The organism is Sorangium sp. So ce363 (assembly GCF_051520435.1).
In the GTDB taxonomy this organism is placed as follows: Bacteria; Myxococcota_A; Polyangia; order Polyangiales; family Polyangiaceae; genus Sorangium; species Sorangium cellulosum_B.
This window is the reverse complement of sequence record NZ_CP150333.1, coordinates 6,588,087-7,049,459: the sequence shown is the minus strand read 5'-3', so window position 1 is coordinate 7,049,459 and position 461,373 is coordinate 6,588,087. Positions and strand designations below refer to the sequence as shown.

Sequence of the window (461,373 nt, the reverse complement as noted above, 5' to 3'; positions counted from 1 at the left end):
ACCGAGATCGAGGTCCGCTTTCTCCACGACGGTGCCACGTACACCGCCATCCTTCAGGCAGGTGGTCGCACGCGGCAGCTCTCGTCCGAGGTGGGGGCGTCCTGCGGCGAGCTCGTCGAGGCCGTGGCGCTGACCCTCGCCATCCTGCTCGACAGCGATCCGCCTGCGCCGGCCCCTGTCGCGCCTGCGCCTGCGCCTGCGCCGGCAGCGCCCGCGCCGGCCCCTGTCGCGCCCGCGCTGGCTCCTGTCGTGCCGGCGCCGCCGCGTCCTCCGCCTCGGGTGGCGCGCGGGGACGTCTCGATGGAGCTCGGCGCCGCGCAGACCGTGGGCATGCTCGATCCCTTCCGGGCGGCCGCGATCGCCGATGTCTCCCTGCGGCGCCGCGCATGGTCCGCTGGCGTCGGTGGGGTATGGCTGCCCCCCCAGGACACCGAGCTCGCACCGGGCGTCGTCTCCCTCGGGCTCGGCGCCGCCACGGCGCGCGGCTGTGCGACGATCGCCGGCGATCTCGACGGCCTCCGGCTCTCGGCCTGCGCGGCGGCGGTGCTGGGCGCCGTTTACGGCTCCGGCAAGGGGTTTGCCCCGGACCGCGAGGCCTCCGCGCCCTGGTTCGCCCTCGGCGGCTCGGCCGTCGCGGAAGGAACCCTCCTCGGATCCAGCGCGCTGGGCTGGTCCGCGCGCGCGACGCTCCTCGCGCCGGTCGCGCGGGCGCGCTTCACGGTCGAGCGCCGCGCGCGCGACGAGGCCGGCGCGCCCCTGACGCAGGACGTGGCGCTCGACCCCTCCCCGGTGGGGCTGCTCGTCGGCCTGAGCGCCCGCGTGTCGATTTTTTGATGGCGAGCCACGGAACCCGCCACGGAGGTGATGGGCATGGCGAGAAGCGGCAGGACAGGATGACCTTCGGAGAGGTCTATGCGCAGCACTTCCGGTTCGTGTGGCGATCGCTGCGCCGCCTCGGCGTGCCCGAGAGCGACGTCGCCGACGCGGTCCAGGACGTGTTTCTGGTCGTCCATCGGCGGTTGTCCGAATTCGAGGGTCGGTCCAAAATTACGACCTGGCTCTACAGCATTTGCTTTCACGCCGCCCGTGACCGGCGCAAGCTCGCGCATATGAGGCGGCGTGCTCACGACGACGAGCCGCTGCTCGACTGCGCCGATGACCGGGCCGACGTCGGCGCGGAGGCGGAGCGGCGGCAGGCGATCACGCTGCTCGAGGCGATCCTCGACGAGCTGCCCCTCGAGCAGCGCGCCGTGTTCACGCTCTTCGAGCTCGACGGCATGGGCGGCGAGGAGGTCGCCGAGCTGCTCGACGTCCCGCTGGGGACCGTCTACTCGCGCCTCCGCCTCGCCCGCGATGCGTTCCGCCGCGCCGTCGCGCGCCTGAAGGCGCGCGACGAGTTCCACGTGGGCGGGCCTCGGGTCACCACGCGGTCGCAGCCCGTGTTGAAGGCGGCGGCTGCCGAGCGCGCGCCGGTGCCCGAGGGGCATCCCTCGGTCGTCCTTCCGCTGCCGGAGGTGGAGCGGCAACCCGTCTGGAAGCGCGCGGGAGGGGAGCGATGAGCGATCCGGTGCGCTGGCTCGACGCCGAGGCGAACGCGCTCGAGACGGAGCGTGAGCTCCTGCGAGCAGCGCCGTCGGCGGACCCGCCCGACGGGGCGCAGGAGCGGGTGTGGGCCACGATGGCCGCGCAGATCGGCCTCGCCGGAGCCGCCGGGCTCGGAGGGGCTCAAGGCGCCGCGGGAGGGGCGCTCCCGGCGAACGTGGGCGGCGCGGCGAGCGCGAGCGGCGCGGCGAGCGCGGCGGCGGGTGCTGGCGAGATCGCCGCGGCCGTGTCCGCGGGCAAGGTGGTGTCCGCTGCGACGGGCGCCGGCGCTGGCGGCGCGGCGGTCACCGGCGGCGTGGCCGCAGCGGCGGGCGCTGCGGGTATCCTGAAGGCGATGCTGTTCGGCGCCGCCTGCGGGGGCCTGATCGTCGCCGGCTATGTCGTTGTGGCTCCGTCGAGCGAGGCGCCGCCGGCTCGGATCGTCGAGGCCGCGGAGGCCGTCGCGGTGCCGGGATCCGCGCCGGTTTCGCCGCCGGAGGGCCGTGAGCCTGCCGCGCAGGCCGAGCCGGCACCTGCCGAGCCACCGCCTGTCGAGCTGGCGCCGCCTGCCGAGCCGCCGCCGGTCGAGGCGCCGCTGCGACCCAGGCCGCCGCCGCCGGCCGAGGCGCCGCTGCCGGACAGGTCACCCGCGCGGACCGGCCCTCGCGCGGCCGCGACGTCCGCGAGGCCGGGCGCGCCGCTATCGGAGCACGCCGCGAGCGCGCCGCCCGCGGCCAGGGCGGACGTCCTCGAAGCGGCGCCCGCGCCGGAGGCTACAGGCGCGGAGGGCGCCTCCAGCCCGGGGCTGCGGGAGAGCCGGCTGCGCGAGGAGCTGACGCTCCTCGGCGACGCGCGCGCGGCGCTCCGGCGCGGCGATGCCTCCGGCGCGCTGAGGATCGCCGAGCAGGCGCGGCTCCGCTTTCCCGGCGGCGCGCTGGCGCAGGAGCGCGAGGCGCTCACCATCGAGGCGCTCTGGCAGAGCGGCGATCGCGCGGCGGCTGCGCAGCGCGCGTCGGCGTTCCTCCTCGCCTATCCGTCGAGCCCGCACGTACCCCGTCTCCGCTCCTTTACCCCCTAGAGCGGGGGCGATCGGGGGGATAGGCGTTAACCAAGCCTCGCTCCGCGTTCTCCTACATCCGAACGTTTACGTGGTCGTGGTCGTTTACGTGGTCGTGGTCGTGGTCGTGGTCGTCAACGGTAGGCCGTGAACGACCACGACCACGTAAACGTTCACGTTCACGTTCACGTAAACGTTGGTGCCCGATGGTGGGGTGGAGCGGGGCGGGCTTCGTGTCCTGAGCGTGACCGAACGAGCTTGGTTAACGCGTATGGGCGGGGCGGGAAAGAGGGCTGGCCGTCTCGTTTTGGGGTCAGGTGGTTTTTTTGAAATGGGAAGCGGGGCGGGCGTCCCTTCACGTTCGGTCACTGCCGGTGTTGGACGGCGCGTCACGGCACCGCGCAAGGAGGAATTATGTCTTCGAGACTATCAAGAGCACTGTCGCCCTTTCTCGTCCTGAGCGCCGTCTCGCTCGTGGCATGTCAAGTCGAGGTATCCCTCGGCGGGGCCGGCTCCAGCTCCACCACCAGCTCGGGAATCGGCGGCAGCGACGGTGTCGGGGGCAGCGGCGGCAGCGATGCTACCGTGGGTAGCGGGGGCGACTCCAGCACGGGCGCAGGCGGCTGGGTTCCGCCGCAGTTCACGCCGGACAAGGTCGATCTCCTCTTCGTGGTCGACAACTCCGGCTCGATGGCGGACAAGCAGGAACTGATGCGCCTGGTGCTCGCCGACTTCGTCGACGGCATGACCAACCCGCTCTGCGTGGATCCGACCGGTGCTGCTCCCCCCGTCCAGCCCCCGAGCGGGTTGAGCGCATGCCCCGCAGGCACATTGCGCGTGCGCACTCCGGTGCAGGACATGCACATCGGTGTCATCAGCAGCAGCCTCGGCGGCCACGGGTCGAGCGCCTGTCAGGCGGCAACGTCCGCTTCGAACGTCGACATGGCCCGCCTCCTCGCGCGCTCCAATGAGACGAGCGAGAACGACCTGCCGACCTACCAGGACAAGGGCTTCCTCGTGTGGGACCCGACCGGAAGCCACGTCCCTGCGGGAGACTCCGATCCGGTGGCGCTCGCCGAGAAGCTCAGCGACATCGTGCAAGGGGTCGGGCAAGCCGGGTGCGGCTTCGAGGCGCCGCTGGAGAGCTTCTATCGCTTCCTCGTCGATCCCGAGCCGTATGGGGCGATCTCCGTGTCGCCGGCGACCGAGAACATTACAGTGGCCGGGCTCGACACGACGCTCCTGGAGCAGCGGAAGGCCTTCCTCCGGCCGGACTCGCTCCTGCTCATCGTGATGCTCTCCGACGAGAACGACTGCTCGATCAAGGACGAAGACAGGAACTACCTCGTCGCCGAGATGGGACAGGGCTTCAGGTTGTGGCGGCCGCGGAGCGAGTGCGCCACCGACCCGAACGATCCGTGCTGCACGTCCTGCGCACAGCAGCAGGACGGTTGCCCCGTCGATCCGGCCTGCACCGCTCCCGATGGCACCATCGCCAGGCTCACCGCGGCGGAAGACCCGGTGAACCTCCGGTGCTGGGACCATAAGCGCCGCTTCGGGGTCGACTTCCTCTACCCGGTCGACCGGTACACCCGGGCGCTCACGGAGCCCATGGTGGTGTCGAGGAGCGGAGAGCTCATGCCGAACCCGATCTTCTCGGATCTGGACCCGAGCGACGACAACACCCGGACCCGAGGGCCGCAGCACATCGTGTTCACCGGCATCGTCGGCGTGCCGTGGCAGGACCTCGCGCGCCAGAACGCGCTCGGCGAGCCCGATCTCCTGGACGGCCTGAACCAGTTCGGCCAGCCGGTCGGCGGGCTCAAGAACGCCGCCGAGCTCGCCGACCCGCCGTCCGGCACGACCCTCAGCAGCACCTGGGAAGCTATCCTCGGCGATCCGGCGAACTACGTCCCCGCCGCGGATCCGCTCATGGTCGAGTCGGCGGCGCCCCGCTCGGGCATGAACCCGATCACCGGTGACGCGACTGTCCACCCGAGCAGCGCGGGCTGGAACCCGATCAACGGCCGCGAGTACACGATCCCGACGGGGAGCACTGGAGATCTCCAGTACGCCTGCATCTTCCCCCTCGCCGAGGAGCGCATTTGCGACGGTGCGGCCCAGTCGTGCGATTGCAGGCCGATCACCGGCGCGCCGAGCGACAACCCGCTGTGCAAGCCGGAAGGCACGAACGACCCGGCGGATCCCGGGGCGCGGTCCACGACGCAGGACCACGCCAAGGCCTACCCTGGCCTCCGCGAGCTGCAGCTGATCCGGAGCCTCGGGGAGCGCGGAGTCGCCGGCTCGATCTGCCCGAGGCAGCTGGTCGACACCTCGTCGCCTGACTACGGCTATCGGCCGATCATGAACGCCGTGCTCGACCGGCTCTCCACCGCGCTCTGACGCGTCGACACCCCCATCGACGCGGCCCGCCCAGGGGCGGCGCGCGGAATGCATACAATGCATACGCCGCCCCTGGGCCCGCGGAGGAGACGACTTCCGCGCCCGCCCGCGAATCCTCCCGTCAAGCCGTTGGCACAACCGCGACACAGCAAGACGCCGCGATCGCGGTGCCCGCGCCGAGGACCGCGCGCTCCGCCCGAATTGCGTCCGCTTCCCGTGGCACCGAAGCTGCTTCATGGTGGGGTTCGGACAAACGCAACGCGGAGGTTCTGATGCGCCACAAAGGGATGGCTCTCTTGCTGATCGTGATCGGGCTCGCGGGCTGCGACAGAGACGGCGGCGGCGACACCGGAGAGCCGCCGGATCCGCCCGGATCAGAGACGTGCGGCGGGTTCCTCGGGACCCCTTGTCCCGACGGGCTCGCCTGCGTCGACGATCCGAGCGACGACTGCGACCCCGAGCACGGCGGCGCGGACTGTCCCGGCGTGTGCGTCGAGGACCCGCCGACGACGATGTGCGGGGGATTCGCGGGTTTCCCGTGCCCCGACGGGCTCGAGTGCGTGGACGATCCGAGCGACGACTGCGACCCGGAGCGCGGCGGGGCGGACTGCGGCGGCATCTGCGTGGAACCGACGCCCAAGCCGCCGTTTTGCGGGGGGTTCGCGGGGTTCGAGTGCCCCGAGGGGCTCGAGTGCATCGACGATCCGAGCGACGACTGCGACCCGAAGCACGGCGGGGCGGACTGCGGCGGCATCTGCGTGGTGCCCGAGCCCCGCCCGCAGGCGTGCGGCGGCATCACGGCGCGCCCGTGCCCCGAGGGGCTCACCTGCATCGACGATCCGGGCGACGACTGCAGCCCGCCGATCGGCGCCGACTGCGGCGGCATCTGCGTCGCGCGCTGAGCCGGCGCGCAGCCGGTGCCGAAGGGGATGCGCCGCCCTGACGAACGGGCGCGCCCGCATCGCGACGGCGCTCAGTAGCGGTGCTTCCAGAGCAGGTCGAGGCTCGTCGCCGGGTTCGCGCCGGTGGCCATCGCCGCCCGCACGGACCAGTCCCGGCGGAAGCGCCACTCGAGGCTCACCTCGGTGCGCGCCTGCGCGCCGGTGTTGCCGCCCCCGGACCCTGGCCCCTGTCCTTGCCCCGTCGGCCCCGCCTCGTAGCTCGCGCTCGCGGTCACCTGCTGCCCGAGCTGGTAGCCCACGGTCGTCTTCAGCGCGCCTTCTTCGGTCGTGCCCAGCTTCGTCTCGAAGTTCCGGAGCGGACCGATGCTCTGGAGGATCATGTTGAGCTGCGCTGACGCGAGCCCCGTCCCCACGCTGGCCGCGACCCCGCCGGCGGCGCTGCCGCCGCCCGACGCGGGCTGCTCGGACGTGCCGCCCGCCAGCGTCCCTTCCGCGAACTCCCTGCCGAGCAGGAGCTCGGCGATCACCTCGTTCTCCGGGCGCGGCGGCTCCGAACGGAAGGTGATCTTGTCCTCGGTGATCGGGTTGAGCTGCCCCACATAGTCGATGAAGATGCGCGTCCCCTCCGGCGTGTCGTGGAACGCCCTCACGTTCAGGAACGGATTCGACGGATCCCCCTGCAGCGCGACCACGCCAGGCTCGATCTCGAACTCCTTGCCGAGCACCTCGAGATTGCCCGACAGGATGTTCACGTTGCCCCGGATCTCGGTCTCCCCCGCGATCTTGATGCGGAGGGGGTGCGCCCGATCCCCCGACAGCGAGGCCCGCACCATGTCGCCCTCGACGCCGATCCTGCCCAGGTGGACCTCCATGGCGATCGGCGTGCCGCCCGCGCTCTCCTTCGCCTGCTCCGGCGGCTCGGCCGGCGCTCGCCGCGCCTCGTACTCCTCCTGGCTGAGCGGCGCCGACGTCGTGATGGTCGGGTTCTCGCCGAGCGGCTGCACGCTCCGCCCGATCGTGGGCGGCAGCGTCAGATCGAGCGAGGGCACGTCGACGCGGACGGCGATCTCCTCGGCCCGCTTCTCCGCCGCGAGCGCCACCCGGCCGCGCACCTCGCCCATCGGGACGCCCTCCAGCGCGATCGGGAGGGCTCGGCCTCTCGGGATCGAGAGCTCGGCGCGGGCGTTCCGGAACGCGAACCCTTCCATCTGGAGGGTCGCCTTCCCGCGGACCTGGCCGTTGCCTGCGTCGGCGCGGAGGTCGTCGATGCGGAGCTCGCCGGAGGGGCTCGCGGCGACGCGGAACGAGGCGTTCTCGAACGGCTGGCCGATCGTGGCCACCTGGACGACGCCGCCCTCGAGGCGCATCTCGCCGGAGAAGCCCGCCTGCGCGCCGAGCCCGAGCCGCACCTCGCCGTCGAGCGTGCCGTCGAGCCGGTTCACCGAGCCTTGCACGAACGGCTCCAGCGCCCTCAGGCGGAAGCGATCGACCGCGAGCGACACCGAGGCGTTCCGATCGTCGGTGAGCGTCGGGATCGCGTTCGCGTCCCACACCATGGGCGCCTGGGCCTTGGCCTCGAGCCGGCCGCCGTCGCGCCCCTCGAGCCGCACGCTGGCCACGGCCGCGGTGCGCCCCGCGCCGCCCGGCGGCGCGATGTCGAGCGACGCCTCGGCGGTCTCGTACCGCGCGTCGGGGCCGAGCGTGAGGCCCGGGAACTGAAGGTGCGCCCTGACCTCGGGCGCGGCCTCGAACAGCCCGCGCACGGAGATCTCGCCGCGCGCCTCGCCGCCGATCTGCATGTCGGCGAGGACGGGCACCTCCGCGAGCGGCAGATCCGCGATCTTCGCCTCGAGGCTGCCGTTGCTGAAGCGCCGAGCGGAAGGGGCCCCGCCGAGGAGGGCGGCGGCGTCCGCGCCCAGCCTCGCCTTCGCCGTCATGTACGTGATCGGTCCGCGGAACGCGTACGCGTCGAGCGCGGCGTCGCGCCCGTCATAGACGAGCAGCGTGTCGACCCGGAGCTTGCCGAAGAGCGAGGGGCCGGCCGTGCCGCCCACGTTCGTCGCCGTCGCGCGGACCACGAGCCGGGGCTCGGCGAGCTTCCCCGCGAAGTACACGTCGAGCCCCGCGGAGCCGGAGAGCACCGGCGTCCGCTTCCCGAGGGCGGCCAGCTCGGTGAGATCGTTGAGCCGGCGGCGCGGCACGCGGAGGTGCGCGGCGATCGACGTCCGCGGGAGCGCCGCGGCCGGATCGGCGAGGAGCGCCGGCAAATCGGCGTCGAGCGCGGCCGAGAGCTCCGCCACGAGCTGGCGATCGAACACCGACAGCGTGACGTGGGCGTCGCCGGTCTTCGCGTCGAGATCCCCCGCGATCCGCGCGTCGAGCTTCCTCGACACCCACGCGGGCGCGCCCGTCTGCGCGTCGATCGGCCCGGCCGCGCGCAGGCCCTCCGTGCGGACAAGGAGGCTCCGCACCGACGGGAGCCGCTCTCCCGCCTCGCGCGCCACCGCGAGGCGCGCGGTGAGCCGGCCCGAGAGCTCGCTCAGGGCGAGCTGGACCGGCGACGCCTGCGCCAGGCACCCGAGCTGCCACGCGTCGGCGTCCATGCGGGCCGAGCCGGTGACCGTCTGCCAGGTGCGCGCCGAGAGGAGCGGCCCGCGCAGCCTCGCCGCGCTCCCGTCGACCAGCACGCGCGCGATGGCGCCGTGGCACACCGGCGGGGGTGGCGCCTTCTGCTGCGACGCCGTGTCGAAGGCCGTGGTCAGCGTCTGGTCGGGCGTCGCGCCCCGGCGCTGGGCCTCCTGCGCCTGCGCGGGCGGCGGCTCGGGCGGCGCGAGCAGCCGGACCAGGCCGTCCGCCTTCAGCGCCTCCCCGTCGAGGCGCGCCGTCACGTTCATCGAGAGCCGCGGCGCCACGCCCGGGACCGAGCCGCCCTCGAGCTCGATCTGGACGCGCCCCGCGCGGCGCGCCCCCCGGCCGTGCACCGACACGTCGAGGTTGGCGAGGCCTCCTATCCCGAGCGGCGCGCCGGTGATGTCGGCGATGCGCGCGAGGTCGATCGCGGTGCCGCGGAGGTCTCCCTCGATCTCGTCCCCGGCGAGGGAGAGGCTCCCCTCGATCTCCCCCACGCCGTCGCCGCGCAGCGCGAGCCCGCGGAGGGCGATCCCGCGGTCCCACGCGACGCGGGCGGCCTGCGCGGTCACCTCGTCCTCCCCGCGCGCCACCTCGACGCGGAGCTGCCGCGCCTCGCTCCGCGGCAGATCGAGGTGGGCGGAGGCCGTGATCCGGCGCTCCGCGCTGGCCAGCGACACGCGGACGCGCGGCGCCGTGACGGGCCCCGCGGCGCTCGCCGCCACGCTGCGGAACGCGTACTGCTGGGCGCGGAGGTCGGCTCCGCGGAACACGCCGTCGATCGTGAGCTTGTCGAGCGGCCCCCTGGCCTTGGCCCGGACCTCGCCGCGCCCGAGCTTCAGATCGGACCCGACGCGGAGCCCGGCGACGCGCACGGTCGCCTTGGCGTCGAGCGCCTCGTCCCTGAGCGCTCCCTCGACGTGGAGCGCGGCGCTGCCGTGGATGCCGCGCGGGACGCGCTGCACCGCGCCGAGCGACGGGATCTCGCTCTGCGCCTCGAACTCGAGCACCCCGTCCTTCGAGCGGGCGACCCTGGCCTCGATGGGCGCGCCGGGCTCGTGGATCGTCGCCGCGGCCCGCAGCGCGCCGCGCTCGAGCGTCGCGCGCGCCTCTGTCGCCGGCACGCGCTGCCCCGCGACGACGAACGGCTCCGTCCTGGCCTCGGCGACGATGCGCGGCCCGCCCTCCTCGTCGAGGTGGATCTCCCCTCGGGCCTCCGCGCTCACCCGCGCGGCGGGCGCCGCCCCGACGAAGGCGCGCGGGTCGAGCTCCGAGATCCGCACCTCGGCGGTGATGCGCTTCGGATCGAGCGCGTCGAGCCGGGCGCTGGCGGTGACCTCGCCGGTCACGGCGTCGCTCGCGACGAGCGGATCGAGGACCGCGACGCGCGCCGTGACGGCCAGGTCCGAGAGCGCTCCGTCGGCCGTCACCAGCACCGAGAGCGGCCGGGCGAGCGGCGCGCTCGGATCGATCGCGAGGGCCGCCTCGGGCGTCACGCGCGCGGACGAGACCCGCGCCGTGAGGTGCTCGTCCTTCAGGGTCCCCTCGGCCGTGAGCGGGATCGCGCCGACGCTCCCTTCGAGCTTCGCGGTGAGCTCCATCGGCGCGTCCGCGGGCACGCTGACGCTCCCGGAGATGCTGGTCGCCTCGACCGGGACCGGCAGCAGGCGCCGCTCCGTGATGCGCACGCGCTCGAGCGCGTACCGGCTCCGGTCCGCGACGACGACGCCGCCGGCGAGGCCCTCGATCGTGGCGTCGATGGGGCTCCCTGGCGCGACGGTGCCGTGGACCGCCGCGCGATCGAGCACGACGCGCGACAGCTCGAGGCGGAGCGGCCGCGCAGGCTCGGCGGGCGGCTCCGACGGCGTCGGCGTGAGCGCCTCGGCCAGGGTGAGCGCGCCTTGCTCGTCCTGCTCGAGCAGCACGTCCGCGTCCGCGACCCGGACGAGCGGGATCGTGACGGCGAGGTCGCCGTCGCCGAGGAGGAGCTCCGTCGCGATCGACAGCGCGTTGAAGTCCGCGTGGACGCCGCTGACGCGCAGGAGCTCGGTTCCGTTCGGGTGGCTCACCGTCACCCTGGAGATGTCGGCGGTGAAGAGGCCGAGGCGGTCGACATGCTCGATCTCGATCCGGCCCTCGAGGGTGGACCGCAGGGTGTCGTTGACGAGCTGCCTTGTCAGGTTGCGGGTCGACCCGGCGTTCAGGTGGATGACGGCGCCGACCGCCGCCGCAGCGACGAAGACACCGCCCAGGCCGATCACGCTGGCCGACACCGCGGCCGCGCGGGCCAGCGCCCGGCGAAAGCGGCCTTGCCGGCGCGGGACGCCGGTGCCGGGCGCGGGAGGGAGGGCGGGAGTCTCTGGCATATCGCCTAGGGGCCGCTCCCGGCGCGCGGGAAATCGTGGCCGGGGACCTCGTGAGGCGGCGGCGCCGGGATCTCCTGCGTGTGCGCGGGCGCAGGCACCTCGGGCTGGTGCCTCGTCCCCGGATCTCCTCCGGGCTGTGCCGTCCCCGGGAGCTGGATCTCGCGGTCCGGAGACGTGCGACCGGGCGAGCCAGGCGAGTCAGGGGTCGCTGGCGTTTCGCCGGGGGGGCTCGCCGCCGGCTGCGGCGCGCCGGGCTTCCAGGGTTCACCGTTCGGTGCGATGTTCAACGTGCTGTTCAACGTGCTGTTCAACGTGCTGTTCAACGTACCGTTCCTCTCACCGTTCCGCGGTTGCGACGCGTTCTTCATGGCCTCCACCCTGTCTCCGGATCATGCCGGCATGCGGCGCCCGAGCGCGAGCGAAATCACGGCGAGCACCAGGAACGCGACGAACAGGATCTTCGCGATCGACGCGGCGCTGGCGGCGATCCCGCCGAAGCCGAAGATTGCGGCGATGATCGCGATGATGAAGAAGGTGACAGTCCAGCCGAGCATGATGTCCTCCAAGGGGGGTTCAGGGGTCGATCCGTTGTTTCGTGGAGACGACCTCAACGTGGTTCCTGATGGCGGCTGCTCGCCGCGGTTCCTTGCTGTTCCCTGCTGTTCCCTGCTGTTCCCCGGCTGTTGCAGTCCCCGTGCCGGCCGGCGGCAGAGGCTGTCGGCCGGCGCGTTCTCGGCGGCGCGAGGCGGGTAGCGCCGAGATCGGCCCAGCCGCTTCCGTCCGGGCACGCGTGCGGCGCTTCACGTCTGGGGCAAGATGCCTCGATCGTGACACGGTGGACCTGCGCGTACGCGGAGCGCGGAACAGGGGCGTCGGGCGAGCGCGCGCCCCTTGCGCCGCGCTGCTCCGTGCCGACGGCGCCTGCACGGAGGCTCCACGCGGACGCCCTGCAACTTCCCGGAACGGGCGACTCTGGACGGGCTATAAGGACCCGGCCATGCCGAAATCGAAGGTCGCTGTGATCCGCACGTCGCCTGCGACGGTGCTCTCGGACTACCACCGGCTGATGAACCTGGCCGGTTATCAGGATGTGGTCGCCAAGGACGCCGACACGGCGCTCAAGGTGAACATCTCCTGGCACTTCTTCTACCCGAGCTCATCCACGACGCCCTGGCAGCTTGAGGGGGTCATCCGGGCGATGACGCAGGACGGGTACTCGAAGGACCTGATCCACGCCTGCCACAACCGCACGGTCGTCATCGACGCCCACCTCGGCGAGCGCGAGAACAAGCAGATCGACGTCGTGCAGGCGCACGGCCTGCGCAACGTCCACCTCTACGAAGGGGAGGAGTGGATCCCGATCGGGGACGCGGTCGGCGATCTGCGGAAGAAGTTCCTCTGTCTGAACGAGGTGTACCCGAAGGGGTTCTCGATCCCGAAGCGCTTCATCGGGGAGAACATCATCCACCTGCCGACGGTGAAGACCCACATCTTCACGACGACGACGGGCGCCATGAAGAACGCGTTCGGCGGCCTCCTGAACGAGCACCGGCACTGGACGCACCCGGTGATCCACGAGACGCTCGTGGATCTCCTGATGATCCAGAAGAAGATCCACCGCGGGGTCTTCGCGGTGATGGACGGGACGTTCGCGGGCGACGGCCCGGGGCCGCGCTGCATGGTGCCGCACGTGAAGAACGTGCTGCTTGCGTCCTCGGACCAGGTGGCGATCGACGCCGTGGCGGCGAAGCTGATGGGGTTCGACCCGCTGCGCGATCTCAAGTTCGTGCGGCTGGCGCACGACCTCGGCCTCGGGACGGGCGACGTGCGCGACATCGAGCTCGTGGGCGACGTGGACGCGGCGAACGAGCAGTGGAACTTCGATGGACCGTTCAAGGAGATGACGTTCGCCTCGCGCAACCAGCACCGCATCTACTGGGGTCCCCTGAAGAAGCCGATCGAGTGGTCGCTCAAGACGTGGCTCGCCCCCTGGGCCTACGTGGCGTCGGTCACGTATCACGACATGTTCTGGTACCCGCGCTACGCGAAGGAGAAGATGGCCCCCGTGCTGGAGAGCCCGTGGGGGCGCCTCTTCGCGAACTGGGGCAAGGTGCAGCCCGACGCGGCGGGGCGGGGCTACCCGGAGGTCGGCGACGCGAGCCACGAGCTCGTCCGGAGCGGGGTGAAGCACTTCCTGGAGGGCATGCGCCTCGTGGGGATGGCGGTCGCGGAGTCGCCGGAGATCATGGTCCGCAAGCGGGCGCGCGCGCAGGCGGCCGGCGGGGGCGGGGCGGCGGCGGTGTAGGAGGCCGGGGGAGGTCCCTCCGCCGGGGAGCGGTCGCGGGCGCGCTGATGGGCGTCTGCGAGCCGGCCCAGGCGGGGGGCCCGCCTGCGCACGGAGAGGGTAACCCCGTGCGCCCTCGGATCGGGGTACGCTTGGCTGTGGTTCGTGCGAACAGGAGGTCGGCCCCGTGACCAGCGTCGAGCAGATTTTCCAGGCCATCCAGGGCCTGCCGGTCCAGGAGCGGCTCCGGCTCATCGAGCGTGTGGTCCATGAGCTCGCGGATGGATCCGCGAGCGAGGGCTTGCCGCGTGAAGCCGAGGCAGCACCCTCCTTGATCGGGCTCTTCGCCGATGACCCCGGGGCCGTCGATGCCATGATGGAGGTTGTCCGGGAAAATCGTCGCTCTTCCAGGCTGCGCGATGTGGAGGAAGAGGATGAGCAGGGCTCTCCTTGACACGGACATTCTGTCCGAGATCACCAAGGCCAGGAGCCCGGCTGTCGTGGAGCGCGCGCGCTCGTACATCGCTGCCTACGGCCGCTTCACGTTCTCCGTCGTCTCGGTCATGGAGGTCGTCGCTGGCTACTCGCAGCAGCGAGCCGACCAGAAGACGCGGCGGTTCCTGGAAATGGCACACCGGAGCGAGGTCTTGCTGTTCGATGCGACCGCGGCCGAGCTCGCTGGTCGCATCCTGGCCGACCTGCGGATGGCCGGAACGCCGATCGGCGTACCGGATACGATGATCGCCGCGACGGCGATCCATCACGGATTGCCCCTCGTGACAGGCAACACGTCCGATTACAGCCGTGTTCAATCAGCCGGCTACCCACTGGTTCTGGAGAACTGGAGAGAGCCGGCATGATTCTGACCATCGCCTCAGGTCATGGGCTCATCCGCCACGTCACCCTACCCTCCCGAGCGCCGACGGCCGCCGGCGGGGCGGCGGCGGTATAGCGCCGGGTGGGCGGCCCCAGGAGCGCCGCCCGCGACCCGCCGCGCCGGTCAGCCGACGCCGCCGCCCATGGCCGTGCCGTCCGATCGATAACACGCGTAATAATAGCCGAGCTGCCCCGGTGTCCCCGTCTCCGTGTAGCTCGCCGTCAGGTAGTACGTCATCGCCCAGCCCCACTGGCCGAGCGAGTACGAGTAGCCGTAGGACCAGCTCCCGCTCGTCGAGTGCACGTAGAACTTCGAGACGCCGTTGAGCGGACCGGTGTACATCGTGCCGATGACCGCCTGCCCGCCGGCCGAGCTGCGGAGCGTGAGGGACTGGGCGCAGGCGGCGTTCACCGCGCCGTTCGTCACCGCCTGCTCGGCGACGGCGGTCTGCTCGTCGACCTCCGCGTCGTCCCCCAGCTCCGCTGAGGAGTCCGCGTCGACGACGCACCCCGTCAGCGCGAACACCGAACCAAGGATTGCGAATGCGTTGAAACTTTTCATGCGTTGATGCCTTTGAACTCCACCGCGTGACGACCCGCACGCGGCTTCCCCAAGAAAGCGCGCCGAAGGCGCATGTCCTATCGACTCCCGGAGCCTCCTCCTGTGCTTCGCTGACTCGGGGGCTCGGGGGCGACGGACCTCCAACGACGGAATTTAACCGATCGTGAAGGCTTGTGGGAAGCCCATTTGATTCATCGTTGATTCATCGATTCATCGCGTGTGCGACGATAGGCCGCTTTCACCTCACGTCGGACGACATCGCCGTCGCGGCGCGCGGCCAGGCAAGCAAGCCACCCATGCATCGTCGGCTGATCCACGCCTCGATGCGCAACGGCGAGCCATCGCGTGATGCGTCGATCGCCGTTCCTGTTCGGGCCGAGGCTCAGCGTGCCGCGCTGGTCGCGTGCGACGGCCGTCGCCCCGATGTCACCGCCGGCGCGGCGCCCGCGACGAACCTGACGCGCACCGGCCTCGGCCGGAGCGGCGGCAACGACCGGGCGAGCTGCTCGTAGGCGTCGCGCCCCACGCGCCGCTCCTCGTGGACGAGCGTCGCCCAGATCTCCGCCTCGCGCGCCTCCGCGTGCTCGGCGGCGCGCGGATCGAAGCGCAGCCCGCGCTCGATGGTGCTGGCTCCGGGGATGCTGTCGTCGGGGCGGCGCGCCGCGCGATCGCGGAAGACGCCGGGGCCGAAGCGGTCGTACTGGAGGATCGTGTGTGCGGTCGACACGGCGCCGGCCCACGGATAGCTGCGCAACGTCCAGCCGCGCGACAGGTCGGAGAGCCGCGCGTCGACGTCGGAGCGCTCGGCGTCGGTCTTCCACGGCTCCCGCGGGACGAAGAACAGGCCGAGCCCGAGCTCGTCGCCCTCGAGCGCGAACACCTCGTCGATCCCGAAGCGCTCCGGGGTCTGCGCGACGAGCGAGCCGTGCGTCAGCCCGAACTCGCCGACGATGTAGACCGCGAGCGCCTCACGCCGCGCGCGCAGGAAGTCGAGCGTCTCGACGGCCTCGGCGTGCGTCTCGGTGGGGAAGTCCGTGAAGCACATCGCCTCGGCGGCCACGCCCGCGGACGCGAGGTGGTCGATGACGTCGGAGACGACCTCGACGGGCGCGCCCTTGTCGATGAGGCCGAGGACACGCGGCGACGCGGACTCGACGCCGAGCGCGCACGCGACGGCGCCCGCGCGGCGCAGCACGTCCGCGCGCTCCCTGGTCAGGTACTTCTCCGGCTTGAGGTCGGTGGCCCATCGCACGTCGAGGCCGGCGTCGAGGATCGCCTGCGCCATCTTCACGAGCGTCTTCGGCGCGACCGAGTCCTGCGACAGGTAGAAGTGGCGCGTGCCGTGCCGCGCGCCGAGGGCCGCGAGGTGCGCCACGATGGTCTCGACGGCGCGCTCGCGGTACGCCGCCGTGCCGACCTCCGCGAGCCCGTAATGGCAGAAGGTGCATTTTCCCCAGTAGCAGCCCCGCGTCGGGTCGTACGGGAGCACGAGCGCCGGCGCGAGGTACGCTTCCAGGGGGAGCCCATCGAAGTCGGGCGCGGGGAGCGCCTTCAGGTCCTCCATGCCGTGGCCGGACGTCCAGCGCGCGCCCATCAGGCGATCGCGCGCGACGACGTTCGGCACGTCCCGGAGCGGCCGGCCCTCGTCGAGCGCGCGCGCGAGCGCGAGGAGGGTGTGCTCGCCCTCGAACAGGCACGCCGAGTCGAACGGGCCGAGCGCGCGCGCGAGCCGCTCGCCCGACAGCCGGAGGAGCAGCTGCGTGACGCCGGGGCCGCCGCACGTGACGTGCGCGCCGGGCAGCGCCTCCTTGATCTTGCGCGCGAACGCGTACGCCGGCTGGAGCTGGCCCGGGAAGCACACGGAGAGGCCCACGATGTCGGCGCGCGCGTCGCGGAGCCGGGGCACGAGCGTCTGCTGCACCCAGGCGTCGAAGGGGTCGTGCTCCGGCCGGCTCGACCGGGCGATCTCGTCCATCGACGTGAGGCCGAACGGCGTGCGGTACGCCGTGAAGTCGAGCTTGAGCGGGTGGTGGGTGGCGGACACGACGCCGAGCGCCGCGTCGAGCGTCGCGACCGCGCGGGCGTAGGCGTCCGGATCGTAGAAGGCGTCAGGGGAGCGGAGCGTGGCCTTGGCGACGTCCACCGCCTCCGGAACGGCGTGCGCGTCGCCGCGCGCGCGGGCGAGGGCGAGGTACTCGAGCTGGTCTGTGTGCGCGAGCGAGGCGCGGCGGTCGAGCTCCCCGAGGCGCGCCTCGAGGCGGTCGCGGAGGTCGGCCATGCGCTGCGGCGTGAGGAGCGCGTCGAAGGCCTCGACGTTCGCATCGACGGGCAGGACCTCCACGCCGTTCGCGCGGAGGAAGCCGGTCAGCATCGGCACCGCGAGGTACGGGGCCGTGGGATCGCAGGTCGGCGGATAAACGAGCGCGATGCGCATTCAGGCGCCGCTCTAGCACAGGGCGGGAGGGGTGTCCGTCCCGTGCGGCCGGCCCGGCGGCGCGGCGCAGGGCTCGGGCGCACCCGACGGCGCAACTCCGAGCTTCCGACGTAGTATCGTCTCCGACATGACGCGCGCTTCGATGTCTGCGTCCAGCCAGCGAGTCGCTGTCACCCCGCTCGGCCCATCTGTCGCTGCGACGGTCTGCTTTCGCCTTCGCGGCCGGCTCCATGTCACCGTCGTCGTGAAGGCGACGTTCGCGCTCGTCCCCGAGGGGCGCATGTCGCTCGTTGCCCCGGACCCGATCGCGGCGGAGGAGCAGCCGGATCCTTCTGGCCAGCGGCTCCAGGCCGCGAGCGATCTCGCGCCGTACCTCGATCCGTGCGGCGTCGTGGTGACCGGCCATGCAGAGCTGCCGCCGGGCTTCTCGTCGCCGCACGCCATGGTCCGGCTGACGGTCGTGCAGGACGGCCAGGTCCGCATCGACAAGCAAGCTCAGCTCGACGGCTCCGCGCGCGTCGGGCCAGCCCGCTCCCACGTCCGTATCGACGGCCTGGGGCCACTTCCCCGCACCTCGCCGCTGCGAAGCCGGCTGCTCGGCGCGGTCGACGCGCGTCGCGTTCACGGCTCGCTGCTCGACATCCCCGAGGGGCTCGACTGGAGCTACTTCCAGGCGGCGCCCATGGATCAGCGCATCCCGGCGCTGCGCGGCGATGAGTGGATCGTGCTTGGAGGCATGATCGCGCTGCGGCCGAAGCTCCGGACGCAGCTGCCCGAGGCGCGCGGCGTCGCGCGGCTGTACCGCCAGAAGCTTGCCTCGCCGCGCGCCGGGGTGCCGATCTCGCTCCGCGCCGACACGGTGCACGTCGACGTGGATCGGCGTCGCTGCTCGGTGGTGTGGCGCGGCCATACGCCCGTCGAGGAGGCGGAGATCGAGTCGCTGCGCGTGCTCGCGGGCGTGGAGCTCCCGGCGCAGCCGATCGCATGGGCCGATCCGTTCGCCGCCGGCAGCGCGTCCGCTGCGCGGGCCGCGCCCTCGGGATCGGCCTCGCAGCAAAACCCCAAGGCCAGCACGCTGGACGGCACCAACCAGCTCAGCCCCGAGGACGCGGCCAGGGTGGTTGCGGCGGCGGCGACGCCGTTCAGCGCAACGCGAGTGCCTTCGGAGCCCGCGCGCTCGGCGACGCCGGCGGCGTCGCAGCCGGCCGTCGCCCCGCGCGTTGATGCGGCCCCTCCCGCGCGGCCCGGCGGCGTCCGCGATCTGCTCGGGGAGACCGACGCGCTCGAGCCCGAGGACGCGGCCAGGGTGGTGGCCGCCGGGGCAATGCCGTTCAGCGCAGCGCGAGGGCCTTCGGAGCCTGCGCGCTCGGCGACGCCGGCGACGTCGCAGCCGGCCGTCGCCCCGCGCGCGGCAGCCGCCGCGCCGGCGCGGCCCGGCGGCGTCCGCGATCCGCTCGGGGAGACGACCTCGCTCGAGCCCGAGGACGCGGCCAGGGCGATCGCCTCCGCCGCGACGCCGTTCGACGCGCGCCGAGCTCCGGTCGCCGCGCCTGCCGGGCCTCCGCGCCAGGCAGCGTCATCCAGCGCGCCTCCAGCGCCCCCTTCGCTTCTCTCGCCAGCGCCTCTCGTCACCGCGCAGGTCCATGCGGCGCCGCCCATCGTGCATCCGCAGCGCCTCGGCGATGCGGGCGCTTTGCCGGAGGCGCTCGGCGCTCAGTTCCTTGGCGCGATGGCCGAGGCAGGGTTGCTTCACGGCTAGCACCCCGGGGAAACTGCCGAGGCCGCGCCGCTCCGGCGCGCGCCCGTCGGCTGCGCCGACGCCGCGTTCGGCTGTCCCGACGCGCCTCACAGGCATCGAGCTCAGCCGTCCTCCATTGCGGTCGAGCGGTCGCAGCATGTAGGATGACTCCGGTTGAATGCTGCCCGCGGTCTGTCCGCGCACGCGCTCTGAACAGGGGAGAGTCCATGCACTCGTTTCAGGTCGACGGACTGGGGCACGAGCTCCGTGTGACGCGGTTCGAGGGGCGCGAGGGCATCTCCGAGCTCTTCCATTTCGATGTGCTCGTCGCTTGCGCGGACAGGGACATCGCGTTCGCGGACGTCGTGGGCAAGACGGCGCTGCTCACCTGGCAGGTCGGCGAGCTGCCGCGGCACCTTCACGGTGTCGTCGCGAGCTTCGAGCAAGGTGAGGAGGGCAAGCGGGTCACGGCCTATCACGCCACGATCGTGCCCGATGTCTCCCGCCTCAAGCACCGCAGGAACAGCCGAATCTTCCAGGCGCTCTCCACCCCGGAGATCATCGAAAAGGTCCTGCGCGCGGCCGGAATCTCGAGCAAGGGCTATCGCTTCGTGCTGAGCGGCGCCTATCGCCCGCGGGAGTACTGCGTGCAGTACCGGGAGAGCGACTTCGCCTTCGTGTCGCGCCTGCTCGAGGAGGAGGGCATCTGTTATTACTTCGAGCACGACGAGGGCGGCCACGTGCTCGTGTTCTCTGACGGTGCGTCGGGGCACGGGCCGATCGCGGGGGAGAGCACCGTCGTGTTCCGGCCGCCGCTCGGCGCGCTCCACCAGAGCGAGCACGTCTCCCGCTTCCGTTATGCCGAGCGGGTGCGCTCCGGGAAGGTGACGCTGCGCGACTACAACTTCAAGAAGCCCAGCCTGTCGCTCGAGAGCAACGCCCAGGCCGAGGCGGACGACGATCTCGAGGTCTACGACTATCCTGGGGACTACGACGCGCCCGGCGCGGGATCGAGCATCGCCAAGATCCGGCTCGAGCAGATCCAGACCTCACGCAAGACCGGCAGCGGCGAGAGTGTCTGCCCGCGCTTCGTTCCTGGCCAGACCTTCACGCTCGCGGAGCACGCGCGCGACGATTTCAACCGGGAGTATCTGCTGGTGTCCGTGCGCCATGAGGGCCACGAGCCCACGGTGGACGCTGTCCCCGAGGGCGACGCCGCGGCCTACCGGAACCAGTTCCAGGTCGTGCCGTCCGACGTCCCCTTCCGTCCGCAGTCGGTGACGCCTTGGCCGACGATCAAGGGGATCCAGACCGCGATCGTGGTCGGCCCTGCTGGCGAGGAGGTCTATACGGACGAGCACGGCCGCATCAAGGTCCAGTTCCACTGGGATCGCGAGGGCAAGAAGGACGCCCAGAGCTCGTGCTGGATCCGCGTGAGCCAGATCTGGGCGGGCTCTGCGTGGGGCGCGGTGTTCCTGCCGCGGATCGGCCACGAGGTGGTTGTCGACTTCCTGGAGGGCGATCCGGACCGGCCGCTCGTGGTGGGGAGCGTCTATCATGGCACCAACGTGCCGCCGTACGCGCTCCCTGCGGAGAAGACGAAGAGCACCCTCAAGTCGAACAGCTCGAAGGGCGGCGGGGGGTCCAACGAGCTCCGGTTCGAGGACAAGAAGGGCTCGGAGGAGATCTTCCTGCACGGTCAGAAGGACTGGAACATCGCGATCGAGCACGACAAGAAGCAGTGGATCGGGAACGACGAGGCGCTCGAGGTGGACCACGACCGGAGCAAGGTGGTGGGGAACGACCAGAGCGAGCAGATCGGCGGCAACAAGAGCATCGACGTCGCGAAGAGCCACACGGAGAGCATCGGCGAGGACGAGACCCTATCGGTCGGGGGCAACCGCTCGGTCAGCGTGGAGGGGGATCACACCGAGTCGGTCGCCGGGAGCCAGTCGATCGACGTGGGCAAGAGCCAGAGCGCGTCGATCGGCAAGAACAAGAGCGAGTCGGTGGGCGGTTCGAGCTCGGAGAGCGTCTCCAAGGGCAAGTCGACGAGCGTGGACGAGGGCTACACCGTGACGGTGGGCAAGGACATGACGGTGACGATCGGGAAGAGCGCAAAGGAGGAGGTGAAGGAGAAGAAGACGATGATCATCGGGGAGAAGCTCTCGATCCAGTGCGGGGACGCCACGATCACGGTCGAGAAGAACGGGAACGTGACGGTGCAGGGGAAGAAGATCACGGTGAAGGGCGAGGGGCCGATCCGGGTCGAGGGGAAGAAGCTCGACGTGAAGAGCGAGGGGGCGGTGAACGTCGAGGCGTCCGGGAACGTGAAGATCAAGGGGAGCAACGTGGGGGTGAACTGAGGCGGAGCGGGGGCTCGCGGGCGCTTCGGGGACGAGGGGGAGCGGAGGAGCTGGGTGATGAGAGACGACGGGCGGGCACCGGCGGCGGAGCCGAGCGGCGAGGCGATCCTGATCGAGGAGGGGGAAGGGGAGGCTGCTGCCGCCGGCGGGGAGCTGGCGGATGAGGGCGGGGGAGAAGCGGGAGCGATCGAGGGCGCGGAGGGTCTCCTCGAGCTGGTGGTCGCGGCGCACGAGGAGCGCGTCCGGGCCGAGGCGGAGAAGGCCGGGCCGATCGAGGGCGTCGTGGTGGGGCGGATCGTGGGGTTCGCGCAGAGCGGCGAGCCGCTCGTCGAGGCGGCTGTCCTGGGAGAGGGGGCGCGCGGGGGGATTCCTGCGCGGGCGATGACGGCGCTCGGGCCGGAGGACGAGGGGCGGGAGGTGGCGCTCCTGTTCGAGGGCGGGCGGCGCGACAGGCCGGTGGTGATGGGGCGGATGCACGTGGCGGGGGAGAGCGCGAGCGCGGCGGTGCGCGACGGGGCGACGGCGACCGCGGACGGTGAGCGGCTGGTGTTCACCGCGGAGAAGGAGATCGTGCTCCAGTGCGGGAAGGCCAGCATCACGCTGACGCGCGCTGGGAAGATCTTGATTCGTGGGGCTTATCTGCTGACCCGGTCCTCCGGCGTGAACCGGATCCAGGGCGGATCGGTGCAGATCAATTGATCTCGACGATCGAGGCCGAGATCTTCGAGCAGCACGCCCAGGAGGCGGCGTTCCTGTGGTCGTACCGGGACGCTGCGGTGGTGGATCCGCTCTACGATTTGCAGAGCCTCGGTGAGCTGGACGAGCGGCTGGAGGCGCATGTCGACGGCCTGCGGCTGGCGGGTGATGCGGGGTGGGAGATCTGCAAGAGCGCCATCGACGAGGAGGAGCCGGGGAGCTTGTTTGCGCCCATGGTGCTCGCGGTGGAGCGGCGGGATCTGAGGGGCATCGCCGGGGTGCTCGACGTGGGCGGGGGCGTGCCGGCGCTGTCGCGGGCGATCGTGTCGGCGCTGGGGTGGGTGAGCTTCGATAAAGTGCGGGGGATCCTGCCGGGGCTGCTCTCGCACCGGGTCGGGCCGGAGCTGCACCGCATCGGGATCGCGGGGTGCGCGGTTCACCGGCAGGACCCGGGGGCACCCTTGGGGTACGCGGTGATGTCGAGCGATCTGCGCCTGAAGGCGCGGGCGCTGCGCGCCGTCGGGGAGCTCGGGCGGGGGGACCTGCTGGACGAGGTGCGCGGAGCGCTGGGCAGCGAGGACGAGGCGTGCCGGTTCGCGGCGGCGTGGTCGGCGGCGTTGCTCGGCGATGCGGCGGCGCTGAGGGTGCTTGTAACCATCGCGGATCGTGGAGGGCCGTTCGCCGAGCGGGCGTGTGCGATGGCGATGCGGAAGATGGATCCGGGCGTGGCGTCCACATGGTTGCGCGCGATCGCCGGGACGATGCGGGGGGCGCGTGTGGCGCTTGCGGGAGCGGCGGCGCTCGGGGATCCAGCGCTGATGCCGTGGATCATCGAGTGCATGGGGGCGCCGGAGCTCGCGCGGGCGGCGGGCGGGGCGTTCACGATGATCACCGGGGTGGACCTCGAGGAGGCGAAGCTCCGGGGGGCGCGGCCGGCTGGGTTTCAGGCCGGGCCGAGCGACGATCCAGAGGACGAGGACGTGGCGATGGATCCGGACGAGAGCTTGTCGTGGCCGGACAGGGAGAAGATCGCGACGTGGTGGGGGAGTCGAGGGAAGGAGCTGAAGCGGGGGACGCGGTATCTGATGGGAAGGCCGATGGCCGTGGAGTGGATCGGCGAGGTGCTGCAGCGGGGGAGCCAGCCGGCGCGGGCTGCGGCGGCGGTGGAGCTGGCGATGCGGAGAGCGCGGCTGGAGGTGGTTGAGGTGAGGGCGCCAGGGGGGGCACGGGAGCGGGGGCTCGCAGGAAGCTGATATTGCGCGACCCCTGAAACTCGGCGATTCTGAGCATCGTCAGACGGATGCTGCAGCTTCAGAACGAAACGCCGTTCGCGGCAACGATCGGGCTCTTCCCCGATACCGACGGCGTAGAGACCCTCTACGTCGTGGTCCGAGCGACCTTCGCGCTCGTCGGCTCGGCGCTGAAGATCGCGGAGAGGCAGCGTCCTATCCGGCTTGTCGACGAATACAGGGGCGACCCGGCTCGCTCCAGCCTGGCGCACGCTGGCGAGATGCACCTGCTCAAGCCCTCGACCGACGTGGTGCTCCTTGGCGACGCCTGGGCTCCGAAGGCGCGACCGGTCTCCGAATGTGACGTGATGCTCCAGGTCGGCGCGGTGCGGAAGGTCGTTCGCGTCTTCGGCGATCGCGAGTGGAAGGGCGCCCTCGGGGGAACAGCCTCTTCTCCGATGCCGTTCACGCGGATGCCGCTCGTCTACGAGCGCGCCTTCGGTGGCGTCATCGAGCTGGATCCAGAGACGAAGCGGGCCAAGATCGAGCCGCGGAATCCGGCAGGCGTCGGCTTCGCGCGCCGCGGGAAGCAGGGGGAGCCCGCTTCCCGGCAGCTCCCCAACATCGAGGATCCGGCCCACCTCATCACGCAGCCCTCCGACACGCCGCCCCCAGCGGGGTTCGGTTACGTCGCCCCGTCGTGGGAGCCGCGCCGCTCGTGCGCTGGCACGTACGACGAGGCCTGGCGGAAAACGCGAGCGCCGTATCTGCCCAAGGATTTCAATCCTCGTTTTTTCAACGTCGCGCACCCGGACCTGGTCTGTCGGCGTTACCTCGAAGGGGGAGAGCCGGTGGAGATCGTCAACGCCTCGCCGACGGGCGTCCTGCGTTTTCGCCTGCCTCTGTGTCAACTCGGCGCCGACGCGCGGATCGCCGGACGGATCGAGCGCCCAGCGCTCCGCCTCGAGGCCGTCGTCCTTGAGCCGAACGACTGCATGATCGGGCTCCTCTGGCGCGGCGCAGTCCGATGCGACAAGCGCTCCTTGAAGATCGATCTGGTTCGTATCGGGCTGAACTCGCTCGATCTCGGGGCGAGGTCGGGATGACCGCGCAGCGCGCGATCGAGATCGTCGGCATGGGCATGACGACTGCTGTGGGGCTGACGGCGCCCACGACGGCCGCGGCGGTCAGGGCGGGCGTGTCGCTCAGCAGGGAGAGCTCGGTGCTCGATCGGCGCTTCAAGCCGATCGTGATGGCCACGGTGCCGGAAGCCGATCTGCCGGGGCTCAGCCCCGCGCTCGACGCTGCGCCCGGCCTCACAGCTCGCCAGATGCGGATGCTACGTCTCGGTGGGGCAGCGCTGCGGGAGAGCGTGGCCGGCGTGAATCGGGTCGACCGGATCCCGGTGCTCCTCGCGGTCCCCGAGCCGCACCCGGGTCGACCGGCGGTGGTGGGTCCAAGCTTCCTCCAGCAGCTCACCGTGCAGGCCGAGGTCCCGTTCAATCTGGAACGGAGCCGGGTCTTCCCGCACGGGCGAGCCGCGGGCTTCGCTGCGCTGCACGAGGCGATCGAGCGCCTCGCCTCCGGGAGCGACGGGTACGTCGTCGTGGGGGGGATCGATACCCATCTCGACCTGTACCTGCTTGCCGCGCTCGACATGGAGGGTCGCATCCGCGCCGAACGCGTGTTCGACGGATTCATCCCGGGCGAGGGCGCTGCGTTCCTGCTCCTCTCCTCGGCTGGCAAGGGGGAGCGCCTCGGGCGTTCGCCGAGCGCTCGCATCGAGGGCGTGGCGTCTGCGGAGGAGCTCGGGCACCGGTACAGCGAGGAGGTCTATCGGGGCGACGGGTTGGATCTTGCGTTTCGTCGCCTCTTCGCCTCGACGGCGGGCACCGTCCGGACGGTGTATGCAGGGCTCAACGGCGAGAGCTTCAACGCCAAGGAGTGGGGCGTCGCGTACACCCGTCACCGGGAGCGATTTGCCGAGGGGTTCACGATCGAGCATCCGGTGGAGTGCCTGGGGGACACGGGCGCGGCGCTTGGCCCGATGCTGGTAGGACTCGCGGCCGCGGGCATCATGAGGGGATATCGACGAGCTCCGTGCCTGGTGTGGTGCTCGTCGGACTGCGCGGGTCGGGGCGCTGCGATGGTCACCGGCGCATAAGGGGAGAGCGGCGAGGTGAGAGATGGCACAGACGGTGTTCGCGAATGGGCGCGGAGTGGTCCACCAGAGCAGCGGCGGGCTCAGCACGGTCTTCCCCGACGTCTGCAAGACGCCGTCCCCGGGAGGGCCGGTACCGATACCCTACCCGAACGTCGGGAAGGCGTCCGACACGTCGAAGGGGCCCAAGAAGGTGAAGTGCGACGGGCAGATGCCGATGGTGAAGGGCGCTCAGTACAGCATGACCAGCGGCGACGAGGCGGGGACGGCGGGAGGGGGCGTCGTGAGCAACTCCACGAAGGGCGCCGCGGAGTTCATGATGTATTCGTTTGATGTGAAGTTCGAAGGAAAGAACGTCTGCAGGCTTGGGGATCCCCTGTTTCACAACAAGAAGAACATCATGGGGTGACGTATGACCCAGCTCGGCGAGTCGGTCAACCTAGGGGAGATCGACCAGGATGAGTTCAAGTGCCCCTTCGAGCACACCAAGCCGGGGCAGGTCGACAACGCGTTGGGGAGCGACTCCGCCAGCCTGGGCTCACGCCTCGCCGAAGGCTACAGCACGCAGCTGTGGGCGGACGAGGGGCCCGGGATCGTTCCGAAGACGAAGCAGAAGCTGGTCGCCGCGCGGCCCGACGACTGCCCGGAGCCGCCGGTTGTCGTGGATGGTCAAGAGTATCCCTACTCCTCCTCGGCGCACCACCTGATCCCCGGCGAGGCGTCGCTGCCGAAGAGCACGCTGATCAAGTTCATCTCCAAGGACGCGACGGGAAGCAAGATCTGGGGAGACATCGGCTACGATGTGAATGGCGGCGAGAACGGTATTTGGTTGCCCACCCATCACGCGCTCTCGGCGGAGATGAAGGAGGGCCTCGTCCTTCCCGGAGAACAGGAGGCTCTGAAGTATTCAGAGCTCACTCGGCGCGTGAAGCGGCGAAATGAGGAAAATCAGTTCGTCGCGACCTTTCAGGAGCGGTTTACCGCCTCGATCATGGAACGAGCCAGTCGACAGTTTCACGACGCGCACCCCGACTACAGCGGGTTCGTGATCAAGGTTCTCGACAAGCTAAAGGTGAACATCGTTGAGCAGAGCTCGGCGTGCAAGAAATGTGATGAGGTGAGAAATCAGAAGGGCAAATTCCCTCCTCCTCATGGGCTCGTGTCCCGGTTGAACAGCGTCTCTGCCCGTCTCTATCAGTTTCTGGTAGGCCCCCCGCAGACCTGGAGGCCTCCGCTTTACACGTCGCGCTTTGCGGCCGGCTTGGCGGAGCTGGAGCGAGCCTGGCTGCGGAGGCGAAAGTAGAATGTCGGACTATTACGTGTTGGAGTGCTATGCGTCCCCGGATCAGTGGGAGTACACCGGCGTCGACGGACCCCCGCCCAGCATCGAGGGCGTCGAGAGCTGGCTGTCGGGGAGACCTTTCAACGTCAAGATCCGCGAGCCCATCGAACTGTCCTGGGACCCTGACACCAGGGGCCCGCGAAAGTACCTCTACGACGCGGGCATCCCGCTCTACCACAGCGCGCTCTGCGCGGCGTTGAACGAGGCCGGTGTTGACAATCTACAGACCTACCGCGCGTCCATCGTCGATCCTCGGGATGGGGAGATCTGCCGGGATTATCTGGCGGTCAACGTCGTCGGTCTCGTGGCTGCCGCTGATCTCGGCAGGTCCGTCTATCGGGCGCACAGTGAGCCCCCGCTCGTTGACTCGGATTTCGACTCTTTGGTCATTGACCCGACGCGGGCCTCGGGGCTCCTGATGTTCCGACTCGCAGAGTGCGTGTCCGGCGTGGTCGTTCATCGCCGGGTCATGAAGGCCCTGGAGGCGAGAGGCGGCTTCGGGCTGACGTTCGTGCCACCGCAGGACTGGATCGGGTGAATATCGTGGGGTCGGACGGAGGAATCATCCGCGGAGGCTCCGGAGCACGCCTTCAGCGCGCCCGGAGCGCGATTCCTTCCCGATTCCGATTGGTGTACTACGGTGGCCGCCGTCTCGATCCGTGGCGAGGCCACGCCAGCCAAGCAGGTGCCCATGCGCAAGATCGTCGTCCACGAGCCCGGCAGCCACGACAAGCTCCGCGTCGAGGAGCACCCGGATCCGAGCCCTGCGCGCGGCGAGGTGCTCGTCGACGTGCAAGCGGCTGGCGTCAACTACGCCGACTGCGTCGTCCGCATGGGCCTTTACGAGTCGGCGAAGAAGTACGTCGGCTGGCCGATCACGCCCGGCTTCGAGTTCTCCGGCACCGTCACCGCGCTCGGCGAGGGCGTTTCCGATCTCGCGCCCGGGGCGCCCGTCTTCGGCGTGACGCGCTTCGGCGGCTACGCCTCGCGCGTCGCGGTTCCGCGGCACCAGGTCTTCCCGCTGCCGGCGCGGCTCACACCGGAGGAGGCGGCCGGCTTCCCCGCGGTGTTCATGACGGCGTACTACGCGCTCTTCGAGCTCGTGCGGCTGCGCCCGGGCATGTCCTTGCTTGTGCACTCGGCCGCCGGCGGCGTCGGCAGCGCGCTCGTCCAGCTCGGCAAGATCGCGGGCTGCCGGGTGGTCGGCGTGGTGGGCGCGGCGCACAAGGTCGAGACGGCGAGGCGCCTCGGCGCCGACGCGGTGATCGACAAGAGCAGCGAGCCGCTCTGGGCGGCGGCGGAGCGGCTCGCGCCCGAGGGCTACGACGTGATCCTCGACGCGAACGGGGTCGAGACGCTGCGGCAGAGCTATCGGCACGTGGCCTCGGCCGGCAAGCTCGTCGTGTATGGCTTCCACACGATGCTGCCGAGGCAGGGCGGCCGCCCGAGCTACCCGAAGCTCGCTGTCGACTTCCTCCGGATGCCGCGCTTCAACCCGCTCGATCTCTGCAACGACAACAAGAGCGTGCTGGCCTTCAACCTCTCGTATCTCTTCCACAGGACGGAGATCCTGCGCGAGGCCATGGAGCGGCTCATCGGCTGGGTGGAGGAGGGGCGCCTCTCGGCGCCGCCGGTGAAGACGTTCACGCTGGAGAGAGCGGGCGAGGCGCACCGGGCGATCGAGTCGGGCAGCACGGTGGGCAAGCTGGTGCTCACGCTGTAGCGACGGCTGCCCTCCGCCGCGTCGCGCGGGTTACCGCTGGCCGCGGCCTCCACGTAGCCTCCCCGAGGCTGTCGAGAGGCCGCTGCGATCCGCTCGTCCAGGATGGTCGCTCCAAGGCCCAGCTCGCCGATGCGCTCGACGGCCGCGAACCCGCGCTGCCCGAGCTACTCGTCGGCGTCTCCTGCGACCGCCTGAAGGAGCTCTGCCGCGGCCTCGGCCTCGACGACGGGAGCCGCGGGAAGGCGGCCGCTGCTGCAGCGGCTGGCCGGAGCTCGGCCTGCAGCCCTCTCGGCGCGGAGCGCCGGCCCGAAGTCCTCCAGGATGAACCGAGCCGGCGCGGCTTCGAGCGGCTGCAAGCCTTCCCCCGCCCTCCGGAGCGGCTCGACCTGCGGACGGAGAGCGTGCACGCCCTTCAGAGCAGGCGAGCGGCTGACGCCCACGTGGAGCTGCGATGATTCACACCTTCTACGCTCGGAACTACGGCTGCCTGGTCGATACCGAGGCCTCGCTGACCCCGCTTCACGCGTTCATCGGCCCGAACGAGAGCGGTAAGAGCACACTGCTGCACGGCCTGCGGACCCTGGTGCAGTTCGCCGGGGCCCACTTTCGGCAGGATGATCAGGGTAGATGGGAGCTCTTCGAACCCTATCTGCCCACGAGCTATCCACCCTCTCAACCACCGAGGAAACCGCACGACATCCTGCTTGAGTGCGGCGTCGACGGAGGCTGGTTCGCCATTGAAACGGGGCTGCGAAACCTGGAAGAGCGTGCCGGGAAGCGGCGTAGCAGACGACACGTCTGCAGGTCACGATCGGTCGAATGTTTCACGGCACTGGGAAGCTCTCAGCGTACTGTGGCAGGCCCAGCGCCCATGGGAACAGCGGATCCTGAGCCAGCTCCGTCAGGCGAGGCGTGTTCGCTTCGACCCTGATGCGCTGCGTGAACCAAGCGATCTGATCCCCGAAACGCAGCCGGTCGGCTTCCTTGACGACCGGGGTCATGGCCTGGCCGGCATCTACTTCGCCATCCGCAACCGCAACGACGATGCTTTTCCCGCATCGTCGACGACGTTCGCCGCCACTTCCCGACGATCAAAGGCCTTCGTCTCAAGGCAGTAACGAGCAGCAAGGTCGTCCTGGAGGTCGAGCTCGTGAATGGCGCCCGGGTGGACGCCGCTCGGCTCAGCGAGGGCCTCCTCTATCATCTGGCGTTCGCCGCGCTCCGCTACATGGACCCGGTCTCGCTCCTCCTCGTGGAAGAGCCCGAGAACGGCCTGCATCCGGCGCGCATCGCCGAGGTCATGCGCATCCTCCGTGCCATCGTCGAGGAGAGCGGGACACAGGTCCTCATGGCGACCCATAGCCCGCTCGTCGTGAACGAGCTCAAGCCCGACGAGGTACCCGTGTCCGTCGTCACCCGCACTGCTCAGGGGGGCACCCGGGTCAAGCGCATCAAGGATACGCCCGATTTCGAAGAGCGCTCCAAGATCTACGCGCTCGGCGAGCTGTGGATCGCCTATGCCAACGGCGAGGACGAGGCGCCGCTCCTCGAGCGGCACCGAGCCTTGATCCGCGTCATTCTCGCCGGTGAGGGAAAGAACGAGCTCGGCGGTTTCGCAGTCGAGCCGAGCTTCCGCGACGGCGTGTACATGGCCACACCCAGCGCGTCACCTGCTCGCCCACAGGGCAGCGAACACGCTGGCATTCACGTTGAGCCACCTTCGGGACTTGAACCCGAGACCTACGGTTTACGAAACCGTTGCTCTACCACTGAGCTAAGGTGGCATGCCTCTCGTCGAGGAGGCGCGCAGATTACCCACTCGCCCTGCCGAGTCAAGCTCTTTTATTTCCGTCCTCAGAGGGACCCGGTTTCGTTCGCTGCTGCCGCGGCTTCGGCTGCCTCGGCTGCTTCCGCGATTCCCTTCCCCTCCGCGCCCGCCGCATCCCCGGCGCCGCCTCCCGCCGCGAAGAACTCGCCCAGCCGCTCCGCCAGCTCCGCCGCCGCCGACCAGTGCATCATGTGCCCGGCCTCCGGCAGCTCGACGTGCTCCGCGCGCTTGAGCCTCGCCACCCGCTCCGCTTCGTCCTCCGGGTGCCACCCCGTCGGCCCGCCGCTCACGAGCAGCGTCGGGCACGCGATGCGCTCCAGGAACGTCATGAACGCCTCCACCTGGAACAGCAGCGGCGAGGTCGTCCGGTGCATCGGATCGTACGCCCACGCGAGCCCGCCGTCCGGCTCTTCCCGCGTGAGCAGCGGCGCGCGCGTCGCCAGCACGTCGCGCGGCACGCGCGGGTGGTTCGCCACGAGCCGCGCGATCGCGTCCTGCATCGACGAGAGCTTCCGCGGCGCGCGATCGAGCTCCGCCATCTGGCGCAGCCACGCCTCGACGCGCACGACGGCGACCTCGGGGCCGCTCGCCGGCGGCCCCACGCCTTCGAGCAGCGCCAGGCGCTCGACGCGGCCGGGGCACGCGCCCGCGTAGTACACGGCGACCGCGCCGCCCATCGAGTGGCCCACCACGCCGAGGCGCGCCGGCGCGAGCGCGTCCACGAGCGCCGCGACGTCGGCGATGTAGTCGGGGAAGTAGTAGTAGCTGCCCGCGCCGACGCGGGCGCTCCGGCCGAACCCGCGCAGGTCCGGCGCGACGACGTCGTGCCCCGCCCGCGCGAGCGGCTCGGCCACGAGGTCCCACGTGCTCCCGGCGTCGAGGAAGCCGTGGAGCAGCAGCAGCGTGAGGCCCGTCGGCTGCGCGTGGTCGTCGCGGAAGCGATGGACGCAGAGATCCAACCCGTTGGTGTTCAAAAATTCCGACGACCTACGCACCACGCGCGCTCCCGTCTGCAGATCTCCCGTCAGCCCTCCGCGCGGCCCGCGCGGTCAGCGCGCGACCCGCCGGCGCTCCTGCGCCGCGTGCGCGCGCGGGCGTCACCGCCTCGCCGGCGGACCTTTCGCCGGGGGCGCCGCGGGGGCCGCCGGGGGCAGCATCGTCCCCGTCGCCACCGGAGCGGCCGTGGCCGGCTCCGCCGCTCCCGCAGGCGCCGCCGCGGGCGCCGCCCCGGGGGCGGCCGGCGCCGCGGTGTCCGCTCCGGCCGGCGCTGCGCTGCCCGACGCCGCTGGCGCGACCGGGAGCGCGGCGCCCGTGAGCTGCGCGGCGTCCTTCAGCACCTCGTCCGCGTGCACCCCGGGATCCACGTCCGGATAGACCTTCGCGATCTTGCCGTCCGGATCGACGAGGAACGTCACGCGCGCCGTCGCACCGAGCCGCATCGGCACGCCGAACGCCGTGGCCCACGCGTGATCGGTGTCGACCAGGATCGGGAACGGCAGCTTGTTCTCGGTCGCGAACTTCTCGTGCGACTCGCGGGTGTCGGAAGACACGCCGAAGACCTGCACGTTGGCCTGCTTGAACCGATCCCACGCGTCGCGGAACGCGCACGCCTCCTGGGTGCAGCCAGGCGTCCCGTCCTTCGGATAGAAGTACACGACCACGGCCCGACCCCGCTGATCGGACAGCCGCTGGATCGCGCCGTGCTGATCCGCGGCGAACACGTCGGGCGCCGTCGCGCCGACCGGGATCAGCCCTTGTCCACCATCGGGTCGCTCGGCCGCGCCACACCCGAGCAGCGAGGCAAAGGCAAAGACGACAGCAAGTACGACAAAAACGACGGCAATCGGGAAGCGTCTCTTCATCAGAGCGCCACGTTAGCACGCACTCGGTAGGATCGATCCGACGCTTCTGGTACGTTCCCGCGCCAGGAGACGAGGCCGATGGCGATCTTCGGAAACGACAGCGGCGCCGCGCCCGGCGTGGTGCGCCAGGGCAGGGAGGTCACCTACCCCGATTTCTCTTCGCCCACCGTGGATAAGGTCATGGTCGAAGAGCGAGCTGCCGGGCTCGGCAAAAGGAGCATCAAAGGCCCCGCCAAGGTCGCCGGCCTCAAGCTCGCCATCTCGATGATGGACCTCACCACCCTCGAGGGGAAAGACTCCCCGGGAAAAGTTGAGCAGCTCTGTCAGAAGGCGCTTCGACCCCACGAGCGCGCGGACATCCCTTCCTGTGCGGCGGTGTGCGTCTATCCCAAGCTCGTCTCCGTGGCGAAGCGAGCGGTCTCGGGCTCGGCGGTCAAGGTGGCCAGTGTGGCGACCGCCTTCCCGAGCGGCCTCTCCACGCTCGCCGTCAAGCTCGCCGACGTCCGCCAGGCGGTCGAGCTCGGCGCCGACGAGATCGACATGGTGATCGACCGCGGCGCGATGCTCTCCGGCGAGTACGGCGCGGTGTACGACGAGATCGCCGCGACCAAGGAGGCGTGCGGGCACGCGCACCTCAAGGTGATCCTGGAGACGGGCGAGCTCGGGACCTACGATCGCGTCCGCAAGGCGAGCCGCATCGCGATGCTCGCGGGCGCCGACTTCATCAAGACCTCGACCGGGAAGATCACGCCGGCGGCGACGCCTCCGGTGACGCTGGTGATGCTGGAGGCGATCCGCGATCACGCGCAGGCGACCGGGCGGCGCGTCGGGATGAAGCCGGCCGGCGGGATCCGCACCGCGAAGCAGGCGCTCCACTACCTCGTGCTGGTCAAGGAGACCCTCGGCGACGCCTGGCTCACGAGCGACCTGTTCCGCTTCGGCGCGTCGACGCTCCTCAACGACGTGCTCATGCAGCTCGAGAAGGAGCGGACGGGCGCCTACCAGAGCGGGGACCATTTCAGCAAGGACTGACCGCGCCGCGAGGGCGGGCCCGCGTCGGTGTTCAACGCGCGGCCGCGGGCGTAGAGTGCGCCGCATGAGCGACAACAGCACCGCCGCGGCTGGCGGCGACGGGGGCTCGCCCCGGGACGCGACCGCGGCGCGCGACGCGGCCGTCGTGTTCGGCGACGCCTGGCGCTACGCGCCGGCGCCCGAGGGGCGCGACCACGTGAAGATCGCGCCGCGGTACGAGCTCTTCATCGGCGGCGCGTGGCGCGCTCCGGCCTCGGGCCGCTACCTCGACAGCATCAGCCCGTCGACCGAGGAGAAGCTCTGCGAGTTCGCCGAGGCCTCGGAGCAGGACGTCGATCTCGCCGTGCAGGCGGCGCGGACCGCGTACGAGAAGCACTGGTCGCGCATGCGCCCGCTCGATCGCGGCAAGTACCTCTACCGCGTCGCCCGGGCCCTCCAGGAGAAGGCGCGCGAGCTCGCCGTCGCCGAGTCGCTCGACGGGGGCAAGCCCATCAAGGAGTCCCGCGACGTCGATCTCCCGCTCGCGGCCGCGCACTTCTTCTACCACGCGGGCTGGGCGGACAAGCTCGAGCACGCCTTCCCGGGTCGCGACCCCCGGCCGCTCGGCGTCGCGGGCCAGGTGATCCCGTGGAACTTCCCGCTGCTCATGGCGGCGTGGAAGCTCGCCCCGGCGCTCGCGGCGGGCAACACGTGCGTCCTCAAGCCCGCCGAGACGACGCCGCTCACCGCGCTGCTCCTCGCGAAGATCATCGAGGAGGCCGATCTCCCGCCCGGCGTCGTCAACGTGGTCACGGGCGCCGGCGCGACCGGCGCCGCGGTCGTCGGCCACCCTGGGGTCGACAAGGTCGCGTTCACCGGGTCGACCGAGGTCGGCAAGCGCATCCAGCGCGCGCTCGCCGGCACCGGGAAGCGGCTCACCCTCGAGCTCGGCGGCAAGGCCGCGAACATCGTGTTCGAGGACGCGCCGCTCGATCAGGCCGTCGAGGGGATCATCGGCGGCATCTTCTTCAACCAGGGCCACGTCTGCTGCGCGGGCTCGCGCCTCCTGGTCGAGGAGAGCGTCCACGACGCGCTCCTCTTCAAGCTGCGCGAGCGCATGGGGACCCTGCGCGTCGGCGATCCGCTCGACAAGAACACGGACGTGGGCGCCATCAACTCGCGGGCGCAGCTCGCGAAGATCGAGGAGCTCGTGGCGGCGGGGGAGCGCGAGGGGGCCGCGCGCTTCTCGGTGAGCTGCGCGCTCCCGCAGCGGGGCTACTGGTTCGCGCCGACGCTCTTCACGGGCGTCGCGCAGTCGCACCGGATCGCGCGCGAGGAGATCTTCGGCCCGGTGCTCTCGATCTTGACCTTCCGCACGCCCGAGGAGGCGATCGAGAAGGCGAACAACACGATGTACGGGCTGTCGGCGGGCGTCTGGACCGGCAAGGGCTCGAAGAGCTTCTGGGTCGCGCAGCGACTCCGCGCCGGCGTCGTCTGGGCGAACACCTTCAACAAGTTCGATCCCAGCGCGCCGTTCGGCGGCTACAAGGAGAGCGGCTTCGGCCGCGAGGGCGGGCGCCAGGGGCTGCTCGCCTACCTCGAGGTGGACTGATGGCGCTCGGCGACCAGGACAGCGGCGGCGACGAGGGGTGCACGTCGATCGGGGATTGCGCCGGCGCGGCTGCGCTCGACGCTCCTCCGGGCGAGGCGCGCGCGCGGGTCGGCGTGCGCAAGGCGTACAAGATGTTCGTTGGCGGCGCGTTCGTGCGCTCGGAGTCCGGGAGGTACACGCAGGTGCGCGATCACGGAGGCGCGGGGGCGGTCGAGAACATCCCGCGCGCCTCGCGCAAGGACGGGCGCGACGCCGTGCTCGCGGCGGCCGGCGCGCTCGGCGGCTGGTCCGCGCGCGCCGCGTACAACCGCGGGCAGATCCTCTACCGCCTCGCCGAGATGCTCGAGGCGCGGCGCGCGGAGCTCGCGGCCTCGCTCGAGCGCGGCGGGCAGGGCGCAGGCGCCGCCGAGCGCGAGGTCCTGGCGGTGATCGATCGCGCGGTCGCTTATGCGGGCTGGGCCGACAAGTACCAGAGCCTCTTCGCGAGCCTGAACCCCGTGTCCGGCCCGCACTTCACCTTCACGGTGCCCGAGCCGATGGGGGTCGTCGTCATCGCGGCGCCGCCGCGGCCGGCGCTGCTCGGCCTCGCGGGCGCTCTCCTGCCGGTGATCACCGCCGGCAACACCTGCGTCGTGCTCGCGAGCGAGGCGGATCCGCGCACGGCGCTCGTCTTCGGCGAGGCGCTCGCCACGAGCGATCTCCCGGGCGGCGTCGTCAACGTCCTCACCGGCCAGCTCGCGGAGGTGCTGCCGCACCTCGCCGCGCACATGGACGTCGCCGCGCTCGATCTGCACGGCGTGGACGCGGCGCTGGCGAAGCGCCTCGAGGAGGCGGCCGCGGCCAGCGTCAAGCGGGTGCGCGCCCGATCGCTCGGCGAGGCGGAGTGGTTCGACGACAGGGCGGCGACGTCCCCCCGCTGGATCGAGCGGTTCGTCGAGCTGAAGACGATCTGGCACCCGGCCGGGCCGTGACGCGGGCGGCGCTCAACGACCGGGCGCCGTGACGCGGGCCGCGCTCATCGACGGGGCGCCGTGAACGGCGCCCGGGGCGCTCAACGACCGAGCACCATCCCCGTCTGGAGCGTCCGCCCGGCGACGAGGTCCGCCGCCGCGAGCGGCTTCCGCCCCTCGGCCTGTGCTCGCACGATCTGGATCGCGCCCGCGCCGCAGGCGACGATCACGACGCTGCGGCCGGCCATCACCACGGTCCCCGGCGGCGCGCCGGCCTGGTCGGCCTCGCTCTCGACATGCGCGGCCAGCACCTTCAGCGTCTTGCCGTCGATCGTCGTGAAGGCGCCTGGCCACGAGGTCATCCCTCGGATGTGGTCGTGGATCTGCCGGGCGCTCCGCTCCCACCGGATGCGCCCGTCTTCCTTCTTCAGGAGCGCCGCGTGCGTCGCCGCCTCGTGGTCCTGCGGCGTCGGCGCGAGCTCGCCGTCCACCGCGCGGCGGAGGTCCTCGCGCACGACGCGCGCGGCGAGCGCCCCGAGATCGATCGCGAGCTCGTCGGCGGTCGTGTCCGGGCCGATCGCCGTCCGGCGCACCGCGTAGACGGGCCCCGTGTCCATGCCCTCGTCCATCTGCATCAGCGAGATGCCCGTCTCGGCCTCGCCCCCGACGATCGCCCAGGTGATCGGCGCGGCGCCGCGGTAGCGCGGCAGGATCGACGCGTGCAGGTTCATGCAGCCGCGCCGCGGCGCCTCGAGCACCGCCTTCGGCAGGATGCGCCCGTAGGCGATCACCAGCGCGACGTCCGCTCCGGCGCCCGCGACCCACGCGGCGAACTCGGGCGTGCGGACCTTCTCGGGCTGCACCACGGGCACGCCGAGCTCCAGCGCCTTCACCTTCACCGGCGGCGCCTTCAGCTCGAGCCCGCGGCCGGCCGGCCGATCCGGCTGACAGACGACGCCGACGACGTCCGCGATCGACGCGAGCGCCTCGAGCGACGGCACGGCGATGGCGGGGGTACCGAAGAACAGGGCGCGCACGCCCTGGCTTCTAGCAGGACCTGCGCCCGTCGTGCCGCCTTCTTCGCTCGCGGCGAGCGCTGCCGTGGAGGCTCGGCCTCAGGGCCCGGGCGCTCGGCGCCCGCCGCGCTCTTCGTCCGCCACGGGCGCCGCCGCGCCGCGCGAAGGGAGCGCTGAGCGCGGATCGGCGCAGCAGCGGAAGCCGGTCTCGTAGAACACGAACTTCGGATCGTGCGCGTCGTTCGTCCCGCGGCAGCCCGTCCACGGCTTGGCCCAGAAGCCGCCCATGAGCGCGCCTGGCCACCGGCGGCCGCGGCGCGAGGCGACCCACTCCTCGACGTTGCCCATCATGTCGAAGATGCCGAAGGTCGAGGCGCACCCGGGATGGGAGCCGCTCGGCGCGCCCTGCCAGAGCCGCTCGACCTCGCGCTGCGCCGCCTCGCCGGAGGCGCCGAGCTTCCGCTCGTCGACCGGCCGCCAGGCCTTGCCGCTGTTGCAGACCGCCTTGTCCACGCGCCAGCCGTAGGCGAGGGGACGCCGCTCGGGGCCCTCGCACGCGAGCTCCCACTCCTGCTCGGCGCACACCCGCTTGCCGCGCGCGGCGCACCACGCGGTCGCCGTCTCGAACGATTGCATGACGAGCGGCTTCGCCCCCCGCTGGTTCGGCGCCTCGAACTGGTCCATGCACACAGAGATCTCGGTCGACGGCCCCTCCTCGGCCGTGATGTCCTCCCAGTACGCGAAGCAGTGGGTCGCCTTGCCGCTCTTGACCGGCTCCACGCAGACGTGCTGCACCTCGTCGCGGTGCGTGCCGGTGACGAGCCGCATGTCCGCCGGGCACGCCGGGCTGGGCCCTGGATCGAGCGACGGCGCCGCCGGCAGGCCGAGCATCGCGATCGCGAGCGCACCGAGGCCGAGCAGGGGATCGATCATCGTTCAGCGAGGGCCAGGGTGTCGCTCCGTGCCGGGCGCAGCCTCGGACTCGCCGCGGCGCGCGGCAAGGCCGAGGCGCGCCTCCTCCGCGCGCCGCGTTGACCCGGCCGCCGAGGATCCTGCGCCGCGCCGCGCGCGCCAGGTGGTGACGAGCGTGACGAGCGAGCGCTGCAGGTCGGAGCTGACCGGCAGCGTATCCTCATTCAAAAAAATGGCCAGGGCTGTGGCACGCGGCATGCGCCGTGTCTATGGTGAGTTCCCGTAGCCTCGCGGGCTGTCTTCCACCAAGAGCTGCCAGCAGGGCTCCGCGTTGCACCATCCGCATCCGTCTGGATGCAAGCCAAGATGACCGGGGCGCGCGGTGGCCGCGCGGCCCGGCTGCGTGTTGATGAAGGGGTTTACCTCCCCCGGTCGGGTGCCTAGAGGAGATCGCCATGTCCGAGAAAAAGAACCCGCCGATGCCGCCGCGCTCCGAGGAAGAGGTCGTCTTCGGCGACGAGCTGCCGGTTCTGCCGATCCGCAATGCGGTGCTGTTCCCGGGCGCCGTCGCGCCCTTCGATGTCGGCCGCGAGAAGTCGGTCGCGCTGGTGGAGGATGTCGACAACCTCCCCGGCCCGGTCATCGCGATCTTCGCCCAGCGCGATCCGTCGACCGACGATCCCGGGGCGGAGGACCTGTACCCGATGGGCTGCGCCGCGCGCGTGCTGAAGGCGCTGAAGCACAGCTCGGGCAACTACTCGTTGATCTTGCAGGGCCTCACGCGGATCAGGCTCGATAGCGTCACGGCCCACACGCCGTACCTGCGCGCCAAGATCCGCCGCATGGACGAGCCGGCGACGGAGGACGTCGAGGCGGAGGCGCTGGCGATGAGCCTGCGCGACATCGCGAAGCAGGTCATCCAGCTGATGCCGGAGCTCCCGCGCGAAGCGGGCTCGCTCATCGACTCCATCCAGGCGCCCGGCGCGCTCGCCGATCTCGTCGCGGCGAACCTCGACGCTCCGGTCGAGGAGAAGGCGCAGCTCATCGAGACGATCGACGTGAAGGAGCGCATCCGCAAGGTGCTGCGGCTGCTCACGCGGCAGCTCGAGATCCTGAAGATGCGCGAGCGCATCAACTCCCAGATCAAGGAGGAGATGGGCAAGAACCAGCGCGAGTACGTGCTGCGCCAGCAGCTCAAGGCCATCAAGGAGGAGCTGGGCGAGGACGACGGCGATCAGGGCGATCTCGACGGGCTCGAGGATCGCATCGCGAAGGCGAACCTGCCGACCGAGGCGGAGACCGTCGCGAAGAAGCAGCTGAAGCGGCTGCGCACGATGCAGGTCGGGTCGGCCGAGTACACCGTGGTGCGGACGTACCTCGACTGGATCCTCGACGTGCCCTGGACGCAGTCGACGCAGGACAACCTCGACATCGGCAGCGTCCGCAAGGTGCTCGACGAGGACCACTACGGCCTGGAGAAGGTCAAGAAACGCATCCTCGAGTACCTGGCGGTCCGGAAGCTGAAGCAGGACAAGAAGGGCCCGATCCTCTGCCTGCTCGGGCCTCCCGGCGTCGGCAAGACGTCACTCGGCCGGAGCATCGCGCGCGCCCTCGGCCGCAAGTTCCACCGGGTCTCGCTCGGCGGCGTGCACGACGAGGCGGCGATCCGCGGACACCGGCGCACCTACGTCGGCGCGCTCCCTGGCCAGATCATCCAGGGCATGAAGAAGTCGGGGACGATCAACCCGGTCTTCATGATGGATGAGGTCGACAAGATCGGGCACGACTTCCGCGGCGATCCGTCGGCGGCGCTGCTCGAGGTGCTCGATCCGGAGCAGAACAACACGTTCGCGGATCACTACCTGGAGATCCCGTACGACCTGTCGCACGTGATGTTCGTCGCGACCGCGAACGTGGCGGATCCGATCCCGCCGCCCCTCCGCGACCGCATGGAGATCCTCGAGATCCCCGGCTACACGCGGAAAGAGAAGCTCGCGATCGCGCGGCAGCACCTGCTCCCGAAGCAGCTGTCAGAGCACGGGCTCACGACCGAGCAGCTGGAGGTCACGGACAAGGCGCTGGAGGAGATCATCGATCACTACACGCGCGAGGCCGGCGTCCGGTCGCTCGAGCGGCAGATCGCGGGCGTCATCCGCGGCGTGGCGGTGAAGGTCGCCGAGGGCGACACGCAGAAGCGGCGCGTCGACAACGAGGACGACCTGCATGAGTTCCTCGGCCCGGCGAAGTACACGAGCGAGGTCGCGGAGCGCACCGCCGAGAGCGGCGTCGCGACGGGCCTCGCGTGGACGAGCGTCGGCGGCGAGATCCTCTTCATCGAGGCGACGCGGATGTACGGCACGGGCAAGCTCCAGCTGACCGGCCAGCTCGGCGACGTGATGAAGGAGTCGGCGCAGGCGGCGCTGTCGTTCGTGCGCAGCAACGCGGCGAGGTTCAGCATCGCGAAGGACTTCCTCGAGAAGAGCGATCTGCACATCCACATCCCCGCCGGCGCGATGCCCAAGGACGGGCCGAGCGCGGGCGTGACGATGTTCACGGCGCTCGTCTCGCTCCTCACCGGGATCAAGGTCCGCCACGACGTCGCGATGACGGGCGAGATCACGCTGCGCGGTCGCGTGCTCCCGATCGGCGGCCTGAAGGAGAAGGTGCTGGCGGCGCACCGCGCCGGCATCAAGCGCATCATCGTCCCCGAGCGCAACCGAGCGGATCTCGAGGAGGTCCCGAAGGAGGTCGTGGACGAGCTGCAGTTCTTCTTCGTCAGCCGGATGGAGCAGGTCCTGGAGGCCGCGCTCGAGCGGCTGCCCGAGCCCGCGCCCGCGACCGAGGAGTCGAAGGACGGCGAGAAGAAGGAGATCGAGAAGTCGGAGAAGAGCTCGATCGCCAGCAACTGATGACGGCCGTCGCCAGCGATCGCTGAGCGACCTGTCTCCGAGGCGCCGCGCGGCTTGAACGCGCGGCGCCTTTTTTCGTGCTTTTTTCGTGAAGACGCCCGCGCGGCAGCGACGGACGCCTCCGCCTCTCGGCGAGCTTGGCGCGCTCGCGTTGCAGCGCGTGGAAGCGGCATCGCATCGCCCGCGCAGCGCGCGCCGAGCTGCGCGGCGTGCTCGCGCCTGCGGGCGGCTTTCGCCTCGACGGATGTCAAGCGAATCGGTAGCCTCGAGATCGCATGAGGCCGTGTCCGAACTGCGCGTGGATGCTCAAGGAGACCGACGCTGCCTGCTCGATGTGCGGTACGAGCGTGGCGGGCGCAGCGCCTGGAGCCTCCGTTCCGGTCGCGCCTCCGCCGGTGCAGGCGGGGGCTGGCGCCTATGCTCCGCCTGGCCCGCCGGGCTATCCAGGGCAGCCAGCCGTCTCGGGTTATGGCGGCGCGGCGTCGCCAGGCTACGCGGCGGGGGGCGCGCAGGGCGCCTATCCGCCTCCTCCTCAGGCCTACGGGGTCGGGGGAGGCGGGCTCTCGGTGCCGGCATCGCCGGGCGGAAGCGTCCCCTTCTCGACGGGCGGGGAAGCTCCCTTCCCGGTCTCACCCTGGGCCCGAGCGGCACCTTCTGCGGGGCTCACGTCGCAGCCGGCGTCTCCTCCGATGAACGCGCCGGGCGTCCCGCCGGTCCAGCCGGCGCTCGGGGCACCGGGGCCAGGCATGGTGCCTGGCGCGTCAATGGGTGGGGCGATGGGGCAGCCGCCCGTGGCGCCGGCGCCGGTCTTCGGCGCGCCTCCGCAGATGGTTGCGCCCCCGCCGATGGTCGTGCCGACGGGGGCGCCGGGGCTGGTCGCGCCGCCGATGGTGCAGGGGGGGGCGGTCGCGCCGCCGCCGATGGTGCAGGGGGGCGTGGTCGCGCCGCCGCCGATGGTGCAGGGAGGCGCAGTCGCGCCGCCGCCGATGATGATGCAGGGCGGGGTGCCGATGGCCGCTCAGGCCAGGGCGCCTGCGATCGTCGCGCCGCCGATCGTCCAGGGGGCGGTCTCGGGCGCGGTGCCGCAGGTGTCGGCGCAGCCTGCGCGTGTCCTCGTCGGCTTCATCGTGACGTTCCAGAACGATCCTGGAGGCAGCTTCTGGCCGATATACAGCGGCCGGACGCAGGTGGGGCGCGCCGGGGCGGACGCCGCGACGGAGATCGGGCTCGCGGATGCGAGCGCCTCCTCACGGCACGCGTCGATCCACGCGGATCCGACGACGGGTCAGGTCTTCATCGAGGATGACGGCTCGCGCAACGGCACCTTCGTCAACGAGCAGCGCCTCGGACAGGGCGAGCGCCGGCAGCTGCGCGACAACGACCGGCTGCGCCTCGGGAGCACGACGTTCGTGGTGAAGGTGCTGGTCGCCTGAGCGGAGAGCGAGGCTACTGGCCGCCCGAGCCGCCCGAGCCGCCAGCGCCTCCTCCGCCTCCGGCGGCGGCGCTTGCGCTGCTGCTGGCAGCTGCCTGGCATTTGAGGAAGCCGCTGCTGTCGGTTCTGCACGTGCCGGTCGCGCAGTCGCTGTCCAGAGCACAGGACTGGCTTTCCTCACACCGCTTCGTGCAGAGCGTGCCCCCGCAATCGATGTCGGTCTCCAAGCCGTCCTTCTCGCCGTCGAAGCAGAGCGGCGCCGGAGCTGGGATACGGCAGTTGAAGTATTCGACCACGACAGGCGGTTGCTCCACCCGCGTTTTTCCCTTCTCGAACTCCACTATCGAGTTGCTCTGCGGATAGTGAACGTTGAGCTTGACGGAGCCTGCGTAGTTGCCTGTCATCGTGGGGTCGGCATCAGGCGGGGGCTGGTTGCCCGCGTTCGCCTCGAGCTCGGCCCGAGGCTGCAGCTGGTCTTGTCCTTCAGTCGCGCACTCCTGGATGTCGACACGATTGAAGTGGTGCGATGACCCGTCCGTGCAGCTCACGTCGAGGGTGCTCCTGCCCTCCGGAGTCGTGAGGGTTATCGTCTTGCCGATCTTGATAGTGCTATCGGTGCCGGCGTCCGCGCACTCCGCCACGCCACCATCTATCTCGTCCGCGGTGCAGGGCACTTGGACGGTCACCGAGTAGCTGAACTCTCCTGAGAACGTGACAGAGCCGCACTCCGCTGCTGTCCGATCGAGGCGCTTGAAGGCCATGGTCTTCGGGGGGAATGCTGCGATATCGAGAGGGGGATCGAAGACGATCTGGCCACCTTCATCGAGGAAGCAGACATCAAGCTTGTCGCGGCTCGCAAAGGCGCCGCTTGGTCCGTTTCCTGCGCCCGGCGTCCAGCACCCAGCCGCGGTTTCAGATTGGAACGCGTGGTAGCAGCTGTCGGGATCGTTGAGGAACGCGCAGATGTTCTCGAACTCCTCGCTGCAGCCGGGCACGGAGACGGCTGCGGTCACGGCGAGGATCGGAGCGACGGCGGCGGCGAGCAAGACGTAACGGCGCATGGGCGCAGTCTACGCGTTCTCCCCGAGCGTGGGCCAGCTTCGCAGAGGTCTGTCGACGGCGCGCCGGCGGCGTGCGCCTCCGCCCCGCGCGCCGCCAGCTCCCCTCACAGCTCGGCGTAAGGCCCGGGGACGACGTACGCGTCGTCGTTGGCCGCGTACGTGAAGACGCCCCAGCAGACGAGCTTGTACTTGATGGCGAACGCCATCGCCTCCCTCAGGTTCGCCTTCGGCGCGAGCACGGCGAGGTTCGAGCGACGGACGCCCCACCAGCCCGGCCCGTGCTGCAGCACCGCGTCGTGGAGATCCTGCGTCGCGTGCTTGGAGTCCTCGAGCACCGCAAGGCGCAGCCGGACGAACGACTTGTCGCGCGCGGGGAAGTCGAACCAGTACAGGTTCGACCTCGCCAGCTTCGGGGTGATGCTCCCGGCGCCCTGCGCCGCGAGGAAGCGGCTGAGATCCTCGGGCGAGAGCTTCTGTGTGACCGGGTGCGTGTCGACGCCGCTGCAGGTTTCGGGGCCGATCTTGAACTCGCCCAGCGCGAGCGGCGCCTCGGGGCCGTTCTCGGGAGTCAAGAGGTACCGATCGATCGCGGGCAGATCGTCCGGGTACTCCACGCCGGCGTCGATGCCGCTGCACGCCGGGGCCCCCAGCGCAAGCGCGAAGGCTGCCGCGAGCTCGGGGCGTCGGGGCGCGCGGCGGCCAGGCGCCGGACGCTCGTGGCCCTGGCTCGTGCTGGTGGAGGGGGGGCTCGGCGCGCTCGCCGCCGGTGCTCCGGCGGGCTCGCCCTTGCGACTCGGTTTGCTTTCGTTGGACATGTCTCTCTCGCGGCACGGGGTACCGCCTCGATCGGCGGGCGCAGCGCTGCCCGGGCCGGGCAATCATTCAATGCCGGGCACCCCGAGGGCAAACTCCTCGGCGAACATTTGGCTGGCGCGCCCTCGCTGGCCTAGAGTTCCCCCCGATGAGGCACCTCGGAATGCCGATGTTCGCGCACGTCCCCGCCTTCCGCGCCCGCCGTCCGCTCGCCGCCGGAGCGGGGCGCGCGGGCGTGGCCTGCGCCGCCGTGGCCGCGATCGCGCTGCTCGCCGGCTGCGGCGGCTCCCCGACCGCCCCCAAGCAGGACGACGTCTTCTACCTCCACGGCGCGGCCGGCTCCCTGAGCAAGGACTCGAGCTTCGAGGTGTACTTCCCGCCGCTCGACGCGCCGGCGACGGACCGGGTGCCGCGCAGGATCGGCGTGGGCCTCATGAACGGCGACGTCCGCATGAGCCGCCCGATGGACTGGAACGTCGGCGGCGCCGACTACACCCCCGAGCGCCGCTTCATCACGTACCAGTCCCCGCGGCAGTTCCTGTTCTCGATCTACGAGCGCATCGACAGCCCCGAGGATCCGTGGCCCGACGTGCTCAAGCGCTACGAGGCGGATCTCGAGGAGCAGGGCGCGGAGATCCTCTCCGGCCGCGCGCCCGTGGCCACGGCGAACACGCAGGGGCGCAGCTACCTCGTCAAGGCGAAGATCCCGTCGAAGCCCATCTCGGATGCCTTCGCCCACGAGATCCTGCTCCGGAGCCCCCGCCGCATCCTGCTCGTGCAGATCGTGCACCACGAGAACGTCGACGCGAACGCCGACGAGATCTCGGCCGCGCTGCAGAGCCTCACCGTTTACTGAGCGCAGGGCGAGTCCACGGCGCGAGCGCCGCCGCGCCTCCCGGCGGCCCGCGGCCTGGGTCACATCGGCGGGGGCTCGCCGCGATCGTCGTCGTCCTCGTCGTCGCCGCCCGCGAGGTGCTTGTCGTCGAGGGGGATCGTGATCACGAGCCGCTCCGCCGCAGAGCCGCCGATCCACGCGGTGCGCTTGAGCGTCGCGGCGCGCGGCGAGCCGAGCTGGAACCGCGGCGCCTCCTCCGTGTCCACGTGGATCTCGAGCATCACGTCGTGGATTCCCGGCGTGAACGTCTCGATGACGCCGCGGACCAGATCTTGCCGCCGACCCCCGGGCAAGAAGGAGAGGTACTCGTCGTAGCCCACCGGGCCGAGCACGACCTTGTAGCGGCCGGAGCCGTCGAACACGTAGCGCCCCAGGGTCAGGCTCTCGCCCAGCTGATGGTTCATCACGCCGAGCTTGTTCCTGAACGGCTTCTCGATCTTCGTCCAGTGACCGACGAACTGCTCGATCTTCACGTCGATGTTGCCGAGCATCTCGGACAGCACAGTCTCCAGGTTCCTCGCCGAGCGCGACTTCGAGGCGAGGACCGACGCGTAGCGGAGGAAGAAGAAGCGATCGAGCGGCGTCTCGTAGCCGCGGAAGCCGTCGACGCCGACCGCGCAGAGCATCCGGCGCGAGAAGGGATCGGCGCCCTGCTTGCGGTACGTGACGGGCAGGCGGTACTTCGTCCACGCGCGGTAGAGCAGCGACAGGAGCCGGTGGTGGAAGACGTCGAGGAGCTCGCGGATCGGCTGCGGGCCGCCCTGGTAGTCGGCCTGCGCGATCTGCTCGATGAAGTACGCCGGCAGCGGCGACACCGAGCCGTACAGGGCGAGGAACGTGGTCGAGACGCGGGCGCGCTCCACGCCGTCAGCGGCCTTGACCGGCGCGAGCTCGCTCACGTCGCTCGAGGCGAAGATGAGCGAGGGGTCGCCGCGCAGCCGGATGCGCTCGTCCTGCACCGGCCCGAGCTGGCCCACCGGCGGCGCGGCAGGGAAGAGCCGCTCGAGCAGGTAGATGAGGCGGTAGTACGAGAAGCGTGGCGCGGTATCCGCGAAGCGCCGGAGCGTCTCCAGCGCGACGGGGTCGGCGCTCGCGGCGCCTCTCGGCGCAGCCGGCTTCAGATCAGCGTCAGGCTGCCGCTCTTCGGGTCCCATTTGTGCACCACGCGTGTATTCGTGCCGGTGACCGTCAGCTGCGTGAACGAGTTCAGCGAGACGTAGGACCCGAGCATCTCGTTCAGGATGCTCGCGAACAGGTACATCTCCCCCTCGCCGACGAACCCGCCCTCGTCGAGCTCGATGTCGACCGCGACGCCGCGCACCGGCGCCCCTCGGTACAGCCGATCCGTCGGCCGCACCCGGATCGCCTTGATCGCGGCCAGGCGGAGCTGGTTCGCGCGCGCCGCCTGACGATCGACGATCGCCTGGAAATTGTAGAGATCGACCGTCGCCCGGAGCACCTCGAGCTCGGTGATCGAGCGGTAGCTCATCGCCATGTGGGCCAGCACGCGCCACTGCAGCTCGCGCCCGAGCGGCGGCGGGAGCGGCGCTGTGACGCCGGTGAGGTTGGTGAAGCTCGCCACGGCGGGTGAGGTCGCCGTCGGCACCCTGAGGTCGCCGAGCTTCAGCTGCGCCGGCAGGCGGCGGTTCGTGCTCGTCGCCTCGATGCTGATCACGTCGAACTCGGGGAGGGCCCCCGCGTCCTGCGGGGAGCCGAAAGAGAGGTACATGTCGATGCCGTCGCCGATGGCGGCCGGGCGGAGGTGCGCCTGGTAGAAGATCGTCCGCGCGGCGGCCTCGGGATCGAGCTCGTGCTGGAAGCTGAAGAACGAGGGGATCTCGACGCGCTGGCTCGTGCGCCGGGCGATGCCGACGACCTTGTCGATGCTGTGGATCTCGAAGGCCGCGGGCGCCGCGCCCGCCGGGCGGCAGAGGTACTCGTGCTTCGTGGCCTCGGGCTTGATCGGATCGCTCGTGTGCTCGAACAGGTTCACGACCGGCGAGCAGAACAGCCGGATGTTCTCCTTGCCGATCCGCGTCCCCGGCGGGAGCCCGTCCCTGAACTGCAGCAGGATCGCGAACCGGTCGGAGATCCGCTCCGCCGAGAGCGCCTGGAGGCCGGTCACCTCGAAGAACGCGAACTTCTGCGGGAGCGTGAAGAACTCCTGCAGGAGCCGGAATCCCGGGTAGACCGTCTTCGGGTACGGGATCAGCGACTCTTCATCGGAGAAGCCGGTGAGCCGCACGGCGCGCGCCGGGAGCGACGCGATCGTCGTGTCGCGCCCCGCGGCGTCCACCGCGGCGAGCGCGACGGTGTCGACGTGCGCCCCGACCCAGAGGCGGAGGTCGTCCTGCAACCTGCGCTCGCCGTGGATGTAGAAGCGCAGCGAGGAGAGCGACAGGCCCGACAGCGCGGCGCCGCCGGTCAGGCGGAGCTCGATGCGGAGCGTCTGCGCGAGCTGCGCGCCCGTGTCGACGCGCACGTCCTCCACCGCGAGCGGGACGAGCTCGACGTCCTGGGTCGTGCGGAACCGGCACGAGACGCCGTCGACCGGCACCGACCCGACCTCTGCGTGCCGAGCGACGACGAGCTTCTCGCGCACCACGTTCGGGAGCGGCGTGAACTCGATGATCGAGGTCGCCGGTATCTGGCGGAGGTAGTGCGGAAAGAGCAGCGACGCGACCGAGTGGATCACCTCGGGGAGCTCGTCGTCGAGCTTCTGGCGGATCTTGCCGGTCAGGAACGCGACGCCCTCGAGCAGGCGCTCGACGTCGGGGTCCCCGCCTTTCTCCGCGAGCATGGGCGCGATCCCGGGGTAGGCGGCGGCGAACTCGCGCCCCAGATCCCTCAGGTAGGTGAGCTCGTCCTGGTAGTACTTGTTGAACATCCTCTCGCCACCGCCAGTCGACCGCCGGGGCCGAAGGCTGTCAACCGCCGTGAGCCAGGCCGCCGGGCGGGGGCTACGTCATCCGGACGTTGCCGCTCTGGTCCACTGCAGCGCCGAGCCGGAGCGCCTGCCGCCGGCCATCGGGAAAGTGGATCTGCGCGGTGATCTCGAACTCGAGGACCATCGACTGGATGGTGTCGGTGCGCAGGTGCCGGACCTGCACGTTCTTCAGCCGCGGCTCGTAGGTCTGGATGCAGTTCTTGAGCGAGCGCTGCACCAGGCCGATCGCCTCGGGGAACTCATGCAGGACCTCCGAGACCTCCATGAGGCCGTAGTCCGGGCAGGTCAGCGAGCTCCCCTGGCGGGTGTTCAGCATGTGCCCGAGGTGCGTCAGGATGGCCGACTCGAGGTCGTGATCCCGGTAGGTGTGCCGCTCCGTCGAGTGCGGGTCGGCCGCGTGCGCGATTCGGGTGAGGAGGGAGGCGCCGGCCACGGCGGGATCGTAGCTCAGCTCGCGCCTCGAGCGGAAGGCCGCCCGCTCAGCGCGGGGTGAGCCAGTCGTCTTCCGCGGAGACGCCCCCGTCGTTCCAGGTCCAGACGACCTTCTGGTACGTGAACGCGACCTCCTCCTGCTCGGGCAGGCGCGATTGCCCCGGGTTCCTCACGTTGAGCATGTGGAACTGGATGCTCGAGATGTTCGCGTTCGTGAGCTGGACCGTGAAGACAGGCCTCTCGACGCCGATCGCGATCGACCTGTAGAACTGGAGCTCCCAGCGGGGGATGCTCTCGTTGTGGCTGAGGATGCTGAGGAGGAGCGGCGTGGACCGATCGAGGTCCTTCGTGACGATAAAGGGCTTGTGCATCCGCTTGCCCGTCGGGCGCCCGGTGACCGGGTCGCGCGGCCCCACCAGCGAGTGGAACACCTCGGTGACGAGGATGCTACCTTCTCGCCCCTTCTGGGTGACGGAGCCCCTGATTTCCCCTTGTCTTTCGCCGACGAGTCTGAGGTAGGCGCTGAGGGGCATGCCAACATTCTGAGCTTGCTGCGCGTGATGGCCATGCCTGATTTTGAGGAACCCCTGGAGCGGGGCGCAGCTTCGTGCGCTACGGGTTCATCCGCGTCGTTCGGCTCGCTGCGGCGTACTTTCGTACGCCTCACTCGCCTGCCTAGCGGCTGAGCCCATAGCGCACGAAGCTGCGCCCCGCTCTGATGCCCCAACGTCAGGACGACAAACGCAACCGGGCGACCCGAAGGTCGCCCGGTGCGACGAGACCTCAGCAGCTAGGTACTACCCCTGCGGCGTCTCCCAGTCATCGTCCGCCTGACGCGCGCCGTCGCCGTCATCGAACGACCACTCGATCTTCTGGTACGTGAAGGAGACCCGCTCGTACTCCGGCCGATCCTTGGCGCCGTCCCCGCCGCGCGTGTTGTCCATGTGGAAGTCGATGCTCGCGACCGTCGCGTTCGTGAGCTTGACCGTGTAGTGGTTCTGCTCCTTGCCGACGTTCTTCGACGCCGCGGTGCCCGGCGTGTAGAACTTGAGCGTCCACTCCGAGATGCTCTCGTTGTTGACCAAGGCGTTGTAAAGAAGGGGGGTTGCCTTGTCGAGCTCCTTCGTGATCACGAAGGGCTTGTGCTGGCGCTTCCCGCTGGGCAGCCCGGTCGCCGGGTCACGCGGGCTCACGACCTGATGCTGGACAGCGATGACAGCGATGGTCTTCTCGCGACCCTTCTGGGTGACCGAGCCATCGATGGGGCCCTGGGTAATGCCCTTCAACTGGAGATGAGCTTGCAACGCCATGATCAGATGCCTCTTCCTTCAAGGTCTCGCCGCCTGGGCTCAGTCTACGCCCCATTGCGCGCTGGCAGACGGTCCGCCCCATCGGGACTAGGAGTTTAGAGACGCAGAGGTAAGACTCTTATCGTATCTCTACCCCTGTTCGTCTCAGGGAGTCCAGAAGGTAACTCCCTCTTTGGGAGCGTCAAGACTTTTGTGTCCGGGAACGGTGCGGGTTTCTTGGCATTCGGTTCGCTTTTGGTTGGGGTTTGGTTCGCGTTTGGTTCCTGACGGCGCGCAATATTCCGTCGCGAAGCCATCGCTTCCATAAGAGGACGCGGGCGTGTCCATCGCGTTGCGGGCGTGTGGGGAACGTGACGACGCGCGGGGCGGCGGCGTGATCTGGCATGCGCGCGACCGCCGACCGGAGAGAACGAGGCGGGCTGGCCGGCCAGAGCCGTTGGCCGGCCAGAGCCGTTGGCCGGCCAGAGCCGTTGGCCGGCCAGGGCGTTAGGTCGCGAACTCGCCTTGGCGACGCCTTGCATGATACGAAGAGCGCGTGAGCATCGTTCGCTTCGGCTCCGTCGTCGGCCTGGGGCTCGCCGCCGCCCTCGCGGGCTGCGGATCGTACCCAGAGCAGCCACACGGCGAGCTCCAGACACGCAAGCAGAATCCGATCCCAGTGTGCACGACCCAGCTGCCGCCTGCGAAGCGCGGGGCGGGCGGCAAGGCGGCCGTGCGCACCCTCGACCCAGACCAGTGGCTGAGCGTCGTCATTCCCGGCTACAGCGAGGAACGCGGGATCGGGCCGACCGACGTCGACTGTACCGGCCACTACGTGTTCGCCAACGAGACCCTGCGCGGCGGCATCTCCAAGTCCGGCTGGCCGCGCAAGATCGACCCCGACGAGGTCGAGATCCGCTCCGGGCCGGAGGGGCTTCGCGCCGTGTGGGTGCGCGTCCTCAAGTTCGAGAACGGCGACGAGGGCGGCCTCGTCGCGCTCGTGCGAGCGGCCGGCGATCGCGCTGACGTCTACGGGGTCGGCAGCTTCCGCGCGCCCGCGAAGGGGACCAAGCTGTCCCCGGTGCGCCTCGGCAACGACAACCTCGTCGTGGCCGAGACGAAGGACTGCCCTGATCCCGACGACTGCCGACAACGAGCGCACTTCTACCTTGCGCGAAGGGGGCGGCTGATCGAGGCGGCGTCCGTCGACCTGGAGCGGACGGCGGTGGTGCCCTCCGTCACCGAGCGCGGGCTCTACGCCCGCTACGTGCTGCGCACCGACGTCTCCTACAAACCGAACGGCATTCAGCTGCTCGAGCAGGTGCGGGTGAAGATCGTGAAGCACGACGACGGCAACCGCGACAGCGACCGCGAGCTCCGCCGCGTCGAGTTCCAGCGATTCCTCCGGGTGGACCGGGATACGCTCTTCTCGTCGAACGATCCGCTCTGGGAGCGCGTCGTCGGACAGGACTAGAACAGCAGCCGAGGCCGGGGGGAGGGGGAGCGCGGGGGGCAGGCGGGGGCCGCCGGACCCGCAGGACGCGCGTCTCCCCGCGCATGGCGCGGACGAGGCGCGCGTGATCTGCTCGAACCTCGGCCTGCCCCCCGCGCTCCCCCCACGACCCCTGGCCGGGTCAGCGAGCGGAGGGAGGCTCGCCAGCGAGCGGAGGGAGGCTTGCTGGCGAGGGGAGGAGGGAGGCCTGCCGGAGAGGGGAGGGAGACGTACCGGAGAGGCGGCTACCAGCAGAACAGCGCGTTGCCGTAGCCGCAGTTCGGGCGCTGGAGCATCGCGTAGGCGGTGCCGACGGCGAGGCCGCTCAGGAAGCCGGTGACGCCGCCGATCGCGATCTGACCGGCGTTCTCGTGCGGCCGCGTGTCGCCGGGGGCGACGCCGCGGGCGATGGTGGTGACGACCGAGGCGGTGAGGGGGAAGGCCACATTGCCGATGAAGGCGCCGGCGTTGAAGCGGCCAGACGAGTAGCGGAACGTGTCGACCACGAAGATGCCCGTGCCGGCGCCCGTCGCGCCCCAGGAGGCGAACGCGTGCGTCGACGGGCCGCCGAACGACTCGCAGCCCGAGTCGGACACCGCCGCGTTCGTCTCGTCGATCGAGCAGCCCGGGCGCGTCGACTCGAGCGCGTTCTTGATCGGCAGGTCCACGAGCAGCGTCAGCGCGGTCATCGTCATGGCGGGCGCCATGACCGAGAAATGCCAGCGCCCCTTCCAGCCGACCGTGGCCTCGGGATCGCTGTAATAGACTCGCGGCATCAGGAAAACGACGGAGCTTCCCAGCACGAGGCTCACGTCCGAGACCGTGGCCCAGTTCTTATCGCGTTGGACCGTCGTCTGCGCGGCCGCCTCGCGCGGGGCGAGGAGGCACGCGGCGACGGCCAGACAACCTGCTGCTACGACTTTCTCCCTGATTCGCATGAACGGCGCCTCGCGTTCGGCCGCGCCTCCGGCGAAGATCGGCGAGCCCAAGGCGCGGCTCGCCGCGCGAAGCCCCGCCGTTTTGGGGCGCTAGCGTTTGTTCGGATTCCCAGAGCCGGGGAAGCGGACGATGCTCCGGCCTCCCGACTCGCCGGACGACCCATAGTCCTCTGCGGCGGTCGCAGCGTACGCCCGAGAGAACTGCTCGCCAAATATTTCCCGAAAAGTCTCCTTGTCCTCCCCCGAATAGTCGCCGTGCCGGCGCTCGTAGAGCTTCCAGAGCTCCTCGTACTTGTTCGAGAACAGCCCGCCTTTCTTGCCCGCGCGCTCGAGCTTCTCCTCGAGCGTCTTCGGGGAGAGCTTCACGAGCAGCGACCTCACGCCCCCCATCACGCCGTTCAGGAGCGCGATCTGGTGGCTCATGACATCCACGAAGATCTCGTGGAGGTGCCGCGCGGCGTCCGGGCCCCCGACCGGCGTGAGCAGGACCGTGCCGAGCTCCTTCGCGTCCTGCGCGTTCGCGACCTTGTCCGTCTCGGCGGAGCGATCGCGCGCCAGCACCTCGGCCTCGAACTCCTGATAGCCGTCGCGCAAGCTCACGAAGCACTTCAGGAAGACCTCCATCGTGTCGCGGAGCCGCCGCGCGAAGTTGACGATGCCCGCGACGTCGTCCGGGGGCTTCGCGCCGGGCGCGAGGGCGCCCGCCAGCTCGGAGAGCGCTGCGAACGCCGCGTTCGCGGGGGCCAGCTCGCCGAGCGTGCGGTAGTCCACGCCGTAGTACTGAGAGATCTTCTGAAAGTCCCGCTCCGCGAGCACGCTCGGGTGCTCCTCGCCAAGCCGGCGCAAGTAGCTCTGGCGCGCATCGGGCGGGAGGCGCGCGAGGTGATCCCAGATCATCCGGTAGACCGCGGCCCACGCGGTCCGGTACGCCTCCAGGTACGGGACCACCTGACGCAGGTAGGGGTCTTCGCCGCCGGGAGCGGCGCGCTTCTGCGGGCTGATCAGCGCGGAGAGGTTGTCTCCGCCCGTGCCGAGCAGCGTGCCGTCGTTCGGGCTCTCGGACTTCAGCGGCGCCTCGATGATCGCCAGCCGGATCTGGATCGGGCCGATCGTGATCTCCGGCTGGCCGGTCACGTCCACCGAGGTATCGCGCGCCAGCCGGTGCCCCGCGAACATCGTCCCGTTGGTGGAGCCGAGGTCGCGCACGAAGATCCGGCGATCGCGGACGTCCACCGCCGCATGGAACTGGGAGATGTAGGGCCGGTCGATGTGAAGGTCGTTCAGCTGATTCCTGCCGATCCGGACAGGGAAGCGCTCGAACGAAACGTCGAAGCTTTGGTTGGCCTGGGTGTCGGACACGCGGGCCGAGAGCGCCGCCGGCATGGGTGCAGACTAGCAGACCCGCTCCGCCGGACGGGAGTGCCTGACGTCCATCCGCACCATGCGGCCCGCCAGTCTGCGTGCAGCCCACCCAGAGGCCACGCCGAAGCCCGAGAGGGAGCCGAGGCCGGCCCGCCCAGCGGCGCGCCAAGCCCGGCTCGCCCGGGCCGGCCGGTTTGTTGACCAGTTTGCCTACATGGTGCGACGTTGAACCACATACCAATGAGCCTCGTCCACAAGATCCCTCCCCTGGTCTCGGCCCTGGCGTTTGGATACGGGGTCGGGATGGCGGCGCCCCAGTCGGCGATCACGTCGGTCCAGTCGGCGGTATCGACCTACCAGCTGGGGGCAGCGCGGGCCACGGCGCCGGTCGGGGCGCTCGCCGCGGCGCCGCCGCCGTACGCGGCGCCGGCGCGCGGGCTCGACGGCCCGGCAGCGCCGCCGGGGGGCGAGTCGCGGGAGCTGTGGCGGCTGCGCGAGGCGGCGGGGCGCGACGCGCGGGAGGGCGCCGCGTGCGAGCTCGATCGGCCGAGCTTCTCGCGGCCGCCGCGCGCGTTCTCGGCCGAAGGCAGCTACGCCGACGACGTGGACGACCTCGACTCGGCCGGCGCCGAGGCGCTCTCGAAGCTGCAGCTGCCCGACCTCCGGCTCGCCGTGTCGCGCCGCACCCTGAAGTACGTCCGCTTCTTCACGCGCACCGACCGCGGGCGGCAGATGTTCGAGACGTGGCTGAAGCGGAGCGGGCGCTACCAGGAGATGATCCAGGCCGAGCTCAGGGAGCGACGGCTTCCGGAGGATCTCATCTGGGTGTCCATGATCGAGAGCGGCTTCGACCCGCGGGCGAAATCGCCGGTCGGCGCCGTGGGACTCTGGCAGTTCATGCCCGCCACCGGCGCGGTCTACGGGCTCCAGCAGACGCGGCACCTCGACCAGCGGAAGAACCCGCGCCTCGCCACGCAGGCGGCGGCTCACCACCTGCGCGATCTCTACCTGCGCTTCGGCAGCTGGGACCTCGCGCTCGCGGCCTACAACATGGGCTACGAGCAGCTGCTCGACCGCATCGATCGCTACGGGACGTCCGACTTCAACGAGCTGGCGCGCCAGGAGGCGATCCCCTCGGAGACGGCCGCGTACGTGCCGAAGATCGGGGCGGCGGCGATCGTGGCGAACAACCTGGAGCGGTTCGGGTTCGATGAGGTCGCGGTGAGCCGGCCGATCGACGCCGCCGAGATCGCGGTGCCCCCGGGGACGCCGCTCAAGACGCTGGCGAAGGCCGCCGGCGTCGGGACCTCGACGCTGCGGAAGCTGAACCCCGACATCCTGGGGGACCGCGTGCCGCCCGGACGGGGAGACTTCCTCGTGATGCTCCCGCCGGACACGCTCGCTCGAGCGCAGGCCGCCCTGCCCGCGATGCTCTCCACGGAGCTGCTCTCCACGGACGACGCGTCGATCCTCGATCCGGTCGATCTGCTCGGCGGACGCGACTTCGCGCCGCGGAGGGGGAGCCGGGACGACGAGAGCCTGCTCTCGCTGCTCCCGAAGCCCGCGCGGAAGCGGACGGCGGAGACGGACGTGGACGACGACGACCGGCCTGCGCTCGGCAAGCGGCGCTCGATGCGCGATCCCGTGGCCACGTCCTCGCTCGACGATGGCGCGGAGGGCTCGTCCGACGACGACGCTGTCGACGTCTCGCGCGCCCCGCTGCGGACGCGCGCCGCGCGCGGGCAGTCGCGGTCCGCGCGCGAGGTGATGCTCTACCGCGTCGCGCCCGGCGATACGCTGATCGGCGTGGCGCGGCAGTTCGTCATAGACGTCGAGGACGTCGCGCGCGATAACCGTATTGAGCCGGACCAAAAGCTCCGCGTTGGCGCCCTGCTCAAGCTGCGGATACGGCCCGACATGGTGGACCGCGTCGCGGCCGGCGAGCCGCTCGCCGCGCAGGACAAGGACGACAGCGCCCACGACGCCGCGCCGGCGCCGCGAGGCGACGCGACCCGCGGGGGGGCCAAGCCGGCCGCGCGGGAGCGCGGAGAGGCGAGCGGGGCCGAGGGCCGCGCCCCGGAGGCCGCGGAGAAGAAGCGCAAGGGGCGAGGCTGACGAGGCGCTTTCGGACGAGGGCGCGCCTCGGCTAGCATGCCGCGCATGCAGCTCGTCGACACCAAAGCCATCGTCAAGCGACTCACCAAGAACTGCACCTCTGCCCTCGAGGCGGCGATTGGCCAGTGTGTCAACGCGCGCCACTACGAGGTCACGCTCGAGCACCTGCTCCTCGCGCTGCTCGACGACGCGAACTCCGACATCGCGTTTCTCGTATCCCACTATGATCTCGACCCGTCGCACCTCCGCGCCGCGCTCCAGCGCAGCCTGGAAGAGCTGAGGAAGGGCAACGCCGGGAGGCCCGTGCTCTCGCCGACGATGCTCGAGTGGATGCAGGACGCCTATCTCGTCGGATCCATGGAGTACGGCTACCAGCGGGTCCGGAGCGGCGTGCTCTTCCAGCGCCTCGTCCAGCAGCCGACCCGGTACTCGGTGAGCAGCATCGGCGCGTATCTCGAGGGCATCTCGAAAGACGATCTCAAGAACAACCTCCCCAAGATCGTCTCCGGCTCCAAGGAGGAGGCGGAGGCCGCCGCGGCGGCGGCGGGCGCAGGCGCGCCCGGGGCCGGGAAGCTGCCGGCCGGGATGGCGAGCGCCGGGCCCGATTCGGCGCTGGCGAAGTTCTGCGTCGACTACACGGGGAAGGCGCGCGCGGGGCAGATCGATCCGATCTTCGGTCGCGAGCGGGAGATCCGGCAGGTCATCGATATCCTCGCGCGGCGGCGCAAGAACAACCCGATCATCGTCGGCGACGCGGGCGTCGGGAAGACGGCCCTCGTCGAGGGGCTCGCGCTGCTCATCGTCGAGAGCACGCCGGAGAACCCGAAGGTGCCGCCGCTCCTGCAGGGCGTCGACATCCTCGGGCTCGACATGGGGCTGCTCCAGGCAGGGGCCGGCGTGAAGGGCGAGTTCGAGAACCGGATGAAGCAGGTGATCGCCGAGGTGAAGGGGTCGTCGAAGCCGATCATCCTCTTCATCGACGAGGCGCACACGCTCATCGGCGCGGGCGGCCAGCAAGGCGGCGGCGACGCGGCCAACCTGCTCAAGCCGGCGCTCGCCCGCGGCGAGCTCCGGACGATCGCGGCCACGACGTGGAGCGAGTACAAGAAATACTTCGAGAAGGACGCGGCGCTGGAGCGGCGCTTCCAGCCGGTGAAGGTCGACGAGCCGAGCGAGCCGGCGGCCGTCGTCATGCTCCGGGGGCTCCGGCCGAAGTTCGAGGCGGCCCACAACGTCATCATCCAGGATGAGGCGGTGACCGCGGCCGTGCGGCTGTCGGCGCGCTACTTGACCGGCAGGCAGCTGCCGGACAAGGCGGTCGACCTGCTCGACACCTGCGCGGCCCGGGTGAAGGTCGCGCTGCAGCAGCGCCCCGCCGCGGTCGAGGACGCCGAGATCCTCATCGTGAACACCGAGACCGAGCTCAAGGCGCTCGAGCGGGATCGCGACAAGGGCGTCCAGATCGATCAAGAGCGGGTCGCGGAGCTCAAGGACAAGCTCGCCAAGGCGAAGGCCGAGCTCGAGTCGGTGCGCGCCGACTACGCGAAGGAGACGGCGGGCACGCAGCGGGTCATCGACGCCCGCAAGAAGATGGACGAGGCCAAGACGAACGAGGAGCGGGACGCCGCGCGCCGCGACGTGGTGAAGGCCCTCGACGAGCTCAAGCAGAGCCAGGGCGAGGTGCCGCTGATCCGGCCGGACGTCGACGAGGCCATGGTCGCGAGCGTGGTCGCGGCGTGGACGGGCATCCCCGTCGGCAAGATGGTCCAGGACGACGTGAAGGCGCTCCTCGAGATGGAGGACCGGCTGACCCGGCGGATCAAGGGGCAGACGCACGGCATCGTGAGCATCTCGAAGGAGCTCCGGAGCGCGCGCGCGGGCCTGAAGCCGCTGAGCACGCCCCAGGGCGTGTTCCTGCTCGTGGGGCCCAGCGGCGTCGGCAAGACGGAGACCGCGCTCGGGATCGCCGACCTCATGTTCGGCGGCGAGCGGATGATGACGGTCATCAACATGTCCGAGTTCCAGGAGAAGCACACCGTCTCCCGGCTCATCGGCTCGCCCCCCGGCTACGTCGGCTACGGCGAGGGCGGCATGCTCACCGAGGCCGTGCGCCAGCGGCCCTACACGGTGGTGCTCCTCGACGAGGTCGAGAAGGCCGACCCCGACGTGATGAACCTGTTCTACCAGGTGTTCGACAAGGGCATGCTGAGCGACGGCGAGGGGCGGCTCGTCGACTTCAAGAACACGGTCATCATCCTGACGAGCAACCTCGCGACCGACAAGATCACGAACATGACGGTCGCCGCGCGGGAAGAAGACCCGTCGCGCCGCCTCGACGCGGACGGCGAGTTCATCAAGGAGATCGTCGAGTCGATCAAGCCGACGCTCTCCGCGCACTTCAAGCCGGCGCTGCTCGCGCGCATGACGACGGTGCCGTACCTGCCGATCTCGCCCGACGCGCTCGGCGAGATCACGCGGCTCAAGCTCGACGCCCTCGTCGACCGCCTGCGCAAGAGCCAGCGGATCGAGGCGTCGTACTCGGACGCGCTCGTCGAGACGATCGCGGCGCGCTGCACCGAGGTCGACACGGGGGCGCGCAACATCGACCATATCCTCCGGGCGTCGCTCCTGCCGCTGCTCTCGGTCGCCGTCCTCGAGAAGATGGCGGAGGGGCCGCTCCCCAAGCGGCTCCAGATCGGGGTCGACGCCGAAAAGAACTTCACGATCTCGTTCTCGGACTGAAACGGACTGAATCAGACCGATCGACGCCGCTCGCACACCGAAAGTTGTACTGGCCACGAGACTCCGCATAAATTGGGCGGAGCATGGTCCCGTTCGCCAAGCTCCTACAGCGTTCGATGTGGATCGGGGAGCCCCGTTCGCCCTCCCCCGCAGGGGAGGGCTCGGCGCGCCAGCCGGGGCCTCGACGTCGGCCGGCGTCGCTCCTCCGCGGGGCGGCCCCGGCGAAGGTCGCGGCGGCCATCGCCGCGGCGACCCTCGCCGCCTTCCTCGGCGCCGCGCTGCCCGCCGCGCTCTCGGGCTGCACGTCCGCCGCGCCGCCGCCCGCGGCCCCCGAGCCGTGCGACGTCCAGATCGTGACGCTCTCGATCTACGCGTCCGACAACATCAACCCCAACGAGAACGGGAACCCGCGGCCCGTGGTCGTGCGGCTCTACCAGCTGAAGAGCAGCGCGCGCATGGAGAACGCGACATACGACCAGATCCTCCTCAAGGACAAGGAGACGCTCGAGGACGACCTCGCCAAGGTCGACGAGGTCGAGGTCTTCCCGAACGACCTCGTCGAGGTGAAGTTCGAGCGCCTGCCCGACGCGAGCCACCTCGTCGGCGCCGCCCTGTTCCACAGCCCGAAGGGCAACAGCTGGAAGACCTTCTACGAGTTCCCGCTCCCGCCCGGAGAGGCGCAGTGCGGCGGCCGCGAGTCCGACGCAGGTCCGCCCGTGGCCGATCCGCGGGTCGCGTTCTTCATCGACTCGACCAAGATCGACAACGGGGTCGAGTTCGACGAGTCGATGTTCCCCAACGCGAGCGCCGTTCGCCGGCTCAGCCTGCCGAAGAAGGTGGCCGCGCCAGAGGCGCCCGCTCGCCCGGGGAAGTGATCGCCGTGGCGCGCGCAGGTCGTCCTCCCAGCGGCAGTCCACGCGACGTGACCGCGCCGCCCTCGGCGACGACGAGCGGCCCGATGCGCGCAGCGCAGCGTCGGCGCTCCCCGCGCCTGACCCGCTTTCGCGCCGCCGCGCACGGCACATCTGATAAGACTGGACGGGCGACATGATTCACCCGCGCAAGCCGGTCTGGACCGAGGGGCTCTTCATGACCCCTCAGCACCTGCAGCAAACGGACGCCTACCACGAGACGCTGCTCCATGCGCGCCTCCATGCCGTCGTGGGCTACGACTGGGGCATCACGTCCGCCCAGTTCGATGAGCGCGCGCTCTCCGCCGGGCAGTTCAAGGTGGTCAAATGCCACGGCGTCTTCCCCGACGGCACGCCGTTCTTCATCGGCGATCGCGGCGAAGATCAGGTCGAGGCGCGGCCGCTCGAGGGCGCCTTCCCGGCCGCGTTGAAGACGCTCGACGTCTTCCTCGGCATCCCGAACCTGCGCGAGACCGCCGCGAACATCAGCCTGGACCCGGCGAAGGCGGGCCCCGCCCAGCGGTTCGTGGCCGCCCAGACAACGGTCCCGGACGTGAACTCCGGCCGCAACGAGCAGTCGGTCACCTGGGCCCGCACCAACCTGCGGCTCCTCTTCGGCACCGAGCCGCGCGACGCGTACCAGACCGTGCGCATCGCGCAGCTCGTCCGCGACAGCTCCGGCGCGATCGCCCTGCGGAAGAGCTTCATCCCGTCGGTCCTTCGCATCAACACGTCGGACCACATCATGTCCGGCCTCCGCCGCGTGCTCTCGGCGCTCGTCGGCAAGCAGAAGTCGCTCGTCGAGGGGCGGCGCATGCGCAACGCGGCGTCGGTCGACTTCCAGGCCTCCGACCTCACCAAGTTCTGGCTGCTCCACACCCTGAACTCGTACATCCCGATCGTGTCGCACCTCGTCGACCACGGCGGCGCGCACCCGGAGCAGTGTTATGTCGTCCTCGGCTCGCTCATCGGAGAGCTCTGTACCTTTGCGGCCACCGACAGCGATCCGACGACGATCCCCAAGTTCAACTACCTCGAGCTCGATGGCGTCCTCGACCCGATGTTCGACCGGGCCTGGAAGCTCATCAACGAGGTTGTCACGGAGCAGTTCGTCATCGTGCCGCTCGAGAAGCGCGAGGACGGCATGTACCTCGGCAGGTTCGAGGACCCGAAGCTGCCCCGCAGCCACGAGATGTTCCTCGAGGCGAAGGGCACGGACGAGGGCACGCTGCGCGAGCGGCTCCCGCGCCTGCTCAAGATCGGCTCGTGGACGCAGATCGGCCACATCCTGCACTCCGCGACGCCCGGCGTGAACGTCGCCATCGAGTACCGGCCGCCGGGCGCCATCCCGGTCAAGCCGGGGCTCGTCTACCTCCGCGTCAACCAGAACGGCGATTACTGGAACGATATCCTCGGCTCTGGCACGATCGCTATCTACCAGCCGATCGAACCGCAAAAGGTCGATCTCCGGCTGATCGCCGTCCCGGCAGGAAAGTGAACGTGTCAGGCCGCCCCTTCCGGGTGAGGAGCCCATGAGCCTCTCGCAGACGATGTACTTTGTGTGCTCCGACGTGCTCTCGCTGATCCTGCAGCTCAGGAACTCGCGCGACCTCCCGGCGCCCGACATCCTCCAGCGGCGCGTCCTCGGCCTGTTCGACACGATGATGCAGAACGGCCGGGAGGCGCGCATCCCCGAGCAGGACATGATCGACGCGAAGTTCGCGCTCGCGGCCTTCGCCGACGAGGTGATCTTCAACTCGAACTGGCCGGGGAGGACGCAGTGGCTCCAGAACCCGCTGCAGTTCCAGTTCTTCCAGCTGAACACGGCCGGCGACGGGTTCTTCACGAACCTCGACAACCTCTACGGCCAGCGCGGAAGGAACCACGTCGCGCAAATCTACTTCCTCTGCTTGGCCCTCGGCTTCCAGGGGAAATATCGTCTGCGCCAGCAGGAGGGCCTCGGCGCCGTCATCGAGGGCGTGGGCAACCACGTCGCTGTCGCCGAGGGCGGCGGTGAGGCCCTCGCGCCGAACGCGGAGCGCAAGGACGGCGGGGCGAACGCGGTGCGCCGCGAGCTGCCCTACCTGGCCATCGCGCTCGGGCTGCTCGTGCTGGCCGTCCTCGTGGTCATCGTGCTCCGGCTCGTCGTGGCCTCGGACGCGGAGGGCGTGGCCGACCAGATCAAGAAGCTGATCAGCACGGGGACCTAGGCGACTCCGCCGTCCTCTGCTGTTCCCGAGGGAGACTTCCGATGTGGCTGTGGATCCTGAGCGCCCTGTTCCTCACCGCCGTGTGGGGAGTGTGGTTCATGCTGCGCCCGGCGGCAGGGGAGGGGGCCGAGGCGTTCCCGATCGAGATCCCGCTCGTGGCGACGGCGGTCGTCCTCGCCCTGCTCGTCGGGCTGGCGGTCTATAGGCGCATCCGTGCGGCGCGCGCCGCGCGGGCGCTCGAGAAGGCGATCGCGCAGCAGGCGCAGGAGCAGGTGATCAACGCGAAGCCGGAGCGGCGCGCGGAGATCCAGGAGCTCAACCGGCAGATGCAGGAGGGCATCGCCGCGCTCAAGGCCTCGAAGCTCGGCGGGGGCAAGCGGGGCGCCGACGCGCTCTACGTCCTCCCCTGGTACGTGATGGTCGGCCCGCCCGGGGCAGGCAAGACCACCGCCCTCCGGCACTCCGGGCTCGTGTTCCCGTACATCGACCCCGAGCGCACCGGCGTGCGCGGCGTCGGCGGCACCAGGAACTGCGAGTGGTGGTTCACGAACGAGGCGATCCTCCTCGACACCGCCGGCCGGTACACGACCGAGAGCGACGACCACGACGAGTGGATGGCGTTCCTCGAGACCCTGCTGCAGCACCGCGAGCACAAGCCGCTGAACGGCGTCATCGTCGCGGTGAGCCTGAGCGAGCTGCTCGACGCGAGCGACGAGCAGATCGATCAGACCGGCAAGAAGATCCGCGCGCGCATCGACGAGATGCAGCAGACGCTGCACATGGTCCTGCCGGTCTACGTGCTCTTCACGAAGAGCGACCTGGTGGCGGGCTTCACCGAGTACTTCGGCGACCTGAAGAAGAGCGAGCGCGCCCAGGCGTGGGGCGCCACCGTGCGGCTCGACGAGAACAAGGACGAGCCCGGGAAGATCTTCGATCGCGAGTTCGACGTGCTCGTCGAGAAGCTCCACGCGCGCCTCACGAAGCGGCTCATCGGCGAGCGCAACCGCGAGGTGAAGGAGAAGAGCTACCAGTTCCCGCTCGAGTTCGCGGCCGTGAAGCGCAACCTGTCGGACTTCATCGCGGCGGCGTTCGCGCCCAAGGCGGGCGCGGCGCCCACGCCGATCCTGCGCGGGTTCTACTTCACGAGCGGCGTCCAGGAGGGGCGGCCGCTCGACCGCGTGGTCGGGGCGATGGGGCGCGCGTTCGGGCTCCGCGCGGGGCTCGGCGAGGGCGAGGAGGACGCGACGGTCCCGAAGGAGTCGAAGAGCTTCTTCCTGCACGACGTCTTCACCAACGTCGTCTTCCCGGATCAGGACCTCGCCGCGCGCTCCGAGGCGGAGCTCCGGCGGCGGCGGATGCAGCGGATCCTGGTGGCCGCGGCCGCGGCGCTCGTGGCGCTCCTGTTCCTCCTGCCGGCGGTGATCTCGTACTTCAACAACAAGGGGCTCGTCGCCGAGACCCGGCGCATCTCGGACGAGATCGCGTTCGTGGACTGGTCCGGGCGGAGCGGCACGCCGCCGAACGTGCGCGCGAACATCGACAAGCTCGATCGGCTGCAGGAGCACGTGGGGCGGCTCGACGGTTACGTCGAGAACACGCCGATCGAGTACGGCTGGTTCATGTTCCAGGGGGACAAGCTGTTCCCGCCGACGATGGGCCAGTACATCATGAGCTTGAAGCAGGGCTTCGTCAGCCCCGCGAAGGCGCAGCTCGAGGCGAAGCTCGAGAAGGTGCGCGAGGGGGAGTTCCTGGACGGCTACAACGCCCTGCGGAGCTACGTCCTTCTCGGCAAGGAGTACCAGGGCCACATGGATGAGCAGGCGGCGCGGTGGCAGACCGGGCGGCTCGTCCAGGTCTGGGCCGACACCCTGAAGCCGTTCACCGATCTGCCCGAGAGCGAGCTCAAGGAGCGGCTCACGCCGCACGTCGCGTACTACATCGACCTCGTGCGGCGGAAGAAGCTCGAGGCCGAGGAGCTGAACGAGCCGCTCATCGCCCGGGCGCGCGCCGACCTGCTGCGGGTCGACCCGACGAAGCGCTACTACGATCAGTTTGTAACGAGCCTGATCGATCAGAAGTACGACGAGTCGGGGCCGAACACGCCGGAGAACCTGAAGTACCCGCCGGTGTCGCTCAACGAGATGTTCGCGGATCGGCCCGAGGTGCTGACCGTCGTCCACAGCGCGCAGAAGAACCGGGGCGGGACGTGGTTCGAGGTGCAGGGGCCCTACACGGCCAAGGGGCACGCGCAGGTGCTCGAGTCGCTGAAGGAGGGGAGGAAGAAGCTCGAGCGCGAGCTCTGGGTGCTCCCCCTGTCGAGCGACGAGAAGCGGCAGGGCGACCAGATCCAGAAGGAGCTTGACCGCGTCCGGCAGGACTACGACAACGCGTACATCGCGCAGTGGGAGGCGTTCTTCCGCGACATCCAGGTCGACGTCCCGAAGACGAACCGGGACGCGATCCACGAGTTCAGGGTGCTCTCCACGCCCGACTGGCCCTACCGGCGGCTGCTCCAGCGGCTCTCGGACGAGACGCAGTTCGGGAAGGACGAGAAGCCGAGCCTGCTGACGGCGGACGGCGGCCTGCTCGACAGGGCCAAGGACATGATCGCGCAGAAGGTCGACCAGCGGACGGGCGTGCGGATCGACTCGATGCTCACGGGGAACCAGCGCGAGCACTACGATCCGGTGCCTGACAAGTTCGAGTCGATGGCCAGCTTCGGGGTGCCCCAGCCGCCGGCAGGTGAAGGGCAGCCCCCGCCGCCCCCGCCCAAGCTCGGCCAGTACGTGGGCCACCTCGAGCGGCTGGCAGGGGAGATGAGCGTCGTCGAGGACGGGCCGCCGGACGCGGACACCTCGAAGGCCACGGAGGCGTTCCAGGACGCGGTGAAGGAGACCCAGGGGCTGCTGCTCTCGATGGACCAGAACGGGCAGCGGCTGATGGAGCCGCTCCTCATGAACCCCCTCCGGCAGGCGTACAAGGCCGTCGTGCGGCGCGCAGGCGGCGCGGCGAGCGGGATCTGGGAGGTCGAGGTCTGGCCGCACTACCGCGACAAGATCAAGGACCGCTACCCGTTCAACCTCGCGTCGTCACGCGACGCGTCGCTCGAGGACGCGATGGCCTTCTTCAAGCCGAAGGACGGGGTGCTCTGGGGCTTTTACGAGACGTACCTCAAGGGCTTCCACTACCAGGTCGGGCACGAGTTCTTCCCGAAGGCGCACCTGTCGGGGCAGCCGCAGGCGGCGAAGCCGTTCACGCCGTTCAGCGCGAACCTGTACAACTGCCTGAGGCGCTCGAACGAGATCTCCGACGCGCTCTTCGGGAGCAGCGGCGGGGCGGATCCGAAGGTCGTCTTCCACATCAACATGAAGACGGTCAGCCCGATCGTGAGCGAGGTGGTCTTCGAGGTCGACGGCCAGAAGAGGCTCTATCGCAACGAGAAAGAGTTCTGGCACACCTTCAACTGGCCGGGCGAAGGCGCGAAGGGGGCGAGGATCCAGGTGCGCGGCGCGGGGGGGCTCGACGAGGAGCTCGTGCGCGAAGGGCCGTGGGGGATCTTCCGGCTCTTCGAGGCCGGGACGACCACCGCCCAGAAGGACAACGACGAGCTGTTCACGGTGACCTGGCAGATGACGGCGCCGCCGGTGACCGTGACCATGGAGATCAGGCCGACCCGCGGGAACCACCCGTTCCCGACGAGCTTCTTCCGGGCGACCAACTGCCCTGCCAGCATCGGCGATCGCTTCGGCAAAGGGTGAGGTAGGCAGCAGCAACGGAGCCAGCGGGGGAGGGGGTGTCGTGCGGGGGGCCGGCGGGGACCCCCTCCCGCGAACTCGCGCCTTTTGGGGGGCTGTTGCCGTGTGAACGGGGGGGCCGAGACCGTGCGCGACCGGCTCCGGTGCGGGCCGGCGCTCGGGTTCGCGGGGCCCTACCCCGCCGGCCCCCCGCACGACACCCCCTCCCCCGCTGGCTCTTTGTGAAACGGGGAGAGAGGGGGGCCTTGATGACGTCGTTCGGGGGGCGCTCGCACGTTCCTGGCGCAACCGGGAAGGTGGTAGCGCTCGGTGAGCGGTTCGTGGTTCACTCCCAGCAGTCATGTTCTGGCGCCGCAAGAAGGGCCCTGCCGCTCCGCCGCAGATCGGCTGCTTCGGCAAGCTGCCCGCCACGGGCGATTTCATCCGGCTGAACGCAGGTGGAGAAGAGCTCGCGGCCTTCGACCGCTGGCTGGGCGCGTCCATCGATTTCGCCCGGCGCGCCATGGGCGCCCATTTCGATGCGCACTACCAGACGGCCCTGGGCCTCTTCGTCTTCCACGGCGAACCGAAAGGCGACGAGCCGCCCACCCGCGGGCTCGTGGGCGCCTGGGCCGCCAGCGGCGATAACGCCGGGCGGCTCTACCCGATGGTGGTGTTCGGGTCCTACGATTACGATCAACTCGTCTCCGCCGGGCCGTCGCTCCCCATCACCCTGTTCCCCCTCCTCGCCGCCGCCCACGACGCCGCGACGAACGGCAGGACCCTGCCCGTCGACGCCTTCCTCCACCGCGTCTCCCAGATCTCGCCGCCGTCGCTCGACGACCCCGACGCGGCGCACGCCGCCTACCGCGCATGGCTGAAGACCCAGCCGATGAAGGCGCTCTGGGACGCCGGCTTCGGCACCGACGCGAGCCGCTTCTGGGTGCTGCAGAACATCCTCGACTCGGTGATCCCATTCCGCGGTCAGGAGCTCCCGAGGACAGGGCTCGCCCTCAGGCTGCCGCTCGGCGCAGGAGACGCCTACGCCGCCGCCGTGTGGATGGACATGACCCGCCGCCTGTCGAAATGGGGACGCACGGTGATGAACGCGTTCTGGACACCACAGCACACCCTGCTCCTCCACCTCGGTACCCCCCACGTGGGCTCGTTCCGCGAGATGATCGCGCCCACCACCCAGGCCGAGCACATCGCCGACCTCTGCGGACCCCCGCGCGTCGAGGAGCACGTTTCCCGACATGCGCTCGGACCAGAGCTCGACGCGCTCGTCGCCCGGACCGACCTGTCGCTCGACAGCTTCCTGGAAGCCCTCGGCTGAGCCGATGCCCGAGCCGAAGGCACCCGCTCCACCCCGCGCGCGGCCGCTCCGGTGAGCCGCCCGGCTGCGCCGCCCGGCTCACCGCCGAAGTGGCCGTGCAGCCGTCGCGCGGTCGTCGTGCAGGCGTCGTGCAGTCGTCGTCTGATTCGCCGTCCACACCCAGGACGCCTTGATATCCTGCGCGCCCCATGGCCGCTGAAGACGCCATCCAACAATCCAAAGAGCGGATCGAGGCGCTGTACGCGCCCATCAACGGCGGCGTCGGCGCCGACGTCACCTACGACGAGGCGTTCGAGGGCCTCAAGAACGAGGTCGACAAGCTGCAGTCGCTCGCGGGCGGCAAGGTCGACTGGGGGCGCATCGCGAGCGTCGCCGATGAGCTCCTGAGCGAGAAGTCCAAGGACTTCCGCGTCGCGCTCTACTACGCGGCGGCGAAGTCGCAGATCGACAAGCTGCCCGGTCTGCTCGACGGGCTCGTGCTCGTGCAAGAGCTGAACAACGCGTTCTGGGACACCATGTATCCCGCGATCAAGCGGCCCAAGGCGCGCGGCAACCTGTGCGCCTGGTTCGGAGACCTCGCGGCAGGGACGCTCACCGGCATCACCGTCACCGCCGCGGACCGCGACCTGGTGAACGCCATCGACCAGGTGAGCCGCGCCCTGGACGTCGACCTCGCCGACAAGCTCGGCGACGCGTACGGAGGGCTCGGCCCGCTCCGGAACGCGATGCGCAGCCTCGTCGCGAGCCTGCCCGCGGAGGCGCCGCCCCCGCCTCCTCCTCCGCCGCCCCCGCCGCCTCCTCCTCCGCGGGTCGAGCCGCCGAAGGCCGAGGCGCCGCCGGCGGCCACGGTAGCGGCTGCCGCGCCGCCGCCCGCGCCCGCGCCCGTCGCCGCCGCGGGCGATCCGGCGCTCAGCCTCGAGGCGATCGTCGACGAAGACTCCGCGCTCGCCGCCCTCGGCAAGTGCTCGCCCCTGATGGCGCGCGCGGGCGACGCGCTGCGGGCGGCGGATCCGAAGCGGGCGTCCGCGTACCGCATCCTCCGGGTCGGGCTCTGGGTCGATCTCCTCGACGATCCGGGCGCGTCGTCTCCGACGGGCAGCACGGCGATCCCACCGCCGCCCGAGCACGTGCTGCAGACGCTCCCGGCGCTCACGACCCAGGGGGCGTTCGCCGATCTGCTGCAGGTCGCCGACGAGTACGCGCAGAGCTACCCTCTCTGGCTCGATCCGCACAGGTACGTCGCGAACGCGCTCGATCAGCTCGGCGACGACTACGCCGACGCCAAGCGGGCGGTGCTCGTCGAGGTGGGCGCCCTGCTGCTCCGCGCGCCGCTCCTGCCGACCCTCAAATTCAGCGACGGCACGCCGTTCGCCGACGGCGAGACGCAGGCCTGGCTCTCGTCCGAGGTCGCGGCCGCGCTCGGCGGCTCGGGTGCGAGCGGCGCCGCAGCGCCGGCGAGGCCGCGGAGCTACCTCGACAAGCCGCTCTCCGAGGCCCGAGGGCTCGTCGCGAACCAGCAGCCCATCGACGCGATGGCGCTCCTCGAGAAGGCCGCCGCCGCGGCTCCGACGGCGCTGGACCGCTTCCGCGTGAGGCTCGCGATGGCCCAGATCAACATCGAGCTGTCCCAGTTCCTCGTGGCGCGGGCGCAGCTCGAGGCGCTGGAGCACCTCGTCGACCACCACCGACTCACCACCTGGCAGCCGGATCTCTGCGCGGAGCTCTACGCCGCGCTCCACACGTGCTACCGGGTCCTGAACCAGGGCTACGAGGCGACCCCCGAGGCCAAGGCGAAGGAGACGCTCTGCTTCGAGCGCGTCTGCCAGCTCGACGCGGCGCTCGCCTTGAAGATGTCGCTGGGGGAGTGAGCGGGTGGCCAGGGTGACCAGGGTGGCAAAGACGGGGATGCGCGTCGCGCCGAGAAGCTTGCCCGAGGGGCGGGGGTTTTGTTCTATGCTCGTTCGGCCTGCGGGCGCTCCGCCCGCTGCTGACGGGGAAAGGAGCCTACGATGAGCGGATCGAAAGAGGGATCGGTCGCGCCGAAAGAGCGCGTGAACATCACGTACAAGCCGGCCACCGGGAACGCGAAGGAGGACGTCGAGCTGCCGCTGAAGCTCCTGATGCTCGGCGACTACACGCAGCGGCCGGATCCGCGGCCCCTCGAGGACCGCAAGCCCATCAACGTGGACAAGGACAACTTCCAGAAGGTCATGAGCGAGCAGAAGCTCGCGCTCACCTTCAACGTGAAGGACGTCCTGTCCGAGCAGGAGAACAGCGAGCTCACGGTCAACCTCAAGTTCCGCCGGCTGAGCGACATGGAGCCCGAGGCGATCGCGAACCAGGTGCCGGAGCTCAAGAAGCTGCTCGACCTGCGCGCCGCGCTGACGGCCCTCAAGGGCCCGCTCGGAAACGAGAAGGCGTTCCGCAACAAGATTCAGCAGATCCTGAGCGACCCGGCTCAGCGCAACAAGATCGTGAGCGAGCTCGGGCTCGACAAGGAAGGGGAGTGAGCGATGGCGACGGAGACACAGGCCGCGGGGAGCGCGGGCGTCCAGACCCTCGAGGGGGGATCGCTGCTCGACGAGATCCTCGCCGAGACGAAGATGACGCCCGGCGACGAGGGGTACGAGATCGCCAAGCGGGGCGTGCAGGCCTTCATCTCGGAGCTCGTCGCCCCGCGGCGCGAGGGCGAGAAGGTCGACAAGGCCTTCGTCGACGCGCTGATCGCGGAGATCGACGTCAAGCTGTCGCGGCAGATCGACGAGATCCTCCACGACCCGAGCTTCCAGAAGCTCGAGTCCGCGTGGCGCGGCCTCAAGTTCGTCATCGACCGGTGTGACTTCCGCGAGAACGTCAAGGTCGAGATGCTCAACTGCTCCAAGGAGGACCTCCTCGCCGATTTCGAGGACGCCCCCGAGGTGCCGAAGAGCGGGCTCTACAAGATCGTCTACTCGGCCGAGTTCGGGCAGTTCGGCGGCAAGCCGGTCGGCGCGATCATCGCGAACTACGAGTTCGGCCCGGGCCCCCAGGACATCGCGCTCCTCCAGAAGTGCGCCGCGGTCGCGACGATGTCGCACGCGCCCTTCATCGCGGCGGCCGGGCCGCAGTTCTTCGGCCTGAAGGACTTCCAGGGGCTGCCCAACCTGAAGGACCTCAAGGCGCTCTTCGAGGGGCCGCAGTACACGAAGTGGAACGCGTTCCGCGAGACCGAGGACGCGCGCTACGTCGGGCTCGTGATGCCGCGCTTCCTGCTCCGCCTGCCCTTCGGCGCCAACACCGTCCCGGTGAAGGCGTTCAACTACGAGGAGGACGTGGTCGGCAAGCACGACGCGTACTGCTGGGGCAACGCGACGTACGCCTTCGCCACCCGGCTCGCCGACAGCTTCGCCAAGTACCGCTGGTGTCCGAACATCATCGGCCCCCAGGCGGGCGGCTCCGTGGAGAACCTGCCGCTTCACCAGTACGAGGCGATGGGCGAGATCCAGACGAAGGTGCCGACCGAGATCATGCTCACCGAGCGGCGCGAGTTCGAGCTCTCCGAGGAGGGCTTCATCGGGCTCACGTTCCGCAAGGACTCGGACAACGCCTGCTTCTTCTCGGCCAACTCCGCCCAGAAGGCGAAGTTCTTCGGGCAGAGCGACGAGGGCAGGGCGGCCGAGATGAACTACCGGCTCGGCACGCAGCTGCCGTACATGTTCATCATGTGCCGCATCGCGCACTACCTGAAGGTGCTGCAGCGCGAGCAGATCGGTACGTGGAAGGAGCGCGGCGATCTCGAGAAGGAGCTCAACGACTGGATCGGCCAGTACGTCGCCGATCAGGACGTGGTCTCCGCGGCGACCCGCGGGCGCAGGCCGCTCCGCAAGGCGAGGATCATCGTGACCGAGGTGCCGGGGAACGCCGGCTGGTACAAGGTCGACATGCAGGTGCGCCCGCACTTCAAGTACATGGGCGCCTTCTTCACGCTGAGCCTCGTCGGCAAGCTCGACAAGGAGTGACCCGCCGGCCACGGCGCCGCCGCCACGCGGGGGTGCCAGGCCGCGGCGCGGGGGTGCCAGGGCGCGCCGCCGGGGGGAAGGCTACCCTCCACGGCGCGCCGGCCCACCGCTCCCGCTTGGACGAGCTCGCCTGCCGGCGTAGGCTCGGGCCCATGAGAACGCTCTCCAGGATCTGCGTTTACTGCGGGTCGAACCCCGGCGCGTCGCCGGCCTACCGCGAGGCGGCCGTGCGGCTCGGTGAGCTCCTTGCGGCGAGAGGGATCGGGCTCGTGTACGGGGGGGGCCGCGTCGGGCTCATGGGCGTGATCGCCGACGCGGTGCTCGCGCGCGGCGGTGAGGTGATCGGCGTCATCCCGGGGTTCCTCAACCAGCGGGAGATCGAGCACCGCGGGCTGACGGAGCTGCGCGTGGTCGAGACGATGCACCAGCGCAAGGCAGAGATGGCCGCCCTCGCGGACGCGTTCATCGCCCTGCCGGGGGGCGTCGGGACGCTGGAAGAGCTGTTCGAGGTGTGGACATGGACGCAGCTCGGCTCTCAGGACAAGCCGGTCGGGCTGCTCGACGTGGCGGGGTATTACCGCCCGCTGATCGCCTTTCTGGATCACGTCGTGACCGAGCAGTTCATGAAGCCGGCTCACCGCGCCGTGCTGCAGGTCGCCGAGGAGGCGCCGGCCCTCCTGGATCTGCTCGCCGCGTGGCGCCCGGGCGCCGAGCCCAAGTGGATGACGCCCGGCGAGCGGTAGGCGCCGCGGCGCCGTGTGATGCGCGCCGCTGACCCTTCAGAGCACGCGCGCGAGGACCACGACCGAGTAGCCGACCGCCGGCTGCCTGCCGGGGTTGTTGTACGAGTGGCGCTGATCGCCGCGGAACACGGCGACGTCGCCGGAACCGAGCGTGAACCGCTCTCCGCTGACCACGAGCTGGAGCTCCCCCGACTCGCACGTCAGGTACTCGCGGGTGCCCGGGGTGTGCGGGACGCCTGTCATCCGCCCGCCCGGGGGGATCGCGATGCGATCCATCTCCATGCCCGGGATCGGGTCCGGCAGGAGCTTGCGGACGAGCGCCTGCCCGGGAGAGCGCGTGGGGAGCGTGTCGCGCGCGTAGAGCTGGCACGTGGCGCGGGGCGCGGAGAGCATCTCCTCGATGGAGACCTGGAGCGCGGCGGCGGCCCGGTGCAGCACGCCGAGCGTCGGGTTCGCCGCGCCGGACTCGAGGTGCGCCCAGGTCGCCCGCGGCACGCCGGCGAGCTTGGCCAGCTGCTGCTGCGTCAGCCCGCGCGCCTCGCGCAGCTGCTTGATGTTCTTCGCTAGCCGCCCCGCGAGCTCCGCGTCCTGGTCCATGCCCGGAGAGTAGCACTCTTCCAGGATATTGGAGCCCGCTCCAACGCGAGAACCCGCGCGGATTAGGCTGGTGTCGAGGAGGAAGGCACCATGAACGACGAATCGACCGGAAGCGAAGCGCTCATCCAGGCCGAAGCGAGCTCCCACCCGTCGCTCCCCCGCGCCGCGCGGGGCGAGCGGTTCGCGCCGCGGGCGGCGCTGGTCACCGGGGCGAGCCGCGGGCTCGGCGCCGCGCTCGCCAGGGAGCTCGCCCGGCAGGGCGCGAAGGTGGTCCTCGTGGCGCGCGAGCGCGGGCCGCTCGAGGCCGTCGCGGCCGAGATCGCCGCGCAGGGCGGGGAGGCGCACGCGCTCGCGGCGGACATCGGGGACAAGGGCCAGACGCACGCGATCGCAGGCGCGGCGGCGGCGCTGGTCGGGCCGATCGACCTGCTCATCCACAACGCGAGCACGCTCGGCAAGACGCCGCTGCCGATCCTGCTCGACACGGAGTGCGAGGATCTCGGGCGCGTGCTCGAGGTCAACGTGGTCGGCCCGTTCCGCCTGACGAAGGTGGTCGCCGGCGCGATGGCGCTGCGGCGGCGCGGGGTCGTCGTCCACATCAGCTCGGACGCGGCGGTGAACGCCTATCCGCGGTGGGGCGCTTACGGCGCCTCGAAGGCGGCGCTCGATCACCTGAGCCGCACCTGGGCCGCCGAGCTCGAGGGGACGGGCGTCGCGTTCTACGCGGTGGATCCGGGCGAGATGAACACGCGGATGCACGCGGAGGCCATCCCCGACGCCGACCCGAGCACGCTGGCCGATCCAGCCGACGTGGCGAGGCGCATCGTCGCGCTCGTCGGCCGCGCCGGCGAGGTGCCGAGCGGCGCGCGCCTCGAGGCCGCGCGCCTGCAGGAGGCGCCATGAGCCCCGCCACATGGCCCCGCGAGAACCCGCTCGAGGAGCGGCTCCTCCACGTGGACCCGCGAGCGGGGCGCTTGCGCGACGCGCGCATCGCGGATCTGCCCGCGCTCCTCGAGCCGGGCGATCTCCTGGTCGTCAACGACGGCGCCACGCTGCCGGCGTCGCTCCACGGCGCGACCGAGCGCGGCGCGGCGGTCGAGGTGCGCCTCATCGGCGAGCTGTCCGAGGGGCGCTACTCGGCCCTGCTGTTCGGCGCCGGCGACTGGCGCACGCGCACCGAGGAGCGCCCGGCGCCGCCCGCCCTCGGCCCGGGGGACGCGGTGACGTTCGGCGAGGACCTGTCGGCCACGGTCGAGAGCGTGTCTCCGGCCTCGCCGCGCCTCGTCGAGATCGCCTTTCGCGAGCGGGGCGCGCCGCTCTGGTCGGCGCTCTACCGGCGGGGGCGCCCGATCCAGTATGCGTACGTCGCGGGCCCGCTCGCGATCTGGCACACGCAGACGCGCTACGCGAGCCGGCCTCTCTGCGCCGAGCTCCCCTCGGCCGGCCGGCCGCTCGTCTGGGGGCTGCTGCTCGAGCTGATCCGCCGCGGCGTGCGCGTCGCCTCGCTCACGCACGCCGCCGGGATCTCGTCGACGGGCGAGCCGGCCCTCGACGCCGTGCTCCCCTTGCCGGAGCGCTTCGACATCCCGGAAGAGACGGTGGCGGCGGTGCGCGAGGCCAAGGCGCGCGGGCGCCGCGTCATCGCGGTCGGCACGACGGTGACGCGCGCGCTCGAGGGCTGCGCTGTCCAGCACGGGGGTGAGCTCCAGGCCGGGCCGGGGGTCACCGACCTGGTGCTCCACCCCGGCTTCCGGCCGAGGGTGGTCGACGGGCTCCTGACCGGCGTGCACGATCCGACAGAGAGCCACTTCCGGCTTCTCGAGGCCTTCGCGCCTGCCTCGCTGCTCCACCGCGCGAACTCCTATGCGGAGGAGGCAGGGTATCTCTGTCACGAGTTCGGCGACTCCTATCTTGTCCTGAGCTGACGCGGGCGACGGAAAATCATCGCGCGGAAACCACGGCGAAACCGCTGTCCGCACATCATCGACCGCGTTGCGTGTCGGGCTCGGCCGGCGCGGCGAGGCCGAGCGCAGCCGCCTTCCCGAGCACTCTCGTGACCAGAGGGCGTGTGGTAGGGCCGCCCCGACGTCGGGGGTCGGTGGGATTCGTCCGGCGTTGCCGTCGCCTCGGAGCCATCCATGGAAGGAAATCCGGTTCGGGTCAGTTTCGTTGCAGGTTCCGCCGGGGAGTGGCGGGTCGAGAGGACGGTCCTGGTGCGAGGCGAGGAGCTGCCCGCGGCGCCGCGGCTGCAGCGCGTCGAGGGGAGCAGCTTCGTCGCGCCGCCGGGAGCGGCCTGGGTCCTGAACGGCGTGAGGAGCAACGAGCGCTACGTCGAGCTCGAGGAGAGAAAGCGCCTCGTCGCCGTCCAGGAAGACCTGGGTCGGGCGTCGAGCACGCAAGCGGCGCTGATCCCGCTCAGAAAATCGAAGGCGTGGTGGGCGCTCGCGCAGGACGAGCGGCGGGCCATCTTCGAGGCGAGGTCGCGCCATATCAAGATCGGGCTGGAGTACCTGCCGGCCGTGGCGAGGCGGCTCTACCACAGCCGGGATCTCGGCAGCCCGTTCGACTTCCTGACCTGGTTCGAGTTCGCCGAGGGCGACGCCGGCGCCTTCGACGAGCTCGTGGGCAGGCTGCGCGAGACGGAGGAGTGGTCCTACGTGGAGCGGGAGATCGAGGTGCGGTTGTCGCGCGCATAGTACGGAGTCGGCCCGCGACGGCCGACCCGTCTTTGCCAGCGTTCTCGCCTCGACTCGAGATCTGCTGCAACCCGAGCACGCCGACAGAACGAAGAAGGCGCCCAGGTTGCCCCGGGCGCTCTCCACGCTGTCGCAATCACTCGCAGACGTTCGTCGTCGTGTTGCACGTGGCCGGCGAGGTGCAGCTCGAGTCGTCGTTGCACTCGACGCACGTGCCGGCCGCGAGCCCGCTGCCGCACACCGTCTTGCCGGGCAGGCCGTCTGCGGTGCAGTCGGTGCCCGCCGGCGCCATCGAGAAGCTCGGCATGGCCGGCGTGCCCGTGCACGCGGGGTCCGTCAAGCAGACGGTCGCTGACACCGGGAGATCGGTGACGTCATCGTCCGTCGTGGGGCTGCCGGCGCCGTTGCACACGCGCCTCTGGCAATCGCCCGGCGTCTGCCCGGACGGCACCTCCGTGCCCGCTGCGTAGCGCTGGCAGGCGCCCGCACCGTCGCAGAACCCGTTGGTCCCGCACGACGCCGCGCCCGTGTCCGGGCACTCGTCGTCCGGATCGCCGCCGGCCGCGATGTAGCCGCAGGCGCCGTCGACGCCGCCGAGCTTCTTGGCCGCGGAGCACGCCTGGCAGGCGCCGGTGCACGCCGTGTTGCAGCAGACGCCGTCAACGCAGCGCGCGCTGGAGCACTCGGCGTTGGTCACGCAGGGCGCGCCGTCCTGCTTGGCCGTGCAGGTGCCGCCGCTGCAGAAGCCCGTGGTGCAGTCGTCCGCGACGCCACACGTCTTCCCGACACCGCACCTGTTGCAGGCCGGAGCGCCCTGGAAGGACGCGCCGCCGCAGTCGACGTCGGTCTCGTTGCCGTTCTCGTCGGTGTCCATGCAGCTGGGCGTCGCGCACCTGCCGGCCGTGTTGCAGTAGCCGCTCGCGCAGTCCGAATCGAGCGTGCACTCCAGGTCGTCGGCGCAGGGCGCGCAACCGGAGCCGGCGTCGACGCCGCCGCAGTCGACGTCGGTCTCGCCGCCGTTCAGCGCGCCGTCGGTGCAAGACACGTCCACGCACCTGCGCGTGCCCATCGGATCGCAGACCTGAGGCACGGTGCAGTCCGTGTCCGCGAGGCAGTCGACGCAGGCGCCGTTGCCGTCGCAGACCTTGCCGCCGGTGGTGCACCTCGTGCCAGCGGTCTTCGGTGCGCTACCCGGAGAGCCGCCCGGGCACGTGCCGACATTGCATTCGTCGTCGGCCGGCTTGTCGGTGTCGTCGCGGATCGACGTCGTGCCGCCGTCGCCGTCGCAGACCTGCTGCTTGCAGTCACCCGCCGCCTGGCCCGCCATCGTGGCGGTGCCGTCGGGCACGCTGGTCGTGCCGCAGCACCGCGCTTCGCACGTGGCCTTCACGCACTCCGTGGCCGGGGCCGGGCAGTCGCCGATCGTGGCGCACGGTGTCGCGCCGCCGGCGCACGTCATTGAGCCACCGGTGCCACCGGTGCCGCCGGAGCCGCCCGTGCCGCCGGAGCCGCCCGTGCCGCCGGAGCCGCCCATGCCGCCGGAGCCGCCCATGCCGCCGGTGCCATCCGAGCCGCCGGTGTCTGATGACGAGCTGGCGCTGCTGCTCGTCGTCGTGCCACCGCCGGAGCCACCGGTTCCGCCGGCGCCGCCCGTGTCGGAGATCTGGCTGCGATCGACGGCGACGATGAGCTCGCAGCCGGTCACGTTCACCGTGAGCGCGCCCGCCGCGAGCACCAACGCAGGGAGGAACGTCGTTTTCTGGTTCATGCCAACAAGCACATTGGCCAGGGGGCCAGACCTGACCTGAGGCGGAGCCTACAGCAAAAGGCACAAGGAATCGCCGGCTTTCTCTTGCGATTAGAATCGATAACGTCCGGCACCGCCCGCGGCCCAATCGCGCCTTGGCCGCGGCGCCGAGCTCCGCGTCAGGCGCGCCGCTCTGAAGGGCAGCCGGTTGCGCCCACATCGGGCCACAGCGGAAGAGGACCCAGCCGCCCGGGAGGCATGAACCCAGCGCGGGTCGACCGCCGACGCCCGAGGTGCGAGAGCTCGCGCCGGGCGCCCTGTTTTCACCGCGCGAGGGGGACGCGGCCAGTGCGCGCCCTTGACCGCCGCTCGTTCATGAGTAAATAAACATTTACCTGATGCCGGGAGACGGGAAAAAAGAGACGCGGCGGGCGCTCCTCGACGCCGCCGCCGAGGAGTTCGCGCGGCATGGGCCTGACGGGGCCCGCGTGCACGCCATCGTGGGGCGCGCCGGGGTCAACGAGCGCATGATTTACCATCACTTCGGGAGCAAGGAGGGCCTCTACCGCGCGGTCCTCGAGGACCAGTGGTCCGGCCTCATGGAGGGGTGGCGGCCGGCGCTCGAGGCGTCGGCGGCGCTCGATCCGCGCGAGGGTCTCTGGCACGCGTTCACGATGTTCTTCCGGCTGCTCCTCTCGCGCCCCCTGTGCATGCCGCTCGCGATGCACGAGGCGATGAGCGGCTGGCAGGCCGCGCCGCCCGCGACGCTCGCGATGCTGCCGTCGCAGCTGCGCGATCTCTACGAGCGAGGTCAAGCCAGCGGGGTGTTCCGGCGCGACTGCGAGTTCGAGCTCCTGTATTGCACCGTCGTGGGCGCGCTGGCCGGGATCGGCATCTTCGGGCCGCGCTTCTCGGACCTCCGGGCGCGCCTCTCGTGCGATCTCGAGCTCGCCGCGCGCCTCGGCGAGCAGACCGTGAGCCTCGTGCTGGACGGCGTGACCACGCCTGGATGGGGCGGCCAAGCGGGCACCGGAGAGACCACGTGACGTGAGCCTCGTTCGTCCGTCGCCGCCCACAGGTCGTCGCTGAACCATCGTTGTCAATCGATCGTTGCTCGACAAGGAGAACGTGTATGAACGTCGATGTCGTCGTCGTGGGCGGCGGTCCGACCGGGTTGATGCTGGCCTGCGAGCTGCGGCTGGCCGGCGTGCGCCCCGTCGTGCTGGAGCGGCTGCCCGAGCCCACGGGGCTCTCCAAGGCGCTCGGCCTCGGCGGGCGCGCCGTGGAGATCCTCGACCACAGGGGCCTCCTCGAGCGCTTCCGCGCGGAGCAGAGCGCCGCAGAAATGACGCGCTTCGTGCACTTCGGCGGGATACCGCTGGCCCTCGGCGGCGACCACGCGCGCGTCTCCAGGCGCTTCCTGAGCATCCATCAGGCGCGCATCGAGGCGCTGCTGGAAGAGCGTGCGCGCGAGCTGACGACGGAGATCCGTCGAGGTCACGAGCTCATCGGGCTGGATCAGGACGGGGAGGGCGCGACGGTCACCGTCCGAGGCCCGGACGGCGACTACCCGCTTCGGGCGCGCTTCGTGGTGGGGTGTGACGGCGGCCGCAGCGCCGTGCGCAAGCTGTCCGGGATCGGCTTTCCCGGACTCCCGCCCTCTCGGCTCCTGCGCCTCGCCGACGTCACGCTGGCCGAGGGCGCGACGGAGGACGGGCACCTCGTCCTCTCCGGCGGTCGCCGCGTTCGGTTCGGGCTCGGCGGGATCGCCCTCGTTCCCCTGGGAGCGGGCGTGTTTCGCGTGGTCACGTCGGAGCCGTATCCGCCGGACTTCGACCGCGACGCGCCGATGACGCTCGACGAGCTGCAGGCCAGCGTTCGCGCGGCGCTCGGCGAGGATCTGCCCGTCCGCGAGGTGCGGTGGTTGTCTCGGTTCACCGACGCCAGCCGCCAGGCGGATATGTACCGCGCCGGTCGCGTGCTGCTCGTGGGCGACGCGGCGCACATCCATCTCCCCGCCGGCGGGCCAGGCCTCACCACCGGATTGCAGGACGCGGTCAACCTCGGCTGGAAGCTGGCCGCGGAGGTCCACGGCTGGGCGCCGCCGGGGCTCCTCGACACCTACCACGCGGAGCGGCACCCCGAGGGCAAGCGCGTGATCATGCACACCCGGGCGCAGGGCGCGCTGATGATGCGGGACGAGCGCGTCGCGGCGCTGCGCGAGCTGCTCGGCGAGCTGCTCAAGCACGAGCAGAGCCTGCGGTATGTCGTCGAGATGCTGGACGCGGTCGACGTCCGTTACGAGATGCCGACCGAGCCCGGCGAGCAGCATCCGCTGCTCGGGCGCTGGGCGCCGGACGTCCCGCTGACCACGCAGAAGGGGGAGACGCGCGTCGCGCAGCTCATGCACGGGGCCAGGGGCGTGCTGCTCGACCTGACCGGCGGCGCCGCGTTCGGCGGTGTGGCTGCGCCCTGGGGCGATCGCGTGGACGTCGTGAGCGCGCGCTGCGCTGCGCTGCCGCGCCCCGCGGAGGCGCTGCTGATTCGCCCCGACGGCTACGTGGCCTGGGCGGCCGCGGCAGGTGAGCCCGAGGCCTCCGCCCATCGCCGGCTGCGCCGCGCGCTCGCCACGTGGTTCGGCGTGGCCTGCGGCAGCTCCGCGGCGGCTTGAGCCAGCGGCGTGCAGCGCCGGCGCAAATCCGGTAGAGGGCATCGCCCATGGCCGAGCCGTCCGAGACCCCTTTCGAGCTGCTGGGCGGCGAGCCGGCGGTGCGCCGGCTCGTCGAGCGCTTTTACGACCTCATGGGCCGCGACGAGCCGGCGCTCGCGCGCCTCCACGTCTGCGACGAGGGCGGTCAGGTCGCCCGTGAGAGCCGCGACCGATTCGCGCTCTTCCTGATCGGCTGGCTGGGCGGGCCGCAGGACTACATCGCCGCGCACGGCCACCCGCGGCTGCGGATGCGCCACGCGCGCGTCCCGGTCGATGTGGCGATGCGCGACGCCTGGATGCGCTGCATGCGGGCGGCCATGGCCGATGTCGACGTGCCCGCGCCGCTCCGCGCCTTCCTCGACCAGCGCTTCGCCGAGGTGGCGGACTTCATGCGAAACCGTCCGGGCTGACGGGAAGCGCCGGCCGGCGCGGCGCGCGGGGGGAGCGCGTCTGGACGCCCCATCGCTCCCCGATTTTCCGTACGATACGTCGTCCGCTCTCTGAGGTCGCGCGAGACGCCTGCCGCCAGCGCCGCGGAATCCGCGGCGCCACGGCAGGCGTGCGGCGCCTGGAACCCGTGCGGGGAACGATGTCGCAACCGAACGAGCACCCGATGACCAAGCCCACGCCGCCGGACGAAGGGCGCGCGCGGCAGCAAGGGAGCACCCGCGTCGGTGACGCTCTGGATCGGCAGGGGCCGCGCCACGGGCAGCGCAGCCCGTGGCCATGGGTAAGGCGCTTCCTTGGCGAGCTGCATCCGCACGTTCGGCGGTTCCTGGTGCCCTACTGCGTGATCGTCGCGGCGGTGCTGTTCAGGGTGCCGCCGAAGCTCGTCACTCCGGTCATCGAGCAGCGCGGCGCGCTCGCCAGCGCCGCGGCGCACGCGGTCCCGATCACCTTGGTCTTCTTGCTGTCCATGGCGCCTCAGGCGTTTGTCCTGTGGGTCTTCTTCCGGCGCCCGCCGCAGGATCGACCCCCGGCAGCGGGCTCGAGCCGGCTGAAGCCCATGAGCCGCGGCGGGCTCTTGATCGCCGTCGGTCTGATGGTGAGCACGTTTCTCACGGTATGGGGGGTAGCGCTGTGGTACGCGGTCCACGGGAACGAGCACACCGACCTGCTGTACAAGGCGGGTTGCTCGTTCATCGTCTTCCTGATGCTGATCCTCGGCACGCTGCTGACGATCCTGCAGTCGTGGGAGTCCGCCGAGAGGCCTTCGAGGGACGAGGCCGTGTACCCCGACATCGGTCGGCTTCGCGCGCTCGAGGCCGAGTGGATCCAGGCGCGGCGCCGCGCGGCGAACCTGAAGCACGAGGCCGCGGGCGACGGCGATCCGCGCGGCGCGCACCTCATCGGGTTATCGCTCTCCGGCGGAGGCATCCGTTCGGCGACCATCTGCCTCGGCTTCCTGAAAGGGCTCGCCACGGTCCCGACGAAGAGCGGTGAGGTGATCCTCAAATACGTCGATTACATGAGCTCCGTGTCCGGCGGCGGCTGGGCGGGGGGCGCGCTCACGGCTCGGACCTCCGGCCCTCACCCGGAGGGGGACGCGGACCGTGAGCGCCGCTTCGACCCGCAGGAGGCCGCCTCATGGAACCGCCTCCTCGACAGGATCCGCCTGCGAGGCGACTACCTCATTCCTGGAGGAATCGGCCTCACCGCCAACACGCTCCAGCCCCTCCTCATGATCTTCGTCGGCGCGATCGCCAACGCGCTGTCGCTCCTGACCGCCGGGTTCGCGGCGATCGTGTTCCTCCACCACTCGAGCGCGAGGTCGCCGAAGGCGTTCCTCGCGCGCGTGGTCGAGCACGGCGTGACCGCGGTCGTCTGCCACGTCGACGGAGCGCGATCTCTCTTCTTCACCACGGCCTCTGTGGAGTCAGGCACGTTGCCTGACGCGATCGCCAGACATCTCCCCGTGCTCGACCTCCTCGTGTTCGTCCTGGCGTTGATGGGGGGTGTCCTTCTCGCCGCCCTGCTCGTCATGTACCTCGGGATCCTCTTCTCGTGGCCGTCCGTCCACGAGGCGGGGACCTGGCTCGCCGCTCGCGCGGCGCTGCTCGTGGTGCTCACGTGGGGCTCCCTGCTCGCGCTGCGGGCCGATCCCCTGCTCACCCTCCTCGTGCTGTGCGCTGCCCTGGCCGTCGCGCTGGCTGTCCTGCTGAGTCGCCTGAAGCGCGAGCAGCTCCTCGCGGTCATCGGGGTCGCCATCAGCGGACAGGTGTTCGCGCTCAGGTTCACGGATCTCTACGATGTCGTGAAGGGCGTCACGTCGACATGGGCGAGCATGCTTCAGTGGCTGATCTTCGCGCCGATCGAGTTCGCTCGGTCGATCGACGGGCTCGTCCACGTGCCTGTCCAGCGGGACCCGATGAAGGTCGTCGAGCTGACGTTCGGGGCGACGCTCTGCCTGGTGTTCATCGGGCTCAGCTTCCTGACGTCGAGGAACTACGCGGGTATCAACAGGTTCTGGGCCAACCAGATCCGCCGTGCATACCTGTCGCTGCCGGGCGACTCCGGTCGGGCAGCCAGCGATTCGCCCTCCGCCTGGCCGCTCGCGGCGCTGAGGCCCTCGAACGAGTCGCGCGTCGAGAGGACGTACGCGGCGGACCCGGCGCCCTGGAACCTGGGCGGGCCGCGCCGCGGCGCGCCGCTCCACGTCGTGACCGCCACGGTCAACACCCCGGGGTCGGACGACCCCGTCCTCTACAAACGGGGCACCGCGCGGTTCGAGTTCAGCCCCTATGCCGTCGGCGGGCCCGCGACCGGGTGGGGGCCCGCCGAGGCCTATGGCGACGCGCTCACCCTGGCCCATTCGATCGCCATCAGCGCCGCAGCCGTGAACAGCCAGGGCGGCACGTTGATCCCGCGGTGGGCGCGCGTCGTCCTCACCATGCTCAACTGCGGTCTCGGCGTCTGGGTCCGGAACCCGCGCTTTGCGAGGCGCGCCGGCAAGCAGCTCGTGCTCTTCCGGAGGTGGGCGCACTTCTGGAGCGCCTATCATGTCAAAGAGATCTTCGCGCGGAACAAGGAGAGCGACACGCTGGTCTTCGTCTCCGATGGCGGTCACCACGACAACCTGGGGCTGACCACGCTCGTCGAGCGAGAGTGTGAGCTCATCCTGTGCATCGACGCCGGCGCCGATCCCGAGTGGACGTGCGACGAGCTCGCGAAGGCGGCGCGGATCCTGCGCGTGGACCGTGGGCTGAACTTCGAGCTGAAGCGCGAGGACCTCGAGCGCGTTCGCCCGCAGGATCCGCGAGGTACCTGGGAGCAACGCACCCCGAGCACGCCGATCCTGGTGGGGAAGTTCAAGCCGGATCCGGGCGCGAAGACCGAGGCGACCAAGGAGGTCACGGTGGTCTACGTCAAGGCCGGCCTCTTGCCCGGACTGCCGCTCGACGTCCAGCGTTATGCGGAGTCTCACCCCGAGTTTCCGCACCAGACGACCGCGGATCAGTTCTTCGATGAAGCCCAGTTCGAGGCCTACCGGCTGCTCGGTGAGGCGCTCGCTCACGAGGTGGTGCGCACGCTGGACGACGCGACGGGGAGCGCGGGCCAGAGTTGGGCGAGCACCGTGGAGGACCTTCGCCCCGAGCCCCGCGCCGTCGGACCAGGCGACGTCGCCGGCCGCGCGGCGGGCGAGGCGGTCCCGGGCCGGTGACGATTTCCTGAATCCTACGCCCCGCGCCGGGGCTTCTCCGGGTGAAGGACGGAGGAGCTCATGAAACGGAATGTGGGTACGCAGGATCGGCTGTTGCGTGTTCTCGGCGCGCTCGGCCTGTTGACCTGCGCCTGGGCGGCGCCGCTGCCGCTCGCCGCGCGCCTCTCGGCGTTCGGTCTGGCGGGCGTGTACGTGATGTTCACGGCGCTCTCGGGCACATGCCTCGGGTACGCTCTGCTCGGCAGGTCCACCTGCCCGCGCCCGCCGGGCTGAGGCGCTGGATGGAGGCGGCGATGTCCCACGATCCGGTCCTCACGGCGGCGGCGCGCGGCGACGACGGCGCGCTGGAGCTGCTCGTCCGCGCCTACCACGACCGCGTGTACCGCTTCGGGCTGCGCGTGTGCCGCGACGCCTACGACGCGGACGACGCGGTCCAGGAGGCCTTCACGAAGCTCTCGCGCCGCCCCGAGGTGGCGCGGGATCCGGGCGTCCTCTCCTGGCTGATGACGGTCGTCCGGAACACGTGCGCGCGCATGCTGCGCCCGTTCGCGCGGGAGCGGCTGCGGCTCGGGGAGCGCGTGGACGACGCCGACGCGGTGCCGGCGGGCGAGCTCGACCCCCAGGCGGCGCTCGAGCGCTGGCGCCTCGTGCGCGCCGTGCACGAGGCGATCGCCGCGCTGGAGCGGCCGTACCGGGAGGTGCTCGTGCTGCGCGACGTCGAAGGCCTGACGGGCGAGGAGGTGTGCCGGACGCTGGGGCTGGGCGAGGCGGCCATGAAGAGCCGGCTGCACCGGGCGCGGCAGCTGGTGAGGGCGGAGGTCCTCCGGCGCGATGGCGCGCCCGCCGCGCCTCGCGCGCGGCAGGGCCGAGGAGAAGGGGGGTAGCGGCGTGTTCGCGAGCAAGAGCCTCGCGGCGCACCTCGCGCGCGGGGCGATCGGCCTCGGGGCCCTCGTGGCCGCGGCGTTCCTCGCGCGGGTGTCCCTCTGGGCGCCGGTCGCGCTGCTGCCGGTCGCGCTCGTGGCGCTGCGCGGGTGCCCGATGTGCTGGACGGTGGGGCTGATCCAGACGATCGCCGCCAGGGCGCGGGGGGAGCGCCCTCGCGGGCTGTGCGACGACGGCGGGTGTGCGACGGCGTCGAGGAGGCGTCGATGAGCTCACGCGAAGCGCTGGTCCCGAGGGCGCGCTCGGCGTATGGAAACGGCCACCATGCATCGGGTGTTCATCGACGGACAGGAAGGGACGACGGGGCTCCAGATCCGCGAGCGGCTGCAGGGCCGCCGCGACCTCCAGCTGCTCGAGATCGACCCCGAGCGCCGCAAGGACCCGGCGGCGCGCCGCGCGCTGATCAACGAGGCGGATGTGCTCATCACGTGCCTGCCCGACGACGCCGCCCGCGAATCCATCGGATGGATCGAGAACCCGAGGACACGCGTCATCGATCCGAGCACCGCGCACCGCACGGCCGACGGGTGGGTGTACGGCTTCCCGGAGCTCCGCCCCGGCCAGCGCGAGGCCGTCCGCGGCGCGCGGCGCGTCGCCGTCCCCGGGTGCCACGCGACCGGGTTCCTCGCGCTCGTGGTGCCGCTCGTCGACCAGGGGCTCCTGCCCAGGGACGCCCGCGTGATCGCGCACTCGCTCACCGGCTACAGCGGCGGCGGGCGCAAGATGATCCAGGCCTACGAGCAGGCCGACGGGGCGCGCCGCGAGCAGCTCCGCGGCCCGCGCCCGTACGGGCTCACCCTGCAGCACAAGCACCTGCCGGAGATGCGCGCCATCGCGGGCCTCGACAGGGCGCCGCTGTTCCAGCCGGTCGTGGGTGACTTCTACAAGGGCATGCTCGTCTCGGTGCCCCTGTTCGCGGACGCCCTGGCCCGGCCGGCGACGCCCGCCGCGGTCCACGAGCTCTACACGTCCTTTTACGCCGGCGAGCCGTTCATCCGGGTGATGCCGCTCGGCGGCCAGGGCGCGCTGGAGGACGGCTACCTCGGCGCGGTGGAGTGCAACGACACGAACCGACTCGACGTGTTCGTGTTCGGCAAGCCGGACCAGATCCTGGTCGTGGCGCGCCTCGACAACCTCGGCAAGGGCGCCTCCGGCGCGGCGGTGCAGAACCTGAACCTGATGCTGGGCGCGCCGGAGGCCACCGGCCTCGACTGAGGGTCACCCGGCGCGCGTGTAGAGCCGCGGCGCCGAGCTCTCGAGGGCGGCGATCAGCCGCTCCGCGGCGTCGGCCGACGCGCGCCGGAACGCGATCCGCCAGGGCCGGCGGAGCGGGCCGGACGAGAGCCGCTTGACCAGAAGGTCGCCGCTGCCGAGATAGGCTTCCGCCACCCATTCCGAGAGGGTCGCGATCCCCATCCCGGCGCGCGCCGCGTCGACCACGGCCTCCGTGAGCGGGAAGCGCAGGAGCTCGATCTTGGGCCGCTGCCGCCCGAAGACGGCGCTCATGAACCAGCGCGCCTCGGCCGGCGTCGCGTTCGGCGTGATCAGCGGGCCCTCGCGGAGGTGGTCTCGCGTGAGCGACGCCCGCCCGGCGAGCGGGTGCGAGGTCGAGATCACGAAGACGACCTCGTCCGAGAAGAGGGGCCGCTCCACGAGCGCGCAGCCCGCCTCGCGATCGGTCGGCAGGGACGACGTGGTGAGCAGCGCGACGTCGATGTCCCCCCGGACGAGCGCGGCGACCGGATCGTGGGTGTGCTCGACCGCGAGCACGATCTCGAGGCGGGGCAGCCTTCGCCGGAGGCTCGTCATCGCGGAGGGCAGCCAGCGGTACGCCGTGTAGCACTCGCACACGAGGCGGACGCGCGTCGTCGCGGCGACCGGCGCCGCGACCTCTCGCTCGAGCTCCCGGAGCTGCGCGAGGACGAGCCCGGCCCCCGCGATGAGCCGCTCGCCCGCGGCGGTCGGCGCGACCCCGCGCGCGGTGCGCTCGAAGAGGCGCGCGCCGACGCGGTCCTCCGCCTGGGCGAGCGCCCGGCTCACGGCGGACTGCGTGATGTGCATCGCCGAGGCGGCGCCGGCCGTGCTCCCGGCGGCCGCCAGCGAGAGGACGAGCTCCAGATCGCGGATCTCGAGCCGAGGCCGCGGTCCGATCGCGGGAGGCGCAGGGGGAGACGGTATGCGTGACACGCATAGACCCTATCACGACGATGCGTTGGACGCACAGCCCCGCGAGGCGCACGTTGGGCGCCGTCAGGAGGTTTTCATGAAGCTCTATTTCGCTCCGCTCGCATGTTCTCTCGCCACGCGCATCGCCTTCTACGAGGCCGGCGCGGAGGTCTCGTATGTGGAGGTCGACCTCAAAACGAAGCGGACCGAGGGGGGCGCCGACTACCGTGCGATCCACCCGCTCGGGTTCGTCCCCGCGCTCGAGATCGAAGGAGGCGAGATCCTCGCCGAGAACGCGGCGATCCTTCAGCTCGTGGCGGATCGGTTCCCGAAGGCGGAGCTCGCGCCGCGGGATCCGCTCGGCCGGGCGCGCCTCCAGCAGTGGCTCGGCTTCATCGGGAGCGAGCTCCACAAGGCGGTCTACATGCCGCTCCTGGACAAGACGGCCTCGCCCGAGGTCAAGGCCCATGCGCTGGCCGGGGCAGCGCACCGCCTCGGCTGGGTGGCCGATCGGCTCGAAGGGCGGGAGTTCCTGCTCGATCGCTTCTCGGTCGCCGACGCGTACCTCTTCGCGGTGCTCAACTGGTCCGTTGTCACGCCGATCGACCTGAAGTCCTGGCCGGTGCTCGCCGCGTACCATGCGCGCCTCCACGGACGTCCGAGCGTGGCGCGCGCCTTCGCCGAGGAGCGGGAGGGCTACTTCCGGGAGCAAGCGCGGCACGCGAAGGCCGCCGAGGCCGTCGACGCGCCGGCGCCGAGTATTTGACCCGAGCAGAGCGCGCCCGCCACGCCCGGCGGCGGGCGCGCTGGTCCCGCCGCGATCGCGGACCGGGACCGGGGCGACGATGCGTGCGACGCGAGCCGACAGAGGGGACGGAATGCGAGAGGAGGCGATAGCCGGCGACGGGCGATGAGGCGATGAGAAGCGGCGATGGGAGGACCGGGGGCCTCGATGAATGATGGGAGGGGGCGGCGCAACCAAGGCATAGGCGCATGGGCGCATGGCCGGCCAATGGCCGGCCGATGGCCGACGGCCAATGACCGACGGTCAATGACCGCATGGCCGACGGACGCGCGACGTCATGGCGCCCCCCCCCACGAATCCAGCTTTTCACGCGCGACCGGCTCTGATACGAGAGTGATTATGAGACACTTGCGACAACTCTTCGTATGTTCGGTCCTGGCCATTGCTGCGATCCCGGTCGGCTGCACGGCGGACGCGCCGGATGACGCCGCGCAGGAGTCCGAGGTCGGCTCGCTCAGCCTGGCCCTCGTCGGGAACAGCTCCTCGGGCGCGACGTACCGCCTGTCCCAAGCGTGGTTCGATATCTACGGCCCGACGGCGCGGACCATCTACGGAGGCGGCGACACGCCGGCGCTCACGGAGGTGCTGCCGGTCGGCCACTATGACGTGATGCTCCAGCCGGGCTGGGTCCTCGAGCGGTGGACCGGCGGCGGTTACCAGCCCGTCTCGGCGTCCCTCACGTCGGCGAATCCGACGTGGGTCTACATCGGCGAAGGTGCGACGTCGACCGTGGCGTTCCAGTTCCGGGCCGATGGCGACGTCATTTCGGTCGGGCACGGAAGGCTCGACATCGTCATCGGGGTCGACGACACGACGCCGCTGCGCGAGGACACCGATTGGGCGTGCAGCAACGGTTACGACGACGATGGGGACGGCCGCCCTGATTGCTCCGATCCGGACTGCCAGTGGATGCCGTTCTGCGGGCCGGTGGGCGAAGACACCGATTGGGAGTGCAGCAACGGCTACGATGACGACATGGACGGCCTCGCGGATTGCTCCGATCCGGACTGCCAGTGGTATCCGTTCTGCGCGCCGGTGCGAGAGGACACCGATTGGGCCTGCAGCAACGGCGCCGATGACGACATGGACGGCCTCGCGGATTGCGCCGATCCGGAATGCCAGGGGTATCCGTACTGCTCGCCGTGGCGCGAGGACACCGATTGGGCGTGCAGCAACGGCTACGACGACGACGGGGACGGCCTCGCGGATTGCTCCGATCCGGAATGCCAGTGGCAGCCGTTCTGCGCGCCGGTGCGCGAGGACACCGATTGGGCCTGCAGCAACGGCGCCGATGACGACATGGACGGCCTCGCGGATTGCTCCGATCCGGAATGCCAGTGGATGCCGTACTGCGCGCCGGTGGGCGAGGACACCGATTGGGAGTGCAGCAACGGCTGGGACGACGACGGGGACGGCCTCCCGGATTGCTCCGATCCGGACTGCCAGGGGTATCCGTACTGCTCGCCGTTGCGCGAGGACACCGATTGGGCGTGCAGCAACGGCTACGACGACGACGGGGACGGCCTCGCGGATTGCTCCGATCCGGAATGCCAGTGGATACCGTACTGCGCGCCGGTGAGGGAGGACACGGACTGGGCGTGCAGCAACGTCTACGACGACGACGGGGACGGCCTCGCGGATTGCTCCGATCCGGACTGCCAGTGGCTGCCGTACTGCACGCCATCGATTGAGAACACCGACTGGGCCTGCAGCAATGGCGTCGATGACGACGCGGACGGGCTCGAGGACTGCTCCGATCCGGAATGCCAGGGGCTGTTCATCTGCGCGATGTGAGGCCTCGTCATCGAGGATTTCGAGGACGGCGATTTCTACAGCGCCCCGCCGTACGCCAGCCGCAACCCGCCGTTCACGGGGCCCTGAGAGCCGCGCCATCGCCGGCGCTGCGCCCGAGCACCAGCCCGACTTCCCGCGGTGGCGCTATGCGACGTCGCGGGGGGGCGGCGCCGGGCGCGCGGTCAAACGCCGCATGCAGTGCATCAGGCCGGCCCGCAGGTTGGCCTTGGTCACGATGGCGCTGAGGTCGAGCCCCAGCGCCACCATCGTCTGCGCCACCGTCGGGCGGATGCCGCAGATGATCCCCTCGGCGCCGAGCAGCTGGATGGCCCGCACGAGCTTGATCAGGTGATCGGCGACCTTCGTGTCCACCATCTGCACGCCGGTGAGGTCCAGGACCGCGAAGCGCGCCCCGCGGCTCGAGATCGCCTCGAGCAAGCTCTCCATCGCGTCGGCCGTCCTCGCGCTGTCGACGACGCCGATCATGGGCAGCGCCAGCACGCCGTCCCATACCTCGATGATCGGCGCCGCGAGCTCCCGGATGACCCGCTGCTGCGCCTCGATCACGTCGAGCTTCGTCTGGAGGGCCTGCTGTGCGCGCTGCCCCTCCGTCACGTCGAGCGAGAACCCGACGACGGTGCTGACGTGCCCCTCTTCCTCCGCGAGGGGGACCATCCAGCTCTCCCATACACAGCCGTGCGCCTCGGCCAGCCCGTGCACCGGGTCACCGGCCAGCGCGCGCCTGACGGCGCCCCTGGCGTCGCCGTAAAGCTCAAAGATGTTCGTCCCGACGAGCTGTCCAGGTTGATGGCCGACGGCCTCCAGCCCCTTGCCTTCATGGTAGAGATACGTTCCGTCGGGATCGACGGCCCACATCGCTATCGGAAGAGCGTTGATCAAGGCGCGGAGCATCCTGTCCCGCGCCCTCAGCTCGGTCAGCTCGTCGAGCGCGCCGTCGCCGACCGGCGCGTCACGGAACGAGCCGTAGACCAGCCCATCCGAGCGCGCGCCGCGCACGACGCAGGCGAGCGGTTTGTAGCTGCGCTCCGCGCTCATGACGCGGCCGTGGACGTGAATGGGGGCCGTGCTCTCGCGTACTTGCTCCCACCTTGTGGTGAGCGCGCTGCGGTCCTCCGGGTGGAAGAGCTCGGTCAACGGGGTTCCTTGCGCGAGCGCGGGCCCGATCGTCTGGCCCAGCGCGTCGCTCCATCGCAGCAGCGCGCCGTCGCCTCCGGCGACGAACAGCATCTCCGTGGAGTGTGCGATAAAGTCATCCAGCGAGCTCAGTGCTCCGTTTGCGTCAGCCATCGTATTCCCCTCCGCAACCGGACAGGCATACCGGGATTGCGCATGACAAGGTAGATCGATGACCGCACACGAATAGTAGGGCGCAATCCGCGACGCGCACGAAGGCATGGCCTTACTCCAATCGTCGGAACGCACGAGGGGGACATACCGCCTCGGGCGACGCTCGCCGCGCGATCTCCGGCGATCTGTACGACCGGTACGTACCGGTTCGTCCGCGTCGGAGCGGCTCAGCCGCCGGCGCCGGCGCCGGCGTCGCGGGTAGGAATGCCGAGCAGATAGAGCTTCTTCGCTCTCCCGCCGATCACTCCCTTCTCCCATCTGTAATCTTCGTTCCGGAGCCCGCTCAACAGCTCATCGAGGTCATCGAGCGTGTAGGTCCTCGCGTTCGAGACCGCTCCGTCCCATGCGAAGCACAGCGGGATGATCGGAACGATATAGGTGAAGACGAGCTGCCGCAGGGTCATGGGCCTCGCCAGGGGCGTGATGAGGAGGCACATCACGAAGTTGATCGGGAGGGCGAGCCACCCGAGGAACAGCGGATGACTGTTGTCGCTGATCTCGAAGATACAGATGGGCTGTTTGCTCCTCTGGGCCGACTCCAGGATCTTCCTCGCGCCGTCCGGCCTCATGTGATGAAAGCTGCTGACCATTGTTCTGAGGCCTTTGAGGCCAGCTATCTCGCCGTCGATCTTCGTGGCGTCCACCGGGCTCGTCTGGTAGGATACGTTGCTCCCTTCCTGGTTGTTGATGAGCTCCGCCGCCTCCATGCTCGGGTACAGGTCCGTGAGCGTCAGTTGGATGCCCTCGAACCCGGGCTTCTCGCGCAGGGTCCGCACGACGTCGATCATCGGCCCGCCGCTCCCGGAGCAGAGGTCGATGATGTTCGATGTGTTCGACTCCTTCAATGCTCTGGCGATCAGCTCGACCAGCGCCTCGCGCGTGCCCAGCGCTCTGTGCATGACCACGATGAGGCGTGTCATGCAGGCCCGTAGCCACCCGGGAAACCAGCTGAAATCCTCTAGCTCGAACAGGTGTATGCGCTTCATTCGCTCCTCGGGGTCGTGCGGCCTGGCCGCGCGCAGCAGCGCGCGTCGATCGCTGGCTCCGTCGGGCGGCCGGTCGTCTCTCCGGCTGCCCGCTCGGATCGAGTCTATTCAATTTTGCTCTACAGCGCGATGGCATGGAGGTGCGGCGTGAAGCGCATGATCTTCGAGATGGAGACCGCGGACCCGGATGACTTCATGACGCTGCTCTGGCTCGCCGATCACCCCGACGTCGAGCTGCTCGGCGTGCTCGTGACGCCCGGCTCGGAGGATCAGTGCCGGCTGGTCCGCTGGGGGCTGGATCGCTGCGGGCGGGCGGAGGTCCCGATCGGCGCGCTGCACGGCCCCGCGTGGTGGGCGACGAGCGAGGGCAAGAAGGCGCGGGTCTCCGGCTTCCACCAGGCGTGTTACGGCCCCGGCATCCTGGAGCACCCGGTCGGCGAGGTCGCGGGCGGACCCGCGCTGCTCGCCGAGCTGCTCCGCGAGCCGGACGCCACGGTGCTCGTCGGGGCCGCGCCCAAGAACATCGGCAAGGCGTTCAAGGATGTCCCCGGGCTCCGGCTCGCTCGCTGGGTCCAGCAAGGCGGCTTCGCGGGCGACAACCTGGTCGCCGAGCCGCTCGAGAAGTTCCGCGGGCGCCTCACCTGCCCGAGCTTCAACCCCGGCGGCGCGCCCCGGGAGACGCTCGCGCTGCTCGCCTCACCGCAGATCGGAGCGCGGAGGTTCGTGTCGAAGAACGTATGTCACGGGGTCGTCTACACCGAGGTCCTGCGCGAGGCGCTGAGCCGCCGGGTCTCCGGGCGATCGCCGCGGAGCGGCCTGACGAGGATGATCGACGCGCTCGATCGGTACCTGGCGGACAAGGGCGTGGGCAAGGCGATGCACGATCTCGTGGCGGCCGCCTGCGCGCTCGACGAGCGCGTCTGCGACTTCGTCGAGGTCGAGATCTACCGCGAGAAGGGCGAATGGGGGGCGCGCGCCATGGAGGGCACGAACACGCGGATCTCGGTCGGGTTCCACGAGGAGCGCTTCCTCGACGTGCTCGCGCGCTGAGCCGCCGGCAGAGCCCGCCTCACCGGGCTGCGCAGGTCTTGCGGAGGGCGCGCGCCCTGTCGATGCACGCGGCGAGGGCGTCCTCGGGCGGCTCGTCCGGGCACGCGGCCTCGAAGGCGCGGATGGCGTCGCGGAGGCCCCCCGCGCCGCCGGCGCCGAGATCGAGCTTGTGCTTGCGATCCTCATCGTCGTCGTCGCCGCCGACGAGCAGGAGCGTCCCGACGACCGCCCCCACGACGACGACGCCCGTGACAACGCCCGCGACGATCACGCCCGTCTTGCCCTCCACGTCCGGCGGCTCCGCGTCCGGGACCGACGGCGTGCCCGCCGGGATCGGCGGGGCCTCGATGCCCGCGGCGAGCGCGGTGGTGGCGATGCCGCCCGCGAGCCCCAGGCCGCCGATGACGAGGCTCGACAGCGTGAGCGCGCTCGGCCCCGCGTCCGCGCGCGCGCTCACGCTGGCGGAGAGGCGCACCTGCGCCGCGTTGCACGCGGCGTACGCGTCGAGGCGGTGGATCTCGAGCGATGCGCGGGGCGCGGTCTCGGGCGGCAGCTTCGCCGCGAGGATGATGTCGTCCGCCGATCGCCGGAACGTGAGAGGTGCGAGCGGCTCGGGGGCGGCCGCGGGCGGCGTGGAGGCCTTGCCGCAGCCGGCCAGTCCACACGCGATGAGCAAGAGCGTCGTGCAGGAGAGGGCATGATCGCGCCTTTGGGTCATACAGCCACGCTACGCCGATCGAGCGCGGTCTCGTCGAGCGAAATTGGCCTCGTCGCAGATCGGAACGACCGCCGGCGAGCGGGCTGAGCCTGGATGACAACGTGGTGTGGTCGACGCGCCGAGGAGAGGAAGGTGCGATATGCGCTCGCCTCTCGACCGCCCTGAACGTGACCTTCACCGCGTGTGTTAAGATACCGTCCCTGTCGGCCGGCCTCGTGTTTCGAGGGGCCGGTCCGGGCGAGGGGCTTCGCAGGATGGGATTCGAGCAGGCGCTGCGCGAGGTCAGGAGATGAGCACGGCCGATCGCCGGCGACCGGCGGATGTCCTCGAGGCGCTCCTCCGGGAGCCGCAGCGTCGCGCGCTCTGGCAGGCGTCGGCCAGAGCGCTCATGCCGCTCCGCCGCGGTCCGGTGCCCGCCGAGCTCTCGGCCGATCTTCTGGTGCGGGTTCTCGCCCTGCGACGTCCTGCCGAGGGGTACGACGAGAAGCTCTATGCACGTCTGGACGTCGCGCATCTGCGCGGACACGTGGCGGGCACGCTCGGCAGGATGGGCCGCCGCGCCGCCGCCGCGGTGCCGGTGCTCGTCGAGACGCTGCGTGAGCCGCTCGGGGAGCGGTGCTCGCCCATGTGCTGCTCGGCCTCGTCCGTGCGGCACGAGCAGATCCTCGCCAGGGTCAGCGTGCTCGATGCGCTGCGCCGGCTGGGCCCGCAGGCGGGGAGGAGCGTGCCGGCCGACGTCGTGGCGGCGCTCTTCGCGCCGGCGTCCCGCAGGATCGCCCTGAGCGCGGCGGAGCTCCTCGCGCGACATCCGGAGAGCGCGATTCACCACCGCGCGGCGCTGCTCGAGGCGCTCGAGCATCCGTATGCGCCCGTGGTCGAGGCGGCCGCGCGCGGGCTCTCGCGGGCGGCCTCGAGCGCCGCGCGCGAGGCCGTGCGTCCCCTGACCAAGCTGCTCCGACACGAGCAGGGCGGCGTGCGGCGCGCCGCGATCCGGGCGCTCGTCGCGATGCGCCCGGGCGCGAGGGGAAGCGAGATGGCGCGGGCGGAGGAGCGCTTCGTGTGGCTCGCCGAGCGCGATCCAGACGCCGCCGTGCGGGCGGTGGCCCGCCGCGCTCTCGGGTCGCTCGATGGCCCGTCGGGGGTCGACGGTGGCTAGGACTTCCGCTCGCCGCCGTCGCCGAGCATCCCCTCGGGCTTGAGCCCGACCACGAACTTCCCTCCGGCCTTCGCCATCTCCCCGAGCGCCTCGAGCTCCCGCAGCTTGAGCAGCGCGGGGTTGTCGGCGACCGCCCGCGCCTCCTCGATCTGAGCGGTCAGCTTGAGCTGTAGCCGCTCCTTCTCCGCCTCGGCCATGAGGCGCGTCTGCTGCGTCGTCGCCTCGATCTTCTGGCGCGCGCGCTCGTTCTCCGCCTCGGCCTGGATATGGAGCGCCTCGGCGTCCTTGCGCGCCTGGATCACCTTGGCCTCGGCGCGCCGCTCGGTCTCGAGCACCTGATTCATGATCTCGCGGAGGTTGCCGGGGAAGACGAGGTCCTTCACGTCGGCGCGGACGATCTCCACGCCGTAGCGGGCGGCGGTGCCCTTCACGTCGTCGCGCACGGCGTCCGAGATCTCGTTCCGGTCGCTGAGGATCGCCTCCAGGCTCCGGCTCGCGAGGAAGCGCCGCGCGGCGAGCTGCACGTCCTCGTAGATGCGCTCCTCGTAGGAGGCGACGTTGTGGACCGCCGCGGGGGCGTCGGTGATCTTGAAGTACACGAGGAGGCTCACCCGGATCGCGACCTTGTCGGCGGTGAGGATCTCCTGCCCCTTGATGGTCAACGAGCGCTCGCGCATGTCGACGAGCGTCACCGTGCGGACGACGTCGTCGAACCACCCGCGCTTGAGCTGCGCCTTGCCGGGGGGCAGCACGGCCTTGAAGGCGCCGTCCTCGTAGAGGAGGCCGACGAACGACTGCTGGATGATGACCTCTGTCTTCGTCTTGCTCATGGCCGGTGGCAGGGGAGGGGACGAGAGGATGGGATCTCGACGGGGACGCGGGCGCGGAGAGAGCGCCGGCGCCTACACGCTGGCGATATGCAGTACGGGCCTGGGAGGACGACGGCTTCTGATCTCTTGGAAGGAGACCGATCGCCCCAGCCCGCCACGGCCAGGTGGGCGCCGACGGCGGCAGCATACGCTGCCCGTGAAGCAGCGCAATGGCCTGGCCTTCGCGCCCGGCTCCCTCGGGTCCCTCGAAGGCCGGCGGGTGCGTCGGCCCCTCACGGGGTGAACGCCCGCAGCAGCCGATCACGCTGCGCCCGCAGGTTGCGGATGTCGTCTTCGTACAGCGCAGGGTGCCCGGCCGCGATGTGCGCCTGGGATGCGACGTCGCCGGCCGCAGCCCGCGCGCGCATGGACGCGAGCAGCGCCGCGAGCCGGTCGGCCACGGTGTCGAGCAACAGGGGCCCTGGCGCGAGGCCATAGGCGCGGCAGAACTGCGCTGCGTGCCGCGCCTGGTCCTCGGGGCTGCCGGCGCTGTCCGGGTTGCTCGGCGCGTGTAGCGGCGCGAAACGGTAGACCGCGTACGCCACGTCCCAGAGGCGCGGGCCCGGATGAGCGGTATCGAAATCGATGAAGCCGACGACCCGGCGGCCGCGGACGACACAGTTGTAGGGCGCGAGGTCGCCGTGACAGATCACCTCGGTCGGCGAGCGGGGCGGGAGCTGCCACCGATCGTCCGGCCCCGGGACGAACGTCGCGCTCGCGTCGTGGAAGCGTCGCAGCAGGGTAGCGGCGGACGTCAGGAGCTCGGGAGTGCGCAGCTCGGCCGGGAGCGGGTTGTGCACGTCGCCATCGAGGTACGACAGCACCTCGTTCCCCTCGTCGTCGTATCCGAGCGGCTCCGGCGCCGCGTTGAAGCCCGCCGCCCGGAGGTGCCGCAGCAACCGGTGGATGGCAGGCGCCGCCGACGTCGCGGGCCGGTGCACCCTGTCGCCGCGCCGGCGCACGGTGTTCACGCCGCCCTTGAATACCGTGTCGTCGATCATGTGGAGCCCTCTTCGCTGCGGATCCTGCCTACCGCGCATTCGTCGCAGAGCGGCGCGTCCGGGCGCATGGCGTGAGCGCGCCTCGGCGCGCTACGGTCGGACGAGGAGCTCCTCGAGGACGGTGGTCAGCTCGTCGACCCTCACCGGCTTGGTCAGGTACCGATAGAACCCGGCCTGCTCGGCGCGGCGGGTATCCCGGGCCATCGCCGCCGCGCTGAGCGCGATCACGGGGATGTCGCGCGTCTCCGGCCACTCCTCGAGCTTGCGCATGGCCTCGTAGCCGCTCATCCCGGGGAGGTTGATATCCATGATGACGACCTCGGGCTGCCGCGAGCGCGCGAGCTCGATGCCGATCTCGGCGTTCGGCGCGGTGATCAGGTGGACGCGCTCGAACTCGGAGATGAGCTCCTCCATGAACGCGATGTTCGACGGGTTGTCTTCGACGTACAGGACCGAATGGCGGACGCCGCCGGGCGCGGCGAGCGGCGACGCCTCCAGGCGCGCATCCGCCTGCGCCGGGGCGGCGACCGCCGGCGGCTCCTGGTGCGCCGGGAGCTCGATCCAGAACTCGGACCCTTCGCCCGGTATGCTGGCGAAGCCGACGCCGCCGCCCATGAGCTCCGCGAGCCGCTTCGTGATGGCGAGGCCGATCCCGGTCCCCTCGATCGGCCCCGTCTCCTGGCCGGCGCGCTGGAAGGGCTGGAAGATCTTCGCGTGCTGCTCCTGGGGGATGCCGATGCCGTTGTCGATCACGCAGATCTTCACGACCCCGTCCTCGGGCATCGACACCGCGATCGTGGCGCGGCCCCCCCTGCGGCCGTACTTGATCGCGTTCGAGCCGTAGTTCATGAGGATCTGCGCGAAGCGCGTGCGATCCGCCGTGATCTTCGGGAGCTCCGCGGGGAGGGGCGCGAGCGCGATCTCGATCCCGGCGCGCTGGGCCATCGGGTCGAGCGTCGTCTTCACCTCGGCCAGCACCTCGGGGACGTTCACCGGCTCGATCGACACCGTGACGCGGCCCGCCTCGATGCGCGAGAGATCCAGGATGTCGTCGATGAGCTTGAGCAGGTGCTCGCCGCCCTTGAGGACGTGCTCTATCCGCTCCTTCTGGCGATCGGTGAGCGGCGTCTTCCTGTCGCGGTGCAAGAGCTGCGCGAAGCCGAGGATCGCGTTGAGCGGCGTGCGGAGCTCGTGGCTCATCGAGGCGAGGAACTCGCTCTTCGCGGAGCTCGCGGCCTCGGCGATGCCCCGCGCCTTGCGCAGCTCCTCCTCGCGATGCACGTCGCCGGTCATGTCCCAGAGGGTGCATACCGTCCCGCCCTCGGCCGTGCGGCGCTCGGTCGCGCGCAGGCTGCGCCCGTCGCTCGTGCAGAGATCCAGCGTGCCATTCGGCTCCGCGTGGTAGGCGAGCATCCTTTCGCGGAACGCGGCCGCAGGCTCGCCGCCGAGGGCGAACAGCCCCGCGGCGAGGCTCTCGCCGAGGATCTCGTCATAGCTCCGCCCGACCATGGGGCCGTTCACCCGCGCGCCGAGCCAGTGCCGGTACACGCTGTTGCAGAGCGCGAGCCGATCCTGCGCGTCGAACACGGCGAACGCGCCCTGGATGCTCTCCACCGCGCTCCGCAGGAGGTCGCTCGTGCGTTGCGCCACGGCCTCCAGGCGCTTGCGGTCGCTGATGTCGCGGATGGCGCTCGAGAAGAGCGTGCCCCCCTCGGTCTCCAGCGGGCTGAGGCTGATCTCGACCGGGAACTCGCTGCCGTCCCTCCGGCGGCCGAACAGCTCCAGCCCCGACCCCATGGGGCGCGCCCTGGGCGCGGCGATGAACGCCGAGCGGTTCGCGACATGAGACCGCTGGAATCGCTCCGGGAGCAGGATCTCGATCGCCTGCCCGATGAGCCCGCCGCGTGTGTAACCGAACATCCGCTCGGTCTGGAGGTTGACGAACACGATACGTCCGTGCTCGTCGACGACCACCATGGCGTCGGGCGCCGCGTCGATGAGCATGCGGAACGTGCTGTCGTCGAGCTGGCGAGCGCCAGGCCCATGGGGCGCCTGCTCGGGTGCTGACAGGCGTTCGACGGAGGAGATCTCATGTGTCATCGGGGAGCCTCACACAGAACACGGCGCCAGGGGCGTTGTCCTCGATCCGGATGTCGCCGCCGTGCGCCTCGACGGCCATCTTGCAGAACGCGAGCCCCAGGCCGCGGCCGGCCCGGTGGAGGGCCGGAGCGTCGCCTCCGAGCTGGACGAAGCGATCGAACACCTGCGCGCGCATCTCGGCGGGGATGCCCGGCCCCGCGTCCGCCACCCGGATCTCCACGTCAGCGCCGCGCTTCACGGCGCTCACGGTCACCGCCGTCCTGGCCGGGGCGTGGACGATCGCGTTCTCGAGGAGGTTCTCGAGCGTGCGGCGGAGCAGGTCCGGATCGGCCTGGACGCTGGGCACCTCGACGGCCTCGCGCAGCGAGAGCGACCGGGAGCTCGCGCGCAGGTCGAGCGCGGCGAACGTCTCGAGGACGAGCGCGCGGAGATCGACGCTCGCTCGCTCGGGGGTGAGCATCCCTTCCTCGCTCTTGCTGATGTCGAGCAGGTTGTAGATGAGCCGCAGCAGGGCGCGCGCCTGGTCGCGGATGTGTCGCGCCGAGTCGCGCGCCTGCTCCGGGAGCGCGCGATCCCGGAGCAGGAACTGGGCGTGCAGGTCCATGCTGCTCACCGGGTTCTTCAGATCGTGCACGACGAACGCCGTGAGCCGCTCCTTCTGGAGCTGGAGGCGCATCAGCGCGTCCCGCTGCTGACGGACGAGCTCGACGTGGTCGCGCAGCTCCGCGCCGAGCCGGCGCAGCCGCAGGGCGGTCTGCACGCGCACGAGCAGCTCCGACGGGCGGACCGGCTTCGTCAGGAAGTCGTCGCCGCCGGCGCGCAGCGCGCTGTCGAACGTGTCGACGTCGCGGAGCGCCGTCAAGAAAACGATCGGCGTGCTCGCGCCCTCGGGCAGGCTGCGGATCCGTGCGCACACGGCGAACCCGTCCATCCCCGGCATCCGCACGTCGAGCAGCACGCAATCGGGCTTGTGGCGCTGGAATTGCTCGATTCCCTCCTCGCCCGTGACGGCGAGCACGACCTCGTAGCCATCGTCCTCGAGCGTGGCCTGGGCCAGAGCGCGGTTCTGCTCGTTGTCATCGACGACCAGCACCCTGGATTTGGGCTCGTGCTGTTCCATGCGGCCTCGGCTCCGGGCGCGAGATTACATGAGAGGCAATGACTCTACAACTGCCGTCAGGCCATGCTCGTCCGCTGGACGGCGCCTCGATTCCCGATACCGCCGTGACATTATAGGGCGCCGATCACGTTGGAGTCCCGAGGAAATCAACAGAAGGCAAGAGAAACCGCAAGGGGCGCAAGGGGAAGGCAAGAAAATATCTCGTCTCTGGTCCCTTGCGCCCCTTGCGGTTTGTCGCTCTCCCGTATTCCTGGCCCTTGGAGCTTGCTTCCCGGCAGATCGGTCGGGCCTCGCAACCCATTGAATTTAGGCACCTCTCAACCCGTTTGTCGCGCTAGAGGGCGAGGCGAGTGCAGCGTGGTGCACCGGAAGGAGGCTGTCATGAACATCATTCGTCGCCAGGAGAACAAGCCGGCTCCGACGGGAGCCACGTCGGACGCGCACCCCTGGAGCCTCATGCGGGCCATGCTGGAGTGGGATCCTTTCCGCGAGATGGTGCCGATGTTCTCGCGATCGGCGCGCGAGGTCCTGTACGCTCCCGACTTCGATGTGAAGGAGAGCGGGAACGCCTACGTCTTCAAGGCGGACCTGCCGGGCATGCAGGAGAAGGACGTCGACGTGTCGTTCACCGGCAACCGCCTCACCGTGAGCGGGAAGCGCGAGGAGGAGAGACGCGAGGAGAAGGAGACGTATTTCTCGTGCGAGCGCTCCTATGGCAGCTTCAGCCGGAGCTTCACCTTGCCTGCGGGCGTCGACGCCGAGAGGGCGACGGCTGCTCTGAAGGACGGGGTCCTGACCGTCACCGTGCCCAAGACGCCGGAGACGCAGCCGAGGCGGATCCCGGTGCAGGCCCCTGCGCCGACTGCTGGAAGAGAGCAGGGGACGAAGGCGTCCTGAGCGGACCACGAGACAAGGCCGCTGCTCAAGAACGTCGTGTCGGCCATAACCATGCTGAGGCCGTCCTCCGCCGTTCCTGGCGCGTCGGGGGGCAATCGCGCGTAGGCCTGGGGGACGCATTCGCCCTGCGCAGCGCCAGCGCCGCGAGCAGCGCGCACAGCCACGCGAGGACATAGGCGGCCGCCGGGGACAACCACGCGAGCCCCACGTAGAGCGCCGCGAAGAACGAGGCGAAGCCGAGCAGGCCGCGCACGAAGCCCGCGAGAAGGGCCACCGTGGCGACCGCGCCGTGCCGGGGCAGGGTGAAGCACGGCAGGACGTTGCCGGTGATCGGGATCGCGAGCAGCAGGCCGCTGAAGCCCGCCGGCGCGGCGCCAGCGCTGCGCACGATGCACCAGGCCATGGCCATTGCCGCGACCACCCGGCAGGCGAGCTCTACGCGCGGAATGGTCACCGCCGCGGGCGGCTCGCGCAGGCGCGGCAAGGCGAGCGCGCCCATGGCAGGCGACAAAAGCGCCGCGGCGCACGCCAGCGGCGGGGGCAACCGCAGCGCGAGCAGCGCCGCCCCCACCGACAGGAAGGCCGCGTTGGCCGCGAGCAGCGCCACACCCCAGCGCCGCCCCCACCGCGCACACCAGGCGAAGGTGAGCACATGAACGATCGTGGCCGGGAGGCACACCAGCGTCGCGAGCGCGATCGCGCCCGCGTGGGCGGGCGTCTCCTGCAGGAGCACGAAGCCCATGATCGGTCCCACGATCATCGGCAGCCCGGCGAGCGTGCCGCCCACCGCGTGGCCGAAGCGGCGCGCCGCCAGCGAGGAGAGCAGCACCGACGCGCCCACCAGCGCGAGCTTCAGCAGCACGAGGGCCCGTGCCTCCATCGATCGCGCCGCACGGCATGCATGGCTCGCGGGGCCCTGTAGGGCAACACCCCATGTGAGACAATGCCAGAGGCTCTCCTGCTCGGCGCAGCGAGGTGGTCAAACCTCCGGCGCGCGCCTCGCGCCGCGCGGGGCGGCGAGGACGGGCCTCGACGCGGCGCCGAAGGGACGCTTCACGCTGCGCCCGCCCGCCGGAGGCCGGAGCACAGAGCGCTCGCCGGTTTGCGACGCTCGGGGGCTCTGGGCTGCGCCAGGCTCCCCGTGTACGCTCTCCGTGGTTTCCTCATGTCGACATGCCCTACGTGCCGAACCGAGCATGCGGACGGCGTTGCTGCCTGCGCGACGAACGCCGAGACGCTCGCGGCGGAGCCCGCGCCGCCCGGCGCCGATCCGGAGCTCGCGCCGGGAACGCCGGTCGGCGAGTACCGCGTCGAGGCCAAGATCGGGGCAGGGGGCTTCGGCACGGTCTACCGCGCGATCCACCCCGTCATCGGCAAGGCGGCGGCCATCAAGGTCCTGAGCCGCCAGTGCTCCGCGAACCCGCAGCTCGTCTCCCGCTTCGTCGCGGAGGCGCGGGCCGTGAACCAGATCAGGCACCGCAACATCATCGACATCTTCTCGTTCGGCGCCCTCGAGGACGGCCGGCACTACTACGTGATGGAGCTGCTCGAGGGGATGACCCTCGACGCCTACCGCCGCAAGCGCGGGCGCCTCCCGCCCGCCGAGGCGCTGCCCATCCTCGTCAAGATCGCGCGCGCGCTCGACGCAGCGCACGCGGCGGGCATCGCGCACCGTGACCTCAAGCCCGAGAACGTGTTCCTGGTCTTCGACGAGGACGGCGCGATCTTCCCGAAGCTGCTCGACTTCGGCATCGCCAAGCTGCTCGGCGAGTCCTCGAGCGCCGTGCACAAGACGCGGACGGGGCACCTGATCGGGACGCCGCTCTACATGTCCCCCGAGCAGTGCCGCGGCAAGAACGTCGATCACCGGACGGACATCTACTCGTTCGGGATCCTCGCGCACGAGCTGCTCGCCGGCGCGCCGCCGTTCGACGGCGAGAACGCGTTCGACCTCCTGATCAAGCACACGTCGGAGGCGGCGCCCCCTGTGTCGACCGTGGCGACGCACCTCTCGCCGGCGCTCGACGCGCCGCTCCTGCGGATGCTCGAGAAGGAGCCCGCGAGCCGCCCGGCGTCGCTGCTCGAGGCGACCGCGGCGCTCGTGGAGGCCGCGCGCGGCGCGGGGTACGAGCTGCCCGGTGGCCTTCTGCGGGCGAGCGACGCCGCCGTCGGGCGAGGCGCCGGCGAGGCCGCCGCGCGGCGCCGCGCGCGCGGCGCCGCCGTGGAGGCGCTGGACGCTGGGCTCGCGCCGACGCAGCGCGGCCCCGCCGCGGAAGCGAGCTCGGGGCTGCACGGGAACGAGACGTTGCTGCAGGGATCGCTGCCGAGCAACCTGGAGAGCACGCCGGCCACGGCGTCGCGGCGGAGGGCGGCGCTCACGGCGGTCGCCGTCCTCGGCGTCGGCGCGGCCGCGGCGCTCACGCTGCACCTCGGGCACAGCGAGCCGGGGGCCGACGCCCCGAGCGCGCCCGCGTCGGCCGCGGCGATGCCGAGGACGGAGGCCGCGCTGGTCGCGCCGGTCCTGTCGGCTTCCGCCGTCGCCGCTGCCACGCCGGAGTCGGACGCGCCGTCTCCGCCGCTGGAGGCGACCGCCGCAGCCGCGGCGAGCGCCGACGCGGCGCCGCCCGACGTCGAGCTCCGGATCCAGGCGACGCCGAAGGAGCTCGAGGTGTGGAGCGAGGGCAAGCTCGTCGGCAAGGCGCCGGGGCCGCTGCGCCTGCCGCGCGGGCGCGCCGTGACGCTCACCTTCAAGGCGCCCGGGTACCAGGAGCAGGCGCAGGAGGTCCCGGCCGAAGCGGACGGCGCGATCGCCGTGTCGTTGAAGAGGGCGGCGCCGACCGCGAGGGGCGCCGTCAGGAAGGGCGACCTGGAAAACCCGTTCCAGTGAGCATGCGCGCGCGGCCCGGCTTCAGGCGATACGTGCGCGCGATCGGGGGGGCCGCGGCGCTGCTCGTCGCGGCCGCCGGCTCCGCCGGGTGCGTGGAGCTCGGCGAGATCTCCCCGGGCGTGTGCGGCAACGGCGTCATCGAGCCGTCGCGCAACGAGGACTGCGACTGCTTCGAGGCGCGCGAGCCCTGCGAGGTGAAGACGCAGGATGCGCAGGGCGCGACCTCGACGACCTGGTGCAACCCGCGCGGAAGCGAGAACGAGTGCCGCTTCGTGTGCAACGACGTGGACCTCATGTGCCCGAGCGGGTGGGGCTGCGGGGTCGACGGCGTGTGCCGCGTCTCCACGGGCAATTTCAAGCCGCTCGGCGCCGCGCTGCCGCTCGGCGCGCAGCGGCTGATCACGGGTGATCTCGACGGCGACGGCCGCGGCGACCTCGTGGGCGTCGGCTCGACGAGCCTCGAGGCGCTCTATTTCGATGCGAACAGCACGGTGGGGACCCAGGTGTCGATCCCCTCGGCAGGGGACACGCCCGCGCTCGCGCGCCTCACCGACGACGAGACGACGGACATCGCGCTCAGCGTGGGGCCTGGCGTGGCGATCCTGAGCGGCGAGCCGGGCCGCACGTTCGCGCCGGTCCCCGTGCTCGCGTCGGTGTTTCGCCTGGGCTCGCTGCTCGGCGCGGCGTCCGAGACGACGACCCTCCGCGGCGCGCGGCTCTTGCCCGTCGGCAGCACGCGCGAGGACGGACAGACGTGGGTCGCCCTGGTCGTCGGGACCGACACGCGTGGGGCGGCGCCGGAGGATGTCATCGCCGTCGTGCAGGGGGCGGAGAGCGGCCGGCTGTCGTTCATCGATCGGCAGCGCGGGCTGCGCGACGTCGCCGGTCCGCTCGCGAGCGCGGAGCTCGGTGGCGGCCCGCTCCACGAGGTGGTCGTCGCCCTCGCGGACGACTCGGCCGTGCACATCTACTCGCCGGACGACGGCGCGCACACCGCGGTGGAGCTCCCGGCGGGCGCGCGGATCGCGGGCGCGGCGTTCCTCCGGGACGTGAGCGGCGACGGCGTCCTCGATCTGCTCGTGGGCGCCACGTGCGCGCAGCCTGACCCCCGCTTGCCCGCGGACGCGCCTTGCTACGAGCTCGACGTCGCGGAGGGCGCAGGCGGCGGCGCGTTCGGCGGCATGGCGCCGTACGGCGATCTCTCGTACCCGGCGGGCGACATGAGCGCCGGGCGCTTGCCCGGCTTCGGGGCCCCCGTCGCGATCGGCGATCTCAACGGCGACGGGGTGATCGACATCGTGGACCCCGACGCCGTGAGGCTCGGAAACGCCCGGCCGTCTCCTCCCTACCAGGTCGAGTTCGACCGGCTCGCGCCGGCGAACGGCCGGCGCTGGACCAGCGCGGTGATCGCAGACCTGACCGGCAACGGCGCGCCCGACGTCGTCGTCGGCTCCGCCGACGCGACGGATCTGACGTTCTTCAACGGCGTCCCCGGCGCGCAGGCCTCCGATTTCAAGCTCAACGAGCTCAAGATCCCGACGCTGGGCAACGTCTCGAGCTTCGTCGTGGGCGACTTCGACGGCGATCTCCTGCCGGACCTCTCGTTCGCCGAGAGCGCCGGGAGCTCGCTGTCGAGCGCGGAGCACCCGACGCTGGCCGTCTGCTTCGGCCGGTACATGAAGGCGCCGGAGCCGCCGGTGCGGCTCGGCGCCTTCGAGGGGCTCCTCGACATCGCGGCGGTGCGGCTTCCAGAGCCGGACGACGCCGTGGACGACATCAGCGTGCTCTTCTCGCACGGCGGCGACGTCGCGTTCAGCCTCATCGAGGGCAGCAGCTCGCGGTCGCTGCTGCCGCCGTTGCCGCTCGTCGGCTCGGGCGACGTGCGGCAGGCAGGCGAGCTGCGCGCCGTGAGGAGCATCGCCGGCCGTTTCGGGGGCGATCGGGCGGAGGTCGCCTCGCTGACGATCGCTCCTCCGAGCCCTGGCTCCTCCCGGGGCTCGGCCGAGCTCTGGCTCTTGCCGGCGGTCGACTCGGGCGCCATCGCCATGGTCGACAAGGCCAAGCACCGCGTCTCGCTCCCCGCGGAGCTCGTTCCCTCCCGGGAGCCCGCGTGGGCGCTGGATGGGGTCGCCGTCGATCTCGACGGCGATGGAACCGATGAGCTCGTCCTCTCGCTGCCGATCGAGGTCGAGGAGGAAGATGCGGCAGCGGAGCCGGGGACGCCGGCCCTGGCCGGCGCGGTCACCCTCGTGCGCCGTGGCGCGAGCGGCGCCTTCGAGGCGCCGGAGGCGGCCTTCTCGCCCGCGCCTCACACGCTGTACGGGGGGCTCCGCGCCGGCGACATGGACGGCGATGGCCACGCGGACGTCGTGGGCGTCGCGTACGAGCTGGCGCCAGGGACGCGAACGATCACGGCGAGCCGGCTTGCCGTCTTCTGGAACACGGGCGAGGGTGCGCTCGACGCGCCGATCGAGCTCGAGGTACCCGACCCCAGCCTCGAGGACCTGGCGAGCGAGGTCACCAGCGCCGACTTCGCCCGCGTCGACGACGGGATGGGAAGGTCGCTCGTCGTGCTCACGCGCAGCGCGGCCTACGCGCTCGACGTGTGCGGCGACGGCGCGGCGGGCTGCCATGATCTCGGCCAGCACCAGCTCCGCAAGCTGGACGGCATCCCCGGCGGCTCCGCGATCGCGACGTGCGACGTCCTCGGCGATGGGGTCGACGATCTCGCGGTGCTCAGCGACGGCGCGCTCCGCGTCCACGAAGGAGTCCCGAACCGCCGATGAAGACCTCGCTGTGCGTCGTGCTCATGGCCTTCGCGGCGACCGCGCTCGCGCCGAGCGCGGCCTCGGCGGAGGAGGACATCGAGCAGGCGAAGGCGCTCTACAACGCCGGCGCCCAGGCCTACGCCGCGACACGGTACCGCGATGCGGTGCAGTCGTTCGAGGCGGCGTACAGGAAGGCGCCGCGCCCTGCCCTCCTGTTCTCGCTGGCCCAGGCCTACCGGCGCCTGTACGTGGTCGAGCAGAACCCCGAGGCGCTGCGGGCCGCCGTCGCGAACTACCGGCGCTATCTGGAGCAGGTCCCGCAGGGCGGGCGCCGCGCGGACGCGACCGAGGCCCTGAGCGAGCTCGGGGTGATCGCCGCGCGCCTCGAGGCGAGCGCTCCGTCGTCGCCCGCCGCGCCCGAGGCGGCGCCGCCCGACGTCAGGCCGCGGACCCGCATCAACGTCACCTCGCCGACCGCGGGGGCTCGCGTATCCATCGACGGCGGCGCGCTGGCCGACGTGCCGCTGATGGCCGAGGTGCAGCCGGGCAAGCACCGGATCAAGATCACGGCCGACGGCCACATCGACGAGCTGCGCGAGGTGGTCGCGATCGAGGGGGACATCCTCGGGATCGACCGGGAGCTGCGCGAGCGGCCGGCGCTCCTCCAGGTGAAGGCCCCCGTCGGCGCGCAGGTCACTCTGGACGGGCGCTTCGTCGGCACGACGCCGCTGCCGCTCCTCCAGGTCGCCCCGGGCAAGCGGTTCTTCGTCGCCACGAAGAACGGCCACAGGCCGTTCTCTCGCGAGCTGTCGCTTCGCCGCGGCGAGCGCCTCGTCATCGAGGTGGGCCTCACGAGCTCCTTCCAGCGGAAGATGTCCTATGGCCTCGTCGCGGTGGGGATCCTGTCCGCCGGCGCCGGCGTGCTGACGCTGGCCTCGGGCCTCGAGGAAGAGGACCAGGCGCGCGAGATCGCCGAGAAGCGCGCGGAGCAGGGGATCTCGGAAAAGGAGCTGGGCGACTACCGGGATCACCTCGACACGCGCGACGAGCTCGCGAACGCGACCGTCGGCCTGTTCGGCACGGCCGCGGCGTTCGCCCTCGGCGGCTTCGTGTTCTACGCGTTCGACACGCCGAACCCGCCGCCGCTGCCCGCGCGCACGGACCCCGCGCCCGCGCGCACGGGCGGCCCGATGCTCGAGCTCTCGGCCGCGCCGATCCTCGGGCCTGGGCTCGGCGGGGCGGGGCTCGTCGGCCGGTTCTGGTGAAGGCACCGCAGAGCCCCGGGCCGCCGAGGGCGGCCATCGCGAGCTAGCGGCGGTATCTGGGAGGAGGTCGACCCGAGCGACGCGCCGTGCGGCGCCGGGGTGGCGGGCCCGCGGGGGAGGCGTCGAACGACGCCTTCGCCCCGCGCGCCCGCCTTCGCTCGATCAGTTGGGGAACCCGTCGAACTGGCAGGTCAGGCTGCAGCCGTCGCCGCCCGTGCGGTTGCCGTCGTCGCACGCCTCGTAGACGCTCTGCACCTTGCCGTCGCCGCAGTACGGGCCGTAGACGCAGCCCGGCGCGCACTTGCCGTAGCCGCCGGTGTTGTTTCCGTCGCCGTCGTCGCACTGCTCCGGGCCGTTGCGGATGCCGTCGCCGCAGCGCGGGCCGAGCTGGCAGCGCGGGCCGCACTGGCCGTAGCCGCCGTCGTTCTTGCCGTCGTCGCACTGCTCGCCGGGCTGGACCACGCCGTCGCCGCACTGCCCGCCGACGCGGCAGTTGTTGCTGCAGCCCGTGGCCTCGTTCGGGGGATCGCACTGCTCGCCCCACTCCTCGTCGACGCGGCGGTCACCGCACTTCGCCGCCGGGCTGCAGTCGGGCATGCAGCTCCCGTAGAAGCCGTCGTTCACGCCGTCGTCGCAGGTCTCGGCGCCGTTGACGCGGCCGTCGCCGCAGTACGGCCCGTACTGGCAGAGGGCATCGCACCCGTTGTATTCGCCGCTGTTCTCGCCCTCGCCGAGATCGCAGTCCTCCTCCGCGGGCTGGACGATGCCGTCACCGCAGCGCGGCCCGAAGATGCACGAGGGCCCGCACTTGCCGTACTCGCCGTCGTTGATCCCGTCGTCGCACTCCTCGCCGAACTGCGGCTGGATCACCCCGTCGCCGCAGTGCGCGCCGAGCCGGCAGCTCACGCAGTTCGGGTCGGTCGCGCTGTCGCACTCCTCGCCCCAGTCCGCGTCGACGCGGTTGTCGCCGCACCTCGGCGCCGGCGTGCAAGCCGGCGCGCAGGTGCCGTAGGTGCCGTCGTTCACGCCGTCGTCGCACGCCTCGGCGCCGTTCCTGATGCCGTCGCCGCAGTACGGCCCGTAGTCGCAGGTCGCGGTGCACCCGCCGTACCCGCCGGTGTTCTGCGCGCTGCCGAGATCGCAGTCCTCCTCGGTGGGCTGGACGATGCCGTCGCCGCAGCGCGGCCCGTAGAGGCACGCGGGGCCGCACTGGCCGTACCCGCCGTCGTTGACGCCGTCGTCGCACTCCTCGCCGAGGGCCGGCTGGGTGATCCCGTTGCCGCACTGCGCGGGGAGCCGGCAGCTCACGCAGTTCGGGTCAGCCGCGTTGTCGCACTCCTCGCCCCACTCGGTGTCGACGCGGTTGTCACCGCACCTCGGCGCCGGCGTGCAGCTCGGGTTGCAGGTGCCGTACGCGCCGTCGTTCACGCCGTCGTCGCACCCCTCGGCGCCGTTCCTGATGCCGTCGCCGCAGTACGGACCGTAGTTGCAGGAGGCGGTGCACCCGCCGTACCCGCCGGTGTTCTGCGCGCTGCCGAGGTCGCAGCGCTCTTCCTCGGGCTGGACGATGCCGTCGCCGCAGCGCGGCCCGTAGAGGCACGCGAGGCCGCACTGGCCGTAGCCGCCGTCGTTGACGCCGTCATCGCACTCCTCGCCGAGGGCCGGCTGCGTGATCCCGTTGCCGCATTGCGGGGGGAGCTGGCAGTTCAGGCAGTTCGGGTCGGCCGCGTTGTCACACTCCTCGCCCCAATCGGCGTCGACGCGGTTGTCGCCGCACCTCGGGGCCGCCGTGCAGTTCGCGTTGCAGGTGCCGTAAGCGCCGTCGTTCACGCCGTCGTCGCACCCCTCGGCGCCGTTCCTGATGCCGTCGCCGCAGTACGGACCGTAGTTGCAGGTCGCGGTGCACCCGCCGTACCCGCCGGTGTTCTGCCCGCTGCCGAGGTCGCAGCGCTCTTCCTCGGGCTGGACGATGCCGTCGCCGCAGCGCGGCCCGTAGAGGCACGAGAGCCCGCACTGGCCGTACCCACCGTCGTTGACGCCGTCGTCGCACTCCTCGCCGAGGTCCCGCTGCGTGGTCCCGTCGCCGCAGTGCTCGCCGCGCTGGCAGCTCACGCAGTTCGCGTCGGTCGTGCTGTCGCACTCCTCGCCCCAGTCGGCGTCGACGCGGTTGTCGCCGCACATCGGCGCCGGCGTGCAGTTCGGGTTGCAGGTGCCGTAGAAGCCGTCGTTGACGCCGTCATCGCACCCCTCGGTGCCGTTCCTCCTGCCGTCGCCGCAGTACGGCCCGATCTGGCACTCGCGCGTGCAGCCGCCGTAGCCGTTCGCCGTGTTGCCGGAGCCGAGATCGCACGCCTCGTACGGCGCGTTGACCGCGCCGTCGCCGCACCGGGGCGGGGCCACGCACCCCGGCGCGCAGGCGTTCGAGGCGTTGGCGTACGTGCTGTTGTTGACCCCGTTGTCGCAGGTCTCCATGCCGTTCCTCTGGCCGTCGCCGCAGTACGGACCGAGCTGGCAGTTGTTGCACTGGCCGTAGCCCGTCCCGTTCTTGCTGCCGTCGTCGCACTCCTCGCCCGGCGTCACGACCGGCGGGTCGACCCCGCACTGCGGCGTGCACACCGACGTGCCGGCGCTGAAGCCCGACAGCGTGAGCTGGTAGTTCGACCCGGTGACGTGGCGCTCGGCCTGGAACACCGCGATCTCGTAGACCTTGCCCGGCTCGAGGTTCAGGTCGACCTCGTACGTGGTGCCGCGGTTCGTGCAGCCGGCAGCGGTGCCGCACGGGGTCACGCGTGCGTCGCCATTATCGAGGATGGTCACGCTCTCCTGGAGCTGCCCGTGGATGCCGCCGATGTCCGCGGTCAGCGTGTTCTTGATGAACACCCAGACGTCGTCGTCACCGAAGAAGGTGAGCACCGGGTCGGCCGCGGCGCCGTTCGGCGTGAACTGGAACCAGTACCGGACCTCGCTCGTGAAGTAGAAGTTGTGCCCGTCGTTCTGCGCCCGCTCCAGCCCGGCGGAGACCAGGTTGTCGAGCACGGGATCGCCGCCCGGCGGGGTGCGGTCCACCGGCCAGAACGGGTTCCGCTGGTACACGTACCTGCCGGCGTTTGGGAGCAGCTCGATGGTGGTGACGAGCGTCCTGTTGTACGTCGGGTTGTCCCGGTACCACCACTGGAAGTTGGATTGCCCCGTGGTCCAGCCGGTGTTCGCGGTCGGCAGGAAGGGGCCGGCGCCGTACGCATTCACGGGCTTGCCTGCGCTGTCGAGCGTCGTCTGGACGGTGTAGTCGGTCTGCCCGTTGCCCGTGATCTCGAAGTCGAAGTGCCCGATGAGGCCGTCCGTCAGGTTGGCGTCGCATTGGGTGTTGTTCGAGCTGCTGGTGTTGCCCTCCGGATACCAGCCGATGAAGTCGCGGATGACCATCGGCAGCCGCATCTCGCTGGGCTGAACGGCGCAGGTGTAGCCCGGCTCGATCGTGCACGTCGCGGAGCATCCGTCGCCGCTCACGGTGTTGCCGTCGTCGCACGCCTCGGTGGCGTCGCCGGGCAGGAGCATGCCGTCGCCGCACTTCGAGATGCACGCGCCGCCGCTGCAGTTCGGCTCGCCCTTGCAGTCCGGCGTGCAGCCGTCGCGCCAGTTGCCGTTGCCGTCGTCGCAGGCCTCGGTGCCCTCGCGGATGGCGTTGCCGCAGACGGAGAAGCCCGTGCAGTCCTGGGGCTCTCCGTTGTCGCAGACGCTTCCCGGCTCGATCCGGCAGGTCTCGTCGCAGCCGTCGTCCGAGAAGGGATTGCCGTCGTCGCACTGCTCGGCGCCGTTCTTGAACCCGTCTCCGCAGACGGTCTTGCAGGGGAACCCGACGCGCGAGCAATCCCACCCGTCCTCGATCGTCTGGCAGTCGGCGCTGCAGCCGTCGCCGCTCGCCGGGGGCTGCTTCCCGTCGTCGCACACCTCGGTGCCGCCGATCTTGCCGTCGCCGCACACGGGCGGCGGCGGCGGGTTGCAGCGCCCGCCCGCCGGCGGGCACGTCCAGCCGACCTCGATCTTGCACTGCGCGGTGCAGCCGTCGCCGCCGACAGGGTTTTCCCCGCCGCCGTCGTCGCACTGCTCGCCGAGCTGCACCGTGCCGTCACCGCAATAGGTCCTCACGGTGCAGGGCTGGCCGGGCTTGCAGATCCAGCCCTCTTCGAGCCGGCAATCCGCCGTGCAGCCGTCGCCCGACGCGGAGTCGCCGTCGTCGCACTCCTCGCCGTTGTTCACCCGCCCATCGCCGCACTGGTAGACGAGGACGCAGGCCCTGCCCGGCTCGGGGCACACGTACGCCGGGTCCACCGTCTTGCAATCGGCGCTGCAGCCGTCGCCGCCCGCGGTGTTGCCGTCGTCGCAGATCTCGCCGGGGTTCACGGCGCCATCGCCGCACCGGAACAGGAGCACGCAGGGCTGGCCCGGGGTCGGGCAGCTGTAGAAGGACTCCTGCCGGCACAGGCTCGAGCAGCCGTCGCCGCCCGCGGTGTTGCCGTCATCGCACTGCTCGCCGGTCTCCTTGAGGCCGTTGCCGCAGGCCGGCAGCCGCGTGCACGGCTGGCCCGGCCGGCTGCACTGATACCCCGGCTCGCGCATGCAGTCCGCGCTGCAGCCGTCGCCGGACGCAGGCGGGGAGTCGCCGTCCTCGCACTGCTCGCCGTCGTTCACGCGGCCGTCGCCGCACCAGTAGTTGATGGTGCAGGGCTGACCCGGCGTGGTGCACGTGTAGATCGGGTCCACCCCGCTGCAGTCGGCGCTGCAGCCGTCGCCACCCACGGCGTTGCCGTCGTCGCAGACCTCGCCCGGGCTGAGCACGCCGTCGCCGCACCGGATCAAGAACTCGCAGGGCTGGCCCGGGGTCGGGCAGCTGTAGAAGGACTCCTGCCGGCACAGGCTCGAGCAGCCGTCGCCGCCCGCGGTGTTGCCGTCATCGCACTGCTCGCCGGTCTCCTTGAGGCCGTTGCCGCAGGCCGGCGGCCGGGTGCACGGCTGGCCGGGGCGGCTGCACTGATACCCCTCCTCGCGCATGCAGCTCGCGCTGCAGCCGTCGCCGCTCCGGGTGTTCCCGTCCTCGCACTGCTCGCCCTCGTTCACGCGGCCGTCACCGCACCAGTAGAGGCGGGTGCAGGGCTGACCCGGCCTGGGGCACGTGTAGATCGGGTCCACCGCGCTGCAGTCGGCGCTGCAGCCGTCGCCGCCCACCGTATTGCCGTCGTCGCAGACCTCGCCCGGGTTGATCGCGCCGTCGCCGCACCAGTAGAGGAGGGTGCAGGGCCGCCCCGGCGTCGGGCAGGTGTAGAAGGACTCCTGCCGGCACAGGCTCGAGCAGCCGTCGCCGCTCGCGGTGTTGCCGTCGTCGCACTGCTCGCCGCTCTCCAGGGCGCCGTTGCCGCAGACCGGCAGGAGCTCGCACGGCTGCCCGGGCCGCGAGCACACGAAGCCGGGCTCGCGCATGCAGGTCGCGCTGCAGCCGTCGCCGGAGGCGGGCGGGTCGTCGCCGTCCTCGCACTGCTCGCCGTTGTTCACGCGCCCGTCGCCGCAGCGATAGAGGAGGATGCAGGGCTTCCCCGGCTCGGAGCACGCGTAAAGCGGGTCCAGCGTCTTGCAGTCGGCGCTGCAGCCGTCGCCGCCCTGGGCGTTGCCGTCGTCGCAGATCTCGCCCGGATCCACCGCGCCGTCGCCGCACCGGATCAGGAGCTCGCAGGGCTGCCCCGGCGTCGTGCAGACGTAGAAGGACTCCTGTCGGCAGAGGCTCGAACAGCCGTCGCCGCTCGCGGCGTTGCCGTCGTCGCAGAGCTCGCCGGCCTCCTTGACCCCGTTGCCGCAGACCGGCAGGCGCTCGCACGGCTGCCCGGGCTTCGGGCACACGAAGCCCGCCTCCCGCTTGCAGTCCGCGGCGCAGCCGTCGCCGGACCTCTCGTTGCGGTCGTCGCACTCCTCGGAGCCGTTCACGCGGCCATCGCCGCAGTCGTAGAGCAGCGTGCACGCCTCGCCCGGCCTCGGACAGACGTACGAGGGATCGACGAAGATGCAGTCTGCGCTGCAGCCGTCGCCGTCTGCGGTGTTGCCGTCGTCGCAGAACTCGCCCGGATCGACCACGCCATCGCCGCAGGCGATGGTCAGCACGCACGGCTCGCCGGGCGTCGGACATGCACAGTAAGGCTCGATCTCGCACAGACCGGAACAGCAATCGCCGGGCAGGCTGTTGCCGTCGTCGCACGCCTCGCTGGCCTGGTTGATCTCGCCGTCGCCGCAGGCGGGCTCCTGGGGCAAGAGGCACTCGGGGGGCGGGTCGTCGACGGCGCAGGGATCGGGCCCGCCGCCGCTTCCGCCGCCGCCGGAGGCGACGCCCGAGCCGAAGTCACTGCCACCGCCGCCGTCGCCGGAGCCGCTGGAGGTCACGCTCCCCGCGCCGCCTACGCCAGGATCGCCCGTGGTGGAGGGCGCGCCCCCTCCACAGGCGGCGACTATGTGCAGCAATCCCACGGCCAAAGCCAGATAAGACGTTCTCAACCTCACGACACACCTCGACGAACACGAGCGGCTGCGCTCGGGCAGGACCAGGACGAACACGAGCGGCTGCGCTCGGGCAGAAAGGCCGACGACCCGTCTCCAGGGTAGCCCGGCCGCCCTTCGCACCCCTAGACGAAAATCACTTCATCCTGCGCCACTCAGCCACACCCGCAGGAGCGCCCGTTCGCAGCGGAGTCTGCGGAGCACCGTTGACGAATGACGCGCGTTGCGCGACGCAGCGACGGATGGACACGGTGCTTCATTTCAGCTGCTGGTGCACAGGCGCGCGAGCCAGGCTGGCAGCCCGGTTCGGTCTTGACAATCGCGCTGTGGCGGGAGCGCGGAGATGGTTTGTGTCCCAAGAAGGCGCGGAGATCTCCGCGCCCCGCGGATCCCGGCTGCTGCGCGCTATCCGCCGGCTCGCCTGAGCACGCCGCCGAGGCCCATCCACTCGATGTACGCCCGCTGCACGTCCTCGGTCCTGCGGTTGATCTCCTCCGCGGCGCCGTTGCCCAGCGGGTCGAGCACGGTGCGCAGCGGCCGCTCCCCGGCCGGCAGCTCCGTGAGCTTCAGGATCGCGTCCGCGACCTGCTGCGGGTCTGGCGGACCCTGGCGCTTCATCGTCTCGATCACCGGCTTCCACAGCTCCTCGGCGAGCGCGAAGAGGGCGCCATACTCCGCCGCTCGGGCCTCGTCGGCCTGCATCGCGTTGGTCATCACGCCGGTCGTCGGGAACGCGCCCGGCTCGACGATGGCGACGTCGATCCCGAGCGGCGCGAGCTCGTAACTGGTGCACTCGGCCATCGCCTCCAGCGCGAACTTGCTCGCGCTGTAATGGCCGAAGAGCGGCGTCGCGACCCGCCCGACGGCGCTGCTCACGTGGACGAGGAGGCCGCTCTTCTGCCGCCGCATCGCGGGCAGCACGGCGCGGTTGACGCGCACGGCGCCGAGGTAGTTCACCTGGAACGTCGCCTCGGCCTGCGCCACGGTGAACGCCTCGATCGGCCCCTGCGACAGGACGCCCGCGTTGTTGATCGCGACGTCGACGCCGCCCGCCTCGTCGAGCACGCGCGCCACGCCCGCGTCGACCGAGGCGTCGCTCGTCACGTCGAGCTCGATCACGCGGAGCGCGAGCCCCTCGCGCGCGGCGAGCTCCGCGAGCTCGGACGCCGGCCCCGCGTTCTTCGACGTGATCGCGCGCATCCCGGCGAAGACGCGGTGTCCCGCGCGGGCGAGGGTGACGGCGGTCGCGCGGCCGAAGCCGCTGCTGGATCCTGTGATGAGGGAACGGAGCTCTGGGGTCATTCTCTCGCTCGCTTTCGAAAGGGGGAGCAAGGAGCGTATCGCGCTGGATCCCCCCGGTGGAACCGGCGAACGGCGATCGTCGGAATGGCCGCGCGCCGACACCGATGTGGCAGGCGGCCCGCTCCCTCCGCGCCTGTAGGCGCGCCGAGCCGCCAGATTCAGCGGAGCGGTCGTGGAGCGGCGGACGGCCAGAGCGATGGTGCGGTCAACGGGGTCGTCGCTCGCTCGGACGACGTCGAATCCGCACCGAGGTGCGCGGGACAATTTGCCACGCCCTCATCTGGGTATCGTCGCGACAGGATCGATTTCAATGCGAATTGCAGAGGTCGAATCGCAGGCTCGCGCGTGCGCGCGCCAAGATAGTTCCATTGGTCCTGGAGCGGCCGACTCGGCGGATGGCCGGGCGGCGCGATCCACCCACGGATTGCCCGCCTTGACCCCTTTGGGTTGAACCGTATAGTCAGCCAGACGGTCGGGCTGCCCACAAATGGTGTCTGCCGGACCGTCGAGCACACGACCGCCGCCCCGCGCGGGTCGTGGACGTGTGCGCCGTGGTTGCATCGTCCACCATCACATCATCGGAGGTTCGAATGGAACACCTGATTCGGCAGATCGCCCAGGATCGTCTCTGGAAGCAGTGGATCGCGGCCAACACGTCCGGTGCGCCGACCCTCGACGCCGGCTGCATCTCGCGGAAGGAAGGCTGTATCTCGAAGAAGGCGGGCTGCATCTCGCGGAAGGCGGGCTGCATCTCGAAGAAGGCCGGCTGCATCTCGCGGAAGGCGGGCTGCATCTCGAAGAAGGCCGGCTGCATCAGCTGACGGAGCCGCCGGGGCCGCGAGCGAGGCGGCAGGACCATGTTCATCTTGCCGTGGTCTTCTGCCTCGCTCGCGCGCGCCCGGACCGATGGGGGCTGCGCTTCTCGATGGCTGTTCAACCTTTTTCCTGGAGTCGACCGATGGACGCCCACGGACCGACGCTCGCGGCGATGATCGATCAGGTCAGGGACATCCCTATCTACCGACAGTCGATCGAGAGGGGCTGTTTCCCGATCCTGGACAAGCCGGAGATCGCAAGAGGCTTTCCGGACAACTGGATGACCCCGAGGCTCGCCGAGGCGCTGAAGGTCGGCGAGGCGGAGCTCGTGCTCTCGACCGGGACCAACCACGCGCGGATGCAGATCATCCGCCCGCCTTTCTTCCTTCTGAAGTCGTACTACCGCCTGTGGAGCGAGCACCCCGACATCGCGGTCACCTGGCATGAGGGCTGCCAGCGCGTCTCGATCACCACGGTGCTGGCGACCGAGCACGTGGCGCGGCTCGCCGCGAGGCGGCGCGGCGCCGAGGCGCCGGCGCTCCCCAGCCTCGAGGAGCGCCGGCTCGACGAGCGGACGCTCTATATCAACCTGCGGCTCGACCCGGCGCTCTGGGATCGCGGCGATGTCGAGCGCATGCTCGACGAGATGAGCGCCGTCCGAGAGGCGCATCCGCGACGTCTTTACCACCTCGACTGCGATGGCTACCACCTCGCTCACCTGGTGAAGAAGGCCATGGACATCGGAGCGTGGGAGCGCTTCCCGAGGCCGGCCAGCATCGTTCACGCCTACGAGCTCACGCCGAGGAACGTGCGGCGGTTCCTGGCGGAGCACGTCGAGTGCCCGATCGTCGACCTGTTCGGCAGCACCGAGCTCGGATATCTGTATTACAGCGATCGTCACGGCCGCTACTGGCCTTACCTCGACCAGATGCACCTGGAGCTGATCCCTGTCGAGGAGGGCAGCGCGATCTACAGCCTCATCGTCTCGAGCGTGCGCAACCCCTGCATGCCGCTCATCCGCTATCGCTCGGGCGACTGCGCCGAGACGGTCGACGGCTCCCCCGATCCGCTCCGGATCCGCCGGTTCTGCGGGCGCGAGCGGGAGCTCCTCTGGGCCCAGGAGAGGGGACCGATCTCGCAGGCCGATCTCGATGACTGGATCGCCGTCTCCGCGCCGTCCGTCTTCGTCTATCAGCTCCACGCGGAGGGACGGCGGCGGGGCCGATTGCTCTATACCACCTTCGACGGCGCGCCCGTCGCCCCGGCCGCGGCGCGCGCGCTGCGAGAGCGGATCTGGGAGGGCGCCGGCCTCGACTGCGTCGTCGAGCACCGCGCCCAACTCGCGATCGGCAAGTCCGGGAAGTACGCATGGCTGGTGCAGGGCGGCGAGGCCGCGGAGCGAGGTGGCTCGTGACGACGGAACGACCCAGGGTGACGGCCGCCGCGCTGAAGGCGCGGCTCGACGGCGCGTTCTTCGCCGGCGTGGTGCGCCATTTCGTGCGGACCACCGGCGAGGAGCCCGCCTATGTCGAGCGTCAGGTGCTCGAATGCCTGCGGTACCTGTACCTGATATCGCGCTATCCGGAGCCGCTGGCCGGGCTGTTCCTGCCGGTGGAGCAGGCGATCGACGAGGTCTGGCATTACCTGATCTTGCAGACGCGGGAGTACCGCGAGCTCTGCGAGGAGCGCCTCCCGGGCCGCTTCTTCATCCATCACCGCAGCCTGCCCTACGAGGATTATCAGGAGGGGCAGGTCAGCCGGGAGCAGGCGATCGAGGAGGCGCTGCGCTGGCTGCCGCTCTACCGCGACGAGTTCGGCCCCTTCGACGAGGGCGCGCTGCCTCACTGGACGATGGTGCGCTTCCTCCACGAGCGCCTGGGCCTCTCCCTCGAGGCGATCGCAGCGCTCGACGCGGGGAACGGGGCCGCCCTGCCGTCCGTGGAGCGCGTCCGTTGAGCCGTCAGGCCGTTGTCGCTGCGCCCGCGCCCGCCACGTCCGTCAACACGCTGGTCCTGCTGCTTTGCCAGGTCCTGGGGATCGCTTCCGTGGTGTCGGTCCAGTTCGTCGGCAGCGTGGTGGGTGAGCGGCTCGCGCGGGACATGCGGCTCGCGACGCTCCCGGTGGCCGTGCTCGTGCTGTCCTCGGCCCTGGGCACCTGGCCGGCCAGCCAGCTGATGCGCCGCTTCGGGCGCAAGCCCTGCTTCATCGCCGCGGCGCTCCTGTCCGCCGGCTGCCTCGCGCTCGCGGCGCGCGCGGTGGACCGCTCCGATCTCCCGCTGTTCTGCGCGGCGGTCTCCGGCGTCGGCCTGCACGGCGCCTTCGTGCAGCAGTACCGCTTCGCGATCCTCGAAGGGCAGGAGAGCCATCGGGCGCCGCGCCTCTTGACCATGATCCAGCTCGCCAGCGCGCTCGGCATCTTCCCTGGCATCTCGCTCTTCGGCCTGCTGGAAGGACGGACGTCCAGCGAGCTGCCCTCTGCCCTGCTCGTCCTTTCGGCGCTCCAGGTCGTCGCGGCGCTCGCGTTCGTGTCGTACCGGCCGCAGGAAGCCCGGGTCGCGGAGGCCTCCGCCGCGCCCGACGCGGGGGCTCGCGCGCTGTACTGGCCCATGGTGGCGATGGGCGCCGGCGCTTTCCTCGTGATGAGCCTGATCATGGTGCCGACGCCGCTCCAGATGTGCGGCGTCGAGCAGAGATCGATCCGGCAGGCGGGCTGGGTGATCGAGGTGCACCTCCTGAGCATGTACCTGCCTTCGCTCTCGGTCGGCGCCCTCCTGAAGCGGATGTCGATCGCGGCGCTCCAGGGGCTCGGGCTGCTTTTCCTGCTGGCGGGGTTCGTGATCAGCCTGGCTCCAGGGCTCGAAGGGCACCTGGTCGGGCTCTCGCTGGTCGGGGTCGGGTGGTGTTATGTGTTCGTGACCGCGACGACCCTGGTCGCGCGCAGCCGGTCCGGCCCCGAGCGTTTCCGGGCGCAGGGCGTCAATGATCTGTGCGTGTTCGCCGCCAGCGGCGCGGCGTCGCTCACGTCCGGTGCTCTCCTGTCGGCGCTGGGGTGGAGCGGCCTCGTGCACCTCGGGGTGGCGCTGGTCCTGAGCTTGATGGCGCTCGCCCTTCGCGTCCACCGCGCCCCACGCCCGGCGCCGGCGCAGGGCGGCGCGCGTCTCTGAAGCGATCGCGCGGGGCCTCGAGCGGCCTCCCGCGCACCCATGTCCGGAGAGGGAGGCGAACATCATGTCTGACGTGCAGTCGAATCGTTCAGGAGACAGCCCCGCGCCTCTGGGCCGCGTCGACGCCGTCGTCGTCGGCGCCGGGTTCGCGGGTCTGTACATGCTCTACCGCCTGCGCCGGCTCGGCCTCTCGGTCCGCGTCTACGAGGCGGGCGGCGGGGTGGGCGGCACCTGGTACTGGAACCGCTACCCCGGCGCGCGCTGCGACATTGCGAGCATGGACTACTCCTATTCGTTCTCTCCCGAGCTCCAGCAGGAATGGACGTGGACCGAGCGATACGCCACGCAGCCGGAGATCCTGCGTTATCTCGAGCACGTCGCGGACAGGTTCGAGCTCCGCCCGCACATCCGGCTCCGGACGCGGGTGACCGCGGCCGCCTTCGACGAGGCGACGGATCGGTGGGTGATCCGGACCGACGACGGCGCCAGCGTGTCCGCCGGGTTCTTGATCATGGCGACAGGCTGCCTGTCCGCCGCGAAGGTGCCCGACATCGAGGGGCTCGAGGCATTCCGGGGCGAGCGATACCACACAAGCCACTGGCCGCGCGGCGGCGTCGACTTCACCGGCAAGCGCGTCGGCGTCATCGGCACGGGCTCGTCCGGCGTCCAGGTCATCCCCGCCATTGCCGAGCAGGCGGCGCGCCTCTTCGTCTTCCAGCGGACCCCGTGCTTCAGCGTGCCAGCGCGCAACGCGCCCCTGGAGGCGGCCTACGAATCGTGGATGAAGGCGAACTACGCGGAGCACCGGCAGAGGGCCCGCGAGACGCGCGCCGGGGTCATCATGGACGTCGACCCGCGGTCCGCGCTGGAGGTGCCGCCCGAGGAGCGGGAGCGCGCGTATCAGGCTCGCTGGGAGCAGGGCGGCACCGGCTTCCTCGCCACGTTCTCGGACGTGATGCGGTCCCGGGAAGCCAACGAGACCGCCGCCGAGTTCGTCCGATCCCGGATCCGCGCGACGGTCCGCGACCCTGCCGTCGCCGAGGCGCTGTCGCCGAGGGGGTATCCGCTCGGCACCCGGCGGCTCTGCGTCGACACCGGCTATTACGAGACCTTCAACCGGGAGAACGTCACGCTGGTCGACGTCAAGGCGTCGCCGATCGAGGAGATCACGAAGACGGGGCTCCGGACGCGGAGCGCGGAGTACACGCTCGACAGCCTCGTGCTCGCCACGGGCTTCGATGCCATGACGGGCGCCCTGACCAGGATCGAGCTGCGCGGGAGGGGCGGCGAGCCGCTCAAGGCGAGGTGGGCCGACGGCCCGCGCACGTACCTCGGCGTCGCCATCGCCGGCTTCCCGAACCTGTTCACGATCACCGGGCCTGGGAGCCCGTCCGTGTTCAGCAATGCGATCGTCTCCATCGAGCAGCACGTGGAATGGATCGCGGACTGCATCGCGTACCTGCGAGAGCGAGGCTTCGCGTGCATCGAGGCCACCGCCGAGGCGGTGGAGGGGTGGGTCGCGCACGCCAACGAGGTGGCCGGCGGCACGCTGTATCCGCTGGCCAGCTCCTGGTACGTCGGGGCGAACATCCCTGGCAAGCCGCGCGTCCTCATGCCCTATGCCGGGGGCGTCGGCGCCTACAGAAAGCGGTGCGAGGCGGTCGCGGCTCGGGGATACGAGGGGTTTTCCCTGTCGAGGGCAGGGTAGCTGCGTCCAACCGGGTGGGCCCTCGTGATGGGCGCGATCGGCGCGGAGGCCGAGCACGGCGGTCCCCGCTCGCCCAGAGCCCCATCGGCGCGGCTCGCTGGCTCGAAGGAAGACGCGCGAGGGGGGCCATCTGCAGCGCACCGCCGTCGGCTGCCCATCGCCTGGCAACTGTGGTAGCTGACCGCGGTGAACGCCACACACGAACCGTCGTACCTGGTCCCGGAGGCCGTCGTCGCCTTCGACGAGGGAGCGCGGCAGGTGGTCTACGACGTCATCGCCCTGCGGCGGGACGTGCGGCATTTCGAGCCGGGGCGCGCGCTCGACCGGGCTGTCCTGCGGCGCATCCTCGAGGCCGCCCACCTGGCGCCCAGCGTGGGATTCTCCCAGCCCTGGGGCTTCGTCGTGGTGCGTGACGAGGCGCAGCGCGCGCGGATCCGCGAGAGCTTCCTTCGCTGCCGTCAGGAGGAGGCTGCCCGTTTTCCGGAGGGCCGACGCGAGCAGTACCTCTCCTATCGCCTCGAGGGGATCCTCGAGGCGTCGCTCAACGTATGCGTCGCGGTCGACCTGAGGCCGCGCGGGGAGGCGATCCTGGGCACCATCGTCCAGCCGGAGGCGGTGCGCGCGAGCGCGTGCTGCGCGGTGCAGAACCTCTGGCTCGCCGCGCGCGCCGAGGGCGTCGGCGTCGGCTGGGTCAGCATCGTGGAGCCCGCCGTCCTCCGCGCCGAGCTGCGCCTCCCGCCGGGCGTGGAGCCGATTGCGTATCTCTGCCTGGGCCACCCCGTCGCGTTCCGGCGGCGACCGATGCTGGAAGAGAGCGGCTGGCGAGAGCGGCGCGCGGTCGATGAGGTCGTCCACGAACATGGCATCTGGCAAGACCGCGACGGCGCCAGCACGCCCGCGGCGGGCCGCGCGAGCGAGCCGCCGCGCTCATCGCTCCGCACGACGGCGATCTCACCGCTCGACGCCGCCGCCATGGAGGCCTCCCGTGCGCACCAGGCCACGCTCGGCCTGCCGGCGGGCAGCCTGGGGCGGCTCGGGCGGCTCGCGGCGTGGTGGGCCGGCGTGCGTGGCGAGCTGCCGCTCCCGCTGCCCTCGCCGGGGCTGGCCGTGTTCTGCGCGGACCACGGCGTCGTCGCGGAGGGCGTGAGCGCTCACCCCTCGCCGGCGACGACGGCGAGGCTCGCGAACGTGATGGCCGGGGGCGCGGCGGTCTCGGCGCTGGCGGCGCGCCACGGCGTGCGGCTCGTCGCGGTCGACGTCGGCCTGGCGGGCGATCTCTCGGCGCTGCCGTGCGCGCCTGTCGTCCCGCTGGCGCCGCGGGTGGTGCGGCGTGGCACCGGCAACCTGCGGCGCGAGCCGGCGATGACGCGCGACGAGGCGGCATGCGCGATGGCGGCGGGCGCCGAGACCGCCCGCGCGCTCGCCGCGGAGGGCGTCACGCTCGCGGGCGCCGGCGACATCGGCGTCGGCAACACGATCGCGGCGACAGCCGTCCTGTGCGCCCTCACGGGCGCGCCGCCGGCGAGCCTCGCGGGACAGGGCGCCGGCCTCGACGCGGAGGGCGTCGCGCGCAAGGCCGGCGTCGTCGCCGACGCGCTCGCGCTTCACGTGCCCGATCCCACGGACCCTCTCGATGTGCTGGCGAAGGTCGGTGGGCTGGAGATCGCCGCGATGGCCGGCTTCGCGCTGGAGGCCGCGCGGCTGCGCATGGGCGTCGTCGTCGACGGGCTGACGGCGTGCACCGCGGCCCTCTGCGCCGTCAGGATGGCCCCAGCGCTCCGGCCATGGCTCCTCGCCGCGCACCGCTCGGCCGAGCCGGCGGCGGCCCTCGCGCTCACCGAGCTCGGTCTCGATCCGCTCTTCGACCTGGGCCTATGGGCGGGCGAGGGGATCGGCGCCGTGCTCTCGCTGCACCTCGTCGGCACCTGCGTCTCGACGTTGAGCGGGCTCGACCCTCGTCGCGAGCTCGCGCGCGGCTCCGGCGCTCACGGGGTCGTGGCCCCGGGGTCCGTCTCCGGCGCCGGCTCCTTGTAGAACGCCACGTCGTCGATCCACACGCTGAATGCACGGCTCGCCGAGAAGCGAAACTGGATGGCCCAGATCTTCGTCAGGTCGATCGCCTCGAACTGCTGGCCCCAGCTGGACTGCGCGAGGGCGGAGAAGGGCACCTTGACCTGAGTCCAGCAAGGCGTCAGCGTGACGACCTTGGTGAAGTGATCGTCGCACCCGCCCCCTTCGGTGGTGCAGATGCCGCCCTTGCTCCAGGTCTGCACGTCGGCGACGTCAACGGTCACCTTCGTCGAGGCGGCTCCATCCGCATAGGCAAAGAAGGTGATGCCGCTGAACGCGGAGGCGTCGTAGAGGCCCTGATTGGACGCCGAAGCGCTGTTCACTTGGAAGCCGAACAGGGCACCCCACTTCTCAAACAGGTCGTCGCCCACGACGTGCACTGCCAACGTGCTGTCGCCGCGCGGCGGCTCGAGGACGCTCATAGTGAACGGCTCGCCCACTCCGGGCGTTTGCGTCCCCTCGCCATCGTTCGCCACGTACCAGGCCCCTTGCCGGGGGTTCGTTTCATCCACCACTTTGATGATGGTGTCGTTGTCATCTTCCATGTCGTCGATCATCGACAGTTCCAGGGTGGGGTCGCCCATCGGCGGCTCCGGGCATCCTGCCCCCTCTCCGCCACCTCCCGCGTTCCCGCCGGCGCCGCCTTCGCCGCCAGCGCCGCCGCCTCCCGCGTTCGTGCCGCTGGTGCTGCCGGTAGTACCGCCCTCGCCGCCAGCGCCGCCGCCTCCCGTGTTCCCGCCGGCGCCGCCTTCGCCGCCAGCGCCACCGCCTCCGGTGTTGCCGTGCGCGACCTCGTACAACTTATCGAAGCCGAAGATCTGGGCACATCCAACCCCGAGCACCGCAATGAGGCACCCGCTGGTCCACCGCGCAAAAGCCAGCTTGCTGTTCATGGTCATGGAAGGGATCTCCGAGAAGCTTCAGCCAATCACGATAGGACGCTGCGTGCCGGAATGGAAGCGCGTCGGTCGCGACGCGAGCCGCTGCGGCGCGGGCTCGAGACAACGGTTGGCGGCCCCTCGCCGGCCAGCGCTGCTCAGCCTGTCGAATCAAGGCAGCTCGACTGCGCGGAGCGACCGTTCCCTACATGAACTGTCGGCGTGAGGAAGCCTCCGCCATCGCCTGTTGGCGACTCGGCAGCTCTGGCGAGCTCCGTGGCGACAGCCCTGTGGCGTCGACCGTGTCACGGCGCTGCGGGAGCGCCCTTTCCCGACTGCGCATTGGCGAGGTGGCGCTCGACCAGGGCGACGAGCTCGGCGTGATCGAACGGCTTCGAGAGGCAATCCGCGGCTCCGCGATTCACGGCGTCGACGGCCGCCTTCACGGTGGCGTGGCTCGTCATGAGCACGAGTCAACACGCCCCTTCGGCGCGGCGGCCGCGGGCCGCGCCGGCGAGCGCGAGCCCGAGCAGCGCTGCCTGGACGAGGCATGTCTCGACCGCAGGGTAGATGCCGAGCGCGGTGAATCGAGGGAGCGGCAGCCGGTGGAGCGGCAACAACCCGCAGAGCTGGAAGGCGGCCACGGCGCGGCCGGCGAGCGGGACGCACAGCAGACAGGCGAGCCAGGCGGGAGGGCTCGCCCAGCGGCGCGCGGCCGCCCGGCTCGCACGGGTGACCAGCGCCGCGCCGGCGGCGAGCAGCGCGAGCGTGAACAACACCCCGGCCACGGCGGGCGGCGCGACGGGGAGCGACACCCCGAGCGCGGCGTCGAGCGCCGAGAACGCCGCGCCGAAGCCGGCCAGCAGCGCGGCCGCGAACACGGCCGCTCGGCGGCCTCGCGACAGGCCGCCATGCAATGGATCGTGCGAGCGCACCTGCCGCGCGCCGCGCCGCCGGGCGAGCGCCGCCGCGCCGGCGAGCGCCGCGAGCGCCGCGAGCGCGAGGGAGATCGTCGCGCCTGCCGTGAGCGTTCGCCAGAAGCCGGCCATGTGCCCGAGCGCCGCCGCGACCCAGGCTGCGAGCGCGAGCAGCAGCGCCGCGCCCGACGCGACGTGGACGACACGCCGGCTCCGTGACGACGCGACGGCGGCGAGCGCGGCGAGGAAGAGCGCCGCAGCGGCGAGCTCGCGCAGCGCCAAGCGGCTCGATACCTGGGCCACGAGCCGACCTGGCGCGCCCCCGGACCGCGCGAGCGCGACCTCGGCGTACGTCGCGTCGCGCAGGAGCGTGGCCGTGCCCGCGTCGAGCGTGTCTGTCGTCGCGCCTGCCGCGAGCGCCGCTCGAAGGGCGAAGGCGCCGTCGCCGAGGTCGTCCGCGAGCGCCTCCTTCACGGTGCGGACGCTCGCCTCGGCCACGTCGATGCCGTCGAGCTGGGCTGTGCTGAGCGCCTCGCGCGCGTCGACGAGCCTGCCCTCGCGCAGCGCGGCGCGCCCCCTGTCGAGCGCGGCGCGCGCGATGGAGAGGGGGTGTGACGCGGCCTCGCCGCCATAGGCAACGCGCCGCCGGAGCTCCGCGAGGAGCGCCGCGTGCCGCTCGGCGGGGATCCCGCGCGCGGAGAGCTCGGCGCGCAGGTCCGCGTCGGAGCGGACCGCGAGCTCGACCATGGAGTAGTCCGGCAGATCGAGCGGCCTCGGGCTTTCGCCGGGCTCGGGGTGGTGGAGGCCGGCGACGTGGAAGGCGAGGTCCCAGCGGTCGCGGGCGGAGAGAAAGGTGAACGGCACCATGGCCGTGCCGCTGACGCCGAATCGAACCGCGGACTCGACACCGATGGGCGCGAGCTGCTCGGCGATGATCGCGTCGTGGAAGTTCGCCGGGTGCGGGACCAGGCTCGCCGCGCGCCGGGTATCGGCGTGCCCCGTCGGGCCGTGGCAGGTGGCGCAGTTCTCCTGGTAGAGGGCGGCGCCGCGCTTCGCGTCGGGCCGCGAGAGCGGCGCCTCCGCCAGCCGGAAGGCGGACGCGACCCGGTCGCGCGCGCCCCTGGCCGCGATGGCGACTCGATCCGCAGCGACCTTCGCCTCGACGAGCTCACGCACGCCGACGATGCCCTGCGCGAGGTCGCCCGCCCCGCTCTCGAGCGCGGACGGCTGGATGCGGGTGGCGACATGGATCGCCTCGCCGAGCAGCGCCAGCTGCTCGTCATACTCGATGACGCTGGTGACGGCGCCGTTCGCGACGCACCCGCCATAGTCCATGGCGACGTAGCCGAGCACATGGACGAGGCGGCGCGCCTCGACCTCGGCCGGCTCCCCCGGATCCGCCAGCGCAGGGCGCTCGCCCAGGAGCAGGACGGCGGCCATGGCGGCCGCGCTGACCGCCGCCATGGCGGTGCGCCCGGCCGTCGTTGCTCGCGGAGTATTCGGGAATCGCGGGGTGGAGCCGGCCCGCGCCGGCGATCCACCGCGCACCCCCGTCGCGATCATGCGCCCGGGTCCCGCGCGGAGAATGAGAAATCGCGATGACACATATCCCTCATACAATCGAAAAAGAGTTCATGCTAGCTTCCCTCGATCCTGCAGCGACCCCGCTGCTCGACGACAATGCTTTGAGGTCCTCATGATGATCCTGCCGCGTGGCGCTCAGGGGCGCCGCACCAGCTGGCCAGGGAGCAGAAAGGGTTTGCAAGACTGACCTACCGCTGTCGCGCGAGGCGGCTACGGGCGAAGGCCCCGGCGTCCATCCTCCGTGCGAGCGTCCGTGCAAGAGCAAGCGGACGCGGCGGACGCGGCGGACGCGACTGAGCGCTGGGACGACGATCGCCAACCGTCGGCGCCGGACACGCATTCAGTGTTGGCCAGTGTTGGCGCGCTGGTTCGACAGTGGCGACGGAATTCTGTTGCGCTTTGAGCGCGCCCCGGCAATCGCTGTCCTCCGGCCCCACTCAGAGACAGAGACAGAGACCGGAGTGGTCTGCCGTCGGCGCGAGGCTCTCCGATTTAAGATGATCTCCCACGTGTGTGTTCGGTAAGATGGTAGCAGCGCGTTCACGTCCGATGTGCTGATAGCGCACGGTATCAGGCGCGATGCGATTGCTGGCGTGACCGTGCCGGGAAGGCGCCCGGCTCGCCGCATGGCGATCGTTTGTTGGAGGCAAGGCGGGATGAATCAGGAAGCTCGGAGGGTGAAGCAATGAAATTGAACCCCGGACATCTGGCCGCAGCGTCGGTGGCAGTGACGATGGCGTGGGCCGGTCAGGCGGCCGCCCAGTCGGTGATGAGGCAGCCCTATCTGCAGTCGTTGACGCCCAACTCGGTCTACGTGGTGTGGACGACCGACGTGGGCACGGACAGCCGCGTGCGCTACGGGACCGATCCGGCGAATCTGACGCAGACGGTGGATCTCGGCGCGCTCGCGACCCAGCACGAGGTGCTCATCGGCGGGCTCACGCCGAACACCCGCTACTACTACAGCGTCGGTACATCGAGCGCGGTGCTGGCCGGCGGCTCCTCCTCCTTCTACTTCGAGACGGCGCCGCCCGTGTCCACGCCGAAGAAGTTCCGGGCGTGGATCATCGGAGACACCGGCTACGGCGGCACTGCGCCCTGGGCGACGCGAGACGCGATGCTGAACGCCGTCGGCGCGTACCGCCCCAACCTGTTCCTGCACATGGGGGACATGGCGTACAACTTCGGCACCACCGAGGAGTTCACCAACGGCTTCTTCAATCAGTACGCGGCGATCCTCCGCAACACGGTCGTGTGGCCGACGTTCGGCAACCACGAGGGCCTGAGCTCCGACTCGGCGACGCAGACCGGTCCTTACTACACCGCCTACGTGCTCCCCGCCGCCGGGGAGGCCGGCGGGGTCCCCTCCGGTACGGAGGCTTACTACTCGTACGACTATGCGAACGTCCACTTCGTCGTGCTCGACGGCTATGGCTCCTCGCGATACTCGACCGGCGCGATGGCGGCCTGGCTCGCCGCCGATCTCGCCGCGACGGAACAGGACTGGATCATCGCGTACATGCACTTTCCGATGTACACGAAGGGCACCCACGACTCGGACGAGGACTGGCTGATCATCGAGCACCGGGAGTACCTCGCGCCCATCCTCGACGCGGGCGGGGTCGACCTGGTGCTCGCGGGCCATTCGCACAACTACGAGCGCTCGTTCCTCGTGGACGGCGCCTACGATACGCCAACCACGGCGGACGGGCACATCGTCGACGGGCACGATGGCAAGCCGCTCGGCGACGGCCCCTACGTGAAGCTCCCTGGCAAGGGGAGCCACGAAGGGGCGGTCCATGTCGTCGCCGGCCACGGCACGTACGTGGGCGGCTCCGGAGGCCACCCGCTCATGTACTTCAACGAGGCGCAGAGCGGCTCGTGCCTCCTCGACGTCGAGGACAACCGGCTCACGGTGTCCAACGTTCGCTACGACGGCGTGATCAGCGATCGCTTCGCGATCGTGAAGGGAACGGCCCTCGACGTCGCGGCGCCCGACGGGGGGGAGCGCCTGCCGCCAGGCGGCATCTTCCCGATCCGCTGGGCGACCGTGGGGAACATCCCCACCGTTCGGATCGAGTACACGACCGACGACGGCGCGACCTGGACCACGATCACGAACAGCGCCGCCAACACGGGCCGCTACAACTGGGTGGTTCCCTCCATCGACACGACGACGGCGCTCGTGCGCGTCTCCGACGCCGAGCACCCGCTGCTCTCCGACGAGAGCAACGCCGGCTTCACGATCCAGAGCCTCCCCCGCACGGCGGTCTACTTCGGCGATTACTGGGTTTACGACGACCTGGGCGTCGACCGGGGTACGGCCTGGCGAAACCTCACGTTCGACGACTCCTCGTGGAAGGGGGGCTGGGGGCAGCTCGGCTACGGTGACGGCGGGGAGAGCACGGCCCTCTACCGGGGCACGCCGTCGTATCCCACGGCCTACTTCCGCAAGATCATCCCGATCGACGGGCCGGTCGCGCAGGCGACCATGAAGCTCATCCACGACGACGGTGTCGTCGTCTGGCTCAACGGCACCCAGGTGGCATCGAAGCGCGTGACCAACACGGCCTACGGTGACTATGCGTCCGCGGAGTCGCGCGACGACGAGCTCACCACGGTGACGCTCTCCCCGAGCTCCTTCGTGGTCGGAAGCAACATCCTCGCCGTGATGGTCAAGCAATCGGCCCCCAATTCGACCGATCTGTCCTTCGACATGGAGCTGACGCTCACCTATGCGCCACCCGGCAGCGGGAGCAGCAGCGGCTCGAGCTCGTCCAGCAGCTCGAGCTCGTCCAGCACGAGCAGCAGCTCGAGCGCCTCGAGCACGAGCGTATCCAGCACGAGCAGCAGCAGCACGAGCGTATCCAGCACGAGCAGCAGCTCGAGCGCCTCGAGCACGAGCACAGGCAGCGTCATGATGAGCAGCGCGATGAGCGTGGGCAGCACCGGCTCGGGCGGGGCGGGCGGCGCCGGCTCCGGAGGCACGCCCGTGTGCAGGACCGTGCAGCGCGGCGTCTTCGGCACGGTCTGGGACGCGACGCTCTGGTCGGCCTCGTCGACCTACAAGGAAGGGTCGTACCCATCGATCTATACGGGCGGAGCCGGCACCGGAGGCTTCCGTGCTGCGCTGGTCTGGTTCGACCTCTCGTTCATCCCCGCGGGCGCGCCGGTCTACTCGGCCACCTTGACGATCAATCAGGTGTACAAGGCGTCGGTCACCACCGTTCGTCTCCACGAGGCCCTCGCGCCCTGGGGCGAGACGACCGTGAGCTGGTCCAGCTACAACCAGAGCTGGGAGCCGCTCAGCTTCGCGTCGATCGTCACCGTCAACGGCGCCGGCGATCGGACCGCCAACCTCACCGACCTGGTGCAGGACTGGGTGAGCGGCGTCCTCCCGAATTACGGGTTCGTGATGGAAGAGGACGTGGCGGGGGCGACGCAGTGGCGGGCCAGCGAAGACACCACGGCGTCGCGCCGCCCGCGCCTCGAGGTCTGCTACGCAGAGTGACCGCGCACGGCGACGCCCCGGCGGGCGTCTGCGGGCTCATGTGTCAACCGCCGGTTGACGTCGTTGACGGCGGCCCATGACAGCGGCGAGCGTGCCTGTTCGCCGAAGCGGGTGAAACGCCGTCCTTCAGCGGAAAAATGCAATCATGGTGCCCTGATCTGCGGCCCCGGGTGATGGCGCGCTGTGGCCTGGGCATTGCTCTGACGTGAAGATGAAGACAGGACAAGACATCACGTAGACATCGCGAGGACATGACGACCCGTGGGGGAGGGGTGCGCAGAGGGAGTGAAGGGTGGGAGTCGTCGGTCGCGCGCAACGTTGACGATTGAGGGATAACATCATGAGCTTGAGATTGACCTATGCTTTCGGTGCCCTGTTGTCGTTCGGTCTCGCCGGCTGCCTCGCGGCGGACGGCGCCGACCTGGATGTGGACGTGGACTCGGCGAGCGACGCGCTCAGCGCCGTCAGGATCGAGGCCGAGAACCAGAACTGGTCCATCTCGTCGGGCGACAAGATCGAAGACAACGCGGACAACGTGAAGCTCCGCGCCAACCAGAGCGGGGACACCTTCAAGTTCTCCGCGTCGGTCGCGTCCGGCACGTACAAGATCGTCCTTCGTTACGCCAAGCGGAACGTGTACGGCAAGTACGAGCTCGCCGTGAAGGGATCGTCGGTGAAGTCCTTCGACGCTTATGGCTCCTCCACCGGCGACAGCTGGACGACCGCGACGCTCGGGGAGAAATCGCTCTCTGGCAATGTCGAGTTCGCGCTCACGTGCAAGGGCAAGAACTCCTCGTCGTCGGGGTACGACCTGAAGGTCGACTACATCGAGCTCGTGCCGGTGGGCGGCGGCGACTCTGGCGGGAGCTCGGGCGGCAGCAGCTCGGGCGGCGGCACCACGACGGCCGGGAACGGCGGCGTCGTCAGCTCGACGATCATCGTGAAGGCGGGCGAGACGTTCGACGGCGGCGGCAAGCGGTACATCGCCGACAAGAACACGCTCGGGGACGGCAGCCAGGCCGAGGGCCAGAAGCCGGTGTTCAAGCTCGAGGACGGCGCGAAGCTGAAGAACGTGGTCCTCGGCGCGCCGGCGGCCGACGGCATTCACACGTATGGCAACGTCACGCTCGAGAACATCGTCTGGGAGGACATCGGCGAAGACGCCCTGACGGTCAAGAAGTCAGGCACCGTGGTGCTGAACGGCGGCTCCGCGAAGAACGGCGACGACAAGGTGTTCCAGATCAACGCGGCCAGCACGTTCAAGGTGTCGAATTTCACGGCGCAGAACGCCGGCAAGTTCATCCGGCAGAACGGGGGGACCGACTTCAAGGTCGACGTCTTCATCGACCGGTGCGACATCTCGAAGATGAAGGAGTCCATCTTCAGGACGGACAGCAGCAGCAGCAGCGTGACGATGACGAACACCCGCTACAGCGGAATCGGCAAGGAGCTCTTCATGGGCGTGAGCTCCTCGAAGATCACGACGTCCAACAACACGCAATACTGACCCGGCGGTCCTGCACATTTCCGCCAGGGCAGGAGCGTCCTCGCGGGCGCTCCTGCTCGCTCTTGCGCGGTGTCAAGGGTCAAGGGCCCTCCGCTCCGCCTCGTCCTCTCTGGCGAGCTGGCGAGAGACCTGGAGCGATGTGTCGCGCCAGGCGCGCTCATGTCAACGTTCACATTCTTCGATCACTCACTGTTCCGGGAAATGTACCGCTAAATTGCGGATCTTTGTCGCAAGGGGAGAAGCGACTGTCATCGCGATAGGAACGCCGGTGTGGCATCATGCGCCAATGCGTACCATCACGGATAGGCTCACACGTAGCGCTCGATACCTCGCCTTCGCGGCCATGCCATTCGCCATCCTGAACTGCTCCAGCAGCGATCCCGATGTGTCGGGGGACGGCGGGGGGACCGCGGCGAGCTCCGGCTCACCGAGCGCCAGCAGCAGCAGCACCAGCAGCAGCGCCAACAGCTCGAGCTCGAGCGGCGGCGACCCCACGACCGCCACGACGTCGGGGGCCGGGGGCAGCGGAGAGGGGGGCGCGACGGGAGTCGGCGGAAGCGGAGAGGGCGGCTCCGGAGGGAGCGGCGGCGCGCCCTCCGAGGAGTTCGCGCTCGCGAGCACCAATCACGAGGAAGGCGCCAAGTTCGCCGACAAGTACACCTGCCAGACCGCCGGCTTCCAGAACAGCGTCATGCCGGAGCTCCACTGGACCCCGGGGCCTGCGGGCACGAAGAGCTACGCCATCACCTTCATCGATGTCACCCTGGCGCACGCGACGCCGTCGCAGCCCAACGGCTATCACTGGGTTCTGTACAATATTCCTCCCACCACCACCTCGCTGCCCGAGGGGTTCAAGCAGGCGGAAGCGGCGCAGCTCGGCGCCAAGCAGAACTCGAACTACCTCGGGCCTTGCCCCAATTTCGGCTCCAGCACCGGCACGAAGACCGACACCTACGAGTTCACGATCTACGCGCTCGCCGAGGAGTCGATCACGATCACGGGCACCGGCACGGCTGCAGTGAGGGACGCGGAGACCAAGCTCGAGGCGAAGAACCTGGGCAGCGCGAAGCTCACCGGCACGTCCAACGCCTTCTCGACTCGATGAAGCGGTAGCTGGCTTTCTCGATCCTGAAGCATCCTCTCGAATGTTTCGAGAAGATTCACAGGGAGGCGGGGAGGCGGGGAGTACAATCCCATGAATCTCCCTGTCTCCACGCCTCCCTGTTCAAGTCTCTCTTCCCCAGAATGCCAACGAAATGTGGGGACTTGTCAGCTCTACAGCCTGACCCCGGGGTCGCAGGTGCGATGTCTCGATGACCGTCGTCGGACGCGCGGCGCCTGCCGACTCGAGCCGTCCGTCATCCAGAAGCAGGGTCCCGGCGGCGGCCCTCCCGACGCTTCGGGGCCTGCTGCGGGGAAGACAGGCTCTCTGCCAGCTTGCCGCTCCCCTGTTCGATCAGCTTCTTCTCGTACCAGGGCCGTGTGACCTGCGCGCGAGCGAGATAGGCGAGCGCGATGACGCCGAGGAGCGGCAAGGCGGCGTAGGCCACGGAGTGGGCCGTCACGTCGGGGCCGATCGCGCTGGCTGAGCTCCACGAGGGGACATAACGCGCCTTCACCGTCTCGCCCTCGCGGAGCCGGGCGAACGCGCCGTGGGACACCTCGTCGGAGAAGGCGGCGCCGCCTTCGCCCCGCATCGTGACCTCGAAGCGGGTGTGGTCGCCGTCCTCGTTCTCCTGGAGCTGCGTCACGCGGACGTCCACCGTCTCGCCCAGCCAGCGGCGCGCGTGGAAGGCCGCGAACGCCATGTTGAACACGAGCGACGCGACGGCCGCGGTGATGGCCCACCGCTGGTGGAACGCCGCCCTGCGCGCGAACCGCTCGCCGAGCGGCTCGGACGAGAGGAGCATGCGGCCCCCGCGCGGGGACACGAGCAGGTATCCCTGCGCCTGCTCGCGGTACCCCTGGGCCTGCGCCTCGGGATCGGGCGCGCGCCGGAGCTCGCCGATCGCGAAGACCCTCTCGCCTGGAATGAGCTCGGCCACGCGGACGCGCCGGGTGAGATCGACCCGGATCATGCCGTCGAGCGCGTCGACGAGCTGCACGTCCTCGCCCGGCTCGACCCGGATGCGCGCGCCGGACGCGTGGCGGAGATAGAAGGGGTGGACACGGACCTTGCGGCCGGTCTCGGCCCACTGGTGGGTCCAGACCCCGGAGGTCTCGGACTCGGACCCTTCCTGCTCGACCTCGACGCGCACCGCCACGTCCGCGCCTTGCTCCCGCTCGACGGTGCCCACGACGACGGCCTCGCCGGGCGCGAGCGCGGCGCCGGGCATGAACGAGGCCTCGGCCCGCGCGGCGGCGCGGCGCTGCCGGCGCGAGAGCCGGAGCGCGAGCGCCGCGAGGACGAGCAAGCAGGCCGTCGCGACGCCGTCCACCAGGAGCGACGACAGCCCGGCGTCGAGGTGGTATCGGCTCACGAGCAGCCAGATCCGGGGTTCCATGGCCCGCCATGAGAGCGCAAACCGGCGCACCCGTGCGAAAAACCCGGCGCGCGCCTACCTTCCGGAGCAACGATGCCTGCCACGCCGCCTCCCTTCCGCGTCCACGAGCCTGACACGGCGGGGCCGATCGTCGTCGAGGTCCCGCACGCGAGCCTCGTCGTGGACGAGCTCGCGGCGCGCTTCACGCGCGTGCCGGAGCGCGCCCTCGCGGCCGACGCGGACGTCGCGGCGGACGCGCTCTTCGGCGACGTCACGCTCGAGGGGGCCGCGCTCGTCGTCGCGACGGCGAGCCGCTTCGTCATCGACCTCAACACGGCCCCGCGCGTGCCCACGCCCTACGAGGACAAGCTCCCCTACGGGCTGCGGGAGGTGCGGCGGCGCTCCGCGAGCGGCGAGCAGTGGCTCGAGAGCTCACCACCCCGCGCGGAGGTCGAGCGCCGCGTCCGCGACGTGTTCGAGCCGTACCACGCGGAGGTCGCCGCGCGCCTCGCCGACGCGCGCGCGCGCCACGGCGTCGCGATCCTCGTCTCCGGGCACACGTACCCCGACGTCATGTTCCAGGGCGCCGCCGACGTCGTGCTCGGGACCCGGCGCGGCGAGAGCGCGGCGAGCTGGGCGCGCGACGCGGTCGCCGAGGTCGCGCGCGCGCACGGCCTCTCGCTCGCGCTCGACGATCCTTTCCCGGGCGGCCACGCGCTCGAGCGGCACGCGCGCCGCGACGAGGGGGTCCACGCGCTCCAGATCGAGATCGCCCGCAGGCTCTACTGCGACGCGCGCACCCTCGCCCTCCGCCCCGACGACGTCGCGCGCCTTCGCGGCTTCACCCGCAGCGTCATCGCCGCGCTCACGAGTGCAGCGGCGCGATAACGGGGCACGCACACGGTACGGTTGCAGTGCGCGCGCAGGGCGCACACGGTGCGCGCGCAGGGCGTACAGGGTGCGTGCGCAGGGCACACACGGGCGCGGCGCACGCGCGGTGAGGGCGCGGCGCACGCGCGGTGAGGGCGCGGCACACGAGCGCAACGAGCTCGGCAAGCGCGCGCCGTCGAGCCCGCGCTGCTCGGCGAACGTCGCACAGGTGCGCGGTCGTCCCACCACCGGATCCGCTGTTCCACAGCACTCTCGTGGCGCATGCAGACGTTGACACCGCGACGCGATGCACGGAGATTCCGCCCTCAACACCAGGCCAGGGATGGGGAGGCTCTCCATGCGCCCAGACGGTTTCTCGCTCTCGTGCTCGGCACTCGCCAGCGTCGCTTTCATCGGTTTCCGCGGTACCGAGCACGTCTCGCAGCCGTACGAGTTCGAGCTCTTCTTCTCCGTCCCGACGAGCACCGACGTGCGCAAGGCGGTGGGCGAGCGGGCGACGGTGCGCGCGAGCCGCGGCGACGGGAAGGACCCGCTCGTCGTGCACGGCGTCATCGCGAGCGTTCGCCTCTTGCACCAGAACGCGGATCGGGCGCTGTACCAGGCGCTGCTCGTGCCGAAGCTCTGGTTCCTGCGCCACTTCTGGCGCAGCCACGTCTTCACGACCCAGCCCGTCAAGGAGTTCCTCTCCGCGACGCTCCAGAACGGCGGGCTCGCGGCCAGCGACTTCCGCTTCTCGATCAACGACGGCGACTACCCGGTCGAGGAGTTCGTCGCGCAGTACCGCGAGACGCACCTCGCGTTCTTTCACCGGTGGCTCGAGCGGGAGGGCCTCTACTACTTCTTCGAGCACCCGGAGGACGGGCCCGGCGAGGTGCTCGTCATCGTCGACGATCGCGGGCTGCACGACGACTTCCCGGGCGGCGGGGTCGTGCGCTACGTCCCGCTCTTCGGCGACGACGTGACCGCGCCGCCGGGCCTGCACCAGATCGAGCAGAACGTGCAGTGGCTGCCGAAGACGGTCACCATCGCCGACTACAACTACTCGAACCCGTCCGCGTCGGTGAAGGGCGAGAGCAGCATCACCGCGAACGGGGTGGGCGCGATCCGCGAGTACGGCTTCCGCGTCTTCGTGCAGAGCGACGCCGAGCGCCTCGCGCAGGTGCGCGCGCAGTCGATCGGCTGCCGCGAGGTGACCCTGCGCGGGAGCGGCGACGCGCTCGGGCCGCGGGCCGGGTACCGGTTCTCGCTGGACGATCAGCCCGCCGACATCGTCGACCAGTGGCTCGCGCTGGAGGTGCAGCACAGCGCGTCGATCGCCGGGATCACGCCCGAGGTCGCGCGGCTGACGGGGCTCTCGGGCAAGGACATCTACGCGATCAAGCTGCTCGCGATCCCGGCCGACGTGCAGTTCCGCGCGCCGCAGGCGACGCAGTGGCCGCGCATCTACGGGTTCGAGAACGCGATCGTCTGCGGCCCCGCCGACAGCCAGTACGCGCAGATCGACGCCGACGGCCGCTACCTCGTGCGCTTCGAGTTCGACACGAGCGGGCTGCCCGACGCGCGCATCTCGACGCGGGTGCGCATGATGCAGCCGCACGGCGGGACGACGGAGGGCTTCCATTTCCCGCTGCGCAAGGGCACCGAGGTGATGATCGCCTTCCTCGGCGGCGACCCGGACCGGCCCTTCATCGCCGGCGTCGTGCCCAACGCGCACCGGCCGAGCGTCGTCGCGGAGCGCAACCTCAGCCAGAACATCATCCGGACCGGGAGCGGCAACCAGCTCGTGCTCGAGGACGAGCAGGGCAAGGAGTTCATCTTCCTCCACACGCCCAACAACCGCACCGGCATCTACATGGGGACGCCGAGCGGCAACCACGGGGCGGTCTACACGGGCGACGGCGACACGCAGGTCGGCACGTTCCTGTCCCCCAAGAACGCCGACCCGGCCATCGCCGGCAGCGCGCTCGTCGACGTCACCTTCAGCTACCTGGAGACGACCTCAGGAGACGGCGGTTCATGGATCGGCGGCGACTCCTGGGAGAACGTCAGCGGCAACAAGTTCAGCATGGTGGTCTGCAACCTCTGGGCGGGCGTCGGCGGGACGTACACGCTCCAGGTCACCGCCGCGGCGGAGGAGACCTACTACGCGACGCGCACGACCACGATCAAGACGGGCCGCGTGGACACGGTGGAAGCCGGCGGCATGAAGCAGACGATCACCGACGGGATGACGCTGACCATCACGAGCGGCGGGATGAAGCACGACGTCCACGGCAAGTTCGAGCAGACGATCGAGCCGGAGGGCTCGTCGACGGTGACCGGGCCGTGGATGCACAAGGTCACGGCCGAGAACTTCGACGACTACAAGAGCTGGAAGACGGAGGTCGCCACCACCTGGAAGGGCCACTTCGGCGGGGACGTCGACCTGAAGTCCGACACGAACTTCCTGATCAAGGCGCCCAACGCGAAGATCACGGCCACCAACCTGAAGTGGGAGGTGCTCGGGCTGACGTTCGACCTCACGCCGAACAAGCACGAGCTCTTCGTCTACAAGGGGGCGACCGGCATCATCAAGACGGACCACGCCGCGCTCGCCCAGCAGGCCTACTTGCTCAAGCTCGAGACGTCGTTGATCAAGCTCGACTTCGCCGCGATGGACAAGAAGGCTGTCGGCGCGAAGATGGATCAGTTCGGCACCTACCTGAAGCAGCAGGCGATCGCCCTGACCCTCGCGGGGGTCATCGCGTGGAACAGCGCCTTCACGAAGATCTGAGCGCGGATGCGAGTCGTCAAACCCCTCAAGGTCCCGGCGCTCACGCGCGTCGTCGAGGTCGCGCGGCGCCTCAGGTTCCACGTGGGCGCCATGATGGCGTTCCCCCTCGACGCGCCGCGCGCGCTCGTCGATGAGATGTCGTTCTGGCAGGCCGCGACGGCGGCGCTCGGGAGCCTCCCGCTCGACGACGGCATCACGAAGGCGCGCGGCGAGCTGCTCGTCGCGGGCCGGTGCTACGCCCCGGAGGGCCGCCGCGTCGGCGCGTCGTTCGTCCGCGCGCGGCTCGGCTCCGTCGACAAGCGCCTGGCCGTGCTGGGCGACCGGTGCTGGAGCGGCCACGGCTTCACGGAGCCGGAGCCGTTCTCGGAGATGCCCATCGACTGGGCGCGCGCGCTCGGCGGGCCGAAGGACGCGGCGAACCCCTACGGGAAGGGGATCGAGGAGATCGAGCGCGGCGGGCAGCGCGTCCGGCCGCTGCCGAACGTGGAGCACTACGGCGCGCTGATCCGCTCGCCCGGCGACCGGCCGGGCCCGGCGTCCTTCCTCGCGATGGACGTGACGTTCGGCCAGCGCCGCGCCCGCGCGGGGACGTACGGCGCGGACTACGCCGAGAAGTGGGCGCCCGGCCTGCCGCCCGACGTCGATCCCGCCTTCTTCAACGTCGCGCCGAGCGATCAATGGATCGCCGAGCCGCTCCGCGGCGACGAGGCGTTCCTCGTGGAGAACATGCACCCGACGCGCCCGCGCATCGAGGGCGCGCTCCCCGGCCTCGCCGCGCGCGTGCTCGTCACCCGCCGCGACGCGAGCGGGGAGGCGTTCCAGGAGCTGCCCGTCCGCTGCGACACGGTGTGGCTCTTCCCCTCGGCCAACCTCGGCGTCGTGATCTTCCACGGCTCGATGCCCGTGGCCGACGACGACGCCGGGGAGATCGTCGACCTCGTCGTCGCCTGCGAGGAGATCGGCCGCCCCCGGCCGATCGAGCACTACCGCGAGGCGCTCGCCCGGCGGATCGACAAGGACCGGGGCTCGATCGCGTCCCTCAGCGACAGCGATCTCATGCCGCCCCGCGAGTCGGGCGTTGCCGCGAACGTCGCCGGGATCGAGATGGTGCAGTGGCTCAAGAGCGAGAACCTCGCCATGCAGAACCTGCGGCGCGGCGCGGAGCGGGAGCGCGAGCGCCGCCGCGAGGAGCTGCTCGCGGACGGCATCGACCCGGCGCGCTTCGGCCTGGACGCGCCGCTGCCGGAGGAGGAAGCGCCTCCGCCGGTCGACGATCTCGACGCGCTGGTGACGTACCTCGACGCGGCGTCGCGGAAGATGGACGAGGAGAAGGCGCGGGCCGAGCGCCTGAAGAAGGAGGCCGAGGAGCGCATGAAGGCGCAGGCCGCCGAGATGGACGTGTCCGAGGAGGCGCTCCGGCGCGGCCAGACCGGGGAGGAGCCGCCGGGCGGCCCGCCGCGCTTCTCGGCCAAGGCGCAGCTCCAGCAGTACGCGGAGCTGGCCGAGGCGGCGCGCCTCGGCGGCGTGCCGAACCTCGAGCTGGAGGCGATGCTCGCGGATCCAGGCTTCCCCGAGCAGCTGCTCCGCCTCGAGCAGGCGGCGCGCGAGGGCTACCGCGGCTCGGCGCACCTGCGATCCGCGGCCCTGCCGATGACCGCCGAGGCCTCGCAGATGGCGCGCGTCGTCGTCGATGCGGCGCGCGAGGCGGGCGAGCCGCTCGACGAGCGCGACCTCACCGGCGCCGACTTCCGCGGCGTCGACCTGCGGGGGATGCGCTTCGCGCGCGCGTTCCTCGAGGGGGCCGACCTGCGCGGCTGCGACCTCTCGGGTGCGGTGCTCGAGGGCGCCGTGCTCGCGAAGGCCGACCTCTCTGGCGCGAACCTCACGGGCGCGCGGCTCCGGGGCGCGAACCTGGGCAAGGCGAACCTCGAGGGCGCGGTGTTCGACGACGCCGATCTGACCGAGGCCGTCCTGATGGGCGCGAGGCTCGCCGGGGCGAGCCTGAAGCGGGCGAAGCTAGAGCGCGCCGACGCCCTCCAGGTGAGCTGGGGTGGCGTGGATCTCTCGGGCGCGGATCTCTCGCTCTGCTCGTTCCTCCAGACGAGCTTCGCCGGGGCGAACCTCGCCGGGGCGAACCTCGAGCGGGCGATGCTTCTCGAGTGCTCGCTCGACGGCGCGGACTTCTCGGGCGCTCGGCTGCACAAGACGTCGCTGATGAGCTGCACCGGGGCGAAGGCGCGCTTCGCGGGGGCGCGCTTCTCCGAGGGGGTCGCCGTCCACAAGAGCGGCCTGCCGGAGGCAGACTTCCGCGACGCCGTGCTCGACAAGACCTGCTTCCGGACGACGGACCTGCGCGGCGCGCGGTTCGATCGAGCCCAGATGACGATGACCGATCTCTCCGAGGCGGACGCGACGGGCGCGACCTTCGACCGCGCCGTCATGAAGAACGCCCTCTTGATCCGGACGAACCTCGACCGCGCGTCGCTCCGCGGGTGCAACCTGACGGAGGCGATCCTCTCGAAATCGCGCCTGGCGGGGGCCGACTTCACGGGCGCGCAGCTCTGCCGGGCCGATTTCAGCCGCGCGCGCGGCGACAACCGGACGACGTTCGCCGAGGCGAGCGTCGAGTTCACCCGGTTCGACCGGCAGGCGGCGCCGGCTCCTGGAGGCGCGACATGAACCGCGACGAGGTGCTCGACAAGGTCCGCCACGGGGACCCGATCCAGGCCGTGGACATCTCCGGGCTCGACCTGACGGGCGCGGATCTCTCGGGCGCGGTGTTCGACCGGGTCCGCATGCCGCGCGCGATGCGGGGCGCGCTCGTCAAGGAGTCGACGTTCTCCGAGTGCGATCTGTCGGGCGTGGACGCGGCGGGCGTGGACCTGCACCTGACGACCTTCTTCCGGAGCCGCCTCGACGGGGCGACGCTCTCGGGGGCGAGGCTCGTCGGCGCGAGCTTCATCGAGTCGACGTTCGAGGGCGCGGCGCTGTCGGGCGCGGAGGCGCCCATCGCGACCTGGACGACGTGCTCGCTCGAGCGCGCCTCGTTCGAAGGGGCGAACCTCGACCGGGCGAACCTCGTCGAGGTCAAGGCCGGCGGCGCGAACTTCTCTCGCGCGAACCTCGAGAAGGCGACGTTGTACAAGCTCGACCTGCGCACCGCGCTGCTCGACGGCGCGAACCTGACGCTCACGACGCTGGTCGAGGCGGCGCTGGGCGCGCGGGCGTTCCAGGGAACAAAGCTGTTCCGCACGCAGTTCATGCGCGGCAGCGTCGCTGGATCGAGCTTCGCGGGCTGCGACGCGACGCAGTGCAACTTCACCGGGGTCGACGTGTCCGACTGCGATTTCTCCGATGCGGTCCTGACGCAGGCGCTCTTCGGCGATGCGAACGCGGCGAAGGCGCGGTTTTCGCGGGCGAAGCTGCAGAACGCCATCTTCGAGCGGGCCGCGCTCGCGGAGGCCGACTTCTCGGGGGCGGAGCTCGTCGAGGCGTACCTCGCCTTCGCGTCGTGCGCCGGCGCGCGCTTCGTCGGCGCGAAGCTCGCGTACGCGGACTTCTCGCACTGCGACCTCTCGGGCGCGGACTTCACGCAGGCAGCGATGTTCCGCACCAAGCTGCACCGCGCCCGCCGCGACGGGGCGAAGGTGCCGGCGGGCGCAGGCTGGCTCGGCGACGACGAGAAGCTCGCCGCGATCGAGGACTGGAAGCCGCGCCGCGGCGGCGAGCGCGATGGGCAGCGCGCGTGACCGTGCCTGCTGCGCGCGCCGTGCGGAACCACGAGACCGTGCGGAACCACGAGACACGAGACGCGAGACACGAGACGCAAGACACGAGACGCAAGACACGAGACCGCGACCCGTGAGACCTGGGGAGAGGCCGCGTTCCACGAAATCCGTTGATTTTTGCCGTGAAATCGTTGAAACTAGCGTTGCGGCGCGCACGTCCTGACCGGGCGGATCCAGGCCGAGGAGACCCGAGATGCAGAGCATGGCGGCCCGCGAGCCACTGACGGTGGCACACGACGACAGCGCGCAGGACGACCTCCTGGCCGCGGTGGATCTGCCGGCGATCGAGCGCTCGCCCTCGCCGCGACGCGTGCCGTCGCTGGAGACGGGCGTCGTCCGGGGCACGGCGTCGGGGCTCGTGGTCGAGCTCGGCGGCGGGCCGGTCGCGGCGCGGCGCGCGAAGAGCTGCCTCGTCGCGCCGGACGCGGGGGATCGGGTGCTCTGCGCGGTGGACGGCGAGCAGGTCTTCGTCCTCGCGGTGCTGGAGGGCGAGGCGGGCGCGACGACGCGGATCGTCGCCGAGGGCGATATGAAGGTGCAGGCGACGGGGCGGCTCGGGCTCGGCGCCGGCGACCAGATCGAGATCGCCGCCGCCAGGGAGGTCGGGCTGTTCGCGGGCAAGCTCCAGATCCGCGCGCAGGCGGCGGCTGCGGCGATCGAGGAGATCGGGCTCGTCGGCCGGTCGCTCGAGGCGCACGTCCAGAAGGCCGTCGTCGTCGCCGAGCGCATGGAGGCGCGCGCGGACCGGCTCGTCCAGCGCGCGAAGCAGGCGTTCCGCTTCGTCGAGGCGCTCGAGCAGGTGCGCGCGGGCGTCTTCGATCTCCGCGCGGAGGGCCTCGCGGCGATCCGCGGGGAGAACACGATCGTCGCCGCGCGGACGCTCGCGAAGCTCGACGGCGAGCAGGTCAAGATCGGCTGAAGGGGCGCGCCGCGCGGGGCCGCGGGCGCCAGCAACGACGAGGGGTGAAGCGATGCTCGCGAAGACGACCGCAGGGGGGATGTGCCTGGCGTTCCCGGACGTGTGCCTGACCCCGACGCCGGCCCCGGTGCCGATCCCGTACCCGAACATCTCGCTCCATCCGATGAGCGTGCTCTTCGTGCCGAACGTGCTCGTCACGTGCGCGCCGGCGCACAACATGCTGACGGTCGCGCCGCTCACGATGGGGGACAACCCGGGCGTCGCGCTCGGCGTCGCGTCCGGGATGGTGATGGGCCCGTCGCGCAACGTGACCGCGGCCTTCACGGTGATCGTCGGCTGCGCGCCCATGACGCGCCTGACGAGCATCTCGATTCAGAACAGCACGAACGCGCCGGGCATGGCCATCGTACCGAGCGTCACCACCGTCCTCGTGCTCGCGCCGTGAGGGTCGCGAGCAAGGGGTCCGCCACGGATTCAGGGACGGCGCCGGAGAAGAGCGCGCTGACCGAGGCGCTCGCGAAGCTCGACGCGGCGATGCGCAGGCCGTCGGGCAGCAGCGTCGATCCGGATCGGCGCCGCGTGGCGGCCCGGCTCGCGGATCTCGTTCGATGCGAGGACGACGAGCTCACGGCGTTCGCCAGGCGGCACCTGCCCGACCGCGCGGCGGACGAGGCGGCGCTGCGCGCCGCGCGAGAGATGCTCCTGGCGATCGGCCGCGTCCTCGGTCCGGAGGGCGAGAGCGCCGAGGCGCTGGTCGTGCTGAAGGACGCCCACGGGGCGCTCGACGAGCGGCTGGCGGAGGCGAAGCGGGCCGCGGCGCAGCGCGCGGCGGACGAGGCGGCGGCGAAGCGCGCGGCGGAGGAGGCCGCCGCGACGACGGGCGCGCCGGCGCTGGTCGAGGCGCAGGGGCCGCTGTCTCGCCTGGGCGGAGGGCTGCCCTTCGTGCCTGCGGCTGCGGCGCAGCGTGAAGCGGAGGAGGTCACCGCGACGACGAGCGCGCCGGCGCTGGTCGAGGCGCAGGGGCCGCTGTCTCGCCTGGGCGGGGGGCTGCCCTTCGTGCCGGCGGCGGCGCCGATGGCGGTGCTGGGGTCAACGGCGGTGCCTGGGCCGGCGCCGCTTGGTGTGCCCGAGCCGGCGCCGCTCGGTGTGCCTGCATCGGCGCCGCTCGGTGTGCCCGCGCCGATGGCGGTATCCGCGCCGGCACCGCTCGGTGTGCCTGCGTCAATCGCAGTACCCGCGCCGGCACCGATGGCAGTACCTGTGGCCGCGCCCGCACCTGTGGCCGCGCCCGAGCCCGCCCCGGCGCCTGCGTCCACACCCGCACCCCAATCCGTCACCCAGCCCGCGATCGTGCCTGCTCCCGCGCCTGCGTCGGTTCCTCGGACGGACCCGCCGGTGAGCGGCGCGGCGTCGAAGCCTCTGAGCAAGACGCTCCCCGATACGCCGCGGGTCATCGACTCCGCGCTGCCCTTCATCCCGGTGGCCTCCGAAGAGCGCCCTCGGCCGTCCGTCGCTCGTTTCGACTCGGCGCTGCCGTTTCAGCCCGTCGCCAGCCCCGATGGACAGCCGGTGCGCGAGCCTGGTCCGGCGCCCGCGCACCACTCCCCGGCGGTGCCGCTCCACGACGAGCGTCATTCCGTTGCGGCCACGCCGAGCGCGCAGGCCACTGCCACGGCGAGCCCGTTGCCGGTCGCAGCGTCGAGCGCGCAGGCGGCTGCCACGGCGAGCCCGCTGCCGGTCGCCGCGTCGAGCGCGCCGCTGGTCGCCACGCCGAGCGCGCTGCCGGCCTCCGCGTCGGGCGCGCTGCCGGCCGCCACGCCGAGTGTCCCGCCAGCCTCCACGCCGGCCCCCGCGAGCGTGAGCGACCCGCTCAGCGCGCGCCCGCCACCCTCGCTCACGCTCAACCAGTACGCCGGCCTCGTCGTCGCGTGCGAGATGTACCCCGCCTACGTGGAGAGCACGAACGCACGCTACGGGGTGCCGACCCCCGCGGCGCGCGCCGCCCTCGACGCCTTCTGGGCAGGCCGCTTTGCAGCAGATCCCGCGCTTGCCCAGCGCTGGCCCGAACTCTGCGAGGCCGCGCGCAGGTACTTCCTGCAATCGCGCTGAGCGCCGGCGCCGCACGCGCAGCGCCTCGCAGAAACACCTCGTGGAGCAGCAGGCGCACCGGAACGCTGAAGCCGGCCGAGGTTCGAAACCACAAGGCGCCGGACGCCAGGAAGAGATCCAGATCTCGGCGTCGTTGACGCTCTGGCGGATCCTTCCTTCGTTGAACGATGTGCCGGCGCCAGCGTTCAGCCGGCGGCGCTCGAGCAGGCTCGGATGAGCTCGGCCACGAGCGGCGGCAGCCGACCGGCGAGCGCAGCGCGCTCCGGCTGGAACAGCGTGGCGACGAAGAACGGATGGCCGTCGAGCTCCACGGCGCGCACGTCGCCGGCGTCGTCCTCGGCGCCGATGCGCAGCGGGCCCGAGACCAGCGCGGCCTGGAACTCCGGGTTCAGGCCGTAGCGGCACCGATATCCTTCCGTGGCCTCAGGGCGGCCGTAGGCCCGCGCGATGCGGGTTCCGGCGTTGAAGCGGATCTTGCCGGTGGCCTCGACCAGCGAGCACGCAAGCGGCGCGATCACCGCGCGTTGCGCCTCTGGCGCTGTCTCGGCGTGCTCGGCGTCCGACCAGCCCAGCACATGGCGCGCATACTCGACGACCGCGTGCTGGAAGCCCCCGCAGGTGCCGAGGAACGGGCGCCGCTGCTCGCGGGCGTAGCGGATCGCGCGCAGCGCGCCATCCATGCTTCGGTACGGGCTCGCCGGAACGCACCACAGGGCGTCATAACGAGCCACCCGCGAGGCGTCGGTCACCTCCTCGGTCGGCACCCATTCAAATGAGAGCGGCACGGATATCGCCTCTCCCGCCAGCCGCAGCGCCACCGGGATGGCCCGGTGGGCCGTCACAGCGTCGTCGCGGTCACCGATGAGCCCAACATGAAGCATCGTCTGCATCGTAGCCTCAACGCCGCCAGGTGTACGGGGGTGCGGCCGTCACCTCGGTGACCGTCGAGACGCCCGCCCAGTCGTCGGGGACGAACCCGTAGAACGTGTTGCTCGATTTCGATGTGGCGACGAACTCGACATCCCCGAGCAGCTTTGCTGTTCCGGAGACGGACTGGCGATCGCCGAACCAGCCGAGCGGGTAGAAGGTGGTCTGCACGTTCGCCGAGCCGCTCACGTTGAACCCGCGCGCCTGGATGCCCGAGCCGCGTTGCCCGACCAGGCTGAGCGCGCCGACACGGCCGCCGGAGATCACGCCGTTGACGATGGTCGCATGATCCTCGACGCGGACGTCGCCGCTCACCTCTCCGCCGAGGATAGTCGCGTAAGGACCGACGTAGACGCTCGACGGCGTGCCCGCGGGCGCGCAGCCGCCGCCGTTCGCGTGCCTCGTCGTGCCCCGCGGACACGCGTCGAGCTGACCGTCCTGAAAGCCGGCGGGCCACGCTCCATCGAGCTCCACCATGTACGGATAGCGATAGATCGACGGGTACGCTGGCCCATCCGAGGGGTTCGTCCAGACCAGCTTCTGGTATTCGGTCGGCGTCGCGACCACGACCAAGTAGACGTTCTCGCCGGGGCTGACGCAGAAGTCCATCTCGCCGTCGCTCCCCCGCTGCAGGGGGCTGTAGCGCGATGTGGTCAGCTCCGGGTCCGTCGCGACGAGGCCCCAGCGCCAGCCGGAGTCGGCGCCGGCCTGCGTCACGCCCCGGAACACAACGCGCACGCTGGTCGCGTCCGATTTCGGGTGCAGGCGCACGATGTTGTAACCCCAGCGCTGCGGTGCCCAGTGATACGGCGAGACGAAGCGGCGATTCTGCGCCCAGTCCGCGTCGAGCGCCTCGATCCGCGTGAGACGAAGCCGGCGATCGGTGCGGCCGTTCGACGTCATGTCGGCCTCGATCGAGCCGTATTTTCGTCGATACACGCCGGAGGGATCGCCTCCGTCCGTGGGCGGAGGGTCCTTGTAGTCCCAGGTGATGTTGTGCATCGCCCACTCGCCGAACTCGTCGTTGAGCCGCTCGATGTCCCAGCCACGGCTCAGCATGAGCTTCTGCCATGGGTCCGCTTGGCCGCGCGGCGCCTCGTAGGCCCACATGTCGTTGACGGCGCTGTAGCAGTGCTTGTCCTTCAGGAACTCGAAGAACTGCCAGTTGCAATAGCGGTTCCGGGTGTTGCCGTAGTAGAGGTGCGGCATGTTCGGCAGCATGTCCGAGCAGTGCACGTTGTCCCGCCATATCTGATGCGGCATCCAGTTCGCGTGGCTCTCGAAGATCCAGCAGCCGTCGCCGCCGCAATCGGGGAACGCCTGCGTCGTCGACTGCACGCCGTGCATGAACTCATGGGCGAGCCCCCACGGGTCGCTGGCGGCGTCGGGGCCGATCCACATCCCCATATAATTGACGCCGTTGCGGCTCCACCCGCCGCCCCAGAGCGGGAAGCTGTTGTCGAAATGGACGGCGGCCTTCCACTTGTCCGCTGATTTGCAGTACGGCTCGGGGAAGAAGATGGGGCTGCCGAAGTACGCGCTCCAGATGCTCTCGAGCGAGTCCGCCGCCTCCTCCGCCTGGCTCAGGTTGATGTCCGTCCCATCGGGCCAGTAGAAGGCGAAGTGCGCCGACTCGTGGCGCAGCGGCGCGCGCGTCTCGCCGCCGTCGCGCGGCGCCCTCCAGGTGCCTGCCGTGCAGCTGGCCCCCGTCGTCTGGCAGCTCGTCGCCCACTCCGTGCTCGTCGTGCCCTGCTCGCAGGCACCGGGGTTGCCGCCTGCAGCCCCGGTCGAGCCGCCGGTTCCAGCCGCCTCGCCCGTCGATTCACCGGTGCTGCTGGTGCTGCCGGTGCTGCCGGTGCCGGCTGCGCCTGAGGTCGCCGTCGTGCCGCCGCCGGACCCCGATCCCGGAGCAGGTTCCTCCGGCGCCGGACCGCACGCAGGGAGGAGCGCGGCGACAGCGAGCGCCGAGCCGTTCACGAGAAGCTGCTGGAACAATGTGTAAGTCGCACGACGAACGCCCGCGGGGGTGCGGAATGTGTAAGTGAAGCTCTCACGGGCTGCGTGTTTGTGTATCGCGGATGAGTCATAAGCTGGGTCGAGCATGCTGTATTCTCGTTCGGAGCGCGCTCTCCATGCAAAAGGAAACAAAGCCGGGTGAGACCCGACCCAGCCGGGGTGAGACCCGACCCAGGTTGGACCGATCCAGATCCGACCCCATCCACATCCAGACCTGACCCAGGTTGAGACCTGACCCAGGTTGGGTGAGACCCGACCCAGGTTGGACCGATCCAGATCCGACCCCATCCACATCCAGACCTGACCCAGGTTGAGACCTGACCCAGGTTGAGACCTGATCCAGATTGGACCCGCAGACCCGACTCCGCAGACCCGACCCAGGTCGGAGACTCGACGCAGGTCGTCCCAAGATCCGACTTAGATTTGCTCCCAAATCTCCACTCAAATCTTAACCTAGGTTGGTTTGGGGGTTGAGGTTGGTGGAGGGGGTGGGAGGGGATGGGCTGCGATGTCTGGAGGTGGTGAATATAACATCCGAGGTGGAAGACGGCATGGCGGCCGCCACCTCTGGCGCAGTGATCGCCACCTGTGGGGCGTGGCAAGTGCTTGAAATGATTGACTACAATCTCTGGCACAGCGTTTGTTGATATGGACGGGCCATGAGCCACCCCCGCGAGATCTCGCCCGGCGCTACCTATATGATCACCCGTCGCGTCTTGCGTCGGCACCTGCTCTTGCGCCCCGACGCAGCGATCACCCAGCTCTTGGTCTACGCCCTCGCGGTCTCGGCTGGTCGCTTCGGGATCGAGGTACACGCGTTCTGCGCGATGTCAACGCATTTACACCTGGTCGTGACGGACGTGAATGGCGTCTTGCCGCGCTTCTTGCAGTTCTTTCATCGCATTGTGGCGCTCGGGACCAAGGTGCTTCGCGCGTGGGAAGGACCGGTATGGGACCACGAAGCCACGAGCGTTGTGCGCCTCCTGACGCGCGCTGCTGTCGTGGAGAAGATCGCCTACGTGCTCGCGAACCCTGTGGCCGCTGGCCTCGTCCGGCATGCGCGTGAGTGGCCGGGGGCGAAAGTCGACGTGAGAGAGCTCGGCTGCGGCGTGCTGCGTGCGGCGCGTCCTGTGGCGTATCTTGACCCGGAAAATCCACAGTGGCCCGAGGAAGTGATGCTGCCTCTCGCGGCGCCACCGGCGGTCGAGCAGGACGGCATCGATGACTTTCGGCACTCGGTCGCCGCCGCGCTCAAGGAACAGGAGGCGCAGGCCCATGCGGCGCTGCAGCGGCAAGGGCGTCGCTTCCTTGGTGCTGAGCGAGTCAGCAAGATCTCCCCGTACGAGCGCGTCACGAGTTTCGAGGCGCTGGGTGAACGCAATCCGACCTTTGCGGTTGGCCGCGAGCAGGGGGATGTACGGCGAATCGCTGGTGCTGCGGTGCGGGCGTTTCGTGCGTCGTACCGCGCGGCGCTTGAACGGTGGCGCGCCGGGGTACGCGGTGTGGTGTTCCCGGCGGGAACCTGGTGGATGCGCACGTTCCACGGCGCCAGCGTGACGGACCTCAGACTCGTGGTGTAGATACCGCGTGGCGCCGTTCTCAGCGATGCGAAAAGCGCGGGAGCGGGTTCGACGCGTTGTTGTCGTGTTGTGGAGAACGTCCGTCTGGAGAAGGCGGAGCGTTTGTCTGGCGCTGCGCGTACGCCTAAGAATGGGGTATGCCGGGTCGAGTGCGTATGCGGCGATTGGAACGGTGACTTTAGATAGGCTCTGACTGACAGAGCGGGACGGTTATGGGCCGATAAGTGATGCGAAGTGATTGAATCAACCCGGGGCAACCCATAGATTGGTGGCGCGCAGATCCGGTGACCGACAACCCGGGTCGAGTTTCCTCTTGCGTATGCTATCGTGCGATGCTCAACCTGGGTGGGTCGTGCGCGGGTCGAGTTTCCTCTTGCGTATGCTATCGTGCGATGGCTCAACCCGGGTGGGTCGTGCGATGGTTCGATGGCTCAACCTGGGTCGGCCGGGTGCGGCCGGGTGGGTCGGGCCGCTGGGCCGCTCTCACCTGTACATACGGTCGATCCGCTCTTCGGGGGCGCGTGGGTCGAGTAGCAGGAGCGTCAGGTAGAACGCCCATTCCAGCGGCTTCATCGCGAGATAGATGACATCGGCGGCCCAAGCGGCGCCGATGTATCGGCTCACGGGGAGCCCCATCCGGTCGTAGAGCTGGCGCGCCGCGCGGCCGAAGCGCGGCCAGCGCTCGTGCAGCAGATCCTCGAAGGCGTTGGCGATGGCGAGCTGGCGATTGACGAGGATCGGCGTGCCGCCCCGCCGTCCGAGCCGGATCGGGCGCACAAGCCAGGCGTGGCCGCGCGCAGCGACGGTGCACAAGTAGTGGCAATCGCCGGGCAGCTTCACGATCGGGAGCTGCGACAGCGTGTACCCGCACGTGCGGGTGAAGACCTGGAGGGCGGCTGCCGGATGTCCCAGCCAGGCCGCGTGCAGGACGGCGTGAACCCCGAGCAGCAGCGGGGTAGCCGCGAGGGCGCGCCACAACGTGGGTCGGTGAATCGCGGGCGGCGGCGGGAGCGGGACTTGCGGCGGCCCCGCGCGATAGGCGGGATCGCCAGCGGCCAACGGAGCGGGCGCGCTGGCCTCGACGCCCCGCCTCAAGAGGCGAGCGCGCAGCTCGGCGGAATAGAAGACGACAGTGAACACCGGCGCGACGCACGGCAGGAGCAGCGGCGGCACGAGCAGGCCGGCCGCGACCCAGGGGCCGAAGTGCACCACCAGCAGGACGTGGAGCGCAATTCCGACGAGCAGCGCTGCATGGACGACGAGCTCTGCAGGGCCAGGCAGCGCTTCTTTCCGGCGCCGTGACACGACATAGGCGAGCGCGGTGAGGGCGTGCAGCGCGATCAAGCCGTGGACTTCCGGCTCGGCGAGCGGCCGGAACGCCGTGGTGCCGACGTCGCATGCCGGGACAGCGCACGTCCCGGGGGCATCGTGGCTGTATGCCATGCCCCAGGCGGGCAGGAGGAGCAGCGTGAGCACCTCGGCCGCCACCTGGAAGGGGGCGCGCCCCCGGCGCCGTATCGCGCGGTATGTCCATACTGTCAGACCGATCCAACCGGCCAGCCCGAGCGCTCCAGCGACGAAGATTGCGGCATCGAGTCGGACCAGCTGGCCCGCGCCGAAGAGCAGCGCCGCGAGCGCCGGAACGCCGTAGCCGGTGGCCACCAACGCGGCGAGGGCGCCGTCTGTCAGCGAGAAGGGCTGCTCGGGCGGCGACTGCTGCTGCTCGGACGGTGGTTGCTGCTGCTCGGGCGGCGACTGCTGCTGCTCGGACGGTGGTTGCTGCGGCTCGGGCGGTGACTGCTGCGGCTCGGTCGGTGACTGCTGCGGCATGCATCCACCATGTTAACGGCTCCAGTCCCAGGAGATCCATCCTGCGAGGTGGAGCGCGCGTGCTTCACGAGCCGCGTCGCACGCTGGAGCGTGAGCCGTGCTGGCTGCTCGCGCAGGGAACCCCTGTCGCGTCGAACGGATGCTGATAGGATCCATGGGCTCTGGCATGAGCCCGGACCGAAAGCGCCGTCTGCGCCCTGCAATCTCTGCCGAAGGGCGGCCGCTCCGGCGGCGGGCGCACGCGATCGCCGAAGAGCTCCTCACGTCGGCCATGAGCGACGAGGAGCGGGTGAGGCTCGCGCGCATCGTGCTCAGGTCCGGCTCCCGCGAGGCGATCAACCGGCTCTTCCAGTACTTCCAGCGACGCCAGGCCGAGACCCGGTGGGGACAAGACAACCCCCTGCACGAGATCGCCGGGGCGATGCGCGTCCAGGCGATCAAGGCGCTCAGGGGCCCGCCCGGGCAACACAGCAGGAATCACAGGAGCGCGCTCCTCGTCCTGTGGGTAGCCGGTCGCCCAGGCGATGCTCCGCTCCTCGTGTCGCTCCTGGCAGCGCAGGACCCGGACGGCCTGGATAGCGACATCTTGCCGGTGCTCCAGCACGTCATTTCGGGCTACGAACCCAGCGATCCCCACGTCATCGCCTCGATCGAGCGGTTCATCGAGCGGTCGGCGTCGCTGCGGGACCTCCACGTCGCGTCGCTCGTCCTCCGCGAGTACCGCGTCCCCGAGGCCGAGTCGGCGCTCCAGCGTGCCCTCGCCGCTCCGGATCCGTGGCGGCGCGCCCCCGTCATGGCGGCCCTCGTCGTCAGGAATCCGGGGCAGCACAGGCGCGCCGGTGAGGCGTTGCTGGCCGCGCTGAAGCTGGAAGCGCGGACGGCGGAGGCCTGGGACAAGGATTCGGTCCGGAGGGCGCTCGCCGAGGCGCTCGATCGGGCCAAGGAAGCGCCCGAGTCCGGGGAGGAGGCCACACTTCCCCCGGTTCTCGAGGCGCGGATCGAGGAGCTCGACCGCGTGCCCGACGAGGACTGCGCAGCGTTCCTCGACAGGCTTGGACGGGAGTTCTCTCTGGATCAGGCGCTCCTGCTCCCGCGCCTCCAGACCGCGTCTCTCGCCCGGAAAAAGGCGCTGCTCCGCGCCCTCGGGGCCGTGGCGACCGGCGGAACCCCGTTCTTCCATGCGGTGTGGCCTTTCACCTCCGATCCCGACGAGGAGATCGCGGCGCTGGCCATCGCCGCGTGCGGGGCCACGCGCTCGGATCAGGCGAAGATGCGGCTGACGGCGAGGCTCAGGGGCGCGATCGCGAGGGACGACGCTGCCGCCGCAAGGCCGCTCCTGACCGGCCTGCGCGGCTGTCTCTACGACGGCGCGGTGTGGAGCGCGGCGCTGTCCCTGTCGTGTGAGATCGCCCGGAGGCTGGCGATCGAAGCGATCGAGCACGCCGCCGTCCTGCGCGGGCCGGCGATCGAGCTGCTGAGCGAGGCTGCGAGGCGCGAGAGCAACGAGGAGCTTCGTCGGCGGATGGTCCGGCTTCTCCGGGACCGCTGACCCAGGCGACGGCGGCGGGGGCGTCTACGGCTATCCCATCGCCGTGACGTGGTTGGGTCCCGCGGCGACGCCGTGACGTGGTTGGGTCCCGCGACGGCCCAGGGCCCGTGACGTGGTTGGGTCCCGCGACGCGAGGGACCGCGCGGACGCGGCGCTAGCGCCCCGCAGGGTCGAGCCGGCGCCCCTCGGTCGGAGGCGTCGGCCCGGTGGGCGTCTCCAGCACGAGCTCGCCGCCGTGGGTCAGCACGTGCCAGCGCGCATCCCGCGGCTCGGGCGGCGAGGGCCCCAGCCTTCCCTTGATGTCCGGCGCAGGATTTGGACGCACGCGGAACCGCACCTGCCCGTCCCGCATCTCCATCAGCGTCAGGTCCTGGGAGACCTCCACGTCGCGCGCCAGGGGGAGCGCCGGCTGCCCTGGGCGATCCAGCGTCACATCGAGGCGTCTGCCGGCCGAGGTCGCGGGCGAGCTCGCGAGGAGCGCCGCGCCGCCGGGAGCGGGAAGCGCCGCGACGCCGTCCGGCGCCGTGATCCGGCGCCACGCTTGCGGTGCGCCGAGCGGCAGCGGACTTCGCACGAGCGCCTGCAGCGGCTCGCGATGCCGGGCGCTTGCGGGCGGCGTCGGCTCGAGCAGGAGCAGCGTGCCATCCGGCGCCGCGGCGATCCACTTGAGGGCCTCGGCCGGGGTCGCCTGGCTCCCCTCCGCGTGCCATGCACCTTGCGCGCCCCGCACGAAGAGGGTCGCGCCCCCGCTGCCTCCGCGGCAGATCAGCACGCCGATGCCGGCCGCGTCGTGCAGCGCGACCGGCTGCGGGCACCCCTCGGGCGCCGCGACGGGCGTCACGGTGCTCGCGATGTGGTCGACGACCGCGAACGTCGGTGGCCGCGTGAGGTGCGCGGCGCAGGCGCTGCCGGGCGGTCGCGCGCTCGTCGGTCCGCAGATCCCGTCGCCGAACGTCGCGATCCGTGTGCGCGTCGGCTGTGGCCGCGGCGTGGCGCTTTCGAGCAGGCAGAGCGCGCCTCCGCACGAGACGCCAGCCGCGCCCATGAGCCCGATACCGCCCACGACGCCCCCGTCGTCGCTTTTGCAAGGCGGCTCCCGCCCGACCGCGATGTCGCCGCGCCGGGGCGGCTCGGGCGCTGGCGGGGCGACGGACGAGCGGAACGAGCCGGCCTCGATGGCGCGGATCGCGGGGGAGAGGTGCAGCGCGATGCCCAACGTGGGTTGGGTGTAAAGGCCAGCAGCGGCCCTGGTCCACGCCCGGCCGTCGCGGCTCAGCACGGCGGGGCAGCTCGCATTGCCGTTCCAGATCCAGGATCCTGCGCGCTCGATCGATCGCGGCTGGAACGCGGAGCGCTTCCAGGTCTGCCCGCGATCCAGCGAGAGGAACGTGTCGGGCGCCGCCGGCTGCTGGCCGCGCGCCGGCGCCTCGACCACGGCCACGAGCACGCCGTCGGGTCGCACGAGCACCGCGCGCACCGTCTTGCCGGGCGCGACCACGGCCGAGGTGAAGCTGCGGCCCTCGTCGGCGGAGACGCTGACGCGCTCTCCTGCCGCGGCCGCGATGAGGGTGCCGGCGGCGTCCCAGGCCGTCGCGCCAGGCACGCTGCTACGCGGTACGAAGCCTTCCGGCCTCAGCGCATCGAGGACGCCGGCAGCGCGGTGGAGCACGCCCTCCGGCGTGGCCCCATAGAGCGTGTCGATCTGCGGGCCGGCGACGCCAACCCAGGTGAAGCGAGCGGGCAGCTTCAGGGGGCCAACGACGCCGAGCTTCTCGTCGACCGCGAAGGCTCCGCCCGCGGGGTCGGCACCGCCTCCCTTCGCAGCGAAGATCGCGACGCGCTCGCCGAGGGCGATCTCGGTGTGCTCGCGGAACGGGTCCCGACCGACCTTCGCCCGCTCCTGCTCGCCGAGGGGCGGCTCGACCCAGGTTGCCGGCGGGATCGCGGCGATCGGCAACGTCAGCGGGGCCGAGGGATCCACGGCCGGCGCGTCCGCGGCGCTCGCGGGCGCTTCCAGCGGGGCGGGCGGGATGGCGACCGAAGCCGGCGCGAGCGCCGCGGGGGCCGACCCGGCGGCGGGACCACACGAAGCGACGAGAAGCGGAAGGGGGAGGAGCGCGAGCCGCGAAGCCATCATGCAGGGAGGATCTCCTGGTCCCCCTTACCAGGCTCTCCGACGAGGATCACCAGGCGGCGCGCTCGGGGGCGCCGCGCTGGCCATCGCCTCGGCCATCTGCTGACATGGACTCGTGCGCACGTCGCGAACGCCGAGCCCCGCGAGCCAATGCGGCAAACGAGCTGCAGGCGACGCCCGCTCCTCGCCAAGGCGCGCAGACGTTCGGCGCGCAGGCGACGTGACGGGCGCGTGGGCTCCACGGACCGCGGTGGAGCGAAGGCGCTTTGCCATCCTGGTCGCGGCAGCGTGCGTCGCGGCGTGCACGCCAGAGCGCTCGTCCGGAGCGCCTGCCCAGACATCGATCCCCATCCGATCGTCGAGCTCCGCCCCGCACCCATACGCGACGGCGCCGTCAGCGCCCGAGCCGAGCGCGACCGCCGATGCGTCGTCGTGCACGCCGCACGACCGACCCACGAAGCTGTACTGGACGGAGGGGTGTTGCACGCCGGTCGTCGCCAAGGACGTGGTCGCGTGCCTCTCGGAGGCTGAGCGCGCGGCCGTCGGTTATGTGTCGGCCGAGCTCGTGAGCCACTGCGAGTGGGCCGAGCTGCCGACCGACGACGCGAGAGGTCACCTGGACTGCCCGTATACCTCGGCCCTGGGCTTTGGCTATCAGTGCGAGGACAAACACCGGGAGTTCCTGCGCCGCTGGTTCCAGGAAGACATGCCGAGCAGGTGTTCGCAGAAGCCGGATACAGCCTATCAGCAGGAGGTCCTTGTCGAGCTCACGTTCGCTACCGTGGGCACGCGCACGACCGTCGACTACACGGCTGCCGGCACGACGGGGCCTGGCGGCAAGTCCTGGGGTTGGACCGAGACGCTCGTGTTCGAGTCCCGGGGAGCCGATCGGATGAAGCTCGTGCGCCGAACGACCAAGGGAAACCGGCCGAAGGCATACTGACCTTTCGCACCTTTGTGCAAAGCGCAAAGGAACACCGCTGCGCCTCGCTCGGTGACTACCCGAACGTCGTGCGATGGATCGAGCGTGTGGCGCCTGAGCGAGGCATCCAGTCAATGACGAGCGATCCCGAGGCCGGCGGGGGCCAAGAGGGTCGCGGGATGCCTGGAAACGTCCTCGCGCGAGGCGCGCCGTGACAGCCCTCCTTCTTCCGGCGATCTCCTGAAGATCGCGTCGAGGAGCACGCCAGCGAGGCGGCCGACCTCCGCGACCTCCCTGGCACGGGGGCGCGGCAGATCGACCGCGACGCTCTCCACGATGCGCCCCTCGTCGAACACCAGCACGCGATCTCCGAGCAGGACCGCCTCCTCCACGTCGTGCGTCACCAGGATGGCCGTGAAGCGGCGCTGCGCCCACAGCGACTCGACTAGGCGTTGCGCCCCGATCCGCGTCAGGGCGTCGAGCGCGCCGAACGGCTCGTCGAGCAGCAGCACCTTCGGGTCGTGGACGAGCGCGCGCGCGAGGGCGACCCGCTGCCGCTGACCTCCCGAGAGCACGCCCGGGTAGTCGTTCAGCCGATCGCCGAGCCCGACCCGGTCGAGCACGTCGCGCGCGCGCGCGTCGCGCCCTCTCGGCCCGCCGATGCACGTGTTCTCCAGCACCGTGCGCCAGGGCAGCAGCCGGGGCTCCTGGAAGACGACCCGCACGGCCTCGCGCGCCGCGACCTCCCTCGAGGCCAGGACGCGCGCCGTACCGCGCGTCGGCTGCTCGAGGCCACACAGGACGCGGAGCAGCGTGCTCTTGCCCGAGCCGCTCCGCCCGACGATCGTCACGAACTCGCCAGGGTGGATGTCGAGCTCGATGCCCGAGAGCGCGAGCCGGTCGCCGTACCGCTTGTCGACCTGCTCCAGCACGACGCGCGCGCCGGTGGTCTGATCGCCCGAACCGCTCATTCGCTCACCTCGCCTCGAGCCGCTGCAGCGGCGGCTGCCACGGCAGGAGCCGGCGCTCGAGCCACCGCGCGAGGGCGTCGGCCAGCTTGCCGAGGATGGCCCAGAGCACGATCGTGAGCACCAGGAGATCCATCTGCATGAACTCGCGGGCGTTCATCGCGACATAACCCAGACCCTGGCTCGCGCCGAGCGTCTCCGCGACGATGAGCACGAGCCACGAGAGCCCGAGCGCGAAGCGCAGACCCACGAGGATCGAGGGGAGCGCGCCCGGGAAGATGACCTCGCGGTAGAGCGCGAACCCCCGCACGTCATAGACCTGCGCCATCTCGATGAGCTGCGGATCCACGCTGCGCACCCCGTGGAACGTGTTCAGGTAGACGGGGAACAGCACCGTGATCGCGACGATGAAGAGCTTCGCGGTCTCGCCGAGCCCGAACCACAGGATCACGAGCGGCACGAGCGCCAGCGCGGGGATCGCCCGGAGCATCTGCAGCGGCCCGTCGATGACCAGCTGCAGCGGGCGCGAGAGCCCCGTGCCGAGGCCGAGCGCGAGCCCGACGGCCGCGCCGACGACGAGCCCGCCGGCCGCCCGCAGCGCGCTCACGCCGAGGTGCGCGGGCAGCTCGCCGCTCCTCGTGGCGTTCGAGGCGGCCACGAGCACCTCGACGGGCGACGGCAGCAGGCTCTTCGGGATGATCTGCAGCCGCGACAGGACCTCCCAGAGGATCACGAGGGCCAGCGGGGCCAGCCAGGGCGCGATGCGCACGCCGAACCCGCGCACCGCGCCGCCTCGAATCGGCGCTTCGCCGGCCGTCATCGCGCGCCTCCGCTCGCGGCGCCCGGCAGGAGCGCCTCCTCGACGCGAATGTCGCGCGGGATGATCGCGAGCTTGTGGAACGTATCGGCGATGGCTTGCTGCCTTTGCACGATCTCGGGCGTGATCGGCAGGATCTGGAACGCGCGCCGGTGCTCGGACCGCAGGAACGCCTCGTACGAGATCCCCGAAGATCTCGCGAGGATCTGCGAGGCTTCCTCGCGGTGCCCGTCCTCCCAGGCGCTCAGCGCGCGGTACTCGTCGAACACGATCTGCAAGATCGCCGGCTGCTCTTCCGCGAACTCTCGCCGGACGACATAGAAGAGGCGGTTGTCGACGAGCCCCTCGCCGTCCTGGAGGACACGGGCCCCGGCGAGCTCGGCCGCTGCCAGGAACGGATCCCAGATCACCCAGGCATCGACATTGCCACCCTCGAACGCGGTCCGCGCGTCGGCGGGCGCCAGGAAGACGACCTGGATGTCGTCCAGCGTCAGCCCGGCGCTCTCGAGGGCCCGAACCAGCAGGTAATGCACGTTGGAGCCGCGGTTGAGGGCGACGCGCTTGCCTTTCAAGGCCGCGAGCGTGCGGATCGGAGAGTCCTTCTTGACGACGATCGCCTCGGCCCTGGGCGCCGGCGCGTCGGTGGCGGCATAGACGAAGGGCACGCCGCCTGCCTGCGCGAACACCGGCGGCGTCTCGCCGACGTGGCCGACGTCCACGGCGCCCGCGCGCATCGCCTCGAGCAGCGGAGGGCCGGCTTGAAACTCGACCCACTCGGCGCGGGCGTTCCTCGCCTCGAGCGCCTTCGTCAGGGCCTCCGCGCGCTCCTTGAGGAGAAACGGCGTGCCGATCTTCTGGTACCCCAGCCGGACCACCACCGCCGCCCGCGTGTCCTCGGCCGCCTGCCCGGCGTTCGCCGCCTTCTCGCCCGTGGCGCCCGCCTCGCCGCCGTCGCGGCCGCACCCGAGCAGCAACAAGCTCGAGAGAGCTGCGCAGCCCAGCAGCGCGGAGCGGGCCGTCGTGAACGAGATGTACCTGATCATGAGGGCTCTTTCGCCTCCTCCACAACCCACGTCAGCGCGTAAGGATTCTATGTTTGATGCAAAATTGCATCTATGACGGATGCGAGGTGGTGACCTCGGTCCAGCAGCCCCTGTGCCAGGTCGAGGCGCGGCGCTCCGCCGGGGAGGACCCGTGGAGGAGCGGTCGATTGCTGCTTCATCAGCAGTCGATCAGCAGTTGGTGTTGCTGGCGCAGCAGCGGCGTCGCGGCGGACTGCCCGGCGAGGTTCCTTGGCGCCGCGGGCTCCAGCGCGCAGCGGCGCGCGGTGCGGATCGTGCTCTCGCGCGCCTGACCCGGCGACTCACGGGCGAGGAGCTTCTCCATCGATGAACGTCTTCTGGTTTCTCCCGACGCACGGGGACGGCCGCTACCTTGGCACCGCCGAGGGCGCGCGCCCCGTCACGCTCCCTTATCTTCGTCAGATCGCGCAGGCCGCCGACGACCTCGGCTATCACGGCGTGCTGGTCCCCACCGGGCGGTCGTGCGAGGACGCCTGGGCGGTCGCGTCGGCCATGATCCCGCTGACGCAGCGGCTTCGCTTCCTCGTCGCCGTGCGGCCGGGCGTCGTCTCGCCCACGTGGGCGGCCCGCATGGCGTCCACGGTCGATCGCCTGTCGGACGGCCGCCTGCTCGTCAACGTCGTGACCGGCGGCGATCCGGCGGAGTCCGAGGGGGATGGCGTCTTCCTGAAGCACGACGAGCGCTACGTCGTCACCGACGAGTTCCTCGGGATCTGGCGGCGCGTCATGGCCGGCGAGACGGTCGACTTCGCGGGGCAGCACCTGCGCGTGAAAGGCGCGAAGATCCTCTTTCCGCCGCTCCAGGCGCCGCACCCGCCGCTCTACTTCGGGGGATCGTCGCCCGCGGCGCACGCGCTCGCGGCGCGCCACGTCGACGTTTATCTGACCTGGGGAGAGCCTCCGGCCGCCGTGGCCGAGAAGATCGCGGACGTGCGCCGCCGCGCGGCCGAGGAGCAGCGCGCGGTGCGCTTCGGGATCCGCCTTCACGTCATCGTCCGCGAGACGGCCGAGGCGGCGTGGGCCGCCGCGAACGACCTGATCCGGCACCTCGACGACAGCACCATCGCAGCGGCGCAGCAGGCCTTCGGGCGCCTCGACTCCGAGGGGCAACGGCGCATGGCGGCGCTGCACAAGGGGCGGCGCGACGCCCTCGAGGTGAGCCCGAACCTCTGGGCCGGCGTCGGCCTCGTGCGCGGCGGCGCCGGGACGGCGCTCGTGGGCGACGCGGAGACGGTCGCGCGCCGCATGCAGGAGTACGCGGAGCTCGGGATCGAGACGTTCATCCTGTCCGGGTATCCGCACCTCGAAGAGGCCTATCGGGTCGCCGAGCTGCTCTTCCCGCGGCTCCCCGTCGAGCGGAGGGCCGCAGGCGTCCGCCCGAACCTCACGGGGCCGTTCGGCGAGATCATCGCCAACGACATCGTCCCGCACCGATCGCAGAGCTGAGGCGGCCGACCCCGCGCCGAGACGATCACCTCGTCAGATAGGCCTCCCAGGTTCCAGGCTCGGGAGCGCCCGGTCGATCCAGCTCGTGGCCCCCTCGCGCCGCCGGTGTCGGGTTCACTGCCGACGCCCTCGTCGTCCTCGCCGGAGCGTGGCCCCAGGCCATACCAGGAGGGTTTCTGGATGCTGAGCTTGAACACCGGGTGGGCGCCGATGAAGCTGCGCGTGGACCTCCGGTAGATCGCCCGGACCACCTCGGCGGCGATCAGATCGAGCTCGTCGACCAGGATCTCGGCTGCCACGTGGGAGACGATGGGCGCGGCCATCGACGTGCCGCTCATCCTCTCCAGGAAGAACGACCTCCCGCACCGCGCCTCCGCGGCCTCGGCCAGGGTCCTCAGCTCGTCATCGCTGGGATTCTCCTTTTTCAGGACGTCGGTCTCCTCGAATCACGATCTCAGAGGGGACGATCCGGCTGGAGACGCAGGAGACGCAGGGGGAGGGGGAGGCGGCGGAGAGCTCGCCGGCCACCGGTCCCCGAAGACGAGCAGTGTCAAAAAATCGATGTCACGAAAATTTTCCATGGCAGTGGTTCGGGACGGAACTACGGCGCCCCTTGTGCGGCGGATTCGTCCCGGAATCGATGAGGACGTTACGATTTCATGAAGGGCGACCGGGCCTGGCCGCATCCAGTGAGCAGGAGAGGGTGCAATGAACCTGGCCCACGCAGGTCCCGCGGCTGGGGCTTGACGTCTCCGAAGCGACTGGACTTTCCCCCGGGCCCGCTCCCTTCGAAGGCGGCCTGGCGGATCGTCACGTCGTGAGCCCGAGCCTGCGCGTGGGTTCGAGGTCTGGAGTCCGTGATTCCAGACACGCTCGCGTCCGCTATTGTCACGCGTTTTTTCCGACATCACAGAGGCACAATGCGCAACGTTTTGTCCACCCATCGCAGCGGGTTTCTTGTTCTCTGCCTCGCGCTCTCCGCCTGCGGCGCTGCGACGGAGGAGGGTGAGGCGGAGGAGGTCGAGTCGATCTCCGCCGTCCAGCAGCCGGCTATCGTCGGCGGCTTCAAGGTCGCGGCGATCTTCATTCGATTCAAGAACAGCCCGGCTCCGACCTACACCATCAATGACGTGCGGGACCGCCTCTTCAACAACCCGGATTCGGCCAACAACTTCTTTACTGAAGCCTCCTACGGGAAGATGAACCTGACCGGCCACATCAACCCCGACGGGGACTATTACGGCTGGTACACGATCAACGCGGAGATGCCCACGATCTGCGATCTCGGCCTGCACATGGAGCTGGGCAGGGAAGCGGCCGCGAACCTCGGGGGCTACGTGGAGGCCGACTACGATAACACGATGCACTTTTTCAACGGGTTTCCGTCGAGCTGTGCCGGAGCTTATTCCTCGGGCCCCTACACGTGGTTTCCCAGTCCCACCAACGCTGGCACGTATGCGCACGAGCTGGGGCACAGCATGGGCCTGGGCCACGCCAATGTGCTGAATTGCGCCGACAGCGCTGGCAACTGGGCGCCGATGAGCACGAGCTGCGCGCAGCCCAATCTGCCTTGGTGCGCCAACCCCGGCCAGCTCAACGCGGGGAACACGAGCTGCGTCCAGGATATGGGAGACTCGTTCAGCCCTGTGGGTGGGGGGTACATGCACTACAGTGCTCCGGAGAAGGCGCTGTTCGGCTGGTTCGATCCGGAGAACACGGCGACCGTGAGCGCGAGCGGGACCTCCATCGTCAGCGTCAAGCCGATCGAGGTCATCTCGACGGGCGTGCAGCGGCTCGTCATCCCCATCCCCGGCGGGGACGAGACGTACCAGGTCGAATATCGTCAGCCGATCGGCTTCGACCAATATCGTCAGTCCACCCCCGATAGGGTCGACGGGTTCACGGCAAACGCGCCGGTCGCTCGCGGGATCCTCGTGCACCGAGGCCCGCTGGAAGGGAGCCCGACGGGCATCGTCAACATGACGCCCTCGTGGCCGATCATCGACTTCGCTCATCTTCAGGCAGACGCCTCGCGCGAGGCGCTCCCCTGGGGTCATACGTTCGTGGATCGCGACGCGAACCTGGCCATCTCGTTGCTCGGGGTCTCGCCGTCCGAGGCGAAGGTCAAGGTGACCCGCGGCACGACGGCCGCGCCGATCCCAGCCTGCGCCGACGCGCCCAGCCACTGGTACTTGAAGTGCGGTGCGACCGGCGTGACCTCATGGAATGCGGCGACCGAGCTCGCGGCGGTCGGCGATGCCCTCGAGCTCACGTACCAGGTCAGCCAGGCGATCGCGAACCAGAGCGGTGGAGACGCCTGCGTGCTCGTCCAGACGCACACGGCCGGGCAGTCGGATGCGTGCACGCAGTTCTGGGAGCCGGAGGGCGGCGCGCTGGCGTCGGGCCAGACGAAGACCCTCTCGCCCAATAGCGCCGTGTTTCACATCACCTATCCTGCGCCCGGGAGCTACAAGGCGTCCCTCAGCGCCAAGGGCGCGCTCAGCGTCACGCCCGCTCCCTGATCGCGGGCGCCCCGAGCCCGACCTCCCCTGCGCAAATGTGAAGTAAATTGCAGGATGCGCTCCATGAAAAAGCCGACGTGATCGCCACAGATCGCGTGAAGGATGGACTCGCTCACCTGCATTCAGGGAGTGTGCAGCGCTCCTCGATGACGATGACCTTAGCACTACTGCGGGAAGTCGGACGGGGAAGCGAACCGCCATGACGGTGAGAAACCAGGGAAATGGTAGGAAAAATGCCGAGACGGCGCGTCCTCTCTCCCCTTGGCGCGATGGCGGTTTTTCTGCCGCTCCGGGGCAACTTCCCACAGTAGTGTTAGCGCACGGCGCCCGTCGGCCCGGGTTGCCCGTCCGCGCCGGCGCGGCGCCGTGCGCTGGCGTTATCCTTGTTGTGAGATGAGCGCTGAACAAAGCGGCTTCGCGGCGACGACCCACGAAACAGGATCGATCGAAAATGTTGTTGTGCTTGCCGTGGGTGTAAAAAGTATTAACATGCCGATTGCGCTCGATTCTGGCTCATCGCCGGAGAGGCCGGCGGGCGCAGGCAGTCGCAGGAGCGTCAACTCGATGAGTCGTTGATGCCATGCTGTCATGACGGCGCGGGCAGCGACGACGCGCGCTCAGAGATGGGCCTGCGCGCTTGAGCTGCTCATCAAGCAGGGTGCGGCGGTCTCCCGCGTTCGCCTGGACTCCGTCTCTCTTCGTCCGCGAGCGTCCCCCGAGGGCATGGCTCGTCGCCGTGATCGTTTTCAGGAGGTCTCATGTTGTCCAAGCATTCGAGTTCGAGGTTTTCGATGCGCTCATGGTCTGGTCTTGGCTCTGCCCGGGCGTGGCGGACGACGCGAAACGCCGCGCTCGCCGCGCTCGCGCTCCTTCCCGCTGCGTGCTCGGACTTCGGGCCGGAGGACGGCAGGGTGGCGGAGCCCGGCGAGCTGGGCGATCTCGCGGCGAGCGAGACCGCCGAGGCCGCCCAGCAGCTCACGCTGCCGTTCCCGATCGATCCGCGGAAGTCGCTCATCGTCACGGACGTCGACATCGTGTCCGGCTTCTCGCTGCAGGCGGTACTGCAGCAGCTGATCAACCAGTCGGGCGTCACGGGCCTGACGCCCCTCACGCTGTTCCGTCAGTTCATGGACACCTACCGGACAGACGCGACCGGGATCTTCCCCGCCGTCCCGCACTGCGATGATGTGCCGGTCAATACCGCCGATATCTACCCCCCGGACTCCACGGCCCCGGGCGAGCAACCCACCGGCTCGATCAACGGGTGGCCGGTCCTCTGCCCGCGCGCTGTGGGGGACGAAGCCGTGAGCGATCCTTTCGAGGATCCGAACGCCGACAGCGCGTACATGGCCACGACCCTCTCGAACCGCTTCGACCTCGCCCCGCCGGACGGCTCCAATTGCGGGGAGTACCGGATCGTCTTCGCGAGGCGCGGCGGCCACCCCCAGGACAACGGCTTCCAGCGGAACTTCATCATCTTCGAGGCCCGGCTGCCCAACCCGAACCCGAGCCTCGGCCGGGAAGCTTGCCGCCCGGTCGCCGAGTTCTGGCGGGACCAGTCGGATCCCGCGAAGAGCGTGACGACGCGGAGGAACGAGCTCGTGAGCTTCTACTTCATAGGCCTGCCCGGGTTCGGGTTCGAGCCGGTCTTCCACATCGACCATTACGGCCACGCTGCGGGGCCCGACCGCGGCCAGATCCGAACCAACGAGTTCCTGCTCGGCCCGACGCCGGTGCTGGACGCCTGGTCGCTCCGTGAGTTCAGGCTCATCCACGGCACGAGCGGCAGCCCCTCGCTGAAGATCGACCCGTCCTTCGTCAAGGACAACCCGGCCGCGAGGCTCTTCTCGCCTGCGGCATCGAGCGACTGGCGCGTCGAGAGCTTCCAGGACACCCTCTTCCCGCTCATGGTGGAGCGGCTCGCCGCTGCCGACGATGTCAACCGCTTCGCTTACAAGTTTCCCATGACCGCCAATTACAACGGGGGCGAGAGCCTGATGATCCCCCTCCAGAACAACTACTTGAACGCGCTCGGCACCGGGACGTCGACCCTCCGGACCAACATCGAGGACCGGCTGGCCGCCCTGGGCAGCGACCTGTCCGGCACGCCCGGCAACCTGTCCGCGGACCAGATCGTCGGGCGCGCGCAGACCCTCGCGTGCTCGGGGTGCCACGAGCCGCAGGACCGCGATGGCGCCGCGTCGAGCAACTTCGATGTCGGCCTGTCCGCTCCGTTTCCCAATACGCTGGGCTTCACCCACACCTCCGAGGAGAAGGAGCCTGTCGACTCGAGCAACCCGAGCGGTCCGCAGCGCTTCATCATCTCGCCGGCCCTCATCAACGTGTTCCTCCCGTTCCGCCAGCAGGTGATGACCGAGTACCTGCTCAACAACCCGATCCTCGGGTTCGAGACGCCGGGCGCGTGGACCTCGCCGCAGATCCAGCTCCCGCTCCACACGGGCCGAGTGAGGGAGGGCATCTCGTCGCTGGAGATCAAGAACTCGGTCTGGGTCACCGAGATCATCAGCCCGAGCTTCAGCACCGCGGGCCTCACGCCGGTTGGGAACAAGATCAAGCTCGAGCTCTTCATGCCCGCCCTGCCGGACCCGGCCTTCGACGGCTACCTCGAGGTGCTGATCGAGATCCCGTCCGCCGGCATCTCCCAGCAGTCGGTCGGGGGGGGCGAGCTCGACACCCTCACCCGGGGCGCATTCAACACCGTCGCGTTCGATCAGCTCCCGGCGAACATCCTGAGCGCGCTCAACGCAGGGCCGAGCGACGTGAAGCTGAAGTTCAAACTCACCGTGTCCCCCAACTCCGGTCCCTACTACATGGACAACGTTCGATTCGAGAACTGATCCGCGTCCCGCTCTCGTGAGCGGGGCGCCCGGCTCGCGCCCCTTTCGGCTGTTCCGGCGGCCTCCGCTCAGGTCCGCTCGAGCTCGCCGCCGGAACAGCCCGCCTCAGGAGGTCAGCGAGGCGGAGCGCTCCCCGGGCTGGCCGATGGCAACCCGCTCTCCTCCCGGCCGCTGCGTCGCCACGAACACCCCGAGCCCGACGACGACCGTGCCGGCGACCCCGATCACCGGGAAGTACTCCATCCACGTCGCCTCGGCGCCGTCGTGTCGCGGCCAGGCGATGTTCGCGATGAGCGCGACCCCCCAGGCCACGGCCGCGGCGTTCAGCGCGAGCCCGGCCCGGCCGAGGGAGAACACCCCGGCCGGCGCCCCGGCGAGGCCCGGCCACCCGCGCAGCCGGCGGAGGAGCATCCCCGCCGTCACGACCAGGTACGAGAGGTTCACGAGGAGCACGGCCGTCTCCGTGATGAGCACGAACAGCTGCGCCTCGCCGTAGTTCACGACGAGCATGCCGCACGCGAGCGCGCCGACGACGATCGCCGGGGCGACGGGCGTCTTCGTGCGCGGCGAGACGCGCGACAGCGCCGGCGCGCACGGCAGCGCGCCGTCCCGCGCCATCGAGAAGGCCAGGCGCGAGGCGCCGGTCTGGATCGCCAGCGTGCAGACGCACACGGCCAGCGCCACGTCGACGAGGAAGACCTTGCCCAGCGCCGGGCCGAGCGCGCCGACGACCACGTAGGCGAGGCCCTCCGTGGCGAGGCGGCCGTCGGTCAGGCTCGGCGCGGCCATCAGCGCCGCGACGAGGAGCAGCGCGCCGCCCACCCCGGAGGCCACGACGGCCTTCAGGATCGCCCTTGGCACGATCCTCCGGGGGTTCTGGGTCTCCTCGGCCAGCGAGCCGGCCGAGTCGAAGCCGTACAGCACGTACGCCGGCATCAGCGCGGCCGCGAGCAGGCCCGCCACCCCCGTGCCCAGCGACGACGGCGGCCCGTAGATGGGTTCCAGCACCACGCCCGGGCCGCGCACCGCGCTCAGGAAGAGCGCCACGAGCAGCAGCGCGACGCCGCCGAGCTCCGCCATCACGCCGACGTCGTTGACCCAGGCCATCACCTTCACCCCGGCCATGTTGATCGCCGTCGTCAGCACGATGAGCCCCGCGCCGAGCAGCACGGCGTTCGCGGCGCCGTCGCGCGAGGTGAGCGACGGGTTGCCTCCAAGGAGCTGGAACCCGCTCCAAACGCTCGGCAAGATCGCCTGCAGCGCGATGGCCGCCGCGGCGACGCTCACGACGTCGCCGACGAGCTTCAGCCAGCCCGCGAGCCACCCCGGCGCGCCGCCCCAGACGCGGCGGCCCCACGGGTACACCGAGCCGGCGACCGGGTAGCGCGAGCCCATCTCGGCGAGGTTGAGCGCGACGGCGAGCTGGCCGAGGAAGACGACCGGCCACGTCCAGAAGAACCGGGTCCCGCCGAAGGCGTACCCGATCACGAAGAGCTGGAAGACCGTCGTGAGGATCGAGACGTACGAGAAGCCCGCGGCGAAGGCGGACAGGCTGCCCAGGTCCCGCCGGAGCTCCTGGCGGTAGCCGAGGCGGGCGAGGTCCTCGGCGTCGCCGCGGTCCTCCGCGACGAGCGCCGACGCCGGCGCGGCGGTCGAGATGGGGTCACGCATCGGCCGACACCCCCACGAGCGGCTGGCCCGCGCTGACCATCTGGCCCGGGCGGCAGCCGATCCAGCCGACGGCTCCGGCCACGTCGGCCACCACGGGGAACTCCATCTTCATCGCCTCGAGCACGGCCAAGCGCTGGCCCGCCTCGACGCGCTGCCCTTCGGCCACGTCGACCTTCCACACGCACGCGGTGAGCGGCGCCGTCACCGGCAGCACCCCGGCGGGGAGGGCGTCCTCGGCGGCGGTCGGCGCGCCCTCGATCCGGGCGCCCGCGCGGCGCACGCGGTCGAACTCGCCGTCCGCCTCCCAGCGGGCGCGCTCGGCGTCGAACGCCGCCCGCTGCCGCGCCTGCGCCGCGCGGATGGACCCGGCGTTGTCGGCAAGGAAGCGGTGGTGCTCGCCCAGGTCGAACGTGGTCTCCTCGATGCGCACCTCGCCGCGCCCGGCCACCATGTCGGCGCGGAGATCGAGCAGCTCCTCCGCCGACACGAGGTGGAAGCGGAGCTGGTCGAAGAAGCGCAGGAGCCAGGGCCGCTCGCGCGTCGTCTGCCGGAACGGCCGGTGGCGGCTCCAGACCGGCACCGTGCGGCCGAGGAACTGGTACCCGCCCGGCCCCTCCATGCCGTAGATGCACAGGTACGCGCCGCCGATGCCGACGGCGTTCTCGGGCGTCCACGTGCGCGCCGGGTTGTACTTGGTGGTGACCATCCGGTGGCGCGGATCGAGCGGCGTCGCGACCGGCGCGCCGAGGTACACGTCGCCCAGGCCGAGCACGAGGTAGCTCGCCGCGAGGAAGATCTCCTGGACCGCCGCGATGTCCGGCAGCCCGTTGACCCGGCGGATGAACTCCAGGTTGCTCGGGCACCAGGGCGCGTCGTCGCGGACCGCGCGCATGTAGCGCTCGATCGCCTCGCGCGTCGCCGGGTCGTCCCAGCTGAGGGGCATGTGGACGACGCGGCTCGGGATCCGGACCTCGGCCTGGGCGGGCAGGTCGGCCTCGACCTCGCGGAGCAGGTCGAGGGCCTTGGCCACGGTGAGGCGCGCGCCGTCGACGTGCACCTGGAGGGAGCGGATCCCGGGCGTCAGGTCGACGACGCCGGGTAGGCGGAGCTCCTCGAGCCGCTCCATGAGCAGGTGCGCGCGCACGCGCAGGTCGATGTCGAGCACCGGCGGGCCGAACTCGACGAGCACGTAGCGGTCGCCGCTCTGGCGGAAGACCACCGCGGGGCGGTCGTCGCGCGCCGGCACGCGCCCCAGCACGGGCTCGCCGCGCGGCCTTCTCGGCGCGGTCGGCGTCGCGGCCGCCGCGAGCGGCGCGGGCGCCAGCGCAGTCCTCGCCGCGACCGGGGTTGCGCCGTTCGTCGCCGCGACCGGGGTTGCGCCGTTCGTCGCCGCGACCGGGGTTGCGCCGTTCGTCGTGGGCGCCAGAGCGGCCCTCGCCGCGACTGGCGTGGCCCTCGCCGCGACCGGGGTTGCGCCGTTCGCCCCGGCCGCGAGTGGCGCGGGCGCCTCCTTCGTGGCTCCGTCGCGCAGGGCCACGAGGGCGTCGCTCCGCTGCGCCAGCGCGTCGGCCTCCGCGGGCACGATCGACCGGAACCGGACCTTGTCCCCGGCGCTCAGCTGGCCGAGCTTCCACCGCTCAGCCGCGGCGACCGTGAGCGGACACACGAACCCGCCCAGGCTCGGGCCGTCGGGGCCGAGGATGACGGGCATGTCGCCGGTGAGGTCGACAGCGCCGATCCCGTAGGCGTTGTCGTGGAGGTTCGAGGGGTGCAGCCCGGCCTCGCCGCCGTCGGTGCGCGCCCATTTCGGCGCGGGCCCGACGAGGCGGACGCCGGTGCGGGCCGAGTGGTAGTGGACCTCCCACTCGGCCTCGTAGAATTGCTCGATCCCGTCGCGCGTGAGGAAGTCCGGCGCTCCGTGCGGCCCGTCGAGCACGGCGAGCTCCCAGGACCTGCCGATCTCCGGCCGGGCCTCGGGCGGCAGCGCGCCGGGGTCGAGGGAGGGGTCGACCTCCTCGCCGAGGCGCAGCACGTCGCCGGGGCGGAGCGGCCTGCCGGCGTGGCCGCCGAAGCCGCCGAGGGTGAACGTGGCGCGGCTGCCGAGGTGCGCCGGCACGTCGATGCCGCCGCGGACGAGCAGGTAGGCGCGCGCGCCCGGCCCCCGCACCGGCCCGCAGGCCACGGTGGCGCCCGGCGCGACCTCGACCGGCGTCCACGGCGCAACCTCGGTGCCGTTGACGAGCACGCGCATCGCGGCGCCCGCGGCGCAGACGACGGCGCGCCGGTGGAAGACCAGCGTGGGCCCGTGCACCTCGCACTCGAGCCCCGCGGCGCCACCGAGGTTGCCCACGACGCGGTTGCCGAGCCGGAACGACAGGTCGTCCATCGGCCCGCTCGGCGGGACGCCGACCGACCACAGGCCGAGGCGCCCGGGCCAGTCCTGCACGGTCACCGCGCCCGGCGAGGCCGTCACCTCGATCGTCGGCGGGCGGAACGGCAGCGACGCGAACGTGCCCGTGTGGTGCCGGACCCCGCGGAAATCGGGGTGATCGAGCGCGACCGCGACCCACTCGCGGTTCGTCTCGATCCCGCCGATCCGGGTCTCCTCGACGGCGCCGCGCAGCGCCGCGACGGCCGCGGCCCGGTCCGCGCCGTGCACGAGGAGCTTGGCCAGCAGCGGATCGTAGAGCGCGGAGACCTCGGTGCCGGTCTCGACCCACCCGTCGACCCGCACGCCCCCGCCCTCGGGGATGCGAACCTCGGTGAGGAGGCCCGCGCTCGGCAGGAAGCCCCGCGCCGGGTCCTCGGCATAGAGGCGGGCCTCGATCGCGTGGCCGCGGAGCGCCGGGTCGCCGCCGGCGAAGAACGCGGTGTCGCCCGCGGCGATGCGCAGCATCCACTCCACGAGGTCGACGCCGGCGCAGAGCTCGGTCACGCCGTGCTCGACCTGGAGGCGCGTGTTGACCTCGAGGAAGTAGTGCTCGGCGCGGGCGGGATCGACGAGGAACTCGACCGTACCCACGTTGCGGTAGGCGACCTTCGCGGCGAGGGCGCGGGCCGACTCCGCGAGGGCGGAGCGCAGCCGCGGCGGCAGGTCGGGCGCGGGCGCCTCCTCGAGGACCTTCTGGTTGCGGCGCTGGACCGAGCAGTCGCGATCGCCGAGGACGAGCACGTTCCCGCGGCCGTCGCCGGCGATCTGGACCTCGACGTGCCGGGGCGCGGCGAGGAAGCGCTCGAGGAACACCTCGCCCGAGCCGAAGTTCGAGCGGGCGAGGCGCTGGACCCGCTCGAACGCGGCCGGGAGCTCCGCCGGCCCGTCGCAGCGGGCCATGCCGATGCCGCCGCCCCCGGCGCTCGCCTTGAGCAGCACGGGGTAGCCGATGGCCGCGGCCTCGGCGGCGGCGTGGTCCGCGTCCCGGAGCACGCCGGTGCCCGGCAGGAGCGGCACGCCCGCCTCGACGGCGATCTCCCGCGCGCGGTGCTTGCTCCCGAAGGCCTCCATCTGGCCCGGCGTCGGGCCGATGAAGACGATGCCCGCGTCCTCGACGGCGCGCGCGAAGTCATCGGATTCGCTCAGGAAACCGTAACCTGGGTGGATCGCGTCGGCGCCGGCGCGGCGGGCGGCGTCGAGCACGGCGTCGACGCGGAGATAGCTCTCGGCGGGGGTCTGGCCGCCGAGGCGGACGGCCTGGTCGGCGAGCCGCACGTGGAGGGCGGCGCGGTCGGCGTCGGAGAACACGGCGACCGACGCGACGCCGAGGCGCTTCAGGGTGCGGAGGATCCGGCACGCGATCTCGCCGCGGTTGGCGACGAGGACGCGGCGGAAGGGCGGGGCCATGGCGCTCATGGCCGCACCACCACCGCGCGGATCGGCGTCGGGTTGAACGCGTTGCAGGGGTTGTTGATCTGCGGGCAGTTCGAGACGAGCAGCAGCAGGTCGAGCTCGGCCCGGAGATCGACGTGTTTGCCGGGCGCGGAGAGGCCGTCGACGATGCCGAGGGTGCCGTCGGCCTCGACGGGCACGTTCATGAACCAGTTGATGTTGCCGACGAGGTCGCGCTTTCCGAGGCCGTAGGGCGCGGCGGCGAGGAGGAAGTTCTCGACGCAGGCGTGCTGGTGCTTGGTGTGGTGGCCGTAGCGGACGGTGTTCGACTCGCACGAGCAGGCGCCGCCCGAGGTGTCGTGGCGCCCGCAGGTGTCGTCGGTGACGGTCATCATCACGCGGCCGCGGTTGGAGCGGAGCCGCGCGCCGGTGGTGAGGAAGATGTTGCGCTGGGCGGCGATCGTGTCGGCGGCGCTGTAGCGCTCGGCGGTGTCGGCGAGGACGTAGGCGAGGAAGTCGACGGCCTGGTTGCCCTCGAGGTCGATGACGCGGAGGATCTCGCCGGCGCGGACGATCTTGGCCCACGGCGCGCGCGCCGGGACGATCTCGTCGGAGACGAGGGCGCCGGACAGGCCGGCGAGGGCGGGGTCGCGCAGGGCGGCGACCAGCTTCCCGGGGGTGGCGGCGGGGCTCATCGCGCGCCTCCTGCCCGGAGGCCGAGCGCGAGCTCCTCGGCGGTGTTCTCGAAGGCGCGGCGCGCCTCGGGCGTGGCGTTGCGCACGGGGTCGTCGTCGGCGGCGGGGCGGCCGCGCCATGCGGTCAGGCGGACCTTGCCGGCGCGGTAGGTCGGGCGCGGGTCGAGGCGGTGGGGCACGACGGCGACGCTGACGAGGACGTCCTGCTCGGCGCGGAGCAGCACGTGGGCGCCCGGCCGGGAGGAGTCGGGCAGGAAGGTGATGGCGCCGTCGGCCTCGATGCGGACGCCCTTGAAGAGGTTGATGGCCGTGGGCAGGTCCCGCTCGGCGAGGCCGTGCTTGGCGAGGGCGAGGAGGAGCCGCTCGCGGCCGGAGCGGAGGGCGCCGCCGTGGGCGTCGCTGCCATGGCGGGACTCGATCTCGGCCGGGAGCGAGGTGCCACAGAAGGTGTCGTGGCGGCCCGCGGTGTCCTCGAGGAGGGAGGCGAGGACGCGCCCCATGTCCGAGAGGAGCAGGTAGCCCGGGCCGGGATAGGCCTGCCACTGGAGCTTCACGGTGTCGGGGAGGCAGAGCCGCTCGATGGGGCGGTCCGCGCGGTGGAGCACGAGGGCGACGCAGGTGTCGCCCTCGAGGTCGACGAGCCGGAGCCGGCTGCCGACGGGGAGCGTGCGCGCCGCGTAACCGCCGGCGCCGAGGGTCTCCTCCCAGAGGACGTCGCGCGCTTCGACGCCCGCCGGCGGATCGCCGATCGACGTGCTCGGCACGGTGGGTTGCGTCTCGACGACGCTGCCTTCCTGGGCGCGCGCGTGCTCGCGCGCGGCGTACGTTGTGGCCGTTTCAGACATTGCCCGCCTCACTTTCGATAGACAATCGAAACTACGGGTCGACTATCCGGGGCCAGGGTTTCCAGGCTGTTTCGTGAGGGTAAAATGCAGGGCGCGAGCGCTTTTTCCCGGAAGCGGTGAATTTTCTTGGTGGCGGTGTGGGTGGTGGATTGGGTGATGAAGAGCGGATGGCGCAGAGGGGCGAGCGCGGAGCCGATTGACGCGCGGGAGGGCGAGGCGGCATGAGGGCGCGACGGCGATCGCGCGGCTGCGTGATGGCCACCCCGGACGATGACGATGAAGACAGAGATGGCTCCTCCTCCGAAGACCGACGGCAGGCACAGCGCCGAAGGAAGGCAGCCGGCGGAAGGGGGGCGGAACGCCGGAGGCGAGCAGAAGGCCGAGGGGAGCCCGCGCCGCATGGGCCGGCCACGCAAGGCGCCGCAGCGGAGCGATCTCGCGCCGCGGGAGCAGATTCTGCAGGTGGCGGGCCGGCTGTTCGCCGAGCGGGGGGTGGCCGAGGTGTCGATGCTGGAGGTCGCGCAGGCGGCGGGGCTCCGGCAGTCGTCGCTGTACTACTGGTTCCGGCGCAAGGAGCTGATCGTCGCGGAGATCCTGCAGCAGGTGAACCGGCTGCCGCTGTCGTACGCGCGGAGCCTCGAGGCGACCGGCGAGACGGCGGACGTGCAGCTATGGCGCTTCGTGCGCTTCGACGTGCAGACGGTGTGCGGGTTTCCGCTGGAGATCACGGAGATCCACCGGTTCAGCGAGCGGGATCCGGCGGCGTTCGCGACGTACTGGGCCGAGCGGCGCGCGCTGACCGAGGCCGTGGCCGCGATGGTGGGGCGCGGGATAGGGGAGGGGAGGTTCCGCGAGGTGGACGCCTACCTGTGCGCGCTGACGGTGCTGGCGCAGGACGAGAGCGTGCAGAACTGGTGCCGTCCCGAGGGAGGAGCGCGCGTGCATCCGCTCGCGGCCAGCGATCCGGCGGCGCTGGGCTACGGGCCGGAGCAGATCGCGGAGCTCGTCGCGGATCAGACGGTGGGCGGGCTGCTGGTGCGGCCGTCGAGGCTCGCGGCGCTCCGGAGGAAGGCAGGGGGAGCCGACCGAGGTTGAGGCGACCCGACCCAGGTTGAGGCGACCCGACCCAGGTTGAGCAAGGTTGAGGGGGGGAGCCGACCCAGGTTGAGCCGACCCAGGTTGAGCGGAGCGGACCCAACCCGGGTTGGAGCGGACCCGACCCAGGTTGAGGCGACCCGACCCAGGTTAAGCGGAACCGGCGGCCTCACCCAGGTTGCGGCCGCAGCAACCCAACCCGGGGTGGGGGGGCGGCGACCCCACCCAGGTTGCGGCCGCAGCAACCCAACCCAGGTTGGGCGACCGGGCGACCCGACCCGGGTTGGGATCGCCCAGGGGGGGCGACCGGGCGACCCGACCCAGGTTGGGATCGCCCGCAGGTTGGGATCGCCCGGTTGGGATCGCCCCGACCCAGGTTGGGATCGCCGCCGGGGCGCTCAGAGCGGGTTGAAAGGCGCAAGCCCAGGGAGGTCCTTCGGCCTGCGCCCTGCGGCGCCGACCGCCGGGATCTCCTTGATCTTCTCGCGAGCACGCCCCGTGCCGTCATCCACCACGGTCCATTCGTTCCAGAAGTGACCGTCGACGACGAACAGCTGCGGGTGATCGAACGGCGCCTCCTCGAACCGGACCCGCTCGTCCGTGAGCGTCGCCAGGAACGCCACGAGCGCCTTCTTCTCATCTTCCGTCAGCCCGAGCGGCTGAATGTTCGGAGCCAGGTTCGTCCCGTTGGGCCCAAACCCGGTGGTGTCGCCGCCCTCCCGTTCTCGCCGGCCGCCGCCACGGTTGTAAAATTCGACGACTTGCCGCAGCGTCAGCGCGCCTCCGTTGTGGAAATAGGGGCCCGTCAGCTCGATGTTCCGGAGCGTCGGGACCTTGAAGGCGCCATCGACCGCATCGCGCTCGAGCCGCGCGATCGGCACCCCTGGTTCGACCTCGAACGACGCCGGGTCGATGCCGAATACGTCCGGGGCGCCCTCGCCCCCGGCGAGCTGCTTCCCTTGCCGCGCGAACGAGAACGGATGACCGAAGGGGTCGACCCCTCCGACGCCGATGTCCTCCTCGGTCGGCCGAACGCCAATGTTGTAGTAGCCCCTGTCGTAGAGCGCGGCGCCGCCGTCCCCGACCGGCATCCGCGAGATCAAACCGCCCACCTGCTCCTCGCGCTGCAGGCGGGTGGCGGCGCTGGTGAACTCGGGACCATGGTGGCAGTTGATGCACCTGCCTTTGCCCTGGAAGATCGCGAGCCCCGCGCGCTCCTCGTCGCTCAGGGCGGCGCTGTCCCCGTCGGCAAAGCGATCGAACCGGCTGTTGTCGGACACGAGCGTGGCCTCGTAGAGCTGGATGGCGAGGCCCCAGAAGAGCGAGAAGTTCGCTTCCACGAGCGACCGATCGCCGACGCGCTGATCCGACCGCCAGTACGCGTCCACGAAGGCCTCTTGGACGAGCTCCCCATAGGACGGAGCGAGCCCTTTTCCGCTCGAATCGCGGAGCTCGCCGAGGATGCTGTCCGTGGGGTCCACGATCTGGCCAGCGAGCGGCCTGCGCGGCAAGAGCTTCGCGGCGACGTCAACGTACGTCCTCCCCTCACACGACATCTCGAAGGGGTTGATCGGCGGGCCTACGGCCTGAGATGCGAGGCTCGAGTTCTCCAGGTCGACCCTCTCGCGGACCAGGACGCCGTCGCGCATGGCGTGGACGGCGGCGTCAGGATCTCGCCTGCCGAACGGGTTCACTCCGTTGAAATGGTTGCTCGCGCGTCCGTCCCAGAAGTTGCGGAAGTTGAACACCGCGTTGATGACGGTGGGCGTCTGTCGCGGCTCGACGCGCCGCACGTTCACCCCTTGCACCTGGAAGACGTCCGGCAGCAGCGTGCAGTCGTCCTTCTCGCTCTCGGGCACGATGCCGTTGAATCGAGCGTGGAACACCCCCTGTGAAGAGATGACGTCGTCGGCATCCGCGGGGAAGTCGCGGCGGAAAGTCCAGTCGCTTGCCACGAGCGCGTAGTTTGGTCCGCCCTTCCCGTCCGACCTCGTGGCTTCGAACCGCGCTCGCCGCTCGGGATCCTGGTTGTTGATACCCGGGTTGATCTGGTTTCTCTTGCGGTGGTCGACGCCGGCGTGGAAGTGGCACGTCGCGCACGCCACGCCGTCGCTGCCGACCTGCATGTCCCAGAACAGCGCCTTTCCGAGGGCTACGGCCGTCTCCCTGCTCTTGACGTACCGGGACAGGTCGCGCGGCTCCGGGACGGCGACGCCTCGGAGCGAGCCGAGGGATGGCGGCGGAGTGGCTGGCGTGGGCGTCGCGCCGTCGTCCGGCGGATCCGACGGCGGCGAGTTACCGCTCCCGGGCGTGACCGGCGACGATGAGCCGCCGCCCCCGAGCGACGATGAGCCGCCGTTCCCGAGCGACGAAGCCCCGCCGCCCCCGAGCGACGAAGACGGTCCGGGCCTTGCGCATCCCGAGCACGGAGGCTCGCGTCCCTCGGGCCAGCAGCCGGTGGTTGACGATAGACCCATCAGGACGCCGAGGATCCACGCCCCGATCTCGCCCGTGCGCGGGTCTTCAGAACGAGCTCTAACCATCACGAGGAAGCCTCCTTCGCTGCTGCGCGAGTGAATGACAGGCGGCGCGAGCCAGCGTCCTCGCGGGACACCGCGGGTCGCCGTCATGTTCGTCCGTCCTGCGATGAGCGGATGTCGCGAGCGCCGACGCTCGACGGGGTTCCGCCCGGCATCGTTCGAGTCTCTTCAAGTCATCCGATCTTCAGAAAGACAGCGCGTGTCCAGGGCGCGCATCGACGTCTCGTCCTGTCTCGTCTCGGCCGGGCGTCTCCCCGTGTCGCGAGCGCATCGGCTCGCGCGGGGGATTCGAGGGAGAAGACGACCTCTGTCGAGGACCGGACGAAGTGGGATGAAGGGACGGGACATATCCCTTCATCGTGCCGTCACCGCGCCGAGCAGGCGCGGCCGTGCGCGTCGCCGAAACCCTGACTCATCCACCGAGTTCGGGCAATGTCGTCGATGATGAAGCGCGGGAGTGAGCCGATCGAGCGCGGATCGCCTGGTGAACGAGGCGAAGGCGAGAGGGCTAGACTCTGGTCTTCGAGGAGGCCTCGAAGGAACGGAAAGCGCGCCGCGGGAGCTTCGGTGTCCGCGCCCGAGGCGACGTGGCGCCGCGCGACCGACCCGGGCGGAGCGCCCTCGTCCTCGACGGCGCTCCTCGGCGGGCTTCCCGCGTCAAGGCGCCTGGATCTTCTGCTTCACCCAGCGCCCCGACTCGGTCAGCTGGCCATCCGACCACGGGCCGCCGGCGCTCGCGCCGGGCCTGAGCGCGGCGCAGGACTCGGCCTTGTCGACGATCGACCAGTTGAGCCAGCTGATGCTGTTGCTGGCCATGAAGTCGAGCCACCGCTGCGCCTCGGCGAGATCCAGCGCGCCGTCTCCGGTGGAGGAGCAGGTGCCCCACTCGGTGACGAACAGCGCGAGGCCCTTGGCCATCGCGGTCGTCGCCTTGGCGCGCAGCCCATCCTTGTGCGTCGCCGCATAGAAGTGGAGCGTGTAGGCGATGTTGTCGTAGCTCGTGATCGGGCTGTTGGCGGCGACGTCCGCGTCCTGCGACCAGTTCGGTGACCCGACGATCACGAGGTTGTCGGAGCCGGCGCCGCGGATCTCCCGGATCACCTCCTCGGCATACGCCTTCACCTGCGCCCAGGTCTCGGTGTCGGGCTCATTGAACACCTCGAAGATCACGGCGGGCTCATCGCTGTACTCCGTCGCCATCTCCCGGAAGAAGCGCTTCGCAGCCTCCTTGTTCCGGGGCTGGACCGCGTCGTGATCGTGCCAGTCGATGAGCACGTAGATGCCTCTGGCGATGGCGGCGTCGACGATCGCCTTGACCTTCCGCTTCTCCGCGTCCGGGTTGTTGACGTAGCCGAGCCCCGATGTGTTGGCGGTCATCGCGGCGCGGACGACGGTCGCATCCCAGTCGTTCACGAGCGTGTCGACGGCGGAAGCGTTGTAGAACTTCTCTCCCTCCCAGACGCTCCAGAACATGCTCATGCCCTTGAGCTGGAGCTCTTCGCCGTGCTCGTCGACGACGCGGTTGCCCATCACCTTCAGGCGGCCGTGCCGCTCCACCGGCGTTCTCGCGAGGGGGCCGGTGCCGGTCGAGGTGGTCGAGCTGGTGCCGCTCGAGGTGGTGGTCACGCTCGACGTCGAGGCGTCGCCGCCACCCATGCCGCCGGCGCCGCTCGAGGAGGCCGACGAGGACGCTACGGCCGACGTCGAGGCATCGCCGCCACCCGCGCCGCCGCTGCCGGACGAGGCCGACGAGGAGGCCACGGTCGACGTCGAGGCATCGCCGCCGCCCGTGCCACCGGCGCTGCTCGAGGAGGCCACGGTCGACGTCGACGCGCCGGTACCGCTTGAGGACGCCGACGAGGACGCGGCGGTCGATGCGTCATCGCCTCCTGTGCCGCCAGCGCCGCTCGTGCCGCCCGAGGACGCCGACGACGAGGCCACGGTCGACGCATCGTCGCCGCCGTTGCCGCCCGAGCCGCCGTTGCCTCCTGAGCCGCCATTGCCGCCCGAGCCGCCATTGCCGCCCGAGCCGCCATTGCCGCCCGAGCCGCCATTGCCGCCCGAGCCGCCGTTTCCGCCCGAGCCGCCGTTTCCGCCCGAGCCGCCGTTTCCGCCCGAGCCGCCGTTTCCGCCCGAACCACCATTGCCGCCCGAGGAGGCCGACGCCGTCGCGTCGACGCTGCCGCCGGAGGAGGCCGACGCTGGCGCCACGGTCGATGCGTCGCCGCCCCCTGATGCCGAGTCTTCCGACGGGCCTCCGCACGCGAGCAGCACCATCGCCGGCAAGGCGAGCTGCAGAAGGCCGCGCGTCCACTTCGGCCCGGTGAACAGTCCAGGGGTCAAGTCATGGCTCATCGTAGTCTCCAAGGAAGGTGCCTCGCTCGGCGCGCCCGGCCTCTATCGCGGGCATCAAGCAAGGACATCGGCAAAGAAGGCGATCCGCTGCATAGCAGGCCTGGCGCGATGGGTGAAGGTGAAAGTGGGAGAGCCACCGAGGCCTGCACGCCTGCACGGGCGATCCGCGCGATTCGCGATCCGCGCGATTCCTCGCGGGATCACCCTGCACCCCACTCGTGGGCGTCTCTCTCGGAGCCTGGCCTGCCGGCGCGAGGGGCCGGCGGCCCCTCCCTACGCGCGGCGGACGATGTCTTGCAGCGCGCTCTCCAGTCGGCGCTCGATGGCGGGGTCGTCGAGCGTTGGCGTGATCTCCTCGGGCACGACGCGCGCGCGCATGATGACCCGCGCATAGATGAACGCGTCGCGCGCGTTCGGAGGGTCCTTGTCGCCGAGACAGGAGCGGAGCAGCTGGTACGCTCGGCCTTTCACCACGCCTCCCCTGTCCGCCCGCGCTCGACGGTGGTGATGATCCGGCGCACCGCGGCGGTCGCGGTCTCGTGCGCCGCGAACGCGTCCCGCACGACGTGCGCTGCCCTCGCGGCGGCGCCCTCGTCGAGCGTGCCTCCGAGCACGCTCTCGGCGAGCCGGACGAGCGGGCTGATCTCGACCATGTCCCGCGTGAGGGACCGCGTCGCCTGGGCGAGCTCGGACGCGGCCTCGGCCGGAGCGGAGCGGGAGAGGGCCATGGCGTCGTCGGCCAGCTCGGCCGCGATCGCGAACATGTCCCGGTAGCAGTCGACCGCCGCGCGCAGATCGTCCGGGCTCGGCGCGATCTGCGGCGCCTCCGGCAGCGTCGCCGCCGCGCGCTGCGCCTCGGCGATCACGGGAGCGATGGCCATGAGCGCGCGCTCCAGCGCACGCGCGGTCTGCCCGAACCGGGCGAGGCGCTCCCTCGCGGTGCGGCTCGGCGGCGGCGCGTCGCTCTCCAGCGCCTCGAGCCGCGTACCGACCTCGGCGGCGAGCCGATGGAGGCCCTCGACGACGCCCGGCTCGAAGGTGCGCGGGACGAGGTCGATCACGCAGAGCGAACCGACCACATGCCGGCGCACCCGCACCGGCACACCCGCGTACGCGCGGATGCCATAACGCTCCACCAGCTCCTTGGGCACGCGCTCGTCGTGAACGGCGTCCTCGACCACGAGCGGCTCCTCGTTGCGCACCACGAGCTGGCAGAACGAGCTGCTCCGTGAGGTCGCGCAGCTGACGCACAGGTCGGGCGGCAGGCCGCGGTGCGCGCGGAACAGCTGGATGTGTCGGACCACCAGGCTCACGAGCGCCATCGGCGCCCGGGCAAGCTCGGCCGCCCGCTCGACGCAGGCGTCCAGGATGGCGTCCGCGTCGTCGCGCAGCAGCACGTGGTGCAGCTCGGCGAGGCGCGCGGGATCGTTCAAATCGGCCATGGAAGTGTTCTTGCCGGGGCGACAGGGCGGGCTCAACCGCGAGCGCCGCCGTGCCTGCGCCCGGCCCACGACCTTACCGCAACCCGGCGCCTCGAGCTGCCCCCGCGGGCGCTTCATCGGCTCCGCGCTCCAGGAGACACGACCCCACCGGTGTCCACCTGCGGGCCGGCGGCTTCGCTGTCCCGCCCTGGCGCAGATCGCGATCGATCCTCTGTCGGGTTGTTCTCCCGCCTTCCGGGTGACGGAGTGAGGCGCGGAAACGGCGGGGTGAAGGCCACCCGAGCTCAGCGTCTTCAACGGCAACGAGCTCTGGGCCGCTGTCTCCATGGACGCGCTCGAGACAAGGAGCGACTGGACCCGAGCCGCCGGGACCACCTGGTACCGCCTGCACATCGCGACCGCCCCGATCGTGGATGTCGACGGCCCGGTCGATTTCAACCACGCGTACACGGACACGGACCACGCCCATGACATCTTCTCATTCGCGCCGGAGAGCCTCGTCAACAAGCTGGACTACGTCGGCGACACGAAGGGAAATGAGGCGGGGTCGAAGACCGGTGTCAGGGTCTATTTCAACCCCATCACGATCGTGACCGAATAGCGGGAGCAATGCGCTCCACGGCCGCGGCTATGGCGGGGCGCATCTGTGTCGCCCTTGGGAGATCCCGCTTCTCTGGCAGCTCACGTGACAGAGATCCTCCATGCGGGCTCCCTGGGGCGTGGTCCTGGAGGGACGCGTGATCTCGTCGAGACGCGCCCCGGACGTCCGAGGCGACCACACCGGCGTCGGGCCGTATCACCGCGATGCCGGTGTGCAGATGTGATCGCGCCTCTCGAACAGGGAAAGCCATCCTTGACAGGGGCACGACAGAGGATATCGTGCGCCGTCGCTCATTCGGTTTCTCGAGAGCGACGCGCGAGGTCAAACAGCGCTTTCATCGCGCTGCGCAGAGGGTCGTTCCTGACGAACAACGCCGTTGCTGCTGCGTCAGGCCACGTTTGCGCCTCGCCCACGATAACGTCCGGGATCCGCGCAAACGCCACGACGGCGCGTGCTCGCCGGCGCCCAGCTCGGCCGGACTGAACCCTCGGGAGGAAGGTTCGCACATGAGCAAGAAGCGGTTCGCCCTGCGCCTGTCCGTGTCGGTCCTCTCGCTCCTCCACGTCGGCTGCGCAGCCGACGTGGAGGACGTCGAGCGCGCCGCGCTGGCGTCACACGCCTGGGGCAAATACCACTGGGCACGAACGAGCAACCCCTTCACCATCAAGCTCGGCGACAACGTGTCCTCCGCGTGGGCCGAGCACCTCTCGGTCGCCGCCGGCGATTGGTCCAGGTCGTCGGTGCTCGACGCCACCGTCGCTGCCGGCGGGGGCGGCAGGCGATGCCGGCCCACCAGCGGGAGGGCTGAGGTCTGCAACGCGCGATATGGCGCCAACGGGTGGCTCGGACTGGCCACGGTCTGGGCCGACGGGGAGCACATCACCCAGGGCACGGTGAGGCTGAACGACACCTACTTCGACACGGCCAGGTACAACACGCCGGCATGGAGAGCCTCCGTGACGTGCCAGGAGATCGGGCATCTCTTCGGGCTCGCGCACAACGACGAGGACTTCAGCACGACGACCGGGACGTGCATGGACTACTCGAACGATCCGGGGCAAAACCAGCACCCAAATCAGCATGACTACACGCAGCTCGAGGCGATCTACACGCACCTCGACAGCATGACGACCGTCGGCGCTGCCGGCGCGGCGCCGCCCGCCCTGGCCGGCGTCGACCCCACCGACATGGAGCATTGGGGCGATCCGGTCGACGTGTCGCCGAGCGGGCGCGTGCATACCTTCGTCCGCGACCTCGGCCATCTTCAGGTCATCACCACCGTGACCTGGGCACCCGAATAAGCAAGGAGCGGCGCGCTCACCTCAGGGAACGCTGACCTGCTGCCTGGGCGTGAGCGTCGAGGCGCGGTCGCGCGCCGGCGAGCACGAGCTCGATGCCGTCATGAAAGCGACGAGGGATCCGCGGTGCTCCAGGCTCGGTCGACTCAGTCGCACGCCACGTGCACGCCGACTACTCGCGTGCGAGCGGCAGGGCCCAGGGCCCTCCGGCGCCGGCGCGAGAGATCACCTGGGGCAACGCGTCGCTCGCCCGCTCGGGCGCGTAGTCGTAGGGGGGCTTGAAGACGTCGTCCGCTGGCTCCCCGTCTCCGCCCAGGTGAACGCCGCTCTCGTCGCGGTAGAGGTTCGAGCCAGGGACGGCCAGGAGGAGTCCCCGGCCCGTCGCGTCGCTGCAGTCCGAGCGCCGCGTCGCCGCGTCGGCGTTCTCGAACACGCTCGCCTCGAGCAGCACCTGCCCCTCACAGGCGGCGCCGACCGCCCAGTCCGAGATGTTCGAGAACACATTGTTGAAGAGGTGGGCGCGCGCTCGGGATCCGGTGGCGAGGGGGGCGCGCGTCCTCACTTCATCGAAGCGACAGTGGTGTATCGTCACCTCGGCGTCGGTGATCGTGCAGGCCCAGCGCTCGCGGCCGCCGCACTCGGCCTCGTTGCTGCCGTCGAAGTGGCCGTAGGAGAAGGTGACCCCGCTCGTGCCCGCGTGGACGTCGGCGAAGGCGTCGCTGATCCGTTGGACGGTCGTGTGATCGATCCAGACCCTGGAGGCTTGCGTCAGCGTGAACGCGTCGCCCGCTTCGTGCACGTTCGAGTTCAGATCGTAGAGGGCGAGGTTGCGGATGATCACGTTCTCGCTCTGGTTGAGATCCATGTTCACGCCCGGCAGCGCCGCGCCGCGCCCGAGCCCGACGAGGGTCTTGTTGGAACCGAACTGGACGACGCGATGGTTCCGCGTCGCCCCGACGAGCGGACGCTCGCAGGTCGCATCCCCGGTGAGGACCTCATAGAACGTCTTCTCGGGCTCCTCCGAGCAGGTGCTGGGACAGACCTCGATGTCCTGGATCTCCGAGCCTGTGCGGCGGAAGTCGTAGAGGCCTTCGGCGAGCAAGATCACGGCCGGCTCGTCCGAGCGGGCGAGCGTCTCGAGCTCGGTCCAGCTCGAGACCAGCACGGGCGTCGCCCCCACGCCCCCCGTGGTGCCCTCGCCAAAGCCGATCGCCTCGACCCGTATCACCTTGCGGAGGGCGATGGGCCCCCGCGTCCCCGGCGCGGGCCCGATCCAGCGAGCCTCCGTGCTCGCGGGGAAGGCCGCCTCGGGATCGCAGCCCGGCAGATCTCCAGCGCTCCCCAGCTCGCGGGCCGCCGTCCAGCCGCTGTCGTCGTAGCCGGGCGCGGTCCAGTCTCCTTCCGGCGCGGTGCTCAGCTTCCAGTCGCTGCCGCTCCCATGGCTGCGCTCGAGCTCGTCGAGGTGGACGAGCGCCGCGGGGGTCCCCGCTGCGGCATGAACGCTCACGGCGATCACGTTCTCTCCCGGAAGCAAGGAGAGGGGCACGAACATCGGAGCGCGCGCCGACTCGCTCGCGGCGATGAGATCCCCGTTGACGTGGACGCGGAAGGTATCGCGCCCCGTGATGGAGAGACCGGGGCCCTCGAGCGCGCCGTAGCTCGCGCTGACGAGCGGCGAACTCGCGAGCTCCTCTCCCTCTCCGAAGGCGGCCCCCGGAGGGAGCTCCGCCGCGGGCGGCTCGCCGTCGCAGGCGAGCTCCGTGAGGGTAGGAGAGCCGCCGCCGACACCCGCGTTCCCCGGGGCACGGGTGGCCGTCTGGATGAGCTGATCCTCACAGGAGAGCCCCCAGGCCATGGCCGAGAGCGCGGCGACTCGGGGGAGCCAGGTGCGGCAGGAGAGGCGCATGGCGACCAGGGCAAAGCTGCGGGGCGACGCCCGAGAGCGCAACCCAAATGCTCCGAGTCGCCTGCTCCGATCCAGCGTCCTGGCGGCGGGCGAATTTTTCTGGAGGCTCGCGACGCCCCCAAGTAACTAGGAGAGAGTGGCTCAACCCACGCGCTCCGCCCCGCCGCCCGGACCCACCTTGGCCCGCTTCCCCGCCGACAAGCGGTCGGACGCGAGCTTGGTCGCTGGCGCCGCCGCTGGAGAGCGGGAGGCCCTCGCCGTCATCTGGGATAGGTATTCGGGTCTCGTGCGAGGTGTGCTGTATGGCGCCCTCGGTCCCGATACGAGCCTCGAAGATCTGGTCCAGGAGGTCTTCCTGGGGCTGATCCAGGGGGCCGCGCGCATCCAGGACGGGGGGGCTCTCCGTGGCTATCTCGCGTCCATGGCGGCGCGGCAGGCAGCGCTCGAGATCCGGAAGCGCAAGATACGCCGCTGGGTGGGCCTTTCCCCGAGCGGAGAGCTCCCCGAGCGCGCCCTCGAGCGCGTCGACTTCGAGCATCGCGAGGTGCTCAGCGCCCTCCACCGTGTGCTCGACAAGCTGAGCACGCGCCGGCGCATGGCCTTCGTGCTGCGCCACGTGCAAGGCCTCGAGATGCTCGAGACCGCCGCGGCGCTCGGCGTGTCCGAGTCGACGGTGCGCCGTGAGCTCGAGAGCGCGCGCGCGTTCTTGCTCAAGGCGCGCGAGCCAGCGCTCCAGGAGTTCCTGTCCCGGTGTGAAGGATTTTGGCCATGAGCGAACCCGAACGACAGCTCGATCCCGTCGCAGCCCTCCTGCAGCGCGCCGCTCAGCTGAGCGAGACGGAGCGCCGCGAGGCGCGCGCCGCCTTCCTGCGCCGCGTCGACGAGGAGCAGGCTCGCGTGAGCAAGACGCGGGTGGTCGTTCGCTGGGTGGCTCCGCTCGCCTTCGCCGCGAGCGTGCTGATGGTCGTTTTCTTCTTCTGGCGAACGGAGCGAGGTCTCGATTACGTCGTCGAGGGCGCGGTGAACGAGAGCGGCTATGTGCGCGCACCCGTCGATCACCCGGCCGCCATCACCTTCTCCGATCAGACGCGGATCCGGGCCGCGGCAGGGACGCGGCTTCGTATCGACGAGACCAAGAACGAGCGTGGCGCCCGCATCTCGGTCGAGCGCGGCCGGGTCGAAGCCGAGGTCACGCACACCGGGCACAGCGATTGGCGCTTCGTCGCGGGTCCCTTCGTGGTCCGCGTGGTGGGCACGCGCTTCGAGCTCCTGTGGGACGCTGACCGCGAGCGGCTCGAGGTGATCCTGCGCGAGGGGGCGGTCGAGGTGGAGGGCTACTCCGGCTCTGGCGCCGTGAGCGTGCGCGCGGGGCAGCGCTTCGTGGGGGACGCTCAGGCGAGGACCCTGCACGTCAGCGACACGACGGCTCGAGCCCCCGACACGGCGGCGCAGGGCCCCGACACGGCGGCGCAAGGCTCCGAGCCCGCGCCTCCCGCGGCGCAGGGACAGCTCGCCGAGATAGCAGCGCCGGCGCCGGAGCCCGCTGCTCCCCCGGCGCCGAGCTCCGCTGAGACCCCGGCGCCCCTGGTCGCCTCGCCGAGCACCAGACCGCCCTGGAGCAAGCTCGTTTCCCAGGGCGAGTTCCGGCGCGTCGTCCAGGAGGCCGAGGCGCGGGGCACCCAGAACTGTCTCACCTCCTGTGATGCCGCCGATTTGAACGCCCTGGCCGACGCCGCTCGCTACGTGGGGCAGAACGAGCTCGCCGAGCAGGCGCTGCTTGCCCTGCGCGCGCGCTACGCATCGACCGCGGGGAGCCGTGCAGCCTTCTTGCTCGGGCGCCTTCACGAGAGCCGCGGCGCCGCCGCGCGCGCCAGGACCTGGTACGAGACGGCCCTTCGCGAGGCGCCGGGCGGCGCCTTTGCCGCCGAAGCGCTCGCGGGGAAGATGCGCGCGGTCCAGAGCCTCGAAGGACCGGCCGCCGCGCGCGTGGTGGCGCAAGACTACCTGCGCCTCTATCCGAGCGGGGTCCACGCCAAGACCGCTCGACAGCTCGCCGCTCAGCCCTGATCCATGGTCCGGCGGGCGCGAACGCTCCTCGTCCTGCTCCTGCTGCTCGTCTGCCCTCGAGCGGCGTGGGCGCAGCGCGTGCTCGTCGTCCGACCGGACCCGCGCGACGCCACGCTCTTCGAGGCCTTCGGGCGGCTCTCTGCCGAGCTGGAGCTGCAGTCCTTCGAGGTCATCGTGCTCGGGAGCGCCGCGCGATCGCCCGGGGCCGAGGAGCTCGAGCGAGAGGCGCAGGAGAGCGAGGCCTTTGCGGCTGTCGCGCTGCGGCGCGACGGAAGCGGCACGGCCGCCGAGGTGTGCATCGTGGATCGCGTGACCGGCAAGACGACCACGCGAAAGCTCCTCATCGATCCCTCCAGCGATGGCCCGATGCTCCTCGCGGTGCGCGCCGTCGATCTCCTGCGCGCAAGCCTCCTCGAGCTTGGCCCGGGCCAGGCTCCCGCTCGGGATGTGCTCGGCGTCGAGGCCCAGCCGCCCGCCCCCGAGGTGCTCCGCTTCTCCCGGGAGCCGCCCCGCTTTCACGTGCGCACGGGAGGGCTCGTCCTCTTCACGCCTCCGGTGGGCGGCGGCGTCGGCGCGCAGATCGGCGCGCACACCCGCCTCGACGAGCGCTTCCGTCTCGGCCTGCTCCTCGGTGGTCCCCTCTTTGGCGCCGAGTTCCGCGCAGCAAGCGGCGCCGCCCGGGTGCGCCAGGAGCTCGCGCTCCTCCGGGCCAGCTGGAACCTCGGGCAAACAGGTGCCGGTCTTCACTGGGAATGGGGGCCGCTCCTTGGCGTCGGCGCCTACCACCTCCAGGCCACCGGCCATGTCGAGCCGCCGCTCGTGGGGCGCAGCGAGGAGTTCTTCAGCTTCGCCGCGGACGCAGGGCTGAGCGTCCAGTACTTCTTTCATCCGAGCGTGGGCCTCGGTCTCGAGCTCACCTGTCTCACGCTCCTGCCGCGCCCCATCATCGCCGTCGATGAGGAGCGCGCCGCTCCGCTCATCGCTCAAGCCCTGGGCACGCTCAGCCTGGGGGTCTCGTTCTGAGGGAGCATGGCGAGGCGCGCGCGTCCTCGAGGCGTCATGGGACGAGGGCGTTGATGTACTCCTCGAGGTTCGTCCAGCCGTCCCCGTTGCGGTCGCCATTGCGATCCTCCGGGTCGTGAGGATCGAGCGAGGCGGAGACCTCCCACGCATCGGGCATCCCGTCCTGATCCGTGTCCGCGGGCGCAGAGCCCCCCGGGATGTCTCCAACGGTGTTGGGGAGGCCGAGGCTCTTCTCGTCGCTGATCGTGGCGCCCTCGGCCCCGAGGGACGCGAGCTCTTCCATCAAGAAGTCGTCGACCGGGTCACGCCAGAGAGACGCCCCGGCGCGCTTCATCACGTGGTCGAAGGCGTCCTCTGCGCTCATCGCGGGCACGTCGGGAACCTCGACGCTCGGCGCCGCCTCCCAGGTCACCGAGCCGAAGTCCCCCTGGCCGAGCAGGCGGCCGTTCAGGACACCGTCCTTGTTGCTGTCGTACCAGTTGTCGACGGCATGGAGGTGGTACTCGGGCGTTGGGCTGTCCAGGGTGCCGCCTTTCGTCTCCGGGCCGGGGATCAGCGTGTTGCCGACCATCACCCCGTCCGAGCGACCGCTCGTATCGCCCAGGATGTACCCCGAGGTGACCCAGTTGTAGACGACGTTGTTGACGAACTGCAGCGTCCCGCGGGCCTTGGGGTTACGGGAATTGTTGTCGATGTACAAGGACCGGATGATCGACGTGCCGGTCGTGTTGACGATGCCGCCCGTGCTGTGGGTCTGGAGCCCCTGTGCGACGATCGAATCTTGAAGCGTGATGTTGTAGAGCTCCGCCCCGCTCTCCCGGTTCAGATCGAAGGTGCCGTCGCGTCCCCAGCTCAGCGAGCAATGGTCCCAGATCACGTCGTGCCCGTTGGCCATGGTGACGGTGTCCTTGCCGGAGTCGCCGATCTTGCCCATACGAAACCGCACGTAGCGAACGATCGTGTTCGAGGCGCCGGAGAAGGAGGTGCCGTTCCCGTAGACGGTGATGCCGCCGCCCGGCGCGGTTTGCCCGGCGATCGTCTGGTTATTCTTGAACACCAGGCGGGAGTCGATCTTGATGACGCCGCCGACGTCGAAGACCACGGTGCGATTCGGCTGGCTGATGGCATCCCGCAGGGAGCCGGGCCCCGCATCGTTCAGGTTGGTGACATGGTAGATGTCGCCGCCGCGCGCGCCGGTGGCCATCCGCCCGAATCCCTCGGCGCCGGGGAAGGCCCCGAACTCGACGGCGCCCGACCCGCCCGTCCCAGGGCCGCCGCCCACGCCCGCGCTCGGTGCGCCGCCGCCCGCGCCCGGGCTTGGCGCACCGCCAGTCCCTCCAGCTCCCGTCGTCACCCCGGAGGCGGCGTCGCTGCCCGATGCCTCTCCGCCCGGCGCCTCTCCGCCCGTGCCAACAGGATCCATCGAGGGAGCTCCGCCGCCCCCGGAGCCGTCGTGCGGGGCCCCAGAACACGCCCACGCGGCCGCACCCAGAGCACAAAGTGACAGCCAAGAGATGCTCGCCCGGCCTGGCGGGCATCGCGCCCAGGTCTTCATGTGCCCGGAGTTGATCCAGCCCCTGCTCACCTTTCAGAAATCGTCACCCGCGGCGCGGGATGGCGTGCCGGGTCGCGCGCGACGCCGCCGATGAGCGGCATGATGACGGCTCGATCGCTGATGCGGAGCAAGCGAGAGAACGGTCCTCGATCTGCTGGAAAGCCAGGCTGGACGTCCTCATCGCGGTCGTCGGCTTGCCTACGCAACGCCGCCGTCCTCCTTGATGAACTTCCGCAATGAGCCCACAGCAAGCCAGGAGAACTCATCCGCAGCCCCGGAGATGCGGCGCAGGTCCCACCCGCCGTACGGTGTTTGGTGACCGGACGGCCCGGTCCACCTTGGAGAGGATGGTAGGGGACACCATGGGCACACTGAGCACTTCCAAACGAATCCTGGTCACCGGCGCGTCGCGCGGGATCGGACGCGCGGCCGCGCTCGCGCTCGGCAAGCAGGGACACACGGTGGTGCTCGCCGCGCGCGACGAGCACGCGCTGAGGTCGCTCGCCCGCGAGATCGCTGGCGCGGGCGGGCGGGCCGAGGTCGTCCCGATGGATGTCACGGAGGACGGGAGCGTCGAGCGCGGGATCGCGCGGCTCCTCGAGGCGGGGCCGTGCGACGTCGTGATCAACAACGCAGGTTCCTGCGATCAGACGGATTTCATGGCGCAGGACATGAGCACGCGACGCGCCGAGATGGATCTCAATTACTGGGGTGCGGTGCGGGTGACGCGCGCGCTGCTGCCGTCGATGCTGGTGCGCCGCTCGGGCGTCATCGTGAACGTCTCGTCGTTGCTCGGGGTCATCGCTTCGCCGACGGCGGCCAATTATTCGGCGACGAAGGCGGCGCTCGGCGCGTGGTCGCATGCGCTCCGAGGCGAGGTGGGCCGCTTCGGCATCAAGGTCGTCGTGTTCGTGGCGCCCCACACCGACACGGCGTGCGGCCGCGCCACCCGCTTCGACGGCGTGGTGAGCTTGCCTGTCGAGTACACGGCGAAGGAGCTGCTCCGCGCCGTCGATCGGGCGCCCCGGCAGTTTGCGGGGAGCCCCGTCTATCGGCTTCTCTTGCGGCTCGCCGGGCTCTTTCCGGCCTTCCTCGAGGCGCGGGTCGCTGCGTCGGCGCGGGCTCATCTGCTGCCTGGCTATGGGCCGTAGGAGCGAGCGCGGAGGATCTGCGGTCCGAGAGTCATGTGCGGAGGGGCGCCTCGCGCGCACGACGGATACGAGCAATACGTGCGAACCGTGCGAACCGTACGAACCGAGCGAACCGTGCGACGCTGCCCCGATCGCCCTGGCGCGGCTCGGGCGATCGTGTATCTTCAACCTCGCAGAGGTAGCGCCATGAAGGTCTTCCGGTAGCAACGCGGTCGCTTCCGCCGAGCGGGTTCTCCCCGCTGCCCGCGTTGCTCGCGCTCCGGCGCCCCGTCGCCGTCCGTTCTCCGCTCGCCTCGCGGCGGCGGGGCGGCGTGTGTTCGACCTTCGACCTCCAGCCATCGGGCGACGCTCGTACGAGCCGAGCGCCGCCCGGAGAGCGTGCGTCATGGCGCCCCGTCTTCCGCTTTCCATCAAGCTCACCCGTCGCGCCGTCGCGCGACGAGACCTCTTCTGCGAGCTGGTGCAAAGGGCCGTCCGGCCGTCTCAGGCCGACGCCGCCTTCGCCTTCCATGCGTTCGCGTTCAAGGCCGATGAGGATGAGTTCGCGCGCGAGCTCATGTTCCGCCGGACCGAGCTCTGGCTCTTCCGCTCCAACCAGCGCGCCTCCTGCGGCGACTTCCTGGCCGTCGACATGTCGAGCCCCTGGGCGGCGCGGCGGCGATCCTACGTGATCGAGCTCAAGCGCGGGATGCCGGTGCGGATCGGGGGCGGCGCGGTGGGCGTGCAGCTCCAGAACGCGGCGAGCGCCGTGCAGGCGCTCGCGCAGAAGGGCGACGTGCTCGGCGTCGAGGGGGCGTACGTCACGGTGGCGGGGGATCGGGCGGAGATCCTCGCGATGTTCGCGAGGGGCGCGCGGCTCTAGCCTGGTCGACAGTCAGCGACGCGATCCTGCGGGCTCGGCTACCGCAGGATCTCCTCGAGGAGCGCGTTCGGCACGCCGCGGCGATCCTCGCCGAACGACGAGACGCCCAGGCCGTAGTACTGGTTCATGATGGTGAACCAGAGATCGCGGAGCTGGCGATCGCTGCCGAGGGCGCCGTAGGCGATGTGCGCGTCGTTCAAGAAGACGCCGTCGCCGCCGAGGAGCACGATGGGCAGGTCGTACCCGTCGTGGTCGTGCGATCGCATCTCGCTCATGTGCACCATGACGCAGTGATCGAGCACCGTGCCGTCGCCCTCGGGGATCGCGTCGAGCCGCTGCGCGAGCTGCGCGCTCTTCTGGTTGAGCCAGCAGTTGATCGCCGCGTAGTCGAGGTTGCTCTGCGCGATGATCTTGTACTGGCCGTCCTGGGTCGCGCGGTCGAGGTTGCCGGCGGCGTGCTGGGAGGAGTGGTAGTGCAGGCTGGCCTCTCTCCTGTACGCGAGTCCCACCTTGGCGCGGACGTCCTCCGGGATGCACCGATACTCGAACTCGGAGCGCATGTCGTCGTGCATGTGGGTGATCACGCGCGTCACGTCGCATTGAATGGCCATGACGATGAGGTCGATCATGACCTTCGCGTGATCTTCGTGCTTGTACGGGCCGGCTCCCGTGTTGTCGTTCTCGTTGAGCCCCTCCGCCTGGCCCGGCGGCTCGGGGACCACGCCGGGCTGGCTGATCGGGTTGCAGCCCAGGCCCGTCTGCGGGGTCATCGTCGACTGGACGCGGGTCGCGTTCTTCTCGATCTCGCGCAGCGAGTCCAGGTACTGCTGGACGATCTTGCGATCGGCGGAGCCGACCCGGTTCATGAGCGAGTTCGCGTCCGCCAGCACGCCGTCGATGACGCTCTTCTCGGTCGCCGCGCGGCGCTCCGCCTCGATCCTGGCCTCCTCGTCGCTCTGCCCTGGCACGGACCCCGCCGCGCCCGCGCCGACGAGCGCGTCGAACACCGCCTTCGGGTTGACCGAGCGCTTCAGCGGCTCGCGCGGGCTCTTCCAGGAGAGGACCTGATTGTAGGCGTAGCTGCGCTGGTCGAAGAAGCCGGGCTTGACGCCGAGCCCCGTCTGCAGCGACGGGATGCGGGTCGCCTGCTCCGGGCCTGCCTTCTGGACGATGAGCTGGTCGACCGAGACGCCGTTGCCCACCCACTCGCCGAGGTCCTGGCGCGCCTCCCTCCCCAGCTGATCGGCGTCCACGCAGGTCGAGAGCGCCGCGCCGAGGCGCGAGTGGGAAGGCTCGATGTAGGGGTGCTGCTCCGTGCTCCACGTGTAGTTGCCGAGGCGGCTTATCATGAGCATCTTCGACTTCACCGGCGCGAAGTGCTCGAGCACCCTCGGCAGCTTGAAATCGGCGCCCTTCAGCGTCTTTCCGAACGCCGGGGCCGTCTCCCACCAGTGATGGGGCGCCCCGTTCGGGAAGGTGCAGAGCACGAAGCGCTTCGGGGTGCCGGGCTCCCCGCCGCGCGCGCTGCGCGGCGCGAGGCTCTCGAGAAACGGCAGCGCCAGGCAGACGCCCGCGCCGCGCAACAAATTTCTGCGTGTCATCAAGCGTTTCATGTGCGCATCGCTCCTTCGTGCCTCGTCTTGTGCAGAAACAACGCGTGCGGCCTCACCGCGCCTTGTCCTTCGCTCGAAGGCGGAACGCCTCGCTGGTCACCACCTGCTTCACCAGATCCGCGATCGTGCCGCCGCCCCAGCGCGCGGCGATCTCCTTGATCCTGGTCCTGTCCCCGGCGCTCGGGCGCCGGCGCAGGGCATAGCTGAAGAGCTGCTCGGAGGGGCAGGTCCCCGACCGGGCGGCCTCCACGAGCGCCGGCACGAGGCCGGAGATGTCCTCGAACGCCGCGCCCTCGTACACCCCCGTCGCGTCGATCGGGTCGCCGTTCGGGTACTGGGTCCGGTAGGCGCCGATCGGGTCGAAGTTCTCCAGGCTCAGCCCGATCGGGTCGAGCACGTCGTGGCAGCCCGCGCAGTCGGGCGACGCGCGGTGCTTCTCGAGCTCCTTGCGCACGTTGGTGACGCCGCCCGCCTCCCCGTCCGCGGCGCCGAGCTCCGGGATATCCACGTTGGCGGGCGGCACCATGGGCGCGCAGAAGAGCTGCTCCAAGATCGTCTTCGCGCGGGACGTGGGAGAGGTCCGGTCGGCGCGGGACGACAGCGTCAGGAACGCTGGGAGCGTGAGGAACCCCTCGCGCACGCCCTCGGGGTCGTTCGCATAGAGCGGCTCGATCAGCCGGCTCTCCGGGTGGGGCGCCGTGAGGAACTCGGACCACGGCCGCCCGCCGGTCGTGAAGCCGGCGAAGTAGTCGTTGACCTGGTCGAGCATCGCGCCCTTCATCTCATCGTTCCAGCTCGGGAACTGGGTCGTGTCGGCGTTGTGGCTGGGGAGCGTGCGCGTGCCGAGCCACTGGCCGTAGAAGTTCTGGAAGAAGGCGGCGCTCTTCGGGTCGGCCAGCATGCGGTCCACCTGCTGCTCGAGCTCGTCCTCGGTGGCCAGCTGATCGTCCTCCGCCGCGTCGAAGAGATCCTCGTCCGGGAGCGAGCTCCAGAGCAGGTACGAGAGGCGCGACGCGACCTCGTAGCCATTGAGGGCGCCCGGCGATCTCGCCGAGTCGGGGCCCAGCTCGATCCGGAGGAGGAAATGCGGCGACGTGAGCACGGTCCGGACGACGTGCTGCACCGCCTCGACGGGGGACATCTCGAGGGCGGTCCGCGCGTCGTCGTACTGCGCCGCGTACCGGTCGACCTCCGCCGCGTCGAGCGGGCGCCGGAACGCGCGCAGCCCGAAGCGCTCGATGATCTCGCGCGCGCACCCGTCGTCCGCGCCCTCTGCCGGGTCGCACACGAGGATCTTGGCGCGCTGCGCCTCGTCCGAGAACGCGTCTTCGGCGAGCGTCCTGGCGGCGTCGTAATACCCCTGCACCAGGACCTGCGAGAGGTTCGAGAGCGCGCTCACGTTCGCGTCGAAGCCCTTCGCGCCGAAGGCCGGGAAGCCGTCTGCGGGCCTCAGGTTCGTCCCCAGGAGGTGGGCGACGGTGGAGTTGTACTCCGACGCTGTCATGTGGTGCAGAGGCATCCCGTCTATGGCGATGGTGGCGTCCTGCTCCGGAGTCTGCTCCGGAGAGTTATCGTCCCCGAGGGTGCCAGTGCACGAGATGCTCAGGAGGCATCCCCCGGCAGCGATCCAGGGACTCGTGAACACTCGGTCCAGTCTGAATGTCATTGTCGGCTCCCGCGTGTGGAATCGGCAGGTCTCGTCTTGTGACCGGAGCCCGCGATTTTCGTGATCAAATCGACCGGGTCCGGGCATGGCCGTGAAGATCGCGGTAGGTCGTATGAATCCAGGGTTGGCGGCGAGCGGCGTCGGGCGAGCGCCTGCTCGACCTGCGCTCGGCCAGAGCCCCCCTTCGCGGCCGCGCGCATCCACCGCCTGTCCTCGTCCGCCGGCTCGTCCGCATCGCAAAGGGCGTTCAGGAGCGCCCGCTCGCCAGCCCCCGGCTCATCCATGGCGGCCTCCTCGGATCTTGGCGTGGTGGCGCTGCACCGCGTCGGAGAACGCCTGTCGAGCGGCCCTCAGCCGCGCATACACGGTGTTGATGTTCACCCCGATCCCCTGCGCGATCTCCGACGCCGGAAGTTCTTCCAGCTCGGCGAGGAGCAGCACCACGCGCTTCTCCTCGTCGAGCGACGCCAGGAGGTCGTGCACCACGCGCGCGGCCTCCGCCCTCTTCATGGCCTCGTAGGGGCTGAGGTCGCTCGGCCCCGCGAGCTGCTCGGGATCCACGATCTCTCCTGTCCCGCGGTGGGCCGGGCTCTGGCGGCGCTGCGACCTCCGGTGCGCCTGCACGACGTTGACCACGATCCCGAAAACCCACGTCTTCAGCGACGAGCGGCCCCGGAACTCCGGTAGCCGCCGGTGCACGACGGCGAACACCTCCTGACACACGTCCTCGTGCGCGGAGGCGTCCACGACGAGGCGGCGCACGGTCCGCCACACCAAGGGAAAGAGCTCCTCGTACACCTCGGCGAAGTCGAGCGGCGCGGCCTGCGCGCCGGCCGCGGGGACGGCGGGCACCGCGTCGGCGGGCGGAGGCGTCGACGGAGCGAGGCTCGCTCGTCCGAATCTACTGCTCCGAGCTCGCCCTTCGAGAGGAGTTGCAATCCGCATGGAACATCTCACCCGTTCCTGGCTCAACCTCTCAAGAGCGCGGCATGGATGGCCCCTTCAGGCGGCCGGGTTTCAACATGACAGCGCCGCGCGTCAGGGGCGGCGAGAGGGAGACATCTCTGACAAAGCGACGCTATATCAACACATGAACCGCAGCTGTAATCGCTGCTGTACAAAGGTTGCTACTGGCCAGGACTGCGATTCCAGCCGCGGGCAATTTGATTGAGCTGACCGTTACTCGCATCCGCGACGACCGAGCGAATCGATGCCGACGTCGATCGGGACATCAAGGTCTCGGCGCGCGTGGCGACCCCTCCAGCGGGGAAGCGAAAGGATACCCGCTGGCGCAGATTGTGAACGCTCACACGCGCAGTGTCAACTCCTATCGGAGGGACCGCGGGTATCCTCGAGCGCGACGGAGGGCACGGCTGGCGGGGCTCCTCCGGAGCGCCGGTCCGAGGGGCGAAGCTCGGCGTGCATTGCTATCGGAACGAGGCAGCCGTGCTGGACCTGCTCGAGGGCCGGCGCGTCTTCGGGTTCGTCCGGCCGGGAGACGACGCTGCGCGCGCGTTCGCGCTGTCGATGGGGGCCGAGTGGGCGGGCGCTTCCTTCGACGCGCCCCCCGAGGAGCTCGACGCGGCGCTGATCTTCGCCCCGGCCGGCGAGCTGGTGCCGGCCGCGCTGCGCGCCGTACGCAAGGGCGGCGCCGTGGTCTGCGGGGGAATCCACATGAGCGACATCCCCTCGTTCCCTTATTCGATCCTGTGGGGCGAGCGGGTGCTGCGGTCGGTGGCGAACCTGACGCGCAGGGACGGCGAGGAGTTCCTCGCGCTCGCGCCGCGCGTGCCGGTGCGGACGGAGGTGAACGTCTATTCGCTGGCTGCGGCCAACGAGGCGCTCGACGATCTGCGGAACGGACGCATGTCCGGGGCGGCGGTGCTCGTGCCGCCGTGAAACCAGCGCTCACTGAGCGCTACGCCGTTCAGGGGCAGGAGGAGTCCCACGCTGTCTGGGACGGCTCGGCGAGCCGTCCGCGATGCGTTGCTCAGGCGCGCCCTGGTGTTCGTTCCAACTTTGCCCGGATACGTGGTTAGTCCAACAAGTCAATTCCATGGAGGTTCATGAGGACATAAGATGATCAAGGGGGGTGTTGTTCATGATGGTTCGAAGCGTGCTAGTTCTGTGTCCTGCCATGGTGACGTCGCTGGCCGCTTGCGTGGGCGTGCCGGAGGGGGAGGACTACGATGTCGACGCCGCGGAGCAGGCGGTTGTCGTCGACAACGCGCTGACGTCGAACGCGCTGACGTCGAACGCGCTGACATTGAACGCGCTGACATCGAACGCGCTGACGTCGAACGCGCTGACGTCGAACGCGCTGACGTCGAACGCGCTCACCAGGAGCGCGCTCCGGGATCCGCTCGCGCGCCAGCTGCTCAAGTACGTGGTGAGCTGCGCCCTGCCGAGGGGGGCGCACTTCGATATCGATGTCGACGGCGTGGTTTATGGATTCGATGGCGGGATCGGTCTTCACAAGAATTGGGGCGATACGGGCGGCTCCTGCGACAATGCGTGCAAGGCATGGGTGTCCGCGTGCGTACTATCCAGGGTCAATTACCTCGGGATCCCGACCCCCATCTCGATGAGAGGGAACCAATGCGAGCTGTCCTCCGACTCGGCGGAGCGGACGGCGTACGCGACGCGCGAAGGGGCATACTATGGCAATATCTTCGCCAATCCGCCTCTTTACTTTGCTTGCGTGTCACCCGAGCAGACCTCGATCCAGCGGGTGTGCGGGCCATCGCTGGACGACTGCGTCGTCAAAGTCGTCGGAAATTGCGGCGACACGTGCGACAAGCCGCGCAGCGATGGGAGCTTCGAGAACTGCCGCGATCACGCGCGAAGCGCGTCCGGTCAGTTCCCGAGCGGCACGATCGCCTACGACGGTTCGGTCACCATCTTCTTGCAGTAGAGGATGCAACGGCGGGCGCTCCCCAGGGTGATCCCCTTCAGCGGGAACGCGCCCGGCGCACCAAGAGAAAGGGGCGCTCGGCCTCCGAGCGCCCCTTTCGGTCTCATTGCGCCGTGCGATGCAGGAGACGAACCGAGACCAGGTTCGCTGCGATCGGGTTACAGCGCTTGCACCCGATATTGCCGCAGGGGCCCGCCGCATGTTGCCTGGTGCGGACGGTCGCCTTCCGCAGCCGCCTCGCTCGGAGCTTCGCGCGCCGGCTCTTCGTGTTCTGCCCCGCCGCCTTCCATGCTTCGTACTTCGCTCTCTCGGCGGCCTTGCGCGCGCGCTTCGCCGCCCTCCGATGCCGCTTGGCCTCGGACTTCTTCTTCTTACTCATGGGACCACCCAACGCCGCTTCAGGGATCTCGCGGAGTAGGCGGCCGGGGACGGCGCCCGCGGCTCATCTCGACCGGGCGCGGCGCCCCCGAGCACGCCCGGATACGGGGTACCGGGCTAGCGCGTGACGATGCCTCCGCGTGACAACGTCACGCGCAGAGGACGAGGGTGTTCTTCATCGAGCTCCTCCAGTCGAGTCGCAGGTCGGTTTGACGACGCCAGAATGAAAGAGGCCGCCTCCGGATCCCCGGGGCGGCCTCTTGAACGCGTCGCGCGCTCCGTCGCCCGTCAGCGGGGCTCGCTCGCGGGATGGGCCGTGAGCGAGAAAGGGGAGGCGGCAACGACGACCATAGCGACGGCGGAAGGGTGCATCGAATCGAGCCGGTCGTCAAGGGTCTTGAGTCGAATCACCACGCCTTCCATCTCCGTTCCGCGCTCCGTTCCGCGCTCCGTTCCGCGCTCCTTTCCTCGTCGCCCTCGCGGAGGACGGGAAACGCCTGCACCGCTCAGCGAAGGCCGGGCAGCGCGCGGAGGCAGACCTCGATGCCGGCGCGGAGGTTGCCGTGTGTGGTGACGCCGGAGAGGTCGACCCCGATGCCACACATGGATTGGGCGACGGCGGGCCCGATGCCGGTGAGGACGCCGCTCGCGCCGAGCAGGCGGATCGCGCGGACGATGCGGACGAGGTGGTCGGCCGTCGCGGCGTCGACGCTCTCGATGCCGGTGACGTCGATGATGGCGAAACGAGCGCCTGTGCGCACGACCTCGTCGAGGAGCTTGCTGGTGACGTCGGCCGCGCGGGCGTCGTCGAGCGCGCCGATGAGGGGCACGGCGAGCACGCCCTGGGCGACCTGGAGGATGGGCGTGGACAGGGCACGGATGAGCGCCTGCTGGCGCTGGATGACCGCGAGCTGACCGGCGATGGCGTGCTTCTGCCGCTCGAGCTCGGCGATGGTCGCCGTCATGTGCTCCTCGTGCTCCCGCTGCGCCGTGATGTCCGTTCCAATGGCGAGGATGTGCGCCGTGCCGTCCTGCTCGACGAGAGGCACCTTGACGACGGACATCCACCGCGTCTTGCTGTTCGGGCGCGTGACGGGGTGAACCCTCGAGACCGGCTGCATGCGCGCGAGCACCTCCCGGTCCATCTCGCCGATGACGGAGAGCTCGGCGTGGGAGCGCGGCAGATCGTCAACGGTCTTTCCCACCGCGCCCTCCACCGTGGTGTTGTACAGCTCGGCGTAGCTCTTGCTGACGAGCTTCATCTTGCCGTCCCGATCCTTGACCGTGACGACGATCGGGATGGTGTCGAGCACGAGGCGGATGAACTGCCGCTCGCGCTCGAGGGCGAGCTCTGCCTCCTTGAGCGCGGTGGTGTCGATCCGCAGGCCGACGAAGCTGCCGTCGGGGAGGCGCCCGCTCTTGAGGGTGATCCAGCGGTCCCCGAACCGCCGCACGAAGACGTCCCCGGGGCGGCGATGCTCCGCGAGGCGAGCGGCGACCCACTCCTCTTCGCCGAGGCCGCTGTGGAGGTGGATCCCGTGCCGGCAGCCCTCGCGGACGACATCTTCGAACGTATTGCCCATCTGAATGGCGGCGGCACATTCGGGGTAGAGCGATTTGTACGCCGCGTTGAAGAAGCGGAGCCGCTCCTCGGCATCGTAGATGACGAAGCCGACGTCGAGCGCCTCGACGGCCGCGCGCAGGCGCGCTCCTTGATCGCACGCCGCCCGCTCGGCCCGGCGTTGCTCGGTCACGTCGCGCAGCGCGAGGAGCACGGCGGCGCACGCGCCCGCAGGGTCGACGAGCGGGCTGAGGCTGCCTTCGGCGAGGACGGCGCGCTCGTTCGCGAGGTGGAGCGTGAAGTCGGGCGGCAGGGCGCGCGGGGCGCGATCGCGGAGCACCTGATCGAGCAGCGCGCCGAGGGGCGCATCGGGCCGCAGGACCTCATCGACGGGCCTCCCCCGCGCCGCCGACCCGGGAGTGGAGCAGAGGCGCTCGGCGGCGGGGTTCAGCGCCAGGATCCGACCGCTTTCATCGAGCAAGAGCAGCGGGTCGACGCTGCAGGTGAAGGCGAGCGAGCAGAGATCAGCAGGAGCGTCGCTTGGCATCGGGAGGAGCGTAGATCAAGAGCTCCTCAGGGTGTCGGCCTCGGTGACCCCATGACGCATCCACAGGCAGCGGAGCCGCTGGTCGAGCTCAGCCCGGGCGCGGTTCCGTGAACCGCCGAACGACGGCCGCTGCCGGCGCTGCGCCACCTGGACCACCGCGCGCCGTGGCACACGCGGCAGGCGTCCTGGCATTGCCCGCCCATGCACCCGCACACTGTGTGATTCGTCCCTCTGTTCCTTTCCTCGTCGCCGAGCTCGTCAGGTCACTTGCGCTGTTTTCCTCACCATGAAGGCCGTCGGCCAGAGCGGGCTGTTGGCCGCGCGTCGGCGCAAGAGCGAGAGCGGATCGAGAGAGCACCGCTCCACGCTCTCGACGAGGATGCGCGTCAACGATCCTGCAGCCACCGCGCCCGCCTCCGCCCCGACCCCCATCGCGGCAGCAAAAATCCTGTCGCCTGACAACGGCTCGCCTCGAGGCATAGGCGGGTATGCCTATGCCTCGAGCCCGAGGGCTCGGGTACGAAGTCGTTGCATCACCGGGTCCGTCACGCTCCACCAGCTACGTTCAAACACCGCATCGGTTCGGCTGCCGCCGGCTGCAACCATCCCGGGCAACGGGAACGAAACGGGAGGTTTCCCCATGGGCGCATCGCCCCCTCACGCGCCGCGCGGCGCCGTCACGCTGTCGCTGTGCTTCCTGATCGCGCTGCTGGAAGGGTTCGACATCCAGGCCGTCGGCGTGGCCGCCCCCCTGCTGATCCCCGCCCTGGGCCTGACGCCAGGGCAGGCGGGCGTCGTGTTCGGGGCCGGTATGGCCGGGCTGGTCTGCGGCGCGCTGGCCGGCGGCTGGATGGCCGACCGCATGGGCCGGAAGCCGCTGCTGATGCTGGCCGTCGGCGTTTTCGGCCTGTTCACGCTGGCCACCGTGGTGGCGGGAGGGCCGGTGTCGCTGGGCCTCTACCGGCTCCTGGCCGGGACAGGGCTGGGGGCGGCGATGCCCACCCTGGTGGCCGTCGCCCTGGAAATCGCCCCGCCCGACCGGCGGACCCGCACCACCACGTTGATGTTCAGCGGCATGCCGGCCGGAGGCGCGCTGGCGGCGCTGTTCGCGGCCGGCTTTCTGGCGCGGTTCGGCTGGCAGAGCATCTTCCTGGCCGGCGGCGTGCTGCCGCTGCTGCTGCTGCCGGTCATGGCGCGGCTGATGCCCGACAGCCGCACCGCAGCGGCCAGCGGCGCCAAGCCGCCGGGCGGGGGACAGGCGCTGTTCGGCGATGGCCGGCTGCTGGTCACGCTGCTGGCCTGGTTCACCTTCGGCCTGACGCTGCTGGTGCTGTATCTGCTGCTGAACTGGCTGCCGTCGCTGGTCGCCGCCAAGGGCCTGGGCGGAGTCGGGGGTGCTGGCGCCGCCTTCGCCTTCAATGTTGGCAGCGTCATCGGCTGCTGGGTCATCGGCATGCTGGTGGATCGGCTCGGGCCGCGCCTTCCCATCATCGCGGCCTATCCCGCCCTGGCCCTGTCGCTGTTCGGCCTGGCGGGGGCCGACAGCCTGCCGCCGGTGCTGGTGCTGGCCGGCCTGGCCGGCTTCTTCTTGCTGGGCGCGCAATATTCGCTCTATGGCGTCATCCCGCTCTATTACCCGGCGCGGGCGCGTGGGCTGGCCACCGGCGCCTCCATCGCCGCCGGCCGGCTGGGTTCCATCGGCGGGCCGCTGGTGGCGGGGCACCTGCTGGGGCAGGGCTGGGGTCCCGCGGGCGTGGCCATGGCCATGGTGCCAGTGGTCCTGTCGGCCGGGGTTGCCGCGGCGGTGATGACCATTCGTGGACGTTATGCCGGTGAGTGAGGAAAGGGCGGAGGCGATCCGCGCCCGGCCGCGCGCCGGGCGCCATCCGGGCGGCGGGGCCTTCGGCCTGCGCGGTCCCGAGGGGCGCCGCCCGCTGGATCGTTCGAGAGGACTGGCTGCTGCTGGCGCTGGCGGTGCTGTTCGTCGCGCGCTTCGCCCGCTTGGCGGCGGCTTCAACGAGGTGCGGCGTCGAGCCGCATGTCTGCGGGAGGACTCATGCAGGTAATCGTCGCGGGCGCCGGGATCGGCGGCCTGGCCGCGGCTCTGGCGTTACACGCCTCGGGCCATGAGGTGACGGTGTTCGAGGCCGTGCCCACCATCCTGCCGCTCGGGGTCGGCATCAACCTCCTGCCCCACGCCGCCGAGGTGCTGGATGAGCTGGGCCTGGTCGAGGCCTTGATGGCCCACGGGGTGGCGACCCGGGAGCTTGTCTATTTCAACCGCTTCGGCCAGCGCATCTGGGGCGAGCCGCGCGGCCGCTTCGCGGGTCACGCCGCGCCGCAGATCTCCCTGCACCGCGGCGCCCTGCAAGGCGTGCTGTTCGACGCCGCCGTCGAGCGCCTGGGCACAGGCCGGGTGATCTGCGACCGGCGCCTCCTGGCCCACGAAGAGGGCGAGGGCCGCATCGTGGCGCGCTTCATCAACCGCGAGGGCGTGGCCTGGACGGTTCCAGCCGATCTCCTGATCTGCGCCGACGGCATCCATTCGGCGGCGCGCGCCGGCCTCTATCCGGACGAGGGGCCGCCGGTCTATGGCGGCCGCATCCTGTGGCGGGCGACCAGCCTGGCGATGCCCTTCCTCACCGGCGCCAGCATGATCATGGCCGGGCATCAGGACCAGAAGTTCGTCGCTTATCCCATCTCCCCACCGGGGCCGGACGGCCGCCAGACGATCAACTGGATCGCCGAGCTCGCCATCGCCGAGAGCCTGCGACGGGAGGACTGGAACCGGCGGGGCGAGCCCGCCGACTTCCTGCCCAGGTTCGAGGCCTGGCGCTTCGACTGGCTGGATGTGCCCGGCCTGATCCGGAACGCCGAGGCGATCTACGAGTTCCCGCTGGTCGACCGCGATCCGCTGCCTCGCTGGAGCCATGGGCGCATGACGCTGCTGGGGGACGCCGCCCATCCGATGTATCCGATCGGCTCCAACGGGGCGAGCCAGGCCATCCTGGACGCCCGCGCCCTGGTCCGCGCGCTCGCCGCCCATGCCGATCCCGTGGAAGCGCTGGCCGCTTACGAGGCCGAGCGCCTGCCCGCCACCGCCGCCATCGTCGCGGCCAATCGCGGCAACGGTCCGGAGCAGTGCATGCAGATCACCCAGGACCGCGCGCCCGACGGATTCGACCGTATCGAGGACGTCTTCGCCCCGGGCGAGCTGGAGGCCATCGCCGCCCGCTACAAGGTGCTGACCGGCCTGAAGCGCGCCTCGGAGCCCCGCGCGTGAGCCCTCCCCTCATCCCTCTGATGACGCTCGAGGTGGCGGTGGACCCGCCGGTCACCGTCAATCCGAGCTCGCCCGGCCGGCGCTTCATCCCGATTGTCGGCGGCACGGTGGCTGGCGGCCTCGAGGGGCGGGTGCTGCCGGGCGGCGACTGGCAGACGATCTGGGCCGACGGGCGGATGGACATCTCCGCCCACTACATCCTCGACATCGCCGGCCATGGGACAGTGGAGATCCTCTCCGAAGGCGTCCGCGCCGGGCCGCCGGAGGTGCTGGCGGCGCTCGGGCGCGGCGAGGCCGTGGACCCCGGGCTCTACTACTTCCGCACCGCCATCCGTATGCGCACCTCGGCGCCAGGGCTCCTGCGGCTGAACGCCGTGCTGGCCCTGTCCGTGGGCGAGCGGCTGGCCGACCGGGTGCGGCTCACGGTGTACGAGATCGGCTAGGGGGCGCGAGCGCGGCTGAGATCTTCAAGGCCTCGGATGGCCTGACACGGAGAACGCATGAGCACACAGACGAGAGCGGCGAGACGCCGGGGCGATGTCGGCGCAGGGTTCTTGGCCGTCATCCTCGGCATCACTTCCTTCCATCGCTCGGCAGGGGCACAACCGCCGCCCGAGGCGCCGCCGGCGCCCACGGGCGAGGCTCCGCCGAATGCGGCCCCCGCTGCAGACGCGAGCGCGGCGCCAGCGCCGTCTGCGGAAGCCCACGCCGGCGCGCCGGCGCCGCAGAGCGCTGCCGGGCCTGGTCCAGCTTCGACGGCACCGCCGGCGGAGAAGGAGCCATGGAAGAAGCCGGTCAGCGTCGCGGCCTGGGTCCGCGTCGGAGGTCGCTTACAGAACCCCGGCGCGCGCGAGAAGATGGACCGGCTGCTCGGGGACGGAGAGCTGGATCTGTCGTTTTCAGGCGAAATCAACCGATTCATCGGCCTGCAGGGCGCGATCGTCGCTCAGTTCGGGCCGACCCCGACCGGGGGCAACATCACGGGCAGCGCGACCATCCGAGACGCCATCGCCAAGTTCCAGTTTCATGATCTGCTGAACGTCTGGATCGGTCGAATGATCGTGCCGTCGGATCGCTCTGCCTTCTCCGGGCCGTGGTCGATGGGGCCGTGGAACTATCCCGGATTCTTCGAGCCCTATGCGCCGCCGATCGGGCCGAGACAGGGGCCTTTCGGGCGCAACGATGGGGTAACCACCTGGGGCAAGGCGGCGGGCGGCCTGTTCAAGTATTACGTGGGGGCTTTCAACCTGCATGACTCTTCGGTGAGCCCGCTTTACACGGCGAGGCTCAACTTGAGCTTGCTCGACCCGGAGCCAGCCTATTACCAGAAGGCCACGTACCTCGGGGAGAAGAGCATCCTCGCGCTCGGCGTGGCAGGTGAGGTGCAGAAGGAAGGTTCGGTCGAATCGCTGCCGCCCCCTGCGACGGGCGAGCCCGCAGGCATCCCACGCAAGGACACCTACGGCGAGGTCAACGCCGACCTCCTGTTCGAGAAGAACCTCGGTGCGGCGGGCACCATCACGCTCGAGGGCGCATTCTACAAGTACTTCGGCGACTTCGAGAGGTTCGACTATTCTTATTTTGCGCTCGCGAGCTACCTCACGCCGAGCAACGTCGGCGTCGGGAAGTTGCAGCCTCTGGTCCGGCTGCAACAAGCGAAGCCGAAGAACGCCGACTCCTATCTGCTCATCGATGCCCAGATGGGCTACATCATCGAGGGGCACGCCGCGCGTGTCGCGCTCGGCTATCAAAGAAGCGATCTGTCGGGGGCGAAAGGGAACGCCCTGTTTCTCGGCGTCCAGCTGCAAAAGTGATCCCCAAGACGATGGGGTTTCGCGCCCACGATCCGCGGCATAGGCGCGTATGCCTATGCCGCGAGCCAGTGGGATCGGGTACGAAATCGTCGCAATCACCTCCATGGCCCGCCGCGCAAGATCGTGGGGCGTCGTGAAAACATCCAATCCGGTGTTCATGCGGATCCGTTCAACCGGTTACTCGGGGCACAGCGCGCAGACGAGGACGAGCCCTGGCAGGCGCGACGGGGTTCCTGCTCGTCCGGCGGAGACGAAGCCACTGCCGGGGCGCCACGGGGAGCTCGCACGCGCATGAAGCTCGCCTCTCTCCGCGGCCCCGGCCGCGATGGCACGCTCGTCGTCGTCCGTCGCGACGGCCTCGCCTACGCGCCCGCCGGCGCCGCCCTCCCCACGCTCCAGGCCGCGCTCGACGACTGGGAGCGCGCCGAGCCCGCGCTCCGCCGCATCGCCGACGATATCGAGCGGGGCGACGCGGCGGTGACCCCGCTCGCCGTGGAAGATCTCGCCGCGCCGCTGCCCCGCGCGTACGAGTGGGTCGACGGCTCCGCGTACATCCACCACATCGTGCTGGTGCGCAGGGCGCGCGGCGCCGAGCCCCCCGAGACGCTGACGACCGATCCGCTTGTGTACCAGGGCGGCTCCGGCGTCCTCCTCGGCCCGACCGACGACATCGTCCTGCACGACGAGGCCTGGGGCCTCGATTTCGAGGCCGAGGTCTGCGTCGTCCTCGGCGACACCCCGCAGGGCACGCGCCGCGAAGAGGCCCACCGGCACATCCGCCTCTTCCTGCTGGCCAACGACGTGACGCTGCGCAACCTCGTGCCCGCCGAGCTCGCGAAGGGGTTCGGGTTCTTCTGCTCCAAGCCCGCCACCGCGTTCTCGCCGTTCGCGATCACGCCCGACGAGCTCGGCGATTCGCTCCGCGACGGGCGCGTCCACCTGCGGCTCCGCTCGACCTACAACGGCGCGCTCATCGGCGATCCCGAGGCCGGCCCGGAGATGCACTTCTCGTTCTTCGATCTCATCGCGCACATCGCGAGGACGCGCGGCTTCACGGCGGGGACCCTCCTCGGCAGCGGCACCGTCTCCAACGAGGACCCGGCGCGCGGCGTGTCTTGCCTCGCCGAGCGGCGCATGCTCGAGATCCTCTCGGACGGAGCGGCCAGGACGCCGTTCATGAAGCCAGGAGACACGATCATGATCGAGATGCTGAATCGCGCGGGAGAGAGCCTGTTCGGGCGCATCGCGCAGCGGGTGGTATCCGGATGAGCGCCAAGGTGGAGTCGATCGGCATCAAGCGGGTGGAGGCGCTGCACTACTACGTGCGCGACCTGGAGCGGAGCCGCAGGTTCTACACGGAGAAGCTCGATTTCCAGGAGATCGCCGCGAGCTCGCCGGAGCTCACGGCGGCGGCGGCGCAGCAGTCGGTCGTCTTCCAGGCCGGCGAGTGCGTCGTCGTCTGCTCGCAGCCGATCGGCGAGGGCGGGCGGGCGTGGCGCTACCTGCGCAAGCACCCCGACGGGGTGGGCACGGTCATCTTCGAGGTGGAGGACATCGACCGCGCCTTCCGGCTGCTCGACGGCCGCGGGGGCACGCCGATCGACGAGATCCACCGGGCGACGGACGAGGGCGGCACCTTCGCCTCGTTCTCGATCACGACGCCGTTCGGCGACACCACCTTTCGCTTCGTGGAGCGGCGCGGATACCGGGCGCTGTTCCCCGGCTGCGTGGCCTACGACGCGCCGCGCGGCGGCGAGAACCGCTTCGGGATCGCCCGGTTCGATCACGTCACCTCGAACTTCCAGACGATGGCGCCCGCCCTGCTCTGGATGGAGCACGTGCTCGGGCTCGAGCCGTTCTGGCAGATCGCGTTCCACACGAACGACGTCGCGAAGGACGCCAATCACGGCTCGGGCCTGCGCTCGGCCGTGATGTGGGACCCGGCCTCGGGCGTGAAGTTCGCGAACAACGAGCCTTACCGGCCGCACTTCAAGAGCTCGCAGATCAACGTCTTCAACGAGGAGCACCGCGGCGACGGGGTGCAGCACGTGGCGCTCGCCGTGGAGGACATCCTCGCCGCGGTGCGCGCGATGCGCGGCCGGGGCGTGGAGTTCATGCCGACCCCGGCCGCCTATTACGACATGCTGCCCGAGCGCCTGCAGCGGCTCGGCATCGGGCAGATCGACGAGGACGCGGCGGCGCTGCGCGAGCTCGAGGTGCTCGTCGACGGCGACGGCGCGAGGTCGTACCTCCTCCAGATCTTCCTCAAGGAGTCGTCGGGTACGCACCGCGATCCCGACGCCGGGCCGTTCTTCTTCGAGCTCATCCAGCGCAAGGGGGATCGCGGCTTCGGCGCCGGCAATTTCCGGGCGCTGTTCGAGAGCATCGAGCGGCAGCAGAGAGCGGAAGGGAGCGGCTGATGCTCGATCGCGTCGTCGCCGGGATCGTCCCGCCCAAGCACCACATCGCCCTGCGGAGCGAGGCGGGGGATCTCCGCTACGAGGAGTGCCTGACGCGGGCGGGCTTCGACGGCCCCTACACGATCGCCTACCACGAGCGCCGGCCGCACGAGCACCGGGTCGCGGAGGCCGCGCACGGCTTCACGCTGCCGGTCGCCGCGCCGGCGCGCCCGCTGGCGAAGCGGCACTACCGGTCGCAGGATCTGCCGCGGCGGGGCGGGCCCGCCGTCGACTGCCGCGTGCCGCTGCTCTTCAACGACGACGTGGTGATCGGGCTCGTCCAGCCGGACGCGGCCGATCCTGTGTACTTCGCGAACGCGGACGCCGATGAGCTGTTCTTCATCTTCCACGGGGGCGGCGTCCTGCGCACGATGCTCGGCGATCTCCGCTTCGAGCAGGACGACTACGTCGTCATCCCGAAGGGGCTCTTTTACCGTTTCCTCCCGGACGCCGCGCCCCAGCGGTGGCTCTCGATCGAGGCCGCGGACATCCACCTCCCGCGCAAGTGGCGCAACGAGGTCGGCCAGCTGCGGATGGACGCGCCGTACTCGCACCGCGATTTCCGGCGGCCGACGTTCGTCGGCCCCCTCGACGAGGGCATCCGCGCGCTCGTCGTGAAGCGCGGCGGCGCCTTCCACGGCTTCGCCCTCGAGCGCTCGCCGCTCGACGTCGTCGGCTGGGACGGGGCGGTGTACCCGTTCGCGTTCCCGATCCAGCGCTTCCAGGCGCGCGTCGGGCTCGTGCACCTGCCTCCGGACTGGCACGGGACGTTCGCCGCGCGCGGCGCCCTCGTCTGCAGCTTCGTGCCGCGCCCGACCGACTTCCACCCGGAGGCGATCCCCTGCCCGTACCCCCACGCGTCGGTCGATTGCGACGAGTTTCTGTTCTATTGCCGCGGCAACTTCACCTCGCGCCGCGGCGTCGGCCCCGGCAGCATCTCGCACCATCCGGCCGGCGTCCCGCACGGGCCGCACCCAGGCGCGTACGAGGCGAGCCTCGGGGCCCGCGAGACGAGCGAGCTCGCGGTCATGCTCGACACGATCCGCCCGCTCTCGGCCACCGCGGCCGCGCTCGCGGTGGAGGACCCGGGCTACCAGGACAGCTTCATCGCGGGCCCCTAGCGGGGTCGGGCGCTCGGCCGACGATCGTCTCGTTGGATTCCAGCACGCGCCGGGCGTCGTGAATCGATCAGCGACAGGCGACAGCGCGCTACTCGAGGTGCCACACCACGATGGCGATCGTCAGCGAGCCCAGCACGCCCGTGACGTAGATCGCGGCGGCGTGCTCCGGGAAGACCGCGGCGGCCGTCGCGCACGCCGCGCAGAGCGCGGCGGCTAGCCAGCTCGCCCTCGGCAGGCTCGGCGCGGCGGTCGCGTGGACGGCCGCGAAGAGGAGCAGGTTCGTCGCGAGCGCGCGCTCCACGGGCTCGTCCGTGATCACGGCGAGCGCCCGGTGAAGGAGCATCGCGACGAGCAGCACCTTCACCACGTGGCCGATCCGCCGGTTCACCGCGCTCTTCGAGAGAGGGCGGCGGAAGACCCGGAGCAGCGTGAGCCCCACGAGCGCCGTGACGCAGCCCATGGCGAAGAGGTCCACGGGGCGGACCACCGGGACGACGCGGCCGATACCCACCGTCGCCATCACGACGCCGAGGGCGCCGATCAGGAGGCCGAAGCGGATGCGCTCGCGCCTGGAGACCGTGAGATCGAACTCGGAGCTCCTCGCCAGCTCGTCGGCGAGGACGCTCAGGAGATCGTCGAGCCTCGGCCACCGCTCCTCGGGCCGCGCGCGGAGTCCGCGCGCGAGCGCGCCCCGGACCCGCGCGGGCACCTTCGAGCCGGCCGGCGCCGGCCTCAGGAGATCGCGCCGCGCCCCGTCGAGCCGCGCTAGGACGTCCTCGCCCTCGAACGGCGGCTCCCCGTAGAGCGCCTCGTAGAGCGTGGCGCAGAAGCTCCACTGATCGCTCCTCGCCGTCGCCGGCTTTCGCTCGGCCTGCTCGGGGGCCATGTACGCCGGCGTCCCCATGAACGCGCTCCCGGCCGTGAGCGGCGCGCGGAGCGCGTCCTCCCCGGCGATCTCGGCTTCGGGGCCTTCGCTGGAGAGGGGCCGGTCCTCCTCGACGTGGAGGCGCGCGAGCCCGAAATCGGCGATGCGCGCCCGGCCGTCCTTGCCGATCAGGATGTTGTCCGGCTTGACGTCGCGGTGGACGAGCCCCTCCTGGTGCGCCGCCGCGAGGCCGCGGCCCGCCTGGATCCCCGCGGCGAGCGCGGCCTCCCACGCGCGGGGCTGCTCGCCGCGCAGGTCGCGGAGCGTCCGGCCGTCGACGAACTCCATCGCCACGAACACGCCCCGCTCGTGCTCGCCGATCTCGTAGATGGGGACGACGTTCGGGTGTGAGAGCCTGGCCATCACCTGCGCCTCGCGCACGAGGCGGGCCCGGTCGTCGGGCTCGAACCTCCCCGGCGCGATGAGCTTGAGGGCGACGCGGCGGTCGAGCTCCGCGTCGTAGGCCGCATAGACGACGCCCATCCCGCCCTGGCCGGCCTTGGCGAGCACCGTGAACCGCCCGATGCGCGCGCCGGGGCTCAGCGATTCGTCGCGGCCGGGGAGGGCGACGGCGGCGCCCTTCAAGAACCCGTCCGGCTGGGCGCCGTCGCTCCGGAGCAGGCTCCACACCTCCCGGAGGAGCTCCGGGCGGCCCGCGCACCGCGCCTCCAGGAACGCCCGGCGGTGCTCGTGGCGCTCATCGAGCGCCGCCTCGAAGAGCGCCTCTACCTCGCGCGGATCAAGGGGCGGGCTCATCTCCGCCGTGGAGCGCCCGGTAGAGCCACGCCTTGGCGAAGCGCCAGTCGCGCTCGACCGTGCGCGTCGTCACGCCCGAGAGCTCGGCGATCTCGTCCTCGGTCAGGCCCGCGAAGTAGCGCAGCATCACGATCTCGGCCTTGCGCGGGTGCTCCTGGCTCATCTTGCGCAGGGCCTCGTCGAGGGCGAGGAGGTCCTCGACGGGGAGATCGAGCGAGAGGGGCAGCTCGTGGAGGTCCTCCTCGGGGGCGCGCACCTGATCGCCGCCCCGCTTCCGGGCGGCCTTGTGGCGCGCGTAATCGACGAGGAGATCGCGCATGGCCTGGGAGGCGGCGCCGAAGAAATGGGCGCGGCTCTGGAAGCGGGCCTCGCCGTCCCGGAAGAGCTTCTCGTACGCCTCGTGGACGAGCGCGGTGGGGCCGAGGGTCTGCCCGGCGCGGAGGTGGCGGACGCGGGCCAGGGCGATCGTCTTGAGCTCGGCATAGACGGCGCGGAGGAGGGCGTCTGTGGCGTCCCTCTGGCCCTCCTGGGCGGCGTGCAGGAGGCCCGTGATGGCCTCGCCGGCGCTCGGTCCGGGGGCGCGTCGGTCGCTCGCGTTCATGGGGGTGCGCCTCGATCAGGCCGGAGCGTACACCAAACGGCCGGGCTGACGAGCCCGACCGCGCCGACGCCGCGACAGCCCGGGGCGGGACGCCGGCGCGCAGCGCGCCGCCCCGCCGGTCGACCGGCCGGCAGCCATCGAGGGACCATGCCCGCCGCCGAGCCCCGCCCCAGCGTTCAAGCCGGGCGACGCCGCGGCGGTCGCATCGACGTCGCGGTCACCTTGACGCTGGAGGTGCTCGGCGGCGCAGCGTCGATGATTCCGTACGACGAGATCTTCAGTCTGTTCATCCCTGCGCGGCGACGCTCCAGAGAGCGTCCGAGCTTCAGCGAGTGTCCGAATCGAAGGTGGAGATCGTGTGTTCTGTGAGTTGCGCGACTCCGCCGTACGGAGTAGTAAGCAGGGCTTTCCGCGAACTTGCGATCGCTCGGCCGGGCGCGGAGCCGTCGCCGAGCGCAGATTGCCGCGGAACGCTCTATTCGGCGCCAGATCCGCGTTGCCGCTTCGACGCGGGCGATGAGCGCGATCGCGAGCGTGTGCTCGACGGAGCGCCCAGCCCAAGGAGGTAGTATGCGTTCCTCACGGTCGAACATTGTTCGTAGTGCACTTCTCCTCGCCGCCTTGCCAGCGCTCCCGGCGTGCTCGCAAGGGCCCGAGTTCGACGGAGCGCCGCTCGCGAACGGCCACGAGCTAGCGCTCGGCGGCGTGACGAAGAACGGCGTCACGCTGTCTGTTCGCTCCGCGAAACTCGTCGCGCCCGAGAGGCTCACCGGCCGCGAGTGGGCGAGGATCACCGAGGAAACGTCCTCGTACCTCTGGCCGGGATACACGCCGTCGATCCGGACGCGCGGAGAGAACGTTCAGGTCAACGATCCAGCGCTCGACAAGATTCATGAGTTCTCCACCGACCCGCCGACCCGCCCCTTCGTCAACGTGACCCAGAGCGAGACGTCGATCGCAGCAGATGGTCGCAATATCGTTGTCGCCTACAACACGTCCTCGGGTGTGAAGCCTGTTCTGCGCGATGGCGCGATCGTATTCGAGACCGTGTTCTTCTCGGGCTTCTCGACCTCGAATGACAGCGGCAGGACCTGGGAGAGCGGCTTCATCCCTCCGCTGCCCGGGAGCAGGTTCACGCTCGGCGATCCCGTCGTGCGTAGGGACCGCCGTGGGGTCTTCCATTTCGCCGGGCTCACCGCGGACGCGGAGGGCCGGCTGGGCGTGCAGGCCAACAGGTCGACCAACGGCGGCCGCACGTGGAGCGACGCGGTGTTCGTGGCGCAGGACAACGGCGCCGACAAGAGCTGGCTGGCCGTGGGCCCCGACCCGGTGCGCCGGCGCCGAGACAACGTCTACGTGACCTGGACCAGCTTGCAGCCCCCGCCCCCGGAGACGCCTGTCCGGACCGAGCTCCGCTTCGCGCGCTCGACCGACGGCGGCGCGACCTGGACATCGAAGGTCGTCTTCGCTCCCGAAGTCGAGACGGAGCCCACGCCGCTGCTGCCGGCGATCCAGTTCACGAACCCCATCGTGGATCCCGACGACGGCTCGCTCTACATCCCGTTCCTTCACTTCAGCGGTTTGAACGCCGATTTCATCAGGATGCTGGTGTCCCGTGACGCCGGCGAGACGTTCGAGTTCGTGGAGTTCAACGTTGCGGGCGCCCCGGACCCGACCCTCCTGCCCGTGGTGCAGCCCGGCGAGCTCATTGACTGCGGCGATAGCGATGTAGGCGGTTTCCGCCTGGCCATCACCGACGGACCGCGCCGCACGGGGCGGTTCGGTGTTCCCACGTACGTGCACGCCTCTCGCATCATCGTTCAGCCGGTGCTCGCGGCGCGTCGCGGGGTCCTCTACCTGGCCTGGTCGGCCTCGACCAGCGAGATCCGCGGCGAGGCGGACTCGGGCTCGAACATCTTCCTCATGCGCTCGGACGATCTCGGGCAGACGTGGACGCCGCCGATCCCCGTCACCTCCACGACCGGGGAGAACCTCCATCACGTGCTCCCGGCCGTGACCATCGGCGAGGAACCGAGCGACGTACACATCGTTTATTACACGCAGAACCGCGACAGGTCCGTCGACGTGGAGATGGCGAGCTCGTTCGAGCGAGGGGAATCCTTCGGCGAGGGCGACAGGCAGCACGTCACGGACACCTCCTTTCGCCTCTCGCCGACGAACATCCCGCTGGACGTGCCTGTCGGTGCCAGCTACCCGACGACGAACTTCGATCGGGTCGTCGCGCCCTGTTACAACCTCGGCGAGTACCTCGACGTCACGTCGGAGCGGAGGAAGCTCTATTCGGCCTGGGGAGACCTGCGCAACCTCATCACGGAGCCTGTGCACCCCGCGAACCCGATCTCGGGTCAGACGCACTCGCAGGCCGATGTCTTCTTCCAGGCCTTCAAGGTGCGCTGAGCGCGCGTCGTACGGCGCGCGGCGCTCCGCCGGCGCCTCGCCGTGCTCATCGCGCCTCTGGCGATCTCACTTCGCCTTACGCTTGCCCGGCCGCGCCGCCCGCGCCTTCTGCCCCGTGCGCTCCGGTGCCGGCGGCTTCTCGGGCCGCGTGGCCAGGGCCACGACGCGGCCTAGCTCCTCGCGGAGCGCGTCGGCCCTGCTCTCGCCGAGCTGCTCGCGGACGTGCTTCTGCGTCCGCTCCCACAGCGGGAACGCCGCCTCGATCGCGCGCTCTCCCTGGCGCGTCAGGGAGATGACGCGGACGCGCGCGTCGTCGGGCGCCCGCGCCACGCGGAGCAGGCCCGCCTTCTCGAGCGGCACGAGGTTCCTCGTGAGCGTCGTGCGATCCATGACGAGCCCGTCCGCGAGCACGCTGAGCTGCACGCCCTCGTCGCCGCACGTCGCGACCGCGGCGAGCATCGTGAGCTGCGTCGCCTGGAGCCGCGCAGCGCGCAGGCTGTCGTCGTAGAGCCGCGTCAGCGCGCGCGACGCGCGGCGGACGCGCACGAGCGCGCACTGGCTCGCGATGATCTGGGCGGCGCGAGCAAAATCGGTCACCAGTGTATCTACACCATTTCGACCGGGTCCGTCAAATCGCGGCCAGGATCTCGGCTTGACATCCGTTCAGGTGTAGCTACACCTATCTCGTCCTCGACGACATGGATCCGCCTCGTCCGCACGACGCCTGCTCGGCGTCGGCGGTCCTGGCGGCCCCGGCGCGCGCTGGCCGATCCCTCGATCGATCGGTCATCGGTCGCCAGGGGCATGTCGGCGCCGAGGCGAGCACCGCGGCATCACCCGCGCGGCCGTGGGCCATGGGCCCGCGGCTCGCTCCGAGCATTTACGTGTAGGTACACTTATTCGAACGGCCCGAGCGGCGCAGCGGTGAGGAGCGCACGAAACATCGGCTGGCACGCGGTGCCAGGCGTGCGTCGACGCCGCGCGCGGGCGGGCTGCGTGGAGAGGATCTATGGGCGAGTTCTTCGTCGTTCCGTACTGCGTGAAGTTCGAGGACAGCATGGCGTATGGCAGCCATCACTACCTCACGAACTTCCGCTTCCAGTGCATCGCGCGCGAGACGCTCTACTTCGCCGAGGCCGCGGACGGCACGCTCCCGCACGAGGAGGATCGCGCCGCGATCCGGCTGCTCACCACCGAGGGGTACAGCCGGAACCTCGCGCCGGTGCGCGTGGGCGAGCGCGTCGCGATCTTCATGAGCCTCGGCGCCGTGACGCGCTCGAGCGCGTACGGCTACTTCCGCACGGTCCGCTTCGACGGCGAACCCGTCGCGTGCGGCTACCAGCGCATCGTCGCCGTCTCCGCGGCGAGCGACGAGCTCGCGCCGCTGCCCAGGTCGGTGACGGCGCACGTCGGGGCCCTCGACGAGCGCGCGCCGCACCAGCGCTTCGTCGAGCTCTGCCTGCGCGGCGGCTCCGCGCTGCGCGAGCTCTTCCCCGAGCGCCTGCTCCGGCACGCCGCCGAGGTCGCGCGGGGGCCGCTCCACGAGGCGCGCCCGCACAGGGCGCGGTGGGATGCGGAGGCCGCGGCGGGCGGGGAAGCCGCGCAGGGGCGCTCCGGGGAGGCCGCGCGGGAGGGCGGCGGCGTCGCCGGCAAGATCGCGCTGCTCCTGCCGGGCCAGGGCTCGTTCGACCTCCGGCTCCTGCGAGCGCTCCATGCGCGCTTTGACGCCGCGCGCGAGGCCGTCGCCGCGGCTGAGCCCGCGGCGCGCGAGCTGCTCGGCGCCTCGCTCGCGGCGCTCGTGACCGCCGGCGAGGCGGAGGCGCGGGCCGCCCTCGAGGCGTGCGTCGATCTCGATCAGCTCGGGATCCTCGTCCAGGACCACGTCGCCGTCGCGCTGCTCCGGTCCGCCGGGCTCGAGCCGGACGTCGTGGCGGGGCACAGCCTCGGGGAGATCGCCGCGCTGGCCGCAGGCGGCGCGTTTCCCCTCGCGACGGCCGCCGAGGTCGTGTGCCGCCGGGTGCTCGCCCTCCGCGGCGCGCCGCCCGGCCGCATGCTCGCCGCCCACACCGGCGCGGAGCGCCTGCGCGACGAGGTGCATGCGCTCGGCCGGGACGACGTGTTCGTCGCGGTGGTGAACGCGGCCGATCAGGCGGTCGCCTCGGGCACGGCGGACGGCATCGCGGCGCTGGAGCGGCGGCTCACCGGCGCCGGCGTTCGCGCGACGGTGCTCGCGAGCCGCTACGCCTTCCACTCGCCGCTGCTCGCGCCGGCGGTCGGTCCGTTCGCGAGCGCCCTCGCGCGCGCCGGCGCGGCGCGGCCCGCGCTGGCCACGTACTCGCCGATCGATCGCGTCCACTACGGGGACGGCCCGCTCGCGCCCGCGCGCCTGCTCCCGATGCACCTCGTGACGCCGCTCGACTTCGAGGCGGCCGTGCGCGACCTCCACGCGGCGGGGGTCCGCACCTTCGTCGAGTGCGGCGGCGGCGGCGCCCTGACAGCGCTCGCGCGGCGGAGCGCGCCGCCCGGGCCCGATCTGCGCGTGATCTCGGCGTTCCGCGCCGGAGAAGACGTCGTGGCCGAGCACCGGCGCGTGATCGACGCGCTGCGCGCCGCGGGGCGCGCGCTCACGGCGGTCGCGCCGCGCCCGGAGGAGGAGCCGGACGGCCGCCGCCCGCGCGAGGCCGCGAGCCCCGTCGCCGCCGCGAGCTCCGCGAGCCCGCGCGACGACGCCGCCTCCGCTGCGGGTGCGACGCCGATCGCGATCGTGGGCATGGGCGCGGTGCTGCCGGGGGCCGGCGGCGTCGGCGCCTACCTCGCGCAGCTGCTCGCGGGCACGTGCGGGATCGCCGACACCGGCGAGCGACACCCGGAGCTCGCGACCGACTTCCTGAACCGCGGCCGCGCCGCCGACAAGACGTACAGCCTGCTGGTCGGCACGGTCGACGCCCTCGGCCCGTACGCCGAGCAGACCGGCTACGACGCGCGCACGCTCGAGCGGCTGCCCAAGACGGCCCGCATGCTGGCGTGCGCGCTCGCCGAGGCCCGATCGCACGCGGCCGCGCTCCGCGGCGGCGCGCCCCTGCGGATCGTATGCCTCCTCGGGTCCACGGCCGACGGCTCGATCGAGCACGACGAGGCCACGCTGCTGCTCGGCGTCGAGCGCGCGCTCGACGGCGCCGCCGCGGACGAGGCGGCCCGCGCCGCCGTGGCGGGCGCGCTGGCGGCCGAGCTCGGGCTCGACGCCGGTCGGCGCGCGGCGTGCCGCGGCCACCTCGAGCCGCTCGCGCGCGTCGTGCGCGACGTGGTGGGGGAGGGCGCGCGCACCGTCATCGTCGACGCGGCCTGCGCGTCGTCGATGCACGCGGTGCATCTGGGCGCCGCGATGCTTCGCCGCGGCCTCGCCGACGTCGTGATCGCCGGCGGCGCCTACCAGCCCGGCCCGACGAACGCGTGCCAGTTCTCGCAGTTCGGCGGGCTCTCCGCGACCGGCAGCCGCCCCTTCGATGCGTCCGCCGACGGCGTCGTGTTCGGCGAGGGCGCCGCGGTCGTCGTGCTCGAGCGGCTCGACGACGCCCGATCGCGGGGCGATCGCGTCGACGCCGTGCTCCTGGGCAGCGGCCTGTCGAGCGACGGCCCGAGCCCGTCGGTGACGGTGCCGCAGCGCCGCGGGCAGGCCCTGGCGATGCGGCGCGCCCACGCGCGGGCCGGCGTCGAGGCGCGGAGCGTCCAGTACGTCGAGGCGCACGCCACGGCGACGCCCGTCGGCGACGCCACCGAGTTCCAGGCGCTCGCCGAGGTGTTCGCGAGCGACGCCGGCGCCCCGCGCATCGCCCTGGGCAGCGTCAAGTCGCTGCTCGGCCACACGGGCTGGACCGCGGGCGTCGCGTCGCTCATCAAGGTCGTGCTCGCGATCCGGGAGCGCACGCTCTTCCCGCAGCACGGGTTCCAGGCGCCGAGCGCGCGCATCGATCTGGCGCGCTCGCCGTTCGCCATCCCGACGGCGGCCGCCCCCTGGATCGCCGAGGGCGGAGCCCCGCTGCGCGCCGCGCTCGACAGCTTCGGCTTCGGCGGCACCAACGCGCACCTCGTCGTCGAGGAGCACCGCCCCGAGCGCCACCCCACGCGCGCGCGCCCGCGCGGAGGAAGCCGCGCGCTGTGCGTCGTCGGGCTCGGGTCCGTGTTCCCAGCTACAGGCGGCGCGACCGCGGGCGCCCCGTCGGACGTCCTCGCGTTCGACGAGGGCGCGCTCCGGCTGCCGGCCCGCGCGCCGGTCCTCCCGGACGCCCTCGAGGCGATGGACCCGACGCAGCTGCTCGCGGCGATGGCCGCGGAGGAGGCGCTCGCGGCGCTGCCCGCGCGCGAGCTCTGCGAGCGCATCGGCGTCGTCGTCGGCCACGAGGGCAAGACGCGCCGCGGCGCGCGCGCCAACGAGCGCATCTTCGCCGACCGCGTGGCGCGGGCGCTCCGGGCGCGCGGCGTCAGCCCCGCGCTGGCCTCCGCGACGGCCGACGCGCTCCGCGCGGGATCGCCCGCGACGGGGCCGTACACGCAGCCGGGCAACATGCCCAACGTCATCTCCGGGCGCGTCGCCAACGTCTTCGGCCTGCGCGGGCCGAACTTCGTCGTCGACACCTCGGCGACCTCGCTGCTCGACGCGCTCGCGGCCGCCGATCTCGTGCTCGACGAGGACTGCGACGTCGTGCTCGCGGGGGCCGTCAACGCCTTCAGCGACGACGTCGCGCGGGGCGCGTCCGCTACCTGTGACCCGCGGCCGGTCGGCGAGGCGGCGCTGCTCGTCGCGCTGTGCACCGAGGACACCGCCGCGCGCCACGCCTGGCCGGTGCTCGCTCGGCTGCACCTCGTCGCCGGCGCGGCGGAGGGCGCCGCCGGCGCGGCGGGGCGGGGCCCCTCGGCCCGCGAGCTCGCGGTCGGCGGATCGAGCGCGCGGCTGCGCGGGGCCGAGGGCGCCGTCGAGCTCCACGCGGCGATCCGCGGCGCGCGCGCGCACGGCGCCGCGCTGGTGCGCTGGCCGTCCGATCCCCGCGCCGTCCAGGTCACGCCTCCCGAGGCCGCGACGGTCGCGCCGGCGCGAGCGGCCTCGGGCTTCGCGACGGGCACGCCGATCCACGGCTTCGTCCCCGAGATCGCCCCCGCGCCGGCGACGGGGCCGTCGGCGCGCGTCCCGTCCCGCGTCCTCTACGTCTGCACCGACGCGGCGCTCGCCGCGGAGGTGCGGCGCGCCGCCCGCTCCGACGAGGAGCGCGCGCGCGTCCTCGCGCTCGCCGTCGAGGAGGCGTCCGGCACCGCGGAGCCCGGGATCCCGCGCGACCTCGCGGCGCCTGGGGCCGAGGCGTCCGAAGGTGCGCCCTCGCTCGACGCCCGCGACGAGGCGCGGCTCGGCGCGTCGTTCGCGGCCCTGGCCCCCGATGACGTCGATGCGGTCGTCGTGCTCACCCGCGCCACGGACGCGCTCGCGTTCGTCGACGGCGCGCCGGGCTCGTACAGGCCGGCGCTGCGCGCGCTGTTCGGCGCTGCGCGCCGCTATTACGGCGCCATCGCGCGCGGCGAGGTGGCCTTCGCCGCCGTCGTCGCCTCCGCCGTGGACCTCCACGGGCGGCTCGCGCCGGTGAGCGGCGCGGTCGGCGGCTTCGTGAAGTCCCTGGCGCGCGAGCTCCCGGGCGGCGACGTGCGCGTCGTCCACACCGACGCGCGCGACGTCGCGGCCGCGCTCGGCGCGCTCTCCGCGGAGTGGCGGCGCGCCCGGCCCGCCGTGCCCGAGGAGGTGGTCGATCTCGGCGGCGCGCGGCACGCCGTGCAGCTCGCCCGCGCCTCCGCGAGGCCGCGCGCGCGCGCCGTGCCGCAGCTCGGCGCCGATTCGGTCGTGCTCGTCACGGGCGGCGCGCGCGGCATCACGGCGGAGCTCGTCGAGGGCCTGCTCGATCGCTTCGGCTGCCGCGCCGTGCTCCTCGGCCGCTCGCGGCTGGAGGACGCTCCGGCCCGCGCGCTCGCGATGACCGACGCGGCGTTCGACGCGTACGAGCGGGACTTCTATGCCGAGGCCCTGCGCGAGAGCCCGGGCCTGCGGATGGGCGTCCTGCGCGACCGCTACGCGCGCCTCCGCGCGGCGCGCGAGGCGCACCGGGTCCTCGCCCAGCTGCGCGCCGGGGGCGCCGGTGGTCGCGTCGTCGACTACCACGCCGTCGACGTGACGCGCGGCGAGGACGTCGACCGCGCCGTCGCGGCGGTCGCGGCGGCGTACGGCCGGGTCGATCTGGTCGTGCACGGCGCCGGCATCCAGGTGTCGAGCCGGCTCACGTCGAAGCCGCTCGATCTGTTCGAGCGGATCGTCGACACGAAGCTCGCCGGCCTCGCCCACCTCCGCCGCGCCCTCGCGCGCCACCTGCCCGACGCGCGCCCGCACGTCCACCTCGTCACGTCGGCGTTCAGCGTGCTCGGCAACGACGGGCAGCCGGACTACGGCGCGGCGAACGAGGCGATGAACCGCGCGGCGGCGTACTTCGCCGCCGAGGCGGGCGCGGGCCCGTGGTCGAGCATCGCGTGGCTCGGCTGGAACGGCGTCGGTATGACCGCCGGGTCCGAGTACAGCGCGCTCGGCGCGGCGCGCGGGCTCCGGGGCGTCGAGCCGGAGGAGGGGAGGCAGATCTTCCTCGACGTCGTCGCCGAGCCGCCCGCCGGCGCGGCCCAGGTCCTGCTCAGCGACGGCGAGATCGAGCGCTTCGCCCCCCGCATCGTCGCGGCGGATGCGTCGGATGCGTCGGATGCGGTGGTCGCGGCGGACGGCGCGTCCGCGAGCGCGTGGACGCTCGATACACGCGTCGATCCGTGGCTCTCCGACCACCGGGCGCGCTCGAGCGCCGTCGCTGCCGGGGCGTTCCTCGTCGACCTGGCCGTCCGGCACGCGCTCGCGACCTCGGGCGGCGGCGCGCTCGTCCGCGAGGTCCGCGACGTGCGCTTCCTCGAGTTCCTGCGCCTCGCCGACGACGCGCCGCGCGACGTGCGCGCGGTGACGATCCGCCGCGAGCGCCTCGCCGGCGGCCGCGTCGCGTGCGCCGTCGAGGTGCGCGGCGACTTCGTCCACCGGTCGGGCGTGACCCTCCGCGCCGGCGTGGTCTTCGCGACCTGCGTGGTCGAGCTCGGCCCGATCCACGTCGGGCGCGATGGCCTGGCTCCGCGGCACGTCGGCCGGGTCGACGGGCCCCTGGTCCGCGACCCCTACGCGAACCCTGGCTCGCCGGTCCGGCACGCGGGCTGGTTCGATCACCTCGGCACCTTCGTGCTCGGGGCCGCGCTCAAGGAGGCCCGGTTCCGCCTCACGACCGACGGCGCCCTCGCAGGGCAGCGCGGGGCCGCCACGCCGTTCCTCCTGCTCGACGCGCTCCTGTCGCTGGGCACCCTGCGCCGCGACGAGGCGGGCGCGTTCCCGGTGTGCGCCGCGGGCGGCGTCGACCGGATCCGCTTCGGGACGGCGGCCAACGACCTCGCGCTCCGCGACGCGGGCGTCCCCGTCCGGCTCGTCGCCACGGTCCCGGCCGCGGCGGGCGACCGCGTCCTCGGCGCGTGGGCGCAGGCGCTCGACCCCTCGGGCGGCGTGCTTCTGGAGGTCGAGGGGCTCGAGGGGCGCGTCATGGGGCGCGTGGCCGCGGACGCCCGCCCGGCGGCGCAGGCGACGCTGACGCTGGGGGCGCCGTGACGCCGCCGCTCGCGATCGCGGTCGCGCGGGCGGACGCCGAGGCCGCGGCGCTCCTCGAGCCCTACCTGACGGCCGGCGAGCGCCGCGCGTGCGCCGCGCAGCGCGTCGCGGCCCGGCGGGCGCAGTCCGCGTGCGCGCGCGTCGCGGCGAAGTGGCTGCGCCTCGAGCTCGCCGCCGGCCGCGGCGCGCCGCTGGTCGCGCTGGACGCGGCCTCGCTCGAGGCGCACCCGCGCGCCGACTACCTCGCCTGCGCGGTGACGGGGCCGTGCGGCCGTCGCCCGCGCTTCGAGGACGGCGCGTTCGCGCTGTCGCTCTCGCACGCGGGCGAGCTCGCGGCGGCCGCGGTCACCACGGCGCGCGCGGTCGGCGTCGACGTCGAGCGGGTCGAGGCGCGCGCGGCGAGCTTCGCCGACGAGCACTTCACCCCGCGCGAGCGCGAGGGCCTCGCGCTGGGCGCCGCGGCGGGCGCCCCGCGCGCCGCCCTCGAGACGTTGCTCTGGAGCGCCAAGGAGGCGCTCTACAAGACGGGGGCGCTCGCGCTGCCGGCGCGGTTCTCGTTCCAGGACATCGACGTCGCATTCCCGCCGGGGGGCGCGCGCCTCGCGCAGCCCTCGGTCCGCTCCTTCGCGCTGGGCGCGCGGGGCGGGCAGTTCTTCGGCCGGGCCGTGCTGACCGGTGCGTTCGCGCTCGTCGCGGCCGTCCCGGTCCCGCCGGTCGCCGCTCTCGGATGAATGGCACTTACCAAATACGAGGTTTCGACGATGCAATCTCATGATCTCCTCGACCATGTTCGCTCCGTCTTCGTGCGCATGACGCGCTACCCCGACGCGGTCGTCGTCGCCGACGCCGATCTGGAGCAGGACCTCGGCATCGACTCCGTGAAGCGCGGCGAGATCCTCGCGACGCTGCGCGCGGATTTCGGTCTCCCGAACGCCCTCAAGGCGGCGCCCGACGAGCTGCGCACGGTGGCCCGCGTCAGTGAGTTCCTGTCGCGAACGATCGCGGCCAGCGCGGAGGCCGGAGAGCACGCCCATGGTCACGTGGAGACCGGAAACCACGCCAATGGTCATGTCGAGGCCAGAGCGCACGCCAATGGCCATATTGAGGCCGGAGGGCACGCCAATGGCCATGTGGAAGCCGGAGGGCATGCCAATGGCCATATTGAGGCCGGAGGGCATGCCAATGGCCATATTGAGGCCGGAGGGCACGCCAATGGCCACGTGGAGGCCGGAAGGCACGCCAATGGCCACGCGGGCGAGGCGCTCCACGTCGTGGTCCAGGCGCTCGCGGACGCGACCCGCCACCCGGTCGATCTGCTCGTCCCCGACGCGCGGCTCGAGGAGGACCTCGGGGTCGACCGGCGCCGGCGCGACGAGCTCCGCGCGCTCCTCTGGCAGCGCGGCGCCCAGCCGGGCGCGCTCGAGGTGGCGCTCGACGAGGCCCGCACGGTCGGCGATCTCGCGCGCCTCGTCGAATCCGCGCCGCCCGCGCAGGTCACCGCGGCGCGCGCCCCGGCGGCCTCCGCGGCGCAGCGGGCGCTCCCTGCCCCCGGGGTGGCGCTCGCGGGCAAGACGGTCCTCGTGACCGGATCGAGCCGCGGGCTGGGCCGCGCCATCGCCGCGAAGCTCGGGCGCGCCGGCGCGCGGGTCGTCGTCAACAGCTTCCATTCGCGGGACGACGGCGAGGCGGTCGCCGACGAGATCCGCGGGGCCGGCGGCGACGCGGTGCACGTCTGGGGCTCGGTCGCCAACCCCGCGCACATCGACAGGCTCTTCGACGCGATCGCGCGCGACGTCGGCGAGCTGGACCACTTCGTCAGCAACGCGTCGAACGGCCGCTTCGGCCCCCTCGAGCAGACGACCCCGGAGCACTGGGAGCTGGCCTTCCGCACGAACGTCATCGGCTACCACCTGTGCGCCATGCGCGCGGCGCGCCTGATGGAGCGCCACGGTGGCGGTCGGATCGTCGCGCTCTCGTCGAACGGCTCGTCGAGGTACCTCGAGCACTTCGGCGCCATGGGCGCCGTGAAGGCGGCGGTGGAGTCGCTCACGCGCGCGCTCGCCGTCGAGCTCGCCCCGCGCAACGTGCAGGTCAACTGCGTCTCCGCCGGGCCGATCTACGGCCATGTGACGAGCAACTACCCGGATCACGAGCGGATCCTCCCGTACTGGGAGTCGCGCACGCCGGGCGGCCGGCTCTGCACCGAGGACGACGTCGCCGAGGCCGTCCTGCTGCTGCTCTCGGACGGGGCGCGGAGGATCAACGGCGCGACGCTCACCGTCGACGGCGGAGGCTCGCTGTGCATCTGACCGCGGCGATGACGGTGACCGGCGCCGGGGTGCGCTCGGCGCCGGTCCGCGCGGAACAGCTCACGTCAGCTTCCTTGGAGCTCGCGAAGAAGGAGGAATCATGAGTGCCACGCTCGATCGGCAGCCCCCGGGCCCTGGCCCGCTCGCCAGCCTGCGGTACCTGGCGAATTTCAGGACCGGTAACATGCGTCATTACGAGGACCTCTTCGCGCGCTATGGCGACGTCGTGCGCCTGCGGGCGCCCGGGGCCGAGGACTTCGTCATGGCGTTTCACCCGAACGACATCGCGCACGTCCTTCGCACGAACGCCCGGAACTACCCCAAGGGGAAGCGCTACCACGAGCTCGCGCCCGTGCTGGGCTGGGGCCTCGTGAACAGCGAGGGCGAGCTCTGGCGGCGCCAGCGCAGGCACGTGCAGCCCCAGTTCAACCACGCCAACACGCTCAAGTTCGTCCCCCTCATCGTCGACCACATGGACGCCGTGCTGCGGCGCTGGGACGCCCAGCCGGGCGAGTTCGAGCGGGACATCAACGACGACATGATGGACGTGACGTTCGGCATCGCGGGCGAGGCGTTCTTCGGCGCCGCGCTGGAGGCCCACACGGACACCGTCCGCGAGGCGTTCAAATATGCGCTCTCGATCGCGCTCAAGCGGATGTACTCGCTGGTCAACCCGCCCCTGTCCTGGCCGCTGCCCAGCCACCTGCGCTTCCGCCGGGCCATGGACCGCGTGCACACCGTGATCGACGGCATCATCGACGGCTACCAGCGCGGCGCGGGCGGCGAGGACAACGTGCTCGTCCGCCTCATGAACTCCGTCGACCCCGAGACCGGCGCCAAGATGGACCGCGCGCAGCTGCGGGACGAGATCAAGACCATCCTGATGGTCGGGCACGAGACATCGAGCGTCACCGCCTCGTGGGCGCTGTACCAGATCGCGCAGCACCCCGAGGTGTGCGCCCGCCTCACCGACGAGATCGATCGCGTCCTCGGCGGCCGGTCTCCGACGGCCAGGGACATCGAGTCGATGCCTTACCTCACCATGGTCTTCAACGAGTGCCTCCGGCTCCTGCCCTCCGTGCCGTTCATCCTCCGCAGCCCGCTGGAGGACGACGTCCTCGGCGGTTACCAGGTCGCCGCGGGATCGACGGTGGCCATCGTCCCGTGGGTCACGCACCGGCACCCGGAGTTCTGGAGCGATCCGCTGGAGTTCAAGCCCGAGCGCTTCGCGAACCACCGGCGGAGCGCGGACGACAAGCTCGCCTTCATCCCCTTCGGCGCCGGCCAGCGGATCTGCCTGGGCGAGTTCATGGGGCAGCTGGAGGGCAAGATCATGGTCGCGATGGCGCTGCAGCGTTATCGGCTCCGGCTGGTCCCCGGCTTCGACCCGCGTTGCCGTGGCTTCATCTCGCTGCAGCCGGTGAACGGGATGCGCATGATCCTGAAACGGCGGGAGCCGTCGAGCGCCGTACGCGCGGCGCCGGCAGGGCGGGAGGAGCCCGCGGCGGCGGAGCCTGCGGTGACGGAGCCCGCGGCGGCCGCCATGCGAGCTCACGGCTGCCCGTACAGCGCCCGGGCCTGAGGGCCTGGGCTCGGCGCACCTGGCCGGCGGCGCGACCGCCCGGCCTCTCCTCTCGGGTGGAGCCCCCGCCATCATTATTTTCTCGGTCCATGTCAGGCCCCGGGGAGCCGCGGCGAAGTAACAGGCAGGCAGGCGGACGGCTCGGGACGAACCCCTGAGCGCTGCCTTCTTTCACGGCACTGGCGCCGCCGGCGCGCCGCGCGCTCCGACGAGGAGCGCGCGCGCTCCAGGCGAGAAAGGCATCCCTTCCCATGCGGACCCCCATGCTCACGGTATCTCGATCGATCGTCCTCACCCTGGCGGCGAGCCTCGCGGGCTGCGTCGCGGCCGGTCCTGCCGATGAGCCTGAAGACGAGACGATAGCCGCGGCCTCTGGCCCGCTCGTCGCGGACCGGGCCAGCTTGCCGACGCCGGCGGCCTACTGGAGCTTCGACACCTGCGCGGCCGGCGCGATCACGCGCGTTCGCGAGGACTCGGGCCGGGGGGCGTTCGGCGTGATGTCCGGCCGCCGCCTTTGCAGCCCCGGATGGTCCCTGTCGGCCGGTGATTTCGACGGGGCAGGGGATCGTGTGGAGATCAGCAGCGAGGGGAGGAGCTACCTCCACTTCCAGGACCGGATCACGGCGGCGGCCTGGGTCAACCCGCGGAGCGTGACGGGCAGCCGCACCATCGTCAACCAGTGGTACGCCGCGGACTCGTTCCTGCTCGGCATCGACAACGGCAAGTACTTCTTCTCCGTGGCCTTCCCCGACGGAGGCGCCGGCCGGCGCGCGATCGTCCATGCCCCGGCCGTCGCCAACGCGTGGGCGCACGTCGCCGGCGTGTACGACGGCGCGGCGCTCAAGCTCTACGTCAACGGCGTGCTCCGCGCGTCGACGCCCGCGTCGGGCGCGCTTCAGCAATCGACGCGGCCGATCGTCATCGGCGGACACCCCAGCTGGAATGCCTACAATGGCCTGATCGACGAGGTCCGCCTCTACCAGCAGGCCCTGAGCGACGCGCAGGTGGCGCAGCTCGCGGGGGGCGAGGTCTACCCGGTGAGGGCGTATTACGTCTATCCGAGCGACCAGCCGTATCACCAGGAGTACGTCGACGCCATCAACACGTACCTCGACGAGCTGCGCGGCTGGTACCGCGAGGAGTCGGGCGGCTCGTTCCACCTGGTGGGCTTCGTCCAGCCGGTGCGCTCGTCCCAGAGCTACCTGACCATGCGCTGCGGCCCGACGCCGACGAGCGCCTGCCAGAGCAACCCGCAGGAGCTCCCGAACTGGCTCAACGCGGTGTCACAGGCCGTCGGCGGCTTCCCGGCGCGGCAGTCCACGCTGGTCTTCGCGCAGGGCGGCGGCGGCTGGGCGGGCGCCAACCTCCAGGGCGATTACAGCGGATTCGCCCTCGTGGGCGACTGGGTGCTGGAGCCCCTCTCCGGCGTGCGGGAGCCGCTCGCGCTCCACTGCGGATACGCCACGTGGCAGTGCAGCGGCGGCGTGCCGAAGGGGACCGTCGCCCACGAGCTCGGGCACTCGTTCGGCCTGCACCACCCGGACGGTTACTCGGGCACGACGATCATGGCGTGGCACGGCGACTATCCGACGACCGACTTCCTCGATCACGAGCAGATGATCCTCCAGGAGAGCCCGATGCTCTCGTCCGGCGTGTTCGTGCGCGGCGGGCTCTGGCTCGACTTCAACAACGCCGACGTCATGCACTGGAACACGACGGTGAGCCTGACCGGCTCGGGCTTCGGGCCCGGCGCGCAGGTCGAGTTCGTGGACGCCACGCACACCGCCCTCGCCAGCCCGACCAGCATCGGCGCGACGAGCCTCACGGTGCAGGTCCCGAGCGGCGTCGGCCCCGGGTACATCCGCGTGCGCCACGGGAGCGGCGCGAGCAACAAGGTGCCGGTGAACGTCCATCCATGAGGGGGCGGTTCTCGAGGTGACGCCGCGGCGCTGACGAGCGGCGTCATCGCTGGCCACCTCGAGCGACGGCGCCCGCCAACCCTGGCAGGCGCCGTCGCGGTCTCTCGCGCAGCGCCGGTGCGGCGCGGGCCGTCGCTCTTCGCTCCGACGGCCCTGCGCGCGACCTCTCTTCAGCCTCCGACCGTCATTGCTGGCCCAGGACGGCCCACCCGCCCCACGTCGTCTGCACGCCTGCGCGGAGCTCATGCGTCACGCCCTGGTCCAGCCACCGCACGGTGGCCCATCCCACGTCTTTGACGAGCCCCTGGTTCAGGGCGTAGAGGGCCTTCGCGGAGCCGTCGGGCTTCGGAGCGACCTTGTAGGTCGCGAGCGGCACACCCCTCGTCGAGTACAGCGTCATCGAGACGTTGGGCATCGACTCCCTCTGCGCGATGAACAGGTACAGCGTCCGAGCGCTCAGGACGTACGCCGCGCACGCGCCGCACTGAGGATCTGCCGGTTGCATGGGCTCGTCCTTGATCCGGCGTTGCGGCTGCGGCCGCGTACCGAATGACAGCGCCTGCGCCGCCTGGCCGGTCTCCGTGGCCGACTCGACGGGCGTGGCGTCCATCGATGGACCGCACGCGGTGAGGACAAGGGCGCTCAGACCGAAAATCGAGGTACGCATCGTTCACATCCTCCGTAGGCCGTCTCCGGGGTCGAGCTGTTCTTCGCCGTCGCCTCCCGGCCTCTGACAGATCTCGAGCGTTCTCCGGGGCTGTCAGGGGACCAGCGCCCGGAAGCTCGCCCAGTCGCTCGACGGATCCGCGCGCAGCGCCGCGAGGGTCGCCTCGCGGAGCTGCTCGCCCGGCTCTCCTCGCTCGCCGGCGTAGAGCGCGGCCATCACCCGCTCTGCCAGCGCGTCGTCGACCGGGCGCGACGCCGCGATCACCGAGCGCGCGCCGGCGATCAGCAGCGCCTGGGCCAGGCCGAGCCCGAGCCCCCGCGCCCCGGGCGCCGCCTCCGTGCGCGCCGTGTCGCAGCCGGACAGGACCGCCCGCGCGGGCGCTCGGCGCAGCGCCAGGATGTCGCCCACGGCGAGCTCGCTCCCGCCGGAGAGGGCGAGGCTGCTGTCCCAGCCGTCGAGGCCCCCGAAGACGCCGTGGCCCGCGTAGTGGAAGAGCGCGAGCCCGGGCTCCTCCAGCGCGCCGGCCACCGCGCGGCGCGTGGCGAGCCCGCCCGACAGCCGCTCGACGCGCAGCCCCTTCCCGGTGAGCGCCGCCGCGACCGCGTCCGCCTCGCGCCGCGCGGCCGGCAGATCGCGCCGCGGATCCGCGACGACGAGCGCGCGCTCCGGCGCTTGCCCCGCGCCGGCGCCCTCCGCGGGCCGCGGGCCGCCCCGGGGCAGATCCAGGCCGTACGTCACCGGCATGCGCGCGACGAGCGGCGCGCCGTCCCAGGGCAGGGCGTGGAAGTCGACGCGAGCGAGCTCGCCATGGGCGGCGACGCGGAGGCGCGTCGCGGCGCGCAGCTGCGCATCGAACGGCGCGAGCAGCCGCGGGGCCAGCGCCGCGGCGGGGGCCGAGGCGTCGAGCGCCGGCAGTCGCTTGGCCACGACGCCGCCGCCGGTGACGGCGAAGCCGGCCCATCCTTCGCGGATCGGATGGACCACGAGCATCAGCTCGCCCTCGTCCAGCGCCGGCGCCGCCTCGACCTCCACCGCCGCGGGCTCCCCCTGTCGCACCAGGAGCAGCGCCTCCTCCAGCCGCGCGCGGATCGACCGCCCGTGCGCAGCCCGGGCGACACGGACCGCCTCGAGCTCGTCGGACGAGAGCCGCCAGTCGTCGCGCCCCTCCTCGTCGAAGGCCGCCCGCGCGTCGTGGTACGCCGCGAGGGCGCGCTCCCAGCGCGCCCGCTCCTCGCCGCCGAGCGCCTCGATGCGGTCGATCCAGCGGAGCGCCGCGAGCGCCCGCGCGCGTGATCGCCGCGCGGCGCGCGCCGCGCGGCGCGGATCACGCCGGAGCAGGAGGTCGACGAGCCGCCGCGCGCTCTCCTCGAGGCGGCCGAGGTAACCGCCCCGGCCCTGCCCGAGCGGCACGAGCGCGCCGAGGTCACCCCGCAGCTCCTCCGCTTGCTCGTAGGCCACGGCGGCCGTGTCGAGCCGCCCCATCGCCTCGAGCGCCCGCCCGCGGCCGAGCGCCGCGCGGTAGCGGCCCTCCGGCAGCTCGCTCGCGTCCGCGAGCCGCGCGAGCCGGCCGTAGATCTCCAGCGCGCTCGCTGGATCGCCGCTGCCCAGCGCGACGCGCCCCTCGATCTCGAGCCAGTACATCGCCACGCCGGCGTCGGGGCGCGCGTCCGTCCGCCGGGCCTCGTCGAGCAGGGCGCGCGCCGCGTCCGCCTGGCCGGCTTCCAGCTTGGCGAGGGCCAGGTTCGTCAGCGCGTTCGCGCGCTTCGCCGGCTTCGGGCACGCGGCCCCGTACAGCTCGAGCGCGGCCGTGAGCGGCGATTCGGCGTCCGCGAGGGCTCGAGGCCGCTCGGCGCCCTCGGGCGGCCCGCTGGACCCGCCGCTCGCCCAGGCGACCTGCAGGGCGTTCCAGCCGAGGTCGTTCAGCAGGGAGGCGCGCTCGCACGGGGCCCTCCCGGCGGGGGAGGACGCCTGCACGCCGCGCAGCAGCGCCCGCGCCTCCAGCGGTCGGCCCAGGGTCTGGAGCACGTCGGCGCGCTCCTGAAGCACGTGCAGCCGGTGGTCGCTCAGGCCGAGGCGCTCCGCGCCTGCCGCCGACGCGTCCAGCTGCCGGAGCGCCGCGCGCAGGTCGCCCGCCTCGGACGCGAGCAGCGCCGCGTAGTACGGCTTCACCGCGCGCCCTTCCGGATGGCTCGCCTCGAGCGGCCCGAGCGCGTCGAGCGCCGCCCGCGCCTCCGCGAACCTGCGCCCGTTGAAGACGAGCGCGTACGAGAGCGCGAAGCGGTCGAGGAACTCGTCGGAGATCCGCCCCGCCGCCCGGTGCGCCCGGATCGACGCCTCGAAGCCCGCGATCGCCTCCGGGATCCTGCCGCGCGCGAGGTCCACGCGCGCGCGCTTGCCGATCGCCAGGGCCTGGACGGCGGGGTCCGCGCCGGACGCCAGCGCGTCGAGCGCCGAGGACGCCGCGTCGAGGTCGCCGCTCCGGCGCAGCGCCTCGGCTTCCTTCAGCCGGGGCGCGTCGATGGCCGGGCGGAGCTCCAGGCGGAACGACGCGCGCCCGCCGCCCCGCTTGGCGGTCACCGAGAGGGCGCGGGCGCCCTCCGGGACGGGGACGCGCGCCAGCACGCCTCCCTGGACGCGTGCCCCATCGAGCGCGGAGAGCGGGGTGTCCGCCGCGGCGGCCGCGTCGGCGGCGATCGCGACGCGGGCGTCCGCGGGGGCCTTCACCCAGATGCGGAGGGTCCGGTCGTCTGGAAGCGCGCAGGCGGGTCCGGCGTGCACGGCGCTGCAGCCGGCGAACTCCACCTCGAGGGGCGGCGCGGGCGCCGCGGCGGTCGCCAGGGCCGCGGACGCCCCGGAGGTCGCCGGGGCCGCGGTCCCCGTCGGGCGGCGCGCGTCGCATCCCGGCGCCAGCGCCGCCGCGCCGAGGATCGCTGCGCCCAGCGCGGGCCGGAGCGCTCGCCAGCGCGTCATGGGTCCTTCGAGGGCGCGGCGGGTCGGGCGGTGGGGAGGGGGGGCGGCGCTGCGCGCGGCAGGAGGAGTACGTTGAATCGTAAGATTCTGAATTTATTATCTTTTTCTTCTTCGGACGGCCGCGCGTCCGCCAGTCCGGCCGCGCTGTCTGGCAGCGCCGCCGGCCGTCCGATCGCGATCGCGATCTCCCACTCGCCCTCGGGCACTCCGGGGAAGAGCGTCTCCGTGTCGCCTTCGATGCGCGCAGCGCCCTGCTCCGAGAGGTCGGCGTGCACGTCCCAGGGGCGCGCCGTTTCGCCCTGGATCAGGAAGGCGCGCACCGCGACGGGGCCGTCGACCCGGGTTGCGGGCCGCAGGGTGATCTCGAGCCTCGATCCGGGCCCGAGCCGCGCGGTCGCGTCGGCGCCGCTGGAGGCGGAGCGCTCGCGGACCTCGCCGCCTGCGAGCGTCATGGCGTAGGCGGGCACCGGGAGCATGGCCACCGCGCCCGGATCGTCGAGCAGGCCGCGCGGATGGTGCCTGTCGCCCTCCAGCGAGAGCCGCACGACGAGGACCGCCGCGGCGGCCGCCGCCAGGGCCGTCGCCGCGATCCGCCAGGGCGCTCGGCCCGGCTTTCGCGGGAGCGGGAGCACCTGGCCGCCGCGCGCCGCCGCCGCGCGCTGTCCCGGAGGTGGCGGGCCTGCCGCCTCCGCGCCTGCCGCCTCCGCCGCCTCCGCGGCGGCGCCTGCCGCCTCCGCGCCTGCCGCCGCGGCGGCGCCTGCCGCCTCCGCCGCCTCCGTCGCCTCCGCGGCGGCGCCTCCCGTCTCCGCGCCTCGCTCGCCCGCGCTCGCCTGCAGCCCGGCCAGGATCCGGTCTGCGATCCTCGCCCGCGCCTCGCCGTCCAGCGGGCGTGACGCCTCCCACGCCTCGCGGTCCTCCGGAGAGCGCTGCGCCTCGGCCTCCAGCGCATCGCGCTCGCCGGCCTCGAGCGTCCCCAGCACCCTCGCTGACCAGCGCGGATCGCTCGCCCGGTCGTGCTCGCGCGCGGCGCGCGCCAGCGCCTTCAGCAGATCGTCGTCGTTCATCGTCCCCCTCCCGGGCTCGCCGCGCTCGGCGAGGCGCCGCGCCCTCTCGGCTCTGCTTCGGCCGCGAGCTCCGCGGCGATCTGCCGGACGAGCCGGGCGATGCGGCTCCGCCACGCATACACGGCGTCCGCCGTCATGCCCGTGATGGCGCACGCTTCCTCGGTGGATCGCTCGTCGACGAGCAGCAGGTAGAAGAGCTCCATCCCGCGCTCGCTCAGCCGATCGCGGAGCTTTCGCGCGATCGCCGCGAGCAGCTCCCGCGAGATCGCCGCGGGCTCCGGCGACACGGAGGCGCCGTCCGCGCGCTCGAGCGCGTCGTCCTCGGTGGGCTGCTCGGTCCAGGGGTTCCTGCGGCGGCTGCGCAGGATCGAGCACGCCTCGCGCTCGGCCACGAGCCCCACGAAGCTCGTGAGCGGCAGTCCCCGGCCGGCGTCCCACTGGCGCAGCGTGCGCCCGCCGTCCGCGAAGAGCGAGAGGAACACGCTCTGGGTCAGGTCCTCGACCTCCTGCCGGACGTCGCGGTGCCCCGCGGCCCGCCGGCGGCGGAGCAGCGGCCGCATCACCCGCTCCTGGATGGTGGGCGTCAGCAGGTCGACGAGCGCCCTCACCGCGGCCGGCTCTCCCGCCACCGCCCGCGCGATGAGCGCGGCCTCCGGGCTCGGCGGAGCGGCGCCTGGGGATCCCCGCCGCGCGTCCTCGGCGATCGTCCGCGGCTGCGCGGGCAAGGGAGAGCTCGGGGCCATCAGCGCACGGATAAACGCGCTCCACACGCCCGTCAATCCGGCCACGTCTCCGCCGCGCGGGCCGTGCGGGCCGTGCGGGCCGTTGGCTGGTATCGAAATTCAATCGATCGCGGCACGCTTACCCGGCGACGTCGGGCGAGGCGCGAGGTCGCAAGGTCATGACGCGCGCTTCCCACGCATCCCACGCTTCTCACCCAAGCTCCGGCCTCGTTGTCTGTATCATCGCCTCATGAGACACCGCGGGGGACGGGGCTCGAGGGGACGGCCATCACGGCGGCTCGGGCCGACAGGAGCGCTGGCCGTCGCCGTCCCGCTCCTCTGTGCCTCGCTGTGGCCGTCGGTGGCCCGCGCCGACAGCTACGAGCGGTGCGTCCGCGAGGCGGCGACCCAGGCCGAGATCGACGCCTGTGCCCCCAAGGACGAGCCCCTCGAGGTGAGGGTGCGGGCGAAGTCGCCGGCCCGGAGCGCCTCCGACGTCGAGGCGGACGCGCAGGTCCTCGCCGCGGCGCCGCACGGCTCGGGCGCCGACGTGCTGCGGGTCCTCCCGGGCGTCTTCATGAGCGATCGCGGCCTGCCCGGTCGCGCGCCGCACCTGTCGCTGCGCGGCTTCGACGGCACCTCGGGTCAAGACGTCGAGATCTTCGCCGGCAACATCCCGATGAACCAGGTCTCGCACATCCGTGCTCCTGGATATGCCGACATGCGCCTCATCATGCCGGAGGTGGTCCGTTCCGTCCGGATCGCCAGCGGCCCTCACGATCCGAGGCAAGGCGATTTCGGCGTCGCCGGCTCGCTCCGCATGGATCTCGGCCTGGAGGCGCCGGGCTTCTGGTTGAAGGGGGGAGTCGGCTCGTTCGGGACGAGGCGTGTCCTCATCGCGTTTGCGCCCGAGCACGACGAGATGATGGACACGTTCGCGGCCTTCGAGACCGACGCCACGGACGGGCCGGGCGGCGTGCGCGGCGGCGAGCGCAGCTCCTTCGTCGGGCAGCTCGGCGGGGGCGAAAACCGGGTCCAGTTCCGCGCGACGGTGGCCATCGGCTCGGCGCGCTTCGACTTTCCCGGCTACCTGCCGCAGGGCCCCGTGGAGCGGGGCGCCGACCCCTACGCGGCGCAGCGGCCGCTCGGCCGCGATAGGACATCGCAGGCGCTCGTCGGCTCCGATGTCCTGTGGAGCCTCGGCGAGGGCACGATGGGCATCGGCGGCTTCGCGGGCAAGACCAAGACGACGTTTCACCAGAACCTCACCGGGTACGCGCTCGACCAGCTCGCCGGCGAGCCGATCGTCCGGAGCGACGACAGCGAGATGGTGAACGACGCCTCGACCTTCGGCCTCACGGTGCTTTACCGCCATGGCGTCGAGATCACCTCGAAGCGCGATTCCATCGAGATGGGCGCCTACGCGCGCGTGGACACGGTCGACCAGACCGACACGCGCCTGTTCGAGGACGGCACGAAGAACGCCGCGCTCGTCGACGCGACGATCGACGCCACGAACGTGGCCGCCTATGCCGATCTCTCGCTCTACCCGATCAAGCGCGTGGTCGTCCGTGGCGGCGCGCGCCTCGACTCGCTCTCGTACGGCGTGCGGGATCGCACGAGCAACGCCGGGCTCGAGCGCACCGCGCAGGGCTTCGTCGTGTCGAGCAAGGCCATGGCCGACATCGCGGTGAGCGGCGGCGTGCACCTCGTGGCGAGCTACGGCGAGGGGTTCCGTTCCCCGCAGGCGCGCGACCTCGACGAGGGCGAGCGCGTGCCGTTCACCAAGGTGCGCAGCGTCGAGGCGGGCGTCCGGCTCAAGGAGGGCAAGACCTTCCAGGGCTCGGCCGTGGGGTTCGGCTCGTGGCTCGGCAATGACCGCGTGTTCGACGCGGCGTCCCGGCAGCACGTCGAGGCCCCGCCGTCGGTGCGCGCAGGCGCGCAGGTCGTGATGAGCGCGCGCTCCGGCCCGTTCGGCGCGCACCTGAGCGGGACGTACACCCACGCTCGCTTCACCGGGTCCGACGCGCGCTTCGCGGAGGGCGACCCGGTGCCCTATGCGCCGGCGTTCGTCCTGCGCGACGACGTGTTCGCCTCGGGGGTCGTCGGCCGGCTCTCCGGCAAGGAGGTGACGGTCCGCGTGGGCGCCGGCGTCGAGGGCATGGCGGGTCGCTCCCTCCCGGGCGGGCGGGACGGCAAGGACGCTGTCAGCCTCGATGCCGTCGCGGCGGTCGGCTGGCGCGGCATGGAGCTCGCCCTGAACGGCACGAACCTCCTGGGCCTGCAGTATTACGACGCGCAGTACGTCTACGCCTCGAGCTTCGTGAAGGACAGCGCGCCCCCGCTGCCGTCGCCGCACGTGCTCGTCGCGGCGCCGACTGCGTGGATGCTGACGCTCCAGATCCACCTCCGTGGCAAGGAGCGCGCGCCGGAGCCGGCCTATTAGCAGCCCTTTTCAGCAGAGAAATTGAACAGGGAGGTGGGGAGTCAGGGAGTATTCGAAAATTTCCCTCCCCGTCTCCTCGCCTCCCTGTGAATTTTCCGAAGAATTTAAGGGAATTCCTTAGGCTGTCTCCCGTGTGGACGTCACCCGATCTCGCGGTAGTCGAACCAATCGAAGTCCGCGTGCAGGCGCGTGCCGGCCAGGTCCTGGCACGCCATCCCGACGAAATTGCCCGTGAACCCACAGGGCACCGCGTGCTCGTCCGACAGGATCGACGCGTCGTGCTCCCACCCCACCGCGTGGTAGGTGACGCCATCCCGCGAGTAGAAGAACGATATCCGATCGTCTTTGATCTCGAGCCGCAGGAAGATGTTCTCCGCCCCGTCCAGCACGTACTCCTTCTCGACCGGGAACGTCAGGTTCCCCCGCTCGCACTTCATGAGCGACAGGGCCTTCTCGGCGTGATCCGCCCGCGAGACGTAGAGATAGTAGAACGAGTCCGTGCTGTAGAACGCAACGATGCCCGCCATTTGCTGGAAGTGCTGAGGGGCGAATTGCATGCACGCCGTCGCTTGCACGTGCTTGGCCTGCTGGCGCTTCGCGACGAGGCTCTGCTCGAAGTTCGAGGTGATGCTCTCGCGCCCGATCAGGCGCAGGTACCCGGGTCGGGCGGCGAGGCTGCTCACGTCTGCCGGCCGCACGCGCGGCGACTGCCACTCGATCCCCAGCGCGGGCTTGTCGAAGTCGTCGCGCTCGGGTGTCTTCGGCCATTCGTGGCGAGCCAGGTTCGGCCCCTCGTAGACGTCCAGCGGAACCTGCCCGCCCGAAGTCAGCCGCGGCCACCCCTCGACCCAGGTGATCCCCTGGAGCGCCGTCTCGCGTCCCAGCGTCGACCGGCCATTCTTCAGCGGGCGACGGCACAGGTGCGCGAACACCCACGAGCCGTCCTTGTTCTCCACGAAGCTACCGTGACCGGCGCTCTGGAGCTGCAGCTCGGGGTGGGACGCGCTGGAGATGAGCGGATTGTTGGGCATGACCTCGTAAGGGCCGTGGATCGAGCGAGAGCGGGCCACCGTCGCGGCGTGCGTGATGAACGTGCCACCCTCCGCGGTGAGCAGGTAGTAGTAGCCATCTCGCTTGTAGAGGTGCGGCCCCTCCACGAGCCCGAGCGCCGTGCCTCGGAAGATGTTCTCCACCGGACCGACGAGCTTCTTCTCCTTCGGGCTGTACTCCTGGAGCAAGATCCCACCGAACGGGTTGTTGCCCGGCCGGTGATCCCACACCATGTTTACAAGCCACTTGCGGCCGTCGTCGTCGTGGAACAGCGAAGGATCGAACCCCGAGCTGTTCAGGTACACGGGCTCCGACCACGGGCCGGTGATGGAAGGCGCGGTGACCAGGTAGTTGTGGACGTCCTTGAACGACCCCGCCCAGCGTCGCGAATTCGTGTAGATGAGGTGAAACAAGCCGTCCGCGTAGGTCAGGCACGGCGCCCAGATCCCGCCGGAGTTGGGGTTGCCGCGCATGTCCAGCTGCGAGTACCGCTCCAGCGGCCGCGCGACCACCCGCCAGTTGGCGAGGTCTCTCGAGTGGGAGATCTGGACGCCCGGGAACCACTCGAACGTCGAGGTCGCGATGTAGTAATCGTCCCCCACGCGAACGATCGACGGATCGGGGTTGAACCCTCTCAGTGCCGGATTTTCCACCTTGCTCATTCACTCACCTTGATTGTCTCGTTGTGTTCCAGCGCAGCCAGTCCTGCTTCCAGAGCTCGACGGATACGCCCGGCACCGCAGGCGCACCCTGCCCAGGTCCCCCCGCTCGCGCGCTGGAGTGAGGCACCGGAGGCGCGTGTCCACAGGCAGCTCGGGATGCGGCGCGAGCTCGGGATGCGGCGTGGGGGAGAAGTCATCATAAGGGAACGTGGCGTCTGCAACGTCGCCCCTGCTGGTTCCCGCATCTGCCGTCTGTGGCCGCGCTGCCGGACCCGCCGGAGGAGCTCCGCCGTCGGCGCGCGAGGGTAGCACCGCGCGCGCGCGCGTCCAGGCGCTTCGTCTCGCTGCGCGGGCGCCTCCGGCGGGGTTGAGCGACCGCGCGCCCGCTCACTCCGCTGCCGCCGCGAGCTGCGCCGCATCCGCCGGCCGCGCGCGGTTCCACGCGGACGCCACGGCGGCGAGCGACGCCATGTCGGCGTCCCCGTGCGTCCCCGCCCCGAAGCTGCGCTTGCGCCCGACCGAGATGGCCACGTAAGCCGCCGTCTCGTCGCCGGCGCTCCTCGGGAGCGCGTGCGCCGCGTGCTCGTCCACCGCGATCGCGATCCCCGCGTGGCGCGAGAGCGCGCTCGCGAGCGCCTCGACGGGGCTGCCGCCGGCGGCGCTCAGCACGTGGGCGGCGCCTCGGATCTGCACATGGAACTCGTGTCGTTCGTCCGCGCCCTGGCCGACGCGCCTGTGCCGGGTGACCCGGAGCGGCCCTGCGCGGTTCACGTACTCCCGCTCGAAGATCGCCAGGATCTCGGCCTTCTGCACCTCGCCCTCGGTCCGCTCCGCCCTGCGCTGCACGGCCTGGCTCACCTCGACGGCGAGCCCCCTCGGCAGCGCGTAGCCGTGGTCGTGCTCGAGCACGTAGGCCACGCCGCCCTTGCCCGACTGGCTGTTCACGCGGATCACCGCCTCGTAGCTGCGGCCGACGTCCTGCGGATCGATGGGCAGGTACGGCACCTCCCAGAGCGGGCTCCCGCCCTCGCGCAGCGCCTTGAACCCCTTCTTGATCGCGTCCTGGTGCGACCCGGAGAAGGCCGTGTACACGAGCTCGCCGACGTACGGGTGGCGCGGGTGGACCGGCAGGCGGTTGCAGTGCTCGACCGTCTCCTTGATCGACTGGACGTCATGGATCTCGAGCTCGGGATCCACGCCCTGGGACATCAGGTTGAGCGCCAGCGTCACGACGTCGACGTTGCCCGTGCGCTCGCCGTTCCCGAACAGCGTGCCCTCGACGCGATCGGCGCCCGCCATCACGGCCAGCTCCGCCGCGGCCACGGCGGTGCCGCGGTCGTTGTGCGGGTGCACGCTCAGCACGATGCTGCCGCGCTGCTTCAGGTTCCTGTGCATCCACTCGATCTGATCCGCGTACACGTTGGGCGTCGACATCTCGACGGTGGCGGGCAGGTTCAGGATGATCTTCCGTGATGGCGTGGGCTCCCAGACGTCCATCACGGCCTCGCAGATCTCCTTCGCGAAATCGAGCTCGGTGCCCGTGAAGCTCTCGGGGGAGTACTCCAGCGCGACCTCGGTCTCGGGCGACCGCGCCGCGAGCTCCTTCACGAGCCGGGCCCCGCGCACGGCGATCTCGACGATGCCCGCGCGATCCAGGCCGAACACCACGCGCCGCTGGAGCGTGGAGGTGGAGTTGTAGAGGTGGACGATGGCGCGGCGCGCCCCGCGGATGGCCTCGAAGGTGCGCTCGATCAGCTCGGCGCGCGCCTGGGTGAGCACCTGGATCGTCACGTCGTCCGGGATGAGCCCCTGGTCGATGATCCAGCGCACGAAGTCGAAGTCGGGCTGCGACGCGCTGGGGAAGCCCACCTCGATCTCCTTGAACCCCATGCGCACGAGCTCGTGCCACATGCGGAGCTTGCGCTCGAGGCCCATGGGCTCGACCAGGGCCTGGTTGCCGTCGCGCAGGTCCACGCTGCACCAGCGCGGCGCGCTCTCGATCACGCGGCTGGGCCAGCGGCGATCGGGCAGATGGATGGGCTGAAAGGGCTTGTACTTGTGGACAGGCATCGTGGACATGACAGGACTCCCTGAAAGCTAGCGATGGGAGTCGTCACGACACGACGACGAGGCGGAGGACCCCCATCGGGACCAAGAGAACCGAGGGGGGCCGTACTGCGAGGAGCGACGTCGATCAGCAGCGCGCGCAAAGGCCCCCGGGCCGTAGGCCTAGGCAGGGGCGTAGGGAGCGCGCGCGAGGGACGGACATCGAGGTGCAGCCTAGCGAACATTCGCGCGCCTGTCGAGCGCTGCGATACGAGGGCCCAGGCATCTCGCGCATCGTTGTGATCGTGCAGCGGCTGCTGGCGCTCGGCTGGCGCGCGACGGGCGGAGCACAGCGATGCCGGCTGGCTCGACAAAGAGGTAGCGTAGTGTCGATGACGATGGCTGCGGATCGAGGGAGCAGCGATATCGACGTGCCGAACGACCCGGCGCTCCAGGACCTCCGCAAGGCCTACGAGAGCGGGCAGCTCGTCGTGTTCGCGGGGGCCGGCGTCTCTGCCGCGGCGGGGCTCCCGGGCTGGCAGAAGCTCACCGAGCAGATGGTCGCGCGCCTGCGCGTGAGCGGGGCACAGGCCAGCATCCTCGCGGAGATCGAGGAGCTCGCGCAGAGACAGCAGTACACCGAGGCGCTCTCGGCCGTGAAGCTTTCGCTCGGAGCGCCGGAGTTCTGCGCTGCGGTCGAGCGCGCCCTCGACGACAGCGACCGCGATGTGCCCGAGGTCGCGCGGGTCATCGCATCGATGAAGCCCGGGCTGCGCGCCGTGCTGACGACGAACCTCGATCGCCTCCTCGACCGGGCGTTCGGGGGTGAGTGGGACGTCCTCGCGCGGGCGCCGGCCGACATCGCGGCGCGCCGCAGGTACATCCTCAAGCTCCACGGGACGCTCCGCGAGCGGGAGACGTGGGTGTTCACGCGCGAGCAGTACGACCGGGTGATCTTCGCGTCGCCGGGCCTCCAGGTCGCCATCAAGGCGCTCTTCCACGCGTGCCCGGTCCTCTTCGTCGGTTTCGGCTTTGCCGACGACCACCTCGACCAGGCGCTCGGCGAGGTCCGCGCCCTGGCCGGCGAGCAGCCCCCGCCGCACTTCGCGCTCCTCGTGGAGGACACGCTGACGCCATTCAGGCGGCGCAAGCTCGAGGCCGCAGGGGTCAGGGTCATCGCCTACAAGAACCCGGACGGCGCGCACGCCCGCGTGCCGGCGATCTTGCGGTCGATCGCTGGGGGAACCTACAACCACGTCGATGACGTGAACAATGATCGGCCGCCGAGACCGCCGGTACCGAGCGATTTTCTCGCGCGCGTGGAGCGCGTCTGTCGCTTGAAGGAGCCGGAGGGCGCGACGATCGAGCAACTGCCTGCGCCAGCGCCCTTCGGCGCGCACCTGCGCGTGTCGGTGCGCAGGGGGCGCATCGTGCGGACATACCCTGTGGCTGCCATCGACCAACGGGTTACCGACGAGATCCTGAAAGCGTTCCTGGAGCGCATCGACGCGCAGTACCGGCTCGACGATCCGGGGCTGGTCTCGACCCTCGTTTATCGAGGCAGCAGCGCGCCAGAGGCGCTCGTCCGCGCGGCGGAGAGGGCCCGCGTGAACGTGGAGAGCTTCATCGAGTACCAGGGGCTGCTCGACTTTACACACTACCTCGATCGGCAGACGCAGCGGCTCGCGAGCGATCAGGTCTACCCGCCCGCGCTCTACGTCGACCAGCGCCTCACCTTCAAGGTGGGGGTCGACGAGTCGGAGGAGGGGGACGCGCTCTCGACCGTGTCGAAATGGCTGGATTCGCCGCGCGGTCGCTTCATCGTCATCCTGGGCGACTTCGGCACGGGCAAGACGTTCCTGCTCCACGAGCTCGCGCGGCGCATGGGGAGCGCGGGAGGACCGCTCGTGCCCGTGCTCGTCGAGATGAGATCGCTCGAGAAGGGCCGCTCGCTCGAGGAGCTCCTGGCGCAGCACTTCGCGAGGGCGCGCTTCGAGCGGTTCCAGATGGAGTCGTTCCTCTACATGCTCTCCGAGGGGCGGATCGCGCTCCTGTTCGATGGCTATGACGAGCTCGCGCTCCGCGTGAGCTACGACAGGGCAGAGGAGCACTTCGATACGCTCATCCAGGCGGCGAGCGGGAACGCGAAGATCGTCGTCACCAGCCGCACGCAGCATTTCCTGTCGGACCGTCGCGTGGAGACGGCGCTCGCGAAGCGGGCCGGCTCGATCCCCGGCTACCGGATCGCGAAGCTCTCGCCGTTCACGGAGGACCAGATCCGATGTTTCCTCTTGAACCGGCTCGGCGGTGAGGCGGTCGCGGAGCGGCGCTTCGCGCTGCTCGGCGGCGTGAAGGATCTGCTCGGGCTCTCGAGGAACCCGAGGATGCTGGGCTTCATCGCGGGCATCGACGAGGACAAGCTGAAGGAGGCCGGGGCCAGCGAGGGGGAGTTCACGTCGGCGGAGCTCTACAGGCTGCTGCTCGAACAGTGGCTGCGCAAGGAGGATGAGCGGGCGCACCCGAGGGGAGCGCAGGTGAGCCTCACGTTGGAGCAGCGATGGAGGGCCGTGACCGAGCTCGCCGTGCAGCTCTGGCAGCGGGGCGAGCGCACTGCCGACGTCGGCGCGCTGTCCTCCGAGATCCTGGCGGCCGCGCAGGAGCTCGCGAAGAACAAGCTGGATCCAGGGGTCGTCGCGCACGAGGTCGGCGCCGGGACGCTGCTCGTGAGGGACGAGGAGGGGAGCTTCTCGTTCATCCATCAGTCGGTGCCGGAGTGGCTGGTGGCGCGGCGCGCGGCCGAGGAGGTCGCGGCCGGCGGTGAGCCCGTGTCGCTCGGCCTGCGCGAGATGTCGGAACCGATGGCCGATTTCTTCGCGGCGCTGGCCGGCGCGGACACCGCGGCGCAGTGGGCCCGCGCGGCGCTCGCGTCGGGCTCGAAGGAGTCCGCGAAGAAGAACGCGTTGCTCGTGCTCAAGCGGCTCGGGGTCCCGGCTCACGTGGGGGTGAACCTGGCCGGGCACGACCTCAGGGGGCGCGATCTCTCGAGGCAGGACCTGCGAGGCGCCGACCTGACGGGCGCCGACCTGACCGGCGCGCGGCTGGTGGAGGCCGATCTGCGGGGCGCGTCGCTCGAGCGCGCGGTCCTCCTGCGGGCGGACCTCTCGCGGGCGCGCCTTTCGGGCGCGAACCTCCGGGACGCCGAGCTCTCGTTCGCGCGCCTGCTCGGCGCTGATCTCCGAGAGGCCTCGCTCTCGGGCGCGCGCCTGCGCGTCGCGGAGCTCGTCGGCGCGCAGCTGAGCGCAGGCGCGCTGGACGGCTGTGTCACGACCGGCGCTGCGATGCCGCAGCCGGCGCACGTCGAGCCGATGATCGCGCCTGTCTCCGACGGCCATGCCGTGGCCTTCAGCCCGGACGGCGTCTTCCTGGCCTCGGGTCATACCAACGGCTCGATCCGGATCTGGGACCTCGCGACTGGCGTCTTGCGGGTGGTCCTGGTCGGCCACGAGGGAAACATTCGCAGCCTGTCGTGGAGCGCGGACAGCGGGACGCTCGCCTCGGGCTCCGGAGACGCCACGGTTCGCCTGTGGGACGTCGCGAGCGGCGCTGTTCGGCGCGAGCTCCGGGGTCACTGGACCGCGGTGACCAGCGTCGCGTTCAGCCCGGACGGCTCGATGCTCGCCTCGGGCTCGAAAGACGCAACCATCCGGCTCTGGGATGCGGCGAGCGGCGACGTCCGGCGTGTCGTCGAGTGCCATCCGGCGGTCGTGTCGTGCGTCGCGTGGAGCCCCGACGGGTCGACCCTTGCATCGGCGCACGAGGACGGCTCGGTTCGGCTCTGGGACGCCGTGAGCGGCGCCGAACGCGGCGTCCTTGCGGGTCATCAGCGCCGGGTACAGAGCGTCGCATGGAGCCCCGACGGAGCGACGCTCGCTTCGGGCGCGTACGACTCGACCATCCGGCTCTGGGATGTCGCGACCGTGACTGCCCGGCTCGTCCTCAGGGAGCACCGGAGCTGGGTCGTGACGCTTGCATGGAGTCCCGATGGGTCGGCGCTCGCCTCGGGCTCGTATGACTCGACGGTCCGGCTGTGGGACGCCTCGACCGGCGCTGCTCGGCTGGTGCTGCGGGGCCACGGGGGGCTCGTCGCGGGCGCGGCCTGGAGCGTCGATGGCGCGACGCTCGCCTCCACGTCGGTCGATGGGACGATCCGCCTGTGGGATGCCTCGACCGGCGCGACCCGGCTCACGCTGAAGAGCCTCTCGGACATCATCTGGTGTGTCGCGCTCGACCCGGCGGGTTCAACGCTCGCTGCGGGCTCACAGGCGTCGGGCATCTGGCTTCTCGACGCGGTGGCCGGCACCGCCCGTCGCCGGATCGCGGTGCCCACGCGCCTCTGGAGCCTCGCGTTCAGCCCCGATGGCGCGACGCTCGCCTCGCGTGACGAGTTCGCCACGGTCCGGCTCTGGGACGTCGCTTCCGGCGCTGTGCGGCTCATCCTCCAGGGGGGTGGCAGCGTCGCCTTGAGCCTCGCGTTCAGCCCCGATGGCGCCACGCTCGCCACCGGCTGGCAAGCGTCGGAACTTTGGCTGTGGGACGCGCTCACCGGGGATCGCCGGTTGGTTTTCAAGGGGCACAAGGCCGAGGTCTGGAGCGTGGCGTTCAGCCCCGACGGCACGCTGCTCGCCTCGGGCTCGGGCGACGCGACGATCCGGCTATGGGACGCCGCGACGGGTGCAGTCCGGCACGTGCTCGTGGAGCATGCCAAGCTCGTCCGGAGCGTGGCGTTCAGCCCCGACGGCACGCTGCTCGCCTCGGGCTCGTTCGATTCGACGGTCCGGCTGTGGAATGTGTCGACCGGGGCTTGCTTGCTCGTCATCGCGCAGCATCAGGGCTGGGTCATGAGCGTGGCGTTCAGTCCCGACGGCGCGTTGCTCGCCTCGGGCTCGGCCGACTCTACGGTGCGGCTATGGGATCCGGCGACGGGCGTCTGCCGCCTTGTTCTAAGAGGCCATCAGGACGGCGTTACCAGCGTCGCCTTCAGCCCGGATGGACGTATCCTCGTGTCCGGCTCGGGCGACTCCACGGTGCGGCTGTGGAGCGTGGCGACGGGGGAGTGCCTCGCCGTCCTCCTGTGCCTGCCGGAGGGCTGGGTCGCGTTCACGGGCGACGGTCGTTACAAGCTCGGTGGCGATACGGGGCGCGCGTTCTGGTACGCGATCGGGCTCTGCCGGTTCGAGCCGGGCGAGCTCGATCTTTACCTGCGTTCCATGGTCCGCCTCGGTGACAGCGATCCATTGTATGAACCGGTCAGAAGGAGTTCCCGTTCCGCGCTCCTCCGTGAGGAGTTCGACGACGATAGCTCGACGATCCCGTGCTCCTTCGAGGAGTTCGACGACGACAGGACGATTCGCTCAGACATGGCTGCTCCGCCGCCGGAGGCTGGTGATCCATGAGGCGCCGCGGTGCCTGCCTGTGTGCGATCGCGAAGCGTGAGATCGCGCGCTCCACCGGTGCGTAGCGGCGCGACGGACACGGACGGTGTGTGCGTGCGCGCACACTCGTGCTGTGACGCGCGGGGCGCGGATGCCGGTGTGAATGTTAAGGCTACGATCAAAGTCTCCTCGTGTATCATCGTCTGTCGGTCGCTTCGGGCGCGAGATCACGGCGCGAGCGAGGGTGGGTTGACATGTGGAATCGACGATCGCTTGAACGATGGTCGCTCGCTGTCGCGACCGGGGCTATTGTCTCTGCCTCCGGCTCCGGGCAGGCGCGCGCGGACGACGGCGCACCGCCTGGTGCGCCGGCCATGCAGACGCAATCCCTGCCTGCGCCGCAGGCTCCTCCGCCTCCGGGCTTCCACGGCGCCCCGCCCGCGGGCCCGAAGGTGCTCCCCTGGAGGGAGGGCGAGCCGGTGCCTCCCGGCTATCATCCGGAGACGCGCGTCCGCAAGGGGCTCGTGATCAGCGGCGCGATCGTCTTCGGAACCGTCTACCTGTTCACCGCGATCGGCGGCGGCGACGCGGTGTACCGCGGCTCCCCGGGGTATGCGGCGCTGTTCGTGCCGTGCGCGGGCCCCTTCATCACGCTGGCCACGACCCGGCAGGACGACCTAGAGACCATGGCGCTCGTCCTCGACGGGCTCGTCCAGATCACGGGAGCCGCCCTGCTCGTGCCAGGCCTCCTCGTGCCGCGAAGTGTGCTGGTCCGCGACGACGTCAGCCAGCCGCTCGTGCTCCCGGCGCCGATGGCGCTCGGACCGAGCAGCGTCGGCCTCGGCGTCGTCGGTCGATTCTGATCGAGCGACCTATCCGGGAAGCCGGGAGGTATCCCTCGGCAGTCCGTCGACCCGCCGGAACTGAGTCGCGCCTGACAGATCCCTCATTATGTCGGAAAATTGAACAGGGAGGCGGGGAGACAGGGAGGAAAATCCCAGTGTTCTCCCCGTCTCCCTGTGAATTCTTCTAGAAAACTCGACGGATCTTCAGGAGTCAAGCCGCGGGCGCCCGCGGGCCCCGCTTCAGGGCTTGTCGAACTCGGGGATGAGCTTGCCGATCTGGCGAATGCTGCCCATGACCTGCTCGTGCGACAGGCGCCCGACCTGCTGGAAGGACAGCAGGCGATCGATGCCGAGGTCCTGGTAGAACTTGATCTTCTGCCGGCACGTCTCCGGGCTGCCGACGATGAGCGAGTTCTGCTCCTTCAGGGCGTCGAACACCTCCTCGTTCGGGACCTCTTCGTTCTGCATGATGCGGGCGAGGACCGCGTTGGCCTTGGTCTCGGCCGGCGTCTTCCCCGCGCGGTCGCGCAGGAGCTGGCCCACGAGGCCGCCGCCCGCCGGGTCCTTGGCCAGCGCCTGCTCCTCGGCGTGGGTCCGCAGGAAGTGCTCCTTCGCCTCGAAGAACGTGAAGGACCCGTTCGTGTACCACGCGGCCGCGGAGGCGGCGCCGTTCTCCATGGCCTGCTGGTCCGTCTCGGCGCAGTGAGCGAACGTGAAGAACCCGACCTGGTTGTTGATGAACGCGCCGACGGGCCGCTCACACCGGCGGATGGCCTCGCGGTAGATGCCGATCCACTCCTTCACCTGGTCGGGCGGCGCCCACAGCGTGACGCCGAGCGCGCCGACCCCGTTGCGCCCGGCCTGCTCGAACGAGGCCAGGCTCGAGCAGGCCTGCCAGAGGGGCGGGTGGGGCTTCTGGTACGGCTTCGGGATGATGGGGACGTTGTTGATCTCGGCGTCCTCGCTCTTCCAGGAGAACCGCTCCTGCGTCCACATCTTCGGGATCATCTCGAACGCCTGCTGCATCTGATCGCGCGTCCGGTCCGGAGGGATGTTGAACGTGCGCCACTCCGGGATGGTCGAGCGGGCCAGGCCGAGCTCCAGGCGCCCGCCGCTCAGGTGATCGAGCATCGCCGCGCGCTCGGCGACGCGGATGGGGTGGTTGAACCGGAACGGCGACAGCACCGAGGAGTGCCCGAGCCGAATCGACGTCGTGTGCTGCGAGATCGCCGCGAGCATCACCTCCGGCGCCGACGAGTAGCTGAACTCCTCGGCCGTATGGTGCTCGACCTGCCACCAGCAGCCGTACCCGAGCCGATCGGCGAGCTTCGCCTGCTCGAGGGTGTTCATGATGACCCTGTGCTCGTGGTCCTCCGACCACGGACGGGGACTCTGCATCTCTGTGAACAGGTCGATCTTCATTACTTCCTCCCTCGCGGTTGCTGCGCGCCAAGCATCGATCCGTCACGTACAAAACGGCAATGTGTGGTTTGCCGCACATCGATGTACATGTCGATGGATCGCCCGAGTCGGGCGCTCAGAGGCTGTGATGTGCGTGTGGACCGTCGCGGGAGACCTCCCGCGGAGGGCTTCTCGGGCGCCGGCGGTCCTGGCCCCGGGGCGCTCCGGAGGGCGCGCGCCGTCGCCACGTCTTCGCCACAACCTCTCCGCGTCTGTTCCTCGTCGGGCGCGCGGGTGCGCCTCACCCGGGGGGTACGCCCAGGGAGGTCTGCGGCGGCCGTGACCAGGCCGCGCAGCGCTCACCCCGATGGAGGTCCTTGTGCAGGCGCAAGCTACCTGTCTCCCCGTAACGTCATCGCCCGAGGCCGGCACGGACGCCGGCGCAAAAGATCCCGCGGAGCGTCGAGACGACGCCCCCGCGGCCCCTGTGCCCGGCACCGCCGCGGAGCCCACCGCAGGCGCCGGACACCGCAGCTGGACGGCTGCCCTCCTCGCGGAGCGGCCTTCGGTCTCGCTCCGCGAGGAGCTGTCCCGGTTCGGCGTCGGCGTCGGCCTCGCGGCGCTGTACGGCCTCTCGCTCGGCGCGCGGCAGGGCGGCGTGTCGTTCGTCCGCCACGCGGCCGGCGTCCCTGCGGCGATGATCGCCGTTGCGTGCGTCGGCGTGCCGGCGCTCACGATCGTGCTGACGCTCTTCGACGCGCCGCTCGACCCGCCGCGCGCGCTCTCGGCGACGGCGCGCGCCGCGGCCGCGACGGGCCTCGTGCTCGGCGGCCTCGCGCCCGCCTCGGCGCTCTTCGTCGTGACGAGCGGGGCGGACGCGACCGCGGCCCTCATGGGGCTGCTCGGCCTCGCGGTGGGCGGCGCCGTCGGCATCTGCATCCTGCTGCGTGACCTCGGCGCGGTGCTCCAGCGCGAGGGCGGTCTCGCCGGCGTGTCCCGGTCGACCGCGGCGCTCGTCGTGTTCGCGGGGTTCGCCGTGGTGCTCGCGCTGCGCGTGTGGTGGGGGATGCTCCCGATCCTGAAGGGGGGTGCCTCGTGAGCGCCTCCGTCGTGAGCCGTCTCCTCAGGGCGCCCTCCGAGGTGGCCGCGAGCTGCCGTGAGGACAGGGACATCCGCGCCATCGCGCTCGCGTCGCTCGGCGCGATTGCCCTCGGCTCGGCCGTGTTTGGCGGCGTGATCGGGAGCTTCCGCGGCAGCGAGCAGATCGTCTTTGCGGCCGTCAAGGTGCCGCTGGCGATGCTGATCACGCTCGCGCTCTCGGTCCCGGCGCTCCACGCGTTCTCGGCCGTGCTCGGGCGCCCGTGGCCCATGCGGTCCGTCATCGCGCTCGCCCTCGCGTCGGCGGGCCGCTCGTCGCTGGTGCTGCTCGCGTTCGCGCCCGTGCTCTGGCTGGCCATCGACGTGGGGCTCGGCTACCACGCGTCGTCGGTCGCGGCCTGGCTCGCCTACGCCGTCGCGGGCCTCGCGGCGCTCGGCGTGCTCGTGCGGGGCATCGGCGCGGGTCCGGGCCGCTGGCTCACCGCGGTCGCCTTCATGGCCGTCTTCTTCGCCGTCGGCGGTCAAGCCGCATGGATCCTCCGGCCCTACCTCGGGCGGCCGAGCGAGAAGGACGTCCCGTTCCTGCGCGCCCGCGAGGGGAGCTTCTCCGACGCGCTCGTCACGAGCTTCCGCTCCGCGCTCATCTACGACGACGATCTGCGCTCGCACGACGGGCTGCGCCCGTGGGAGCGACCCTCGCGCGATGGCGTGGCTCCGGTCGATGACCCGCCGGCGGACGGCGCGACCGTACGGGAGGTCCCGCCGGCGGACGGCGCGGGCCTGGACGGCCTCGATCGGGGCGCCGAGCGCGGCGACCGGGTGAAGGAGGCGCAATGAGCCTCCGCGATCTCGCGGTGCTGTACCTGATCGCCGGGCTCGCGTGCGCCGTGGCGGTGTACCGCGCCTCATCCGAGGGGCGCCGCCGCGCCGCCCTCTCCGCGGCGCTCTGCGTGCCGCTCTGGCCCATCTGGGCGCCCGTCGCGCTCACGGCGGGCCGCGGGGAGGGTGGCGGGCGCGCGGGCGGCGCCGCGGGCGAAGCCGCCGCGCGCGTCCAGGGCGCGCTGCGCGAGGGGGTCAGCGCGTGCGCTGGCACCTCGTTCGAGGCGCTCCTGTCGCGCGAGGCGGCCTCGCGGATCGAGGCCGAGGTGGCGCGCGCCGCCGCCCGCCACGCGGAGCTCGACGCGCTGCTGCGCCAGAGCGGCTTCGACGAGGGCGCCGCCGCGGCGCGCGTCGCGGAGATCGAGCGGGGCGGCGGCGGCGCGGGCGCGCGGTCGCTGGCGACGGCGCACCTCCACCTCGAGAACATCCGGCGCCTGCGGGCGATGCGCGACCGCGACGCCCGCGCCCTCGACGAGCTCGCGGATCTCGTCCAGGCGCTGCGCACGCAGCTCGTGCTGGCGCGCTTCGCCGGATCCTCGGTCGAGGGCGTCGGTGGTATCGTGTCCGAGGTCTGGGCGCGCGTGGAGGGCCTCGGCGCGGCGATCGACGCGCACGACGCCGGAACAGAGGGACCGATCGCGACGTGAGCAAGCACATCCTGGTCGTCGACGATGAGGCGCGCATCCGCGAGGTGCTGCTCTACGCCCTGCAAAAGGAGGGGTACGCCGTGACGGCGGTGGCCGACGGGCGCGCCGCCGTCGAGGCGGCGGGGGCGGGCACGGTGGACCTCGTGGTGCTGGACGTGATGCTCCCCGAGCTCGACGGCCTCGAGGTGTGCCGGCGGCTGCGCGCCGGGAGCAGGACGCCGATCCTGTTCCTGTCGGCGCGCGCCGACGAGGTCGACCGGATCGTCGGCCTGGAGCTCGGCGGCGACGACTACCTCACGAAGCCGTTCTCGCCGCGCGAGCTCGTGGCGCGGGTGCGCGCGCTGCTCCGGCGGACCGAGGCGCCGCCGCCCGCGCCGGCGGAGGCGCGCGCCGCGGTCCTCCGCCACGGCCCGATCGAGGTCGACACCGAGCGTCACGAGGCGCGGTACCTCGGCCAGCCGGTGTCGCTCACGGCGACAGAGCTCGGCGTGCTCGGCGCGCTGCTGGAGCGGCCCGGGGTGGTGCTCTCGCGCGGGCAGCTCATGCAGCGCGCCTACCGCTACGACAACCTGATCACGGAGCGCACCATCGACACGCACGTTCGCCGGATTCGCGCGAAATTCCGCGTACTTGGCGGCGATCCGATCGCGACCGTCCACGGCGTCGGCTACAAGCTGCAGGGGGCGTAGCCGGGCCGCGATGCCGGGCCCCACGATGATCGAGCGCCTGCGCTGGGAGCTCGGCCGGATCCGCGTCCGGCTGCTGGTCGTGAACCTGGTGGTGCTGCTCGTGCCTGTGGCGGGGCTCGAGTTCGCGCGCCTCTACGAGCGGCAGCTGCTCGGCTCGCTGGAGCGCGACATGGCGAACCAGGCGGTCCTGGTCGCCGCGATGCTCGCGTCGGATCTCGATCGAGGGATCGAGCTCGACGCGCCCGAGCACGGCGACATCTTGACCCAGGCCGCGAGGCTCACGCGCACGCGCGTCCGGATCCTCGACAGGGCGGGCGCTGTCGTCGCCGACTCGCACGAGAACGGCCCGCCCGAGGGGCCCGAGCCAGCGGCCCCCGCGCTCATGCCGACGCGCGGCCATCGCCCGAGCTCGGCGGACTTCCGGGAGCTCGCCGACAACGTGCGGCCGATCGGAAAGGGCGCGCGCGAGGGCTGGTCCGAGGTCCCGGATCGTCCGGAGGTGCGCGAGGCGCTCGCCGGGCGCCGCGCGGCGCGGACGCGTGTCCGGCAGCAGGAGCTGGCGGTCTTCCTGTTCCTGGCCGAGCCGATCCGGCGGGGCGGCGAGGTGCTCGGCGCGGTGTACGTTGTCCGCTCGACGCAGCCGGTGCTGGTCGAGCTGCACCGGATCCGCTCCGGGCTCATCCGGGTCCTCGTGGTCGCGAGCGTGTTCACGGGCCTCGTCACGCTGGCGCTCGCGTGGTCGATCTCGAGGCCGCTCGGCAAGCTGTCGCGCGCGGCGAAGCGCATCGCGGCCGGCGAGCGCGACGTCGTGGTGCCCGTGTCCGGGAGCGGCGAGATCCGCGAGCTCGGCGAGTCGTTCGCCGCGATGAACGAGCGGCTGGGGGCGCGGCTGCGCTACATCTCGGATTTTGCGGCCGATGTGGCACACGAGTTCAAGTCGCCGCTGACGTCGATCCGGGGCGCCGCCGAGCTGCTCGACGAGGGGGCGGCGGACGATCTCGAGGCGCGGCGGCGCTTTCTGCGGAACATCGAGCTCGACGTGGCGCGGCTCGACCGGCTCGTGTCGAGGCTGCTGGAGCTGAGCCGGATCGAGGCCTCGAGCGAGGCGATGACGGTGCTCGATCTGGAGGCGCTCGTGGCGCGCGTTGTGGAGCGGCGCGCGAGCCCGGGGCAGCCGGTGGAGCTGCGGTACGAGATGCGGACACGGCTGCTCCGGGCGCGGCAGACGGACCTGGAGACGGCGCTCTTGAACCTCGTCGACAACGCGGTGAAGTTCTCGCCGTCGGGACAGGCGGTGGTGGTGACCGTGGAGGGCGGGGAAGGGCGGGAAGGGGAGAGGACGGCGAGGATCTCGGTGCGCGACCGGGGGCCGGGGGTGCCGCCGCAGCACCTGCCGAGGATTTTCGATCGGTTCTTCACGACGGACGAGGGCCGCGACGGGACGGGGCTGGGACTGGCGATCGTGAAGAGCGTCGTCGAGGCGCACGGCGGGGCGGTGACCGTGGAGAGCGCGCCGGGGGAGGGGGCGAGCTTCGTGGTGGAGCTGCCGGTGCGGCAGTGAGGAGGGGGCGGGGAGGGTTCCCCGTGCGGCTCGATGTACCGGTCAGGGCGCTCGACGCTTTTCGTCGAGGGTCGCCTGGAGCAGAAGGAGCATCGCCCGATCCTTGGGCCTGGTCAGCTTCGCCTTGACCTCGATCAACCGTTCCAGCGACAAAACGCGGACGCGTACGCCGACTACCTCGAGCACCGTCGAGTCGGGCAGGAGATCGTCATAGGACGTCGACTCCTCGATCGTCGCCAGCACGTCGAGCAGACCGTGCTTCGTCTGGAGCAGCTTGTGCCCCGCCGAGCGCAGGTGCGACTCGTTCGGGACGAGGCGTCGTGGGTCGGTGCGGAAGACGGCTTCCAGGTCTGCCAGGGCCGCCATGAGCCGGACGATGTTCTCCTCGGAGCGTGAGTACACGATATCGATGTCGAGGGTGTTCACTGGGGCGCCCTGCAGCGCCGCAGCCATGCCGCCCACGACGATGAACTCGACGTCGTGGTGTACCAGCGCGTGCAGGACGTCAGCGAGCGCCATCGGATGGTTCGCGCACGCTCATGACCAGATCGATCGCCCCCTGCACCTGCGCCAGTCGCTCCGTGGGAGACAGGCTGAGCATCCAGCGGACGAGGGAGCGGTCCACCCCGTTCTCGTCGTAGGGGCTGTCGTCCCGCTCCTCGGCGGGAGGGTCCAGAGGCTCGGGCATGCTCGGAGCCTAGCATGCGGGGGCCGGCAAGCCGGGGTGCTGGACCCCCTCCGGACGGCAATGCAGAGCGCCCACGGGGGCGCCGGACCCCTCCGGATCCCAACGCCGAGCGGCCGCTGGCAGACCGCCCATCGCCTCGGACGTTGAGGCCCGACCCAGGTTGAGGCCCCGCCATCGCCGCGCCCCGCCACCCACCGAGGTTGAGGTTTCGAGGCGCAACCAGGACCGCTAGGACATCGGGTGTGCTATCTGGCGCGCGCGTTCAGAGCCCGTTTATAGGCTCATCTCGGCAGTGGCCTAACCCTCCGATTAGGCCACCTTGCGCCCCTTCCTGGACCGGCGTGCGGCGCGATCGAGCGCATGAAAGGGTTTCCCAGAGAGAGCCCGCCACCACGACAACTTCCTCTTCTGCTCGCGCCTCTCCGCCCGTTTGCGGCGCTTCTCCCGCTTCCGCTCCTCCGGCCGCATTCTTTGGGGGGCCTCTGGTCGGGCGCTTGTGTTGTTGGGTCGAATCGGTCCGCGAGGAGGTGCTCCCACGCGGTGGGGTACGTGGCGTCATTTTCTTCCGGCATGCGCCCTCTTACACCGAGTGCATGGGGCAACTCGGTCGCACCCAGCCGGCGCCCCGGTGCCACATCTTGCACACATAGACCGCTTGAAGGTGTCCTGGTGGCAGAACGAGGACGAGTGGACGTTGCGTGTCTGGCTGCACGACGGGATCAGCCGTCAAGGTCGCCTTGGCTGGTTGCTCAAAATTGAGCATTACCCAACGCAGAGCGCCCGCGGGGGTGCCGGACCCCTCCGGATCGCAACGCAGTGCGGCTGCTGGCCGACCGCCCATCGCCTCGGGCGTCGACGTCCGATCCAGGTTGAGGCACCGCCGCCGCCCACCGAGGTTGAGGTTCCGGCGCCACCGCCGCCGCCCACCGAGGTTGAGGTTCCGGCGCCGCCCGCGCGGCAACGATCGCGCGCCGAGCTGGCTTGCCCACCCCCTCGCCTCACCGAGCGCGCGCGGCGCCCTCCTCGACCGCCACGCCGGCGCGTCGACGTCTCGCGCGACGTTGCCAGGTCGCGATCGCTTCGCTATCTTCTTGCTCGCCGAAAGAGGTAGGCCGGTTCAGGCGAGCCCCGGCCACTCCCATGACGGGAGCCCATGTCCCCTCCACCACGGAGTGAGGTCCCACGGCACCTGGACGCACGTGCGTCCTCCGTGGAGGCTCCCATGCAGCTCAATCACATCGATCTCCAGGTCCCCGACGTCCTCGAAACGGCCGCGTTCTTCGAGCGGCACTTCCAGTTCGAGGTCCACGGCAACCGGCACTCGCCGGCGATCGCCATCCTCACGGGGCCCGGCGACTTCACGCTCGTCCTGCAGCGGCGGCGCGAGACGGACGGCCCTTATCCGGAGGGCTTCCACATCGGCTTCATCGTCGGCGACGTGGCCACCGTGTACGACAAGCACGCGGCGATCGTCGCGGCGGGCGTCGACAGCGGCCCCGTGAGCGAGAACGGCCGCGGCGTGATGTTCTATTTCAAGGCGCCCGGCGACATCCTCATCGAGGTGAGCTGCCGGCGCCGCCCGCTCCCCGCGGTACGCACCGACGCTTGACGGCGACGCGCCGCCGGGACGCGCAGAGATCGAGGCATCGCGCCGGCACGAACAGGCGCTCGCGAGGAGGTTGACCCCCCGAGCTCGACCCCCAGGCGGAGCTTCCGACCGAGGTTGAGGTCCCTATCAACTGAATCGGTTCAGTTTTCCTGCGCCTCCGTGCTATGGCCGGTCGTGGTTTCCACCACGCGGCCTGACGATCGACGCTCCGGGCCGCGCGATCACCCGGCCCGCTCGTGCAGCGGCAAGGAGCCAACATGCGACAATCTTCGTTCTTGAGCCTCGGTTCGTCAGGCACTCTCGCTCTCCTCCTCGCGGCGTTCGGATGCGACTCGTCGGACGGGTCGTCCTCTGGCGCCGGCGGTCACGGCGCCGGCGGTCAGGGCGCGACGAGCAGCGCGAGCGGCTCCGGCGGCGCCGGCGGTCAGGGCGCGACGGGCAGCGCGAGCGGCACCGGCGGCGCGGCGGGCACCGGCGGCGCCGGCGAAGGGGGCGGCGGCGCGGCAGGCACCGGCGGCGCTGGCGAAGGGGGCGGCGGCGCGCCGCCGGCGCCGCTCTGGGACTGGAGCGGCATCGTCGGCACGGGACAGAGCCTCTCGGTCGGCGCGGAGGGCACGCCGCCCCGCACCACCACGCAGCGCTTTCACAACCTCAAGCTGTCCCTCGGGAACGCGAGCGTGCCCCCCTTCGATGCGGCGAGCACGGCCCTCTCCCTGGTGCCGCTCGTCGAGCCGATCCGCGGGTTTGCGACGACCTACCCCAGCGCTTACCCGAAGAACATCTATGGCGAGACGCCGCACACGGCCATGGCCGACCAGATCTCGTCCCTCGCGGAGGCATCCGCCGGCGGCGACCACGTCACGGTGCACACCGTCGTCGGGGAGAGCGGGCAGCCGATGAGCGTCCTCCGGAAGGGCGCCACCCAGACGGCCACGGGCGACACATCGATGGGCCGCGCCTACGCGGCGACGCTGTTCGAGGCGGAGGCCATCGCGCGCCTCGCCAGGGAGGCCGGCAAGACGTACGGCGTCGGCGCCATCGTGATCACGCACGGCGAGTCCGACGCCGGCAGCGCGACCTACGAGGATGAACTCGTAAAGCTGTGGTCCGACTACAACCAGGATCTCCTCCGGATCACCGGCCAGTCGCGGAGCATCCCCCTGCTCGTGTCCCAGCAGAACTCGGTGCACACCGACGCCGGCACGCGGTCGACGTCGACGCAGGCGCAGTGGCGCGTGGGCGTCGATCACCCGGGCGATATCGTCTGCTCGGGTCCGAAGTACCAGTATCCGTATGCGAACGATCACATCCACCTGAACGCGAATGGCTACCAGCAGCTCGGCGAGAAATTCGGCCAGATCTACTTCGAGAAGGTCGTCCTCGGGAAGGACTGGCAGCCGCTCCAGCCGACGCGCGTCGAGCGCAGCGGCGACGTCGTCACCGTGCACTTCCATGTCCCTGTGCCGCCGCTCGCCTGGGACAGCGCGCTGCCGTCTCCCCACCAGACCGCGTTCACGGAGTGGGCGCAGGGCCGCGGCTTCGAGCTCTGGAGCGGCAACTCCCGGATCCCGATCAGCGGCGTGGAGATCTCCGGCGATTCGGTGCAGATCACCGCGCGGAACCTCCCCGCGTCCGGCGTGATGGTCGGCTATGCGATGACGACCGACGGGACGTCGATGACGGGCGGCACGATCCGCTGGGGTCAGCTGCGCGACTCCGATCCTTTCGTCGGCTCGACGACGGGCAAGGCGCAGCCGAACTACAGCGTGGCGTTCGAGATGAACGTCCCCTGACGGGCCGCTCCGGCGCGGCGTTCCGATCGGAGAGCCTGCGGGCGGCGGTCCGCAGGCGCCTCTCCGCGCGCTTGACAAGACAGACCTGTCTGTCTAGAACAGCGTCGTGCGGGACGCCAGGCGCCACATCCTCGAGGTCGCGGAGCGCCTCTTCTACGCCGAGGGGTATCGCGCCGTCGGCGTCGATCGTTTGATCGCCGAGGCGGACGTCGCCAAGGCCACCTTCTACCGCCACTTTCCGACGAAGGACGACCTGCTCGTGGCGGTGCTGGACGCGCGCGACGCGCGCTTTCGCGAGTGGCTGGCCGGGCGAGTCGAGGCGGTCGCGGACGATCCGCGGGACCGGCCGCTCGCGGTCTTCGACGCGCTCGCCGAGCTGTTCGCCGCGGACGACTTTCGCGGCTGTGCGTTCCTCAACACGATGGTCGAGGTCGCGAGCCGGAGCCACCCAGCGCACGAGGCCGCGCAGCGCCACAAGCAGCGGCTCATCGACTATTTCGAGCGGCTCTTGCGCGAGGCCGGCGTGCCTTCGGCCAGCGCGCTGGCGCCGCAGATCCTGCTGCTGATCGACGGCGCGATCGTGACCGCCGTCCGCGAGGGGGGACCGGGCGCCGCCGCGCGCGCGCGGTCCCTCGCCGAGAACCTCATTGCAACAGCGCGGCCAGGAAGGCGACGACGATGAACCGCATCACGGGTGTCCCGAGCAGGTGGAATGGACGTGCCGAGCAGCTCCCGCAGCCCGCCGGGGCCGAGCCCGGCGCAGGCGCGCCCTCGATGGGTCGCCCGCGCAGGCCGCGGGCGCCCGTGGGCTCGGTGGTCGCCGCGCTGCTCGCGCTCTCCCTGACGGCCTGTGCTTCGCCGGACCGCGGCGGAGCCAGCGCGCCGCCGGCCGGCGCGGCCGCCGCGATCGCGCCGCCGGCCGGCGAAGCCGCCGCGGCCGAGGCCTCGAGCGGGCGCCTCCAGTGGCGCGGCGGCCCGACGGCGATCCTCGAGCGCGACGGCCTCCGGCTGCTCACCGATCCCGTCCTTGGCCCGCGCGGCCCAGCGGCGTTCGTGCTCCCCAAACACCCGTCGACCGGCGTCGAGAACGCGCCGGTCGCCCGCTATACCGATCCTCCGGCGGAGCCGCTCGGGCACCTCGACGTCATCCTCCTCAGCCACAACCATGCTGACCATTTCGACGCCGTCGCGAGGGAGACACTCCCGAAGGACGTCACCTTCGTCCTCCCTCCCGACGCGGTCGGCGCGGCGCGCGCCGCCGGATTCACGAAGCTGACGCCGCTCGATTGGGACAACGAGGCCGTGCTCCCGACCCGCGCCGGCCGCCTGAGGATCCTCGCCGTCCCGGCGAACCACTCCCACGATGCGGCGCTCGACGCGACGCTCGGCAAGGGCAACGGCTATGTGCTCCGCTGGGAGGGCGCGGCGCCCTATTCGGTCTACTGGACCGGCGATTCGGTCTTCACCGAGCCGATGCGCGCGGTGGCGGCCCGCTTCGCGCCCATCGACCTCTGGCTCCCGCACCTCGGCGCGGTCGGCGTCGACGGCGCGCGCGGCCTCCGCACGATGGACGCGGAGGAGGCGGTCGCCGCCGCCGCGCTGCTCCGCGCCCGCCACGTGATCCCCATCCACCACACCACGTTCGCCCATTACCGCGAGCCCGTGACGGCGTTCACCCAGCGCGCCGCCTCGAAGAACCTGCCCGCGCAGGTCCACGTCCCGACGGACGGCGCGTGGATGCCCCTGCCGCGCTGAGCCTGCCACGGCGCCCCCGCCGCGCCGGCGCTGCGGCGTTCAGACCAGCCACTTCAGGAGGAAGAGGCCCACGGTGGCGGCGAAGCCGATGATCCAGACAGCGGTCCGGGCAGAGGCCTTGTCGCCGATGTACATGACCAGATAGAGAACGCGCGCGGCGACGTGGGTGACGGCGAGGATGGCGCTCCAGCGAGCGTCGGCGCCCGCGAGGTGGGCCGTGAAGACGGCGGCGGCGAAGGGCGCAAACCCCTCGAAGGCGTTCTGGTGGGCGGCGAGGGCGCGGCGCCCGACGCCGGTGAGCTTGGCCTGCTGGTCGCGCGGGTTGCGGTTGTCCAGGCCCTCGGGCTGCTGTGACTGCGCCCTGGCGACGAACAGGCGGGCCACGTAGATCAAGAGAAGTGAGATGAAGACGCACGTCAACGGAATGGTCATCGGATCCCTCTCGAGCGCACAGGCTCCTCGGAGCGTGGAGCGACTCTAACGAGCTCCCGCCGCCGGCGCGAGCGCCAAGCGTCGTGGCCGCTCCCACGGCGCCTGCACCGGAGCGGGCAGGGCGGTCCCGCGGGGCGGCGCGCTCGAGCGACGGACGCGCGCCGATGGCAGGACGGGAGCGGCCGGTCCGCGGTACGGCCCTGGGGAGCTTCGCGTGAAAAGGGGTTGCCGGGGATGGGAGATTCGAGGAAGGTTCGTTCAGGTGCACCTTGAGCGAAGATCCTGTCGTGTCGCGCCCGCCGCTGCCGCCCTTCACTGCAGAGACCGCCGCCCGGAAAGCGCGGCTGGCGGAGGACGCCTGGAACAGTCGGGATCCCGCGCGCGTGGCTCAGGCATACACGGTCGATAGCCGCTGGCGGAACCGGGCGGAGTTCTTCCAGGGGCGGGCGGCGATCGAGGCGTTTCTGCACCGCAAATGGCAGCGGGAGCTGGACTACCGCCTGATCAAGGAGGTCTGGGCGTTCACCGGGGACCGGATCGCGGTGCGCTTCGCCTATGAATGGCACGACGACAGCGGCAACTGGTACCGGTCCCATGGCAACGAGCAGTGGGAGTTCGATGCGCAGGGGCTGATGCGGCGGCGCGAGGCGAGCATCAATGACGTGCGGATCGCGGCGGAGGAGCGGAAGCTCCACTGGCCGCTCGGGCGGCGACCCGACGAGCATCCGGGGCTGAGCGAGCTCAGCTTGTAGCGATGCCGAGCGAGCTCATGTCCAGCTCTCCAGACAAGCCCGAGATCGCCACGGCCTACGATCGCTGGGCCGCGACGTACGATGACGATTTCAACCGGACCCGCGAGCTGGCGGCCGAGGTCCTCCGGCAGCGCGGCCTGGCGCTGGCTGGCCGGGACGTGCTCGAGATCGGCTGCGGCACCGGGCGCAACACGCAGTGGCTCGACGAGCACGCGAGGAGCGTCCTCGCGCTGGATTTCTCCGAGGGGATGTTGCGTCGCGCGAGGGCCCGCGTGTCTTCTCCCCGCGTCCGGTTCGTACAGCACGACATCCGCGATTCCTGGCCTCTTGCGGAGGGCTCGTCGGACGTCGTGATTGCCATGCTCGTGCTGGAGCACATCGAGCACATCGACGCGGTCTTCGCCGAGGCTGCCCGCGCCTTGCGCGCGGGAGGAGAGCTCTTCCTGTGCGAGCTGCACCCCGTGCGACAGATGCGCGGGGGGCAGGCCAATTTCGTCAACCCGGAGACCGGCCAGCCGGAGCGTGTGACCGCGTTCCTGCATGACGTGTCACAGTACGTGAACGGCGGCCTGGGGGCCGGGTTCGAGCTCGTTCACCTGGGCGAGTGGCGCGACGCGGAGGCCGCCAGGAGCGACCCGCCGCGGCTCCTGTCCGTGCAGCTCAGGCGCACGGCACGCCATCCGCCTGAAGCATGATCGACGTCCTCATCGACGGTTCCTGTTCTTTACCACGCTCGGCATCGAGGGCCACGGTCATGGACGTGATCGAAGGCGAGGTCGGGGACGGGCCTTATCTGTTCGGCGACTGGTTCACCGCGGCCGATGTGATGATCGGCTCGATGTTCATGTGGGCGCGCCTGTGGGGAAATGCGACGGGGCGGCCCAGGCTGGAGGCCTACGTGGATCGCTTGCAGGCGCGTCCGCACGCGATGAAGATGAAGTCATGAGCGAAGCGCCTGGCCGCGGCGCTCGAGGTGGACGAGGTTGACGACCTCGCCGCGCTCGGCGGCGCTGCGCCACGTCGCGCGCGGAGCGCGCCGCAGCGATCGCCGTTCGGGTGACGTGGATTGGGCCATCGGTCTATGATGGTCGCCATGAAGCTCTCGTCGCGCCGGCGCCGCCGTGTGCTCGCGTCCTCGTTCGTCATCACGGTGGCCGGCGGCGCGACGGCTTGTGGCACAGCCCAGCCGCCGCCCGATCCGCCGGAGCTGATCACCAACCCGCCGCGCCTGGATTCCCCGCTGACGTATTCGTCTGGCGTGGGGGATGCGGCCGCGTCCAGCGACGCCGGGACGGCGGAGACGCAGGACGCGGCGGCACCGGAGACGTCGCGGGACGCCGGAACGACGTCGGCGCCGGCCGCGTCCGGTGCATCCCATGGCGCAGGGGCGACGGCGGCGCAGGGCGAGGAGCGACCTCTTCCGCAGCCCGCGCAGGGGGGAAGGGTGGTCCGGGGTCCGGACGGCACGTGCAGGCAGTTTTTCCCGAACACCTGCCCGCCGCCTCAGCCCTCTCGCGACGGAGGCCCTCCCGTGGTCGTCATGTGCAACCCACCGCCGCCCCAGAGGGTCGCGTGCCCGCCGGAAGGCAGCCAGCCCTGACCGCAGGGCTGCCCTCTGGAGCGGACGATACGACTCCCGTAGATCCCGCCCTCCTCGATCGCGCTCTTGCGCTCTACGGGCTCGATCCGGCGACCTGCCGGCACATCGGCGGCTTCGAGAGCCACGTCTTCGAAGCACGGCGGGGCGACGGTACCTTCGTCCTGAAGCTCGGGGATCCCGGGCGCAGGTCCCTGGACGCGGTCGAGGCGGAGTGTGAATGGCTGGAGTACCTGACAGCCAATGGCGTCCGCGCCGCCCCGGCGATCCGGGCCGCTGACGGCAGCTACGCAGCGTTGCTCGGCGGGCCCGGCCAGGCCGTCTGCGTGCGCGCGTACGCGAAGGCGCCAGGCGCTCCGCTCTCTGCCGACGATCTGACGCCGGACGTGGCGACCGCCTGGGGGCGGCTCCTGGGGCGACTGCACGCCGCGACCAAGGTGTATGTTCCGCCGTCGGCGAGGCGGCGTCATGCGTGGCATGAGGACGGCGACTTCACCAGCGCGCGGGAGCTCTTGCCGGAGGACGAGCGCGACCCGATCGGCGGTCGGCTAGAGCGGCTCATCGCGGAGCTCCGGGCCTTGCCGACGGACCGCGACGCCTTCGGCCTGGTGCACACCGACGCCCACTTCGGGAACGTGCTCAAGGACGGCGGCGCGCTCACGCTGATCGATTTCGACGACTGCGCCTACGAGTGGTTCGCGAGCGATCTCGGGATCGTCCTCTTCTATGTCGCGATCGACCCGCTCGGCCCCGGGCGGCCGCCCGAGCTCCTCCGGATGTTCCGCGACAGGTTCCTGGACGGCTACGCCCGGGAGAACGCGCTCTCCGCGCGGTGGCTGGCGGAGATGGATCGGTTCATGAAGCTGCGCGAGCTCGTGCTCTACACGGCGATCCGCCGGGTCAGCCGGCGCGAGGCGCCGGACGCCTGGTGTCGCGCTTACCTGGAGCGCCACAAGCCGCGCATCCTCGGCGATCAACCGGCGTGGCCGGAGGCTGGCTGAGAGCGCGTCGCTCAGCCGCCCTGTCGAGCTAACCCGCCGCCCGAGGGCGGTCGTGGCGCGAGCATCGGGTGCAGCTCGGCGATCCCGAGCCGCGCGCGCCCCGCGAACTCGTAGGCGTCGTCGGTCGCGGCGATGTGCTGCGTCGCCGCGTGGATGTCCCGGAAGCACCGCTGCAGCGGGCTCGCCGCGTAGAGCGCGCCCCCGCCGCCGGCCCGGTAGGCGAAGCCCGTGACCTCCGCGGCGACGTCGGTCACATACGTCTGGACGAGCCGGATCGCCGCCCAGTCCTCGATCGAGAGCGCCTCTCCAGCGCGCGCCTGGTCCCACATCCGCCCGAGCACGTCGAACGCATAGGCCCGCGCCGCCGCGAGCTTCGCCTCCGCGCGCCCGAGGTCCATGTGGAAGGCCGCGTGGCTGCCCAGCGCGAGCTGCGGCCAGGCCTTCACGCGGCGCGGGGCAATCGAGGCGATCTCGTCGAGCGCGCGCCGCCCGACGCCGAGCGCGAAGCCGACGTGACCGGCCGCGAGCAGGGCAAGCAACGGCAGCGAGACCAGCGCGCCGCCGCGCCGCTGAGGCGCCGCCGGGAAGGGGCACGTCCGCGCCTCGGGCACGAGCGCGCCCTCGATCCGGTAGTGGTCGCTCCCCGTGCCGCGCAGGCCGGCCACGTCCCACGTGTCCTCGATCACCACCTGCTCGCGCGGGACAGCGAGGCTTATCATCTCGGGCGGCCCCGCCGGAGGGGCCCCGCCCTCCGGGGCCACGATGGCGCAGGTGAACACCCACGACGCGTGCCGCACGCCGCTGCCGAAGGCCCAGCGGCCCTCGAGCACGTACCCCCCGGAGACGCGCCGCGCGAGGCCGGTCGGAATCTGGAGCCCCGCGAACGTCGGGAACGGCCCTGCGAACACCTGGCGGGCCCCCTCGTCCGGCAGGGTGCCCCCGGCGAGCGCGGCGAGCAGCGCGCTGATCATCAGCGACCACCCCGCCGACGCGTCCGCGCGCGCCATCGCCTCGAAGACCTCGACCTGCGTCAGCGGGTCGCTCTCGACGCCGCCGAGCGCGCGCGGCGCGGCCATCGCGAGCAGGCCGCTCGATTGCAGGGCGTCGACGACCGCGGGCGCGAGCGTGCGCAGCCGCTCGGACGCCTCGGCGTGGGCGGTGGCGACGCCGCGGACGCGCTCCACGGCGGTGAGGAGGCGTTCGCGCTCGGGGGATCGACGGGGCTCGGACATACGGGGCTCCTTTCCTGGATCAGGTGCAGCGCGCCGGCCACCGGCCGCCCGCGCGCCCGATGATGACACTGACAACATGGGGAAAGTTTCCACTGCCTACATTTTCTTCGCGGCTGCCTGCAGCTCCTGAGCTCGCGGCCCTGCATCCGCGATCCCGGGCCCCGCGGCTCGGTGGGACCGCGGCCTTCGTGGTATCGTGCGCCTGCGCTGTGGCTTCCCCCGCAAGGCGCCGCCGTCCGAGCGCGCGCACCTCACCCGCAACCGCGTCGCGCCCTTCACCCGCGCCCGCGTCGCGCCCTTCACCCGCGCCCGCGTCGCGCCCTTCACCCGCGCCTGCGCCGCGCCCCGTCGACCGGCCCTACCACCACGGCGACCTCCGGCGCGCCGTGCTGGAGGAGGCGCTCTCGCTGATCGAGGAGCAAGGGAACGCGAGCTTCACGCTGCGCGAGGTCGCGCGGCGCATCGGCGTCTCGCACGCCGCGCCTTACCGCCACTTCGCGGACAAGCGCGCCTTGATGACCGAGCTCTCCGTCCAGGCGAGCGCGGCGCTCGGCGCGCGGATCTCGGCCGCCCTCGAGGGCGCCGGGGGCGACCTTCGGGCGCGGTTCCTGGCCGCCGGCTTCGCCTACGTCGCCTTCGCGCTGGAGCACCCCGCGCCCTTCCACGTGATGTACTCCGGCGAGGTGGACGTGGACGACCCGCGGGTCGCGGCGGCCACCTCGCAGAACCTGGGGGTGCTCCTCGGGTTCATCGAGGAGGCGCAGCGCGCCGGCGCGTTCCCGCCCGGCGATCCGTGGGCGCTCGCGGTCCCGATCTGGGCGATGCACCACGGCCTCGCGACCCTCGCTGCGTCGGGAGCCCTTTCCAAGGCCGGGCCGACGGCGCTCCGGAACCTGGTCGACGACGCCCACGCACGCCTGCTCGACGGGCTGCTCCTCGCCACGCCGGGGCCGTCGCGCGCCTGACGCCCGCGACGGATTCCCGTGCCCTTCCGCCCCGGCTACGCTTGCGCCCCTCATGCGTGCTACCGCCGCGCTCGCGCTGTCCGCCTTCCTCGTCGCCGTCTCGTCCTCGCCGGCCGTTGCCGCCGACCCGTCCCCCGAGCTCACGTACCGGCCCGAGATCGATCTGCCCATCACCGTCGTCGGCGGCGCCGCATGGATCGCGTCCGAGCTCGCGAAGAAGGGCCTCGCCCCCGAATCGTGCCGCTGGTGCACGGCCAACGCCCTCGACACGTCGATCCGCGACGCGCTGGTCTGGAGAGGCAACCCGAACACCGCTCATGATCTCAGCAACGTGACGGTCCTCGGCGTCGCGCCCGCTGCAGCGCTGGGCCTCACGGCGCTCGCCGCGTGGTACGACGGCCGCTCCGACAACATCGCCGCCGATCTCGTGATCGTCACCGAAGCGATGGTGGTGGCGATGAACATGAACCAGATCACCAAGTACATCGTCGGCCGCCAGCGGCCCTATGCCCATCATGACAACCCGGATGTGCTCCGCGCGGGCGAGGGCACATCGGGCCCGCTCCCGCACGACGACGATCTCTCGTTCTTCTCCGGCCATTCCACGGCCGTCTTCTCGCTCGCCGCCGCGAGCGGCACCGTGGCGTCGATGCGCGGCTATCGCGCGGCGCCGTGGGTATGGGCGAACGGAATGGCGATCGCCGCGCTCTCCGGCTACCTGCGCATCGCCGGCGATCGCCATTATTTCTCCGATGTGCTCACGGGCGCCGTATTCGGCGCCGCCTCCGGCGTGCTGATCCCGGCTCTGTTTCATGCCCCGCGCCCAGGCGTTGCCAGCTCTGGCACCCGGCGTTTTCGCCTCTCGCTCGCGCCGGCGGGCGGCGGCACGGGCGTGGGCGTCGCCGGCGCCTTCTGAGCCGAGTAGGGCGATTTCGGCCATCGGCAAGCGGCAGCGCTGCTTTCGGACGGCGTAAGTAAGCAGTGTTGACAAATGGGATGTTCATTTTTACAATACGCCTGTCAGCTAGGAATGCTGGTGCTCGGGCCGTCGTTGCTGGAGCGCTAGCTCACTACGTCGAATACGCCGTGCCGCCCTGGCGGCCATGGCGACGGCGAGCTGCGGTCCCGCAATGGGCACGCGCGCTTTCGCGGGCCCGTCTCGACGGGGTTCCGCCAGCTCGGCCCCATGAAGGAGTCGACGACATGCATGTCGTTCACCATTCGTCACACACCCGGTGGATCGCGGGAGGCCTCGCCGCCCCGCTCCTCGCCCTCCTCGCAGGTTGCAGCGATCAAGCGCTCGGGGCGCCCGTGCCGGCGCCCGGCGCCGAGCTGCCGCCTCGGTCCGCGCCCGGCGTGGGCCGGGAGCTGCCCCAGGGGAGCGCCGGTCAGGGCGAGCCCACGCTTCGGCCCGCCGCGACGGCGGCCGCGCTGCTGGAGCGCGACGAGCTGCTCCGGGAGGCCGGGCGGCTCGCGGAGATCAGGGCGGTGCTCGCGCGATCGCCGGAGGCGCCGCTCGCCCTGCTCGACGAGCACCGGGCCGAGTTCCCGGAGGGGCGCCTCGCGGCCGAGCGGGAGATCGTCGCGATCGACGCGCTGCTGCGCAGCGGGCGCGCCGACCAGGCGCGCGCCCGCGCCGGGGATTTCCTCTCGCATTTCCCGGCGAGCCCCCACGCGGACCGGGTTCGCCGCCTGACCGGCGCCGCGCCATGAGACGATCTCGACACCGCCGCGCGGCGCCGCCGTAGCGCCGGACGGGCATCGATGGAGGCTCGCGGCCGCAAAGGCGGCTGAGCCTGGGCCCCCGCGCCCGCGGGGGCCTCAGCCCGCGGGCGCCGGCTCGGATTCCGGGGGGGCCATCCCGTCGACCACGACCGGATCGCTCTGCTCGACCAGGTGCGGCTTGCCCCACGTGTCGATGAAATGCCCCGACCGCTTCGCCTTGGTCTCCAGGTAGAAGCGGTTGTGATCGTTCGGCGGTATCACGTGCGGGATGCGCCCGGCCACGGAGACTCCGTATTGCGTCAGCTGCTGGACCTTGTTGGGGTTGTTCGTGATGAGCTCGATCGATCTCACGTTCAGGCTGCGCAGCATGTGCGCCGCGACGGCGTAGTCGCGCTCATCGTCCCTGAAACCGAGCGCCAGGTTGGCCTCGACCGTGTCGAGCCCCTGGTCCTGCAGCGCGTAGGCCCGGATCTTGTTGATGAGCCCGATCCCTCGGCCCTCCTGGCGCAGATAGAGCAGGATGCCCCGATCCATGCTCTGGATCTTCTTCAACCCTTCGAGGAGCTGATCGCGGCAGTCGCAGCGCAGCGAGCCCATGACGTCGCCTGTCACGCACTCGGAGTGCAGCCGCGTCGGTACGTTCGAGGCGCCGATGACGTCGCCGTGCACCATCGCGATGTGCTCCTTGGCGTCTCGGTTGTTCCAGAACGCCACGATGCGGAAGTGGCCGGCGCGCGTCGGCAGCTCGGCGACGCCGACCACCCGCACGCAGACGTTCACGTGGCCAACCCCATCGCAGTCGTGCTCTCGATCGCGGGCGACGAGCTCCAGGAGCGCATTCATCGAGTCGGTCATGTCCTGCCTCCGCGAGGAGCCGCCTCGCGAGCCGATCCGTCGTGGGTAAAGGCGCGCACGTCTTACCAGAACACGACGGCCAGGCAACGCTCTGCAGCCGCGCGGGGCGGCCCCCCGCCGGAGGATGCCTGTCGACACGGCACCACGGCGCGTTCGTCCCGCCGACACGGGCCTCGCGCGGCGCGGAGCCGTCGCCGTCATCACGCGACCGGAGCGAGGCGGCGGGCTCAGCTATTCATGCGTCATTCGGGCCGCCCTCGGTGGGCCGCGCCGGCCGCGGCCACCTCCGGCAGCGACCCTGACCGCCCCGCGCGAAGCACGCGCAGGATCAAGCGAGGATCCAGGAGCGCCTCCGGCCCGTCGAGCATGTGCAACGCGCGCACGAAGCGCACGTAGACCTCGCGATCGACCTGCGCGGCCCGGTGCAGCATCCCGGTGTACCAGCGCATGATCGGCTGGAGGAACGGCCGCCGGCCCCTGGTCTCGGGGTAGGCGAGGTCTTCCCCCGTGGACATCCGCCACGGCAGGTCGACCGCCCTCGCCGCGGCCGCGTGGTAGCGGCGGGTGAGGCCCGCGATCGCGCCGCGCCCCGCGCGGCGGCGGTGCTCCTTGAGCGCGGCGTCGAGCGCCAGCGCCTGGAGGCAGGCCGACGTCATCCCCTGGCCGTAAACGGGGTTGAAGCTGGCGAGCGCGTCGCCCAGCACGGCGAGCCCCTCGGGCATCCGCGCCATGCGCTCGTAGTGCCGCCGGAGGTGCGCCGGGAACTTGGAGACGGCGACGTCCGTCACCGGCTCGGCCCCGAGCAGCGCCCGGTAGAGCGCGTCGTTGGGCAGGCCCCGGGCGAACTCCAGGAAGCCCTCGGGATCGGCGGGCGGGTGATCGCCGAACAGGCCCGCCAGCACCACGATCCAGCGCCCGCCCTCGATCGGCGCGATGCAGCCGAACCGCCGGCTGTCGGACGGCGAGCCGAGGACGTACAGCGACTTCCACGGGAGCTGCGCCGGATCCCGCGGCCGGTACTGCCGGCTGGCGTACCCCACCCGGACCTGGATGGTCGACTCGTCGGGCCGCCGGTAGCCGAGCGCCTCGAGCCACGCCGGCGCGCGCGAGCCGCGCCCGCTGGCGTCCACCACGAGCTCCGCCGGCAGCCGCTCGATCCGGCCGCCTTCGTCGCGTTGCCGGAGCACGACGCCGGTGATCCGGGAGTGATCGCGAGACGCCGAGAGCTCCACCACCTCGCGCTGGTCCAGGCGCCGCACCCTGGGCAGCGCGAACGCGCGGCGGCGCACGTGCGCCTCGAGCAGCGGACGGGTCATGCACACGGTCCGCACCCCCGTCTCGAAGCGCGGCTTCCAGGCGCCGTGGTGGTGCCACGCCAGGCCGAGCCCGAAGTCGTACGCGATGGCTCCGTCCTGGAGCAAATCCCCGGTGAAGCCGGGGAACAGGTCGTTCAGGATCCGCTCTCCCTGGGCGAGCAGCCCGTGGAGCTGGCGAGCCTGGGGCACCCCCTTGCGGGCCTCGCGGAGGTCATCCGGGATGGCGTCACGCTCGACGACGGCCACCTCGCCGAAATGGTCGGCGAGCACGCGGGCTGCGACCAGGCCCGCGATGCTCCCACCGATCACCACCGCCCTGCGGCCGGCGAACGGGCGATTGGAGCGGATGTCCTTCTGGGTGCAAGGCTTCATGGAGCCGCCTGGATTGCAATCCTCGGGCCGCCCCTGAGGACTGCAAGGCCGGCGCAATGCTCGCTTCGTGATGAGGCGCTCAACCCGCGTTGCGCGCGCTGCGCACATCGCGCGCGACCCGCCGAGGCCCGACTGAGCAGCTGCGCAACTACGCAACTCCACGCGCTCCGTCGAGATGAAAGCGACCATCACTCCTGCGCTCTTCGTCGCCATCAAAGATGGACCTCCGGCGCGACAGGCGCGGAGAGGCCGTATCGAGGCGCCGCCGCCCGCTGGCGGGTGGCCGCTCCGCGGCGGGTGTGAGAAAGAGCACCGCTCACGATCTGGTCCTCGCGTCTTCGTGAGAGACGCTCGACGTGCATTGCAATGCCGCGCGCCCGGAACCGCGCGACGTGACCCGTCGTCCCGCGATGGGCGCCGGGCTACTTCTTGCGGCAGCCGCAGTCGGACGTCGGCGCTTGCGGCGCCGCAGGCCGCTGGCACGTGGTCACGAGGGTGCTCAGGACAGCGAGGAGGATCGCGACGCGGAGCCGCATGCCGGTGATCCTCCCCCGCGCGCCGGGCGGCGTCAATCCGGGGCCGTGGGCTCAGCCGAGCGGCATCTCCAGCGACACCTCGTCGAGCCCGACGCCCAGGAAGCGGCGCGGGCGCACCGTGACCGCGATCTGCGCGCCGCCCTCGCCGCGGCCCGCCTTGACGGTGAGCTCGATGCTGGCGGGCGGCGCGTTCTCGAACAGCGCCCAGAGGGCACCCTCGACGACCGGCTGGACGTCCGCCGGATCGCTGTCCGGGGGCAGCTTCGAGCAGAGCGCGCGCAGGAACTGGACGACGCGCGCGACGAAGAGCTGATCGACGAGCGAGACGCGCTCGAGGCGCTCGTCCGGCTCGGCCGTCGGGCTGTCGTACGTGAGCTTCTCCGGCGGGACGTAGGCCGTCGGCGCGGCGAGGACGTACACCGCGTCGCTGTTCGGGGCCGACGCGAGCAGGAGCACGCCGCTCTTCGAGAGCTCGCGCTGGGTGTCCGTGGACACGAACGCCTCGGTCGGGATCGCGACGCCCTCGTCGCCCTCGTACGCGCCCTTGACCTCGTGCACCGGAAGGTCCCCGAGCGTGCCGCCGCCCTTCGCGCCCGTGACGCGGCAGGGCCACGCCGTCTCGCGGAAGCTCCCCGCGATCAGCGCGCCGACGACGTACGCCGGCGAGATCCAGACGCGGCCGCCCTCATCGCCGGGCTGCTCGGCGATCGCCGCTTCCCGGATCCGGGAGGTCGTCCGGTCGTACGGCATCCGGCCGAGCACGCGGTTCATCGCGATCGCGACCCACCGCGCGCCATGCCGCGCTGCAGCGGAGCGCCACGGCGCTCGGTGCGGCGCCCGGAACAGCGCGGCCTTGTTGTCGAGCCGCTCGACGCCGCCGAGATCGTCGACCCCGAGCAGGCGCGCGTCGCCGTTCACGACGGCGGGGAGCGCGTGCGCCTCGGCGACGCGCGCGATCTCCTCGAGCCGCGCGAGCGACGCGGCGCTGCCGTCGATCGCGACGTCCACGATGGCGACCGACGCCGGCGGCTCGGAGCTCGCCGTCTGCGCGAGCACCCGCACGAGCGCCCCGGCCGCCTCGTCCGGGCGCGCGCTGACGACGTCGAACCGGACGCCCTCCGCCGCCTTCGCGCGCTCCACGAGCAGGCTCAGCCCGCGCCACGCCTCCTCGAGGCGCCGCACCTCGGGGTGCTGCAGGATCGCGCCGAGCTGCGCGCCGATCGCGCGCTCGATCTGCGCGATCGCCTCCGCTGGCCGAGCGGGCTGGCCCGCGCGCGGGCGGGCGCTCGCCGCCACGGTCGCGATGAGCTCCGAGAACCGCCCTGCCTCCGCCGGCTTCTGATCGAGGCTGCCCGGCGTCGCGGGTGGGGGCGCCGCCTCGGCGCCCTCGCCCCCGCCGAGGTCGACCATCGAGAGCAGCGCGTCCACGTCCGAGCCGGGCGCGGGCGCCGGCGCCGCGGGCCGCTCCGCGGCGGGCGCGGAGCGGTCGGGCGAGGCGTCCCGGCGCTCCGGGAGGAGGCCCAGGATGTCGCGCACCAGCGGGGAGCCGCCCCAGAGCCGATCGAGCTCGGCGCGCGCTTGGTCGAGCGTGGCCGAGCCGTCGCGCAGCCGATCCAGGACCCGGCGGCCGTCGAGCAGCGAGCGCAGCAGCGGCACCTCGGCGCACAGCGCGTCGGGCCGGAAGCTCTTCAGCCCGGCGGGCGCGAGGTCGACGCGCACCGCCCGGCCCGCCGCGAGCACGCTCGGCACCTCGATCGCGAGCCGTGGCCGGAGCATCGTGAAGAGGTTATCGAAGCGGCTCGCGTCGACGCGGATCGCGCCCGCGGGCGGGCTCGCGCCGGCGTTGTGCGGATCGCGCGGGGTGAGATCGGCGACGACGAGCACGCGCAGCGGGAGCAGCGGCCCCCGCTCCACGGCGTCCCCGTCCTCGCCCACGTGGAACCTGAACTCGTCGCCCAGAACGCCCTTTTCCGTCATGGCCAGCGCAGCATAGGCGTCACCTATCGGCGCGAGAAGCGCTAAGCTCCGCGCGCATGAAGACGGAAGGCGGTCCGCCCTTGAACTTGAACCCTGAACCTCACGCCGCCAGCGATCGCAGGCGCCTCCGCGGGGGCGCCCCGATCCAGATCGGGCTCCTCGGCTGCGGGACGGTCGGCGGCGGCGTCCTGCGCCTCCTGGCCGAGAACTCCGGTTACCTGGCGGAGCGCGCGGGCGTCCCCCTCGTCGTGAAGCGCGTGGTCGTGCGCGACCTCGAGAAGGAGCGCGTCGCCGCCCTGGATCGCGGCGTGCTCACCACGAACCCCGAGGAGGTCGTCGACGACCCCTCGATCGACGTCGTCGTCGAGGTGATGGGCGGCGAGACGCCCGCGCGCGCGCTGATCGAGCGCGCCATCGACCGCGGCAAGGGCGTGGTCACCGCGAACAAGCTGCTGCTCGCCGCCCACGGCCCCGCGCTCCTCGCGCGGGCCTCGGCGCGCCAGGTCGACCTCGCGTTCGAGGGGGCGGTCGGCGGCGGCATCCCGATCATCCGGACGCTCCGGGACGCGTTCGCGAGCGACTGGGTCGAGCGCGTCACCGCGATCCTGAACGGCACCTGCAACTACATCCTCACGCGCATGCGCGACACGGGCGCGTCGTTCGACGCCGCGCTGCGCGAGGCGCAGGCGCTCGGCTACGCCGAGGCCGACCCGTCGCTCGACGTCGACGGCCACGACGCCGCGCACAAGCTGATCGTCCTGGCGATGCTCGCCTTCGGGGCGCAGGTCGACAGCGCCGACGTGCACACCTCCGGGATCCGGAGCATCGAGGAGGCCGATCACCGCTACGCCGATCGGTTCGGCTACACCATCAAGCACCTGGCGATCGGCCGCGACCTCGGCGATTCCATCGAGCTGCGCGTGCACCCCACGCTGATCCCGAAGCAGAGCGTGCTCGCCAACGTCTCCGGCGTGCTCAACGCCGTGCTGCTCGAGGGGCGCGCCGTCGGCCCGTCGCTCGTCTACGGCCGCGGCGCCGGCGACCTGCCGACCGCGGTCAGCGTCGTCTCCGACATCCTCGACGTCGCGCGCTCGATCGCGTCGGGCGTCGCGGGCATGCAGGGCCGCGGCATGTCGATCAAGCCCCGCGCGGTCCGCCCGCTCGGCGAGATCGTCTCCCGGTACTACCTGCGCTTCGCGGTCGAGGACCGGCCCGGCGTCATGGGGCGCCTCGCCGGCGCGCTCGGCGACGCGGGCGTCAGCATCGAGCAGATCGTGCAGCAGGGGCCGACGAACTCGGGCTCGGGCGCGGCGCCCGCGGGCGGGGCGGCCGCTCGTCAGCCCGCGGTGGACGTCGTGCTCATCACGCACGACGCGCGGGAGGGGCTCGTGCGGAACGCGCTCGACGCGATCGCGCGCGAGCAGTTCCTCCGCGAGCCGGTGCACCTGTTCCGCATCGAGGAGCCGTGACGTCCCACAGCGACGCGCCGCTCGGCGTGTTCGACTCGGGCCTCGGCGGCCTCACGGTCGTGCGCGCGCTGCGCAGGCGCTGCCCGGCGGAGGACATCGTTTACCTGGGCGACACGGCGCGGGTCCCGTACGGCACGCGGTCGCCGGAGACGGTGGTCCGCTACGCGCTCGGCTGCGCGCGTGTGCTCATCGGCCGCGGCGTCAAGGCGATCGTGGTCGCGTGCAACACGGTGAGCGCCGTCGCGATCGACATGCTCCGGGTCGAGCTGGATCTGCCCGTCCTCGGGGTCATCCTGCCCGGCGCCCGCGCCGCCGTCGCCGCGTCGCGCGGCGCGACGATCGGCGTGCTCGGGACGGCCGGGACCATCGCGTCCGGCGCCTACCCCCGCGCCGTGGCGTCGCTCAGCACCCGCACCGAGGTCGCCGGCCAGGCAGCTCCGCTGCTCGTCTCGCTGGCGGAGGAGGGATGGATCGAGGGCGAGGTCCCGCGGCTCGTCGCGCGGCGGTACCTGGAGCCGCTCATCGGCGCGGGCGCCCGCTCGATCGTGCTCGGGTGCACGCACTTCCCGCTCCTCCGCGCCGCGATCGAGGCCGAGACGGCGTCGCTCGCCGGCGGCCCCCTCCCGATCGTGGACAGCGCGTCGGCGACCGCGGAGGAGGTGGCCTCGTTCCTCGCCGAGCGGGGGCTCGTGACCTCCCGGAGTACGCCGGGCGGCCTCTCGCTCCTCGTCACGGATCTACCGAAGAGCTTCGCCACCGTGGCGGCCAGGTTCCTCGGGGAGCCGGTCGTCGCGGACGGCGCCGTCCGCTCCTCGACCCAGGCTGGCGCCGCTGTCCGCTCTCCGACCCAGGTTGGCGGAGACGCCGCTGGCCATTCTTCCCCTTTTTCCGCCCAAGGCGTCGACGTGGAGCAGATCGACCTGTAATACGCAGCAAGCTTCGCCCGGGGCTCCGGGCGCGGAGGAGGTTTTCCACACGATGACGCAGCTCAGGTGGCTTTCGGCCGGCGAGTCGCACGGGCCGGAGCTCGTGGCGACCGTCGAGGGTATTCCGGCGGGCATGCCGCTCCTCGCGGAGGACATCGACGAGGATCTGGCGCGTCGCCAGCGCGGCTACGGGCGCGGCGGGCGGATGAAGATCGAGACCGATCGCGTCCGCCTCGTCGCCGGCGTGCGCGGCGGCGAGACGCTCGGCGGCCCCATCGCCATGGTGATCGAGAACCGCGATCACGCGAGCTGGGCCGGGCGGATGGGCCCCGAGCCGTTCCCCGAGCCGCCCGAGGCGCTGACCCGCCCGCGCCCTGGCCACGCGGATCTGGCCGGCGGCCTGAAGTACGCCCGGCGGGACCTGCGCGACGTGCTCGAGCGGGCGAGCGCGCGCGAGACCGCGGCGCGGGTCGCGGTGGGCGGCGTCTGCCGCAAGCTGCTCCGGTCCGTCGGCGTCGAGGTCTTCGCCCACGTCCTGTCGATCGGCCCGGTGGCGTCGCCGACCTCCGCCGCCTCGGGCGGGGGTGAGCTCCCGCTCGCCGAGCTCCGGGAGCGCGCCCGCGCCTCGGATCTCGCGTGCGTCGACGCCGCTGCCGCGCAGGCGATGCGCGACGCCATCCGCGAGGCCGCGCACCGGGGCGACACGCTCGGCGGCGTCTTCGAGGTGATCGCCACGGGCCTGCCGCCCGGGCTCGGGAGCCACGTGCAGTGGGACCGCAAGCTCGACGGACGGCTCGCGCAGGCGCTGATGAGCGTCCAGGCGATCAAGGGCGTCGAGATCGGCATCGGCTTCGAGGCCGCGCGCATCTCGGGCTCCGAGGTGCACGACCCCATCGCCTACGATCAGGGGGCGCACGCGTTCACCCGCCCGTCGAACCGCGCCGGCGGCCTCGAGGGCGGCATCACGAACGGCATGCCGCTCATCTGCCGCGCCGCCATGAAGCCGATCGCGACGCTCAAGCGCGCGCTCCCGTCGGTCGACGTGCGCACCAAGGAGCAGTTCGACGCCGCCTTCGAGCGCAGCGACGTCTGCGCCGTCGCGGCCGCCTCGGTCGTCGGCGAGGCGATGGTGGCGATCACGCTCGCCGCCGCCCTGCTCGAGAAATTCGGCGGCGACAGCCTCACGGAGCTCTCGCGCAACGTCGACAGCTACCTCCAGCAAGTCCGCTCTTACTGAAGGCCATGGAATTCCTTTCCGACGCACCTCCGCTCCTGCTCACCGGCTTCATGGGGGCAGGCAAGTCCACCGTGGGCCGCATCGCCGCCGCGCGCACGGGGCTCCCGTTCCTCGATCTCGACGACGCCATCGTGGAGGAGGCCGGCGAGAGCGTCCCGTCGCTCTTCGCCAAGCGCGGCGAGGCTGGCTTCCGCGCGCTGGAGGCGGCGACCCTGCGCCGGCTCCTCGCGGCGCGCGGCCCGCGCATCATCGCCCTCGGCGGCGGCGCCCTGGTCGATCCCGCGCTGCGCGCCGAGGCGCTCGAGCGCGGCTGCGTCGTCGCGCTCACCGCCACCCCGCGCACGATCGCCGCGCGCACGCCGAACGGCAACCGCCCGCTCCTCGACGGCGCGCCGGATCGCGAGGCGCGCATCCGAGAGCTCCTGGCCGCGCGCGCCCCCGTCTATGCCGAGGCCCACGCGCGCGTCGTGACCGACGGCGTCTCCCCCGCGGACGTCGCGACGCGGGTCCTCCGCGCCTACGCGGATCGCCCGCTCTTCGTGCCGCTCGGCGACAAGAGCTACGCGGTGCGCATCGCCTCCGACGGGGCGGCGTCCACGGCGGACGCCATCGCTGCGCTGGCGCCGACGTCCGTCTTTGTCGTCACGGACGAGAACGTGAGCCGCCTCTGGGGCGCGCCGCTGCTCGCCGCGCTCGCGGCGCAGGGGACGCCGGCCGCGGCCGTCACGGTGCTCAAGCCCGGCGAGGAGCACAAGCGGCTCGCGGCCGTCGAGGCGGCGCTGACGGCGATGATCGACGCGGGCGCCGATCGCGGGGCGGTGGTGCTCGCGCAGGGCGGGGGTGTGGTGACCGACATCGGCGGGTTCGCTGCGTCCACGCTGCTGCGGGGCGTCCGCTGGGTCGCGGCGCCGACCACGCTCCTCGCGATGGTCGACGCCTCGGTAGGCGGCAAGACGGGGGTCGACCTCGGCCCCGCGAAGAACGCCGTCGGAACGTTCCACCAGCCGTCCGCGGTCGTCGCGAGCCCGGCGGCGCTCGCCACCGAGACCGACCGCGCCTACCGGAGCGGGCTCGCGGAGGTGGTGAAGTCGGCCTGCATCGGCGATCCGGAGCTGCTCACGCTGCTCGAGCGCGAGGCCGACCGCGTCCTCGCGCGCGACCCCGGCCTGCTCGCCGAGATCATCCGCCGCTCGATCGCCGTGAAGGCGGCCATCGTCGCCCGCGACGAGCGCGAGTCGGGCGACCGCGCCCTCCTGAACCTCGGCCACACGCTGGGGCACGCCCTCGAGGCCGAGGGGGGGTTCGTCCGGCTGGCGCACGGCGAGGCGGTGGCGCTCGGCATGGTCGCCATGTTCCGCGTCGGCTGCGCGCTGGGCGTGACCGACCGCGCGGCGGCCGACCGGGCGACCCGCTTGCTCGCGCGGCTCGGTCTGCCCACCCGGATCGAGGACGAGCCGGTCTCCGCCGCGCTGCGCTTCCTGTCGCTCGACAAGAAGCGCCGGGGCTCGTCGGTCCGGACGGTGCTGATGCGGGACATCGGCAGCACGTTCGTGGAGCCGATGCCGCTCGATCGCCTCGCCTCCCTCCTCGAGCGCGCGGCCGCCCGCGCGACCTGATCCTCGGACGCCGAGCGGTGTGCCTGAGACAGCCCTGCTCCGGGCGAAATCCGTGCGTCGGCGCCGCACGCCCTCCTCGCTGAGCGCCTCCGGCGCAGACGGCGCTTGCGCTGTCGGTGAATAAAATCGATGTGTTTCCAACGTTCTTCGGAAAAAAATCCCGGCACACCGCCCGCATCGTCCGCTCCGCGCTATCTTTCTCGGCGCCGATGGTGACCGCGACGAAGAAGAGAATCCTGGTGGTGGAGGACGAGCAGGACACGGCGGCGATGATCGCCCGGTTCCTCGGCGACGAGTTCGACACCGTGGTCGCGACGAACGGGGTCGATGGGCTCGCGCTGGCCCAGCAGGAGCCGCGGCCCGATCTGGTGATCGTGGACATCATGATGCCGAAGCTCGACGGGGTGAGCATGACGAAGCGGCTCCGCGAGCACGAGCCGACGCGCCGGGTGCCGATCATCTTCCTGACCGCCAAGTCGGATCCGATGGACGTCATCGCCGGCATCCAGGCGGGCGCACGCCATTACATCACGAAGCCCTTCGTGCTCGACGATCTCAAGAAGAAGGTCCGCAAAGCCGTCTACGGCCGCTAGAGCGGCGGTCACTCGCTTCGGATACGGGCCCACCTCGACGTTTTCGGTGCTCAGCGCACAGGAGTGCGCTTGCGCGCCGAAAACGCCGATCTGGGCCCGTCTCCTGTGCGAGAGACCGCCGCTCTGCCCCGGCGGACAGCGGGGCGGTGGGGGGAAACCGCAGCAGGGGGCGGGGGGGGAAACCGCAGCAGGGGGCGGGCCTGGCCGGCGCTTCGCGGTGGGGGCGGCGCTGGTCAATGAGTCGAACGGCGAAGAGGCTAAGAGAAGGGGAGAAGGCCGACTGGCGATCTTGGCATCTCCGAGGTTTCTCGCCTCGAGCCGGTCCGTTTCTCGCGTGCTGCGTGGTGCCGCAGGGCAGGAATCCCGGCGATTTCTACCGCCGTCACGCGCCGGCACCGCGGGGCGCTCGCCTTGTGTTCTATGAGGTTTCTTCGGAGATCTCGTATCTCCGCTGGGGCTCGGCGCCGGTCGTGCGCGGCGCTGCCAGGAGGTGCCCGCGTCAGCTGCCGCCGCGGTGCGGGACGCTGCAGGCCCTGAACGCTTTCTCGAACAGCTCGAGCGAGCGGGAGATGCTCGAATGCACCCGGCGGATCTCCTCGGCGGAGGTGGTCGCGAGCTTCACGATCTCGAGCGCCTCGCGCGGGTGGGCATCATCGTAGTTCGCATGCGCGGCGAGCCACGTCAGCGACTTGCTCCCCTCGCCATAGAGCTTCGTAAAGCTCGGCAGCACCACGCGAGAACACTCGCCGATGACCCCCTCGATCGCATAGTTCACCGCGCCGACCGCCTCCGCGAGGGAGCCGCGGTAGGACACCGACCAGAGCCACTCGAAGAGCGACGCGATCTCCGGGCTCGGGCGGTGGCTCGTGATGTCCGAGGTGCTGTGCCCGTGCCACGCCGCCCAGTCGAGGTACCAGCGCACGTGCAGCGCCTCGACCCGGATGTTGCCGATGAGCCAGTCTCGCACCAGGGAGTCGCGCGGCGACTGGCCATAGGTCGTCTTGGCGAGGCTGAGCCCCATGTACTTCGGGAACGCCTCGACCACGCAGAAGAACTCCCGGAGGAGCCCCTTCCACATCTCCTGATCGACCGGCTCCGTCATCGTCTGCGCGATCGGCGGCGTGTAGACCGCAGCCTTCCACTGGTCGGCCAGAGATTCGAGCATGTCCTCGACCCAGACCGGGTGCGGCGTCGCCTGAAGGCTGTCCTTGACTTCCTTATGCCGCTGCGAGCGAGGTGACAGCATGAAATTACCTGTAGGGTTGCTGGGTCAATCTGCCTCGTGGCTGCCCGCCGGTCTCTACCCCACCGAATCTCCGCAGGCCGACCGGTCAGCGGCCGTCAGGAGACAATCCGCAGAGCAGGCACGATGCTGACCCCGAGCACGAAGGACGAGAGGGGCAGCGCGAGGACCTCACCATGGGAGGCTTCGTATACATGTGTCCTGCCTGCATCCAGTCTGGATCAAGGTGAAGGAGCAAGTCAATAGGCAAACGAGGGCGCCGCCGCAACGACAAGAGGGCCGATCTCGCTCAGGTCGCTCACCATACGACCTCGGAGAGGCACTCCGTCGCGCCGCGGAACCGGCACCGCTGGTGGGTTACCTTGGGGGTGGATGCACCGCACAGGAGGAGCGCCTGCTCGACCCAGCCGCAGACGCCTTCTCCGCAGTTCATCGCGGAAGGCCCCTCGTCGTCCCCGGTCGGGCCTGTGATGGTCAGCACCCACTCCCGCGGCTTCACCATGCGCGGGAAGACCTTCCCGGAGTCGAAGTAGCGCGACCAGAACATTCCAGTCCGGGCGACGATCGTGTCGGGCATGGCGATCGAGAGCGCGAACTTCAACACCGTATTGAGGTCGCGATCCGCGACGTAGCGGGCAAACCGCTTGAGCTCAGCGGTTTGGTCGCTCGCAGTCCGCGCGTGCGTTCGCAAGGCGCGGTTCCAGACGCCGATCGGATACCAGCTGCTCGCGAGCAGCGGCTGAGAGAGTACGTCCCGGTCTGACTTGGGCAGCGACGTCACCAGGCGCTCCCATGCACCGGCGTCGCGGGTCGTCGTGACGAACGACCGGAGGTTGACCAGCAACGTTCCTTTGCATCTACCGGCGGGGATCGAGGTCTTGGTCTTCGTCTCGTGCGTCTTCATCGCGGCGAACCTACGGCGGGAAGGCCCCGGCGAAGCTGAGCCCGATCGAGGGCGCGGCGCACGTACCCTCGGACGGGAAACCCTGCCCGGGAGCACATCGTCGGGGCAACTCCAGGAGTCGTGGTTGTACCTTGCAGGGGAGCGTGAGTCGGGCTCGATGGCAAGAGATGATTACGTGGGAGCAGCCGTGCGACACGAGCCGACGTGGCCCTGCGCAAGATCACGCCGGTTGTCCAGCTCTCCTTTCGACCCGAGACGCCAGACCCCCGGCGACCGCCGCAGACGTCTGCGCGCGCAATGGTGTGATGCGCATTACGTGATTTCGCGCCGCGCTCGTCGGTCGTCGTGGCCGTCGACGGGCGCTCGTCGCGGCGACGGGGGCTCGCAGCGGCGACGGGCGCTCGCGGCGGGGGCTGCGCGTCGCCTGCGGAGGTGCTGCGCCTGGCAGTTGCCGTCCTCCCCGAACCTCGGTACCCCTACGCCCATGAGCGAACCCACCACGGGCCGGCCCGCCGCCGGCCACGCGGAGCCCGAGCTGCCGCACATCGACGTCGCCGAGCGGGGGGCGCCGCGCGACGGCCGGCCGCAGGTCATCGACGGCCGGCTGTTCATGCAGCTGCTCGTGTTCCGTTGCCCCGGCGACGCCGATCCGGCGGAGCTGACCCGCGCAGCCGGCCAGGCGCTCGCGTCGCAGCGCGTCGGCGCGGTCGTCTACGAGGACATCAACGATCCGCGCGGGATCGCCGTGCTCACATGGGCGGAGGACCCCGCCGTCTTCGTCCAGACCGTCCGCCCGGCGCTCAACCGCAGCGAGCTCCGAGCCCTGGAGCTTCGCCCCGATTTCACGATGCTGGGGCGCACGTACTCGACCGGCTACGAGCAGGATCTCGACTTCTGGCTGCTCCGGCGCCCGGCGGAGACCGTCTTGAACCCCGCCTGGCCGTGGGCGGTGTGGTATCCGCTCCGCCGCAGCGGCGCGTTCTCGAAGCTCGAGGGGCGCGAGCAAGGGAGCATCCTGCGCGAGCACGGCACCATCGGCAGGGCCTATGGCGCCCAGGACCTCGCCCACGACATCCGCCTCGCGTGCCACGGCCTCGACGCCCGCGACAACGAGTTCGTGATCGGGCTCGTCGGCAAGGAGCTCCACCCGCTCTCCCACATCGTGCAGACGATGCGGAAGACCCGCCAGACCTCGGAGTTCATCAGCCAGATGGGCCCGTTCTTCGTCGGCCGCGCCGCCTTCCGCAGCCCGGGCGGCTGACGGGGCCGCTCCCTCTCAGCCGATGCCGGCGAGGCCCGAGAACGCCAGGGCCAGGGCGTCGAGCCGCGCCGCCGCGCGGGCCTCGGCGTCGGCCAGCGGCTCGTCCGCGGCGACCTCCTCGCGCACGTCGAAGTAGAACTTGATCTTCGGCTCCGTCCCGCTCGGGCGGGCGATGAGCCGGCTCCCGTCGTCGAGCTCGTACACGAGCACGTTGCTCGGAGGCAGCACGAGCGGCTCGACCAGGCCGTCGCTCGTGGTGCGCGTGCGCGCCTCGAAATCGCGCCACGCCACCACGGGGACGCCCCCGATCGCGGCCGGCGGGCTCTTCCTTAGCGCGGCCATGATCGCGGCGATCTTGTCGAGGCCGTCGACGCCGCGCAGGGTGTACGAGCGCTGCCCGCTCATGTAGAGGCCGTACTTGCGGGTGATCGCCTGGAGCTCGTCCAGCAGGGTCCTGCCCTCGGCCTTGCGCACCGCCGCGAGCTCGGCGACCAGCGCCGCGGCGCTGATGCCGTCCTTGTCGCGCACGACCGGGCCGACGGTGTAGCCGAGCGCCTCCTCGAAGCCGAACACGAAGCGGGCCCCGGTCGAGCGCTCGATGTCCATCGCCCGGTTGGCGATCCACTTGAACCCGGTCAGGGTCTCCTCGTAGTGAACCCCGAGCGCCGCGGCGATGACGCCCAGCATCGGAGTCGAGACGCAGGACGCCAGCACGAGCCGGCGCTCGTCCGCGCCCTGCGCGCGCCCCTCGGTGAGCAGGTAATTGCCGAGGAGCACGCCGACCTGGTTGCCCGTGAGCTGCACGTACTCGCCGTCAGGGCGCCTCACCGCCACGGCGAGCCGGTCGACGTCGGGATCGTTGGCGAGGACGAGGTCGGCGCCCTCCCGCTTCGCGAGGGCGAACGCCAGGTCCATGGCGCCCTTCTCCTCGGGGTTCGGGAACGCGACCGTGGGGAACCCGCCATCCGGCTCGGCCTGCTCGGGCACGCTCGCCACGCGCGTGAAGCCGGCTTCGCCGAGCGCCTGGCGGACCAGGCGATTGCCGACGCCGTGAAGCGGCGTGTACACGATGCAGAGGTCGCGATCCCCGTCGCTCCGCACCGCGAGGCCGCGGATCGCGCCGAGGTAGCTCCGCTCCAGCTCCTCGGGGAAGTCGCGCACCAGCCCGAGCCTCCTCGCCTCGTCGAGAGGCATGCGGGGGACCTGATCCGCCGGCGGCGAGGCGTCGATCGCCGTCGCGATGCCGGTGTCGTGGGGTGGGATGATCTGCGCGGCGTTGTCCCAGTACACCTTGAAGCCGTTGTACTCGGGCGGGTTGTGGCTCGCCGTCACCATCACGCCCGCGGCCGCGCCGAGGTGGCCGACCGCGAACGCCGCGACGGGCGTGGGGCAGGGGACGGGCGAGAGGTGGCTCGGGATGCCCGCGGCGGCGAGGGCGCAGGCGGTGTCCTCCGCGAACTCTCGGCTCATCCGGCGGCCGTCGTAGCCGATGACGACGCCGGCGCTCCGCGCCTTGTCGCCGAGCGCTTCGAGGAGGTGACGGGCGAGCCCCGCGGTCGTGCGGAGGATGACGGCGCGGTTCATCCGGCTCTCGCCGGCCCCGAGGACGCCGCGGATGCCCGCGGTGCCGAACTCCAGCGGGCCGGCGAAGCGCTCGGCGAGCTCGGCGCGGACGCCGTCCTCGCCTGCCCTGGCCGCGTCGATGAGCCGGCGCAGCTCGCTCTGGGTCTCCGGATCGGGGTCGTGGGAAAGCCAGCGTTCGGCGGGCTCGAGGACGAAGTCGTGGCTCACGCCTGGTATTTAGTTCATGCCGGCCGTGGTTTGCACCACGAGCGCGCGATTCAGCGCGGCGGCAGCGCGGGCGGCGACCGCCGCGCGCTGGCCCGCCGGCCCGGCGCCTACGTAGCCGGCGGCTCCCGGCCAGCTTGGACCGCTCAGCCCGCTCGGCCGAGCGTCAGCCCACCTTCTTGCCGGCGGCGAGCGCCTCGGCGAAGCGCGTGTCGTACTGCCCGCCGCGGAAATCACCGTCCTGCAGGATCTGGCGGAGGAACGCGAGGTTGGTCGCGGCGGGCCCGGCCGGACCGGTGAGCTCGATCGTCGTCTCCGCGAGCGCCCGGTCGAGGCGAGCGATCGCCTCGTCGCGCGTCGGGCCGTGGGCGACGATCTTGGCGAGCAGCGGGTCGTAGAACGGCGTCACCTCGAGCCCCTCGGCGACGCCGGTCTCGATCCGCAGGTCGTCGCCGGCGGCCGGCCAGCGGAGCGCGGTGATGCGGCCGGGCTGGGGGGCGAACTTCTTCGCGGGATCCTCCGCGTAGAGGCGCGCCTCGATGGCGTGGCCGCGGTAGGTGTGGCTCCGGACCTCCGGCGCGAGCGGCTCGCCCGACGCGATGCGGATCTGGTGCTCGACCAGGTCGAGCCCGGTGCACATCTCCGTGACGCAGTGCTCGACCTGGAGCCGCGCGTTGACCTCCAGGAAGAAGAGCTCGCCGCTCTCCGCCGCGACGAACTCGACGGTACCCGCGCCGACGTAGCCGGCGGCCGTCACGACCCGGAGGGCGCTGTCGTGGAGCTCCTTCCGGCGGACCTCGCCCGCCGCTCCCTGGAAGAACGCGGCCGGCGACGGGGTCTCCTCGACGATCTTCTGGTGCCGGCGCTGCGCGCTGCACTCGCGCTCGCCGAGCGCGACGGCGCCGCCCTGCCCGTCGCAGAGCACCTGCACCTCGATGTGGCGCGGGCGCTCGATGTACCGCTCCATGTACACGCGCGGGTCCCCGAACGCCGCGCGGCCGCGGTCGGAGCACGCGGTGAGGGCGCGCGACAGCTTGCCTGGATCGGTGACGATCTGCATGCCGATGCCGCCGCCGCCGCCCGCGGCCTTGACGAGCAGCGGGAAGCCGATGCTCTCGGCGGCGCGCTGGGCGGCCTCGACGTCGGCGGGGTCGACCGGACCGCCCGTGCCCGGCGGCGGGAAGACGTCGGCCGCGCGCGCGTGATCCCGCGCGAGGATCTTGTCGCCGAAGGCGTGGAGCACCGCGGGCGGCGGGCCGATGAACGTGACGCCAGCCTCGACGACGGCCTCGGCGAAGGCCTGGTTCTCGCTGAGCAGCCCGTACCCGGGGTGGATGCCGTCGGCGCCCGTCGCGCGGGCCGCCTCGACGATCGCATGGATGACCAGGTAGCTGTCCCGGACCGGCGGCGGCCCGATGCGCACCGCCTCGTCGGCCATCGCGACGTGCGGCGCGCTCGCGTCCGCGTCGGAGTACACGGCGACCGTCGCGATCCCGAGCCGTTTGCAGGTCCGGAGGACGCGGCAGGCGATCTCTCCACGGTTGGCGACGAGGATCTTCTTCAACACGGCCGACAGCTACGCTCCCGCGCGGCGGCGCGTCAAGACGCCCGCTGCAGGCGGCGCTCGCTCGCGCGCTCCCGGGGGGGGGCGGCGCGCGCGAGCGTCAGCCGAGCGCCCGCCGCACCTTCGGCTTGGCCCCGAGCAGCACGAGCTGACCGCAGGCCGCCGAGACGTCATCGCCGCGCCGGCGGCGAACGAAGCAGGAGTATCCCGCCTGGGTGAGCACCTCCTGGAACGCCGCCACGCGCTCCTGGGCCGGCGGACCCAGCGAGGAGGCCTCGATCGGGTTCATCGGGATGAGGTTGATCTTCACCGGGAGCCCGCGCAGGAGCTTCGCCAGCCGCCGCGCCTCGGCGGGATCGTCGTTCTGCCCGGCGACGAGCGTGTATTCGATGGTGATGCGCCGGCGCCGCGGCAGCGGGTAAGCGCGCAGCGCCGCGAGCAGCTCGTCGAGCGGGTGCTTGCGGTTGATGGGCATCAGCGCCGAGCGCGTCTCGTCGTCCGCGGCGTGCAGCGAGATCGCCAGCGCGATCTGCCCGCCAAAATCCGCTCCGAGCCGCGCGATCTCGGGCACGAGGCCCGACGTGGACACCGTGACCCGCCGCGTCGAGAGGTTGATCCCTTCCGGGTGCGTGAGCAGGCGCAGCGAGCGAGCGGTCGCTTCGTAGTTGTGGAGCGGCTCGCCCATGCCCATGTACACGACGTTGCGGAGCTCCTCGCCCTCCTCGAGCATCGCCCGCCCGAGGAGCACCTGGCCCGCGATCTCCTCGGCCCCGAGGTGGCGCTTGAGCCCCGCCACGCCGCTCGCGCAGAAGCCGCACCCCATGGCGCAGCCGACCTGCGTCGAGATGCACTGGGTGACGCGGACGCGCGGCGCGGCGTCCGCCTCCGCGGCCGCATCGTCGTCCTCGTCATCGGCCGCCGCCGCGTCGGCGTCGAGCTGCGCGTGCGAGCCGGGGCCCGACACCGACGGGAGCAGGACCGTCTCGATGGTCGCGCCGTCGCGGAGGCGCAGGAGCAGCTTGCGCGTGCCGTCCTCGGAGCGATGAACCCGCTCGGGCGTCAGCACCTCACCCAGCCCCTCCGCGGCGAGGTGCTCGCGCAGCCGCGCCGGGAGGTTCGTCATCGCGGCCGGATCGAGGACGCCGCGGCGATGGATCCACTGGAATACCTGCTTCGCCGTGAACGACCGCTCTCCGCGGGCAGCCAGCGAGGCCGACCACTCTTCAGGCAGCCGGGCGACGGGGTGAAGCGGCGTGGAGCGCACCTGCCTGGCCTACTGCGCGCCGCCCCCAGCGGCAAGGGGAGCAGGTGGGCGGCCAGGCCAAAGCGTCAGCCGCTCTGGCTCTCGACCTGTGACGCCGTGAGCTGCCCGTCGCGCTCGCGGCGCGCGCGCGTCCGGCTGGCGGCCTCGAGCACCTCGCGGGTGTAGCGCTCGAACGCCTCGGCCCGGTGCATCGCGGTGTGCTCGGCAAAGACGCGCTGCCTCGCCCGCTGGCCCACCGTGAGGCGCTTGTCCTCCTTCATCTCCCTGAGCTTCCGGAGCACGTCCTCCGGCGAGCGCACGAGCAGGATCTCCTCGCCGGGCTGGAAGAACGTCTCGATACCCGGCCAGGCGTCGCTCAGGACAGGGGTCCCGCACGCGGCCGCCTCGAACAGGCGCGCGCTCGGCGACCACCCGGACTCGACCATCGCACGGCGGGTCAGGTTCAGCGTGAAGCGCTGGGAGTTGTAGAAGATGCGGTGCTCGTCCGGCGGGAGGTGCTCCGTCCGGGAGACGTTCTCCGGCCACGCGAGCGACGCCGGGTACTGCGCGCCCGCCACCGCGAAGCGCCCGCGGCGCATGCGCCGCGCCGGCTCGAGGAGGAGCCGCTCGACGGCCGCCTGCCGGTCGTCGCTGTAGGTCCCGAGGTAGCCGAGATCCCAGCGCATCGGCGCCGGCTGGGGATGGTACACGTCCGTGTCCGCCGAGCAGTAGAGCGCCCGCGCGCGCACCGCGCCGTGGCTGCGCTCCAGCCGCTCCAGCGTCGGGCCCCCCGTCGCCGACAGATAGAGATCATACCGCGGGATCAGCGCCGGCGTCAGGTACGCGTGATCCCCGTGCGCCAGCCGGCCCAGCGTGACGGGGGTGTCCAGATCGTAGAACGCGGCCTTTCCGCGGGCCTCTTCCGTGATCCATGCCCCGACCGTCGCCCCTTCCGGTACGAAGGAGCCGACGATCACGAGATCGGCTTCGCGCACGGCGCGTGAGAATCTATCGCGGAGCTCGGTAATGCTCGAGTACTGCTCGGTCGTGCCGTAAGGCGGGTTGGGCAGGTCGCGGTGCTGATCGTAGATGGGGAGGTTCCGCTCCAGAAAGAGCATCCGGTGGCCGCGCGACGCGAGCGCCCGGAGGAGCGCTCTGTACGTCGTGGCGTGGCCGTTGCCCCACGAAGACGTGATGGAGAGCCCCAGGAAGACATAGCGGTAGGTAGTTGTCGTCATAGCGTGGTGGCGGCAAGGGTTGAGAGATCCCAGACGGCGTGCCGGCCCGGAATGCGCCGGTCCCGAGGTACACCGCGGCGGCCCCGGAGAGGCGAAAGACGCCTCGCGGACACCTGCGCAACGTGCGCAACATGCGCAACATGCGCAAAACGAGCGGCACGCCGATCCAGTTGCCCTGGCGCCGCGCGAGAGGGCGCGGCGACGAGCGCACCCGGGATTAACATGCGTGCTCACCCTCTGCAATGCTGTGAGATGCAGTTTCTTGATCGAAGGTGCGTATTCCTCGTCAGACGCCAGGCGGTAAGGCCCGCCCTTTTCCCGTGACGACGAAGCGCGCGAAATCGCCGCTTGCTCCGGGATAACGCGGCTCGTTCGGGTAAAGCACCCGACGGCAACCGTCCTCGCATCGCAGAGGAACCGGCCTGTGCGGTAAACGCTGTTCGGAAGCGATGATGGTGAGAAAAAGAGGGACGTTGTCGCAATGGTCGGTGACGGCTGCTGGTCGAACGGAGCGTCGACGGGGGAGCCCTGCTCCGGAACGCCGGGGCAGCGCTGGTGAAGCGCCGCCCAGGCCGGCGCGCGCTGTCGGACGCATACGCCGCGGAGCGACGGGGCCTGGGGGCGCGGCCGGCGGCAGGGGATTCCGCCGTCCAGCTGAGCTCGCCGGCGGACCGGCGGCCTCGGCCGGGCAGGGGCGCCTGGCCTCGCGGAGAAATCGGGCGGGGGAGCAGGAAGGCAGGAAGCGCGCGGCGCTGTCCGGGCGCCTTCCTGTCGGTGCGGGGACGCTGCGGTGGAATCGGGAGGCCGGGTGTCCAGCCTTCAGCGGCGGTGGGGCCGCGCGAGAGCCGTCGAGACGTTCAGGTGGCGGGGCTCAGCGCCTGCCAGCCCTGGATCACCTCGGCGATGCTCGCGAAGCGGCGGTCCGGGCTGTGCGCCAGACCCCTGTTCACGAACACCTCGATCTCCCGGTCGACCGGCGGAGGCATCAGGCTGCCCAGGCGGCGCGGCGGCGTCCTCGTCTTGAGATCGGCGAGCATCATCAGATTGCGCGCGGCGTAGGGGAGCTCGCCGGTAAGCGCGTGAAAGATCACCGTCATGGCCGCATAGAGGTCGGCCCGGTGATCCACCGTCTTCCCCTTCGTGAGCTGCTCTGGCGGCGCGAACCTGAAATCGCCGAGACACCGGCTCGGTAACGTCGGCGCCGCGTCGGAGAGCCCGGGAGGGAGCTTGCACGAGCCGAGATCCAGGAGCGTCAGCCGCTCGCCGTCAGGACCCTGGTCGAGCAGCACGTTCGCGGAGCTGATGTCGCGGTGGATGATGCCAATCTCGTGCAGCTCGGCGATCGCCGACCAGAGCTGCCCGCCCAGCGGGTGAACGGCGCTGAACGGGAGTGGCCCCTGCCGGGAGATGCGCTCGCTGAGGAGCTCCCCCTCGCGCAGCTCGAACACGAGGAGAGGACCGTGCGCCGGGTCCTTGCCGCCGTCGAGCGAGGGCAGTGTGTGCGGGCCCCGCAGCCGCTCGCACGCCACCGCCTCTCGCCGGAAGCGCGCCTCGGCCTCCTGCTGGGGCATGCGCTCTGGCGTGTTGAACACGCCTCCCGGCTCCTGGCGCACCGGGGGCTCCCCGAGCACCTTGACCGCGACGCGCCGGCCGGTGCTCGCGTCCTCGGCGCTGAACACCTCACCGAGGCCTTCGCGGCGGAGATGACGTACCACGCGGTAGCGCTGGAGCAGAACGGTTCCGGGCACGATTGACAAGAGCGGCCTCCTTCGCTTGACAAAGGGGGGTCCAGCGCGTTCCGGTCGCCTCCCCCCTCTCCCCAGAGAAGCTCATTTATCACGCAGACGCGACAGAGGAAGCGCCGCGCGCAGCGTCACACGACGAAGGGCTCCCGCGCCTTGTTTTCCGGGGCGCGCCGCTTCACATCGGCCGCCCGTCGCACCCGAGGTCGCCTGGACGAAAAAGCCGCGGGGCACGGGACCGGGAAAAATGGGGCGCGGCCCGCGGGACAACGGGGCGAAGGCGGTCCGGGGCGCGGGCCGCCGGCCGAGGCGCGTCGCCGCGGCGGGAGCGGCCAGCGCCTGGGTCACCACGGCCGCGCCGGTCTCAGCGGCTGGGCCGCGCCGGTGTGCCGCATTGCCCTCGTCGCGCGCCGCCGGAGCGCCGAGCGGGTGCCTCGTCGGAGCGCGCTCCGGTGGACGGCGGTGGAGCACCGGACTGCCCTCGTGGCCGGGGGCCGCCGGCGCTTCGACGCTGCAGAGTTGCCCCTGGCCGCGCTCTCTGGTGACGATGCGCACCGGAGCGCGGCAATCGGTGATGATTGCATGACGGCGGCGGCGCCTCGCGGCGCCCGCTTCCGGGGACACGCCAGTAACCCCGAACCGCTGGCCATTCAGGTGAACTTCGCGTAGCTCCCACACAGGGCGGACTATCCGGAGCGACGGCAGGCAATGCGAGCGGGAGACGTCATCGACGGCCGGTTCGAGATCATGGAGCTCGCGGGCGCCGGCGGCATGGGCCACGTCTTCCGCTCGCGCGACCTCAAGACCGGCGAGACCATCGCCCTCAAGGTCCTCCAGAACGCCGCCTCCCAGGACTCGAACCGCCTCGCGCGCGAGGCGCAGGCGCTCGCCACGCTGCGGGTGCCGGGGGTGGTGCGGTACATCTCGCACGGCCGCACGGAGCACGGCCACCCCTACCTCGCCATGGAGTGGCTCACCGGCGAGACCCTCTCCCAGCGCCTTGCCCGGCAGGCGTTCACCCTGGAGGAGAGCCTCAAGCTCGCCCGGCGCGTCGCGACCACCCTCGGCTCCGTGCACCGGCTCGGCGTCGTCCACCGCGATCTCAAGCCGAGCAACCTGCTCCTCGTCGGCGGCACCATCGACCGCATCACGCTCATCGATTTCGGTGTCGTCCGGATGTCCGGCATCGACCAGCAGCTCACCATGCCCGGCGCCATCCTCGGCACCCCCGGCTACATGGCGCCGGAGCAGGCCCGCGGCGAGGCGCATGTCGACGCGCGCGCCGACGTCTTCGCGCTCGGCTGCCTGCTCTACAAGTGCGTCTCGGGGCGCGCCCCGTTCCGCGGCGCGCGCGGGCTCGCCGTGCTCGTCAAGGTGCTGATCGAGGAGCCGCCGTCGCTCCGGTGGCTCCGCGACGACGTGCCCGAGGCGCTCGACGCGCTGGTCCAGCGGATGCTGTCGAAGTCGCCCGAGGGGCGGCCGAGCGACGGCAACGCGGTCGCGATCGAGCTCGCCGGGCTCATGGATCCCGCGGCGATCTCCGTCCGCCCGCCCGCGATGTCCGTCCGCCCGCCGGAGCTCACGACCGGCGAGCGCAAGGTGATGTGCCTCGTCCTCGCGCGCGACGGCCTCTCCGCCGCCGATCCGTCTCCTCCCGAGGTCGACGAGCAGGCGCGCGCGCAGGCGCTCTCGACCACGGCGGCGCGCTACAAGGGTCAGCTCGAGCTCGTCGACGCGCGGCTGCCGCTCGTCGTGCTGTCCGGCGCCGGCGCGACGACCGACCTCGCGGCCCGGGCCGCCCGCTGCGCGCTCGCCGTCCAGGCGCTCCTCGGCGGCGCGCCGGTCGCGGTCGTCACGGGCAGGGCGGAGATCGCCTCGCGCATGCCGATCGGCGACCTCATCGACCGCGTGGTCCAGCTGCTCCCCGAGGGCCGAGCAACGTCCCGCGCGCCGGCGATCCGCATCGACGAGGTGACGGCGGGCCTGCTCGGCGCGCGGTTCGAGATCACGTCCGACGGGGGCGGCCCCTGGCTCCACGGCGCGCGCGAGGAGCCGGAGGCGCCGCCCCACGTGCTCGGCAAGGCGACGTCGTGCGTCGGGCGCGAGCGGGAGCTCGCGCTGATCCGGGACGAGCTCGCCCGCTGCATCGAGGAGTCGACCCCGAGCGTCGTGCTCGTCACGGGGCCGGCGGGCATCGGCAAGTCGCGGCTCCGCCACGAGCTCGTCCGCGCGATCCGGGAGGACGGCGAGCCGGTCGAGGTGTGGCTCGGCCAGGTGGATCCGATGAGCGCCGGGTCGGCCTTCGGCCTGCTCGCGCACGCGCTCCGGCGGGCGATCGGCCTCACGGACGCCGATCCCGTCGAGGAGCGGCGGCGCAAGGTGCGGGCGCGGGTCGAGCGGCACGCGGCGCTCGACGCCGCGCGGGTCGCGACGTTCCTCGGCGAGCTCGTCGGCGCGCCGTTCCCGGACGACGACGTGCAGCTCCGGGCGGCGCGGCGCAACCCGATGCTCATGGGCGATCAGCTGCGCCTCGCCTGGGAGGACTTCCTGCGCGCCGAGTGCGCGGTGCAGCCGGTCCTCCTCGTGCTCGAGGACCTGCACTGGGGCGACCTGCCCACGGTCACGATGGTCGACGCCGCGCTCCGGAACCTGAAGGACCGGCCGTTCATGGTCATGGCGCTCGGCCGGCCCGAGGTGCACGAGCTCTTCCCGAAGCTGTGGGACGAGCGGCGCGGGCACAAGCTCCGCCTCGCGGGGATCTCGCGCCGGTCGAGCGAGCGGCTCGTGCGCCAGGTGCTCGGCGAGCGCGAGAGCCCGGCGCTCGTGGCGACGCTGGTCGAGCGCGCGGACGGCAACGCCTTCTACCTCGAGGAGCAGATCCGCGCGGCGGCGGCGGGCAAGGGCGTGGACCTGCCCGAGACGGTGCTGGCGATGGTGCAGGCGGAGCTCGACGCGCTCGACGTGGGCGCGCGGCGCGCGCTGCGGGCCGGGGCGATCTTCGGCGAGACCTTCTCGCGGAGCGGGGTCGCCGCGCTGGTCGGCCGGGCGGAGGTCGAGCCGCTGCTCGCCGAGCTCGAGGTGAGGGAGCTCATCGTCCGGCGTTCTGTGGAAGGCGCGCCGGAGGCGGCCGAGTACCGGTTCCGGCACGCGCTCGTGCGCGAGGCGGCGTACGGGATGCTGACCGATCACGATCGCCGCCTCGGCCACCGGCTCGCGGGCGAGTGGCTCGAGCGGACGGGCGTGGCGGATCCGATGGCCCTGGCCGAGCATTTCGAGCGCGGCGGCGAGCCGGCGCGGGCCGCGGCGGCGACCCTGCGCGCGGCCGAGCAGGCGCTGCTCGGGAGCGACCTGGGCGCGGCGATCGAGCGCGTCGAGCGCGGCATCGCGCGCGGCGCCTCGAAGGCGACGGCCGGGGCGCTGCGGCTCTGCCAGGCGGAGGCGCACCTCTGGCGGGGCGAGTTCGCGCTTGCGGAGCGGCGGGGGACCGAGGCCCTGGAGCGGCTCGCGCCTGGGTCGGCGCCGTGGTTCTCGGCGCTCACGCAGGTGATCCTCGCGGCCTCGAAGCGCGGCAACCACGACCAGGTCGAGGGCCTGCTGCGCCTGGCGCAGGGCACCGAGGCGCGGCGCTCGGCGCGCCCTGCGCGCAGCGTGTGCCTGTGCGCGGGCGCCGGGCGGCTCGTGTTCGGAGGGCGGTACCAGCTCGCGGACGAGCTGCTCGACGGGATCGAGCAGGACGCCGAGGAGACCGAGCAGGAGGTCGAGGTGCTGGCGCGGCTCCACGAGGCGCGCGCGTACCGGGCGATGGCGGTCGGCGATCCCGGCGCGTGCCTCGCGGGCTTCGAGGCGGCGCTCGCGGCGTTCGAGCACGCGGGGGATCGCCGCAACGCCTGCTGGGCGAGGAACAACCTGGGCTCCTGCTACGCGGAGCTCGGCGATTTCGAGGGCGCCGACGCGGCGCTGCGCGCGTCGCTCGCGGACGCGGAGCGGATGGGCCTGTCGGACGTCCGGCTCGGCGCGCTCCTCAACCTCGGTCCGGTGCTCGCGCAGCAGGGCCTCGTCGAGGAAGCGCGGCGGACGGCGGAGGAGGCGATCGCGACGTCCCAGCGCCTCGGCGACGCGCGCGGGGAGGGCGCCGGGCGGGCGTGCCTCGCGAGGATCGTGCTCCAGGCGGGCGATCTCGGGGGGGCCGAGCGCGAGGCGCGCGCCGCGGTCGCGATCCTGTACGGCGCGCCGCCCTTGCGGGCCTTCGCGTACGCGGTGCTCGGGCGGGCGCTGCTCGACGCGGGGCAGGCGGTGGACGCGCTCGCGGCGACGACCGAGGCGCTCTGCCTGCTGGAGTCGATGGGGGCCGAGGTGGGCGAGTCGCTGGTGCGCCTCTCGCACGCCGAGGCGCTCTCGGCCTGCGGCCACCGGCGGGAGGCGGTGATGGCGATCGCCTCGGCGCGGGAGCGCCTGCTCGAGCGGGCGCGAAAGATCGGCGATCCGGTGTGGCGCGGGAAGTTCCTCGGCAATGTGCCGGACAACGTGGCCACGCTGGAGCTGGAGCGGCGCTGGCTCGATGCCTAGAGCGGCGGTCACCCGCTTCGGATACGGGCCCATCTCGACGTTTTCGGTGCTCAGCGCACTGGAGTGCGCTTCCGCGCCGAAAACGCCGATCTGGGCCCGTCTCCTGTGCGGGTGACCGCCGCTCTGCGACGCTTGTACCAGGGGCGGGTGGGAATCGCTCTATCTAGGTCGCCGGCGCGCTCAGAGGAACTCGCAGAAGTAGCCGGTGGGCTGCGTCGCCCTGACGTCGAAGCCGCTCTTGCCTGCCACCTCGAACGACGTCCCTGCCGGATAGGCGCGCCACTCCGTGGAGCCGTCGATGCGGATCGCGAGCTCGCCGGCGACGACCGTCATCCGCTCCGGCGCGTCGGTCGAGAAGTGGAACTCGCCGGTGTCGATGACACCCATCGTCTGCCGGCGCCCGTGGCGCTCGAAGCCGACGCTCTGGACGTTGCCGTTGAAGTAGCTGTTGTGCTTGAGCATGGCGCCGTCCTACCGCGTCCCGCCGCGAGAGACCAGCGCGCTCGCGTCGCCGTGCACGCCTTTATCCGGCGCCCCGGGCGGGGCTCCGCTCGGCTCGGTGGCGGGGATGGCCGCGTCGTCCTCCTCCTGCGAGGCCTGCTCCGGCTTGCTGTTCGCGTAGCGCTTGCCCGCGCGGATCGAGGCCCGGAGAACGGGTCCGCGGATGATCTCGATATCGCGCGCCGGAGCGCGGGAGAGCTCGAGGTTGGAGAGCACGAGCGCCACGATCTTGAACCACTGGCTGCGCGCGGCCTGGATCGTGGTCTTGCTGGCGGGGGCCGTCGTCTCGGCGGCCTCGAGCTCCGCGCGGGCGCGCTCGAGCGTCTGGAGCTCCCGGCCCTTGGCGAGCCAGCGCTTCACGACATCGAGCAGCGACGCCTTGCCGTGGGCGGGGATGGACCTGAGGAAGTTGCCGACGGCCGGCTCGTCCTCGAGGAGGCGGGCGATGCGCGTGGTGTTGCCCGCCTCGGCGAGCGTCGAGGCGTTGACGATGGACAGGCCGCCCGGGAAGAGCTGCTTCTGGACGTCGTCGCACTGCGCGGCGCGGGCGGCGTCCGAGGGCGCTTCGGCGAGGCAGAGCTCGCGGTGCGCGTCGATACCGTAGGATACGGCCCGCGCGAAGTGGTCGTGGCGCCTGTCGACCTCGCTGGTCTCGTCGAAGATGGCGCGCAGCTTCGGCGACATGCGGCCTCCGCCGCTGCTCGGCTGGACCGCGAGCACTGCCTCGTGGGCCTCCACGACCCGCGGGTGGAGCGCCGCGATCTCGGGGATCGCCAGGAACAGCCGGCGTTGCTCCGGGTCCTCGACCCACGGGGAAAGGAGCGCGACCATCTCGTCGATATTCAGATGCTTCAGCATGAGAGACACCTCCTGATGGGGTGATAAGGGCAATGCCTGAGGGCGCATTGCTGACGAACAGGCAAAGGAAGTCCTGCCGTGTCGTCCGTCAAGGGCGGTGCTGCGCCGGTATCGTGCGGTGTTCGCGCGGAAGCTGGGCTCTTGCACGCGGTGTTTGGCGTCCTGGTGCGGCCGGCCGGGTAGGGGGTGGGCCTGGAGCGGGAGTCTCGTGCGGGAGATCGCCTTGGAAGGCGGGCGGGTCGGTGCGGGACCGAGGTGGGGGGCCTCGGAAGGCGGCGCGGAGAGGTCGCGACGTGGCGGCGTCGCCTCGGGAGGGGGGCTGGCTGGTGCGGGACCGAGAGAGGCGGCCTCGGGAGGCGGCGCGGAGAGGTCGCGACGTGGCGGGGCCGGCTCGGGGGGCGGCGTAGTCGGTGCACGACCGAGGTGGGCAGCCTCGGAAGGCGGCGCGGAGAGGTAGCAACGTGGTGGGGCCGGCTCGGGAGGGGGCCCATCGATCTGGGATCGAAACGGATGGCCTCGAGAGGGGGGTCGAGTCGATCCAAGATCGCCTTGGATGGGGTGGGACCGGGATCAGGAGCGGCCAGGGCTCCTGGCGCTCGTGTCGTCCCCCTCTTGCGCGGACGGCTGCGGAGCATCCAGCTCGGCGTCGGCGTCGTCCTTCAAGGCGGCGTCCGCGAAGACAGGCACCAGGCGCGCCTCGACCTCGCTCAGGAAGGCGGCGAGGCCGTTGTCTCTGCCTCGCTGCCGCAAATGACCAAGATCCGGCTCGGTCCAGCACCGCGCCTCACGCTCGTGCTCGTCTCCGGTGAGGCACTCAAGAACGCGTTTCGGGCTCTTCTTCGCCGTCTTGCTCGATGCGTCGAGCTCGTGCGACCTGGCGGTGGGGTCGAATCCGAGCTCCTTCCGGAGGGCGGCGAGCGATGCCTCCTCTTGCTTGCCTTTCGGGACGAAGCCGGCGAGCACCCAGCACTCCCGCATGGGGTGGGCGATGCCGAGGAGCACCTCGAAGGGCCAGGGAGAGTCCTGCCGGGCCTGCTCCAGACCTTGCCGGCGCTCGGCCTCCTTGCCGTCGCTGTCTCGTACCAGAACGACGGCCTTCGGCTGCGGATCCCGCGCGACGAAACAACGGAGCGCGAGCACGGCCGTACGAGCGTCCTCCAGTGCCGGCTTTCCGCCGAAGTGCCCGTGCCTCCGCGGCACCCGCCGTTGATGCACCGTGCTCCACGTGACGGAGGTCGCGCCGGCATCGAGCCCACAAAAGGTTCGAACTCGCGCGAGCTGGCCCGTGAGCGCGGGGACCGCGTTCTCGAGGACCCGATCGACGAGAGCGGGCACCGTCCTTGCGTCATCCGGCCCTTCGACCACCATCCCGACGAGACGAGCAGCCACGCTCATTCGTGCGCCTGAGGCGCGGCGGCCCGCTGCGCGACCCAGTCCTCGCCGACGAAGCTCCAGAACTCGCCGGGGCGTGTCGTGTTCTTCCACCGGTCGAAATCGGGGTGATCGGCGAGCGGGGCGCACGCGGTGGAACCATCGGGCAAAAGCGCCGTGAGGAGCACGTCCTGGGCATCGAAGTGATCCAGCAGGTAGGGCGAGTGACTGGTGGCGATCACCTGGAGCTCGGGCGCCATCTCCAGGATCCTTCGGATCTGCGCGATCAGCTCCTCCTGTGCGCGCGGATGCAGCGCCTTGTCGATGTCGTCGAGGAGCAGCAGCCTGGGTTTAGGCTCCATCCACAGTGCGGTCAGCAGGCCGATGACGAGCAAGGTGCCCTCGCTCGCGAGCGGCGCCGGGACGTCCGGAGCGCCCTTGAAGTCGAGCACGAGCTGCTGGCCCCAGTCGAGGTGATACTCGGAGTGACGGAACGCTTTGTCGCCCTCGATGCCGAACTGTCGGCGCTCCTGCCTCTGCACCTTGGCGCGACGCGTGCGAATCCGAACGAGCGTCGGAATCACCCGCCGCGCGGCCTCTTGGATCGACTGGAACGCCTCGGGGGTGCGCGCTGCCGCGTCTGCTAGCACGGAAGCCAGGCCGCTGCCGTCCGTGCCGAGGCGCGGCGTCTCTTCCTCGCTGTACGATGGCGCCGCGAGCGTCTCGATGTCCAGCCGGAGCTTGCGCGCGGAGCCAAGCTCTCTCGCGAGCTCATTCATCTCGGGGAGACTATTCGCCCGCAACACGTTTTTTCTACCCAGCGCTCGTTGTGGCTTCGAACCCGGTTCGTTCGGCGTGATGATCCGCGATCCCTTTTCCGTCTCGGAGGTCTCCTCGACGGCATCACCCCAGCGCCGAGCGACCGTCCCACTCCAGCTGGCGTTGCCGTTCGCGTCGTCCTTGCACTCGACGACGATCCCGACCTCCGCGTTCACGTCATGGAAGCTACCCCTGGCCACGAGCTTCATCGGCGCCGAGGTGTCGCGGCTCTTCAGGTTCGGAGGCGCGAACACATCGTTCATGATTCCTGCAAGTGGCCATCGCGTCACCTGCGCGAGGTAGTACAGGCCGTCCAGGATGCTCGTCTTCCCGGAACCGTTCGGCCCGACGATGACCATGAAACGCCCGAGGTGAGCGTCGACCCTGCGCAGGGATTTGAAGTTGGTGAAGGAGACCTCTTGGATCATGGTCGTCGCCGTCTGCCGTGTGCGTCGCCGCGCAGCCGAGATTCTTGGAGCACCGGCAGGGTATATACCCAAATGTCGGCACGGGAGACGACCAAGCGGGCTGTGTCCACTGCTCCTGCCAGCCCTTCCGCTCAGCCCGCGCCGACCGGCAGCCGCAGCGCGACCTCGAGCCCGCCGCCGTCCGCGTTCCTCGCCTCGACCTCGCCGCCGTGGATCCGCACCGCCCGCTGCGTGATGGCCAGCCCGATCCCCGTGCCGCCCGCGCCGCGCGCCCTGTGGTCGTCGACCCGGTAGAACGGCTTCCAGATGTCGCCGAGCGCGCCCTCGGGGACGCCCGGGCCGCGATCGCGGACGCGCACCTCGGCCGTCCCGCCGGAGCACTCGAGATCGACGCGGACCGCGGTGCCCGGCTCGGTGAAGCGCACCGCGTTGCGCACGACGTTCTCGATGGCGCGCCGGAGGAGCTCCTCGTTCCCGTCCAGCGAGCACGCGTCGCGCGCCCCGAGCTCGACCGAGCAACCCCGCTGCTCGGCCTCGAACGCGGCGTCCTCGACCAGCTGCTCCAGGAGCGCCGCGAGATCGACCCGCTCGGTGCGCTCCATGCCCCGGCCCGACTCCAGGCGGCTCAGCGTGAGCAGCTCGCCGATCATCCCGTTGAGCCGCTCCGTCTCCCGCTCGATCCGGTCGAACGCAGGCTCCACGTCCGGCGGCGAGCGCCGGCGGACGAGCTCGAGCGCGATGTTGAGCCGCGCGAGCGGCGACCGGAGCTCGTGAGAGACGTCGCGCAGGAGCCGGCGCTGCGTCTCCAGGAGCTCGTCGATGCGCTCGGCCATCCGGTCCATGTCGCGCCCGAGCGCCAGCGTCTCGCCGTCCGCGCCCGCGAGCTTCTGCGCGACGCGCACCGAGAGATCGCCCGCGGCCATCCGCTGGGTGGCGCCGCGCAGGATGCGGATCGGACGGGACAGGTACCGCGCGAGGAGCACCGCGACGAGCCCGGTGACGGCGACGATCGCGAGGAGCCGCTGGGGCAACGTCTCCGGCACGATGAAGAACATCCACGGCGACCGGACCGGACCGGCCGCGACCGCGGCGAGGGCAGGGTCGCGGCGCAGGACGACCGCGACGAGCTCCCGCTCCTCGCCGACCTCGATGGCGATGCCGTCGGCCGAGCGCCTCGCCCTGTCCTCGGCGAGCGGCGCGCCCTCGACGGGCTCGCCCATCACGAGCGCGCCGGCCCGGTAGACCGCGACGCGCTGATCCCGCGGATCGAGCGGCGCGAGGCGCTGCTCGCAGCCGGGGAGCCCTTCCCGCGCGCAGGCGAGCGCGCCCTCCGCCCGGAGCTCGACGCTGCGCGTGTTCAGGCGGCGGCGCAGCCCGCTCGGCTCGGCGGAGAACGCCCAGCCGTGGATCACCGCGAGCAGACCGACGAGCAGCGCCATGGCGAGCCACAGCGAGACGAGGAGGCGCAAAAAGAGGCTCTTCACGGCCGCCCTCCGGGGAGGAAGCGCTTCACGCGCGCTCCCGCGCGAGGATGTAGCCAGCGTTGCGGACCGTCTTGATGCGCTCGCCGCCGCCCGGCCCGGGCCCGAGCTTGCGGCGGAGGTTCGAGACGTGCATGTCGATGCCGCGGTCGTACGCCGCGAGCCGGCGTCCGAGGACGCGCCGCGCGAGATCCTCGCGCGAGACCACCGTCCCCGCCTGCCGCGCCAGGACCTCGAGCAGGTCGAATTCGGCCGTGGTGAGCCGGACCTCCTCGCCGCGGACACGGACGCGCCGCGCGGCGGGGAGCACCTCGAGATCGTCGACCGTCAGCGCGCCCTGCGCCTCGGCGGCGGAAGGACTGGCCGCCGCGCCCGGCCCAGCCGCCGCGCCAGCGTGAGAGGCGCGCCGGTGGAGCGCCCGCACGCGGGCGACCAGCTCGCGCGGGTTGAACGGCTTCGGCAGGTAGTCGTCGGCGCCCATCTCGAGGCCGACGATGCGGTCGACGTCCTCGCCCCGCGCGGTGAGCATCAGGACAGGGACCCGCGAGCTCTGCCGCAGCCGCGTGAGGACCTCGAACCCGTTGAGCCCAGGCAGCATCACGTCGAGCACCACCAGCGTGAACGGCCTCTCCTTCTCCTCCTGCGCGCGCGCGAGGCCGGAGATCGCGTCGCGCGCGCTCTCCACGGCGTAACCCTCCTGACCGAGCAGCTCGGCCAGGAGCTCGCAGAGCTCGGCGTCGTCGTCGATGACCAGGATCTGGGGCGGATCCGCCATGTCGCGACTGTAGCGCGGCTGTCGCACCGCCGTGTAAGGCCTGGTCAAGAGGCGTCTTGACGAATCTTTACACGACCAGGACACCTCTTGAGACACTGCCCTTTAGCTTGCGGTGCATGACGTTCACTCGCTCGATTCGCTTGCCGTGGCTGGCGTCTCTCGCCCTCGCCGCCACGTGCTCGCTGAGCGTCGCGGCGCGCGCCGAGACGCTCACCGCCGAGGAGGCGGTCCGCCGCGCGGCCTCCCAGAACCCGTCCCTCCGCGCGGCGCTGCTCGAGGCCACCGCGGCGCGGCAGGCCGTCGCCGCCGAGGAGGGCGCCCGCAGGCCCACGCTCTCGGCCTCGGTGACCGGACAGTACCAGGAGAGCTATGGCAGGGTCGCCGACGCCAACGGAGGCGCGCCGGGCAATGGAGCCGGCGCGCTCCAGCGCTCTGGCGGCACGTCCGTCGCGTCGAACGCGGCGCTGCGGTACACGACCGACGTCGGGACGAGCCTCGAGGTGGGCGCGTCGGCGCGCTCGCCCGCGGACGGGACCCCGGGGCCGAACTACGGCGCTCAGGCCTACGTCTCGGCGCGGCAGCCGCTGCTGCGGGGGGCCGGGACCGACGCGGTCCTCGCGCCCTACGCGCAGGCGCAGGCGTCGGCCGTCGCCGCGGAGCAGGAGCGCGAGCTCGCCGCGAGCCAGACCGCGCTCGACGTGCTCGGGGCGTACTGGGAGCTCTGGTACGCGGAGCAGGCGATCCTCGTGCAGGAGCAGGCGCTCGCGGCCGCAGAGCGGCTGCTCGCCGACGCGAAGGCGCGCGCCGAGACCCTCGGCACCGGCACGAAGGTGGACGTCCTGCGCTTCTCGACCTCGGCCGCGTCGATCGCGGACGCGCTGTCGCAGGCGCGGGCGACGCGCGCGGCGCGGGCGATCGCGCTCGGGCGCGCGCTCGGCATGGCCCCGGCGAGCGCGGCGTCGCTCGCCCCGACCGGCGCGCCGCCGTCCCTCGGGGCCCTGCCGTCGGCCGACGCGCTCGTGCGCGCGGCGAGCGAGCGGTCGCTGGAGCTCGCGGCCCTGCGCGCCGACCTCGACGCGCAGCGCGCGCGGGTGAGCGCGGCGGAGGACGCGGACCAGATCCGCCTCGACCTGTTCGCGACGGCCTCGATGGACGGGCAGTGGGTGCGCGACGGCCTGCCGGGGCTCTCGCTGCCGGGCGGCCGGCCCGCGTTCGGGGTGCTGGGCGGGATCGAGGTCGAGCTGCCGATCGGCGGCGGGCGGGCGTCCGCGGACGCGGCCCGCGCGCGCACGCAGCTCGCGGCCGCGGAGGCGCGGTACCAGGCGCGCGCCGAGGCCATCGCGGCCGACGTCAGCTCGCTGCGCGCGAGCCTCGAGGCCGCGGCCGAGCAGGTCGCGCTGGCCACCGAGACGGCGCGCATGGCGGGCGAGCTGGCCGAGGCCGAGCGCCAGCGGCTCTCGCTCGGGACCGCGACGTCGGCGGACGTGGTGCAGGCGGAGCAGACGCGGAGAGAGGCAGAGCTCCGCAGGCTGCGGGCGGCGGTGACGGAGCTGACGTCGCGCCTCCAGCTCGATCACGAGACGGGCGCGCTGCTCGTCCGCTTCGCGTCGGTGCTGCCCAGGAGGTCGTCATGAACAGGAACAAGAAGCGCTACCTGATGTCCGGCGTGGCCGCGGTGCTCGTGGCGAGCTTCGCGATCGGCGGGTACGCCTGGTACAAGCAGCCCGAGAAGACCCCCGCCGGCCCCACCGTCGAGATCCGCCGCGGGAGCCTGACCGAGACCGCGGCCGCGTCCGGGAAGATCGAGCCCGACGTGCAGGTCGAGGTGAAATCGCGCGCCCCGGGGCAGGTCATCGAGGTCCTCGTGAAGGAGGGCGATACGGTCGAGGCGGGGCAGCTCCTCGTGCGCCTGGACCCGACGGACGCGGAGCGCGACCTCGCCGAGGCGCGCGTGGCGCGCGACCGGGTGAAGGCCGATCTCGCTGCGGCGAACGCGTCGGTCGCGGTCGCCGAGCTCGAGCGCAAGAACAGCCAGGCGAGCCAGGAGGTCGCCGAGAAGAGCGCCGAGATGGGCCTCGGGCCGACCGACGCGGCCCGCACGGCGGCGCACTCGACGAAGGTCGCGGGCGCCAACATCACGCTGCGGCGGGCGCAGCTGAGCTCGACGCAGGCGCAGCTCAAGGCGGCCGAGCTGGCGGTGCAGGACGCCGAGACGCGGCTGAAGGAGACGCAGATCTACGCGCCGATCGCCGGGACGGTGCTCGACGTGGCCGTGGAGAAGGGGACGCTCGTCTCGTCGGCGCTCACCAACGTGAGCGGCGGCAGCGCCGTGATGACGCTCGCCGATCTGTCGAACCTGCGCATCGTCGGCGCGATCGACGAGGCGCAGATCGGGCGCGTCGCGCCGGGCCAGCGGGTCGACATCCGCGTCGACGCCTACGGGGACCGGGTGTTCCAGGGCGTTGTCGACCGCGTGAGCCCGCTCGGCAAGGAGGTGTCGAGCGTCGTGACGTTCGACGTCGAGATCGTCGTCAAGGACAAGGACGCGTCGCTGCTCCGCTCGGGGATGAGCGCGGACGTGGAGATCGTGACCGCGGAGCAGAAGGACGTGCTGCTCGTGCCGCTCCTGGCCGTGCAGTCGCAGGGCAAGCGGCGGTTCGTGCGGCTCGCGAGCGGCGAGGAGCGGCCGATCCAGACCGGGGCGACGGACGGCTCGCAGATGGTCGTGACCGCGGGGCTGAGCGAGGGCGACGACGTGCTCGCGAGCGCGCCCGCCGCGAGCGCGGCGGGACCGCAGGGCCAGGGGCAGGGGCAGCGGCAGGGCGGCGGCCAGAACCCGATGCGGGGGATGGGCATGGGGATGGGCGCCGGCCGAGGGGGGCGCTGAGATGGACGTCCCGGTCCTCGTGAGCGGGCTCTCGAAGGTGTACCACGCCGATCGCGAGGACCTCGCGGTGCGGGCGGTCGACCGGATCGGCTTCGAGGTGCGCCGGGGCGAGTCGGTGGCGATCATCGGGCCCTCCGGCTGCGGGAAGTCGAGCCTGCTGAACATCCTCGGGTGCCTGGATCGGCCGACGGAGGGCACGTACCGGCTCGGGGGGCGCAACGTGGCGGAGCTCGACGACGACGAGCTCGCGGCGCTCAGGAACCGCCACATCGGGTTCGTGTTCCAGAGCTTCAACCTGCTGCCGCGGATGACGGCGGCGGAGAACGTCGAGCTGCCGCTGCTCTACGGGGCGGTGAAGAACAGCCGCGCGCTCGCGGACGGCGCGCTCGAGCGCGTGGGGCTCGCGGCGCGCGCGCGGCACCTGCCGTCGGAGCTCTCCGGCGGGCAGCGGCAGCGCGTGGCGATCGCGCGGGCGTTCGTGACGCGGCCGTCGATCCTGCTGTGCGACGAGCCGACGGGCGCGCTCGACAGCAAGACGGGGCGCGACGTGCTGGAGCTGCTCCTGTCGCTGAACGCGGACGGGACGACGCTGATCATGGTGACCCACGACCTCGGCGTGGCGCGGTCGCTCTCGCGCGCCATCCACATGAGGGACGGGCACATCGTGGCCGACGGGCCTTCGGCCGACGTGGTGTCGGCGTTCCACGCGGGCGAGATGGAGGCGGCATGCTGATCAAGGAGACGGCGAAGAGCGCGTGGCGCTCGCTCGCCTCGAACCGCCTGCGCACGCTGCTGACGATGCTCGGCATGATCATCGGGACCGCGGCGGTCGTGGCGGTGCTCGGGATCGGGGAGGGCGCGCGCAGCAGCGTCGAGGGGCGGATCCGGTCGCTCGGCGCGAACCTGCTGATGGTGCGCCCGGGGTCCGCGTCGGCGAGCGGGGTCCGGTCGGGCACGGTGAAGACGCTTACCGAGGACGACGCCGAGGCGCTCAAGGGGCTCGACGGCGTGGCGGCGGTCGCGCCGGAGCGGAGCGGCAGCGCGCAGCTGCGGTACATGGCGAGCAACCTGAACGCGTCCGTGACGGGGATCACGCCGGCGTACCTCGAGGTCCGCTCGCTCTCGGTGGCGAGCGGCGTCTCGTTCTCCGACCTGGACGAGCAGCAGCGGGCGCGCGTGGTCGTGCTCGGGGCGAACGTGGCGCGGCAGCTCTATGCGGCCAACGTGAGCGCCTCGCCGCTCGGGACGCGGCTCCAGATCAACGGGAATGCGTTCCGGGTGGTCGGGGTGCTGGCGGAGAAGGGGTCGGGCATGGGCTCGCCGGACGACGGGGTGTTCGTGCCGCTGTCGACGCACCGGTCGGTGCTGTTCGGGCAGGATCACCTGTCGACGATCTCGCTGCAGCTGGCGAGCGAGGATCGGTCCGACATGGTGATCGCGCAGCTGGAGCAGCTGCTGCGCCTGCGCCACCGGCTGCGCGCGGATCAGCCGAGCGATTTCGAGGTGCGGTCGCAGGCCGAGATGCTGGCGACGATGGGGCAGATCACGGGCACCTTCACGATGCTGCTCGGCAGCGTGGCGGCGGTGTCGCTGATCGTGGGTGGCATCGGGATCATGAACATCATGCTGGTCTCGGTGCGGGAGCGGACGCGCGAGATCGGCGTGCGGATGGCGGTGGGGGCGCGGCGCGGGGACATCCTGCGGCAGTTCCTTGTCGAGGCGGTCGTTGTGTCGCTCGCGGGCGGCGTGGCCGGGGTTGGCCTCGGGTACGGGGCGGCGGTGCTGCTGTCGCGGTTCGGGGAGTGGGCCACCATCGTGCCGACGTACGCGGTCGGGCTGGCGCTCGGGGTGTCGATCCTCATCGGGATCACGTTCGGCGTGGGGCCGGCGAGGCGCGCGTCGAGGCTCGATCCGGTGGAGGCGCTGCGGTTCGAGTGAGCGGCAATGGGGGCGGCACGGGTTGAAGGCGCGAGTCTCGGGCGTGCGGGACGATCAACCAACATGACCAAGACATAGGATCGCCGGTCGTCGTCCCGAGGACCGAACTCGCTGGCCTGAAGGAGACTCGTTCCCGCTGCCCGCGCCCATCGCGAGGAAATGCAGACTCCGCTGGTTCTGGGCCGCTCATCGCTCCACGCACACCTGAACCCACGCCGCTGCGCGGCGGTCCGTTCTGGCCGATCACGCACCATTTGCCGGCGCAGCGCTGAGCTCGCCATTGCTTTTCAGTGCCGGCGCGCCGCCGGCTCGCTATCCTGTGGTGGGATGGATGTCCTGCTGCAGAACGACCACCTGACGGTCACCCTCGATCAGGGGATGTCGATCGTCCGCAGCACGCGCTCCGAGGTCCCCTATCCGTCTCCCGACGATTTCATCCGGGTCCACTCCGAAGCGCTCAAGGTCTACGAGTCGCTCGATCGCTGGTGCCTCGGCCACCTGCTCGACCTCCGCCGGGCTCCCATGAACAACGATCCGGCGTTCGAGGCCGCGACGATGCGCACGCGCAGCATGCTCGTCAGCGAGTTCGCGTGCGTCGCCATCGTCGTGCGGACGGCGGTCGGCGCCCTCCAGGTGAACCGGCTCCTGCGTGAGGAGAACAACGACCATGTCGTCGTGCTTCAGGACGACGACGCCGCCGTGGGAGTTCTCCTCGAGGAGCTCGGAAAGCAGGTGCGCCGGTCCAGCGCGCCGCCGCACAGCCGCCCCCGGAGCTCCCATCCCCATGCCTGGATGCGCCCCGCCAGGCAGCGCTGAGCCCGATCATCAGTCCGGCGATGTGAAGGTGGCGCTGGCGCCCGGAGCGAGGGCGCCTGTCGCGGCGCTTCTCGTGAGCGCGCTGGGCGTCTAGACTCCCAGGGTGCGCGCCGATCGCAGCACGTGCCCGCGATGCGGCCTCCTGATCAACGCGGAGGGGCGCTGTTATCCCGGGTGCCAGGGACCGCTCGCCACCGTGCGCTGCGGCGGCTGCTACCAGCTGAACCTCCCCGACGCGGAGCGCTGCGACGGGTGCGGGCACGAGCTCGGCCTGGAGCCCATCCCCGAGCCCGACGCGCTCCTCTGCTCCGATTGCGGCGTGCCCTTCTCGGCGTTCCGCGCCGCGGCCGGCCTCCTGCGCGACTGCGGCCGGTGCGGCGGCCAGCTCGTCGACCACGCGCTCTTGCTGGACCTCCTGGAGCGCCGGGAGAGCTATGGGGCGAGCGCGCCGAGGCCGCCGCGGCGGCCGGAGCACGTCGACGTCCGCGTGCGCTACGTCCGGTGCCCGGCGTGCGGCCAGCGGATGAACCGCAAGAACTTCGCCGGCAAGAGCGGCATCATCGTCGACATCTGCAGGGAACACGGCACCTGGTTCGACCGGGGCGAGCTCCCGCAGCTCCTCGCCTTCGCCGCGTCGGGCGGCACCGCGAGGGCGCGGCAGCAGCAGATTGAAGAAGAGGCGCGGTCGCGCCGGGAGGCCGAGATCGCCAGGGAGGCGGCGCGTCGGGCGAGCGCCGTCGTGGCTGCCTCGTCCTGGGAATCCCGCTGGGAAGGCCGGCGGGCCGCCGTGCAGGAGCTGCTCGATCTCTTGTGGCAGATCACCCGCTGAGCGTCCGCGCGCGCCGGCCGCGCCGGTGAAGAGACGTTAAGGGGCGTGCAGGACGGACGGGGGCGTCGTATGACGTGCCGCCACGACATGACGTCCCTCGACCAGCGCCTGTCGGCTCTCGATCTGTCCGTCCTGCCGACCTGGGTCTACGACCACGGCCGGTACCGGTTCGCATGGGGCAACGCGAAGGCCGTCGAGTTCTGGCGCGCGGCGGATCGCGCCGAGCTGCTCTCCCGCGACCTCTCGGACCTGTCGCCGGCCGTCCGCGCGCGGCTCGACGGCTACCTCCGCGTCCTCGCGGAAGGGGGGACGGTGCTGGAGGACTGGACGCTCTACCCGCGCGGGACGCCCGCGACCGTGACGCTCCACGGGCAGCCGATCGACCTCGATGACGGGCGGCTCGCGATCCTGTTCCAGGCGCTCCCCGAGGCCGCCAGCGTCGGCGCCTCGATGGTGCGCGGCGTGGAGGCGGTCCGCCACTCGTCGGTGCTGGTCAGCCTCGTCGACCGGGAGGGGAAGGTGCTCTTCCACAACCCCGCGGCCCTGCGCGCCCTCGGCGACGCGCCGACGATCGACGCGGCGTTCCCGGACGAGGGCGTGAGCGCGGCGGTCCGCGGCGCGATCGACGCCGAGGCGGCGTGGGCAGGGGAAGTGCGGGTCGTCACGACCGACGGCGAGCGGTGGCACCAGGTGGAAGCGCGCCCCACGACCGATCCCGTGACCGGCGCGCGCGCGGTGCTCGTGCAGCAGCTCGACGTCACGGCGCAGCGGCGCGCCGAGGGGCAGGTCGAGGAGCAGGGCCGGCTCATCGACCAGCTGAACCGCTCGCTCGCCCTCGTGGAGGAGCAACGGCGGCAGATCCTGAACCTCTCCGCGCCGATCCTCGACGTCGGCCGGGGCACGCTCGCGGTGCCGCTCATCGGGCGCCTCGACGCGGAGCGCGGCAGCGAGCTCGGAGAGCGGCTCCTCCCCGCGATCGTGGCGCAGCGGGCGTCCCACGTGGTCCTCGACGTCACCGGCGCGGAGGCGCTCGATCCGGACGGCGCCGCGGCCCTGGAGCGGCTGGCGCACGCGATCCAGCTGCTCGGCTCCAGGCCGATCCTCACCGGCGTCCGCCCGGAGGTCGCGCGCGCGCTCGTCGACGTCGACCTCGGCGAGGAGCTGCTCGTCCTGCGCAGCCTCGGCCGCGGCCTGGAGGTCAGCCGGAGGCGCGCGCGTGGAGGCCCGCGGCGCCGGGCGTAGGCGCCGGCGCGCGCGGCGCCACCCGGAGCGGCGTCCCCGCGGCGCCTGCGACCGCCGCAGCGCTTTTCGAGCTGCCAGGCCGGACGGCCTCTGCCATAAGAGGCCGCCATGACGCTTGAAATTCGTGGAAAGTGGGCGCTGGTCACCGGCGCGAGCCGGGGTATCGGAAAGCGGATCGCGCGCGGCCTCGCGGACCTCGGCTGCAACGTCGTCCTGCACAGCCGCGACGCGGCGCACACGCGCGAGCTCGAAGGGGAGCTCGCCGGCAAGGGGATCCGGGTGAGCGCGGTCTCGGGCGAGCTGTCGGATCAGGCGGCGGTCGACCGCATGCTGGACGACGCCATCGCGGCGTCGGGCGGGATCGACCTCCTGTTCAACAACGCCGCCATCATGACGCCGTTCCGCGCCTCGCACCTGCAGACGCCGGCGGACGATTACCGGCTCAGCTTCGAGGTGAACGTCATCAGCCCGATACGGATCACGTACCGGCTGCTGCCGACGATGCTGGAGCGGCGGTTCGGGCGAATCGTGCAGGTGACCTCCGGGATCCAGGATCAGCCCGAGCTGATGGCCTACGCGGCGTCGAAGGCCGCGCTCGACAAGTTCGTGCGCGACATGGCGCCTTCGCTCCGTGGCACGGGCGTGCTGATGAACCTCCTCGACCCGGGGTGGCTGCGGACCGATCTCGGCGGGCCGAATGCGCCGAACGACGTCGAGTCGGTGCTGCCTGGGGCGCTCGTCCCGGCGCTGGTCGACGGCGAGGTCCACGGGGTGCTCTTCCGCGCGCAGGACTACGCGCGTCCCGCCGCGCGCTGACACGCGCGGGGCGTGCTTCTGACGTCCGCGCGCCCCGCGTGAATCGCGTGAATCGCGTGAATCGCGCGCCCCGCGTGAATCGCGCCGGCTCGACAAGTTGTGCCGCGCTGCCGGTGCGCGTCTTGCTAGCGTCGTGGGAGATGAACGAGAGCTCGGGACCTGGGGCGGACACGAGACCTCGCGCGAGCTGCGGCGCGGGGGAGGATCCCACGGCGCTCGCGACGGAGGCCGTCGCGCGTGCAGCGCGATGGGGGCGCTGGGGGGCGCTCTTGCCGGTGCTGGCCTGCGCGTGCTCGCTGGAGGGGTTGTCCGCCGCGTGGGACGCCTCGTCGGCGCCCACGGGAGGGGGGAGCAGCTTGTTCAGGATCAGGATCGAGGCCGAGGACTGCGAGCTCTCCGGCCGCTTCGAGCGCGTGGACGACCCGCTGGCGAGCGCCGGGACGTACGTGGCGGTCCCCGAGGAGGCGAATTGCGAGAGCGACCGGGTCGACTGCTCGTTCGAGGTCGGCGAGGCCGGCACGTACCAGATCAGGGCCAGGGTCGCCACGGGGCCCGACGAGAGCACGGACAACTCGTTCCTGGTCCGCATGGACCATCAGCCGGAGCTCGGAACCAGGTACGATTTCAACGGGACCGAGTTCCACGAGGATTACGTTCACGACTCGGAGGACGAGACAGGGCTGCTGCTCAAGTTCCCGCTCGATCCCGGGATGCACATCGTCTCGTTCGGGTGCCGCGAGGACGCGGCCAGGCTCGACTGGGTCGAGCTCGTTCGAATCGGCCCCTGATCCCCGGGAGGAGCCGCGGAGCCGAGCACGGGACCACGCAGCGGCGCTCGATATCGCGGGCCTCGTACAGCGCCGGGGCTGATGACGCGGTGTTGCACGTGTCCACCGTGTCAACCCGTGGTTGACAGCCTCGGTCGCGGCGCCTGCCCGGGAGCTCCGGGGGAGAGGCGCGGCGCGGCAGAGATCCCTGCGGGAAATGCGGTGGAACCGTGCGATCCAGACAGGGCTGGTTCGTCCTGAGCTGATGGCATGTGCGTTGCTGTGAAGCTCCAGCGAACGGCTTGTGTGCTGTCCGGCGCCTCCGCCCGCGTCGCGCGAGCTGCTTGGCCTTGGCTCATCACGGAAAGGTGACTTGCTCATGAAGTGCGAATCTCGAGTCGCTTGGGCTGCGCTGATCGCGCTCGGCATCCTCGGCGTTTCGGTGGTCGGATGCGGCTCGGAGACGTCAGAGCCGGAAGACGATGCGGGGCAGCCGACGAGCAGCGGGAGCGCAGGCTCCACGGCGAGCGTCGGCGCCGCCGGGACCGGTGGGACCGGCGCGGGCAGCGGCGCGGGCAGCTCCAGCGGCGGGACCGGGGGCTCCGGCAGCGGCGAGGGTGGCGCTGGCAGCGGTGAGGGTGGCTCGGACGAAGGCACCGGCGGCTCCAGCAGCGGCGCGGGCGGCTCGGACGAAGGCACCGGCGGCTCCAGCAGCGGCGCGGGCGGCTCAGGCAGCGGCGCCGGCGGCGGCGACACCGGCGCGGTCGACTTCAGGCTCTACGGCTATGCCACGACCGGCGACGGCACCACCGGCGGCAAGGGCGGAGAGGTCGTCTCCGTGAGCTCGCTCGACGCCCTGAGGAGGGAGGCCGCGAGGGACGGCGCCGTGATCATCCAGATCACCGGCAAGATCAGCGGCAGCGGCGACGACGTGGACGTCACCTCTGACAAGACCCTCGTGGGGGTCGGGTCGAGCGGAGAGCTGGAGGGGATCGGGCTCAATCTGAGGAGGGCCTCCAACATCATCGTCCGCAACCTGAAGATCCACCACGTGCTGGCCGGCAGCGGCAACGGCGACGGCATCCACATGGACGAGAGCCACAACGTCTGGATCGACCACTGCGAGCTCTGGGCCGAGTCTCCCGCCGTGAACTCCGACAAGGACAAGTACGATGGCCTCATCGACGCGACCCACGAGTCCTCGAACATCACGATCTCGTGGAGCTACCTGCACGACCACTGGAAGGGCATGCTGGTCGGCTCGTCGGACAAGGACAACAGCGACCGCCGCATCACCTTCCATCACAACCGCTTTCGCAACGTGAACTCCCGCGTCCCGAGCTATCGCGGCGGTAACGGGCACGTCTTCAACAACTACTTCGAGGACGTCCCCACGTCGGGGGTGAACTCGCGGGTCGGCGCCTGCCTGAGGGTGGAGGGCAATCACTTCTACAAGGTGCAGAACCCCATCACCACCCTGGACAGCCCGGCCGGCGGTACGCACCGCATCGACAACGTGTTCGAGCAGACCACGGGGACGCAGGAGTCGGGTGACGACTGCTCCTGGACCGCGCCGTACGAGTACCCGCTCGACCGCGCGGCCGCCGTCAAGGCGCTCGTCCTGGAGCACGCGGGCGTCGGCAAGACGGACCCGCTGGCGAACCTGCCCTGAGCGCCGCCGCCGGCGCGCCCCTCGTCCCGGCGGCTCCACGTGGGAGCGCGCCCGAGCTCGCGTCCGCCGGCTGAGCCGTTCCCGGCCCGTCGGGGTACATAGTGAGCATGAACCCCGAGCCGCCCCTCCGCGCCTGGGTGCGACCGCCCCTCACCCAGGGGAGCGTGGCGCGTCAGTGGCAGCGCATCGAGGAGCGGCTCGAGGCCCGGGGCGCTCGCCATGGCCGCCGGTGGCTCTGGGCCGGCTCCCTCGCCGGAGCGCTCGCCCTGGGGGCGGCCGCGCTGTGGGTAGGGGCGCGCGGCGGCTCGTCCAGCGCGCCGCCGGCCGCGGTCGCGGCGATGGGCTCGGTGCTGTCCCTGTCGGACGGCTCGACGATCTCGCTCGACCAGGGCGCGGAGCTCGAGGTGCAGCGCGACGAGCCTCGCCACGTCGCGACCGCGCTGCGCTCGGGCGCGGCCCGCTTCGAGGTCGTCCCCGACGCCGCGCGGTCGTTCACCGTCGTGGCGCGCGGCGTGGAGGTCCGCGTCGTCGGCACCGAGTTCCGCGTGGCCGTCGACGGAGCGACGGAGGAGGTCACCGTCTCGGTGACAAAGGGGATCGTCGAGGTCCGTCACCCCGCGCGGCCCGACGACGTGAAGCGGCTGCACGCGGGCGAATCGTGGTCGACGAGGCCCGAGCCCGCGAAGGCGGAGCCGCCCGCGGACGCGGTGCCCACCCAGCCCCCGCCCGCCCAGCCGCTCGCCACGGGCGCCCCTGCCGCGCCAGCGCAGGGGAGCGCAGCGGCCGCGCCCTCCGCGCCGAGCGCCGACGCCGCGCAGAGGCTCTTCGAGGCGGCCAACCAGGCGCGGCGGGCAGGGGATCTCGCGCGCGCCGCGACGCTGTACCGGCAGCTCGTTGCGAGGCACCCCGGCGACGCGCGCGCGCAGATCGCGGCGCTCGAGCTCGGCCGCATCGAGATGGAGCGAGGCCAGGGCACGAACGCCGAGGACGCGCTCAAGACCGCCGCCTCGTCGGCGGCAGGCTCGTCGGTCCACGAAGATGCGCTCGCCCGCCTCGTCCGGCTCTACGATGGCCAGGGGAAACGAGCCGCGTGCGAAGAGGCCCGACGTCGCTACCTCACGACCTACCCGAGCGGCGTCCACGTCGCCGCCGTGAAGGCCGCCTGCGCGCCGCGGTGACGGCGGCGGGGCGCGGGCTCGTGCTCCCGGCCCTCCTCGCCGCCACCGCCGGGGTCGCGCGCGCCGAAGGAGACGCCTGCGGCGGCGATGCGCCGCCCATCGCCGTGCTCGTCGAGGGCGCGACGCCGGAGCTCGAGCGCGCGATCTTCGTTGACCTGGCAGCCGAGCTCGCCCGCACCGACCTCTGCGCGCGGCTCGAGGCGGGCGCCTCGCCCGACGCGCGCGGCGCGGGGCGCGAGCGGGCGATCGCGCGCGTGACCATCCGCATCTCGCCGGAAGGCGTCGCCGCGGTCCACATCGACGACGCCATCACCCAGAAGCGCCTCGAGCGCACGGTGGACGTGGCCGGGCTGAAGGACGACGGCCGCGCGCTCGCGCTCGCGATCGCCGCCGACGAGCTCCTCCGGGCGAGCTGGGTCGAGCCCACGCTGAGGCGACGGGCCGCGATGGCGAGCGCCGCGCCGGCGCCGGCGCGGGCGCCCGCGGGTGGGGTCCGCGAGGCGCCGGGCGCGGGCGGCGGAGCGGATCGGCGCGCGACCGAGATCGGCGTGCGCGCGACCGTGGCCGCGTACGGCGGCGGCCAGGTGCAGCTCGGGGGCGCGCTCCTCCTCCGGCGGGACGTGCTGCCCTGGCTTGCTGGCTCGGTGTTCGTGTACGCGCGCGAGGCGCTGCCCGCGTCCGCCGCGCTCGGGACGGTGCTCGGGCACGCCGCGGGCGGCGGCGCCTCGCTGTCGGCGTACGTCGCGCGGACGGGGCGCGCCCGGCTCGGCTTCGAGGCGGCCGTCGAGGCGGGCTACGTGCTCTTCGAGGGGCGCGCCGAGGAGGGCGCGTCGGCGTCGCGCTTCGGGGGGCCGACCGCGTTCGCCGCGCTCGGTGTGACCGCGGACGTCGACGTGCGGCCCGTGCGCTTCGGCGCGAGCGTCGGCGCGCTCGCGCCCTTCATGATGGTGGAGGCGCTCGCGGGCGACGCGGTCGTCACGAGCATGGGCGGCCCAGGCGTGCTCGCCGCGCTGGGCGCGGGGGTGGTGTTCTGACACGGCGCTCGACGCGGCCGCAGGCGTGGCGCGCGATCGCCGTCGCCGTCGCCGTGGGGGCGTGCACCCAGACCGGCGTCGTCCTCGAGGCGGGGCCGGGCGGCGCCGGCGCGGGCGGAGCCGGCGCAGGTGGCGCCGGAACGGCCGGCGCGGGGGCGGGCGGAGCCGGTGAAGGTGGCGCCGGCGCGGGCGGCGCTGCCGAGGACACCGTCCTGCGCGTCGACGGCCTCGCCGCGGGCCCGTACCACACGTGCGTCATCCAGGGCGGGCGGCTCTCCTGCTGGGGGGCCAACGACGAGGGGCAGCTCGGCGTCGGCGACACGGAGGACCGGACCACCCCGGCTGCGGTCGAGGGCGACGGCTGGGCCGAGAGCGCCCTCGGCGAGCTCCACAGCTGCGCGAGGCGGCTCGACGGCAGCCTGTGGTGCTGGGGCGCGAACGGCGAGGGGCAGCTCGGGATCGGGTCCGCTGCTTCCGAGGTCACGCCGGCGTTGGTCAGCAGCGCGGCGCCGATGGCGCAGCTCGGGAGCACGTACCTGCACACGTGCGGGGTGGACGTCGACGCGGCGCTCTGGTGCTGGGGCGACAACGAGGAGGGCCAGCTCGGCCTCGACGATCCCTTCCCGGAGGATGGCGTCGACCGCGACCAGCCCACGCGCGTCGGGTCGGCGAACGACTGGACGCTCGTCGACGGCGGTCAGGGCCACAGCTGCGGTATCCGCGCGCCGGGCCACCTCTACTGCTGGGGGCGCAACTCCCGGGGCGAGCTCGGCCTCGGCGACGACGCCGAGCTGCAGCTGCGCGATCCGCGCCGCGTCGGCGACGCCGCGGACTGGATCGACGTCCGCACCGGCCAGAACGGGGCCTGCGGGCTGCGCGACGCAGGACGCGGAGGCCACGAGGGCGCGCTGTACTGCTGGGGCGAGAACTCGTTCGGCGAGGCGGGCGTCGGGCACGAGGAGATCCTCCGGGCGCCGGCGCGCGTCGGCGCGCTCGACGACTGGGTGAGCTTCTCGATCGACACCTTCCACACGTGCGGCGTGCGCGCGAACGGCGAGCTCTACTGCTGGGGCTACAACCTGGAGGGCCAGCTCGGTCTGGGCGACATGAGCGATCACACGACGCCTGTGCGCGTCGGCGACGCCTCCGACTGGGCGTCGGTCGCGGCCGGGCGGCACCACACGTGCGCGCGGAAGCGCGACGGCGCCGTCCTGTGCGCCGGGCTCAACGATCGCGGCCAGCTCGGCGCCGGAGACCTCGATCGGCGCCTCGTCTTCACGCCGGTCGCGAGCGCGCCGTGAGCGGTCGTCACGCGCCCGGCTTGCGCGGGCGCCCGGCCTGCTCCGAGAGGCGCTCTTCGGCGGCCGCGATGCGCCGCTTGACCGTCGCGAGCGACGCGCCCGTCGCCTCGGCGACCTCTTCCAGCGACATGCCCTCGACGCGCCGGAGCAGGAGCGCGACCCGCTCGGCGACCGGGAGCGCCTCGACCTGCACGTAGAGCTGCCGCACCTCGACGGCGACGTCCTGCGGGCAGTCCGCGCCGACGACGTCGTCGAACGACACCTCCCCGCGGCGCGCGAGCCCGAGCCGCTCGGCGATGCGCTGGCGCCGCAGCTGCTTGTGCGTGAGCCGCACCGCCATCGAGGCGATCCACGAGGCGAAGGCCTGGGGGTTCTCGAGCTTGTGGAGGGAGACGAACGCCGTGAAGAACACGTCCTGCACGACGTCGTCGAGGTCCGCGCGGTTCGGGATCAGGCGCCAGAGGATCCCCGAGACGTACGGCACGTGCCGCAGGAAGAGCGCCTCCTGCGCCCAGCGCTCCCCCGCGCGCGCGGCCAGGACGAGCTCCGCGTCGGAGGGGCCCGCCTTGGGCCCGGGCGGCGCGCCTGACGTCGTCGCGCTCCCGCGTGCGCTGGGCGGACTCTGGCTCACGACGGACGATATACAATAGGGGATCGTCGCCGGACGAACTGTGAGCTCAGGGGAGGGGCGAGGTGCGCTGCCTGACGCTTCCCGATCCGGAGGGGTTCCGGGAGGTCACGTCGGCTTTGGGGTGCGGCGCGCGCTAGCGGCTCGCCGATTTCGCCCCGGCGGAGCGCTCGTCGAGCCAGAGGATGGCGGTGACGCCGCGCGGGTAATAGCGGCTGCCGACAGGCACGCCCCGCTGCATCTGGTCGGAGAAGGCCCAGTAGCCGGAGCCCTCGATCTGCCAGCGGACGTGGGCCTCGTCGTGGCGCCCGTCGTCGGAGAGGTCGGCCTTCAGGATCGCGCGGGCGATGTGCTGGCAGAGCGCGATCTTGCTCATCCAGGAGTTGTCGCTGCTGCTCGAGAGCTTCCAGCCGCCCTCGGGGAACAGGCACAGACCGGGCTTGAGGATGGCCTGGAAATGCCGGTGGAGGGTCCGGACGAGCTCGCCGTGCTCGCCCTCCGCGGCGTTGTCGTCGAGCAGGCCCATGGCGTGGGGATAGAGGAGCCCCTCGATCGCGGGGATGATCGCGCTCGTCGAGCTCCCGTCGAGCAGGGCGGGGATGTAGCCCGACGGCTCGTGGAAGGCCGACACGATGGCGCGCGCCGACCGCTGGCTCGCTGCCCTGGACTCCGCGGCCTGGGCGGCGTTCCCGCAGCGATCGAGAAGGTGGGCGAGGATCACGTACGACGCCCACGTCTTGCCGGCCAGGTAGAGGTTGCCGCGCGCGCGACCGAGCGAGTGGTCGAGCGAGTCGTAGGTCGTGATCTCGGCGCCCGTCCCGCAGCGATTGCTGTCGAGCGACATCACGCCGGTCCGCGCGCCGGGCTCCGGGGCGTCCCGGTGGAGGAGGCTCGTGAGGAGCTCGGCGAAGAGGCCCCGGTGGCGCTCGAGGAAGCCCTCGTCGCCCGCGCGCGCGATGTAGACGCCGGCGCAGCAGATCCAGTTCGTGAGCTGCTCGTGCGTCATGTGGCTGAAGCAGGCGGCGTCGAGGTTCGGGCGCTCGTAGCTGGAGTCGCCGGCGGGCGAGAAGTGGTTGCTGACGCCCATGTCGTGGGTGAACGACACGCCGCCCGGGAGGAGCTCGGAGGGCGCGCCGGGGCGCTTCACCTCGTCGCGGAAGCTGTAGCGATCGACGTAGAGGTCGAGGACGTCGCGCACGACCCAGGGGGCGTAGCGCAGCTCGAAGAAGAGGTGATCGATCGTGAGATCGAAGGTGTTCATCATCTCGTACTCGCCCTCGTTCACGACCCACAGCGGCGCGGGGGGCGAGGCGTCGTCGAGCGCCGTGTCGAGCCACTCGGTGGACCCGAAATAGCCGTGGGTCGCCTGGGCGAGCAGCCATTTCTGGGCGGGGCTCAGCGGCGAGCTCGCGAGCTCCTCGTCCCGCTGCGCCGCCTCGCGGACGAGCGCCTCGCGGTGGTCGAGCGCGTAGGAGAGGACGTCCTCGAGCTTCCGGAAGTAGCGGGTGTACGCGTAGCGCGCCTCGATGCCGGTCGTGATGGTCCCGGCCTCGTGGAACCCCAGCGCGATCCAGACCTCGCGCCGGGCGCCCGGCGGGACGTCGATGAGCAGGCCGCCGGTCTTGCCGAGGCGGAACAGCCGATCAGCGCTGCCCTCGAGCGCGTTCTCGGGCGAGAAGGCCTGGAAGGCGCGGACGCCCGGCTCCGGGCGGCAGGCGAAGCCCCAGCGCCGGGCGTGGGCGACGCCGATTACAGGAGCCGCCTTGCGAAGCGCTCCTGCGGCCTTTCGTGCGACGCTGGCAAAAGGCGCGTCGCAGGGCGGAGCTGCCGGCGCGGGAGCCGAGTGTGGCGAGCGCCGACGATGTAGTCCGTTCAGCGCCGGAGGTCGCCTCGAAGGTGTCTCGTGGCGTCCGGTGATTCCGTCGTCTCCTGATGTATAAGGGCCTATCGGGCCCCGCCGAATTGGGCGATGCGCCGCTCGGGGAGCTCGGCTCTCTCGAACGGCCCGGAACCTGGGGGAAGATCTCGTCATGTTGACCTTCGCGGCGCTTTGTGCTCAGAGCCGGGCGATTTCACGGATGGCGTTCGATCGGAAGTACCCGCACGCCTGGCTGCTCCGGGAGCTCGGCCCCGATGACCAACCTCCTCCGTCGTTCAAGACCCTCGTCGCCGGGACCGCGCCTGGCATGAGCGGCCAGCCGACCTTGTCCCGTCACCGGATCTCGTCGGGGATGATCGCCACGTCGCACGGCTGCGAGCTCCTGCCGGTGGCGAAGCGCCCCGAGAGCCCCTGGCAGGATCGCATCCTCATCGGGCGGGCGCTGAACAGCGATATCGTGCTCCGCGACGCGTCCGTCTCCAAGGTCCACGCCCACATCTCGGTGCTGGTCGCGGACACCCCGATGCTCCACGCGAGAAAGAGCACCAACGGGACCTTCCTGAACGACCGGCTCCTGGCGCCGTCCGGGGACGGCGTGCCCCTCCGCAGCGGCGACATGCTCCAGTTCGGCAACGTCCTCTGCGAGTTCATCGTGAACGCCGATCTCTACCGGCTCGTCGCTCGCTGAGGGCGGGGCCTCCCCGCTGCTGCGCTCGCCCGTCGGATCGCCCGAGCCCTGATGACCGATTCGCCGGCGCCGCCGCCGGGATCAGCTCCGCTCCGGGTGGGGCGCGCGGAAGAGCACCTCCACCGGGCCCGCGTGCGTCTCCACGACGTAGCTCGCCTCCACCGGGGCGCCGCCGCGGAACGCCCTCGTGACCTCCTTGCGCCGCTTCATCAGCTCGACCAGGCCGAGCGCGAGCGCCTCGGAGGCCGTGAGCTCCTTCGGCGTCGGCTTGCGGCCGATGAGGTCCTCGTCGACCATCGCGAGCGTGGGGTAGGCGTCCGGGTCGGCCAGCTCCCAGCGCTGCTCGGCGACCTCGGCGCGCAGCGCGGGGTGCAGGTCGCTCGCGCGATCGAAGCTCAGCGAGAAGAAGCTCGCCGGCAGCGACGCGGGCGGCGCGTCCGGGAGCTTGGCGGTCTCGGCCAGGTAGAGCTCGAACCCGCGCGCGCTCTCGAACAGGAGGACGCCGTGGCTCTGGCCAGCCTGCCCGACGACGCACAGCGCGAGATCGCGCGCGCCGAGCGACGGGATCGACAGCGCCATGATGTCGGCGTCGCTGGGCACCGCCTTCCAGGGCGTCACGCGGTAGAGCGCGGCCGCCGCGCGGAAGAACGAGGCCATCGCCGGCGCCTCGATGCCGCCCCCGAGGAAGCTCGGCGTCAGGCGGCCGTCCCGCGAGCCGAGGTGGGCCTCCAGGTCCTCGGCCACGACGTCGATCTCCGGCGTGGGCGCGACGCGGACCTCGACCTCCGGGCCGAGCCGCGCCCGCAGGGCCTCCGCGAGCGCCGGCGAGGCCACGCGCACGCGCTCGGGCAGGCGCGGCTTGCCCTCCAGGGGACCTCTGGCGGCGGCCTCGAAGCTGTCGACCGCGCCCGTCACGACGTCGCCGGGGCGCAGGGCGGCGCAGCTCAGGACGAAGCCGCGCTCGGTCATCCAGACGACCGCCTCGGGGCGGTACGCGTCGTCGCCCTCGTGCACGAACGCGCGCAGGGAGAAGAAGCCGCCGATCCACTCCTCGTCCCTGCGAGGCAGCGAGCGCGCGCTCTTCTTGGACCGCTTCTTCTTGGGGGCTGGCACGGAGGACATCAGGGCACCTGTTCGCGAGGGCGCTCCAGCCGGTACGCTCGACGACCTGGGAGCGAGGGGCGAGACCGGAACCGAGAGGAACTGAGAGGAACCGCGAGGAACCAGAGGAACCGCGAGGAACGAGAGGAACCACGAGGAACCGAGAGCGGAACGCTAGCGCAAAGGCCGCGTGCGTCGAAGCGCGAACACGGCGCAAAGGACGCAACGGGCGCAACGGGCGTGAAGCAAGGGGCGCGCAAGGGGCGCGGCGTGGCGGCTGGCGCGGGGGTCTTTCGTCTGGCGCTCGTCGCGGTGCCCTGTTATCGGTCATCGTGGTCCAGCGCGGGGACCTGAAGCAGGTGTCGCTCGCCGACCTTCCAGGGGACTCGATGCCTGAAGCGATCAGCGGAGGCTCCCGGCGCTCCGCAAAGGGTGTGGGGCGCGCGGGGCGAAGGGGGCTCGGTCGGCCCGCGCTCGGGCTCCTCGTGACGCTGGCCGCCTGGGCGCAGGCGGGCGTGGCCCGAGCCGAGCAGACCGCCGCAGAGGTGTCCGATGAGGTGAAGGCGCTCCCGGTGGCGCTCGACGGCGTGGCCGCGAAAGGGGCCGGCGCGGCCCGCCCTGTCGAGCCGGGGAAGCACAAGGTCATCGCAACTGCGCCCGCGAGGTACGCCCTCGCGCGCGACGTCGAGGCGACGCGGACGGGAGAGGCCGTCGAGGTCCCCGTGAGGGCGCTCGCGCCCAGCGCGGCAGCGCAGGATCCCGCGCCTTCCACCGGCGACTTCGAGCCGCGCAGGCCGACGCCTTACGGCGCAAGGCCGGATCCGATCCACCGGAACCTGATGTGGGTGACGGGCGGGCTCACGCTGGCGGGCATCGCGCTCGGAAGCACCTTCGGTGGCCTGGCGATCTCCACGTGGGACAAGGTCGACGACGCGGCGAAGACGGCGTGCGCGAATCCGAGGCGTTACCGGGACTGCGCGCAGCCGGTGCCCGATCTGGCCAGCAAGGCGATGTCGTATGCGACCGTGTCCGATTTCTCCTTCATCGCCGCGAGCGTGGCGCTCGCCGGCACGGCCGTCCTCTGGCTGACGCTGCCCTCGGACGGGCCGCGCGCGACCGCCCGCGTCCAGCTCGCTCCGGGCGTCGTCGGTGGCTCCGTCGTCGGGGCGTTCTGATGACGATGAGGCTCGAAAGGCGCGCTCGCCTGTGGCTGGCGAGCTCTCTCGTCGCGGCGAGCAGCGCGGGCTGCGCGGAGATCGTGGGCATCCAGCTCATCGACGAGCAAGGCGTCGGCGGCGGCTCGTTCAGCGAGCCCGGCTATACGTGCCAGTGGGTGATGGCTTTCGGTGGCGCCGAGACCACGCTCGGCGGGATCGCGGCCGACGAGGACGGCACCCTGTGGCTGGCGGGCGGCTTCAAGGGGGACCTCACCGTTGCCGGCGGCGCCCCGCTCACGGCGGGCGGCGCCGGCAAGGACGTCTTCGTGGCGCACCTCGCGCGGGACGGGAACCACGTGTGGAGCGAGCGCTTCGGGAACGCGGAGAACGACACCGCGACCCACGTCCACCAGGCGACCGCGATCGCGCTGGACGGCGGCAGCGTCTACGTGGCGGGCGACTTCACGGGCAGCCTGTCGTTCGGCGCGGACTGCGGGCTGCCCGAGGGCGCCGGCGACGCGTTCGTGGCGCGGCTCGACAAGAGCGATCCCGACGGGGTAGCGGCGTGCGTGACGCACGGGTCCAGCGGTCTTGACGAGGCGAAGGCGGTTGCGGCGGAGGGCGACCGCGTCTTCGTCCTGACGTCGCTCCAGGGCGGGCTGGACATCGGGTTCTCCAGCTACGATGCGCAGACCCTCCTGAATCCGTGCAGCGGCGTCTTTGCGGGCCGTGAGGGAGCGCGTTTCTGGCCTCGCGATCTCCGTGTGGCCTCCGGCGACGCCTTCGTGATCGCCGATTTCGAGGGCCGGGTGAACGTGGGCTTCCCCGGCTTCGAGAGCGCGCTGCCGCCCGGCGGCGCGGCCTCGGACGGGATCGACGCTCTCCTGGCGTCGTTTCCGGCGTCGTGGATCTGCGATGGATGGAGCGCCGATGGGGCGGACGTCTGGTATCGACACTACTCCGCTCTCCGCGGCGATCAGCGCACCAGCGCCGTGGCGATGCTCGAGGCGGGCGTCGTCTTGACCGGCTCGTTCGAGGGGCAGATCGATCTCGCCGGAGAGAGCGTCTCCACCGGAGAGGACGGCTTCGCCGCGCACCTCGACCGGAGCGGCGCCGCCACGTGGGCCAAGCAGCTCGGGGGCAGCGGGGCTCAATCGGCGCGGGTCGTCGGCGTTGACGAGCTCGGAAAGATCGTCGTGGCCGGACATTTCGATCAACAGATGAAGATCGATGACGTCGAGATCGGCGGGGAGGCCGGCGAGGGGGACGCCTTCCTCGCGCGGCTCCGGGCCACGGACGGCGAGGTCGAGTGGCTGGGCGCGCTCGGCGGCCCTGCGCTCCAGCGGATCCTGGCGCTCGCCGTCTCCGGAACGGACGTGTTCCTCGCAGGCACGTCCGGCGCCGACTTCGCGCTCCTGAACTGCCCTGTCGAGGCCGAGGACGGTCAGCTGTTCGTCGCCAAGCTGTCGGTCTCCTCGCGCTGACGGCCGTCCGCCGGGCGCGGGCGGCTGCGCTCGATGCTGCCGCCGCCGCGCGAGAGCGCCCGCGCGCAGGGCGCGATGACCTGAGCGAGCGCGCGCTCCCGGATCGCGCGCCGGTGCTGCAGGGAGAGCACGCCGAAGCCGAGCAGCGGGCTGCCGTGGCTGGCCTCGCTCGGGGCGGGGAGCTCCGAGGAGGCCGCGGCGAGCTCGTCGACGATGGCGCTCGCGAGGGAAGGATCGCGGTCGAGGGCCCAGGCCGCGAACCGGAAGGCGAGCTCGGCGTGCCGCGTCTCGTCCTCGGCGATCTTCTCGAGCGCGCGCCGTACCGCGGGATCGGTCGCGTGGAGGGCGGCCTCTGCCGCCTCGATCGCGGCGACGGTCTCGCCGATGCACCCCTCGCGGAGGGTCGTCACGAGGATCTCGCGGGCGCCTTCGCCGCCGAGGGCGCCGTCGATGGCGAGCGGCCCGGGGCCGACGCCGCGGCCGGCGAACGCGCTGGCCAGCTCGAAGCACGTGCGCGCGTGGTCGGCCTCGTCGCCCATGGCCGCCTGCGCGGCACCGACGAGCTCCGGCGGCGCGCCGAGCGACAGGAGCTGCAGCGCGAAGCGCGCGAACGCGGCGATCGACGCGTGCTCGAGGAGGGCGGCGCGGGTCCAGTGCTCGGCGAGCGCCGCCCGTTGCTCGACGGACAGCTCTTCCAGGCGAGGCGGCGCGCCCGGAGCGGCGGTCCGCCAGTCGTCGCGCGCGGCGGGCTGCGCGGTGCGCACGACGCCTTCGACGAGGAACGGCCGGCCGATCGCGCAGATCTGCTCCGTGCAGGTGTGCCGCAGGGCCTCGAGCGAGCATTGCTCGTCCCCTGAGCAGTCCTGGTCGCTGGCGCACTCGTCGGCGGGCGTCTGGCACGCGAAGGCGGTCCCGCCGCATCCGGGGTGCAGGACGTAGCTGGAGCAGAGCAGCCTTCCACAGTCCTGGTCGCTGGTGCACCGCGAGGGCACGCACCGCCCGATCGGATCGCCGCACAGGCAGATTTGCCCCTCGCCGCAGTCGGAGTCGGTCGTGCACCCGTACTGGCAGAAGCACCCTGGAGCCACCTCGCCTCCGGTCATGACGTCGCAGTAACCGTGTGGCTGCTCGGTGCAGTCGGCGTCGGAGGTGCAGTTCCCCGTCGCGCCGCTCGGGTCCGCGCAGGCCTTGGCACGCGGGAGCGGGCTGGGACAGGTGACGACCTCCGCGCGGTGGATCCAGCCGTCGGCGCAGCGCACGTACCCGGTGTTCTGGTCCGCGACGACGATGGGCTCCGGATCGTCGCAGGCGAACGGAAACCCTTCCGGTGGCAGGCCTCCGGTGCTGCTGGAGGTGCCTTCACCTGTGCTGCTGGAGGCGCCTTCGCCTGTGCCGCCGCCCGAGCCTTCACCGGACGTGACGTTTCCACCGCAGCTCAGCGCAGGCGCGATCGCCAGCACCGAGAGCAGCCTCGCACCCCAAGAGTCCATCGAGACGAGCAATCGCATGGTATGTCCCTCGTTCCAGGATCTTACCCGGATTCGGCGCCGCGGTCGCGGGCGCCACGAGCGTCGTTGCCGCGTCCGGCGCGCCGTGCGAGCGTCGCGTGATGCGGGCGTTGATCGCGGGCGGGGGGATCGGCGGGCTGACGGCGGCCCTGAGCCTGCACGCGGCCGGGATCGATGCGTGTGTTGTGGAGGCCGCGCGAGAGATCAGGCCGCTCGGTGTCGGTATCAACCTCCTCCCTCACGCCGTGCGAGAGCTGACGGAGCTTGGCCTCGCCGATGCGCTGGTGGCGACAGGGATCCCGACCGCCGAGGTCGTGCACCACGATCGGTTCGGGGGTCGGATCTGGGGCCATCCGCGGGGTATCTCCGCCGGGTATCGCTGGCCACAGGTGTCGATCCACCGTGGTGAGCTCCAGTTGATGTTGCTCGCGGCGGTGCAGCGGCGCCTGGGGGCCTCCAGCGTGCGCGTCGGGCTGGCGGTGGAAGGGTTCGAGCAGACGACGTCCGATGTGCAGGTCACGGTGCGGGATCGGCGGACCGGTGAGCGCGACGTGGTCCCTGCGGACGTGCTTGTCGGGGCCGACGGCATCCACTCCGTGGTTCGCGCGCAGCTCCACCCGGCGGAGGGGCCGCCCAGGTGGAACGGCATTCACATGTGGCGCGGCGTGACCGAGGGCGAGCCGTTCCTGGGGGGGCGCAGCATGATCATGGCCGGCAGCAACCTGACCGCCAAGTTCGTCGCTTATCCCATCTCCCGCCGCGCGGAGCTCCGCGGCCGGGCCGCGATCAACTGGGTGGCGGAGGTGCGGCTGCACGAGGGGGCGGCGGTCGCGCCGGGGAGCTGGAACCGGCACGGACGCCTGGAAGACGTGCTGCCCCACTTCGCGGCGTGGCGCTTCTCCTGGCTCGACATTCCGGCGCTCATCGCCGCGGCGCCCGTCATCTTCGAGTATCCCATGATCGATCGCGATCCGCTGCCGTGGTGGGGCGCTGGCCGGGTCACCCTGCTCGGCGACGCAGCACATCCCATGTACCCTGTCGGCTCCAACGGGGCCTCCCAGGCGATCCTCGATGCTCGCGTGCTGGCCTGGCACCTCGCCCAGACGAGCGCCCCCGAAGAGGCGTTCGCCGCCTATGAAGCTGCGCGCCGTCCGCCGACGAGCTCCCTCGTCCTCGCGAACCGAGCGATGGGCGCCGACCGGGTCCTCTCGATGGTGGAGCAGCGAGCGCCGGCGGGCTTCGCCCGGATCGAGGACGTGCTGAGCAGCGACGAACTCGAGGCGATGGGTCGCAGCTACACGGAGATGATTGGAACCGACGTTGAGGAGCTCAACGCCCGGCCGTCGTGGGGCGTCGGTGGGAGACGGGAGGCGCCGGGAGAGCGGAACGGCTCCAGCTGATCGGCGCGGTTCCGGCGAGCCGGTGGCCGAAGGCCGCCACGCTCCGCTCACAGCGCTGCAAGCTACGATTCCACAACCGAAAGGTGCACGTCTGTCGCTGTAGGAAAAGCGTCTGAAATCAGGCAGGGACGTCCTTGGCTCACCTCCTGCAAGAGACGCAAGCAGAGCGCCCGTGACGGTTTCCCCCCCCACCGTCGAATGGGCGCTCTGTTTTTTTGTGCTCCTGCCATAGGCGCCGGTGCGGGGGCACGATGCGTGTCTGGCTCGGCTCATGGGGCCTGGCGACCGTCCATGGCGGATGCGCTCGCGCCTGCTGGCCGCTTCCGGCGCTTTCTCAAGGCAGGCGATGGAATCTATCCATCTTCTCGGTGACCGGCCCGACGACGGCCGGGCTTCGCTGCCATGATCGGGTCACGGCGCCTCCATCCGCGATATCCGCTGCCTTCAACCCGGGTCGAGCAGAACTCCCGAGTTGAGCAGCTTTTCGTCGCCAGGGATTCGACGAACCACCATGGACGGATCTCGGCGCGTCCGCGGCGTGTCACCGTCCGATCGAGCGCCATGAAGGCGCCGGTCTATGGCGTGCGTAGGGCGACCGCCAACTGCGTCGATTGCCGCAGATCGCCGACAACAGCGACAGCGACAGCGACAGCGACACAACCACGGTGCGGGCGACGGCGACACAACCACGGTGCGGGCGTGACGTGACGGTGCGGGCGTGACCCAAGACCAGGCGGGGGGCACCTACAGGGCCCGCACGCGAAGCCAACGTGGGAGAAGCGTCCGCAATAACCGCTCTTCCACACCTACGTCCCAGTCGAAGTCATGGCAAAGCGGCTTGATTCGCGTTTCGAGATGGAATACTAAGTTTTATGTATGCTGCCTCGTAAGAATCTATTTTCTTTCACCTCGAAAGACCCCTCGGCGTTCGGGATCCATCTCGCCGCTGCGGCGAGGGAGCACTCCGTCTATTTCGACGAGGGACTCGGCGTGCCGGTCGTACTCCGCGGGGCCGATGTGGCCGCGGTGCTGCGCGACAGCGAGACCTTCAGCACCCGGGCCTACGACACCGGGATCATGAAAGGGACGCTCGTGACGCTTGGCGGTGAGTCGCACACGCGCATGCGGCGGCTCTTCAACGCGGTCCTCTCCCCACGCGTGATCTCCCGCTACGAGGAGGCGACCGTGACCCCGGTGGCGCGCAGGGTCGTGGAACGGCTCGTGCAGAAGGAGCGGGCGGATCTTTTCGATGATTTTGCGATGTCGATGCCCATGGGCGTGACGAGCGCCCTCTTCGGGCTCCCGGAGGAGCGGATCGCCGAGAATGACGTGCTGATTCGCAAGATGATCCGCAGCGTCGTGATGCCGCAGGATCCCGTCGTCGTGGCCGAAGGGCGGAGCGCCCACGCCGCGATGGAAGCGCAGCTCCGGGAGATCGCTGAGCGCGAGGTGGCGCACCCGAGCGATACGCTGCTCGGCGAGATCGCGCGGGCGATCGTCGCGGAGGGGCTGGGCGGCGTGGAGGCGTGCGAGGGGGTCGTGCTCACGTTGATCCTCGCCAGCTACGAGACGACCAGCTGGATGCTGGCCAACCTGCTCGTGGCGCTGCTCGCCCATCCCGACGCGATGAACCAGCTGCGTCAGCAACCTTCGCTCCTGCCGCAGGCCATCGAGGAGTCGACCCGCTGGTGCAACAGCGCGGCGGGCATCGTGCGGTTCGTCGAGCGTGAGGCGACGATCGGCGGCGAGACGCTGGCTGCGGGGACGATCCTCTACCTGTCGCTGATCGCTCGCCATTACGACGAGGAGATCTACCCGCGACCGGAGACCTTCGACATCCATCGACGACCCGTGGGGATGCTGAACTTCGGCGGCGGTCCGCACTACTGTGTCGGGGCGCCGCTTGCGCGGATGGAGGCGAGGATCGGCGTGTCGCTCCTGCTCGAGCGCTTTCCGGAGCTGCGGGCCGATCCGACCGTGCAACCGACGTTCTCAACGGTGCCGCGCGGCGCTGCCGCGTTCGGACCTGACCAGATTCCGGCGCTGCTCGTGTAATTTTCGCGACCCGACCCAGGTTGGCAGCGGAAGCGGCCCGACCCTGGTTGACGCCGACCCGGGACCCGACCCGACCCGCGACCCAACCCCCCGCCGCCGCCGACCCCGGCCGGCCGCCGATCCGACCCAGGTTGGGTCCCGCGCCGCCGCGCGCGATCCGATCCGCGGCGGCGGCGGCGGCGATCGCGGCGATCCGACCCAGGTTGGGCGGCGGGGCGACCGCGACCGCGGCGGCGACCCGACCCAGGTTGTGGACTGACTGACTGACTCGGACTCGCCGACCCAGGTTGTGGACTCTACCCAGGTAGGGCGATCCGAGTGGCATGGCGGCCGCCACCCCTGGCGTAGGAGCCGCCACCTGCGGGGCGCGGCAATTCCTTGAAATGATTGACTGCGATCTCTGGCACAGCGTTTGTTGATGTGGACGGGCTATGAGCCACCCCCGCGAGATCGCGCCCGGCGCTACCTATATGATCACCCGTCGCGTCTTGCGTCGGCACCTGCTCTTTCGCCCCGACGCAGCCATCACCCAGCTCCTGGTCTACGCCCTCGCGGTCTCGGCCCCGCGCTTCGGAATCGAGGTTCACGCGTTCTGCGCGATGTCAACGCATCTGCACCTGGTCGTGACGGATGTGAATGGAGTCCTGCCGCGCTTCTTGCAGTTCTTTCATCGTATTGTGGCGCTCGGGACCAAGGTGCTTCGCGCGTGGGAAGGACCAGTATGGGACCACGAAGCCACGAGCGTCGTGCGACTCCTGACGCGCGCTGCCGTGGTGGAAAAAATAGCCTACGTACTCGCAAACCCTGTAGCCGCTGGCCTCGTCCGGCATGCGCGTGAGTGGCCGGGGGCGAAAGTCGATGTGAGAGAGCTCGGCTGCGGCGTGCTGCGAGCGGCGCGTCCCGTGGCGTATCTTGACCCGGAAAATCCACAGTGGCCCGAGGAAGTGACGTTACCTCTCGCGTTGCCGCCGGCGGTAGCGCAGGACAGCGTCGATGACTTTCGCCACGAGGTCGCCGTCGAACTCAACGTACGGGAGGCGCAGGCCCATTCTGCGCTGCAGCAGCAGGGGCGTCGTTTTCTTGGTGCTGAGCGAGTCACCAAGATCTCCCCGTACGAGCGCGTAACGAGCTTTGAGGCGCTGGGTGAACGCAATCCGACCTTTGCAGTCGGCCGCGAGCAGGGGGACGTACGACGAATTGCTGGCGCCGCTGTGCGGGCGTTTCGCGCGTCGTACCGCGCGGCGCTCGAACGGTGGCGCGCCGGCGTACGCAGTGTGGTGTTTCCGGCGGGGACATGGTGGATGTGCACGTTCCACGGCGCCAGCACGAGGGACTTCGGGCTCACGGTGTAGATATCGGGTGGCGGGCGGTGCGGAATAGGAAGGGGCGGCTCCGACGCGTCGTTGCCGTCTCATGGGAACATCCGTTTGGAGGAGCTGGCGCGGGTGGGCGAAGTGTTCATAGGGCGCTGCGCGCACGCCCACGAACGGGGGATGCGGTGTCGATCGCGGATGGATCGGCCCCGGGTGACGCTGATTGCGTTTGATCAGCGGACGTCATAGTTCACCAGTTGTTGGGACGATCTGGAGCGGCTCGCCGTGCAGAACGCGCGCTTGGCATCCGTTGAGCCGGGTCGCTGCGGACAATACCGTTGCGGTCAACCCGGGTCGCGCATCCGACTTGTTCCGACTGTGAGCCCCGAGAAGGCCGCCGCGAAGCGGCGCCGGAAAGCCGTATCCACGATCAGCTTGTCGCGCAGCGTTCGGGACATTTCAACATGGTAGAACGGTGCGCCCATCTGACGCGACCAGCGTGCTTGCACGTTCGTGGCACCCCCCAACCTATCGATCTCCGTGGGGTAGGCGAGGACCTTTCCATCGTTGATGATCGCCCGTAGAGGGGCGAGCAGCCGGTCCAGCGCGGCGCCGTGTCCCACCGCGCTGGCGATAATGGCGGCATTCGGAGCCGAACGGTCTTGAAAGCCGTGCAGCTGCACGGTGGGCGTGCCGGGGAAGCTCTGGAGCAGCGCCCGGTGCACGGACAGGAAGAACGAACGCTCGGCGTGGGCTACGTCTGCGGAGGCGAGCGACGCAATCAGCCGCTCTCGGGAAGCACGGTTATCTCCACGAGCGCTGCCGCCGGTGCCCTGAGGGCCGTCCTGCGTGGTGTTGCCGTCTTCATCACCGCCGTCCTCGCCACCAGCGCCTTCCGTGCTCTCGTCACCATCCGCGGTGTGACCCGGGTTGCGCCCGCCCCCGACAGCGGCACCCAGGTTGGGGCGCCCGCCTTCTGCGCCGTCATCGTCCGCGCTGGCGTCGCGTGGGTTGGGACCCCCGCCGTACCGGTGCGACGTATTCACGATCAGCGCGCGCGCCCGTTGCGCCTCGAAGATGGCCAGCGCGACGGGCAGCGTTCCCCGATCGAAGAACGTGTGCGGCGCCTCGACGATCAGCGGCACGGCCGCCCCTACGCGCAGCACGACCGCGGCTGCCCCGCGGCGGCGCGTGCCGTCCTCGGACAACACCCACAGGTCGCGCTCGCGGACCGCCCGCAGCGCGAACCCCGGTGGTGCGGCCGGCGGCGGCTGCCTGTTCTGCGCGGCGAGCCCTGCCGCCGCGATCCATGCGGCGTACGTCACCTCCTCCGCGTCGTCCGGCGGCTCCGCGATGAGGTGGCGCCCGCCCTTGCGCAGCGGGGTGATCTCCTCGTCCAGCACCTCCTGCTCGCCGCTGTTGACCAGGGCCGCCGTCACGGGCTCCTCCGCCGCTTCTCCCGGGTTCGGCGCCGTGCCCGGCGCGCTCCCGATGCTCCGACACACCCCCTGCGAGCAGCCGGCGATCGCGAACAGCACCACATAGCCTGCGCTCTTCATGGTCGTCCTCGTCGTCGGAGCCTCGATGCCCTCCGTACTTTTCTCATGCTACGGCCTCGGAAGCCAGGATGACGCTCTGCGATAGCGCGCCCTGCATCGTCTCCTCTTCCTCTTCCTCTGCTTCCGGAGCGGGGGCGGTTTGCGCTAGTAGCACTGCATGCCTCGTTCCTTCGAGCCCGTGATGGCACCGCCGCTCCCCGAGCAGGTCGGTCGTACGTTTCCGCGCATGGTCGAGCTGATGCAGCGGCTCCTCGCACCCGACGGATGTCCTTGGGATCGCGAGCAGAGCTTCGCGACGCTCAGGCGCTACGTGCTCGAGGAGGCGTGCGAGGTCATCGATGCCATCGACGGCGGCGACCGCAAGGAGCTGTGCGCCGAGCTCGGCGATCTCTTGCTCCAGGTCGTCTTCCAGGCCGAGCTCGCCCGGGCCGAGGGGGCGTTCGGGCCGGACGATGTGATCGCTGCGATCTGCGAGAAGCTCGTGCGGCGCCACCCCCACGTGTTCGCGGACGAGAGCGCCGAGAACGCCGACGAGGTGCTTCAGAACTGGGAGCGCATCAAGGCGGACGAACGGGCGAGGCAGGGGAAGGACCGCGGCGTGCTCGGCGGCGTTCCCCGCAGCCTGCCGGCGCTGACCCGGGCGCAGCGGGTAGGCGAGAAGGTCGCGCGCGTGGGTTTCGATTGGCCGGACGCGCGGGGCTCGCGCGCGAAGGTGGACGAGGAGCTCGGGGAGCTCGATCGGGCCCTCGATGGCGGCGATTCCGCCGCGATCGAGGAGGAACTCGGGGACGTGCTCTTCGCGCTCGGGAACCTGGCGCGCCACGCCGGCGTCGACGCAGAGGGGGCCCTGCGTCGGACGATCGACAAGTTCACCCGCCGCTTCGATCACGTCGAACGGCGGGTCATTGAGCGGCACGGGGGCTGGCCTGTCAAGGCGTCCCACGACACGCTCACGCTCGAGGAGCTCGACGGCTACTGGGACGAAGCCAAGCGCGCGGAGCGGCAGACCTGACCTGACCGCGGCGCGCGGACGGTCTTGGCGAGATGCGCGCCGGGGAGATGCCGGCAGCATCCGGCGTCACGTAGGCGGCCTCTCCAAGCGGCCAATCCAGGTCGAGCGGCGCGCCCCGACGGCATAACAAGCGGCCAATCCCGGGCGAGCGGCGCTCCGACGGCGTCGAGACCGACGCGACGCTGCCTCCGCTGGCTGGCCTTAGGAGCGGTCAAGTAGGCGCCATCGCATCAAAATACGGCCTGATCGTGACGAAATTCATGTGATCCGTTCGCATTTATCGCGACAATCTGTCGTTTTGTGCCGCTGTTCTCCGAAAGGGTCGTCGGCTCTTCCATCCCGATAGGCACGTCCTCAAGGTTCTTGCGCCTTTCGCGAGGCGGCCCACGGCTTGCTAGACGCCCGGGCAGCCATGGCAAACCGCTCCTCCGCCAGGTTGCTCCACGTCGCCGTCGTCGCGGACAATCCCGAGACGATCGACGCGCTTCATGCCTATTTCAGCCAGGCCGGGGTTGCGTCGAACGGCAAGAGGACATTGAACGAGGCGAACAGGATGGCGCCCGCGGCGACCGCCCTGGTTCTGTTTCCCGACGACTTCGATCCCGGCGACATCGTGACGTTCATCACGTCGCTGCGGAGCGCGCGACCGAAGCTCCTCATCCTCCTCGTGACGGGCACACCACAGTCCTTTCGCTCCGCGCTGGGACCAGACGGCCACTCCTTGCCACCCATGGTGCTGCCGAAGCCGGCGTTTGGCTGGACCATCCTCGACGCTCTTCGTGCGCACGCTCATTCGGAGTCCATATGACTGCTTCAATCATTCGACGGAGTTCACCTCCTGCCGGCGCGGCGCGACGCGCCAGCAGACGTCGCGGGAGGACAGCAAGGTGACGGGATCTCTGCTTCTCAGCGTGCCCGTGCTGCTCGTCGGGGCGGCGCTCTCGCTGGGCCTGCGCTCGAACGGCGCGCGAGGCGCGGCCGCGATCGCCTCGCAAGCGATGGCCGCCGCGCTCGTGCTCGCGAGGGCCGTCCCCATCCTTCGAGGCGGCGAGGCTCTGGAGATCGTGTGGCGCTGGCCGACGCCCATCGACAGCATGGCGTTTCGCGTCGACGCGCTCGGAGCGTTCTTCCTCGCGTGGTCCCTTCCGATGACGCTGCTCGGCACGATCTACGCCGTCGGATACCTTCGCCCCTACTTCGATCGAGGGAGGAACGGCGGCCCACACTTCGCCCTCTTGAACATGGTCGCCCTGTCCTTCGTGCTGATCTACTCGGTGCAGAACTCCCTCGTGTTCTTGCTGGGATGGGAGATCGCCGCCCTCGCAGCGTGGCTGCTCGTCATCTGGGATTACCGCAACCAGAAGATCCGCTTTGCCGGCTTCAACTATCTCATTTCAACCCATGTCGGGCTCTTCGTCCTCGTCGCGGCGTTCATGCTGCTCCACAGCAAGACCGACTCCATGGACTTCGCCGCGTTCGGCGAACTCCTGTCGAGCCAGGACCCGACGCGGGGGACGCTCTTCCTGCTCCTCGGGGTGTCGTTCGCGCTGAAATCCGCGTTCTTTCCGTTTCACACGTGGCTTCCCCGAGCCCACTCCGCGGCGCCGGCGCACATCTCAGCGCTCATGTCAGGCGTGATCCACAAGGCCGGCCTCTTCGCCTTTCTCCGCTTCACGCTGCTCATGGGACGACCCGACGAGTGGATGGGATGGAGCGTGCTCGGCTTCGGCGCGCTCTCCGCGTTCTTCGGCGTCCTCTCCACGTCAGCCGAACGCGATCTGAAGCGCCTGCTCGGGTACTCGTCGACCGAGAACGTCGGCATCGCAGCGATGGGCTTCGGGGTGGGATACCTGGGATGGACCTGGGGAGTCCCTGCGCTGACCCTGTGCGGCTTCGGCGGCGGCCTCCTGCACATCCTGAATCACGCGCTGTTCAAGTGCCTCCTGTTCTACGCCGCTGGAGCGATCTACCGCGCTGCGCACACCGTCGATCTCGAGCGGCTCGGCGGGCTTGCGAAGCGCCTCCCGCGGACGGCCATCCTCTTCCTCATCGGATGCCTGGCCATCTCCGCGCTCCCACCGCTCAACGGCTTCGTCAGCGAGTTCCTGATCTACGCCGGGCTCCTCGCAGGGCGCGCGCCTTCCAGTCAAGGCAGCGTGGTGACCATCGCAGCGGCGGCGGCGCTGGCCTTCGTCGGCGCGGTGAGCGCGCTGTCGATGACGCGGGCCTTCGGCCTCACATTCCTCGGCATGCCGCGGGAGCCAGGGCTCCACGTCGGCGAGGACGCGCCGGGTTCGATGCTCTGGCCCATGGTGATTCACGCCGCGTTCGTGGTCGCCATCGGCGTCGCTCCAGACCTGGGCATCGCAGCGATAGGCGCCGCGCTGAGGCTCTTTCCCATCGAGTCCAGCGCGAGCACGCTGCCAGCCCTGCTCACTCCGCTCGCATGGGCGAGCCGCGCGCTTGCCGGCGCCTTGCTCGTTGCCGGCGTGATCGGCTGGCGTCGAGGTCTAGCGGCGCGGCGGAGCGTCACATGGGGGTGCGGAACCACCGCCACCTCCTCTCGCATGCAGTACACGGGGAGCTCATTCTCCGAGCAGTTCACGCGTATCTTCGCATCATTCTTGCCGTCGCTTCGAAGGGAGCGGCTGCCCGAGGGGCCATTCCCGCAGCAGCCCGGCCATCTTTCAACACACCATGTCGACGCCGTCGAGCGACGCATGTTCGAGGTGCTCGGGCACGGAGAAAGCTTCATCGCTCAAGCGTTTGACCGCATCCCAGAACAGCCGCGCTTCGCGTTCTCCGCGGGGTTCGTCGCGCTCGTCATCATCGGAGCGATGGTGATCGGAGGGGTCGGCCGATGATGATCGCCCGCCTCGCGAACGTCGCCGCGCTCGTCGTCATGCCGTTCGTCCTCACCGGCGTGATCAACCGCGTGAAGTCGCTGTGGTCTGGACGCAAGGGACCGCCGGTCCTTCAGCTGGCCCATGACGTGAGACGACTTTTCCGGAAATCGTCTGTCTACAGCACGACGACGACACCGCTATTCCGGATCGCGCCGTACGTGTTCCTCGCAACCGCGGTGGGCTCCGCCCTCATCGCGCCTCTTCTCGGTTCGACGCCCCTCGCATCGTTCCAGCTCGATTTCGTGTGGTTCGCGTACGTGTGGGGGCTCGGCCGCGTCGCCGTCATGCTCGCCGCGCTCGACACGGGGAGTTCGTTCGAGGGGATGGGCGCAGCGCGGGAGGCCGTGTTCTCGTCGCTCCTCGAGCCTGCGCTGTTCCTCGTCACCGGCGCGCTGAGCTTCGTCGGGGGCCGACGTACCCTGCACGAGGCGCTGGCGCCGCACCTCCACGCAGGCGCACCCGCGCTCGTCTGGGGCGCCGCGGTCGTGGCCATGCTCATCGTGCTTCAGGTCGAGACGGCGCGCATGCCCGTCGACGACCCGACGACCCACCTCGAGCTCACGATGGTGCATGAGGTCATGATCCTCGACCACAGCGGCCCGGATCTCGCATGCATCCACCTCGGGTCCGCGATCAAGCTCTTCGTCGGCGCGTCCATCGTCGCGACGCTCCTCAATCCGTGGGCGGGCTCCGGCGGCGCGGCCTGCGCCACCGCGAACCTCGCCTTGACCCTCGCGGCCGGCGTCGTGATTGGCACGATCGAATCCCTGGTAGCCCGGCTGAAGCTACGCTCTGTTCCCCAGTACATCGTCGTCGCGCTCGCCGCTGGCGTCGTCGCGCTCCTCGCGACCGTGTGGCGGGTGGGGGGCCCCGAATGAGCCCTCTCTTGAATACGCTGCTCGGCGTGCTGCTCATCCCCCTGTTCGTCGCGACGTGGCGGACGAGCCTGCTCGGCCTGTCCTGTCAAGGGTTCTTGATGGCGTGGGTGGCGTACCTCCTGAATCCGGAGCTCGGCACCGTGGGTGACTGGGTCACCCTGGGCGATCTGGTCCTCCTGCGCGGGCTCGCCGCGCCGATCGCGCTCTACCGCGTGCTTCGATCGCAGAACGCGCCCAGGCGCAACGACGTCATCTCGCCGAACCTGCTCTCTTGGACGATCGCCCTCGGCATCGTCCTCCTCGCCTTCAACTTCTCCGAATCGCTCGTCCCCGAGCACGGAGAACGGCGAACACTCGTCGCGGTGGCTGCAGCCGGGGTGCTGCTCGGCTTCCTGGTGCTATCGACGCAATCCGGTCCGTTCAGCCAGATGGTGGGTGTTCTTCGCATCGAGAACGCGATCGCCCTGTTCGAGCTCAGCGGTGCGCATGAGCATGACATGCTCGCCATTCAGCTCGGTCAGGTCGCCGTCGTCGCGGTGACGATCGCACTCTATCGCTGGTATCTCAAGATGCTCGGCGCGAGCACCGTCGCGCAGCCCGAGAGCCCCGTGGAGGGGCCCACGTTATGAGCTCGATCGCCCTCGTCCTGCTTCCAGCGCTGGCATCCTTGGCGCTCATCGCGCGCGCCGCCCGCGAGCGAGCCACGCTGGTCCTGGTCGGCGCTTCTGCGATCACGACCGCCCTCGCGATCATGGGAGCCGCGATGCCCCCCGACGTCCCGGGCCTCCTCGGGGGGTTCTTTCGCGTGGACGCGACTTCACGGCTCTTCACGACCGTCGTGGACTCGATCTTCCTCGGCATCTCCCTTTACGTGATGCATCGGGTGTACACGACCCCGGCGCTCCGCCAGGACATCGCGCGGTTCGTGTGGCTGGCTCTGTTGTTCCTGGCTGCAGCGAACACGGTGCTGCTCGCGAATCACCTGGTGTTGCTCTGGATCGCCCTCGAGGCGACCACCCTCGCGGCCGCGCCCCTCATCGTGCGACCCGGCATACCCGCGTCCCATCGCGCGTCATGGCGCTACTTGCTCTTTTCGTCCGTCGGGCTCGGCGTGCTCCTCGTCGGCTTCATCTGCCTCGGGCGCGGGCTCGAGTCCGGCGGCCAGGCTCCGACGTTCTTCCTCGATCGCCTCCTCGCGCCTTCCGCGATCCCGTTGAACAGCTGGACGAAGCTCGGGGCCGCGCTGGCGCTCCTCGGGCTGGGCACCAAGCTCGGCCTCGCGCCGATGTACAGCTGGCTCCCGGAGGCCTACGACGAAGCCCCGCCGGCCGTCGCGGCGCTCCTCGGCGCCATCCAGTTCAACTGCGTCCTCGTCGCGCTCTTCCGCGTCGTTCAGGTGCTCCGACCGACCCATGCGGCGCTTCTGGCGGGCGAGCTCCTCACGATGGGCATCGTCTCGGTGATCGTGTCGACGGTCGGCATCATAGCGACTCGCAACCTGAAGCGTCTCATCGCTTATGCGTCGATCAACCACGCCGGAGTGATCGCGATCGGCCTCGGCGTCGGCAAGTCAGCGTCCTACGGACTTCTGCTCTACGTCCTGAGCAACGCTTTCATCAAGGCGATCCTCTTCCTCACGGCGGGCACGATCAAGGCTCACTATCATACCAAGGACACGCGCGCGATATCGGGCCTCATCGAGGACCTCCCGTACAGCGGTGGGTTCTTGATGGTCGGCACCTTCGCTCTGCTCGGCTTCCCCCCGTTCGGCAGCTTTCTCGGAGAGCTTCTCATCCTGTCTGCCCTTGTCGGCTCAGGGCAGATGCTCGTCTTCGCCGCCTTCTGCGTGCTGATCACGATGACGTTCGTGGCGACGGGGCGAGCGGTGTTTCCGATGATCTGGGGTGAACCCACGAGGCAGCGCAGCTGGCCTCGGCAGACGCTGCCGGTCGCCCTGCCCAAGCTCGGGTTCCTCGTCGCGCTGGTCGTGCTGGGCGTCTACATCCCGCCGCCCATCAACTCGCTGCTCGCACAGGTGGCTGTATGCCTGGAGGGGCCGTGAAGGCATCGATGACCGTCCACCAGGTCGCCGTCGGCGCGATCCCGAGGCTCGAGCCGGGACCGTGGCGCGACGAGCTCTTGAAGCAGCTCCGCGCGGACATGCGTGTGGTCACGCTGTATGGCAGGCGCGACGTCGACCGTGTCGCGGTCACGGCGGTTCTTCAGGCGTCAGACCGTTCCCTGCACGTCTCGAGGACCGAGGTGGCCGCGGAGCGCGGGTACCACGAGATGACGACAGAGCACGCCGCGCTTCACTGCTTCGAGCGCGAGCTCCACGAGCAGACCGGCGTGCGGATCGCCGGACATCCGTGGCTCAAGCCGATCCGCTACGAGGGGCAGGAGCAATCGGCGATGAGCTCGCACCCGTTCTACAAGATTGAAGGGAAGGAGGTGCACGAGGTCGCCGTCGGCCCCATCCACGCCGGGGTGATCGAGCCCGGCTCCTTTCGTTTCATGTGTCTCGGGGAGCAGGTGCATCACTTGGAGATCCATCTCGGTCATCAGCACCGTGGCGTCGAACGCCGCCTTCTCGAGCGTGACCCGCGGAGCCTGACCCCGCTCATCGAGACCATCGCGGGAGATACCAGCGTCGCTCACGCATGGGCGCACTGCTCCGCCCTCGAGAGCCTCGCGGGATGCCGGCTGGACATCGAAATCGAGCTCGCCAGGGCGGTCTCCCTCGAGCTCGAGCGGGTCGCGATGCACCTATCGACGCTCGCCGGGATGGCGGCGGACGTCGGATTTCTGCAGGGAGCGACGACGTACGGCCGACTCCGAACCACGGCGATCAACACGATGATGCGGCTATGTGGCAGCCGCTTCGGCAAAGGGGCGCTACGTCCCGGTGGAGTCCGGATGCGGCTGCCGCCGGAGACGCTGCCTGACATTCGAGCGAACCTCGACCTGCTTCAAGCAGATCTGCCGATCATCAACGATTGCTTTCTCATGGCACGAACGGTTCAGCACCGTCTGCGCTCCACGGGAACGTTGACGACCGCGCAAGCGCGGGAGCTCGGGCTCGTCGGACTGGCCGCGCGCGCCTCGGGGATCGAGCTCGACGCGCGCCACCTCATGGAGGACGGGGCGTACAGCGTCGTGCCCATCCAGCCCGCCGTCTTGCCGGACGGCGACTGCTGGGCACGTGCGTGTGTCCGCATCGCGGAGATCGAAGCGTCCCTGTCGTGGATGTCGGCCGTCATCGCGCTCTACGCGAACTGGGAGCGCCCGCGGCTATCGATCGGCGAGCTCGCGCCGAACCAGCTCGCCATTTCGCTCGTCGAGGGCTTTCGGGGAGAGGTCGTCCACTGCATCGAAACCGGCGCGCGCGGTGAGGTGGTCCATTACAAAGTCCAGGATCCATCACTCCGCAACTGGATGGGCCTCGCCCTCGCGGTGCGCGGCAACGAGATCTCGGACTTCCCGATCTGCAACAAGAGCTTCGACCTCTCCTACTGCGGGAACGATCTATGAGGATGTTTTTGTCGCTCCGCGTACGTGCCTCCCAGGGCACGCAGGTTATCGCGGATCTCCGCAAGGCAACGCCGACCGGGTTTCGCGGTCGCCCGAGGATCCGTCGCGACCCGTGCGCGGCCGATTGCAGCGCGTGCCGTGACGCGTGCCCGACCCAGGCCATCCGGCTGGCTCCGGTGACGCTCGATCTGGGCCGCTGCGTCTTCTGCAACGCCTGCGCGGAGGGCTGCCCCGAGGCGAAGATCGAGTTCACGCCGGAGCCAAGGATGGGCGGGAACGAGCCCTTTGATCTCACGGTTCGAGAGGGCGAAGAGGAGATCGCGCGGGTCCGTGCTTCCGCGGCGTTCTCGAGGTTGTTCGGGCGGTCTCTGAAGATGCGCCAGGTCTCGGCCGGCGGCTGCAACGCCTGTGAGCTCGAGCTGAACGCCGTCACCAACGTCAACTTCGATGTGCAGCGGTTCGGGATCGAGTGGGTGGCTTCTCCGCGGCACGCGGATGCGCTCGTCCTGACAGGTCCGCTCACGCGCAACATGAAGGAGGCGGTTCAACTGGCCTGGGATGCGATGCCCGAACCACGGTTCATCGTTGCCGTGGGGGCCTGCGCCATCTCCGGGGGGCTCTACGACGGCGCCGCGGGCGTCGACCGCGGCTTCCTGGAGAGCGTCGGCCCTTCACTCTACGTCCCTGGATGTCCACCGCACCCGCTCACCTTCGTGAACGCGATACTCGATCTGCTCGGGATCGCGTGATGCGCAACGGTGCGTCACGCGTCGTCGTGGTAATCAGAGCTCATCCGCACATAGACCCGGACCGGCAGCCACGAGGCGCGCCTTTCGCCACATCCGCAGGACGTTTGGGAGCTCTCGATCGATGCGGACTTCGTCATAGCTGTCCGGTACCCGCCCGCCGAATCCGTTGTACGTCAGGAGATAGGTCCCGAGTGGCGCCTCGTTGAGGAGCTCTTCGGCGGCTGCAGTGTCGCGCTGGTATCGATCGACGCCCAGCTCGACGTCTTCATCGAGGTGGTCTTCTCGTCCGAAGAGATTCTCGCCGAACGGGTTGAAGAAGTAGTAGGCGTCCGCGCGAGGAACTTCCGCTCTTCCCAGGGCGGCTTCGACGAAACAAACGCGGTCCTCGATCTCGTAGACCCGCGCGAGGCTGCGCGCCGCCATGACGAGCCGAGGTCGCTGTTCGATCCCCGTGAAGTGGCTGCGTCCCGCCAGCGCCGCCGCCACGCAGAACTTGCCGGCGCCCGACCCGACATCGACGACGGTGCGAACGTCGAGCTCGTCCAGCCACTGGGCCGCGCGAACAGCGACCTCGATCGGCGTCCAGAACTGAGCGGAGACGCGGCGTAGCTCGTCAGGAAGGAAGCGGTCGAAGTCGTGATTTCTGGGGCTGCGCCCCGCTCGCAGCGCCTGCGCGACGGCACCTGCCAGTGATCCGGCCGCGCGCCCATCTATGGAGGAATGGCTTCTGTCGCGGCAGACGTTCGCCGCCGAAGATTTGGTATGGTCTTCCACGAATCCTCCCAGCTCAGCTCAATGCAGCGAATCGTGCAGCCGCTTGACGAGCGAACGGTGCTCGGCCAGCAGCGCCGCGGGGAGCCGATCCGCGAACTTGCGAAGGAACTCGAGGACACCGTCGGCTTCCCTCAACCACGCGCCGCTGTCGACCGCGAGCAGCTGGAAGAGGTCGTCTTTCGAGAGGTCCATCCCGGTCAGATCCATTCCCCGTTCATGCGGAAGGAGGCCAATTGCGGACTCGCGCGCGGCCGCCCTGCCCTCGACACGCTCGAGAATCCACTTGAGGACGCGGATATTGTCGCCGAACCCGGGCCACAGGATGCGCCCGTCGTCCCCCGTCCGGAACCAGTTGACATGAAAGATTTTCGGCGGACGACTGAGCCCCTTCCCAACGGCCATCCAGTGCGCGAAGTAATCGCCCATATTGTACCCGCAGAAGGGGAGCATCGCCATGGGATCGTTTCTGAGGACGCCGACGGCGCCGGTCGCCGCGGCGGTCGTCTCGCTCGCCATGGTCGCGCCGACGTAGACGCCATGACGAAAGCTCCGCGCTTCGTAGACGAGAGGGGCGAGCTTCGATCGGCGCCCCCCGAAGAGGATGGCCGAGATCGGCACCCCCGTGGCGAGATCGAAGGAGCCTGCCGCGCTGGGACACTGCCGCAGCGGGACGGTGAAGCGCGAGTTTGGATGCGCGGCAGGAGACGTCGCGGCGCCGTTCGTCCACTTCGCGCCGCGCCAATCTTCGATGACCTCATGCTCGTCGAGCTGGGACATCCCCTCCCACCATACGCGACGGCCCGCGCGCAGCGCGACGTTCGTGAAGATCACATCGTGCGCGAGCGACTGCATCGCGTTCGGGTTGGTCTTGAGGCTGGTCCCTGGTGCGACGCCGAACATGCCGTTCTCCGGGTTGATGGCCCAGAGCCGTCCGTCGCTGCCAGGGTGCATCCAGCAGATATCGTCACCAACCGTCTCGACCTTCCACCCGGGGAGCGAGGGGACGAGCATCGCCAGGTTGGTCTTGCCGCACGCGCTCGGGAAGGCAGCCGTGACGTAGTGCGTGCGCCCCTCGGGGCTCGTCAAGCCGAGGATGAGCATGTGCTCGGCGAGCCAGCCTTCCGCGCGCGCTTGCGCGCTCGCAATGCGCAGCGCATGGCACTTCTTGCTGAGCAATGCGTTGCCGCCATACCCCGAGCCGATGCTCCAGATCTCGAGGGTCTCGGGAAAATGGACGATGAAGCGCCTGTCCGGCGAGAGGTCCCCAAGGCTGTGGATGCCACGAACGAAGCTCTCCGCAGCGCCGAGGTGACCGAGCGCCGCGCGGCCCATGCGCGTCATGATCCGGAGATTGAGAGCGACGTACGGGCTGTCGGTAAGCTCGACCCCGACGCGGCTGAAGGGCGACCCCGCGGGGCCCATCAGGTACGGCACCACGTACATCGTCCGGTCCTTCATCGCGCCTGCGAAGAGCGACCATATGCGCGTCTGCGCCTCCTCTCGGCTCATCCAGTGGTTCGTGGGCCCCGCGTCCTCCTGTCGTGGCGTCGAGATGAAGGTGAGGTGCTCCGTCCTCGCGACGTCCGTTGGATCCGAACGATGCAGGAATGAACGAGGGTGGGTCCGTGGATCCAGCTGGATGAACGAACCGGAGAGCGCCATGTCGCGCTCGAGGGTGGTCCGCTCCTCCTCGCTGCCGTCGCACCAACGGATGCGTGCGGGTCGCGTGTGTTCGGCGATCGCCTGGACCCAGGCGCGGAGCGCGCGGTTCGTCGTGGGAGCTTCGTTCATGGTCTTGGTCCTGGTCACAGCAGAATCCGTGCCGGAGCACGGGCTGGCCGTGAACCGCGCCAGGAGCGCTCGAAGCGGCGCGCTTTCTCGGCATTTCCAAGGCGAACAGCCGACGAATTTCGCCAGTCGAGGGGCGACGTGGATCGGCGGAGCCGATCTCGTGGTCGGGCTTGCAGATTGCGACCAGAACGCTCAGTATTTCTCGCGTGCGAGAGCGAAAACGACGACCTGACGTGGTGTTCGAGCCGATCATGCGCTCCCACGCCATGAAGAAGGCGGACCAGATCCTTCGCGCCGTCGCCGCGAAGGACGTCACCCTGACGCTGATCGGCGAGAGCGGCTCCGGCAAGGAGGTGCTGGCGAGGCGCGCGCACGAGCTTTCGGAGCGCCGGCGGGGGCCGTTCGTGCCCATCAATTGCGCGGCCATCCCCGACGCACTCTTTGAAAGCGAGCTCTTCGGTCACGAGCGCGGCGCGTTCACCGGGGCAAGCGAGCGAGCGAAGGGCAAAGTCGAAGCGGCCGAGCGGGGCACGCTCTTGCTCGATGAGATCGGTGATATGCCGATGCCGATGCAGGCGAAGCTCCTGCGATTCCTCGAAAACCGCCGGTACATGCGCGTCGGCGGCGCGACGAAGATCGAGGCGGATGTCCGGTTGATGTTCGCCACGCTACGACCCCTCGATCAGGAGGTGCGCGCGGGTCGTTTTCGCGCCGACCTGTTCTATCGAATCCAGGGCATCACGCTCAATGTCCCCGCTTTGCGTGAGCGACGCGCTGACATCGCACCCCTGCTGAATCAGTTCACCGCGCAGCACTCGGCGCGACACGGGGTTCGCCCGCCGAGGTTCAGCCGGCAGGCCAAGGCGCTGCTGCTCCGTTACGACTGGCCTGGCAACGTGCGCGAGCTCCGGAACGTCGTGGAGACGCTCTGCTTGCTCCGGGATGGGCGGCAGGTGCGCGTGGCCGATCTGCCCGAGGGCGTCCGTTCGCTGGTCGTGCCCGAAGAAGCCGCCGCGGGCGTGTCGCGCGCCAGCACCTCGCCCGCGCTCGACCTCGACGACGGATTGGAGTCGCTCATCCAGCAGATCGTCCAGGCGGCGCTGGAGCGCGACGGGGGCGACAAGGTCAAGGCGGCGGCGCGACTTCGGATCAGCCTGAGGACGGTGCAACGCTACGTCGCAGCGGGGCGCGTGCGGGTGCCAAGCGGGCCTGTCCGTGGAGAGCAGAGGGCGGCGAAGAAATGAGCCGGTTCGGCCCGGCCGACTACCCAGGTTGGGGCTGCCCGCAGGTTGCGGTAACGACCGGAGCCACCCAGGTTGCGGTAAACATGTCTCGCTGGGCTCACTCGCGTTCAGCTATCAGAACGAAGCGCTCGCGCACGCGCGCCTCGTTCGACTCGTGACGGACGCGGATCTCATACCGGCCCGGCTGAGCCACGGCCACGCCGAGCGGCGCGTCGCCGCGGTAGCGCGTCAGCCTGTGCGAGCAGCGCTCCTGCCGGCAGTGCCGCTCCAGCGATCCACCTTCGCCGTCAGGCAACCGCACGCGCACGTGCTCCGGCACCTCGAGCTGGACCACCGCCGGCTCGTCCGCGTGGCGGTGGGTCCACAGATCGAGGTGCGTCCACGCGTGCCCTTCGTCAGGCAAGGCGACGGCACGCTCCTCGGATCGCTCGATCGCCGGAGAGCACGCGCCCCTGTCGCCCGCCACGAAGACGGCGACCGCCAGCGCGGCGAGCGCCGGGGCTGCGATGAACGCCATCCGCCCCCGGCGGTCGCTCGCCCGCCGCGAGCGCGCGCCGCCGGCCGCCGCCGGGCGCTCCGGTCGCTCGGGGAGCTTGCTCAGCGCGCGCTCGACGAGCGCATCGGAGGGGCTCATCGAGCGCAGCGCCCGCATGCTCGCCGCGAGATCCGGCGGAATGGGGGGCAGATCGTCGTCGCGCTCGCTCACGTCGAACCCTCCCGCTCCGCGACGACGCGCGGCGCCGCCAGACGCTCGTAGGCGTCGCGCAGCCGCGCGCGCCCGCGGGCGTGGCGGCTCTTCACCGTTCCCTTGGGGATCCCGAGGAGCTCGGCCACGCTGTCATACCCGACTTCCTCGATGTCGCATAGCACCACCACGGTGCGGAATTCCTCCGGCAGCTCCTGGAGGCACGCAAGGAGCACTCCAGTGTCCTGGCTCAAGATCGCGGCCGCCTCCGGGCTCGAGACCTCGGCGCGAGGGAGGATGCCGAGCGCGTCGGTGCACACCTCGACGAGCCGCTCGAGCAGGCTGCGGCGCCGCGCCTCGGTCCGGTAAGCCTCCAAGTACTCGTGCCGAGCGATCCCGCAGAGCCAGACGCCGAGGTCGGAGCGTCCCTCGAAGGACGCCGCGTGCAGGTATGCCTTGAGCAACGCGTTCTGGAACAGATCGTCCGCCTGGTCTCGCGCGCCGCAGAGCGAGGCGCAGAATCGATAGAGCCGAGGGAGCACCGGGCGCACCGCCGACTCGAACTCCGCGCGCGATTCGCCGAGGGGGGGTCGCGATTCGGTCATGAGGGCCGCTCGAGCATCTAGAGCGTCGAAGACCGGAACTCTAGCGTGGAATGGACGGAGGGGTAGCGCCCGCTGCTCGCGCCACGAGGGGGCGAGCGACGTCACCCCGAAGGAGGAAGAAATGCCCATCGGCCGCCCTGGGACGGAACGGATCCGCGCCGAGGTTCCTGGGCGCCGTGCGAAATCGTCACCCCGAGCGGGAACCTCCGACCGACTGGTCCCGTCCTGGGCCGTGTTCTGACGAACAGCGGGCCCACATGGTGCCCCAACTCCAAGGCGAGCACCGCATGTCCAATCCGAACATTTCGAGGGCGTCGACGTCCTCGGCGTCCACATGGAGGAACGACCTGGTTTCAGGGTTCCTCGTTTTCTTGATCGCCCTGCCGCTCTGCCTGGGCATCGCCATGGCGAGCGGGTTCCCCCCCATCGCGGGCGTGCTCACCGCCGTCGTCGGTGGCATGGTCGCCACCTGGCTCGGCAGCGCGCCGCTGACCATCAAGGGGCCCGCCGCGGGCCTCATCGTCATTGCGCTGGGCGCCGTTCAGGAGCTCGGCGGTGGGGACAACGCCGTGGGCTACCGCCGCGCGCTCGCCTGCATCGCCGTCGCCGCGGTGACACAGATCGTCTTCGCCCTGGCGCGCGCGGGCACGCTCGGCGACTTTTTCCCCTCCTCGGTGGTCCACGGCATGCTGGCGGCCATCGGGATCATCATCTGCTCGAAACAGGTCCACACGCTCGTCGGCGTCACGCCTGCGGCGAAAGACCCGCTCCACCTGATCCTGGAGATCCCGCGCAGCCTGTTGCGCCTGAACCCCGAGATCGCCTCGATCGGCATCCTCTCGATGATCCTCCTCTTCGGCTATCCAGTGGTCGCCAAGAGAGCGCGCTGGATGCAGAAGATCCCCGCGCCGATGCTGGTGCTGGCGCTGTCCGTACCGCTCGCCTATCTCTTCGATCTCGAGCACGAGCACACGTACACGCTCGCGGCGACCCACACGACGTACGCGATCGGGCCGAGCTTCCTCGTCAACCTGCCGGGCAACCTCATCCAGGCGATCGTCTTCCCGGACTTCAGCCACGTCGGCACGCCCGCGTCCATCAAGTATATCGTCATGTTCTCGCTGGTGGGCAGCATCGAGTCGCTCCTGTCCGCGAAGGCCGTCGACGCGCTCGATCCCGCGAAGAGCCGCTCCGACCTCGACAAGGATCTGCTGGCCACGGGCGTGGGCAACCTCATCGCGGGCCTGCTCGGCGGGCTGCCGATGATCTCCGAGATCGTTCGCAGCTCCGCGAACATCGGCTACGGCGCGAAGAGCCGGCTGTCCAACTTCTTTCACGGGACCTTCCTCCTCCTCTTCGTGGCCTTCGCGCCGGGCCTCATCCACCGGATCCCCCTCGCCGCGCTCGCCGCCATGCTCACCTTCACGGGCACCCGCCTCGCGTCGCCCAAGGAGTTCGCGAAGACGCTCCGCATCGGCAGGGAGCAGCTCGTCATCTTCGCCACCACGGCTGCAATGTGCATCGTCTCCGATCTGCTCGTCGGCGTCGCGGCCGGCATCGCCGTGAAGCTGCTCATCCACCTGACGAACGGCGCGCCCCTGCGCGTCCTCTTCCGCTCCGAGGTGGACGAGCGCGTCGAGGAGGGGCGGGTCGTGCTGCGCGTCAAGCACGCCGCCATCTTCAGCAATTACCTCAGCATCCAGCGGAAGATCGAGAACCACGCGCACGTCTCGAACATCGAGATCGACTTCGCGAATGCCCGCCTGGTCGATCACACGGTCATGTCCAACCTGCATGAGCTCCAGGGCGTGATGGAACGAAATGGGCGGAAGTTGACCCTCGCCGGCCTCGGCGATCATTTCCAGATGTCATCCCACCCGCTCTCGGCGAGGAAGCGGCCTGTCATCAGCCCCGTCGCCGAGCGCTGAATCGAGTCGAGACACCATGGCGCGAAAGGGGGATGCGCGCGTGGGGCTCTCCAGGAACAACCGCCACTCGGGAACCCCATGAACAGCGAGCTCTCTCAAGATCTTCGCGCGAGCGCCGCCCGGCAGAAGCACCTGCGCGACGTGGTCGAGCACGCCGGACACCTCCTGCCGGCGCAGGGGCCGATCGGCGTATTCGTCCACCACAACACGTTGCACGCGTTCCAGCACCTGCCGTTCCATGACGCGCTCGCCGCGGCGAGCGCCATCTTCGAGGCCGAGCCGTATCTCTCCGAGGCAGACTACCGCGCGCACATCGCGTCGGGTCGGATCGGCGACGAGGACCTCGAGGCCGCGCTCGCGGGGCGGTTCGCCGCGCAGCCGGACGAGCGCCGGGGCCCGCTGTCCCGGCACGAGATCGAGCGGCTCGCGCTGCGCCATCCGATCGACGCCGAGACGGCAGCGGGCCTGCTGTGGCGTATCTCCGAGGCCGGGGAGACGCGCAGGCTCCGGGCCGACGTCCCCGACGAGCGGCGCCGGCGCATCGTCCAGAGCACGGAGCGCTGGCTCGAGGCGCGCCAGGAGATCGCGGCGCGCGTCCGCGACCGGGGGGGCCGCGATCCGGAGTCGCGCGCCGCCCTCGCGCTCTGGGACGCGTGCCGCGCCGTGCCGCTGCCGCCCGCCCCGCCCATGGATCCGCCGCTCGTCGAGCGCGTGGGCGCAGACCGGTCGCACCGCGATCTGCTGGTCGAGCTGGCTGGCGAGGATCCGGCCGAGCTCATCGATCCGCTCATGATCCGGTTCCTCGGCGCCTACCTCGACGAGGGCATTGCACACTGGACGATGCCCGATCGAGCGAAGGGGCTCTGGCGCTGCTTTCGCGACATGGCGCTCGAGGGCTCCCGGCTGGCCGCCCCGGCCTTCGTCGGGCTCGACGCGGAGCTCCGCCGGTTCGACGCGGAGGCGCTGTCGCCGCCCGCGATCGCCGCCCGCGCCCTCGAGGAGCTCTCCGTCGCCGAGGATCACTGGGACGTGTACGTGACACGCGTGCTGCTCGAGCTGCCGGGCTGGGCCGGCATGATCCACCGCCTCGAGCACACGCCGAGCGACCGGCCTCCGGGATCGCCGCCCGTGTCGTTGGTCGAGTACCTCGCCGTGCGCCTGACGCTCGCCCGGTACGCGCTGCGCGACGTCGCGCGCCGGCGGCTGGGGTACCGAGGACCGCTCGCCGGCCTCGTCGAGCATGCCCGGCGCGCCGCGCGGGCACCTGCGCCGCCGTCGAGCTCGCCCGACCATGCTCGGCCGTTCCGTCTGTTCCAGCTCGCTCAGCTCGCCGGCCTCTCGGCCGCCGAGATCGAGCCGCTATCCAAGGCGGAGCGCGTCTGGGCGCTCGAGGCGCTCGAGGCGTTCGACGAGATCGCGCGGCGCCGCGTCCTGCATGAGGCCTACGAGCACCACCACCGTACCGAGGTGCTGCACGGGATCGCCGCGAACCTCCGCCGCCCGGAGGAGGAGCGCTCCGTCGAGGCGCCCCGCTTCCAGGTCGCGTTCTGCATCGACGACCGCTGCGAGGGCCTCCGGAGGCATTTCGAGGAGCTTTCGCCGCGGCACGAGACCTTCGGCGTGGCCGGGTTCTTCGGCGTGCCGATCCGCTACCGCGGGCTCGACGACGCCGGCCACGTGAGCCTCTGCCCGGTCGGCGTGGAGCCGGCGCACGAGATCGTCGAGCGGCCGCACGAGGAGGAGGCGGGCTGGCGCCGAAGGGCTCGCCGCAAGCGCTGGGCGCGGCTCCTGCACGCGCTGGGGCGCGGTACCCGCACCATGGCGCGCGGCGTGCTGCTCACACCGACCCTGGGCCTCCTGTCCACCGTCCCGCTCGTGGGGCGCACCCTCTTTCCGCGGACCGTGGCGCGGCTGCGCCGCGCCCTCGAGCGGCGCCTGCTCCCGCCGGTGCCGACGCGGCTCCACAGCCCGCATGACGAGGGCTCCGCCGCGGGCGGCGAGGGGCAGCCGTTCACCTCCGCGGCCAAGGCGGCCCGCGTGGCCGCCACGCTGGAGAACATGGGGCTCACGCGCGGCTTCGCGCCGATCGTGGTCGTGCTCGGCCACGGGGCGACCAGCGTGAACAACCCGCACCAGTCGGCGTACGACTGCGGCGCGTGCGGCGGCCGCCACGGCGGCCCGAACGCGCGGCTGTTCGCGGCCATGGCGAACGATCCCGAGGTCCGCGTGCTGCTCGCCGCGCGCGGGATCGACATCCCGGGCGGGACCTTCTTCCTCGGCGGCATGAACAACACGACGACGGACGAGATCGTCCTCTACGATCAGCACCTCGTGCCGGCGTCCCACCGCGGCGAGCTCTCGGCGCTGGTCGGAGCGCTCGACGCCGCGCGCCAGCAGCACGCGCACGAGCGCTGCCGGAGGTTCGCGTCGGCGCCGCGCGACGGCGACGCCGCGCGGGCGCTGGCGCATGTCGAGGCGCGCGCCGCGGATCTCAGCGAGGCGCGGCCCGAGCTGGGGCACGTGACCAACGCGGTCTGCGTCGTCGGCCGCCGCTCGCTCACCCGCGGGCTGTTCCTCGACCGCAGGGCGTTCCTCGTCTCGTACGACCCGACCCAGGACCAGGGCGGAGCGATCCTCGAGCGCATCCTGCTCGCGGTCGGCCCGGTCGGGGCAGGGATCAACCTCGAGTACTACTTCTCCTGCGTCGACAACCGCCGTTACGGCGCCGGCACCAAGCTCCCTCACAACCTCGCCTCGCTGCTCGGGGTCATGGAGGGATCGCTGAGCGACCTGCGCACCGGGCTGCCGAGGCAGATGATCGAGATCCACGAGCCGGTGCGCCTGCTCGTCGTCGTCGAGGCGAGCACGGACACGGCCGCCGCGCTCTACGCGCGGCAGCCGGCCCTCCGCGAGCTCATCGGCAACGGCTGGATCCAGCTCGCCTGCGTCGATCCGGCGACGCGCCGGATCGCGTGCTTCACGGGCGACGGCTTCGCGCCGTTCTCTCCACCGGATCAACCCTTGCCCGCGGTCCAGCGCTCCGCCGACTGGTACGCCGGGAGGTCCGGCTTCGTTCCGCCTGCGCTCATTCGAGCCGCGTCCACGCGGCCACGTGAGGTCGTCGACCATGCTGTCTGATGTGCTCCTCGGCAAGCTCGCCGCGCTCGCCGTGCTCTCTCCGGCGGCGGCGTTCGCCGCGCTCGGCGCCTACCTGCTGCTCCTTCGCACGCCGAGCGAGCGCGTCGTGTCGCGCGTCGTGCTCTCCACGCTCGCGCTCTCGCTCGCCGCCTCGCTGGCGATATGGCTCTCGGCCGTCGCGGCGCCCTACGCGTTCGTCCCGGTGGCGCTCGGCCACTGGTTCGAGCTCGGCGATTATGCGTTCGAGGTCGTCCTGCTCGTCGATCGGCTGTCGGCGACGATGATGCTCCTCGTCTCGCTGATCGCGCTCCTGGTCGGCAGGTTCTCGGTGGCGTACCTGCACCGCGAGCCGGGCTTCGCGCGCTTCTTCCTGCTCCTCGCGCTGTTCTCGACGGGGATGCTGGGGCTCGTGTCGGCGGGCACCGTCGACCTCCTCTTCGCCGGCTGGGAGCTCGTCGGCGCGACGAGCGTGCTGCTCGTGGCCTTCTTCCACGAGCGCGAGGCGCCGCCGCGGGCCGCGGTGCGGGTGTACATCACCTACCGGCTCTGCGACGTCGGGTTGCTCGGGGGCGCGGTGCTCATGCACGACGTCGCCCGCTCCTCGCAGTGGGGCGAGGTGTTCGGCGGCTCGCCCTGGCCCGGGACCGCCGCGTCGCTCGGGCCCGGCGCGGCGACGGCGCTCGCGCTGTGCCTGTTCCTCGCCGCGATGGGCAAGAGCGCGCAGTTTCCTCTGGGCAGCTGGCTGCCGCGGGCCATGGAGGGGCCGACGCCATCGAGCGCGCTCTTCTACGGCGCCATCTCGGTGCACGCCGGGGTGTACCTCATGCTCCGCGTGGCCCCGCTGCTCCAGCGCTCGCTCGCCGCGAGCGTGGTGATCACCTGCGTCGGGGCGGCGACGGCCGTCTACGGCACGATGGTGGGGCGCGTGCAGGCGGACGTGAAGGGCGCGCTCGCGCACGCGACGATGACGCAGGTGGGGCTCATGTTCGTGGAGATCGGGCTCGGGCTCTACTGGCTCGCGCTCGTCCACCTGTTCGCCCACGCCTGCCTGCGCTGCCTCCAGCTGCTGCGCGCCCCCTCGGCGCTCCGCGACGCGCAGGACATCCGGGCCGCGCACGCCGGTGAGCCGCTGCCGCACCTCGGGCTCGCTGGCCGGCTCCTGCCGGCGGCGCTCGTGCGGCGCGCGTACTGGCTGTCGCTCGACCGGTTCCACCTCGAGGGGCTGCAGGAGCGGCTGGTCGCCGCGCCGCTGATGCGCCTCGGGCGCCTGCTCGACCGGAGCGAGCGCCGCTGGGTGGCGGCGCTGAGCGGCTGGCCTGAGCGCGCCCCCGCGGCGCCCGGCGACGAGGGCGCGCGCGAAGAGACAGAGATCGCGGCGGCTTTCCAGCCCCGCGCGCGCGATACGAAGAGGGCTCGCACGTGAACGCCTTTCCGCTCCTCGGGACGCTCGTCCTCACGCCCGCGATCGCGGCGCTGTTCGCCGCCCGGGCGCGCAGCGACGAGCGCGCGCGCCGCGTCGCCCTCATCGGCGCGGCGCTCACCCTGCTCCTCTCGCTGCTGCCGCTCGCGCTCTCCCACGCCGGCGTCGCGCTCACCGCCGGGGGGCCCACCTTGCCGCTCCTCGGAGCGCGCCTCCGCCTCGGCCTCGACGGCTTCACCATCACGTTGCTCCCGCTGCTCGGCTTCGTCCTGCTCGCCCTGCTCGCCGCGAGCCCGCGCGCCGCGATCGATCCGCCCAGCGCCGCCGCGCTGCTCGCCACCGGCAGCGCCATCCTCGGCGTGTTCTGCGCGGTCGATCTCGCGGTGCTCGCGGCCGCGTGGGTCGCCGCCCTCGTGCCGGTGGATCGCCTGGTCGCCAGGAAGGGCGCCCAGGACCCGCTCCTCCGGCGCACTTGCCGCATCTTCCTGCTGGGGGGCACGGCGCCGCTCGTCGTGGCGATCGGCGCCATCGCCGTGCTCGCCGCGCGCCAGGGCGCCGCCCTGCCGTTCGACGTCGAGGAGATCGCCCGCGTCGGCGTCCCCGAAGCATGGCAGTCGCCGCTGTTCGCGCTCGTCGGCATCGCCGTGCTGATGCGCATGGCCGCCGTGCCGTTCCACGGCTGGCTGCCGGTGCTGCTGGAGCGGGGGCCGCTCGGCGTGACCATCCTGCTCGCCCAGATGCAGGTCGGCGTCTGCGTGCTTGTTCGCGTGGGGGTGACGCTCCTGCCCGTGGGCTCCGCCGACGGCATGCCGATCCTCGCCGTGCTCGGCCTGATCAGCGCGCTGCACGGCGCGGTGCTCGCGCTGGTCCAGACCGATCTGCGCCGGCTGCTCGGCTACCTCGTGGCGAGCCAGAAGGGGCTCGTGCTCCTGGGGGTCGCCTCGCTGAGCCCGCAGAGCGTGAGCGGCGCCCTCCTGCAGAGCGTCGCCTTGTCGATCGCGATCACGGGGCTCACGATGGTCGTCGGCGCGATCGAGGCGCGCGCCGGCACGGCGGACACGCGGGAGCTCGGCGGCCTCGTTGCCCGGACGCCCCGCATGGCCGCCTTTTTCTTCCTGCTCGCGTGCGCCATGATCGGGATGCCGGGGGCGCTCTCGTTCGTGAGCGAGGACCTGCTCCTGCATGGAATCTTGCACGCCCATCCCGTGCTCGCGGTGCTGGCGCTGACGGCGGCGGCGCTCAACGGGATCACGCTGTTCCGGGCGTTCCAGCGGACCTTCCTGGGGCCGCTCCGGCGCCACCTGAAGGGCGCCGCGCTGGAGGCGCTCGTGCTCCGGGAGCGAGCGTTCCTGCTCGCGCTGGTCGCGCTCACCCTGGTCCTTGGGGTGGCCCCGGCGCGGCTGATCGCGATCCATGAGCCGGTGGTCGAGCGGGTCCTCCACGACGTGGCGCACGGCGCGCAGGCGCGCCTCGCGGCAGCGGCGCACCGCCGCTCCATCGACGCAGAAGGCCGAGCGCCCCGTCGTGACGGACGGCCGTCGCCCTGAGCCGCGCCCGGCGGATGGCGCGCGCTGCGCTCGCCGCCTCCGGCTATCGCTCAGAGCAGGTAGCGCTCTCCCGAGTCGGGCAGCACGGTCACGATCGTCCCGCGCACCCTGCGCGCGATCTCCACGGCCGCGTGGACGTTGGCGCCGGAGCTCGGCCCGACGAGGAGCCCCTCCTCGCGGGCGAGCCGCCGCGCCATGCGCGAGGCGCCCGCTTCGGTCACCGTCAGGATCTCGTCGATGAGCGACCGCTCGAGGATCGCCGGGACGAAGCCGGGGCCGAGGCCCTGGATGCCGTGGGGGCCGGGGCCTCGCCCGGAGAGCACGGCGCTCTTCGTCGGCTCGACGGCGCAGATGCGGACCGCGCCGCCGAGCTGATCCCGGAGCACGCGCCCGCAGCCGGTCAGCGTGCCGCCGGTGCCCACGCCGACGACGAAGGCTGCGATGTCGCCGCCGGTCTGCGCGAGGATCTCGAGGCCGGTGGCGCGCGCGTGGGCGCCGGGGTTCGCCGGGTTCTGGAACTGCTGGCTCATCCACCCGCCGGGGGTCGCCTCGCAGATCTCGATCGCGCGGGCGACCGCGCCGGCCATGCCCTGGCCCTCGGGCGTGAGGACGATCTCGGCGCCGTACGCGCGGAGGACGTGCCGGCGCTCGACGCTCATGTCCTCGGGCATGACCACCACGCAGCGGTAGCCGCGCACGGCGGCGATCATCGCGAGGCTGATCCCCGTGTTGCCGCTCGTCGCCTCGACGATGGTCGACCCTCTCCTGAGGATCCCTTCGCGCTCGGCGCAGAGCACCATGCCGAGCGCCGCCCTGTCCTTGACGCTGCCGCCCGGGTTCATCGACTCGAGCTTGCCGTAGACGACGCCTCCGCCCTCGGGCGAGACCCGGGCAAGGCGGACGAGCGGCGTGCCGCCGATGAGCGACAGGGCGTCCGGCACGACCGGACCGACGCGGACCGCGCCAGCAGGCGGAGGAGCCGAGCTCTCACCAGGCGCGTCGGGCGGACTCGGCGGTCCGTCGCCCGGTGCTCGAGGGGACGACATGCCGCCAGTGTACACGTGAACAGGGCATCCCCGGGCAACGTGCCGGAGCGCACGCCCCTCCAGGGGCGCCGGCCCCGCTTTACATCGAGATCTCCGAGAGAACCCCGTAATGATCCGAAGCGGCGACGCCGTTGCGGATCTCCTCGAAGACGACCCTCGACGAGAGCGGCTTGCCTCGCCCCTGCGCGTCCGGGCCGCGGACGAAGACGTAATCGATGCGGCGCGGGTACTCGTTCGTGATGGCCGCGAACGGGTTCCGCACGGGATCGAAGGTGAATCCGGGGCCCTTGCCCGTCTGGTCGAAGGTGTCGGCGAAGTAAACGCTCTTCTGGTTCAGGGCGTGCAGCCCCTTCATGAACCGGATCTCCGTGGCCTCGGGCTGCGCGTTGAAGTCGCCGGCGACGATGGGCGGCAGGCCCTCCATGGGCGCCTCGCGCATGACGATGTCGGCCACGGCCGCGACCTGCGCCTCGCGCACGGCGCCGTGGTGGAACTTCCAGTTGAGGTGGGTGACGAAGAACGGGATCGCGCCGTGGGGCGACCCGAGCTCGGCGAGCAGGATCGAGCGCTTCTCGTCGGTCTCACCCGTGGGCAGGGGGAACGCCTGGCTCCGCGCGATCGGCCAGCGCGACAGCACGGCGTTGCCGAAGAGCACGCCGCCGCCGAGGTCGTGCGCGGCGCCGAACGCGACCTCGTAGCCGAGCCCGTCCGCAATGCCGTCGGCCAGCGATCGACCCTCGTACGACAGCACCTCCTGGAGGCCGACCACGTCGGGATCGAGCTCGCGGAGACCCTCCCGGATGAGCTCGAGGCGCGCCTCCCACGGGTCGTGGCGGTTCCAGATGTTCAGGCTGAGCACCCGGAGGGAGCTGCGAACACGGATGCCGGATCCGCCGTGCGGGGAGCCGCTGATCCCGGAGCCTTCTCGAGGACGTTCCATGCCGACGGGCTACGCCAGCTGCGCGCCCGGATCCAGCCGTGATACGAAGGGCCCGGCGCAGGCCGCTGCCCCTCCGGCGCGGAAGGGCGGCCTTGACCGGGAGAACCTGAATGATCACGTGTGCTCGTCGACGCGGGCGGCCTGGATCGGCCTCCTTCCGACCTCGGACCTCGCTCCGCATGACCGCGAGCTTCCTCCTGCTCGCGCTGGTCGCCGGTTGCGAGAGCAAGATGGATCCCAAGGAGTGCGACAAAGTCCGCGGCGACGCCTTCGAGATGGTGAACAAGGCGCAGCACTGCAACACGGACGCCGACTGCCGTCAGAGCGAGTGGCCGGGCTGTGCGAAGCCCATCAGCAACGCGACCTTCGACAAGATCAAGCCCCTCTCGGAGAGCTACAAGACGGGCAAGTGCGAGGAGCCCAAGGTGGACTGCAAGGCCCCGCCGGACTCCTACTGCAAACAGGGGCTCTGCGTGCACCGCGAGATCGGCACGCCGGAGGGGGCGGGCAACACGCCCACCGACCAGATCCAGATCCAGTGATCCCCGCCACGCCGTCCGCCAGCGAGCCCCGCGGGCCGCTGCGCGGCGGCGCTGGCCGAGCGCGGCGCGCGCCGGCCAGCGCCGCGCGCGGGAGTGCGCTGCCGGGCGCAAACGGGCGCGCCGCCTCGGTACGCGCTTGACGCGCGAACCCGCAGGGGCCACGGACGCGGCCGTGAGCGAAGGCTTCTATCGCGGCAAGCGCGTCGTGGTGACCGGCGCCGGCGGGTTCATCGGCAGCCACCTCGTCGAGGCGCTGGTCCGGGAGGGCGCGCGCGTGAGGGCGCTCGTCCGGTACACCTCGGGCTCGCGGCGCGGGCACCTCGACCGGCTCCCCGAGGACGTCCTCGCGCAGGTCGAGGTCGTCCCCGGCAACGTGGAGGACGCGGGCGCGGTCCGGTCGCTCGTGCGCGGCGCCGACGTCGTGTTCCACCTCGCGGCCCTGATCGGGATCCCGTACTCGTACGTGGCCCCGCAGCAGTACGTGGCGACCAACGTGCAGGGCACGCTGAACGTCCTCGAGGCGGCGCGCGAGCACGGCGCGCGCGTCGTCCACACGTCGACGAGCGAGACCTACGGCACCGCGCGCTACACGCCGATCGACGAGGCGCACCCCCTGACCGGCCAGTCCCCGTACTCGGCCACGAAGATCGGCGCCGACAAGCTCGCCGAGAGCTATCACCTCTCGTTCGGCCTCGAGGTGGCGACCATCCGGCCGTTCAACACCTACGGCCCGCGGCAGTCGTCGCGCGCGATCATCCCGAGCGTGATGCAGCAGCTCGCCGCCGGCAGCGCCGCGCTCCGCATCGGCAGCACCGCGCCGGTGCGGGACCTCAACTTCGTGGCCGACACCGTCGCCGGCTTCCTCCTCGTCGGATCGAGCGCGCGGGCCGTGGGGCAGACGCTCAACGTCGGGAGCGGGCGCGCCATCTCCATCGGCGATCTGGTCCGCCTCATCTTCGAGGTGACGGGCAAGCGCGCGGAGCTCGTGACGGACGAGGCCCGGGTGCGCCCCGACGCGAGCGAGGTCATGGTGCTGCTCGCCGATTTCCGTCGCGCCGCGGAGCTCGTCGGCTACGCGCCCCGCGTGCCGCTCGAGGAGGGGCTCGCGCGGACGTACGCCTATGTCGAGCGTCACCTCACCGATTACCGGCCGCGCGAGTACGCGATCTGACGCGCGCCGCCGCGCGGCCGGGGGCCGGCGCCTCGCGCGCCCTCTCCGCGAGGCGCCGGCTGGATGGATGGAAGGCCATGTGGAAGATACCTCTCAGCGATCTCTCGTTCGGGCCTGAAGAAGCCGAGGCCGCGCGGCAGGTCGTCGCGTCGGGCTGGTTGACGATGGGGGAGCGGACGGCGCAGTTCGAGCGGGAGCTCGGCGAGGCGCTCGGCACCCCGAGGGTGCTCGCCGTGACGAACTGCACCGCCGCGCTGCACCTCGCGTACACCGCGCTCTCCGTGGGCCCCGGCGACGAGGTGATCTGCCCGAGCCTCACGTTCGTGGCGACCGCCAACGCCGCGCTCCTGTGCGGGGCCAACGTGGTGCTCGCCGACATCGTCGGCGGCGACGACCTCAGCATCGATCCCGCCGACATCGTCCGCAAGATCACCCCGAGGACGCGGGCGATCGCGGTCGTCCATTACGCCGGCTACCCTTGCGACATGGACGCGATCTGCGCGATCGCGGCCGAGCGGGGGCTCGCGGTGGTCGAGGACGCGGCGCACGCGCCGCTCGCGAGCTACCGGGGCAGGGCGCTCGGGACGCTGGGGGACGTCGGCTGCCTGAGCTTCTTCTCGAACAAGAACCTCGCGGTCGGCGAGGGGGGCGCCGTGATCGCGAGGGACGACGAGCTCCACGCGCGCATGCGGCTCCTCCGCGCGCACGGGATGACGACGCTCACCCTCGATCGGCACAAGGGGCACGCGTTCACCTATGACGTCGTGGACGCGGGCATGAACTACCGCATCGACGAGATCCGCAGCGCCATCGGCCTCGTGCAGCTCGGCCGGCTCGCGGCGGGCAACGCGCGTCGGCGCGCGCTCGCGGCGCGCTACCACGAACGCCTCGCCGGGGTGCGGGGCCTCGGGCTGCCGTACCGCGACTTCTACGCGCGCGGGCTGGGGGAGAGCGCGCACCACCTCATGCCGGTGCTCCTGCCCGAGGGCACCTCGCGCGAGGCCGTGATGGAGGCCATGAAGGCGCGCGGGGTCCAGACGAGCGTGCACTACACGCCGATCCACCGCTTCTCGCACCACGGCGCCTCCGACCGGGTGCGCAAGGAGGGGCTCTCGCGGACGGACGCGATCGCGGGCCGCGAGCTCACGCTGCCGCTCCACCCGCGCATGGCCGACGCCGACGTCGACGCCGTGTGCGAGGCGCTCGCCGCGTCACTCCGGTAGGTACCGCTGCCGGTTCTTCTCGAACTCGTCCTGCGCTTCGGCGAAGTCGTCGCTCCTTCCGATGTCGAGCCAGTGGCCCCGGAAGGGGAAGGTGGCCACCGGCTCGCCGGCGCCGAGCAGCGCGTGCATCAGGTCGTCGAACCCGAACGGCCGGCCCTCGGGGATGAAGCGCAGCACGCCGCGGCTCATCGCGTAGATGCCCATGCTGACCCAGAACGTGTACGTCGGCTTCTCGCGGAAGCTGACGACGCGCCCGTCGGCGCCGAGGTCGAGCACCCCCAGGTCGATCTTCGAGGCGCGCTCGCAGACGGCGACGGTGAGCGGCGATCCGGTCGACTCGCCCGTCCGGTGGAGCGCGGTGAAGTCGAGATCGCTGAGGATGTCGCCGTTCATCACGAGGAAGCGCTCCGGCAGGTCCCGCTCGATGACCCGGAGCGGACCCACGGTCCCGAGCGGCGTGTCCTCGCGCTGGTAGGCGATGCGCAGCCCGTATCGGCTCCCCTCGCCGACGACCGCCTCGATGAGCGCGGCCTGGTGGCCGACGCACATCACGACGTCGGTGACCCCCGCTCGCGCCAGCTGCCGGAGGAGGATCTCGACGATCGTGTGATCCCCGATCGGCATGAGCGGCTTCGGGATAAGGGCGGTGTAGGGGCGGAGCCGGGAGCCTTTGCCGCCGGCAAGCACGACTGCCTTCATGCGATGACGTATACCCACGCGCTGCCCGGACGGGTGACCATTCCGCAGAATTTCACGCTTGCCCGGCCCGCGGCGTCCTCTCCGATTGACTCTCTTCGGGCTGCTCTATTACTGGTTGGAGAGCGTCCCGCGGCAGGTCAGCCCCGGCGTGGGGCGATTCACCCCTCACAGGCGACTTGGGCAGCAATCATGACGATGGTACCTCCGTCCCGTACCCCCGCCAGGAAGCGCCGGAAGCTCGGATATCGAGGCAGCGGCACGTTCGCCATGTGCAGCGCCGGCCCGCACCCGGGCGGTCCGCTCTTCCGGCAGCTGTGCACGCTCGCCGACCGCTTCAACGCGTGCGAGGGCGATCCGGCCGCGGCGCAGATCGGGAGCGTGCTCTCGCTGCTCGCCTTCTACGCGACCAGACCGAACGACCGGGATTTCCGGTTGCCGTTCGGCTCCTTCGTCATGGATCTCGCCCTCGCCGACGAGGCGCGGGCTCGGGCGCCGGGCGCCGGGCCCGTCCCATACGGGCGCCCGCTGCTCGCTCGCTGACCTGGGCTTCATGAGCACGCGAGAACTACCGACGCGCCCAGCGGGGCGCAGCAAGCGGACGGCATCGGCCTCGGTGGTGCTCATCGTGAGCGCCAGCGAGCAGCTTGCGGAGCGTTGCCGACGGCTGGTCTTCGTCGAAGGCGCCGACCTGCTCGCGTGCGATCTCGTGTCGCTGCGCGGCAGCGCGGCATGGCTGAACCCGCTGGCCATCGTGATGACGCAGGACGTGCGGGCGTTCGATCCGGAAGGGTTCATGGAGCTGTCGCGGCGCATCGGCGCCGAGCTCGTGGTGCTCCCCTCCGAGAACGTGTCGGACACACAGCTCACCGCGATGATCACGGCGGCGCTGGACATCGCCCAGCGCCGCCGGACCGACTGACGGCGAAGAGCGGCGGTCGAGGGCGCGTCAGTCGCGCGGCGGGAGGACGTCGCCGGACCGGCTCGCCCGCAGGCACCCCTCGTCGAGGCCCAGCTTGCACGCCTTCGTGAACAGCTCGACCGCCTTCCGGTCGTCGCGCTTCACGCCCTCGCCCTCCGCGTGCAGATGTCCGAGCTCGACGCAGGCGGGGGCGTTCCCGCGCTCGCAGACGCGCTGGAACAGCGCGGCCGCGCGCCCGGGATCGGCGCTCGCGCCCTGGCCGTGAAGGTAGGCCCTGCCTGCCGCGAGGCATCCGAGGTTCGCGCCCGCGTGGCATGCGCGCGCGTGCCAGTAGAGCGCCGCCTCGTCCGCCTCGCTCGCCCCGCCGGCGCCGTCTGCGCGCGCGAGCCGATCGTGGTAGGCGTCCCCGAGCCGCAAGCAGCCGCGCGCGCTCCCCTCCGCGCACGCCTTCTCGAACAGCGTCATCGCTCGCTCCACGTCGATCGAGACGATCGCTCCGCCCAGGTACATCGATCCCAGCGTCACGCAGTCCTCGATCTGGTGGTCGGCGCAGCCGTTCGTACAGCCGACGAGATCGTCCGCCTCACAGGGCAGCCGCAGCGGCGGCGGGGCCGCCTCGGCGCTCGCCGCGGCTCGCGGCGTCGCCGCGCGCCCCTCGGGGGCAGGTCGGCCCGGATCGGCAGGGCGCCGCGCCGCGGTCGCGCCGCTGCAGCCGCAGAGGAAGAGCGCGCCGAGGAGCGACTGGGCGAGTTCGCGCACGTGCATGCTCGAACTCATGACACACAGGGAGCGCTCTCCCAATGCCGCCCCTCGGGCACATTCAACCCCGCCGCGTTTGCCCCGGGCGCGCACGTTTGCCCCGGGCGCGCGGGGTAAGGGGGGCGCTCCAGGGCTGGTCCCGCGCCGGGCCTCGGTGTACACGGAGACGATGCCCCAGATGAGCCCTCCTCCGCTGCAAACGCTTGATGAGCCGAACCTCGAGGCGCTCGTCGAGCTGATGTTCCTCGCGGCGTTCGCCGACGGCGAGTTCAGCCCGGAGGAGAGGATCCATTTCGCCCGGAGCGTAGAGTCGCTCACGGATCGACGGATCCCGCAGAGCACCATGGACACGCTCCTCCAGACCGTGGTGGAGCAGCTCCACAAGGAGGGCCGGGCGGCCCGGCTCGCGTCGCTCAAGGAACGGCTGGCCAGCCCGCAGGCCCGGAAGGTCGCCTTCTTCCTGGCCGCTCAGGTCGTGGTCGCTGACGGGATCGTCAGGAGCAGCGAGCGCGAGCTCTTGCTCGACGTCGCCGCGGCGCTCGAGCTCGATCAGGCCGAGGCCGCGGAGATCGTGCGGAAGCTCGCCGCTTCATGAGCGGCCGGCCGCCCTCGGCGCGCCGCGTGCGGAGGGACAGGGGCGCCCCCTGCGCCGCGAACGCGGGCCGCGCGCGGCGGGGTGAACGGGCGTCGGCGTTTTCGGTTACGATGGGCTCGCCGTGACCTGGTCCTCCACTGGCAGTTTCCTGATCCCGTTTCCGGTGCCGGGCTCAGCGCTGACCTCCACCCGGGGGACGTACGTGATCGGGGCGCTCATCGGCGACGGGCAGTATGGCTCGGTGTACGAGTGCAGCGGGCCGTTCGATCAGGTGTACGCCCTGAAGATGCTGCGGCCGGCGAACAAGCCCTACCAGGTCGTCAAGGAAGAGTGGTCGCGCGAGATGCTCCGCCTGGAGAGCTTCCGCCACCCGAACATCGTCTACATCCACGACGCGTTCGAGGTGAATTACCTGTTCTACCTGGCGCTCGAGCGGTGCGACACGAGCCTCCGGGCGCTGCTCGGCGCCCCGTTCCAGCCGCCGCTGCTCCTGGAGCTCGCGCGCCAGCTGCTGATGACGCTGCAGTACCTGCACGACAACGGCGTCGTGCACGCCGACCTGCACGCGGGCAACGTGCTCATCTCGCAGCTCGACCACAGGCCGCTCGTCAAGCTCACCGACTTCGGCGTGGCGCACCAGCTCGACGGCGTCACCCGCTGGTTCCGCCCGCAGGTCGCGAACCCGAAGATCCTCGTGCCAGAGCTCGTGACGGCGGGCTACACGACGACGCAGAGCGACCTCTACCAGCTCGGCCTGCTCATGTACCAGATGCACACCGGGCAACCGGCCATCGACGTGAACGTCGCCTACGAGGAGATCACGCGGCAGATCGCCGAGGGCACCCCCCGGCAGAAGGCAGAGGCGCTCGGCACGCCGCTCAGCCAGGTGATCGCCAAGCTGCTGCGCCGCCGCGACGCCTACCGCTACCACTCCGCGCGCGATGTCTGGGACGATCTGCGCCAGCTCCGCTGGGCGTAGCGCAATCTCCGCTGCGTCCCGCGCGCGTTCCGGGCTAGATCTCGCGGCATGATCGCCGCCGAAACGCCACGCGTCGTCTCGCTCACGCCCGCGGTCTTCCACCTGCCGGACGCGGTGAACCAGGTCTCCCGCACCTACGGGGAGAGCCCGATCGTCCCGCGTGGCCCCCGGCTCCGGCCGCTGCTCGACCGGGCACGGCACGGCATCGTCGAGGCCCTCGGCGCGCCCAGCTACGAGGCCATCCTCCTCACGGGCTCGGGATCGACCTCCATGGCCGCCGTGCTCGGCTCCTGCTTGCGGCGCGACGAGCGGCTCCTCGTCGTCCGGAACGGCGCCTACGGCGACCGGATCTTCGAGTACGCCGCCACGCTCGGCCAGCCGGTTGTCGACATGTGCCTGCCCTACGGCGAGAGGCCGGACCTCGCGAAGATCGAGGCCACCCTGGCGGCGGACGAGGTCGACGCGGTGGCCATGGTCTACGGGGGCACGTCGACGTGCACGTTGAACCCCTTGCCCGAGGTGGGCGCGCTTGCCCGGAAGTACGGCAAGAAGCTCCTCGTCGACGGCATCAGCGCGCTCTTCGTCGAGCCGCTGGCCCTCGAGGGCTCAGGCATCGCCGCCGTCATGGGCTCGTGCAACAAGGGCCTGCACAGCCACCCGAACCTGACGGTGGCGCTGGTCCGGAAGGACCTGCTCGCCGAGATGGAGCGGATCCCCGCCCGCGTCCCGAGCCTGGAGCTCCACAAGACCTGGCGCGCCCAGCAGGGCGGCGCGCACCCCTACACGATCGATCCGATGAGCCTCTGCCAGGTGATCGCGGCGCTCGATCACCTCGCCGCCACCGGCGGCGTCGCCGGGCGTCACGCCGTGTACCAGTCGCGCTGCGCGATCCTGCGCCCCGGCTACGAGCGCCTCGGGCTGACGATCGCGCGCTGGGAGAACATGCCGCTCCAGTCGATCGGGACGGCGCTGCACATCCCGGCCGGGCGGACCTACGACGAGATGGCGAGCCGGCTCGCCAGCGAGCCGGTCGATGGGCACGTGTTCGAGATCTACGCCGCCCAGGGGAAGCTCTCGGACCGGCTGTTCCGGATCTTCCACATGGGTGAGTACCCGCTCGAGGCCTACGAGATCTTCCTCAAGGCGCTCGCGCGCGTCGTCTGAGCGCGGGGCCCGCGGCTCACTTCGCGCGGCCGCCTGCGGCTCACTTCGCCTCCTTGGGCGCCTCCTTCTTCTCGGCCGGCGCGGCGGGCTTGTCGCCCTTGGCCGCCTTGTCGCCCGCGGGCTTGGCCGCCTTGTCGGCCGTGGTCTTCCCGGCCTTGTCGTCCCCGGCCGCGTCCTTCGCCGCGTCGCCGACGCCGAGCAGCTCGATGTCGAAGACCAGCGTCGCCTTGGCCGGGATCTTCGGCGGGCTGCCCGCGTCGCCGTAGCCAAGGCGGGAGGGGATCGTGAGCTTGCGCTTGCCGCCCACCTTCATCCCGGCCACGCCCTGGTCCCAGCCCTTGATGACCTCCGACGCGCCGAGCGTGAACTCGAACGGCTCGCGGCCGACGGAGGAGTCGAACTCGGCGTTGTTCTTCAGCAGGCGCCCCGTGTAGTGGACGCGGACTTTGTCGCCGTCCTTCGCCTCCGGGCCGGTGCCCACGACGGTGTCTTCCTTGATGAGATCGGCGGGCTCCGGCTCGGCGGGCTTCACCACCGGCACGGCGCTGCCCGGCGGCAGATCCGGCTCGGGGACCTTCTCCTCGCAGCCCGCGACCGGGCCGAGGAGGACAGCGCAGGAGATGGCGATGACGATTTGGAGGGGCTTCATGGCGCCACGTCTTACGCACCTAGCGCGGGGCGATCAACGGTCACCCGACGCGCACGGGGCCTCCCGGCCGTCCGGGTTTCCGTTGCAGCGCTCCGGCCCGCGCGGTTAGGGTGCGGCCACCTTGGCTCGCGCGTTCTCCGTCGCTGCCCTGGCGATCGCCGAGGGGGGCGCCAATGCCGTTGGCGCGGTGCGCTTCACCTGCGCCGAGGCGGAGCTCGAGGTCGAGCTGGTCCGGGTCGCCGGCTACGCCGAGGGGTTCGCCTTGGGCGCCGTGGCGGCGCCGGTCCGCTTCGGGGTGCCCTACACCGCGATCCGCGGTCTCTTCCGGCGCGGCAAGGCGCTCTGCGTGGCGCTCGATCCGTCCGCGTGCTCGCCGCACAACTGCTTCGTCCTCGCGCGCTTCGAGGGCGATCTGCCCGGCGTGCCCGGCGTGACCTCGCCGGCGGCGATGGAGGCGATGGAGAGCGCCTACCGCGCGCGCCTCAACGCCCGCATGGCGAGCTGGATCGCGCCGGCGCCGCTCGGCGTGCTCGCGGCCGCCCTGTCCCCCGACTATCTCGCGAGCGGCCCGCTCGGGACCGCGTCGCTCGCGTGCCTCGTCGCGCTCGCGACCTGGCTCGCGCTGCGCTTCGTCGCGCGGCTCGCGACCTGGGGAGGGCCGCCCTCGGACCGCCTGCGCGACGCGCTCGTGGCGGAGATGTCGAGCCGCATGGGCTTTGCGTCGGAGCGGCTCGCGGCCGCCCTGTCCCCCGGCTCGCCGGCTGCGCCCGTGTTCGCGCCCCGCCCGACGCCGCTCGGCGAGCGGCCGGGGCGCGAACAAAGGCGCGGCGTCGAGGAGGGGATCGACGCGCTCCCGCTCCGGGCCCGCGTGCTCGTGCCCGCGGCGCTCGCGGTGATCGGCATCGTGGCGACGATGGCGTTCGTGCAGCGGTTCGCGGCCCCTCGCGATCAGCCGCCGGCCGAGCGGCAGGCGGCGCGCGGCGTCGGGCAGGCGACCCGGGGAGCCACGGCCGCGCTCCTCGCGAGCGAGGTCCGGGAGCGCGCCGAGCCGTCGTTCCCGCACTGCCTCTGCGATCGCGCCGACTCGCCGCTCTGGCGGGCGGGGGTGCCGATCCTCAGCCTGCTCGGATCGACCGGGCCGGACGACGGCGCCGGGGTGATCGCGCCGATTCTGCGGCGGGACCGCGCGGACGACGACGCGGAGAGCGAGGCCGGCGCGGGGCAGGGCGACGCCGCCGGGGAGCAGGGCGACGCCGGGGCAGAGCCGGGCGACGCTGGCCGGGACGGCGGCGCGACGCGGCCCGCGCGCGGCCGTTACGACTTCGAGCTCGCGGTCGTGAACAACAGCGGCGCGCCCGTCAGCGACTTCCGCGTGCTGCTCACGTTCGCGCGGCGCGATCGCCGCGGCGAGCGCGCCGGCATCACCGAGCGCGGGCTGTTCTGGGAAGGCGCGCTCGGGCCGGGGCGCGCGGTGAAGTGGCACGTCGAGGCGCCCGGGACGGAGGTGAAGATCGAGCCGGGCGTGACGGGCATGCTCGACGGCGAGACCGGCGTGGCGTCGCCCGACGCCTTCTTCCAGCTGACGCGCGCGCGCTACCGCGTGGTGCGCATCCACGCGGCGATGATGCTCGCCTGGCTCCGCGACCCGCGCGCCCGCGACGCGCTCGTGTCGCTCCTGCCCGCCGCACCCGCGGAGGAGGCGATGCTCGGCCGGATCCGGCGCGCGACGGCCGATGTCATCCCGTGCTCGGCCGCGGTCGTCGAGGGGCGGCTGCGCGCGTGCCTCTTCAACGGCGGCGTGAATCCGGCGCGCGGCGTGACGCTGCGCGAGGTCGCGGCGGGCGAGGGCAGCGCGCCGCGCTCCTGGCCCGTCGCGGCGACCCTTCCGGTGCACGAGGGGGTGGAGGTGACGCTGCCCCTCGAGGGGAGCGCGGCGCCCGAGGAGCTCGAGGTGGTCCCGCAGGACCGATGAGCCGATGATGGGGGAATGAAGAGAGGCTTCAGGGCCGCGCTCGCCCTGGTCGCCCCGCTCGCCGCCGCGCTGGCGCCGCTCGCGGGGGCCCGCGAGGCCGCCGCGTGGGCGCCGCTCGATCTCGATGTCGTCCCCCGCTGGCGCGAGCTGCCGGCCCGCTACCACATCAACGGGGGGACGATCCCGGGGCCGCTCTCCGGCTTCGCCGCCGCCAGCATCGAGGCCGGCTTCGCGGCCTGGTCGAGCCCCGGTTGCACGGCGTGGGAGGCCGAGCTCCTCGGCGACACGGGGGACGGCTACGACTTCGACGACGGCAAGAGCGTGTTCCTCTGGATCAGCGACGGCTGGCCTGGCGAGCTCGGGCAAGCCGACTCGGTCATCGCCGTCACGATGCCGGTCTGGGATGCCGACGCCGTCATCGGCGAGGCCGACATGATCTTCAACAACGTCGGCTTCTGCTGGAACGACACGGGCGATGGAGACTGCATCGATGTGCGATCGATCGCCACGCACGAAGAAGGGCACTTCCTCGGCCTGGGTCACACGAGCGTGCGCGGCGCGACGATGCTGGGGTTCTACCCGGGCGGCACGTCGGCGCGCACGCTCGAGGAAGACGACATCGAAGGGGTCTGCGCCCTCTACCCGATCGCCGGGACGAGCGCCGCGAGCTCGGGCGGCGGCGGCTCCGGCGCGGGCGCGATGGCGGCCTCGGGCGGAGCGGGCGGCGCGGCGTCGGGGAGCGGGGACAGGCCGAAGAGCGGCAATGTGGACGAGGCCGAGGGCGACGCCGGTTGCTCCTGCTCGGGCGCTGGCCAGCCGCCGATCGCTCCCGGCGCCCTGCCGATGACGGCGCTCGGCGCGCTGCTGGCCTTCTGGGGCCGGCGGCCGCGCCGGACCCTGCGCGAGCGGCAGCGATCGGGCGGGGTAGGAGAGCGCGCCCCCCGCGTTGTCGCGCGGACGGGTGCGCTTTACAACCCAGCGCAGCCGGGGCAAACGTCCCGCCATGCCCGAGCCGAGCACCGCAGCGTTCGAGGCGGAGGTCGCGCGTGCCCTCCGCTCCCTTGAGGCCGACAGCTCCGTATTCGCCCTCGATCCGCTCGGCGATCCGACCGGGGCGGCGCGTGTCCTCTCGGCGGAGGGCGGCGGCGCGCCGCTGATCCTCCGGGCGGCGCCCGAGCTTGGCGCGCCGCGGCGGGAGCAGGATACAGGCTTCGGCCCGGCGCCGCGGGACCCCGTATGGCTCCGGATCGAGCGCGGCGCGAGCGTCCTCCGGCTCGCGCCGCTGAGGCTCGCGGGCGCCCGCCACGCGCGGCCCGAGGCAGGCGGCGCCGGCGGGGCCGGGGAGGGCACGGCCGAGCCTCGCGACGCGGTGAGCGTCCAGGTGATCTCGGAGCGGCGCCCATGCTGCGGCGCCCCCACATGCGCGCGCGAGCGGACGTACGTCGCCGCCTGGCTCGCTCTCGCCGCGCCCGCGCCTGCGCGCGTCACGGCGGCGCGGCGTCTGCTCGTCGCCGAGGCGCAGGATCTCGAGGCCGCGCGGGCGGAGGCGCTCGTCGAGGCGGTGGCGGCGCCGCTCGCGGCCGCGCTGGGCGTCCCGCTGGAAACGGCGCGGGGTACCGAGCCGCCCGGCGCCATCGCGCCGCGGTCCCTCCCGGAGCCTGCCCCGACTCCACCGCCAGCGCTGCCGGCCGCCGCGCTGTCGCGGTTCGCGATCCGGAGCGAGGGCGAGCTCCTCGTCTTGCGGGACCACGCGAGCCACGGCCCGCGCGGCTCGGCGGCCCGCAACGCGCTCATCGGGGCCGCGCTGCTGCTCGGCGCGCTCGCGCTCTGGATCCAGGTCATGCGGAGCGTCTCCGCGGGCGACAGCGGTATCGCCATCGGCGTCGGCAGCGCCGCCGCGCTGCTCTCGCTCGCGGGCTACGCCTTCCTGGGCGTCGCCAGGTTCTCGTCCCGTTACGCGGCGCGCTCCGCCCCGGTCGTGTCGTTCGGCCCGGGCCGCTTCGTCGTCGCCCCCTGGGTGAGCCGCACCGGCGCGATCGACCTGCGCCCTGAGGGCCGGCTGGGGGCGGCCATCTCCGCCGGGGAGGTCCGCGACATCCGCGTGCTGCCCCGCGGCGACCGGTTCGCGGTCGAGATCGAGACCGACCACGGGCCCATCGACGCCCTCCTCACCGAGCGCGAGGACGTCGCGCGCTACTGGCAGGACGCGATGGATCGCGCCGTCGCCTCGGTGCGCCACGCCGGCGGCCCCTCCGCCAAGCAGCGCCTCCGGGCGCGCGCCCAGGCGCAGCAGGCGCCCGCGGCGGGCTGAGCCGTACCGGCGATCGCCGCCTGCGTACGACCTCGGGTGCCCTCAACCTGGGTCGCCCTCAACCTGGGTCGGACGACCTGCCCTCGACCTTGAACAGCCTCAACCTCGGTCGGTCGCCCGCAACCTCGGTCGGTCGCCCGCAACCTCGGTAGGTCCCCTCAACCTCGGTCGAAGTGTCCTCAACCTCGGTCGGTCGGGTCGCCCTCAACCTCGGTCGGGGCGCCCTCAACCCCGTGGCGGACGCCCTCAACCCCGTTGCGTGCCGGGCTCGGGCTCGATTCCCCTTGTGCACCGCTCTGTCCCATGTAATGAACTCGTTCAGTGAACGCGTTCACTCAAAGATCCGGTCGGCGCGACGCCCAGAAAGACGCGACGCGCGCCCGGATCCTCGAGGCCGCGCGCGACCACTTCGAGCGCCACGGCTTCGAGGCCGCCAACGTCCGCGCCATCGCCGCGGACGCGGGCGTGGCCGCCGGCACGGTCCTCCTCCACTTCGCCGACAAGCGCGACCTGCTCCACGCCGCGCTGTTCGACGACCTCGCCGCCACCGCGGCCGAGGCCGTCCGCGACGAGGAGCCCGGCTCCCTCGAGCAGCGGCTCCACCGGCTCGGGGCCGCCTTCTTCGCGTACTACGCCCGCCGGCCGGCCCTCTCGAAGACGCTGCTCCGCGACGCGCTGTTCGCCGACCCGCCCTGGCAGGCCCGCTTCACCGAGCAGGTCGCCGCCGTGCACGGCCGCGTCGTCGAGCTCTTCAACGCCGCCCGCGCGCAGGGGGAGGTCGCCGACGACGCCGACCCCGCGCTCTTCGGCGTCGCCTTCTTCTCCTTCTACTACTTCGCGCTGATCGCCTGGGCCCAGGGCGCGCACCCGTCGCCCATCGCCCTGCTCGATCGGCTCGTCGCTCAGCACCTCTGCGGCCTCCGCCCCGCAGCCAACGTCAGGAGGGCTCGATGACGTCATCCATCATGTTCCGCAGTCCAGAGGCGCGCGCGCGCATCGCGGCGTGGTTCGACAGGTTCCACGAGAAGCTCCCGGTCCCGACCCGATCGCGCGAGGTCTCCACCCGCTTCGGCGCCACGCACGTCCTCAGCGCCGGCCCCGAGAACGCCCCGCCGCTCGTCTGCCTGCACGGCGCGCTCGCCAGCTCCGCGCACCTCATGCCCGAGCTCGGCCCGCTCCTCGCGCACTACCGCGTCCACGTCGTCGACGTCATCGGCCAGTCCGTCAAGAGCGCCGACGTCCGCCTGCCGATCGACGGACCCGGCTACGCCGAGTGGCTCACCGACGTCCTCGACGCGCTCGGCCTCGCGCGCGTCCACCTCCTCGGCGTGAGCTGGGGCGGCTTCGCGGCCCTGCGCATGGCCCAGGTCGCGCCCGCCCGCATCGACCGGCTCGTCCTGATCGTGCCGGCCGCCCTGGTGTCGGGCTCGGCGTGGCAAGGCCTCACCCGCATCGCGATCCCGATGGCCCTCTACCGCGCCTTCCCCTCGGAAGAGCGCCTCGCGCGCCTCGTCTCCGGGCTGTTCTCCACGCACGACGACATGTGGTGCTCCTACTTCGGCGACGCCGTGCGCGGCTACCGGCTCGATTTCCGCCCGCCGCCGCTCGCCACGCCCGCGTCCCTCGCCGGGTTCACGCGGCCTGCGCTCGTGTTCGGCGCCGACGACGACGTGAGCTTCCCCGGCGCGAAGCTGCTCGCCCGCGCGAAGGAGCTCCTGCCGCGCGCCGAGACCGAGCTGCTCGAGGGGTGCCGCCACTCGCCCCCCACCGACGACGCCTTCCGCGCGCGGCTCTGCGAGCGGATCTCGCGCTTCCTCGGGAGCGACGCCGCGCGTGACGCCGCCGACGTCGCGCCGCCCCCCGCGCCGCCCGGGCTCGCCGCGCCGGTCGCGTGACCCTCCGCCGCGCTCCCGCCTGCGCGCGCCCCTCAGTGCCCCGACACGTCGTCGACCTGCGCGAACGCCTGAATGAGGCGCTCGCGCGCCCGCGCCGACAGCGGCGGCGCCTCGATCGAGCGCACGTTCTCCAAGAGGTGCTCCACGCTGCTCGTCCCCGACAGGATCACGTGCGCCCCGGGCTCGTCCCTGCAGAAGCGGTACGCCGCGTCCGGGAGCGACGAGGCCTCGTCTCCTTCCAGGAGCCGGTCCAGCCCCTCGTCGCCGAGCTCGGGCGACACCTTGCCGCGCGCCGCCAGATCCGCGAGCAGCTCCCGCAGCCGATCGGGCCGGCTCAGCGCGCGCCGGACCGCGAACATGATCAGCGTCCCGATGTCCTTCGCCCGCGTCAGCGGGAACACCCGCGCTCGCGCCGACTGGTTCAGAAGGTTGAACCCGACCATCACGACGTCCCACACATCGTCGCGGAGCGCCTGCTCGAGCGTCGCGTGCGTCGGATCGGCGGCGAACGCCTCCGTGATGCCGAGGAAGCGGATCTTGCCCTGCTCGCGCAGGCGCAGCAGCACGGGGACGATCCGCTCGCGCAGATCGGCGTACTGATCCGGCAGCACGCCATGCAGATGGTAGACGTCGATGTGATCCGTGCCGAGCCGCTCGAGGCTCGCATGCAGCGACGACACCACGTCTTCCGGCCGGAGCGGCGCCTCGAGGCGCGTCGTCTTCTTCGTCGAGAGCACCACGCGGTCGCGCGGCACTTCGCGGAGCGCTTTGCCGATGAGCCCCTCGGTCCCGTACGCCTCCGCCGTGTCGATGAAGTTCACGCCGCGCTCGATGGCCGCACGGACGAGCCGGAGCGACTCGGCCTCCGCGATGCGCCCGGACCCGAGCCGGCTGTCGCCGCCCGCACCCAGGCCGAGCACGCTGACCTCGAGGCCGGTCCGGCCCAGGATGATTCGATTCACGATGGTCCTCTCCCTCGATGAACGGTGATCGTCACGGCGCCCACGCCGGGCCTGGGCTCACTCCTTCGGGGCGACCTTCCACGACGTGAACCGCCGCTCGACGCGCATGAGCAGGTGATTGAACGTCAGCCCGAGCGCCGTGATGGTCAAGATGCCGACATACATGCTCGGGATCTGGAAATTGTATTGCGCGTAGATGATCAGGTATCCGAGCCCCGCCTTGGCCCCGATCATCTCCGCCGCGACGAGGACGAGCAGCGAGTACGCGCCCGCCAGGCGGATACCCACGAAGATCGTCGGGACCGCGGCCGGCAGGATGACCTTGCGGAACAGCTGGAGCGGCGACAGCCCCATCGTGCGCGCCGACTTGATGAGCAGCGGATCGACCCCGCGCACCCCGCTGATCGTGTTGAGCAGGATCGGCCAAGTGCACGAGTAGATGACGAGCGCGATCTTCGAGGACTCCCCGATCCCGAGCAGCAGCAGGAACACGGGCAGGAGCGCGAGCGCCGCGGTGTTGCGCAGCACCTCGAGCAGCGGATTGAGCGCGTCCGCCACGCCCTTGTACCACCCGATCGCGAGCCCGAGCGGCACGCCCACCGAGATCGCCAGCGTGAAGCCGACGAGGGAGCGCGACAGGCTCGCCTTGATGTGGCTCAGGAGCTGCCCGTTCTGGAGCAGCTGCCACCCCGTCCCCAGCACCTCGGAGAGCGGCGGGAGGAACGCCCCCTCCACGAGGCCCACCCGCGGCGCCGTCTCCCACAGGGCGGCGACCGCGAGGAGGATCCCCGAGCGCGCGATGGCGCGGCCGATCCACCGGGACGCGTCGCCCACGAGCTGCCCTTGCTGTGACTCCTCGGGCAGCGGAATCGATTGCTCCAGGCTAGCCATTGACCGCCACCACGCCCGCCACGGGGCGGCTCTCCGCCGCGCGCTTCTGCCGCTTGCTCCGCTCCTGCTCCTCGGCCTTCAGCACCTCCTCGCGCAGCAGCGTCCAGATCTCGTGCCGCAGCCTGCCGAACTCCGGAGTCGACCGCGCGTCCTCATAGCCCCGGATCTCCTCCGGGATATCGATGACCCGCTTCACCCGGCCGGGCCGGGACGTCATGATCGCGACCCGCTGCCCGAGGAACACCGCCTCGTCGATGCTGTGCGTGATGAACAGGATCGTCTTGCGCGACTTCTCCCAGATCCGGAGCAGCTCCGCCTGCAGCGACTCGCGCGTCTGCGCGTCCAGCGCCGCGAACGGCTCGTCCATCATCAGCACCTCCGGGTCGTAGGCGAGGCTCCTCGCGATGGCCACCCGCTGCTTCATGCCGCCCGACAGCTCGTGCGGATACCGATCCTCGAAGCCGGAGAGGCTGACCAGATCCAGGTAATCCTGGGCGATCTCCTTGCGCCGGCTCTCCGGGATGCCCTTGGCCTCGAGCCCGAACTCGACGTTCTCGCGCGCCGTCCGCCACGGGAACAGCGCGTACTGCTGGAACACGATGCCTCGATCGAGGGCCGGGCCCGTGATCGGCTTGCCGTCGAGCAGGAGCTTGCCGCTGCTCGGCTTCGACAGGCCGCCGAGCAGATCGATGAGCGTCGACTTGCCGCACCCGCTCGGCCCGACGAGGACCATCAGCTCGCCGGCCCTCACGTCGAGGTTGAGGTCCTCGATGGCCGTGAACCGCGCGCTCTCCTTGGCGCCGGCCGGCCCCTTGACGGCGAATGTCTTGCTCACATTGTGGAACTGGATCTTGTTGCTCATGGCTCCTCCTGCTCCCGAACCTCGACGAGGGTGGGGCCCCTTCACGGACCGCCCTTCCAGAACGGGTTGAACTCGTCGGTGTACAGCTCGCTCCGCCGCACCTGCTTGAGCTCGCCGTTCTCACCAGCCAGCCGATCCACACCTGGAGCTCGCTCTCGCCGATGAGCCCCCCTTGCCGGCCACGCCCGCGCTCCGCCAGCACTTCAGCGCTGACCAGCCGAGCGAGGCGAGCGCGAGCAGCAGCGCGGCGAGGCTCCGCCAGGCGATCTCAGCGAGGGGATGGCGGCCGTCGGGGGTGGGACGAAGAGGTCCAAACGCGTTAGGAAAGTCGAGCCCATCCAGCATAGAACGACCGCAAATCCCGCAATCCGGTGCGCACCGTCGCACCGCGATGAGGCCCATTCAGGCGCGGTCGTGGAGCGCCATCCTCGACCGTTCCGCTGGCGTTGAGCACGCCCCGTACCAAGCGTGAGCCGGCTCCCTAGACGCAAATCCGCTATAACAGATGGCGGCCTGCTGCTGGAGCAGCAGGCGCTTGCTCGCGGAGTGTTGCTACAGCAACAGTGGATCCGTCCTTACGAACCCAGGGCGGTCTGCGGATGGTCCGACGAAGACGAATGGCAGTTATTTCGACGTGCGCGAACGCCCAGGGTAAATTTCCACCCCATGACCGCCGCCACCACGTCATCGGGAGAAATCGACGCCGAGAAACTCGCGGGCAAGCGCGCACGCCTCTTCGAGCGAGCGCCGGTCGCGATCGTCCAGTACGGCAAGGAGCTCACGATCGAGGACTGGAACGGCGCGGCCGAGCGCCTGCTCGGCCACGCGCGGAAGGAGGCGCTCGGCCAGCGCGTGGACGAGCTCCTGTGGGCGCCCGGCAGCCCCGACGGGTGGCAGCAGCTCCTCGCGGAGGACGGGGCGGCCCCCCGGGTGTGGAGCCACGCCAGGAAGGACGGCGCCGTGCTGAGCGTCGAGTGGCGCCACGAGCGCATCCTCGACGAGCACGGAGAGGTCATCGGCGTCGGCGTGTTCGGGCAGGACGTGACGGAGCGGACCGAGCAGGCTCGTCGCCACCATCAGAGAGAGGTGATCCTGAAGGCCATCACGCAGTCGCTCCCGATCATCGTCTGGGCCATCGACCGCGAGGGGATCTTCACGTGCCACGAGGGCAAGGCGCTCGAGGGCATCGGGCTCCAGCAGGGCGCGCACATCGGCAAGAACGTGTTCGACCTCTACGCGAGCAACCCGCACGGGTGCGAGGTGCTGCGGCGGGCGCTCGCGGGCGAAGCGAGCCATTCGGAGTCCCTGACGCACGGGGTGTTCTGGGACAACTGGGAGGTCCCCATGCGCGACGAGCAGGGCGAGGTGTTCTCGGTCGTCGGCTTCACCCTCGATATCAGCAAGCCAAAGAACACCGAGCAGGAGCTCCGGTCCAGGCTGGAGCTCATCGAGCGGCAACAGCGGGTCATCCGCGACCTGTCGACTCCCATCATCCAGGTGTGGGACGGCGTGCTGACCCTGCCGATGATCGGCGTGCTCGACAGCGCCAGGACAGCGGAGGTGATGGACACCCTGCTCGATGCGATCGTCCGCACGGGCTCGCGCTTCGCCATCCTCGATCTCACCGGCGTCGAGCTGGTCGACACGAAGACCGCGAGCTACCTCCTCGATCTCGTCGCCGCGATCAGGCTGCTCGGCGCCGAGGGCATCGTCGCGGGCATCCGCTCGAACGTCGCCCAGACCATCGTCAGCCTCGGGCTCGATCTGGCCAACATCACCACCCTCGGGAACCTCCGGGCGGCGCTCCAGTACTGCATCCGTCAGATGAGCAAGGAGCGCGCGGCCGGCGCGGCGCACGCTTCGCTCCACGGCGCTGCTCCGCGGCCCGCGTGACAGCGCCGCGCGGACGACCGCTCCGGCGCGGCGCTCCCTCGGCTCCCCTGCGCTCCCTCACGATCGCCGCGCTGGCTCACGGCTTCCGCGCCGTCGGCTTCGCCGTCTCCGCGGCCCCCATCGCCCTGGCCAGCGCGTCGACGACGACGCGGACCGCGGCGCGCGCGGGCGCCGCATAGACCGCGAAGCTCGCGCGCTTCGAGGCGCCGTACTCCGGCAGCACGCGCCGCAGCGCGCCGCTCTCGAGCTGATCCTGGACGACGTAATCGGGGAGGTTCGCCAGGCCGACGCCGGCGACCGCGGCGTCGCGCAGCGTGATCGTGTCGCTGGAGCGGAATGTGCCGCTCACCGGGACGACGCGCTCGCCCTCGGGGCCCACGAGCGTCCACCGGGCGACAGGCTCGAGGTTGAGCGTGATGCAGTCGTGGTCGGCCAGGTCCTCGAGGCAGCGCGGCGTCCCGTGGCGCCGCAGGTACCGCGGGCTCGCGCAGAGCACGCGCAGGTCGTCGGCGAGCCGCCGCGCGACGAGGGAAGCAGGGGAGATCTCGGCGGCCAGGCGCACAGCCACGTCGATGCGCTCGGCCACCAGATCGACGATGCGGTCGGTGAGGTCGAGATCGATGCGGAGCTCCGGGTACCTCGCGCGACAGGCCAGCACCGCGGGCGCGACGCGGATCGAGCCGAGGACGGTGGGCGCCGAGATGCGCAGCGTCCCGCGCGGCGTCCCGTCGAGATCCGCGACCGCCCGCTGCGCCTCCTCGATGTCCGAGAGGATCCGGTCTGTGCGCTCTGCGTACAGATTCCCTGCCTCCGTGAGGCTCACGCGGCGCGTGGTGCGCCGGAGGAGCTGCGCGCCGAGGCGCTCCTCCAGCCGCGCGACCTGCTTGCTGACGGACGACGACGTGAGCCCGAGCGCCCTCGCCGCCGCCGAGAAGCTCTGCCGTCGCGCCACCTCGAGGAACGCCCTCATCTCACCGAGGTGACCGCCCGCCGGATCCATCCCATTCGTTCCTTCCGCGACGCAATCCTCGTCGGCGGGCCAGCATTATCACACGCGCGTCCCGGATCTAGTTTTCTGGAGCGCGAGGCGACCGCCTCGCCGCGAAGGAGGCATTCATGCTCACGCAGGCTCGCGGGCACACGGGCGTCGCGCTGCTCCTCTTCATCCTGGCCGCCACCCTGGTCGCAGATCGGCTCGCGGCGACGCCCCCGGCGCAGGGCGGGTCGACCCCGCCGAGCGCGCGGTACGACATCGCGCAGATCGACCCGCGGGGCCACGCGAACGGCGGGCCGCGCGCCGCCGGCGCCCCGGCGGCGGCTCAGGCCACCCGATCGATCGCCCCCTCCACGCCCTCCTGCTTGGAACAGTGCGCACAGCAGTAGAACGCCCCGCCGGCCTCGATGCCGTGCCCCACGATGCGGCAGGCGCAGTGGGCGCACACGGGCGCGAGCTTGTGAATCGCGCACTCGAAGCAATCGAAGGTGTAGCTCGTGCCGCCCACCATGATCTGAAATGCCTTGTCGTAGCTGTTGCCGCAGCAGTCACACGTGTTCATGGAAACCTCTCGACGGTTAGGGGATGACGTTGCGCCGCGCGCCGAGCGCGGCCGGCCCTCGCGATCACCCCGGGCTCCTTGGGGGGCTGCCCTGGCGCCGGCGGGTCTTCGATCTCCGGAGAGCGCTCTCCGGGCGCCGGTGGAGGGGGCGGGGGATCCCGACGCGCCGGCTCGCCAGGATCGGGATCGCGCCGCGGAGGCTCGCGCGGCGCCGGATCCTGCACCGGCGGACCCCGTCCGGGATCGCCGACGGGCTCGGGGTTGGGCGTTCCTCGGGAGGGGGGCGCATTCACCGGCATGGACGGTTCTTTCCTCGCGCGTCCTTGGCTGACCTCGTGTTGACGCGGTGCAAACAAGGCTGCATGAACCGCGCCACGAGCGCTTCCGAGCGGAGCGGCTCGACAGCGCGACGTGCTGCGCCCGCGCGGCCTAGTACGCGCTCGCCGCGGCCCTCCACGGCGCGCATTCCTGTCACAGTGAGGCGCCGCTGCATGGCTGGGGCCGGCGCGGCGCGCCGCCAACGCACCTCCACCTCCGCGTGCGCTCGCGTGGCGAGGCGCCGTCCCGAGCACGCCCGCGCGCCGGATCGGGCTCAGCAGGCGGCCGCGAGCGAGCCGGATGGGCCCGCCCGTCGGCCGCCAGCGCTTCACTTCGGGAGGAAATGAAGGATCTGCCTGAGCGCCTTGGTGAGGCTCTCGGCTTCCAGCACGTCGGGCAGCACGAGCACGCCGAGCACGCTGAGGCCGATGCCCATCAGCGAGCCTCCGGCGATCACGCCCGCGCAGATGGCCTCGGTGTTCTCCGCGGCGAGCGCGTACCAGGGCCGCGCGGGCGGCGCGTCCGAGCGCCCGCCCGGCGCCGTCTCGCTGAGCCGTGTCTCCTGCTCGCGCTTCTTGTGCCAGAGCGCGGCGCGCCGCTCGAGCAGCCAGAAGAGGAACGAGCCGAGGAACATCGACCAGATATCGGTGAAGTTGAGGATGAACGCGAGCCCCAGGGCGACCGCGGAGAGGGGGAATCGGTTCTTCGTGACCTGCCTCGTGATCTCGACGAGGATCCCGATGATCGCCCCGACCACCACCGCGGACTTGGCCGTCGGGTGGAGGAAATCGAGCCCCTTCATCAGCACCTCGGCGACGGCCTTCCACGTGAGCGCGCTCGGGACCGGCAGCCGCTCCGTCCCGTAGCGGCCGATGTCGCCCTGGATGAGAACGAGGTACCAGACGGGCACCGAGAGCACGAGCCCCGCGACCGTCCCGAGCACGTGCCCCATCGCCTGGTGGCGCGGCTTGCCGCCGAGCATGTAGCCCGGCTTGATATCCATCAGCAGGTTCGCTGTGTTGCTCGCGACCTCGGCGGTGATCCCGGCCGACATCAGGTTCGTCGTGATGTTCTTCGGCGCGAGCGCGCCGTAGGTGAGCTGCGTCAGCTTGCCGAGCGCCCCGGTCGGGGTGATCGCCGTGATGGCCGTCGAGTTGACCGCGATGAGCGAGAAGATGAAGACGAGCGGGATCGCGAGCGCCCCGAGCCACCAGGAGATCCCGAACCAGAGCTGCCCGAGCACCACGATCACCACGCCGACGATGGGTATGCCGATGATCGACAGCTTCACCGGGAGCTCGATGTCCGCGAGCACGTCGGTCGCTCCACCCTTCTTGGTGAGGCCCTTGAACGCGTCGATGATCACCTTGGGCTTGGAGAAGAAGGCGTAGAGAGAGGACGTCGTCATGCACGCGACGCCGCCCCACAGCGCCCAGAGGGTGATCGCGCCGAACCCGAAATGCCCGTTCTTCGGCAGGATGATCCCGCGCTCGATCAGCAGAGGGGCGAGGACCCAGTAGTTGAGGATGCCGCCGAGGAGGAGCGACACGCCGGTCCGGATGCCCATCAGGCCGCCCGTGGCGACGAAGATGATGCTCGTGTCGAACCGGATGGTGAGCTCGTTCAGGGGGGTGCCGCGGATGGCCGGCGAGAGGCCCGAGCGCTTGAGCAGATCGGCGAAGCGCCCGCCATAGAGGAACTCGTCGTAGTAATGCGGGATGTTCTTCAGCGCGAAGAGCGCGCGCATCACCTTGTCGTCGCGGAGGAGCTCGAGCGCGGCGCTCAGGAGGCCGCCGCCGAGGAGGAGCTTCGCCTTGAAGAGGCCCTCCTTCTCGTCGCTCTCGTGCAGCGCGTCCATCACGACGCCGGCGGCCATCCCCTCGGGGAAGGGCTGCTGCTCGTCGTTGATGAAGCGCTTCTTCATCGGGAAGGCGAAGAGCACGCCCAGGATGGCGAGGACGAACATCCAGATCATCGCCTGGCCCATGGGGATGATCGTCGTCGTGACCATCGAGTAGGCCGCGAGGCTCGTGAAGAGCGGCGCGTTCATGTATCCGGCCGACGTCGCGATGGACTGCATCGCGTTGTTCTCGAGCACGGTCATGTCGCTGCCGAGGCCGAGCCTGGAGAGCACCTTGAAGAGCCCGAAGGCCAGGATCACGCTCGTGATCCCGACGCCGAGCGACCAGCCGGTGCGCGCGCCGATGTACAGGTTCGTGAGCGACAGGAACGCGCCGAGGAGCATGCCCGTGATCGCCGAGCGCCACGTGAGCTGGGGCATGTCGCCGCGGTAGACGTTCTTCAGCCACCATGCGTCCTTCTCTTCGAGCGACATGGTGTGAACCTGCTCTGGCGTGAGCTGTTTGATGGCCATTGCGCGGCGACCTCCTCGCACCTTGTACCATGGTGGGCGACGCGCCGTGCATCTCTTCGGCGAGCGCCTACGGCGCAGATCTCGCCGATTCCCCGTTCGCGCCGCCGCCCCCGCGCCCGCGGCCGATCCCGGCGAATCCATGGCGCGGCGGAATTGCTGGCTCCGTGTCACGAGGCTCGCGCCCAGCGCGCCCGCCGTCGCGTTTCGCGGGCCCGGCCGGAGGCCGTCTCAACGCCGCGGAGCGTCCCTGTCGTCCTCAACGTCGCACCGGCCTCGGATACCCGCTCTGGGACCTCCCCGCGCGACGCGCTCCCTCCACGGGGGCCTGCCGTGGGCACGGAGCCCAATCGCCGGACCTGGGGAGCGCATCGGGCGTATGACCCCTCAACGCGCTTCTGGAGGGAGCAGGCGCACCATCGCCTCGGCGACGCCCGCGGCCGACGCAGGGTTTTGCCCGGTCACGAGGCGCTCCGCGACGACGACCTGCTTCTGCCACGGCGCTGCAGGCTGGAAGAGCGCGCCGCGCTCGACGAGCCGATCCTGGAGCAGGAACGGCACCACGGCGTCGAGCTTCACCGCCCGCTCCTCTTCGTTCGTGAACGCGCTCACCGCCTTGCCGGCGACGAGGTACTGCCCGGACGAGAGGCGCACGTTCACGAGCGCCGCGGGCCCGTGGCACACGGCGCCGACGACGCCGCCGCGCTCGTAAATGCTCGCGGCGACACGCGCGAACGCCTCGTTCTCGGGGAAGTCCCACATCGTGCCGTGCCCGCCGGCGAAGAAGACAGCGGCATAGCGAGACGGGTCGACGCGGTCCGCCGGCGTGCTGGCGTGGAGGCGCCCCGCGAGCGCGCCGCCGTCGAGGAACGGAGCGCTGGCCGGCTCGACTTTGTCGAGGCCGTCGAGCGGCACGCGGCCGCCGCGGGTCGAGGCGAAGTCGACGGCGATCCCCGCCTTCGTGAACTCCGCGTACGGGTGCGCGATCTCGGGCAGGTAGGCGCCCGTGCTCTCCCCGGTGGCGCCCTTCTTGTCGTGGCTGGTCATGGCGATGAGCACCCGCTGCGTCATGTTCTTCTCCTCGGTTTGCGCCTGGTTCGGGTGAGCGGTGTCGGGCGTGTTGCCGCCCGCGCACCCGGATGAGACGGCGGACAGGGCGGCGAGCAGCGTGGTCAACGCCGCGCGGCGCCCGGGGTGGCGATCTGGATTGGTCATATCCAACTCCTAGGCTCTCCGGCGCGAGCCCGGTAGACGACGACAGGGCGAAGCATTTGTACTAGGGTGTTGAGAATGGTCGCACCTTCGCTCGCCGGCACGCTCCCGAACGTCGAGGCGTTCTGCCGCACCTACGAGACGGGGAGCTTCACCCGCGCCGCGCGGCTGCTCGCGGTCACGCCGCAGGCGACGAGCCGGAGCGTCGCGCGGCTCGAGCGCAGGCTCGGCGTGACGCTCTTCCGGCGCACCACCCGGAGCCTCGCGCCGACCGACGAGGCGCGCCGCTACTACGAGCTGTGCACCCAGGCGCTCGCGCTCTTGTCCGCGGGTGAGCGCGAGCTCGCGAGCGAGCGCTCCTCCCCTGAAGGGCTCGTGCGCATCAGCGCCCCGACGACGTTCGGCCACCACCGTTTGCTCCCCGCCCTCGGCGTGTTTCGCGAGCGCTACCCCGGCATACGCGTCGACATCCACGTGTCAAACCAGAACGTCGACTTCGTTCGCGAGGGTCACCACCTCGCGATCCGCATGGGAGCGATCGCCGACAGGACGCTCGTCGCCCGCAAGCTCGGTGACTTCGCGCTCGGCGTTTACGCGAGCAGCGGCTACCTGGCCCGCCACGGCGCGCCGCGTTCGCCCTCCGATCTCGAGAAGCACACGTGCATCGCGTTCCAGATGCCGCGTTCGGGTCGGGCGCTCCCGTGGGTCTTCCACCCCGGCCCGACCACGCTCGTCCTCGACGCCCACTACCGGTGCTCGGAAGACGTGCTCGGCATCATCAGCCTCGCGCGGGCCGGCGTCGGGCTCGTGCAGACGTACGACTTCCTTGTCGAGGACGACGTCGCGCGCGGCACCCTGGTGCAAGTGCTCGCGCCGTTCCGAGGCGCGAGCCGGCCGTTCTCGCTGATTCACCCCAAAGGCACCGTCCTGTCGGCCGCCGCCCGCGCGCTCAAGGCGTTCGTCATCGAGCGCGAGGCGGCGCGCGGGAAGTGAGGGCATGAGCGCGGCCTGCTCCTTGAATCATCCGATCCGAGAGGACCTTCTCATGACCACCACGATGTACACGGTCACTGTGCCCGACCGCGGGCCTGCCGAGGTGACCGTCGCTGCCCACGGCGACGGGCAGCCGATCCTGCTCCTGCACGGCGGCGCCGGCCCTCAGTCGGTGGACCGCTTCGCCCAGGCCCTCGCCAGGCGCGAACACGCCCGGGTGATCGCGCCCACCCACCCCGGCTTCCGCGGCACCCCGCGACCGGAATGGCTGGACAGCATTCCGGTCCTCGCCCGGCTCTACCGCGCCCTGCTCGATCAGCTCGACCTCACCGACGTCACCGTCGTCGGCAACTCCATCGGCGGCTGGATCGCCGCAGAGCTTGCGCTGCTTGGCAGTCACCGCATCCGCAGCATCGTCCTCGTCGATGCTGTCGGCATCGACGTCGCCGACCAGCCCATCGCCGACGTGTTCAGCTTGCCCAAGGGCCAGCTCGCCGAGCGGAGCTACCACGACCCCGCGCGCTTCCGCATCGACGTGACCCGCCTCAGCGAGGCCCAGCGCGCCGCAATGGAGGCTTCGATCGCCAGCAACTTCGCCGCCCTGCGCATCTACGGCGGCAGCATGATGGACCCGACCCTGCGCCGCCGGCTGTCCGCCATCACCGTGCCCACCCTCATCGTGTGGGGCGACAGCGACCGTATCAGCACGCCCGACTACGGCCGCGCCTACGCCGCGGCCATCCCCGGCGCCCGCTTCGAGCTCCTCGCCGACACTGGCCACCTCCCACAGGTCGAGAACCCCGAAGCGTTGCTCACCCTGGTCTGGAACTTCGCCGTCACGAACGCCGCGAACAAGCCGGGTGGGGCCTGTGATGAAGAGAGCCCATGACAAGTATCAGTTCACCAGCTACCGCAAGATCGATGGCGCCGACTACAAGGACGAGCGCGTCTGGGCGGGCCCGTGGTTGAAGGCCGAGCAGTTCGCGGGTCACGAACAACAGGGCTTCGATCTCGTCGAGGATGCCAGCGAAAACAGCCCGCAAAGGGAGCGACCGTCATCCTCCGTATTGGCCAGCGGTTCCGATGCCAATCGCGGACGCGTGGTCGATCGGGAAGCGCTCAAGGCTGCCGGCTCGAGGAGGCGGGCGCCCCCATCGACGCCATTGGCTGCCAGGCCCACGGCACGGGTGACCTGTCCGCCGCCACCGTGAAGCGGTTCATCGACGAGATCACCTCCGAGACCAGCTGTCTGGCGACACCTGACGAAGCTCCGGGAGAGCAGCGAGGTCGAAGAATGGTCATGAGCACAATATCGATCCAACGTGAGGTCCTCATCGTGGCATCATCGCTCTGTGGTGCGACAGTGTTTCCGTCCGGCGCCATGGCCACGGGCGACGCTGGCGCCGCCCCTGCGGACAACGCCAGCGAGGACGAGGGCGGGCGCGCCTGCCGGGTCGAATCGGGGCCCAGCTCCCCGGCGGGCGCGGTCGCCGCCCTGGTCGCGCTGGGCGCGGTCGTGGCGCAGCGGCGCGCGCGAAAGGCAGGTGGGAGTTGGGTCGCCGACGCGTGCGGGGGCTGATCGTGTCCGGCTCGAGGCGAGCGGCGCGACCACCGGCGGCTGACGACCCACTCAGGGCAACGCCGGAGGACGAGGCCCGACCGGGGACGTTCACGCCGATCCGCCCCTCCGCCGCCGAGATCGAGCCCGGCCAATGGCAAGGCTCCGCCCGAGCGGCGCATCAAGAGAGGCGGGCGCCGGGGCGCGGTCGTGGTGGATGTCGATCCCATTCCCCCCGCGCGCGACTAAGCTTGGCCCCGATGGACGACAACTCTCCTCCCGAGGGGCGCATCAAGAGAGGCGGGCGCCGGGCCGCGGTCATGGTCGATGTGGCCAAGCTCGCCGGCGTCTCGTACCAGACGGTCTCGCGGGTCCTGCACGACAGCCCCCACGTGCATCGGGACACGCGGGAGCGCGTGCTCGACGCGATCCGCCAGCTCGACTACCGCCCGAGCTCCGTGGCGCAGGCGCTCGTCACCGGGCGCTCGCGGACGCTCGGCGTGGTCAGCTTCGACACGACGCACTACGGCCCGGCGTCGACGCTCCACGGGCTCGAGACGGCGGCGCACGACGCCGGGTACGGCGTCAGCGTCGTCAGCCTGAAATCGCTCAGCCGCGCGCCGGTGGTGGATGCGGTGAAGGGGCTGTGCGATCAGGGCGCCGACGGCATCATGGTCATCGCCCCGCTGCGGTCGGCGGTGGACGCGCTCCGCCACGTCACCTCCGACGTGCCGGTGGTCGCCGTCGAGGGTGGGCCGGACGATTCGGTCCCGGTGGTCGCCGTCGACCAGCACGGCGGCGCGGCTGCCGCGACGCGCCATCTCCTCGACCTGGGTCACCGGACGGTGTGGCACATCGCCGGTTCGACCGACTCGCTCGAGGCCGAGCAGCGCATCGACGGCTGGCGTTCGACGCTGGAGGCCGCGGGCGTCGAGCCGCCGCCTCTCCTGCGCGGCGACTGGAGCGCGCGCTCGGGCTACGAGCTCGCCCCGCAGCTGGCGCGCACGCCAGGCGTCACCGCCGTGTTCGTGGCCAACGACCAGATGGCGCTGGGCGTGCTCCGCTACCTCCACGAGATCGGACGCGCGGTGCCGCGGGACATCAGCATCGTCGGCTTCGACGACATCCCGGAGGCGGCCTACTTCACGACTCCGCTCACCACCGTCCGCCAGGACTTCTCCGAGCTGGGGCGCAGGTGCCTCCACTTGCTGCTCGGGCAGATCGAGAGCGGCCGCCGCTCCTGCTCGCGCGTCGTGGTCGAGGCCGAGCTGGTCTTGCGCAAGAGCACCGCCGCGGTCCCCCGGAACCGATGAGCGCTCCAGCCTGCCAGCTTCGTCTGCACGCATCCCCTCACGGATCATAAACCCGTAATAGATCCGATAAGACAGTGGAATATCCACCGCAGCCATGAGGCGCTTGTCCTCGTCGGGGTATAGGGGGCTTTGGGCCTTGTTGTTGTCCGCCTTGGGAACCCATCCACGTGGCAACGGATTGTTGGCGATGATACGCGCCGGATAGGTCGCGAGCGCGAGTATCCGGTGAATAACTTTTGCGATGCCTTATCTCGAGATGTGCCGGCAACATAGAGACCGCGCGATCCGCGTGATCGACCGTGAAGCGAGGAAGAGGGACGGGGCCGAGCACTCCCAGAGCATGATTCAGCTCATGTCGGTGCTGTTCCGGATGTCGAAGTGGTTTCACATGCAGCGGGTACTGCTCGGCAAGCTGGCCAGATAGCAGCCGCTCAGCGAACTCGGCGAAGGTGGTGTCCCCGGATGAGCGGGGACGCGCCTCGCCCTTGCACAGCTGGTCGATCGCGAGCCGGACATCGCGGAGCGCGGTCCCCTCGCGCGCGGCAGCCTGCTCCAGCAGCGGAGGGGCGAGCGAGCTCGCGCCGGTAGCGTCATGCCTACGACCGCGGGAGGTCGCCGTGCCCGATCGGCCCGCCCACGTCGCCCGCCGCGACCGAGCACCGTCACCCCACGGGGAGGTCGACGCGCGCGCCCCTCTTCGACCTGCTCTGGCTGGTGGAGCCCCGGGAGCGGAAGGTGCTCGTCCTGTCGCTGGACCCATGAGGAAAATGGGATGTATCTCATGCCAGGCATGAGCGAGATCGAACTACGGAGCATCAACCTGAACCTCCTCCCCGCCCTCGAGGCGCTGCTCGTCGAGGGCAGCGTCAGCGCCGCGGCGCGCCGCGCCCACGTCAGCCAGTCGGCGATGAGCCACTCCCTCGCGCGCCTGCGCGAGCTCTTCGGCGATCCCCTCCTCGTCCCCCTCGGCCGCGGTCTCACCCCCACGCCGCGCGCGCTCCAGCTCCGCGCGGCGCTGCCCGCCGCCTTCGAGCACCTCCGCCGCGCCCTCGCTTCCCCCGAGCCCTTCGATCCGCGCACCTCGGCGCGCACCTTCCGCGTCGCCACCGTCGACTACTTCGAGCTCACGACGCTGCCCGACGTGCTCGACCACCTGGGCGAACACGCCCCCTTCGTCCGCCTGGAGATCGAGCGCTTCTCCCCTGGCGTCACCCCCGCGCTGGTCCTCGGCGACATCGATCTGGCCCTTGTCGGCGCCTCGCAGCCCGTGCCGGCCGCAGGCCTCCGCCGCGCCCCGCTCTACCAGGATCCCTTCGCCGTCGTGGCCCGTAAAGGCCACCCGGCGATCAAGCGCCGCCTCGATCTCGACACCTATGTCGCCCTCGGCCACGTCCTCGTCAGCGTCGAGGGCCACCGCGACGGCGCCGTCGACCGCGCCCTGGCCCGCCTCGGCAAGACCAGGCGCGTGGCCCTGCGCCTGCCTCATTTCATGTCCGCGCCCCTCGCCGTGCGCAGCTCCGACCTCCTCTGCACGATCCCGAGCAGCGTCGCCCAGCGCGCCCGCGAGCTCTTCGGGCTTCGGGTGTTCGCGCCCCCCTTCGAGCTGCCCTCCGCCCAGGTCGTCGCCGTGTGGTCGCAGCGCCACGACGACGACCCGGCGCAGCGCTGGTTCCGCGACCTCTTCTTCTCGGGCCGCGCCCTCTCGCCGCGCCTGCGGGCCCTGGTCCGAAGGGGCGCGGCTTGATCCGGGGATGTTCTAGATGGGATGAGGCATCATAGGCATTAGAGGGGGCATGACGGTCGGATCGCTGCGCGCTGGCGTGCCCGTACTGCTGGTGCCCTCGGGCAGTCCAGCCGAGCGGGAAGGCGTCTGCCCCGCGCGTCGAGCTTGCTGAAGTGCTCGACCCCGTCAAGGGTTCCCTCGCTGCGCTCGGCGGCTACGCCGCCCTTGACCGGGCGACAGGGAGGCTGCTCGGGTTGCCAGTGGCGCCGGAGGTGTGAGCAAGCCGCCGTGGCAGCAAGCCCGGTCGTTCGGCCGCCCGCTCTGTTCGGAAGGAGGATCGGATGACCAAGCCCGCCATCGTGCTCCTCGCGCTCGCAGAGCTCCGTTTCGTACGACATCACAGAGCAGGAACATGATGCTTGAAGGGCTCCCCGCATTTTCGGAGTACGTCATCCGCATCAGCACGGTAGCGCGGGGGCGCCCTTGTGGCTCGCTGGCGCTCGTCGTCTACCACTTGCTTGGGGATATGGCGAACGCTGCCGAGCTGGCCTTGAGCCACTACTTCCCGCTCACGTTGACCGAGCCATACCTTCAGAATTCCAGTCTCGGAAGCCCGTACCAGAAGTGGGCGACCTTCACGAATGAGGACTTCGGCACGCTGGACGAGTGCGTGCGTCGGGTCGTCGTCGCCTTCACGACCCGAAACATCTCGGACCGAACCGCAATCGCGGAGCTGTGCGAGTTCGGCCATGCGAATCTCCGGGAGCTGCGCAGACTGAACCACGAGCTTGCACTATGGCTTCGTAGCAACTGCACGATGGACGAGCTTACCGCTGCCCATGATGGCACGCTGTCGGACGCGTGCCTCGGGTGACGACGATGGCCGGGCACGCCGCCGAACACGCGGCTGCTGACTGACGGTCCGCGCAGCTTCGCTCCGCGCAGCAGCGCGGCCCGCGGCAGAGCGGCCAATCGTTGAGCCGGAAGAGAGCGGGGACGCAGGCACGATCCCGAAACAGGCGGCAGCGCATCGAAGGGCCCGGCAGCAGGGCGGAGAGCGAAGGAGAGTCCCTCCGCGCTGCGCCGCCGGGCCAGGCGCCGACCCCGATCGGTGATGCCGCGGACCTTCACCGCGGGCGATGCGGCGGAAGAGGGGGCCCCGTTGGGCCACGCCGAAGCCGCCTTCGGCGGCGAAACAGGCGGGAGGTACGAAAATCTCTACTGTTTCAGGCGACCGCTCGTCATCGACCGCCTTCTCTGGCGGGATTTCTAGCGGCGCTGCCGCTGCTCGGCGATCGCCGCCGCGGCCTCTGCCTCCGCCTCCGCCTGGACGGCGACGTCGTCCGGTAACGGCAGCGCCTGAACCGCAGGGAACCGCACGCCGAACACGCCAGCGCCCGCGTCGACCGGCTCCACGCGTTCCCTCGTGGTCCGCGCGTCGAGCTCGACGATCCGGTTCACCGTGCGCTGCATGGCGATGGCGACGAACAGCCAGGTGATCGGGCCGGCCAGGAGCTGGATGTACGGGATGACGCTCGCCACGCACGCCGCGATGACCAAACCCCGCGGTACGCCGTCGGGCATGCCCCGCAGGCGGCACTGCAGGTTCACGCGATCACAGAGCCGGAGGCCGTTCCAGAAGATCCAGTAGTAGTTGAAGTACGGGGCCAGGTGCAGGCCGATGGCCTTCCCCACGGACGGATCGTCGCGCTCGGCCCGGGGCAGCTGGGCGTGCATCGCGTTGAAGCGGATGAACGACACGATTCCAAACGTCACGATGTGCAGCAGCGCCGTGGCCCACACCGGAAACGCCTCGAGCTGATGCCGCGCGAGCGCGACCCGCTCGCCGGCACCCAGCCGGGCCACGCCGCCGCGATACGTGTTGGAGGCAACAGGCTGCCCGCCGACGCGCTGCGCCAGCAGGGCGTGACGCATGGCCTCGTTCTGCCGGCGCAGGCGCTCGTTCTCGGCCTGAACGTCGTCGAGCTTGCCCGCGAGCGCGTCTCGATCGGAACGGAACACGGGGCAAGTATAGCGCTGCGACCAGGCCCAGCAGGCCGAAGCGGAGGGCCGAGCGAGGGATCAGGCCCCCATGGCCCGCACGAGGCACGAGAGGGGGAGCCGTGGCGCTCTCGGCGCAGGGCAAATGGGGTATCAGTCGCCGTCTCGGCCGCTGCCTGTGAATCCGTCTTCCCGGCGCGCGAAGAGGACGTTGAACGTCGTGAGCGTCCCGTAACAGCCCGTGATGTACGCCTGGAGCTGGACCTTCTCCGCGTCGCTCAGCCCCTCGTGCCCGTTGATCTTCTGCTCCAGCACGCGCAGCTTGTCGCGGAGCATCACGATCTTGTGGAAGAACACGTCGAGCGGGATGCGCTTCTCGGCCGTGCCCTCCTTCCCGGGCCGGAGCACGATCTCCCCGCCTTCCCAGCGGCCGCCCATCTCCGCGCGGCCGACGCCGAGCTCCTCGGACAGCACCTCGCGCAGCACACGGCGGAACTCGTCGATATCCATGTCGATGTCGATCTCCCTTGGCAGCGGCGAACGGAAGGGCTGCGGCGCCGCGCTCGGCCGGCGCTCGGGCGACGGGGCGCGCTCGGGCGCCCGCGGCCTGACGCCGGAGCCGCGCGGCTGGCCCGCCGCCCGGGGTGGCGGTGGCGGCGGAGGCGCGCCCTTGGCACGGTAACGGGCGCACGTCGCTGTCGCCTTGATCGGCGGCGGGTACACCTCGAGGGCGCACTCGCCGACGCGGCCGCGCGCTGGATCGTCGTGCGCCCGGGTGAATGCCGCGCAGCTGCCGCACCGACCCGCGTAATCGTTCACTGCGGCGGGACTGTACCAGCTTTGCGGCTGTCGGGGAGCGCCTTGTCGACGCACGGAGGCGCCTGCCAGCGACGCCGCGATCCGGTCCCGGTGCCGCGCTCGGTCCCGGTGCCGCGCTCGCCTGTCGCAGCGAGGGCGAGCTCGCCGCGGTTCGGCTACCCTGTCTGGCCGTGCGTGCCCTGGCCCTGCTCCCCGCCCTCGTCTCCGCCGCCGCCCTCGCTGCCTGCGCCGCCGAGCCGCCGCCACGCGCGCCGGCGCCTCCGGCCGCCGCGCCGTCGCCGCCAGCCGCGGCGCCCTCGCCCGCTGCCGGGCCGGAGCCGGCGGCCGCGCAGCCGCCGCTCGAGTTCATCCACGACGACGTGCCGCGAGCGCGCGAGAAGGCCCGGACCGAGGGCAAGGCGCTGTTCGTCGATGCGTGGGCGCCGTGGTGCCACACCTGCCTGAGCATGAAGCACTACGTGCTGACCGATCCGTCGCTGCGCCCGTTCGCCGATCGGGTGGTGTTCGCGGACGTCGACACGGATCGACCGGAGAGCGCGCCGTTCCTGGAGCGGCACGAGGTGACGGTGTGGCCGACGTTCTTCGTCCTCGAGCCGGCGGGCGGCGAGGTGATCGGGCTCTGGCGGGGCGCTGCCTCGGTCGAGGAGCTGCGCGAGCTGATCCGCGAGGCGCTGCTCGCGATGGATTCGCAGGCTGCCTCGGCGCTGCCCGCGGACGATCCGCACCGCCTGCTGGTCGAGGCGAAGCGGGCCCACAGCGCGGGTGACCACGCCGCGGCGGTGTCCGCCTACCGGCGCGCCCTGGCCCGGGGCGGAGAGGCCTGGCCGCGGCGCAGCGAGGCGCTGCTCGGCCTCCTTTCGGCGCTCTACCGCAAGAAGGACGCCGCGGCGTGCGCGGAGCTCGGCAGCGCGCACGTCGGCGAGGTGAAGGGCGCGGCGCTGCCCGCCGATTTCGCGAGCGTCCTGCTCTCCTGCGCGGCGGCGCTCCCCGGCGGCAAGGCCCAGCGGGCCGCGCGCGAGGCGGCGGTCGCCCGGCTGCGGTCGATCGTCGCGAGCCCGCCCGCGGACGCGAGCGCGGACGACAGGGCCGACGCGTGGGGCCTGCTCGCCGAGGGGCTCGAGGCGCTCGGCGACGCGGGCGGGGCCCGCGCTGCGAGCGAGTCGAAGCTCGCCGTGCTGGAGCGGGCCGCGAAGGAGGCGAAGACGCCCGAGGCGGCGGCCGCATACGACTACGGGCGCGCCATGGCGTATATCGCGCTCGGCCGCGGCGAGGAGGCGGTCGCGATGCTCTCGCAGCGCGAGGCGCAGATGCCCGCCTCGTACGAGCCGCCCGCGCGGCTCGCGCAGGTGCTCCACGCGATGGGCCGCGAGGCGGAGGCGCTCGCCGCGGTGGAGCGGGCCATCGGCCGCGCCTATGGCCCGCGCCGGCTGCGCTACCTGAAGCTCCGCGCGGAGATCCAGCAGCGGCTCGGGCGGGGCGCGGAGCAGATCGCCACGCTGCGCGAGGAGGTGGCCGGCTACGAGGCGCTCCCCAAGGGCCACGCCAGCCAGGCGGCCCTGGACGACGCGCGGCGGCGGCTCGCCGAGGCGGAGAAGGCCCAGCGCGGCGAGAAGAAGCGCTGACAGCGGTGGCGTCTGGCGGCCGCTACTGGCACCCGGCGTCCACGATCAGGTCCGTCGCGCGGAGGTGGTCGGTCGCGGGGTCTTCCGGGAAGGTCACGGTGATGTCCACGTCGACGGTGCACGGGGCGGCTGTCCCCGGCAGGAGCTCCATCGTCAGGCTCCCGGTGGCGCCCGTCGCGCTCACGGCCGCGCCAGCGGAGCCCAGGCCCTCCGGCGTGCAGTCGGCCGCCCCCTTGCTCATCAGGATGCGCGACACACTCCACATCTCCGGGACCGTGACGATGTCGAAGCCCGCAGGCGACTGCCTGCTCGGCGCCTCGGCATAGAGCGTCACGCAGAGGTCCGCCTCTGGCCGGGCCTTGTAGATGGTGAGATGATCGTACCCGCCGGGCCAGTAAGAGGCGGTGTAGCGGCCGACCTCGGGCTCGATGCAGGAGGCATTCGCCGAGACATCCACCCCGGCCTGCTGCGCAGCGCACGCATTGCAGTAGAACTGGTTGTCGCACCCGCAGACGCCCGGGCAGTCCTCCGGGCACCCCCCGGGCCGGGGGGTGCACCGGCCTAGGGTGTCGAACGTTCCGCACGAGTCGTCGGGGAAGTCACAGAGCTCCTCCGCGCCGCAGGTCCCCCCGCTGCGCCCTCCGCAGGCGAGCGGTGTCGCGCCGCTCGAGGTCGAGCTGGCGGAGCCCCCAGCGCCGCCGGTGCTGCCGCCGTTGCCGGTGCTGCCGCTGTCACCGGTGCTGCCGCCGTTGCCGGTGCTGCCGCCGTCGCCGGTGCTACCGCTGTCGCCGGTGCTGCCGCTGATGGAGGGTATCTCGACCGCGCCGTCGCAGGCGGCGAGAAGAAGCCCGAAGAGAAGTGAGGATAGGCGCGCGTGGCTCATACGCGCAGTATGGCATGCGCGCCGGCCCGCCAAGAGCGGCCATGCCGTTCGGCGGAACGACGCGGGGCTCGCGAAGCTCCTGAAGGAGAAAACGGCCAAGATTCCAGAAGACGCCAAGGTGGAATTCCAACCTCGGTGTCTTCTGGCGTTCTCACGGTTTCATCAGCTCACCGCCCGGTTTACAGCGTCGGCAGCACGCCGCGATCCCGGCCGAGCGGGAAGGCCGTCTCGAGGCGGGCGATGTCCTCGCTGCTGAGGCGCAGATCGCCCGCGGCCGCGTTGTCGAGCGCGTGGGCGGCGTTCGCGGCCTTGGGGATCACGAAGGTCGGCTGGCGGCGGAGCAGGAAGCGCAGCGCGACCTGCCACGGCGTCGCGCGGTGGGCGGCGGCGACGGACGCGAGCACCCTGCCCGCCGCGCTGTCCGGCGCCGGGAACCGGCCCGAGCCGAACGGGCTGTAGGCGACGACCGCGATGCCGTGCCGCTCGCAGAGCGGCAGCACCCGGTGCTCGATCGACCGCTCGAGCAGGTGATAGAGCACCTGGTTGCAGGCGATCTCGCGCGCTCCGGCGATGGCGATCGCCTTCGAGAGCTCCGCCTGGTCGAAGTTGCTGACGCCGAAATACCGGATCTTGCCCTGGTCCCTCAGGTCCTTGAAGGCGCGGAACGTCTCCTCGAGCGGGTGCGACCCGGGCCAGTGGAGGAGGTAGAGGTCGAGCCTGTCGGTGCGGAGCTGCTCCAGGCTTCGCTCGCACGCCGCGATCGTGCCGGCGTAGCTCGCGTTGCTGGGCAGCACCTTGGAGGCGAGGAACACCTCGTCGCGGCGGCCGGCGATCGCCTTGCCGACGAGCGCCTCGACAGCGCCCGAGCCGTACATCTCTGCCGTGTCGATGTGCGTCATGCCCGCGTCGATCCCCCGTCGGATGGCGTCGATGCAGGCCGCCTCATCGTCCATCTCCATCTGCCAGGTGCCCTGTCCGACGACCGGGATCGTGACGCCAGTAGAACCGAGTGCGCGCTGCTCCATGATGATGAACCTCCGCTTTTGTCACCGGGGGCGGCACGCGCCGCCCCCGCCCCGCCGGCAGAGCCGGCGGGGCCCCACCCCCACGCGGTCCGTGCTGGCCTCCCTTCACGGAGAGCCGCATGGACACAGCGTTTCTACCTGATCGGCGTTGCAGAGGCGCCCCTCCGCCCCAGGTGGGATCGCTGAATTCACCACGAAAAGCAAGCCCGAGCGCCTTCACCGGGCTGAGTCCGGCGGTTCGCGACGTCGGTCACTGGCGCCCTGTTCGTGGAAAATTCCGTGCTTGAGGACGTCGCAGACAGACGATGAGCCGCTGTGTAGATTGCGCTGCCCGCGGGCTCCGAGGAGGTGGATCGATGCGTTGCATGCTGATGGGATCGTTCGTACTGGCCGCCGTGATGTCGTTCGCTGGCGTGAGCCGCGCGCACATCGACCTCACGTCCCCCGCGCCGAGGCACGCGGACGACCAGCAGAAGGTGGCGCCTTGCGGTGCTCGCGGCGATGCGCGGGGCGAGACCGTCACCGTGTTCGAGCCGGGCGAGACCATCACGGTGACGTGGAACGAGACGATCGATCACCCCGGGCATTTCCGGATCATGTTCGACGACGACGGCTTCGATGATTTCCCGGAGCCGGCGAACGAGAACGATCTCTGCGAGCCGGGGGTGGACAAGGGCTGCCTGCTCGACGGCATCGCCGACAAGCGCGGAGGGTCGTATTCCGCGGAGGTCACGCTCCCGGACGTGGAGTGTGACAACTGCACGCTTCAGCTCATCCAGGTCATGACGGACAGGAGGCCGGCCACCCTGTACTACCGCTGTGCGGATCTGGTGCTCAAGTCCTCCGACCCTGGCGCCGCGACGAGCGCCGCGAGCTCCGGCGCCGGCACGGGCGGCGGCGCGACGGGCGCGGGCGGGGACGCGGCGGCGAGCGCGAGCAGCAGCGCCACGGTGGGCGCAGGCGGAGACGCGACGACGGGCGCGGGCACGGGCGGGGGCGCGACGACAGGGGCGGGCGCGGGCACGGGCGGGGGCGCGACGACGGGCGCTGGCGTTGACGAGGGATCTGGCGCGGCGGAGGACGACGGCGGGTGCAGCTTCGGCGGCGCGGCGGGCGGGGCTCCGATCTCGGCGGGACTCGGCGCGCTCGCCGCCCTCGCGCTCGCGGCGCGCGGGCGGAGGCGAGGCCGGCTGGCGCCGCGGCAGGACGCTGCCGGTCGCGGGTCGCGGCGCTCGTGATCGCGAGCCGGCGCGCCGTCAGGAGCGGCGCGTCGGCCCTTCGGCGAACCTGGCGATCTCGATGATCTCCGTGGCGCGGTCGCTGGCCGGCGGGGCGAGCCAGGGGCCGTCGAACCGCGTGACCAGCGCGGTCACGTTGTCGCGGCCTCCGGCGGCGAGCGCGGCGTCGATCAGGGCGCTGGCGGCCGCCGCGGGGTCGGGGTGGGCGTCGAGCGCGGCGGCGATGTGCCGATCGTCGACGAGGTCGCTCAGCCCGTCGGTGCAGAGCAGCAGGGTGTCCTCGCGGCGGAGCTCGACGGCGGAGAGCGCGATCCTGAGGTGTTCGCGGAGCCCGAGCGCCTGGAGCATCACGCCCCTGTGCTCGAACGTGGCGGCCTCTTCGGGCCGCAGCTTGCCGCTGTCGAGCAGCGACTGGAGGAGGGTCTGGTCGCGGGTGAGCTGGGTGAGGACGCCGCTGCGGAGGAGGTAGGCGCGGCTGTCGCCGACCTGCGCGAGCAGGAGGCGCTCATCGCAGAGCGCGGCCACGGTCGCCGTGGTGCCGCTGTTCCGGTGCTGTGAGCTCCGGCGGGCGTTGTCGCGGACGGCGCGCCCGGCCTCGCCGATCGCCTCGAGGAGGCTCCGCTCGAGGGCGTCGCTCGATCGGGGCGCGGAGCGGGTGAGGATGGCGTGGACGATGCGCGCGGCGAGCCGGCTCGCCGCGTCAGGGGACGACGCGCCGCCGGAGCCGTCGTAGACGCCGAGCGACAGGGCGAGCGGCGGCTCGACGGACGCCTGGGCGGCCGCGGGCCCATGGGCGAGCCCGCGCGCGAGATCGCTGATCAGGAAGGTATCCTCGTTGTGCTCGCGGCTGAGGCCCACGTCGGTCCGGGCCGCCACGGTGACCGCCGCGGCGTGTTCGACGGCGGACGTGCGGTACACGGGCATGCGCGCATCGTACCGCGGGGGCGCTGTCCGAGGGAGGGCGCTCGACGCGCGGCGCGCCTCGTGCCTGAAATGAAGAGAGACCGCATGAGGCTGCTCCCCAACCCCGAGCGCGCGTGGGAGCGCGCCGCGCACGTCCAGACCCTCGCGCGCGCCGAGATCGAGCGGCGGGTCCGGTCGTTCACCGGCGAAGCGGAGGTGCTCTCCGGCGGGCACGCCAACGTGAACGTGCGCCTCGGCGCCGGGCGCGTGCTGCGGGTGTACCGCCGAGACGCCAGCGCGGCGCCGAAGGAGGCCAGCCTGCTCGCGCGGGGCTGGAGGTCGTTCCGCGTCCCGGCGGTCCTGTCGGCGGGTGAGGATTTCCTCGTCCTCGAGCACGTCCCCCACGGACCGCTCCAGGACACCGCGACGTGTGGCGCTGCGGTCGGGCGCGCGCTCGCGGAGATTCACGGCGTCGGCTACGACAGCGCGGGTTTCCTGGGGCCGGAGCTCGCCGTGTCCGTGCCGTTCGCCGACTGCATCGGCGCGCTGCGGGGTCATGTGGACGCGGTCCTCGACAGGCTGGCTCCTGCTCTGCGCGGCGAGCTGAGCGAGCGCGTGCGCGCGTTCCTCGACGCGAACGCGGAGGCGCTGCGCGCGCTGGCGTCGGCGCCCGTGCTCCTCCACGGGGATTTCAAGGCGTCGAACCTGCACTGGCTGTCGTCGGGTGAGCTCCTCGTGCTCGACTGGGAGTTCGCGTACGCGGGACCGAGCCTGATGGACGTCGGCCAGCTCCTGCGCTGGAGTCCGGGGCGCGAGTTCGTCGCGGCGTTCGCGGGCGCTTACCGCCAGAGCGCGCCGCTTCCCGAGGGGTTCGAGCGCTGGGCCGCGGCGTTCGACCTGTTCAACCTGGTGGGGCTCCTCGACGGGGCGGAGCCTGGCTCGCGCCGGGCGGCCGACGTCTGTGGCCGCATCCTTCAGACCGCAGGGGGAAGCGAGAGATGAGGCGGCCTGAAGACGCCGAACCCGACATGGCTCCGCAGTCGTCATTGGCGGGCACCGCAGCTTGGAGAGTCGTTTTCGTGATGAGCACAGAGCTCCACGCGTAAGCATGCTTGCCGCTCATCTTCCGCTCTATCTTGTGGGCAGTTCTCCGTGATGCGGTTAGGGTGCGACGCCGATGCACAACGGCGCTGACCAGTTCGCGAAGAACATTCTGCGCGAGGCGCTGAGCCGAGCCTCGTCTCCGGAGACGGAGGTGGAGGTGCTCGCGGCGACGCAGAAGATCGATGTCTACAGCGTGCCCGATCCGGCGCGGGACGCCGAGCGCGCCGGGATGGGCTTGCTGGGCGAGCTCTCCGCGGAGCCGAGCCTGTTCGAGCCGTTTCACCGCACGCCCGGCTTGCGGCAGGTCCGCTCGTGTCTGCGCAAGCAGCTCACCTGGTATCACGAGCTCGAACGCCGGGCCCGCGCGCAAGCGTCTCCAGTCGGCGCCTCGTCGAACGATGCGGAACCCGACGCATCGACCCAGCCGGCCGTGGCTTTCCCTGCGCTCGTTGTCATCAGCTCGGGCCGGCCGGAGAGCGTGCTTGCAGCGTACGAGTGCCGCAAGGCGAAGCCCGGCGTGTCCCACGCGGCGCCGGGGCTCGCGCTTCGCATCGTCGTGCTGTCCGAGCTGCCCCGGACGCAGGAGACGCTGCTCTTGCGCCTGCTCGGATCCGGGCGCGTGCTGCGCGAGGCGCTCGCCGATCTGGCGGCGATGCCGGAGGACGCTTGGGAGAGGAGCGTCGCCACGCCTCTCCTGGTACATTTTCGGCTCGGGCTCGATGAGCAGGCGACGAGCGAGGAGGACGACGTGAGCGCAGAGATCCGGGCGTGGTTCGAGGATTACCAGCAAAAACTGCGCAACGAGGGGCTGAAGGAAGGGGGGCGCAACCTCCTGCTGCGGCAGCTCCGGGCCCGCTTCGGCGAGCTGCCCGCGGCCGTCGTCGCTCGCATCGATGCAGCCGACGTGGCCGAGCTCGAGCGGTGGGGCGAGCGGGTGCTCGGCGCGCGGACGCTCGACGAGGTGCTCGGCGCGCCGAGCTGAAGGGCCGAGGAGCGCCCGCCGCGCCCGGCGGTCCGGCAGCGCGGCCGCGCAGGGGCGCCAGCGATGCACCGGCGTCCCCGGCGTCGCCGACCACCCCGTTGCGTTCTGAGCAGAAGACGCCCGCTCAGGGCAGGCCGGCAGGCGTCAGGACGACACCTTCACCCAGGCGGGACGCGCGCTGATGCGCTTCCACCACGCCGCGACGTTCGGCCGATCGGTGATGAGGTCCTCGACCTTCGACACCACGAGACACTGGAGGTACGGCATCCACGAGATGTCGGCCAGCGAGTAGCTCGAGCCCGCGAGGTACTCCTGGCCGGCCAGCGCCTTCTCGACCACGTCGAGCGCCTTCGAGACCTCGGCCTTGGACGCATCGACGATCGCCTCGTCGCCTGGCTTGCCCTGCATCGGCAGGAAGACCCGCTGGAAGACGATCTTGACCGCCGGGGTGGCGAAGTACGATTGCTCCACGCTGAGCCACTGATCCATGAGCGCCCTGGCCCTGAGCTCGGTCGGCGTCAGCGGAGCTCCCGGAAGCTTGTGATCGAGGTAACGCATGATCGCCCTCGACTCGTAGAGCGTGAAGTCCTCGTCCTCGAGCACCGGGATCACGCCGAAGGGGTGGCGCGCGAGGTGCTCGGGCTGCTTGTGCGCGCCCTTCATCAGGTCGACGAGCACGAACTGCGCCTCCTGGCCCTTCTCGGCGAGCACCGTCAGGACCTTGCGCGTACACGTGCTCATGGGATGTCCGTAGATCTTCATCGTGTCTCCTTATCCTGTGTTCCGTCGCGAGGCGCCGACCGGCGGCGACCTCCGCGGCGCGCTAGCCTAAACGGATTTCTCCGACCGCGAGCGCCCTGATGACGCGGGCCGATCGCGGCGCGCGATCAGCCCTCGCGCCGCCGATCCTCCTGCCACTCGGCGTCGCGGGCCGCGGCGAAGACCGGGAGGCGCGCGAGCCACCGCTCGCCGGCGTTCGGGCGATCGAGCGCGATGCGCAGGGCCGCGATCAGCTCGAGCGGCGCGGCGTCGAGGCCCTGCTCCTTCGCAGCCCATCCCAGGCCGGCGAGGACGGCGTTGGCGACCTCGTATCCCGGGCGGTGCATCGGCGCCGTGGGCACGGACGCGGGCGCGGCGAAGTGGCGCTCGCACGCGGCGGCGTCGAGGGAGCTCCAGCCCGCGCACACGATCGGGCGGACAGCGTGGATCGAGCAGGCGCCACGCTCGTCGAGCAGCGGGCAGGGGACGCCGGCCTCGGCGCGTTCCAGGCGGGAGAGCCCGCGCGTCGCCGCGTCGGCGGCCCGGACGCGCTCCTCCAGCGCGGCGAGCTCCGCCTGGCTCCGCGTGGCGCGCAGGTGGGCCGCGATGCGGAGCACCTCCGGCGCCAGCACGAGCACCTTGCTGACGCAGCAGGTCGCGCAGCCGGCCCTGCAGGCGATGGGCCGATCGGGCGGCTCGGCGGCGACCGATGCCCCCTGCAGCGCCTCGGCCCGCGCGAGCGCCGAGGCCGCGGCCGACACCGCGCCGGCCTCGGTGCGCGTGGCGAGCGACAGCGCGAGCGCGGCGCGCTCCCCGTCGGCGATCCCCTCGAGGATGGCGGGGGTGTACCGCGTCGCGGGGGCGAGCGGCAGGGAGCGATTCCGCCGCGTCATCGCGGCGCTACGCCGTCTCCGGGAGCCGCCAGTCGATCTCGTCGGCGCCGCGGGCGCGGAGGGCGCTGTTGATGGTCGAGAACGGCTTGCTGCCGAAGAAGCCGTTCCTCGCCGACAGCGGCGAGGGATGAGCCGTCTTGATGACCGTGTGGCGCTTCGCGTCGATGAGCTTCGCCTTCTTCTGCGCGTGGCCGCCCCAGAGCACGAACACCACCCCGTCGGGCCTGTCGTTGACCTTCTTGATGACCGCGTCGGTGAACGACTCCCAGCCCTGGTTCTTGTGGGAGTTCGGCGTGTGCGCCCGGACGGTGAGCACGGTGTTCAGCAGCAGCACGCCCTGCGTGGCCCACGTGGTGAGGCAGCCGTGGCTCGGGATCGTGAAGCCCGGCAGATCCGAGACCGCCTCCTTGTACATGTTGGCCAGCGACGGCGGCGGCGTGACGCCCGGGCGCACGGAGAAGCACAGCCCGTGGGCCTGCCCGTCGTCGTGGTACGGGTCCTGGCCGAGGAGCAGCACGCGGACGCTCTCGTACGGCGTGAGCTTGAACGCGGCGAAGACGTCCTCCTCCGCCGGAAACACCTGGTGCGCCTTCCGCTCGTCCTCGACGAAGCGCGCCAGCTTCTTGAAGTACGGCTGCTCGAGCTCTCCGGCGAGCACGCGCTCCCACGAGGCAGGTAGATCGATCTTCATCTCTCGTTCAGACCCCTTCCTTCGGACAGAACTCGCTCATCCGGCACTCCCCGCACTTCGGCTTCCTGGCGACGCAGGTGTAACGGCCGTGCAGCACCAGCGCAGGGCCGAAGAACGTCCATTGGTCCTTCGGCACGATCTTCATCAGATCCTCCTCGATCTGCTCGGGCTTCTCGCGCTTCGAGAGGCCGATGCGCCCGCTGAGGCGGGCGACGTGGGTGTCGACGATGATCCCCGAGGGGATGTCGAACGCCGTGTTGAGCACGACGTTCGCCGTCTTCCTGGCCACGCCCGGCAGCGTTGTGAGATCGGCCATGGTCGCGGGCACCTCGCCGCCGAAGCGCGCGACGAGCTCCCTGCACGTGGCCTGCACCGTCTTCGTCTTCTGGCGGTAGAAGCCGGTCGGCTTGAGCTCTTCCTCGAGCTCCGCCGTGGGCGCGTCGGCGTACGCCTGCGCCGTCGGGTACTTCGGGAAGAGCGCGGCGGTCACCCGGTTGACGCGCTCGTCCGTGCACTGCGCGGCCAGGATGGTCGCGACGAGCAGATCGAGCGGCGTCTTCCAGTCGAGCTCGTAACGCGCGTCGGGGTACTCCTTGCGCAGCTGCTCGAGGAGGAGGGGGATGCGGTCTCGGGCGTTCATGGGGGTCGTCGCAGCGTAACCCAGCCCCGGGCCGCCCGTCAGCGGGGCTCGGCCCCTCAGCGACGCCGGGCCACGGGCCCCGGGCGTCTCCGGCCGAAGTAGATCTCGAGCAGCTCGCGCCCCACGAGGTTCGCCTTGGTGCGCCACGCGATGTCGTTGGCCAGCATCACGGAGACCGCGATCTCGGGGCGATCCGACGGCGCGAACGAGGCGAACCACGAGAACATCCGCGACGGGCTGCCGCCGACCAGCGTGCCGGTCTTGGCGGCGACGGGCATGGTGCCGAGGGCGCGGGTGCCGTCGGGCTTGCGGAACGCCTTGGCGCAGGTGCCCCGCCGCGTCGTGACCTCGAGCATCGACCGGAGGGTGCGCGCGACGTCGGCCCGGAGGCCGCGGCCGTCGGTGCTCCGCGGCGCGAGCGCGCCCGCGTCCCCGCGTTCCTGCGCGCCCGGCGGCGCGAGCAGCGAGAGGCGCACGCGCTCGCCGTCGTTGGCGATCGTCTGCATGGCGAACAGGGCGCCGAGCGGGCTGAGCCGCCCGCTCCAGAAGCCCGCGGCGGCGCGGGCGAGGCCGAGCCCGTCGGCCGGGACGTGGGCGGCGCTCGGCGCGACGGGGATGTCGATGGGCACCTCGCCGTCGAAGCCGAGGTCGCGGGCCTTGTTGCGCAGGTCGTCGGCCGTGAGGTGCTGGCCGGCGAGGCGGGCGAAGACGCCGTTGATGCTGCGGCCGAGCGCCTCGCCGAAGACGGTGCAGGTGGCGCCGCGGCCCTGCAGATCAGCCGCGGTGATCGCGCTCATGCCGCCCGTGTAGCAGACGGGCGTGGCGATGTTCACCTTGCGGCCCTCGAGCAGCGCCGCCGCGGTGACGATCTTGAAGAGGCTCGCGCTCGGGGCGAGCGGGGTGGCGACGTAGTCCCGGTCTCCGCGGCTCGCCCACACGAGGATGCGGCCGGTGCGGACGTCGGAGGCGACGATGGCGCCCTCGGGGGCGCCGGAGCGGGCGAGGAGGCGCTCGGCGGCGCGCTGGAGCTCGGGATCGAGCGTGAGGCGCACCTGCTTGCCCGACGCGCCGACCGTGGCGTGGACCGCGCCGGCCTCGACGTGGAGCTTTCGGACGCCCGGCGGCGCCGGAGATGCCGTCGCCGGCGCGATCCCGACGGCGATCGCGGCGGCGAGCGCGAGGAAGAGACGCGATCGCACCCCGCGGAGATGCCAGGGGGCGCGCGGGAGGGCCAAGTTCCGCGCGGCGTTCGCGACGGGTACCTCGTCGCCCAAGGAGGAGGGGGGAGCGGTTCATGAGGAGCAGCGCCCGCGCCCCGGCTTTGCCCTGGAGCGGCTCAGCGTTCTTGTTCCAGGGCGATCCGATGGCCATCGGGATCGATGACCGTCACGGGCGAGCTGCCCTCGGAGCCGGTGGCGCCGACCACCGCGCCCAGCGCTCGGAGCGACTCCAGGATCCGATCGAGGTCGGAGACGACGAGCCCCAGGCGGAGGCCGGACGTCGGCCTGTCCGAGAGCGGATAGAGCTCGAGGATCATCCCACCCACGTCGCATGAGTAGTGCTTCGCTCCGTTGCCGTGCTGTTCCGGGGACAAGCGCAGGCCAAGGCCTTCGTAGAACCGCCGCGAGCGCTCGAGGTCTGCGCATCGGAGGACCACGTAGGCAACACGTTGCACGCTCATTGGAGGGGAGCCGCGCGCGCTGACCGAGGTCAGCGCTGCCCTTCCGGCGCGATGGTCTCACCGCGCGCCAGCATCTCCACCAGCGCCGCGATCTTCTTCGCGCGCCCGGCGGGCGTCTTGATGTTGTTCATGCGAAACGCCAGTGCGAAGAGGTTCTGGCGCCCCAGGGTCTGGAACGTCTTGCGCGCCCGTGGGTTCGCCTCGATGGCCGCGCGAAGGTCGTCGGGAATGGTGGCTCCGGTCGCGCTGCGGATGGGGGCGTAGGCGGCCTCCCAGCGGCCATCTGCCTTCGCGGCGTCGACCTGCCGCTGGCCGTGCGGGGTCATCCGGCCGGCCGCCGTCAGCCGCGCGATGTGATCCGTGTTGATCTGGCTCCAGACGCTCCTCGCCTTGCGAGGGGTGTACCGCTGCAGAAAAGAGAGGTCATCGAACGACTTCCGGATGCCGTCGATCCAGCCCCAGCACAGGGCCACGTCCAGCGCTTGCGCGTAGGTGACCGTCGGCACGCCCGAGTCCTTCTTGTGAATCTTCAGCCACAGCTCGGTCTCGCGGGCGTGGTTCGCGGCCATCCAGGCTTCGAACGCTGCCTCGGTGGGGAAGCTCTTGATCTTGTCTGGATTGGGAATGATCGGCGCCATGAAAAAGGTCCTGGTTGAAGCCTATCGATCAAGGATCCAAGGGAGCCGGCACGCCGGGTCCTCTGCACGTACCAGAGCTTTCCCTCGACAGTGAGAGCATCGAACGTTGCCCATGGCGGCCGAGCAGCGCCTGCGTCTACAACTCGCCTTTCTGTCTGCCCGTCTGCCCAAGAGATGCGCGGTGCAGCGCCGCGGAGCGGTGTCGGCACCGGCGAATTGTTAGATCGAGAATGCCACTATACGCATCTCGGTGCTCACAGCCGCTCTTTCCACGCGTCCGGATGGCGGTGCAGGTGAAGCACCGCTATCACGAGCACCAAGGGTTCTTCGAGCACGAAGAAGACGCCGTAAGGAAAGATTCGAACCAGTGCGCGACGAATGCCGGGCTCGATCTCAGGAAACTGGAGAGGATTCTCCATGGCACGGCGGATCGTGACATCCACTTCAGACTCGAATCGGAATCCGAGATCGCGCCGCTCCCGCTCGTAGCGAAGCGCAGCGTCGAAGACTTCGACCTCCGCTTCCTGGCGGATTTCAAGCCGTCTCATCGCTGCGCGGCGCGCAGGCGCGAGAGCAGGTCTCGGCGGGCCTCCTCCCACGAGCGGCTCGAACCCTGACCAGCTCGGTGCGCCGCCAGGCGTTCAGCGATGATCTCGCGATGCCACTCCAGGGCGGGAACTGCCTCAGGATGGAGCGCCACGCGGTCCCAGAGGGCCTGTAGGTAATCGAGCTTCTCAGCGGGAGAGAGGTCGTCGAAACCTGGAGGGGGCATCGCGGGGAGGGTCATATCCGAAATTATACCGCAAATTCCACCGGAGATCACGCCCGGCGGGCAGTGCCTCATGCCAGGATGTTCGTGGGCCATTTTCGTCCGATTATCCAATAATTCCAGCATCTTCTGCGGTACCCGCGCCTGTCCGGGGTCGTGCCGGCCGAGAGGGCTCGGCCCACACGCGCGGGCAGAGCAGAGACAACCCTGCGCTCCGCGCACGGGACGGAGAGAGCGGTCGGGAGTACGACCGACGAGACCTCCCTCTGGCTGAATTCTCCAGTCTCACGCACCGGCGTTCAGCTGCGGGCGCCACAGGAGCATCTGCGACCGGCGGCGACCGTCTGCTGCAACGCTTCGCTATGCAGCTTTCCGCTCATGGTTTCTATCTTGTGCTCTCGCGCACCGCGTTCAGGTCTCGAAGCGAACTTCGATGCCCTCGGCTGCACACGCGCGCTGCGTCGCGGAACGTCGTCCAACAGCGTCGATACAGGCACCGATGCGCTCCATCCGATGCGGGGGTCGTGGCAACTTCCGCGCCCACCAGGTCAGCATATAGAGATAGGCGTCACACGCCGAATATGCTTCGCCCAGCATGAAGGGCCCGGAGCCCCAGGCGTTCTCGATGACCTCAAAGGCCTGCATGGCTCGCGCCGCCGCCGCGGCTCGCACCTCGTCGACAGCCCCGCTGGTAGGCTGTGCGCCGTCGCTTTGGGTCAAATTTGCCGCGTATTTTTCTGGGTAGCGGTAAGCCACGTACGCGGGCTGCACCGTGTTGCTCAGGAAGAAGAGCCACTTGTAGAGATGCGCTCGTTCGCTTGACCCCAGAGGTGGGATCAGCCGTGCGCTCGGGTATTGATCCGCGATGTACAGGCAGATCGCCGCAGATTCGAAGAGCACGAGCTCGCCACAAACCAGCGTGGGGATCACGCCGTTGGGGTTGAGACGCAAGTAGTTCGCGCTCTTTTGCTCGCGCCGGTCGCGATCGACGAGCACGAGCTCAAAGTCACAGCCCGCTTCTTGCAGCAGGAGGTGTGGCGCGAGGTTCGCGTTGCCGGGATAGTAGTAAAGCTGAATCTTCATTCTGCAGATCCGCCCAGCGACTCAGGGATGATGTGGTCGATCTCCATCGGCGTGCCGATAATACGCGCCGAGATCAGGCAGTGGCCGCAGCGATGGCGCGCCTCACTGGCGACCTGCTCACGCAGCGCCCTCCCGATGTAGCTACGGCTCATGTCCTTGGTGAAGCCCCGAGATGTCATGACCTCGCTGTTTGAGCAGCGCGGCAGATCGGGAACGAACCAGCATGATGCGCGTGTACTCCTTCATGAGCGTCGCGAGCTCCTCGACGTCCGACGCGGAGAGCCCTTCGCTCTGGCGCTTGATGTGCAGATCCTCAAGGTCTGCTGCCTTCTCCGGGGCGAGGCTCTGCCTGGCGGCCCGCCAGAGATCCTCGTCACCTAGCAAGTGCAGCGCGGCGATGGCCTCCGCCATGTCGACCGGCAGCTCGTCGGGTTCGTCAGGGAGGGAGGTCGCCACCCCGTCGACGAGCTCGGACTCGACGGTTCGTTGCGTTTTCTGCGCGCGGCGAGCCAGCCGCTCGTACAGCGGCTCGGGCAAGTTCACGGTAACGGCTTGAACGGCCATATCCTAGTTTACGATGGGCCGTCGAGGCCAGCAAGCTCGGCGGTGCAAGGCGCAGCGCGACGCGCAGCCGGCCGTTCTCCTCTGCGTTGCCATGATCGGTATCATCGTCGGCTCAACGAGTAGTCGACTGGTCAACCGAAGCCAGCGGACCAGGCCGGGAGGGATGGCCTGGTCCGACGGGCCCGCGTGCGGGAGGCTCGCCGCCGCGGCGGTCGTCGCCGAGCGCCGGGTCTGGTAGGGTGCGCGCAGAGGTGCCTGTGCTCAAGCTGCCGAAAGATCTCGTCGCCGATCCGCGCCATGACGCGGTGTCCGAGCTCCTCACCAAGCACGCGGGTCTCTTGTGGGAGAGCGGCCGGAACCAGGTGGCGACGCTCCCGATGACCGACGCCCTGGCCGCGGAGCTCCGCGGCGCGCTCGCGGCCGAGCACGCCTGCCACGGCCTCGAGCTCATCGCCGACAAGCTCGCCAGGGAGCAGAAGGGGCTGGACGCCGCGGCCAGGAGGGCACCGGAGAGCCCGCAGAACGCCCGCGCGTCCCGCATCCTCTTTCTCGCGAGCGACGGCAGCACCCGCTTCTATCGCGACTGCGACGCGCTCCTCTCCCGCTACCCGCAGCGCCTCCTGGCCTGCCGGCTCGAGATCGCCGGCGAGGCGCTGGGCGAGAAGCTCACCGGGAGCGCGAAGCTGATCCGGAGCGTGCTTGTCCTCGACAAGAGGGTCGCCGCCCGAGCGCTGCTCGCCCTGCTCCCGCCGGGCTGAAGCCCGGCAGCGCCACGGCACGCTCCAGCGCAGCGCGCCCTCCATCTACGCGGCGCTCGCTTGCAGGCAGCACCGCCGGCGTGGCCTCCTGGAGAGGCACGCCTCTGCGCCTGGAGGTCCTGGCCTCCAGGCCACAGCCTCCACATCGGCGCCTGGAGCATTGTAGCAGGACGGTTGGTGTGCTCCCGCTCCGGCGCTCGCTCCACGAGCGCCCCCTCAAGATCACCGCAAATCCACGCCCGCCGAGCGGGCACGCTGCGTGCTCAGCGTGCTCAGCAGGAAGCACAGTCCGTCGATCCATCAATTCCCCGACCGGAGAGAACCCGCCATGAAATCTACCGCATTCATCCTCAGCAGCCTCGTTGTCCCCTTTGCCCTCGCCGGTTGCCTCTCGGGCTCCGAACCTCACGACGAGGGGCTCATGGACGTCGAGGAGGCCGCCGCCTTCTCCGAGGCAGCCCGCGCCCCGGCGGAGGTGCAGCCGTCCGAAGGCATCGGCGCGCAGAACACCGCGCCGGCCGCGGACGCCCTCTCCGAGCAGGCGCTGAGCCCTGTCGGGAAGTCCGGCGCAGAGCTCGCGGTCAGCTCCGGCGGCGGCGCGCAGTCCCTCGTCCTCCTTCAGCTCCCGATCGTCAACCTGCTTTATAACCCCGGCTTCGAGAACGCGCAGGCCGGCATCCCGTCGGGCTTCATCGATCATGGCAGCGCCAACGCGTCCTGGTTCGCCGGCTGGGGCACCGCGGCGGACTCCTGGCCTGCCACGAGCAATGACCTGAACTACGGCGCCATCGCGACATGGCTCAAGACCGACGTCGTGCACACCGCCAACAAGCGCAGCCTCCTCGTGTCCGCGACGACGACCAACGGCGGCATCGCCCAGCAGTACTGGACATCCGCCAGCCCGCCGCCGAACAACGCCTACCTGCGGTTCAGCGTCTGGGTCTATACCGTGACCGGGCAGGTGACGATAGGGCTCGGCAGCGGCGGGACGGGTTACACCACCAGGACCTCGACCCAGACCGGAAAGTGGGAGTACCTCCAGACCTGCGGCACGTCGTTCAACAACGAGGTCTTTATCTACACGATAGGCGGACCGGCCGTGTACTACGTGGACGACGCCAACGTGTCGGCGACGCCTTCGCCCCTCCTCGACCAGTATTGCTCGCCCGGCGCCGTCGTCTTCTGAACCACGCCGCCGCCGCTCGGCGCGTGATCCCGAGCGAGCCGGCGTCAAGCGGTCGTGGGGATCTTGCTGGAGCTCGCGGGGCTTCGCCGTGACGCGCGCCGCGGCGGCGGGAAGGATCACGTCGCTCCGTCGTCAGTCACCGTGGATGCGGTTCTGGTTGAGCTTCTCCAGCACTCGGTCGAGGTTGAACGACGCCGGCTTCTGCCGGGGAGGGAACTGCTGGAACGAATCGAGGAGCTTCGCGACGTACGCCTGGCAGGGCACGACGAGGAACACATGGTCGAGGACCCAGTCCCAGTACGTGTTCGACCCATCGTCGGCCCGCTCGAACGGGTCGCGACGCAGGTTGAAGATCTTCGGAGTCCGCAGGTGGACGAACGGCTCGACCCAGATCTGCAAGCGCGTGGCGCGCTGCTCCATGAAGACGAGCTTCCAGTCGTCATACCGGATCGCCAGGAGATCACCGTCGTCGCCGACGTAGAAGAACTCCCTCCGCGGGCTCTCCTCCACCTGCCCGGTGAAGTAGGGGAGCATGTCGTAGCCGTCGATGTGCACCTGGAACTTCTTGTTCCCGGCCTGGTGGCCGTGGAGGAGCTTGTCCTTGATATCGGGGACGCCCGCCGCCGAGAGCAGCGTCGGCAGCCAGTCCTGGTGGGAGACGATCCCGTTGAGCACCTTGCCGGCGGGGATCTTCCCGGGCCACCTCACGAACGTGGGCACCCGGAACGCGCCCTCCCAGTTCGTGTTCTTCTCGCTGCGGAAGCAGGTGATCGCGGCGTCCGGCCAGGTATTGAAGTGAGGCCCGTTGTCGGTCGTGTAGACGACGATGGTGTCGCCGGCGATCCCGAGCTCGTCGAGCTTGGCGAGCACCTTGCCGATGTACTCGTCATGCTCGACCATCACATCGTTGTAGGGGCCCTGGCCGCTCTTCCCCCGGACCTTCTCCTTGGGGTGGGTGCGGAAGTGCATGTGGGTCGTGTTGTACCAGACGAAGAACGGAGTTCCGTCGCGGTGGGCGCGCTCGATGAACTCGAGGCACCGGTCCGTGATCTCGTCGTCGATGGTCTCCATCCGCTCGCGGGTGAGCGGGCCGGTGTCCTCGATGCGCCCGTCGGCGAAGCAGTGGAGCACTCCCCGCGGCCCGAACCGCTTGCGAAACGATGGATCCTTCGGATAGTCGGGGAGCTCCGGCTCCTCTTCGGCGTTCAGGTGGTACAGGTTGCCGAAGAACTCGTCGAAGCCGTGGTTCGTGGGGAGGTGCTCGTCCCGGTCGCCGAGGTGGTTCTTGCCGAACTGCCCGGTCACGTAGCCGAGCGGCCTCAAGAGCTCGGCGATCGTGGGGTCCTCGGGCTGGAGGCCGACCGCGGCGCCGGGCATACCCACCTTGGTGAGCCCGGTGCGGAGCGGGTTCTGGCCGGTGATGAGCGCGGCTCGGCCAGCGGTGCAGCTCTGCTGACCGTAGTAATCCGTGAAGGCGAGGCCCTCCTCCGCGATACGATCGATGTTCGGGGTGCGATACCCCATCATCCCGCGGTTATGGAAGCTGATGTTCCAGATGCCGATGTCGTCTCCATTGAGGATGAGCACGTTGGGCTTGCCATCGGGCTTCTTTGTCGTCTTCGGAGTGGCCGCGGCGGGTGTAGGCATGGTGATGGAATGACACGCGAGCGACACCCGACAAGTCAGGAGAACCCGCAACCAGGCGCGCCGGACATGGCATCTGCTCTCGACGGCCGCGTGATCCCGTGGTGGACGGCGGCCTTCGCGCTGCCCTCGCTTCGCTGTCCTCACTGCAGCTGGGAGCGCGGCGATCTCCACCAGGGAGGGCCGGTCGTCAGAGACCTCTGGCCGTATCGCTCAGTCGGTGCAGCACGGCGCGCCGCCGGGGGCGTCGCAGGTCGCCGGATCGTCGCTGCACGGCAGCCCCCAGGCCACGGTGGCGCCGAGGACGACCTCCACCTGCGCCGCGTGCTTCGTCGAGCCGTCGTCGTTCCGCGCCTCCGCCGCGAGGATCACGTGGGTGCCCTCCTTGAGCACGGCGTCCGGCTCCCACTGCCTTCCGGGGAGGAACGCGATGAGCCCGAACGCGTGCGGGAACTCCCCGGGGAGGAGCTCGATCATCCCCTCCTGCGGCACGCCCGGCGGGAACAGGTCCCCGGTCGCAGGGTCCTTGACGCTGTACCGCACGCGGACCCTCTCGCCGCAATCGCTGCAGCCGACGGCGAACCAGAGGTGATATCCCCCCTGGGGCCCCGCCATCACCGGGAGCGTGGCGCCCTCCTCGATGCTCTCGAAGCAGGTCTCGCCGGTCCCGATCTCGAACACCGCGGGGTCGTCCGGCAGACGGCACCCGCCGCCACCGCCCGCCCCCGTGGAGCTTTCGCCGCCGCCTTCCCCCGTGGAGCTGCCGCCTTCTCCTGCGGAGCTTCCGCCCCCGTCCCCTGTGGAGCCGCCAGCGCCCGATCCATTCGAGCTTCCGCCGCCGCCCTCGCCGGTCGAGGTGCTGTCGACGCTCCCCTCGCTGGTGGAACTACCGCCACCGCCCTCGCCGGTGGAGCCGCCGCCCATCGCGTCCGCCTCGACGCTCGAGCTGCAATGGATACAGAGCAGCGCGAGGGTGAACACGGGAGTCGCTTGCCAGCGGGTCAATGCGCGAAGGAAAGATCTCATGGGAGCACCTGGAACACGCGAGGGCGCTGTGAAGGGGAGAGCCGGAGCGCTCCCTCCTTCAGGCGCGATGTCCCGGAGGGCCGCGGCGGGCTCGACGCGAGCGTCGGCCCTTGCAGACTTGGCAGCAACCGTTCCATCGCGCGCTCCGCGCAATCCGGGCGCTTTCCCGAGCGCGCTCGCTAGCGCGTTGCGCCACGTGTGCCAGGCGCAGACAGCTCTGGCACAGGGACCAGGCGCGCACGGCCCGGCCGGCGCGGCGTGCGCGCTGGAGAGATGGGGCGACGGCGCGCCCGGCCCCGGCGGACGTCTTCGAGACCCACGCCGTGCCTTGGCGCGCTATGGTGTCGTCTCCCGGCCGGGGGCCGGGGTTCCTTGCCGCCCATGCCGACGACCCGCCTGTTGCACAGCGCCGAGATCCCCCAGGCCGACAACCTCGCGAACGTGCGGCGCGTGCTGGAGGCGCTCTCGGGCGGGGTGACCGAGAAGGAGCGGATCTCCGAGCAGACGGGCATCTCCTTGCGGCACGTCGGCTATGCGCTCGCCGCTGCCCGCGTCCTCGGCTGGCTCGGCGACGACGGCGCCTCGATCACGCCTGCGGCACGCGAGCTTCTCGCCTCCTCGTCCGGCTCTGCCGACGAGCGGACGCTCCTGAGGCGCGCGATCTTCGCGTGCGAGGTCGTGAAGGAGGTCGCGCCGGATCTCTTCGAGCCCGCGGCGCCGACGCGGGAGGCGCTCGCGCGGCGCATCTTCCGCTTCACCGCGGGCATCGGGAAGGGGACGGCGCGCCGGCGCGCGCAGACCCTGCTCGCCTGGCGGAGCCAGGTGCTGGAGCGGCAGCTCCCGCTGTTTCCGAAGCGCCCGAGGAAGCGCGGCGCCGGGGCCGCAGCGAGCGCTGGCGAGGAGACAGCGCCGGGCGAGGGGACGGCCTCCGGCGAGGAGACAGCGCCGCGGCGCTGACCTCGCTGCTACCTCGCTGCCGGCGGCTTGCGCGCGGGGCGCGCCGCGCGCAGCTCGTCGGCGCTCACCTTGCCGTCGCGGTTCGCGTCCGCCGCCTTCACCCGCTCCCAGCGCTTGTCACCCACCTCGTCCCTGGTAAGGAAGCCGTCGCCGTTCTTGTCCTTCTTGGCGAAGCGCGCCTTCTGCTTCGCCGCCCGGTCCTTCATGCGCAGCTCGGTGTGCGCCTTGAGCTCCTCGGCCGACAGGGTGCCGTCCTTGTTCGTGTCCGCCTTGCCAAGCCGCTTCTGCGCCTTCTCGGGGAGCTCAGCGACGGTCAGCTTGCCGTCCGCGTTCTTATCGAAGCGCTTGATGACGCGGGCCGGGTCCTTCGGGCCGTGCTGGCGGTGGGCGTCCTTGCCCTGGCCCTGGTGCGGCGCCGGCTTGCCCCCCGTTCCGCCCGCGCCGTTCGCCGCGTAGGCCGCTCCGCCGCCGGCGAGGACGGCCGCGGCAAGGAAGCTGCCGAGGACGAGGCGACGGATCGCGCTGTGGGTCTTGTTGGAGAAGAGGGCGAGGGTCATGGGGGTCGTGCTCCTTGGTGCAAGGGCCAGCCTGTTCTTGCCGGCTTCTGTTCGTGAGACGTTCCCCGGGCCGCCCTCCCTACGCGCCCCTCGATCTTTTTTCAGCGGGCGCGGCCGTGGCCCACGGCACCTCGCTCGGCCCCGGCCCGCCACCACCCGCCTGTGGGCAGGGGCCGCGCGCGGCCCGCTGGTGTGAGCCTCCGCGCATCGCGTCGAGGTCGCCGTGTCGGCTCCGGCAGACGGACGCTGAGATCCACGTCCAGCGGGGGTATAAAGGAAGCAGAGACGACGATGATCTTGTACCGACCCGTGGGCCTCGCCGAGCTCCGGCTCATCGCAGAGGCCGGCTATCGAGCGTTCCCGCCGCGCCTGTCGCATCAGCCGATCTTCTATCCGGTGCTGACCGAGGAGTACGCGCGCAAGATCGCCCGCGACTGGAACACCGCCGATGAGACCTCCGGGTTCGCGGGGTGGGTGACGCGGTTCGAGGTCGAGGACGATTTTGCCCGCAGGTATCCTGTGCAGATCGCGGGCGGACGCTCCCACGAGGAGCTCTGGGTGCCCGCCGAGGAGCTGGACGAGTTCAACCGGCATCTCGTCGGGACCATCGAGGTCACCGAGGTCTATTGCGGGCCGAAGTTTCAGGGAGACATCGATCCTGCGACCCGCCTCCCCCTCGGTTGGCTCCGCAACCCGCCCACGAAGGTGAGTTGAGGCCATGGAGCTCTCCACCCCCGCAGCCAGCCCCCCTCCCGGCGAGATGGAGTTGCGCCTGGAGCAGCACCGGCAGGAGCTGACCGGCCACTGTTACCGGATGCTCGGCTCCGCGTTCGACGCGGACGACGCCGTGCAGGAGACGATGGTGCGGGCATGGCGGAGCTTCGATCAGCTCGAGGGCAGCGCGGCGCTGCGATCGTGGCTCTACCGCATCGCCACCAACGTGTGCCTCGACATGCTGCGGGGCCGGTCGAGGCGGGCTCGACCGATGGATCTCGGCCCGGCGGGCTCGGCCGAGAACCCGGTCCTCGACACGCTGGCGGAGGCGACGTGGGTGCTGCCGATCCCCGACGGCCGGGTGCTGGCGGCGTCCTGCGACCCGGCGGAGCTGGTCTCGTCGCGGCAGACGATCCGGCTCGCGTTCGTGGCCGCGCTCCAGCGGCTCCCGCCCCGGCAGCGCGCGGCGCTGCTGCTGAAGGAGGTCCTGTCCTGGGAGGCCGCGGAGATCGCGGAGCTGCTCGGGATGACCGTCGCCTCGGTCAACAGCGCGCTGCAGCGCGCCCGGGCGACGATGGGTCACGAGGACAGGGCCGATCTCCATGAGCCGATGGACGAAGCGCAGCGGTCCCTGCTCGGCCGCTACGTGGCGGCCTTCGAGCGGCAGGACGTCGACGCGCTGGTCTCGCTGCTCCGCGAGGACGCGACCTGGTCGATGCCGCCCTACCGCCTGTGGCTGCGCGGGCGTCCCTCGGTGCACGCCTGGCTCCTCAAGGTGGGCGAGGGGTGCAGAGGCTCGAGGCTCCTGCCGGTGGCGGCGAACGGATCCTGCGCGCTGGGGCAGTACCGGCCGAGCGGCCCTGGCGGCGCCTTCGTCCCGTGGGCGATCCAGGTCATCGACGTGTCCGCCGGGGAGATCGTCGGGGTGTGCTCGTTCCTCGACGCCGAGCGGCTCTTCCCGCTCTTTGGCCTGCCCTTGCGGCTCGAAACATAGCTCCGAAAAAAATCTTCCGGACGACCGATGAATCGGGCGCCGCCGCGGCGTCCTAGGGATCGAATCGGCCGCGCCGCGCCGCCATGACGCCGGGGCGGGAGGACCGATCTGTCCAGAGCGAGCCAGGAGGAGACGATGGAGACGAGCGCCTTGATGTCGGAGCAGCACGTGGAGCCGGTGGTGGTGTCGAGCAAGAAGGTCTGGGCCGGGCGGATCCTCAGCGGCCTCTCGGTGGCGTTCCTGCTCTTCGACAGCATCGGGAAGCTGATGATGGTGCCCCAGGTGCTGGAGGGGTCCGAGCAGCTCGGCTATCCCGTGAGCTCGGTCCGCGGCATCGGGCTCGTCCTGCTGGCGAGCGTCGTCACCTACATGATCCCGCGCACCTCCGTGCTCGGCGCGATCCTGCTGACGGGCTTCCTGGGCGGCGCCGTCGCCACGCACGTGCGCGTCGACAACCCGCTGTTCAGCCACGTCCTGTTCCCTGTGTACGTCGCCGCGATGATCTGGGGCGGGCTGCTCCTGCGCGACGAGCGGCTGCGCGCGCTGCTCCCGCTCCGGAAGTAGCGGGGATCGAGAAATGATCGCGCGACCGATGAGCTTGAGCGGGTCGCGCGGTCTGTGATGGAGGAGCGCCCGGGGTGCCGGGCGAGCACCCAAGGAGAGACGACGATGCGATTTTTGATGCTGTATCGGCCCGACAAAAGCCAGGAGCTCTGCGCACCCGATCCGGAGCACATGGCGCAGATGGGGAAGCTCATCGACGAGATGACGCGGGAGGGCGTGCTCCTCGGCACCGACGCGCTCCTCCCCACCGCGATGGGCGCGCGCGTCCGGAGAGCAGGCGCCGAGCTCACCGTGAGCGATGGGGCGCTCCCGGACATGAAGGATCCGATGGTCGGCTACGCGCTGATCCGGGCAGCCTCGAAGGAGGAGGCGATCGCGGGGGCGAAGCGCTTCCTCCAGGTCGCCGGGGAGGGTCACTGCGAGGTGCTACCGCTGATGGATGGGCCTCCGCCCTCCTGAGCGCGCAAGCTGCGACGATTGCACCATCATATGAATTGTACAGCGTGACGGCTGTCTGAAGCCTCCGGCCAGAGGTTCATCTCTCCCGGCAGGGTCTCGGCACCCTCCGCCCGGTGTACGAGCGTGGTCTGTCGCCCGCGAGCGCGGCGGAGCGGGTGCCGGGGCAGGTTCCGCGATCGGGGCTTGACGTTTCCGAAATGCTTGGACTCCGTTCCACGGAACGGCCGTGATTCCTGGCGCGGTGATTCCGGGCGTAGCCGTCACCCCCCCGCACGCCTGACCGCGGCCCGCCCGTTGCTCCCGGGGGAAGCGGAAGGGCAGGAGGCTCATGGCTATCGACGCGTATACCGCGCGCAAATCGGTCATGCGGGGAGAGGCGATCGGGTTTCACGTGAGCAACACCGCGGCAGATCCCGCGGTGCAGATGGCCATCGAGCGGATCGGGGCGCGCGCGTCGCTCGGCGCTCCTGTCAGGTTTTCCGCAGGCGCCCACGCGACGCCGCCGGACGCCTACGCGGTGGGCTGCGGCTGGCCCTGCGCCCATGAATGGCTCGTCCCTCCCGATTGGCCGAGCGGCGTCTATCTGGCCACCCTGAAGAACACGGATGGCGAGGAGGCGTCGCTGCGCTTCGTGGTGAGAGCCCGCGCCCCTGGCGCGAGCATCCTCGTCTGCATCCCGTTCTTCACGGACGAGGCCTACAATGGCTGGGGTGGCAACCGGCTCTATCCATGGGCCTCGCCGGACCGCTCCAGAAGGGTGTCCTTCGAGCGCCCCGGCGGCACGGAAGCGAAGAGCGCGCTGCCGCTCGTGCGCTGGCTGGAGAGGGAGCAGATCGCGGTCGATTATTGCTCCAGCATGGACCTGCACGCGGAGCCCGACCTCTTGCGAGGTGTTCAGCTCCTCGTCAGCACGGGCCACGACGAGTACTGGTCCAGAGAGATGCGCGATGCGGTCGAGGCATTCGTGCGCTCAGGCGGCAATGTGGCGTTCCTGAGCGCCAATACGTGCTACTGGCAGGTCCGCATCGAGGACCACGGCCGCACGATGGTCTGCTACCGCGACGCCGTCGAGGATCCGCTGGCGGGGATCGACAACGATCGTGTGACCGTGCAATGGGCCAACGCCCCCGTGGATCGCCCGGAGAATCACATGACGGGCGTGGGCTACCGGTTTGGCGCCGGCAACTGGCTCGACCCGGAGGCGCAGAAGGAAGCGGTCTACCGGGTGAATTTCCCCGAGCACTGGGTCTTCGACGGCACGGGGCTCGCGCTCGGAGATGCCTTCGGGAGAGGCTCGGTGGGCTACGAGACCGACGCGGCCGATATCGTCGATGTCGACGGGATCGCGCGCGCGACCGGGCTGGGCGGCACGCCGCCGACGTTCGTGGTGCTGGCCGTCGCCGATCTCCGGCAATGGCGGGCGCAGGGGCAAGGCGGGCTCTCGACCATGGGCATCTACCGCCGCGGAGGCACGGTGTTCACGGCCGCGAGCGTCGACTGGGCGGCCCCGTTCGACAGGGGGACCGCTCCGGAGATCGAGCGCATCACGCGCAACGTGCTCGAGAAGCTCTCGCGCCGGTACCCCGAGCACGGCTGGCAGCGGGTGGGCAGCGCGCCGCGCATCGTGGCGATGACGGGCGCCGAGGGTCTCCTCTTCGCGGCCACCGAGGACGGCGCGCTGCTGTGGCGGGAGCCGTCGAGCCAGAACCTCCCCTGGAGGTCCGCGGGGGTGGCCCGCGGCGTCGTCGCCATGGCGTGCCCGGTCGAGGCCGAGGCGGAGCAGCCGATCGGGATCTTCCTTGTGACCGCCGAGGGTCGCCTCTTCTTCCGCGACCCCCTGCGCGAGGAGGTCGTCTGGCGGCCGGTCGGCGTTGGGCCCGGTATCGTGGCGATGGCCACGACCCATTTCGATCTGTTCGCCGCGACGAGCGGCGGCCTCTTGCTCACGCGCCCCACGCGGGGCGGCGACGTCCCCTGGAAGCCCGTCGGGCGCGCGGAGGGCGTGGTCGCCATGGCGGCGATCAACGGGAAGGTGGTTTCGGTCACGGGGGAGGGGCGCCTCTCATGGCGTGCGCCGGTGCGCCACGAGAGCCCATGGGTCTCGATCGGAGAGGCGAAGGACGTGCGCGCGCTCGCGGGCGCGCAGGGGAGGCTCTTCGCAGCGACGGGCACGGGCGCGCTGCTGGCAAGGGACGGCTTCTAGCGCTGCTGCAGGAGGCCGCCTCTTGACGCCGGCCGCCCGCTATCTCTTACGGTGGCGTCCGCCGCCGCTCTCCGCGGCGCCAAGGAGCCCAACCATGCACACACGCAAGCTCGGAACTCTCCAGGTCTCCGCCCTCGGCCTCGGCTGCATGGGCATGAGCGATTTCTACGGCGAGCGCGATGAGGCCGAGTCGATCGCGACGATCCACCGCGCCATCGAGCTCGGCGTCACGCTGCTCGACACCGCGGACATGTATGGTCCCTTCACGAACGAGGAGCTCGTCGGCCGGGCCATCGCGGGCCGGCGCGATCGCGTCGTCCTCGCGACCAAGTGCGGCGTCGTCCGCGACCCGAACGACGTCACGGTCCGCGGCATCAACGGCGCGCCGGAGTACATCCGCTCGGCGTGCGACGCGAGCCTGCGGCGCCTGCGCGTCGATGTGATCGATCTCTACCAGCTGCACCGCGTGGATCCGAAGACGCCCATCGAGGACAGCGTCGGCGCGATGGCGGACCTCGTGAAGGCCGGCAAGGTGCGCGCGATCGGCCTCTCGGAGGCGAGCTCGTCGACGCTCCGGCGCGCCCACGCCGTGCACCCGCTCGCTTCGGTGCAGACGGAGTACTCGCTCTGGACGCGCGATCCCGAGGACGACGTGCTCGCCACGTGCCGCGAGCTCGGCGTCGGCTTCCTCGCGTACAGCCCCCTCGGCCGCGGCTTCCTCACGGGGCAGATCCGGCGCTTCGAGGATCTCGCGCCGGACGACTACCGCCGCATCTCGCCGCGATTCCAGGGCGAGAACTTCCAGCGGAACCTCGATCTCGTCGCGAAGGTCGAGGGCGTCGCCCGGGAGAAGGGCGTGAAGGCGTCGCAGCTCGCGCTCGCGTGGGTGCTCGCGCAGGGGGATTTCATCGTCCCGATCCCCGGCACGAAGCGCCGCACCTACCTCGAGGAGAACGTCGCCGCGGAGGCGATCACGCTCGGCGAGGCCGATCTGCGGCGCCTCGACGCGGTGGCGCCGAAGGGAGCGGCCGCCGGCCTCCGCTATCCGGCGCCCGGCATGCAGCTCGTGAACCAGTGAGCGAGGCGGCCTGAAGAGCGCGCCTCGGCCCGCGGCCGCGAGCGCCGAGGGAGGGCTACTGGCACGCGGTGGGCACGCTGCCCCAGTGGCTCTTGGCGACGACGAACCCCTCCGGGCCGGACGTCGAGTGTGAGCCGCACAGCCCATCGGCGTCGGAGATCACGGAGTCGATGCCGATGCCGTACTCCCAGTATTTGACCTCGAGGCTCGAGTCGTTGGTCGTGCCGCTTCGCGCCGGGATGGAGGGGACGAGGATGCCGCTCGACTCGAAGAACTCGAAGCCCTCGATCGAGATCGAGAGCGTCACGTTGCGCACCTGGCCGACGCAGGTCGTCCTGCACGTGGGGTAGCCGGCGGTGCTCTCCACCGTGAAGCCGGAAGGGCAGCTGGACGGATACGTGCAGTAGCCGGTGCATTTGACGGGCAGGGGCCCCGGCAGGTCCACGCACTCGTACTCTCCGCGGCCCTGGATCGTCTGGCGCCGGGTCTCGAACCCCCCTGACGTCACCGAGGTTCGGCTGCCGAGCTCTCGATACAACACGTAGTCGTTCTTGAACGACTCGTCATTCGTGCAGAGGCCGCCGTTGCAGTGGGCGACCGCGGCGAACAGCCCGGACTCCTGGCCTTCCAGGAGATAGCGCTCCCCCGCGATCTCGACCGCATGGTCTTCACCACCCAGCTCGCCGATCAAGCCCGCCTCCGCCGCGGCGATCTCGTCGGGCGAGCCGATCGACACGCCGGCCACCTTGATGGGCCGGCCGCCCTCGTCTCGTTCGACCATCACCGGGCCCATCTCGAGCTCTTCGGCCCGCCTGGCGACCCACCCGAGCGCGTCGTGCTCGCTCGCGAAGCGCAGCCCGCCGTCAGCCGAGGGCTGGGCGAGAGGGGCGGCGTCGTCCGCCTCGGTCGACGCGGCGGTGCAGCCCATCATGAGCGCCGCGGCGAGCAGGGGCGCGGCTCGGTACGTTCGGCGAGGATTGTTGGCGAGAAGCCCGTGAGTTCTTTCGGTCATGGAGCGATCCTTTGTGGCCTTGGGTGTCTGAGGAAATTTCAGCTCGACGCTGAGCCCGGGCGTGTCCCGGCGCGGGGCGATGTGGGTTGAAGCGATGTCGGGCACCTGGAGGTCGTCGAGAGCCGTCTCCCGCGGGTGTCCTCGTTCCCCACGGCCGGCGTCCAATCACGCTCCGTGCCACGCCCGCGTCGAGGGCCCACGACCTGGCCAGGCGCTCCGGGGACACGGCGCCGCGCGGCGTGAGCGCGGGGTGGCCTGCGCTGGTTTGCTCAAGTTGAGCAGGGACTCGCGCAATCGGGGCGGCGTTGCGCAGGAATGGCCAGGCGCGCGGGGCACAGCGGCGGAGACATCCGCGCGGCACGAAGGCGCGTTACACAGGGCGCCAGCCCGCGACTGATGATCGGGATGCGGGGCGGAGGCCCCAAGGGGCGCGCGCCGATCACACCTCTTCGGGCGCGCGGCCGGCGCGCTCCTTCGGGCGCGCGGCGAGCCGCGCCTCTTCCAGCACCCCGGGCAGCCGGAGGACGCGCAGGGGACCCTCGGACGAGACCAGACCGGCGAGCGTCGGGTCGGTCATCACCTCGTGGAGATCGCGCTCCGCTTCGTCGACCGTGCAGCGCCGCCGCACGAGGCGGACGACCTGGGAGTAGTCCACGTGATCCGGATCGTGCGCGAGCCCGAGCGGTTGCCACAAGGTGTGCTGGCCATACCTGTGGGCCGCTCCCGGGTCGAACCAGCCGTAGTTGGCGGCCCGGTCGGGGCGGTCCGCGAGGCGGTTGGTCAGTACCCAGTGCTTGCCCACGTTCTCGATGAGCCCGGTCCTCCCCGCGACCTGCTCCTCGAGGCGGCGGTGGTGCTCCAGCATGCGGGAGGTGTTCGCCATCGAGGCATCCGGGGCGCCGATGCACGGCGGGATCCGCACGGTGGCCTGCTCCCACACGAGGTCGCAGAGGCGCGTCGTCAGCATCGTGCACTCGAGCAGATCCGCGATTCGCTGGGTCGTCCGGGCCGAGACGTTGACGCGGACGGAGTCCTCCGCGTCGCCGATACGGAGCGCGTCGGCGCTCACGAGGAACGTCGCGCGGCGCTCGTCGAGCTGGCTGTACACCGGGACCCACGAGATCGGCGCCAGGTGGCCGGCCTGCACCGCTTCGAGGATGGCCTCCTCGCGCGCGGCGCACGCGTGCTCTGGAAGGCCTGCGACGAAATCGGTGCCTCTCAGGACGTCTGTCATGCTCCCCCTCCCGCGAGCGCGACCGCGGCGCTCCAGGTGGAAGCGTGAGCGGAAGCGGGCGCGGCAGGAAGAGGTTTCGCGCTCTCGTTTGCGGTGTGCCCACGGCCGCGCGCACCTGCGCCGCTTTGCGCTGTCCGTCCGCTCGCCCTAAGCTCCGCCCCATGTCGCCCTCGGCGAGCCGCCTCTCCCCGCGTCCATCCCGCGCTTCGCGCTTCCTCGTCGCCGCCTGCACCGCCGTCCTTACCGCACAGGCCGCCGGCTGCGGATCGAGCGCCGCCCGGGGGCCCGACGCGGGCGCCGAAGTCGCGTCGATCGACGCGCGCCTGCGCGGCAGCTTCCGGCTCGTCCGGTTCGAGCCCGAGGTCCCGCTCGAGCCGATGCTCGCGTCGATGCTCGAGTTCCAGTACGCGCACCTGGTCGTCCGCTTCGACGGAAAGCGCATCCTCGCCGACTCGCCCGGCCTCCACGTGGACCGCGCCTACGAGATCCGCGATCCCGCGTGGGATCGGTTCAAGCTGGTCTCCTACGACGAGGCGGGGGTCGCCTACGAGGCGCTGTGCGAGTTCTCGGACCAGGGAGAGCTCGTCGTGCACGCGCAGACGCCCCCCTGGAAGGGCGTCGCCACGCTCCGGCGGGCGCAGTAAGTCTCTTCAGCTGAGAAAATCGAACCGGCTCCGGCAATGCGCTGAATCCACTCGTCGGATGAGAAATCGTGACGCATCGGCGTAATGCTCCGGCGGCCGTTCTGCGCGCGCAGCTCGGCGTTCTTGACCTTGCGTCACCGCCCCGGCGGCTCTAATCCGTCGCGCACGGCCTGACTGTCGGCTCATGGCGAGTCGACTCCACAGGGGAGACCTCGTGTCGCAACGCGGTGAAGGCGCGTCGGGTGATCCGCTCATCCGGCGCGCCCCAGGTGACGCCCAGGCGCTTCCGGTCCCGTCGCGCGGCCGGGCAGCGGTGGACGGAGCGGCGCGAGCGCTCCCGGCAGCGAGCTCCTCGCTCGCCGAGCTCGCCCAGCTCGCGTCGTCCCAGCCTGCCTGGAAGGGCCGGCGGTCGGCTCGTCCCTGGCTCGCCGACCCCTACCTCGGTGAGCCGTTCGGCGCGCCGCTTCCTGCCGTACCCGTCAACCAGGCCGACGAGCGCCCCGCGCCGGCTCGCGGGCGAGCCCGTCGACGTCGCGCCGCAGGTGCTTGATCTGCCGCGCGAGGCGGCCGACGCCCTCCTCCACCTGGATCCCGAGCTGCGCGACCTGCTGCTCCAGGCTGCGGAGGCGGTCCTCGTGCGCGGCGAGCGTCGGCGGCGTCTCCGGGCCTCCGAGCTCGTAGACCGTGGTGCGCGACACCCGCATCGTCTCCGGCTCTTTCGCGGTGGAGGGCGGCTGCGTCACCTCGCCCCCCGACCAGAGCCTCGCGGACGCGCGCGGCGAGCGCCGGCGCCCGGGCGCGGTCACGTCGCCTTGAGGAACCTGCGGGCGCCTTCCCATACCGCACCTTCCAGCTCTGCTGCCATGTCCGGGCCCAGCGTCAGCGCGTGTCGCCCCGAGGCCACGAGGACGAGCTCCGTCGCGCGGAGGAGCGCGACGGACAGCCGCGCCACCGGTCCGCTCGGCGGATCGACGGACCACGCGACGGCCGTCTGGGTCAGCCGGTGCGAGCGCGCGATCGACGGCCTCGACTTGAGCCTGAGCGCCGGGAGCGGCCTGTAGGCCCCTTCATCGATCACGAAGGTCGCCGTCACATCGACGCTCGCCGCCTCGCCCCCTGGCCAGCCTGTCGCGATGCGGTGAAGCACCTTCGGCCACCCTCCGACGGCGCGGCTGGAGCCCTTGATCCGCTGCGGGATGGACCCTTCCGGCATCATCTCCCAGCGCAGCTTGAGGTGGGCGCTCGTCTCCTCCCCGGGGACCGGACGGAGATCTCCGTAGAGGTACAGGGGATCCACCTCCGCGCTTGTCCCCGTCGGGAGCGCGTAGAAATAGGCGGAGTAGTCGACCTTCGTCCCGCTCTTCCCCGCACCCGGGATCGCCGACATGCCCGTGGCCTTGACGAACCTGCCCCACTCCCGCGGCGAGGCGCTGGCGCGGAGCACCGCCTCCAGCGAGTCGAGCGTGACACCGCGCCCGCGCTTCCCCGACCCCGGCTCCGACCCACCTCCGGCACTGCCCTTCGCTCGCGCAGCACGTGCTGACACAGGCATGTGATACACGTGACCATTGTGTCGTCGTAGAAAAAATTATCATTCGACGAAGACGTTTTGTGATTTTTGTGGTTTCGTGTATGTTTTTGTGGTTTATTTGGGGTGGGTACTTGCCCTCTGGGAGCGACTCGCGCGCCATCTACTTTCGCTCACGCGGCGGGGGCCGGGGCCCGTGGGGGCGATGTGGCCTTCCGGTGGGGTTCTCGTCGCGTCGCCGTGGAGTCGCCACGTCAGCCGAGGCGCGCTGTGCGCCTATCAGATCGGGTGTTCGGTTCGCCGAGGAGCGTTGCGCATCGAGTCATGACGCCCACGGATCTGCCCGCGCGGCCCTGGGCGCCTGTCCTGCGACGAGGCGGCGGCTCGTCCGGTCCCATGGAGTGGTCGCACCCTGAAGCGTACGCTCGCACACGAGACGAACCGCGAGATGCCCGCAGACAGCGGATCTGGTGCGTCACGGTGCGTCGACCGGATAGGAGGACGTGCGCTGTCGGAGGCGCTGCGCGTGCCTTCCTTGTGCTCGAAGTTCACCCGGCGCGCTCGTCCTTTGATAAGATAGCTAGGACGGACGTTGCTGTCCACACGGCGCGCCAAGGAATCCCCGGATCATGAACGACGGCGAAGCGGATGTTCTCGCTACGATGCGAGCGGAATTGGAGGCGCTCCGCTTCCACAACGCCGAGCTCGAGCGGGAGCTCGCCGAGAAGCAGCGCGTGGAGACCGCCCTGCGGGAGAGCGAGGCGCGCTACCGGGGCATCGTCGAGGACCAGACCGAGCTCATTTGCCGCTTTCGGATGGATGGCACGCTGACCTTCGTCAACGACATCTACTGCCGGTACTTCGAGAAGACGCGCGAGGAGCTGGTCGGCCACCGCTTCATGCCGATGGTCCCCGAAGAGGACGGGCTGCTCCTCGCCCGGCAGTTCGCGAAGCTCGGCCCCGAGAACCCGATCGTCCACACCGAGCACCGCGTCATCCTCCCGAACGGCGCGGTGCGCTGGATGCACTGGACCAACCGCGCACCGCTCGGCGAGGGGGGGCCGCTCGCCGAGTTCCAGGCGATCGGCGTCGACGTCACCGAGCGCCGGCACGCCGAGGACGAGGTGAGGCGCCTCAACGCCGAGCTCGAGCTGCGCGTGGCGGACAAGACGAAGCGGCTCGAGCAGATGGTCCGCGAGCTGTCGACCCCGCTCATGCCGGTGGCGGATCAGGTCATCGCGGTGCCGCTGATCGGCTTCCTCGACAGCGACCGCGCCGCGGCGACGCTCGAGACCGTGCTCAACGGGGTCATCACGCACAGCGCCAGGACGGTGGTCCTCGACATCACCGGCGTGGGGGTCATCGACTCGCAGGTAGCCGACTCGCTCATCCGGCTGGCCAAGGCGGTGAACCTCCTCGGCTCCCAGGTGGTGCTCACCGGCATCCAGCCGCGGATCGCGCAGACGCTGGTCGCGCAGGGCGTCGGTGTGGGTGGCGTCGTGACGCTCCGGACCCTGAAAGAGGGTATCGCGTTCGCCCTGCGGCGCGGGCTCACCGCCCCTCGACCTTCCGCCCGCCAGGGCAGCTAGCTCCGAGCCTCGGAGATCCCGCCAGGGATCACCGCACCACGGAACCAGAACAACCGCGGAGCGGACGCCGGGGCTCGGCGCGCAACATCGAGGAAACAAAGGAAACAAAGCGAGCGCCGCTCGCGCTGCGCCTGCTCGTTCGGGCTCACCGGACAGCCGGCGTGCGCCGGCGAGGTGCGTCTGTCCACTATCCAGTCTCACGTGCGATCGTGTAGCCTCATCGACGATGGCGCACACGCAAACGACTGCTCAACCCGACGTGCATTCGGCTGCTCACGGCGCGAAAGCCAGCGAGGGCTTTCAGCAGATAGGAGGGGACATCGACTCGCGCTACATCAACGAAGATATCGCGCCCGTGCGCCTGGACCAGCGCAAATGGGGGATGAAGGACATCGCTGCGCTGTGGGTCTCCATGTGCGCCTGCACCCCGACGTACATGCTCGCCTCGGGCCTGATCGCCGAGGGGATGAGCTGGGGGCAGGCCGTCCTCACGATCCTCCTCGGCAACGTCATCGTGCTCATGCCCATGATCCTCAACGCGCACGCGGGCACGAAGTACGGCATCCCGTTCCCCGTCTACTGCCGGAGCGCCTTCGGCATCCGAGGGGCGAACGTGCCGGCGGTGCTGCGCGCCCTCGTGGCCTGCGGCTGGTTCGGGATCGGGACGTGGCTCGGCGGGTGGGCCATCTACAAGATCGTGGCGGTCTTCGTCCCGTCGATAGAGCAGATGCCGCCGACGCCGCTGGGCATCAACGTCGCGCAGCTCGTCTGCTTCCTGCTCTTCTGGGGCGTCAACATCTGGATCATTCGCATGGGCATCGAGTCGATCCGGATCCTGCTGAACATCAAGGCGCCTCTCCTGATCGGCCTCGGCCTGGCGCTGCTCCTCTGGGCCTATAGCCGCGCCGGCGGGTTCGGCCCGATGCTCGAGAAGCCCTCGTCCTTCGGGGTGGGGCAGCCCAAGGAGGGCCAGTTCTGGGTCTTCTTCTTCCCGGCGCTCACGGCGATGGTCGGCTTCTGGGCCACCCTGGCCCTCAACATCCCGGACTTCACTCGCTACGCGCACTCGCAGCGCGATCAGGTCATCGGGCAGGCGATCGGCCTGCCGCCCACGATGGCGTTCTTCTCGTTCATCGGCGTCGCCGTCACCTCCGCCACGGTCGTCATCTACGGCGAGACGCTCTGGGATCCGGTCGTCGTCATCACCCGCTTCGAGAACCCGGTCGTCTTGATCATCTCGCTCGCGGCCCTCTGCATCGCCAACCTCGCGACCAACATCGCCGCGAACGTCGTGAGCCCGGCCAACGATTTCTCGAACCTCTGGCCGTCGCGGATCTCCTTCCGCACCGGCGGCCTCATCACCGGAATCATCGGGATCCTGATGCAGCCGTGGCGGCTCGTCAGCGACCCGACGGGGTATATCTTCACCTGGCTCGTCGGCTACTCCGCGCTGCTCGGGCCCCTCGGCGCGATCCTGATCGCGGAGTACTACGTCGTTCGCAGGACCAACCTCGATCTCACCCAGCTCTACAAGCGGGAAGGGATCTACTGGTACGCGGGCGGGTGGAACCCCGTCGCGATCGTCGCCCTCGTCCTCGGCGTCTTGCCCAACTTGCCTGGCTTCCTCGGCACCATCAAGGTCGCGACGGTCTCCAAGGCATGGATGGATCTCTACAACTACGCCTGGTTCACGGGCTTCGCCATCTCGTTCGTCGTCTACGTCGCCCTCTCGCTGATTCGCCGCCCGGCCAAGCTCGCCGCGGCCTGACCCTCATCGCCTCGCGCCGAGGCGCGCGACCCCACCGCCCATCCAACTCGGCATCAGCGCCGTCGGCCGCGAACGCCGCATCTCCCCCGCGGCGCGCGCCCCCGAGACGCCCTCTGCCTCGGGAGCGCCGCCGGCGCCTCGCCGGCGCGCGCCGCCCCGATGGGTCGCTCTTTTTTTTTGTATGCGGGCATTCATCTCGTGATCAACGACGAGACTCGCCGATGGCAACAACGTTGTTGTGGGTCGGGGCCCCACCGTGGGAGACCTGTGGTGTGTTGTGGAGCGCTCCCGCCGCCGAGGCACTCCGTGCTTTAAAAGTGTCTTGCCAAACAACGTGTGTTGATTCCATTCGTCTGTCTCTTGCTCCGTGGGCGCCTTTCGATGGATCATGAAATGTCGCTCTTCTCCCGCCTTCGAGGTGCCCATGAACAAGATCGTCCTCTGGTCGCTCCCGGCTCTCGCCCTGGCCGCATGCGCTGATAACGGCACGCCTGTCGACGAAACCCCGACCGTCGCGGGCGCCCCGATCACGGTCGCCCCCGCCCGGCCCTACTCCCTCTTCGAGAGCGGCCAGGTCCGCCCTCTCGCCCTCTCGCCCGACGGCTCGATGCTCTTCGCCGTCAACACGCCTGACAACCGGCTCGAGATCTTCAAGGTCCGGAGCGGCACGCTCGAGCACCGCGGCTCCGTCTCCGTGGGGCTGGAGCCGGTGGCTGTGGCGGCCCGCAGCGACGACGAGGTCTGGGTCGTCAACCACCTCTCCGACAGTGTGAGCGTGGTCGACGTCTCGAGGCCAGCGAGGCCCCGCGTCGTGCGCACCCTCCTCGTCGGCGACGAGCCTCGCGACATCGTCTTCGCCGGCGCCGACAAGAGCCGCGCCTTCATCACCACGGCGCACCGCGGCCAGAACAGCCCTGTGGATCCGGCGCTCACCACGCCGGGCGTGGGCCGCGCCGACGTCTGGGTCTTCTCGGCGGCGAGCCCGAGCCCCGCGCCACTCAACATCATCACCCTCTTCAGCGACACGCCGCGCGCGCTCGCCGCCACGCCCGACGGCTCACGCGTCTATGCGGCGGCCTTCCACTCCGGAAACCGCACCACGGTGATCGAGACCAACGTGGTCAACCTGGGCCTCGGCCTGCCCCCGCCGACCACCAACGCCGCCGGGGTCGCGCAGCCCTCGGCGCCCCTCATCGTCAAATTCGACGGGACGCACTGGGTGGACGAGCTGAATCGATCCTGGGACGACAAGGTGAACCTCTCGTTGCCCGACAAGGACGTCTTCGTCATCGACGCCCTGGCCAACCCGCCCGCGCCCGTCGAGGGGCCCGGGGGCGTGTTCCGCGGAGTCGGCACGGTCCTCTACAACATGGCCGTCAACCCGGTGAGCGGGCGCGTCTACGTGGCCAACACGGAGGCGTTCAACGAGAATCGCTTCGAGGGCCCCGGCGTCTTCGCCGGCCACACCGTGCGCGGCCGCTTCAACCACAACAACATCACGGTGATCGATCCCGCGACGGGCGGCGTCGCCCCGCGGCACCTGAACAAACACATCGACTACAGCGCGTGTTGCGCGCCGGTCCCGAACGCCGAGAACCGCAAGAGCCTCGCGCTGCCCACGGGCATGGCCGTCTCCAGCAACGGAAAGAAGCTCTACGTCGCCGCGCTCGGCTCGGACAAGATCGGCGTCTTCAACACCGCCGCGCTCGAGGCCGACACCTTCGTGCCGAGGCTCGCGCGCCAGATCCCGGTCTCCGGCGGCGGGCCGACCGGCGTGGTGCTGGACGAGGCGCGAGGGCAGCTCTACGCCCTCACGCGCTTCGACAACTCCATCTCGGTCATCGACGTCGGCGCCAGGGCCGAGATCGCGCACGTGCCCATGTACAGCCCCGAGCCGGAGAGCGTGGTCCGCGGCCGCCGCTTCCTCTACGACGCGTCGTTCACGTCGAGCCACGGCGACTCGGCGTGCGCGAGCTGCCATGTCTTCGGCGATCTCGACAGCCTCGCGTGGGACCTCGGCGACCCCGACGCGGTGAACACGCCGATGCCAGGCCCGTTCGTGCTCGATCCGGCGATCTTCGGCGCGCCCCGCGAGTTCGCCGCGCTCAAGGGGCCGATGACGACGCAGAGCCTGCGCGGGATGGCCAACCACGGGCCGATGCACTGGCGCGGAGACCGCACCGGCGGGAACGACGCGCCGAGCGCGCAGCCGGACAGCGGCACCTTCGACGAGGAGGCCGCGTTCAAGAAGTTCAGCGTCGCCTTCGTCGGCCTGCTCGGGCGGGACGCGCCCATCCCCGCGGCGGACATGCAGGCGTTCACCGACTTCACCATGCAGATGATGTATCCGCCCAACCCCATCCGTCAGCTGGACAACTCGCTCACGGCCGATCAGGCGGCGGGCAAGGCCTTCTTCACCCTGCCGCCCAGCGAGGGCGGCGCGTGCGCCTCGTGCCACGTGCTCGATCCCACGGCCAACGCCGAGCACGGGGTCGCGTTTCCCGGCTTCTTCGGGACCGACGGGCGCTACACGTTCGATTTCATCTTCCAGAGCTTCAAGGTCGCCCAGCTCCGCAACGTCTATCAGAAGGTGGGTATGTTCGGCATGGTGCAGAACCCCCGCTACAACAACCGAAATTTCGAGTTCCAGGGCGATCAGATCCGCGGGTTCGGCTTTGGCCACGACGGGACGATGGATACGATCTTCCGCTTCCACGATCAGAACGGCTTCAACGAGGCGCCGGGGATCGCCGGCTTCCCGCCGGGCGCGGCGGGCGACGTGCTGCGCGGGCAGGTGACCGACTTCCTGCACGCCTTCGACAGCAACCTGGCGCCCATCGTGGGCCAGCAAGCGACGCTCGCCGGCACGGGGGACACGGCCGCCGAGCTGAGGGTGGATCTCCTGAGCGCGCGCGCCGACGCGGGGGAGTGCGATCTGGTGGCGAAGGTCCGCATGCACGGGGAGGAGGCGGGCTTCCTCTATCAACAGGGCGCTGGCACATTCCTGCGGGACAGGGCGGCGAGCGCGGCGATCAGCGCGGCGGCGCTGCGCGCGATCGCGGCGTCGGGCAAGGCGCTGACCTTCACCTGCGCGCCGCCGGGCTCGGGGGTGCGGATGGCGCTCGACCGCGACGGCGATGGGGCGCTCGACGGCGACGAGGCGGACGCGTTGACCGATCCGGCCGATCCGGCGAGCGTGCCCTGAGCCTGGGGCCGCGGCGCGCCGCCTCGCGCGCGGTCATCTTCCCCCGATGACCGCGCCGCTCACCGCGGCTCGCCGCTCTCCGCGGGTCGAGGAGGGCAGGGGGCCCGCCCCGCGCCAGCCGGCGCTCGCCGCCCCGACGCCGGAGAGCCGGCCAGATCAGGTGATGGTGAGTCGGACGCTCCCTGCCTCATCCTCTGCTCGCTGGAGCTGATGGGCGAGCATGCGCCTCCAGGGGATCTCCCCGAGGAGGATGTCGTCGATCGCCCAGGTGAGGTGCTCCATGGCGGCTCCCAGGGCCTTCATCCCGTTCGTGAAGATGAGCTCCGTGTCGGGCGTGGTGAACGGCCGCGGCTCCAGGGCCCCCGCGGCGGCGATCGCGGGCGTCATCAGGACCGGGCCCGCGGCGATCACGTCGGGCAGGTGCTCGACGCGGGTGCCGGCCCGCCGGGCGGCGGCCACGCGCCGCTTCACCGCCTCCGCCGGGTTTCCCTCCAGGGCCTTGTCGACGCGGAGGTTCAGCGCCCAGATGGCCGCGTACCAGGGGTTGCGGATCGCCGGAAAGCCCCTGTCCCGCTGGATGGCCCCGTCCTCCAGCGAGATCCTCGGCGCGATCATCTTCAGCGGCACGGGGGCGCGCGTCAGCCGCTTCACCGCCGCTACCTGGCGACACGCCTTCACGACGGACTGCCCCTGGCTCTTCGCGGGCACCTTCGCCTGCGCATACAGCGTGTGCTTGACCTCGATGTAAGCCAGGACGGCCTCGGCTGGCACGCGCTCCCGGATCGCGAGGTCGCCGCCCAGCCCGCGCAGCGTCGGGAAGCGCGCGGCGTCGTAGATGATGATGTCCTCGCCCTGCTTGTCCCCCGTGACATCCACCACCCAGCCGCGGCAGACGCCGGCGCGCTCGGGGAGGAACTTCCGGAGCGCATGGCACATCGCGATCTCCAGCTCGGGACCGAGCTCGAGGGTCGCGAGGGCGCGGAGCTTCCGGAACTCGTCTTCCAGGTGCTCGACGATCTCCTCGGACCAGCCGTCGTAGAACCCGCCGCGCGGCGGGGCCTCCGCGAGGCCGCCCGGCGCGGCCCCGCCGCCGCGCTTCGACGCGGCGATCCCTGGCCGCGTGGTCGTCTTCGCGCGCTTGCCTGCCATCTTCACGTCACCCCCGCCGAGGCTTCCTCGCAAGCCACGCCCGGTCTCCCCACGGGCACGTGAAATCGAGCGGCTTCGTCAGGATCCAGAGCACCGGCAGCGGCGGCGGCGCCGGGGGCGTGGGCCCCGCGCCGTCCGTGAAATAGATCACGCCGGAGACCTTCCGCGCCGCCAGGAACTCCGGGGCGAACACCGGCCGCAGATCGGTCCCGCCGCGGCCGCCGACCTCGTCGAGCCGCCCGTCGAACGCGTACACGCGACCGATCTCCACGTCGCACTCGACAACGGTGATGCGCGCCGACTCGCTCATCACCTGCAGCTGCCGGGCGATCTCCGAGAGCTCCTCGCGCCGCATGCTCATCGACGTGTCGATCGCGACGAGCACCGACGGCTTCGTGATCGCGCGGGGCGCGTACGTCCTGCCCGGGACCTCGCCGACGCGGCCCGGGAAGCGCCGGTTCGGCCGCGCGTACGTGTGCACCGGCGCGCGCTCCCTCGCCACGAACATCCTGAGCGCTGTCTTCCAGTCGAGCGGGTGCGCGGGCGGACCCAGCGCGTCGGTCAGCTCCTCGATGAGCCGCCCCGGCGTCTTGCCCGCGAGCAGCAGGCCGGGCACGTCCGCCGGATCGCCGTCGTTCGCGAGCGCGTCGGCCTCCTCGGCGGCGCGCAGCAGGAGCTGCCGCGTCTGCTCCACCGCGCCCGGCTCCCGCGAGGGGCGCCGGAGCACGCGGTGATCGTCGACGGCCTCGCCGCCGCGCTGCGGGAGCTTGCCCTCCCGCGCCGCGCTCACGAGCAGCTCGTAGCGCTCGAGCGTGCTCTGGCCGCCGCGCAGGCCGATCGGGGCGTAGGGCTGCCAGCGGATCGGATCGGGCAGCGGCTCCTCGATGTACTCGTTGGCCGACATCTCCAGGGCGAGGTCCATGAGCTCCGGCTCGTCGGCGCCCGCGAACTTGGGGTGGCACAGGTGCCCGAGCGCGACGTGGTGCACCTCGTGGAGGAGCACGCCCCGCAGGAACACGGGCTCGTTCATGAACGACTCCACGTTGACGTGGAGGAAGAAGCGGCCATCGAACAGCGAGACGGCCATGCGCTTGACCGAGGGGTCCGCGACCGGCGCGAGCCGCGCGAGGATCGCCGCGTAGCAGGGGTACCGCTCCAGGAAGCCGGGATCGCGCACGAAGGCGTCGAGCCACGCGGCGAGCGCGTCCTCGGGCACCTCGCCGCGCCCCGCGGTCTCGCTCATTGCGGCCGGACCGGCGTGACGCCGTGCTTCTTCAGCGTCGCCGCGAGCCGGAGGGCCCAGCGCTCCGGCAGCTGCGCGAGCAGCTGGCCCAGGCACACGCGCGCGACGTTGCTCCGCCGCACGTCGACGAGCTTCGCCTGCTGGGCGAGGTGCGCCGACAGCGCTGTCACGACGAGCCCCACGCGGTGCTGCCGCAGCGGATCGGCGCGCCACGCCAGCACCTTCTGCTCGGCGGCGCTGCCCGCGTAGTTCTGGAGCAGCTCCTCGGGGCGGACGTCGATGAGCTGCGTGGCCGTCGCGTTGCCGCCGAGCGCGTCCTGGAGCCGCTCGCGGTGGTCGCCCGGCAGGTCGGCGAGCAGCGCCTCGAACGCCCCCAGCGACAGCTTGCGCTGCGCCGCGAGCACGCCGACCTCCGGCCCCTCGAGCAGCGGCGCGAGCCGCGTCGTCACCTCGTCGAACCGGTCGGTCTCCCCGCGCTCGCGCGCCGCGCGCAGCACCTTGCCCGCCGGCGAGCTCGGCCCGTAATCGGCGAGCAGCGCGCGCAGATCGAACGGCAGCCGCGTCGACCAGGTGTCCTTCGACGCGAGCAGGAGCTCGACCCAGCTCGGGGGCAGGTACCCGCCCAGGGCGTCGCGCAGGAGCACGCCGTCCGCGAGCTCCTCGGGGCGGAGCGCGCTCAGCACGTGCGACGCATAGGTCCACGTGCGCGGGGGCACGTCGTCCAGGACGCGCTCGTGCCCCTGCGCGAGGGCGATCACGCCCGGGTGGAGCCCGTTCACCTGCGCCCAGGCGAGCCAGGACGCGCGGTCCGCGCGGACGTTCAGGTGAAGGAACCGCGCGCGGAGCGCGCGATCGAGGGGGGTCACCTGGTAATCGGCCGACTCGGGGTTGACGGCGGCGAAGCACACCCAGCCCGCGGGCAGCTCGTACTCGTGCAGCCGCCGGGCGCTGAGCAGCTGGAGCGCCGGCTGCTGGATGTACCGCTCCGCCCGGTTGAGCTCTTCCAGCATCAGGATGCCGGCGCCGTCCTGGGGCAGCACCGACGGCGCCGCGTAGGTGGTCCGGCCGTCCCGGATGACCGGCAGGCCCACGAGGTCGGGCGGCTCGAGGAGGCTCAGATCGAGCACGACGGTGGCGATGCCGAGCCGCTCGGCGAGCTGCCGGACGAGCTCGCTCTTGCCGATCCCCGTGGGCCCCTCGAGCAGCACCGCGCGGCGCGCGCGGTAGGCGAGCTCGAGCACGGATTCGAGGCGCGGCCCGAGCGGGATGGGCGCGGAGCGTCCCTCGAGGAGGTTCGGTGAAGTCGCCGGGGTCGGCCTGCCCGGCGCGTTGCCATCGGATCTGGGCTTCGTCACGGAGGAGAGGGGGGTGCCGCGCGAGGGCGCGAAGAAAGGACCGCCGGGGCCCAGGAGGCTCGGCCCTTCCGTACCCGACGGGCTTCCGGCGCGCTTCGTCTTTCTTGCCGGGTCGCCCCGAGCTCTAGCAGCCGCTGCGCGACCTGTCATTCACCACCGCCCACGCGACGGGGCGGGCCGCGGCGCGCTCAGGCGCCAAGGAGCAGCCCGAGGGCGGCTGCGAGCGCGGCGTCGCTCCACGACGACAGCCCGCGGGGCAGGAGCACGGTCGCGTGATGAGGCTGGCCTTCGCAGCGCCGCGATCCCTCGTAGGTGCGCCCCGTCCGCGTGAGCTCGTAGCTGCAGCGCCCGATCGTGCCCGTGAGCTGCCGCTCGTCCAGCCGGTAGTCGGAGAGGGCGCCAGCCAGGAGGCCCTGCGCGCGGAGCCCTGCCTCCGCCCGGGTCACCGAGAGCTCCAGCGGCATGGCGCCGACGATGCCGGCCGCGCGCTGGCCCGTCGCGGTGACGTTCACGGTCCGGTTGAACGCCACGCCCCGGACTGTCTGCCCGTCGCGCCCTCTGTCGGCGGCGTACACGCCGAGGTTCACGTCCGGGCCGACGACGCGCCCCGGTTCGAAGTCGGCGCTGACGAGCTCGCCCCGGGCGGTCAGCAGGATGAACTCGTTCGGCCCCGCGGCGCGGAAGATGTCCTCGCGCGCCGGGGATTCGGCGCCCGGCGCCGTCCCGCACGCTGCGGTGAGCGACAGCGCGAGCGCGAGTAGCCAGTGAGCGCGCCCGGGGAGAAGGTTCATCCGCATCACAACACCTCGCTGCCCGATCGGGTGTGCCCGATCGGCCATGCGCAACGTGATGCCGGTGATGCCGGACCGGTAGACGCCTGTACGCCGGGAGCGCGCTTCACGGATCCGTTCCTGATGCCATCGGCGACGCCCCTGGCGAGTCCGTCCCGAGGGCTCCTCCCACTCCGCCCACCTCTGCACCATGCAGAGCGGCGGTCGCCCGCACAGGAGACGGGCCCAGATCGGCGTTTTCGGCGCGCAAGCGCACTCCGGTGCGCTGAGCACCGAAAACGTCGAGGTGGGCCCGTATCCGAAGCGGTCGACCGTCGCTCGCTCTAGCGGGGGAGAACGAGGGGGGCGCAGGTCGACACGCCTGCGCCGACGATGCGGAAGCCGATGTCCGTCATGTAGTCCGTGTCGATCGAGCCGTCCGACGGTCGATAGCGGCTCACGTTGGTGGTGCGCGACGGGGACCCGAGCTCGCTCGGGGCGGTGTAGAAATAGAAGTCGCCACCCCAGAACGAGAACGCCCAGGCGCTGGGGGTCTCGATGCCCGGCAGGTCCGTGGTCTCGATGATCTCGCCGGTCTCCTTGTCGATCTCGGCGAGCTGAACCGGGGTGGTCGTGAAGAAGCCGAAGAGGCGTCCATCCCCGGTGCCGGTGAGCTCCGCCGAGATGTCGCGCATCGAGCCGCTGAACTCGCCGACCGGCGTCACGGACGCGCCGTCGATCCTCCCCAGCCCGATGCCCGGCGTGCCCGTGGCGCCTGCCACGAACAGCTCCTCGGTGTCCGGGCGCGAGAGGTCGCTCGAGAAGCCCATGCCGAGCCGGGACCACCCGTCGGAGAGCGTGGCCCCGGAGGGCTCGCAGCTCGCGTCCTCGGTGCTGACCTTGAACAACGTCCCCTCGCTGTCGTCGGGCTCCACGTAGTTGACCCACGCCACCGCGTTGCGATCGATCGCCATCGAGTTCGGATCCATGCCGGTCCGGCACCCCAGGACACCAATCTTCGTGAACTCCTTACGATCGGGCCTGAAGCTGTAGAGCTCGTTGTCCTGTGAGAGCACGTACACGAGGGATGCTCGCTCGATGCACCCGTTGTCAGGGGCCCCACTCCCGTTACCCCCATTCCCGACGTCTCCGCTGTTCCCGCCGATATCGGTGCCGGAGCCAAACGGGTCGTCCTGGCCGCCCGCGCCGCTCCCTTCGCCGCTCCCTTCGCCGCTCTCTCCGGCGCCCGAGGACGGGTCGGTCTCCGTCGCGGACGTGCCGCGGTTGGACGCGCTGCAACCGGCCGCGGCGAGCGCGATCCAGAAGCACCATCGTGCGATTCGCATATCCGCTCTCCCTTTCGCGTGATTCGCTCTTATAGCCGCGAAGCGCGCTCACGGGTACACGAAGTCGCACCCTCGCTCAATGGGGCGTCCAGGTCGAACAGCCCTTGGCGGGCGGGGTCATCAGTAGATAGGGATGACCTCGTCTGACTGGCAGCAATAGTAGGCCAGGCTCTCCGGTGTCACCTGGCCCATGGCGACTCCTCCGGTCGGGGCGCACCTGCCTGGGTCGTCCCTGATCCATCGCGCCTCCATGCTGTCGAGCCGCAGATCCGGCCCCGCGACGCACTTCGGCCCGGCCATCGTCACCGTCTCTGCGCCGAGGAGCTCGCGACAGCTGCCGTCCTCGTAGACCGAGACGAGCGCGGTGCACGTGGCGTCCTCGAGCTCCTCGCACACGCAAGGCGTGCAGCTGCGCGTGTCGTCGAAGCCCTCGGCGACCGCCAGCAGATCGGGATACGGCTCAGGGCACTCCGGCGTGTGCTGGAGGCGATAGCGGATGCACATCGTGAAGCCCCCGGACCGCTGCCTGGGGGCCGCGACACACATCATCGAGGGATTTCTGCACTTGTTCTCATCGGCCGCGCCGGTGCACGCGCGCACCCGGGTGCTCGCGGGGGCGGCCAGCTCGGGCGGCGCTCCTCCCGGATCGTGCGTCGGGGCGCAGACGCTCACGGTCGGCGCTGGGATGAGGAGCGCGCCGAGCTCGCCCGAGGTCGCCGCGGCCGGCGCCGTACACGCGCCGCTCCACCCCTCGGGGGCGGCGAACGACGTGGACGCCGTCCCGTCGCACGTGGCCGAGGCGCTCCCCAGAAGGCCTGAAGGCAGCTCGCAGGAGGGCTTCGTGCAAACGCACGTCGGACACCTGTGCTCGCCGCCGAATCCGCTGTAACCGTCGAACAACAGATCCGGCGCCTCCACCGGGCACTCCGGTGGGGACGTCCCGCCGGTCGCGTCGCCCCTCCAGAGCAGGATGGGAGCGTCGAACCCGAGGGACGGCGGCGGCACGCACGCGCCGTCGCACACGGGGCACGGATCATTGCACTCGTGAGCATCCAGGCTGAAGCACGGCTCGTTGCACGAATAGATCTGGACAGCGCCGCCTTCCCAGCAGCCCGCGAAGCTGCCGGCGCCGGCGAGCGCGAGCGCGATGCCGAACGGGTCCTTCCTTCTCCTCATCGTGATGGTCCTTCTCTCGCGTGTCGTGTTTCGGCTCTTCGGCAGGGGCGCCGCGACGATCGCTCGGCGCTGCCCCAAGCCTCTCTCTTCCCGCTCCTTCACGCCGGCGAGGCGACCCGACCGGGGGCGCGCGGCGCCCTTGTCACTTCGGAGCCAAGGAGAGCTCGCACTTCTATTTCATACTTGGGCAGGCGAGGACAAGGAAGCCGAATCTGCCATGAAGGCGCGATGACTCGAGTGTATATCGAGTGTATTTCGATAGGCCCCGAGAAAATCTCAGCATTTGTTGGTCGTGCGCTTTTCGTGAGAATCTCCTCGCGGAGGGTGGAAGGCACGGTGGTGCTGCCGCGCTGCCGGCGGGAATCGGCTGCGCCGGGCGTGGCGGGCGGCGCGCGCAGGCAGGTGCGGGGCAGCGTGCGCGGCGGCGGGCGAGAGCAACCCGAGGAGCCGAGGGCCTCGCGCGGCTCCGGAGCGTCCGTGGCGGAGCGACACAGCGACGTTCCCTGCGCCGTGCGTTCAGTGAGGAGAGACGCTTGTCCAGAGCCATACCATACCGTATGGTATGGTTTGAAGGTGAGGCCACGATGGATCCACGTCTCTCGAGCGCGGCGGTCGTCGCCCCGCTCATCGTGCTGGTCGCCGGCGTGTCCCGGCTCGGAGCGCCGCGCGGCGTGTCGCCATGGAAGCTGCTTGGCCTGCTCGCGATCCTGTGCGCGGCCGGGGCGCTGGGCGTGGGGGTCCCACGGCGGGACGTGCTTGCCCTGGCGTCGGGCGGCGCCCTCGGGGTGCTCGCGGCGATCCACGTCTACTGGGGCCTGGGAGGCGCGTGGCCCGGGGATGCCCGGCACGAGAAGGTGGAGATGGTGGTCGGCTTGCCCAAGGGGAGTCCCTTTCCTTCCCTCGGCGCATGTCTCGTCGTGGCGTGTCTCCTCGCGTCGTCTGCCGCGCTGGTGCTGGCCCAGCGGTACGGCGGCGGCGGTTCGCCGACGCTGCTCCGGCTCGGCGCGTGGGCCGTCGCGCTGGTGCTCGGGGCGCGGGGCGTCGGCGGTTACCTCGAGGCTCGCCTGCGGCCCGGCACGCGCGCGCTGCCGTATCACCGGCTGAACCGCCTCGTGTACTCGCCGCTCTCGCTCACCCTCGCCGCCGCTGTCGCGGGCGCCACGCTCGACTGACCCGCATGGCGCGCACCTCGAGGAACGACTGGCTCGACCAGGGGCTCGACGCGCTCCGCGACGGCGGCGAGGGCGCGCTGACGATCGACGGGCTCTGCGCGAGGCTCGGGCGAACGAAGGGCTCGTTCTATCACCACTTCGAGGACATCGCGGCGTTCCTCGCGGCGCTCCTCGCTCGCTGGGAGGAGCGGCAGACGTCGGCGCCGATCCACCACGCCGAGGCGGGCGGGAGCCCTGAGCAGAAACGGCAGCGGCTCTCCGCGGTCGTGCGCTCGCTCGACGGCCGCCTCGAGCTCGCCGTGCGGGCGTGGGCGCTCCGAGACGAGCGCGCCGCGGCCGTGCTCCGGCGGGTCGACGCGCGCCGCGTCGAGTACCTCGCGTCCCTGTACGCCTCCGAGGGGCGCGCGCGCGGCGCCGCCTTGCTGCTCGCGCGGCTGGAGTACGCGGCCTTCGTCGGCGCGCAGATGCTCTTCTCCGACCTCTCGGTCGAGGGCGCGCGCTCGCTCGGGCTCGCGCTCGATCGCGCGCTCGAGCTTTTGGCCAAGGACGAGCGTGTCGCGCGTCCGCCGGGCGCGACACGGAGGCGGCGAGCGACCTGAGGCCTGGCGGCGCGGGCGCGCCTATCGCTGCGACCGCTCGAACGCGTCCACCGCGTCGAGCTGAGGCCGGAGCAGGGCGCGCGCCTCGTCGGAGAGCGGCGCCTCGCCGATCTCGTCGCGCAGGGCGCGGGCGCGCGCCTGTTCGCCCAGGGCGACAGCGAGCTCTAGCCGGGCGGCGAGGGCGCGGGCGCGCTCGAGCGGGTCGTCCGGCTCCTTCCGGGCGAGCGCCACGTCGAGGACCTTGGCGGCCGCGGCGTCGTCGTTCTTGAAGTCGCGCAGCCGCGCCGCCGCGCGCAGGGCCTTGCCCAGCCTCGAGTCGGAGCGCGACCCGGCGGCCCCCTCGTCGTCGTCCGGCGCGTCCCGCCGGATGAAGATCACCGAGTTGCCCGCGACGTCGACCACCGTGAAGCGGCTCTGCCCCTTCTTCATGCGCGAGATCCTGGGCAGGCCGGAGATCGGCAGCTTGCCGTACGCCCGCCGCAGCCCCTCCGCGAACGTCTCGTGGAGCCGCTCGACCTCGGGGACGATCACCAGGCACGTGCTGTACGCCTGCCTGGGATCCAGCCCCTTGAGGCCCATGAAGTGCAGGTGGACCTCCCCGCGGCGCGTCGCCGCATACACGTTCGGCGCTGTCTGCTGGTGGGTGACCTCGAAGCCCAGGGCGCCGTAGAACGCCAGGGTCTCGGGCAGCGACACGCACGGGAGCACGGGAATCGTCATCGCTCCGCTCATGGGATCACGCCTTTCGAGCGGGTCGCGCAGGCGACGCCGCGTCCTCTTCGAGCACACGTCGGGCCTGTCGCAGCGCATCGAGGGTCGCGTGCAGGCTCGACAGATCGAGCCGCTTGCCGATCCGATCTGCCCACGCGGCGTGGCGCGCCTCTACCTGCCGCAGGGCCTCGCGCCCTGCCGCCGTCATCGCGATGAGCTTGGCCGTGCGGTGGTGAGGGTTCTCCACATACTCGACGAACCCCTCGCGCTCGAGGGCGTCGGCTATCTGCTGCACGCCCTGGCGGGTCAGCCCCATCGTCCGAGCGACGTTCGAGACCGGCGCCGGGCCGTGGTCCACGACGCCGAGCACCTGCCAGCGCGCGCTCGTGAGCCCCGCCGGCCTGGCCAGGGCGTCCCCGGCCTCGAGCGCCAGACCATTCAAGCGGAACACCTCGATCACCAGCTCGCTGAGCGCGGTCGCCTCCGCGGTGAGCCTCGTCATTGGCAATAACATGTCATATTGACAGCTACTTGTCAAAATAAGCGCTGTGCCGACGTCCTCGGCCTGGCTTGCATCTCAAGGAGCTCGGGCGCGGTAGGGAGGCCCGGCGGGATGTCCAAGGCGCGGATCCCATGCCAGGTTTGAAGTCTGGGATCTCAGAATTGAAAGGTGTCGGGGGTGTCCTTAAGGGTAACCCCAGGAACAGAGAAGGGGATAGCCTTGGCCCGTGTCCTGCTAAGTACGGACGTCAGAGCGCCCGTGACGGCTTCCCCCCCCGCCGTCGAATGGGCGCTCTGTTTTTTGTCTCGCCGGATCGGGCGAGGGGACGCGAGGGGACGCGCCGCCCATCGATGTGGCTGACGGGTGCCCTGCGAGCGCGGGGATGCGCGTCCAGGGCGCGTCGGTGGCCGAGCGTGGATTGGACTCCCTGGCTTCCGCCGAGCCGATGGATTTGCTAACTCCGGGGCGCCACGGGGGAGGTTCTCCCGGCTGCCCGGCGGCGCATTGACGACATCCGCGTGAGATCCCCAGGCGCACTCTTCTCTCTCGCGCTCGCGGCCGCCGCCACCTTGCATGCGGGCGAGGCGCGCCCTCAGCCTGCAGGCCGCCCGGCCGGTGAGCCGGCAGGAACCGAGGCGGCGCAGGCGCCCGGCGCGGCCCCGGCCGAGCCGCCGGCTCCCGTGGTCACCGACGGACAGGCCGTCGCGCCCGCCGGGATCGAGGTCACCGTCGAGGGCAACCGGGCTCCGCCAGGCTCCGTCTCGCTCACGCGGCGCGACGTCCGCGAGCTGCCCGGCGCGCTCGGCGACCCCTACCGTGCCATCGAGATCCAGCCCGGCGTGACCTCCATCGCGAGCGGCATGCCGTACTACTACATCCGCGGCGCGCCGCCGGGGAACATCGGCTACTTCTTCAACGGCATCCAGGTCCCGCTCCTCTTTCACGTGGGCGCCGGCCCCAGCGTCATCCCGGCCGCGATGGTCCAGCGCGTCGAGATGCACCTCGGCCCCTATCCCTCGGACATCGGGCGGCTCGCGGGCGCGGCGATCGAGGCCGAGAGCGCGCCGCCGTCCGACGTCTGGCGCGGGGAGGGGAGCCTCCGGTTCGTCGACCTCGGCGGCGTCGTGGAGGGGCCGATGGACAGCGACACCCACGTCCTCGTGGGAGGGCGCTACGCCGCCGGCGCGGCGCTCACCTCGGCGCTCGTCCCGAGCGTCGATGTGGGCTACGCCGACTACCAGGGCCGGATGACGCATCGGCTCGGGCCGGAGGAGCGCTTCACCGTCTTCGCCTTCGGCGCGTACGACTACCTCGCCAGCATCGGCGAGGAGGACGGCGCCGAGGCGACCGACGTCCTCCTCGACAGCGACTTCCACCGCCTGGACATGCGCTACGACCGCGACGACGCCGCCTCGGGCGCGCGCGTCAGGTCGGCGCTCACCCTCGGGCTCGACCGGTCGCGCGGGGTCGGCGTGGAGAGCGCCGAGGCCTGGAAGCTCAACGCGAGGATGAGCCTCGCCCGGCCCATCCTCGCGGGGCGCGCGCTCGTGCGGGTGGGCGTCGACGCCGCGGTCGACCGCTACGTGGTGACGCCGCGCCCCAGCGCGTCGGACGGCGAGCCCGGAGGCGGCGCGTCCACCGAGGAGGACACGCCCGCCGAGGGGACGGCCCAGCTCGACGAGAGCTTCCCCGAGCTCTTCCGCAGCCGGCTCGACCTCGCGCTGGGCGCGTGGGCCGACGCGCTGCTCGTGCTCGACGAGCGGTCGACGCTCACGCCCGGCGTGCGCGTGGACCACTACACCTCGCTCGGCAAGAGCGCGCTCGCCGTCGACCCGAGGATCGTCGGCCGCTTCGGCGTCGGCGACCACGTGCGGCTCATCCCGGCGTTCGGCCTCGCCTCGCAGCTGCCCGGCCTCGCCCCGCTGCCGGCGCTGCAGATCGGCGGCATCCCGGGGGGGCTGCAGCGCAGCCTGCAGTCGAGCTTCGGCGTCGAGGTCGACGCGGGCCCGGTCAACTTCAGCGCCACGGTGTTTCGACAGGCGACCTTCGGCCTGAGCGATCCGATCGGGACGGGCCGCGGCACGACCCTCAGCACGGAGCGCTTCCTCACGCGGAGCCTCGGCGACACGTACGGTCTCGAGCTCGGGGCGCGCGGGGCGCTCCGCCGCGACATGTTCTTCCTGGCGTCGTACACGCTGTCGCGCTCCACGCGCACGCGGGGCAGGTCGACGATCCCCTCCGCCTACGACCGGACGCACGTGGCGCACGTCGCGCTGCTCTACGACCTCGGCGCGGGCTGGCGCGGCGGGATCCGCCACGTCTTCTACACCGGCTTTCCCGCCGACGAGGCCGCCCCGGGCCGCCCCCCGCGCGAGCACCCGGACCGCATCGCGCCGTTCTACCGGCTCGACATGCGCCTGTCGAAGCGCTGGGCGCTGGGCGCGCGGAGGTACCTCGGGCTCGTGCTCGACGTGCAGAACGCGACGCTGGCGAAGGAGGTGTTCGACGTGAGCTGCGATGACAGCGGGTGCACGCCGCGGAAGATCGGGCCTATCACGATGCCGGGGCTCGCGATCGAGGGCGGTTTCTGAGGGGAATCTGAGGGGAACGCGGTCAGCGACGCCGCGGCAGACTGGCTGATCCGGCGGCTGCGGGAGCTACCGGTGAAGCACCTCGAAGAGCTGCTTCAGCATGAGGTACGTCAGCCCCCAGACGACCCGCTCGTCCACGAGCAGGCACGGGAGCTGGAGGACGTTTCCCTCGTGCGTGTACGCATAACGCGAGGTGCGCTCGCCGCGCGCGAGCGGCCCGAGCGGCGTCCAGAGCGCCTCGGCCACCTCGTCGCTCAGGGTGAGCTCCGGCGTGGAGCGCAGCGCGAAGACGAACGGGGCGACGATCATCCCGGCGCGCCGCCCGCGCGCGACCGCGGGGACCTCGGGCAGGCGCGCGAGCAGGGTCCCGTGCGCCCCGAGGTCGATCCCCACCTCCTCACGCGTCTCGCGGATCGCGGTGGCGAGCAGGCTCTCGTCCGCCGGCTCGCGCCGCCCGCCCGGGAGCGCCATGTGCCCCGACCAGGGATCGGCCGGGTGATCGGCCCGGCGGATCAGGAGGAGCTCGGCCTCCCCGGGCTCCCGGCCCCCCGCAAGAGGACCGAGCGCCGTGCCCAGAGGCCCCGCCGGCGCCCGCAAGATCGCGGCGACCGCGGCCTGGCGCTCCTGCGTGAGCAGGTCGAGCGCGGCCTCGCGCGCGTCGAGGCGGGCCATGATGGCGGCGAGGTCGTAGGAGGAGAGCACCGTGGTCAGGATAGCATAATATCTATCGCTATTTAGCGCGCGGCGGCGGCGCTCGGGGATCGCGCTCGCGGCGGGCCCGGATGCGAGGCGCGCAGGCCGCTCGCCGGGCCTCGGCCATGGCGTGACGCGCCGCGGCCCTCCGTGCGAGCACCGTCAGGGAGCCGCCGTGGCGAAGGTGTCCCACGCGTCGCAGAGCTCTCCCTTCAGGCCGGCCTGCGGCGCGATGTCGCGATCGAGGGTGAGGCTCTCGTCCCCCTCCGCTTCATACCTCGGCCACGCGACGGCGCCCTCGCCGTTGGGGTCCCCGCTCGCCGCGTGGCGCGACCAGTACCCCATGATTTGCTGCGACATCTCGAGCTCACCGTCGGTCAGCGGTTCCGGCAACACCAGCGTCGGATTGCCGAACACGAACTTGATCTCGGCAAAATGGAAGGAGCCGAGATCGCCGAGCAGCGAGCTCTCGGGCGCATAGGTGAAATGATAGAGATACGTCGCTGCGCCGCCGCCCGCGATCGCGCGCGCCGCCCGCCGCGTCGGGCACACGAACATCGAATCACCCAGCGCCGCGATCGCCGCCGCCTGCGCCGAGCCGTAGGTCTCGCTCGGGTAGAGCGCCACCACCTCCTCGCCGTGGCCTGGGGCGAGCGTCTCGGCGAACGCCTCGAACGCGGCGTCGTCGGCGACCGCCGCGGACTCCCCCCAGAGCGTGACGAAGAGCGTGCCCTCATCCGCGTTGCTGCCGAGGATCGTCGGCACCTTCTCGAAACTCCCGGCCTCGAGGAGCTTGCCCGGCGTGTCGGGGAGGTTCCATCCGTCGACGACCGGGAACCAGGTCGGGCCGGCGCCCTCGAGGAAGGCCGCGCCCCGCGGCAGCGCGCTCATGATGTCCTGGGCCGACTTGCCGCGAAGGCACTCGAGGACGGAAGGCGCGTCGGTGCAGCCCAGCGCCTCGACGAACTCTTGCCCCTGCGCGCTGGCCGTCGCCTCGTCCGCGGCGGAGTCGCACGGTCCGCTCTCGATGATGGCGGTATGGAACAGGCCTTTGCTCCTGGGCGACACCAGGTGCATGCAGACGCTGATGCCGCCCGCGGACTCGCCGAACAGGGTGACCCTGCCAGGATCCCCGCCGAACGCGGCGATGTTGGCCTTGACCCATTCGAGCGCGGCGCGCTGGTCCTCCAGGCCGTACGCGCCCGTCGAGGGGTGATCGGGATCCTCCGACTTGAGCTCCGGGAGGGCGAGGAACCCGAGCGGGCCAAGGCGGTAGTTGAAGGTGACCACCACCGATCCGGTCGCCTCGGAGAGCGCCCGGCCGTCGTAATCGGCCTCCCCGCCGCTGCCGAGCTCGAAGCCGCCGCCATGAATCCAGACGAGGACGGGTACGGACGAGGACGCCGGGCGCTCGGGCGTCCAGACGTTCAGGGTGAGGCAGTCCTCTCCCGAGCTCTCATTGAAGCCCGGGGTGAGCAGGTTCAGCTGCGAGCAGGGGATGCCCACCTCGACGGCAGCCCGCGGCTCGGTCCACGGCTCGTGCGGCGCGGGCGATCTCCAGCGCAGCTCCCCGACCGGCGGCGCGGCGTACGGGATGCCCAGGAAGGTGCGCGTCGCGCCGACGAGCGCGCCCTCCACCGGACCCGCCTCCGTCTCGACGAGCGGCGCAGTCGCCTCGGCGCCGCCGGAGCCACCGGCGCCGCCCGAGCCACCGGCGCCGCCCGAGCCACCGGCGCCGCCCGAGCCACCGGCGTCGCCCGCGCCGCCGGAGCCCTCCAGAGCCGGCTCGCTCGAGCTGCAGGCGGCAGCGAGCAAGCCAAGAAGAATGGTGTGCGACAATGAAGGTCGAATGGGCATGATCGTCTCCGTCAAGAGCAAATCGTGAATGCAGGACCGTGGGAAGAGGAGAGCGCGGCGCCGAGGACGTGGGTGGCGATGAAGGCCGCCAGTCGGCGGAGCGACGTTCTGTGCACGCCGAATTCAACCATGAAGGGCGAGCGGTGGTGCTGGAATTTGACGTCGTTGTCTGAGAAGCTCCCACGGTGACGGCTTCGTGCCGTGGGGCAGGGCAACCTTGACATGGCAAAGGGCACGAACTCCTTCTGTGCCCATGGCAACTCATCGAAAAGACGGGATCGCGGGCGGCGCTGGGCGTCGAGGGGCTTCGGCACATGGGTACCAGGGCCGCGCGGCCCGCATCGGGAGATCAGGCTGGTCCGGGCTGCTGGCGTGCATGGTCATGGCCGGCGCCCTGGCCGGGAGCGCGTGCAGCTCGGATCCGGACCCCGGGGGGACCGGGGGGACCGGCGGCACGGCCGCGTCCAGCGGGAGCGCGGGCGGCGAGGGCGCAACCACGGCGACCGGCGCGGGGGGAGAGGGGGGTGGAGGCGACATCACGCCAGTCATGCCCGATATCCACCCGGAGGTGTTCGGCACGTTCGACACGTCCGAGCTGACGGTGTTCGCGTTCAGCCAGGTGGAGGTGAACGAGGCGGATCCGCAGGTGCTGGAGCTCGCCCCGGACATGGTGCCGAGAGCGTGGCAGCGCTGGCGCGACACCGGAATCCAGGCCGACGACTATGACGCCGAGTACCTGGCGAGCTGCCGCGAGCGCGGCATCCGCTTCGTCGCGGGCAGCACCGCATCCATCGTCTTCGAGGACGAGGTCGACAGCGAGGAGCAGTTTCTGGAGCAGACCACGCGCAACGCCGCGGGCGAGCTCGTCGCCCACGACCAGATCGTGCCAGGCGCGCACCGGTCGAGCATGGCGTCCCCGAGCTACCGCGCGCGGCTCGTCGAGATCGGCAAGCTCCAGATCGACCTCGGCGTAGACGGGCTGAACTTCGACGAGATCAACGGAGGCTACGGGGGCGCGGAGTACGACGGCAACGAGGGATTCGACGACCACCATGTCGCGGACTTCGGCAACTACCTCTGCCGCAGGCACGGCGGCCGTCCGGACGGCTGGCAGCAGGGGTTCGATCTCCTCCCCGAGGACGGGCTCGATTGCGGTGGGGCACCCGAGACCGCCGGGAGAGGCTTCGATTTCCGCGGTTACCTCCAGCGCGTGAACGCCACGGCGAAGCCCTTCGACAGCGGGAACGAGCTGCTCGTCGAGGAGTGGGGCCGGACCGTGGGAAACCGTCCAGACCCGCAGCTCGGGACCTTCGTCGAGGTCTATCCGGCGCTCGTCTACTGGCAGGAGGTGGTGCTCGAGCTCCGCCGCTACGCGCGCGAGCAGCACGGCCGCGAGATCTTCATCTCGTCGAACGGCATCGTGCCGTTCGTCGACATGCAGAGCGTGGGCCTGTACGACTGGAACATCGACGGCGACGGCCCGCGCGGCATGAACTGGGTGCCTGTCGTGGAGGGACACCTCGACGGGACCGTGTCGTTCCAGACAGCCCTGCGGGGGCTCAAGGCGCGCTCGAAGCGCGTTCAAGAGCTCGTCGGCGGCAAGGAAGTCCCGCTGATGCTGTTCCTGGACTGGCCGAACGACATGATGAACCGCTACTACGGGCTCCCGCTGGAGGAGCGGAAGGACTATTTCCGCGTCTTCGCCGCGGAGGTCTACGCGAACGGCCTGTACTTCGCCCTGCCGCTGCACACGACAACGGACGAGAGCACGGCGACCGCGCTCGAGATGATGGAGTTCTTCGCGCGCTTCCGCGACTTCTACAAGTCCCACGAGGACCTGGTCCATGGAGCGACCGACGTCCCAGGGCCCGTGACCCTCTCCTTCGAGGAGTGCGCGTCCGCCGAGCAGCCCGAGGCGTGCGCGGGCGAGAAGAAGATGAGCCACAACCTCGTGCGCCTCGCGGACGGCCGCACGGTGCTCCACGTGATCAACCACGAGTACAGCGCAGGTGTGGTGGAGCAGGCGGGAGTGACGGCGAGCTTCCCCGTGGACGCGAGCCCGACGCAGGTCACTGTCGCGTCGATCGACTTCGAGGAAGATCGCGTGGTGCCCTTCTCGTACGAGGACGGCGTGGTCACGGCCGTGGTCGGGGCGCTGCCGGCCTCCGTCGCGATCGTCGCCGAGTGAGCGCCGCGCGGCGCGCCGCCGTCAGCTCGTCTGACGGCGGCGCGTGGCGACGCGCGCGACGAGGCGCTTCACTTCGGCTGCGTCCGGGGGGCTTGGTCACCTCGACAGCATGTCAGCCGGGATCCCAACCCCGTTGTCCGCGACCCGCACGATCACCGCGACCTCATCCCGCTCGTCGTGCTGTTCAACCTTTGCCCAGGGGCGAGTCAGAGCCTCTCGAGAGGATCACGTTTCCGCGGACCTTCGTGGTCAGAATCCTGCGGATGTGCCAGGCCATCCACACAGTGCCTGCTGGTCCTCCCGGCTGAGCTGGAGCCCTCTGAACCGGGGCCTCGGCTGCTTTCGTTCTTCGCTCACGCTCACCCAGACGAACGAGCCGGGCGAGACAGAACGTCAAAACCGAGGGGCGGCACTAGTACTACAGCCGCGGTTAGGGAGCCCGGACGCGGGCGAGCGGCCGGGCTCCCTAACCGCGGCTGTAGTACTAGCAGGTTCGCGAGGCTTCGCATCTGCTTGGCTCATCAACTGCGATGAAATACGCCAAGCGCGCGCCGCGTTCGCGGGCCCCATTCAGGCCCGTACGAGCCGGTTCCCTCCGACGTTGGGGGCAGGACCCGACCTCAGGCCGGACCGCGAGCGCGCCTCCGGCCCGAGTGCCTTCTTCGCGACGAGGTCGAATCGCGTGATGCACAGATCGTCTGGCGCGTACGCGGCGAAGCTCGCGTCCACTTCGATCGTGGTGAGCGCTTTCCTCTGCTCGTCCGTCGGCCTTACCGTGCCGCCTTGGACGTCGAGCCCACTCTCCCTCGCGAGCTTCATGAAGTCGCTCGCCCGCAGCCGATTCTGGTAGAGGAACGCGTTGTCCCACTTCTTCCACGTGGCTGGTGAATACCGGAGATAGTTTAGCTGGCTTATAGTGCTGTCGAAATGGCTGTAATGGTCTCCACAGTTCACGTTGTGGATCGCCAACCCACCCGGGCGCAGTACCCTCCAGGTCTCCGTCATGATGTCCCTGATCGCGTCATGGGTGACGTGCTCGAGGACATTGTTGGAAAATACTACGTCCACCGATTCATCGGGCAGCCCTGTCGCCCGCGCGTCCCCCGGCGCATGGTACTCGACGATTCCACCTGTCGCCTCGTTCAGCCCCAACTGCACCAGGCTGGAAGCGATCTCATGACGCTGCCTGACCGAGCGGAGATCGATGCCCGCTGCCGTGGCGATTGTGGGCAGCTCCTTCTCATACATCTGCAGGCAGCGACGGGCCAGATCGACGTCTAGGTGCCGCTTCTGGTCATAGGTGTAGACCCGGGCGACATCGCACAGGTAGAGCCCGAACGGCAGCGCAGGATACCACCCGGTCCCGATCTCCAAAAGGTTTGCGCGATCGAGCCTCACCCCTGCGTGCTGGAGGTGCCCGAGCAGCGAACGGAAGTCGCCGATTCTCTCCTCGCACTCGACCTCGAAGTGACTGAGCCCACCCACCCGTCTCTGCAGCCAGCCGTGAATTTCGTTTCCGAACGGAATGCCCCCGAGCGCCTTCTGGACCGTTGCTTTGATTCTCCAATTCATTCGCTGTTTCCCCCCTCTCGGTACCGATCGATGCCATGGTAGGCGGTGACGTTGCGGGATCGTGGCGTCGAGAAACAACCAACAAGAAGATCCGTAGCCGGATTTACGGCGTGCGTGAGCTCATGTTCGACCGAGGCGCGCGAGCATCTCGCGGTGGTGCTCGATGGTCCGTTTCTGCCATCACACGGTTCAAATAGCGCGCCTCATACGAGCGGCGCGCCGCTCTGCCCATCTCGAGGCGGAGCGGCTCGTCGGTGACGAGCCTCGTGAGCGCGGCAGCGAGCTCCCCGGGCGATTCGCAGGCCACGAGCAGGCCCTCCTTGTCGTCCGTCACGATCTCGGGGATCCTGCCCGGCGCGTAGGTAAAAGAAGCCGGAGCGCTGTGCGAGGACGTGTGGCGCGGCGAACCGATGTGGCAGGACCGCGAACGTCGCAGCGTCTCGTCCGGGACGGTTCGAGGGCGTTCGGGCGCGGCGCCGAGCGCACAGAGCGGCGCATGGAAAGGCCCAAGGCGCACGTCGCCCTGGCAGGCGGTCCTCTTTCCCGCGGCATTGTTGCGGTATGCTATGCGACGTCTCCCAGCGCCTTGTGGCGCAGGACGATGCTCTTCCAGTACGGCGTCCGCCGGATCGGGTGAGCGATCTGGAACGTCGGTAGGCTCGCCGAGCGCGGTGAGGAAGCGGGCGATGCGCCTTGGCTCGGTGATCATCGCGACGAGTTTCATCCTGCGGTTACAGCTCGGATACTCGAGGCGACAGCCGCACCAATCCGTCGTCTTGCAGCGCGATCTGCCCGGGGACCACGAGCGGGTCTGGCCACTGATCGAGTGGCTCGACGAAGAACGTCGGCCGACGAAGTTCGCCCTCACGACGCTGCCCGCCCGGATGTCCCGGCGGGAGATCGTGCGTATCTACAAGGAGCGCTACCGTACCGAAAAGGTCTACGAGGAGTTGACGGGTGAGTTCGGGCTGGATCACTTCGAAGGCCGGCGCTTCCCCGGCTGGCACCACCATGAGACCGTCGCCCTGGGCGGCTATGTGTTCATTGTCGCCGAACGCGCGCAGCATTTTTCCCCCTCGGCCGAACGGACGCGTTGCCCCACGCCGTTCCGGCTCGCGGCCTGAGCGCCATTTTAGCGACTCCTTCGCCACCTATCGCCGCGCCACCGCCGACGTGCTGACCCGCTGGCTGCCCGGGTGCCCCCAGCTGCCACCGCCGACACGCCGAGGTGCCCAGGCTCCAGTCCCTCCGGCTGTGACACCGTGGTGCTGGGTCCGAGACATGTGCTCTTAAGTCACCTTACCGCGAATGCTGATGGTGATGTTGTTGATGCAGGTCCTGTGTCATATGAATGAGCCATCTGCCATGACAGGCGGGCGTGAGAGGACCATCGACCTCGGAGAGATGGAGATTCAAGGCCATGTCTGGGAGGATGGCGTCGACCGGATGATCTCCGGCGACGAGGCAAAGTTGCTTGAGTACCCCGGCAGCTGTTGCTTCGGATCGGCGCCGGCGCCGTACACGCGCCGGGGCTCCGGGTTGTTCCCCGTCCGGCAATCTTGATCAAGGCGTCCTCCACTCCGTAAAAGATGATGAGGCCAAGGCGCTGTCTGATGCTGCCCAGGGCGAACGTGTGTCGCCCACACTTCCTTGCAGCCGAGCCCCCCGCTCGGGCAGCCGCGCGCCTCCTACAGTGCTCGGGCGATCCGAAGGCGGCTCACCTTTGGTGACGGGCCGGATACGATTTTGCAATTGGCCGAAATCGCACTGTATCGCGGGTTTGCGTTCGCGTCGTGTTACGCGCATTCTCGACGAAGATATCGCTCGGCGAGGCGTCGAACTCCAGGTGCGCGGCCTGCTTCAGTCTGGGACGGGTCACCTGTGTTCCGGTGCTGTGGACCATGTCCTTGTTGGAGTATGCGCAGCGCCTGTGCTTCGGTTTCGTTGCTTGTTGTGTGAATCGCCTGTTGGTTCGCGGGTTTGACGTGCGGTGAGGTGGAGTCGAGCTCCTGCCGTCCGCTACACAGATTTTGGCGCGTGGTGGCCCGCATGCCAATTCGCCGGATCGGAGCTCCGTCCATCCCAGAGACGCTCAGGTGATGCCCTGGACGGTGTTCGTCGTCCGGGAGAGAGCGGCGCGACCGGGGGGCCGCCGGGCATTGCCGCTGCTGGGCGAGCAGGCGCGCCGGACGAACGGCGGTCCACCCGGTGGGGGAGCGGGGAGCGGCTCCGGCGGCGCGGGGTCGAGGTGCGCCTCGTACCGAAATTCCCCGGCTTTGACACTGCTCGTGCGGCATTCTCGGGGCGGGGAACCGGAGCTGCTCAGTCGTTTCGCTCGGGACCGGGATGAGGATCTGTGTCGTGGTGCTGTCTTTGCCCGACGCGCTCGTGCCTCCGCCCTGCTGTTCGAGGCTTCATGGCGCGGGTGACCGATTCAGCGGGATGCGCCGGCGGGGAGATGTTCCAGAGCAGGTCGCGTCGTGCCTTGGCGGGAGCTTCCAGGAAACAGCCCCGCGGGAGCGGCACACTCATGAGCCCCAGCCGGGGCGTCGTGGGGGCTCGCTACTGCCCTGCGACGTAGAACACGCCCCGCAGATCCTCGGTCGCGGAGATGGCGCCTGGCTCGCCGCCCGGGGAGCGCCAGGAGGTCACGCGGAACTGATAGTACATGCCCGGATCGAGGGGGCCGCCGTAGTCGACCGAGACGTCTTCACCGCTGCTCGAGCCCGGGATGCTCGGTCCAGCGCACGTCTCGTCGTCCGAGAGGCACCACACGAGGTCGCCATAGGCGTTGTAGACGTGCACGGTATAGAAGTCCTCGCTGGAGTCGTCTCCCCAGCGGAGCGTGGGCGCGGCCGTCACCGGTTCGGGATCCGTCGCGCCCGGGCCGACCACCGGCAGCGCCTCGGTGATCTTGAACGAGGTCGGCAGCGAGACGTCCTCGCCGGGGCTCGGCATCTCCACGGTGACGAGCTGCGTGCCGGCGATGTTCGGATCGGGATCGCGGACGAGGCTGTCGTTCTCGAACGCAGCCAGCACCACGTATTTGCCGGCAGGGACGCCGGAGATGCTGAATTCGCCGCTCACGTCGGGCGGCCCGCTGAGCGGCGTGCGCAGCCCTCGCGGCACCTCCCCTCGGACGAAGGTGTCGTTGAAGGTGGACGCGACGACGAGCACGACGCTGGTGGTCGAGCCGCCAGGAGCGTTGACGATGTTGATCGTGCCGGACAGGGTGCCGAGGGCGGCGTCCGAGCGCGCCAGATCCATGCCCGTGAGCGCCTCGTCGCCGACCTCCGCGGCCTTCGGATCGAGCGCGAGGCCCGCCGCGTAGCCGCTGACGGAGTAGCTGCCTGCCGGCACGTTGAAGATGGTGTAGGCGCCGCCGCGATCGGTCACCGCGCTGAACCCCTTGCCGCCCTCGTCCTCCGCCACGACGAGCACGCCGCCGGACTGCTCGTCCGCGAGCACCGAGCCCGAGATGCTCGGCAGCCCCCGCTGGTCCTCGGGCAGCGGGATCAGCGCGATATCCGTGAGCGCGGTCTCGATGCTCCACCCGTCGTCGCCCGACGTCGCCTCGCTGGAGGCGATCGGCAGGGCGGTGCGGAGCCCACCGGGGAAGGGCTGGTGGTCCTGCGCGCTCGCCCGCAGCGTGAAGATCACGTCCCCGATCGGCGCGCCGTTCTCCGTGCGGGGCACCGGCACCTCGAGCACGTAATTCCCTGCGGCGTCGGTGGTCGTCACGTCCGTGATCGCGGTCGCCTGATCGTCGAGCGCGAGCACGAGCGCGCCCTCGATGCCCTCGGTGCTCTCGGAGTCGAAGACGCTCCCTCTCGCCAGCACGGGCGGATAACACGCATGGCCGCCTGCGACGAGCTCGGCGCAGGTGAGCCCGCCCGCGCACAGCGGGGCCTCCGGATCGCACGCGCCGCCTTCGGCGATGCCACAGATTCCCCCGCCGTCTCGCGTCTTGCCGCAGACCGCGTCGTCGAGGCAGAGATCGGGGCCTGCTGGATCGCACGCGCCGCCGGGCGGAGTCTGGCAGGTTCCGTCCGCGCCGCACGTCGTGCCTTCTGCGCAGAAATCCTTCGCGTCCCCGGCGCAGGGGCCGCCGAGCGGAACTCGGCATGTGCCGTCGTCGCCACAGACGGCATCGCCCAGGCAATAGTCTGTGCCGCCCGCATCGCAGCCGGCGCCGGGCGGCGCATAACAGATGTGGTCCTCGCCGCCCTCGGCGCACACGAGGCCGCTCGGGCAGCCGTCATCCGGAGCACATTCATCGCCGACCTTCTCCGGGGCAGGCCCGCAGCCCAGCGTGACGAGCGGAAGAGCGACGGCGGCGGCCTGCGCAGCCAGACGAGCGTACTCGGCAATTTTCATTGAAGTGTCCTCCCTCTTGTAAGTTGAAATGCGACGCGGTCGCCAGCGCGGCTCAGCGCTCACTCGCCCGGGCAATCTGGATGACATGAGGCAATTGCCACTCTCGCCCTGGGTCAACGAGCTGGCCAGCACATGCCCCCTGCAGTGCCCGGGCGATCCGTGGACGGCTCAGCTTTTATATTGTCCGAGGAAGTGCCACTTTCCGGGCCAACGACCACGCAGGCCGACACGCGCGCTCGAGCGACGCCGGAGGTGTGTCCGGCGGCGCGCCATGCCACACAGCAGCGCTATTGCCCAAGCGGCGGCGCGTGCTCGTCCGTGCGGGTGGCACCGGAGCGCGGCTCGACCGACATCTCGCCGGTGAGCACCGTCAGCGCGACCTTGATGGCGATCGTGAGCACCATGAACCCGACGGCCCAGATGCCCGCCGTGATCTTCCACTCGGCCATCGAGGGCACGTACTCGACGAGCTCGTGCAGGGTGCTCGGCACGAAGCCCGGGATGATGAGGCCCATGCCCTTCTCGATCCAGACGCCGGCGAAGGCGGCGACGCAGGCCGCGTTGAGGTAGGCACGGCTCCCGCGGCTCGCCGGCAGGTGCAGGAGCGCCGCGGAGGTTACGTTCAGCGCGACCGCCGACCAGATCCACGGCACGAGCGCGCTCTTGCCGTGCAGGCCGAAGAACAGGTAGGTCACCGCGGTGCTGTGCGTGCCGCCGGTGTAGAGCGACGTGAAGAGCTCCGAGCCCAGCATGAACAGGTTGAGCAGGACGGTCACGCGGAGCACGGAGGTGAGCGTGCGGATCGGCCCGTCGCCCACGCGAAACCGGGTCAGCCGGGCGACGAGCTGGAGCAGCAGGATCACGAAGGCCGGGCCGGTGATGAAGGCAGAGGCGATGAAGCGGGGGGCGAGCAGCGCCGAGTTCCAGAAGGGGCGGCCGCCGAGGCCCGAGTAGAGGAACGCCGTCACCGTGTGGATCGACACCGCCCAGCCAATGGACAGGAACACGAACGGCAGATACCACTTCCTGTCCGGCTTCCTGCCCAGGTACCTCGTGTAGATGAGGTAGCCCGAGATGTGCAGGTTGATGAACAGGTAGCCGTTCAGGACGATGACGTCCCAGGTCAGCATCGAGATCGGCCAGTTGAACCGCCCGAGCCCAGGCAAGATGTGCCAGAACCTGTCCGGGCGCCCCATGTCGGCCACGATGAACAGGAGGCACACGACGATGGCGGCGATCGCGAGCAGCTCGCCGAGGATCACGACGTCGTGCATCTCGTGGTCGTCGTAGAGATACGCCGGGATCACCATCATCACGGCGCCCGCCGCGAGCCCCACGCCGAAGGTGAAGTTCGCGATGTAAAGGCCCCACGAGACGTGGTCGCTCATGGCGGTGACCCGCATGCCCTCGGCGAGCTGGTGGGCCCAGGCGTTCGCGCCGACGAGGGCGATCGCCGTGAGCAAGGTCATCCAGAGATAGAAGCGCCACGAGCCCTCGAAGCTCTGGCCGATGACCCGGAGCAGGAAGCGCGGGTAGGTGATGGCGTGCGTGTCCTTGCCCATCGTGGCTCCGCTCGCTCAGACGTCGAAGAAGTAGAAGAAGCGCGGCCGCGTGCCGAGCTCCTCCTTGAGGATGAAGATCCGCTTGTTCTCGAGCACCCAGCGGATCTCGCTCTTCGGATCCAGGAGGTTGCCGAAGACGCGCGCGCCCGTGGGGCAGGCCTCGAGGCAGGCCGGCATCCGGCCCTCGCGCGTCCGATGCAGGCAGAAGGTGCATTTCTCCACGACGCCCTGGGGCCGGATGCGGTTCGACAGGTAACCCTGGTCCGGGTTAATCTCGTCCGCGGGCACCTCGGGCTTCGTCCAGTTGAAGCGCCGCGCGTGGTAGGGGCAGGCGGCCTCGCAGTAGCGGCAGCCGATGCACCAGTTGTAATCGACGGCGACGATGCCGTCGGGCTCCTTCCAGGTCGCCTGGACGGGGCAGACCTTCACGCAAGGCGCGTTGTCGCACTGCTGGCACTGCACCGGCAGGTAGTACTTGCCCTTCGCGGGCACGGCGTGCTCGTACGTCGCGTCGCCCTTCTCCATGTCGAAGCTGCCCTGATCCATCTCGAGCACGCGAATGTAGGAGTTGTTCGTGCGCCGATCGTGGTTGTTCTCCACGTGGCACGCCTCCACGCACTTGCGGCAGCCGATGCACACGCTCAGGCTGAGCGCGTAGCCGAACTGCACCCCTTCCTGCGGGCGGACGTCGCGGATCGTGACCTCGCGGCCGTACTCCTCGCGCGTCTCTCGCTCGAGGCGGTCGATGACCTCGGCGAGCTCTTCCCTCGTGAGCTCCTTGTAATGGCGCTGCAGGAACTGATCGAGCGAGAGGTCCTTGCTCCACGCGCGGAGCGGCTCCATCGCGTGGGCGAACGCGGAGGCGCCGAGCGTGGCTCCGAGCACCTTGAGCGCGACGCGCCTGGATGTCTGGGTCATCGGTGGGCTCCTTCTCCTGCGCCGCGCGCCTCCACGAAGCGGTCGCGCGGGGGCAGGACGGGCATCGACGGCTGGAACGCCGGCACGTGCGGATCATGGCAGTCGACGCAGTGGTTGCGCACCCGCGCGCCGCCCGCGTAACTGCCGTTCATCCCGCCATGAGCCCCGTTCGCGTAGTCGCGGAGCTGGGGGCCGTGGCACTGGGCGCAGAGCTGCATGGCGTCGCGCATCGGGAGGAGCGCGCCATCGGCCTTGCGCAGCGTGTCCTGCTCGCCGATCACATGGCACGAGGCGCAGCTCAGCCCGCCGTGCTCGAACCTCAGCCCGACGTGGAACTCGTCGAGCTCCGCCGTCGAGGTCGGCAGCGCGCCGGGCCTGCGGAGCGAATGGCACGTCACGCACGCCGCGCGGATCGGCCGGCCCAGCGAGTCCCGCTTGTCCGTGGCGACACCGGAGAGCTTGTCAGGGTGGTGGATGCTCGCGGAGGCGATCGGCGTCGCGTCGAGCGCGGGGCGCAGCCCGAGCGGCTGGTCGCGACCCTGGCAGCCTGCCGCGTGCGCCACGCAAAGGAGTCCCAGCATCGCGGCGGCCCCGGGAAGATGAAGAGAGGAGTGCACGGCGCGATTCGCATCGCACGCCACGTGCCATCGCGCGCGTCCGGGGCGGCGCCGCGGCCCGCGGCTCCGCGCGGTGCAGGGTGCGCGTCCGGACGCACCGTTTGCGCTGCCCCGCGGTCCGCGCGCGCCAGGGATCTCCGGTGAGGCGCAGGGCGCAGGCCGCGATGGACGGGCCTCCCGGCGACGATCTCGTGTGGCGTGGACCTTGCGATGTGGCGCTTGACCCGCTCGAACACATCCACCCGATCAACCCCAACCAGGCGTTCCGATGCCCCTCAGTGCTCTTGTCATCACGCTTTCCGATGAGCCCAGCGCGCGAGCGCGGGCGTGTCGCTCGCTCGCCGCAGAGGCGGCGCTCTCGCTCGGTCCGCCCTGTGGTTCGAGGCTGCCCGCGATCGCCGAGACAGCGACCCTGCTCGCGGGCGAAGAGCTCGTGGAGCGGATGCTCTGCACCGACGGGGTGGACTTCGTCGACGTGGTCTCGGTCGACTTCTCGGATCTGGAGCCATGATGGATCGCCGCGATTTTCTGAGGTGCTCCGCGATGGGCGCGGCGACCGTGGCCGCCAGTCGGCTCGCGCTGGGCAAGGACGGCGTCGCCGCCGCCCAGGCGGCGCCCGGGGCGGGGACCGCCTCCGATGTGGTCTGGAACAAGGCGCCGTGCAGGTTCTGCGGCACCGGCTGCCACGTGCAGGTGGGCGTGAGAGGGGGCCGCGTGGTCGCGGTCGCGGGCGACCAGAGCGCGGACGTCAACAAGGGCCTGCTCTGCGTGAAGGGGTATCACGTCGGCCTCGCCCTCTACGGCAGAGACCGGCTCACGAAGCCGCTGCTCCGCAGGAACGGCAGGCTCGAGCCCATCGGCTGGGATGAGGCCATCGCGATCGTCGCGCGGCGCGCGATGCAGAACCCGGCGGGGTTCGCGCTCTACGGCAGCGGCCAGTGGACGATCCCCGAGGGGTACGCGGCCAACAAGCTCGTGAAGGCGGGGCTCGGGAACAACCAGATCGACCCGAACGCGCGCCTCTGCATGGCCTCTGCGGTGACAGGCTTCCTCTCCACCTACGGCGTGGACGAGCCGGCCGGCTGCTACGAGGATCTCGACAAGTGCGATGTGCTCCTCATGTGGGGGAACAACCCGGCCGAGATGCACCCCGTGCTCTTCTCGCGCGTCGTCGACCGGCGATCGAGGGGCGAGCAGGTGCTCCTCATCGATCTCACGACGCGGCGCACCCGCACCTCGGCCTTCTGCCAGCACACGCTGTATTTCAAGCCGAACACCGATCTTGCGATCGCGAACGGCATCGCGCACCTGCTCGTCGAGCGCGGGACGTTCGACCGGGCGTTCGTCGACAGGTTCTGCAACTTCCGCAAGCGGACGGAGCACCCCACCCTCGAGGGGCAGCCGATGAGCTTCGAGGAGTACAAGATGGCGCTCGCCGAATACACGCCGGAGCGCGTGGAGGCGATCTCGGGCGTCGCCGCGAAGGACATCCGGATGCTGGCGGATCTCTTCGGGCGCCGCGATCTGCGGATCACGAGCCTCTGGTGCATGGGGATGAACCAGCACACCCGCGGCACCGCGATCAACGATCTGGTGCACGGCGTGCACCTGCTCAGCGGCCATTTCGGCAAGCCCGGCGACGCCCCGACCAGCCTGACGGGTCAGCCGTCGGCCTGCGGCACGGTGCGCGAGGTCGGCACGCTCGCCCACGGGCTCCCCGGCGGCCTCGTCGTCACGAACGCAGAGCACCGGAAGGAGGCCGAGCACCTCTGGAACCTGCCCGAGGGGCGGATCAACCCGAAGCCCGGCTACCACACGGTCGAACTCTGGAAGCGCTTCTCGACCCCGAAGGAGCAGGGGGGCGACATCGACACCATCTGGGTCATGGTGACCAATCCAGGCCAGTCGTTGCCGAACACGAACGAGCTCTTCGACGCGAGCCGCAAGATCCCGGGCAAGTTCCTGATCGTGTCCGACGTCTACCCGACGGCCACGGTGCGCGCCGCGGACCTCGTCCTGCCCTCGGCCATGTGGGTCGAGAAGAACGGGATGTTCGGCAACTCCGAGCGCCGTACGCAGCAGTGGTTCAAGATGGTCGAGCCGCCCGGCGAGGCGCGGGACGATGCATGGCAGATCATCGCCGTGGCGCGCAAGCTCCAGGACATGGGATTCGCCGGGATGAAGGACAAGGACGGCCGTTTCCTGTTCGACATCCGGAAGGACGGCAAGGAGGTGCCAGTCTGGGACTACAAGCATTACCACGACGTCAACGTCGACGAGCAGCTCTTCGAGGAGTACCGCGAGTTCAGCCGGTTCAAGCACAAGGACCTGGCGCCGTACCGCGAGTACGTCAAGGCGCGGGGCCTGCGCTGGCCCGTCGTCGAGCAGCCCGACGGCTCGTGGCGGGAGACGCGGTTCCGCTTCGCGAGGTTCGATGACCCTTATGCCACGAAGGAGGAGATCCAGTTTTACCACTCGGTGACCAAGGACGACCGGGCGCTCATCTGGTTTCACCCCTACGAGCCGCCGCCCGAGTCGCCCGACGCGGAGTATCCCTTCTGGCTGTGCACGGGCCGCGTCCTCGAGCACTGGCACACGGGGTCGCTCACCATGAGGATACCCCAGCTACAGCGGGCGATGCCGCAGTCGTACCTGGAGATGAACCGCGAGGACGCGCGGAGGCTCGGTGTCGGCGACGGCGAGGTCGTGATCCTGGAGAGCCGGCGCGGCGCGCTCGAGCTGCCTGTCTGGATCGAGGGCCGGGGCGCGCCGCCGCCTGGCACGGTGTTCGTGCCGTTCTTCGATGAGACCGTGATGGTGAACCGCGCGACGCTCGAGGCGTACGATCCGCTCTCGAAGCAGCCGGACTACAAGAAGTGCGCGGTCAGGATCCGCCGCAAACCGCAGGGCAAGCGGGGAGAGGCGCGATGAAGGACGCCCGCGGCCTGCACGTCGGCCTCGCCGCGATCGTCGCCGTCGCGGCGGCGGGCTACTTCTCGGGAGTCCGCGGCACGGAGCAGCGGGTCGCTGAGCTGCACGGCGATCCCCCTCCGCCCTCGGCGAGCGTCGAGGCGCGCAGCTACGCCGACATGCGCGAGCGCGCGCACGGCCCGAACGCCGGCATGTACGAGGGCGCATTCGCCCGGCTCGAGGCGGCGGATGCCGATCTCTACGCGCCTGTCGAGCAGTCGGAGGCCGATCGAGAGGCGGCGCTCGAGCGGCGCGCTTCCCGCCGCGCCTACGACGGCGCGCCGCCCACGATCCCGCATCGCATCGAGCAGCTCGGCACCCCGGATTGCCTTTCGTGCCACGAGCGCGGGCTGCGCGTCGCGAACCTCACCGCGCCCAGGATGAGCCACCGTCGTTACGAGAGCTGCACGCAGTGCCATGTCGTCGGCGCCGACCCGAGGCCGCTCGCGGAGACGCCGCCTCCGCCCGACAACACCTTTGCTGGCATGCCGTCGCCGCGGCGAGGCGCCCGCGCCTACGAGGGCGCGCCGCCAACGATCCCGCACCCGACGCTGATGCGCTCGGAGTGCGCGAGCTGCCATGGCGTCCATGGCGCCCTGGGCATGCGCTCGACCCACCCTTACCGGCAGAGCTGCACCCAGTGCCACGCGCCTTCGGCCGAGCTGGATCAGCGCGCGCCCAGGCCCCTTTCGGCGTGGCCGCCGCCGAGCATGGGAGCGGACAGGCCATGAAGCTCCCCTCCACGGATGAGACGGATGTCGGTCCCGAGATCCCGCTGCCGCCCTTGCAGGAGGCCGTGCTCGACGACGCGACCCTCGATCAGCTCTTCTTCGACCTCGCCGAGGCCGCGGAGCTCGTCTCGGTGTCGCTCAAGGCCGGTGCGACTGCACGCGCGGGGGATCTCCAGCGGGCCGGCAGCGCGGGCGGCGAGCTCGCCCTCGCCCGCCGCGCGCTCGGCGACGGGACCGCGCTCGGGGTGCAGATCCGTTATCGCTTCGCGGGCTCGGAGTGGTGGGACACGCTGCTCCGGGTGCCCTCCGGCGTGCGCCTCGTGCGCGTCCGGATCGAGGACGCCCTGGGATAGCGCGCCGCGCACGGGTGGCGCCGTCATTCGATGACCAGAGAGCGACTCAGAGGCCGACGGTGGCCCGGAAGAGCTGGCCGTGTCCCTCGATGGCGTAGCTCCCCGACGAGAACGGGACGAAGATCGAGCCACCCTGGCGGAGCTCGCGGGCAGCGCCGCGCGCGTCGACCAGCGAGGCCTGCCCCCGGGTGCAGAGGATGATCTCGGGGCCTCGGCGGTCATCGGTCCTCCAGGGGGCCGCGGCCTCGAGGTCGATGCGGGAGAGCCGGAACTCCGGCGCTGGGGTGTCATAAAAGGATTCCACGCCCACCCGGCGCGGCACGACGGGCTCGACACGCCACGGCGCGAAATCGAGGACGCGAACGAGCTCGTCGACGTTGACGCGCTTCGGCGTGAGCCCGCCGCGCAGCACGTTGTCGGAGCTCGCCATGATCTCGATCCCGACCCCTTGCACATAGGCGTGCAGACGGCGCGGCGGCAGGTACAGCGCCTCGCCAGGCTCGAGGTGCACGTCGTTGAGCAGGAGCGCGATCACGACGCCGACGTCGCCCGGGTAGAGCTCGTCCAGGCGGAGCGCCCAGCCAGCGGCCCGCGCGAGCCATCCGCCCGCCTGGGCGCGCTCCCGGCACGCCTCGACCACCGAGGACACGAGCTCGCGCCGGGCGGCCGGTTCGAGCGCGAGCAGGCCCTGGACGAGCCGCGCGACCGCGGCCGCGTCGATCACATCGGCGCTGCGCGGGACGAGCGCGTCCCCTGGGCCTCCGGCGAGGAGCTCGAAGACCTCCGGCAGCGCGGTGGCCGGCCGGAAACCGCAGAGGGCGTCGAACGGGGTGAGCGCGCAGATGAGCTCGGGTTTGTGGTGCGGGTCGCGGTAGGTGCGCTCGGGGGCGTCGACCGGGACGCCGGCGGCGTTCTCCGCGTCGAACCCGCGCCGCGCCTGCGCTTCGTCCGGGTGTGCCTGCAGCGACAGCGGCTGGTCGGCCGCGAGCACCTTGAGCAGAAAGGGGAGCCGAGCGCCGAAGCGTTCGCGCGTCGGTCCGCCGAGGAAGGCGTCTGCGTGCTTGGAGATCGCGTCGATCAGGCGCTCTCGGCCCCCGTCGAGCTCGATGTACGAGGAGGCCGCCGGGTGGGCTCCCATCCAGAGCTCGGCCTGCGGTTTGTCGGAGGGGCGCTGTCCGAGCAGCGTCGCGATGGCGTCCCGGGAGCCCCAGGCGTACTCCTGAACACGGTTCTCGAGCGAAAACATTGGGATAGCGCGCTCCTGCAAGGCGCCACCCTACCTCATGGCACCGGAGAAATCAGCTCTTGAGCGGGCGGTGAGGAGCCGCCGTTCCGGCTTTACGAGGTCGTGCGGGCGCTCTACGCTCGCCGGATGACGATGCGCCAGGACGACGCGAAGTTCACGCCCATCCTTGCGAGGCTGCGCGACGCCGCGCTGGCCTATCCCGAGGCCGTGGAGGAGTTCCCCTGGGGCGACCGTGTCGCCAAGGTGCGCGGGAAGATCTTCGTCTTCCTCAACACCCACGAAGGGAAGCTCGTTGTCACGGCGAAGCTCCCGCAGTCGGGCGAGGCCGCGCTCATGCTGCCGTTCGCGGAAGCCACGGGGTACAACCTCGGCAAGAGCGGCTGGGTGACGGCGCGCTTCGGCCCGAAGGATCGCGTGCCCGAGGCGATGCTGCTCGAGTGGATCGAGGAGAGCTATCGCGCGGTGGCGCCGAAGCGAGCTTTGCAGTCGCTGGATGGCGCGGCGCCGACGCCCGGGAGGCCAGGGAAGCCAATCAAGACGAGCGCTCCAGCAGAGCGTGCGGCGGCGAGCCAGCGAGAGGCGCACGCGACGGCCGCTGCCGCGGGGAAGGCTGCGGCGGAGAAGGGGACTCCCGCCAAGAAGGCTGTGGCGAAGAAGGGGGCTCCCGCCAAGAAGGTGGCAGCGGCGAAGGGAACTCCGGCGAAGAAGGCTGCGGCGAAGAAGGGGTCTCCCGTCAAGAAGGTGGCAGCGGCGAAGGGAACTCCGGCGAAGAAGGCCGCGGCGAAGAAGGGGTCTCCCGCCAAGAAGGCGGCGGAGAAGGAGAGCCGGCGAAGTCCATAACGCTTGTGAACGAGGCGGCGCCAGCGGACGCGGCCAGCGCGCCCGGCCGGTGAGGCTGAGTGCGTTCGTCGCCGCCCCCGCGCGTCGAGATGGACTCTACACGCCGACGGAGGAACATCGATGCGCCACCGCGAGCCATCCAGGGATGCGTCGTCCGAGCCGCAACCGCAACCCGCCAGGCCTCCTTCGTCCCCACCACGCTGGCGCCGGCTCCGGTTCGTCGTGCTCGCCGTCGCCGTGCTCTACCTCCTCGCGGTCGCGTCGATCTGGCTCGCCCTGCCCATCGTGGGCGACCGGTGGTGGCCAGGGACGCTCTTTCTCTTCGGCCCGCGCCAGATCGTCGCCCTCCCTCTCCTCGTGATCGTGCCCGCCGCGCTCCTCGTGCAGCGCCGCGCTCTCCTCCCGGCGGCGCTGGCGTCGGCGATCGTGGCCGGGCCGATCCTCGGTTTCACGTTCTCGCTCCGAGCCCTTTCCGGAGCCGCCGACGGCGCCGATCTGCGCGTCGCCTCCTTCAACACGGGGAGCCGCGCCATGAACATCGATCGACTCAAGGGCTTCGTGGCCGAGACCCGGCCCGACGTGCTCGCGCTGCAGGAGTGCTCGGCGCCGGAGCCGGAGCTGAACGCGGCATTTCCAGGATGGTCCGTCCACGTCGATACCGGGATGTGCCTTGTGAGCCGGCACCCTCTCCTCAAGGTCGAGTCCAGGGATCGCCGCGACGTCTGGAATCAAGGCGGCCACGGCGCGATCCTCCGCTACGCGATCGCGCTGCCGGACGCGCTGCGGCCGAGCTCGGAGGAGCCGCGCGGGCCCCGTGTCTTCAGCTTCCTCAACCTGCATCTGGAGACGCCCCGCGAGGCGATCGAGGCGCTGATCCACGGCCTGTGGAAGCAGGCAGCGGAGCACGACCGCGTCATCGCATTGCGTGTCTGGGAGTCCGAGCTCGCGCGGCAGTGGGTCGACGAGGCGCCCTATCCGGTCGTCATCGCCGGCGACTTCAACATGCCGGTCGACAGCGCCATCTACCGGCGCTTCTGGGCAGGCTTCGAGAACGCGTTCTCGCGCGCCGGCCTGGGGTTCGGCGCGACGAAGCGCACGCGCTGGTTTGGCGTCCGCATCGACCACGTGCTCGCCGGGCCTGGCTGGACGACAGAGCGCGCATGGATCGGCCCGGACCTCGGCTCGGATCACCTCCCCATCGTCGCCGACCTGCGCTGGAGCGGTACCCCGCGCGAAGGGCGCGCGGAGCGCTAGCGCGGCGTCGCCGCGAGGACGAGCGGGGGAGATTCGAGCCGGCCCGTCATGCGCGCGCGGGGCGCGGGCCGCACAGCGGGCGCAGCGCCTCGCGCTCGGCCGCGGACAGCACCGTGATGGGATACTTCGGATTGCCGCTCGCGCGATCGAAGAACGGATGCGGCCACGCCTTGCCGCGGAGCTTCCAGCCGAGCAGCTTCCGGGCCACGTGCGCGAGGAAGCGCACGCTCGGCCTCAGCGACCCGGGCGGCGGCTCGCCGATGGCGAACTTGCCCAGGATCGCGCCGCGCGGCGCGCCGAAGACCTCGTCGCACGGGCGCGCGCCCGGCGCTTGCTGGAACAGCTCGGTGACGATGCCGATGAACGGCAGTCGCGGCGTCAACGTGTTGCCGAGCGGCGTCTTGCAGCAGCTCGCGTACCAGCGATAGAGGCCCTTGGGCGTCAGGCGCGCCGCGGCGACGAGCTCGCTGCCGCGGTCGAAGGAGACCGCCGAAGGAGCCACCTGCACGATGTCCGTGCCGCCCTGCTCATCGAGCAGGTCGGCGCGGCCGAGATGGTGCAGGAACGCCTGACAGTCGTCGCAGTAGCAGACGGCGCGGTTCACCGCGTCCGGCGATGCACCGCGCAGCCATCCATGGACCTTTCCGCAGCGACACTGGAGCTCGACGTCTCTGGACATTCGGCTCGCATAGCACGGCTTGACGCGCGCCGCGCGCGCTTCTGGTCGTCAGCGGTCGAGGAAGTCCATCAGCCAGGTCATGGCCGGCCGCATGGTGCCGTTCGGCTGCTGGAGGCCCGTGTTGGCCCTCCAGGTGGAGCCGACGATGTAACCCCACAGCGTGACGCCGGGGACGGAAGGGTGATTCCAGAACATCGTGAACTGTTCCTGCATCACCCGGCGCTGCTCCTCGTCGTTCGCGATGCCGATATCGTACTCGGTGATGTACACGGGCTTGCCCAGCGACGCGAGCTTGTCGATGTACCCTTTCACCGTGTTGGTGTTGAGCTTGTATGCGTCGTGGGCCTGCGCGCCGAGCGCGTCGACCGGGGCGCCTGCGTTGATCACCGCCCTCGCGATCCGCATGAAGTTCTGGTGCTCACCCTCGTACTCGATGTTGTTGTAGTCGTTGAGGATCAGCTTCGCGTTCGGGCAGAACTCGCGAGCCCACTTGAAGGAGTTGACGATCCAGTCATAGCCGCTGGCGCCGTCGCCGCCGATGCCGTTCTTGTAAGAGGGCGTCGTGTGGGGCGGCGGCTCGTTGACGACGTCGATGTACTTGGTGTCGGGGTAGCGCGTGCAGAACGACCGCATCCAGTCCCTCACGGCCGCCTGCTGCTCCGACCCGGAGAGGCCAGCGAGCCAGTCTGGCTGCTGGCTGCCCCACACGAAGGTGTGCTGCTTGAACGGGATGCCGTTGTCCTTCGCGTACTTGTAGATCGCGTCGAGCTTGCTCCAGTCTTTCTGGCCGCGCGCCCTCTCGACGGAGCCCCACTTGCCCTCGTTCTCGGGCGTGATCTGGTTCCAGTAGTTCGCGAAGCCGGCGCGCACGGCGCCATTCGTCGTGATGTTGCCCACGAACTTCGCGCCGGTCGGGGTGCCGCCGCCGGAGCCGCCGGAGCCGCCCGAACCGCCCCCGCCACCGGAGCCGCCTGCACCGCCCCCGCCGCTGCTCGCCGAGGAGCTCGAGGACGAGCTCGAGCTGCTGCTGCTCGATGAGGAGCTCGAGCTGCTGCTGCTCGATGACGAAGCGCTCGTGCTGGTGCTCGAGCCTCCATTGCCCTTGACCGAGACGATCGTGGGGCTCCCGGTGCCGTTCGCGCAGAACCCCCATGACGTCGAACGGCCTGCAGCGACCGAGCCATTGTAGCCCTCGTTGGTGACGTTCAACTGCCCGCCGGACGTCGTGTAGCGCGCGTTCCACAGGCTGGTCACCGTGGCGCCGTTGAGCCCGACGACCAGACCCCAGGACGTGGCCGGGCCGTTGCTCGTGTTCGTCACCGTCACGTTCGCGCAGTACCCGCCGGTCCATTGCGACTGGTACGCGAGCTCGGCCTTCATCGTGTTGTCCGGGCTGCTCAACCCTGACTCGAGGGCGTCGCTGTCCTCCAGGTCAGCAGGCTCCATGGCGCAGGCGACCAGGCAGCACGCGAACGAAAAGGAGACAGTGCCAAGTAAGCGATTGATACGCATAAGGTTCTCCATGATCCGGCCGGCCGAGCCGCAGGGTTGTGCTCAAAGCGAATAAGTAAAACAGAGTTGCGTCTGCGAGCCCTGCCGCCCATCGGGTCGAGTTTGTAAGATTGCGACCGGAGCGATACGAGATCGACAACGGCCGTTGCACGATCACACCGTGACTGTCGAAGCAAGGTTTACACATGCCATGCCCGGCGCGAGACGATGCCGAGCATGGCATGTGACTTAAGCATGCAACTGGGAACCGATGTCAAGCGCTTCGCGCGATCGGTCTCCTGATACAGTCACGTTGCATTCACTGGCCCGCGACGGAACGGCGTGCGTGCCGTCCGCCCTCCTGAAGCTGCAACGATGATTCGATGGTCGAGCTGTGCGCTCAGGGAGATACCGTTGCTCCCGCGCCCCGCGGGCGCGAGGTCAGAAGCCCGGGCGGATGTGTGGCCCGCGAGCCGCGCTCACCCCGCGGGGTGTGTCTCGGCGTCCGCGCAGCAGCGGAAGCCGACCTCGTAGCCGTAGTCGTCTTCCTTGTGAAAGGTCGTCATCGGGCGGCACTGGCTCCGGATCGGACCCCACCATCCGCCCTTGAGCCCGCTGCGGTAGGGGGCCTTCTGATCGGTGCGCACCACCCACTCGTTAACGTTGCCGTTCAGGTCGAAGACGCCCGCCCACGAGGCGCACTCCGCGCGCCCGCCGGCCGGCTCGCGGCCGTCCAGGCGCGCGAGCTCGGCGGCGCACCGCGCGTTCTGCTGGCACGCTTCGTAGTGGAGCAGCCGCTGCGAGTGGTCTGGAAAGCGGTAGTCTCGGTCCTGATTGCACGTCTCGGCATTCCGCTCGTAGCCGTAGACGTAAGGCTGCGATTCAGGGCCTTCGCAGGCGAAATTGAACTCGGCCTCGGTGCAGAGCCGCTTGCCCTCCGCCGCGCAGAGCCCGGCGGCTTGCTCCCACGAGGTCAGCGTGCGCGGCAGCGCGCCCGGGACATTCGGGTACTCGTACCGGTCCATGCAAAACGAGAGGTGCTCTGTCTTCTCAGCGACGCACCGCGACGGCTCGCGGAATCGCAAGCATCGGGCGGCAACCCCCGGCTCGCCGTGGCGCTTTGTCCATTCGGGATGGTACTCGAGGCATTCCTGCACCACGGCGCTGCAATACTCGCCCTCCACCCGCACCATCCCGTCGGGGCAGCCCTGGGTCGAGCCGGGCAGCGCGATCGGCACCTCGATCATCGCCGGCTGGTCCAGCGGCTCGTCGTTCTCTGTGGCCGGAGGCTCGACCAGCAGCGGGTCCGAGTTCTCCGCCTCCGTCGCCGGCGTCTCGACCGGCAGCGGGTCGGACATCTCCGCCGACTGCTCGGGAATCTCGACGTGCCGGGCGTCGCCTCCACCTCCGCCCCCGCTCCCGCCGCTGTCCGAGGGACCGGTGCAACTCAAGGTCGCAACGCCAAGCAGTGTCAGTACCGTGAAACCCAGGATACGCACGTTAACCTCTTCCCACGTTTGGCTACATCAGCCTACAGGCGTGGGCCAAAATTGATGCTGACCCGGGCTCGCCTCGATTTCTCGCGAGCGTCGGGAGCCATCCGGAGGCATTGCAAAATCTCGGCCTGCCTCCGCACCCCGAAAAACCGGGCTACGGGGCTGTTGGCCGCGGCTTTGTCCCGTGGCGTGGCCGCCCGGTGGTCCAGGATGGCCGGCCAGCGCGGCCACCCCGGCACATCGGCCAGCGCGCGAACTGCGCGCCCTGCGTCCTCTTGCGCTGCGGGTTGGTCGCCGGCCGCCGTGGGCGCTCCGCGGGCGTCCGCTTGAATCTGGCGGCCACGCCGACCGCCGGGTCCTCGGGCCCCAGGGCGAGGCGAGGTGGCGGATCAGCCGCTTTCAGGTGGGCCCCGCTGGGTTGGTCCGTCGGTCCCCCTGGGTGGCCTTTGCGTGAGCGCCGGCCCAGCTGCCCTGGCTAGCGGTCGCGCCGTCGGGCGATGGCGTCGCGCGCCGTCACGTCGCGTCGACCGGAGGGCTCGGGCGGGGATCTGGGCCTCTCTCTCCTGTCACGCCGGCACGCCGAGGTCGCAGGCGGGCCATCTCAGGATGGTCAAAGCGCGTCCAGTGTCCGCGGAACTGCATGGCCAATTGCAGGTCTGGAAGCCTCGGTGTGCGCCGCGGGCGCTGGCGCCGGCGCCGACGGCCGAGCGATGCGAACGGGCACCGCGGCGCCAAGGCGCTCGACGGGGATGCGTGGATGGATCGGGCTCGGAACCAGTTCGCCAGGGCCGCTTTATCGAGTTTTGCAGAGGAGCGGGCGTGAGCGCAAGAATGGATGGGGTGATGCTACGTCATGGTGAATTGCACGAGGTAATGAGTTGCCCATTGCGGGCGTCGAGGCCAGGGCCGCCGCTTCTACACGGGGTTCCCCTCGTCGTCCCACGTGGAGAAGCCGTGCGCGTCCGGATGATGGGTCTTCACCACGCAGAAGCGCTGGCCGGTCGGCGCCTCGAGCACCCACCACGTCGAGGCCTGCGTGACCCGCTTGGCGCCGAGCCGCTCGAGGCGGCGCACCTCGGCTTCGACGTCGTCGGTCTCGATGTCGAGGTGAACGCGGCTCCCGTGCTTCACGGTCTGCACTTCGACCGAAAGATCGCGCGCAGACGCGTCCAGGCGGACGTAGGCCTCGCCGTCTTGGCCGCGCGATCGCATCCCGAGCGCCGCGCTCCAGAAGCGGGCGGCGCCATCGAGATCGTCGGTTCGGCAGTCGATGATGAACCCAGCCAGGCGACTCTTGTGCATGCGATCTGTTAGCACGGCTACCACGGTGCAGCGGCGACGCGACGCGCCCAGGTGAGATTGCTGCCCACGCACCAGTCGATGTGGTGCGTCGCCGTGGTCAGAGGTCCAGCGTCGGCTCCTGGAGCATCAGGCTCACGTCCGCCACGCCGGGCAACGCCTGCAGGCTCGTCACGAGGCCGGCCCGCATGTCGGGGTGGCGAACGCGGATCTGGTAGGCGTGCTCCATGACGGTGCCCTGCGCCGCCTCGCGCAGGGTCACGAGCGAGAAGGTACCGCAGTGCTCGCGGAGGATGCCCGCGATCGGGCCGGCGATCTCCGCGCCGGCCTGGCCGGCCGGCGCCACGAACCGGAGCAGCCCGTCCGGCTGCCGGCGCGACCCGTAGCCGGTGACGTGGAGCAAGAGCGTCGCGACGCCGAACATCGCCGCCCCCGCGATCGCCGCGCCGTAGGCCCGCGCGCCGCTCGCCATGCCGATGGTGAGCGACGCGAAGACGAACACGACGTCGCGCGGGTCGCGCATCGTGGTGCGGAACCGGATCGCGGAGACGCCCCCCGCGATCCCGATGCCGGCCGCGATGTTGTTGCCGACGGCGAGCATGAGCGTGCATGTGATGATGCTGCCCAGCGCCATGCTCTGGACGACCGTCCGCGAGTACGAGAGGCCGCGGAACGTGAGCATGTAGACGCCGGCGATGCCCTGCGTGAGCCCGAAGGCGACGAGCAGGGCGAGGAGCGCGTCGCGCCACTCGACGGCCTCGCCGTGCGAGAGCGCCGCCAGCCAGTCCATCATTGCCACCCTGCGACCCGGGTCGCCCGCGCTTCCGGGAGCATCAGCTGCGCGGTGACGCTGTAGCAGTACTTGGAGAACGAGTGCCGGACGAGGTCGAGGCGCCGCACGAGCGCCACCATCCACGCAGGCGGCCTGCGCTCGAACTTGAGCTCGAGGACGCAAACGGGCTCCGGCGTCTGCGTCTGGACGGGGTGGTCGACCGGGCGCCACCCGCCCTCGGAGGCGTCGAGATCCATCATTTCCCTGCGCTGGCAGACGATCTTCCGATCAAACGTCAGGCGCGCGTAGGTGTCGAGGGTGCTCTCGTACGCCTCGCGCTCATAGTCGACAAGGAGCATCGGCCTGAGGTCGTGGCGGTGGAACGCGCCGATGAACTTCTCCGCGGCCTTCCGCGCGCCCGGCGAGAGGCGATCGAGCGAGGCGGGGCGGCCGGGCGCGAGCAGATCGCGCCACTCGCTCGCTGGCACCGCCGCGCGCGACTTGATGATCACATCCTGGACGCGCCGCTTCACCTCCAGGAAGGCCGGGCTGGTCTTCCCGGGATAGGTGCGCACCCGCAGCTTGAAGCGGTCGCGCTGCTCGCGGGCGTTGGCCCAGTAGAGGTCGAACCCGCGGGTGTCGAGGTAGAGCGACCGGATGCGGTACACGCCGTCCGGGCCGGCGTACCGGTCCAGCCGGCCGATCGCGCAGGCGGTGGCCCGGATCGCCGGGACCAGACGCTCCGGTACCAGGTATTTGAACTCGTATCGTTCGATGACGTCCAGGACTCTCGCCTCCTCGGTCGTCAAGGGCAAGCGCGCCGCGCTGCTACGCGTCGCAAAGTTGTTACGGTAACCACGCAATAATGACACAAATTTCGCCGGCGTCCGCAAGCTGAATCCATGGCCGCTCCCCGAGATCTTTGCGCTTTCCCTGCAACCTGCGCGCCTGCGGCAGCGCTGCTGGGGGAGCGCCCGGCGCGGCTCGGGGCCCGCGCGGGCACTGCTCGTTGCCGTGGGCTGACAGGGGCTCGGGGTCGGCGCCAGCGGGGCGGGCCTTCGGCTGCCGGGGTGACGCGGGCCGGCGCGCTCCCCGCGAAGCGGGCGGAGGTCGCTGCCTGTTTGTGCCACGAGCGCCCAGCTCGTGATCGCGTCGTCATGAGTCGATGTCGTGAGCGGTTCCTTGCCGGCGGCGACGCCGTCGCGACGCACCACGCTTGCGCTCATCGACGCGCGGTGTCGGCGCATGTGCCCGGCAGCCAGCGCGTCGATGTCGCTTTCGGCTCCGCTGGCGCGCTCGATCGGTTCGGCTCGGCGGTGTCGCCGTAACCGGCGCGAGCCGCGCCGCGTCTCGGCCGCGCAATCTCTTCCGACGCCCGATTGACCCGATCGATCGATCTCGCGCGAAGTTGTTGAAGGCCGCCTGGATCCAGGCGAGATCGTCGAACGATCCGCATGCGTCAGGTACCCGACCTCCTCGCCGTCCTCCAGCAGATCGTGCGGCGGGCCATGGCCGTCCTCCCGCACGCGCCGCGCGGGAGCCTGCTGCTCCGCGAGGGCGACCGCTTCGTGGCCCGAGCGCTGGTCGGGTTCGACGCGCCACCTGGGGTCTCCTCGCGCGTTCCGGTCGGCGTGGAGGTCGAGGGGGGCGCGCCCGGCACGGCGGCGCCTTCTGACGGCGCGCACGCGAGCCGCATCGTCGATGCGCGGGCGTGGTACCGGACGTACCTGC

The 461,373-nt window shown here is 71.1% G+C and carries 370 protein-coding genes, 1 tRNA gene and 3 pseudogenes (2 of these 374 running past the window's edge); 214 read left to right on the top strand and 160 right to left on the bottom strand.

Annotated elements, in window-relative coordinates; genetic code table 11:
* The 5 genes from WMF12_RS26500 to WMF12_RS26480 all read left to right on the top strand — a co-directional run.
* Nucleotides 1-834: the 3' portion of a hypothetical protein gene (locus tag WMF12_RS26500; RefSeq protein ID WP_437850012.1), read on the top strand. Its footprint begins 351 nt before the window's first position; the window shows 834 of its 1,185 coding nt (coding positions 352-1,185); the start codon falls outside the window, past its left edge; its stop codon occupies nt 832-834.
* Complete coding sequence (locus WMF12_RS26495) at nt 834-1,559, top strand: RNA polymerase sigma factor (RefSeq protein WP_437850011.1); 726 nt, start codon at nt 834-836, stop codon at nt 1,557-1,559. The genes WMF12_RS26500 and WMF12_RS26495 overlap by 1 nt, the downstream gene beginning before the upstream one ends.
* Nucleotides 1,556-2,659, top strand: coding sequence for a hypothetical protein (locus tag WMF12_RS26490; protein WP_437850009.1), 1,104 nt, complete (start codon nt 1,556-1,558; stop codon nt 2,657-2,659). The genes WMF12_RS26495 and WMF12_RS26490 overlap by 4 nt, the downstream gene beginning before the upstream one ends.
* A 564-nt stretch (nt 2,660-3,223) precedes the next feature.
* Nucleotides 3,224-5,041 carry a hypothetical protein gene (locus WMF12_RS26485; RefSeq protein WP_437850008.1) on the top strand — a complete coding sequence of 606 codons (1,818 nt, stop codon included), beginning with the start codon at nt 3,224-3,226 and terminating at the stop codon, nt 5,039-5,041.
* Nucleotides 5,042-5,313: 272 nt separating this feature from the next.
* Nucleotides 5,314-5,943 (top strand): hypothetical protein, encoded by a 630-nt coding sequence (locus WMF12_RS26480; protein ID WP_437850007.1) that lies wholly within the window; start codon nt 5,314-5,316, stop codon nt 5,941-5,943.
* A 71-nt stretch (nt 5,944-6,014) separates the two neighbouring features.
* Here the strand turns inward: WMF12_RS26480 and WMF12_RS26475 are convergent, their stop codons facing one another.
* From WMF12_RS26475 to WMF12_RS26465, 3 genes are all read right to left on the bottom strand, one after another.
* Nucleotides 6,015-10,937, bottom strand: a complete 4,923-nt coding sequence (locus tag WMF12_RS26475) for a translocation/assembly module TamB domain-containing protein (protein ID WP_437850005.1) — start codon at nt 10,935-10,937, stop codon at nt 6,015-6,017.
* Between the two features lie 5 nt (nt 10,938-10,942).
* The gene (locus tag WMF12_RS26470) at nt 10,943-11,260 is read right to left on the bottom strand and encodes a hypothetical protein (RefSeq protein ID WP_437850004.1); all 318 of its coding nucleotides are present in this window, start codon (nt 11,258-11,260) and stop codon (nt 10,943-10,945) included.
* Nucleotides 11,261-11,326: 66 nt separating this feature from the next.
* On the bottom strand, nt 11,327-11,491 hold the full coding sequence (locus WMF12_RS26465; protein WP_012237660.1) for a DUF1328 family protein: 165 nt from the start codon (nt 11,489-11,491) through the stop codon (nt 11,327-11,329).
* A 443-nt stretch (nt 11,492-11,934) separates the two neighbouring features.
* On the opposite strand from WMF12_RS26465, the gene WMF12_RS26460 reads away from it, so the two are divergent.
* The 3 genes from WMF12_RS26460 to WMF12_RS26450 all read left to right on the top strand — a co-directional run bounded on the left by WMF12_RS26460 (nt 11,935) and on the right by WMF12_RS26450 (nt 14,081).
* Nucleotides 11,935-13,242: a DUF362 domain-containing protein gene (locus tag WMF12_RS26460; protein ID WP_437850003.1), complete on the top strand. Its 1,308-nt coding sequence runs from the start codon at nt 11,935-11,937 to the stop codon at nt 13,240-13,242.
* A 166-nt stretch (nt 13,243-13,408) separates the two neighbouring features.
* A complete protein-coding gene (locus WMF12_RS26455) occupies nt 13,409-13,675 on the top strand; it encodes a hypothetical protein (RefSeq protein ID WP_437850002.1) in 267 nt (88 codons plus the stop codon).
* Complete coding sequence (locus WMF12_RS26450) at nt 13,656-14,081, top strand: type II toxin-antitoxin system VapC family toxin (protein ID WP_437850001.1); 426 nt, start codon at nt 13,656-13,658, stop codon at nt 14,079-14,081. Before WMF12_RS26455 ends, WMF12_RS26450 begins: the two co-directional genes overlap by 20 nt.
* A 140-nt stretch (nt 14,082-14,221) precedes the next feature.
* Here the strand turns inward: WMF12_RS26450 and WMF12_RS26445 are convergent, their stop codons facing one another.
* Together WMF12_RS26445 and WMF12_RS26440 are read right to left on the bottom strand one after the other, a co-directional pair.
* Nucleotides 14,222-14,659: a hypothetical protein gene (locus WMF12_RS26445; protein ID WP_437850000.1), complete on the bottom strand. Its 438-nt coding sequence runs from the start codon at nt 14,657-14,659 to the stop codon at nt 14,222-14,224.
* Between the two features lie 382 nt (nt 14,660-15,041).
* Nucleotides 15,042-17,093 (bottom strand): B12-binding domain-containing radical SAM protein, encoded by a 2,052-nt coding sequence (locus WMF12_RS26440; protein WP_437849999.1) that lies wholly within the window; start codon nt 17,091-17,093, stop codon nt 15,042-15,044.
* Between the two features lie 127 nt (nt 17,094-17,220).
* Between WMF12_RS26440 and WMF12_RS26435 the strand changes: the two genes are divergently transcribed.
* The 10 genes from WMF12_RS26435 (at nt 17,221) to WMF12_RS26390 (ending at nt 28,348) form a co-directional block, all read left to right on the top strand.
* Entirely contained in the window at nt 17,221-18,852 is a 1,632-nt protein-coding gene (locus WMF12_RS26435) for a DUF2169 domain-containing protein (RefSeq protein ID WP_437849997.1), read from the top strand.
* 206 nt (nt 18,853-19,058) lie between these two features.
* Entirely contained in the window at nt 19,059-21,197 is a 2,139-nt protein-coding gene (locus WMF12_RS26430; RefSeq protein WP_437849996.1) for a type VI secretion system Vgr family protein, read from the top strand.
* Between the two features lie 216 nt (nt 21,198-21,413).
* Nucleotides 21,414-21,896: a DUF6484 domain-containing protein gene (locus tag WMF12_RS26425; protein ID WP_437873897.1), complete on the top strand. Its 483-nt coding sequence runs from the start codon at nt 21,414-21,416 to the stop codon at nt 21,894-21,896.
* On the top strand, nt 21,893-23,146 hold the full coding sequence (locus WMF12_RS26420; protein WP_437849995.1) for a TIGR02270 family protein: 1,254 nt from the start codon (nt 21,893-21,895) through the stop codon (nt 23,144-23,146). Before WMF12_RS26425 ends, WMF12_RS26420 begins: the two co-directional genes overlap by 4 nt.
* A 47-nt stretch (nt 23,147-23,193) precedes the next feature.
* Nucleotides 23,194-24,228, top strand: a complete 1,035-nt coding sequence (locus WMF12_RS26415) for a DUF2169 family type VI secretion system accessory protein (protein ID WP_437849994.1) — start codon at nt 23,194-23,196, stop codon at nt 24,226-24,228.
* Nucleotides 24,225-25,286 (top strand): beta-ketoacyl synthase N-terminal-like domain-containing protein, encoded by a 1,062-nt coding sequence (locus tag WMF12_RS26410; protein ID WP_437849993.1) that lies wholly within the window; start codon nt 24,225-24,227, stop codon nt 25,284-25,286. The genes WMF12_RS26415 and WMF12_RS26410 overlap by 4 nt, the downstream gene beginning before the upstream one ends.
* 22 nt (nt 25,287-25,308) lie before the next feature.
* Nucleotides 25,309-25,692, top strand: a complete 384-nt coding sequence (locus WMF12_RS26405) for a DUF4150 domain-containing protein (RefSeq protein ID WP_020738013.1) — start codon at nt 25,309-25,311, stop codon at nt 25,690-25,692.
* Nucleotides 25,693-25,695: 3 nt separating this feature from the next.
* Entirely contained in the window at nt 25,696-26,586 is an 891-nt protein-coding gene (locus WMF12_RS26400; RefSeq protein ID WP_437849991.1) for an AHH domain-containing protein, read from the top strand.
* Nucleotide 26,587: 1 nt separating this feature from the next.
* Nucleotides 26,588-27,163 (top strand): hypothetical protein, encoded by a 576-nt coding sequence (locus tag WMF12_RS26395; protein ID WP_437849990.1) that lies wholly within the window; start codon nt 26,588-26,590, stop codon nt 27,161-27,163.
* Between the two features lie 153 nt (nt 27,164-27,316).
* Nucleotides 27,317-28,348, top strand: coding sequence for a synaptic vesicle VAT-1 family membrane protein (locus WMF12_RS26390; protein ID WP_437849989.1), 1,032 nt, complete (start codon nt 27,317-27,319; stop codon nt 28,346-28,348).
* 164 nt (nt 28,349-28,512) lie between these two features.
* On the opposite strand, the gene WMF12_RS26385 is transcribed toward WMF12_RS26390, so the two are convergent.
* Both WMF12_RS26385 and WMF12_RS26380 read right to left on the bottom strand, forming a co-directional pair.
* Nucleotides 28,513-28,755, bottom strand: coding sequence for a hypothetical protein (locus tag WMF12_RS26385; RefSeq protein WP_437849988.1), 243 nt, complete (start codon nt 28,753-28,755; stop codon nt 28,513-28,515).
* Nucleotides 28,756-29,172: 417 nt separating this feature from the next.
* On the bottom strand, nt 29,173-29,349 hold the full coding sequence (locus WMF12_RS26380; RefSeq protein WP_437849987.1) for a hypothetical protein: 177 nt from the start codon (nt 29,347-29,349) through the stop codon (nt 29,173-29,175).
* A 149-nt stretch (nt 29,350-29,498) separates the two neighbouring features.
* Between WMF12_RS26380 and WMF12_RS26375 the strand changes: the two are divergent.
* A pseudogene (locus WMF12_RS26375) lies at nt 29,499-29,666 on the top strand (AAA family ATPase); the annotation flags it as partial.
* A 394-nt stretch (nt 29,667-30,060) separates the two neighbouring features.
* Here the strand turns inward: WMF12_RS26375 and WMF12_RS26370 are convergent.
* The 3 genes from WMF12_RS26370 to WMF12_RS26360 all read right to left on the bottom strand — a co-directional run bounded on the left by WMF12_RS26370 (nt 30,061) and on the right by WMF12_RS26360 (nt 32,038).
* Nucleotides 30,061-30,132, bottom strand: a tRNA-Thr gene (locus WMF12_RS26370).
* 70 nt (nt 30,133-30,202) lie between these two features.
* A complete protein-coding gene (locus WMF12_RS26365) occupies nt 30,203-31,171 on the bottom strand; it encodes an alpha/beta fold hydrolase (RefSeq protein WP_437849986.1) in 969 nt (322 codons plus the stop codon).
* 102 nt (nt 31,172-31,273) lie between these two features.
* Nucleotides 31,274-32,038 carry a peroxiredoxin gene (locus tag WMF12_RS26360; RefSeq protein WP_437849985.1) on the bottom strand — a complete coding sequence of 255 codons (765 nt, stop codon included), beginning with the start codon at nt 32,036-32,038 and terminating at the stop codon, nt 31,274-31,276.
* A 78-nt stretch (nt 32,039-32,116) separates the two neighbouring features.
* Between WMF12_RS26360 and deoC the strand changes: the two genes are divergently transcribed.
* The 3 genes from deoC (at nt 32,117) to WMF12_RS26345 (ending at nt 35,632) form a co-directional block, all read left to right on the top strand.
* Complete coding sequence (deoC, locus tag WMF12_RS26355) at nt 32,117-33,070, top strand: deoxyribose-phosphate aldolase (RefSeq protein WP_437739426.1); 954 nt, start codon at nt 32,117-32,119, stop codon at nt 33,068-33,070.
* Nucleotides 33,071-33,134: 64 nt separating this feature from the next.
* A complete protein-coding gene (locus WMF12_RS26350) occupies nt 33,135-34,661 on the top strand; it encodes an aldehyde dehydrogenase family protein (RefSeq protein ID WP_437849984.1) in 1,527 nt (508 codons plus the stop codon).
* A 131-nt stretch (nt 34,662-34,792) separates the two neighbouring features.
* Nucleotides 34,793-35,632 (top strand): aldehyde dehydrogenase family protein, encoded by an 840-nt coding sequence (locus tag WMF12_RS26345; RefSeq protein ID WP_437873896.1) that lies wholly within the window; start codon nt 34,793-34,795, stop codon nt 35,630-35,632.
* Nucleotides 35,633-35,712: 80 nt separating this feature from the next.
* Here WMF12_RS26345 and fmt read toward each other — a convergent pair whose 3' ends face one another.
* Both fmt and WMF12_RS26335 read right to left on the bottom strand, forming a co-directional pair.
* The gene (gene fmt, locus WMF12_RS26340; protein ID WP_437739424.1) at nt 35,713-36,648 is read right to left on the bottom strand and encodes a methionyl-tRNA formyltransferase; all 936 of its coding nucleotides are present in this window, start codon (nt 36,646-36,648) and stop codon (nt 35,713-35,715) included.
* A 78-nt stretch (nt 36,649-36,726) separates the two neighbouring features.
* Complete coding sequence (locus WMF12_RS26335) at nt 36,727-37,560, bottom strand: formylglycine-generating enzyme family protein (RefSeq protein WP_437849983.1); 834 nt, start codon at nt 37,558-37,560, stop codon at nt 36,727-36,729.
* 434 nt (nt 37,561-37,994) lie between these two features.
* Here WMF12_RS26335 and lon point away from each other — a divergent pair, with 434 nt between their 5' ends.
* A complete protein-coding gene (gene lon, locus WMF12_RS26330) occupies nt 37,995-40,448 on the top strand; it encodes an endopeptidase La (protein WP_437739422.1) in 2,454 nt (817 codons plus the stop codon).
* Between the two features lie 275 nt (nt 40,449-40,723).
* Nucleotides 40,724-41,881: an FHA domain-containing protein gene (locus WMF12_RS26325; protein ID WP_437849982.1), complete on the top strand. Its 1,158-nt coding sequence runs from the start codon at nt 40,724-40,726 to the stop codon at nt 41,879-41,881.
* Between the two features lie 13 nt (nt 41,882-41,894).
* Here the strand turns inward: WMF12_RS26325 and WMF12_RS26320 are convergent, their stop codons facing one another.
* Together WMF12_RS26320 and WMF12_RS26315 are read right to left on the bottom strand one after the other, a co-directional pair.
* Nucleotides 41,895-42,941, bottom strand: coding sequence for a hypothetical protein (locus WMF12_RS26320; RefSeq protein ID WP_437849981.1), 1,047 nt, complete (start codon nt 42,939-42,941; stop codon nt 41,895-41,897).
* A 104-nt stretch (nt 42,942-43,045) separates the two neighbouring features.
* A complete protein-coding gene (locus tag WMF12_RS26315; protein ID WP_437849980.1) occupies nt 43,046-43,756 on the bottom strand; it encodes a hypothetical protein in 711 nt (236 codons plus the stop codon).
* 146 nt (nt 43,757-43,902) lie between these two features.
* Here WMF12_RS26315 and WMF12_RS26310 point away from each other — a divergent pair, with 146 nt between their 5' ends.
* Complete coding sequence (locus WMF12_RS26310; protein ID WP_437849979.1) at nt 43,903-44,610, top strand: hypothetical protein; 708 nt, start codon at nt 43,903-43,905, stop codon at nt 44,608-44,610.
* A gap of 59 nt (nt 44,611-44,669) precedes the next feature.
* Here WMF12_RS26310 and tssG read toward each other — a convergent pair whose 3' ends face one another.
* The 5 genes from tssG to WMF12_RS26285 all read right to left on the bottom strand — a co-directional run bounded on the left by tssG (nt 44,670) and on the right by WMF12_RS26285 (nt 49,338).
* On the bottom strand, nt 44,670-45,803 hold the full coding sequence (gene tssG, locus WMF12_RS26305) for a type VI secretion system baseplate subunit TssG (RefSeq protein WP_437739418.1): 1,134 nt from the start codon (nt 45,801-45,803) through the stop codon (nt 44,670-44,672).
* The gene (gene tssF / locus WMF12_RS26300; RefSeq protein ID WP_437541438.1) at nt 45,767-47,536 is read right to left on the bottom strand and encodes a type VI secretion system baseplate subunit TssF; all 1,770 of its coding nucleotides are present in this window, start codon (nt 47,534-47,536) and stop codon (nt 45,767-45,769) included. Before tssF ends, tssG begins: the two co-directional genes overlap by 37 nt.
* 73 nt (nt 47,537-47,609) lie before the next feature.
* Nucleotides 47,610-48,029, bottom strand: a complete 420-nt coding sequence (gene tssE / locus WMF12_RS26295) for a type VI secretion system baseplate subunit TssE (RefSeq protein ID WP_437739417.1) — start codon at nt 48,027-48,029, stop codon at nt 47,610-47,612.
* A 46-nt stretch (nt 48,030-48,075) separates the two neighbouring features.
* Nucleotides 48,076-48,561, bottom strand: a complete 486-nt coding sequence (tssD, locus tag WMF12_RS26290; protein WP_437739416.1) for a type VI secretion system tube protein TssD — start codon at nt 48,559-48,561, stop codon at nt 48,076-48,078.
* A gap of 264 nt (nt 48,562-48,825) precedes the next feature.
* The gene (locus WMF12_RS26285) at nt 48,826-49,338 is read right to left on the bottom strand and encodes an Hcp family type VI secretion system effector (protein WP_012237626.1); all 513 of its coding nucleotides are present in this window, start codon (nt 49,336-49,338) and stop codon (nt 48,826-48,828) included.
* Nucleotides 49,339-49,873: 535 nt separating this feature from the next.
* Here WMF12_RS26285 and WMF12_RS26280 point away from each other — a divergent pair.
* Entirely contained in the window at nt 49,874-50,791 is a 918-nt protein-coding gene (locus tag WMF12_RS26280) for a hypothetical protein (RefSeq protein ID WP_437849978.1), read from the top strand.
* Nucleotides 50,792-51,054: 263 nt separating this feature from the next.
* Here WMF12_RS26280 and WMF12_RS26275 read toward each other — a convergent pair whose 3' ends face one another.
* Together WMF12_RS26275 and WMF12_RS26270 are read right to left on the bottom strand one after the other, a co-directional pair.
* A complete protein-coding gene (locus WMF12_RS26275; RefSeq protein WP_437541430.1) occupies nt 51,055-51,747 on the bottom strand; it encodes a hypothetical protein in 693 nt (230 codons plus the stop codon).
* A 90-nt stretch (nt 51,748-51,837) separates the two neighbouring features.
* A complete protein-coding gene (locus tag WMF12_RS26270; RefSeq protein ID WP_437541428.1) occupies nt 51,838-53,130 on the bottom strand; it encodes a type VI secretion system-associated FHA domain protein in 1,293 nt (430 codons plus the stop codon).
* A gap of 204 nt (nt 53,131-53,334) precedes the next feature.
* Here WMF12_RS26270 and WMF12_RS26265 point away from each other — a divergent pair, with 204 nt between their 5' ends.
* From WMF12_RS26265 to WMF12_RS26215, 11 genes are all read left to right on the top strand, one after another.
* On the top strand, nt 53,335-55,224 hold the full coding sequence (locus WMF12_RS26265; RefSeq protein WP_437849977.1) for a transglycosylase SLT domain-containing protein: 1,890 nt from the start codon (nt 53,335-53,337) through the stop codon (nt 55,222-55,224).
* A 36-nt stretch (nt 55,225-55,260) separates the two neighbouring features.
* Nucleotides 55,261-57,966 carry a type VI secretion system ATPase TssH gene (gene tssH / locus WMF12_RS26260; RefSeq protein ID WP_437849976.1) on the top strand — a complete coding sequence of 902 codons (2,706 nt, stop codon included), beginning with the start codon at nt 55,261-55,263 and terminating at the stop codon, nt 57,964-57,966.
* Between the two features lie 116 nt (nt 57,967-58,082).
* Complete coding sequence (gene tssJ, locus WMF12_RS26255; protein WP_437739411.1) at nt 58,083-58,841, top strand: type VI secretion system lipoprotein TssJ; 759 nt, start codon at nt 58,083-58,085, stop codon at nt 58,839-58,841.
* A gap of 172 nt (nt 58,842-59,013) precedes the next feature.
* Nucleotides 59,014-60,375, top strand: a complete 1,362-nt coding sequence (gene tssK, locus WMF12_RS26250; protein WP_437739410.1) for a type VI secretion system baseplate subunit TssK — start codon at nt 59,014-59,016, stop codon at nt 60,373-60,375.
* A gap of 34 nt (nt 60,376-60,409) precedes the next feature.
* Nucleotides 60,410-61,087 carry a DotU family type IV/VI secretion system protein gene (locus WMF12_RS26245; RefSeq protein ID WP_437274698.1) on the top strand — a complete coding sequence of 226 codons (678 nt, stop codon included), beginning with the start codon at nt 60,410-60,412 and terminating at the stop codon, nt 61,085-61,087.
* 41 nt (nt 61,088-61,128) lie between these two features.
* Entirely contained in the window at nt 61,129-64,845 is a 3,717-nt protein-coding gene (gene tssM / locus WMF12_RS26240) for a type VI secretion system membrane subunit TssM (RefSeq protein ID WP_437849975.1), read from the top strand.
* Between the two features lie 337 nt (nt 64,846-65,182).
* Nucleotides 65,183-66,157, top strand: coding sequence for a type VI secretion system-associated protein TagF (gene tagF, locus WMF12_RS26235; RefSeq protein ID WP_437849974.1), 975 nt, complete (start codon nt 65,183-65,185; stop codon nt 66,155-66,157).
* 188 nt (nt 66,158-66,345) lie between these two features.
* Nucleotides 66,346-68,025 (top strand): type VI secretion system protein TssA, encoded by a 1,680-nt coding sequence (gene tssA, locus WMF12_RS26230; RefSeq protein WP_437849973.1) that lies wholly within the window; start codon nt 66,346-66,348, stop codon nt 68,023-68,025.
* Between the two features lie 141 nt (nt 68,026-68,166).
* Nucleotides 68,167-68,667 carry a type VI secretion system contractile sheath small subunit gene (gene tssB, locus WMF12_RS26225; RefSeq protein ID WP_272093886.1) on the top strand — a complete coding sequence of 167 codons (501 nt, stop codon included), beginning with the start codon at nt 68,167-68,169 and terminating at the stop codon, nt 68,665-68,667.
* Between the two features lie 3 nt (nt 68,668-68,670).
* Nucleotides 68,671-70,155: a type VI secretion system contractile sheath large subunit gene (gene tssC, locus WMF12_RS26220; RefSeq protein WP_437739406.1), complete on the top strand. Its 1,485-nt coding sequence runs from the start codon at nt 68,671-68,673 to the stop codon at nt 70,153-70,155.
* A 152-nt stretch (nt 70,156-70,307) separates the two neighbouring features.
* Nucleotides 70,308-70,898 carry a TIGR00730 family Rossman fold protein gene (locus WMF12_RS26215; protein ID WP_437849972.1) on the top strand — a complete coding sequence of 197 codons (591 nt, stop codon included), beginning with the start codon at nt 70,308-70,310 and terminating at the stop codon, nt 70,896-70,898.
* 36 nt (nt 70,899-70,934) lie between these two features.
* On the opposite strand, the gene WMF12_RS26210 is transcribed toward WMF12_RS26215, so the two are convergent.
* Entirely contained in the window at nt 70,935-71,495 is a 561-nt protein-coding gene (locus tag WMF12_RS26210) for a helix-turn-helix domain-containing protein (RefSeq protein ID WP_437849971.1), read from the bottom strand.
* A 90-nt stretch (nt 71,496-71,585) separates the two neighbouring features.
* On the opposite strand from WMF12_RS26210, the gene WMF12_RS26205 reads away from it, so the two are divergent.
* The 3 genes from WMF12_RS26205 (at nt 71,586) to WMF12_RS26195 (ending at nt 74,191) form a co-directional block, all read left to right on the top strand.
* Entirely contained in the window at nt 71,586-72,398 is an 813-nt protein-coding gene (locus WMF12_RS26205; protein WP_437849970.1) for an SDR family NAD(P)-dependent oxidoreductase, read from the top strand.
* Nucleotides 72,395-73,420, top strand: a complete 1,026-nt coding sequence (locus WMF12_RS26200; RefSeq protein WP_437849968.1) for an S-adenosylmethionine:tRNA ribosyltransferase-isomerase — start codon at nt 72,395-72,397, stop codon at nt 73,418-73,420. The genes WMF12_RS26205 and WMF12_RS26200 overlap by 4 nt, the downstream gene beginning before the upstream one ends.
* Before the next feature lie 213 nt (nt 73,421-73,633).
* The gene (locus tag WMF12_RS26195) at nt 73,634-74,191 is read left to right on the top strand and encodes a chlorite dismutase family protein (protein ID WP_437739401.1); all 558 of its coding nucleotides are present in this window, start codon (nt 73,634-73,636) and stop codon (nt 74,189-74,191) included.
* A 136-nt stretch (nt 74,192-74,327) separates the two neighbouring features.
* Here WMF12_RS26195 and WMF12_RS26190 read toward each other — a convergent pair whose 3' ends face one another.
* The gene (locus WMF12_RS26190; RefSeq protein ID WP_437849966.1) at nt 74,328-75,959 is read right to left on the bottom strand and encodes a hypothetical protein; all 1,632 of its coding nucleotides are present in this window, start codon (nt 75,957-75,959) and stop codon (nt 74,328-74,330) included.
* A gap of 377 nt (nt 75,960-76,336) precedes the next feature.
* Here WMF12_RS26190 and WMF12_RS26185 point away from each other — a divergent pair, with 377 nt between their 5' ends.
* From WMF12_RS26185 to argC, 8 genes are all read left to right on the top strand, one after another.
* Nucleotides 76,337-76,984, top strand: a complete 648-nt coding sequence (locus tag WMF12_RS26185) for a TetR/AcrR family transcriptional regulator (RefSeq protein WP_437739399.1) — start codon at nt 76,337-76,339, stop codon at nt 76,982-76,984.
* 86 nt (nt 76,985-77,070) lie between these two features.
* On the top strand, nt 77,071-78,609 hold the full coding sequence (locus WMF12_RS26180; protein ID WP_437849964.1) for an FAD-dependent monooxygenase: 1,539 nt from the start codon (nt 77,071-77,073) through the stop codon (nt 78,607-78,609).
* Between the two features lie 47 nt (nt 78,610-78,656).
* A complete protein-coding gene (locus WMF12_RS26175) occupies nt 78,657-79,058 on the top strand; it encodes a group II truncated hemoglobin (protein ID WP_437849962.1) in 402 nt (133 codons plus the stop codon).
* A gap of 203 nt (nt 79,059-79,261) precedes the next feature.
* On the top strand, nt 79,262-82,309 hold the full coding sequence (locus WMF12_RS26170) for a hypothetical protein (RefSeq protein ID WP_437849960.1): 3,048 nt from the start codon (nt 79,262-79,264) through the stop codon (nt 82,307-82,309).
* Between the two features lie 60 nt (nt 82,310-82,369).
* Entirely contained in the window at nt 82,370-82,582 is a 213-nt protein-coding gene (locus WMF12_RS26165) for a YgaP family membrane protein (RefSeq protein WP_437849958.1), read from the top strand.
* A gap of 20 nt (nt 82,583-82,602) precedes the next feature.
* A complete protein-coding gene (locus WMF12_RS26160; protein ID WP_437739393.1) occupies nt 82,603-83,193 on the top strand; it encodes an RNA polymerase sigma factor in 591 nt (196 codons plus the stop codon).
* 4 nt (nt 83,194-83,197) lie between these two features.
* Complete coding sequence (locus tag WMF12_RS26155) at nt 83,198-83,461, top strand: hypothetical protein (RefSeq protein ID WP_437739392.1); 264 nt, start codon at nt 83,198-83,200, stop codon at nt 83,459-83,461.
* Nucleotides 83,462-83,515: 54 nt separating this feature from the next.
* Nucleotides 83,516-84,466 (top strand): N-acetyl-gamma-glutamyl-phosphate reductase, encoded by a 951-nt coding sequence (argC, locus tag WMF12_RS26150; protein WP_437739391.1) that lies wholly within the window; start codon nt 83,516-83,518, stop codon nt 84,464-84,466.
* 3 nt (nt 84,467-84,469) lie between these two features.
* On the opposite strand, the gene WMF12_RS26145 is transcribed toward argC, so the two are convergent.
* Nucleotides 84,470-85,438 (bottom strand): LysR family transcriptional regulator, encoded by a 969-nt coding sequence (locus WMF12_RS26145; protein ID WP_437739390.1) that lies wholly within the window; start codon nt 85,436-85,438, stop codon nt 84,470-84,472.
* A 76-nt stretch (nt 85,439-85,514) separates the two neighbouring features.
* Here WMF12_RS26145 and WMF12_RS26140 point away from each other — a divergent pair, with 76 nt between their 5' ends.
* Together WMF12_RS26140 and WMF12_RS26135 are read left to right on the top strand one after the other, a co-directional pair.
* Nucleotides 85,515-86,183, top strand: a complete 669-nt coding sequence (locus WMF12_RS26140; RefSeq protein ID WP_437849955.1) for a glutathione S-transferase N-terminal domain-containing protein — start codon at nt 85,515-85,517, stop codon at nt 86,181-86,183.
* A gap of 378 nt (nt 86,184-86,561) precedes the next feature.
* Nucleotides 86,562-88,016 (top strand): hypothetical protein, encoded by a 1,455-nt coding sequence (locus WMF12_RS26135; protein ID WP_437849953.1) that lies wholly within the window; start codon nt 86,562-86,564, stop codon nt 88,014-88,016.
* Nucleotides 88,017-88,160: 144 nt separating this feature from the next.
* Here the strand turns inward: WMF12_RS26135 and WMF12_RS26130 are convergent, their stop codons facing one another.
* Both WMF12_RS26130 and WMF12_RS26125 read right to left on the bottom strand, forming a co-directional pair.
* A complete protein-coding gene (locus WMF12_RS26130) occupies nt 88,161-89,324 on the bottom strand; it encodes a PAS domain-containing protein (protein WP_437849951.1) in 1,164 nt (387 codons plus the stop codon).
* Between the two features lie 227 nt (nt 89,325-89,551).
* Nucleotides 89,552-90,370 carry a hypothetical protein gene (locus WMF12_RS26125; RefSeq protein WP_437849949.1) on the bottom strand — a complete coding sequence of 273 codons (819 nt, stop codon included), beginning with the start codon at nt 90,368-90,370 and terminating at the stop codon, nt 89,552-89,554.
* A gap of 147 nt (nt 90,371-90,517) precedes the next feature.
* Between WMF12_RS26125 and WMF12_RS26120 the strand changes: the two genes are divergently transcribed.
* Nucleotides 90,518-91,420: a nucleoside hydrolase gene (locus tag WMF12_RS26120; protein ID WP_437849947.1), complete on the top strand. Its 903-nt coding sequence runs from the start codon at nt 90,518-90,520 to the stop codon at nt 91,418-91,420.
* Nucleotides 91,421-91,439: 19 nt separating this feature from the next.
* On the opposite strand, the gene WMF12_RS26115 is transcribed toward WMF12_RS26120, so the two are convergent.
* Nucleotides 91,440-92,138: a transcriptional regulator gene (locus tag WMF12_RS26115; protein ID WP_437849945.1), complete on the bottom strand. Its 699-nt coding sequence runs from the start codon at nt 92,136-92,138 to the stop codon at nt 91,440-91,442.
* Nucleotides 92,139-92,427: 289 nt separating this feature from the next.
* Between WMF12_RS26115 and WMF12_RS26110 the strand changes: the two genes are divergently transcribed.
* The gene (locus WMF12_RS26110) at nt 92,428-93,294 is read left to right on the top strand and encodes a HEAT repeat domain-containing protein (protein ID WP_437849943.1); all 867 of its coding nucleotides are present in this window, start codon (nt 92,428-92,430) and stop codon (nt 93,292-93,294) included.
* On the opposite strand, the gene WMF12_RS26105 is transcribed toward WMF12_RS26110, so the two are convergent.
* The 4 genes from WMF12_RS26105 to WMF12_RS26090 form a co-directional block, all read right to left on the bottom strand.
* A complete protein-coding gene (locus WMF12_RS26105; RefSeq protein ID WP_437849941.1) occupies nt 93,291-94,124 on the bottom strand; it encodes a slipin family protein in 834 nt (277 codons plus the stop codon). The two genes, WMF12_RS26110 and WMF12_RS26105, sit on opposite strands and share 4 nt — an antisense overlap.
* 272 nt (nt 94,125-94,396) lie before the next feature.
* Nucleotides 94,397-95,164 (bottom strand): phosphotransferase, encoded by a 768-nt coding sequence (locus WMF12_RS26100; RefSeq protein WP_437849939.1) that lies wholly within the window; start codon nt 95,162-95,164, stop codon nt 94,397-94,399.
* Nucleotides 95,165-95,254: 90 nt separating this feature from the next.
* Nucleotides 95,255-97,264, bottom strand: coding sequence for a PAS domain-containing hybrid sensor histidine kinase/response regulator (locus tag WMF12_RS26095; protein ID WP_437849937.1), 2,010 nt, complete (start codon nt 97,262-97,264; stop codon nt 95,255-95,257).
* Complete coding sequence (locus tag WMF12_RS26090; RefSeq protein ID WP_437849935.1) at nt 97,254-98,384, bottom strand: hybrid sensor histidine kinase/response regulator; 1,131 nt, start codon at nt 98,382-98,384, stop codon at nt 97,254-97,256. Before WMF12_RS26090 ends, WMF12_RS26095 begins: the two co-directional genes overlap by 11 nt.
* A 381-nt stretch (nt 98,385-98,765) precedes the next feature.
* On the opposite strand from WMF12_RS26090, the gene WMF12_RS26085 reads away from it, so the two are divergent.
* Nucleotides 98,766-99,281, top strand: a complete 516-nt coding sequence (locus WMF12_RS26085) for an Hsp20/alpha crystallin family protein (RefSeq protein ID WP_437849933.1) — start codon at nt 98,766-98,768, stop codon at nt 99,279-99,281.
* Nucleotides 99,282-99,306: 25 nt separating this feature from the next.
* On the opposite strand, the gene WMF12_RS26080 is transcribed toward WMF12_RS26085, so the two are convergent.
* Complete coding sequence (locus WMF12_RS26080) at nt 99,307-100,161, bottom strand: hypothetical protein (protein WP_437849931.1); 855 nt, start codon at nt 100,159-100,161, stop codon at nt 99,307-99,309.
* Nucleotides 100,162-100,446: 285 nt separating this feature from the next.
* On the opposite strand from WMF12_RS26080, the gene WMF12_RS26075 reads away from it, so the two are divergent.
* Genes WMF12_RS26075 through WMF12_RS26065 form a run of 3 tightly spaced genes read left to right on the top strand, consistent with a single transcriptional unit; the run spans nt 100,447 to nt 106,201 of the window.
* Nucleotides 100,447-102,168 (top strand): serine/threonine-protein kinase, encoded by a 1,722-nt coding sequence (locus WMF12_RS26075; RefSeq protein WP_437849929.1) that lies wholly within the window; start codon nt 100,447-100,449, stop codon nt 102,166-102,168.
* Nucleotides 102,165-104,954: an FG-GAP repeat domain-containing protein gene (locus tag WMF12_RS26070; RefSeq protein ID WP_437849927.1), complete on the top strand. Its 2,790-nt coding sequence runs from the start codon at nt 102,165-102,167 to the stop codon at nt 104,952-104,954. Before WMF12_RS26075 ends, WMF12_RS26070 begins: the two co-directional genes overlap by 4 nt.
* Nucleotides 104,951-106,201, top strand: a complete 1,251-nt coding sequence (locus WMF12_RS26065) for a PEGA domain-containing protein (protein WP_437849925.1) — start codon at nt 104,951-104,953, stop codon at nt 106,199-106,201. Before WMF12_RS26070 ends, WMF12_RS26065 begins: the two co-directional genes overlap by 4 nt.
* Nucleotides 106,202-106,363: 162 nt before the next feature.
* On the opposite strand, the gene WMF12_RS26060 is transcribed toward WMF12_RS26065, so the two are convergent.
* A complete protein-coding gene (locus WMF12_RS26060) occupies nt 106,364-112,702 on the bottom strand; it encodes a DUF4215 domain-containing protein (RefSeq protein WP_437873895.1) in 6,339 nt (2,112 codons plus the stop codon).
* A gap of 441 nt (nt 112,703-113,143) precedes the next feature.
* Nucleotides 113,144-114,040, bottom strand: coding sequence for an SDR family oxidoreductase (locus WMF12_RS26055; RefSeq protein ID WP_437849923.1), 897 nt, complete (start codon nt 114,038-114,040; stop codon nt 113,144-113,146).
* 590 nt (nt 114,041-114,630) lie between these two features.
* On the opposite strand from WMF12_RS26055, the gene WMF12_RS26050 reads away from it, so the two are divergent.
* From WMF12_RS26050 to cobT, 6 genes are all read left to right on the top strand, one after another.
* Entirely contained in the window at nt 114,631-114,861 is a 231-nt protein-coding gene (locus WMF12_RS26050; protein ID WP_437849921.1) for a hypothetical protein, read from the top strand.
* A gap of 137 nt (nt 114,862-114,998) precedes the next feature.
* Nucleotides 114,999-116,270, top strand: coding sequence for a hypothetical protein (locus WMF12_RS26045; protein ID WP_437849919.1), 1,272 nt, complete (start codon nt 114,999-115,001; stop codon nt 116,268-116,270).
* Nucleotides 116,267-116,812, top strand: coding sequence for a glycine-rich domain-containing protein (locus WMF12_RS26040; protein WP_437849917.1), 546 nt, complete (start codon nt 116,267-116,269; stop codon nt 116,810-116,812). The genes WMF12_RS26045 and WMF12_RS26040 overlap by 4 nt, the downstream gene beginning before the upstream one ends.
* Entirely contained in the window at nt 116,809-118,020 is a 1,212-nt protein-coding gene (locus WMF12_RS26035) for an MFS transporter (protein WP_437849915.1), read from the top strand. Before WMF12_RS26040 ends, WMF12_RS26035 begins: the two co-directional genes overlap by 4 nt.
* Nucleotides 118,021-118,084: 64 nt before the next feature.
* Complete coding sequence (locus WMF12_RS26030; protein ID WP_437849913.1) at nt 118,085-119,728, top strand: flavin-containing monooxygenase; 1,644 nt, start codon at nt 118,085-118,087, stop codon at nt 119,726-119,728.
* 186 nt (nt 119,729-119,914) lie between these two features.
* Complete coding sequence (gene cobT / locus WMF12_RS26025; RefSeq protein ID WP_437849912.1) at nt 119,915-121,762, top strand: nicotinate-nucleotide--dimethylbenzimidazole phosphoribosyltransferase; 1,848 nt, start codon at nt 119,915-119,917, stop codon at nt 121,760-121,762.
* On the opposite strand, the gene WMF12_RS26020 is transcribed toward cobT, so the two are convergent.
* The 3 genes from WMF12_RS26020 to WMF12_RS26010 form a co-directional block, all read right to left on the bottom strand.
* The gene (locus tag WMF12_RS26020) at nt 121,714-122,691 is read right to left on the bottom strand and encodes a hypothetical protein (protein WP_437849910.1); all 978 of its coding nucleotides are present in this window, start codon (nt 122,689-122,691) and stop codon (nt 121,714-121,716) included. The two genes, cobT and WMF12_RS26020, sit on opposite strands and share 49 nt — an antisense overlap.
* 290 nt (nt 122,692-122,981) lie before the next feature.
* Nucleotides 122,982-123,140 (bottom strand): hypothetical protein, encoded by a 159-nt coding sequence (locus tag WMF12_RS26015; protein WP_437739364.1) that lies wholly within the window; start codon nt 123,138-123,140, stop codon nt 122,982-122,984.
* 9 nt (nt 123,141-123,149) lie between these two features.
* On the bottom strand, nt 123,150-125,057 hold the full coding sequence (locus tag WMF12_RS26010) for a c-type cytochrome (RefSeq protein ID WP_437849908.1): 1,908 nt from the start codon (nt 125,055-125,057) through the stop codon (nt 123,150-123,152).
* A gap of 805 nt (nt 125,058-125,862) precedes the next feature.
* Here WMF12_RS26010 and WMF12_RS26005 point away from each other — a divergent pair.
* From WMF12_RS26005 to WMF12_RS25995, 3 genes are all read left to right on the top strand, one after another.
* Nucleotides 125,863-128,688, top strand: coding sequence for a DNRLRE domain-containing protein (locus WMF12_RS26005; protein ID WP_437849906.1), 2,826 nt, complete (start codon nt 125,863-125,865; stop codon nt 128,686-128,688).
* Nucleotides 128,689-129,529: 841 nt separating this feature from the next.
* Nucleotides 129,530-130,195 (top strand): pectate lyase, encoded by a 666-nt coding sequence (locus WMF12_RS26000; RefSeq protein ID WP_437873894.1) that lies wholly within the window; start codon nt 129,530-129,532, stop codon nt 130,193-130,195.
* Nucleotides 130,196-130,538: 343 nt separating this feature from the next.
* Nucleotides 130,539-131,300 carry a YbhB/YbcL family Raf kinase inhibitor-like protein gene (locus WMF12_RS25995; protein WP_437849904.1) on the top strand — a complete coding sequence of 254 codons (762 nt, stop codon included), beginning with the start codon at nt 130,539-130,541 and terminating at the stop codon, nt 131,298-131,300.
* Between the two features lie 253 nt (nt 131,301-131,553).
* On the opposite strand, the gene WMF12_RS25990 is transcribed toward WMF12_RS25995, so the two are convergent.
* Entirely contained in the window at nt 131,554-132,699 is a 1,146-nt protein-coding gene (locus tag WMF12_RS25990) for a hypothetical protein (protein ID WP_437849902.1), read from the bottom strand.
* Nucleotides 132,700-132,771: 72 nt separating this feature from the next.
* Here WMF12_RS25990 and WMF12_RS25985 point away from each other — a divergent pair, with 72 nt between their 5' ends.
* From WMF12_RS25985 to WMF12_RS25955, 7 genes are all read left to right on the top strand, one after another.
* Entirely contained in the window at nt 132,772-133,566 is a 795-nt protein-coding gene (locus tag WMF12_RS25985) for an N-formylglutamate amidohydrolase (protein ID WP_437849900.1), read from the top strand.
* Between the two features lie 340 nt (nt 133,567-133,906).
* The gene (locus tag WMF12_RS25980) at nt 133,907-136,342 is read left to right on the top strand and encodes a type VI secretion system Vgr family protein (protein ID WP_437849898.1); all 2,436 of its coding nucleotides are present in this window, start codon (nt 133,907-133,909) and stop codon (nt 136,340-136,342) included.
* Nucleotides 136,343-136,348: 6 nt separating this feature from the next.
* Nucleotides 136,349-139,021: a DUF2169 family type VI secretion system accessory protein gene (locus WMF12_RS25975; protein ID WP_437849896.1), complete on the top strand. Its 2,673-nt coding sequence runs from the start codon at nt 136,349-136,351 to the stop codon at nt 139,019-139,021.
* Nucleotides 139,018-140,091, top strand: coding sequence for a pentapeptide repeat-containing protein (locus WMF12_RS25970; RefSeq protein ID WP_437849894.1), 1,074 nt, complete (start codon nt 139,018-139,020; stop codon nt 140,089-140,091). Before WMF12_RS25975 ends, WMF12_RS25970 begins: the two co-directional genes overlap by 4 nt.
* Before the next feature lie 232 nt (nt 140,092-140,323).
* Nucleotides 140,324-141,049 (top strand): DUF3540 domain-containing protein, encoded by a 726-nt coding sequence (locus WMF12_RS25965; RefSeq protein WP_437739355.1) that lies wholly within the window; start codon nt 140,324-140,326, stop codon nt 141,047-141,049.
* Between the two features lie 52 nt (nt 141,050-141,101).
* Nucleotides 141,102-141,494: a DUF4150 domain-containing protein gene (locus WMF12_RS25960; RefSeq protein ID WP_012237562.1), complete on the top strand. Its 393-nt coding sequence runs from the start codon at nt 141,102-141,104 to the stop codon at nt 141,492-141,494.
* The gene (locus tag WMF12_RS25955; protein ID WP_437849893.1) at nt 141,491-143,158 is read left to right on the top strand and encodes a hypothetical protein; all 1,668 of its coding nucleotides are present in this window, start codon (nt 141,491-141,493) and stop codon (nt 143,156-143,158) included. Before WMF12_RS25960 ends, WMF12_RS25955 begins: the two co-directional genes overlap by 4 nt.
* A 185-nt stretch (nt 143,159-143,343) precedes the next feature.
* Here the strand turns inward: WMF12_RS25955 and WMF12_RS25950 are convergent, their stop codons facing one another.
* Both WMF12_RS25950 and WMF12_RS25945 read right to left on the bottom strand, forming a co-directional pair.
* On the bottom strand, nt 143,344-144,048 hold the full coding sequence (locus WMF12_RS25950; RefSeq protein ID WP_437849891.1) for a CTP synthase C-terminal region-related (seleno)protein: 705 nt from the start codon (nt 144,046-144,048) through the stop codon (nt 143,344-143,346).
* 7 nt (nt 144,049-144,055) lie between these two features.
* The gene (locus WMF12_RS25945) at nt 144,056-146,188 is read right to left on the bottom strand and encodes a DUF6055 domain-containing protein (protein ID WP_437849889.1); all 2,133 of its coding nucleotides are present in this window, start codon (nt 146,186-146,188) and stop codon (nt 144,056-144,058) included.
* Between the two features lie 572 nt (nt 146,189-146,760).
* Between WMF12_RS25945 and WMF12_RS25940 the strand changes: the two genes are divergently transcribed.
* Nucleotides 146,761-147,681, top strand: a complete 921-nt coding sequence (locus WMF12_RS25940; RefSeq protein ID WP_437849887.1) for a transposase — start codon at nt 146,761-146,763, stop codon at nt 147,679-147,681.
* 483 nt (nt 147,682-148,164) lie between these two features.
* On the opposite strand, the gene WMF12_RS25935 is transcribed toward WMF12_RS25940, so the two are convergent.
* Nucleotides 148,165-149,511: a DUF6688 family protein gene (locus tag WMF12_RS25935; protein ID WP_437849886.1), complete on the bottom strand. Its 1,347-nt coding sequence runs from the start codon at nt 149,509-149,511 to the stop codon at nt 148,165-148,167.
* A 166-nt stretch (nt 149,512-149,677) separates the two neighbouring features.
* Between WMF12_RS25935 and WMF12_RS25930 the strand changes: the two genes are divergently transcribed.
* The gene (locus tag WMF12_RS25930; RefSeq protein ID WP_437849884.1) at nt 149,678-151,060 is read left to right on the top strand and encodes a hypothetical protein; all 1,383 of its coding nucleotides are present in this window, start codon (nt 149,678-149,680) and stop codon (nt 151,058-151,060) included.
* Between the two features lie 154 nt (nt 151,061-151,214).
* Here WMF12_RS25930 and WMF12_RS25925 read toward each other — a convergent pair whose 3' ends face one another.
* The gene (locus WMF12_RS25925; RefSeq protein WP_437849882.1) at nt 151,215-153,197 is read right to left on the bottom strand and encodes a hypothetical protein; all 1,983 of its coding nucleotides are present in this window, start codon (nt 153,195-153,197) and stop codon (nt 151,215-151,217) included.
* A 247-nt stretch (nt 153,198-153,444) separates the two neighbouring features.
* Between WMF12_RS25925 and WMF12_RS25920 the strand changes: the two genes are divergently transcribed.
* Nucleotides 153,445-154,137: a hypothetical protein gene (locus WMF12_RS25920; RefSeq protein ID WP_437849880.1), complete on the top strand. Its 693-nt coding sequence runs from the start codon at nt 153,445-153,447 to the stop codon at nt 154,135-154,137.
* A gap of 110 nt (nt 154,138-154,247) precedes the next feature.
* On the opposite strand, the gene WMF12_RS25915 is transcribed toward WMF12_RS25920, so the two are convergent.
* The 4 genes from WMF12_RS25915 to WMF12_RS25900 all read right to left on the bottom strand — a co-directional run bounded on the left by WMF12_RS25915 (nt 154,248) and on the right by WMF12_RS25900 (nt 157,287).
* Entirely contained in the window at nt 154,248-155,087 is an 840-nt protein-coding gene (locus WMF12_RS25915) for an ABC transporter ATP-binding protein (protein ID WP_437849878.1), read from the bottom strand.
* A gap of 4 nt (nt 155,088-155,091) precedes the next feature.
* On the bottom strand, nt 155,092-155,904 hold the full coding sequence (locus WMF12_RS25910; protein WP_437849876.1) for an ABC transporter permease subunit: 813 nt from the start codon (nt 155,902-155,904) through the stop codon (nt 155,092-155,094).
* The gene (locus WMF12_RS25905) at nt 155,901-156,944 is read right to left on the bottom strand and encodes a sulfonate ABC transporter substrate-binding protein (RefSeq protein WP_437849875.1); all 1,044 of its coding nucleotides are present in this window, start codon (nt 156,942-156,944) and stop codon (nt 155,901-155,903) included. The genes WMF12_RS25910 and WMF12_RS25905 overlap by 4 nt, the downstream gene beginning before the upstream one ends.
* Nucleotides 156,945-157,122: 178 nt before the next feature.
* Nucleotides 157,123-157,287 (bottom strand): hypothetical protein, encoded by a 165-nt coding sequence (locus tag WMF12_RS25900; RefSeq protein ID WP_437849873.1) that lies wholly within the window; start codon nt 157,285-157,287, stop codon nt 157,123-157,125.
* A gap of 2 nt (nt 157,288-157,289) precedes the next feature.
* On the opposite strand from WMF12_RS25900, the gene ssuD reads away from it, so the two are divergent.
* Nucleotides 157,290-158,429: an FMNH2-dependent alkanesulfonate monooxygenase gene (gene ssuD / locus WMF12_RS25895; RefSeq protein WP_437849871.1), complete on the top strand. Its 1,140-nt coding sequence runs from the start codon at nt 157,290-157,292 to the stop codon at nt 158,427-158,429.
* Nucleotides 158,430-158,662: 233 nt separating this feature from the next.
* On the opposite strand, the pseudogene WMF12_RS25890 reads toward ssuD, so the two are convergent.
* A pseudogene (locus WMF12_RS25890) lies at nt 158,663-158,767 on the bottom strand (S8 family serine peptidase); the annotation flags it as partial.
* Nucleotides 158,768-159,349: 582 nt separating this feature from the next.
* Here WMF12_RS25890 and WMF12_RS25885 point away from each other — a divergent pair.
* On the top strand, nt 159,350-160,951 hold the full coding sequence (locus WMF12_RS25885) for a hypothetical protein (RefSeq protein ID WP_437849869.1): 1,602 nt from the start codon (nt 159,350-159,352) through the stop codon (nt 160,949-160,951).
* Between the two features lie 791 nt (nt 160,952-161,742).
* Nucleotides 161,743-163,809, top strand: coding sequence for a hypothetical protein (locus tag WMF12_RS25880; protein ID WP_437849867.1), 2,067 nt, complete (start codon nt 161,743-161,745; stop codon nt 163,807-163,809).
* Between the two features lie 105 nt (nt 163,810-163,914).
* On the opposite strand, the gene WMF12_RS25875 is transcribed toward WMF12_RS25880, so the two are convergent.
* From WMF12_RS25875 to WMF12_RS25860, 4 genes are read right to left on the bottom strand one after another with little or no spacing between them, the layout of a single operon-like run.
* Complete coding sequence (locus WMF12_RS25875; protein ID WP_437849865.1) at nt 163,915-165,480, bottom strand: APC family permease; 1,566 nt, start codon at nt 165,478-165,480, stop codon at nt 163,915-163,917.
* Nucleotides 165,473-169,327 carry a 5-oxoprolinase/urea amidolyase family protein gene (locus WMF12_RS25870; protein WP_437849863.1) on the bottom strand — a complete coding sequence of 1,285 codons (3,855 nt, stop codon included), beginning with the start codon at nt 169,325-169,327 and terminating at the stop codon, nt 165,473-165,475. The genes WMF12_RS25875 and WMF12_RS25870 overlap by 8 nt, the downstream gene beginning before the upstream one ends.
* Nucleotides 169,324-169,998, bottom strand: coding sequence for an urea amidolyase associated protein UAAP2 (locus WMF12_RS25865; protein ID WP_437849861.1), 675 nt, complete (start codon nt 169,996-169,998; stop codon nt 169,324-169,326). Before WMF12_RS25865 ends, WMF12_RS25870 begins: the two co-directional genes overlap by 4 nt.
* Entirely contained in the window at nt 169,995-170,843 is an 849-nt protein-coding gene (locus WMF12_RS25860) for an urea amidolyase associated protein UAAP1 (RefSeq protein WP_437849860.1), read from the bottom strand. Before WMF12_RS25860 ends, WMF12_RS25865 begins: the two co-directional genes overlap by 4 nt.
* 276 nt (nt 170,844-171,119) lie before the next feature.
* On the opposite strand from WMF12_RS25860, the gene WMF12_RS25855 reads away from it, so the two are divergent.
* Nucleotides 171,120-171,938, top strand: coding sequence for a TetR/AcrR family transcriptional regulator (locus tag WMF12_RS25855; RefSeq protein WP_437849858.1), 819 nt, complete (start codon nt 171,120-171,122; stop codon nt 171,936-171,938).
* A gap of 398 nt (nt 171,939-172,336) precedes the next feature.
* Here the strand turns inward: WMF12_RS25855 and WMF12_RS25850 are convergent, their stop codons facing one another.
* The 4 genes from WMF12_RS25850 to WMF12_RS25835 all read right to left on the bottom strand — a co-directional run bounded on the left by WMF12_RS25850 (nt 172,337) and on the right by WMF12_RS25835 (nt 178,275).
* The gene (locus tag WMF12_RS25850) at nt 172,337-174,481 is read right to left on the bottom strand and encodes a cytochrome-c peroxidase (RefSeq protein WP_437873893.1); all 2,145 of its coding nucleotides are present in this window, start codon (nt 174,479-174,481) and stop codon (nt 172,337-172,339) included.
* A 654-nt stretch (nt 174,482-175,135) separates the two neighbouring features.
* Nucleotides 175,136-176,833: a glycoside hydrolase family 5 protein gene (locus WMF12_RS25845; RefSeq protein WP_437849856.1), complete on the bottom strand. Its 1,698-nt coding sequence runs from the start codon at nt 176,831-176,833 to the stop codon at nt 175,136-175,138.
* A 273-nt stretch (nt 176,834-177,106) separates the two neighbouring features.
* Nucleotides 177,107-177,304, bottom strand: a complete 198-nt coding sequence (locus WMF12_RS25840; RefSeq protein WP_157906899.1) for a hypothetical protein — start codon at nt 177,302-177,304, stop codon at nt 177,107-177,109.
* Nucleotides 177,301-178,275, bottom strand: coding sequence for a GAF domain-containing protein (locus WMF12_RS25835; RefSeq protein ID WP_437849854.1), 975 nt, complete (start codon nt 178,273-178,275; stop codon nt 177,301-177,303). The genes WMF12_RS25840 and WMF12_RS25835 overlap by 4 nt, the downstream gene beginning before the upstream one ends.
* 325 nt (nt 178,276-178,600) lie before the next feature.
* Here WMF12_RS25835 and WMF12_RS25830 point away from each other — a divergent pair, with 325 nt between their 5' ends.
* Together WMF12_RS25830 and WMF12_RS25825 are read left to right on the top strand one after the other, a co-directional pair.
* A complete protein-coding gene (locus WMF12_RS25830) occupies nt 178,601-178,876 on the top strand; it encodes a hypothetical protein (protein WP_437849852.1) in 276 nt (91 codons plus the stop codon).
* A 506-nt stretch (nt 178,877-179,382) separates the two neighbouring features.
* A complete protein-coding gene (locus tag WMF12_RS25825) occupies nt 179,383-180,177 on the top strand; it encodes a hypothetical protein (protein ID WP_437849850.1) in 795 nt (264 codons plus the stop codon).
* Between the two features lie 169 nt (nt 180,178-180,346).
* On the opposite strand, the gene WMF12_RS25820 is transcribed toward WMF12_RS25825, so the two are convergent.
* Nucleotides 180,347-182,080, bottom strand: a complete 1,734-nt coding sequence (locus WMF12_RS25820; protein WP_437849848.1) for a pectate lyase family protein — start codon at nt 182,078-182,080, stop codon at nt 180,347-180,349.
* Nucleotides 182,081-182,216: 136 nt separating this feature from the next.
* Here WMF12_RS25820 and WMF12_RS25815 point away from each other — a divergent pair, with 136 nt between their 5' ends.
* Genes WMF12_RS25815 through WMF12_RS25805 form a run of 3 tightly spaced genes read left to right on the top strand, consistent with a single transcriptional unit; the run spans nt 182,217 to nt 185,170 of the window.
* The gene (locus tag WMF12_RS25815; RefSeq protein WP_437739324.1) at nt 182,217-182,852 is read left to right on the top strand and encodes an RNA polymerase sigma factor; all 636 of its coding nucleotides are present in this window, start codon (nt 182,217-182,219) and stop codon (nt 182,850-182,852) included.
* Nucleotides 182,849-184,147, top strand: coding sequence for a FecR domain-containing protein (locus WMF12_RS25810; RefSeq protein WP_437849846.1), 1,299 nt, complete (start codon nt 182,849-182,851; stop codon nt 184,145-184,147). The genes WMF12_RS25815 and WMF12_RS25810 overlap by 4 nt, the downstream gene beginning before the upstream one ends.
* A 3-nt stretch (nt 184,148-184,150) precedes the next feature.
* Complete coding sequence (locus tag WMF12_RS25805; protein ID WP_437849844.1) at nt 184,151-185,170, top strand: hypothetical protein; 1,020 nt, start codon at nt 184,151-184,153, stop codon at nt 185,168-185,170.
* Nucleotides 185,171-185,204: 34 nt separating this feature from the next.
* Here the strand turns inward: WMF12_RS25805 and WMF12_RS25800 are convergent, their stop codons facing one another.
* A complete protein-coding gene (locus WMF12_RS25800; RefSeq protein ID WP_437849842.1) occupies nt 185,205-186,593 on the bottom strand; it encodes a pectate lyase family protein in 1,389 nt (462 codons plus the stop codon).
* Nucleotides 186,594-187,087: 494 nt separating this feature from the next.
* Between WMF12_RS25800 and WMF12_RS25795 the strand changes: the two genes are divergently transcribed.
* Both WMF12_RS25795 and WMF12_RS25790 read left to right on the top strand, forming a co-directional pair.
* Nucleotides 187,088-187,876, top strand: a complete 789-nt coding sequence (locus WMF12_RS25795; RefSeq protein ID WP_437849840.1) for an SDR family NAD(P)-dependent oxidoreductase — start codon at nt 187,088-187,090, stop codon at nt 187,874-187,876.
* A 385-nt stretch (nt 187,877-188,261) separates the two neighbouring features.
* Nucleotides 188,262-188,738: a hypothetical protein gene (locus WMF12_RS25790; protein ID WP_437849838.1), complete on the top strand. Its 477-nt coding sequence runs from the start codon at nt 188,262-188,264 to the stop codon at nt 188,736-188,738.
* 38 nt (nt 188,739-188,776) lie between these two features.
* Here WMF12_RS25790 and WMF12_RS25785 read toward each other — a convergent pair whose 3' ends face one another.
* The 3 genes from WMF12_RS25785 to WMF12_RS25775 all read right to left on the bottom strand — a co-directional run bounded on the left by WMF12_RS25785 (nt 188,777) and on the right by WMF12_RS25775 (nt 192,869).
* Nucleotides 188,777-190,339, bottom strand: a complete 1,563-nt coding sequence (locus tag WMF12_RS25785; RefSeq protein ID WP_437849836.1) for a DUF1552 domain-containing protein — start codon at nt 190,337-190,339, stop codon at nt 188,777-188,779.
* Between the two features lie 64 nt (nt 190,340-190,403).
* Nucleotides 190,404-191,855 (bottom strand): DUF1592 domain-containing protein, encoded by a 1,452-nt coding sequence (locus WMF12_RS25780; RefSeq protein ID WP_437849834.1) that lies wholly within the window; start codon nt 191,853-191,855, stop codon nt 190,404-190,406.
* A gap of 438 nt (nt 191,856-192,293) precedes the next feature.
* A complete protein-coding gene (locus WMF12_RS25775) occupies nt 192,294-192,869 on the bottom strand; it encodes an RNA polymerase sigma factor (protein WP_437739317.1) in 576 nt (191 codons plus the stop codon).
* A gap of 609 nt (nt 192,870-193,478) precedes the next feature.
* Between WMF12_RS25775 and WMF12_RS25770 the strand changes: the two are divergent.
* Both WMF12_RS25770 and WMF12_RS25765 read left to right on the top strand, forming a co-directional pair.
* Nucleotides 193,479-193,916, top strand: a pseudogene (locus tag WMF12_RS25770) (alcohol dehydrogenase); the annotation flags it as partial.
* A gap of 238 nt (nt 193,917-194,154) precedes the next feature.
* Nucleotides 194,155-194,931, top strand: a complete 777-nt coding sequence (locus WMF12_RS25765) for a hypothetical protein (RefSeq protein WP_437849832.1) — start codon at nt 194,155-194,157, stop codon at nt 194,929-194,931.
* 103 nt (nt 194,932-195,034) lie between these two features.
* On the opposite strand, the gene WMF12_RS25760 is transcribed toward WMF12_RS25765, so the two are convergent.
* Together WMF12_RS25760 and WMF12_RS25755 are read right to left on the bottom strand one after the other, a co-directional pair.
* Nucleotides 195,035-195,310: a hypothetical protein gene (locus WMF12_RS25760; RefSeq protein ID WP_437849830.1), complete on the bottom strand. Its 276-nt coding sequence runs from the start codon at nt 195,308-195,310 to the stop codon at nt 195,035-195,037.
* A gap of 505 nt (nt 195,311-195,815) precedes the next feature.
* The gene (locus WMF12_RS25755) at nt 195,816-197,417 is read right to left on the bottom strand and encodes a PAS domain-containing protein (protein ID WP_437849828.1); all 1,602 of its coding nucleotides are present in this window, start codon (nt 197,415-197,417) and stop codon (nt 195,816-195,818) included.
* Between the two features lie 640 nt (nt 197,418-198,057).
* On the opposite strand from WMF12_RS25755, the gene WMF12_RS25750 reads away from it, so the two are divergent.
* The 7 genes from WMF12_RS25750 (at nt 198,058) to WMF12_RS25720 (ending at nt 206,094) form a co-directional block, all read left to right on the top strand.
* The gene (locus WMF12_RS25750) at nt 198,058-199,257 is read left to right on the top strand and encodes an MFS transporter (RefSeq protein ID WP_437849826.1); all 1,200 of its coding nucleotides are present in this window, start codon (nt 198,058-198,060) and stop codon (nt 199,255-199,257) included.
* 216 nt (nt 199,258-199,473) lie between these two features.
* Nucleotides 199,474-200,700, top strand: a complete 1,227-nt coding sequence (locus tag WMF12_RS25745) for a flavin-dependent oxidoreductase (RefSeq protein ID WP_437849824.1) — start codon at nt 199,474-199,476, stop codon at nt 200,698-200,700.
* Nucleotides 200,697-201,143, top strand: coding sequence for a DUF3237 family protein (locus tag WMF12_RS25740; protein ID WP_437849822.1), 447 nt, complete (start codon nt 200,697-200,699; stop codon nt 201,141-201,143). The genes WMF12_RS25745 and WMF12_RS25740 overlap by 4 nt, the downstream gene beginning before the upstream one ends.
* 111 nt (nt 201,144-201,254) lie before the next feature.
* A complete protein-coding gene (locus WMF12_RS25735) occupies nt 201,255-202,514 on the top strand; it encodes a hypothetical protein (RefSeq protein WP_437849820.1) in 1,260 nt (419 codons plus the stop codon).
* 291 nt (nt 202,515-202,805) lie between these two features.
* A complete protein-coding gene (locus WMF12_RS25730) occupies nt 202,806-203,783 on the top strand; it encodes a fumarylacetoacetate hydrolase family protein (RefSeq protein WP_437849818.1) in 978 nt (325 codons plus the stop codon).
* Entirely contained in the window at nt 203,780-204,934 is a 1,155-nt protein-coding gene (locus tag WMF12_RS25725; RefSeq protein ID WP_437849816.1) for a 4-hydroxyphenylpyruvate dioxygenase family protein, read from the top strand. Before WMF12_RS25730 ends, WMF12_RS25725 begins: the two co-directional genes overlap by 4 nt.
* Complete coding sequence (locus tag WMF12_RS25720) at nt 204,934-206,094, top strand: homogentisate 1,2-dioxygenase (RefSeq protein ID WP_437740362.1); 1,161 nt, start codon at nt 204,934-204,936, stop codon at nt 206,092-206,094. Before WMF12_RS25725 ends, WMF12_RS25720 begins: the two co-directional genes overlap by 1 nt.
* An 88-nt stretch (nt 206,095-206,182) precedes the next feature.
* On the opposite strand, the gene WMF12_RS25715 is transcribed toward WMF12_RS25720, so the two are convergent.
* Nucleotides 206,183-207,775 (bottom strand): serine/threonine-protein kinase, encoded by a 1,593-nt coding sequence (locus WMF12_RS25715; RefSeq protein ID WP_437849814.1) that lies wholly within the window; start codon nt 207,773-207,775, stop codon nt 206,183-206,185.
* Complete coding sequence (locus WMF12_RS25710) at nt 207,759-208,376, bottom strand: ECF-type sigma factor (RefSeq protein ID WP_437849812.1); 618 nt, start codon at nt 208,374-208,376, stop codon at nt 207,759-207,761. The genes WMF12_RS25715 and WMF12_RS25710 overlap by 17 nt, the downstream gene beginning before the upstream one ends.
* 570 nt (nt 208,377-208,946) lie before the next feature.
* Here WMF12_RS25710 and WMF12_RS25705 point away from each other — a divergent pair.
* Nucleotides 208,947-210,794 carry a sialidase family protein gene (locus WMF12_RS25705; protein WP_437849810.1) on the top strand — a complete coding sequence of 616 codons (1,848 nt, stop codon included), beginning with the start codon at nt 208,947-208,949 and terminating at the stop codon, nt 210,792-210,794.
* Nucleotides 210,795-210,860: 66 nt separating this feature from the next.
* Here the strand turns inward: WMF12_RS25705 and WMF12_RS25700 are convergent, their stop codons facing one another.
* Nucleotides 210,861-211,391, bottom strand: a complete 531-nt coding sequence (locus WMF12_RS25700; protein WP_437849808.1) for a MarR family winged helix-turn-helix transcriptional regulator — start codon at nt 211,389-211,391, stop codon at nt 210,861-210,863.
* 101 nt (nt 211,392-211,492) lie between these two features.
* Here WMF12_RS25700 and WMF12_RS25695 point away from each other — a divergent pair, with 101 nt between their 5' ends.
* From WMF12_RS25695 to WMF12_RS25670, 6 genes are all read left to right on the top strand, one after another.
* Entirely contained in the window at nt 211,493-211,684 is a 192-nt protein-coding gene (locus WMF12_RS25695) for a hypothetical protein (protein WP_437849806.1), read from the top strand.
* Nucleotides 211,685-211,803: 119 nt separating this feature from the next.
* Nucleotides 211,804-218,505: an SDR family NAD(P)-dependent oxidoreductase gene (locus WMF12_RS25690; protein WP_437849804.1), complete on the top strand. Its 6,702-nt coding sequence runs from the start codon at nt 211,804-211,806 to the stop codon at nt 218,503-218,505.
* Entirely contained in the window at nt 218,502-219,236 is a 735-nt protein-coding gene (locus WMF12_RS25685; RefSeq protein WP_437849802.1) for a 4'-phosphopantetheinyl transferase family protein, read from the top strand. Before WMF12_RS25690 ends, WMF12_RS25685 begins: the two co-directional genes overlap by 4 nt.
* Before the next feature lie 30 nt (nt 219,237-219,266).
* A complete protein-coding gene (locus WMF12_RS25680; RefSeq protein ID WP_437849800.1) occupies nt 219,267-220,814 on the top strand; it encodes an SDR family oxidoreductase in 1,548 nt (515 codons plus the stop codon).
* Between the two features lie 100 nt (nt 220,815-220,914).
* Nucleotides 220,915-222,396, top strand: a complete 1,482-nt coding sequence (locus WMF12_RS25675; protein ID WP_437849799.1) for a cytochrome P450 — start codon at nt 220,915-220,917, stop codon at nt 222,394-222,396.
* 263 nt (nt 222,397-222,659) lie between these two features.
* Nucleotides 222,660-224,315 carry a LamG-like jellyroll fold domain-containing protein gene (locus WMF12_RS25670; protein WP_437849797.1) on the top strand — a complete coding sequence of 552 codons (1,656 nt, stop codon included), beginning with the start codon at nt 222,660-222,662 and terminating at the stop codon, nt 224,313-224,315.
* A gap of 184 nt (nt 224,316-224,499) precedes the next feature.
* On the opposite strand, the gene WMF12_RS25665 is transcribed toward WMF12_RS25670, so the two are convergent.
* The 4 genes from WMF12_RS25665 to WMF12_RS25650 form a co-directional block, all read right to left on the bottom strand.
* Nucleotides 224,500-224,982: a hypothetical protein gene (locus tag WMF12_RS25665; RefSeq protein ID WP_437849796.1), complete on the bottom strand. Its 483-nt coding sequence runs from the start codon at nt 224,980-224,982 to the stop codon at nt 224,500-224,502.
* A gap of 93 nt (nt 224,983-225,075) precedes the next feature.
* Nucleotides 225,076-227,952, bottom strand: coding sequence for a CHAT domain-containing protein (locus WMF12_RS25660; RefSeq protein ID WP_437849794.1), 2,877 nt, complete (start codon nt 227,950-227,952; stop codon nt 225,076-225,078).
* Nucleotides 227,949-229,016: a hypothetical protein gene (locus tag WMF12_RS25655; protein WP_437849792.1), complete on the bottom strand. Its 1,068-nt coding sequence runs from the start codon at nt 229,014-229,016 to the stop codon at nt 227,949-227,951. The genes WMF12_RS25660 and WMF12_RS25655 overlap by 4 nt, the downstream gene beginning before the upstream one ends.
* Nucleotides 229,013-229,759, bottom strand: a complete 747-nt coding sequence (locus WMF12_RS25650) for an RNA polymerase sigma factor (protein ID WP_437849791.1) — start codon at nt 229,757-229,759, stop codon at nt 229,013-229,015. The genes WMF12_RS25655 and WMF12_RS25650 overlap by 4 nt, the downstream gene beginning before the upstream one ends.
* Nucleotides 229,760-229,988: 229 nt before the next feature.
* Between WMF12_RS25650 and WMF12_RS25645 the strand changes: the two genes are divergently transcribed.
* Nucleotides 229,989-232,184, top strand: a complete 2,196-nt coding sequence (locus WMF12_RS25645; RefSeq protein ID WP_437849789.1) for a TonB-dependent receptor — start codon at nt 229,989-229,991, stop codon at nt 232,182-232,184.
* A 140-nt stretch (nt 232,185-232,324) separates the two neighbouring features.
* Here WMF12_RS25645 and WMF12_RS25640 read toward each other — a convergent pair whose 3' ends face one another.
* Nucleotides 232,325-233,896 carry a glycoside hydrolase family 43 protein gene (locus WMF12_RS25640; RefSeq protein ID WP_437849787.1) on the bottom strand — a complete coding sequence of 524 codons (1,572 nt, stop codon included), beginning with the start codon at nt 233,894-233,896 and terminating at the stop codon, nt 232,325-232,327.
* A 387-nt stretch (nt 233,897-234,283) separates the two neighbouring features.
* Nucleotides 234,284-235,975 (bottom strand): 2-isopropylmalate synthase, encoded by a 1,692-nt coding sequence (gene leuA / locus WMF12_RS25635; protein ID WP_437849785.1) that lies wholly within the window; start codon nt 235,973-235,975, stop codon nt 234,284-234,286.
* 359 nt (nt 235,976-236,334) lie between these two features.
* On the opposite strand from leuA, the gene WMF12_RS25630 reads away from it, so the two are divergent.
* Together WMF12_RS25630 and WMF12_RS25625 are read left to right on the top strand one after the other, a co-directional pair.
* Nucleotides 236,335-241,395 (top strand): SIR2 family protein, encoded by a 5,061-nt coding sequence (locus WMF12_RS25630; protein WP_437849783.1) that lies wholly within the window; start codon nt 236,335-236,337, stop codon nt 241,393-241,395.
* Between the two features lie 353 nt (nt 241,396-241,748).
* Nucleotides 241,749-242,237: a hypothetical protein gene (locus WMF12_RS25625; protein WP_437849781.1), complete on the top strand. Its 489-nt coding sequence runs from the start codon at nt 241,749-241,751 to the stop codon at nt 242,235-242,237.
* A gap of 222 nt (nt 242,238-242,459) precedes the next feature.
* Here WMF12_RS25625 and WMF12_RS25620 read toward each other — a convergent pair whose 3' ends face one another.
* Nucleotides 242,460-243,641, bottom strand: coding sequence for an LLM class flavin-dependent oxidoreductase (locus tag WMF12_RS25620; RefSeq protein WP_437849779.1), 1,182 nt, complete (start codon nt 243,639-243,641; stop codon nt 242,460-242,462).
* 358 nt (nt 243,642-243,999) lie between these two features.
* On the opposite strand from WMF12_RS25620, the gene WMF12_RS25615 reads away from it, so the two are divergent.
* From WMF12_RS25615 to WMF12_RS25595, 5 genes are read left to right on the top strand one after another with little or no spacing between them, the layout of a single operon-like run.
* Nucleotides 244,000-244,719: a hypothetical protein gene (locus WMF12_RS25615; protein WP_437849777.1), complete on the top strand. Its 720-nt coding sequence runs from the start codon at nt 244,000-244,002 to the stop codon at nt 244,717-244,719.
* Nucleotides 244,716-245,555, top strand: a complete 840-nt coding sequence (locus WMF12_RS25610; RefSeq protein ID WP_437849775.1) for a hypothetical protein — start codon at nt 244,716-244,718, stop codon at nt 245,553-245,555. The genes WMF12_RS25615 and WMF12_RS25610 overlap by 4 nt, the downstream gene beginning before the upstream one ends.
* On the top strand, nt 245,552-246,244 hold the full coding sequence (locus tag WMF12_RS25605; protein ID WP_437849773.1) for a hypothetical protein: 693 nt from the start codon (nt 245,552-245,554) through the stop codon (nt 246,242-246,244). Before WMF12_RS25610 ends, WMF12_RS25605 begins: the two co-directional genes overlap by 4 nt.
* A complete protein-coding gene (locus WMF12_RS25600) occupies nt 246,241-246,933 on the top strand; it encodes a response regulator (RefSeq protein ID WP_437849771.1) in 693 nt (230 codons plus the stop codon). The genes WMF12_RS25605 and WMF12_RS25600 overlap by 4 nt, the downstream gene beginning before the upstream one ends.
* Before the next feature lie 10 nt (nt 246,934-246,943).
* A complete protein-coding gene (locus WMF12_RS25595; protein ID WP_437849769.1) occupies nt 246,944-248,494 on the top strand; it encodes a sensor histidine kinase in 1,551 nt (516 codons plus the stop codon).
* A 42-nt stretch (nt 248,495-248,536) separates the two neighbouring features.
* Here WMF12_RS25595 and WMF12_RS25590 read toward each other — a convergent pair whose 3' ends face one another.
* Nucleotides 248,537-249,013 carry a nucleotidyltransferase domain-containing protein gene (locus tag WMF12_RS25590; RefSeq protein ID WP_437849767.1) on the bottom strand — a complete coding sequence of 159 codons (477 nt, stop codon included), beginning with the start codon at nt 249,011-249,013 and terminating at the stop codon, nt 248,537-248,539.
* A complete protein-coding gene (locus WMF12_RS25585) occupies nt 249,000-249,182 on the bottom strand; it encodes a hypothetical protein (RefSeq protein WP_437849765.1) in 183 nt (60 codons plus the stop codon). Before WMF12_RS25585 ends, WMF12_RS25590 begins: the two co-directional genes overlap by 14 nt.
* Before the next feature lie 1,222 nt (nt 249,183-250,404).
* Between WMF12_RS25585 and WMF12_RS25580 the strand changes: the two genes are divergently transcribed.
* The 4 genes from WMF12_RS25580 to WMF12_RS25565 all read left to right on the top strand — a co-directional run bounded on the left by WMF12_RS25580 (nt 250,405) and on the right by WMF12_RS25565 (nt 254,339).
* Nucleotides 250,405-250,791 (top strand): VOC family protein, encoded by a 387-nt coding sequence (locus WMF12_RS25580; protein ID WP_437849763.1) that lies wholly within the window; start codon nt 250,405-250,407, stop codon nt 250,789-250,791.
* 257 nt (nt 250,792-251,048) lie between these two features.
* Nucleotides 251,049-252,584 (top strand): sialate O-acetylesterase, encoded by a 1,536-nt coding sequence (locus tag WMF12_RS25575; RefSeq protein ID WP_437849761.1) that lies wholly within the window; start codon nt 251,049-251,051, stop codon nt 252,582-252,584.
* Nucleotides 252,585-252,690: 106 nt separating this feature from the next.
* Nucleotides 252,691-253,266, top strand: a complete 576-nt coding sequence (locus tag WMF12_RS25570; protein WP_437739265.1) for a TetR/AcrR family transcriptional regulator — start codon at nt 252,691-252,693, stop codon at nt 253,264-253,266.
* Nucleotides 253,263-254,339, top strand: a complete 1,077-nt coding sequence (locus tag WMF12_RS25565) for an MBL fold metallo-hydrolase (protein ID WP_437849759.1) — start codon at nt 253,263-253,265, stop codon at nt 254,337-254,339. Before WMF12_RS25570 ends, WMF12_RS25565 begins: the two co-directional genes overlap by 4 nt.
* Nucleotides 254,340-254,378: 39 nt before the next feature.
* On the opposite strand, the gene WMF12_RS25560 is transcribed toward WMF12_RS25565, so the two are convergent.
* Nucleotides 254,379-254,771 (bottom strand): MAPEG family protein, encoded by a 393-nt coding sequence (locus WMF12_RS25560; protein WP_437849757.1) that lies wholly within the window; start codon nt 254,769-254,771, stop codon nt 254,379-254,381.
* Nucleotides 254,772-255,058: 287 nt separating this feature from the next.
* Here WMF12_RS25560 and WMF12_RS25555 point away from each other — a divergent pair, with 287 nt between their 5' ends.
* From WMF12_RS25555 to WMF12_RS25535, 5 genes are all read left to right on the top strand, one after another.
* Nucleotides 255,059-255,523, top strand: coding sequence for a DUF1348 family protein (locus WMF12_RS25555; protein ID WP_437849755.1), 465 nt, complete (start codon nt 255,059-255,061; stop codon nt 255,521-255,523).
* 17 nt (nt 255,524-255,540) lie between these two features.
* Nucleotides 255,541-256,218, top strand: coding sequence for a class I SAM-dependent methyltransferase (locus WMF12_RS25550; protein ID WP_437849753.1), 678 nt, complete (start codon nt 255,541-255,543; stop codon nt 256,216-256,218).
* Nucleotides 256,215-256,469, top strand: a complete 255-nt coding sequence (locus tag WMF12_RS25545) for a glutathione S-transferase family protein (protein WP_437849751.1) — start codon at nt 256,215-256,217, stop codon at nt 256,467-256,469. Before WMF12_RS25550 ends, WMF12_RS25545 begins: the two co-directional genes overlap by 4 nt.
* A gap of 147 nt (nt 256,470-256,616) precedes the next feature.
* Nucleotides 256,617-257,123 carry a hypothetical protein gene (locus WMF12_RS25540; RefSeq protein WP_437849749.1) on the top strand — a complete coding sequence of 169 codons (507 nt, stop codon included), beginning with the start codon at nt 256,617-256,619 and terminating at the stop codon, nt 257,121-257,123.
* On the top strand, nt 257,096-258,121 hold the full coding sequence (locus WMF12_RS25535; protein ID WP_437849748.1) for a phosphotransferase enzyme family protein: 1,026 nt from the start codon (nt 257,096-257,098) through the stop codon (nt 258,119-258,121). Before WMF12_RS25540 ends, WMF12_RS25535 begins: the two co-directional genes overlap by 28 nt.
* 11 nt (nt 258,122-258,132) lie before the next feature.
* On the opposite strand, the gene WMF12_RS25530 is transcribed toward WMF12_RS25535, so the two are convergent.
* Nucleotides 258,133-259,353 carry an acyl-CoA dehydrogenase family protein gene (locus WMF12_RS25530; RefSeq protein WP_437849746.1) on the bottom strand — a complete coding sequence of 407 codons (1,221 nt, stop codon included), beginning with the start codon at nt 259,351-259,353 and terminating at the stop codon, nt 258,133-258,135.
* A gap of 386 nt (nt 259,354-259,739) precedes the next feature.
* Between WMF12_RS25530 and WMF12_RS25525 the strand changes: the two genes are divergently transcribed.
* The 3 genes from WMF12_RS25525 (at nt 259,740) to WMF12_RS25515 (ending at nt 262,031) form a co-directional block, all read left to right on the top strand.
* Nucleotides 259,740-260,318 carry a TetR/AcrR family transcriptional regulator gene (locus WMF12_RS25525; RefSeq protein WP_437849744.1) on the top strand — a complete coding sequence of 193 codons (579 nt, stop codon included), beginning with the start codon at nt 259,740-259,742 and terminating at the stop codon, nt 260,316-260,318.
* 52 nt (nt 260,319-260,370) lie between these two features.
* Complete coding sequence (locus tag WMF12_RS25520) at nt 260,371-261,234, top strand: phosphatase PAP2 family protein (RefSeq protein WP_437849742.1); 864 nt, start codon at nt 260,371-260,373, stop codon at nt 261,232-261,234.
* 287 nt (nt 261,235-261,521) lie between these two features.
* Nucleotides 261,522-262,031, top strand: a complete 510-nt coding sequence (locus WMF12_RS25515; protein ID WP_437849740.1) for a hypothetical protein — start codon at nt 261,522-261,524, stop codon at nt 262,029-262,031.
* Nucleotides 262,032-262,139: 108 nt separating this feature from the next.
* Here the strand turns inward: WMF12_RS25515 and ribA are convergent, their stop codons facing one another.
* From ribA to WMF12_RS25500, 3 genes are all read right to left on the bottom strand, one after another.
* A complete protein-coding gene (ribA, locus tag WMF12_RS25510) occupies nt 262,140-262,898 on the bottom strand; it encodes a GTP cyclohydrolase II (protein WP_437739253.1) in 759 nt (252 codons plus the stop codon).
* Nucleotides 262,899-263,140: 242 nt separating this feature from the next.
* Nucleotides 263,141-264,586 (bottom strand): NAD(P)/FAD-dependent oxidoreductase, encoded by a 1,446-nt coding sequence (locus WMF12_RS25505; protein WP_437849738.1) that lies wholly within the window; start codon nt 264,584-264,586, stop codon nt 263,141-263,143.
* A gap of 587 nt (nt 264,587-265,173) precedes the next feature.
* Complete coding sequence (locus WMF12_RS25500) at nt 265,174-267,099, bottom strand: type VI secretion system contractile sheath domain-containing protein (RefSeq protein WP_437849737.1); 1,926 nt, start codon at nt 267,097-267,099, stop codon at nt 265,174-265,176.
* Between the two features lie 56 nt (nt 267,100-267,155).
* Here WMF12_RS25500 and WMF12_RS25495 point away from each other — a divergent pair, with 56 nt between their 5' ends.
* The 5 genes from WMF12_RS25495 to WMF12_RS25475 all read left to right on the top strand — a co-directional run bounded on the left by WMF12_RS25495 (nt 267,156) and on the right by WMF12_RS25475 (nt 272,940).
* The gene (locus WMF12_RS25495; protein WP_437849735.1) at nt 267,156-268,568 is read left to right on the top strand and encodes a homoserine dehydrogenase; all 1,413 of its coding nucleotides are present in this window, start codon (nt 267,156-267,158) and stop codon (nt 268,566-268,568) included.
* Nucleotides 268,565-269,494: a glutamate racemase gene (murI, locus tag WMF12_RS25490; RefSeq protein WP_437849733.1), complete on the top strand. Its 930-nt coding sequence runs from the start codon at nt 268,565-268,567 to the stop codon at nt 269,492-269,494. The genes WMF12_RS25495 and murI overlap by 4 nt, the downstream gene beginning before the upstream one ends.
* Nucleotides 269,495-269,546: 52 nt before the next feature.
* Nucleotides 269,547-270,731 carry a chorismate synthase gene (gene aroC / locus WMF12_RS25485; RefSeq protein ID WP_437739248.1) on the top strand — a complete coding sequence of 395 codons (1,185 nt, stop codon included), beginning with the start codon at nt 269,547-269,549 and terminating at the stop codon, nt 270,729-270,731.
* A 5-nt stretch (nt 270,732-270,736) separates the two neighbouring features.
* Entirely contained in the window at nt 270,737-272,347 is a 1,611-nt protein-coding gene (gene aroB, locus WMF12_RS25480; protein ID WP_437849732.1) for a 3-dehydroquinate synthase, read from the top strand.
* Nucleotides 272,348-272,556: 209 nt separating this feature from the next.
* Nucleotides 272,557-272,940: a response regulator transcription factor gene (locus WMF12_RS25475; RefSeq protein WP_044965703.1), complete on the top strand. Its 384-nt coding sequence runs from the start codon at nt 272,557-272,559 to the stop codon at nt 272,938-272,940.
* 499 nt (nt 272,941-273,439) lie between these two features.
* On the opposite strand, the gene WMF12_RS25470 is transcribed toward WMF12_RS25475, so the two are convergent.
* Together WMF12_RS25470 and WMF12_RS25465 are read right to left on the bottom strand one after the other, a co-directional pair.
* On the bottom strand, nt 273,440-274,186 hold the full coding sequence (locus WMF12_RS25470; protein WP_437739245.1) for a TenA family transcriptional regulator: 747 nt from the start codon (nt 274,184-274,186) through the stop codon (nt 273,440-273,442).
* Nucleotides 274,187-274,481: 295 nt separating this feature from the next.
* Entirely contained in the window at nt 274,482-275,087 is a 606-nt protein-coding gene (locus WMF12_RS25465; RefSeq protein ID WP_012237471.1) for a hypothetical protein, read from the bottom strand.
* A 484-nt stretch (nt 275,088-275,571) separates the two neighbouring features.
* Here WMF12_RS25465 and WMF12_RS25460 point away from each other — a divergent pair, with 484 nt between their 5' ends.
* The gene (locus WMF12_RS25460; protein WP_437739244.1) at nt 275,572-276,348 is read left to right on the top strand and encodes a chlorite dismutase family protein; all 777 of its coding nucleotides are present in this window, start codon (nt 275,572-275,574) and stop codon (nt 276,346-276,348) included.
* A 15-nt stretch (nt 276,349-276,363) separates the two neighbouring features.
* On the opposite strand, the gene WMF12_RS25455 is transcribed toward WMF12_RS25460, so the two are convergent.
* The 5 genes from WMF12_RS25455 to WMF12_RS25435 all read right to left on the bottom strand — a co-directional run bounded on the left by WMF12_RS25455 (nt 276,364) and on the right by WMF12_RS25435 (nt 283,929).
* Nucleotides 276,364-278,139, bottom strand: coding sequence for a phospho-sugar mutase (locus WMF12_RS25455; RefSeq protein WP_437739243.1), 1,776 nt, complete (start codon nt 278,137-278,139; stop codon nt 276,364-276,366).
* A gap of 163 nt (nt 278,140-278,302) precedes the next feature.
* Nucleotides 278,303-279,703 carry an acetyl-CoA carboxylase biotin carboxylase subunit gene (locus tag WMF12_RS25450; protein ID WP_437849730.1) on the bottom strand — a complete coding sequence of 467 codons (1,401 nt, stop codon included), beginning with the start codon at nt 279,701-279,703 and terminating at the stop codon, nt 278,303-278,305.
* A gap of 97 nt (nt 279,704-279,800) precedes the next feature.
* On the bottom strand, nt 279,801-280,964 hold the full coding sequence (rlmN, locus tag WMF12_RS25445; RefSeq protein ID WP_437849728.1) for a 23S rRNA (adenine(2503)-C(2))-methyltransferase RlmN: 1,164 nt from the start codon (nt 280,962-280,964) through the stop codon (nt 279,801-279,803).
* Between the two features lie 65 nt (nt 280,965-281,029).
* On the bottom strand, nt 281,030-282,181 hold the full coding sequence (locus WMF12_RS25440) for a CgeB family protein (protein ID WP_437849726.1): 1,152 nt from the start codon (nt 282,179-282,181) through the stop codon (nt 281,030-281,032).
* 857 nt (nt 282,182-283,038) lie between these two features.
* Nucleotides 283,039-283,929: a serine/threonine-protein kinase gene (locus tag WMF12_RS25435; RefSeq protein ID WP_437849724.1), complete on the bottom strand. Its 891-nt coding sequence runs from the start codon at nt 283,927-283,929 to the stop codon at nt 283,039-283,041.
* A gap of 702 nt (nt 283,930-284,631) precedes the next feature.
* Here WMF12_RS25435 and WMF12_RS25430 point away from each other — a divergent pair.
* Nucleotides 284,632-288,489: a serine/threonine-protein kinase gene (locus WMF12_RS25430; protein ID WP_437849722.1), complete on the top strand. Its 3,858-nt coding sequence runs from the start codon at nt 284,632-284,634 to the stop codon at nt 288,487-288,489.
* Nucleotides 288,490-288,669: 180 nt separating this feature from the next.
* Here WMF12_RS25430 and WMF12_RS25425 read toward each other — a convergent pair whose 3' ends face one another.
* The 6 genes from WMF12_RS25425 to WMF12_RS25400 form a co-directional block, all read right to left on the bottom strand.
* Complete coding sequence (locus WMF12_RS25425; RefSeq protein ID WP_437849720.1) at nt 288,670-288,951, bottom strand: pyrimidine/purine nucleoside phosphorylase; 282 nt, start codon at nt 288,949-288,951, stop codon at nt 288,670-288,672.
* Nucleotides 288,952-288,960: 9 nt separating this feature from the next.
* On the bottom strand, nt 288,961-289,848 hold the full coding sequence (locus tag WMF12_RS25420; RefSeq protein WP_437849718.1) for a hypothetical protein: 888 nt from the start codon (nt 289,846-289,848) through the stop codon (nt 288,961-288,963).
* Nucleotides 289,849-290,418: 570 nt separating this feature from the next.
* The gene (locus tag WMF12_RS25415) at nt 290,419-291,237 is read right to left on the bottom strand and encodes a hypothetical protein (RefSeq protein ID WP_437849716.1); all 819 of its coding nucleotides are present in this window, start codon (nt 291,235-291,237) and stop codon (nt 290,419-290,421) included.
* A gap of 2 nt (nt 291,238-291,239) precedes the next feature.
* A complete protein-coding gene (locus WMF12_RS25410; protein ID WP_437849714.1) occupies nt 291,240-292,466 on the bottom strand; it encodes an AAA family ATPase in 1,227 nt (408 codons plus the stop codon).
* A gap of 131 nt (nt 292,467-292,597) precedes the next feature.
* Nucleotides 292,598-293,950 carry an ATP-binding protein gene (locus WMF12_RS25405; protein ID WP_437849712.1) on the bottom strand — a complete coding sequence of 451 codons (1,353 nt, stop codon included), beginning with the start codon at nt 293,948-293,950 and terminating at the stop codon, nt 292,598-292,600.
* Nucleotides 293,951-293,975: 25 nt separating this feature from the next.
* Nucleotides 293,976-294,722: a response regulator transcription factor gene (locus WMF12_RS25400; RefSeq protein WP_437849710.1), complete on the bottom strand. Its 747-nt coding sequence runs from the start codon at nt 294,720-294,722 to the stop codon at nt 293,976-293,978.
* Nucleotides 294,723-294,838: 116 nt separating this feature from the next.
* Here WMF12_RS25400 and WMF12_RS25395 point away from each other — a divergent pair, with 116 nt between their 5' ends.
* The 13 genes from WMF12_RS25395 to WMF12_RS25335 all read left to right on the top strand — a co-directional run bounded on the left by WMF12_RS25395 (nt 294,839) and on the right by WMF12_RS25335 (nt 309,202).
* Nucleotides 294,839-296,356: a TolC family protein gene (locus tag WMF12_RS25395; RefSeq protein ID WP_437849708.1), complete on the top strand. Its 1,518-nt coding sequence runs from the start codon at nt 294,839-294,841 to the stop codon at nt 296,354-296,356.
* Nucleotides 296,353-297,609 (top strand): efflux RND transporter periplasmic adaptor subunit, encoded by a 1,257-nt coding sequence (locus WMF12_RS25390; protein WP_437849706.1) that lies wholly within the window; start codon nt 296,353-296,355, stop codon nt 297,607-297,609. The genes WMF12_RS25395 and WMF12_RS25390 overlap by 4 nt, the downstream gene beginning before the upstream one ends.
* Nucleotide 297,610: 1 nt before the next feature.
* Nucleotides 297,611-298,342 (top strand): ABC transporter ATP-binding protein, encoded by a 732-nt coding sequence (locus WMF12_RS25385; RefSeq protein ID WP_437849704.1) that lies wholly within the window; start codon nt 297,611-297,613, stop codon nt 298,340-298,342.
* Nucleotides 298,336-299,547 carry an ABC transporter permease gene (locus WMF12_RS25380; RefSeq protein ID WP_012237454.1) on the top strand — a complete coding sequence of 404 codons (1,212 nt, stop codon included), beginning with the start codon at nt 298,336-298,338 and terminating at the stop codon, nt 299,545-299,547. Before WMF12_RS25385 ends, WMF12_RS25380 begins: the two co-directional genes overlap by 7 nt.
* A 327-nt stretch (nt 299,548-299,874) precedes the next feature.
* Nucleotides 299,875-300,363, top strand: a complete 489-nt coding sequence (locus WMF12_RS25375; RefSeq protein ID WP_437849702.1) for a hypothetical protein — start codon at nt 299,875-299,877, stop codon at nt 300,361-300,363.
* Between the two features lie 103 nt (nt 300,364-300,466).
* Nucleotides 300,467-301,192 carry a zf-TFIIB domain-containing protein gene (locus tag WMF12_RS25370; protein WP_437739228.1) on the top strand — a complete coding sequence of 242 codons (726 nt, stop codon included), beginning with the start codon at nt 300,467-300,469 and terminating at the stop codon, nt 301,190-301,192.
* 87 nt (nt 301,193-301,279) lie between these two features.
* Entirely contained in the window at nt 301,280-302,434 is a 1,155-nt protein-coding gene (locus WMF12_RS25365) for a PAS domain-containing protein (RefSeq protein ID WP_437849700.1), read from the top strand.
* Between the two features lie 108 nt (nt 302,435-302,542).
* Nucleotides 302,543-303,250 carry an SDR family NAD(P)-dependent oxidoreductase gene (locus WMF12_RS25360; protein WP_437739226.1) on the top strand — a complete coding sequence of 236 codons (708 nt, stop codon included), beginning with the start codon at nt 302,543-302,545 and terminating at the stop codon, nt 303,248-303,250.
* Nucleotides 303,251-303,390: 140 nt separating this feature from the next.
* On the top strand, nt 303,391-304,038 hold the full coding sequence (locus WMF12_RS25355; protein ID WP_437849698.1) for a hypothetical protein: 648 nt from the start codon (nt 303,391-303,393) through the stop codon (nt 304,036-304,038).
* Nucleotides 304,039-304,396: 358 nt separating this feature from the next.
* On the top strand, nt 304,397-305,689 hold the full coding sequence (locus WMF12_RS25350) for a pectate lyase family protein (protein WP_437849696.1): 1,293 nt from the start codon (nt 304,397-304,399) through the stop codon (nt 305,687-305,689).
* Between the two features lie 107 nt (nt 305,690-305,796).
* Nucleotides 305,797-306,867 carry a FecR domain-containing protein gene (locus tag WMF12_RS25345; RefSeq protein ID WP_437849694.1) on the top strand — a complete coding sequence of 357 codons (1,071 nt, stop codon included), beginning with the start codon at nt 305,797-305,799 and terminating at the stop codon, nt 306,865-306,867.
* Nucleotides 306,864-307,901 (top strand): hypothetical protein, encoded by a 1,038-nt coding sequence (locus WMF12_RS25340; protein ID WP_437849692.1) that lies wholly within the window; start codon nt 306,864-306,866, stop codon nt 307,899-307,901. The genes WMF12_RS25345 and WMF12_RS25340 overlap by 4 nt, the downstream gene beginning before the upstream one ends.
* Before the next feature lie 53 nt (nt 307,902-307,954).
* On the top strand, nt 307,955-309,202 hold the full coding sequence (locus WMF12_RS25335; RefSeq protein WP_437849690.1) for an RCC1 domain-containing protein: 1,248 nt from the start codon (nt 307,955-307,957) through the stop codon (nt 309,200-309,202).
* Nucleotides 309,203-309,209: 7 nt separating this feature from the next.
* Here WMF12_RS25335 and WMF12_RS25330 read toward each other — a convergent pair whose 3' ends face one another.
* Together WMF12_RS25330 and WMF12_RS25325 are read right to left on the bottom strand one after the other, a co-directional pair.
* Complete coding sequence (locus WMF12_RS25330) at nt 309,210-309,833, bottom strand: RNA polymerase sigma factor (protein ID WP_437849689.1); 624 nt, start codon at nt 309,831-309,833, stop codon at nt 309,210-309,212.
* Nucleotides 309,834-309,966: 133 nt separating this feature from the next.
* Nucleotides 309,967-311,862 (bottom strand): glycoside hydrolase family 52 protein, encoded by a 1,896-nt coding sequence (locus WMF12_RS25325; protein ID WP_437849687.1) that lies wholly within the window; start codon nt 311,860-311,862, stop codon nt 309,967-309,969.
* Between the two features lie 46 nt (nt 311,863-311,908).
* Here WMF12_RS25325 and WMF12_RS25320 point away from each other — a divergent pair, with 46 nt between their 5' ends.
* Nucleotides 311,909-312,397 (top strand): FHA domain-containing protein, encoded by a 489-nt coding sequence (locus WMF12_RS25320; RefSeq protein ID WP_437849685.1) that lies wholly within the window; start codon nt 311,909-311,911, stop codon nt 312,395-312,397.
* A gap of 81 nt (nt 312,398-312,478) precedes the next feature.
* Here the strand turns inward: WMF12_RS25320 and WMF12_RS25315 are convergent, their stop codons facing one another.
* Entirely contained in the window at nt 312,479-313,519 is a 1,041-nt protein-coding gene (locus WMF12_RS25315; RefSeq protein WP_437849683.1) for a hypothetical protein, read from the bottom strand.
* A gap of 368 nt (nt 313,520-313,887) precedes the next feature.
* Between WMF12_RS25315 and WMF12_RS25310 the strand changes: the two genes are divergently transcribed.
* Together WMF12_RS25310 and WMF12_RS25305 are read left to right on the top strand one after the other, a co-directional pair.
* Nucleotides 313,888-314,673 carry a hypothetical protein gene (locus tag WMF12_RS25310; RefSeq protein ID WP_437849681.1) on the top strand — a complete coding sequence of 262 codons (786 nt, stop codon included), beginning with the start codon at nt 313,888-313,890 and terminating at the stop codon, nt 314,671-314,673.
* 5 nt (nt 314,674-314,678) lie between these two features.
* A complete protein-coding gene (locus tag WMF12_RS25305) occupies nt 314,679-316,139 on the top strand; it encodes a hypothetical protein (protein WP_437849679.1) in 1,461 nt (486 codons plus the stop codon).
* Here WMF12_RS25305 and WMF12_RS25300 read toward each other — a convergent pair.
* Nucleotides 316,100-317,647: a ferritin-like domain-containing protein gene (locus tag WMF12_RS25300; RefSeq protein WP_437849677.1), complete on the bottom strand. Its 1,548-nt coding sequence runs from the start codon at nt 317,645-317,647 to the stop codon at nt 316,100-316,102. The two genes, WMF12_RS25305 and WMF12_RS25300, sit on opposite strands and share 40 nt — an antisense overlap.
* A 101-nt stretch (nt 317,648-317,748) precedes the next feature.
* On the opposite strand from WMF12_RS25300, the gene WMF12_RS25295 reads away from it, so the two are divergent.
* The 3 genes from WMF12_RS25295 (at nt 317,749) to WMF12_RS25285 (ending at nt 322,454) form a co-directional block, all read left to right on the top strand.
* Nucleotides 317,749-319,047: a flavin-dependent oxidoreductase gene (locus WMF12_RS25295; RefSeq protein WP_437849675.1), complete on the top strand. Its 1,299-nt coding sequence runs from the start codon at nt 317,749-317,751 to the stop codon at nt 319,045-319,047.
* A gap of 876 nt (nt 319,048-319,923) precedes the next feature.
* On the top strand, nt 319,924-321,102 hold the full coding sequence (locus WMF12_RS25290; protein ID WP_437849673.1) for a cytochrome P450: 1,179 nt from the start codon (nt 319,924-319,926) through the stop codon (nt 321,100-321,102).
* A gap of 431 nt (nt 321,103-321,533) precedes the next feature.
* Nucleotides 321,534-322,454, top strand: a complete 921-nt coding sequence (locus WMF12_RS25285) for a transposase (protein WP_437739211.1) — start codon at nt 321,534-321,536, stop codon at nt 322,452-322,454.
* A gap of 305 nt (nt 322,455-322,759) precedes the next feature.
* Here WMF12_RS25285 and WMF12_RS25280 read toward each other — a convergent pair whose 3' ends face one another.
* Entirely contained in the window at nt 322,760-323,974 is a 1,215-nt protein-coding gene (locus tag WMF12_RS25280) for a hypothetical protein (protein ID WP_437849672.1), read from the bottom strand.
* 157 nt (nt 323,975-324,131) lie between these two features.
* Between WMF12_RS25280 and mazG the strand changes: the two genes are divergently transcribed.
* The 8 genes from mazG (at nt 324,132) to WMF12_RS25240 (ending at nt 333,050) form a co-directional block, all read left to right on the top strand.
* Nucleotides 324,132-324,986, top strand: a complete 855-nt coding sequence (mazG, locus tag WMF12_RS25275; protein ID WP_437849670.1) for a nucleoside triphosphate pyrophosphohydrolase — start codon at nt 324,132-324,134, stop codon at nt 324,984-324,986.
* A 436-nt stretch (nt 324,987-325,422) separates the two neighbouring features.
* The gene (locus WMF12_RS25270; protein WP_437849668.1) at nt 325,423-325,794 is read left to right on the top strand and encodes a hypothetical protein; all 372 of its coding nucleotides are present in this window, start codon (nt 325,423-325,425) and stop codon (nt 325,792-325,794) included.
* A gap of 79 nt (nt 325,795-325,873) precedes the next feature.
* Nucleotides 325,874-327,850: a proton-conducting transporter transmembrane domain-containing protein gene (locus tag WMF12_RS25265; RefSeq protein WP_437849666.1), complete on the top strand. Its 1,977-nt coding sequence runs from the start codon at nt 325,874-325,876 to the stop codon at nt 327,848-327,850.
* On the top strand, nt 327,847-328,770 hold the full coding sequence (locus WMF12_RS25260) for a respiratory chain complex I subunit 1 family protein (RefSeq protein ID WP_437739207.1): 924 nt from the start codon (nt 327,847-327,849) through the stop codon (nt 328,768-328,770). The genes WMF12_RS25265 and WMF12_RS25260 overlap by 4 nt, the downstream gene beginning before the upstream one ends.
* Complete coding sequence (locus WMF12_RS25255; RefSeq protein WP_437849664.1) at nt 328,767-329,399, top strand: hypothetical protein; 633 nt, start codon at nt 328,767-328,769, stop codon at nt 329,397-329,399. Before WMF12_RS25260 ends, WMF12_RS25255 begins: the two co-directional genes overlap by 4 nt.
* Entirely contained in the window at nt 329,396-330,832 is a 1,437-nt protein-coding gene (locus WMF12_RS25250) for a proton-conducting transporter transmembrane domain-containing protein (RefSeq protein ID WP_437849662.1), read from the top strand. Before WMF12_RS25255 ends, WMF12_RS25250 begins: the two co-directional genes overlap by 4 nt.
* Nucleotides 330,829-332,301 (top strand): hydrogenase, encoded by a 1,473-nt coding sequence (locus WMF12_RS25245; RefSeq protein ID WP_437849660.1) that lies wholly within the window; start codon nt 330,829-330,831, stop codon nt 332,299-332,301. The genes WMF12_RS25250 and WMF12_RS25245 overlap by 4 nt, the downstream gene beginning before the upstream one ends.
* Nucleotides 332,302-332,477: 176 nt before the next feature.
* On the top strand, nt 332,478-333,050 hold the full coding sequence (locus tag WMF12_RS25240) for an NADH:ubiquinone oxidoreductase (protein WP_437849658.1): 573 nt from the start codon (nt 332,478-332,480) through the stop codon (nt 333,048-333,050).
* Between the two features lie 33 nt (nt 333,051-333,083).
* Here the strand turns inward: WMF12_RS25240 and WMF12_RS25235 are convergent, their stop codons facing one another.
* Together WMF12_RS25235 and WMF12_RS25230 are read right to left on the bottom strand one after the other, a co-directional pair.
* Nucleotides 333,084-333,824 (bottom strand): hypothetical protein, encoded by a 741-nt coding sequence (locus WMF12_RS25235; protein ID WP_437849656.1) that lies wholly within the window; start codon nt 333,822-333,824, stop codon nt 333,084-333,086.
* An 18-nt stretch (nt 333,825-333,842) separates the two neighbouring features.
* On the bottom strand, nt 333,843-335,615 hold the full coding sequence (locus WMF12_RS25230) for a phosphoenolpyruvate carboxykinase (GTP) (protein ID WP_437849654.1): 1,773 nt from the start codon (nt 335,613-335,615) through the stop codon (nt 333,843-333,845).
* On the opposite strand from WMF12_RS25230, the gene WMF12_RS25225 reads away from it, so the two are divergent.
* A complete protein-coding gene (locus WMF12_RS25225; RefSeq protein ID WP_437849652.1) occupies nt 335,614-335,847 on the top strand; it encodes a hypothetical protein in 234 nt (77 codons plus the stop codon). The two genes, WMF12_RS25230 and WMF12_RS25225, sit on opposite strands and share 2 nt — an antisense overlap.
* A gap of 19 nt (nt 335,848-335,866) precedes the next feature.
* Nucleotides 335,867-336,859: a sigma-54 interaction domain-containing protein gene (locus WMF12_RS25220; protein WP_437849651.1), complete on the top strand. Its 993-nt coding sequence runs from the start codon at nt 335,867-335,869 to the stop codon at nt 336,857-336,859.
* Between the two features lie 97 nt (nt 336,860-336,956).
* On the opposite strand, the gene WMF12_RS25215 is transcribed toward WMF12_RS25220, so the two are convergent.
* Together WMF12_RS25215 and WMF12_RS25210 are read right to left on the bottom strand one after the other, a co-directional pair.
* Nucleotides 336,957-337,565: a hypothetical protein gene (locus WMF12_RS25215; protein ID WP_437849649.1), complete on the bottom strand. Its 609-nt coding sequence runs from the start codon at nt 337,563-337,565 to the stop codon at nt 336,957-336,959.
* Entirely contained in the window at nt 337,562-338,149 is a 588-nt protein-coding gene (locus WMF12_RS25210; protein ID WP_437739195.1) for an RNA polymerase sigma factor, read from the bottom strand. Before WMF12_RS25210 ends, WMF12_RS25215 begins: the two co-directional genes overlap by 4 nt.
* Nucleotides 338,150-338,436: 287 nt before the next feature.
* Here WMF12_RS25210 and WMF12_RS25205 point away from each other — a divergent pair, with 287 nt between their 5' ends.
* The 4 genes from WMF12_RS25205 to WMF12_RS25190 all read left to right on the top strand — a co-directional run bounded on the left by WMF12_RS25205 (nt 338,437) and on the right by WMF12_RS25190 (nt 346,182).
* Complete coding sequence (locus WMF12_RS25205) at nt 338,437-340,077, top strand: SulP family inorganic anion transporter (protein ID WP_437739194.1); 1,641 nt, start codon at nt 338,437-338,439, stop codon at nt 340,075-340,077.
* A 78-nt stretch (nt 340,078-340,155) separates the two neighbouring features.
* A complete protein-coding gene (locus WMF12_RS25200; protein WP_437849647.1) occupies nt 340,156-343,215 on the top strand; it encodes a YbcC family protein in 3,060 nt (1,019 codons plus the stop codon).
* Nucleotides 343,205-344,638 (top strand): proton-conducting transporter transmembrane domain-containing protein, encoded by a 1,434-nt coding sequence (locus WMF12_RS25195; RefSeq protein WP_437849645.1) that lies wholly within the window; start codon nt 343,205-343,207, stop codon nt 344,636-344,638. Before WMF12_RS25200 ends, WMF12_RS25195 begins: the two co-directional genes overlap by 11 nt.
* Nucleotides 344,635-346,182, top strand: a complete 1,548-nt coding sequence (locus WMF12_RS25190; RefSeq protein ID WP_437849643.1) for a complex I subunit 4 family protein — start codon at nt 344,635-344,637, stop codon at nt 346,180-346,182. The genes WMF12_RS25195 and WMF12_RS25190 overlap by 4 nt, the downstream gene beginning before the upstream one ends.
* 50 nt (nt 346,183-346,232) lie before the next feature.
* Here the strand turns inward: WMF12_RS25190 and cysK are convergent, their stop codons facing one another.
* Both cysK and WMF12_RS25180 read right to left on the bottom strand, forming a co-directional pair.
* Nucleotides 346,233-347,123: a cysteine synthase A gene (gene cysK, locus WMF12_RS25185; RefSeq protein ID WP_437555498.1), complete on the bottom strand. Its 891-nt coding sequence runs from the start codon at nt 347,121-347,123 to the stop codon at nt 346,233-346,235.
* 184 nt (nt 347,124-347,307) lie between these two features.
* Entirely contained in the window at nt 347,308-348,168 is an 861-nt protein-coding gene (locus WMF12_RS25180; protein WP_437849641.1) for an endonuclease/exonuclease/phosphatase family protein, read from the bottom strand.
* A 179-nt stretch (nt 348,169-348,347) separates the two neighbouring features.
* Here WMF12_RS25180 and WMF12_RS25175 point away from each other — a divergent pair, with 179 nt between their 5' ends.
* The 3 genes from WMF12_RS25175 to WMF12_RS25165 all read left to right on the top strand — a co-directional run bounded on the left by WMF12_RS25175 (nt 348,348) and on the right by WMF12_RS25165 (nt 351,104).
* The gene (locus WMF12_RS25175) at nt 348,348-348,710 is read left to right on the top strand and encodes a hypothetical protein (RefSeq protein WP_437849639.1); all 363 of its coding nucleotides are present in this window, start codon (nt 348,348-348,350) and stop codon (nt 348,708-348,710) included.
* Nucleotides 348,711-348,882: 172 nt separating this feature from the next.
* Complete coding sequence (locus tag WMF12_RS25170) at nt 348,883-349,881, top strand: SDR family NAD(P)-dependent oxidoreductase (protein WP_437849637.1); 999 nt, start codon at nt 348,883-348,885, stop codon at nt 349,879-349,881.
* A gap of 77 nt (nt 349,882-349,958) precedes the next feature.
* Nucleotides 349,959-351,104 (top strand): DegT/DnrJ/EryC1/StrS family aminotransferase, encoded by a 1,146-nt coding sequence (locus tag WMF12_RS25165; RefSeq protein ID WP_437849635.1) that lies wholly within the window; start codon nt 349,959-349,961, stop codon nt 351,102-351,104.
* On the opposite strand, the gene WMF12_RS25160 is transcribed toward WMF12_RS25165, so the two are convergent.
* Nucleotides 351,093-351,803 (bottom strand): nucleotidyltransferase family protein, encoded by a 711-nt coding sequence (locus WMF12_RS25160; RefSeq protein WP_437739186.1) that lies wholly within the window; start codon nt 351,801-351,803, stop codon nt 351,093-351,095. The genes WMF12_RS25165 and WMF12_RS25160 overlap by 12 nt on opposite strands.
* Before the next feature lie 189 nt (nt 351,804-351,992).
* Here WMF12_RS25160 and WMF12_RS25155 point away from each other — a divergent pair, with 189 nt between their 5' ends.
* Both WMF12_RS25155 and WMF12_RS25150 read left to right on the top strand, forming a co-directional pair.
* Nucleotides 351,993-352,343, top strand: a complete 351-nt coding sequence (locus WMF12_RS25155; RefSeq protein WP_437739185.1) for a hypothetical protein — start codon at nt 351,993-351,995, stop codon at nt 352,341-352,343.
* Between the two features lie 10 nt (nt 352,344-352,353).
* A complete protein-coding gene (locus WMF12_RS25150; protein WP_437739184.1) occupies nt 352,354-352,722 on the top strand; it encodes a hypothetical protein in 369 nt (122 codons plus the stop codon).
* 27 nt (nt 352,723-352,749) lie between these two features.
* On the opposite strand, the gene WMF12_RS25145 is transcribed toward WMF12_RS25150, so the two are convergent.
* Nucleotides 352,750-353,487 (bottom strand): tetratricopeptide repeat protein, encoded by a 738-nt coding sequence (locus tag WMF12_RS25145; protein ID WP_437849633.1) that lies wholly within the window; start codon nt 353,485-353,487, stop codon nt 352,750-352,752.
* 163 nt (nt 353,488-353,650) lie between these two features.
* Between WMF12_RS25145 and WMF12_RS25140 the strand changes: the two genes are divergently transcribed.
* From WMF12_RS25140 to WMF12_RS25130, 3 genes are all read left to right on the top strand, one after another.
* Complete coding sequence (locus tag WMF12_RS25140) at nt 353,651-354,076, top strand: tellurite resistance TerB family protein (RefSeq protein WP_437849631.1); 426 nt, start codon at nt 353,651-353,653, stop codon at nt 354,074-354,076.
* A gap of 121 nt (nt 354,077-354,197) precedes the next feature.
* Entirely contained in the window at nt 354,198-355,055 is an 858-nt protein-coding gene (locus WMF12_RS25135; RefSeq protein ID WP_012237410.1) for a serine/threonine protein kinase, read from the top strand.
* A gap of 48 nt (nt 355,056-355,103) precedes the next feature.
* Nucleotides 355,104-356,219, top strand: a complete 1,116-nt coding sequence (locus tag WMF12_RS25130) for a pyridoxal-phosphate-dependent aminotransferase family protein (RefSeq protein ID WP_437849629.1) — start codon at nt 355,104-355,106, stop codon at nt 356,217-356,219.
* A 40-nt stretch (nt 356,220-356,259) separates the two neighbouring features.
* On the opposite strand, the gene WMF12_RS25125 is transcribed toward WMF12_RS25130, so the two are convergent.
* Nucleotides 356,260-356,868 carry an FKBP-type peptidyl-prolyl cis-trans isomerase gene (locus WMF12_RS25125; protein WP_437739181.1) on the bottom strand — a complete coding sequence of 203 codons (609 nt, stop codon included), beginning with the start codon at nt 356,866-356,868 and terminating at the stop codon, nt 356,260-356,262.
* Between the two features lie 121 nt (nt 356,869-356,989).
* Between WMF12_RS25125 and WMF12_RS25120 the strand changes: the two genes are divergently transcribed.
* The 5 genes from WMF12_RS25120 (at nt 356,990) to WMF12_RS25100 (ending at nt 363,046) form a co-directional block, all read left to right on the top strand.
* Nucleotides 356,990-358,840 (top strand): hypothetical protein, encoded by a 1,851-nt coding sequence (locus WMF12_RS25120; protein ID WP_437849627.1) that lies wholly within the window; start codon nt 356,990-356,992, stop codon nt 358,838-358,840.
* 15 nt (nt 358,841-358,855) lie between these two features.
* Entirely contained in the window at nt 358,856-359,905 is a 1,050-nt protein-coding gene (locus WMF12_RS25115; protein WP_437849625.1) for a matrixin family metalloprotease, read from the top strand.
* On the top strand, nt 359,844-361,151 hold the full coding sequence (locus tag WMF12_RS25110; protein ID WP_437849623.1) for a hypothetical protein: 1,308 nt from the start codon (nt 359,844-359,846) through the stop codon (nt 361,149-361,151). Before WMF12_RS25115 ends, WMF12_RS25110 begins: the two co-directional genes overlap by 62 nt.
* Nucleotides 361,152-361,472: 321 nt before the next feature.
* Nucleotides 361,473-362,105, top strand: coding sequence for a TetR/AcrR family transcriptional regulator (locus WMF12_RS25105; protein ID WP_437849621.1), 633 nt, complete (start codon nt 361,473-361,475; stop codon nt 362,103-362,105).
* Entirely contained in the window at nt 362,102-363,046 is a 945-nt protein-coding gene (locus WMF12_RS25100) for an alpha/beta fold hydrolase (RefSeq protein ID WP_437849619.1), read from the top strand. Before WMF12_RS25105 ends, WMF12_RS25100 begins: the two co-directional genes overlap by 4 nt.
* A 32-nt stretch (nt 363,047-363,078) precedes the next feature.
* Here the strand turns inward: WMF12_RS25100 and WMF12_RS25095 are convergent, their stop codons facing one another.
* From WMF12_RS25095 to WMF12_RS25085, 3 genes are read right to left on the bottom strand one after another with little or no spacing between them, the layout of a single operon-like run.
* A complete protein-coding gene (locus WMF12_RS25095) occupies nt 363,079-364,008 on the bottom strand; it encodes an aldo/keto reductase (protein WP_437849617.1) in 930 nt (309 codons plus the stop codon).
* Nucleotides 364,009-364,065: 57 nt separating this feature from the next.
* Nucleotides 364,066-364,899, bottom strand: a complete 834-nt coding sequence (locus WMF12_RS25090) for an ABC transporter permease (RefSeq protein ID WP_437849615.1) — start codon at nt 364,897-364,899, stop codon at nt 364,066-364,068.
* A complete protein-coding gene (locus tag WMF12_RS25085; RefSeq protein WP_437849613.1) occupies nt 364,892-365,761 on the bottom strand; it encodes an ABC transporter ATP-binding protein in 870 nt (289 codons plus the stop codon). Before WMF12_RS25085 ends, WMF12_RS25090 begins: the two co-directional genes overlap by 8 nt.
* A 666-nt stretch (nt 365,762-366,427) precedes the next feature.
* Here WMF12_RS25085 and WMF12_RS25080 point away from each other — a divergent pair.
* Nucleotides 366,428-367,654: a PAS domain S-box protein gene (locus WMF12_RS25080; RefSeq protein WP_437849612.1), complete on the top strand. Its 1,227-nt coding sequence runs from the start codon at nt 366,428-366,430 to the stop codon at nt 367,652-367,654.
* A gap of 76 nt (nt 367,655-367,730) precedes the next feature.
* Here the strand turns inward: WMF12_RS25080 and WMF12_RS25075 are convergent, their stop codons facing one another.
* From WMF12_RS25075 to WMF12_RS25060, 4 genes are all read right to left on the bottom strand, one after another.
* A complete protein-coding gene (locus WMF12_RS25075) occupies nt 367,731-368,654 on the bottom strand; it encodes a LysR substrate-binding domain-containing protein (RefSeq protein ID WP_437849610.1) in 924 nt (307 codons plus the stop codon).
* Nucleotides 368,655-368,973: 319 nt separating this feature from the next.
* The gene (locus WMF12_RS25070; RefSeq protein ID WP_272093661.1) at nt 368,974-369,210 is read right to left on the bottom strand and encodes a hypothetical protein; all 237 of its coding nucleotides are present in this window, start codon (nt 369,208-369,210) and stop codon (nt 368,974-368,976) included.
* Nucleotides 369,211-369,856: 646 nt separating this feature from the next.
* A complete protein-coding gene (locus WMF12_RS25065; protein WP_437849608.1) occupies nt 369,857-371,902 on the bottom strand; it encodes an OPT family oligopeptide transporter in 2,046 nt (681 codons plus the stop codon).
* Nucleotides 371,903-372,286: 384 nt separating this feature from the next.
* Nucleotides 372,287-373,114, bottom strand: coding sequence for a type 1 glutamine amidotransferase domain-containing protein (locus tag WMF12_RS25060; protein WP_437849606.1), 828 nt, complete (start codon nt 373,112-373,114; stop codon nt 372,287-372,289).
* A 75-nt stretch (nt 373,115-373,189) separates the two neighbouring features.
* Here WMF12_RS25060 and WMF12_RS25055 point away from each other — a divergent pair, with 75 nt between their 5' ends.
* The 8 genes from WMF12_RS25055 (at nt 373,190) to WMF12_RS25020 (ending at nt 379,572) form a co-directional block, all read left to right on the top strand.
* Nucleotides 373,190-374,104, top strand: a complete 915-nt coding sequence (locus WMF12_RS25055; protein WP_437849604.1) for a LysR substrate-binding domain-containing protein — start codon at nt 373,190-373,192, stop codon at nt 374,102-374,104.
* A gap of 52 nt (nt 374,105-374,156) precedes the next feature.
* A complete protein-coding gene (locus tag WMF12_RS25050; RefSeq protein WP_437849602.1) occupies nt 374,157-374,993 on the top strand; it encodes an alpha/beta fold hydrolase in 837 nt (278 codons plus the stop codon).
* A complete protein-coding gene (locus WMF12_RS25045) occupies nt 374,977-375,315 on the top strand; it encodes a hypothetical protein (RefSeq protein WP_437849600.1) in 339 nt (112 codons plus the stop codon). The genes WMF12_RS25050 and WMF12_RS25045 overlap by 17 nt, the downstream gene beginning before the upstream one ends.
* A 170-nt stretch (nt 375,316-375,485) precedes the next feature.
* Complete coding sequence (locus tag WMF12_RS25040; RefSeq protein ID WP_437849598.1) at nt 375,486-375,683, top strand: MYXO-CTERM sorting domain-containing protein; 198 nt, start codon at nt 375,486-375,488, stop codon at nt 375,681-375,683.
* Between the two features lie 239 nt (nt 375,684-375,922).
* Nucleotides 375,923-376,975, top strand: a complete 1,053-nt coding sequence (locus tag WMF12_RS25035; protein WP_437849596.1) for a LacI family DNA-binding transcriptional regulator — start codon at nt 375,923-375,925, stop codon at nt 376,973-376,975.
* Between the two features lie 241 nt (nt 376,976-377,216).
* Nucleotides 377,217-377,399, top strand: coding sequence for a hypothetical protein (locus tag WMF12_RS25030; RefSeq protein ID WP_437849594.1), 183 nt, complete (start codon nt 377,217-377,219; stop codon nt 377,397-377,399).
* A gap of 366 nt (nt 377,400-377,765) precedes the next feature.
* Nucleotides 377,766-378,719 carry a LysR family transcriptional regulator gene (locus WMF12_RS25025; RefSeq protein ID WP_437849593.1) on the top strand — a complete coding sequence of 318 codons (954 nt, stop codon included), beginning with the start codon at nt 377,766-377,768 and terminating at the stop codon, nt 378,717-378,719.
* Between the two features lie 391 nt (nt 378,720-379,110).
* Nucleotides 379,111-379,572 carry a hypothetical protein gene (locus WMF12_RS25020; protein ID WP_437849591.1) on the top strand — a complete coding sequence of 154 codons (462 nt, stop codon included), beginning with the start codon at nt 379,111-379,113 and terminating at the stop codon, nt 379,570-379,572.
* A 395-nt stretch (nt 379,573-379,967) separates the two neighbouring features.
* On the opposite strand, the gene WMF12_RS25015 is transcribed toward WMF12_RS25020, so the two are convergent.
* Together WMF12_RS25015 and WMF12_RS25010 are read right to left on the bottom strand one after the other, a co-directional pair.
* Nucleotides 379,968-380,720: a hypothetical protein gene (locus tag WMF12_RS25015; RefSeq protein WP_437849589.1), complete on the bottom strand. Its 753-nt coding sequence runs from the start codon at nt 380,718-380,720 to the stop codon at nt 379,968-379,970.
* A 132-nt stretch (nt 380,721-380,852) separates the two neighbouring features.
* Nucleotides 380,853-381,518, bottom strand: coding sequence for a hypothetical protein (locus WMF12_RS25010; RefSeq protein ID WP_437849587.1), 666 nt, complete (start codon nt 381,516-381,518; stop codon nt 380,853-380,855).
* Nucleotides 381,519-381,688: 170 nt separating this feature from the next.
* Here WMF12_RS25010 and WMF12_RS25005 point away from each other — a divergent pair, with 170 nt between their 5' ends.
* A complete protein-coding gene (locus WMF12_RS25005) occupies nt 381,689-383,140 on the top strand; it encodes a thioredoxin family protein (RefSeq protein WP_437849585.1) in 1,452 nt (483 codons plus the stop codon).
* Nucleotides 383,141-383,162: 22 nt separating this feature from the next.
* Here WMF12_RS25005 and WMF12_RS25000 read toward each other — a convergent pair whose 3' ends face one another.
* Nucleotides 383,163-384,023 carry a hypothetical protein gene (locus tag WMF12_RS25000; protein WP_437849583.1) on the bottom strand — a complete coding sequence of 287 codons (861 nt, stop codon included), beginning with the start codon at nt 384,021-384,023 and terminating at the stop codon, nt 383,163-383,165.
* A gap of 179 nt (nt 384,024-384,202) precedes the next feature.
* Entirely contained in the window at nt 384,203-385,048 is an 846-nt protein-coding gene (locus tag WMF12_RS24995; protein WP_437849581.1) for an aldo/keto reductase, read from the bottom strand.
* Between the two features lie 356 nt (nt 385,049-385,404).
* Between WMF12_RS24995 and WMF12_RS24990 the strand changes: the two genes are divergently transcribed.
* Entirely contained in the window at nt 385,405-386,286 is an 882-nt protein-coding gene (locus WMF12_RS24990) for an SCE4755 family polysaccharide monooxygenase-like protein (RefSeq protein WP_437849579.1), read from the top strand.
* A gap of 18 nt (nt 386,287-386,304) precedes the next feature.
* Here WMF12_RS24990 and WMF12_RS24985 read toward each other — a convergent pair whose 3' ends face one another.
* Nucleotides 386,305-387,210: a PP2C family protein-serine/threonine phosphatase gene (locus tag WMF12_RS24985; RefSeq protein WP_437849578.1), complete on the bottom strand. Its 906-nt coding sequence runs from the start codon at nt 387,208-387,210 to the stop codon at nt 386,305-386,307.
* 84 nt (nt 387,211-387,294) lie between these two features.
* Here WMF12_RS24985 and WMF12_RS24980 point away from each other — a divergent pair, with 84 nt between their 5' ends.
* Both WMF12_RS24980 and WMF12_RS24975 read left to right on the top strand, forming a co-directional pair.
* Complete coding sequence (locus WMF12_RS24980; protein WP_437849576.1) at nt 387,295-388,191, top strand: phosphotransferase family protein; 897 nt, start codon at nt 387,295-387,297, stop codon at nt 388,189-388,191.
* Nucleotides 388,192-388,366: 175 nt separating this feature from the next.
* On the top strand, nt 388,367-389,275 hold the full coding sequence (locus WMF12_RS24975; protein ID WP_437849574.1) for a DUF4351 domain-containing protein: 909 nt from the start codon (nt 388,367-388,369) through the stop codon (nt 389,273-389,275).
* 144 nt (nt 389,276-389,419) lie between these two features.
* On the opposite strand, the gene WMF12_RS24970 is transcribed toward WMF12_RS24975, so the two are convergent.
* The 12 genes from WMF12_RS24970 to WMF12_RS24915 all read right to left on the bottom strand — a co-directional run bounded on the left by WMF12_RS24970 (nt 389,420) and on the right by WMF12_RS24915 (nt 396,972).
* Nucleotides 389,420-390,037 (bottom strand): glutathione S-transferase family protein, encoded by a 618-nt coding sequence (locus WMF12_RS24970; protein WP_437739152.1) that lies wholly within the window; start codon nt 390,035-390,037, stop codon nt 389,420-389,422.
* Nucleotides 390,038-390,162: 125 nt separating this feature from the next.
* On the bottom strand, nt 390,163-390,927 hold the full coding sequence (locus WMF12_RS24965) for a YkgJ family cysteine cluster protein (protein ID WP_437849572.1): 765 nt from the start codon (nt 390,925-390,927) through the stop codon (nt 390,163-390,165).
* Nucleotides 390,928-390,934: 7 nt separating this feature from the next.
* Nucleotides 390,935-391,618 (bottom strand): uracil-DNA glycosylase, encoded by a 684-nt coding sequence (ung, locus tag WMF12_RS24960; RefSeq protein WP_437849570.1) that lies wholly within the window; start codon nt 391,616-391,618, stop codon nt 390,935-390,937.
* Between the two features lie 7 nt (nt 391,619-391,625).
* Nucleotides 391,626-392,258, bottom strand: coding sequence for an endonuclease III (gene nth, locus WMF12_RS24955; protein WP_437849568.1), 633 nt, complete (start codon nt 392,256-392,258; stop codon nt 391,626-391,628).
* 56 nt (nt 392,259-392,314) lie between these two features.
* Nucleotides 392,315-393,457 carry a penicillin-binding transpeptidase domain-containing protein gene (locus WMF12_RS24950; protein ID WP_437849566.1) on the bottom strand — a complete coding sequence of 381 codons (1,143 nt, stop codon included), beginning with the start codon at nt 393,455-393,457 and terminating at the stop codon, nt 392,315-392,317.
* 137 nt (nt 393,458-393,594) lie between these two features.
* Nucleotides 393,595-393,915: a VOC family protein gene (locus WMF12_RS24945; protein WP_437849564.1), complete on the bottom strand. Its 321-nt coding sequence runs from the start codon at nt 393,913-393,915 to the stop codon at nt 393,595-393,597.
* A gap of 53 nt (nt 393,916-393,968) precedes the next feature.
* Nucleotides 393,969-394,577: a YdeI/OmpD-associated family protein gene (locus WMF12_RS24940; protein ID WP_437849562.1), complete on the bottom strand. Its 609-nt coding sequence runs from the start codon at nt 394,575-394,577 to the stop codon at nt 393,969-393,971.
* Nucleotides 394,578-394,831: 254 nt separating this feature from the next.
* Nucleotides 394,832-395,125, bottom strand: a complete 294-nt coding sequence (locus WMF12_RS24935; RefSeq protein ID WP_437739143.1) for a type II toxin-antitoxin system RelE/ParE family toxin — start codon at nt 395,123-395,125, stop codon at nt 394,832-394,834.
* The gene (locus WMF12_RS24930) at nt 395,122-395,364 is read right to left on the bottom strand and encodes an addiction module protein (RefSeq protein ID WP_437849561.1); all 243 of its coding nucleotides are present in this window, start codon (nt 395,362-395,364) and stop codon (nt 395,122-395,124) included. Before WMF12_RS24930 ends, WMF12_RS24935 begins: the two co-directional genes overlap by 4 nt.
* Nucleotides 395,365-395,757: 393 nt before the next feature.
* Nucleotides 395,758-396,429, bottom strand: coding sequence for a glutathione S-transferase family protein (locus tag WMF12_RS24925; protein ID WP_437849559.1), 672 nt, complete (start codon nt 396,427-396,429; stop codon nt 395,758-395,760).
* A complete protein-coding gene (locus WMF12_RS24920; protein WP_437849557.1) occupies nt 396,426-396,581 on the bottom strand; it encodes an HNH endonuclease in 156 nt (51 codons plus the stop codon). Before WMF12_RS24920 ends, WMF12_RS24925 begins: the two co-directional genes overlap by 4 nt.
* Entirely contained in the window at nt 396,571-396,972 is a 402-nt protein-coding gene (locus tag WMF12_RS24915) for a hypothetical protein (RefSeq protein WP_437849555.1), read from the bottom strand. Before WMF12_RS24915 ends, WMF12_RS24920 begins: the two co-directional genes overlap by 11 nt.
* Before the next feature lie 272 nt (nt 396,973-397,244).
* Here WMF12_RS24915 and WMF12_RS24910 point away from each other — a divergent pair, with 272 nt between their 5' ends.
* Both WMF12_RS24910 and WMF12_RS24905 read left to right on the top strand, forming a co-directional pair.
* Nucleotides 397,245-397,751: a hypothetical protein gene (locus WMF12_RS24910; RefSeq protein ID WP_437849553.1), complete on the top strand. Its 507-nt coding sequence runs from the start codon at nt 397,245-397,247 to the stop codon at nt 397,749-397,751.
* Nucleotides 397,752-398,079: 328 nt separating this feature from the next.
* Nucleotides 398,080-398,937: a hypothetical protein gene (locus tag WMF12_RS24905; RefSeq protein ID WP_437849551.1), complete on the top strand. Its 858-nt coding sequence runs from the start codon at nt 398,080-398,082 to the stop codon at nt 398,935-398,937.
* Nucleotides 398,938-399,069: 132 nt separating this feature from the next.
* Here the strand turns inward: WMF12_RS24905 and WMF12_RS24900 are convergent, their stop codons facing one another.
* Both WMF12_RS24900 and WMF12_RS24895 read right to left on the bottom strand, forming a co-directional pair.
* Nucleotides 399,070-400,584, bottom strand: a complete 1,515-nt coding sequence (locus WMF12_RS24900; RefSeq protein ID WP_437849550.1) for an arylsulfatase — start codon at nt 400,582-400,584, stop codon at nt 399,070-399,072.
* 210 nt (nt 400,585-400,794) lie between these two features.
* Nucleotides 400,795-401,607 carry a hypothetical protein gene (locus tag WMF12_RS24895; RefSeq protein ID WP_437849548.1) on the bottom strand — a complete coding sequence of 271 codons (813 nt, stop codon included), beginning with the start codon at nt 401,605-401,607 and terminating at the stop codon, nt 400,795-400,797.
* 381 nt (nt 401,608-401,988) lie between these two features.
* Between WMF12_RS24895 and WMF12_RS24890 the strand changes: the two genes are divergently transcribed.
* Complete coding sequence (locus WMF12_RS24890) at nt 401,989-402,564, top strand: hypothetical protein (RefSeq protein ID WP_437849546.1); 576 nt, start codon at nt 401,989-401,991, stop codon at nt 402,562-402,564.
* A gap of 8 nt (nt 402,565-402,572) precedes the next feature.
* Here the strand turns inward: WMF12_RS24890 and WMF12_RS24885 are convergent, their stop codons facing one another.
* Nucleotides 402,573-403,121: an EF-hand domain-containing protein gene (locus tag WMF12_RS24885; RefSeq protein ID WP_437849545.1), complete on the bottom strand. Its 549-nt coding sequence runs from the start codon at nt 403,119-403,121 to the stop codon at nt 402,573-402,575.
* A 291-nt stretch (nt 403,122-403,412) separates the two neighbouring features.
* Between WMF12_RS24885 and WMF12_RS24880 the strand changes: the two genes are divergently transcribed.
* The 6 genes from WMF12_RS24880 to WMF12_RS24855 all read left to right on the top strand — a co-directional run bounded on the left by WMF12_RS24880 (nt 403,413) and on the right by WMF12_RS24855 (nt 409,133).
* Complete coding sequence (locus tag WMF12_RS24880; RefSeq protein WP_437849543.1) at nt 403,413-403,835, top strand: ADP-ribosylation/crystallin J1; 423 nt, start codon at nt 403,413-403,415, stop codon at nt 403,833-403,835.
* Nucleotides 403,836-403,839: 4 nt separating this feature from the next.
* Nucleotides 403,840-404,829 carry a sigma-70 family RNA polymerase sigma factor gene (locus WMF12_RS24875; RefSeq protein WP_437849541.1) on the top strand — a complete coding sequence of 330 codons (990 nt, stop codon included), beginning with the start codon at nt 403,840-403,842 and terminating at the stop codon, nt 404,827-404,829.
* A gap of 135 nt (nt 404,830-404,964) precedes the next feature.
* Nucleotides 404,965-405,393, top strand: coding sequence for a DoxX family protein (locus tag WMF12_RS24870; RefSeq protein ID WP_437849539.1), 429 nt, complete (start codon nt 404,965-404,967; stop codon nt 405,391-405,393).
* 105 nt (nt 405,394-405,498) lie between these two features.
* Nucleotides 405,499-405,852: a YciI family protein gene (locus tag WMF12_RS24865; RefSeq protein WP_437849538.1), complete on the top strand. Its 354-nt coding sequence runs from the start codon at nt 405,499-405,501 to the stop codon at nt 405,850-405,852.
* A gap of 328 nt (nt 405,853-406,180) precedes the next feature.
* Complete coding sequence (locus tag WMF12_RS24860) at nt 406,181-408,055, top strand: N,N-dimethylformamidase beta subunit family domain-containing protein (RefSeq protein WP_437849536.1); 1,875 nt, start codon at nt 406,181-406,183, stop codon at nt 408,053-408,055.
* Nucleotides 408,056-408,149: 94 nt separating this feature from the next.
* The gene (locus WMF12_RS24855; protein ID WP_437849534.1) at nt 408,150-409,133 is read left to right on the top strand and encodes an aldo/keto reductase; all 984 of its coding nucleotides are present in this window, start codon (nt 408,150-408,152) and stop codon (nt 409,131-409,133) included.
* 55 nt (nt 409,134-409,188) lie between these two features.
* Here WMF12_RS24855 and WMF12_RS24850 read toward each other — a convergent pair whose 3' ends face one another.
* Together WMF12_RS24850 and WMF12_RS24845 are read right to left on the bottom strand one after the other, a co-directional pair.
* Nucleotides 409,189-410,145 (bottom strand): hypothetical protein, encoded by a 957-nt coding sequence (locus WMF12_RS24850; RefSeq protein WP_437849532.1) that lies wholly within the window; start codon nt 410,143-410,145, stop codon nt 409,189-409,191.
* 439 nt (nt 410,146-410,584) lie between these two features.
* A complete protein-coding gene (locus WMF12_RS24845; RefSeq protein WP_437849531.1) occupies nt 410,585-411,379 on the bottom strand; it encodes a hypothetical protein in 795 nt (264 codons plus the stop codon).
* Nucleotides 411,380-411,540: 161 nt separating this feature from the next.
* Between WMF12_RS24845 and WMF12_RS24840 the strand changes: the two genes are divergently transcribed.
* On the top strand, nt 411,541-412,023 hold the full coding sequence (locus tag WMF12_RS24840; RefSeq protein WP_437849529.1) for a hypothetical protein: 483 nt from the start codon (nt 411,541-411,543) through the stop codon (nt 412,021-412,023).
* A gap of 479 nt (nt 412,024-412,502) precedes the next feature.
* Here the strand turns inward: WMF12_RS24840 and WMF12_RS24835 are convergent, their stop codons facing one another.
* On the bottom strand, nt 412,503-412,829 hold the full coding sequence (locus tag WMF12_RS24835; protein WP_437707273.1) for a hypothetical protein: 327 nt from the start codon (nt 412,827-412,829) through the stop codon (nt 412,503-412,505).
* Entirely contained in the window at nt 412,826-413,575 is a 750-nt protein-coding gene (locus WMF12_RS24830; protein ID WP_437849527.1) for a hypothetical protein, read from the bottom strand. The genes WMF12_RS24835 and WMF12_RS24830 overlap by 4 nt, the downstream gene beginning before the upstream one ends.
* A 638-nt stretch (nt 413,576-414,213) precedes the next feature.
* Here WMF12_RS24830 and WMF12_RS24825 point away from each other — a divergent pair.
* The 3 genes from WMF12_RS24825 to WMF12_RS24815 all read left to right on the top strand — a co-directional run bounded on the left by WMF12_RS24825 (nt 414,214) and on the right by WMF12_RS24815 (nt 420,113).
* The gene (locus WMF12_RS24825; RefSeq protein WP_437849525.1) at nt 414,214-415,140 is read left to right on the top strand and encodes a PAS domain S-box protein; all 927 of its coding nucleotides are present in this window, start codon (nt 414,214-414,216) and stop codon (nt 415,138-415,140) included.
* Between the two features lie 226 nt (nt 415,141-415,366).
* Complete coding sequence (locus tag WMF12_RS24820; RefSeq protein WP_437849523.1) at nt 415,367-416,908, top strand: NCS1 family nucleobase:cation symporter-1; 1,542 nt, start codon at nt 415,367-415,369, stop codon at nt 416,906-416,908.
* 424 nt (nt 416,909-417,332) lie between these two features.
* Nucleotides 417,333-420,113 carry a hypothetical protein gene (locus WMF12_RS24815; protein WP_437849521.1) on the top strand — a complete coding sequence of 927 codons (2,781 nt, stop codon included), beginning with the start codon at nt 417,333-417,335 and terminating at the stop codon, nt 420,111-420,113.
* 156 nt (nt 420,114-420,269) lie between these two features.
* On the opposite strand, the gene WMF12_RS24810 is transcribed toward WMF12_RS24815, so the two are convergent.
* The 6 genes from WMF12_RS24810 to WMF12_RS24785 form a co-directional block, all read right to left on the bottom strand.
* Nucleotides 420,270-421,262 carry a DUF6602 domain-containing protein gene (locus WMF12_RS24810; RefSeq protein ID WP_437849519.1) on the bottom strand — a complete coding sequence of 331 codons (993 nt, stop codon included), beginning with the start codon at nt 421,260-421,262 and terminating at the stop codon, nt 420,270-420,272.
* A gap of 7 nt (nt 421,263-421,269) precedes the next feature.
* Nucleotides 421,270-422,505, bottom strand: a complete 1,236-nt coding sequence (locus WMF12_RS24805; protein WP_437849517.1) for a vWA domain-containing protein — start codon at nt 422,503-422,505, stop codon at nt 421,270-421,272.
* Complete coding sequence (locus tag WMF12_RS24800; protein ID WP_437849515.1) at nt 422,502-423,860, bottom strand: AAA family ATPase; 1,359 nt, start codon at nt 423,858-423,860, stop codon at nt 422,502-422,504. Before WMF12_RS24800 ends, WMF12_RS24805 begins: the two co-directional genes overlap by 4 nt.
* A gap of 188 nt (nt 423,861-424,048) precedes the next feature.
* Nucleotides 424,049-424,657: a hypothetical protein gene (locus WMF12_RS24795; protein WP_437849513.1), complete on the bottom strand. Its 609-nt coding sequence runs from the start codon at nt 424,655-424,657 to the stop codon at nt 424,049-424,051.
* A gap of 317 nt (nt 424,658-424,974) precedes the next feature.
* Nucleotides 424,975-425,976, bottom strand: coding sequence for a hypothetical protein (locus WMF12_RS24790; RefSeq protein ID WP_437849512.1), 1,002 nt, complete (start codon nt 425,974-425,976; stop codon nt 424,975-424,977).
* Nucleotides 425,977-426,096: 120 nt separating this feature from the next.
* Nucleotides 426,097-427,152 carry a hypothetical protein gene (locus tag WMF12_RS24785; RefSeq protein ID WP_437849510.1) on the bottom strand — a complete coding sequence of 352 codons (1,056 nt, stop codon included), beginning with the start codon at nt 427,150-427,152 and terminating at the stop codon, nt 426,097-426,099.
* A gap of 584 nt (nt 427,153-427,736) precedes the next feature.
* Between WMF12_RS24785 and WMF12_RS24780 the strand changes: the two genes are divergently transcribed.
* Nucleotides 427,737-428,324, top strand: a complete 588-nt coding sequence (locus tag WMF12_RS24780) for a DUF3995 domain-containing protein (protein WP_437849508.1) — start codon at nt 427,737-427,739, stop codon at nt 428,322-428,324.
* 5 nt (nt 428,325-428,329) lie between these two features.
* Complete coding sequence (locus WMF12_RS24775) at nt 428,330-428,923, top strand: TetR/AcrR family transcriptional regulator (RefSeq protein WP_437849506.1); 594 nt, start codon at nt 428,330-428,332, stop codon at nt 428,921-428,923.
* A gap of 21 nt (nt 428,924-428,944) precedes the next feature.
* Here WMF12_RS24775 and WMF12_RS24770 read toward each other — a convergent pair whose 3' ends face one another.
* Complete coding sequence (locus tag WMF12_RS24770; protein ID WP_437849504.1) at nt 428,945-429,643, bottom strand: hypothetical protein; 699 nt, start codon at nt 429,641-429,643, stop codon at nt 428,945-428,947.
* Between the two features lie 16 nt (nt 429,644-429,659).
* Nucleotides 429,660-430,136, bottom strand: coding sequence for a MarR family winged helix-turn-helix transcriptional regulator (locus WMF12_RS24765; RefSeq protein WP_437849502.1), 477 nt, complete (start codon nt 430,134-430,136; stop codon nt 429,660-429,662).
* Nucleotides 430,137-430,654: 518 nt separating this feature from the next.
* Here WMF12_RS24765 and WMF12_RS24760 point away from each other — a divergent pair.
* Complete coding sequence (locus tag WMF12_RS24760; RefSeq protein ID WP_437849500.1) at nt 430,655-432,727, top strand: TonB-dependent receptor plug domain-containing protein; 2,073 nt, start codon at nt 430,655-430,657, stop codon at nt 432,725-432,727.
* Nucleotides 432,728-432,793: 66 nt separating this feature from the next.
* Here WMF12_RS24760 and WMF12_RS24755 read toward each other — a convergent pair whose 3' ends face one another.
* Nucleotides 432,794-433,429: an NUDIX hydrolase gene (locus WMF12_RS24755; RefSeq protein ID WP_437849498.1), complete on the bottom strand. Its 636-nt coding sequence runs from the start codon at nt 433,427-433,429 to the stop codon at nt 432,794-432,796.
* Between the two features lie 153 nt (nt 433,430-433,582).
* Nucleotides 433,583-435,277: a carboxylesterase/lipase family protein gene (locus WMF12_RS24750; RefSeq protein ID WP_437849496.1), complete on the bottom strand. Its 1,695-nt coding sequence runs from the start codon at nt 435,275-435,277 to the stop codon at nt 433,583-433,585.
* A gap of 382 nt (nt 435,278-435,659) precedes the next feature.
* Here WMF12_RS24750 and WMF12_RS24745 point away from each other — a divergent pair, with 382 nt between their 5' ends.
* A complete protein-coding gene (locus WMF12_RS24745; RefSeq protein ID WP_437849494.1) occupies nt 435,660-437,465 on the top strand; it encodes a hypothetical protein in 1,806 nt (601 codons plus the stop codon).
* Between the two features lie 570 nt (nt 437,466-438,035).
* Here WMF12_RS24745 and WMF12_RS24740 read toward each other — a convergent pair.
* Together WMF12_RS24740 and WMF12_RS24735 are read right to left on the bottom strand one after the other, a co-directional pair.
* Nucleotides 438,036-439,037: a methyltransferase domain-containing protein gene (locus WMF12_RS24740; protein WP_437849492.1), complete on the bottom strand. Its 1,002-nt coding sequence runs from the start codon at nt 439,035-439,037 to the stop codon at nt 438,036-438,038.
* A 103-nt stretch (nt 439,038-439,140) separates the two neighbouring features.
* Nucleotides 439,141-439,761 (bottom strand): hypothetical protein, encoded by a 621-nt coding sequence (locus WMF12_RS24735; RefSeq protein ID WP_437849491.1) that lies wholly within the window; start codon nt 439,759-439,761, stop codon nt 439,141-439,143.
* Between the two features lie 52 nt (nt 439,762-439,813).
* Here WMF12_RS24735 and WMF12_RS24730 point away from each other — a divergent pair, with 52 nt between their 5' ends.
* Nucleotides 439,814-440,161 (top strand): hypothetical protein, encoded by a 348-nt coding sequence (locus WMF12_RS24730; RefSeq protein ID WP_437849489.1) that lies wholly within the window; start codon nt 439,814-439,816, stop codon nt 440,159-440,161.
* Between the two features lie 184 nt (nt 440,162-440,345).
* On the top strand, nt 440,346-440,600 hold the full coding sequence (locus WMF12_RS24725) for a hypothetical protein (RefSeq protein ID WP_437849487.1): 255 nt from the start codon (nt 440,346-440,348) through the stop codon (nt 440,598-440,600).
* Between the two features lie 999 nt (nt 440,601-441,599).
* On the opposite strand, the gene WMF12_RS24720 is transcribed toward WMF12_RS24725, so the two are convergent.
* The 4 genes from WMF12_RS24720 to WMF12_RS24705 all read right to left on the bottom strand — a co-directional run bounded on the left by WMF12_RS24720 (nt 441,600) and on the right by WMF12_RS24705 (nt 446,475).
* On the bottom strand, nt 441,600-443,414 hold the full coding sequence (locus WMF12_RS24720; protein WP_437849485.1) for a hypothetical protein: 1,815 nt from the start codon (nt 443,412-443,414) through the stop codon (nt 441,600-441,602).
* Nucleotides 443,415-443,701: 287 nt separating this feature from the next.
* Complete coding sequence (dsrP, locus tag WMF12_RS24715; RefSeq protein ID WP_437849483.1) at nt 443,702-444,976, bottom strand: sulfate reduction electron transfer complex DsrMKJOP subunit DsrP; 1,275 nt, start codon at nt 444,974-444,976, stop codon at nt 443,702-443,704.
* Between the two features lie 15 nt (nt 444,977-444,991).
* Complete coding sequence (locus WMF12_RS24710) at nt 444,992-445,894, bottom strand: 4Fe-4S dicluster domain-containing protein (protein ID WP_012237337.1); 903 nt, start codon at nt 445,892-445,894, stop codon at nt 444,992-444,994.
* Nucleotides 445,891-446,475 (bottom strand): hypothetical protein, encoded by a 585-nt coding sequence (locus WMF12_RS24705; protein WP_437739104.1) that lies wholly within the window; start codon nt 446,473-446,475, stop codon nt 445,891-445,893. The genes WMF12_RS24710 and WMF12_RS24705 overlap by 4 nt, the downstream gene beginning before the upstream one ends.
* 304 nt (nt 446,476-446,779) lie before the next feature.
* On the opposite strand from WMF12_RS24705, the gene WMF12_RS24700 reads away from it, so the two are divergent.
* From WMF12_RS24700 to WMF12_RS24685, 4 genes are read left to right on the top strand one after another with little or no spacing between them, the layout of a single operon-like run.
* Entirely contained in the window at nt 446,780-447,022 is a 243-nt protein-coding gene (locus tag WMF12_RS24700) for a hypothetical protein (protein ID WP_012237335.1), read from the top strand.
* Nucleotides 447,019-449,442, top strand: a complete 2,424-nt coding sequence (locus tag WMF12_RS24695; protein WP_437849481.1) for a molybdopterin-dependent oxidoreductase — start codon at nt 447,019-447,021, stop codon at nt 449,440-449,442. Before WMF12_RS24700 ends, WMF12_RS24695 begins: the two co-directional genes overlap by 4 nt.
* Entirely contained in the window at nt 449,439-450,212 is a 774-nt protein-coding gene (locus tag WMF12_RS24690; RefSeq protein ID WP_437849479.1) for a nitrate reductase cytochrome c-type subunit, read from the top strand. The genes WMF12_RS24695 and WMF12_RS24690 overlap by 4 nt, the downstream gene beginning before the upstream one ends.
* A complete protein-coding gene (locus tag WMF12_RS24685) occupies nt 450,209-450,565 on the top strand; it encodes a hypothetical protein (RefSeq protein ID WP_437849477.1) in 357 nt (118 codons plus the stop codon). Before WMF12_RS24690 ends, WMF12_RS24685 begins: the two co-directional genes overlap by 4 nt.
* A 46-nt stretch (nt 450,566-450,611) precedes the next feature.
* Here WMF12_RS24685 and manA read toward each other — a convergent pair whose 3' ends face one another.
* The gene (gene manA / locus WMF12_RS24680) at nt 450,612-451,811 is read right to left on the bottom strand and encodes a mannose-6-phosphate isomerase, class I (RefSeq protein WP_437849475.1); all 1,200 of its coding nucleotides are present in this window, start codon (nt 451,809-451,811) and stop codon (nt 450,612-450,614) included.
* 126 nt (nt 451,812-451,937) lie between these two features.
* Here manA and WMF12_RS24675 point away from each other — a divergent pair, with 126 nt between their 5' ends.
* Both WMF12_RS24675 and WMF12_RS24670 read left to right on the top strand, forming a co-directional pair.
* Nucleotides 451,938-452,651: an MmcQ/YjbR family DNA-binding protein gene (locus WMF12_RS24675; protein ID WP_437849473.1), complete on the top strand. Its 714-nt coding sequence runs from the start codon at nt 451,938-451,940 to the stop codon at nt 452,649-452,651.
* 222 nt (nt 452,652-452,873) lie between these two features.
* The gene (locus WMF12_RS24670) at nt 452,874-453,905 is read left to right on the top strand and encodes an endonuclease/exonuclease/phosphatase family protein (RefSeq protein WP_437849472.1); all 1,032 of its coding nucleotides are present in this window, start codon (nt 452,874-452,876) and stop codon (nt 453,903-453,905) included.
* Between the two features lie 46 nt (nt 453,906-453,951).
* Here WMF12_RS24670 and WMF12_RS24665 read toward each other — a convergent pair whose 3' ends face one another.
* From WMF12_RS24665 to WMF12_RS24640, 6 genes are all read right to left on the bottom strand, one after another.
* Entirely contained in the window at nt 453,952-454,584 is a 633-nt protein-coding gene (locus WMF12_RS24665; RefSeq protein ID WP_437849471.1) for a DUF6151 family protein, read from the bottom strand.
* Nucleotides 454,585-454,632: 48 nt separating this feature from the next.
* Nucleotides 454,633-456,096 carry an endo-1,4-beta-xylanase gene (locus WMF12_RS24660; protein ID WP_437849469.1) on the bottom strand — a complete coding sequence of 488 codons (1,464 nt, stop codon included), beginning with the start codon at nt 456,094-456,096 and terminating at the stop codon, nt 454,633-454,635.
* A gap of 458 nt (nt 456,097-456,554) precedes the next feature.
* Entirely contained in the window at nt 456,555-457,526 is a 972-nt protein-coding gene (locus WMF12_RS24655; protein ID WP_437849468.1) for an SUMF1/EgtB/PvdO family nonheme iron enzyme, read from the bottom strand.
* A 960-nt stretch (nt 457,527-458,486) separates the two neighbouring features.
* Complete coding sequence (locus WMF12_RS24650) at nt 458,487-458,873, bottom strand: VOC family protein (RefSeq protein ID WP_437849466.1); 387 nt, start codon at nt 458,871-458,873, stop codon at nt 458,487-458,489.
* A gap of 97 nt (nt 458,874-458,970) precedes the next feature.
* A complete protein-coding gene (locus WMF12_RS24645) occupies nt 458,971-459,663 on the bottom strand; it encodes a DUF4956 domain-containing protein (RefSeq protein WP_437540792.1) in 693 nt (230 codons plus the stop codon).
* Complete coding sequence (locus tag WMF12_RS24640) at nt 459,660-460,457, bottom strand: VTC domain-containing protein (protein ID WP_437849464.1); 798 nt, start codon at nt 460,455-460,457, stop codon at nt 459,660-459,662. Before WMF12_RS24640 ends, WMF12_RS24645 begins: the two co-directional genes overlap by 4 nt.
* Before the next feature lie 639 nt (nt 460,458-461,096).
* Between WMF12_RS24640 and WMF12_RS24635 the strand changes: the two genes are divergently transcribed.
* A protein-coding gene (locus WMF12_RS24635) for a substrate-binding domain-containing protein (RefSeq protein ID WP_437849462.1) crosses the window boundary here: on the top strand, nt 461,097-461,373 show its 5' end (the start). Its footprint extends 2,147 nt past the window's final position; the window shows 277 of its 2,424 coding nt (coding positions 1-277); its start codon is at nt 461,097-461,099; the stop codon falls past the right edge of the window.

Coding starts and splice junctions, on each gene's coding strand:
- WMF12_RS26125 (WP_437849949.1), bottom strand. CDS start 90,370: ATGAAGCGCATACACCTGTTCGAGCTAGAGGATTTCAGCTGGTTTCCC.
- WMF12_RS25665 (WP_437849796.1), bottom strand. CDS start 224,982: ATGCGTACCTCGATTTTCGGTCTGAGCGCCCTTGTCCTCACCGCGTGC.
- WMF12_RS25000 (WP_437849583.1), bottom strand. CDS start 384,023: ATGAGCCACGCGCGCCTATCCTCACTTCTCTTCGGGCTTCTTCTCGCC.
- WMF12_RS26110 (WP_437849943.1), top strand. CDS start 92,428: ATGAGCACGGCCGATCGCCGGCGACCGGCGGATGTCCTCGAGGCGCTC.
- WMF12_RS25875 (WP_437849865.1), bottom strand. CDS start 165,480: ATGCGTGACCCCATCTCGACCGCCGCGCCGGCGTCGGCGCTCGTCGCG.
- mazG (WP_437849670.1), top strand. CDS start 324,132: ATGCCTCGTTCCTTCGAGCCCGTGATGGCACCGCCGCTCCCCGAGCAG.
- WMF12_RS25720 (WP_437740362.1), top strand. CDS start 204,934: ATGCTCGATCGCGTCGTCGCCGGGATCGTCCCGCCCAAGCACCACATC.
- WMF12_RS24685 (WP_437849477.1), top strand. CDS start 450,209: ATGAAGCTCCCCTCCACGGATGAGACGGATGTCGGTCCCGAGATCCCG.
- WMF12_RS25140 (WP_437849631.1), top strand. CDS start 353,651: ATGCCCCAGATGAGCCCTCCTCCGCTGCAAACGCTTGATGAGCCGAAC.
- WMF12_RS26325 (WP_437849982.1), top strand. CDS start 40,724: ATGAGGCCGTGTCCGAACTGCGCGTGGATGCTCAAGGAGACCGACGCT.
- WMF12_RS25305 (WP_437849679.1), top strand. CDS start 314,679: ATGAGGCTCGAAAGGCGCGCTCGCCTGTGGCTGGCGAGCTCTCTCGTC.
- WMF12_RS26310 (WP_437849979.1), top strand. CDS start 43,903: ATGAGGCACCTCGGAATGCCGATGTTCGCGCACGTCCCCGCCTTCCGC.
- WMF12_RS24895 (WP_437849548.1), bottom strand. CDS start 401,607: ATGAGATCTTTCCTTCGCGCATTGACCCGCTGGCAAGCGACTCCCGTG.
- ribA (WP_437739253.1), bottom strand. CDS start 262,898: ATGACCGACTCGATGAATGCGCTCCTGGAGCTCGTCGCCCGCGATCGA.
- WMF12_RS25745 (WP_437849824.1), top strand. CDS start 199,474: ATGCAGGTAATCGTCGCGGGCGCCGGGATCGGCGGCCTGGCCGCGGCT.
- WMF12_RS26165 (WP_437849958.1), top strand. CDS start 82,370: ATGAAACGGAATGTGGGTACGCAGGATCGGCTGTTGCGTGTTCTCGGC.
- WMF12_RS26430 (WP_437849996.1), top strand. CDS start 19,059: ATGCACTCGTTTCAGGTCGACGGACTGGGGCACGAGCTCCGTGTGACG.
- WMF12_RS25750 (WP_437849826.1), top strand. CDS start 198,058: ATGGGCGCATCGCCCCCTCACGCGCCGCGCGGCGCCGTCACGCTGTCG.
- WMF12_RS25035 (WP_437849596.1), top strand. CDS start 375,923: ATGGACGACAACTCTCCTCCCGAGGGGCGCATCAAGAGAGGCGGGCGC.
- tssK (WP_437739410.1), top strand. CDS start 59,014: ATGATTCACCCGCGCAAGCCGGTCTGGACCGAGGGGCTCTTCATGACC.
- WMF12_RS25620 (WP_437849779.1), bottom strand. CDS start 243,641: ATGAAGATCGACCTGTTCACAGAGATGCAGAGTCCCCGTCCGTGGTCG.
- WMF12_RS26435 (WP_437849997.1), top strand. CDS start 17,221: ATGACGCGCGCTTCGATGTCTGCGTCCAGCCAGCGAGTCGCTGTCACC.
- manA (WP_437849475.1), bottom strand. CDS start 451,811: ATGTTTTCGCTCGAGAACCGTGTTCAGGAGTACGCCTGGGGCTCCCGG.
- WMF12_RS24840 (WP_437849529.1), top strand. CDS start 411,541: ATGTCGCCCTCGGCGAGCCGCCTCTCCCCGCGTCCATCCCGCGCTTCG.
- WMF12_RS25960 (WP_012237562.1), top strand. CDS start 141,102: ATGCTCGCGAAGACGACCGCAGGGGGGATGTGCCTGGCGTTCCCGGAC.
- WMF12_RS25130 (WP_437849629.1), top strand. CDS start 355,104: ATGATCGCCGCCGAAACGCCACGCGTCGTCTCGCTCACGCCCGCGGTC.
- WMF12_RS25785 (WP_437849836.1), bottom strand. CDS start 190,339: ATGACACGCAGAAATTTGTTGCGCGGCGCGGGCGTCTGCCTGGCGCTG.
- WMF12_RS25565 (WP_437849759.1), top strand. CDS start 253,263: ATGAACCGCATCACGGGTGTCCCGAGCAGGTGGAATGGACGTGCCGAG.
- WMF12_RS26275 (WP_437541430.1), bottom strand. CDS start 51,747: ATGCGAATCAGGGAGAAAGTCGTAGCAGCAGGTTGTCTGGCCGTCGCC.
- tssH (WP_437849976.1), top strand. CDS start 55,261: ATGCCGCGCATGCAGCTCGTCGACACCAAAGCCATCGTCAAGCGACTC.
- WMF12_RS25055 (WP_437849604.1), top strand. CDS start 373,190: ATGGTCGCACCTTCGCTCGCCGGCACGCTCCCGAACGTCGAGGCGTTC.
- WMF12_RS26460 (WP_437850003.1), top strand. CDS start 11,935: ATGCCGAAATCGAAGGTCGCTGTGATCCGCACGTCGCCTGCGACGGTG.
- WMF12_RS25830 (WP_437849852.1), top strand. CDS start 178,601: ATGGACGCGCTCGAGACAAGGAGCGACTGGACCCGAGCCGCCGGGACC.
- WMF12_RS26190 (WP_437849966.1), bottom strand. CDS start 75,959: ATGAACCAGAAAACGACGTTCCTCCCTGCGTTGGTGCTCGCGGCGGGC.
- WMF12_RS24975 (WP_437849574.1), top strand. CDS start 388,367: ATGCACAACGGCGCTGACCAGTTCGCGAAGAACATTCTGCGCGAGGCG.
- WMF12_RS25585 (WP_437849765.1), bottom strand. CDS start 249,182: ATGCCCGAGCCTCTGGACCCTCCCGCCGAGGAGCGGGACGACAGCCCC.
- WMF12_RS26045 (WP_437849919.1), top strand. CDS start 114,999: ATGGACGCCCACGGACCGACGCTCGCGGCGATGATCGATCAGGTCAGG.
- WMF12_RS25835 (WP_437849854.1), bottom strand. CDS start 178,275: ATGGCCGATTTGAACGATCCCGCGCGCCTCGCCGAGCTGCACCACGTG.
- WMF12_RS26135 (WP_437849953.1), top strand. CDS start 86,562: ATGAGACACTTGCGACAACTCTTCGTATGTTCGGTCCTGGCCATTGCT.
- WMF12_RS25220 (WP_437849651.1), top strand. CDS start 335,867: ATGCGCTCCCACGCCATGAAGAAGGCGGACCAGATCCTTCGCGCCGTC.
- WMF12_RS25590 (WP_437849767.1), bottom strand. CDS start 249,013: ATGGCGCTCGCTGACGTCCTGCACGCGCTGGTACACCACGACGTCGAG.
- WMF12_RS24905 (WP_437849551.1), top strand. CDS start 398,080: ATGAAATCTACCGCATTCATCCTCAGCAGCCTCGTTGTCCCCTTTGCC.
- WMF12_RS25725 (WP_437849816.1), top strand. CDS start 203,780: ATGAGCGCCAAGGTGGAGTCGATCGGCATCAAGCGGGTGGAGGCGCTG.
- WMF12_RS25790 (WP_437849838.1), top strand. CDS start 188,262: ATGGCGCCCCGTCTTCCGCTTTCCATCAAGCTCACCCGTCGCGCCGTC.
- WMF12_RS25180 (WP_437849641.1), bottom strand. CDS start 348,168: ATGGAACGTCCTCGAGAAGGCTCCGGGATCAGCGGCTCCCCGCACGGC.
- WMF12_RS25760 (WP_437849830.1), bottom strand. CDS start 195,310: ATGAGTAAGAAGAAGAAGTCCGAGGCCAAGCGGCATCGGAGGGCGGCG.
- WMF12_RS25210 (WP_437739195.1), bottom strand. CDS start 338,149: ATGACCGAATCGCGACCCCCCCTCGGCGAATCGCGCGCGGAGTTCGAG.
- WMF12_RS26480 (WP_437850007.1), top strand. CDS start 5,314: ATGCGCCACAAAGGGATGGCTCTCTTGCTGATCGTGATCGGGCTCGCG.
- WMF12_RS26215 (WP_437849972.1), top strand. CDS start 70,308: ATGAGAACGCTCTCCAGGATCTGCGTTTACTGCGGGTCGAACCCCGGC.
- WMF12_RS24750 (WP_437849496.1), bottom strand. CDS start 435,277: ATGCCCATTCGACCTTCATTGTCGCACACCATTCTTCTTGGCTTGCTC.
- WMF12_RS24925 (WP_437849559.1), bottom strand. CDS start 396,429: ATGAAGATTCAGCTTTACTACTATCCCGGCAACGCGAACCTCGCGCCA.
- WMF12_RS25705 (WP_437849810.1), top strand. CDS start 208,947: ATGCGTTCCTCACGGTCGAACATTGTTCGTAGTGCACTTCTCCTCGCC.
- WMF12_RS25695 (WP_437849806.1), top strand. CDS start 211,493: ATGGATCCGCCTCGTCCGCACGACGCCTGCTCGGCGTCGGCGGTCCTG.
- WMF12_RS24940 (WP_437849562.1), bottom strand. CDS start 394,577: ATGGCGCCGATCATTCCCAATCCAGACAAGATCAAGAGCTTCCCCACC.
- WMF12_RS25100 (WP_437849619.1), top strand. CDS start 362,102: ATGACGTCATCCATCATGTTCCGCAGTCCAGAGGCGCGCGCGCGCATC.
- WMF12_RS25040 (WP_437849598.1), top strand. CDS start 375,486: ATGGCCACGGGCGACGCTGGCGCCGCCCCTGCGGACAACGCCAGCGAG.
- WMF12_RS25460 (WP_437739244.1), top strand. CDS start 275,572: ATGAGCGAACCCACCACGGGCCGGCCCGCCGCCGGCCACGCGGAGCCC.
- WMF12_RS24675 (WP_437849473.1), top strand. CDS start 451,938: ATGACGATGCGCCAGGACGACGCGAAGTTCACGCCCATCCTTGCGAGG.
- WMF12_RS25470 (WP_437739245.1), bottom strand. CDS start 274,186: ATGCTGTCACCTCGCTCGCAGCGGCATAAGGAAGTCAAGGACAGCCTT.
- WMF12_RS25155 (WP_437739185.1), top strand. CDS start 351,993: ATGACGATGGTACCTCCGTCCCGTACCCCCGCCAGGAAGCGCCGGAAG.
- WMF12_RS25625 (WP_437849781.1), top strand. CDS start 241,749: ATGCAGACGCAATCCCTGCCTGCGCCGCAGGCTCCTCCGCCTCCGGGC.
- WMF12_RS25970 (WP_437849894.1), top strand. CDS start 139,018: ATGAACCGCGACGAGGTGCTCGACAAGGTCCGCCACGGGGACCCGATC.
- WMF12_RS25425 (WP_437849720.1), bottom strand. CDS start 288,951: ATGCTCAAGCACAACAGCTACTTCAACGGCAACGTCCAGAGCGTCGGC.
- WMF12_RS26475 (WP_437850005.1), bottom strand. CDS start 10,937: ATGCCAGAGACTCCCGCCCTCCCTCCCGCGCCCGGCACCGGCGTCCCG.
- WMF12_RS26445 (WP_437850000.1), bottom strand. CDS start 14,659: ATGAAAAGTTTCAACGCATTCGCAATCCTTGGTTCGGTGTTCGCGCTG.
- WMF12_RS25295 (WP_437849675.1), top strand. CDS start 317,749: ATGCGGGCGTTGATCGCGGGCGGGGGGATCGGCGGGCTGACGGCGGCC.
- WMF12_RS25150 (WP_437739184.1), top strand. CDS start 352,354: ATGAGCACGCGAGAACTACCGACGCGCCCAGCGGGGCGCAGCAAGCGG.
- WMF12_RS24890 (WP_437849546.1), top strand. CDS start 401,989: ATGCCGACGACCCGCCTGTTGCACAGCGCCGAGATCCCCCAGGCCGAC.
- WMF12_RS25145 (WP_437849633.1), bottom strand. CDS start 353,487: ATGCACGTGCGCGAACTCGCCCAGTCGCTCCTCGGCGCGCTCTTCCTC.
- WMF12_RS25125 (WP_437739181.1), bottom strand. CDS start 356,868: ATGAAGCCCCTCCAAATCGTCATCGCCATCTCCTGCGCTGTCCTCCTC.
- WMF12_RS25465 (WP_012237471.1), bottom strand. CDS start 275,087: ATGAAGACGCACGAGACGAAGACCAAGACCTCGATCCCCGCCGGTAGA.
- WMF12_RS24935 (WP_437739143.1), bottom strand. CDS start 395,125: ATGAGACGGCTTGAAATCCGCCAGGAAGCGGAGGTCGAAGTCTTCGAC.
- WMF12_RS26415 (WP_437849994.1), top strand. CDS start 23,194: ATGCTGCAGCTTCAGAACGAAACGCCGTTCGCGGCAACGATCGGGCTC.
- WMF12_RS25910 (WP_437849876.1), bottom strand. CDS start 155,904: ATGACGGCCGGCGAAGCGCCGATTCGAGGCGGCGCGGTGCGCGGGTTC.
- WMF12_RS24650 (WP_437849466.1), bottom strand. CDS start 458,873: ATGCACAAGAGTCGCCTGGCTGGGTTCATCATCGACTGCCGAACCGAC.
- WMF12_RS26090 (WP_437849935.1), bottom strand. CDS start 98,384: ATGGAACAGCACGAGCCCAAATCCAGGGTGCTGGTCGTCGATGACAAC.
- WMF12_RS26195 (WP_437739401.1), top strand. CDS start 73,634: ATGGAAGGAAATCCGGTTCGGGTCAGTTTCGTTGCAGGTTCCGCCGGG.
- ung (WP_437849570.1), bottom strand. CDS start 391,618: ATGAAGATCGATCTACCTGCCTCGTGGGAGCGCGTGCTCGCCGGAGAG.
- WMF12_RS26095 (WP_437849937.1), bottom strand. CDS start 97,264: ATGACACATGAGATCTCCTCCGTCGAACGCCTGTCAGCACCCGAGCAG.
- WMF12_RS25780 (WP_437849834.1), bottom strand. CDS start 191,855: ATGACAGCGTCGGAGTACAACTCCACCGTCGCCCACCTCCTGGGGACG.
- WMF12_RS26345 (WP_437873896.1), top strand. CDS start 34,793: ATGTTCGTTGGCGGCGCGTTCGTGCGCTCGGAGTCCGGGAGGTACACG.
- WMF12_RS25420 (WP_437849718.1), bottom strand. CDS start 289,848: ATGCTGAAGCATCTGAATATCGACGAGATGGTCGCGCTCCTTTCCCCG.
- WMF12_RS24995 (WP_437849581.1), bottom strand. CDS start 385,048: ATGGAGCAGCGCGCACTCGGTTCTACTGGCGTCACGATCCCGGTCGTC.
- deoC (WP_437739426.1), top strand. CDS start 32,117: ATGGCGATCTTCGGAAACGACAGCGGCGCCGCGCCCGGCGTGGTGCGC.
- WMF12_RS25290 (WP_437849673.1), top strand. CDS start 319,924: ATGCTGCCTCGTAAGAATCTATTTTCTTTCACCTCGAAAGACCCCTCG.
- WMF12_RS25440 (WP_437849726.1), bottom strand. CDS start 282,181: ATGACGACAACTACCTACCGCTATGTCTTCCTGGGGCTCTCCATCACG.
- WMF12_RS25710 (WP_437849812.1), bottom strand. CDS start 208,376: ATGAACGCGAGCGACCGACGCGCCCCCGGACCGAGCGCCGGCGAGGCC.
- WMF12_RS25075 (WP_437849610.1), bottom strand. CDS start 368,654: ATGGATCCGGCGGGCGGTCACCTCGGTGAGATGAGGGCGTTCCTCGAG.
- WMF12_RS25195 (WP_437849645.1), top strand. CDS start 343,205: ATGCTGTCTGATGTGCTCCTCGGCAAGCTCGCCGCGCTCGCCGTGCTC.
- aroC (WP_437739248.1), top strand. CDS start 269,547: ATGACGCAGCTCAGGTGGCTTTCGGCCGGCGAGTCGCACGGGCCGGAG.
- WMF12_RS25045 (WP_437849600.1), top strand. CDS start 374,977: ATGAAGAGAGCCCATGACAAGTATCAGTTCACCAGCTACCGCAAGATC.
- WMF12_RS26210 (WP_437849971.1), bottom strand. CDS start 71,495: ATGGACCAGGACGCGGAGCTCGCGGGGCGGCTAGCGAAGAACATCAAG.
- WMF12_RS25690 (WP_437849804.1), top strand. CDS start 211,804: ATGGGCGAGTTCTTCGTCGTTCCGTACTGCGTGAAGTTCGAGGACAGC.
- WMF12_RS24880 (WP_437849543.1), top strand. CDS start 403,413: ATGATCTTGTACCGACCCGTGGGCCTCGCCGAGCTCCGGCTCATCGCA.
- WMF12_RS25160 (WP_437739186.1), bottom strand. CDS start 351,803: ATGAAGGCAGTCGTGCTTGCCGGCGGCAAAGGCTCCCGGCTCCGCCCC.
- WMF12_RS26285 (WP_012237626.1), bottom strand. CDS start 49,338: ATGGCGTTGCAAGCTCATCTCCAGTTGAAGGGCATTACCCAGGGCCCC.
- WMF12_RS25495 (WP_437849735.1), top strand. CDS start 267,156: ATGAAGACGGAAGGCGGTCCGCCCTTGAACTTGAACCCTGAACCTCAC.
- WMF12_RS25800 (WP_437849842.1), bottom strand. CDS start 186,593: ATGGATCCTGTTGGCACGGGCGGAGAGGCGCCGGGCGGAGAGGCATCG.
- nth (WP_437849568.1), bottom strand. CDS start 392,258: ATGAACGCCCGAGACCGCATCCCCCTCCTCCTCGAGCAGCTGCGCAAG.
- WMF12_RS25390 (WP_437849706.1), top strand. CDS start 296,353: ATGAACAGGAACAAGAAGCGCTACCTGATGTCCGGCGTGGCCGCGGTG.
- WMF12_RS24745 (WP_437849494.1), top strand. CDS start 435,660: ATGGCCGGCGCCCTGGCCGGGAGCGCGTGCAGCTCGGATCCGGACCCC.
- WMF12_RS24920 (WP_437849557.1), bottom strand. CDS start 396,581: ATGAGCCGTAGCTACATCGGGAGGGCGCTGCGTGAGCAGGTCGCCAGT.
- WMF12_RS24770 (WP_437849504.1), bottom strand. CDS start 429,643: ATGACGATTCCCGTGCTCCCGTGCGTGTCGCTGCCCGAGACCCTGGCG.
- WMF12_RS26395 (WP_437849990.1), top strand. CDS start 26,588: ATGTCGGACTATTACGTGTTGGAGTGCTATGCGTCCCCGGATCAGTGG.
- WMF12_RS24810 (WP_437849519.1), bottom strand. CDS start 421,262: ATGGCAGGCAAGCGCGCGAAGACGACCACGCGGCCAGGGATCGCCGCG.
- WMF12_RS24645 (WP_437540792.1), bottom strand. CDS start 459,663: ATGATGGACTGGCTGGCGGCGCTCTCGCACGGCGAGGCCGTCGAGTGG.
- WMF12_RS24870 (WP_437849539.1), top strand. CDS start 404,965: ATGGAGACGAGCGCCTTGATGTCGGAGCAGCACGTGGAGCCGGTGGTG.
- WMF12_RS26320 (WP_437849981.1), bottom strand. CDS start 42,941: ATGCGCCGTTACGTCTTGCTCGCCGCCGCCGTCGCTCCGATCCTCGCC.
- WMF12_RS26495 (WP_437850011.1), top strand. CDS start 834: ATGGCGAGCCACGGAACCCGCCACGGAGGTGATGGGCATGGCGAGAAG.
- WMF12_RS25660 (WP_437849794.1), bottom strand. CDS start 227,952: ATGACGCGCTGGCGAGCGCTCCGGCCCGCGCTGGGCGCAGCGATCCTC.
- WMF12_RS25730 (WP_437849818.1), top strand. CDS start 202,806: ATGAAGCTCGCCTCTCTCCGCGGCCCCGGCCGCGATGGCACGCTCGTC.
- WMF12_RS25820 (WP_437849848.1), bottom strand. CDS start 182,080: ATGCGCCTCTCCTGCCGCACCTGGCTCCCCCGAGTCGCCGCGCTCTCG.
- WMF12_RS25995 (WP_437849904.1), top strand. CDS start 130,539: ATGCCATTCGCCATCCTGAACTGCTCCAGCAGCGATCCCGATGTGTCG.
- WMF12_RS26065 (WP_437849925.1), top strand. CDS start 104,951: ATGAAGACCTCGCTGTGCGTCGTGCTCATGGCCTTCGCGGCGACCGCG.
- WMF12_RS25985 (WP_437849900.1), top strand. CDS start 132,772: ATGCCTGCCACGCCGCCTCCCTTCCGCGTCCACGAGCCTGACACGGCG.
- WMF12_RS26055 (WP_437849923.1), bottom strand. CDS start 114,040: ATGACCCCAGAGCTCCGTTCCCTCATCACAGGATCCAGCAGCGGCTTC.
- WMF12_RS26450 (WP_437850001.1), top strand. CDS start 13,656: ATGAGCAGGGCTCTCCTTGACACGGACATTCTGTCCGAGATCACCAAG.
- WMF12_RS24980 (WP_437849576.1), top strand. CDS start 387,295: ATGAGGCTGCTCCCCAACCCCGAGCGCGCGTGGGAGCGCGCCGCGCAC.
- WMF12_RS26050 (WP_437849921.1), top strand. CDS start 114,631: ATGGAACACCTGATTCGGCAGATCGCCCAGGATCGTCTCTGGAAGCAG.
- WMF12_RS24845 (WP_437849531.1), bottom strand. CDS start 411,379: ATGACAGACGTCCTGAGAGGCACCGATTTCGTCGCAGGCCTTCCAGAG.
- WMF12_RS25905 (WP_437849875.1), bottom strand. CDS start 156,944: ATGATCAGGTACATCTCGTTCACGACGGCCCGCTCCGCGCTGCTGGGC.
- WMF12_RS25885 (WP_437849869.1), top strand. CDS start 159,350: ATGCGCAACGTTTTGTCCACCCATCGCAGCGGGTTTCTTGTTCTCTGC.
- WMF12_RS25855 (WP_437849858.1), top strand. CDS start 171,120: ATGAAGACAGAGATGGCTCCTCCTCCGAAGACCGACGGCAGGCACAGC.
- WMF12_RS25580 (WP_437849763.1), top strand. CDS start 250,405: ATGCAGCTCAATCACATCGATCTCCAGGTCCCCGACGTCCTCGAAACG.
- WMF12_RS24985 (WP_437849578.1), bottom strand. CDS start 387,210: ATGCCCGTGTACCGCACGTCCGCCGTCGAACACGCCGCGGCGGTCACC.
- WMF12_RS24665 (WP_437849471.1), bottom strand. CDS start 454,584: ATGTCCAGAGACGTCGAGCTCCAGTGTCGCTGCGGAAAGGTCCATGGA.
- WMF12_RS26315 (WP_437849980.1), bottom strand. CDS start 43,756: ATGTCCAACGAAAGCAAACCGAGTCGCAAGGGCGAGCCCGCCGGAGCA.
- WMF12_RS25345 (WP_437849694.1), top strand. CDS start 305,797: ATGAACCCCGAGCCGCCCCTCCGCGCCTGGGTGCGACCGCCCCTCACC.
- WMF12_RS26175 (WP_437849962.1), top strand. CDS start 78,657: ATGGCCGAGCCGTCCGAGACCCCTTTCGAGCTGCTGGGCGGCGAGCCG.
- WMF12_RS26360 (WP_437849985.1), bottom strand. CDS start 32,038: ATGAAGAGACGCTTCCCGATTGCCGTCGTTTTTGTCGTACTTGCTGTC.
- WMF12_RS25310 (WP_437849681.1), top strand. CDS start 313,888: ATGCCTGAAGCGATCAGCGGAGGCTCCCGGCGCTCCGCAAAGGGTGTG.
- WMF12_RS26080 (WP_437849931.1), bottom strand. CDS start 100,161: ATGGAGGCACGGGCCCTCGTGCTGCTGAAGCTCGCGCTGGTGGGCGCG.
- WMF12_RS26440 (WP_437849999.1), bottom strand. CDS start 17,093: ATGCGCATCGCGCTCGTTTATCCGCCGACCTGCGATCCCACGGCCCCG.
- WMF12_RS24720 (WP_437849485.1), bottom strand. CDS start 443,414: ATGAAAATTGCCGAGTACGCTCGTCTGGCTGCGCAGGCCGCCGCCGTC.
- WMF12_RS25575 (WP_437849761.1), top strand. CDS start 251,049: ATGCGACAATCTTCGTTCTTGAGCCTCGGTTCGTCAGGCACTCTCGCT.
- WMF12_RS26075 (WP_437849929.1), top strand. CDS start 100,447: ATGTCGACATGCCCTACGTGCCGAACCGAGCATGCGGACGGCGTTGCT.
- WMF12_RS25285 (WP_437739211.1), top strand. CDS start 321,534: ATGAGCCACCCCCGCGAGATCGCGCCCGGCGCTACCTATATGATCACC.
- WMF12_RS25975 (WP_437849896.1), top strand. CDS start 136,349: ATGCGAGTCGTCAAACCCCTCAAGGTCCCGGCGCTCACGCGCGTCGTC.
- WMF12_RS25680 (WP_437849800.1), top strand. CDS start 219,267: ATGCAATCTCATGATCTCCTCGACCATGTTCGCTCCGTCTTCGTGCGC.
- WMF12_RS26400 (WP_437849991.1), top strand. CDS start 25,696: ATGACCCAGCTCGGCGAGTCGGTCAACCTAGGGGAGATCGACCAGGAT.
- WMF12_RS25670 (WP_437849797.1), top strand. CDS start 222,660: ATGCTCACGGTATCTCGATCGATCGTCCTCACCCTGGCGGCGAGCCTC.
- WMF12_RS25320 (WP_437849685.1), top strand. CDS start 311,909: ATGGCGTTCGATCGGAAGTACCCGCACGCCTGGCTGCTCCGGGAGCTC.
- WMF12_RS25085 (WP_437849613.1), bottom strand. CDS start 365,761: ATGAGCAACAAGATCCAGTTCCACAATGTGAGCAAGACATTCGCCGTC.
- WMF12_RS25050 (WP_437849602.1), top strand. CDS start 374,157: ATGACCACCACGATGTACACGGTCACTGTGCCCGACCGCGGGCCTGCC.
- WMF12_RS26185 (WP_437739399.1), top strand. CDS start 76,337: ATGCCGGGAGACGGGAAAAAAGAGACGCGGCGGGCGCTCCTCGACGCC.
- WMF12_RS25940 (WP_437849887.1), top strand. CDS start 146,761: ATGAGCCACCCCCGCGAGATCTCGCCCGGCGCTACCTATATGATCACC.
- WMF12_RS24815 (WP_437849521.1), top strand. CDS start 417,333: ATGAACAAGATCGTCCTCTGGTCGCTCCCGGCTCTCGCCCTGGCCGCA.
- WMF12_RS25020 (WP_437849591.1), top strand. CDS start 379,111: ATGATGCTTGAAGGGCTCCCCGCATTTTCGGAGTACGTCATCCGCATC.
- WMF12_RS25260 (WP_437739207.1), top strand. CDS start 327,847: ATGATGATCGCCCGCCTCGCGAACGTCGCCGCGCTCGTCGTCATGCCG.
- WMF12_RS24865 (WP_437849538.1), top strand. CDS start 405,499: ATGCGATTTTTGATGCTGTATCGGCCCGACAAAAGCCAGGAGCTCTGC.
- WMF12_RS25175 (WP_437849639.1), top strand. CDS start 348,348: ATGACCGCGAGCTTCCTCCTGCTCGCGCTGGTCGCCGGTTGCGAGAGC.
- WMF12_RS24735 (WP_437849491.1), bottom strand. CDS start 439,761: ATGAAACTCGTCGCGATGATCACCGAGCCAAGGCGCATCGCCCGCTTC.
- WMF12_RS26245 (WP_437274698.1), top strand. CDS start 60,410: ATGAGCCTCTCGCAGACGATGTACTTTGTGTGCTCCGACGTGCTCTCG.
- WMF12_RS26085 (WP_437849933.1), top strand. CDS start 98,766: ATGAACATCATTCGTCGCCAGGAGAACAAGCCGGCTCCGACGGGAGCC.
- WMF12_RS24700 (WP_012237335.1), top strand. CDS start 446,780: ATGCCCCTCAGTGCTCTTGTCATCACGCTTTCCGATGAGCCCAGCGCG.
- WMF12_RS25930 (WP_437849884.1), top strand. CDS start 149,678: ATGAGCCCGGACCGAAAGCGCCGTCTGCGCCCTGCAATCTCTGCCGAA.
- tssF (WP_437541438.1), bottom strand. CDS start 47,536: ATGTTCAACAAGTACTACCAGGACGAGCTCACCTACCTGAGGGATCTG.
- WMF12_RS25165 (WP_437849635.1), top strand. CDS start 349,959: ATGTGGAAGATACCTCTCAGCGATCTCTCGTTCGGGCCTGAAGAAGCC.
- ssuD (WP_437849871.1), top strand. CDS start 157,290: ATGAACGTCTTCTGGTTTCTCCCGACGCACGGGGACGGCCGCTACCTT.
- tssJ (WP_437739411.1), top strand. CDS start 58,083: ATGTGGATCGGGGAGCCCCGTTCGCCCTCCCCCGCAGGGGAGGGCTCG.
- WMF12_RS26180 (WP_437849964.1), top strand. CDS start 77,071: ATGAACGTCGATGTCGTCGTCGTGGGCGGCGGTCCGACCGGGTTGATG.
- WMF12_RS25870 (WP_437849863.1), bottom strand. CDS start 169,327: ATGAGCGCCATGGCCCCGCCCTTCCGCCGCGTCCTCGTCGCCAACCGC.
- WMF12_RS25365 (WP_437849700.1), top strand. CDS start 301,280: ATGACGTCCCTCGACCAGCGCCTGTCGGCTCTCGATCTGTCCGTCCTG.
- leuA (WP_437849785.1), bottom strand. CDS start 235,975: ATGTCCACGATGCCTGTCCACAAGTACAAGCCCTTTCAGCCCATCCAT.
- WMF12_RS25925 (WP_437849882.1), bottom strand. CDS start 153,197: ATGATGGCTTCGCGGCTCGCGCTCCTCCCCCTTCCGCTTCTCGTCGCT.
- WMF12_RS25505 (WP_437849738.1), bottom strand. CDS start 264,586: ATGAAGCCTTGCACCCAGAAGGACATCCGCTCCAATCGCCCGTTCGCC.
- WMF12_RS24785 (WP_437849510.1), bottom strand. CDS start 427,152: ATGAGGAGAAGGAAGGACCCGTTCGGCATCGCGCTCGCGCTCGCCGGC.
- WMF12_RS24710 (WP_012237337.1), bottom strand. CDS start 445,894: ATGACCCAGACATCCAGGCGCGTCGCGCTCAAGGTGCTCGGAGCCACG.
- WMF12_RS25325 (WP_437849687.1), bottom strand. CDS start 311,862: ATGACGAGATCTTCCCCCAGGTTCCGGGCCGTTCGAGAGAGCCGAGCT.
- WMF12_RS25935 (WP_437849886.1), bottom strand. CDS start 149,511: ATGCCGCAGCAGTCACCGACCGAGCCGCAGCAGTCACCGCCCGAGCCG.
- WMF12_RS25810 (WP_437849846.1), top strand. CDS start 182,849: ATGAGCGAACCCGAACGACAGCTCGATCCCGTCGCAGCCCTCCTGCAG.
- WMF12_RS24725 (WP_437849487.1), top strand. CDS start 440,346: ATGCTGATGGTGATGTTGTTGATGCAGGTCCTGTGTCATATGAATGAG.
- WMF12_RS26410 (WP_437849993.1), top strand. CDS start 24,225: ATGACCGCGCAGCGCGCGATCGAGATCGTCGGCATGGGCATGACGACT.
- WMF12_RS24965 (WP_437849572.1), bottom strand. CDS start 390,927: ATGACGCGGCGGAATCGCTCCCTGCCGCTCGCCCCCGCGACGCGGTAC.
- WMF12_RS25400 (WP_437849710.1), bottom strand. CDS start 294,722: ATGGCGGATCCGCCCCAGATCCTGGTCATCGACGACGACGCCGAGCTC.
- WMF12_RS26390 (WP_437849989.1), top strand. CDS start 27,317: ATGCGCAAGATCGTCGTCCACGAGCCCGGCAGCCACGACAAGCTCCGC.
- WMF12_RS25315 (WP_437849683.1), bottom strand. CDS start 313,519: ATGTCCTCCGTGCCAGCCCCCAAGAAGAAGCGGTCCAAGAAGAGCGCG.
- WMF12_RS25350 (WP_437849696.1), top strand. CDS start 304,397: ATGAAGTGCGAATCTCGAGTCGCTTGGGCTGCGCTGATCGCGCTCGGC.
- WMF12_RS25360 (WP_437739226.1), top strand. CDS start 302,543: ATGACGCTTGAAATTCGTGGAAAGTGGGCGCTGGTCACCGGCGCGAGC.
- tssC (WP_437739406.1), top strand. CDS start 68,671: ATGGCGACGGAGACACAGGCCGCGGGGAGCGCGGGCGTCCAGACCCTC.
- WMF12_RS26030 (WP_437849913.1), top strand. CDS start 118,085: ATGTCTGACGTGCAGTCGAATCGTTCAGGAGACAGCCCCGCGCCTCTG.
- WMF12_RS25795 (WP_437849840.1), top strand. CDS start 187,088: ATGGGCACACTGAGCACTTCCAAACGAATCCTGGTCACCGGCGCGTCG.
- WMF12_RS25110 (WP_437849623.1), top strand. CDS start 359,844: ATGCCCGAGCCGAGCACCGCAGCGTTCGAGGCGGAGGTCGCGCGTGCC.
- WMF12_RS26160 (WP_437739393.1), top strand. CDS start 82,603: ATGTCCCACGATCCGGTCCTCACGGCGGCGGCGCGCGGCGACGACGGC.
- WMF12_RS26405 (WP_020738013.1), top strand. CDS start 25,309: ATGGCACAGACGGTGTTCGCGAATGGGCGCGGAGTGGTCCACCAGAGC.
- WMF12_RS24690 (WP_437849479.1), top strand. CDS start 449,439: ATGAAGGACGCCCGCGGCCTGCACGTCGGCCTCGCCGCGATCGTCGCC.
- WMF12_RS25395 (WP_437849708.1), top strand. CDS start 294,839: ATGACGTTCACTCGCTCGATTCGCTTGCCGTGGCTGGCGTCTCTCGCC.
- WMF12_RS24885 (WP_437849545.1), bottom strand. CDS start 403,121: ATGACCCTCGCCCTCTTCTCCAACAAGACCCACAGCGCGATCCGTCGC.
- tssA (WP_437849973.1), top strand. CDS start 66,346: ATGGCCGCTGAAGACGCCATCCAACAATCCAAAGAGCGGATCGAGGCG.
- WMF12_RS26335 (WP_437849983.1), bottom strand. CDS start 37,560: ATGATCGATCCCCTGCTCGGCCTCGGTGCGCTCGCGATCGCGATGCTC.
- WMF12_RS25640 (WP_437849787.1), bottom strand. CDS start 233,896: ATGAGCAAGGTGGAAAATCCGGCACTGAGAGGGTTCAACCCCGATCCG.
- WMF12_RS24820 (WP_437849523.1), top strand. CDS start 415,367: ATGGCGCACACGCAAACGACTGCTCAACCCGACGTGCATTCGGCTGCT.
- WMF12_RS24825 (WP_437849525.1), top strand. CDS start 414,214: ATGCGAGCGGAATTGGAGGCGCTCCGCTTCCACAACGCCGAGCTCGAG.
- WMF12_RS25805 (WP_437849844.1), top strand. CDS start 184,151: ATGGTCCGGCGGGCGCGAACGCTCCTCGTCCTGCTCCTGCTGCTCGTC.
- WMF12_RS25865 (WP_437849861.1), bottom strand. CDS start 169,998: ATGAGCCCCGCCGCCACCCCCGGGAAGCTGGTCGCCGCCCTGCGCGAC.
- WMF12_RS25880 (WP_437849867.1), top strand. CDS start 161,743: ATGCGCTCATGGTCTGGTCTTGGCTCTGCCCGGGCGTGGCGGACGACG.
- WMF12_RS24660 (WP_437849469.1), bottom strand. CDS start 456,096: ATGCGTATCAATCGCTTACTTGGCACTGTCTCCTTTTCGTTCGCGTGC.
- WMF12_RS25900 (WP_437849873.1), bottom strand. CDS start 157,287: ATGGAGAAGCTCCTCGCCCGTGAGTCGCCGGGTCAGGCGCGCGAGAGC.
- WMF12_RS25860 (WP_437849860.1), bottom strand. CDS start 170,843: ATGTCTGAAACGGCCACAACGTACGCCGCGCGCGAGCACGCGCGCGCC.
- WMF12_RS26350 (WP_437849984.1), top strand. CDS start 33,135: ATGAGCGACAACAGCACCGCCGCGGCTGGCGGCGACGGGGGCTCGCCC.
- WMF12_RS25205 (WP_437739194.1), top strand. CDS start 338,437: ATGTCCAATCCGAACATTTCGAGGGCGTCGACGTCCTCGGCGTCCACA.
- WMF12_RS24790 (WP_437849512.1), bottom strand. CDS start 425,976: ATGCGAATCGCACGATGGTGCTTCTGGATCGCGCTCGCCGCGGCCGGT.
- tssM (WP_437849975.1), top strand. CDS start 61,129: ATGTGGCTGTGGATCCTGAGCGCCCTGTTCCTCACCGCCGTGTGGGGA.
- WMF12_RS25030 (WP_437849594.1), top strand. CDS start 377,217: ATGCCTTATCTCGAGATGTGCCGGCAACATAGAGACCGCGCGATCCGC.
- WMF12_RS26140 (WP_437849955.1), top strand. CDS start 85,515: ATGAAGCTCTATTTCGCTCCGCTCGCATGTTCTCTCGCCACGCGCATC.
- WMF12_RS26100 (WP_437849939.1), bottom strand. CDS start 95,164: ATGATCGACGACACGGTATTCAAGGGCGGCGTGAACACCGTGCGCCGG.
- WMF12_RS25500 (WP_437849737.1), bottom strand. CDS start 267,099: ATGACGGAAAAGGGCGTTCTGGGCGACGAGTTCAGGTTCCACGTGGGC.
- WMF12_RS25070 (WP_272093661.1), bottom strand. CDS start 369,210: ATGAACACGTGTGACTGCTGCGGCAACAGCTACGACAAGGCATTTCAG.
- WMF12_RS25080 (WP_437849612.1), top strand. CDS start 366,428: ATGACCGCCGCCACCACGTCATCGGGAGAAATCGACGCCGAGAAACTC.
- WMF12_RS24740 (WP_437849492.1), bottom strand. CDS start 439,037: ATGAATTGGAGAATCAAAGCAACGGTCCAGAAGGCGCTCGGGGGCATT.
- WMF12_RS25560 (WP_437849757.1), bottom strand. CDS start 254,771: ATGACCATTCCGTTGACGTGCGTCTTCATCTCACTTCTCTTGATCTAC.
- WMF12_RS25225 (WP_437849652.1), top strand. CDS start 335,614: ATGGTCTTGGTCCTGGTCACAGCAGAATCCGTGCCGGAGCACGGGCTG.
- WMF12_RS25850 (WP_437873893.1), bottom strand. CDS start 174,481: ATGGTTAGAGCTCGTTCTGAAGACCCGCGCACGGGCGAGATCGGGGCG.
- WMF12_RS25630 (WP_437849783.1), top strand. CDS start 236,335: ATGACGATGGCTGCGGATCGAGGGAGCAGCGATATCGACGTGCCGAAC.
- WMF12_RS26380 (WP_437849987.1), bottom strand. CDS start 29,349: ATGACCCCGGTCGTCAAGGAAGCCGACCGGCTGCGTTTCGGGGATCAG.
- WMF12_RS25250 (WP_437849662.1), top strand. CDS start 329,396: ATGAGCTCGATCGCCCTCGTCCTGCTTCCAGCGCTGGCATCCTTGGCG.
- aroB (WP_437849732.1), top strand. CDS start 270,737: ATGGAATTCCTTTCCGACGCACCTCCGCTCCTGCTCACCGGCTTCATG.
- WMF12_RS25200 (WP_437849647.1), top strand. CDS start 340,156: ATGAACAGCGAGCTCTCTCAAGATCTTCGCGCGAGCGCCGCCCGGCAG.
- WMF12_RS25065 (WP_437849608.1), bottom strand. CDS start 371,902: ATGGCCATCAAACAGCTCACGCCAGAGCAGGTTCACACCATGTCGCTC.
- WMF12_RS25755 (WP_437849828.1), bottom strand. CDS start 197,417: ATGCCAAGCGACGCTCCTGCTGATCTCTGCTCGCTCGCCTTCACCTGC.
- WMF12_RS26200 (WP_437849968.1), top strand. CDS start 72,395: ATGAGCCCCGCCACATGGCCCCGCGAGAACCCGCTCGAGGAGCGGCTC.
- WMF12_RS25605 (WP_437849773.1), top strand. CDS start 245,552: ATGAGCCTCCGCGATCTCGCGGTGCTGTACCTGATCGCCGGGCTCGCG.
- WMF12_RS26105 (WP_437849941.1), bottom strand. CDS start 94,124: ATGAGCAAGACGAAGACAGAGGTCATCATCCAGCAGTCGTTCGTCGGC.
- WMF12_RS26490 (WP_437850009.1), top strand. CDS start 1,556: ATGAGCGATCCGGTGCGCTGGCTCGACGCCGAGGCGAACGCGCTCGAG.
- WMF12_RS25025 (WP_437849593.1), top strand. CDS start 377,766: ATGAGCGAGATCGAACTACGGAGCATCAACCTGAACCTCCTCCCCGCC.
- WMF12_RS25545 (WP_437849751.1), top strand. CDS start 256,215: ATGATCGACGTCCTCATCGACGGTTCCTGTTCTTTACCACGCTCGGCA.
- lon (WP_437739422.1), top strand. CDS start 37,995: ATGTCCGAGAAAAAGAACCCGCCGATGCCGCCGCGCTCCGAGGAAGAG.
- WMF12_RS26010 (WP_437849908.1), bottom strand. CDS start 125,057: ATGGCGGCGGTCAGCGCGGCCGCCATGGCCGCCGTCCTGCTCCTGGGC.
- WMF12_RS24695 (WP_437849481.1), top strand. CDS start 447,019: ATGATGGATCGCCGCGATTTTCTGAGGTGCTCCGCGATGGGCGCGGCG.
- WMF12_RS26130 (WP_437849951.1), bottom strand. CDS start 89,324: ATGGCTGACGCAAACGGAGCACTGAGCTCGCTGGATGACTTTATCGCA.
- WMF12_RS24830 (WP_437849527.1), bottom strand. CDS start 413,575: ATGCCTGTGTCAGCACGTGCTGCGCGAGCGAAGGGCAGTGCCGGAGGT.
- WMF12_RS25650 (WP_437849791.1), bottom strand. CDS start 229,759: ATGGCCCCGAGCTCTCCCTTGCCCGCGCAGCCGCGGACGATCGCCGAG.
- WMF12_RS25950 (WP_437849891.1), bottom strand. CDS start 144,048: ATGCAGACGATGCTTCATGTTGGGCTCATCGGTGACCGCGACGACGCT.
- WMF12_RS25375 (WP_437849702.1), top strand. CDS start 299,875: ATGGATGTCCTGCTGCAGAACGACCACCTGACGGTCACCCTCGATCAG.
- WMF12_RS26170 (WP_437849960.1), top strand. CDS start 79,262: ATGACCAAGCCCACGCCGCCGGACGAAGGGCGCGCGCGGCAGCAAGGG.
- WMF12_RS24970 (WP_437739152.1), bottom strand. CDS start 390,037: ATGAAGATCTACGGACATCCCATGAGCACGTGTACGCGCAAGGTCCTG.
- WMF12_RS25965 (WP_437739355.1), top strand. CDS start 140,324: ATGCAGAGCATGGCGGCCCGCGAGCCACTGACGGTGGCACACGACGAC.
- WMF12_RS24805 (WP_437849517.1), bottom strand. CDS start 422,505: ATGAGCGAGACCGCGGGGCGCGGCGAGGTGCCCGAGGACGCGCTCGCC.
- WMF12_RS24765 (WP_437849502.1), bottom strand. CDS start 430,136: ATGACGAGGCTCACCGCGGAGGCGACCGCGCTCAGCGAGCTGGTGATC.
- WMF12_RS24930 (WP_437849561.1), bottom strand. CDS start 395,364: ATGACCCTCCCCGCGATGCCCCCTCCAGGTTTCGACGACCTCTCTCCC.
- WMF12_RS25410 (WP_437849714.1), bottom strand. CDS start 292,466: ATGATCCAAGAGGTCTCCTTCACCAACTTCAAATCCCTGCGCAGGGTC.
- WMF12_RS25475 (WP_044965703.1), top strand. CDS start 272,557: ATGGTGACCGCGACGAAGAAGAGAATCCTGGTGGTGGAGGACGAGCAG.
- tagF (WP_437849974.1), top strand. CDS start 65,183: ATGTTCTGGCGCCGCAAGAAGGGCCCTGCCGCTCCGCCGCAGATCGGC.
- WMF12_RS25540 (WP_437849749.1), top strand. CDS start 256,617: ATGAAGCTCTCGTCGCGCCGGCGCCGCCGTGTGCTCGCGTCCTCGTTC.
- WMF12_RS25255 (WP_437849664.1), top strand. CDS start 328,767: ATGAGCCCTCTCTTGAATACGCTGCTCGGCGTGCTGCTCATCCCCCTG.
- WMF12_RS24990 (WP_437849579.1), top strand. CDS start 385,405: ATGCGTTGCATGCTGATGGGATCGTTCGTACTGGCCGCCGTGATGTCG.
- tssB (WP_272093886.1), top strand. CDS start 68,167: ATGAGCGGATCGAAAGAGGGATCGGTCGCGCCGAAAGAGCGCGTGAAC.
- WMF12_RS25675 (WP_437849799.1), top strand. CDS start 220,915: ATGAGTGCCACGCTCGATCGGCAGCCCCCGGGCCCTGGCCCGCTCGCC.
- WMF12_RS25915 (WP_437849878.1), bottom strand. CDS start 155,087: ATGAGCGGTTCGGGCGATCAGACCACCGGCGCGCGCGTCGTGCTGGAG.
- WMF12_RS25530 (WP_437849746.1), bottom strand. CDS start 259,353: ATGTCCGAGCCCCGTCGATCCCCCGAGCGCGAACGCCTCCTCACCGCC.
- WMF12_RS25765 (WP_437849832.1), top strand. CDS start 194,155: ATGGTGACGTCGCTGGCCGCTTGCGTGGGCGTGCCGGAGGGGGAGGAC.
- WMF12_RS25385 (WP_437849704.1), top strand. CDS start 297,611: ATGGACGTCCCGGTCCTCGTGAGCGGGCTCTCGAAGGTGTACCACGCC.
- dsrP (WP_437849483.1), bottom strand. CDS start 444,976: ATGGGCAAGGACACGCACGCCATCACCTACCCGCGCTTCCTGCTCCGG.
- WMF12_RS24780 (WP_437849508.1), top strand. CDS start 427,737: ATGGATCCACGTCTCTCGAGCGCGGCGGTCGTCGCCCCGCTCATCGTG.
- WMF12_RS25655 (WP_437849792.1), bottom strand. CDS start 229,016: ATGAACGACGACGATCTGCTGAAGGCGCTGGCGCGCGCCGCGCGCGAG.
- WMF12_RS25945 (WP_437849889.1), bottom strand. CDS start 146,188: ATGCTCGACCCAGCTTATGACTCATCCGCGATACACAAACACGCAGCC.
- WMF12_RS25060 (WP_437849606.1), bottom strand. CDS start 373,114: ATGACCAATCCAGATCGCCACCCCGGGCGCCGCGCGGCGTTGACCACG.
- WMF12_RS25845 (WP_437849856.1), bottom strand. CDS start 176,833: ATGAGCCATGACTTGACCCCTGGACTGTTCACCGGGCCGAAGTGGACG.
- tssD (WP_437739416.1), bottom strand. CDS start 48,561: ATGCCCCTCAGCGCCTACCTCAGACTCGTCGGCGAAAGACAAGGGGAA.
- WMF12_RS25595 (WP_437849769.1), top strand. CDS start 246,944: ATGCCGGGCCCCACGATGATCGAGCGCCTGCGCTGGGAGCTCGGCCGG.
- WMF12_RS25115 (WP_437849625.1), top strand. CDS start 358,856: ATGAAGAGAGGCTTCAGGGCCGCGCTCGCCCTGGTCGCCCCGCTCGCC.
- WMF12_RS24775 (WP_437849506.1), top strand. CDS start 428,330: ATGGCGCGCACCTCGAGGAACGACTGGCTCGACCAGGGGCTCGACGCG.
- WMF12_RS24900 (WP_437849550.1), bottom strand. CDS start 400,584: ATGCCTACACCCGCCGCGGCCACTCCGAAGACGACAAAGAAGCCCGAT.
- WMF12_RS25550 (WP_437849753.1), top strand. CDS start 255,541: ATGTCCAGCTCTCCAGACAAGCCCGAGATCGCCACGGCCTACGATCGC.
- WMF12_RS25300 (WP_437849677.1), bottom strand. CDS start 317,647: ATGCGATTGCTCGTCTCGATGGACTCTTGGGGTGCGAGGCTGCTCTCG.
- WMF12_RS25520 (WP_437849742.1), top strand. CDS start 260,371: ATGCGTGCTACCGCCGCGCTCGCGCTGTCCGCCTTCCTCGTCGCCGTC.
- WMF12_RS26270 (WP_437541428.1), bottom strand. CDS start 53,130: ATGCCGGCGGCGCTCTCGGCCCGCGTGTCCGACACCCAGGCCAACCAA.
- WMF12_RS25980 (WP_437849898.1), top strand. CDS start 133,907: ATGCGCCCAGACGGTTTCTCGCTCTCGTGCTCGGCACTCGCCAGCGTC.
- WMF12_RS24860 (WP_437849536.1), top strand. CDS start 406,181: ATGGCTATCGACGCGTATACCGCGCGCAAATCGGTCATGCGGGGAGAG.
- WMF12_RS26015 (WP_437739364.1), bottom strand. CDS start 123,140: ATGACGAGCCACGCCACCGTGAAGGCGGCCGTCGACGCCGTGAATCGC.
- WMF12_RS24795 (WP_437849513.1), bottom strand. CDS start 424,657: ATGCGGATGAACCTTCTCCCCGGGCGCGCTCACTGGCTACTCGCGCTC.
- WMF12_RS24855 (WP_437849534.1), top strand. CDS start 408,150: ATGCACACACGCAAGCTCGGAACTCTCCAGGTCTCCGCCCTCGGCCTC.
- WMF12_RS25715 (WP_437849814.1), bottom strand. CDS start 207,775: ATGAGCCCGCCCCTTGATCCGCGCGAGGTAGAGGCGCTCTTCGAGGCG.
- WMF12_RS25430 (WP_437849722.1), top strand. CDS start 284,632: ATGCGAGCGGGAGACGTCATCGACGGCCGGTTCGAGATCATGGAGCTC.
- WMF12_RS24850 (WP_437849532.1), bottom strand. CDS start 410,145: ATGACCGAAAGAACTCACGGGCTTCTCGCCAACAATCCTCGCCGAACG.
- WMF12_RS26020 (WP_437849910.1), bottom strand. CDS start 122,691: ATGAACAGCAAGCTGGCTTTTGCGCGGTGGACCAGCGGGTGCCTCATT.
- WMF12_RS25825 (WP_437849850.1), top strand. CDS start 179,383: ATGAGCAAGAAGCGGTTCGCCCTGCGCCTGTCCGTGTCGGTCCTCTCG.
- WMF12_RS25990 (WP_437849902.1), bottom strand. CDS start 132,699: ATGGAACCCCGGATCTGGCTGCTCGTGAGCCGATACCACCTCGACGCC.
- WMF12_RS25280 (WP_437849672.1), bottom strand. CDS start 323,974: ATGAAGAGCGCAGGCTATGTGGTGCTGTTCGCGATCGCCGGCTGCTCG.
- WMF12_RS25230 (WP_437849654.1), bottom strand. CDS start 335,615: ATGAACGAAGCTCCCACGACGAACCGCGCGCTCCGCGCCTGGGTCCAG.
- WMF12_RS25515 (WP_437849740.1), top strand. CDS start 261,522: ATGCATGTCGTTCACCATTCGTCACACACCCGGTGGATCGCGGGAGGC.
- WMF12_RS24875 (WP_437849541.1), top strand. CDS start 403,840: ATGGAGCTCTCCACCCCCGCAGCCAGCCCCCCTCCCGGCGAGATGGAG.
- WMF12_RS25355 (WP_437849698.1), top strand. CDS start 303,391: ATGAACGAGAGCTCGGGACCTGGGGCGGACACGAGACCTCGCGCGAGC.
- tssG (WP_437739418.1), bottom strand. CDS start 45,803: ATGGGACCCGAAGAGCGGCAGCCTGACGCTGATCTGAAGCCGGCTGCG.
- WMF12_RS24705 (WP_437739104.1), bottom strand. CDS start 446,475: ATGCTGGGACTCCTTTGCGTGGCGCACGCGGCAGGCTGCCAGGGTCGC.
- argC (WP_437739391.1), top strand. CDS start 83,516: ATGCATCGGGTGTTCATCGACGGACAGGAAGGGACGACGGGGCTCCAG.
- WMF12_RS25090 (WP_437849615.1), bottom strand. CDS start 364,899: ATGGCTAGCCTGGAGCAATCGATTCCGCTGCCCGAGGAGTCACAGCAA.
- WMF12_RS26465 (WP_012237660.1), bottom strand. CDS start 11,491: ATGCTCGGCTGGACTGTCACCTTCTTCATCATCGCGATCATCGCCGCA.
- WMF12_RS26005 (WP_437849906.1), top strand. CDS start 125,863: ATGAAATTGAACCCCGGACATCTGGCCGCAGCGTCGGTGGCAGTGACG.
- WMF12_RS26115 (WP_437849945.1), bottom strand. CDS start 92,138: ATGACCCAAAGGCGCGATCATGCCCTCTCCTGCACGACGCTCTTGCTC.
- WMF12_RS25645 (WP_437849789.1), top strand. CDS start 229,989: ATGAGACACCGCGGGGGACGGGGCTCGAGGGGACGGCCATCACGGCGG.
- WMF12_RS25380 (WP_012237454.1), top strand. CDS start 298,336: ATGCTGATCAAGGAGACGGCGAAGAGCGCGTGGCGCTCGCTCGCCTCG.
- WMF12_RS26205 (WP_437849970.1), top strand. CDS start 71,586: ATGAACGACGAATCGACCGGAAGCGAAGCGCTCATCCAGGCCGAAGCG.